The sequence below is a fragment of the Flavobacterium piscisymbiosum genome (assembly GCF_020905295.1).
In the GTDB taxonomy this organism is placed as follows: domain Bacteria; phylum Bacteroidota; class Bacteroidia; order Flavobacteriales; family Flavobacteriaceae; genus Flavobacterium; species Flavobacterium piscisymbiosum.
In genome coordinates this window covers 4,036,397-4,497,769 of sequence record NZ_JAJJMM010000001.1, presented here as the reverse complement: position 1 = coordinate 4,497,769, position 461,373 = coordinate 4,036,397, and the positions used below count along the sequence as shown (strand labels likewise).

Here is a 461,373-nt window from a genome sequence, read left to right as displayed (position 1 = left end):
CTGCGGAAAAGGATTATCAGACATGGTATAAATCATCGAATTATAATCTTCGGAGATTTCACTAAAACCATAATTCCCTATAACACTTCCGTAAATTAAAACCACTAAGTAAACCGCGATACATAAAAGTATTATCGTTCGCAGGTACATTAACAGAAAGAAAATAGCAGCAAAAACAAATATAAAAATAAAGATACGGTCTAAATTAAAAGCCCATTCTAAATCGATCAGGTTTTGATGCAGTATGATAAAAATCGGAATCGTTATCAAAAGACTCAACAGCATAATAATAATCCTGTCCCAGGGAGATTTCACCTGTAGTTTGGATTTTAATTGCGGAAAGTCAATTTTAGGGAATTTTATCATAAGAATTCAAAAGCAAGTATTTAAAGCGCTTTTACCGTTTCAACAAAAGTACTTTTTTTATCAATAATTCCCAGATCAAATAACTGATTTTGAATTTTAATGAATGCTTTTTCACTTAAATTCTTCTGAGACCATTGTGTCAGTTTCAGCCATTCCTGAATATCTTCAATTTTTTGATTGAAAAGCTCTGATAATGTTTTGTCTATATTTGGAATTTCAGTAAAATCGTGCGTTGTTTTGTTTATAATTTCTAATATTTTTTCGACAATTTTTGGGTTCTTTTTCAGGAATTCGTCACGAACCGTAATTACAAATGAAGGCCATGGAGTAGGGCAGTCGCCAACTCTCCTGAAAATTCCCTGATCTACAAGTGGTTTGGTCATAAAACGTTCCCACATAAAGTAATCTGCAGTTCCTTTTGTCAAAGCCTCTACAGCTCCGTCGATGGTGTTAATGATTTCAAATTGCAGATTATCAGTTTCCCAGCCATTTTCATGTGCATTTACATAAGCCATCAATTGCGATCCTGAACCTATTCTGGAAATAGCTACTTTTTTATCTTTAAGATCTTTTACTGCATGAAAATCTGATTTTGCAGCAACGTGAATTCCCCAAATTAAAGGCGATTGCACGTAAATCTGAACAATTTTACTTGGATTTCCCGCAACAATATCTTTTACAATTCCTTCGGTTAAAATTACAGCAATATCAGCTTCACCATCACGAAGCATCTGACACATTTTTCCGGTTCCTTCAGGAATATTTTTCCATTGTAAATCAATGTTTTCTGCTTCAAATTCCCCATTTTCGATGCATAAATGCCATGGCAAATTGAAGTGTTCGGGAACACCTACAATTTTTACAGTTTTCATTTTAGTTAAGTTTAAGTTTGGTAAGCGTATTTTAAGTTTAGTTTCTTTTAATTATCTTATTATCGAATTGACATATTAGCTAATTTTTCAATAAATCGGTTCTGTGTTTTTCAGAAAGACAAGGTTCTGCAAATTCTATTATTGCCTGTGATTCATATTCGTTTAAAACACTTTTTACTAATGAATAATCTGTGTTTCTCACAATTTCAACAGCAAAAAAAGTGTCATTCAAAACTTCAGTTATGCAATTCAGAGCTTTTAGCTTTTCTCTGATAACTGCCGCATCAAACTCTTTTTCCAATACTAAAACCTGAACAATAGAATTTCCTGAACTTTCTATTGTTTCCTTGTGCATGAACGTTTTCTCATTTTCATCATATTCAGCACGAAAAATATCGTCTGTTGCAATCAAAGGTCCAAAAAACGGAATATTATCTAATTTAAAATATCCTTTTTCAGCATCAATAATTTCTGCCCACATGGTCTCTGAAACAATTTCTTCCAGATAGGTACTATAATATTTAAACAATATCTTTTTATGCGCTTCTGCCATTATCTAATTTGGTTTATGTGGTGTTCTAAATGGGTTACGTAATCAGTCATCAGAAATTTCAAATCAATAATTGATCCATCACTCAAAACAATTTTATATTCTAAAGCCTCATTATCAACAGATTTCATAATTCTGATAATCTGTTTGTTGACCACGAACCACAATTGTGTCAATTCATCAATATCCATTGTTTGATACTGATTTAAATTTACTAAATCTATTTGGTTATATGGCCTGTGCTGATAAGGTTTTTCTACATAATTTATTTCTGTAAAACGCACCAGATTATGAATAGCTGAATCTGTCAAATGGCCTAAAATTTCTTTTTTAGACCATTTTCCAGGTATTTTAGCTTCTAAAATTTCATTGCTTATCGTTGGAAAATAATTGACATTCTCATTCAATAATTTCTCAAATTTAAGAATAGCGTCTTCCATAAATTATCTCATTTTCTAATGGACTGATTTCCTAATTATTGCTGAGCCAGTTTATTCAACGTATACGTAATCAATTCATCAACTGCTTTGTATGGGTCCTCACTAAAAGTTCCGGTTGCACGATTGGCAATAATAGCATTCAATGACAATGCATTATGTCCTAAAAGCGCCGATAATCCATAAATAGCAGCGGTTTCCATCTCTAAGTTAGTAATTCTTTCGTCATTAAAACTAAAATTATCCATTTTACTGTTTAATTCTTCGTCCTGTATATTCAAACGCAATACACGTCCTTGTGGTCCGTAAAAACCTCCGGCAGTTGCTGTAATTCCTTTGAATATTTTATCCGATTCGATTATTTTTTCTAATGCTTCAGAACAAGCAATCGCATAAGGTCTTCCTTTTTTAATATCCCAATTAGTATGATGAATAAAAGCATCTTCGATCGCTGCATTCGAAACTTCATCAATCAAATAGGAGCGAAGCATATTATCTAATCCTAAACCGAATTTAGACATTACAAAACTATCCACAGGAATATCAGCCTGCAAAGAACCTGAAGTTCCAATTCTGATAATATTCAAAGAAGTCAGTTCTTCTTTTGGCTGACGTGTTTTTAAATCGATGTTTACCAAGGCATCTAATTCATTCACCACAATATCAATATTGTCAGGACCAATTCCGGTTGACATTACAGATATTCTTTTGCCTTTATAAATTCCGGTTTGGGTTTTAAATTCTCTTTTTTGCGTAGAATATTCAATCGAATCAAAAAACTGAGTGATCTTTTCAACTCTGTTTTGGTCTCCAACAAAAATTATATCGTTTGCTATATGTTCAGGAAGAAGGTTTAAGTGGTAAACGCTTCCGTCTGGATTAAGTATTAATTCTGAATTTTGTATCATATTTTTTTAAGGTTCTAAGTTACTGAGTGACTAAGGTTCTGAGGTTTTCTTTAGGGCGTAAACTTTTTTTGCCCACGGATTCGACGGATTTTTTTTCTGAAATTCCAAATTTTTAAATTCCAAATTCCAATTGATATTGTTTGAAGATAAAGCTTTGCGAACTTTTACAAAGCTTAGAAATATATTCTTAGCGCTCTTTTGCGGTTAAATTATCCACAATACATTAATCTACAATCTAAAATCATAAATCTACAATTATCACCCTCCAACACGTTTCGTTTTAAATCCTTTTTCTTTTAAAATCGCCATTATTTTATCACGATAATCGCCCTGAATAATAATCGAAGCATCTTTAAAAGTTCCGCCAACACTCAATTTTGTTTTAATTTCTTTGGCCAGAATTTTAAAATCTTCATCAGATCCTTCGTAGCCTTCGATTATGGTTGTCGCTTTTCCTTTTCGTTTTTCGAATTTACAAATCATAGGCTCTTTTTGAATGTAAAGCACATGATCCTGCTCCTGAACTTCTTCAGGTTCATTAGATTCTACGTGATCCGGGAATAAGTTTTTTAATTGATCTTGTAAGTCCATAAATTTTTTATGCTAAAAAATAAATTCCAATAGTTATAGTTTGTAAAAATCAAATTCCAAATCCCAATCATAATGTTGGAATTTGGAATTTTAATATTGGAATTTATTTAAGTTTATTTTTTAATCAATCCCAAATCTACTAAACGTTCGTACAAATAGTCTCCCGCAGTAATATCTTCGAATTTTTTAGGATTCTCGGCATCAATACAGTTTTCTAAACAATCTAGACGCATATCGCTTACAGGATGCATAAAAAACGGAATAGAATAACGTGAAGTTCCCCATAATTCTCTTGGTGGATTTACCACTTGGTGAATCGTTGATTTCAACTTGTTGTTGGTATGTCTTGACAACATATCTCCCACATTAATAACCAATTGATCATCTTCAGCGATAGCATCAATCCATTCGCCATCGTGATTCTGAACCTGTAATCCTTTACCCTGAGCACCCATTAATAGGGTAATCAAATTAATATCTCCGTGAGCAGCGGCGCGAATGGCGTTTTCCGGCTCAGAAGTAATTGGTGGGTAATGAATTGGTCTTAAAATAGAGTTTCCTTCTTTTGCATATTGGTCAAAATAAAACTCATCTAAACCCAAATGCAAAGCCAAAGCTCTTAACACATAAACACCTGTTTTTTCAAGCATTTGATACGCTTCTTTACCTACAACATTAAAACGAGGTAATTCTTTTACTTCTACATTTTCAGGATACTCAGATGCATACTTAGAAGATGCATCAACATACTGACCAAAATGCCAGAATTCTTTCAAATCCCCCTCTTTACGTCCTTTAGCATGTTCTTTTCCAAAAGAAACATAACCTCTTTGCCCGCCAATTCCGGGAATCTCATAATTATGCTTAGTTTCTACTGGCAAAGCGAAAAATTTTCTAATTTCGCCATAAAGCTCGTCTACTAACTGATCATCTAAAAAGTGACCTTTTAGGGCTACGAAGCCAATGTTTTCAAATGCACTGCCGATTTCATTTACAAATTTTTGTTTACGTTTCGGGTCGTCCGAAAGGAAATCACGTAAGTCTACACTAGGAATGTTTTGCATACTTTACATTTTTATTTATAGGATAAAAGGTGTCATAAACCTTCTAATAACAAAGGTAGAGAATATTTTAGATTTGAATTTTAAAAGTTATAATAAAATTAAAAATTTGTAACAAAAATTAATAAAATTGTTATATTTTTCTATATTTGAAACACTAAAACCAAGAACCAAATGATCTTTTACAGACAAAACCTTACTGATGCTCAATTATTAGATTTATATAAAAAAATTCTTAAACCTCGTTTGATCGAAGAAAAGATGCTGATCCTGATTCGACAAGGAAAAGTATCAAAATGGTTCTCCGGAATAGGGCAGGAAGCAATTGCAGTAGGGGTTACCGCTGTTTTAGATGACTCTGAATATGTATTGCCAATGCACAGAAATTTAGGCGTTTTTACCACAAGAAACATTCCGTTGCACCGCTTATTCTCGCAATGGCAAGGAAAAGCAAATGGTTTTACAAAAGGGCGGGATCGTAGCTTTCACTTTGGCACTCAGGAATATAAAATTATCGGGATGATTTCGCATCTTGGCCCGCAATTAGGGATCGCAGACGGAATCGCATTAGCTGATAAACTTCAGAACAATAAAAAAGTCACCGCTGTTTTTACAGGAGAAGGTGCTACAAGCGAGGGAGATTTTCATGAAGCACTAAATATTGCTGCTGTCTGGAAATTGCCGGTAATGTTTATCATCGAAAATAATGGTTACGGACTTTCGACGCCTACAAACGAACAGTATTTGTGCGAAAACCTTGCTGATAAAGGAATTGGTTACGGCATTGAAAGTTATATTATTGACGGAAATAATATTGTTGAAGTTTTCAATAAACTGTCTCAGTTAAAAGAAGACATGCAAAAAGATCCGCATCCGGTTTTATTAGAATTTAAAACCTTTAGAATGCGCGGTCATGAAGAGGCGAGTGGTACAAAATACGTTCCGCAGGAATTGATGGACGAATGGGCCGCCAAAGATCCGGTAAGTAATTACAGAAATTACTTAACTGAAATTGGGGTTCTTACAGCCGAATTCGACGAGCAGTTACACGCTGAAATCAAACAGGAAATCGACGAAAATTTGGCCATTGCCAACGCCGAACCTGAAATTATACCAACTTACAGCGGAGAATTAGATGATGTTTATAAACGTTATGAACATGAAGAAGTTAATCCGTCAGAAGAAGTTAAAAATATACGTTTTATAGATGCTATCAGATATAGTTTAGAGCAATCTATGAAACGCTATGGAAAACTGATCATAATGGGGCAGGATATTGCAGAATATGGCGGCGCTTTTAAAATCACAGATGGTTTTGTAGACTTATTTGGAAAAGATCGCGTACGAAATACACCAATTTGCGAGAGCGCCGTTGTTTCGACCGCAATGGGCTTATCTATAAATGGTTATAAAGCCATTGTCGAAATGCAATTTGCCGATTTTGTTTCTACAGGATTCAACCCAATTGTCAATTTATTAGCAAAATCTCATTATCGCTGGGGCGAAAATGCCGATGTTGTCGTTCGAATGCCTTGTGGCGGAGGAACTCAGGCCGGGCCATTTCACTCACAAACCAACGAAGCCTGGTTTACCAAAACTCCGGGTTTAAAAGTCGTTTATCCCGCTTTTCCGTATGATGCAAAAGGGTTATTGAATAGTTCTATAAATGACCCTAATCCGGTTTTATTTTTCGAACATAAACAATTGTATCGCAGCGTTTATCAGGATGTTCCGGTTGATTATTATACGATTCCGTTAGGAAAAGCAGCTTTATTAAAAGAAGGAAACCAGGTTACTATTATTGCTTTTGGCGCTCCGGTGCATTGGGCTTTAGAAACTTTGGCTAATAATCCTGAAATTTCAGCTGATTTAATCGACTTAAGAACTTTACAGCCTTTGGATACCGAAACTATTTTTGCTTCTGTAAAAAAGACAGGAAAAGTAATTATTTATCAGGAAGATACTTTGTTTGGAGGAATGGCAAGCGATATTTCGGCCTTAATTATGGAAGAATGCTTTGAATATCTGGATGCTCCGGTTAAAAGAGTAGCAAGTTTAGATTCGCCAATTCCGTTTACAAAAGCACTAGAAGATCAGTTTTTACCTAAAAATCGTTTCGAGGAAGTTTTATCAGATTTATTGAAATATTAATTACAAATAGCAAATAGTTTTGCAGAAAGAACATTTTTTTTATCTTTAAACCATTAAAAAATTAACTTATGAAAAAACTATTTGTTTCAATTTTTGCAATTTCGCTCCTTTTTTCCTGTAATAAAAGTGGTAAGTCTAACGAAGATAAAGCTTTAGACGGAAAATTTGACAAGTATAAAGATGGTTTTGTAACTTCTTTATGGAAAATTAATCCGGGTTGGGCTTCTGGTGTTGGGTATCATAAATACGATAGTATTTTGTCTATTCCGGATGCTAACGAAGAAAAAATACAACTTGATTTTGTCAACGCACAATTAGATTCTTTAAAACAATACAACGTTGAAAATTTGTCTGATAACAACAAGACTGATTTTCAAATGATTAAAAACCAGCTTGAAGCTACTATTTTTAGTATAAAAGAATTAAAATCGTCTGAATGGAATCCTTCTGAATACAATGTATGCGGATCATTTGCTGAGATTTTAAACGGAAAATACGATTCTTTAGAAGTTCGTTTGCGTGCTTTTAATGCTAAAATGAACAATGTTCCGGCTTATTATGAAGCTGCCAAAAAGAATATCAAAAATCCAACTGTTGAGCATACTGAACTTGCAATTGCGCAAAATTTAGGCGGTTCATCTGTTTTTGATACAGATTTAGCTGCAGCTTTAAAACAAAGTAAATTAAGCGAAGCTGAGAAAAAAGAAATGCTTGACAAAGCAAAAACAGCTAAAAAAGCAATTACAGATTACGCTGATTGGTTGAAAAACTTACCAAACAAAACGCCACGTTCTTTTAGATTAGGATCTGCATTATATGCTAAAAAGTTCAATTTTGATATCCAGTCAAGCTATACTGCTGACGAGATTTTTAAAGTGGCAAACGATCACAAAAAAGACTTACACGATAAAATGTTTGTTTTGGCAGATAAACTTTGGACTAAATACAAAGGAACTGAAGCAAAACCAACAAACAAACTGGAGTTAATCAAACAAGTTATTGATAAAATTTCTTTACAACACACCACTCCGGAAAAATTTCAATCTGAAATTGAGAAACAAATTCCGGAATTAACGGCGTATGTAAAAGCTAAAGATTTATTGTACATCGATCCGTCAAAACCACTTGTAGTACGTAAAGAACCAGCTTATATGGCAGGTGTTGCAGGAGCATCCATTTCTGCACCTGGTCCTTATGATAAAAATGCCAACACTTACTATAACGTGGGAAGCATGACAGGATGGACTGCTGAAAATGCAGAAAGTTATTTAAGAGAATATAACGATTATATTCTTCAGATCTTAAATATTCACGAAGCAGTTCCCGGACATTACACTCAATTGGTTTACAGCAATCAATCTCCAAGTATCATTAAGTCAATCTTAGGAAATGGCGCTATGGTTGAAGGATGGGCAGTTTACGCTGAGAAAATGATGTTAGAAAGTGGTTATAAAAATTCTGATGAAATGTGGTTGATGTACTATAAATGGAATTTAAGAGCTACTTGCAACACAATTCTTGACATTAGTGTTCACACTAAAAACATGTCCAAAGAAGCTGCAATCGATCTATTGACCAAAGAAGCTTTTCAGCAACAAGCAGAAGCTGACGGAAAATGGAGACGTGTAACTTTATCTCAAGTACAATTATGTTCTTATTTTACAGGATATACTGAAATTTATAACCTAAGAGAAGAACTTAAAAAGAAAGAAGGAGATAAATTCAACCTGAAAAAATTCCACGAAAAATTCTTAAGCTTTGGAAGTGCTCCGGTAAAATACATCAAAGAATTGATGTTGTCTAAAGAGTAATTTTTACAGCGATTTTAATAGAAAAGGTTTGATGAGAGTAATTCTTATCAAACCTTTTTTCTTTTATATGAATTTTAAAAATAAAATCACAAATAGAGATTTATCGCTACAACTATAATTTTTATCCCGTAGGGATTTCATATTGGTAGCATCAAATTAACGCGAAACATATTTGTCCCGTTAAGGACAATACGAGCCGAAAAAAGATATGTAGTCCCTTACGGGACACAGAAAACGTTGTCTACCATTTTCTACCAATATGAAATCCCTATGGGATAAATAATTTTGATGATAATAAAAACAACTAAAAAAATCCGTTTTTATCCGCGTTTTGCTTTAGCAATCCGTTTCATCTGCGTTCAATTCAATTGCATTTTTAAATGATCACAACTAACCGTTTACCATCCGGAACTTCAATATTCCAGGCTTTTTCAATATCAACCAAAGAAACAGTTTCAATATTTACTTTTAATTGATTTTGCGCAGCCAAAAGAAACATTTCAGGTAATATCTCCGAGAACAATAATTTTACTTCCTCTTTTGTCCAGCTTCCTAAACCGGAACCTGATAATTGAAGATCGACGCTTCTTAAGATTCCTGATGATAATTGAATAGTATCACCGGCCATTCCTCCAATTGTTACATATCTTACTTTGGTTGTAAACGAGCCATTTCCTTTTAAAGCCGTAAGAATTAATTCAGCGGGATGTCCCCATAAATAATCTAAAACAATATCTATAGGAGTATTTAAGTGAATCGCTTTAAGTTGTTTAATAATCGTTTCATCATCTTGTTTTAAAGAAATAATTTCGTCAGCACCTAAGGCTAAAAGATTTTGAAGTGTTTTTTCGTTTCTTCCGGTTACAATTATCTTTTTCGCACCATAATGTTTCGCAATCTGAATTGCCATTTGACCAGTAAATCCAGTAGCTCCGTTGATCAAAACTGTTTCTCCGGCTTGTATTTGTGCTCTAAATCTCAACGCCATTGCGGAACCTGCCACTGCATTTGGCATTGCTGCCGCTGTAGCATCGCTTATTCCGTCAGGCAATTTTACCATTCTGGTTTTTTCGACAAGGGCTTTTTCGGCAATGGTGCCGGAGATTCCGCGGGCATAAACTCTGGTTCCATCTTCTAAAATACCAACGGCGTCGCTGCCAATTACAGTTCCGTTTTGATTTTCATTTTCTGATGAATAATGATGTCCGTTTACGATTCCTTTATCGAGATTGGTAATCGCAACGGCTTTAACCGAAATTAAAACTTCATTTTCGTTTTGTACAATTGGCTCTGCAAATTCTGCATATTTTGGCAATTCGCCTTTTTTATAAATAACTGCTGCTTTCATAATTATTAAATTTTATAAAGCAAAATTAGGCAGTCATTTATGGGGAGGCGATAACATTTGTTATCAAATATTTTTTTTTAAACCATATAAGCTATATAAGTTAATTTAAGTTTAGCTTATAAATTTCTTATATAACTTATATGGTGAAGATATTATGGTGAATTTTAATTATTTCTTATGAACCAGTTTACTTTTGATTCGGCTTAAATGAACTGTAGTTACGCCAAGATAAGAAGCAATATAATGCTGAGGAACGCGCTGAATGATTTGAGGTCTTTCTTCAATTAAATTAAGATAACGCTGAGTAGGAGAGTCCTTTATAAAAGACACAAAATACTTCATATAATCGAATGTGCGTTGAAAAAGCATAGTGATTAAACGATCTCTTAATTCCGGAATTTCTTTGATTTCTTCCAGAATTTTATCCAGATCACTTTTAGAAATCCACCACAAAACTGAAGATTCAATGGCTTCAACAGCTGCCTGACTTGGAAATTTCTTCATGAAACTTTCGATCGAAGCCACACTCTGATTTTCGAAAAAAAACTGAGTCGTGAGATCTTTTCCGTTATTATTGAACCAAACTCTGATGCAGCCTTTTTCGATGATAAAAAGCTTTTTCGAGATTTCACCTTCTTCTAAAAGAATTGTTTTTGAAGCAACTTCAATGCGATTGAAATAACTGGTGTATTTCAGCCATTTTTCATCAGTTAAAGGGAATTTTTTTCGGAATTGGTTAAACATTGGTTGTTTCTCTTTAGTAGAATATTATTTCGATATATTATTCAAAATATCGCTTAAGAACATCTCTATCTGAATAAGCTTCTTTCCAAATTTCTATTTTATAATAATCTTTTCGTTCTTCGGAGTAGGCAGATTCTAAATTACTTGAATAAACACGGGCTCTATAATTTGCGTTTTCAATCTTTGTTTCAAGTATAATTTCAGAAAAAGGACAATCAATAACCTGTAAAATACCAGATTTGATTTCGATACTTGCTTCTACAACATGATCAAATTTACTAAAATCAGAAATTTGGCTTTTAGAATCTAATATTTCTAACTCACAATTTACTATTCCTTGATCATTTGCAATCGAAATTCCTAAGATTTCCTTTTCGATAGCCAATTTATCTGCAAAAGCTTGGTTTGACCAAAAATTATCAGAACTAGTATCTCCGGTAGCATTTATATCATTAATGTAAAACTGACCATAATCAGTTATAAAATTCAAATCAAATTTCATTCTTTTCTTTTTTTATCACTTAATAGCTTTGCAATTCGAAAACTGTTTGTCATTAATAAATAACCAATTATAGCTTTACAAAAATAAAAGATAAGCCAACCAGATTTCGGATAGTCTTTGAAAAGAATTTTCTGTTGGAAAAAGATAAAAAATTCCTTGAACAAAATCGGAACATTTGTAATAAGCATTAATGCTCCAATAACAATTACAGCTATTGAAATTATTTTACTTTGACTCCAATTTAATTCTATGGTATTACTTTCAAAACCTGTGTCAAGTTTTAATTTGTCAATGATCCAATTCGCTTTAAAAAGAAATAATCGACAAACTAAATAAAATATAAAAAGAACAAGTAAAATACTAAAAATGAGAATAATCAAATTTTTAGCGTCTCCATTTTCATATAAAAAATAAATGGATGAAATCCACTCAGGAATTATTGATACAGCTTGAAAAATTAAAAACAACCCTAAAATTTTAATTAACATGTTCCAAAAGGTTCTAATCGACATTATTATATTTAATTATTTAGTTTCCAATTCAAACAACTGCACCTGACTTTTCAAGCGATCAACCAATAAATTCATCATTCGTTTGTTTAAACTGGAAGAGTTCTGAATATAAATATCATATTCTTCAATAGTAAAAAGCGCCATGACAATTCCCTTAAGAGAATTTCTAAACTTAATATCTTTTTGTATTGAATTTTCGATTGTTTGAAGCTTCTTTTCAACCGTATAAGAATAAAAATCGGCTTTGTTTTTATTGACGTAATTGATAAAAACCGCAATAAACAAATCATTTTGAAGTTTTAAAATAGGCCTAATCGTCTGATTTTGAAACAGCTCATCGGCTGAAGATTGAGCACTTACTGTTCCTAAAGTCTCTCCTCTGAATTCTCTTAAAAAAGCGTCTCTATCTTCCATGTTTTTTCTTTAAATTTAGAAAAAAATCTAATGCGAAATTAATTTTACCTTGTAACTTATATATTAAATTTCACCATATAAGTTATATAAGATATTATAAGGTTATCTGAAATGAGTTTACAAAGCAACTTAAATAATCCAGAAAAAATAACCCAATAGCTTTAAATGAACTTACATAACTTATATGGTGAAAAAAGAAAAAATCCTTCAATCTATGAATATAAAATATTTACTGTTTTTAATTGTAATCACAATTGTGTCCTGCAATTCTAAAGATAAAAAAAGCGAGTACAAGCATATGGTATATCACGCTGTACACGATAAAGACACGGCAGTTTTAACCTTAAATATTAATGATAAACGATTTTTCGGTCATTACGAAAGATCTTATTACCAACAAGGTAAAGACTCCGGAGATGTAAGGGGAGATATTAAAGGCGATACTTTAAGAGGCGATTTTCATTTTATATCCAACGGAGGAAGCTGGAAAAGGATTCCGCTGGCTTTGCTCAAAAAAGAAAACAAATTATATTTAGGAAGCGGCATCATAACCACATATTTCAATCTTCCGTGTTTCATGCCCGGAACTCCAATAGAATATGATAATTCGAAGTTTGTTTTTGAAGAGGCCAAAAAATAGTTTTAAGTCTCAGTGGCAGTTTTCAGTTTCAATTTTTTTTAACCGCAAGGAACGCTAAGTTTTTTTTTACTGGGCTAAAATAATCTCGCAAAGGCGCAAAGACGCTAAGTTTATAGTATTTATAGAATTTGCCATCTCAAATTAATCCCAAAATAAGCACATAAAGCTTAAAAAACTTTGCGACTCCGCGCCTTTGCGAGATTTAAAAAAATAAAAAGACACAAAGCTTTGCGAACTTTACTTTTTCTAAAACATAAAATAGATTAAAATCTTAGCGTTCTTTGCGGTAAAAATTACACTCAAAGCAAAGCAACCTGAAACTAATTAAGTGGTCCAATTTTAGAAGGCAATTCAAATATTTCAAGATCAAAATAAATAACCGAAGCCATAACATGATCAAAATAATCTCGCACAGGGCGCAAAGACGCTAAGTTTATAGTATTTATAGAATTTGCCATCTCAAATTAATCCCAAAATAAGCACATAAAGCTTAAAAAACTTTGCGACTCCGCGCCTTTGCGAGATTAAAAAAATAAAAAGACACAAAGCTTTGCGAACTTTACTTTTTCTAAAACATAAAACAGATTAAAATATTAGCGTTCTTTGCGGTAAAAATTATCCTCAAAGAAAGCAACCGAAAAACTAACTTAAAGGCCCAATTGTCGAAGGCAATTCAAAAATTTCAAGATCAAAATAAATAACCGAAGCCATAACATGATCAAAAATATCCGCCATGATATATTCGTAGTTTGCCCAGCGTTTATCGCTCGAAAAAGCATAAATCTCTAACGGAACGCCATGCGCAGTCGATTGTAGCTGACGACACATGATATGCATATCTTTATTCAGTCCCGGATGTGTTATCAAATATTGCATGATATATTTACGAAACAAACCTAAGTTCGTCATATTGCGGCCATTTAGCGAAAGCGATTTATCAATACCACGCAAATCATTGTATTTTTCGATTTCGGCTTGTCTGGTTTCGATATAAGAACTTATAAGCTGCACGCGTTTCATATGATTCAAATCATCATTATTAAGGAAACGAATACTGCTGCTTTTGATGAGAATATGTCTTTTGATACGTCTTCCGTCAGATTTTTGCATTCCACGCCAGTTCTGGAAAGAGTCTGAACTCAAAGCATAAGTCGGAATCGTGGTAATTGTATTGTCAAAATTTCGAACCTTTACCGTAGTCAGGTTTATTTCGATAACATCACCATCGGCACCAAATTTATCCATTGTAATCCAGTCACCAATGCGCACCATATCGTTTATGGCCACCTGAACACTCGATACAAATCCTAAAATAGTATCCCTGAAAATCAAGATAATAATAGCCGAAAGTGTTCCCAGAATCGTTAAAAGTTCCCCTTTTTTGATCCCGAAAAGCGTCGAAATAATCATTGCTACACCAAAAATCCAAAGGACGATCATAATAACCTGAACAAAGCTGTCAATAGGTTTGTCGCTGTATTCAGGTTTTTGTTTTAGATAATCGCGTAAAGCATTAAAAATGGTTCTGATGATCCATAAACTAATCAAAACAATATAAATACCCACTATTTTTCCAAACAGCGATTCCCAATATTCGTATTTATCGAGAATAATAGGAACAGCTTTGTAGACAAAGAAAAACGGAATTAAATATGCTGTGTATTTCGTTGTTTTGTTATGAATAAGATAATCATCAAATTTTGTTTTGGTTTTCTGGGCAAAAACTGCCGTTAAGGTTACCAAAACAAATTTTGCTGCATAATAAATGGCAAATGCCAAAGCTACCATGATAGCAATATTTAGGAAAAGGCTAATATACGACGCAAAATTGCGGCTCATTCCCCAGTCCCGAAAAAGCGGATATAAAAAGTTAAATATTTTATCCAAAAGTTTATGCATTATTTTCTAAGTATTTCTTCTCGATATAAAAAGTTCCAAACGGAATAAGAGAAGCAATAAGTATGATTCCAAAAGTTTTGAGATCCCAATTCTGAGATTTTCTAAGTAACATAGCCAATATAATGTATCCTATAAATAATACTCCGTGAGTCATTCCTAACGGACGTAAAAAAGTATGATATAATTCCGGATTACTGTTTTTAATAACAAGCATATTAGCAAATAATACTAAATAAGAAATCCCTTCTAAAATTGCGGTAATTTTGAAAATCTTGAGCATCTATATGATATTTTAAATTTGTTTGCGCAAAATTAAGTATTATCGTTGGTTTTTGCGGTATGAATCAGGAAAGTAATTTATTTTTGTAATCTTAAACTTTGATAATGAGTAAGCGCGATTTAAAAAAATATTTGGCCGAATTAAACAAGGAACAACTCGAAGAACAAATTATCGAGTTGTACGAAAAATTTGCCCCCGTAAAAGTGTACTATGATTTTGTTTTTAATCCAAAGGAGGATAAACTTTTGCAGGAATCTAAAGTCAAAATTTCGCACGAATATTTTCCTATAAAGAAACCCAACGCAAAATGGCGTCCAAAAGCCAAAATGCGTCGTTCTGTTGCTCAAAAAATCATTAAACATTTTATAATGATAGGAGTTGATCCTTTTGTCATTGCCGATATTATGCTCTATAACATCGAAATAGCGCAAACCTATTCGTCAAATAATTTCATTAAGCAGGAATTATTTTACAAAAGCATTTTAAATTCTTTCGAGCAGGCAGTAAATTTTGTCATTTCTAACGGAATTTTACATGATTTTAAAGATCGAATTCTGGCAATCAAACAAGAAACTATTCAACAAAAATGGAAAAACAAGTATGATTTTGAGGCAATTTTAGAAAAAATTGACTTTTAAAGGCTTTTCTCATAAAAAATCTTATTTAAAAAAATCATTTATTTTACGTTAAAATAAGATGAATAACTGTTTTTTCGGTGTATTTTTGCAAAAATCCAAAAATAAACAATGTCTCAAAACACTTTAGAAATAGAAAGAGAAGAGAAAAAAGAACTTTATGCATACCAAAAAGGCGATATCGATGCCATTTTTGAACGTTTAGACAATGCTCCTTCGAAACATCATTTATTATATCAATTGCCTACTGGTGGTGGAAAAACAGTGATTTTTTCCGAAATCGTACGTCGTTATTTAGCTAATAATGATAAAAAAGTGGTGGTTTTAACGCATCGTATCGAACTTTGTAAACAAACCTCAAAAATGCTTAAAGGGTTTGGCGTTTCTAACAAAATCATTAACAGCAAAGTAAAAGAATTACCTGACCAGAACGATTTTTCTTGTTTTGTGGCCATGGTCGAGACTTTAAAAAACCGTATCAATGATGAAAAATTACACCTTGATAACATTGGTTTGGTTATTATCGATGAGGCACACTACAATTCATTCAGAAAATTATTAAACTCATTCAAAAACGCTTTTATCCTTGGGGTAACAGCAACACCGTTGAGTTCGAATATAAAATTACCAATGCACCAGAGTTACGACGAACTTATTGTGGGAGACACCATTAGTTCATTGATCGACAAAGGTTTCCTTGCCCGCGCAACCACCTATAGTTATGATGTGGGATTAACATCGCTAAAAGTAGGTATCAACGGAGATTACACCGTAAAATCATCAGATGATCTATATACGAATACCATCATGCAGGAAAAACTTTTGCATGCGTATACAGAACGTTCTCTTGGCAAAAAAACCCTGATTTTCAACAACGGTATTCATACCTCATTATATGTATATGAAACCTTTAGAGAAGCCGGTTACGACATTAGACACCTTGATAATACAAGTAGTTCAGAAGAACGTAAAGATATCCTGGCATGGTTCAAAAAGACTCCTGATGCGATTTTAACCTCTGTAGGAATCTTAACAACAGGTTTTGATGAGCCAACAGTAGAAACTATTATCCTGAACAGAGCAACAAAATCGCTAACATTATACTACCAAATGATCGGCCGTGGATCTCGTAAATTACCTGGTAAAGACGAGTTTACAGTTATTGATTTAGGTAATAATGCAGCACGTTTTGGTTTATGGAGCGAGCCTGTAAACTGGCAGCACATCTTTAAATCACCAGAATTCTATTTAGAAAATCTACGTGATGATACCGAGATCGAATTGTATTTCAAATACAGCATGCCACCGGAATTACGTGCGAAATTCGCTAAAACTGCCGACGTTACTTTTGATGTTGATGAAGAACATAAATTGATCATCAAACAAAATTTACGTTCAAAAGTAGTTTTAGATAAGTCATTAGAACAACACGCAGCAATGTGTGTAGACAATACAGAAACGCTGCAAGAAGCAAAATCATTAGGAAGAGAACTAGACGACGATATCGACTGTCGTATCAAACGCTATTCTAAATGTTTAAGTCAATGTAGTAAAAATTACCGCGAATGGTTAGTTGACGATTACAAGCTAAAACTAGTCCTATTAATAGGTAAAAAGTATCGTGAGAAAATCATGAACGAACCGGACGAAGATTAAAAAATGTTTCAAGTTTTTTTTAGTTTCATATTGTCACGCTGAGCGATCCCGATAGAAATCGGGAGAAGCGCGTTCAACATTGGAATTTGGTCCCAATGCTTCGGGATAAAGAATTTGGAATTTTAATAATTAGGAGCTATTTCCTGCTGTCCGCTATATCTTTTGCGCCGAACACCGGCACAAAAGGATGCCGCTCCCATCAGGGCTAGGGCTTTAGGATTCATAAGAAGTAATAGTAACATTTATACACAATATATTTCATCCCGAGGAACGAGGGATGACATAATTGAGAGAAAAAACAGAACCAAAGGTTCTAAAAAAATCATTTAAATCTGAGTAATCTGTGGCAGAATCTAAAATCTAAAATCAGAACTCTACAATAATAAAAACAATGTCTAAACAATTCTCATCATTAGGAATTTCAGCACCAATTTTAAAAGCTTTAAGCGAATTGAACATTGTTGAACCAACAGAAATTCAACAAAAAACAATTCCGTTATTGCTTTCTGAAAACCACGATGTTGTAGGTTTAGCCAAAACCGGAACGGGTAAAACAGCCGCTTTCGGATTACCTTTATTACAATTAATCGATACTGAATCTTCAATTGTACAAGCTATAATTTTGGTACCAACCAGAGAACTTGGACAACAAATTTTTAGAAATTTAGAAGATTTCGGAAAACATATTCCACATATTTCAATCGCTTCAACTTGTGGCGGAATCCCAATCAAACCTCAAATTGAGCGTTTATCACAACCCACACATATTGTTGTAGCAACACCGGGACGTTTAATCGATTTGATTCAACGTAAAGCAATTGACTTAAAACAAGCACAATATTTAGTTTTAGATGAAGCCGATGAAATGGTTTCGATACTAAAAGAAAGTTTGGACGAAATCGTAGCCGAACTTCCTAAAAAACACAGAACTTTATTATTCTCGGCCACTTTACCGGGAACAATCAAACAACTGATCCAGAATTACTTAAACAAAAATGTAGTTCAGGTAAGTGCTGATATGGAAACTGTTGGTAACCAAGGGATTGACCACGAATATATTGTTGTTGATCCAATCGAAAAATTGGATGTTTTAATGCATTTCCTAAATTCAAAAGACGGAGAACGCGGAATCATCTTTTGTAAAACCAAAGCTGCAGTAAACAAATTAGCGAAAAACTTAGCAATTAATCGTTTTTCGTCAGGAGCATTACACGGAAGTTTATCTCAAGGAATTCGTGACAGAATCATGGAGCAATTTCGTGAAGGACATATCAATATTCTGGTTGCAACCGATTTAGCAGCAAGAGGAATCGACGTAAAAGAAATCTCTTATGTCGTAAATTATCATTTGCCTGATACGTACGAAAATTACGTTCACCGTAGTGGTAGAACCGCAAGGGCAGGAGCAAAGGGACTTTCTCTGACCGTTTTACAAGAAGAAGAAACAGCTGAAATCCCGGAATTCGAAAAAGAATTAGGTATTAAATTTACCCAATTTCAGAAACCTTCTGTAGTAAGTTTAGAAGAAAACAACACGCTTTTATGGGCGAAACAAATCTTCAAAACAAAACCCAATCACGATATTTCAGTCGATTTAAAAACAAAAGTAAAAACCGTTTTTCATCATCTGACTAAAGATGAATTAATCGAAAAATTGTTAGCCAATTACGTTTTGCAAAACAAAGTTGAAGTAACAGAAAAACCTGTTAAAAAATTCAAAAAGTAGCCCGTTGATCCACAGATTTTGCGAATTTATGTTGTATTTTTATAAGGTAATATTATCTTAAAAATACAACGTAAGCATGGCTAATATCCAAATAAAAGAAATTTCAATAAACGACATCGACCAATTGCAAAAAATTGGAAGACAGACTTTTCAGGAGACATTTTCAGAATCAAATTCTGAAGAAAACATGAAAAATTATCTTGAAGAAGGTTTTTCTAATGAAAAGCTAACACAAGAACTTACCAATAAAGATTCCCAGTTTTATTTTGCCACATTAGAAAATGAAGTAATTGGTTACTTAAAAGTGAATTTTGGAGAATCTCAAACTGAATTAAAAGACAGTAAATCACTTGAAATCGAACGAATCTACGTTTCAAAAGAATTTCACGGAAAAAAAGTCGGACAATTACTGTATGAGAAAGCAATCCAGATAGCAAAAGACAAAAATATTGACTATGTATGGTTAGGAGTCTGGGAAGAAAATCTAAGAGCCATCAGTTTCTATACAAAAAATGGTTTTGTCGAATTTGACAAACACATTTTTAAACTTGGAAATGAGGAACAAACAGATATTATGATGAAGCTTAAATTGGCAAATTAATTCCATAAGAATATAAAAGAAAACTCGAATGAGGTTTTATATATGAAATTATAATGTTAAATTTATAGAACTGCTCAGGCAGAAAAGTTTTTACTCATGAATCCTACTTAAAAAGACAATACACATGAAAATAGTCATTATAGGAGGTGGTTTTGCAGGTCTAAATCTAGCAAAAGAGCTTGTAAACCATCCTCAAATACAAGTAACCCTTGTAGACAAAAACAATTATAATTTCTTTCCGCCACTAATATATCAGGTTGCTACCGCTTTTTTAGAGCCATCAAGTATCAGTTATCCTTTTAGAAAATTCTTTGCAGGTAAAAAAAACCTTCAATTTCGTTTAGGCGAATTGCTTTCTGTAGTTCCTGCCGAAAATAAAATAATCCTTAATAATGGTGAACTAACTTACGATCATCTAGTTTTTGCGACAGGCGCCGAAACCAGCTATTTTGGCATGGAAAACGTAATGAAAAACGCCATTCCGATGAAAACCTTAAATGATGCCATCGAAATGCGTAATACATTACTTAAAAACCTGGAAAAGGCCGCTATTACCAAAGATATTCGTAAACGCCGTAAATTATTAACGATTGTGGTTGCCGGAGGAGGACCAACAGGAGTAGAGGTTTCAGGAATGTTTGCCGAAATGCGTAAAAATATACTTCTTAAGGAATATCCGGAATTAGAAACATCTGCCAGTAATGTGTATTTGGTCGATGGGGGAGACGCTTTATTGGCACCAATGAGCAAAGCTTCGCAAGAAGACACATTAGACGCGCTTACCAAATTAGGAGTTGTAGTCAAGCTGCATACCCGCGTAGTCGATTATATTGATGATACGGTACATTTTGAAAACGGAGAAACGATCAAAACCAAAAACTTAATTTGGGCTGCCGGAGTTTCTGCAAAACTTTTTGACGGAATTCCGAAAGAAAGTTATGGCCGCGGAAGACGTATGGCAACAGATCAATATAATAAAGTAAATGGCTTGATTAATATCTATGCCATTGGTGACACAGCTATTTCAGCCGGAGATAAAAATTTCCCTGACGGACATCCGCAAGTGGCTCAGGTCGCTATTCAGCAAGGATTAAATTTAGCTAAAAACTTTAAAGCATTGGTACAAAACAAACCTTTAAAACCTTTTGCTTATAATGACAAAGGTTCTATGGCGATCATTGGTAAAAACAAAGCTGTGGTTGATTTACCAAGTCCAAAATGGCATTTTAAAGGATTTTTTGCCTGGATTATCTGGCTGTTTATCCACTTGATATCCCTAATTACTTATAGAAACAGATTAAATACATTCTGGAACTGGATGGTCGCGTATTTTGCCAGAGATCAATCATTGAGAATGATTATCAGACCGGATAAAAGACAACAAAGCGAATAGATAAATTGGATAATAAATTCCAATTTTTTTAAATTCCAAATTCCAATATCAATAAATGCAAAAAGCCAGAATTATTAAATTCTGGCTTTTTCATTTCATTTAGAATATATCTTAAATCCTTCAGTTTAGATCTAGTTTGTCATTTCGAAGAATGAGAAATCACACTAGAAATTTGACATAGCCTATCGCCAATCTTTGTCGATCAACGAATGTGATTTCTCACTCTAAATCGAAATGACAAACCACACGAAAATATTGTTATGAAAATGATTGTCCTAGCCCCGATAGAAGTGGAAATCCTTTTGTGTCCGCCACCGCGGACACAAAAGATTGGAACGTATAGCGGGATTAGCTCCTAAAAAAAATGTTTTTATAATAGAAATCGAAATGACAATATGTGTAAAAAACGCTTGTTTAATTGGAATTTGGTCCAGATGCTTCGGGATAAAAAATTTGGAATTTTTAATTTAATGTCCCACCAAAACATCATCATCTTTAGAAACTTCAACTTTTTCTTTAATAAAACGTTTACCGATATTTAAAACTATAAAGGCGATAATCGTTGTCGATGTCATAATAAGAACCATTGGCGCTACAGAATCTTTTACAAAAACACCAACAGCAAATGATGCTAAAGCCCCTAATCCTAACTGAATAGCTCCCATTAAAGCGGAAGCACTTCCGGCGTTTTTAGCAAAAGGCGCCATTGTAAGTCCGGCTGTATTTGGGTTTGAAATTCCTAAACATCCCAAAAACAAGAAAAGCATGGCGATTGTTTCGTATAATCCTAATAAATTATTGACAGCCAGCACCAGAAAAACGATGGCAATTACAGATTGTGTAATTAATGCGCCAAAAATCATTTGCTCACTTGAAAATTTCTTCAATAAAACGGAATTCAATTGACTTGAACCAATAAAACTTACCGACATAAAAGCAAAAATCCATCCGTAGGTTTTAGCATCTACATGATAGATATCCATAAAAATTATAGGGGAGGCCGCTACGTAAGTAAATAAGCCTGAAAAAGAAATAGATCCTGTAAAGGCATAAGTAAAAAACTGAGGTTCTTTTAATACTTTTAAAAAGTTCGAAATGATTGGTTTTGGTTTTAATGAGATCGAAGTATCAGGTTTATAGCTGTTTGGCAAACCGACCTGGGCAGCAATTAAAATAGCGATTCCCATACACATTAGGATAAAAAATACGGTATGCCATCCATAATCTTCTGTAACATAACCACCAATTGTTGGTGCCAACATCGGCGAAAGCCCCAAAACCAGCATTAATAAAGAGAAAACTTTTGGAATATCTTTTACCGGAAACAAATCTCTCACCATGGCTACAGAAGCTACTGTTGCTGCACAACTACCAATTGCCTGAACAAATCGTAAAAGGATAAAAGAATCAATATCTGCTACATAAACACAACCTAATGAAGCTATTATGTAAACTAAAAGACCAATAAACAACGGTTTTTTGCGTCCAAAACGGTCCAATAAAGGCCCGTAAAGCAATTGTCCGGCTGAAATTCCGATAAAATAACTCGATAAACTCATCGAAACTTTTGCAACAGTGGTATTTAGATCTTTAGCAATGCCAGAGAAGCCCGGCAAATACATGTCGATCGAAAAAGGACCAAGTGCTGTTAAAGAACCTAAAATCAGAATGAGTTTAATATATTTTTTTGTTGTCATTTCCTTAAATAATTGCTTTTAATTTTCTGCAAAGGTAAATATTTAGTACCTTGTTATATAATCTTATGCATTTTTATATAAAAAGTGTATTGATTTTAAATCTAAATTGAACTTCAATAATTGATTTTCAAACTAATCCTAAAAATTAAAATTTATGAAAAATTTCTCTTTACTATTCGCTCTTATTTTTACAACAGTTTCATTTGCTCAGACAATTACATCTAAAAAAGAAGACGCAAACGTTGAGCAATACGCGCTTCTTCAAAAAGTAAATCAGTATTATCCTGATATAACTTTAAACAAGTCTGTTACTAATTTTTATGCAGACGGAAAAATTATTGACACTCAGCAAGAATTTAATCTGGACACTTCGAAATTTTCAAGTTATAAAATTGGAATTGAGCCAGATAACAAAAAATTATTATTTGAATACGTTTCTGATGAAACAGGAAAGGTTTACGGTGATGTTACCATTTTTAAAGGAAATGCACTTAGAACAACTTTTTCAGAAAAAAACAATGAAATTAACGTAGCATTAAACGGAAAATCTGTTTATTTGAAAAAAATAAAATAATTTAATTTTATATTCAAAATAAAAGCATTCGCCACGGTGAATGCTTTTTTTTGGTTTATATTTGAAACAAAATTTACAAACAAGACAATCCCAATGAAAAAAATCATTCTTTTGTTGCTATTAATTTCTTTTTCAGCACATTCACAAACAAATCGATTTACAGGCACATGGAGCACTGAGAATTGCAAGGATTGTAGTAAAGAATATGTTTTAACTTTAAACATAGCACAATCTAACAGTAAGATATTTGGAACCGGAGAAATCACGAGCACAAATGAAAAATTCGTTACCGGTGTTATGGAAATTACCGGATACGTGTACGTGCTTGGTGAAAAAGCTCAAATTAATATGAAATCTAAAAATGGTTCTGTAAGCGCAGTACTTTATGCAAATGAAGGAGTTTTACAGTTCACCAAAAGAGGTGGTTCTGATTTAGTTCCCAAAGAAACCATTTTAACGAAACTATACGATTAATACTGAATTTATTGAGGATTGGACTGTTTATAACATAATATAATTTGAACTATAATTTATATTATGTAAAATAGAATATTTTAGAAACCTTCTCCAATAAACATTTTCCTTCATCTAAAAATGATTAAATAATCTGCGAATTAGTTATTCTAAAATCACTACTACTTTCGTTTTTGCAAAAGCAAATAAATTCGTTTAGCAATAATGATTCTAAAACCTTAAAAAAGCATTTTTAAAATATATAAATCATCAATTTTTAACATTTACTTAAAATAATTACATTCTCGTCAAGATGCTTTCATTGTAAGAGTTTATTTTATTATTTTTACATTCGATACTTTAAAAAAATTATCAAACATATGAATACAATTGCTGAGCATATTGCAGATTTTTTAAAAGAATACCCGCCATTTGATAATTTAACTTTTCAGGAATTATCTGATATTGCTACCAATATTCGTGTTCTCAATTTAGAAAAACACGCTGTACTTTTTCAAATAAATGATTTGCTGCATGATAGCTTTTATGTAGTGGCTTCTGGTGTTATAAATTTAACAACAATTGCTGATGCTGAAGAAACTATTATAAACAAATGCCATGAAGGCGATATTTTTGGTTTACGTCCGTTTTTTGCCAAAAACAACTATATGATGACAGCCAAAGCACGTGAAGAAAGTATTGTTTATGCTATCCCGATTGCTGTTTTCAGACCTTTTGTAGCAAATAATTCAGACGTTTTAAACTTTTTACTAGAGAATTTCGCTATCAATTCAAGACATGCGAAAGACAATGTAAATTCTAACGGAAAACTGATTTCTGATACTGCTTTTTACGTAGATCAGCAATCAGAAATGCAATATATTCAGTCACTTGCGTATAATAATTCGCCATTAACCACTGAATCTAATCGTATCATCAAAGATGTTGCGATATTGATGACAGAATCAATGGTAGATAACATTGTGATTTGCGAAAAAAATAACCCGATTGGTATTGTAACAAATGCCGATTTATCTTCTAAAATTGCGACAGGCCGCTATCCTATTACCGAAACAATTGATAAGATCATGTCTTCGCCCGTTGTTACTGTGATCGAAAATGTTTCTCTGGCAGAAGCGCAATTGCTTATGCTTAAAAATAATGTCACGCATTTATGTGTTACCAAAGACGGTACAAGTAAATCTGCTGTAAAAGGAATTATTTCTGAGCACGATTTAATTGTGGCTCAAGCTAGTAACCCTGGTGTTTTAATTAAAGAAATTAAACGTTCTCAGCTTCCAAAAGACTTAAAACAAATACGCGATCGTTTGTCTGATTTGATTCAGAACTCGATTCAGAAGAATATTCCGATTTCACATATTAGCAATATTGCGAGCGAAATTAATCTGGCGATCATAAAACGCGCTGTTGAGCTTTCTATTTTAGATTTAGGCTCACCTCCTGCTCGTTTTGCATGGTTAAGCATTGGTAGTCAAGGCCGTAAAGAACAATTGTTACTGACAGACCAGGATAGTATTCTTATTTTTGAAGATGTTGCTCCTGAAAAATACAGAGAAGTAAAAGATTACTTTTTAAGGCTGGCCAAAAGAACGACTTCTATCTTAGAAAAAGTAGGTTACGAATATTGCCCAAATGGACATATGGGAAGTAATATGTTATGGTGTAAATCATTGACAGACTGGACAAAACAGTACAATAGCTGGATGAATACTCCAGGTGAAAACAGCAATGATTTAAGTAGCATTTTCTTTGATTATGAAATTGTTTTTGGAGAACCAAAAATCGAAGAAGTAATAGAAAATGTCATTTTCAAGAATGCTGTAAATAACACCTTATTCTTCGACTTTTTAGGTAACGATGCTTTAAAAAGAAATTCTCCTTTGAGTTTCTTCAAAAAATTTATTGTAGAGGAAGAAGGCCCGCATAAAACAAAATTTGATATTAAAACCCGTGCATTAATGCCATTAATTGATGCTGCACGTTTGTTAATTTTGAATGCTAATATCAAAGGAATCAAAAATACTTATTTAAGATTCAAACAATTAGCTATAACTGATTCTAAAAATGCCGAAATTTATCTGAGCTGCGCCGAAGCTTTTTTAACATTATCAAAATTTAGAACTGTTGAAGGATTAAAGAATGATGACTCAGGACAATATATCAATTTGCGAGAAATGTCTAAAACAGACAAAGAAAAGTTAAAAAATGCCTTAACCCCAATGAAAGACCTTGAGGAACTGATTAAGAGTAAATTTCAACTTACACAATTCTCATAAATATGCTAGACTGGATTAAAAATATCAATAAAGAATATCCGGATTTCTGGAAAGAATACCTGACTAAATTCGAAACAAAACCAAATCGATTTGTAGTTTTATCTACTGAAACTTCTGGGTTAAACCCCAATAAAGATGTTATTTTATCTTTGGGTGCTTTTTCAGTAATCGATGATGGAATTGTGATCAAAGATAATTTCGAAGCTGTTTTACTGCAATACAAATTTTTGCAGGACAATGGTCTTTCGAATGAGTTTATCATTGAAAGCAAAATGCTCAAAATGCCTGAACCAGATGCTATTGAGGCATTTGTGAATTTTATAGGTAATTCTATTTTAGTTGGTCATCACATTAATTTTGATATCGAAATGCTAAATGCTGCATTAGAACGCCTGGATTGTGGACGACTTAAAAATGAAGCATTGGATATTGATATGATGTACAGAAAATTAATGGATATTAATGACAAACAATTTTCTCTGGATGATTTAAGCGAAATTTATAAAATTCCTAAAAGCGATAGAAACTCATCATCTGAAGATGCATACAAAATTGCACTTTTGTTTTTGAAATTAAAGTCAAGATTGGGAATTAAATAATTTTTGAAATTTATAAAATAAAGAAATCCGCATTACAATCTGTAATGCGGATTTCTTTATTTTATTCTTCTTTTAATTCATTCAACATCCAGATCGTACAGGAAAAATGTCCGGTATTACCCAATGGTTTATTCATTGATTTGAAACCTAATTTTTCATAAGCAGAAACCGCAGCGTATAATTCCGGCATGGTTTCTAAGTAGATATTTTTGAAATTACTACTTTTAGCAAATTCAATACACTTCAGCATCAACATTTTACCAATCCCCTTACCTCTACTCGATGCCGACATATACATTTTGACCAATTCTACAGTGTCTTCAGGCAATCCTTCTGTTGGATAAATTCCTGCGCCTCCTAAAATTTCACCATTTTCTTCAGCAACAAAATAGGCAGAGTTTTTCAATTGAAAAGATTCAAATAATCTATCTGTGCTTTCGTCGAAATAAGCTGTTCCCGGAATGTTTAACCCAAACTCTTCTAAACTTTTTCGCAATATACCTGCCATCACAAGATTGTCAGCAGGAGAAATTAACCTTATATTCATGAATATTAATTGAATTTTATTTTAAATTGTCTTTTTAACGAACTAAGACAATTTGTATAATTTACGCTTATAAAGAATTTATGTTATCCAGAAGATTTTGTTTTTAGTTTTTGATTACATAAAATAAAAATGCCTCTTAAAAATTAAGAGGCATTTTTATTTTTACTTAATGCTCTAAATTAAGCAATTCTATCTTTCTGAATTTCTTCTACAATTTCCGGATTCAATAAAGTTGAAGTATCTCCAAAATTAGAAAAATCTCCTTCAGCTATTTTACGTAAAATTCTACGCATGATTTTTCCTGAACGCGTTTTTGGCAAACCAGAAACGAACTGAATTTTGTCCAGTTTTGCAATTGGCCCAATGTGATCAGAAATATATTGATTGATCTCTTTACTTAAGTTTGATCTGTCTCTAACTTCTCCAGTTTCTTTTAGAATTACAAAACCATATAAAGCATTTCCTTTAATATCGTGTGGGAATCCAACAATCGCAGATTCTGCAACTGCAGGATGCTCATTAATAGCATCTTCGATAGGAGCTGTTCCTAAATTATGACCTGAAACAATCACAACATCATCAACCCTACCGGTGATTCTGTAATATCCAACTTCGTCTCTTAATGCACCATCTCCTGTGAAATATTTTCCAGGGAAAGCAGAGAAATAAGTGTCTTTGTAACGTTGATGATCGCCCCAAATAGTTCTGGCGATTCCTGGCCACGGAAATTTAATACATAAACTTCCTACTACTTGGTTTCCTTCAATTTCATTGCGTTTTTCATCCATTAAAACAGGCTGAATTCCCGGTAATGGCAAAGTAGCATAAGTTGGTTTTGTTGGCGTTACAAAAGCAATTGGAGAAATCATGATTCCACCGGTTTCTGTTTGCCACCAAGTATCAACCACAGGACATCTTTTGTCACCAACGTGGTCATTAAACCAGTGCCAGGCTTCCTCGTTGATTGGTTCTCCAACAGATCCGATAACTTTAAGCGATTTTAGAGGATATTTCTGGATATAGTCTAAACTTTCTTTAGCTAACGAACGAATTGCTGTTGGCGCTGTGTAGAATTGTGTGATTTTATGTTTTTCGATAATATCCCAAAAACGGCTAAAATCAGGATAAGAAGGAACTCCTTCAAAAATTACAGTTGTTCCACCGTTCAATAATGGTCCGTATAATATATAAGAGTGACCTGTAATCCAACCAATATCTGCCGTACACCAGAAAATATCATTTTCTTCGTGACTAAAAACATTTTTAAACGTATAAGCCGTATAAACCATGTATCCCGCTGTGGTATGCACCATTCCTTTAGGCTTTCCTGTTGACCCTGAAGTATATAAAATAAACAACGGATCTTCAGCGTCCATAATTTCAGCAACACTGTTATCTAAAGCTTCATCTAATAAAGGTTGTAACCACTGGTCACGACCGTCTTTCATTTTTATTGTGGTATAAGTTCTTTTTACAACCAAAACCTTAGAAACTGAAGAACAAGTATCTAATGCCTCGTCTACAATTCCCTTTAAATCAATTGTTTTATTTCCTCTGTAACCTCCATCAGCAGTAATTACCATTTTACATTCGCAATCATTGATTCTGGCAGAAACCGCCGAAGCAGAAAATCCTGCAAAAATAACAGAGTGAATAGCTCCAATTCTGGCACATGCCAATACAGAAACAGCCAATTCCGGAATCATTGGTAAATAGATACAAACTCTATCACCTTTACGAACACCTTGCTCACGCAAAACATTCGCCATTTTCGAAACTCTTTCGTATAATTCGTTATACGTTATATGTAAAGCATCTTCAGAAGGATCGTTCGGTTCAAAAATAATAGCCGTTTTTTCTCCTCTTTTACTTAAATGTCTATCAATGCAGTTTTTTGTAATGTTAACTTTTGCCTCTGTAAACCATTTTACTTCAGCATCGGCCATATTAAAATCAACTACTTTTTCCCATTGTTGGTACCAGGTAAAATTTTCTTCAGCAATCTTCCCCCAAAACTTCCTTGGCTCCCTTATTGACTTATTGTAATGTTTAAAATATTGTTCTAAATTTTCAATTTTATAATAACTCATATGTTTTTGGAATTTTTTTATAAATGTATTAAATATCAGCGTATTCTTAAAATTATTTAGTTCATAAATTTTGTCTAAAAAAAACACATATTAAAAAAAATATTGCTTTTTTCTGCATTTACCACAAAATTTTACTTTTTTTAACAAAAAAGCGTATCGCAAAAAAGGCACAGTAAATGAATACTATGCCTTTTTATTTTAACAATTTCAATAACAATTAATTTTGTAATTCTGCATTACAATGCTTTAGTCTATTTTGAAAATAGTAGCAGCTATATTAATTATAATGAAACTTCAACAAGTACATCTATTTTACTAAATATACCCCTTTTAGGGATTAGCTTCACTTAACTTACTCACTACTAGAAGTTAAGTGAATGCAATATGCATCTATATCCATTTTTCTTAATAAGTGCTTACTAATTCAAAATATTACATAAAACAGAGATACAGTGCAAATTCCACAATCGAATATGTGGTAATTCCCAATTTATTATCCAATTTTTTTCATTGCAGTCATTGATTCTCTCAACCATGTTCCTACTTCTTCGATAGGATGTTGACGAATTTCTTTGTTTACTGCAATTAAAATAGCATTATCTACTCCGTTAGAAGTCGAGAATGGTTTTCCTATGATATTAGTTTCAACAGTTTTCATGTACTCAGTCAATAACGGCTTACAGGCATGATCGAATAAATAACAACCATATTCTGCTGTATCCGAAATAACACGGTTCATTTCAAACAATTTTTTTCTTGCGATTGTATTTGCAATTAAAGGTAATTCGTGTAATGACTCATAATAAGCTGACTCTTCGATGATTCCAGCTTCTGTCATTGTTTCGAAAGCCAATTCTACACCAGCTTTTACCATTGCAATCATTAAAACTCCATTATCAAAATATTCTTGTTCAGAAATTGGAGCATCTTGTGGAGCTGTTTTTTCGAAGTTAGTTTCTCCTGTTGCAGCTCTCCAGGTCAATAAATTTTTATCGTCGTTAGCCCAGTCAATCATCATCGTTCTAGAGAATTCTCCTGAAATAATATCATCCTGGTGTTTTTGGAATAAAGGACGCATGATGTCTTTTAATTCTTCAGCAATTTCATAAGCTTCAATTTTTGCAGGGTTAGAAAGACGATCCATCATGTTTGTAATACCTCCATGTTTCAAAGCTTCAGTGATGGTTTCCCATCCGTACTGAATTAATTTTGAAGCATACGCAGGATCGATTCCTTTTTCTACCATTTTATCAAAACATAAAATAGATCCGGTTTGCAATAATCCACAAAGAATAGTTTGCTCACCCATTAAATCTGATTTTACTTCAGCAACGAAAGATGATTTTAAAACCCCTGCTTTGTGTCCTCCGGTTGCAACTGCATAAGCTTTTGCCTGATCTAAACCAAAACCGTTTGGATCATTCTCTGGGTGAACAGCAATTAAAGTTGGTACACCAAATCCTCTTTTGTATTCTTCACGAACCTCAGAACCAGGACATTTAGGAGCACACATAATTACTGTAATATCTTTACGAATCTGCATTCCTTCTTCAACAATATTAAAACCATGAGAGTAAGATAAAGTCGAACCGTTTTTCATTAATGGCATAATGGCGGTAACTACAGCAGTATGTTGTTTGTCTGGTGTTAAGTTACAAACTAAGTCAGCAGTTGGAATTAATTCTTCATAAGTACCTACTTTGAAACCGTTTTCAGTAGCATTTTTATAAGAAGCTCTTTTTTCAGCGATTGCGTCTGCACGTAATGCATATGAAATGTCTAAACCAGAATCTCTCATGTTTAAACCTTGATTCAAACCTTGTGCACCACAGCCTACAATGACAACCTTTTTTCCTGCTAATGCCGAAATTCCGTCTGCAAATTCTGATTGCTCCATAAATTCGCAAACTCCTAATTGTTCTAATTGTAATCTAAGTGGTAATGTATTGAAATAATTTGCCATTTTGTTTTTAATATTTAATGAATGTTGTAATTTAATAATTGATTAATATGTAACTAAGATGATACTATTTGAATGTTTCTAATAATGTTGAAATTTCCATTTTTTGTTTAGAAACTGATATTCTTCCCGAACGTACAAATTGCATAATGCCGTACGGTTTAAATTTTGCATATAATTCTTCTATTTCTGAACGTCGTCCTGATTTTGAAATCACAAAGAAATCACGAGAAACTGTAACTATAGTAGCCTGACTTTCTTTGATGATATTTTGAATTTGCTTTTCATCAAACAACAAGCTTGATGCAATTTTAAACAAAGCATTTTCAAGATAAATAGTCTCTTCATCTGTGTGATAAAAAGCTTTTATGACTTCGATTTGTTTTTCGATTTGACCAACAATATTCTTAACCCATTTTTCTGTTGTATCTACTACAATAATAAATCTTGAAACATTTTCTATTTCTGATTCTGAAACGTTTAGACTTAATATATTAATGTGTCGCTTTAAGAATATTCCTGATATTCTATTTAGCAATCCCACGTTATTCTCTGAATATACCGATATGGTAAATGTTTTATCTTCCATGTTGTTTTGTTTAAAGTTTTTCTTGTTTCAAGTTTCATGTTTCACGTTGCTGAGAACTTGAAACTTGAAATCTGAAACCTGAAACTTTTTTCTTTTTAGCTTAATCTAATTTCAGAAACACAAGCTCCTGTTGGAATCATTGGGAAAACATTGTTTTCTTTTTCAACCATAACTTCTAAGAAATAAGAATCTTTTGAAGCCATCATTTCTGCGACAGCTGCATCAAGATCTTCTCTTTGTGTTACTTTTTTAGATTTAATATAATATCCTTCAGCAATAGCAACAAAATTTGGATTGATCATATTTGTTGAAGCATATCTGTTATCAAAAAACAATTCCTGCCATTGGCGAACCATTCCTAAGAATTCATTGTTTAGGATGACAATTTTTACCGGCACTTTTGTCTGGAAAATAGTTCCTAATTCCTGAATTGTCATCTGAAAACCACCATCTCCAATAATAGCAACCACTTCACGATCCGGTCTTCCCATTTTAGCTCCAATTGCAGCTGGCAAGGCGAATCCCATAGTTCCTAAACCTCCTGAAGTAATATTACTTTTGGTCGAATTAAACTTAGCATAACGACAAGCAAACATTTGGTGTTGTCCAACATCTGAAACAATAATAGCATCACCTTTTGAGTGTTTATTGATCATTTCCATGGTTTCACCCATCGAAATACCTTTACCATTTGTTGGATTCAACTCTTCGTTTATAACAGTCTCTACTTCGATTTTATGCAATTCCTTAAATTCATTGTGCCATGATTCATGAGAATTCTTTTCGATTAGAGGTAATAAAGCATTCAACGCTTCTTTTACATCTCCTAAAACTGCTACTTCTGTTTTTACGTTTTTATCAACTTCTGCAGGATCAATTTCAAAGTGAATTACTTTTGCTTGTTTTGCATACGTTTTTAAACTTCCGGTTACACGGTCATCAAAACGCATTCCCAATGCAATTAGAACATCACATTGATTAGTCAGCATGTTTGGTCCATAATTTCCATGCATCCCCAACATTCCTACGTTTAAAGGATGATCTGTTGGTAAAGCCGAAAGTCCTAAAATTGTCCATCCTGCAGGAATTCCTGACTTTTCGATAAGCGCTTTTAACTGCTCTTCGGCCTGACCAAGAATAATTCCCTGACCAAAAACGATAAATGGTTTTTTAGCGCTATTGATTAAAGCAGCAGCTTCGGCTACTTTATCTACGTTTAATTTAGGGACTGGAGTATAACTTCTGATTCCTGTACATTTTTCATAACTAAATTCGAACTCATCAAACTGAGCGTTTTTAGTAATATCAATCAATACAGGCCCCGGACGACCGGAACGTGCAATATAAAATGCTTTTGCAATGATTTCAGGAATTTCTGAAGCCTCAGTAACCTGATAATTCCATTTAGTCACCGGAGTCGAAATTCCGATAATATCAGTTTCCTGAAAAGCATCAGAACCCAGTAAGTGTTTCCCTACCTGGCCTGTAATACAAACCATTGGCGTTGAATCAATCTGAGCATCTGCAATTCCTGTAACTAAATTAGTTGCTCCAGGTCCGGAAGTAGCAATTGCGACACCTACTTTTCCTGTAGCTCTTGCATATCCCTGAGCTGCATGTGTTGCACCTTGTTCGTGACGTACTAAAACATGGTGTAATTGATCCTGAAATTTATATAATTCGTCGTAAACAGGCATTATGGCTCCTCCGGGATATCCGTAAACCAAATCTACTCCTTCTGCTAATAAACATCTTATAACGGCTTCTGCCCCTGATATTTTCATAGTATATCTTTTATTCAATGTCAAAAATCAATTTCAATATCAAAATTCAATAGCAATGGCAGAAATCAATTTTAATGACAAATTCTAAATTGATCTTTTTATATTTTATTGCTATCTGATTTTTGATATTGTTATTGTAATTGACTTTGTTATTTGTTATTGTAAAATTATTTATCGGTAACGCAACCTGTAGAAGCGCTTGAAACCGATCTTGCGTATTTAAGCAAAACTCCTTTTGTAACTTTTAACGGTGGTTGAACCCAAGCCGCTTTTCTAGCTGCAAATTCTTCGTCGGAAATTTTCAGGTCGATTGTATTTTTTACTGCATCGATCGCGATCAAATCACCATCTTTTACTAAAGCAATACCGCCACCATCATAAGCCTCTGGTGTAATGTGTCCTACGACAAAGCCATGTGAACCTCCAGAGAACCTTCCGTCTGTAATAAGAGCACAGCTGCTTCCTAATCCGGCTCCAATAATAGCCGATGTTGGTTTTAGCATTTCAGGCATCCCCGGACCACCTTTTGGTCCACAATACCTGATGACGACTACATTACCCGGTTTTATTTTTCCGGCCTCAAGACCTGGAATTACTTCAAATTCACCTTCAAAAACTACAGCTGGTCCTTCAAAATATTCTCCTTCTTTTCCGCTGATTTTTGCAACAGCACCTTCAGAAGCAAGATTTCCGTATAAAACCTGAATATTTCCTGTTGGTTTCAAGGCTTTTTGAATTTCGTGGATTACTTGTTGTCCATCTTGTAAATCCGGAGTAGACGCTAAATTCTCCGCTACTGTTTTTCCTGTTACGGTTAAACAATCTCCGTGAATCAATCCTACTTTCAATAAATATTTCATTACTGAAGGAATTCCTCCAGCTTCATGAATATCTTCCATCATATATTTACCACTTGGCTTCATGTCAGCCAATACTGGTGTTCTGTCATTAATTGCCTGAAAATCATCTAAAGTAATTTCGATATCAACAGCATGAGCCATTGCAATTAAGTGCATAACCGCATTTGTAGAACCTCCTAAAACTGCTACAATTGTAATAGCGTTTTCGAAAGCTTTACGAGTCATGATATCTCTTGGCTTAATATCTTTTTCTAATAATATCTTAATCGCTTCTCCCGCAGCAAGACATTCGTCTCTTTTTTCCTGACTTAAAGCAGGATTAGAAGAGCTGTAAGGCAAACTCATTCCTAATGCTTCAATTGCAGAAGACATAGTATTTGCAGTATACATACCTCCACAAGCACCCGCTCCCGGACATGCATTTTGAATAACTCCTTTAAAATCTTCCGGAGTAATTTCGTTTTTTACTTTTTTTCCTAAAGCTTCAAAAGCAGAAACAATGTTTAAAGATTCACCTTTCCATTTTCCGGAGTGAATTGAACCTCCATAAACCATCATCGCCGGGCGGTTTAAGCGTCCCATTGCGATCAGTGCTCCCGGCATATTTTTATCACAACCAGGAATTGCAATTACACCATCGTACCACTGCGCTCCTACAACTGTTTCTATAGAATCTGCTATTACATCGCGGGAAACCAAAGAAAAACGCATTCCTTCAGTACCGTTTGAAATTCCGTCACTAACACCAATGGTATTAAAAATAAGTCCGACCAGATTTGCATCCCAAACACCTTTCTTTACATCTTTTGCTAAATCATTCAAGTGCATGTTGCAAGTATTACCATCGTAACCCATGCTCACAATACCAACTTGTGCTTTTTTCAAATCTTCTTCAGTTAAACCAATTCCGTACAACATGGCTTGTGCCGCAGGTTGTGTTTGATCTTGGGTGATGGTTTTGCTGTACTTATTTAATTCCATTATTGTATTATTTTATTTTAATTTTTATTCAAAAAAAAACCTTCCAGTATTTGGAAGGTTTCTAATATATTTTTTCAATTATATCTATACCATTCCCGATGCATATGTGTGAATCACATTGACAACAACGACAGAAGTAATAATAATTGAGATTTGCATCATTTATTTTTTAGTGTCACAAAAGTATGAAAACTTAAAGGACTAAAAAAATAAAATCTCAACATTTCACATACTTCTTGTTATTTATTACATTATTTTAATAAAAAAACTAAACAATCGTCGACTGTCCTATATGAACGTTGTCATTTCTAAAATATAACAGATCATCCTTGCTGAAAATAAAATTTGAAACAAACTCCCCTACTTCATTTGTACCGAATTTTGAATCTGGTTTTAAATCAATTGTAACAACTTTATATTCGATTGCTTTTTCAACCGCCTGATAAATTATATTTGCTTCTTTGAATAAACCAAAATGCTCTAACAACATTGCAGCAGATAAAATCGAAGCAATTGGGTTGGCAATATTTTTTCCTTTTGCCTGAGGATATGAACCGTGAATTGGCTCAAACAAAGCATTTTTTTCTCCTAAAGATGCTGAAGCTAATAATCCGATAGAACCCGTAATAACACTTGCTTCATCTGATAAAATATCTCCAAATAAATTTTCTGTCAAAATCACATCAAATTGTTTTGGATTCAAAATCAATTGCATTGCTGCATTATCCACAAATAAAAAATCTAAAGCTACATCAGGATAATTAGCACTCACTTTCTGAACTACTTTTCTCCATAATCTTGAGGTTTCCAAAACATTTGCTTTGTCTACCATTGTCAGCTTTTTGCGTCGGTTTTGTGCTGATTTAAAAGCTAAATGTGCAATTCTGGTAATTTCTTCTTCTGAATATTCACATAAATCCGAAGCGTGTGTACCTTCTTCATTTAATGTTTTAGCTCCAAAATAAGCACCACCTGTTAATTCTCTGAAAATAGTAAAATCAGCTCCATCGATAATTTCTCTTTTTAAAGGAGAAGCATCAATTAATGCTTTATAAGGTTTTATAGGACGAATATTAGCAAACAATCCTAATTCTTTACGTAGTTTTAATAATCCCTGCTCCGGACGAACTTTTGCATTTGGATTATTGTCATATTTAGGATCTCCAATGGCGCCAAATAAAACTGCATCTGTATTTAAACACAAATTCAGTGTTTGCTCCGGCAATGGATTTCCCGTTTTGTCAATAGCAATCGCTCCCATGAGAGCCTCTTCAAAAACAAATTCATGATTGTACACTTCTCCAATTGCATACAAAGCCTTTTTGGCTTGTGCAATTACTTCCGGCCCAATTCCGTCTCCTGGTAAAACTGCTATTTTCAAATTCATAACGTCTCGTTCTTTATGTATTTAAATCCTTATTTTTTTGTCTTTGTTCTTTCGTCTTTATTCTATTCTCTTTGCTCTATTTTCTTTGCTCTATTTTCTTTTTTCAACTAGCTTCTTACTAATTCGTCCTGAATTTTAGCAGCTTCAATAATTTGATGAATATCTGCATCTATCACTTCTTTTTTGATATCTGCAAATTTCAAAAACTCGATGTATACAATGTCTAATTGTACTTTTGTAAGCTCGTAACCTACTTTTTTAGCACGGTAAGCTAAAGCAGCTCTTCCGCTTCTTGCTGTAAGTATAATCGAAGATTCATTGACACCCACATCAAGCGGATCCATGATTTCGTACGTTGCTCTGTTTTTGATTACACCATCCTGGTGAATTCCGGAACTGTGTGCAAAAGCATTTGCTCCAACAATAGCTTTATTAGGTTGCACGATCATTCCCATACTTTCAGAAACCAATCGGCTCATTTCATTCAATTCTCTAGTATTAATGTTGGTATCAAGATTTAAGTAAGGATGTTGTTTAAAAATCATTACTACTTCTTCAAGAGCAGTGTTTCCAGCTCTTTCTCCAATACCATTAATAGTACATTCTATTTGTCTTGCTCCATTTATAGCACCCGCAATAGAGTTTGCAGTTGCCATTCCTAAATCATTATGACAGTGACATGAAAGGATCACATTTTCGATTCCTTTTACGTTTTCTTTTAGATATTTTATTTTTGCACCATATTCTTCCGGTAAACAATATCCTGTTGTATCTGGGATATTCAATACGGTAGCTCCGGATTTAATCACTTCTTCACAAACCTTAGCCAAAAAAGCGTTATCAGTTCGTCCGGCATCTTCTGCATAAAACTCAACATCTTCTACATAAGATTTTGCGTGTGATACAGCATATTTTGCTCTGGCGATAATATCTTCTCTTGTGGTATTTAATTTATGAAGTATGTGAGATTCAGATGTTCCGATTCCTGTGTGGATTCTAGGTCTTTTAGCATGCTTTAAAGCAGCTGCAGCAACATCAATGTCGTTCTTTACGGCTCTTGTTAGTCCGCAGACGGTTGCGTTTTCTACAATTTTACAAATCTCAGAGACCGATAAAAAATCGCCCGGACTTGACACAGGAAAACCTGCTTCGATAACGTCAACTCCCATTTTATCAAGTCTTTCTGCGATAACTAATTTTTGTTTAGTATCTAACTTACATCCTGGAACTTGTTCGCCGTCGCGCAAAGTGGTGTCAAAAATTTGAACTTTCTCTCTATTCATATTCATTTATTTAATGTAATTTCACATCTTGATAACAAATATATATTGTACTTCTTCAGTATGAAATTCATTTTAATGAAATTATACTGTTCATAAAGCAATTTATAACGTATTAAATAACTAAAAACCAATAAGTTACACTATTATATTTTACAATGGCTAACCATCAAAAAGATTTCTTATTTGTATTAATAAAATCACTTTCTAAATCCGAAAAAAGACAGTTTAAGATTTTTGCAAGCCGGTTGGAGACTAGTTCAAATACTAAATTCATCGAATTATTTAATATTTTAGACAAGTCGGAAAACTACGATGAAAAGCTTATTCTGAAAAGCGGAATCATTAAAAAAGTACAGCTATCTAATTTAAAATCATACTTATACAAGCAAATTCTGGTAAGTATTCGATTGAATATTCCGAGTCAGAACATTCGTTATCAATTGCGCGAACAAATAGATTTTGCTGTTATACTATATAATAAAGGACTATATAAACAGAGTTTGAAAATTCTGGACAAGACAAAAATCATTGCGCTGGAAAATGATGAAAAATATATGGCATATGAAATTGTTGAGTTCGAAAAACTAATCGAATCTCAATATATTACCCGTAGTATTCAAGGTCGCGCCGATGAATTGGTTATTCAGGCCAAAGAATTGAATTACAGAAATACGATTTCAAGCAAATTATCGAATTTATCGCTCCAGTTATACGGAATCATGCTAAAAACCGGTTACGTAAAAAGTGATGAAGAATACAAATATATAGACGATTATTTCAATAAACATATTGCGAAACTTGACGAAAGTAAATTTGGTTTCCGTGAGAAATACTGGTTTTACAATGCTAATTTATGGAGAAGTTTCCTTGTTCAGGATTTCCTCGCAAGCTATAAATACGCTTATAAGTGGGTAAGATTATTTTATGATAATCCCAATATGATTATTCAGAATCCTGTTTTCTTTTTAAAAGGAAATCATTATTTTCTGGAGTCTTTATATATGTTGAAATACAAATCGAATTTCAAGAAATATCTAACACTTTTAGAAGAAACGATTGAGGATCCAAAATTTCCTGTAAATGACAATATTGCATCGCTGTCATTTTTATACGTTTATAATAACAAACTAAATCTGCACATTCTGGAAGGTACTTTTGCTGAAAGCGAATATTTGATTCCTGAAATTCTGGAAAAAATTAAAATTCACAGCGAACATCTTGATGAACACCACGAAATGTTGTTTTTCTATAAAATTGCTTCGATCTATTTTGGAAGTGAAAAGTACACAGAATGTATTTTTTATTTAGATAAAATAATCAACAATAAGAACTTATCGATGCGAGAGGATTTAATGTGTTTTGCGAGACTATTGTCTTTAATTGCGCATTATGAGCTTGGAAAAGATTATTATCTTGAAAATCACCTTAAAAACACGTATAAGTTTCTAATAAAAATGAATGATCTTCATGAAGTTCAAAAAGAAATTATCAAGTTTTTAAGGAACCTAAACAACTTATATCCTGCAGATATCAAAAAAGAATTCATCAAAATGCGTTTGCGTTTTATTGAATTAGAAAAGAATACTTATGAGAAAAGAGCTTTTCTTTATTTAGATATTATTTCGTGGCTTGAAAGTAAAATCGAGAATAGAAAAATTGCTGATATTATTAAGGAAAAAGCAAAATTGAATAGTCGATAGAAATTAAATTTCAAATTTGATCTCGAAACATCGGGGACAAATTCCAATAAAAAAGCCTGAAAAGATCTTAATCTTTTCAGGCTTTTGTCATTTCGACGCAGGAGAGATCCTCGTGAGAAGCTCGACAAAGATTGAGTTTTCGTTGCGGAGTTACTTGCGAGGATTTCTCCTCTGTCGAAATGACAAACTGCACGGAAATAGTGTTGTGAAAATGATTGCCCTAGCCCCGATAGAAGTGGAAATCCTTTTGTGTCCGCCGCCGCGGATACAAAAGATTGGAACGTATAGCGGGATTAGCTCCTAAAAAAGAATAGTTTTATCACAGAAATTGAAATGACAAGATTGTCTATAAACAACAAACCCGACAAGTTTTAAAAACCTGTCGGGTTTACTATTCGCATACAATTCAAATCCAATAAAAAGATCCCAAATCCTAAATGGTTTGCGTCCCAACCTTTGTCAAAGTTTTAAACTTTGACAAAGGTCTTTGCGTAAAGTTATCGAATAAAAAAAATCCCAAACTCCAGTTAAGAATTGGAATTTGGGATTTTAAAAATTTGTAATTTTAAAATTTTACTCTACAATATTAGAAGTCGTAACATAGAAATCCTTATCAACTATAACTTTTCTATCTTCATTATTTGTCTTTTCTGATTTCCATTCTGTTGTTGGTTTTAACCAAGTATCTTGACCATTCAAATTCACTTTTACAGGCATATCAAACTTAGCTACACAATTTGTCCAATGGTACCCAAAAGATCCGTCTTTGAACATGTATTCAAAAACAGGAATTTGAGTTGTAGTCAAATATTGTGCATAAACCCTGTTGAAGTTAATTCCCGATTGTGTATTGATGTAATCCTGGATTTGTTTTCCGGTAACGGTTTGATGATAAAAAGTACTGTTTAAACCTCTTAAAATAGATTTCCATTTTACATCATCATTGATAATCTGGCGCATCATGTGCAGCATACTTGCTCCTTTTGGATACATATCGCCCGATCCTTCATTATTTACATCATAATTACCTATAATTGGCTTATCGTTTTTGATACCTTTTCTGCAGCCAATAATATATTCTGCAGCAGCGTCTTTTCCGTAATAATATTCAAGGAAAAGACTTTCAGAATAGTTGGTAAAACTTTCGTGTACCCACATATCAGCGATATCTTTGTATGTAATATTATTAGCAAACCATTCGTGTCCTGATTCGTGAATAATGATAAAATCAAATTTTAATCCCCAGCCCGTTCCGCTTAAGTCACGGCCTAAATAACCATTTTTATAACCATTTCCGTAAGTTACGCTACTTTGATGTTCCATTCCTAAATAAGGAGCTTCAACCAATTTATAGCTGTCTTCGTAAAAAGGATACGGTCCAAACCAGTTTTCAAATGCCTTAAGCATTTTCGGGGCATCCTTGAATTGCTCTTTGGCTACAGCCAAATTATAACTCAAAACATAATAATTACAATCTAAATCTCCTTTTTCTCCTTTAAATTTTTCTGAGAAATTTACATAATCGCCAACATTAATGTTTACACCATAATTATTAATTGGGTTAGAAACATACCAATTAAAGGTTTTGGTTCCGTCTTTTTCCTTTTTAACACTCTGTAATCTTCCGTTTGAAACATCCGTTAAATGTCCGGGAACATTCACGCTGATCAGCATATTTTCGACTTCATCATACATATGGTCTTTGTTTGGCCACCAAACGCTGGCGCCAAGACCCTGACAGGATGAAGCAATAAAATCTTTTCCGTTTTTGTCTTTTTTCCAGGTAATTCCGCCATCCCACGGTGGATTTACGGCTTCTTTTGGTTTTCCTCCAAATGAAATTACGATTTCTTTAGTCTCGCCTACTTTTTGGGCTGCGGTTAACTGAATAATAAAGGCATTTCCGTCTCTTTCAAATTTCAGTTCTTTGCCATCCTGAGTCACTTTATAAATTTGCATAGGTTCCTGCAAATCAATCTGCATTTTATTATACGCTGTCAAAACAGTATAACGAACAGTATTTGAACCCTTAATCGTTTTTTCTTTTGGATCTACTTTTACATCTAAATGATAAGATTTTAAATCCCACCAGGCGCGCTCTTTTGTAATGCTTCCGCGTAAAGTATCCTGATGTGTAAAAACCGTTTCAGACTTATTCAAAAGTCCTTGTGCATTGGCATTAAAACCAATTAAAAAGGCGATAAAAACGCCACCAAAGTATTTTTTCATACAAAATAAATATTTGCTTTTAATCGAAATAAAAAAGGCTTTTCAACCTCTTTAAGCTTCAACAAATGTAAACATTCGAATCAAGTATTAAATGATTTTATATTCCCGATTCGGAAAATTTAATGTTAAAATTCATTTATTCTTCTTTATTTTAGCCAATCAAATTCATTTATGTTAGTTATGAAAATCAGTCCAATCGTCGTGTTTTTAAGTTTTATGTGTTCGATAACAAATTATTCGCAAAATATTGCCATTCACAAAACTAATGACGAGATAAAAATTGATGGAGATTTAACGGATTGGAAAACTCCATTTTTAGGCCCGTTTGTTATTCATAATTCGGGAGAAAACGCTACTCAGAGTACTTTTGTTTCACTTGTGTGGAATGATGAAAACTTATACGTCGCCTATCGTTCTGCAGATTCTAAGATAATTGGAAAACCTCAAAAAAAAGATGCACCAATTTTTAATACCGATGATTTGGTAGAGTTTTTTATTGATCCTGATGGCGATAGTCAAAACTATATCGAAATTGGAGTGAATGCTTTTTCGTCTAATTATGATTTGTTGCTAAAATGTATTTCACCAAATTGTGGCGGTTGGAATACCGCTATGAGTTTTGATATTGCAGGATTAGAAAGCGTAAGCAAAATAACTCCTGAAGGTTATAATACCGAAATTAAAATTCCTTTTTCGAGTTTAAAAAACATTAAAAACGGTAATTTTACCCAACCAAAAAGCGGAACAAAATGGAGAGGAAATGCTTTTAGAATTGATTACGGTGATGCAACAGAATATCTTGCATTACAATATTATAAGAGTTTAAAATATGGATTTCATCAACCGGAAGAATTTGCGGTTTTTGAGTTTGTGGAATAGCGTTAAGATCGCACGCGGATGACGCGGATTCGCTTACGGGAAAACACGGATTTTTTATTCTTTTTTATTAATTTCAATTTTTGTCAGACTGAGCGAAGTCGAAGTCCCGCAAAGTGATTCAATAAACGGGACTTCGACTTCGCTCAGCCTGACAAGATTGTATAAAAAATATCTTAAACTACTTCTGACGTTTCTTCAAAACATCTACCACATCATTCAACTGAAAGCCTTTTGCTTGCAGTAAAATCAAATAATGAAACAATAAATCAGCGCTTTCGCTAAGGAATAAATCGTCATTATCATCTTTTGCTTCAATAACCACTTCTACAGCTTCTTCACCTACTTTTTGAGCAATTTTATTGATTCCTTTTTCGAATAATGAAGCCACATAACTTTTCTCTGAATCAGCATTTTCTCTTCGGGTTTTGATGGTATTTTCTAATTGAGAAATAAAACCATAGTTTTCCTTATTTTCTTCCTGCCAACAAGTATCAGCACCAGTATGGCAAGTTGGTCCAACCGGTTTTGCCTGAATTAAAAGTGTATCGCCATCGCAATCATTTTTGATATCTACAAGATTCAAAAAGTTACCGCTCTCCTCGCCTTTTGTCCAAAGTCTTTGTTTGGATCGGCTGAAAAAAGTTACTTTTTGAGTTTCTATTGTTTTCTGAAGCGACTCTTCGTTCATATATCCCAACATCAAAACATTCTTTGTTTCAGAATCCTGAATAATTGCCGGAATCAATCCGTGTGCGCTTTTTATATCTACGTTCATGTTATTTTAGATTTTAGTCCCGATAGCTATCGGGAAGATTTTAGATTTTTCTGCACTCTATGGTTATTTTATTTTAGATTTTAGAGTTCAGATTTTAGATTCTTAACATCTTTTCTAACTCTATTCTCTTTATTCTTTACTCTATTTTCTAAAGTCTAACCTCAATATCATTGCTTCTCAATTCTTCTTTTAAAGCCTTAATCTCAATTTCCTTAAAGTGAAAAACACTCGCAGCCAAAGCCGCATCAGCTTTTCCTACTTTGAAAGAATCTACAAAATGCTGAATGTTTCCGGCACCTCCCGAAGCAATAATTGGAATATTGATTAACGTTGATAATTTAGCCAAAGCTTCGTTTGCAAAGCCATTTTTGGTTCCATCATTGTCCATTGAGGTGAATAGAATTTCTCCTGCTCCTCGTTCTGCGACTTCAACAGCCCAATCGAACAGATTTAGCTCTGTTGGAACTTTTCCTCCAACCAAATGCACAATCCATTGTCCGTTTATTTGTTTGGCGTCAATCGCGACAACAACGCACTGACTTCCGAATTTCTGTGCCAAATCATTAATCAATTGCGGATTTTTTACCGCCGATGAATTAATCGAAACTTTATCAGCACCATTATTCAAAAGGATCTCAACATCTTCTACAGATGAGATTCCGCCGCCAACCGTAAACGGAATATTAATTTTCTCCGCCACACTTCGTACCATATTTACCAACGTTTTACGACGTTCTTCAGTAGCCGAAATATCCAGAAAAACCAATTCATCTGCACCTTCAGCCGAATAAATTTCGGCCAATTCAACAGGATCGCCGGCATCGCGTAAATCTACAAAATTAACGCCTTTTACGGTTCTTCCGTTTTTTATATCCAAACAAGGAATGATTCTTTTTGCTAACATTTTTTTAGTTGTTTCACTGAGATTCACGAAGATTTCACAAAGATTCGCAAAGATTTTTTTGTGAATCTTTGTGTTTTACTTTATGCAGCTTTGCGGAAGACTCTAATTTTATTTATTCAAATAAAGGACTTAAAAAAGTTCTTTCGTAACTTATAATACATCTTGTGTCTTCTGCAAGTTTAAAAGCTTCTACACACTCTTGATCGTCTTTTGAAAACATTTGTTTTCGGTAATTTTCATAATCTGTTAAACTTGGGAAAGAAAACAAAGCATAAGCAATATTATTTGCCCCTTCCGAAGGCATAAAATAACCGTGATGCTGACCTCCCAAACGGTTTACGATTTTAATCCATCTTTTACCGTAATCTTCAAAAACAGCTAATTGATAAGGATCTATAACGTATTTTAAGTGACATGTTATCATAATCTGTTGTTTAATGTGATATTCTTTTAATGTGCCAATTAGAAAATTTGATAATTAGATAATTTAAAACGCGATGCAGAGAATTATCTAATGACTAATTATCTCATTTTCTAATTATATAATCCTCCAGTTGTTTCAAAGTTATTCTTCCTTCATAAATTGCTTTTCCAATGATTGTTCCTTCGCAGCCTAATTCAGCTAATTTAGGCAATTCATCAAAAGTTGAAATTCCTCCGGATGCAATTAGTTTTACTCCAATAGCTTCTTTTAATATTTTTTCATACAAATCAAAACTCGGGCCTTCCAACATTCCGTCTTTTGCAATATCAGTGCAGATAACATATTGAATTCCTTTAATTTGATAATCCTGAATGAACGGAATCAAATCTTCATCTGAATCTTCTAACCATCCTGAAACCGCTATTTTTTCGTCTTTGGCGTCAGCCCCAAGAATAATTTTATCAGAACCATATTCTGAAATCCATTTTTCGAAAATAGCTCTGTTTTTTACAGCGATACTTCCTCCAGTAATTTGGTTTGCACCACTTTCGAAAGCAATTTTCAAGTCTTCATCGGATTTTAAACCACCACCAAAATCAATTTTTAAAGTGGTTTGCGTAGCAATTTGTTCCAGAATTTTATAATTCACAATTTTACTTGATTTTGCACCATCAAGATCTACTAAATGCAAATATTCTATTCCGTGCGCTTCAAATGATTTCGCTACTTCAAGTGGATTTTCGTTGTAAATTATCTTAGTATCATAATCGCCTTTTGACAAACGAACGCATTTTCCGTCTATGATATCTATGGCTGGTATTATTCTCATTTTTTGATATTTTAGATTTTAGAGTTCAGATTTTAGATTATTGAAAAACGATTACTCTAAATTGTTTTTTAAATTGAAATTGATTTTTGATATTGTTATTGCAATTGAAATTTTAAAATTTTACATTTTTAAGAAATTTTCTAAAATCTTTTCCCCAACCGCCCCGCTTTTCTCCGGATGGAATTGAGTTCCGTAAAAATTATCCTTTTGTAAAGCCGAAACATATTCCAATTCATAATTCGTTGTAGCAATGGCTTCAGTACAATTTGGAGCGTAAAAACTATGCACCAGATACATGAATTCATTCTCAGCAATTCCTTTAAACAAATCCGATTTTAAATCATAAATCTGATTCCATCCCATTTGTGGCACTTTTACTTTCGATGTAAATTTAATTACATCAACATCAAAAATCCCCAAACCTTTCGTATTTCCTTCTTCAGATGAATTGCACATCAATTGCATACCAAGACAAATTCCCAAAACTGGCTGTTTCAAAGTCGGAATCAAACTATCCAAACCGCTTTCACGAAGTTTAGCCATAGCCGAACTCGCCTCGCCAACGCCTGGAAAAATCACTTTATCAGCCGCTAGAATTTCTTCCGGATTATTACTCAAAACAGCTTTAAAACCCAGTCTTTCAATAGCAAACATAATGCTCTGAATATTTCCTGCTCCGTAATTTATAATTACTATTTTCATTCTAAGTTTTTATTAAAATCTTTTTATTGCCTATTTTATTAAAGAGATTTTCTGATTTTTTTTCAAGGATGATATACTCTTCTAGTTCTTTTCGTCCAAGCAAAACTTCCAAATAGGAGTACGTAAATTCATTACAAATATATTCCCGTATTAATTCTTTAGCTTTTTTATAATCGTTACGTATTTCAAAATCATAATTTTCATTATTTAAAATAAACTCTTTAAAAACAGTTCGCCGAAAACTATGATTATGTGTATTAAGGAGATCTTTAACTCTGTGTTGTATTGTTCTTGTTTCACCAACATAAACAATTCTATCTAATTGATCTCTTAAAATATAAACTCCAGCACAACTTTCTTTCCCGCGAAATCTCTCTTTCCAAAAATTAGGATCGCTTTTTAATTCAATTCTAGCACCATTAAACAATTCATCAGCTAATCTTTGTAATTCTTTAATATTCTCCATTTTTCTTATAATAAAAATCTTATATGCATATTTACTACAACATTCCCTTTGTACTTGGCAAAATCATTTTTTCTGTATCTCTTTTCACCGCTACTTTTATGGCTTTCGCGAAAGCTTTAAAAATAGCCTCAATTTTGTGGTGTTCGTTTGTTCCTTCAGCTTTGATGTTGATATTGGCTTTGGCACCGTCAGAGAATGATTTAAAGAAATGATAAAACATTTCTGTTGGCATTTTACCCACCATTTCGCGTTTGAAATCGGTTTCCCAAACCAGCCAGTTTCTACCGCCAAAATCAATTGCCACTTGAGATAAACAATCGTCCATTGGTAAACAGAATCCGTAACGTTCGATTCCTAATTTATTTCCTAACGCTTTTGCAAAGACTTCGCCCAAAGCAATTGCCGTATCTTCAATCGTGTGGTGTTCATCGACTTCAAGATCACCTTTTACAAGGATTTCTAAATCCATCTGACCGTGACGCGCAATTTGATCTAACATATGATCAAAAAAAGCAATTCCGGTTTCGATTTTACTTTTTCCCGTTCCGTCAAGATTCAAATCGATAAAAATATCCGTTTCATTGGTTTTACGCGTAATTGATGCCGAACGTGCTTCCAGTTTTAAAAACTCATAAATACGTTTCCAATCTGTCGTTTGCAAGATAATTGTGTCGTTTAATTCCTCACGTTTCGACGAAATTTCATTACTTCCAATTCCGTCTGTCATATTCATGAAAATCGCTTTTGCTCCCAGGTTTTTAGCCAGTTCAACATCTGTCAAACGATCACCTAAAACAAAAGAATTCTCTAAATCATATTCAGGATTATTCAAATATTTATTCAACATTCCCGTTCTAGGCTTGCGTGTTGGCGCATTATCTTCAGGAAAAGATCGGTCTACAAAAATCTCATCGAATAAAACGCCTTCATTTTCAAAGGCTTTTAAGATAAAATTCTGCGTTGGCCAAAACGTATCTTCCGGAAAACTATCCGTACCCAACCCGTCCTGATTGGTTACCATCGCTAATTCGTAATCTAATTCATTAGCAATTTTAGCCAAATATTGAAACGCTTTTGGATAAAATTCAATTTTTTCTAAAGCGTCCAATTGTAAATTTTCAGGTTCTAAAACAATCGTTCCGTCACGATCGATAAAAAGTACTTTTTTCATATATTATATTTTGAGAATAAAGAATATAGAGTAAAGAGAATAGACTTTTCATTCTATATCTAAAGTTGTTACATTTTTTTTATTCGTTCTTTTCTCTATATTCTTTATTCTATTTTCCTATTTCAATAACTTCAATTCTCTAATCAAAACTGCATTTTCTTCCGGAATTCCAATCGTAAAACGCAGGCAATTTTCGCATAAAGGCTGAGTTGTTCTGTTACGAATCACAATCCCTTTTGCAATTAATTGATCGTATCTTTTATTAGCGTCATCTACTTTTACCAAAACAAAATTAGCTTCTGTTGGATAAATTTTCTCTACAAAAATTACTTCCAGTAAAACTTTAAGCAACTCTTCTCTTTGCTCAATAATAGAAGCTATTTCCTGTTTTATTTTATCCGAATCTTTCAAGCGAACTATAGCTCTTTGTTGTGTTAATTCGTTTACATTATACGGAGGTTTTATTTTGTTTAAAACCGAAATCACAGCTTCAGAACCATAACAAATTCCCAAACGAATTCCTGCCAAACCATAGGCTTTTGAAAGCGTTTGTGTGATGACCAAATTTGGATATTCATCGATTTCTGTTAACCAGCTTTCTTTGTCCGAAAAGTCGATATACGCTTCGTCGATTACAATTAAACCTTTAAAATTTTGAAGTAATTTCACCACGCTTTCATCAGAGAAAGAATTTCCTGTTGGGTTATTTGGCGAGCATAAAAAGATGATTTTTGTATTCTCGTCAACAGCATCTAAAATCTTATCAACCTGTGGCTGAAAATCGGTTGAAAGCAACACTTCTCTATTTTCTACCGCATTGATATTCGCCAGAACGCTATACATTCCGTAAGTTGGCGGCAAGGAAATAATATTGTCTGTTTTTGGTTCGCAGAAAGCTCTAAAAAGCAAATCTAAAACTTCATCGCTTCCGTTTCCTAATAAAATCTGACTTGACTTAACATTGTTATTCTTCGCCAAAATCGCTTTAACCGAACTCTGTTGAGGATCCGGATAACGATTCACGCCATTTTGAAACGGATTTTCATTGGCATCCAAAAAAATCATTTCGGCAGTATCAAAATCTTCAAACTCATCTCTGGCAGATGAATAAGGTTTTAATCTTTTTACATTTTCTCTTGTTATTGTATCTATATTAAAGTCCATTCTTTATATATTTCTCGCAAAGACGCAAAGGCGCAAAGCTTAGATTTAAATTAATTCGTGCTAATTCGTGACATTCATGGCAAAAAATTAAGCCTTTAAAGAATCTAATCTCAAAGTAACAGCATTTTTATGCGCTTGCAAACCTTCGGCTTCAGCCATAACTTCAATTGCTTTTCCTATGTTTTGAATTCCTTTTTCTGAGATTTTTTGGAATGTCATTGATTTCATAAAACTATCCAGATTTACTCCGCTGTAATTCTTTGCATATCCGTTTGTTGGCAATGTATGATTCGTTCCCGAAGCATAATCTCCGGCACTTTCAGGAGTGTAATTTCCAATAAAAACAGAACCCGCATTTACGATTCCGTTACAATAGAAATCATCAAATTCTGAACATATAATAAAGTGTTCCGGTCCGTATTCGTTGATTAAATCCAAAGCAATCTGATCATTTTTTACATAAATCAGTTTTGAATTTTCAATGGCTTTTTTAGCAATTTCTTTTCTCGGAAGCGCTTCAACCTGAATTTGAACTTCTTTTTCTACAGCATCAATTAGTTTTTTTGAAGTCGAAACTAAAATCACCTGACTGTCTGTTCCATGTTCTGCCTGAGACAATAAATCAGAAGCTACAAAAGCCGGAACCGCTGTATCATCAGCCACAACCAACAATTCTGAAGGACCCGCCGGCATATCAATTGCTACTCCAAATTGTGTTGCCAATTGTTTTGCCACCGTTACAAACTGATTTCCAGGTCCGAAAATCTTGTATACTTTTGGGATTGATTTTGTACCAAATGTCATTCCCGCAATCGCCTGGATTCCTCCTACTTTTAATATTTTGGTTACACCACACAAATTAGCAGCATATAAAATGGCAAGATTTATTTTTCCGGTTTTATCCGGTGGTGAACATAAAACAATTTCCTTACAACCCGCAATTTCAGCAGGAACTGCCAACATTAAAACCGTTGAGAACAAAGGTGCGGTTCCGCCCGGAATGTATAAACCAATTTTTTGAATCGGTCTTTTCTCTTGCCAGCAATTTACGCCTTCAGTAGTTTCTATTGAAATTCTATCTGTTTTTTGAGCAGTATGAAATTTATAAATATTTGCTTTTGCTAATTGAATTGCCTCTTTTAATTCAGTAGAAATTGAATTAACGGCTTCCTGAATTTCTTCTGAGGAAACTTCGTAGTTTTCTAAAGCTATTCCGTCAAAGATCGAAGTGTATTTTGCAACGGCTTCATCTCCTTTTTTCTGTACTTCTTTGAATATTTCTTTCACCGTAACTTCGATATCATCGATGGTTTTGGTTGGTCTTTTTAATATTTCTGACCAGGTATCTGGTTTTGGATTGTCTATCTTATTCATGCTGTATAATTTTACCGCAAAGGCGCAAGGTTTTTTTACTATTCTTTGTCTTTAAAAACGCTAAGTTCGCAAAGCTGTTGTTGAAGTTTGGAATTTGGATTTTTTACATTGAAATTTTGACTCTTTTGGAATTTGGAATTTTTATATTGGAATTTCTTTTAAAGTACCATTTTCTCAATTGGGCAAACTAAAATTCCTTCGGCTCCGGCTTCTTTTAGTTTATCGATTACGTCCCAGAAAGTGTCTTTGTCTATTACCGAGTGAACGCTGCTCCACCCTTCCTGTGCCAATGGCAAAACGGTTAAACTTCTTAAAACAGGTAAGATTTTTCCAATTTCGTCGATTTTATCGTTTGGCACATTCATTAAAATGTATTTTGAATTTCTGGCTCTTAGAACAGATTGTATTCTGAATTTTAGAGTATCGATGTGTTTCTGAATTTCAGGAGAAACTTTTGGAGAAACGGCTAAAACAGCTTCGCTTTTCAGGATTACTTCTACTTCTCTTAAATTGTTTTTGAATAAAGTGCTGCCGCTGGAAACGATATCTACAATAGCATCAGCAAGGCCAATATTTGGGGCGATTTCTACAGAACCTGAAATTTGGTGAATATCGACAGATAGCCCGAAAGAGCTAAAATATTCATTTACTGTATTTGGGTAAGAAGTCGCAATACGCAAACCTGCTAAATCCTGAATCGAATTGTATTCGAAGGTTTTAGGAACGGCTACAGAAACCTTGCATTTTGAAAATCCAAGCTTTTGAATCACTTCTATATGCTTTCCTTTTTCTACCAAAAGATTATCACCAACGATCGCAAGATCTACCACTCCATCAATTAAATATTGAGGAATATCTGAATTTCTCAGATACAAAACTTCTAGAGGAAAATTTGAAGCTTCAGCTTTTAACTGATCGTTTCCGTTGTTAATCGAAATACCGCAATCTTTTAAGATTTGAATGCTGTCTTCGTTTAAACGACCTGATTTTTGAATTGCAATTTTTAACGTACTCATTTTTTTAGTTTTTGTTGGATTAATAGTTTGAGTACAAAGAATTGGTATAAAAAAACCCGTTTGATGTACTCAAACGGGTTTTAAAATATGATGATTTACATGCATACCATTAACACATCGCCTGAGAGCAATAATGAAAATGATGATGATGTAATTGAATTGAAATCATGATTTGTGTTGTGTTTTATTCTTTGATTCGGTTGCAAATATACTAGTTAATTTCATAAAAAAGCAATTTTTAATTTAACTTAACGATAGTTTATTGTTAAAAAAAAGTCCGAGACCTTGTTTTATTAGATTTTTTAAATTTACGATAACGATTTCATATTCTCATTAAAACTCAACGTCACAGTCGTTCCTACTTCTATTTCGCTTTCAATTTTAAATTTAATATGAAGCAATTCTGTAATTCTTTTTACAATCGACAATCCTAAACCAGTTCCTTTAATTTCAGGATGATCTGTTGAATTGGATCTAAAGAAAGGATTAAAAATAGCCTCTAAATCTTCTTTAGCAATCCCAATTCCAGTATCTGAAATTTTACATATTATTTTATCATTTTGTTTAGAAAGCAAAATCATCACCTCGCCATTTTCATTAGTGTATTTAATAGCATTCGAAATAATATTTCTTAGAATTGTAATTACCAAAAAGTTATCTGACTCGATATAATAATCTTCCTGAGCATTCAATTTGACATTAATATTCCGACTGTTTATCTTCTCTGAATTTAGTGTTAAAACATCCAGAATCAAGGCATTCAAATAAACAGATTCCGTATTTATATTCTTCTTTTGATTCTCAAATCTAGCCATTAATAAAAGCTGATCGACTAACATATTGAGATGATCCACCTCTTTAATACAATAATTTATTTTTTCTTCATATTCCTTATTATCACGAGGTTTACGAATTAAAACTTCCAGAGTTCCTTTAATAACTGTTAAAGGCGTTCTTAATTCGTGTGAAGCGTCAGATGTGAATTGTTTTTCACGTTCGATTGCATCTTCAATACGGTTTAATAAATTATTTATGGTTTTAGAAAGCGTATATAATTCGTCACGGGTTTTGGGCAATGTAATACGGGTTTTCAGATTGTCTTTGGTAATAATTTTCGAAGTATTAATTATGGCATTTATTGGTTTTATACTTCGTCCGGCAAAAAAACGGGCAATGAAAAATAACAATACCAAAATCCCTAAAAAGGACAAGCACATGATATCGAATAAATTATTTAATACCAATTTAGAATCAGCAAGTGACATGGCCACGATCACATATCCTATTTTTTTATCTCTAATATGAAGCGGAACCTGAATTTGCCTGATAGCATGATCGCCCATTTTAGCATCAAACAATTCAAAATCCTGTACTGAATCATTAAATTCAAGTATTTGTGTTTTAAGATTTGGCGCTTTATCCGTGATTTTTTTATTTACATCTAAAAACTCCACAAAAACAGGATTTACATCTACCGTATTATGTTCGCGTTCTTTCCATTCCTCTTCATCTATAAGGATCACTTTCCCGTTTACTTCTTTGATTTCATCGAGATGATTCTGAATTTCAACCTTAATTTTCTCATCAATATGACTGTAAACTGTGTGTTTTACTATCGAATAAATAACCGAAAAAACAGCAACAATAAGTAAACCGGTTGTGATAATGTAGTTTAATGCAATTCTATTTTTAAAAGAAAGTTGTATCATTTATAGATCGTTAGCGATATAACCAATGCCGCGAATTGTTTTTATATAATCTTCTTCAATTTTTAAGTTGAGTTTTTTGCGAATGGCATTCATAAAAACATCAATTACGCCGGTATCGTATTCAAAATTAATCTCCCAAACATCTTTTAAAATCTGATTTCGGGTACAAACTTTTCCTTTATTTTGTATTAAATAAGTCAGCAATTCAAATTCGCGTTGTGTAAGAGACACTTCTTCATCGTTCTTTAATACAATATGTTTCGATAAATCGACTTTTATGGTTCCTAAAGTCAGAATTTCTGAGCGTTTTTGATTTCTAAAATGAATCTTTATTCTCTCTACTAATTCTTCAAAACTAAAAGGCTTTTTGATATAATCATTTGCTCCAGCCTTTAGACCTTCTATTGTTTCCTGAACTGTATCTTTTGCCGTTAAAAAAATAATTGGAGTCGTTTGATCTTTAACTCTAATGGCTTTACATAAGTCTAATCCGTTGATCTTGGGCAGCATCCAATCGAGTAAAATTAAATCGAATTTCTGATTCTGAATCAACTCAAAACCTTTTGAACCATCATTTGCGGTGGTAACCTGATATCCTTCTTCCTGCAAACCTTGTTGCAAAAACTGAACAATACCTAACTCATCTTCAACTATTAGAATATGCATGGATTTTTTATCTTTTTTATTTAAGATTTCTTTTTTGAATTAGTCAAAGATAAATATTTTAAAATTCTGAAAATGCTTAAAATCATGAGAATACCTAAAAAACATCATCTTAAGAAAACATTAAGTTAACACTAAGCAAGGTTAAAGCATAACTTCATCTGGAACTAATGAATGAGAATTAATTTTGTAAAAAAATTATCACATGACTTTTTATAAGAAGCTTTCTCCTTTTTACAATCTAGCGTTATTTTATTGTATCATCAGTTTTATATTAAGAATCATCTTATTATTTCATCCAATAACACAAAGTTCTTTTACGATTCTTGAGAGCCTGAAAATCTTTTGTTTAGGATTTATTTCAGATATATTCACTTTTATAGTGGCAAGTGTTTTTTTATGGCTGTATTTGATTTTTATTTCTAATGCTAAATACAACAAACCATCAGGCTATATTATTCTGGGTATTTTTGTTGCGCTGTTTCTTTATGTCGCATCAGGAAAAAGTATTTTTGATGAATACGGAGGTGCTTTGCCAAGAATTATTTTAATTTTTATCGGAATTAAAACGGGGCTTTTTGCTTTGCTGCTTTTTCTTCCAGAACTAAGGGACAAAATCAGGTATTGGTTATTTGCTTTTGTCATTTTCCTATATGTTTTACTAATCCTGCAAAACGGAATAAGCGAATACTTCTTCTGGAATGAGTTTGGGGTAAAATACAATTTCATTGCTGTTAATTATCTGATTTACACCAATGAAGTTATCGGTAATATTATGCAATCTTATCCTGTGATTCCTATATTTTCTGTTTTGTTTCTGGTAACGGCGATTATTACTTATTTTATTTTAAAAAGATCCAGAAATTATATTGATGCTATTCCTTCTTTAGTTGAGAAATTGAAAATTTCCGTGCTTTATATTGGTCTATTTTTAATCTCACTAATTGCTATTCCGTCCTTAGCAAAAACAGAAAATTCCAGAAATGTTTTTGTTAATGAATTACAAGCTAACGGATTGTATAAATTTTATTTGGCTTTTGAAAATAACAAATTAGATTACTTCAAATTTTATAAAACGCTATCAAATAAAGAAGCTTATACTTTACTAAAACAACAATATCCGGCTATCTCAGGCGAAAACACCACTCGTTCTATAACAAGCGATTCTATTGAAAATCATAAAAATGTGGTATTGATTACAATAGAAAGTTTAAGTGCTGAATACATGAAAGCTTATGGGAATCAACAAAATATAACACCTTTTCTGGATAGTTTGGCTCAAAAAAGTTTGCAATTTACCAATCTTTATGCTGCCGGAAACAGAACCGTTCGCGGGCTTGAAGCAGTTACACTTTGTTTGCCTCCAACTGCCGGCGAAAGTGTTTTGAAAAGAGAAGACAATAAAAACAAATTTTCGACTGGAGCTATTTTCAAAAAACGCAATTACAATGTAAAATTCATGTATGGCGGAGATGCTTTTTTTGATAACATGCAGGATTTCTATTCCGGAAATGGTTATGAGATTGTAGACAAATCTAGTTTTTCTCCTGAAGAAGTTACTTTCGAGAATGTTTGGGGAGTTTGTGATGAGGACATGTACAACAAAGCAATTAAGGTAATGAATGCCGAAGCGAAGGAAAACAAACCTTTCTTTAATCATATTATGACAGTGAGCAATCACAGGCCTTTTACCTACCCAAATAATAAAATTGATATTCCGGGAGATATAAAATCACGTGATGGCGGTGTAAAATATACTGATTATTCGCTAAAAAAATTCTTTGCAATGGCGAGCAAACAACCTTGGTTTAAGAATACTGTTTTTGTTATTGTTGCAGATCATTGCGCGTCGAGCGCAGGTAAAACACAACTTCCGTTAGACAAGTACAGAATTCCGGCTTTTATTTATGACCCAACAGCTCAACCTGAAAAATGTAATAAGCTGATGTCGCAAATTGATCTTATGCCAACGCTTTTTGGTTTATTGCATTTTAGTTATGAAAGTAAGTTTTTTGGTCAGGACGTTTTGAAACCGGATTACAAACCACGCGCTTTTATTGCGACTTATCAGGATCTGGGATTGATAAAAGATAATGTTCTAACGATTTTATCGCCTAAACAGCAAGTGAAACAATTTGATTTGCAAGTGAACTCAAAACCAGGAATCGCACCTGAATATCAAATTGAGTATAGTGAAAAATGCATGAAAAAGGAAAGAACTGATTTGGTAAATGAAACGATTTCTTTTTACCAGACAGCTTCGGATATGTTGAAAAGTAAGAAATATCAAAAGTAAATTGAACTTAAAAAATTCCAAAATTTAAATTCTAAAAGCCTCGAGTAAATTCCAAAATTGGTGATGGCACGCGGATGATACGGATTTAACTGATTTACGCTGGTTTTATTTTTTTATAATGCCTGTTTTTATCTCTTGGTTTAAAATTAAATATCTTATGAAAACGAGTGCCATAGCCCTGATAGAAGCGGTATCCTTTTATTTTTTTTCTTTAGAAAAAAATAAAAGATACAAGCGTATAGCAGGAAATAGCTCCTAAAACTTCAACTTTGCTTATATAAAACATTAAAAAAGCCTCAAATTCAAATGAATCTGAGGCTTTTGATCTGAAAACTGAGACTGAAAACTGTCTTAGTCGTTTTGATTTTTCATTCCGAATAAGTTTCCTTGTTGGAATAACTTTAAATCGTCTCTTAAAAATTGGTAGTTTCTTTGTGTAACCGATGGCGCATCTAAATCACTTAAATCAGGTTTTCCGGCATTTACCCATGCAGTATACCAAAAACTTGCTGTAGCAGTAATGGCTTTTCTCATTTGGCTTTCTACCATTCCGTTTAATTGTTCGTGTAATTTTTTAGCATATTCATCAGAGAAAACAGCTGTGTTATATTTGCTTTTTAGCACTTTTCCTTCAGCGTCCATTTTAAAAACCTGACCTTCCGGAGTACCTGTTCTTAGTTTTTTGTCGATGTCTAATAACGGTTGAGCTAAACTATGTGTATCATTGATCATGTCCCAGGTTGCCTTATGAACATCCTGATAATATTGAGCCTGAGGAACGTTTAATTTGTAATTTTTAGCAAACAATTCAGGTAATCTACTTTCCCAAAGTGAATGAATTCCTTTTTGATCACTTAATTGACCGTCATGATTGGCAGAAGTATGCAATGGCATGTGCGCATCGCCTATATAATGTCCTAAGTCTGCAGCAAGAAACAAGATTTCTGCTCTGTTTTTATCTTTGAAAGCTTTGGTTAATTTTACCATCATATCTTCGATATACCAAGGTAAAATACCATTATCATTCAGGAATTTAGCATCGTATTTTTTCTTTGCAGCTTCTAAAGTCTGCGGAATACTGTCTACGGCTCCAAAATTTTCCATGTCGAAATAATGCCTTGGATTCTCATCTTTATAGTTTAAAGCATATTTTCGAATATCCGGCACAGAAGCTTCCTGGGTAATAAAATCGATATGATTGTAAAAAAATACCTGTAGCGACTGTGGCAAGGCCATTACTGCAGCTTTATTAATACGCTCATGGCCAACGATTCCCCATGATAATGTCAAAAAACCAATTGCTGATGCAAATATTGCGATTAACAACGGTTTCATTTTAAAGTTTTTCATTTGTTTTTATTTGAGGATGCAAATTTATCTCATTTAAAGATAATTTAAAACAATAGTGCTAATTATTGTGATAATTTAATTTCTTTTAATTTTTAAACCATTCTACTGACATAAGTTTATATTAAAAGTTTCTTTGTAAATTCGTTTTGTTTTTTATTCTAAATTTTAATCTTAAACTATGCGCCTGATTCGTTTTAGCATTCTTTTTTTGTTATTTACTACTATTTGTACCGCTCAGGATCAAGACATTGTGCAACTTAAAAATATTAATGATACAATCTTAAATACTAAAAGAACGTTGCAGTTCGCGGATCCTTTTGATGGATTAAAAGCTTTGCAAAAGCTTTTTCCCGGCAAACTTTATAACCTTTCTGACAACAATACTTTTTTAAGCTGGAAGTGCAAAAACTGCAAACCTGTTGCTTATACTGATGTTAATGGCGTTGAAGGCGACCAAATGTTCCCTTATGAAAGAGGTGTTGCGACGAGAATCCTTGACAATATCGCTTATAAAGACTCTAAGGGAAATGAATTCAGGTTGTTGTTTTTTAACCATTCCTATTATGATGAGGACGGACTGCAAACAGGAAGATTTTCCGGTGGTCTTGTAGGTGTTGCTAAATTTGCAAAAAAAGATAATGTTTGGCAAATGAGATCTTTTCAGCCCGGAGTTGCTGCTTTCGGTGCTTTTGCTCAGGCTCCAAAACCTAAGCTTGTAGAAATTGGCGAAGACCAATATGCTTTTACCTTATTGCATGTAAATGGCGGCGGCGGCGGACCTTTTGAAGGAACTCTTTATCTTATTGCCGGACTTGACGGTAAATATCAGCCTATTATGGAGGTTAACAACTATCAACTTACCAATGTGGCAAGTTTAAAATGGTCGAGCTCGTATAAAGTTGTAAATGATAACGGTAAGAAACATTTTAGAGATATTATTATAAAAACAAATGGCACGTTTAGCAAGGCAGCGAAAGCGAATGACGAATTTGAGGCAGATCCGCCCGAAGAAATAGCTGCAATGGCGAAATCAAAAAAACAATTTAATTTTGAGATTGAAAAACGCTTTTCATTTAAAGGTAAATTTTACAAAATGATCGACAAGCCAATTGTGAAGTTTACCAATGTAAAATAAATTTTATTATTTAGTTCAGATATAAAATCGATGCCAAACCTAAACCTGCAATAAATATCCAAAGGAAAACTCCCTGAAGTAAAGGCTTTACTCCTACTGCTTTTAAGGTATTTATATTTAAAGTTGCTCCTATTAAAAACAAAGTGATTGTTAAACCAATTTTGGCGATATTAACAATATATGGCGCAATAACAGCAGTTTGCGGTACATAAGAATTAAAAAGCATGGCTAAAATAAACAGACCAATAAAATACGGAATCTTAATTTTTTGAGATTTATTTTTAAAAATAAAAGCTGTTAAAAGCGAAATTGGAATGATCCATAATGCTCTTGCCAGTTTTACGGTTGTGGCAATTTGCAAGGCTTCGGCTCCATATTTATTGGCCGCGCCTACAACTGAACTCGTGTCGTGAATGGCAATGGCACACCATAAACCAAATTCTTTTTGAGACAAATCGAGCTGATGCCCAATAAACGGGAAAACAAATAATGCGATTGAATTGAGAATAAAAATAACTCCCAAAGCTATTGAGGTCTGATTTTCGTTTGATTTGATTACGGGAGAAATCGCTGCAATAGCACTTCCGCCACAAATGGCTGTTCCGCACGAGATTAAATGCGATGTTTTTTTATCGGTTTTAAGCCATTTTCCTAAAAATGTTCCTATTATCAATGTACTGAAAATTGAGAATATTGTAAGCAAAAAACCTTCTTTTCCGGCTGAAATTGCTGCTGTGGCGTTCATTCCGAAGCCTAAACCAATTACTGAGAATTGTAATAAATATGTAATCGCAATGTGGTTGAATGCTACAAATGGATTCCCGAAAACATTTACCATAACAACACCTAACAATAAGGCGATTGGCGGAGAAATAATCGAAAATAAACACAATACAATTATTAAGGCAAAAATCGCTTGTTGCAGATAAAGATTAATTTCGAATAAATGTGATGCGGTATGTTGTTTCGTTTTCAAAATAAGGAATTTGATATTTCCTTACAAAGGTCTGCCCTTTATACGGTAATCACCAATCGTAAATTGCAATCGTCTATAACCCTAAGTTATAATAAGTGGCAATATTTTGAATGAACAGCTCTGATAAAGAATCAGGCTTACCTAATAAAGTGATGATATAAAAATACCTTTCTATTGATAAGTTCTCTACATCTAAAACAATCAACTCATTATTTTTAAGCTCTTTATCTACCGCGTGTATTGACATAAAGGCAAAACAATCTGAGTTTAGCAAATACGATTTTATGCTTTCTGTAGATCCTAATCGCATTTCGATTTGCAAATCGGTAATTTTCACATCAACTTGTTTTAAAGCAAATTCAATAACTTCAAGTGTTCCTGAACCACGTTCTCGTGTTATGAATTTCATTGCTTTTAAATCTTCAAGGGAGATTTCGTTTTGTTTTACCAAAGGATTTTCGGTATTGCAAACTAAAACCAATTCGTCTTTTAAAAACGGAATATATTTTATGGATTGATTTTTTGATTGTCCTTCGACAATTCCTATTTCGATTTCTTTATTGATTAATGCATTTTCGATTTGTTCTGTATTTCCGTTCAACAAATTGACTTTGATTTCTTGCTGTTTTTGATGAAAACGTGCTAAAACTGGAGAAATAATATATTGCGAAATTGTTGTACTTGCTCCTAACCTTAATAATCCCTGACGTTCGTTGATAAATGAACTCATATCAAAGTCGATTTCGCGATAGATTTCGAAGATGTTTTTGGTATGTTTTAGCAGAATTTCTCCGGCTGGAGTTAAGGCGATTTTAGAGCCATTGCGTTCGAAAAGTTTGGTTTTATAGGTTTCTTCAAGTTCCTGAATGTGTTTAGAAACCGCTGGCTGCGAAATATATAGTTCCGTAGCCGCTTTAGTAAAGCTCAGCCTATTTGCAACAGCAGAAAATACTTTTAGCCTAAAATCCATAATCATAAATTTTTAATTCGTAATCCACTTTCCTGCACAATATTTCTTGGAATAAAATAATTTATAAAAAAAGTTCAGGTCGATACTCAAAATGCATTGTGTCATAATGTTTCCAATTTCCTCCCCAAATAAAGCCGTATTTTTCAAAAATTGAAACTAGCTTCAGGGGAATTTGATTTCTATATGAAAGATTAGATTCTTCATTTTTACATTTACAATCCCATTGCCAATAATTGGAATTTTTGACATTAATATCTATAGTCATTCCATAACTATGCATACTCAATCGGTTTGTTCCTGAAATTTTTCTCCAACTAAATGTACCTCCAATATCATTAATATATTTTTTAAATTCTGGATTATTATCTAATTCTGCCGAGAGTTTTTTTACAATTTTATCAATTCCATTTACGGTTGTTACTTTTATTTTTTGATTGACTAATTTTGGGCACCAAATAATTTCAGTCATTTTTGATTCAACTTCTGATTTTGAATTTCCGTAAATTTTCTTAAAAAAAGCTTCATTTCGAATTCTTCCTGCATCATCCTTTGGAATTAAATTCTTATTTGCTTTGTTATAAACAAACCTAAATTGATCCTCAATATCTGGATTTTCTAACAATTCTTGATTCGTTTTATTTTTAAAATCATCATAAATCAAATTTGATTTATCACTAAAAATAATTTTATTATCCTTAAAACCAACAACTTGATCCGGGTATGCTTTCATTAATTTTTGAATATTCAATGGAATTTCTTGAGAAAAAACATTTTGAAATATAAGGAATAAAAAAAGGAATCGTTTCATTTAAAAACGTTTTAATTGTGAAGAACTAAAAGTCCATTCGGGTGTTTTGAGAGAGGTTCCGAAATCGACAGCGTACCAAGGACTCAACGAACTATTATTTGGATTTTTCAATATTTGAATTTCCTGTGCTGGCATATAGCTTTGTGCTAAAAGCATAATTTTTTGGTTGTTTTTTGGATTCACAGCTACATCAACAACAATAACAGCGTGACCTGGAAAGCCTCCTTTTATAAAAACATCTCCAATTTTTATGTCTAAAGCATTAATTGATTTCAGTTCTTTTTCTAAAGAAGCAGTTCCTGCGTACATAAAAACCGTCTCTAAATATTTCCAATAGGTTTGATAACTGTCAGATGGTTTTGAAGTTTTAACCCAACTGGTTTTGTTGCCTTTAATTGCAATTCTGTAACCTTCGACCCATTTGCTAAAATCAACACGAAAACCATTTGTGAAATTAAAATGTATTTTATCGTACTGTTTTTGGCTATAAAAATAATCCGCTCGCAAACGCATCACGGCATCAGCACATTGATGCAAATCCTGTTTCCCAATGGGTAAATCCACAACTGCTTCATAAACGTTTCGATTTGATTTTATAGTTCCATCAAAATACAAAACATCTGAACCTAAAGGTTTTAATGGAATATTTCGCAAAAAAAATGCAAACGAACCTTTAGATTCCTCTTCTCTCACATATCCCTGAGGTAGTTGGAAACGTTGCTGAATCGTGTTTCCCCAAAGATTGCTTTTGTTAGTATTATTTGTCTTTGAAAATGAAAAAAAACAAAAAAACACTATCGAAATTGCTACAATAAACAAGAATTTAACTTTCATAATTTGGACTTTTAATTCATAACCACAAGATTACAAAAGGCTAGAAGGAATTAGATTATATTTCGATTACAACAATCCATTGTATTTTCTAATAAACCATTCTGTAGTTAATACAATAGCAATCAAAATCAGCAACCAAACCCAATCAATTAAAGGTGTTTTGGTGGAGACATTTTTCTCTATTGATTTGTAATCTTTGTTTTCTAAAAGTTGTTCAATCAAATCATCGGCCTGATCTTCGAAGAAAGCTTTTCCGTTGGTTTGCAGGGCTAATTGCTTTAGTTTCACAACATCTGGATTTACAAATTGCTTTTCGATATCAAAATCCAAAATTTCAAAATGACCTGAATAAGACGTATTTGTATTTAATTCTTTTACTGTAAAATTATATTTTCCTGTCGCTAATCCGTCTAAGTTTACTGAGAATGAATTATTTCCTTTTAATAGATCGTAGTTTTTAGCCTGCTTCGTTTCGGTATTTGTAACTGTAATGGTAAGATTGGCTTTTTCGTCGAACTCGTAATTTTTATTGAAGTATTGTGCATTAATTACAATTGCTTCTCCTGAATTATAAAAGCTTTCGTGCGTTACTACTAGTGATTTTCTTGAGGTTGTCGAAGCAAGATACTGAATGATTTTGTCTATAAAAACATCATATTTCTCAAACGACTGATTGTCGATATGACTTTGCAAACGCCATTTCCAGCTATTTTCTCCTAAAAGAAAAGCAGTTCTCTTGCCTTGGTTTTCGGCGAAAGCCAATAAAGGCGCATTTGTAGCAACGTTTCTTATTTTGGATGAAAGTAAAACAGATACATTTCCGTTTGTTGTAATAGTTCCGAATAAATTTTGCAGCGGAGGAAAATTTTCAAAACCAATATTTTCTATTGCAAAAAGATTAAACTGCGATTGAAACTCTGATAAATAATCTTCTCTTTGTCCGCTCATTTTAAACACCAGACTATTTTGTTGTTGGTTTAGAAAATTAAAATCGGTGTTGTTTCCGGTAATGATAAAGGTATTTGTTCCAGCTAATTTGTTATTATCAAAAATAGCTTTAAAAGCCGATGTTGGCTGATATAAAACTAAAACCGAAACTTCTTGTAACTGATTAATATCATTTGGTTTAACCAATATTACTTTACGTTGTGCATTAACTTCTATCGATCGTTTCAATGCCGCAATATCGGGATGATTTATAGCCGAAACGATTGCAATAGTTGACTTTTGATCGATAACTTCAACGGCAAAATTCTTGGTATTATTGTAACTGTTTTTTTCTTTTGAACCTGATGAAATACTTGCTTTAAAAATTTGCAATCCTACTTTGTCGGCAGGCAAAAGCAAGTTTAAAGTGGCTGTTTTTTTTGATGCCGAAAAAGAAACTTTCTCTTTGGCTACAACAGTATTTCCCTGCGAAATTGTAAAATCGGCATTTGCATTTTTATCTCCTGAATATTGCAGAAAAACTTCTACAGGAAATTTATTTTTATGAAAAGCGTATTTGTTTACGTTAAGCTGATTGATTTTAAGATCAAGAAACGTAGTTGTATCTCCCACAACCAAAGGATAAACTTTATTAACAGGATCAAAACGATATACATAATCGTTTCCTGTAGTTTGATTTCCGTCGGTAATAATAACCGTTGGGAAGATCAGATTTTTATTAATGCTTTTAAGATTCTTCGCGACTTCGTCAAGATTGGTTTGTTTTCCTTTAAAATCAAATTTGTCCGAAGGCTTGAAATCAGCATCAAACTGATAGGACTGAATTTCGAACTTTTCTTTAAGAGCTGGATTCGAAATTATTTTTTGATAAAGTTCTTCAGCTTTTTTATCAGATTTTAAAACGGAAATCGAGCTCGAATTATCGACTGCAATCGCTAAAGGGGTTTTGGTTATTTGAAGCGAATTTTTAGTTACTATTGGGTTTATTAGCAAAATCAATAACCCAAAAATGGCTAAAAAACGTAAAAAAGCCAAAAACAAAACCACACTGGATTTGTTTTTGGCTTTAAAAAAATATTGAAAATACGATAACCCACCCGCTATTACTAAAGAAAGTAATAATAATAGAATCGTGTTTGTAGTCATATTTTATAGTTTTCAGTGACAGTTTTCAGTAATCAGTGCTACTGAAAACTTAAACTGGGATTTATTCTTAGGTTAACATTCCTCCGCAAACATTAAGTACTTGCCCGGTAACGTAAGCACTCATATCAGAAGCAAGGAAAAGACAAGCATTTGCAACGTCCTCAGCAGTTCCGCCACGTTTTAACGGAATTCCTTCTCTCCATCCTTTTACTACATCTTCGCTTAATTTTGCTGTCATTTCGGTTTCAATAAATCCCGGAGCAATTGCATTGCAACGAATATTACGAGACCCTAACTCTAATGCAACAGATTTTGTAAAACCAATTGCACCTGCTTTAGAAGCTGCGTAATTTGTTTGTCCTGCATTTCCTGAAACTCCTACTACAGAACTAATATTGATTATAGAACCAGCACGTTGTTTTAGAAAAGTTTTCTGAATTGCTTTTGTCATATTAAATACTGACTTCAGGTTTACATCTATAACCTGATCAAAATCAGCTTCAGACATACGCATCAACAAATTATCTTTTGTAATTCCGGCGTTGTTTATTAAGATATCTACTGTTCCAAAATCAGCTAAAACAGCATCAACAAAAGTTTGCGCTTCATTAAAATCGGCTGCATTCGATTGGTATCCTTTTGCTTTAATTCCTAAACCATTTAACTCAGCCTCTAAAGCCTGTGCAGACTCTACAGACGAGCTGTATGTAAATGCAACATTTGCACCATGTTTAGCGAAAACTTCGGCAATTCCTCTTCCAATTCCACGGCTAGCACCTGTAATAATGGCAACTTTTCCTTCTAGTAATTTCATATTCAAAATTAATTTTAATATTTATTTGTAGCTAATCCTGCTATCCATTTCAATCTTTTGTTTTTTAAAGAAAAAAACAAAAGGATTTCCATTTCTATCAGGGCTATGAATGACTTGTCAAATATATGATAATTCTTTTTTTAAAAAAATTACATTTGCAATTCATTTAAATTTCAAATTTAAGAGATAACGACCAATTATCGATAATTCTAATAAAAACAAAAAAACCAGTAGTGATTTTCTACTGGTAATTCTATTATGCTTTTTATTTTATTTTTTATCCTACAATTTGAATAGGCCCTACAAATGGGTCTGTATCCGGAAAAGGAATAGTTTCGCAACCATCTATAAAACATGGATTATTTGGAGAAATAATCATTGCACAAGGTGTTGTGCAGATATGCTGATCTGGCCCGCGATAACTACCACCAATTAAACTCTTTTGTTCTTCTCTGCTTAGAACTTCAACTCCTTCAAAATTTAAAATTGTTTTTAACATAATAATTAGGTTGTTTAATGTTTATATGTATTCAATTATTTTTTTATTTTTTAATCTTTGTTTTAACCGCAAATTACAGTGCCGTCAATTGTAATCCTGCAATCTGGCTGCGGATCAGCACATGGATAATGTGGGTAATCAACAGGATTTGAGCCTGGTGGTGCATAACGATCACATCTGGGAACTTGATAAGAATCTCCTTTTCCTAGGATGTTTATTTGTTCCTCTTTACTTAACATTTTAACTCCGGAAAAATTTAAAATTGTTTTTAACATAGTGTTTAAATTGTTTGATGTTTTTGTATCTCAATCCTTTTTTATCTGTTGAGTTTCAGACAGAAAATCAAATATAACCACCTGATCTTCAGAATAAAAATACGAAAAAACTTCTATTAAAAAAAATTTTTATAAGATTTTATCTCAATTAAGTAAAACAAAAAAAGCAACTCGAAAAATGAGTTGCTTTTGTATTCAAAATAAATGCTAATAGTTATATAGTAAAAAAGCAGTCCAAAACGGACTGCTTTCTTATTTTTTTAAATGTTATTGAAATGAGTATAAAACCAATCTAAAAGGGGTTGTTGTACTTGTTAATGTATAACCTGTATAACCCGAAACTTGCGTTCTGGCAAAATAAAGCCCACTAGGATTCATAAATTGATCGTCTAACGCCTTCATAAATGCAGGTGCAGCGATTGCTGGAGAAGCTGCAGTCGCAGTTGATTTCCAAACACCGGGTTGTAAAGTAACTGTTTTAGCTGTAGCATCTGTCTTTATAGTAAAATAATGATAAACTCTAGCTGCTACAACAGTTGGATTTGCTACAGTAGAGAATCTATACTCTATATAACTTGTTCCGTCAGCATTATTAAACCATGGTTGTATTCTATTAATAAATAAACCTGTACCAGCAGCAGCTTCAGTACTCGCTAGTAAAGATAGAAATAGAGCCGAATTTGCAGATTCAGCTTTTGTTATACTATAGATGTAAGCATATACATTATTACCGCTTTGTGGCATTAATAATTTGTAGTCTTCAGTTAGTCTAGTTGGTTCATTCCTGAACTTAATCGTTGCGCTAACCCCATTTGTTCCTGTGGCAACAAAATTGGCAGTAGTACTATCATATAAAAAATTTGTTAATTTTTGCCCTTTAACCACTACAGGAAGCTTTGAGACAACACCAGTCGGAGTAAATGCAAATGCAACATCATAAGCCTCTTGACTACCCAAATCTAAAGATGTTGCCGTACCAAAACGCGCATTCGGATTATAATCAAAATCAAACTGATGTGTTGCAACTCCGTCATTAGTTTCCATTATTCTAAACAACGGACTTGCTGCATTACCTCTTAAACCATCAATGACTGGAGTGTTTTTGGGTAAATCTGTCCAGTCTTGCGCTGTTGCTTTTACAAAACGAAGAAAATGCCCATTTCTATTGGTTCTAAATATAATATCCCCATTTTTTTGTCCATAATAAAAAAACTGAAAATCTCCCAAATACCCTTTTGCTTTAAGAGCCGACGTTGGATAGTTATTAGCGTCAGACAAAAGATGAATTCTATTTCCTGTTGTAAAAACTAAACTTGCGGTACTTCCTGCTTGAATCTCATATTGACTTCTGTAGGTTTTGGTATCTGTATCTGTACCTAAAGTAAAATCAGAGGCCATATCTACTTTTCCTTCTGGAAGAAATTTAAATAAATGTGTCCAGCCTCCTAATTGCGTACTATCTGTGTAATAGACTGCTTTCCATCCTTCAGCAGACGAAAGTAAAACGTCGTTTAATTCTTTTTGACGAGCACTTAATCTTTCTGTAGCATTTTGATCAAATTTAGCATCTACTTCTGTACTTGTACAAGACACCAGAAGTAAGGCTATAAAAGAAATCATTAAATACTTATATATATATATTGCTTTCATAATATTTATTTTTATAAATTTTATTATCCTTAGTTATTTACTACGGCATCAGTGTTTTTTTGAGCTTGATCTCTTAATGCATAGAAATCTATATTAAAGGCATCTTTATAATATTTTACGACCAATGCCTCTTTTGCTTTAATATTTGCTTTAGCTGTAGCATCTGTAACACTCGCCAGGATTGCATCATATTCAGCTTTTGAGCTCGTTAATATTGCAGCAGCAGTTTCAGCAAAATCTTCATAAATGTTTAATCTTGCATAACTTGTTACAAAACCTAAATTTCTCGAAGTCGCAATTGGTTCTGTGTACCATGTTGAAGTATAACCCACAGGAGTTAATTTAGACCAGGCCTGCTCATCAAATGGTTTAGTCTGATTTAAGATATGAACGTATTCATGCTGAATAGTATGAATAAATTGTGTAACATTTGCTCTACTCTTTTTATTTAGATTGTCTACTTGAAAAAGAGTAATTCTTTGGCCACCTTCTGCCAATCCTAAAGTTAATGTTCCGTTTGTATTTAAGTTAACACCTCCAACAAGAACAAACTCTCTGGGAGCTATCTTTTTTACAAAATTTACTCCACCAATAGTTGTATAACTATCAATCCAAATTTTCTTTACGACCTCCATTGCTGGCTGCACTTTTTCGACTTTTGGCGGGAATAAATATCTGGTATTATCGACTGTGTTTTGATCCCATTCATAATATACATTTATGTTATAAAGATCCAGAAAATTCGTACTAATCCATTTATCTAAATCAGTTTTTGTTGGTACCGAAAAATCTAACCTGCTTTCTGTTGGCTGGTCTTCATGAGCACAAGAAGCAAGTAACAAAACTCCTGCTATTAAAGCTGCCTTATATGTTTTTACTATTTTCATACTATATTATAATTAAAAATTATCTAGGATTTTTTTCAATACCATTATCTGAAGCTCTAAGCGGGATCTGCAATGCTCTTCGTTTATCGTCTTTTTCTAAAACGTTATTACGAATTATTTTACCAAACTCCAGAGTATTGTGTGTTACAACAAGATTAAATCGTTTAATATCAAACCATCTAAGCCCTTCACGTATAAAATCTTTTCTTTTTGCTTCAGCTATAGCTTTTATATAAGAAGCCTGAAGAGGAGTTAAGGCATAGAATGGGGTAAACTCGTTTGCAATTACTGGATATTTGGCTTGTACAACTGTTTCATTCATTAAATCTGTTGCAGCATTATATCCTGATGTTCTGGTCCCTAAAAAGAATCCTAACTCTGTATTAGCTTCTGCTATCCTATTTTTCATTACTAAAGCTTCAATTCTATTCAGATACAATTCATCATTACTGAATAATACGGTAGCGGTAAAAGCTTCTCCAATACCTGCTGTAATATTAGTAACTTTAAAATATTCATAAAGTTTTGGAACAACAACCATCACGCCCCCATAATACTGCCCCTGAGCTCTTATTAAATTAGGTTTGTTCCACATATTTGTCTGATTTCCTAATATCTCATCTGATCTATTTCCTGCAAGAGCAAATCTGTAAGAACCTGCTCTATTTGCAATAGAATTAGGGTAATCGATCAATAAATTCGTTTCTTGCTCTGCTTTAGAGTATTCCAAAGACATTAGAGCAAAAGGAACTGCATTAAAAGCAGTCCAGTTTCTAATTCTTGTAGGTTTAGAGCCGATCCCTTCAGAATATTCCAGTACTTTATCCCAATCACCTTTTATTAAATAAAAACGACATGCAAAAGCTTTAGCCGCTTCAACATTGAAATGAAACTTAGGTTCTTTATAATTATTGGTTACATATTTCAGACCTTCTGTAATGTCCTGCTCTATAAGATCGAAAACTTCCTTAACAGTATTTCGTTTATATTGAGCCAATAATGAAGTTTCTGGTTTAGTAATGTAAGGAACACCTAAATCCGTTGCTGCTGTAGCAGGATTGTAACGATTTGACCAAAAAGAAACCAGCATAAAGTGATTGTAAGCTCTAGCAATTAATGCTTCCCCTTTTTGAGGATTCAAACTCGCAGGGTTTCCTAGCTTTTCAATAGAAACCAAAGCTTGATTTGCTGCCGCTATTGATGCATACGATTCCGTCCAAAATCCATTTTGAGTTTCGTATCCAATCTGAGTGTGCATTTCCCAGTTAAAACTCTGATCGTTATTTAGATTCGAAGCCTGTTTTAATTCTGTGTCGAAAACATTATCTGACATCACTTCTCCAATTGCAAAATAAGAGTTGTTAGGATAAGCCGAAACCAACAATTCAGATATTTTTTCAGGTGTATCTATCATGGTTCGGTTGTCTGGTACTTCTGAAAGAAATTCGTCACAACTGCTAACACCAAGAAGTATTAATAATGACAGTGTTATTTTTATATTTTTCATAATTAATTTTATTGTTAAAATGAAAGGTTAATTGCAAAAGTGTATTGTGATGTAATAGGAAAAGCTACCCCTCCTGTATTACGAAACTCAGGATCCTGACCGTGTAAGTTTTTATCTGAATAAATTAACCATGGGTTAACAGCTGATGCTTTCAAATTAAAAGTGCTTACTCCTAGTTTTTTCTTAAAATCACTTGGGAATTCCCAGCCAAGAGAAATATTCTTTAATCTCACAAAATCACCGCTTGCTATTCTTACATCAGAAAAATTATAAGTATTATACGCGATTTGTAAGTCTCTTTCTCCGTAATTTCTATTCACCAACTGATCTGCAATGACTGGAACATTTGTAGTGTTTTCATCACCTGGATTGATCCATCTGTTAGCAAATTCTTTTGTAAAAACAGTCTGATCAGTGTATTTGTTGCTGTAAACAGGGTTTAATCTTATTTTATTTCCTCCAGATCCAACTACGAAAACATATAGTGACCAACTTTTATAAGTAAAGGTATTAGCAAAACCAATAGATTTATTAGGTTCAACCGATCCTTCATATTTCAAATACTTCATAACATCATTTGTATCCTGAAAATCAGCTTCTGTTATATTATTGGCAGCACCATCTTGCAATTTGAAAGTTGGTAATCCTTCATTGTTTAATCCAGTAAATTGATAAGAATACAAGGAATTTCTAGGATGCCCAACAGTATTTCCTCCATTTGCAGCGATTAAATCAAATACAGCTGGTTTATTGGCTAATTTTGTAATTTTCTGATCGTAAATAGAAAAATTCAATGTGGTAGACCATTTAAAATCTTTTGAAACAATATTTTGAGTAGTAAAACCAAGTTCAATACCTTTAGTTTCCATGTCGGCATTATTTCCCTGTTTAACACTTTGCCCACCAACTCCAGATGTAATTACATAATCAATAAGATCAAATGCTTTACGTCTGTAAACATCTGTAGTTAACTGAACTCTGTTTCTGAACATTCCAAGATCTAAACCAATATTAGTTTCATATTGTTTTTCCCATGTCAAATCTCCATTTTGCAAATCTTCAATTCTGATCGCATTTTCTCTGTCACTAGTATTAAAACGGTTTGTAATAAAACTTTTATAAATAGCTAATGAATTTGTTGCAGGGCCTGCTGTTGCTGTTAAACCGTATGAAGCCCTAAGTGCTAAGGTATTAACAGATTCAACATTTTTCATGAAGTTTTCTTCCTTTACATTCCATTTTCCACTTACTGTATAGGTAGGCAACCATCTTGAAGAACCAGTATCACCTTGTCTGTTTGATCCGTCATAACGACCTGTAATAGATGCTGTATAACGACGATCGTAAGTGTATCCTACTTTTCCAAAGAAACCAACTGTACGCTCTCTCTCTGCTCCAAAATCATAATAAGAATTACCTTCATTTATCAATTTCTCGATTAATCTAGGATCAACAAAAGCAGTAAGCCCTTTTTCGTATTGAATTCCTGCAGCCGTAAAGTTGTCATTGTTTCTGTCTACTGATCTAAACTCTGTACCAAAGAAGCCTTCAAGTTCATGTTTAACGTTAAATGTATTTCTGTACGTAACACTATTTCTAACATTGTATGAAGTCATGTCATTAGTATATTTTCTCAAGAATCCTCCGTTTTCCAACACTGAAACTTTTGGTGCCGTTAAATCATTTGGATTTTGATATAAGAATACATTGTCTTTTTGAATTTGAGTATTCAAAGTGGCTCCAACTCCTGCATTGTATGCCCCTACTACATTTGAGCCTTCGTAAATTTTGTGCTCTCTTGATGTATTCGCATAACGGGCAGAACCTGTAAAGTTGTACGTTAAATGTTTGTTAATTTTATAATCTATGTCTGCTTGAAAACGAATATCGTTCACTTTTATCCCCATAGTATTATTTTTCAATTCTTTTAAGATATTCATGGGAGCCCAATTGTTTTGGTAGTACTCATAATTACCATTTTCGTCATAAGGTCTCAATGTTCTGCTGGTACTTAACACATAGTTAAACGGGTTAATATCGAAATCTCTAGTAACTTTACCGAATACAACGTCATTTTTACTTTCATAAGTACCCGGAGCTTCCTGATCACGAACAGAAGCCAGTGTTGACAAAGTGATATTTAATCTGTCGTTGATATAAAATGTACCTTTTAAGTTTGATGACAATTGTTTTACATTATCCGCCAAAGTCCATCCCGGATCTGTGTAATATCCTAAAGAGCCATAAAAGGAGTTGTTTTTTCCTCCACCTGAAAAGCTTAACGAGTGATTTTGTGTAATAGAGGGTCTAAATAAAACTTTGAACCAGTCTGTATTAGCTAATTCGTATTTTTTCAAAAATTCATTGATATTCGGTTGCTCATTTCTAACACCAAATTGGCCATTTGATTCGTTATAACGATTAATTTCTTTAGCCAAAATACCGTATACACCACTAAATCTAGCTGTCAATGATGAACTTTGGGTAAGGTACCCCTTGGCTCTCATTTCTTGAAAAACACTCATGGATTCCTGAGAATCTAAAATATCGTATTGTGTGTAACTTGGGACAGTTCTCACTGTATTTTCTACAGAATAACTTACTTTTAGAGGAGAATCCCTACGACCTTGTTTTGTTGTAACAACAACAACTCCGTTTAATGATCTTGAACCATAGATTGAAGTAGCTGATGCATCTTTAAGAATTTCAATACTTTGAATGTCATTAGCATTTAATCCTGCTACAGCAGAACTTAATAATGTTGCTGAATTACCCGAAGCCAAATCAGCAAAAGAAACATTAATAATATCTTCCTGAACCACTCCGTCAATAACCCATAAAGGTTTTGTGTCTCCAAAAATTGAAGAAGATCCACGTACGGTAATTTTAGGCGTTGAACCAAAAGATCCGGTAACATTTTGTACCGTAACCCCGGCGGCTTTACCCTCGATCATTCTACTTACATCTACAACACCGTCAACTTTTAATTCAGCACCTGAAATTTTACTGATCGCACCTGTAAAGGTTCTTTTAGATGTTTTTTCGTAACCTGTTGTAACTACCACTTCTTTTAAGTTTTGCCCTTCTTCACTTAAAACAATTGTTGGATTAGTGTTTCCTACTCCAATTTCTTTAGATTCCATTCCAACATAAGAAATTACAAGTCTGTCGCTGTTGCTAGGTACTTCAATAGTAAATCTTCCGTCAAAATCGGTAAGAACTGCGTTTTTTGTTCCTTTTACCATTACAGTAGCTCCAGGTAACGGGCTACCAGTACCGTCAGTAACAATACCCTTAATGATTGGTCCCGCAGTTAATATTTCAAATAAAGAATTACTTGCATCTAATCCTGCAAAAGAATCTGATGCTGCATTTTTTTGCAAAACAATCTGGTTGCTTACTTCAGTATAAGTAATATTAAAAGGTATTAAGATTCTGTTTAGAATACTTGATAGTACTTCCTCATTTGCGTCTATAGTTACTTTTTGAGTAAGCTGAGGCAATCTTGAGTTGTACGAAAATTTTACATGAGCAGACTTTTCCAACTTGGATAATGCATTGTCTAAAGTTAAATTAGCAACATTTATAGTGACTTTGGTATCTAGTTTTTTTTGTCCACTTACATCATTTGCCATTGCAACACTTGAAAACACAAGCGCCAAGACAAACTGAAATAGTGTTATTTTCATGATTCGATGGAGTAATCGTTGTTTAACAACTGGTTTTTTCATAATTTTGGATTGTTTTGATTAATACTGATTCGAGTGTATTTTAAGAAACGTAATGAATTGCTCTTTACAGAGAGAAATTCAACTAATTTAAAGTGTCGAAAATGTTACAGCATTTCGGCACTTTTTTTCTGCATTTTATCTTTTACATAGGCATTTATTATTGGTTTTAGTTTAGTTTTTGATTGGTTTTTTTATAGATTTATATTAAAATCAGCTATGTAATTACAGTTACAAAAAGATTTTAATTACATCCATCTGATGTTATAATGATTTGATTTCCATTCATTTCAAAACTGGTATTATTGCCTATGCTATTACAGACAATTTTAAGTTTCTCCGTTAAAGGCTGATCACTGAGTGAAGTCGTCAGGTGACAATCATTTAGTTTATTTTTAGGATAATCAATATCAACCAAATACGCTTGTTCTATTGTTCTAAAAATCTGTGATACAGGAATATCAGTAAATTCAAAGCTTAACTGCTCTATATTACCAACACTTCGGGTTAAGGTTTCGTCCTGAGTAATGTTTGTAATTTTATTAAAACTCAAATCTCTTCGTAAAAAACGTAAAGCTTGATTTGGAAGCAAAACCACTTCTTCCTGATTTGATTTAGAAACTAAATCATTAGATTTTACCCTAACTTTACCGGTACGCACAAGAACTTCCACATCAGGCTGATCAGAATAAGCTTTTACTCTAAAACTGGTTCCAACTACCTTTGTAACAATTTCGTTTGCATAAACAAAAAAAGGCTTTTTAGGATTTTTACTAATTTCAAAGAAACCTTCGCCGGATAAATACACCTTTCTTTCGTTGCCGGTAAAGATTTTAGGATAACTTAATTTACTATTGGGTTGTAATAAAACCGAACTACCATCAGATAATGTGATGATTTGCGGTTTGTTTGAATTATTGGTTTGTTCTACCAATCCTTCATTATTTTCATCGATAAGTTCTTTGTAGGTTACAACTTTACTTTCTGGACTAATCTGATTTTGATAAAACCAAATTGATAAAAAGGAAATGACTACTGCAGCCGCAACTGATCTAAGAATTCTTTTGCTAAGAAATCTTATTTTAGAGTCTTGATTAAGATTGGTTTGATTTTCTTTCTCCTCAATTTTAATCCATGTAGTTTGTAAAGCATTATGAACATCTGAAGCTGATAGATTAGAATCCTCCACTTTCATGGCCAATAGTAGTAATCTTGCATTCTCTACTAACTTGGCACGTTGACGGCTTTCTAACGTCCACTCTTCCCAACCGTCTTCATCAACTTTTGATAAAATCCAGGCTTGGAATGATTCATCAGATAAAAAATCTTCAATTTCGGTATATTTATTACGTTTTTGCATTTAAAAATAAGGTTACAAAAACATAGAGGACAACTCTTTTATTATATACTCACCAAATTGTGATTTTTTTTACATTTTTTTAAAATAAATTTAACAAGCTATTGAAGATAGTACAACGATTAATGAAATACTACCCTTCCATTCTTTACGAAGTGTAAGTAAACCGCGATGTAACAAGTTACTTGCCGATTGATAATTAACATCAAGCATGTCTGCAATTTGGTCTACTGTCAAACCTTGATGATAGCGTAAATACAAAGCTTCTTTTTGGCGGGCAGGTAAATCGTTTAATAATTTATTTAAATGAATAACTTTTTCTTTTGTTGCATAATCATCATCGATTAGATCATGTTCAACAGAAAATTCTAAAAGAAATGCTATAGAATCTGTACTCGTTGCTTTACGAAAAATATGATCACGCTCATGCAAACGGGCAATTCGTTTACGTACGCTTGATAACAAATAAGCTTTTACAACTACTGAACTTTGCAGCCCGTTGCGATATACCCAAATATCCGTAAAAACATCCTGAACACAATCTTGTACTTTCTCAGCATAAGGAGAAAGCGAATTTCCGTAGCTTACTAAATCACCATAATATTTCTCAAATAATATTGAGAATGATTTTTCATCTCCATCTTTCAAGTTATTCCAAAGCGTAATATCGTCAAATGTTTTGAATTGTAAAGTTTTGGTCTTCATATTAAATTGGAATAGAATTCTTGAAAATAATCACTTAGTTTTAACATAAAGAATACGGTTTTTTAACATTATCCTCTAGTTCTGTGCGATAAATATATAAAGGCAAAACTTAAAAACCAATTATTTTACACAAAAGAGACTGTTTTATAATATTGAAAATCCTCTCTTTTATTGATCTACCAAGGATTAGCATTATTTATAAAAAATAAAAACTTTCAAAATTTTTTAAATTTGTCAGATTTTACCGCGATACTGTTTTATGTTTTTTTTAACAAATTAAACAAAAGATCTTGTTAAAGAATTTATACCTGGATTTTTTTGCTGTTTATTAAAAACAAATTTACTCTTCTACTTTCTCTGGGTATGATTATAAAAAGTTTTATGCAAAAAAAAGCCCTACTAAATAATAGCAAGGCTTTTGGTTTTTCTATCTAATGTTTTTCTAGAAAGCTACATTCCATCTAGGTAATCTCGCATTCGCATCTAAGAAACTTTGTAAAACTTGTCCTTCAACCGCAGTTGGAATCGCTTTTACATCTGCATTAAAAGTTTCGTACCAAACCACTTCAAGAGCAGAGATATTTTCTAATTTCATTTGTGCTGGCCAGGAATATTTTCTTCCTGTTTTAGCGAATTGATGTCCGTTTACGATTTTATCGTATAAACCACCGTTTTTGCTTTTTAAAGTTCCGTCGTTCTGAACAGTTCCGGTAGATCCTACCATAATCAATTCTTTTGCATCACCTTCAACAGCATAAACAACAAAAACTCCTGCACCTTCAGATGCATTACAGGCTTGTTCTAAACTATCTTCAATAGTAAAAGTAAAACTATTGCTTACTTTAAATTTTTCTAATTCTTTGTACATATTTCTTTTTTTAAGCCGCTAAGAAACTAAGGTTCTAAGTTGCTAAGATTTTAAATTTGTTCCGTACATTTTGAAAATGTAAAAAAGTCTCAACAAAATATTGAGACTTTTTTTTGGAATTTTTTATTTTGAATATTAGAGATTATCCTAATATTTCTTTTACTTTTTTACCAATTTCAGCAGGTGAATCAACAACATGAATTCCGTTGTCTCTCATAATTTGCTTTTTAGCAGCAGCTGTATCATCAGAACCACCAACGATAGCACCTGCGTGACCCATTGTTCTACCAGCAGGAGCAGTTTCTCCAGCGATAAAACCAACAACTGGTTTACGGTTACCATCAGCTTTAACCCATTTAGCAGCATCAGCTTCTAATTGACCTCCAATTTCACCAATCATGATGATAATTTCAGTTTCAGGATCGTTCATTAATAATTCAACAGCTTCTTTAGTTGTAGTTCCAATAATTGGATCTCCACCAATACCAATAGCCGTAGTAATTCCTAAACCTTGTTTTACAACCTGGTCAGCAGCTTCGTAAGTTAAAGTTCCTGATTTAGAAACGATACCAACTGTTCCTTTTTTGAAAACGAAACCTGGCATAATACCAACTTTAGCTTCACCCGGAGTAATTACTCCCGGACAGTTTGGCCCGATTAATCTAGAATTTCTTTCTTTAACATAATTATTTGCTTTAATCATATCTGCTACAGGAATTCCTTCTGTAATAGCAATAATTACTTTAATTCCAGCATCAGCAGCTTCCATAATTGCATCAGCAGCAAAAGCTGGTGGTACAAAAATAATAGATGTATCAGCTCCAGCTTGATCTACAGCATCTTTTACTGTATTAAAAACCGGACGATCTAAATGGCTAGTTCCTCCTTTACCCGGAGTAACACCACCAACAACATTAGTACCGTACTCAATCATTTGAGAAGCGTGGAAAGTTCCTTCACTTCCTGTAAATCCTTGAACAATTATTTTGGAATCTTTATTAACTAAAACACTCATGATATATATTTTATGTAGTTTTTAAAATTGTGATGCAAAAGTAAGGTTTTGTAACGTATTTTAACCTTTTTGTCTTCAAAAAAATTAAGAAAATTGACTCATTTGATAACCGCGATACAATTTATCATCTTTTATTTGCCAAATTGTAGAAAAATGGGCCAATAACATCTCTTCTCTTGGGTTCTCAATCGTTTTCACAAAATGAGAATATCGTATTGAAACCAAATCATCTTCGGCTAAAATGTGGCTTATTCTTACTTTTGACCGAACGTATGCGCGACTAAGTTCGTTGGCCATATCCAACATCGAATTATAATCCATTTCGATTAATCCTTTGGTACTATGCCAGTCTAATTTTACCTCGGGATGCAAATAAGTTTTCATTATTTCGCTATCAATTAAGGCGTCTGACTTATAAAATTTTTGAACAAATTCTTTAATAGACATATTACTTCAATTTATTTAAAATTTCAGGAATCTTTTTGATATTGGCTAATTGTTTTAACTTTTCTCTTGATTCTTCGATTGGAGTACCAAAATAAGATTTTCCTCCTTCAACCGATTTGGTAACGCCTGTTTGTCCCATAATAACAGCCTTCGCTCCTATCGTGATACCGCTTGTAGTACCAACTTGTCCCCAAATAGTAACTTCATCCTCGATAATAACACAACCGGCAATACCAGTTTGCGAAGCAATCAAACACTTTTTACCAATTACCGTATCGTGTCCAACATGCACCTGATTATCCAGCTTTGTACCTTCTCCAATAGTTGTATCTCCTGTAACACCTTTGTCGATTGTGCAAAGAGCGCCAATACCTACATTATCTTCGATAACAACTCTTCCGCCAGAAATTAACTGATCGAAACCATCAGGACGTTTTTTATAATAGAATGCATCGGCCCCTAAAATTGTTCCCGCATGAATCATTACATTATCACCAATTACTGTATGATCGTAAATTGTAACATTAGGATGTATCAAACAGTTTTTACCAATGGTAACATTATTGCCAATAAAGCAATTGGGCTGAATCACAGTTCCTTCTCCAATAGTTGCAGAAAGAGCAATAGATACGCTTGTTGCCTGAAAAGGTCTAAAATGTTTGGTCAGGGTATTAAAATCTCTAAAAGGATCATCAGAAATCAAAAGAGCTTTACCTTCCGGACAATCTACTTTTTTATTAATTAAAACAATAGTAGCGGCCGATTGTAAAGCTTTGTCATAATATTTTGGATGGTCAACAAAAACTATATCTCCCGGCTCAACAACATGTATTTCGTTCATGCCTGAAACCGGAAAGTTTGGGTCACCTATAAATTCGCATTGAAGCAAATTTGCAATTTCTTGTAAAGAATGAATCTTTGGAAATTTCATATATATTAGTTTTTAGTCTCAGTTTTCAGTCTCAGTTTTCAATCTATATCAAAAACTGATAACTGCGACTGAAAACTGAAAACTTATAAAAACTACTCTTTTACACGCTCCATGTAATTACCAGAAGCGGTATCAATTTTAATTTTATCACCTTCGTTGATGAACAACGGAACGTTTACAGAAGCTCCAGTTTCTACCGTAGCAGATTTTGTAGCATTTGTAGCTGTGTTTCCTTTTACACCCGGCTCAGCATAAGTAACTTCAAGAATTACAGAAGATGGCATATCTACAGATAAAGGCAAATCAGTTTCAGTATTTACCTGAACCATTACACTTGTACCTTCTTTCAATAATCCCGGAGCATCTAAGATGTTTTTGTTCAAAGAAATTTGCTCAAAAGACTCTGTATTCATAAAATGAAACTCATCTCCTTCAGCATATAAAAACTGGTAATTATGCGTTTCAACACGCACATCATCAATTTTATGTCCTGCAGAGAATGTATTATCTAATACTCTTCCTGTAGTTAAACTTCTTAATTTTGTTCTTACGAAAGCAGGTCCTTTTCCAGGTTTTACGTGAAGAAATTCAACGATTTTATAAATATCGTGATTGAATTTAATACACAATCCGTTTCTAATATCTGATGTAGATGCCATTTGTTTTATTTTAGATTTTAGATTTCTGATTTTAGATTAAAACAGAAGTCTACATTAATTGTTTAATATTTTTATATTATTAATCGTAATCATTATATTTCAGTTTAGAAATCCAAAATCAGAAATCTATCCCGATAGTTATCGGGACTAAAATTAATAATTTCCTGAATAACCTTTCATAATTCCTCGTGATGAATTTCTGATAAAATCCAGAATTTCATCTCTCTCAGGAGTAGCTTCCATTTCAGCTTCAATAATACTTAAAGCTTGTGTTGTATTGTAATTCTTTTGGTATAAAATTCTGTAAATTTCCTGAATTTCTCTAATTTTTTCAGTACTAAATCCTCTTCTTCTCAAACCTACAGAATTGATTCCTACGTACGACAAAGGTTCTTTTGCTGCTTTTGTGTATGGCGGAACATCTTTTCTAACCAATGATCCACCAGAAATCATAGCATGATCTCCAATATGAATAAACTGATGAATAGCTGCTAAACCACCAATAACGGCGTGATTACCCACTACAACGTGACCTGCCAAAGCAACGCCATTTACGATAATAGCATTATTGCCAATTTCGCAATCGTGTGCAATGTGAGCATAAGCCATAACTAAACAGTTATTACCTAAAATTGTTTGTCCTGAAGCAACTGTACCTCTATTGATAGTTACACATTCTCTAATAGTACAATTATCACCTATAATAGCTAAAGAATCTTCTCCTCCAAATTTTAAATCTTGTGGCACTGCAGAAATTACTGCTCCTGGAAAAATATTACAATTTTTTCCAATTCGCGCACCTTCCATGATGGTTACATTTGAACCAATCCACGTACCATCACCAATAATAACATTATTGTGAATTGTTGTAAAAGGCTCAATTACAACGTTTTTAGCGATTTTCGCGCCGGGATGAACATATGCTAATGGTTGATTCATCTGTGAGTTTTATATTTTATATTAAAATAGTCTAATTTGGGCAACAAACGTAAACAATAAATTTGATTAAATTATTATTGTTTTCTTGCAATTTGAGCCATTAATTCTGCCTCTGTTACCAACTTTCCGTTTGCGTACGCATTTGCCTGCATATGACAGATTCCTCTTCTGATAGGAGAAATCAATTCGCATTTGAAAATTAAGGTATCACCCGGCAATACTTTATGCTTGAATTTAACATTATCAATTTTCATGAAATATGTCAAATAATTTTCAGGATCCGGAACAGTGCTTAGTACTAAAATCCCTCCTGTTTGCGCCATTGCTTCAACAATTAATACACCTGGCATAACCGGAGCTTCAGGAAAATGACCTACGAAGAAGTTTTCATTCATCGTTACATTCTTCATTCCCACAACATGACTATCAGACATTTCTATAATTCTGTCAATTAACAAAAATGGAGGTCTATGTGGTAAAACTGCCATAATTTTATGAATATCCATCAATGGTTCCAGATTTAAATCATAAACCGGAACATGATTTCTTTGTTCAATTTTAATAATTTTTGCTAATTTTTTGGCAAACTGCGTATTTACATAGTGCCCTGGTTTATTAGCAATAATTTTTCCCTGAATTCTAACACCAATCAAAGATAAATCCCCTACAACATCAAGCAATTTGTGTCTTGCTGCTTCGTTTGGATAATGTAAAGTAAGATTGTCTAAAACACCATTTGGTTTAACTGAAATCTTGTCTTTACCAAAAGCTTTCTTTAAATTTTCCATTGTACCTTCAGATATTTCTTTATCTACGTATACAATAGCATTATTTAAATCTCCACCTTTAATTAATCCGTTTTCTAAAAGAGACTCTAATTCATGTAAAAAACTAAAAGTTCTTGAATTAGCAATTTCATCTTTAAAATCGGCTATGCTTTTCATAGTTGCATTTTGAGTACCTAAAACTTTAGTACCAAAATCAACCATTGCAGTTACCTGATAATCATCGCTTGGCATTACCAAAATCTCGCTTCCTGTAGTTTCGTCAGTAAACGAAATAACTTCTTTTACTACATAAACATTACGTTTAGCATCTTGTTCTTCAACACCGGCATTTTCAATTGCTTCAACAAAATATTTTGATGAACCATCCATGATAGGAAGTTCAGAAGCATTTAATTCAATAATAACGTTATCCAAATCGCAACCAACCAATGCAGCTAAAACGTGTTCCGGAGTTTGAATTTTTACACCTAATTTTTCTAAGTTAGTTCCTCTTTGAGTATTAACAACATAATTAGCATCAGCCTCAATGACTGGTTGACCTTGCAAATCAACTCTTACAAAAGTGAAACCATTATTAATTGGAGCTGGTTTAAAAGTCATTGTAACTTCTTTTCCAGTGTGTAATCCAACGCCTGTTAGTGAAATTTCATTTTTGATGGTCTTCTGTTTAACCATTATTTCCATTTTTTGGGTTTATTATTTGTTTTTTTAATTCATCAATTTCGGCTACAATTTTAGGCAGATTTCTAAAATGCACATACGATTTATTAAAATCTGTATAGGCAAGAGATGGCGTCCCTTGCAATATTTCATCATCCTTAATGTTTCTTGCAACTCCTGACTGGGCCTGCAATCTTACATTGTTACCTATAATTAAGTGGCCTGCGATACCTACTTGCCCGCCAATCATACAGTTTTCTCCTATTTTTGTAGAACCGGCAACACCTGATTGAGCTGCAATTACAGTATTTTTACCAATTTCTACATTATGGGCAATCTGAATTTGATTGTCTAATTTAACTCCTTGTCTAATTATTGTAGAACCCAGAGTTGCTCTGTCTATCGTGGTATTTGCTCCTATATCTACATTATCTTCAATAACAACATTCCCTATTTGAGGAACCTTGCTATAGACGCCTTCTTCATTTGGCACAAAACCAAAACCATCAGCACCAATAATGGTTCCTGAATGAATGGTACAATTATTACCAATTATAGTTTCAGAATAAATTTTGGCGCCTGCAAAAATATACACATTATCGCCAATAACAACATTATCGCCAATAAAACTGTTTGGATAAATTTTTACATTGTCGCCTAAGACCACATTTTGCCCTATATAACTAAAGCTTCCCAGATATAAATTCTCTCCGTATTTAGTACCTTCAGTTATAAAAGATTGCGCTTCTATTCCGTTTTTATTCAATTTTACCTGATTATAAAATTGTAAAAGCTTAGAAAAAGAGGCATAAGCATCTTCTACTTTTATTAAAGTGGTCGTGATTTCCTGTTCAGGTATAAAACTGTCATTAACTATAGTAACTGACGCTTTTGTAGTATATATGTAGTTGATATATTTGGGATTAGCCAAAAAAGTAAGCGATCCTTCCTCACCTTCTTCTATTTTAGACAGCCGAGAAACTTCTGCATTGGGATTCCCAACAACTTCTCCTTCTAAAATTCCCGCTATTTGTTCTGCTGTAAATTTCATTGCGACAAAAATATAAAAAATAGATTTTAAATGTTAATTTTAGATAAGTTGTTTTGGGAAACAGATGTAATATTTTGTTACCAATTTAGATAACGATTTCAAATTCAGCTGATCAGAAGCTTCAACAACATCCTCAATTGTTTTATCTTTTTTCAAAATTCGTATTGGTTCAGCTTCTTTACTGTAGGCCTGATTTTTTATTTTTCCTCTAAAAATAAAATATCCGGCTTCTAATTGCGTAATATGATGCGTGTTAGCAAATTGTTCTTTTAAAGATTGAGATTCTTCTGGCGAAATTTTCTCAGCACTTAATTTAATTTTCAGTAAATCTCTGTTTATTAGCATCTTACTCAAAGTCGAAAGTACAAAATCATCTTGCTTTTGCCATGCTTTTAAAGCGCTAATAATATCAAAATCATCTAGTTGAGAAAATAAATCCAATTTTTCAGCATCAAAATCTTCCAAAGTCACTCTATTTTGCATAAAATATAAAAGAGGCTCACTGCAAGGCAAATTAATTCCTTTTAATGTTAATTCTTTGGCTCTTTTTAGAACATTCATCAAAATTAGCTCTGCAACTAAACTTGTTTTATGCAAATAAGCCTGCCAGTACATTAATCTTCTTGAAAGTAAAAATTTCTCTACCGAATAAATTCCTTTTTCCTCAATTACCAAAACACCATCAACAACATTCATCATCTGAATTAAACGTTCAGAATTGACATTTCCTTCAGCAACTCCGGTGTAAAAACTATCGCGTTTAAGATAGTCCATTCGATCCATATCCAACTGACTTGAAATCAATTGCAACATAAATTTTCTGTGATATTCTCCTTTAAAAACCTGAATTGCAAGACTCAATTTCCCTTCAAATTCATCATTGAGCTGGTTCATGAATAATAATGAAATAGCTTCGTGGTTGACATCTTCGACAATACTTTTTTCCATTGCATGTGAAAACGGCCCATGACCAATATCGTGAAGTAAAATAGCTATTAACAAGGCACATTCTTCATCGCTTGAAATAGCAACTCCTTTAAAACGAAGCGTTTCAACTGCTTTTTGCATTAAATGCATGCAACCCAAAGCATGATGAAAACGAGTATGATTGGCTCCGGGATAAACCAAATACGACATTCCCATTTGCGAAATACGGCGTAAACGCTGAAAATACGGATGCTGAATTAAGTCGTAAATAAGTTCGTTCGGGATAGAAATAAACCCGTAAATGGGATCATTGAATATTTTTAACTTATTGATCTGAGTCACTATTTGGTTCTTTTTAGGTCAACAAATATAAGTAAATAACTATAAAGAGCTTTGCGTTTTTCATTTAAAAATTGACATTAAATTGTCGTGATTTTCAATGTAATACTAAAGTGAGCCAAAAAAAATATACAAAAATCGACTTTTCTTATTCTGAAATTTATACTATTTTTAATACTTTTTAAGTTCTATACCTCTAAATTGCATTAAAATTAAATACGTTTATGGATAAGATAAAAATACTTTGGGTCGATGATGAAATCGATCTTTTGAAACCACATATATTATTTCTGGAGAAAAAAAACTACGCTGTAACTACTTGTAATAACGGTTTAGATGCTATTGCTTTATTCGAAGAAGACAATTTTGATATTGTTTTTTTGGATGAAAATATGCCCGGAATGAGCGGCCTGGAAACACTTTCTGAAATGAAAGAAAAAAAATCAGCCATTCCGATGATTATGATTACCAAAAGCGAAGAAGAATATATAATGGAAGAAGCCATTGGTTCTAAAATCGCTGATTATTTGATAAAACCGGTAAATCCGAATCAGATTTTACTTAGCTTAAAGAAAAACCTCGATCATTCAAGATTGATTTCTGAAAAAACAACGCTGGATTATCAAAAGGAATTTAGAAAAATCGCTATGGAAATGGCAATGGTTAATTCCTATGAAGATTGGGTAGAATTGTATAAAAAACTAATTTTCTGGGAACTTGAACTAGAAAACATCAATGATCAGGGAATGATTGAAATCCTTGAATCTCAAAAAGTTGAAGCCAATTCCCAATTCGGAAAATACATCGAAAGAAATTATGAAGACTGGTTTGCTCCAAAAGCAGATAAACCCATTCAGTCCCACAATTTATTTAAGGAATTAGTTGTTGCTGAAATCAAAAAGAAAGACAAACCAATTTTGTTCGTTGTAATTGATAATTTACGTTACGACCAATGGAAATCCTTCGAAACCGTCGTGGCAAATTATTATAAATTAGAAAAAGAAGTTCCTTATTTCTCTATACTTCCAACAGCAACACAATATGCCAGAAATGCTATTTTCTCTGGTTTATTACCTACAGAAATGGAAAAGCAATTTCCGCAGTACTGGAAAAATGACGTTGAAGACGGCGGAAAAAACCTTTACGAAGCCGAATTTCTTTCAGCTCAATTAAAACGTTTGGGTTTAAATATTAAAGAAGATTACTTTAAAATCACCAATTACGCGGGCGGAAAAAAACTAGCCGAAAACTTCAAAGCTCTAAAAGGTAATGATTTAGTTACCGTAGTATACAATTTTGTTGATATGCTGTCTCACGCAAAAACCGAAATGGATGTTGTAAAAGAACTAGCTTCTGATGATAAAGCGTATCGCTCACTAACATTAAGCTGGTTTAAAAATTCTCCGCTTTTAGAAATTATTCAACAAGCACAACTTTTAGGTTTCAAATTGATCCTGACTACAGATCACGGAACAATTAATGTAAAAAACCCGTCAAAAGTGGTTGGAGATAAAAATACAAGTTTAAATTTGCGCTATAAAACAGGTCGTAGTTTAACATACGAACAAAAAGATGTTTACGTCGTAAAAGAACCAAAAGATATTGGTTTACCAGCAATAAACATGAGTAGTTCGTTTATTTTTGCTAAAAATGATTTCTTTTTAGCCTACGTAAACAACTACAATCATTATGTGAGTTATTACAGAAATACGTACCAACATGGCGGAATTTCATTAGAAGAAATGATTATCCCTTTTTTAGTATTTAACCCTAAGTAAGACAGTTTTCAAAATTGAGACTATAATTAATAAGCAATAAAAATGAATATCGTTTTTTCATTAGATCAAATCAAAGAAGTAGCAGAGAAAATTTTAGCTCAAAACCCCAACAAAATCATTCTTTTTAATGGAGAAATGGGAGTTGGAAAAACTACTTTAATCAAACAACTTTGTAAAAGTCTTGGAGTTGAAGATGCTACAAGCAGCCCAACTTTTTCTTTAGTTAATGAATACTATACTTCTAGCAATCAGATCGTTTATCATTTTGATTTTTACAGATTGAATAAAGAAACTGAAGCTCTTGATATGGGCGTGGATGATTATTTGTATTCAGGAAATTGGTGTTTTATTGAATGGTCTGAAAAAATTGCTAGTTTAATTCCAGAAGAACATTCGCTCGTTACTATTGAGTTATTAGCAGATGGAAAAAGAGAATTGAAATTAGAATAAATATTCCGCAAAGATTCACCAAGATTTAGCAAAGGTTAGCAAAAGGTTCGCAAAGCTTTTATAATAATTCTTTATGTGATTTTTCAAAATCTTCATGAATCTCTGTGAAACAATATACATATATAAATGAATACCGTAGAAATCATTCCCTTTTCAGAAGAATTAAAAGAACCCATCAAGACTTTAAACAAAGAATGGCTTCAAAAATATTTTAAAGTTGAGGAAAAAGATGAAATAGTACTTTCGAATCCGCAGGAAGAAATCATTGATAAAGGCGGATTGATTTTCTATGCTAAATATAAAAGCGAAATTATTGGAACAGTTTCTCTAATGAAAATTGATCATAATACATTTGAATTGAGTAAAATGGCAGTTTCAGATAAAGCACAAGGTCTCGGAATTGGGAACAAATTACTCATTCATTGTTTGGCTGTAGCCGAAGAAAATAATATCAAAACGCTTATCTTATATTCGAACCGAAAATTACTTCCCGCAATTCATCTATACGAGAAATTCGGTTTTATCGAAGTTCCTTTAGGAAATGTAAGTTATGAAAGAGCCGACATTAAAATGGAAAAAATTATACCTTAATTTCATGACATAGTATTAGCAGAATTTTTACACTGATTTTAAAACTTTTTACGTAATTTGTACTCTTAATTTTTCGCACAACCCATGTCAATCACCTTAACTCCATTTACGAAACAACAATTGTTGCCACAAGAAGAAAAACTTGAAGTTGGCCGATTCAAAAGAGAACTTTTTATAGGAATTCCTAAAGAAACAAGTTATCAGGAACGTCGTATTTGCTTAACTCCAGACGCCGTCAACTCTTTGACTTATGAAGGTCATCGCGTTATGATTGAATCCGGAGCCGGAGAAAGTTCCAGTTATTCTGACAAAGAATATTCTGATGCGGGCGCGGAAGTAACAAAAGATACCAAGAAAGTTTTTGGATGTCCGATGTTGCTAAAAGTAGAACCGCCTACTATAGCAGAAATTAAAATGATCAATCCTGAAACGATTATTATTTCGGCTATTCAGTTAAAAACCAAAAAGAAAGAATATTTCGAAGCTTTGGCGCAGAAAAAAATTACTGCACTTGCTTTTGAATATATCAAAGATGAAGACGGATCTTATCCTGCTGTAAAATCACTAAGCGAAATTGCAGGAACAGCTTCTGTACTTATTGCAGCAGAATTAATGATTACAAACGAATTCGGAAAAGGACTTTTATTCGGAAACATTACCGGCGTCCCTCCTACCGAAGTTGTAATTTTAGGTGCCGGAACAGTTGGTGAATTTGCTGCTAAAACCGCTATTGGTTTGGGAGCAAATGTAAAGGTTTTCGATAATTCGATTACAAAATTACGTCGTTTACAAAACAACTTAAATCAAAGAATTTTCACTTCTACAGTACAACAAAAAGCATTATTAAAGGCATTAAGACGTTGTGATGTCGCTATTGGAGCTATGCGTGGCAAAGAACGCTGTCCTATTATAGTGACAGAAACAATGGTAGAGCACATGAAAAAAGGTGCCGTAATTGTTGATGTTAGTATCGATACCGGAGGATGTTTTGAAACATCGGAAGTTACCACTCACGAAAAACCAACTTTTATCAAGAGTAATGTTTTACATTACTGTGTACCAAATATTCCGTCAAGATACTCCAAAACAGCCTCATTATCAATAAGCAACATTTTAACTCCTTACTTACTGCAAATAGCTGAAGATGGTGGTCTTGAAAGCGCCATAAGATGCAATAAAGGTTTAAAAAACGGAATTTACCTCTATCACGGAATTTTAACCAACAAAGCAATTGGCGAATGGTTTGATTTACCGGATAACGACATCAATTTACTTGTATTTTAAGGGAACTTTAGCGTACCTTTGCAAAAATTTTATTTCATGAAGTTCGTACATCGTTTTGCTTATTATCTGATTGGTTTAGTTATGGGATGCTTTTTTGTAGCCCTTGTTTTTAGTGGAAAAGATACCCGTTGCAACTATTTTCCTAATGCCAGAGTTTTAAATAGTTTACGCACAAAACCTTTTCAGTATTCTGAAAAAGCAGTTCAGACTCTAAACGAAAAATGGATCGATACGGCTGATATTAAAAACACATTGAAATTTGGAGATGTTGATTTTGATCAAAGTAATGTTCCGTTCAAAAAAGGAAAACTTTATATTATCGAAGGAAAAACAGTTAAAAACCAAGAGATTATCCTTAAAGTAATTAACTACGAAAACAAAGCAGTTTTAGACGAGATTATAAAGAAACCTCTGGAAAAGTAATTTTTTTGTCAGGAGCTAATCCCGCTATCGTTCCAATCTTTTTTATTTTTAAAGAAAAAAATAAAAAAGGATTTCCACTTCTATCGGGGCTAGCGCAATCATTTTCATAAGAATATATTCGTCTGATTTGTCATTTCGACGCAGGAGAAATCTTCGCGAGAAGCTCGACAAAGACTTGATTATAGTTACGGAGTTACTTGCGAAGATTTCTACTGAGTCGAAATGAAAAGATTGTAAAAATCAAAATTGAAAATTGTTAAAATTAATATTTACCACTCAATCTCTTTCAAACCTTTTGATTTTAAAAATTCATTCGTCTTGCTAAAATGTTTATTTCCGAACCATTTTCCCTGATTAGCACTCATTGGCGAAGGATGCCCGGATTCTAAAACATGATGTTTCGAGCGATCAATTTTTTGTCCTTTTTTCTGAGCAAAACTTCCCCATAATAAAAACACAACATTTTCTTTTTTATCAGAAATAGCCTGAATAACCGCATCAGTAAATAAATTCCATTTTAGATGTTTATGACTATTCGGACTATCTTTTCGAACTGTTAACGAAGCATTTAAAAGCAACACACCCTGATTTGCCCATTTCTCAAGATTACCAGAAGTTGGCATAAAAACCGAATCAAGATCTGTATTTATTTCCTTAAAAATATTACGCAACGAAGGCGGAATTTTTACATTGTCATTAACAGAAAAGCTTAGCCCATTTGCTTCTCCTTCTCCATGATAAGGATCCTGACCAATAACAACAACTTTTACATCATTGAAAGAACAATGATTGAACGCCGAAAAAATCAAATCTAAAGGCGGATAACAAATATGATTATTACATTCGTCTTCCAGCGACAAAAGCAAATCTTTAAAATAAGGTTTTTCTAACTCATCCGATAAAACGGCTTGCCATTCAGGAGAAAGATTAATTTTCATTTAATAAATTTTATTACAAATTACGCAAAGTTTTTTTCAAAGTACTAATTAATAGTACTATTTCGTTGTAAAACTTTGTAACTTTGAACCTTTACAACTTACGATATAAATGATATCAATTACCGAAAAAACATTACAAGATTTACAATTTCCAACAGTGCTCGAAACTATTTCGGCTGGCTGTAATACAGATATAGGAAAAGAAAAAGCTTTACAAATAACTCCGTTTAGAGATAAAGAAACTCTGATGCGGGCTTTGATGCAAACATCAGAATATGTTTCGTCTTTTGAAAATAACAACGCCATTCCCAATCATGGGTTTGATGCCATAACGCACGAAATTAAATTTCTGGCCATTGAAGATAGTTTCCTGGAAGTAGGAAGTTTTAGAAAAATTGCAACACTTTCATCAACAGCAAATTTCTTGTTGAATTTCCTTAAAAAGTTTGATGACTATTATCCAAACTTAAACGCAAGAGCTTCAAGAGTTGAATATACTAAAGATATTGTAACTCTCATAGATGCTATTGTAGACAAATACGGAGAAATCAAAGACAATGCTTCACCAGCTTTATTGAGCATTCGCCAAAATATGAATATTGTTCGCGGTAAAGTAAACCAAAGTTTTGGAGTGGCACTTTCTCATAATAATAGTCTTGGTTATTTAGATGACATCAAAGAAAGTTTTGTCCAAAATCGTAGAGTGCTTGCCGTTTTAGCAATGTATCGTCGTAAGGTAAAAGGTTCGATTTTAGGAAGTTCCAAAACCGGAAGTATCGCTTATATCGAACCTGAAGCTACTTTACAATATTCCAGAGAATTAGCAAATCTTGAATACGAGGAAAAAGAAGAAATTACCAGAATTCTAAAACAATTATCAAATCAAATTCGACCATATTTACCTTTATTAGTTGAATATCAGGAATTTTTGAGTGATATTGATGTTGTTGCCGGAAAAGCAAAATATGCCAACAGAATCAACGGAATCCTGCCAACAATTACCGAAGAAAGAAGATTGTTTTTTAGAGAAGCGTATCATCCCATTTTGTATTTGAATAACAAACAAAAAAACGAAATCACGCATCCGCAAACTATTGAATTAAAACAAGATAACCGAATCATTGTAATTTCCGGACCAAACGCGGGAGGAAAAACAATTTCGCTTAAAACGGTTGGTTTATTACAATTGATGTTGCAATCAGGGATGTTGATTCCGGTTCACGAACGAAGTGAAACTTTTTTGTTTGATAGAATTATAACAGATATAGGTGACAATCAATCTATTGAAAATCATTTGAGTACTTATAGTTACCGATTAAAAAACATGAATTATTTCTTAAAGAAATGCAACAAGAAAACCATGTTTTTAATTGACGAATTCGGTACCGGTTCTGATCCTGAATTAGGTGGCGCTTTGGCTGAAATTTTCTTAGAAGAATTTTATCATCGTGAAGCTTTCGGAATTATTACAACGCATTATTCGAATTTAAAAATTCTCGCAAACGAATTGCCGTATGCAACAAATGCGAACATGATGTTTGATGAAAAATCATTGGAACCGATGTATAAACTGGCTTTAGGTCAGGCCGGAAGTTCGTTTACTTTTGAAGTAGCTCTGAAAAACGGAATTCCGTTTGGATTAATCAATCGTGCCAAAAAGAAAATCGAAGTTGGTAAAGTTCGTTTTGATAAAACTATTGCAACACTTCAGAAAGAAAGATCGAAGCTTGAAAAAACTTCTATCAATTTGAAAGAAGAAGAAACGCGAGCCCGTGAAGAAAGCAAAAAGATGGAAAACATCAATGTAAAAATCAAACAAAAATTAGAAAGCTATCAGGAATTATATGATAGTAATCAAAAGACAATTTACATTGGCCAGAAAATTGAAGATATATCTGAGAAATATTTCAACAATAAAAACAAAAAAGAACTTATTGGAGAATTTTTGAAAATCATAGAAATCGAAAATTCGAAACGTAAAAAAGCGACTCCAAAAGAAGCCAAAGCAATAATCGAAAAGAAAAAAGAAGTTATCGCAGAAGTATCGGTTCAGGTTGAAGAAATTCGAAAAGAGAAAAAAGAGAAGAAACTCAAGCCTGTTATTGAAAAACCAAAACCAATTTTAAAAGTTGGTGACAGAGTAAGAATGCTCGACGGAAGATCTGTTGGAAGTATCGATTCAATCGAAAAAAATAAAGCAACAGTAAATTACGGAATATTTACTTCGAAAGTAAGTTTGGATGAATTAGAGTTTGTTGAAGCTGGGAAAAAATAAGTTTTTAGTCTAAGTGACAGTTTTCAGTTGTAAAAAGACTAAAATTATAGCAAAAATTAAAATAAAGCGATTTTAAGCATGGATTTTAAAAAAGACGATTAAGGAGATAGATATTTTATAAACATCGCTTAAAATTTATTTATGGAAGTGATTTTTGATTCATAAAATCTATTGTTTTTCCATTATAGATAGCAAAAAATTATACCTGTTATTGTTACTATTTTCAATTCTAAGAACAAGAAATAACAAACCAACATCAGCTTCGTCAAAGTTTTAAACTTTGACAAAGCTTAAAACTTGAAACCTTAAACTTGAAACTTTTCCAAATGCAAGACCTTCCAGAAAACAAAAAAATAATTCTTTTCGATGGCGTTTGCAATTTATGCAATGACGCAGTTCAGCTTATTATTAAACATGACAAAAAAGATATTTTTAGATTTGTGGCTTTGCAATCAGATTTGGGAAAAGAAATTTGTAAATATATAGGTGTTGATCAAACTAAAATTGATAGTATCATTTTATACAATCCTCGCGTAGCCTATTATTATAAATCTTCGGCAGCTATTGAAATTGCAGAAGAACTTGGAGGAATTTATAGTTTGATTTCTGTTTTAAAAATATTCCCGGAAAAACTTCGAAATTTTGTTTACGATTATATTGCTAAAAACCGTTACAAATGGTACGGCAAAAAAGAAAGCTGCATGATTCCAACTCCAGAGTTGAAGGCAAAGTTTTTATAAAAATCGGCCCACGGATTTTTACGGATAAAGGCGATTTACACAGATTTTATTTATTTTTTATTCTCATTTTATGTCATCCCGAGGAACGAGGGATCTCCGTAAGTAGCTCTACAATATCAATACATACTTTACATTATTTCTTTGCGGGACTTCGACTAAGCTCAGTCTGACATAGAACACGATTGATAGAAAAAATTCTTATGAAACCTAGTGCCCTAGCCCTGATAGAAACGGTATCCTTTTATTTTTTTTCTTTAGAAAAAATAAAAAATACGAGCGGATAGCAGGAAATAGCTCCTTAGTCTTAGACTTCGCTCAGAGTGTCATTTGGGTAAAATTTTCCAATAAAAAATCCCAAACTCCAGTTTTAAATTGGAATTTGGGATTTTTAATTTAAAAATTCATCAGAAACTATCTAATCAATTTTCTGTATTTCAAACGTTTTGGAGTTAAATCACCACCTAAACGTTTCTTTTTGTTTTCTTCGTATTCAGAGAAACCACCTTCAAAATAGTATACTTCAGAATCTCCTTCGAAAGCCAGAATGTGCGTACAGATTCTGTCTAAGAACCATCTGTCGTGCGAAATAATAACGGCACAACCTGCAAAATTCTCCAAACCTTCTTCAAGTGCACGAAGTGTATTTACATCTAAATCATTCGTAGGTTCATCCAGTAAAAGTACGTTTCCTTCTTCTTTCAATGTCATTGCAAGGTGCAAACGGTTACGCTCACCACCTGAAAGCATTGAAACTTTCTTGTTTTGTTCTCCACCGCCAAAGTTGAAACGTGATAAATAAGCTCTTGAGTTCACTTGCTTTCCGCCCATCATAATCAATTCCTGACCATCGGCAAAGTTTTCCCAGATAGATTTATTTGGGTCAATGTTAGAGTGAGATTGATCTACGTAAGCGATTTTTACAGTTTCACCAACTGAGAATTCCCCACTATCCGTAGCCTGTTCACCCATAATCATTTTGAAAATGGTAGATTTACCAGCACCGTTTGGCCCAATAATCCCAACAATTCCTGCTTGTGGCAAAGTGAAATTTAAATTATCGTACAATAATTTATCTCCAAAAGCTTTGGCAACATTCTTCGCTTCAATAACATTGGTTCCTAAACGTGGACCGTTCGGGATATAAATTTCCAGATTTTCATCCAGTTGTTTTTGATCTTCGTTTAATAATTTGTCGTAATTCTGTAAACGTGCTTTTTGCTTTGTCTGACGACCTTTTGCTCCTTGACGAACCCAGTCAAGCTCACGCTCTAAAGTTTTTCTACGTTTTGAAGCAACTTTTTCTTCTTGTGCCATACGGCTTGATTTTTGGTCTAACCAAGAAGAATAGTTTCCTTTCCAAGGAATTCCTTCTCCTCTATCCAACTCAAGAATCCAACCTGCAACATTATCCAAGAAGTATCTATCGTGCGTTACCGCAATTACTGTTCCTGCATATTGAGCTAAATGCTGCTCTAACCAAAGTACAGATTCAGCATCTAAGTGGTTGGTAGGCTCATCAAGTAGCAATACATCAGGCTGTTGCAATAACAAACGACATAAAGCCACACGACGACGCTCACCTCCTGAAAGGTTTTTGATTGGCGTGTCTCCTTCCGGAGTACGCAAAGCATCCATTGCAATTTCTAGTTTTGTGTCGATTTCCCAGGCACCAAGCGCATCAATTTTGTCTTGTAAAGCTGCCTGACGATCCATCAACTTGTCCATTTTATCAGGATCAGAATAGTTTTCTTCAAGACCGAATAAATCATTGATCTGATTGTATTCTTCTAAAACTGCCATAGTTTCTGCAGCTCCTTCACGAACAATTTCAATAACTGTTTTAGAATCATCAAGAATAGGCTCTTGCTCTAAGTAACCTACAGTATACCCCGGTTGAAAAACAACATCTCCCTGATAATTTTTATCTACACCTGCAATAATCTTTAAAAGAGAAGATTTTCCAGAACCATTAAGTCCAAGAATACCAATTTTAGCTCCGTAAAAAAAGCTCAAATAAATGTTTTTAAGCACCGGTTTGTCTGCTCCCTGATAGGTTTTGCTCAATTTTTGCATTGAGAAAATTACTTTCTTATCGTCTGACATTCTATTTATTTTTAATTTTAATTAATTATTTTTCTATTAATTTTTTCTTGCAATTCAAATTTTATATTGCAATTGATTTTGATCTTGTAATTGATTTTGATATTGCAATTGAATTTTGATATTGTAATTGAATTTTGTTAAACTCTACCTTTCAACGCATTAAAAACCCAGGCATTAGCAAAAAATCCAACACCTACTGCGACAAATCCCCAGCCAGAAACATCTCTGTATCTAAAAGCGCCAAGACCTATAAGTAACAATCCCATAAGTACCATTATAAAAGTAGCCCATCCTAAAACGGTATTTTTATTCATTCCCATAATTGTGCAATTATTATTTTTAAAGTAGTAATTTTTTTAGAGACGCAAATATCGTGAATTTTCACGGCTTAATTAAATATTTTGTACAGCATTTCTTTTAATAAATCAGCCTGAGGTAAAGCATTCGCTCCTACACCTTTACTTTTGATATCTACATCACGCAATGCGCCTACGATTTGACTTACTTTTCGCATTGGATAATTTTTTATAGCTAAGTCGTATTCTTTTAAGAAATAAGGATTGACGCCAATTGCAGCTGCTACATTTTTAGGATTTTTATCCTTAAGTCCGTGATATTTTAAGAGCTGAATAAAAAATCCAAAAACCAATCCTGTTGTCATTACCAACGGATATTCTTTGGGGTTATGGGCAAAATTCTCGGCTATTTTATATGCTTTCAATTGATTGCGTTCTCCTATTGCTTTTCGAAGTTCGAAAACATTATAATCTTTACTAAAACCTATATTTTCCTCAATATGTTGCGGTGTAATGACAGTTCCCTGGGGTAAAATAATCTGTAATTTTTCTAATTCATTGTTGATTTTACTCAGATCGGTACCCAAAAACTCTACTAACATAGCATTTGCTTTGGGATCGATCGTGTATTTTTTTCCCGCCAAAACACGTTTGATCCAGTCGCCTACCTGGTTTTCATATAGCTTTTTACTCTCGTAAACGATTCCGTTTTGTGCTAATAATTTTGTTACCTTTTTACGTTTATCAAGCGTTTTGTATTTGTAACAAAAAACCAAAACGGTAGTTGTCATAGGATTATGTACGTACGACTCTATTTTATCAATTGTTCTTGATAAATCCTGAGCCTCTTTTACAATAACAACCTGACGATCAGACATCATAGGATAGCGCTTGGCTGTTGAAACAATATCTTCTACAGTAACATCCCGACCATATAAAACCGTTTGATTGAATCCTTTTTCTTCTTCCGAAAGTACATTCTGCTCAATATATTCTGATAATTTATCGATATAATAAGGCTCCTCACCCATTAAAAAATAAATTGGTTTGATATTTCCGGCTTTGATATCATTAACAATTTTTACAACTTCGTCCATTTATTTTGATTGAAGATTTTAGATTTCAGATTTCAGATTGAAAACCTTAATCTTTAAACTTATTTTATATTTTTGCGCTATGCAGCAATTAAATTTTCCTTCTTATACTTTCCGATTCAAAAATAGCGAAAATAAAGTGTCTATTTTTGATGAAATCAGGAAAAAATTTATCATTCTTACTCCAGAGGAATGGGTACGCCAGCATGTTGTTCATTATTTAATGGATGAAAAAAAATACCCTAAATCATTAATCAACGTAGAGAAGGTTTTAACAGTCAACGGGTTAAGAAAAAGATACGATGTTGTTGTCTTTAATCCGGATGGTTCTATACATATATTAGTAGAATGTAAAGCGCCAAGTGTAAAAATTTCTCAGGCAACTTTTGATCAGATTGCCCGTTATAATATGACAATGAAGGCACGGTTTTTGAATGTCACAAATGGTCTAAATCATTTTTATTGTCAAATGGATTTTGAAAATGAAAAATATGAGTTTCTAAGAAACTTGCCGGACTACAAGGAATAAATAGTATTAAAAACAAATAAAAAGTTACTTTTGGATAAAATTGCTGTTGTCATTTTAAATTGGAATGGAGTAAAATTGCTGGAACAATTTTTACCTTCTGTTGTAAGATTTTCTGAAGGAGCACACATATACGTGGCTGATAATGCTTCAACAGACGATTCTGTAAATTTTATCAAACAAAATTTTCCCACTATTACAATTGTAGAAAATAACGGTAATCATGGCTTTGCAAAAGGCTATAATGATGCCTTGCAACATATTAATGCTGAAATTTATGCTTTAGTAAATTCAGACATTGAGGTAACTGAAAATTGGCTGAAACCGATTATTGAAACTTTCGATAAACAAAAACAAACTGCTATAATTCAGCCTAAGATACTTGATTTTAAAAATAAAGAATACTTTGAATATGCTGGTGGCGCCGGTGGATTTATTGACAAGTACGGTTTCCCTTTTTGTCGTGGACGTATTTTTGATACTATCGAAAAAGACAATGGCCAATACGATGATAATTGTGAATTATTCTGGGCTTCAGGAGCTTGTTTTTTTATAAGAAGTGAAGTGTATCATGAATTAGGAGGTTTTGATGAAAGCTTTTTTGCACATCAGGAAGAAATTGATTTATGCTGGCGTGCTGCAAACGAAGGGCATATTATTAAATACAATTCGGGATCAACGGTTTATCATGTTGGGGGAGCAACTTTGCAACAAGGAAATCCTAAAAAAACATTTTTAAATTTTAGAAATTCATTATTAATGCTTGTTAAAAACTTGCCTAAAAAAGGTTTGTTTTTTGTGATTTTCTTTAGAATGTTTTTAGACGGTATCGCCGGTATCCGTTTTCTTACGCAGGGAAAATTTGCCCATACTTTTGCAATTTTGAAAGCGCATTTTTCATTTTATTGCATATCTTTAAAATATCTGCGTGAGCGAAAAGATTTTCAGATACAGCAATACTATACTGTAAAAAGTATCGTTTTCCTGTATTACATAAAGAAACTAACCGTATTTAAAGAAATCTTTAACAGTAATCAAAATATTAAAAACTAAATTTGTAATCAACGTTTAATTAAATATAATACCTATGAGAAAAATAGTAATTGCACTATCAGTATTAATGGCCTTAACTTCGTGTGTATCGAAAAAGCAGTACGCAGCATTAGAAGCTAAGAACAAAGAGACACAAGATTTATTAAACTCTTGCACAGTAAAACTAAATGCTTGTTTAGAGGAAAAAGCAGGATTAGCAGCTACAGCTGAAAGTTATAAAGCACACAATCAAGACTTAATAAGCACTTCTAAAGATTTAACTGTATTAACAACTAAAGGAGCTGAAAATCTTGAAAAATCATTAGAAAGTTTAAAAGAAAAAGATTTAAAAATATCTAGACTTCAGGATGCATTAACTAAAAAAGACAGTGTAACTTTAGCTTTAGTTACAAGCTTAAAAGGTGCTGTTGGAATTAATGATCCGGATATCGAAATCAATGTAGAAAAAGGAGTTGTATTTATTTCTATTGCAGACAAATTATTATTTAAAAGCGGTAGCTATGACGTAACTGACAAAGCTAAAGGTGTTTTGGCTAAAGTTGCAAAAGTAGTAAACGACAAACCAGATTTCGAATGTATGGTTGAAGGTCACACAGATAACGTTCCTTACAAAAGCAACGGAATTTTGTTAGACAACTGGGATTTAAGTGTTAAACGTTCTACATCTATTGTACGTGTGTTAACAAATGATCTTGGTGTAAACCCTGCAAAATTAATCGCAGCTGGTAGAAGTTCTTATGTACCATTAGTTGCTAATGATACTGCAGAAGATAAAGCTCGCAACAGAAGAACTCGTATCGTTGTTATGCCAAAAATCGATCAATTCTATGATATGATTGAAAAAGAAATGAAAAAACAACAAAAATAATTTTAAGTTTTTCACATACTTTATTAAACAGAAAAAGCAGGTCAATTGACCTGCTTTTATGTATCCCTAACTTTTTTAATAACCAATTAAATATAAATTAAGAATAGCATTATCTTTAAACTAACTAAATTTTAACTAATCTAAAGTTAGTTATTTATTTTTAACTTTTATATGATTTAAGTATTTTTTTACAAATACACTATATATAGACCTATTTAAATGCACTTAAGATAATGAAAAAATAATTTCATTACATGCCATAATTAAGAGGTAATAAATCGCCCACTTTCTTTTCTGCAATTCCGCCTAAAAATAGTATATTGTTAATGTTTGAATTATTACCATACTTGTAGACATAAAAACTATCTGTCAGGAAAACTATTTTGGATGCTTCTTTATTTTTGAACATAACATTGTAAGACGCTACTATATCTTTTATATTCTCTTCATTTTTCATTTCTCCTTTTCGTTGTGGAAGAATTTTTACTTTGACAAGATCATCTTCCTTAATAATTCCGAAACGTACATCTGGATCAATACTATCAGATTCATTAAATAATAAAAATTTATCTGATCCCCAATCCTTATTTGCCAAATTTCTAAAAAATTGAACTTGCGAACCTTCAAAAGCTTTTTCTCGGCGTTCTAAATTTTCTGCAGAATTATTAACTTCCTCGAAACGACTTACTCCCTGATAAAAATTATTTATTACATCTTTAGAATTCATACTGATTTTATCAAATACAATTTCAAATCCTACTAATTCATAATTAATTTTATATCCCAAAGAGCTATTAACTATAACCAAAGGTTTATTGGATGAAGCAGTCAGAATTAATTTTTTCTTATCGTACTTAAACTGAATGTCATCTTCATTATTTATTACAGAGGATTTTGCATTATTTGTTTTTCCTAAAAAGTATTCTCTAAATATTTTTAATTTCTGAGCTCTGGTAAACAATTCTTTTTGGCTAACGACGACTTCTTTAAGTTGATTTTTAGAAAGTGTCATTTTAATATTTAATGGCTTAGAAACGTCTAAACTAGTAAGATATTCTCTTTCATATCCCATGAAGCTTATTACTAAAACACTATTACTATTGGCTTCATAAGCTATAGAATAATTTCCTTTTGCATCTGAAATGGTTGCAAATGTAGTACCGTCAAAATAAATATTAACTCCTTCTAAAGGGATATTATCTTTACCTAAAATTTTACCTTTAAGAATGCTTTGAGAAAATATAGTAATAGAGGACATCAAAAATATAAAAAGATAGAGTTTTTTCATAAAAAACAAAAGGTTTGATTAATTTTTAGCTAATTAACCAAACCTTTTTATATTATCCTAGATGTTTTATAAATTATTCTTACAAAATATCAATATCTCCTTTTCCTTCTCTTATTATAACGGGTTCATGTTCTGACAAATCTATAATAGTCGAACCTACATTGTCTCCGTAACCTCCATCGATAACAAGATCTACAAGATTTTGCCATTTTTCAAAAATCAATTCCGGATCAGTAGTATATTCTATTACATCATCTTCATCACGAATAGAAGTCGAAACAATGGGGTTTCCTAATTGCCGAACAATCTCTAATGCAATATTATTATCAGGAACACGAATACCTACTGTTGTTTTCTTTTTAAACTCTTTTGGCAAATTATTGTTTCCAGGTAAAATAAAAGTATATGGCCCAGGCAATGCTCTTTTCAGGATCTTAAAAGTAGAGGTATCGATCTGGCGAACATAATCTGAAAGATTGCTCAAATCATGACAAATGAATGAGAAATTAGCTTTCTCTAATTTTACTCCTTTTATTTTTGCAATTTTCTCTAATGCGCGCGAATTGGTAATATCACAACCCAAACCATAAACGGTATCTGTTGGATAAATGACTAAACCTCCGCTCTGAAGCACTTTTACTACTTTCGCAATAGCAGCTTCACTTGGTTTGTCCGGATATATTTTTATGAACTCAGCCATTTTTCTTTTTAGAATAAAGATGTTAGATTATAGAATAAAGATTATTCTTTATCCATTTTAAAACTTTCAGTGTAAACAGTACTATATTATTATACCAAATAAATACAATTAAAAAAACTGATAAATTTTAATAAAATTAAGTTTCTCAAATCTTTTTTCTTGCATCTATTTTCTTTTTTCTCTTTTACCCAATAACGTCTAATTTCGCAAATCGAAGCAATAGCTTTTTAATTCCTCCGACTTCAAATTTTATTTCGGCTTTTTTATCAGCGCCAACACCTTCTAAATTAACTACTTCACCTTTTCCAAAACGTTCGTGCATTACAACATTTCCAATCGTTAATGAATTATCGAATAAGTTCGGCGCAGCACTATTAGGATTATTACCGGCAACAGGTTTCAATTTACGAATGTTCAAATCAGGTTTTGGCTGATTATCCGTAACGTGTTTCGGCGGCGTTGATCCAATAGGTTTTGCTAAACGTAATTTCGATTTATCTACATCTCCAAAAATATCCCCATCAATAGGTGATTTGTATCGGTAATTTGTTTCAGCAGGAGTTAAATATTCCAGATATTGTCCGTCGATTTCTTCAATAAAACGCGATGGTTCACTATCTGTCAGTTTCCCCCAACGGTAACGGGATTGCGCATAAGTTAAATAAGCCTGATGTTCTGCACGAGTTAAAGCTACGTAAAATAATCGACGTTCTTCTTCTAATTCACTTCTGGTACTCATACTCATTGCACTCGGAAACAAATCTTCCTCCATACCCACTACAAAAACATGAGGAAATTCAAGTCCTTTTGCTAAGTGAATCGTCATCAATGCCACACGATCTTCATCAGATGTGTCTTTATCTAAATCAGTTGCAAGCGCTACATCTTCCATAAATTCAGACAAAGCCCCTCTTGCACCATCAATTTCTTTTTGTCCTTCAGTAAAATCTTTTAAACCGTTTAAAAGTTCTTCGATATTCTGAATTTTTGCCATTCCTTCCGGAGTAGCATCTTTCTTTAATTCCTGAACCAATCCGGTTTTTTTAGCCACATAATCTGTGATATAAAAAGCATCCTGATTTTGATCAATCACCTGAAAACTCTGAATCATCGTCACAAAATCATTGATTTTATTCTTTGTTCCAGTGTTTAGTTTTAAGTCGATTTTATCAATATTAACCATTACTTCCCAAATCGAACGTTTGTAGTGGTTGGCAGCAATTGTTAGTTTTTCAACTGTCGTATCACCAATTCCACGCGCAGGATAATTGATCACACGAACAAGGGCTTCTTCATCTTTTGGATTAATTACCAAACGCAAATAACACAAAACATCTTTGATTTCCTTACGCTGATAAAATGATAATCCACCATAAATACGATACGGAAGATCACGTTTTCTCAAGGCATCCTCCATGGCACGTGATTGTGCATTGGTACGATATAAAATTGCAAAAGAACCATTGTGCAACTGGTTCATCATTTTTTGTTCAAAAATCGTACTGGCTACAAAACGACCTTCTTCGGCATCAGTCAAACTGCGATGCACTTTTATCTTTTGCCCAAAATCATTTGCTGTCCAGACTACTTTGTCCAGTTTTGTTTTATTATGCTCCATTACCGTATTAGCCGCTTCAACAATGTTTCTTGTCGAACGGTAATTTTGCTCTAAACGAAACATGATCACACCTTCATAATCTTTCTGGAAATTCAAAATATTATTAATATTCGCCCCACGGAAAGCATAAATACTCTGCGCATCATCACCAACCACACAAATATTCTGAAATTTATCAGACAAAGCCCTTACAATCAAATATTGAGAGTGATTTGTATCCTGGTACTCATCAACCATAATGTATCTAAAACGGTTTTGATACTTCGCTAAAATCTCAGGAAAACGAGTCAGTAATTCGTTGGTTTTCAACAACAAATCATCAAAATCCATCGCACCCGCTTTAAAACAGCGCTCTACATATTGCTGATAAATTTCTCCCAACCTTGGTCTTTTCGCCATGGCATCGGCTTCTACCAATTCCGGATCATTAAAATAGGCTTTTACCGTAATCAAACTATTTTTATAATTAGATATACGTCCTAAAATCTGTTTTGGTTTATAAACATCGCGATCCAGCTGCATTTCTTTGATAATAGACGAAATCAGTCTCGCTGAATCCTGAGAATCATAAATCGTAAAATTAGAAGGGTATCCCAAATGATCCGATTCTGCACGAAGAATACGCGCAAAAATCGAGTGAAAAGTTCCCATCCAAAGATTTTTTGCTTCGGGTCCACCCACAATATCCGAAATCCTGTGCTTCATTTCACGAGCAGCTTTGTTCGTAAAAGTAAGCGACAAAATGTTGAAAGCGTCAACACCCTGCGCCATCAAATAAGCAATTCTAATCGTTAAAACACGGGTTTTTCCTGAACCTGCACCAGCAATAATAATCATTGGCCCGTCTTTCTTCAAAACAGGCTGTCTCTGTGCTTCATTGAGCTGGTCAATGTATTTTTGCATGAAATTTTTCTCCATAATTGATGCAAAAATAAGAATTTAAAAAGAAAGTTCCTAAGGTACTAAGGTACTGAGTTGCTAAGTTTTTTTTGAAGCAAAACAATAGGCTTTTCATGAAACATTGTTCCCGCTTTCGGCTATATCTCTCCGTTCCACTGCGAGGATAACGCCTCTATCGGGGCTAGATTAGAAACAATTGGCATTTTTGAGAAAGATGCTAAGTTGCAAAGATTCTAAGATGCTAAGTTTTTTTTTTAGGAATTTAATTGATAAGACAAATAATTCATAAAGTCTTCATCGTAACTATTAGTAAAAACCTGAGAACCCAATGTCATTAAGTTAAGGAAAAATCTATAAAATCATTTAAGCATTTAATTAGAAAAATCCGTTTTATCAGCGTTTTCGCTTTAGGGAATCAGTAAAATCAGCGTCTAATTTTGACGCGGATAAGACAGATTTACTTCGTAAAAACGCGGATAAGAACAGATTTGATTTGCAATAATTTTATTTTCTAAAAGCTTAACTTAATGACATTGCCTGAGAACCTTAGAACCTAAGAATCTTATTGTCTTAGCACCTTCATTTATAAAATACATCATAAGCGAATCGTATCAAAGTCCCCACAACCACAATCAAAAAGAAAATCCTAATAAAACCATTTCCTTTATTAATGGCGAGTTTTGCACCAAGCCATCCGCCAAGTCCGTTGCTAATTGCCATAGGAATTGCGATCGACCAAATAATTTTTCCTTTGATCATAAACAAACAAATCGAACCAAAATTCGTTGCCAGATTTACCATTTTAGCATTTGCCGAAGCGTGCAAAAAATCAAAGCCTAAGAGAGCAATAAAAGCAACCACAAAAAAACTTCCTGTTCCCGGACCAATAAATCCGTCGTAAAAACCAACAATAACACTTATAACAACGGCATAAATAATTTGTGTTGTAGCTGAATGATCTTTGGCTACATGTTGACCAAAATTTTTCTTTGCGTATGTGTAAACAAATAATAATGATAAAACGACCAATAAAAGCGGTTTCATAAAATCATTGCTCACCAATGTTAATATAGTAGAACCTAAAAATGCCGAAGGAACTGCCAGACACATCATTATCAAAAGCAACTTCCTTTGAATTACTACTTTTTTCATGTATTGAAAAGCCGCAAAAGCTGTTCCGCTAAAGGCAGGAATTTTCAAAGTTCCTATAACTGTCGAAACAGGCAAATTGGGCAATAAAATCAATCCCATTGGTGTCTGAATCAATCCTCCTCCGCCAACAATTGCATCAATAAATCCGGCTGCAAATGCAGCTAAACAAAGAAAAAATATGATGTATGAATCCATTATTATTGTGTTTCAGGCGGTTTTAGAAAATCTCTACAAAAGTAAACTTCCATTTTTATTTATTACAAAAAAAATTAAAGTGGATTTCTCCTCAAAAAGTATATTTTTGTTGAAAATTTGAACCAAATGGATTTTAATAGAATTATAGAATTAGCCAGTTATACTTTACCAGCCATTGTTACCGGATTTGTGGCTTATCGTTTTTTTGAATTGCATATTAAAAACAATGATAAAAAACGTGCTTTTTTATTAAACAGAGAATATCAAAAGCAATCTTTGCCTATACGTTTACAGGCATACGAGCGCATGACTTTATATTTGGAACGCATCAATCTTACTAAATTATTGATTAGAGTTGCGCCAATATCAAACGAAAAACACGATTACGAAAACTTTCTAATCGACCAGATCGAGCAGGAATTCGAACATAATCTAACACAACAAATTTACATGTCTGATGAATGTTGGACAATTATTACAACTGCCAAAAACTCAACCATTCAAATCATCCGAAAAGCTGCCATGAGTGATCGTGTTGACAGCGGAGATAAATTGCGCGAAGTAATTTTGAATGATTTGTTAGAGAAACAATCACCAAGTAATGCTGCTTTAGCCTACATTAAAAATGAGGTTGCAGATCTTTGGTAGGATTTTAATTTTAGAATTCAGATTTTAGATTTTAGATTATGCTTTGGCGATCTAAAATCTAAAATCTGAACTCTGCAATCGTTTTTATTTCCACCAGTTTTGTTTTGGCTTAACTTCCCATCCATTTTTTATGTATTTTTGAGAGATACTGAGTTCTCCTGCTCCAATATCGAAATCGCAATTTACGTTGGGAACTCTATAATCTCCCCAATTGCAAATTTTATCTTTTCCGGAATTATTAGATTTCCATATACCAACAAATGCATTATTAAAATAGTTATCTCTGTAACTTTCAATAGCATTGTATTTGGCTAAATTATGTTTATCAATATAAAATATGGTTTGTAGTTTTCCCTGAAATTCTCCCGTATTTTTTTGACTTTTATTTTCAACAAATTTATAATTAGCCGCCAGTAATCCCTGGCTTTTTATCCCTGCATTTTTATATTCATCATCAACTCCAAATTTTAGCTTTTTAAGTTCTTGTATTTTCACGATGGTTATTGTACCCGTAAAATCACAAATATTCGATTTAACACTCGATTTACCATGAACTATATATTCTGTTTTATTTTTTTCATTTCTTTTAATTGATGTCAACTTTATCAATATTCTTTGGTAATTATCGCCTATAACGCCAACAACGGCGTTATTTTCAGTTGTATTCCATAAACCTGAAAAATCATAATTGTCATATTTATCGATTTCATTTTTCTGAAATAATTCTGAATTATCCCAAATAGAACTTCTGCATATATTACTCTGACTAAAGGCATTTATATTAAAGAAGAAGAGAAATACAATTATATTTTTCATATTTTTAGAATTTTATCTCTATGCTATTTGTGTTTTTAAATTTATTTCTTTCAAAATTATCTGAGTCCAATTATCATCTGTTTCAGAAATAATAATAGTTTTAAATCCATATTTTTCGCCTTCTCTTTCAACACCAACTGAATCATCTACATGAATATCAATATTAAATATTGGCGGAAATTTCGAGCAATAAACATTTGTTTTACGAAGTTTTTTTTGATGCTTTTGCTGATTTATTATAAAATCAACAGATATTCCGTAAGAATAAAACATCCATTTTATTCTGGATTCACTTCTGTACGAAGTCGTGTAAATATAAATTTTATGATTTTGTTTTTTTAATTCTTTAAACAAATTTATTGTTCCTTTCCGCAAACTTTCGACACTCAAAAACTGATGAAACAAATTCGATTTTTCTGCTTCAAACTTATTTGAGATTAAAGTATCATCAAGGTCAAAAGATATTATCATAATTCAATATCATTTAAATCTATTTTTCTTTAAATTCAATATTTTTCTTCAATGCATTTAGCAACTTGCTCTCAAAATCAGAAATAATATTTTTAGACCAAAATTCTCCATAAAGCGGAACATTTGTTCTGATTTTATAATCACAAACAAGAGTTAGTTTCGTTTTAGAAGCATTTATTTTTTCTAATTTATAGGTTATCGAGCTAAAAACTAAGTTTTTATTTTTAAGAACATGTTTAAACGTTTGGCTGCAATCCAATTTTGATTTTTCTACATTAATGGCAAAAGACATTTTTTTGAACTTGTCCAATTCAATAATCTTTTCATTTAATACAACTCCGTTATCAAAATAACCTAATCTTGTATTTGTTTTCGCATTATACTCTGATCTTACAGGATTGGGAAAACCTAAATAACTATACACAGAATTGTCAATATAGTTTGTAAGTTCCGGAACAGAAGATAAATTATTCCATACAACCTCGCTCGGAACGTTAATATTTACTGTTTGTAAAACTTGAAAAGCAGACTCCTTTTTTTCTACATACTTCTCGATATTCCCTATAATAATTGGAATGATAATTATAAATAAACTGTTTTTAGTAACCTTATTATAATCGCTTTCCATTTTAAGTCTAATAAAATATCTAAAGGCTAAACTTATCAAAATAGAAACCAATAAATATGGCGGAAGCAAAATAATTAAGCAGCCCAAATCTTCAAGCCTTGCTTTAAAAGCAAGATATAGAAATAAAAAAGAGCTTATTAAAGGAAATAATACCGCTTTTAAACAACTATTTGCAAAAACCCGCGGATCTAGCAGAAATGGTAAATACCCCATTATAACCGGAACAGCAATAAGATAACCTATTGAATTAAATTCAAGAATACCAAATTCGACTAAAATTCTAAAAGACATTGCGTAAATAACCGCAAATAAAATCCCGTAATATTGTTTCATTTTTAATTTACTCAGTTTAGGCTAAACTCTATTATCACTCATAACCTCAGACTTATTCTGAGCATATTCATACCCTTGCTCCCACCATTCTTTCATCACTTCTTTATTAAAAATTAGTGCATTATCTGTTAGTTTTGTGGGCGTGTAATATAAGTTAAGCTTTACATTCTTGTTGTTTGCCATAAGTTTTCCTATAGCAATATCGTGTTTTTCAACCTGATCAAGAGCAATCCTAAACAAATCTATCATAAGCGAAAACGGGTTTTTACCAATAACCGTTTTATTCATATTGACTTCGGTTTCAAGAATAATTACGTCAATTTCGGTAGCACCACGGTTAATCGCTTCACGAATTGGCACCAGGCTTGAAAATCCTCCGTCGCCATATTCGTAATTATCTTTTTCTACTAAACTCATAAACGGAACATAATTACTTGAAATCCAAGACCAATCGCAAAACTCTTCGTAAGTGCAATCTTTTATCGATTTATATTCTGATTCGTTTTTAGTAAAGTTGGTGACTGTAATAACAACATCGTTTTTCTGTTTCTTTAGCATATTAAAATCTGATAAAGAAAAGTTGTTCCTGATATATTTCTTAAGTCCTTTACTTTCTCCAAAGGTTCTTTTTCCTTTAAAAAACTGACGTAAAACATTGAAGTGATTTATAGTAACAATATCTACTCCTTCTTTGGTTTTAATCACAAAGGGACAAATATTGAAAATATTCGCCATAGTAACATTTGTATAAATAGAGTGAATTTGTTTAATATGCCCCAGGGCCAAATGCGGAATTAGTAAACTTCCTGTAGAAGTTCCCAGAAACAAATCGTATTCATGATTTTTTTCTTCTATTAAATATTGCGCTACACCACCGGCAAACGCGCCTTTACTCCCTCCACCAGAAATAACCAATGCTCTCATAAAATATAGTAGGTTTTGTTTTTGGATTTTTTTGAGAAAATAGAGTAAAGAATATAGAAAAAAGACTAAGAGATACGCGCGAAAAATCTATTTTCTTTGCTCTTTACTCTATTCTCTTTCTTCTATAATCTATATATTCTACTCTTTCAACAAACGATTCAATTGAAATTGTTCTTCGGGGTTCAAATTAGGCAAAATTCTTTCAAACGAAGCACGCATCTCAGAATTTTTTAATAAAACCCGAATTGTATCTCTTCCGTATTTTGAAAATTGCCACATATGATGCGTTGTTGCGCTAACTAAATTACTCAAAACCTGATCGTTAATTATTTTAAACGCAATAAGTTTTTCAAGTGCATTTTGTCGCGTTGTAGCTTCGTATTTTACAGATGAAAATGAAATTAACTCATTGGCCTGAACATCTGGATTATCGCTATAATCCGGAGTCGACAATGCTAATGAAAGCCATAATGTTCGAAGATTAAAATCGTTGAAACCAATCCAGTTTTTAGATTTGTTTAAATATTCTGTTCGATGATCCGGGAAGTTTTTCCATAAATAAAACAATGCAATTTCCTGTGTCTGATAGGATGTATCGTCTAGTAAGGTTTCATAATGTGTTCTAAAATCTTCCGGAATTTTCGACAATGATCCTGCAACAGCTTGTCGGACTTGCACATTGTTAGATTGCAAAGCGATTAGCAAAAGTTCTTTTTTTGCTTCGTACTTTTCAGGTTCTATTTGGTTTACAATTGCCTCTTTAACAGTTTCATGAACATTAGATTCTAACGTTTTTCTTAGAAACTCTATTTTCTCCGGCAATGGCGTTTTCTTTAGCTTGTCAACTTCTAAACGAACTTGAATTGCTTTGTTTTTACTCAATAAAGCATTCGCTGTTGGTGTATCAAAAGCAGTCGATTCTAACCATGTTTTTTGAAATTTATCCAAATCAAAATCAGATACTTTTTTTATTTCATCAAAGAAGTTTTGCGTGTTTACCGTTTGATAAGCGTATTTTTTCAAATAACTTTTTATTGCTTTTTTGAAGGCTTTATCACCAATAGATTCATGCAAAACAAACAAAGCCCAAGCACCTTTTTCGTAAAAAGTCAATGAACTCGCTTTGGCATTCAAAACCGGAACAGAATCGGTTCTTGAAGCAAATTTTATCTGTTGTGCCGTTTCATATAATTTCGAATATAAAAAATCATCTCCGTAAATTTCCCTTTCGGCCAATGCTGCATAATAAGTTGCAAAACCTTCCTGAAGCCAGTGATGTGTACTGCTTTCGGCTGTAATTAAATCGCCAAACCAATGATGCGCCAATTCGTGAGCATCAACATTTGTATAATTACGATCTGCAAAACCTATAGAATCAACAACATAACGCGTTGCAAAAAGTGTAGTGGTTGTATTTTCCATACCGGCATACAAGAAATCACGAACGGGAATTTCTCTGTAAATTTCCCAAGGATACTTCACTCCTATTTCTTTCTCTAAAAAATCAAAAATACGTTTTGAGTATCTGTAAGTAGGCTCAAAGCGGCTGGCATCTTTATTCTCAAAATAATATTCTAACGGAATTTTAGATTTTGCTTTAAACTCTTTTTTATCATACTTTCCAATAGCAAGCATTAATAAATAAGAACTCATTGGTTTTTCCATTTGATATTGCCAATTAATGGAATTTTCTTCGGGTTTCTTTTCTTTTAGAACTCCGTTTGAAACAACCTGATACTCTTTCTCGTATGTAATTCCTAAACTAAAAATGACTTTTTCGTTTACGTCATCAAAACTTGGGAACCAATTACTGGTATATCTTCCTTGCCCTTGCGTCCAGATTTGAGTTTCTGTATTATCAATATTTATAAAGTATAAAGCTTGTTTTGGTTTAACCGAATATTCGAAAGTCAATTGGTTTTCTCCTTTCTGAAAATGATTCACAATCTGTAATTCCTTGCCGGTATTAATATAAATAACGTCTTTACTATCAAGCTGAACTCGAGAAAATTCCATGTTTTTGGCATCGATTTTAATCGTATCAATAGGTTTTAAAACCTCGAATCGATAATCGACAATTCCGTAAACCGATTTATCTGTGGCATTTAATTTCAATTGCCCGTTAACCGATTTAAAATCGACAAATTGGGTTTGTTGTGCAAAAACGAAACTGGTAATAAATAGGAAGATGTATTTCATTGAAATAAATTTGAAGGCGAAATCCCAAAGTTACAAAGGTTTCACCAACAAATCGAATGAAATTTGTATGTTTACCTTAGAAAATTACAACAACGTGTCAATACCAAAAAAAGCCTTATTTAACTGGAGCAGCGGAAAAGATTCTGCTCTGGCATTATATAAAACATTACACAATCCTGATTTTAAAATCGAATATTTACTTACGAGTGTAAACCAGCAATTTCAGCGAATTTCTATGCACGGCGTTCGTGTCGAATTATTAGAAACGCAGGCTAAAAGCATTGGTTTACCTCTTAAAATCATGCAAATTCCTGAAATGCCAACAATGGAAGTGTATGAAAATGTAATGATTGAAACTTTAACAACATTAAAAAATGAAGGAATTACACATTCTGTTTTTGGTGACATTTTCCTCGAAGATTTACGCAAATACCGAGAAGATCAATTGGCAAAAATGGGTTTTGAAGGTGTTTTTCCGCTTTGGAAAATTCCAACACAAGATTTAATTCAGGAATTTATTTCGTTAGGGTTTAAAACAATGGTGGTTTGTGTAAACGAACGTTATCTCGATAAAAGTTTTGTTGGCCGAATTATCGATCAGGAATTCATAAACGATTTGCCGGATAATGTAGACGTCTGCGGTGAAAATGGCGAATTTCATACTTTTACTTTTGATGGTCCGATTTTTTCAGAACCTGTACAATTTGAAACTGGCGAAATTGTTTATCGAAAATACGAAAAGCCTAAAACCGAAGATTCCTCAAATACTGCTTGTGATACAAATGCCAGCGATGCTTTTGATTTTGGATTTTGGTATTGTGATCTAATTTAATAAAGATGAAAATATTCTATTTTAAAAAACTTTGCAAACTTATGCTATTGATAACTATTGCATTGATATGCCAGAGTTGTTTGGTAAGTCGATGCAAGAGACCACAAATTACGGGTTATATTTATGATTCTATCACTAGAAAACCAATTGAAAACTGCAAAGTTGGAGAAAATCTAACAGACACAAAAGGCTATTTTCAATTAAAAGAATTACGTTATTCTGAATTTACTTTTATAGGTTATGAAGCGCCGCCATTAATGGTCAATGAAGCAATTATTAAAGAGGGTTACGAAAACAAATCCATACAGCTATTTAATCCTTTTGGAGGCGGAATCAGAAAAGGAGCTGTTCATAATTGCGATACCATCTTCTTAAAAAAAGTTCCCATAATAGCTGTCGAAAAATAATTTACTTTTATTATTTATAGATTACCCTTCGACTTTGTATTTCATCCTAATCGCTATAATGGTGCTTCGGATTGGTTTATTTTGAATTTTAGTAATGAAAATTATATAGGATTGCCTTTTTTAGAATGGATTGAACTTACCTTAATCAAAGATCGTGCACTTAAAAAAGGTAAAAAAGCTTTTCCTGTAATGCAAAAATGACTAAGAGATTAATGAATCTTTGTTTAGTACGAACTGGGAAAAAGATGAATTCCCGGCAATTAAATTTTGTTTTTTTTAAATTTATCTTTTTAACGAAAAGTGGCCTTTAAAAGTTTTACTTTGATTGTCTAAATTTACAGTAAACCAATAATCATCAGAAGGTAAGTTTTCCTGGTTATATTTTCCATTCCATCCAATGTCTTTAGGACTCAATTGTTTCAATAGTTTTCCGTACCTATCGTATATTAAAATATTAGCGTTTGGATATTTATCAATTCCGTTAATTTGCCAAAAATCATTATAACCATCATTATTTGGAGTTATAAATTTAGGATAATCCAATAAAGTAACATTCTGAATATCTTCTCCACAACCATTTATATCCCTTATATGCACTGTATAATTTCCGCCGGCAATATTATCAAAAATATTACTTTGCTGATAGGTATTTCCATCAATTGAATATTCAAACAATCCGTCTCCGGAAGCTACAACTTCAATTCTACTGCTGTCAAACTCATCGTAAATTAGTTTCTCTATTTTAGGAAGCTTTGATCTTGTTAAACTGAAAGAAAAAATATTTTCGCATACTACTCCATTTTCCTTTTTTTCAATCTTCAGGAAATAATTGCCGCTATCACTGATTTTAGCTTCATTAGTATTGGAGATTATTGTTCCGTTTTGAAATTTCCATTCATAAGATTCAAAACCCGAGTCAACTGAAAGAGATAAATAAGGTTCTAAATCACATAAAGAATATTTTTCCAGCAAATCAACAGTTGGTAATTTATTCACTATTAAATGAAAGCTTGTTTCTGAAAAACATAATGCGTTTAAACTATTTTGAACTCTTACATAAATAGTCTGAATACTTGCAATTGTGTTTTTAATATTTTCCGGTAAAGGACTTGGAAGGATATTTCCTCTATCGTCTTTATATTCGATAGTTAAACCTGATTGATTGCCTATCAATTGAGATTCTATATTACTAGTGTTAAAAGTTGCGAATCCTTTTCCTTCATCACAAGCATACAAATTGTCCGGCGTATTTATTATTGGTTTTGATGAAGTTTTAAGTTCTAAATTGGTTTCGGTCCAACAACTTGTACTTTTATTTGTAACACGTACTGTAATATTTTGATTATAAGGAATTGTATTCGTAAACGGATTTGGTAAAGGACTTGATAATTGAATTCCCAGATTATCATAATAGGTAACTTCCATTCCTGTTTGTCCATTCAGCACATTTTTTTCGATTGCCGAAGTGTCAAAATACTCTGATATTCCATCATTATTATCATCACAACCAATTAATAAACTTAAAGTATTTGCAATTGGCAAAGGGCTCGCTATTAAATTTATTTTGGTTTCGATAAAGCAGTCATTGCCAAGATTAGAAATTTTTGCTGTAATAAAATCATTTCCTGATGTAATATTTCTGTAATTAGAAGGTAACGAACCGCCAATAATATTATTTCTGCTATCGTAATAAGTAATTTTTACATTCGTTTGACTGGTTAAAAGAATATTCTCGACATTGCTTAAATCAAATAAAGAAAATCCGTCATTATCAGTATCACAAACGCTAATATCATTCACTACATTTTCAACTGGAGACGGTTTGACCTTTATTGAAAAATCTTTTATGACATAACAAATCGATTTTTCTTTGCTTTGAATCCTTACATAAATATTCTGTTCAATATTAGTAATTGCAAATAAGTCTGGTAATTTATTGATATTTTTCTGAGCATCTGTTTGCGATAAATAATAATTTATTTCATAATCAGATGATGGTAATCCGTTTAATATTTCGGCATCTTTGGCTGTATGTAAATTAAACTGGGCATTTTTATCACAAGTAGAAATATCAGCCGGTTTTGTAACAACCGGTGGGCCAATTATCGTAATTGTTTTATGTAGTGTTTCACTAATTAAACCTTTAGTATAAGTTGCAGAAACATTATAAACTCCTTTTTTAGAAAAAGTGTGTGTAGGTCTTGGTGATGTTGATGTATTGAATGCTCCCGTAGCAGGATCATCAAAATTCCATGTAACATTATCTACTGAATTGTTGAGCGAAAATGAAGCATCAAAATTACAGTCACATGAATTACCCGTCATAATTTTATCAGGGTAAATTTTTTCTATGGTCGAATTCTCATAAACATACGTAATTTCATCATCTCTTGGGTTTTCTGTTCTTCCAAAATAAAGAATATCTAAGTCACCGTCCTGATCATAATCTCCAAAGTCAATTCCTCCACTATAGCAAATAGGTAAAGAGTGACTCATTTCATTGAAGTTCCCATTTCTGTCATTTTTATACACTTTCAAAATCCTAAAAGATGCTCCGGAACCATAATTGATAAAATCTAAATAACCATCATTATCTAAATCTTTAAGATGAAGCTCGGCCAGAAGAACACCCGGATTATCCAGTGTTACGGTTCTTTCAAAGTTCATATTGCCTTTATTGATATAAAAGTAAGCCTTAGCAGAATTATCACTGCTTTGCAAATAAAGGCTCGTACTGCCTGTAAAGACAAAATCGGGTTTGCCGTCATTGTTAATATCGCCAACATCAAGTTTTACATAACTCAACTGCGGCAATTGAAAACTTATGGCCTGAAATTTAAAATTTCCTAAATTTTTAAAAATTTCAAACTTTCTCTCAGTTCCTGTTGATGAACCTACTATAACATCTTTTAAACCATCTCCATCAAAATCAATCCATTCAGAACTATTAGTTGTAAAATTACCTCGAACACCATTAATCGCATGAAAACCCGGATTTTCAATCTTAGTAAAAGTATCGTTTCCAGTATTTCTATAGATTCCAATGGCAAATGCATTCTCTGAAGTCAGACCATGGTAATAAATATCTAGTAAACCATCATTATCAACATCAACCCATTTAATAGTACAATTACCTAATTTTGGAAGTGAATTTGGAATTTCTACAAACTCACAACCATTATTCACATTCTTATAGATTTTTGTAATATAATCTTCTGTATATCCACTTGTTGTACCACTATAAAGTAAATCTTGAGTACCATTATTATCATAGTCGCCCCAGGAATATCCACCGTAAATAGTTCTGGGAATATTTGAGATAGGACTTTCTGTAAAAGTTTTATCTCCGTTGTTTTTATAAAACATGGCATGCCTAAAATCACCACCCGGACCAAAATCTACTCCGGTAACAAAAATATCTAATAAACCATCACCATTATAGTCTACAAATGATGAAAATCCGTTATAACCTCCCTTTAAATCGTCAGTATTAATTTTGGTAAAATTCTGAGCATTCGAGTAAAAAAAAGAAAAAAGAAATAAAAATGAAAGTAGTTTTTTTATCATATTTAGTTATAATAGTATTACTATTCCGAATACATATTCAGCAAATTCGTAACAGTATTCCAATTTCGCATTGTTACAATAACATTCAATTTTTTCTCGATATATTTACCTTCAAGTCTTGTTTTTCCGGCGCCAACAGCATATTTAATAAAAATTCGGTTTCCATCAATACTGGCTTCATCCGGTTTAAACTGACTGATTTTTAAATCGTTTATATTTTCCTTTTTTAATTCAACTGAAGTAAAAGCAACATATAGTTTTTTGGTATCTACATCTTTTTCTTTTAAGAAAGGACTGTTTTTCAAGCACAATTCCAAGTCTTCTTTTTTAATGACAATGGTATAAACTTCATGACCAAAAACTTTAAAAATTTCCTGTTTGATTATAAAACCAACTTTAGAAGCACTTTCTTCCTCTGTATCAACAAAAACATTTCCGGATTGCAAATAAGTGCGCACATTTGTAAAGCCAATATTTTCGAGCATGGTTTTCAAAGCTTCCATTTTTATCATATTGTGACCAGAAACGTTGATGGCGCGTAAAAGTGCTAAATGTGTTGTCATTTTTTGTAGAAATTATTTTTTCAAAGGTATTATTTTCTAAGCTTTAAATACAATTTTAAAATTAAATAAGACAACCCCAAAAAGCAATTTACTTAGACAAAACATGTTCTTTTGCGTATTTTTTCTTTTCAGATCTTGAAAATTCTTTCGTTATAACAGATTCATTAGACAATACTGTATATTCTTTTTTTGCTTCTATCTGAACATCACCTTCCTGTGTTACAAAAACGGGCGTGATAAACTTAAAATTACTTTTCTGATTTTTTATAGATACTTTTTCAGTTTTAAAAATATTACCGGACAAATAATAAACGTTAAAATCCAATCGGTAACCTTCATTATCATACAATTCTACAATACCTAAATTCGTTTGAGGATCTACATTTTGTCCTAATTTCACAAATATTCCGTTCTTTTTAAAGCCTTTATAAGTAGCATACGTTCCATCAGCATGTTCTACAGTAATCATATTTCGCATACTGGTATAATGAACTTTCAAATTGGGATTATTATCGTATTCATTTTTCACCAAAACGACGATTCCTTTTCTCATACTACAAATCGTATCCGCTTTTTCCGGATGAACAACATACGATTTCCAATTTGAAACTTTTTCTTGTCCTAAAAATTTTTCGCCAATATTTCCTGCTTCATAAACCTTTATCTTTTTTCCGTTCTTGAATGGAAATGTATAATGAAACAAACTATCAACTTTAGGGTTAATTTCTCCCATAATCGTAGAATAACGAATTGCATAGCCAATTCCTCTAGATTTATCAGTTGGTCGCAGTCTTGTAACGGTCCCGGAATATCCCGTTACAATTCCTTCGTAACTTGTAACATCACAATTACTTACATTCGAAAGTTCAATATTTACAGTGTAAGTTCCGGGAACTTTTTTCTCATAATTCAAATCGACACTTTTGTCATCATTTACTTTTGATGTAATCGTGATAACTTGATTTTGAGCGGATAATTTAAAACTGATTAAGAATACAAAAAGAAATTGAAATGCAAAAAACACATTATTTTTCATGTTGGTTTAGGTTTATTTGGTAGTTAGTTTTGATGAAACAATAATACTCATTTTTTTAAACTTATAGCTTTTTTCTGATTTAAATCACAGAAAATAATCTATTTTTAATTTTCCCAACAAAAAACTATCTTCGCTTTTCTGAAAGAAAGAGAAAAGAATATAGACAAAAGTCTTTACTCTATTTTCTTTATTCTATATTCTAAAATCTAAAGATCTAAAATCTAAGCAGTCTAAAAAATGTCTAATAATCTCCTTGAAACCCCAATTGAATACTTAAAATGTGTTGGCCCAAGTCGTGGCCAATTGCTTCGTAAGGAATTGGGTATTCATAAATACAGGGATTTAGTCAATTTTTTTCCCAACAGATATATTGACAGAACACGTTATTATAAGATTAACGAACTACAGAATACAGGTGCCGAAGTTCAGATTATTGGTAAAATCATCAATATAAAAACAGTTGAATTTGCCAAAAACAAAAAACGTTTGGTTGCCACTTTCGTGGATGATACAGGGCAAATTGACCTGAATTGGTTTCAAGGACACAAATGGATTCGTGAGAGTTTAAAACTGAATGAAGTTTGTGTGATTTTTGGTAAATGTTCGCTTTACGGAAGTCAGTTTAGTATGGCGCATCCGGAAATTGAATTGTTGAGCGAACACGAAAAAAGCCTTCGCTCTGCCATGCAGGCTGTTTATCCTTCGACTGAAACACTTACGAACAGAGGGATTTCAAATAGAACGATCAATAAAATGATGGAGCAATTGTTTCTTGAAACTCAGGCTTTGTTTACAGAAACTTTCCCTCCTTATCTAATCGAAGAATTAAAACTAATTTCGAAAAGAGCGGCTTTATTCAACATACATTTTCCTAAAAGCACTGACGCTTTGGCGAAAGCCCAATTTAGATTGAAATTTGAAGAACTATTCTTTATTCAATTGCAATTGATCACCAAAAACCTGATTAGGAAACACAAAATAAAAGGACATCCGTTTACAAAAGTGGGAGAGCTTTTTAATGAATTTTACCAAAATCATTTACCGTTTCAGCTTACCAATGCCCAAAAAAGAGTAGTAAAAGAAATTCGTTCAGACATGGGAAGTAATGCCCAAATGAACCGATTACTGCAAGGCGATGTAGGTTCAGGAAAAACCATTGTTGCTTTTTTGAGCATGCTTTTGGCTATCGACAACGGTTTTCAGGCTTGTTTGATGGCGCCAACAGAAATTCTTGCCAATCAGCATTTTATTGGATTGTCTGAATTGGCTCAAACCTTAAATCTTAATATCAAAATACTAACAGGTTCTACTAAAATAGCCGCACGAAGAGTTATTCATGAAGAACTGGAAAACGGAAGTTTACATATTATAATTGGTACGCATGCTTTGCTTGAAGATAAAGTAAAATTCCAAAATTTAGGTTTGGCCGTTATTGATGAGCAGCATCGTTTTGGCGTGGAACAGAGATCAAAATTGTGGAAGAAAAACGATATTCCGCCACATGTTTTGGTGATGACCGCTACTCCTATTCCGAGAACTTTGGCGATGAGTTTATACGGAGATCTTGATATTTCGGTCATTGATGAATTGCCTCCCGGCAGAAAACCAATTCAAACTGTACATCGTTTTGATAGTAACCGACTGAAAGTATGGAAATTCCTAAGAGATGAAATCGCGTTGGGAAGACAAATTTATATTGTTTACCCGCTAATTCAGGAATCCGAAAAAATGGATTACAAGGATTTAATGGATGGTTACGAAAGTATATCACGTGATTTCCCATTGCCGCAATTTTCGATTTCTATCTTACACGGAAAAATGAAACCGGCTGATAAAGATGCCGAAATGAAACGTTTCTCTGAAGGCAAAACCAATATTATGGTCGCAACAACCGTAATTGAAGTTGGTGTAAATGTACCTAACGCGAGTGTGATGATTATCGAAAGTGCCGAACGTTTTGGATTGTCGCAATTGCACCAATTACGTGGCCGCGTAGGTCGTGGTGCCGAACAAAGTTATTGTATCCTGATGACAAGCCATAAGTTAAGTGACGATAGTAAAACCCGAATGCAAACCATGGTACAAACCAATGATGGTTTCGAAATTGCTGAAGTAGATCTTAAACTACGCGGCCCGGGAGATTTAATGGGAACGCAGCAAAGCGGTGTTTTAAACCTTCAAATTGCTGATATTGTGCGTGACAGAGATATTTTAGGCTTAGCCAGAAACTACGCCATGAAAATCCTAAAAGAAGACGGTCCTTTACAAAAACCGGAACATGCCGTTTTGAAAGCCGTTTTTATAGAGCTGACTAAAAAGAAGAATATTTGGAATTATATTAGTTAGGAAAGGGACTGAGATTCTGGTGCTAAGGTTCTGAGTTTTTTTTTTAAAGGTTCAAAGTGGCAGAGGGACAAAGGAATAAAAGGACTAAGGTACTAAGGTACTTAGTTAAAAAAAAGCAAACGTCTGGAATTTGCTTCCAAGGCTTCGGGATAAAAAATTGGAGTTTCTTAAATATCTTAGCACCTTAGTAACTTAGAATCTTAGAACCTTAAAAAAACACTTCACTGCATTACATCTAAAAATTTAATAACTTTTTCCAGGTGATTTAGATTTGTTGGGGGACAAATTTTAAGATTAAAATTTAGTTCACACAATGAAGCATATCTTTTTTACATTCTCTACTTTTTAGGAGGCGTTTTCTTCTCGAATAAACCGCTAAAGAGTCCTTTGCTTATTTTATTTTTATCATCTTTTCCGGTAGCAATAAGATGGTCAACATATTCCATATAAGTCTTTTTTCGTTCTTCCAGAAAGCCAATTAAATAATCTTCTGATGCGCCAAGACCGCTTACTTCTTCGATATGAAGGAGTTTTTTATATAAAGGTTCTATAAATTTAACGATGACGTTATCGGGGACAGATTTTCTGGTTCCAAAAAAACCTGCAATTTCTCCATCGCCATCTGCGATAATTTTAAAATCGGTAACAACCCAATAATACCTTCCGGTTTTAGACATGTTTTTTATAATAACATGAATGTTTTCGCTGGATTTGATGCTGTCCCATAAAAATTTGAAAATTACTTTTGGCATATCAGGATGACGTACCACATTATGAGGCTGACCAATTAGCTCGTGTTCGTCATATCCTGATACATCAATAAAATTTTCATTAGCATATAAAATAGTTCCTTTTGTGTCTGTTTTACTTAATAATACTTTAGTTTTATTCCAGTCAACTTCTCTGTCTGATGGAGTCGGGCGATTAAATCTGGTATCCATAATTTTTGTATTTTAAATTAATATACAATTGCATTTTGCGTATAAATTGAGGCCTGTAAAGTATTTGCTACAATTAAGTTTTTATTGAAAAAATTAACTCTGGCCTCTGCTATTGGTCGATTTAACATGGATGTCATTCACCAAATCATCAATTTTTTTAGCACTTTCTCTCATCATCTCCAGATAACTCAAAAGTTTATCATTATCAGTATGACCTTTAGAAACATCTATAAGTTTTAAAACCGAATTTACTGGCAACTTTAGATCAAGAGTAGTTCTGTGAATAAAATCATTATAATCTTTAGTGGCACTCATCGAACTGTATTTCGCCGATGCTAATTTGATATTCTCCAATTCATATTCATCAGAAATTTTCGAAATATGATTTTGACTGTGTTCTTTAAAATAATACGCCCAATACCCGTTCATGAAAAATACAACTGCGGCTAAAACGACATGAATAATAAAGGTTTCCAGATCAAAATTTACCTGCGAGAAATACAACTGTAATCCTTTTGGATCTGTATAAATATAGTTTTGCATGTATGCCAAAGCGCCATGATGCAAGACTACTAAAAGCGTAAGCGGAATCTGCAATTTCCAGTTTTGATAAATAATTAAAATTGTACTGGCGATAAAAACCGTAAAATGCATCTCGAACAATCCGTGCATCTGGTAAATGTATTGTGCCATAAATATGGCCAAAACAATTGATAAAACGTACTGATAAAAATTAGAATTTTTGATTAAAAATTTGGCCGAATAATACAATAAGAGATTCAGAGTACCAACTCCCACTCCTATTTCGAATGTGTCATACTTAAAGGCTAAAGCTATCCCTAAAAGGAAATAAACGGCAAGAACATAATTGATAATCGTATCTGATTTTTGTGTCATTGTCGACATAAAATTGTGCAGATAATCTCGTTCATTCAAACTGGCTTTTGTTTTCATAAATTAAAGAAATTAGGTTAAGAAATAGATTTATTTAGTGCATTTTGGTAGCGAACATCCATAGGCTCTTAGAGCCAAAGCATCAAACGAAGGGGTCTTGGTTTGTTTTAATAAAGAATCAATTGCCATTTGCGCATAATTACTATCTGCATTGGTACAATATCTTGTTTTGTTGTAGTTTCCGCGGTAATATAAATTTCTGGAACCATCCAAAAGTACGGCCTGAGGTGTTGAGAAAACGCCGCAGCTTTTTGCAATACCTTCATCAAAATAAACCGGAATCTTGGCATCAAATTTTTTCTGAATTTCTTCTATCGTAAAGTCCTTTTGTTTATTAAGCACTACAATTTTAAAATTGATCCGGTCTCCGTATTGTTTAATAAGTCCGCTTACGTGAGGAATATTAAAGCGTGAACAAGGACAATCCGGATTAAAAAAGTGAATAAAGATAGGTCTGCTGTCGGTAATACAGCATTTTAAATCAATTTTACTTCCCATGGCTATCTCATGGTAGTTTTTAGGAACTGGTGTAGGCAAACTGTATTTGAATTCGTTTTGCCAGAATAAAACAGAAATAGCAGCACATAATAATAACATCCATAAACCAACAAGTAATTTTTTTAGCATAAAAAGTTTTTTTTTTGGTTACAAGAAGAAAATGTTTAAACGATTGTTAAATATTTTATTTTAATATGAAATAATTTTAACTTAAAAACAAATAAAAAACCTACACAATCTCACGCTTAACCACCAAAAACATTACTATTCTCACAAAAAAATTATCATTTTGTTTAAGCATATCAATGTTACGAATAAAATCGATAAACTGCAAAAAAAATCAGACAAAATACTAATAAATGTTAAAACACCTGATTTTACTCACTTTAAACAAAAGTTTTAAGAAGAAAAACTTAAGTTGAATAGCACAAAAAGCATCTTTTACTGTCTAAGAAGGAACTATTGATTTGAAAAAACTGTCTCTAATTAAAAAATAAAATCAAATGTGATTAAACCTTTTAGTACAGAATCTATCTAATTACAAAAAAGCCACAAAAAAAGCTGTTAAAAAACGCATAAAATTAATATTAACCAAGTGTTAAATAAAACCTAACATCTTTCGTTTTCGTTTCAAAAAGTTAATTTTGTAGGCTTACTAAAAACACATACCCAAAAAACATTTACCTCAATTTTATGAAAGTAAAAAACCTTATTTACGCCTTACTGATTATATGCATCGGCGGCTTTATAACCTATAGAATAGTTTCTAATAAAAAGAAGAACGACGAATCTAAAAGTTTTGGAGACAAAGACAAACCAACTTCAGTAACCGGGATAGTAGTTCAAACTGCAACATTCGATAATAATTTATCACTTTCAGGATCTATTGAGGCAAATGAACAAATAGAACTTCATAGTGAAGTTTCAGGAATTGTTGAAGGAATTTACTTTGATGAAGGTAGTTACGTAAATAAAGGTCAGGTTCTTTTTAAGGTAAATGATATCGAACTTAAAGCTCAGTTAAGACAAGCTCAAACTAAAGAAAGTCTGGCTGCCGAAAATCAAAGAAGAGCAAAATTACTACTTCAAAAAGAGGCAATTAGTCAGGAAGAATTTGACATTGCAAATGCCGACTATGCTTCTACACAAGCTCAAAGTCAGTTGATTAAAGCGCAAATTGCCAAAACCGCTGTAAAAGCTCCCTTTTCAGGGAAAATTGGTTTACGTTCTATTTCTCCGGGAACTTATATTACACCAACTATTCTGGTGGCCAAATTAGTAAATACAGGAAAATTAAAAATTACATTTTCTGTTCCTGAAAAATATGCTTCGCAAATAAAGTCGGGTTCAACAATCGATTTCTCGGTTTCAGGATCTGAAAAAGTTTATAATGCAAAGATTTATGCGATTGAACCGGAAGTTGAAGTAGCAACACGTACCTTAAAAATTCGCGCTATTGCAGATAATATCGACGGAAAACTTTTTCCTGGAACTTTTGCAGATGTAAAACTACCTTTAAACATTATTAAAGATGCGATAGTGGTGCCTTCAGAAGCGATTGTACCTGTTCAGAGTGGTAAAAAAGTGTATGTAGCCAATATGGGGAAAGCCAAAGAAGTGATGGTTGACGCTACTACAAGAACCGATTCTTCGATTTTGATTTTATCAGGATTAAAAGCCGGAGATACCTTGATTACCAGTGGCGTAATGTCATTAAAAAATGAGGCTCCTATAAAAGTTAAAGTAAAAAAATAATTTTAAGTTAAGAGTTATGGGTTATGAGTTAGATCTGAGTTATAGTTTTTAAGCTTCAAGTCTTATTTCTATTTTCTTTATTCTATTTTCTAAAATCTAAAATCTGAACTCTAAAATCCAAAATCTCACATGAGTTTATCTACTACTAGTATAAAAAGACCTGTTTTAACCATTGTACTGAATCTTTTGATTATTTTATTCGGTTTCATTGGTTATACGTTTTTAGGTGTTCGAGAATTTCCTTCGATCGACCCTGCACAGGTTTCCATTAGAACCAATTATACAGGAGCCAATTCTGATATTATAGAATCACAAATTACAGAACCTCTCGAAAAAGCAGTAAATGCAATCGACGGGATTCGAAACATAACATCATCCAGTAATCAGGGAAGCAGTAATATTACTATCGAATTTAATCTGGATAAAAATCTTGAAGAAGCCGCAAATGATGTTCGTGACAAGGTTTCGCAAGCTGTTCGAAGTTTACCCCAGGATATTGATGCTCCTCCGGTAGTATCTAAAGCCGATGCCGATAGTGAATCTATTATTTCGATGACTGTACAAAGTGACAGCAGAAGTTCTTTGGAATTAAGTGATTATGCAGAAAATGTTATTTCGCAACGCTTAGAAACGATTCCCGGAGTAAGTGGTGTTCAAATTTGGGGACAAAAACGTTACGCCATGCGTTTGTGGATTGATCCGATAAAATTAAATGCTTATAACTGTACGGTTTCTGATGTTCGAAATGCCTTAAACGCACAAAACGTCGAATTGCCTTCGGGAAAATTAACCGGAAACAATACAGAATTAACCGTAAAGACCATTGGAAATCTTTCGAAACCGGAAGAATTTAATAATATTATCATTCGAACAGACGGAGATAAAATTGTTCGTTTGAGCGATGTTGGCGGTGCTGAACTAGGACCTGAAAATATCGAAACATCTTTAACATCCTCAGGACTTCCTATGATTGGTATGGCCATTGTACCAATGCCGGGAGCCAATTACCTGGATATTTCGAAAGAATTTTACAAAAAATATGATGCTTTAAAAAAGGATCTTCCAAAGGATATTAAACTAAATATCGCGCTTGACAATACCCTTTTCGTAAAAAAGTCGGTACATGAAGTAGCCGAAACTTTAGGAATCTCGATTATTCTGGTAATTATCATTATCTATTTGTTTTTTAGGGATTGGGCGATTGCATTCAGACCTTTAATTGATATTCCGGTATCTTTAATTGCTACGTTTTTTATTATGTGGCTTTTTGGATTCTCAATCAACGTATTAACTTTATTGGCCATTGTATTGGCAACCGGTCTGGTGGTGGATGACGGAATTGTAGTAACCGAAAATATCTTCAAAAAAGTCGAAGAAGGAATGTCGCCAATCGAAGCGGCCATCAAAGGTTCTAATGAAATTTTCTATGCCGTAATCTCGATTTCAGTAACACTTGCTGCGGTATTTTTACCTGTAATTTTCTTAGAAGGTTTCGTAGGCCGACTCTTTCGGGAATTTGGGGTCGTGATTGGAGCCGCGGTTTTAATTTCAGCATTTGTATCATTGACTTTAACGCCAATGTTGAATGCTTATTTAATGAAAGGCGGAGAACAGAAAAAATCGAAATTCTACATAAAAACCGAACCATTTTTCGAAAAATTAAATAGTGGATATGCAGCTTCATTAGGCAGATTCATGGAAAAAAAATGGATCTCTTTCCCTATTCTTATTGCCTGTTTTGGATTGATTTATTTATTTTTCACCATACTTCCAAAAGAAACTGCACCTTATGATGACCGTAGTTCTGTAACGATGCGTATGACAACTCCGGAAGGTTCGTCTTATGATTATACCAACCGTTTCATGCAGGAAATGTCAAGATTGGTTGATGATTCTATCCCGGAGAAAAAAGTAAGTTTAGTTATTACCGCTGGAGGTTCAGGAGGTTCTGCAACAAATTCAGGTTTTATCAGACTTTCACTAAAAGAACCAAACGAAAGAACCAAATCTCAAAAAGAAATTGCGGATCAGTTAACTAAATGGACTAAAAAATATCCGGATGCTAAAACATCTGTAATTCAGCAGCCTACCATTGCCGTAAACCGACGTGGTGGACTTCCGATTCAGTACATTATTCAGGCTCCAAATTTTGAAAAACTAAGAGAAAAAATTCCCGTTTTCATGAGTGAAGTGGGTAAAAGTGATGTTTTCTCAACCTCAGATGTCAATTTAAAATTTAATAAACCTGAAATCAACGTAAGTATCGATCGCGAAAAAGCCGAGAGTTTAGGAATATCAATTATGGATATCGCTCAGACTTTACAGCTTTCTTTAAGCGGGCAGCGTTTTGGATATTTCATTAAAAACGGAAAACAATATCAGGTAATTGGTCAGTTTGATCAAAAAGACCGTTCGAAACCTTTGGATTTAACTTCGATGTTTGTGAGAAACAAATCCGGTCAGTTGATTCAGATGGATAATGTTGTAAAAGTCGAAGAGCAAAGTAACCCGCCGCAATTGTATCATAATAACAGATACATGTCGGCAACGGTTTCTGCAGGTTTGGCGCCGGGCAAAAGTATCAGCGATGGTATCGAAGAAATGGATCGAATTAAAGCTAAAGTTTTAGATCAGAGTTTTACCACCGATTTAAGTGGAGAATCGCGAGATTTTGTAGAAAGTAGTTCGAATACTTCTTTTGCCTTTGGATTGGCATTGTTATTAATCTTTTTGATTCTTGCCGCACAATTCGAGAGTTTTATCGATCCGTTGATTATTATTCTGACCGTGCCAATGGCCGTTGCAGGAGCCTTATTCTCCTTATGGCTATTCAATCAAACCTGGAATATTTTCAGTCAGATTGGTACTGTAATGCTTATTGGTCTGGTAACTAAAAATGGTATTTTGATTGTAGAGTTTGCCAATCAGCTGCGAGAACAGGGAAAACCAAAAATGGAAGCCATTCTTGAAGCATCAGAAGCACGTTTACGCCCAATTTTAATGACGAGTTTGGCTATTGCCTTAGGAGCATTACCAATTGCAATGTCACTTGGAGCGGCGTCTACGAGTAGAATCGGGATGGGAGTTGTAATTGTTGGAGGAACTATTTTCTCATTAGCATTGACACTTTTTGTAATTCCTGCTATTTATTTGATGTGGTCTAAAGCCAGAAAACATTATCCGGAATTTGATCATATCGAAGAATACGAAAGAGAGAGCCATAAATAGATATTAAAATTTGAAATAATATAGAAGCTGTGAATTTCGTTTTTAAAGTGTCATTCGCAGCTAACCATTCATCATATGAAAACTAAAATAACATTAATAAGTCTCGTTTTATTTTTGTTTTGTGTAGCAAAAAGCAGCGCACAGGAAATCCTGACTATCGAAGACGCTATGAAAATAGCTTTAGAAAATAACTTCGAAATTAAGATTGCCAAAAATAATTCAACAATAAGCGAAACAAACGTTACCGTTGGAAATGTTGGTTTTCTGCCAACTGCAACAGCTAATATTGTAGACAATAACAACGTTACAAACTCAACACAGGTACGTCAGGACGGAACATCAACTACATTAAATAATGCCAAAAACAACAGTTTAACTTATGGAGTTAGTTTAGGCTGGACTGTTTTTGACGGAATGAGAATGTTTGCGAGATACGATCAGTTAAAAGAGCTCCAAAAATTAGGCGATGCCGAACTAAAAAGAACGGTTTTAATGAAAATTGGTCAGGTAAATTCGGCTTATTATGATTTGGTACAGCAACAACATCAGTTATCAGCTTTAGATACTACAATTGTAATTTCTAAACAAAGAGTTCAATTGGCACAAAACCGTTTCACCATTGGTAAAGCTTCAAAATTAGAAGTTTTAAACGCTCAGGTTGATTTAAACACAGATCAGGTTGCTTTATTAAGACAAAAAGAATCGTATAAAAATGCCAAGATTTTACTGAATCAGTATTTGGCACGTGATCCACAAATCGATTTTGCAGTAACTGATTTGGTTACTGTAGATAACAAACTGGTTTTGATAGACTTAATGGATCTGGCAAAAAAACAAAATCCGGCTTTAGAATCGCAGATTATCAATAAACGTATTGCAGAATTACAACTCAAACAAGTAAAAGCAAGCCGATATCCGACCATAAATTTAACTTCTGGTTATAATTTTTCTGAAAGCCAGTCAAGTCTTGGATTTACAAGCGAAAACTCTTCAAAAGGTTTTAATTATGGTTTTAATGCTTCGCTAAATCTTTTTGATGGATTGAATCAGCATAGAAATGAAAAAGTAGCAAAATTGCAGATCGAAAACTCTCAAATTGCTATTGAGCAACAAAGCATGATTTTGAATACGCAATTGAGCACGGCTTTCCAAACGTATTTAACCAACTTAGAATTAATTGATCTTGAAGAAGATAATCAAGCCATTGCCAAACAAAATTTAGACATTACGCTTGACAAATTTAGAATTGGAACGATAACAACTCTTGATTTCAGAACAGCCCAACTGAATTATGTAAATGCAAAAGTACGCTACAGCAACGCACAATATGAGGCTAAATTATCTGAAATTGCCCTGAAAGAATTAGCAGGAAATATTAATTTTTAGATTAAATTTGTTTCAAAACAAATTTAAATGATCTCATATAATACCAAGGACTGGTTTACTTTTATTTTCCACGTTCATAAATCAGATACAGTAAGAAAACTGTTTCCGATAATGATTGCTATCGGAATTTACTCTTCTATAATTGGATATCTTGAAATCGCCTATTTTAAAGTAGGCAAAAACGATTACATCCATAACATTCCAATTATGCACGGAATGTTAGGTTTTGTAATTTCGTTATTACTTGTTTTTAGAACCAATACTGCCTATGATCGTTGGTGGGAAGGACGAAAACTATGGGGAGGTCTCGTAAACAATAGCCGTAATCTGGCTATTAAGCTTTCGGCAATGCTGAAGGATGAAAATGATCGAAAATTCTTCAGAAAATTCATTCCCACTTATGCTTCAATTTTACATAAACATCTTCATGATACTGAAACCAGTAAGCAGCTTTTTGATGATGTAGATTTAGAAATTGATCACCATAAACATAAACCGAATCAGGTAAAAAGAATGATGTTTCATAAAATCAATGATTTATATGATTCGAAAAAAATTACCGGAGATCAGCTTATTATTTTAAACGAAGAATTGCAATCCTTTACAGATATTTGTGGAGCTTGTGAAAGAATTAAAAACACGCCTATTCCTTACTCCTACAGCGCTTTTATAAAAAAATTCATTTTCTTTTATACTATGACACTGCCTTTTGGTTACTCTATTAGTCTGGGTTATTTTGTTGCTCCGGTCGTTGTTTTCATATTTTATGTACTGGCGAGTTTAGAGCTTATTGCCGAAGAAATTGAAGATCCTTTTGGTGATGACGAAAATGATTTACCAACAAAAAAAATCGCGGAAAACATTAAAAAACATGTTGAAGAACTGATTTAATTAAACGTTAAATCTAATGTTTATTAACTTATTTTGATTAAATTTAAAGTCGCCACAAAAATTAATCATAATGAACAATCAACGTGCTTTCATCAACCCTCCTCATTTATCGAACGAAAAATCATTAAAAACACTTGTTGAAAACAGGACCGTTTACACATTAAATCATTGTGAATTAAATATTTTTGAAACTTACGAATCTTCTAAGTTAGTGCCATTAAAATTTAACGATTTTGTGGTCACCAGTATGTTAAGAGGAAAAAAGATAATGCATCTTTTTGATGAACCCGGATTTGATTATCTGCCAGGAGAAACGGTAGTAATTCCGTCGAATGTTGAAATGAAAATTGATTTTCCTGAAGCTTCAAAAGAAAACCCAACACAATGTTTGGCATTGGCAATCGACCAATCTAAGATAAACGATACCTTAAATTTTCTAAACCAACATTATCCCAGAGAAGGCAGCGATTGTTATTGGCAATTAAATCATCAAAACTATTTTTTTTATAATAACATAGATCTTGCCCTTACAATCAATAAATTGATTAAAGAATGCATGGGTACTTCTATGACAAAAGATGCTTTGGCCGATTTGACTTTGCAGGAATTGATAATTAGAATTATACAAACACAAACAGCAAAATCAATTGATCAGGGAGTTTCTGTTTCTTCAAACAATCCCATTTTTGAAGTTACGGAATTCATAAGGCTTAATTTAAAAGAAAATATAAACCTGAAAAGCCTAAGTGAAAAAGCCTGCATGAGTACAGCTTCTTTTTATCGCTTTTTCAAAAGGGAATTAGGCATGAGTCCGATTGAGTATGTTTTGAATGAAAAGATAAAACATGCCAAGAAACTATTAAAAAATCCAGGCATTCAGATTAATGAGGTTTGTTATTTATCCGGTTTTGAAGATGCCAATTATTTTACAAGACTTTTTAAAAAGCATGAAGGAATTACACCTAAACAATATCAGTTGTTGTATGTTAATTAAGGTTCTGAGTTGCTGAGATTCTAAGGTTCTGAGTTTTTTTTTAAAAGTTGCAAAGGTTAGAGGAACAAGGGGACAAAGTTTTTTTAGAATGTTTATTCTGTAATATTTATCTCTCAACCTTTATACATCAACGTTTATAAACACAACATTCATTGTAGCGATGCACAGCAGTGCGCCTACGCTTCTATTCCCATACCAATTTTCCTTTTCAATTTTTCCTGCTGATTTTTCCAATTTTACATACTAGGTGTTAGACACACTGCTGTGCGTCTCTCCGGTCAATCTTTGTGCATCAAAACCTTTGTTTTTTTGTTCTTTTATTTCTTTGTCTCTTTATTTCTTTGTCTTTTTGTTCCTTTGAACCTTTGTTCCTTTGCTCCTTTGTCACTCTGAAAACTTAGAACCTTAGAATCTCAGCAACTTAGAACCTATTCAACAAAACGTACCGGTTCCAAATTTTTCTCCTCTTCTTCGGTAAAAATTCTATATTCGATTTGGAATGTTTTCTTTAAAGGAGTCTCTAGCGAAAAACCGCCAACTCCAAAAGCGTCGATTACTTTTAGCGTAAAATGCGCATGTTTCCAATATTCGAATAAATCCTTATCGACCCAAAATTCTGTATCTTCAATAGTTCCTATACAAACATCTCCCATTCGTTGATAATATCCACCCTTTTCAAAACATTGGGGCTGGGTTCCTTCACAACAACCTCCGGCTTGGTAAAACATCAAATCACCGTGTTTTTCTTTTAGAATGTTTATCAATTCAATAGCTTTATCTGTAGCATCGATTCTTTTTATCATGGCTTTTTATATTAAAAAAAAGCAACAAACGTATTGTGTTTGTTGCTTTCATGATTAATTTAAGGTTTTGCAATCTCAAGAACTACCCTTCCTTCTATCTGACCTTTTTTCATTTTATCAAAAACGTCATTTACATCTTCTAATTTTGCAGGAGTAATTGTTGCTTTTACTTTTCCTTCTGTGGCAAATTCTATTGCCTCTTTCATATCCTTACGTGTACCTACAATCGAACCGCGAATTGTTATTCTGTTTAAAACAGTATCAAAAATTGATAAATCAAAATTTCCCGGAGGAAGTCCGTTGAGTGCCATTGTACCTTTTCGTCTTAATGTTTCAAGTCCTTGCTTGAAAGCTATAGGCGAAACGGCTGTTATCAATGCCCCGTGCATTCCGCCAACTTCTTTCTTTAAGAATTCTCCAGGATTTTGATTTTTTGCGTTTACTACTAAGTCTGCTCCAAGTTTTTTGGCCAAATCAAGTTTGTCATCTGCAACGTCAATTGCGGCAACATGCATGCCCATAGCTTTAGCATATTGTACTGCAACGTGCCCCAATCCTCCAATTCCTGAAATCGCTACCCATTCTCCAGGTTTTACTTCAGTTTCTTTAAGGCCTTTGTAAACGGTTACACCAGCACAAAGTATGGGCGCCATTTCCATAAAATTTACATTCGATGGTAAAAGCCCAACATATCTTGCATCGGCAATTACATATTCTGCAAACCCACCGTCTACACTGTAACCTCCATTTTGCTGGCTGTCGCACAAAGTTTCCCAACCTGTAATGCACTGGTCACATCCTCCGCAGGCACTGTAAAGCCATGGCACACCAACGGCATCACCTTCTTTTACATTTTTTACATCCTGACCAACGGCTACAACATAACCAACGGCTTCGTGCCCCGGAATTAACGGCATTTTTGGCTTTACGGGCCAGTCTCCTTCTACTGCGTGTAAATCAGTATGACAAACTCCACTCGCAATTACCTTTACAAGAATTTCGTTTTTACCCGGGCGTTTTACTTCAACTTCTTCAATTTTCAAAAGAGAACCAAATTCTCTTACAACTGCAGCTTTCATTGTTTTTGGCAACATAGTTTATTGATTTGCAAGAGCAGTAAGTGATTTGCTTACTGCCCTTTGGTTTATACAATTTAAAAGAAACCTAATTTCTTTTTATCATAAGAAATCAGCATGTTTTTAGTCTGACGATATTGTCCCAACATCATTTTATGGTTTTCGCGACCAATTCCGGATTGTTTATAACCTCCAAAAGGCGCTCCGGCCGGATAAGAATGGTATTGATTGATCCAGACACGACCTGACTGAATTGCTCTTGGCACCTGATAAATTTCGTGCGCATCACGCGTCCAGACTCCGGCACCTAAACCATACATCGTGTCATTCGCGATTTCTATAGCTTCTTCGGTAGTTTTAAAAGTGGTAACGGCAAGAACAGGTCCAAAAATTTCTTCCTGAAAAATTCTCATTTTGTTATGTCCTTTAAACAAAGTTGGCTTGATATAATAACCGCCTTCAAGATCTCCTCCTAAGTGGTTTTCATCTCCTCCTGTCAAAAGCTCCGCTCCTTCTTCTTTACCTAATTTTATATAAGACATGATTTTTTCTTTCTGAACCAATGAGGTCTGAGCACCAATCATAGTCGACTTATCGAGCGGATTTCCGGCAATAATAGCCTCAGTTCTTTCGATTACTCTGGCGATAAACTTGTCATAAATATCTTCATGAATCAGTAATCTTGACGGACAAGTACAAATCTCGCCTTGGTTTAAAGCGAATAATACAGCACCTTCGATCGCTTTATCGAAGAAATCATCATCGTGATCTGCTACGGATGGAAAGAAGATATTGGGAGATTTTCCTCCAAGCTCTAATGTTACCGGAATAATATTTTCTGTAGCATATTGCATCACTAAACGTCCTGTAGTGGTTGATCCCGTAAATGCTGCTTTAGCTACTTTTTTATTGGTAACCAATGGGCGTCCAAGTTCTGCACCAAAACCGTTTACAATATTTAAAACTCCCGGAGGCAAAATATCGCCTATTAATTCCATCAAAACTAAAATAGAAATCGGCGTACTTTCTGCTGGTTTCAAAACAATTGTGTTTCCTGCAGCTAATGCCGGAGCGATTTTCCATACTGCCATTAGAATTGGAAAATTCCACGGAATAATCTGTGCAACAACCCCTAATGGTTCGCTTAAAGCAATCGAAACTGTTTGTGAATCCAATTCTGCAATCGAGCTTTCTTCGGCACGAATTACGCCTGCAAAATATCTAAAATGGTCAATTGCCAACGGAATATCTGCTGCAAGTGTTTCACGAATTGGTTTTCCGTTATCGATGGTTTCAACTGTTGCGATATATTCCAGATTGTCTTCTATCTTTTGCGCAATTTTATTAAGTAGAATACTTCTTTCCGTAACAGAGGTTTTTCCCCATGTTTTAAACGCTTCAGAAGCTGCATCAACTGCTAGCTCTAAATCTTCTTTTCCTGAATGTGCTGCTTTTGTAAATACTTTTCCATCAATTGGAGAAAGAACGTCAAAATATTCTCCTTTTACCGGAGCTGTAAATTTTCCGTTGATATAATTATCATATTTTACCTTAAATTCAGGTTTTTGTGTGGCTGTGTTCATAATTTGTTTTTTTTGATTCATTCCAAATTTACTTTCATAAAATGAAAGAGAATAGCACTTTTCATTCATCTAATAGCACAAAAATTACACATTCGTTTTTATAACTATCTTTTAGTAATTAATTAATAAAATATTGGCTTTAAAATTATAAACTACTCAATAACAATGGGTTTTACATAAAATAAAAACAGCTCGAAAAAACCAAATAAATTGTTTCTTACTACCACACGCAATCCTTATATTTGTAACCTTATACAAGAATAAAAAAGTTAACATGAAAATATCTTACAACTGGTTAAAACAATTTATTAAAACAGACTGGACATCAGAACAAACTTCAGAATTACTTACAGATTTAGGTCTTGAAGTAGAAGTTGTCGAAAAATACCAATCAGTTAAAGGCGGTTTAGAAGGAGTAGTTGTAGGACACGTACTTACTTGCGAAAAGCATCCGGATGCCGATAGATTAAATATTACAACTGTAAATATTGGTTTAGAAGCTCCTATACAAATTGTTTGTGGTGCAGCGAATGTTGCAGCAGGACAAAAAGTTCCTGTAGCAACTATAGGTACAGTTTTATATGATAAAGACGGTGCTGAATTCACTATCAAAAAAGGAAAAATTCGCGGACAGGAAAGTCACGGAATGATTTGTGCCGAAGATGAATTAGGTTTAGGTACAAGCCACGACGGAATCATGGTTCTGGATGAAAAATTAGTTCCGGGAAGACCGGCTGCAGACGTTTTTCAGGTTGTAAATGACGAAGTATTCGAAATTGGCTTAACTCCAAATCGTGCTGACGCCATGAGCCATCTGGGAACTGCACGTGATTTAAGAGCAGGAATGCTCCAACGTGGTGTAAACGTAGAATTGATCACGCCATCTGTGAGTAATTTTAGAGTAGACATGCGTACTTTAAAAATTGATGTGAACGTAGAAGAACCTCTTTTGGCTCCAAGATATTGCGGTGTCACTATTTCAGGAATTTCTGTTCAGGAATCTCCAGCATGGTTACAAGATCGTTTGAAAGCTATTGGATTAACTCCAAAAAACAATATTGTAGATGTTACCAATTATGTTTTACATGAATTAGGACAACCTTTACATGCTTTTGATGCTGCTAAAATCAATGGAAAGATCATTGTTAAAACTCTTCCTGAAGGAACCAAATTTGTGACTTTAGACGATGTTGAAAGAACATTACACAAAGAAGATTTAATGATTTGCGACGAAAAAGGTCCGCTTTGTATTGCGGGAGTTTTTGGAGGAAAAAAATCAGGAGTATCTGATGGTACAACAACTATATTCTTAGAAAGTGCTTATTTTGATGCTGTAAGTGTTCGTAAAACGGCAAAAAGACATCAATTGAATACGGATGCTTCTTTTAGATTTGAAAGAGGAATTGACCCAACGATTACAGAATATGCATTGAAACGTGCAGCGCTTTTAATCCTGGAAGTTGCAGGCGGAAAAATAACATCTGATGTTGTAGAGGTTTATCCTAAAAAAATAGAAGATTTCTCTGTTTTACTGAACTTTAGTCATGTTTCTAAAATTATCGGACAAGAAATTCCAAAAGATACCATCAAAAAAATCCTGGTTTCTTTAGACATAAAAGTAAATAGCGTTTCTGATTCTGGTTTAGGGCTGACAATTCCTGCATATCGCGTAGACGTGCAACGTGAAATAGATGTAATCGAAGAGATTTTGAGAGTTTACGGATATAACAATATCAATTTCTCGAAAAAATTCAATGCAACGGTATCTAATTCGCCAAGAACAGAAGATTACAAAGTGCAAAATGTAATAGCATCGCAATTGAATTCTCAGGGATTTCATGAAATGATGGCCAACTCTTTGACAACAGCTGCTTATGCTAAATTATCAACTGCTTTAAAAGAAGAACATAACGTTACAATGCTGAATCCGTTAAGTAGTGATTTGTCTACTATGCGTCAATCTTTATTGTTCTCTGGTTTAGAAGCGATTTCGTATAACATTAACAGAAAAAATGCTGATTTAAAATTATTTGAATTCGGAAAATCATATCATAAATACCTTAACGGATACGAAGAGCACAAACATTTGACTTTACTGATCTCAGGAAACAGAAACAAAGAAAGCTGGACTAATCCGCAAAAAACTACTGATTTCTTTTTATTAAAAGGATACGTAAAAGGAATTTTGGCTCGTTTAGGAATTGATAAAATTTCTAACGCTCCGGTACAATCTGATATTTTCTCTGAAGGAACTGCTATTTGCTATAACAATGACACATTGGTAGAAATGGGAGTGGTTAAAAAATCTATTTTAAAGCATTTCGGAATCAAACAAGATGTTTATTTTGCTGATTTTAACTGGGATTTGGTACTTAAAATCATCACTGGAAAAATCAAGTATTCTGAAATTCCTAAATATCCTGAAGTTCGTAGAGATTTAGCTTTATTGATTGATAAGAGCACCACTTACGAAAGCATTTTCAACCTTGCTAAGCAAACAGAAAAGTCACTTTTGAAAGATGTTAACTTATTTGATGTTTACGAAGGAAGTAAGCTTCCTGAAGGCAAAAAATCGTATGCTTTGAGTTTCACCATTCAGGATAATACAAAAACGCTTACAGACGCTCAAATTGATAAAATTATGTCGAAATTACAACATACTTTTGAAACGGAGCTTGGAGCTAGTTTAAGATAAAATACTTCGAGTAAAATATAAAATCCCAATTCTAAAAAATTTTAGAATTGGGATTTTTTTTATTGTTGGATTTATCCTTAATACGTAATTGCAGCAAAAATAGGATGGTCTTTAATTTTTTCTCTTCCGTTTAAAAAAGTTAACTCCATAAGGAAATTACATTGTACAATTTCCCCTCCTAACTTCTCGACCAACTCACAAACTGCTTTTGCGGTCCCTCCTGTCGCTAAAACATCATCATGTATCAAAACCTTGTCTCCCTTTTTTATTGCATCTGTATGCATCTCTAAGCTATCGGTACCATATTCCAGTTCATAAGTTGCCGAAATGGTTTCATACGGTAACTTTTTAGGCTTTCTAACGGGAACAAAACCTGCATTTAGTTCCTGCGCCAATAATATTCCAAAGAAAAAACCTCTACTCTCTGCTCCTACTACTTTATCTATTTTTTGTCCGTTTAAAGATTCTATTAAAACATTAAGGCATTCTTTTGTCGCAATTGGATCATTTAATAGTGGAGTGATATCTTTAAACAAAATTCCTTCTTTTGGAAATCCCTGAATATCACGTACATAATTTTCAATCTTCATTTTTTTTAATTTTTATGTTATTTTATGCTTGCATATCTCGCATTTATGTCTATCTTTGCACCCGCAATAAGCAATCAACAAAGCTACGAAAAATTAGCTAATTGATAACAAAAAAAGGCCTCGTGGCGCAACTGAATAGCGCACTTGATTACGGCTCAAGAGGTTACTGGTTTGAATCCAGTCGAGGTCACTACTCGGGACAAAAGAAAAATATCATCTTTTGTCCCGTTTTTTTTTGCCCGTAACCTATTGTTTACCAGATAAATACAGTTGATGATTTCGTTCACTCGGGCGGTGCGGATTTTGTTTTCTGAAAATGTAAAATTTTCAGGGAAAATTAAACCAATTATCTCCCTGGAATCAGCTAAAGTCCCGCCATCAAAGGCCTCGCCTAGCTTTAAAAGGTTTTCCAGTCCCGTGCTTGTTAGATACTCTATATTCTCTCTATCGTCATCTACATTTCCAAGCTCTTTCTCTAACTTGCTAATAACAGCATTGTATTCATTTTTCATAAGATGATAGTCTTCAGCGTCGATTTTCTCGGTGACTAATAAATTTCTGGCAACGGTCAGTTTCTTTTCATAAACTGCAATTTGTTCAAGAGATTTCTTTTTTTCATTAATGATTAATCCAGTATGCTCCCTGTAGCCTTCAAGCAGAACTGCTGAATATAGTTTCTTCACTTCGGGTAAAGGTTTAAATTTATTTAAATGCACTTTAAATGTTTTATTTGCTATCTCAGAGTTTATTCTCCATTTACAAACTTTATCACAATGGTAATAGTAGTAATACTTATTTCTTCCTTTGCATTTGCTTCCTGTTAACTTCTGTCCGCATTTAGGACACATAAAAAAACCTCTAAGGGGAAAATTTTCTATTGTTTTAATTTTCGGTCGATATGTCCGTGATTTACTATCAAGGATATCCTGTACTTGGTAAAACAATCCTTCGCTAATAATTGCATCATGCTGGCCATTGACTAATCTCGCCTCTTCATCTCTGTACTGAGGTACAACGATCTTTCCGCAATAAAGAGGGTTTCTTATAATAAGCCACAAGTTGTTCTTAGAGATCCCAAAGCCTTTCTCTTTGGCCATTTGGTAAATAGATTCAGTACTAAAAATATTTTTCGCAATCTGTTCAAACACCCATATAACTTTTATGGCTTTCTCAGGCACAATGGCAATATATTTTTTTCCATCTTCTGTAACTTTATTAGCATAACCATAAGGGGCCATACCCATATGCCTTCCCTCCTTCTTTCCCCTTCTAAGCCCCTGAAAAGTATTCAATGCCCTTCGGTCGTTTTCAACCTCGGGTGCGGCCAGGTAAAATGCTAGCATCATTTTGTTTTCCGGAACACTCAGATCAAGTGGCTGTTCTATCGCCTGCGGCTCTATACCCAATTTTCTTAAAACATTTATCATTTGGTAAGCATCACCCGCATTACGGCTGAACCTGTCCCACTTCATAAAAAGAACCAAATTAATTTTGTTTTTATTTTTTTTTACATCATCAAGAAATTTTTTCCATTGAGGCCTGTTAAAAGTTTTTGCTGAATGATCTTCATAAACTACATTACGTATCTGTATTTGGTTTATACTGCAATATTTTCTTAGCATTTCCTCCTGATTCCGTTGGGAGAAGCCTTTTTCTGCCTGCTCGTCGGTACTCACTCTAATATATAAGTCTGCTATCTTACTCATTTTCTTTTGCTTAAATGTTTTAACACAGCGATATTAGCAATTATTCTCAAGAAATACAAGATTTCCTCTGCCTGTTCAATTGTGACATCTAGCCCCTCAGATCGAAGCATTTGCAAAGCTTTTTCTGGGGTCAACTTTGAGTTACTGTAATCAATATCCTTCTCCATAATTACACTTTTAAAATTCATAAAAATGTAATTTAATTGTAGAAATGATTAGAACTTATTTATCAGCATTACTTGTCCTTCCAAGGAAGTCTTTTACCGGCTTGGATATTTTGCACGGTTATATTATTAGAGAATATATAGACAGCAGGTAAGGTTGGAAATTGTAGGTAGATGAGATTCTGCAAAAATCATATTAATTAAAGTGTTTACTAAATAAAAAATATTAATTTAGTTCTATAATAAAAGAGCTATGAGCAGACATACTATTAAAAATTGTGTTGTAACAGATTTAGATGATACAATTTGGGATTGGCTCAGTATGTGGCATAGTTCTTTCGGTCCTTATTTAAATGAAATTGCAGATTTTTCTGGAATTGATGAAACCAGGTTGAAACTGGATTTTAAAAAATTACACCAAAAATATAATACTACAGAAGTCTCTTTTGCTTTTGGTGAACTTGAAATGTTGAGTGCCGAACAAAAAGAGAAAATCACTAAGAAACCTTTAGTTGGAAAAAGTATACTTCACAAATATAACAGCAACAAAAAGTCAAATTTAAAAATGTATGATGGTGTTTTAAAAACACTATTACAGTTGAAATCTCAGGGAGTCCTTATCATAGGATTCACAGAATCAAATGCTTTTTTTACAAAATATAGGCTCAAACACTTAGAGCTTGACGGTATTTTTGACTGTATATACACACCATTAGATACTGGCGTGCCACAAAGTGTTGAAAAGATCTACAATGATGAACATTGGGAGCCCGTAAAGACGGAAATCAGATATTTGTCAAAGACAATTAAAAAACCAGACAGTGAAATTCTTGGTATTATATTGCGAGATTTTCAAGTTTCAAAAGAGAATGCTATCTACATTGGCGATAAAATAGACCGCGATATTAGAATGGCAAACGATGCTAAAATCACAAGCGTCTACGCAAAATACGGCAGTAAAATAAGTAACGATAAATATCAGCTTCTAAAAGAAGTTACCCATTGGTCGCAAGAAGATGTTATCAGGGAAGCTGAATTCCAGCAAAGACATGCTAATGACGAAATTAAAGCTGATGTTATTTTGGAAAATTCTTTTAGTGAACTGTTGAATCATTTTTCGTTTACATCATTTTACAAAAAAACGGATAGAGATTTAATTCCAAATGTTATTTCTATTTGGAGTGATATTGTAAAAGTGCAACAGCACTTCAATGATATTGGACTGAGAATAAGAAATCTTTCCCTGACCGCATTTACTTTTATTATTGCAACATTGGGGCAAACAATCGGCTTTCAAAATCAAGGCTGTTCTCTGTCAGTTCCCTTCCGTCAAAGCATTTTATAATGGTCGGTTCGTCCATTGCCCCGTACTCGTTAAATTCATTGTTGATACCTTCTTCAATGCTTTCATACAGCCATCCTTTGGTATCGGAAATAAAGGAAATGTACTTTTCCATTCCGATGCTCTCACTTTCCGTTTCTTCGTCTTCCTCCCTGTCATTCATGGGAGCATTTCGAAAAATACCCTCGTTGGGATAATCGGTGTATATGGCAAAAGCTTTTTTGCCTATATCCAAACACTGCTTATCAAAGGCATCATGGCTTTTAAAACTGTTAAGCCGTTTTTCAAAAAAGTTCAGGTTCATGGGGCTGAAAATTTTCTTTCCCATATAGTCCCCGATAAATTCCGCCTTGTCAAACTCCCGAATATACCTCTCGTTTTCTTCCCTGTCCTGCTCCTCTTCTGTCCATTCCCTGTGCATCTCATAAAGCCAGTAGAGATAACTGCCCTGCTGTCTGAAATACGGTACATCGGCACTATGATACAGATACGAGCAGACCGATAAAAGCAGGTGAGCATTCTTTTTGTGCTTCGGTTCTCTGAGCATTTGATAAATCGGTTCTATGGGGATATAATACAACGTTGTGCCTGTATTGAATTTTTCCTCGCTTAGCAGATACGTTATGTGGCTATCCTGCAATAACCGCAGTTCGGAAAAGTTCCCCACACTTTTTTTCAGTTTCTCATCCAAATCCCATACAGCCAATGCCATATTATAGGGATATTCAAAATGACAGGTCGCCATCGGCACAATATGGTAATACTCAGCTAGACTGTCAAGAGAGCTATAAAAATCATTTTCCATTTTGGAAACATCCTGACAAGCCTGTACCGTTTTATTCTTCTGTAATATGGGCAGAAATGAAACCTTTAGAAAACCATCGGTAGCATCCCCGCAGGAACTGACCTTGGTTTGTCTTTCTGCACCTCGCCTGCGTCTTTGGGTCTCTGCATCCAACCCATAAACCCTGCGAGCTGTACGTGAAGCTGTTTTTGTCTTTTTCGCTCGGGCAGTCTCGCTGTTCCCGATATGATTGTCTGTTGCATAATTCATGGCTTTAAATTTTGGTTAGCCTTTTGTTCCCATTACCGTTTCAAATCGGTACTCCACCGCATCGTCCCTAATGGCAGGGGCTGATATTTTGGCGGTGGTCAGTATCGGATAGGTCGGGGCATAAAAATTCAGTACCGCTTCGGTGCTCCATCTTGGCTCGGGGTCGGAAAGCCTTATTTCCTGTCCCTTGTCTTTGAGTATAAAAACCCGCTGTAATTGTGTAGCTAATAACATGACTTTTTTATTTTAAATTAATATCCTTGCTCTTCGTTCTCGTCTTCCAAGTTTTCCATGTCCTCTGCCTCTGTTTCTTCCTCGTCCGTTTCGGACTCTTGCACATTGCCATTGCTATAGTCAGGAAAGAGTGCCTCTCGAGGCGGTTTGGTCTTTACGGTTTCTGTTGTACTGCCGAACAGATCGGGCGCAAACTTTGCCGACAGCTCGGATTTACGTCTGCGTATTTCCTCCGCCTTTAGTGGAAATTCATGTATTTCGGGCACTTTTATCCATGCCTCACGAAATTTCCCTTCTTTTTCCAGTTCATGGGCTTTCGCCATAGCTTCGCTGAACTTTTTGTCTTTGGCTTCCTGTTCTTTTTTCTTGGTATCGGCTTTCTCTTTTTCCATAGCCGACTGCTTTTTGGTATCTTCAAGCTGTTTCATATAGCCTTCCATGTCCACCATTAGACCCGAAGCGCACTGCATGGGCGTTGTGATATTCTCAAAAAAACCGTTGTCGAGTTCTTCGGCTGTTCCCCCCTTTTAAGATAAGCAGATGGGTGTTCCATTCCCCTACTGCCTCCCTGATGATGGCTGTAAGCTTTTGGGCGTACTTTTTTTCGGCTTTCTGGCTTTTTTTTGAAAGCCCCACTTCTATATACTTGTCCAAAATATGCCAATACATACGGGCTTCCTTACCTATACTGCGGTGTTTGCTGACAAATTCATTGTAGAGATACAGGATAAACTCAAAATTGTTGCTGTCCTTCCTTGCCATAATCCCTGCGTTTTTATGTTATTCAATTGTGCAGATGTCCAACCCTGCTATCGCATCACTAGCTCCTGATTGTAAAGGCTGTCACGGTTTGCAACAGCCTTTGGTTATCTGCCTGCCTAATTCAGGTTTAGGATTTGCTCGCCATCCGCCTGAAAAGCCGTGCACAGTTCAAACGCCTTTTGGGCTTTTCCCTGGGCTGTGCCTCCCATGACAATGGACTGCAGTTTGGCTTCGCTGTCTTTGTATTTTCGCACATTCTGATAGTAGCCCGTCACGCCATTATAAGCCCCGAAAAGCGTGCCTTTAGTGGTCTCCATCTGCTGAGATTCGCTTGCCATGGCGTACGCAAAAGCGTCCTCAACGGTATTTTTAAACACGGTAGACACTTCATCTTCAGCCCCTTTTCTAATTAAAGCGAGTGTTTCGGTATTTGGACATAATGCCAATTGAATCAATTTCTTAACCTGCGTATCTGTTACCTTCACTTTAGCCCATTCATTGAAAATACCTTCTAACTGACTGCTCAGCCTGTCCGCCAGTCCCATTACTTTATGGGCATCATCAAGGCGCTGTTTTGCCCCTGATGTATGGCGGATGCGCACCACGTTGCTCATCGAGCGGAGTGAAGCGTTAAGGGTATTTTGGCATACGATGCGAATGGGCGTAAAAGCCGCCGTGATGCTTCCGCTTCCGTCGTGGGAGGTGGTCAGGAAAATGTACTTTTCAGTCACATCATCCCCATTTCCGACCCTGATATAATCAGGGAGTTTGGCGGTAATAAAGATGCGTTCGCCTTGCCCGAGTGCCCCTGCCGTTTCGTACAGTATACCGTCACCGCCCCCGACAATCGCATCAAAAAAGCTGAACGCCTCACGGTTCTGCACGATTTGGTAGTCTTTCCCAACAACGCCCAAAACCGCATTACTGTCGGTGCGGATGGTGGCAAAGCAGTCAGGTACTGCCAATTCAGTACTGCCCATTTCAATACCGCCCGCAGTTTGGATAATGCCCGATGCTTTTGTGTATAAAGGGCTTTTAGCCACCTCGTAATCAAGCCCTGCATGTCTGATGGCTTCTGAGCTTGTCGGGTACTGCTCCACAATCTGCCCGAGCCCGTGCCATGCTTTTTCCTTTACGCTGAAAAAAGAATACTTTCCTGTCTCGCTGTTGTAATTGATATTATGTGCCATGATATTTGATTTTAAAAGTTTGAAATAAAATTGTTTAAAACGCTTTAATGCCTGCCGTTAAAACGGGATGTCGTCCTCAGGCTCTTTTACGGTGACCTTTTTGCTTTCGCCCTGCACCGCATTCTGTCCACTTTGAACCGCCTGCACATTTTGAACCGCCTGCGCACCTTCGGACTTCTTCCCGCCCCCGTGCAGTTTGATATTCGAGGTATTGAAGTTCAGCCCCGCGCGAGGCTCCCCGTCATTGCCTGTCCACGCCCTTGCGCTTACCATGCCAGTGAGCTCCACCACCGTGCCTTTGGTCAGCCACTCGGCAACCCTTGGGCTTATCCAGTAGGCGCAATCAAAAAATGTGGTCTGCTCCACCTTGTCCCCTTTTCTGTTTTTGTAGCTCTCGTTTATGGCTACCGAAAAATTTACTACCTGTCTGCTGTCTGACAATGTGCTTACTTTCGCATCTTTTGTCAATCTTCCTGTAATGTTCATGATTTCTAGTTTTTAAATTATTACTTTCTTTTTCCCGCCCCCGCTTTTTTACTTTTGACTTTTTTTTCTTTTCTTTTTTTTTGAAATTTATTCGGCAATGAGAGCAGGCGCTGTTTTGTTTCATCATTGCTTTTTTCAATATTTCAATTCTCATTTCTGACATTTTTTTTTATTCGTCTAAAGAGCCGCAGTATGCTATGTTTTGTTTCATGAGCATAAAAAGGTGAGTGTCCGGCAAAAGCAAGGCTCTGGCAAAAAAAACAACCCGGATGGGTGGAGATTTTTTGACAAGACCTGAAAGGCCCCGGCCTTGCTTTTGCTCAAGGACACGGACTACCTTTGCTCCTGAAATAAAACAAAAGCATACAGGGTCTCGGGTAAAAAGAAAAAGGGAAGCAATGGGGATACTATGGATAAAGAGCAACAAGAAAAGTAGTCAGCTTGGGGTGAATTGAAAAAGATGTTCCCGTGGCCTCAAGACCGCTGGCGTCTTAGTTCGGCAAAAAAAAACAGGCAGCTGATTTTTAACTAAATTAAAAACAGCCCCAGAACAAGTAAAATAAGTGATTTACAGCTATTACTGCACATCTCAAAGATTTAGTATATTATTCTTATATTCGCTAAAAAATCATACTAATTGAACAAAGCCCGCTAAAAAAGTTGTATTGGCGCCATTTTACCGTTAATATAAATTAGTCAGTGGCAACAAAACCCAAACTTCATGAAATTAGACATTGGTGTAGAAAATAGACAAGAAATTCTTCAATACTCACTTTTGATAGAAAATTTCACCTCAATATTTCTTTCTAAACTTTTAGGTATAGAGAACTATGAAGAAACTAAGTCATTTGGAAATCAAAGTGGAAATCTATCATTTAATCAAAAAATAGATCTATTAATTGACATCGGTGCTTTAGACAAAAATGAAAAGAAGAAATTCCAGACATTCATGGAAATTCGTAATCAATTTATGCATAATTACAATGCAAAAAATTATGAATCCTGTTTTAATTATTTAGAAGGAAAAGCAACTTTTATTCTGAAAATCTTTCCTCAAAATGCTGAATTACCAACAGAAGAGAAATTGCATAAAGCTACCATAGAACTCGCAGGAGACGTATTGAAAACCACCGTAAATCTCATTGAAAAAATAAAAGAAAAGATATCCAAAGATGTAGAAGGTGAAATGCTTAAAAAATTTAAAACCGATACATTGGAAATTATAAAGCAAATTGAAGATGGATTCAACGAACTTTACACAGCTCAAAAGGAAAAGGGTGCAAAAACTATAAATATTGAGGAATTAAAAGGCTTAGGAACTTTGATTAGAAGATCATACTATAGTTTATTAACGAAGAAAATAACCGAAAAAAATAAGCTGCACTAACAGATACACCGCTGCAGAAGACTTATAACAGTGTAAAACTGCTTTATCAAAAAATACTGCTGATATAATCTCAACTAAAAAATTGAAAAAATGAGTAAATTAACATTAACTATTTTAGGCCTCTGCCTGACACTTTTTACTTTTGGCCAGGGGAAGAACCAGAAAAAATGGGACAGGGTTGTTTCGGAAATGACCAAAGCAAACCAGGGCGATACTATATCTGCAAGGTCAAAAGCTATTTTGGAATGGTCTGATTTTAAAATGCCACCTGAATCAAGCAAAGATCTGCATGTCCATCCGGAATTGACATTTGGTGTTTTTACCAAAAAAGTAAATGTCTGGACAGGAACTATCACTGTTGAATCCTATGGAGGAATCAGAAGGGATTTATCGTGGGTTAAACCCGAATATAAATCCCAGCAATTACTGGATTACCTACAGCTGAAATATAACATTTCACATTACTTTGCCAAAAAATCAGAAAAAGAGATTAACAGCGGAAAAATAAATGCGGGAAATGTCAATAAAGTTAACGGAATTATAGAGAAACATTTAGATGCCAGGGACAAAGCTCTAAATGAATTTGATACAGAGTCTAATTTTGGAAGCAATGCTGAAGCTCTAAATAAGTGGAAAGAGAAACTACGCAGTAACGAAATATAAAATGCTGCCTGCAGCAACAGCTACAACGGATTTGATCAACTGGGATAAATCATAGTGTAAAGAAGCAGAGTAATCGCAAGATCCTGTAAAAAAAACCGTTAATAATAACGGTTTTTTTATTGGCATCAAATCTGGATACATTAAAATTTTCGCTGGGAAGGTTTAATATTGCCGGGCGCACCACCGTCTGTTTCATCTCGGGCGCGTTCATCTTCTCGAAGCTCCTCATTGCCCAGTGCCCCTATTTCGAATTCCTTATGAACGGGATTATCCTGGTCTGGTTCAATGGTTTTAAAGGGCTCACCTTCAGCCTCATTGCTCTGAGGAGCATCAATTTCAGTTTCAAAACCTTCAGAGGGATCATTATTTATAAGATCCTCTTCAATGTCCTGTTCGGTTATATCTTTCGATTCACTGTCCGATTCATTGTCAAGATTCTCTGAATCATAAGGATTACCGTTTGGATCACTGTTTTGCTCGTCTGAATTTGGAATCTTGCTATCCTGCTTATCATGGTGACCGGATTCCCTGCTGATCTCTTCGGTACTCAGGTCATTTCCATAATCGGGCTGGGCATTTTCTGTAAAGGTATGACCTGTGGAGGTAGTTTTTTGTTGTCCCTGTTTACCTGTGTCTGCGTTTTAAAAATTCTTGTCATCCTGACCGTAATTTTCCGGTTTGTCTGAATTCATCATTTTATTTTTTTTAATTAAATTTTTACTATCGTTTTTTTAAAGAAGTGTGTCTTCGCAGGTCTGCTGGCATTGCCGCGCTTGTTAGCATTTCCCTTGTGTATCCTTTGTTGATTGTCCTTTATCAAATGTAAAGAGGATAGTAATATTTTTTTTTACAGAATAATGATTTGCATTTATAAAATAGCTATCAGACAATCAAGGAGCTAGGCACCAATATAGTAGAAAAAAATAATTTTGTAGCTTATTAATTAGTATTGAAAAACTAAAACCAAAACATAAAAATGGATTCAATCCTTAGCCCCGATAGCAGTGAAAATCCTTTTGTGCCGGTGTTCGGCACAAAAGATTGCAACGAATAGCGGGAATAGCTCCTAAAAAACAATCTGATATCTCATAACCAACTGAAAATAATATAATTAAACAAAGCCAGGCTGTAATTTAATCCATCCTCTAATTTTTAATTTTACCCTACCTTCTTCCACTAAGCCGCAATAAGTCCGAAACAGGAAGAAGAGCTTTAAAGAAATTACAAACTATTTAAATTATAACATTATGATACCACAAGAAAACTACGATACGTATTCTCAGCAAGACAGCATGTATCACATGGGGGAAGAATCCATCCATTCAGAAACCATGGAGCACACCGATCCGGGAGTGAACCAGCACTATGATGATGAAAGATCTGCCGACCACCAGCCCACCGAACTGGACCATGACGATGCAGACAGAAGGACTCTTGATGAGTCCCAGGCCGATGAGGATGATGAGGAATAAAGATATACCTCTTACCGCCTATTACAAAATTGAAAAGCCTTCTAAATGACTGCATTTAGGAGGCTTTTTTTGGATTAATTTTTATTGTTTTTAAGGCGTAGCTTCTCGGGCAGTCCCCACTACCAGCCGATTCAATTTCTGGTACGGCCGCTAACTTAACATCAAAGCGCCCTGCAATAAAAATAAAACCGCTAATTTTGCCTTTTGACAGTAGATTTAAAGCTGTCATAGCAGCTTTGAACGGGAATGAGATATGAAAAAGTTTGAAATAAAAAAAATAGCCCCCGACAGCTGGATGGTTTCCCACAATGAACTGCCAAAATTTACGTGCCGCTTTGAGCAGGGGAAATTCAATTACAGCCGCACTATCAAAGGACTTTCAGATCCCACGGGCGACCCGAAGGAAATCCAGCTGCTTGAGAAAATGGAAAAATGGCTTGCCCAGTACCATAAGGACAAAATAAACGGCTGATTTGATGAAATTGAAAGGAAGGTTTACAACAGCTAAATTAACCGAAATTTTCCACTGTCCTTATTGCAGCAGCGCCAGTCCATTTGTAGGACCTCAGCCAGGAATGCTTTCAGGGTATCAAACCCGCTGGGCTTCACTGCATAAAAACTGGCCCCAAGCTCGAGTGCCCTGTCAATGTCCAGGGGATCACTGCTGGTGGAAAACATAATAACCTTTACCTCTCTTATGGCCCCTTTTAATTTTCTTATTTCTTCCAGGCAGTCAAAGCCGTTTTTTTTGGGCATGTTCAAATCCAGAAAAATAACATCGGGAAGCGGATCGGACAGCGTATGGAGGATCTCCATGAGTTCCGCCCCATACTGTGCTTCTTTTAAAACAACCTCAGGATTAACTTCCAGCATGGCCTCGGTAAAGAAGATTCTGTCATCCTGGTCATCATCTGCTATATAAATATGTCTCTGGAAATTTTGTTGGGACAAGGCCATAGTAGTGTATTTTTAAGTAAAGATAAAAATTTAAAAATATGCAAATGCTAATATAAATAAATTAGCTTTTTCAAGTTGATAAACCATCGAAGCATATCCGTGCAAGGGTTAACGATTACGTAAAGTTAAAAAAATAGTTTAAGAAAAAACATATGAATTTTAGTTTACGACCGATTGGAAAACATCAAGGAGCTGGTCAGCGCTATGGTGAAGCTTGAAAAAGAAAACAAAGAACCTGTCAAATGTCGAGGAATACCTGCAGGAAATTGCGCTTCGGCACAAAAGATTGCTTCGCCAGTTCGCTAACGCTGGGGTGAAACATATAGCGGGAAAAGCTCCTAAAAACTAATTAAACCTAAAAAATAATACTACATATAATTGACCAGATGATCAATTCTAATCAGATTCCCCGGCAATTCCTGATACTGGATCAATCCAGCCTCAAACTAGATCAGCTGTTTCCAGCTATAGTAACAGCAGCCAAGGCAATTAAAATAGCTCCTTGGTACCTATTGGTGCGCAGCTAAGAAATTTAGTTTATTATTATTATATTCGCTAAAAAAAAAGCAATTACTAATTGCACAAAGCCAGCTAAAAAAAACTAGTATTTGTGCCGTTTTATGGCTGGTATAAATGAGTTAGCCTTCATTTCAACAAACAGAAAAAATGATAGAGAATTTACCTGCATACATATCACTGGCTTTTGTGCTTACATCAGTTGGGACTTTGCTACTTTTCATTTGGGCTATTAGAAGCTCGAATTCTGAATTGACCCGAAAAAAAGCAGCACCAATTTCTATCGGTCTTACAATTTGGCTGATTATTCAAGCTGTTTTGACTTTAGAAAGTTTTTATAACACTGACACAAACTCCTTGCCGCCAAAAATAATGCTGATAGGGATCTTACCAACTATTTTGACAATCATTCTATTGGTTGCAACTTTAAAAGGAAGACAATTTATTGACAGTTTGCCTCTCAAAAACTTGACCTATTTAAACATTGTTAGGGTACCGGTTGAAATAGTTTTGTTTTGGCTTTTTATCAACAAAGCAATTCCGCAGCTTATGACTTTTGAAGGCCGGAACTTTGACATTATAGCAGGAATAACAGCTCCGGTCATTGCTTACTTTGGTTTGACTAAAATGAAAATTAACCCAAATGCAATACTGACCTGGAACTTTATTTGTCTTGGACTTTTAATAAATATTGTTGTGAATGCTTTATTTTCAGCACCATCACCAATACAAAAATTTGCTTTTGAACAACCCAACATAGCGATTTTGAATTTTCCATTTAGTTGGTTGCCAACTTTTATAGTTCCAATTGTATTGTTTGGACATTTAACGTCAATTAGACAATTATTAAAACAAAAAAGCGAAAGAAAATAAGACAACCATCAGCCAAAGCGCGCTACCATCAAGCCGCGACTTCGGCTTAATTTAAAAATGGTCTTGTGTTTGAAAAATTAGTTAGTCAGGAGCAGAAATAACAGCCTCTTTAATGTTTTTACACAATAGGTATTCCGATCCAATAAAAAATAAACATTAGTGCCATAGTTATTCCAATACTGCACAAAGTAAGTAAACGCCAATAAACAGACCTTCCATTGCCATAGCGCCAAATCCTCTCACCGGTTTGTTCCCTATTTGATTTTAAAGTTACTTTAGCCAGTATATAGGTTGAGAGAATAAAGATCGAAATTGTAATTAACCAAAATTTAATCATCGTTCCTGTTTTTAAAATATTGTTAAATTTACTGTTTTTTTTTATAAAATCACCGTGATTACTTACCTATTCATTGCGTAATGTCATAAATAAAAATTGAATATACCGGAAATTTAATAAAACAAATTTGTGTGGATATGCAATTCTCCAAGACAAAGACAGTGATCCCGGCAGCGCTAGCCCCGATTGCTTCGCCCGTTCGCTAACGCTGAGGTGAGACATATAGGGGGAAAAGCTCCTAAAAAACAATAACTGTCTTAAAAAATTATCTGCCAAGAACTGCAGCCCGAAAAACTAAATACCATTTCATACCTCCCCTGCTTTAGAAACTGCAAAGCCATCAGTACGCCTGATCGTATTTATAACAGCAATACGTGAAGCACTTATATTAAACCTTTTACTTTAAAGCCTATCTAATCCTATAGCAAAAGATTTAAACTGCAGCTGCCCTTATTGAAAATTGGAAATTTAATTTCAAAACAAAAACTATAAAAAATGAAAATCAAAAACATACTGCCGATACTTCTATTTTTGACCAGTTTCCCGTTTTATGCGCAAAATGAAAAAACAAACCAAAAACTCGAAAAAATTAAAGCCTATAAAATTTCTTTTTTAAATGAAGAGCTTGAACTTGCTTCGGCAGAGGCTGAGAAATTCTGGCCTCTTTACCATGCATATGAAGAGAAAAAGTATAAGCTGCGGCATGAAAAAATGGAAACCTATCTGCAAAAACTCAGCGATGATACTATCAATTCTACTTCAGAGAAACAGGCCCGAGCACTTTTATCACAAATGGAAAACACCAACAGGGCACTCTATCTGTTGAGAAAAAATTATCTCAGCAGCCTTCGCCAGGTACTCCCAGCGAAAAAAATAGTAAGGCTCATAAAATCTGAAAAGGATTTTAACCGAAAATTGTTAAAACAATATCGTGATAAAGCCGGTAAAAAGTAAACAAAAAAAAGTAAACAATAGCGATAGAAGCCCTTTAAGCAGTTTGTTTACTTGTTTGGGCTTCTGGTTCTCTTAGCCGCATCGGGCGTTACACCCTGTGTGCTCGATAGTATGGCTGAGATAAGCAGTATGAATTTTCAGGGGCGCCATAATACTAAAACAATTTACCTTTTTTTTGTCCTGGTGAGCTCCAGATCAAATACCGAAGTACAGTTTTCCTCTGTGGTAATGGTCTGGGTGCCTTTAATAACATTATCCGTTATATCATCCAGAACAACTTTGATTTTCAGGCGACTCTCCGAGAGGCTGTCAGGACTGGATTCCAGGATGATTTTATCCCCATTGTGTATTGCCCTGAATACATTGAGCAGCTTTTTGCTGTTCAGGCCATTGGCATACACCCTGACGGAGTCCTTTACAAACTCCCAGAGCTCATTTCTCCGATCCCCGATTACATACAGCCCGCAGTTGGCTTTGCGGCAGAGCATTTCGCTGTCCCAAAGCCCCTGTACCGATAATTCCCACTCCCTGATGGACTGGGCATTGCTGAATACCGAATCTTTTAATACTACAGCATTTTTGCTATTCTCAAGTCCTGACTCTTTTTTTCTTTGACATGAAATACACATCCATACAAGAAGTATTATTACTGGCAATTTTTTCATAGCTCTTTTTTTTGGACCTGTAATATACTCAAAATTAGGCGCGATACCAAAAAAGGTTATAACACAAAACGTATAATATGCCGGAAAATTGCCAATATGCACCAATGAAGTTCGCTAAAATGGCACGTACTTACCAAATAATAGTTTGATTTTAAGTAAAGAAAACTATATTTGAAAAACTTTAAATATTTCAAAATGAAAAACATCACACTTTTTTTTCTAATATTAGTAAGTACAGCGGCTTATTGCCAAAAGGGGCCTAAAATTGAGTTTTCAGCTCCCGATAATACGATAGATTACGGCCAGATTTCAAAAGCAGATATCACAGAAGGGACTTTTGAATTTAAAAATACAGGAGACGCGCCCTTACTAATTACAGGGGCGGCATCCACAGCAGGCTACATCATGGTCACCAAACCTGTCATGGCCATTATGCCGGGCAAAAAAGGCAAGATCAGCATTAAGTATAAAAATATGCCCACCGGCCCGATACGCAAGACCATTATCGTTGAAAGCAATGCCGTAAATGAGCCCGGTGGAAGGGTTGGCCTGAAAATCAAGGGAGAGGTCCTGTAAACTTCCTGCCTGTGTTATGATAGTATAAAGGCGTTTATGTTTTGCCTGCCGAAAAAACAGGCTCACTTTTGCCGAAGCCCTGGTCCAAGCAATAAAAAAACCCGGAACTAAGAGCCCGGGTTTTACTATTCTTTAATCTAATAATTACCTTTAAATGCTACATCCCTTCTTTATTCGATCCTTCATGCGCCTTAAGGCTAAAGGGAAAATATGCCAGAATGCTTCATTCCCTGCAAAGATATAATTTTTAAATTAAATCCCTGCCGTGAAGTCCGCAACGCCGTTAACTTTCCCAATTTATCCCAGTTTTCCCAATGTTAACGCCCTTTTTTATGAAACTATCAAATGAAACAAATGATTAAACCGTTTTCATCAATAAAAACATCACCATCACCAATTTCCCGGCTGCTAAAACCTGAACCTGAATACATATATTACTTAATTACTTTATAATGTTTTAATCCTTCCAATATACCTGCGGAAGCCGGGCTTTTTGCTACAAAAATACTTTTGGTGGTCTGGTAGTGATTCAGTTCAATGCTTCGGTTGCCCACTATAATTCCTTTTACGGCTCCCCTGAACATATCAATATCGTTGCCTGAATCGCCCGCTGCAATTACCCTGGATAAGGGAATTGCCCATTTGCGGCATAAAAATTTAATGGCATTTCCCTTCGAGGCCCTCTTGGGAATAAAATCCAGAAACTGTCCGTGACTGGGAATAATGTTGATTTTATACCATCCTTTACCCAAAGCAGCCACCAGCTGGTCATAATCGTATTTTTCCTTGTCATAATAATAAGAGATTTTAAAGGGGTTCTGCGCTTCCTCTTCCTGAAGTTTTATCCATGATATGGCCTTCAGGCGGTTTTCTACCTCTTCCCGCTTCCATCTCCCGGACAAAAATGTGGCCCATCCCTTGTCTAAAATATAATCTTTTCCGTTGGTATAATAGATTTCGGTTCCCACAGAACAGATAATAAAATCAGGCGCAGGAAACTTCTCTTCTTCAATTACCTTCTTTACCAGCCTTAAGTTTCTTCCTGTTGCCAGGGCAAAAGCCATTTTCTCTGTTCGATTGATCAAATGAGCTTTCAATTCTTTGAATCCCGGATTGTTTAACTTAGGCTCTATCAGGGTTCCGTCAATATCGGAAACCAGTAAGTTCTCTACCTTTCTTTTTAATCGTGAAATATTAATGTTGGGATAATGCTGTTTTTTGATACCCGCGCCGGAGGAAAGTGACAGATTCTCATCAATAAGGGCTACATACTGGTTGACATGGCTCAGCCAGCTGTAGTGTTTCTGGATATTGATCGCCCCGTTATTGGAATAATATTTCCACTGGTTCTCATCGGTTAATATGGTCCGGAGCGCTTTTTTGATCTGCCCCACATCAAGGGGATCCACCAAGATACCGTTCTGGCAGGTCGGGATAATTTCCGAGGGGCCGCCGTTTTTGGTCACCACAACCGGCAGACCCGAACTGGCCGATTCAATGACGGTCAGCCCAAAATTTTCATGCAGGGTCAAATTCGCAAATACCCCTCTTTTCTCGGCCGCATAACGATAAATGATCGAAACTTCGTTCTCCACATCGTGCTTTTTGGGAATGGCCATTTTTCCATACAAATCGTACTTGTCCATCGCTAAAAGCAGATCAGTCAGTACGTCTTTTTCAGATTCGGGCATCCTTGCAATATCTTTTCGGATTCCGGCAAATATGACCAGATTGGCCATACTCTGCAGTTCCTTGTCTTTTCCGTAAACTTCAATCAAAGTATGAAGGTTTTTATGACGGTCAGGTCTTGAAAGGGCCAGTATAAAAGGCTTATGGGGGTTAATTAAAAACTTGGAAATGCTTTCAGCCACCCAGTATTTCCTTTGCTCTTCCTCCATGTGTTTTACCGAATCCTGTTCCTTATGGTAGTAAGGAACAAATTTGCGCGTGTCGATTCCCGGGGAGATGGCATGGTATTTGGCCAGTCCAAAATTTTTATAAGGCTTATAGGTTTCAATTTCCTGCTCGGTGGAGGTAATTATAAATTCTGATAATTCGAGTGTTTTTTCCTCAGCGGCAATCCGGGCTTCAAACTTAAATTTCTTTTCCATCTCCTGCTGGGAAATGCCGTTTTCAAAGAGTTTTTTTCTTTTATAAAAACCCAGGGAATGTCCGGTATGGGCAAATGGAATGTTTAAAATGGTCGATAATTCACTGGCCGCATATCCGGCATCACCGTAATGCGAGTGAATCCAATTGGGGAAAATATCATGAAATTTAATATGGTGCACCACTCCGGTCACAAAAGTGTCCAGGCCTTCCCATAACTGTTCTTTGGGTTTGTATTTTTTTCCTAAAAAAGGAATTCTTCTTATATCTAATTTTTCATTTACAGCTTCAACCCCTACTGCATATTCAGAGGAAAGAGCCGGATCATCAATGAGCCTTGTAAATAAATCAACGTGTTCTACACCGGGATGCCGGGATAAGAATTCAGCAAACTCGTATACATATTTTGTCTGTCCTCCATTATCGGCATCTCTACCAATCTCCAGACCTGAACCTTTTAAGAGGCCATGAATGTTGATTATTGAAATTCGTAATTTTGTCATCATTTATTTTATTGATTAGATTTTTAATATACAAAAAAATAAAGCAATTCGGCTCAAAAACCAAAAAAACAGCAATAAAGGGCTTCAAATACTGCAGTGGCAGGCCATTTTAACACTAAAGGAGAAAAAAAATTAATTGTTCCGCAAAACCTAAAACTTTATTGAAATCCACCCATAGTATTAAAATAAATTTTATCTTTAATAAAGACAGGCCCTTGGTAATATTAATACGTTAATTAAAAAAAACATGAAAAACATTAAAGATATTCTAAATCTTAAAGAAGGAGAAGACGACAGGGAAAAGACACTGGAAACCGTAAAGAAAAACATATCTTTCAAAGGTGCCAATCTTTGGATACTGGCCTGCGCCATTATTGTGGCTTCTGTAGGGCTTAATGTAAACTCGACGGCTGTCATTATTGGCGCGATGCTCATATCGCCCCTTATGGGGCCTATTGTAGGGGCTGGTTTTGCCCTTGGAATTTATGATTTTTCACTGCTTAAAAAATCGCTTCGCAACCTGCTCAATGCCACTGTGGTGAGTCTGGTGGTCTCCACCCTGTATTTTTACCTGAGCCCTTTCAAGGATGTACAGTCTGAACTGCTGGCCAGAACCGCGCCCAATATTTATGATATCCTTATTGCATTTTTCGGAGGTGTTGTAGGGGTAATCGCCGTTACCCGCTCAGAAAAAGGCAACCCTATTCCCGGTGTGGCTATCGCAACGGCCTTAATGCCGCCCTTATGTACGGCCGGGTATGGAATTGCCACTGCGCAATGGGCCTTTTTCCTTGGGGCCTTTTACCTGTACTGCATCAACTGTGTTTTTATCGGAATTGCCACTTTTTTAATCATCAAGTACCTGAATTACCCTGCTGTTAAACAGGTGGATGAAAAGCACCAGAAACGGGTAAAATATACTATTGCTTTTTTAATCACTGCCATGCTGGCCCCCAGCAGCTACCTCGCCTATTCCCTATACAGGGAACAGCAGTTTAAAAAGAACGTGAATCTTTTTATTGATGATCAGTTCAGCACTAAAGGATATACCGTTGTGTACAAAAAAACCGATTTTAACGCTCAGAATAAAAAACTCGAGCTTGCTTTTTTGTCCAAGCGTTTTTCCCCTGAAGAAATAAAAGACCTTAAAAACAAGCTCAACGGCAATAAATACCTAATGGGCACCAAGCTTCATATCAGGCAGGACAGCACTGATCGTTTTAACGACATAAAAGGCGATATCCTCAATCAGATCAAGAGCAGCGAGAATGAGATGAACGTGAAAGACGTGAAAATCGTGCAGCTGGAGAAAGAGCTGGCAAAAAACAAATTTGACAGCAGGCAGATTTTAAAAGAAATAAGGACTTTATTTCCCAATGTCCGTTCGCTTTCCATTGCAAAGAGCACTCTTATAAATTATAAAGACAGCACCGCAACAATCACCGCTGTTATCTACGACGCCCCAAAGAGCCTCACCTCAGAGGAGAACGAAAAGCTCAGAAAATGGCTCAATGAGCGCCTTCTGGTAAAAGATGCGGCGCTTTTCAAGAGACAGTAAAAACAATATAAAATTATTTCTTGCGCTGTTTTTTATTATAAAGGCTCAAAAGCAGAAAGCCCGATACACCGGCAAGTATCGAAGCAACTAAGATGGCAAATTTGGCCTCATTCTGATAGGCCTGATCCGAAAAAGACAATAAAGCTATAAATATAGACATCGTAAAGCCGATTCCTCCCAGAAGCCCCAGGCCAAGCACATGAGTCCATGTGGTTTCAGCGGGCAGGTCTGCAGCCCTGATCTTTACCGAGAACCACGACATTAAAAAAATACCTATCGGTTTTCCAAGGAAAAGACCCAGAATTATCCCCAAGGCGAGATTTCCCGAAAGCCCATTAAGCATTTCGGATTCAAAGGCAATATTGGTATTGGCCAGGGCAAAAATAGGCATAATGATAAAATTTACCGGCCTTGTAAGGGCATGCTCGAGTTTTTCCAGGGGTGAATCAGCATCCTCTTCATTGGTTGGCAGGGTCATTGCCACCAGCACTCCGGCTATGGTGGCGTGGATTCCTGAATGATGGATAAAATACCACATAACGGCGCCCGGCAGCAGATAAAACAGTAAATTCTTAACCCCCATGCGGTTAAAGACCATAAGCAAAACAAATATCGCTCCGGCATAACCCAGATAGAGAAAATGAAGTTCGGAAGAATAAAATATCGCAATAACCAGAATGGCTATCAGATCATCGACAATAGCCAGTGCGGCAAGAAATATTTTAAGGCCCGACGGGACTTTACTGCCTAACAGCGAGAGAATCCCAAGTGCAAAGGCAATATCGGTAGCCATAGGAATACCCCAGCCTTTTGCCGTTTCAGGGCTATGTCCGTTAAAAAGAAAGTAAATCACTGCCGGGACAGCAACTCCTCCTAGGGCTGCCAGTACAGGCAGGGCTGCCTGACGAATAGACGAGAGTTCGCCCTCTATGACTTCCCTTTTTATTTCCAGGCCCACCAGCAGAAAGAAAACAGCCATCAGCCCGTCATTGATCCACAACAATATGGGATATTTAAGATGCACAGCAGGTGTTTCATATCCCAGCGGATAGGCAAGAAAATCATTAAAAGATGTCCCCAGGGATGTATTGGCTATTAAAAGCGATACAAAGACACATATTAAAAGTAATATGCCTCCAGATGAGGAGGATTGAAAAAAATGCGCGAAAATTTTAAGATTGATCAGTTTTGCCATTTCACAAAAATAGGCATTACAGCCTAAAAAGCCAAGAAGATCAGCAGAAATAACTCAAAGAACTGTACGCTGTGGGCAGTTAGATTTAATTCTCAAATCCAGTAAAAGCCGTCTTGATTACCGGCAGTGACATCATTCTTAATCAGAACCGCTGCGGCTTATTGTTTTTTATCTGCCTTAAATTTAATACGTTCCACAGTTCGCCAGACTATTGAGAAGGGAAAATAATCAAAATATTTTAGTAATAAACATCAAGGATAATTTTAGTCTTAGAGCTTTCGATAATTTTTTCCAGTCTTTTAAAAAAGGCTTCATTGACCATCGGGCATCCATGACTATTTGAAATATAGTAATCCTGCTCCTCATAAGGTACGGCTGAATAATGGTGAAGGACAATTGCTCTTTTAAAAGCATTGCTGTTGGTCTGGTCCAGTCCGACAAGCTTGTACGCTTTGCCGAATATTCCTCTATAGGCTTTCTCTACAGCATACCTGCCAAGGGAAGTACAGTTGGAATTGGGTTCATTGCTGAATTTGAGGTCTCCGCGTACTGCTGTTTCCGAACCGCTGCCATGGGCTACCAGCCCCTGATCCAGAATCGTATTATTTTGCAGATCATAAACAAAAAAACGGTTTTTTCCCGATTTTATTTTCATATCAACCAAAAATGCAATTTTGGTATTGTATTTAGGATCAAGACCGGTTATTGACCGTACATCATTTACATGGGTGCTTATTCTTTCGAGTTCAAAATCAGAAAGGGACAACTTTTTAGAATAATTTATTGTTGTGAAAGATCCAAAGCTGAATAACAATGCTAAGTAAAATGCTCTCATTCCTAGCTATAATTAATTGTTAAAAAATCTTAAAAATTTATTAATTACTGTATTTCAAAATTATTATTTTTTTTATATAATTCACATGTGCGATGTGTTAAAATTATAAAAATAGCCTATATGTTAAAAAAAAGGGCATGTCAATTGTTAAAAAATGGGATATATGGCAGCGGGTAAATCTTGCTTTAAAATAAAAATTACAATTTCGCTGGCACTTTATTCTCTGAGAAGGCTTCTTTAGAACTACCTTTGTATTTCTACCCTTATAATAAAAAAATGTTCAAATTATATCTCTTATACGCTAAACAATTTTTAGTAAGAGGACAGGAAAAGCTGTCCAGAAAACAATTTATCTTTCTTTCCAGTGTACTGATCGGCATTGTTTCAGCTTTTGCCGTAATTTTTTTAAAGGCTTTTGCGCATTGGGTATACTCCTTTGCAACCTTCATTAATGCTACATTAAAATTGAGTTTTATTAACAGCATCCTCCCTGTGATTGGTATTTTACTGACTGTCTTGGTAGTCAAAAGGGTACTGGGCGGCACACTGGAAAAAGGAACTTCTCAAATATTATTTATTGTTGCCAGAAAAGCAAGCATCATCCCTAAAAAACAAATGTATGCACAGATCATTACAAGCTCCCTTACAGTGGGGCTTGGAGGATCGGCCGGACTGGAAAGTCCTATTGTGATTACCGGCGCCGCCTTTGGCTCCAATTTTGCCCAGCAGTTTAAACTGACTTACCAGGAGCGCACCTTACTTATAGGCTGCGGAGTTGCGGCCGGTATTGCAGCTGCTTTTAATGCCCCTATAGCCGGTGTTCTTTTTGCCATTGAAGTACTGCTGGTGGATGTGACAATCTCAGCCTTTACCCCTATTATGATTGCGGCCGCTACAGGGGCACTGGTATCTACTGTGGTTTTAAATGAAAATATACTATTGATATTCAGAGGCAAGCAGACCTTTGATTACCACAATATCCCTTTTTACGTTTTAATGGGGATTTTTACAGGTTTCATAGCGGTTTTTTATGCCAGAAAGTTTTTAAAAACAGAACACTTTTTTGCCCATTTAAAAGTTGGAGCCTACAGAAAAGCTTTAATTGGAGCCTCAATCCTGGGCCTTATGATCTTTATTTTCCCTACGCTTTTTGGCGAAGGATATGAAAGTATCAAAACACTTGCCGACAAGGATCCGGGAAAACTTTTGGAAAATACACTCTTTGCCGCCTACAGCAATAACAGCTGGATCTTATTGGCATTCGTGGGTTTTTCTATGTTTCTTAAAGCTTTTGCCTCGGGAATTACTTTGGGCAGCGGCGGGAATGGCGGCAACTTTGCCCCTTCGCTTTTTCTTGGCTCTTATGCGGGCTATTTCTTTTCAAAATTTTTAAACCTTACCGGATTTACGGATCTGCCTGTGAGCAACTTTACCCTTGTGGGCATGGCCGGAATCCTCAGCGGCCTGTTTCATGCGCCCCTTACCGCTATTTTCCTTATTGCTGAAATTACAGGGGGCTATGACCTTATGATACCCCTTATGATAGTAGCCTCTGTGAGTTTTGCCATTTCAAAACGTTTTGAAAAACATTCTCTGGATGTGAAGAACCTGGCCAGAAAAGGGAATGTATTTACCAGCAACAAGGATACCAATATTTTATGCACCCTGAATATTGAAGATCTTGTAAAAACAGATTATCTCACAGTGGATACTGATCAGGACCTGGAAAAGGTTTCGGATCTTCTGGCCCATTCCGATCAGGTCATTTTCGGGGTGGTAAGTGAAGATAACGAGCTTCAAGGCATAGTGTACTTTAATGAGATCAGGGAAATAATTTTTGACAGCGCCAAAATCAAAAATACACAGGTAAAAGACATAATGGTACAGCCCGTGCAGACTGTTCACTTATTTGACAGTATGGAAACTGTGATGAATAAATTTGAAAAAAGCAACAAGGTATTCCTGCCGGTACTGAAAAATGGAAAGTATTATGGTTTTATTACCAAATCTGATGTTTTGGAATCTTATCGTAACAGACTAAAATCTATGATATTTGAATAATTAAGAGCAATTTAATCTAATTTTCCAAAGCGCTTGCTTGACATTTTTAATATACAGTCAGATACCTCTTATTAAAAAATTAACTTAAAATAAATTCTCTGACGGTACTAAAAAATTGGCTTTCATAACATAAGCCTTGTTATTTGACGCTCTATTTGCTATATTTGATCCACTGCCCAGCACCAGCCTTGCAAACCGGTATTAGAAAGAATACATTATATAAGCAGATGAAACACTTTAAGATCTTACTTGGTACTTTATTGGTTCTTTTTTCTCTCACTTCCAATGCAGGAACTTATAAATATTCAGCTGCACAAGCAGTTGATAAAATGGTGCAGAGTATTCCTTATTGTGCATCCAAAAATGCACAGGCCGTTTTCTATGATGCATATCTCTGGAAAAAGCGGGATATTCATTATAAAATAAAAAATAAGGTAAGGGCCCGCGCTACTGCCGCTGAAAGCAGCATCTTTATAACCCCTTACTATTTAAATCTTCTGCGTTTTATAATTTATGAAAGCAGTCTGCTTTACGGCATAACTACAATTTATCAGATCAAACGCTGTACTTACCTTCACCTATACCAGCTTTTCTAGCTCTTTGATTTCTCTGCCGTTTTTCTTTAAATGAGAACCATGCACTGAAACGGATATCGGCAGTTCATAAAACATGGCAGTGCCCTGCAAGATTTTTAATTACCGGGCCGCCTTCAGCAGGTTATAAAACCATGCAGAATTATTTCTGGTCCCTGAAGATTAAAATATTTTTTTAACAAACCGCAAACCTGAACCAAGGCCCAAAATCACATTTATATCCCGGCTCTGCGGATGGAATTTAAATTGCTTATGAGCCAAATAATATCCGGCAAAAATATGCCGGGATTTATTATGCAGATGATCGGCAGCTCAGAGAGCCTTATTGCTGATAATCCCACACTAAGTATTTTCATTTCTAAGCATGCAGACTCGAAACCATAAATTTTGAAAGATATAGTATTTTTTCAATCCACTATTTTTTGTTTAACTTTTTAAAGAAAACCATAAACAAATAAAGTAATTTTATGTAATTTAGTGCTGAACCGTCATCTTAATATGCACATTTGCAAGCGCTCTGCAGGCATTCCAATTATGAAACCCTTTAGCAAATTAGTATAAATACACCCCCTTAAAAACCAATAGCTTAGCAACACAACTAAATCCAATCACTATGTACCGTAATATGAAGCTTTTAAATGATATAGTGGAAAGTGCCCCCCTTCCCATTGCAGTGTACTTAGGAGATCAGCTTAAAATTGAACTAGCCAATACCGCGATGATTAAAACATGGGGCAAAGGCGATCAGGTAATCGGGAAAAATTATCTCGATGTACTTCCTGAGGTGAAAAAATATGAATTTTTCCAGCAGGCCAAAAATGTTCTTCAAACTGGAATTCCCTTTCATGCACTCAATAAAGAAGTGGACCTGGTTATAGAGGGAGTAACAAAAACCCATTACTTTAATTATAGTTTTATACCTCTGATGGATCCGGACGGGACTATTTACGCAGTTATGAACACCGGTACAGACATAACCGATTTACATCTGGCCCAACAGCAGATACAAAATTCGGACGAAAGACTGCGCATGGCAATTGAAGCTTCAGATATGGGCACTTATGAAATCGACCTTGCCTCAAGGGAAATCAAGACCTGCGGAAAATTTAATTCAATTTGGTCCATTGATAAGGATATATCGGATGAGGAACTGATTGCCAGACTGCATCCTGAGGATTTAGCAGTTCGGGAAAAAGCGCTGCAGGAAGCGGAAATTACAGAAAAAATATCGTATGAAACCAGGATCATAAACCTTGACCAATCTGTTAAATGGGCTAAAATTACCGGCAAGATTATCAAGGACAAAAACAAAAAGCCAATTACCATCATTGGCATCATTCAGGACATTAACGAACAGCGGGAATTTGAGGATGAACTGAAAAGGCAGGTTGCCTCCAGTACCGAGGAACTAAAACGCTCCAATGATGATCTGCTTCATTTTGCCAATGTCGTAAGCCATGACCTGAGGGAGCCGGTACGAAAAATTAAAATTTTCAATACCCTTTTAAAAAATGAAAAAGACAGCGTTTTTAATGAGAACTGCAAAAAATACATCAGCAAAATAGACCAGTCTGCCGTTAGAATGAATAATATCATAGAGGGCATCCTTGCCTATTCCACCATCAACAAAACCAAACAGCCAATTGAAAAAATTGACCTTAATGAGGTTATTGAACACATCCGGACAGACCTAGAATTGATCATAAAAGAAAAAGGGGCCATATTCAATGCATGTGATCTCCCTGAAATAGAAGGAGCTCCAATTCTGATCACCCAGCTATTTTATAACCTGCTGCAAAATGCACTGAAATTCTCCAAGGCAGATCAGCCTCCAAGGGTTGTCATCACCTGCACTTTGGTCGCTATTGATGGACAGCAGGCTGTTGAGGTCAAAATCAAAGATAATGGAATCGGGCTTGATCCTGTTTTCGCCGAGAGGATATTTGGCGCCTTTGAAAGATTGAATTCCAAAGACCAGTATGAAGGAAACGGGCTTGGCCTTGCACTGTGCAGAAAAATAGCAGAAAGGCACCATGGCATTATAACTGCGGGGGGAGAAAAAGATAATGGGGCAGAATTTACAGTAACACTACCTTTAAAGCAATCCAATATCGTATGAAGTATTCATATATAATCATACATTGCAGCTGTATACCATAGATAAACAATATCTTCTTAATAACCTCTATAACGCTAGTTCGATCATGATGCTCCCTATAAGAAAGGCTGCCATAAGGCAGCCTTTTCCTACTACTAATAATAAAAAGAAAAACAATTAATTCCATCCGCCACCCAATGCCCTGTAAATATTGACAAAAGCATTCATCTGCTGTTTTTTGGTCTCGATAAGTTCGAATTTAGATTCCAATGCATCTTTTTGCGTAAGAAGCACTTCGATATAATCCGCCCTTGCAGAACTAAATAAATCACTGGAAATCTTTATGGATTCATTGAGTGCCTGCACCTGTTTGGATTTCAGATCATAGCTCTGTGCCGTGTTTTTAATTTTAGAGAGCTGGTTGGCCACCTCGATATATGCATTTACCAAAGTACGCTCGTAATTATAAACAGCCTGAATCTGCTTGGCATTGGCAGTCATATAACTGGCCTTGATCGCATTCCTGTTTATTAAGGGAGCTAGCAGATCTCCAGCCAAAGAATACATTAAAGACTCCGGAGAGGTTAATAAATATTTTGTATTGAAAGCCTCGTACCCAATACCTGCGGAAATTCCCAAAGAAGGGTAAAACTTTGCTTTGGCTGCTTTTATGTCTAGTCTGGCAGCTATCAGATCCATCTCGGCCTTTTTAATGTCAGGACGGTTTTCCAGTAATTGGGCGGGAACGCCGGCTTGAACAGCAGGGGGAATCATGGTATTAAAACTATTATCGTCCCTGGCTATTGTCTGGGGGAAACGCCCTAAAAGGAAATTGATTTTATTTTCCGTTTCATATATGTCCTGCTGTATCTCAAACTGCAGGCTCTGCGTATTGAAGACCTGCGCCTCAAAACGGCGCACAGCAAGCTCATTGACCCTGGCGGCTTCTTTTTGTATTTTTACAATTTTTAAGGCGTTGGACTGGATATCAATATTTTGATTCACTATTTTCAATTGATTGTCCAGGGCCAACAGTTCATAGTAAGAGTTTGCAATTTCAGCTATCAGGTTAGTAACCACAAAGTTTTTCCCTTCTACCGACGCCAGGTAACGGTTCAAAGCTGCTTTTTTGGCATTATGAAGTTTGTTCCAGATATCAATTTCCCAGGATGCCGAGAGTCCAAATCCGTAATTAGGCAGAGGATCAGGCGTTTCTTTACCAGGCCTGATTTCAGTAGTTGCCTCACCGGAACCCGTACTGGTATAGCGGCCTGATTTATCAAGGCTGGCTCCTGCATTAAATCCCAGAAAAGGCAGATATTCCCCTTTTCTTGCCCTGACTTCACTTCGGGCAACCTGTATTTCCTGCAAAGTAATGTTCAGCTCCTGATTGTTCTGTAATGCAATCTCTATAAGATTTTTTAAATTCTCATCTTTAAAATAACTTCTCCATTGTACTTTTCCTGTATTGGCGGTATCTGCAGAAGCATTTGCATAAACCGCAGGAACGGTCTTATTTTCGTCTTTTTGTACAACAGAAGGAGTTTTACATCCAACTACGCACATCAATACGCAGGATAAACCTGCGTATTTTATTTTTTTATTATTCTTCATTTTCAAGCGTTTGATCGTTTGCTGAAAAATCATGTACGTGATGCATAAAATCATCTGACAATGAACTTTCTTCTTCTCCTTTAATTAATTTTCTTCCCTGGGCCAATGAACCAAAAATATAGTACAGTCCCGGAACTATGATTACCCCGAAAATGGTTCCAAAAAGCATTCCTCCAAGAGCAGATCCCCCAATGGTACGGTTACCGATAGCACCTGCCCCCGAAGCAAAAATCAAAGGGATCAGTCCGGCAATAAAAGCAAAGGAAGTCATTAAAATAGGCCTGAAACGCACCCTGGCCCCTTCAATAGCCGCTTCTAAAATTGTAGCGCCCTGCTGATGTTTGAGCACCGCAAATTCAACGATAAGCACTGCATTTTTCCCCAGTAATCCCACCAGCATAATAAGTCCGATCTGGGCGTAAATATCATTCTGCAAGCCCATCATCTGCAGTATTACAAAAGAGCCCAAAAGCCCGATCGGTATGGACAAAATCACAGATAAGGGAATAATAAAGCTCTCGTATTGCGCCGCCAGCACAAAATAAACAAAAGCCAGCACTACCAGAAAGATATACAGTGATTCATTTCCCCTTGCGGCCTCGTCATACGAGAGCCCTTCCCAGGCAATGTCATATCCTTTTGGAAGCGTTTTGGCCGATACTTCCCGGACGGCCTTGATCGCATCAGCGGTCGTATATCCCCTGGCCGGCTGTCCCTGGATTGCCGCAGAATTATACATATTATAGCGGGTAACTTCATTGGGACCCTGCGTTTTTTTAAGTTTCATAAAGGCAGAGTACGGAACCATTTCTCCGTGGTCGTTCTTTACGAAAAGATTTAAAACATCCGAGGGAAGCCTTCTGAACTTTGGATCCGACTGCACATATACCTTGAAAAAACGTCCAAACTTTATGAATCCCTGCTCATAAGTACTGCCTATCATAATGTTTAGGTTCTCCATTGCTTTTCCGATGGAAACGCCTTTCTGCATGGCCAGGTCATTATTAAATTCGAGTTCGTATTGCGGATAATTGGCGGCAAAAAACGTAAATAATCCAGAGAGTTCTTTACGTTTTCCAAGCTCTGCCATAAAATTTTTATTGATTTTGTCAAACTCCTGATAATTGGTGCCTGTTGTTTTATCGAGCAGACGCATGGAGAAACCTCCCGAAGAACCAAAACCCGGAATCGCCGGCGGTTCAAAAAATTCAACCACTGCCCCAAGGCCCCTGGATTTTTCCTCCAATTCCTGCATAATTTCCTTTACGGTATGCTTTCTGTCTGACCATGATTTCAAATTAATCAGGCAGGTTCCGGCATTGGATCCCCTTCCTTCGGTCATAATTTCATAGCCTGCCAAAGACGAAACTGACTCCACTCCTTCTACATCTTCACAGATTTTCTGAAGCCTGTGCGCCACTTCATTGGTGGTTTCCAGAGTTGATCCCGGTGGTGTCTGAATAATTCCATAAATAGTTCCCTGATCTTCACTTGGAATAAATCCTGAAGGCAGCACCTGGTTCTCAACAAATATAGCTCCACAGAATCCAATTAGAATGAAAAAAGTCAGCCATCTCCTGCTTACAATAGATTTTAAAACCGCTACATATCGGCCAGTCAGACGGTCAAACCATCTGTTAAAACCATCCAAGGCTTTGGTCAATACATTTCCTTTCTTTGGTTTCCCGTGATTGTTTTTCAATAAAATAGCACATAAAACCGGCGTAAGTGTAAGTGCTACTAGAGCCGAAATAATAATAGAACTTGACATAGTTACCGAAAACTGTCTGTAGAAAGTACCTACCGGTCCGGTCATAAAGGCAATAGGAATAAACACCGCTACCATAACGGCAGTAATGGCTATAACAGCACCACCAATTTCTCCAAGCACCAATTTTACCGCATGATAAGGGGTAATATGAGGAAATTCCTCAAACTTGGCGTGGACGGCCTCTACAACCACAATAGCGTTATCGACCACAATACCAATAGCTAATACCAATGAGAATAAGGTAACCAGGTTTATCGACATTCCAAAGAGCTGAATAACAAAAAAGGCACCCACCAGAGAAACCGGCACAGCAATAATAGGAATCAGAGTGGAACGCCAGTCTCCTAAAAAGACAAATACGACCAAAGCAACCAAAATAAATGCATCCCGAAGTGTATGCATTACCTGATCGATCGAAGCATCAAGGAAGCTTGATACATCATAGCTGATTTTATAATCCATCCCCGGGGGAAAACTAGCTTTCATTTCCTCCAATTTTGCTTTTACATCATTGATTACATCACTTGCATTACTGCCGTAGTTTTGTTTCAGTACAATTGCCGCAGAAGGGTGCCCGTCTAAATTGGAATATATATCAAAAAATTCACTGCCAAGCTCCACTTTTGCTATATCCTTTAAATGAATACTCTGTCCCTCTGCATTGGCACGTATAACAATATTTTCATACTGTTTAGGTTCATTATATCTCCCTTTATAGGTTAAAACATACTCTAAAGACTGTGCTGAAATACCCGAACTTTGCCCTAATCGTCCCGGACGTCCAATAATACTCTGCTCCTGGAGAGCCTCCATGACTTCTTCTACAGAGATTTTATAAGCCCTCATCCTGTCGGGATTCAGCCAGACACGCATGGCATATTTACGGCTACCTAAAATTTGTGATCTTGCGACCCCTTTTACCCTTGAGATCTCTGGTATCATTTTTACGTCAGCATAATTATAGAGGAATTTTTCATCCATACTTTTGCTTTTCGAATACAAATTGACATACATCAGCATGCTGGGCTGAATAGGCGTAATCACAACACCTTCACGCTGGACCAATTCAGGCAGCAGCGGCATTACCTGGTCTACCCTGGTTTTGACCCTTATAACAGCCTGATTGGGATCTGTTCCCGGCTCGAATATGATCCTGAGCGTTGCTTCCCCGGCGCTTGTCGCATCAGTGGCCATATAGCGAACCCCCTGTACCCCATTAAGGGAATTCTCCAGGGTAATCAATGTTGATTTTACCAGTACATCTGCACTGGCTCCCGGATAGGCTATAAAAATGTTTACTGTTGTTGGCGCAATCTGGGGAAACTGTGATATAGGAAGCTGTTTGATGGCCAGCGAACCTATAAAGACAATTACAATGGAAATTATAATTGCAAAAACGGGCCTGTGTATAAATTTATTAAACATGTTTTTTTATTTTTAAAGATTCAATTACTCCGCATACAGCTCTAAATGAGACAATACGGATTCTGGCTGTACTAATTTGTAGTCTATTTTGTCGTTCTCTTTTACAAGACGCAGACCTTCCAGGAGAATCTTATCATCCAGGGACAAACCTTCTTTTATGACAAATAAGTGAGGCATCTCGGCCATGACAACAACTTCTCTTGATTTTACAGCGTTATCTTTATCAATTACATAAACATATTTTTTATCCAGTACCTCAAATGTAGCCTTCTGTGGAATAAGCATTGCGTTTTTTAATGCTATCGGCATCTCAATGCTTCCGGTTTCTCCATGTCTGAGTAATCTTTTTGGATTAGGGAAAGTAGCCCTGAATGGAATATTACCAGTCTCATTGTCAAAATCCGCTTCAATGGTTTCCACTTTTCCAGGGTAGGGAAATCTCTGGTTATTGGCCATTAAAAGGTTTACCTGCATTGGACTTCCTTTATCTGCCTGGGTCTGATAATCCAGATATTCGGACTCCGGAACATTGTAATACACCCACATGGAGCTGTTGTCAGCCAGTTCTGTTAGAAGCTCCCCTTCATCAACCAGACTTCCCGGGCGGACATGAAACTTATCGATGATACCATCAAATGGTGCCCTGATTTCAGTAAACTGTAAATGGACCTGGCTCAGGGACATTTCGGCATTGGCTTTCTCCAATTTTGCTTTTGCCATAGCCAGCTCGCCCGGGGCAACCACATTTGCATCGGCTAATCTTTTGGTATTTTTATATTCTATCTCCGCAAAACTCGCTTCTGCTTTCGATTTCTTTAATTCTGCCTCGTAAAGGGTCGGCATAATTTTAAAAAGCAGCTGTCCTTTCTTGACCGCCTGTCCTTCATCAACATAGATCTTCTGCAAATATCCGCGTTCCTGGGCCCTTAGTTCAATATGCTGGATGGAATGAATCTGAGAGACATATTCTTTGGTAATGGTCGTATCTCTTTCTATTGGATTGGTAACCAAAAATTTGGTTTTTTCTTCTTTTGTTTCTTCTTTTTTAGAGTTGCAGGCAGTATTCAATAGTATAGCCGCCACGCTTAGAAGCATGAGGATTCTGTTCATAATAATTTTAAGGTTTAAACCGAAATGATTTTTTTTGTTTTAAAAAAGTCTTCAGGGAAGACCAAGGAAATCCTTACCCGTTTATTACAGCAGTAAACACTGCGCAACAAAGGATAAAAAACAATATATTATAAGTAATTGGGAATACTTACAGATTAAAAATCAAATTCTGAAAACCTGAAAAAGGACATATACCTTATTGGAAAATAAATTGAAAATTTTGCGGTAATTTACCTTTTTAGTAAAGGCAACCGTATACTCGGTTAATTTATTACTGCCTAAAAAATTTAAAAAATAAGTGCTTTTTACAAGCTGTTTTTGGATGCCTGCGAAATTTTCTTCTGTTTCTTCATTGTCAAGAAGACAGGCTTTTCTTTTAAATGTTTCAAAAAAACGCCCCCTGTCCAAACAGTGCCCGGGAACTGAATTTATGACAGGGATTATCAAATTTAGCTGATGATGAGAAAGCTGGCTGCTCTGCGCGTTGACATTACCTTGTCCGCCGAGCAGAATGATAAATAAAAGCAAAAATTTTGTAAACCATTTTTTCATACCGTGACAAATTTAGTAAACAGTATGATAAAAGCAATCATTAAAATTCAAAAATTCCAAGAAATGCTATTTTGCATTTCCTTAGTGCCATAATTTTAAAATATCGTTATTTTTGATTCTTAAAATAAAAATTTGATAAAAACGTTCTCAGTATCTTTGCAATCGGACTTGAAAGTTGTAAATAAAATGGAGAAAAGATGTTGAGCCTGCTTTAATTAGTATGTCATTTTTTTGTTTATTTAAGTGAATTGCCAGTGCTCAAAAAATATTGAAACAGCTATTTTTTATAAGCCTATTTATTTTTTGCCATTTTTTTTTTAATTTTAGAATAATAAATTTTTCAAAATAACTATCTTTGTAAAACAGCATATAGCCTCAATTCAAAATATTTTTTTTGCCTATAATCCCCAATGAAACAATTTAAGTTCATAAGTGTTATCTTTCTACTAATGCTTTCCCTTGTAAGCAGAGCAGAATGCAGCAAACACAACGGTGCGCTTGAAAATTTCAAATCTCTCAATACCTTTATAACTTCTGGAATTCAGATTAATTCAGCATCCGCTTTGGCGCATACTAAAGACCTGGATATTCATTTTATAATAAAAAAGAAAATAAAAAATCGTGCTACGTCTTCAGAGAGCATCACTTTTAAAACGCCGTACCTGATCAAATTAGTTGATTTTAAGATCTTCAAAAATCGGCTGATATATGGCATTGCATCGGTTTATCAAATTCAGCGCTATACTTATCTGCATCTCTACCAGCTTTTCTAACATCTGGTATTTCCTATTTTTAAAATTCAGTTTTTTTAACGTTATCTTCTTTGATGATTTTGACAAGGCAAATAACCTTATAAAATCATTTTAGAGAACTGCACCAAATTGCCCCGCCTGTTATTAATAATAATGCCAAATATCTTTTTACAAAGACTTGCAGCATAACTTTTAATAATTTCAAAAACTGAATATCCAAATTTGTAATTTTTACAATACGCAAGATAAATCCAAAGCATTAAAACAAATAAAACAAGCCTTATCATGAAAAAAATTACTCAAATCATCTGTGTTCTTTTGACAGTTACAAGTATGAGTGCACAACAGGAGAAAGGAATCATTGGCTACTCGAACTGGCTTTCCAACTGGTCGGAATTTAAGCCTCATAAAGCAGACTACGGAGAGGCCAACCAAATTTTGGCAGGAAACATTTCTGTCAATACCAAACTGCTCAAAAGGAATGTTTATGTGCTACAGGGAAACGTGTATGTCACTAATAATGCGGTGCTAACAATCGAACCCGGGACTTTAATTATCGGTGATTTCCAGACAAAAGGAACCCTGGTTGTTACAAAAGGCGCGCAGCTTGTTGCAGACGGTCTGGAAACCGACCCTATTGTGTTTACTTCCAACCGCAGCATGAAAAAAGCAGGAGACTGGGGAGGGATTGTACTTCTTGGAGATGCCCCTATCAATAAATTTGGAAATATTGGTTCGTATAACTTAGATCTTGATCCCGCACTAACAACATATGGGGGGGATAATACTTTATCGAATTCCGGAATTTTAAGATATGTGAGAATCGAATTTGCCGGCAAAAATATTAAGGGTGCCGATACATTCAACGGTTTGACAATCGCAGGTGTCGGGAGCCAGACCATTCTGGAGAATATAATGGTCAGTTATTGCGGCGGTAACTCATTTGCCTTCTATGGCGGTGACGTAAATGCTACTAAATTTGTATCCTATAAGTCAATTAACGACGACTATAAATTCACTCAGGGTGTCCAATGCCGATTGTATAATTCGCTGGCTGTAAGATCTTCTTATCTGTCAAGCAACAGGGACGGCTCACGCTGTCTGGAGGTAAAATCATACGAAAATAAAAATGAAACGGATTTTACCAAAAAACAGACTTTTGTTTCGGCAGCCAATATAACAATGCTCAATGACAGTGAAAATATCAATGCCGATATTCAGTCAGGTCTTGTCAAAGAAGCCCTGTATGTTGCTGAGAATGCAACTCTTGAAATGAAGCGCAGTGTAATTTCCGGATTTAATCCCGCTGTTTTACTGGACAGTAAAACAGACATTAATGCCGATAATCTCAAAAGGATTAAATTGGAGGAAATGTTTTTTAATCTCTGTACGGCAAATATCCTCACAGAGGGCAACAGGAACAAGGAAGAATTAGAACACTGGTATGGCAACAGTTTGTTTTTTAATGTTTATTCCAAAACGGACAATAAAGAAACATTTGTTGACATATTTGACCCAAAAAGACCGGATTTCAGATTGCAATTAGGAAAAATTACCGCCTCAAGCGGCAATAGATAATTTCAATTGCCATATCTAATCCACATGCCGCATATTGACAACAATATTGGAGTTTAAACTAGAGGTATTTTAATAAAAATATCTTTAAGTTAATCCGGTTATGCGGTATGGCAATAAAATGATACAGGAGGTTTTAGCCTGTAGGATATAAAATAAAACATTTATATTCTATAGGCTAAAATTAATTCAAATCTTGTTGTGTTGTTTTTTTATCTGCCACTCGATTATTCTGCTTATCAGCAACATTTTTTTGGCATTGATCCACTTCGACAGCATGCAGGTGCCAAGTTATGTGTACTGCTGCAGGGAATATGCGTGCTGTTTTCCCAAATGACACTGCCAAAACTTATTAAGTACCTACATTAACCTTACCATAACTGTTCACCTTGAGAAAATTATTATTTCCAATTATAATTATAACATCTGCCTCTATCTTAATTATAAGAATATTTTATTTACAAATTTTGAATCATTCCTATAAATTAAAGGCTGAAAACAATTCCATAAAAATTCAATATGTAATACCCGAAAGAGGCAATATATTCGACAGATATGGCAAAATATTAGTAACAAACCAGCTTTCATATGATATTATGGTCATCCCTGGGGAAATCAAAAACATCGATACTTTAGAGCTTTGTAAATTGCTAAAAATTAATAAAGGGGAATTCTCAAAACAAATAGCCAAAGCAAGGTCATACAGCACCCGGCTGCCTTCTTTATTTCTAGCCCAATTGGATCGCAGTAAATTTTCAGCATTTCAGGAAAAAATAAGAAATTTTCCCGGATTTTATTTTCAAAAAAGAATGCTCAGGAAGTACACAGTAAATTATGGGGCAAATATATTTGGCTATACCACGCAGGTAAACCAAGAATTGCTAAAAGAAAATTCATATTATAAAAGTGGTGACTTAATCGGGAAACAAGGCGTTGAAGAAAGTTATGAGGATCTTCTCCGGGGTATAAAAGGAATAAAATATTTTCAAAAAGACAAATTCAACAGGAAGATTGGATCTTATCAAAATGGCAATTATGATACGCTGGCCGTTAAGGGTACTGATATGAACCTGTCAATTGACGCGGAACTGCAATCCTACGGAGAGCAGCTCATGGTACATAAAAGAGGCGCAATTGTAGCTATTGAACCACAGACCGGCGAGATACTGGCTTTAATAACTGCTCCCTCGTACGATCCGGGTTTATTAACAGGGAGCTCGCGGTCAAAAAACTACACGAAATTGTACTATGATTCGATCTCAAAACCACTGTATAACCGGGCGCTCCTGGCAGAGTACCCGCCCGGCTCGCCCTTTAAGATACTAACGGGTTTAATTGGCCTGCAGGAAGGTGTTATAAATGAAAACACATCTTTTATATGCCGTCATGGATTTAGTTATGGCCGCGGTAGTTTTATGAAATGCCACGGGGAGGGACCCCATCAATTACGTAATGGGATTTACAATTCCTGCAATACCTACTTTGGAAATACTTATATGCTGAGTATCAACAGATATTCAACGCCGTCTAAGGGTGTTGACTCCTGGGCTAATTACCTGAAAAGTTTTGGTCTGGGCAACTATATGGGCTATGACCTGCCAACAGGAAGAAAAGGCAAAATTCCAACATCACAGACTTATAACAAAATTTATCCAAACAGGAAATGGAAGAGCACCACTATCATTTCCAATTCTATTGGACAGGGAGAGGTTTTAATGACTCCTATCCAGCTCACAAGCATGATGGCGGCAGTAGCGAACCGTGGCTATTATTATACACCTCATATCGTAAGGAAAATTGCCGGACAAAAGATTCCTTCAAGGTTTACCACAAAGCATATAACGGCTATAGAGAAAAAGTATTTCAATGCAGTTATTGATGGATTATCTGATGTATACAATTTTGGGACAGCACGCGGTTTGAATGTTCCGGGAATAGAGATTTGCGGAAAAACAGGCACGGCAGAAAATTTTGCCAGAGTAAATGGAAAACGGGTTCAATTGACCGACCATTCCATATTTGCTGCATTTGCCCCAAAGAATAATCCCAAAATTGCCATTGCAGTATTAATTGAAAACGGCGGTGCCGGCAGAACCATTGCAGGTCCGATAGCCAGCCTTATGATCGAAAAATATCTTAAAAGAAAAATAAGCCTTACTGATTTGGAGATTAAAGTTCTCAATACCAGCTTAGAGAGTCAATACAATCCTTCACTGGAGTTAAAAAATAAAATTCACCCAAAAAATAAAGTATCCTTATAATCATACTGTATAATATAATAGTATTACATAATCAGCCTAACCCCTCCCAATTCAGAAACACGATACGAAAATTTATCTCCCGGCGAGGCAATGAACATGAAATTTTTGGGAATCTTCCACTGCTCTGATAATTCATCTATAAGATCAGGCCCGAATACGCCATCAATCTCTACAAACTCAATATGGATTTCAGGGTAAGCCCTGTCAAGCACTTCAAGATCTTTCTTGAGGGCATTGTTGCATTCCCCCAATAGCCTGACATTGACAATTTTCAGCTTTCTGGTGGTCTCGTTGTTCTGTACATACTGCATTACTTTGTTAAGTATCGCCACATCGTCACTTTTTGTAAAAAAGACAAACTCCTGGGAATGAATTTTATTCTGTACTTTTCTCAAATAGCGATTGCTTATAATGGCAAATTTGCGGACAGGCTTATAGAAATATTCCAGAATATCCACCATAGTCTGTATCAAAAGCGATCTGTTGAGCATAATGAGTACAAACAAAACCGCGGGTATAAGATAATTTATAAAGGTTTGAAAAGCCTCCTTATTTAGAATAATATTACCTGCAAATCCAATTAGTATAAATGCTATTGCCACCACTACTGCTATTCCCCTTGCCTTTTCAGGTCTGGGAAGTTTTCTGCGTTTTATTTTCAGCAGCAGATTTCCAATACCAAAAAGCGCCATAACGGCCAGAAAAGAAAAAGTATAAACACCGGCTAATGCTTCCAGTCTTCCTTTTGTAACGAGCATAACCGATACGCATAGTATCAGAAAGGTAACAATGATCCTGTAATTGGAGCCTCTTTTGTTTTCTTTAAGAAAATAATTGGGCAGTATCCTGTCCAGGGTCATTCTTTTGAGAAGTCCTGAGACACCGACAAAAGAAGTAAGCACTGCACCGCACAAAACAAGAACGGCATCTATGGAGATCATCCATGCCAGCCAGTCCCCTCCAGTGGTATGCCCCAGATAAGATAAAAGCGATTCTTTGTGCTCTCCAAGCTGGGCAATGGGTATTATGGCAATTAACAGCAGGGCGATTACTGGATTAAAAAAGCTTACAATAGCCCACATATTGCGAAGGGTCTTTGGAAAAACCCCTGCCTTTTGTTCTTCTACAAAGTTAGCAGAACTTTCAAAGCCGGAAATACCCAGCATTGCTGCAGAGAAACCCAGAAACAGCGTATATATTATCCCATTGGAATTCATAGGCAGTTCCCAGTTAAGGTGAAAGGTTTCCAATCCATTTGAAAATATAAAAAAACCTGAAAATACTACCAGAAGCACCAGGGTAACCAGATGAATTATAAAGATACAGACAGCGACAATGGCCGACTCCCCTATTCCAATAATTGCCAGTAAGGTAAATAAAACCAAAACTACTGCCGCTGCCATAAGGATATTGATTCCCTCAAATATAGTATGCAGATAATGCATAGCCTCAGTGGCTGATATTACTGCCGTGGTCATATAGGACAGTACGGTAAGAATCGCTGCAAATGAAGCTATCCTTTTTGTTGATGTATTGAGCAGCACATTATATGCTCCTCCATTAAGAGGCAGCGCCCCGACAACTTCACCATAAATTTTGCGAAAAAGCAGCAGCACAAATGCCACTATCAAAAGTGAGATCCAGGCATACTGCCCGGCATATCCAATGGTAAGAGCAGAAACATAAAGGCAGGAAGAAGTAATATCGTTACCGCAGATAGCAGTTGCCTGAAGTTCATTTAGTTTGTGCGTAATGTTCTTTTTCATAGAAATAATGGTAATTATAAAGAGGAAATAACCCGAGGTTTTTTTATAAAGCGTATTCCCCTATAAACAAAGTTAAGTCTAAATTAATACTTTACCCAACAAAAGTGCTAAAAGTCCAACAGGGCAATTATCCAGATAGTCTGTCATCTTATAAAAAAGAAAAAATAGAACTATTGGTTATTTTTCTTGGAATCGGTTTTTTATATGGTTAACTTTGAAAATACTAATTATCAGTACACCTATTGTAAAATTATAGCTGTGTAAATAATTCGTTACTGCTTGTGTCAATTAACTGTTGATCTACTATTTTGATAGTATTCTTTAGCTTTCACTGTCTTTAGACAGCACTCCCCGGGCTTTTTTCAACTAAAAACTTTGATAAGCAAAATTTGCGTCTATTTTATGCTTTTGTAATCTGCAGGTGTTCCGTTAGTTCAATACTTTTGAATCGAAACATTAAAACTTATCTATGGATATCTTAAACACAACCTTTTTAGGCAACACTTTTTTAACATGGCTTATCGCAGCGTCAATAATAATAGCATCTGTAATTATTGTAAAGGCAGTCAAAGTTGTGGTTATCAGAAGACTCAAAAACTGGGCCTCAAATACAAAGACTACCTGGGATAATTTTATCATCGAGGTAGTGGATAAATCCGTACTTCCTATACTATATATCAGTGCTTTTTATTTTGCATTGCAGACTCTTAAACTCCCTGAAAATATTGACAAAATCATACAGGTAGCCTACATGTTCGCCTTTACCTATTTTATCCTGAAAATCATCAGCGCAGCCTTTAAAAAATTTATCTATTCCTTTATCCAAAGATCCGAAGAAAGCGAAAGCAAGCAAAAACAGGCAGGAGGCCTTATTGCTATTGTAAATATTATTATATGGATTTGCGGCATCATATTTCTAATCGATAATATGGGATACAACGTCACTACTCTGATTGCCGGATTAGGTGTCGGGGGTATTGCCATAGCCCTTGCCGCACAGGCAGTTCTGGGGGACCTTTTCAGTTATTTTGTCATCTTTTTTGATCGTCCCTTTGAAATTGGTGATTTCGTGCAATTAGGACCTGACAATGGGGTTATTGAATATATCGGAATTAAAACCACCCGTATTAGGACCCTTAGCGGAGAACAGCTGATCTGCTCCAATACAGACCTTACCAATTCCAGACTCAGAAACTATAAAAGAATGGAAAAAAGGCGTGTTGTTTTTTCTTTGGGAGTTACCTACCAGACCACTCATTCACAGTTATCGGAAATACCAAAAATTGTAAAAGCAGTTATATCCTCAAAGCCTCAGCTCCAATTTGACAGGGGGCATTTCTCGGGATATGGTGATTTCAGCCTGAATTTTGAATTTGTATATTATGTACTGGATGCTGATTATAATCTTTACATGGATAATCAACAGGAAGTCTATCTTGAAATATTTTCTGCTTTTGAGAAAAAGGAAATTGATTTTGCTTATCCTACCCAAACCATAGTTATGGACAAAGAAATCAAATTGAACTAACAGCATGCTGTCGCTATTCTGATTACAAATTCAATACACTTTATCAAAATTGGCAAACACTGCTTAAATTATAGTCAAAAATTATATTCCTTAACTCAGATTTCTTTAGTTAAATTATAAAGTTATGACCGGCTGGCCTTTAATCAATCTGCAATAAACATTTTTAGCATGGAAAAAAATAAAAAAAGCACCACTTTTGACAAAGGTGTGACAATTCCCGGGTTACTATTTATTTTCGGCATCTGCGCATTTACGGTACTATTTCCTAAACCAACGGAAATACTGCTCGAAAATATTAAAAATTTCATATTTGTAAACCTGAATTGGGTTTATGTCTGGTCAGTTACCCTATTTGTGATATTTCTGGTATATCTTATGTTCAGCAAATATGGCAATATAAAATTAGGAAATAACGACAGTGAGCCTGAACATTCTTTCTTTTCCTGGATATCCATGCTTTTCGCGGCGGGAATGGGAATCGGACTGATGTATTTTGCAGTCGCAGAACCGATGTCTCACTACGCTGATGAGGCTTTTTCCACAGATCATTATATCAATCAGGCGAAAAATGCACAATTATACACTTTTTTTCACTGGGGCATACACGCCTGGGCTGTTTATGGTTTGGTAGGGCTCTCACTTGCTTATTTCTCTTACAGATACCGTTTGCCTCTTTCTCTTCGAAGCTGTCTTTATCCGCTCTTAAAGGAAAAAATCAATAGTGGATGGGGAAATGCTATCGATGTTTTTGCGCTGTGCAGTACTTTTTTTGGAATAACGACAACCTTAGGCTTTGGAGTCGTGCAGATTAACTCAGGACTCAAGGCATTAGGTATACTATCCGACACTAATTTCTCCTCTCAGGTGCTTATTGTGGTGGTGCTGGTCTCGCTGGCTATTTTCTCGGCCATTTCAGGAGTTAGCAAAGGCATTAAAATGCTAAGCAATATCAATATATCCGCTGCCATAATATTGATGGTTTTTGTCCTTATTGCAGGTCCAACCGTGTATATAATTGGAAGTTTTACAGACGGCCTTGGAAATTATATCAGCAGCTTTTTTACCATATCTTTCAATACACATGTTTATGATGAAAAGTCCCTGCCCTGGTTTTACAACTGGACCATATTATATTGGGCCTGGTGGATTTCATGGGCACCATTTGTAGGATTGTTTATAGCCCGTATATCAAAGGGACGTACTATAAAATCATTTATAGCGGCAGTACTTCTTTTGCCAACGCTCTTTAATTTGATTTGGATGTCAGTTTTTGGCAGCAGCGCAATCTGGACAGACTTTCATATTGCAGGAGGAGAACTGAGCAGCCTTGTAAATAATTCTGAAGCCTTAATGTTCAGCTTTTTGGAATACCTGCCTTTTCCCCTTATTTCAAAATCACTTGTTATCCTGATTGTAATCATATTTTTTATGACCTCCGCTGATTCAGGAATTTTGGTCATGGACAGTATTGCCACGAAAAATTCCCAGGTCTCGCCTACATGGCAGAAAGTTTTTTGGGGTATAATGCTTGCAGCTCTTGCGCTTTTGCTTTTAGAGGCAGGAGGATTAAAAGCACTTCAGACCATGACACTCATAACGGCCCTGCCTTTCTCGGTAATCATGCTTTTTATGGCAGCCGCCCTCATGAAAGGCCTCATTATAGATTATAAATACTACCAGCGCAGTTTTTCTGTGTCCACTGTACCCTGGTCGGGAAAATTATGGAAAGAGCGCTTAAAACAGATCGTTACTTTCAAAGACAGGCGCTCTGTGGAGGAATTTATAATCATCAAAGTAGAACAGGCCTTTACCGAATTGCAGGATGAATTTGCTTTGAGGGGAATTCACGCAACAATCCACTCGGTATCAGATCCCTTTAGTGTGGAACTCGAAATTTTGCATGATGTAGTGCATAATTTCATATATGGAGTTAAGATCGAGGCAAAAATAGTTTCAGATTATCTGGTCGAAGAACAGAACCTGCCTGAATTCCAAAACAGCAGGACCTACTATCCTAAAACTTATTTTGGCGATACCAGAGCAGGATATGATGTTCAGTATTTTACTAAAAACGAACTCATCAGCGATGTGCTGAAGCACTATGAAAGATTTATTGAAATTACCGCTGAACAAGCAAACGAAATGTTTACAAGCAGATAATTAAATAGTTATTGCTTTTGAGAATTTTAATACATTTTCCATCAATCCCCAACGGGACATCCAAACCAAAATACAAAAGCCACCTAAAGACAGCCTCTACCTCCAGTAAGCCAATCTCTTCAAATCCTCCATAAAATTTATAGAAATTTGTCCCGTCGAGGTCACAAAGCCAAATGGCGCCAATTGAAGACAATTGGTGCCATTTTTTTATAACCTTACTTATTTTTATTAGTCAAAAGAGCCGGGCTCCTCAGCAGCCCTAGCCCCGATAGCAGTGAAATCCTTTTGTGCCGGGGTTCGGCACAAAAGATTGGAACGAATAGCGGGAAGAGCTGCTAAAAATAGCTTCAATGAAAGGTATAAACTTATAAACCCAACGCTGAATCGTGGCATGATCCACAATGGCTCCTCCAATTTTCATTAGTTCCTCAACATCCCGGTAACTAAGTGTAAATCTTAGCTTGAAATATACTGCCTGAAGAATGATGTATTTTGGATAACAATGACCTTTAGTATTCATCTTTTGATCGGTTTAAAATTCTAAAGATAAAAGTTATTCCCAGATGCGACAGAACCATAATTCCGCTTTAATCAAAAATTATGGTTGAATCTCCTTTTCCCATGATAACTTTACTTGTCAGACCGATAAATATTCCATGTCCAACAATTCCATTAATATCATTTAACTTTTTAGATAAAGAAGTAGGATCAGAAATGATGCCAAAATCAGCATCTATAATATTGTTTGCCTGATCTGTTTTAAATGGTCTATCTCCTTCCATCCTAATTTTTCCAATACCATTTAATATTTTAATTTGACTTAAAATATAATTTGAAGCAAATGGAATTACTTCAATTGGGACTTTGAATTTTCCTATTTGTTTTACTTCTTTTGATGAATCCGCTATTATAATTTCTTGTTTTGTTAATGAGGCTACAATTTTTTCTCTAAGCAATGCACCCCCACCGCCTTTGATTAAAATTAAGTCAGAGGTAAATTTATCTGCTCCATCAATTGTAATATCTATTGAATTTATCAAATTAATATCAATCAAAGGAATATTTAAAGCCTCAGCAAGTTCTTTAGTTTTATTAGAAGTTGGTACCGCTTTTATTTTTAGGCCATTGCTGACAAGTTTTGCAATTTCTCTTATTGCATAAACAGAGCTTGAACCTGTACCTAATCCCACAATCATATTATCAGTTAGTAATTTAACTGCTTCTTTTGCCGCAAACTCTTTTTCTTGTTCTAAATTCATGGTTTATAAAATTTGTGAATCTTCAATTAAAAGTAGTAGTAAATTCTATTACAAATTTATTTTTTTAATAAATTCTGTTCTTATCCAATACACTAATATTAATTTATGTTTCCAATTTGTCATTAAAAAATACTGGAGTTTTTTAACCTAAAAACTACTTAAAAGGACACCTTCTTCATTTCAACGATTGATTTTGCCTATTTACCTAAAATCATACCTTTCAAGGAAGTTTTCTAAAGACCTTTACATAATAAAACAAAGCATTACTGCTTATAACTTAAAAACTTGAAATTATGAAAGCAACCATTGGCCTTACAGAAAAAAACACAAACGCTGTTTCTAATGAATTAGCAAAACTGTTAGCAGATGAATTTGTACTTTACACCAAAACCAGAAATGCACACTGGAATGTTACAGGCGATAATTTTCATGCGAATCACATCTTCTTTGAAAATCAGTACAAACAACTAGATGAAATCATTGACAGCGTTGCTGAACGTATGCGCAAAATTGGCCACTACGATCCGAAACAGTAATTCATAGAGCCAAATAAAGACAATTCTACCTTAAATTAAAACGTTTTTTTCAAATCCTCCATAATATTTGTAGAATTGTATAATAGTTTACTGCCATAAACCAATTTACTTTTTATAATTTTTGCATCAATCCCCAACAGGACATCTAAACCAAATTTATAAAGCCACTGGAAGACAGATAACTACATATAATAAGCCAATTTCTTTAAATCATCCACAAAATGGTTCTAAAATTGTTCCTTTACGGCTACTAAATAGCACTTTTATTTAGGTGTAAAACTTTAAATTAAGTTTTGTGGCAGAATCGTGGCACATGGTATTTTTGAAAAATCGAAATTCAGTAAAATAAAGCGTTAACGAGTTTAGGTTCGAAACTTTTAGATTACGTTGTTTTTTAGTTTTTTTATCAGGAGGGTTCGAGTCCCGTTCCCGATATTAATAAAAATTAGAAACCTGTGTTTTCAAGGGAATATGGTCCTAGTCCCATTAAGGTGATCATCTCAAACTTAGAGGTCACTACAGCAAATGGCGCCAATTTAAGACAATTGGCACCTTTTTTTACATTCTTATAATGAATGAGCTAACTTGTTTTTGTTTTCGTTTATATTTTTCATAGCTAAAGCGAATCAGGTGATATCATGAAATATTTACGAATTACAACTCCAAAAATTAGTTTTTGAAGTACTAAGCGATACAAAATATTATGAGGTGCAATTAAGATACAAATTGAAAGTTACATTATATATAATTGAACTAATATCCTTTCAAATTCTTCGATTGACTCATAGCGTAAAAATGAATACCTTCTTTTATTATATCATTTGTTTATCTAAAACAAAGTTATAGTCAAAAAAATAAAAATTAATACAACCAAAAGGTGGTTAAAATCTATTGATGTAACACAGTTGGTTCTAACATGAATTATGGATTTGATGCCGTTATGCGGTGCGCTGGAGCGTCCTTTAAACCCTAGAACTATACCCAAACAACTCTTACATTAACCTTCTAATATATACTATAAAAAAAAGAATAAACCACGACTTTTTAGAAGCGTAGTTTATTCTTTTATTAAATTCTTAAGAGCAAATCCAGCCAGCCTTGGCTGTGATTCCTACTTAAACACACATGGGTGTACTAACTCTTGGGTAAAAATATTTTAGCGATATCATATGTCAAAATTAAAAACCCTAAAAATACAAGCCAGTTTGTAAAAATATGTTCTAAAAAGTTCTTTCTTGTCAACACTACATATCTAATCTCCAAAATTATAAATAATAAAATCGCAAATAAATGCAGGTATAAGAACAACAGCACAAGAATGAAATGCTGGTATATATTTCCAAAAAATATTAGTAAAGCATACATAATTACATTGAGGATTCTTATATTTTTTATAAATCTAAGCCACCTAAAGTTATTTATTTCTTCCATTTATATTTATAATGTTAAAGCTTGGTACCCACTAGCAATCAAAACAGTATTGATATGATTTAGTAATACACTATCAAAAGAATTTCACTTCCAAAAAATTAATTCCGCAGTATTAAATAATCTAAAATGAATCTGAGGTACAAATTAGATACAATTAATAAATAATTTAAACCCTAAAGGCCTCAGTGCAGTCCCGACACCTTGTGTAATAGCAGAACCTTCTCCAAGTGAGACAATATCTAAAGCGAGTAAACCAGCTCCCAAAGCTATATAACATTTATCTCCATTTTGCACACCTTGATGAATTTTCCGCAAAGACTTATTATACCAAAGCCACTGGATATAATGTAATCATTAGTGGTATTACAAAAACAACAAACTGCAACTTTTCTTAGAGTTGCAGTTTGTTTAGTAAAAAAGATCAAATTTATAGGTACTTTACCCCCCGAACATAATGAATAGACTTCAAACAGGACACCTGCATTTTAGACAACACTTCAGGCTGCTAGGTTAAATCTTGTTCAACCATGCTAAATCCTAGAGTAACCATAAGTATTTATTTTTTTTTATACTTTTCAAGATTGTAATCAGTTTTTACAATATTTTCGACTATTTGTTCTCTAAAATAAGCCTCATTTTTAGGATTCCACTCGCCACGTTTTCCCATTTCTCCGTTTAATTTTTTAAGATCTTCCGCTTTTAAAGGGGGATTCCATCGTACAACAAGATTAACAGGGATTTCCCCTCTAGTCAATTTATTTTTTATTTCAAAGCCATCATAAATTAAAAAAATAGTACTACTTACAGATGCAATATTATTATCATCCTCAGAAAACAGAAAATTATTTATAGGTATATTAAGGTCGTTAAGCAAAACCTCAAATTTTTTCCCAATATAATATTCTTTGTTGTCTAGAATTTTGGTTTGCACGTATGCCAAAGTATCCCCTTTAAAATCATTTAAAGTAAGTTTTGTTGGGTTTTTATAATACTTTTTTTCTTCTTTTGCAGTAGCTTCTTTTTTACATGCACAAGCACCTAAGATTATTATGCAGAAAATTATTGTTACTTTTTTCATCTTTTTTTTAATTAATTTTATAGACAATCTACGCTTTCATAAATAGTAAAACCCATTGCATCTTTTTTCTCAGTGCCGTCCGGATTTTTGGATGGTTTTACATCAATTTTTTTAAATTCATTCGATCCTGATGCGGCTTTTAATAAATCAATTCCGTCATCCTTTACTACATATGCATATGCTCTTTCACGAGCTTCTTCAATACTCATATGATTGTTTGTAGTGAATGGATTAATCATCTGGTTATAGTCAATACTTAAAGGAGTTCCATCTTTAAAACCTTTAGTAGCGGGGTCATAAAAATCTCCATTAAGTTCCTTGAAATTTTCTAATTTACTCACATCAGAAATATGCAGATCATATTTTGTTCCATCTGCTGCAATAACATATGAATCCGAAAAATTCGGTGAAAAACTTTTCGAATCGGCTAAAGACCAAAGATCTTCAGCACTAGGTCTGGGAATTCCACCAGCCGGATGGGTATGTACATCAGAAATGGTATGATTTGAAATTTTTATAAAACCTCCATTTGTACCAGCAGTTTGAATTCCTCCGGAAGTAAAGCCCCATTGGTATCAAATATCCCTGAACTAATTACTCCATTAACCTCAATAATTACAAAGCCTTCTTCATTTTGTCCACTAGTAGTTGAAAAAGGGGAAAAATTATTTGATAGTTGTAAAGCATGATTCGCAAAAAATGTCGTTGCTCCAATTGCTGCCTGAAGTGTAGAGAATGTACAAGGGTCGTCATCATTATTTGGCGGATCTGAATTCCAATAGTTGCAGCTCATATGATCATAAGCGTAGCTGTATGGGTCACAAGGATCTCCTGTGTCACCTCCACATTGATAGGGATTATACGCACTGCTTAATGGATCGCAAGAATCTCCTGTGTCAGAACCATCAGAACCTGTTAGCCATTTTGTACAAAACAAAACTACAACTTTTTTAGGGTTGTAGCTTGTTTCTGTTTTTTAGTACAATCTTAATTAATAATCATGTTAATCTAATACCTATTGAATATTATTTTTTTCAATTATTTTTATTCTAACTACAATAAGATTCCCATATTTTTTGGCATCTTCTTTTGTCCAGACGCTTTCAATTCCTTTAGGTCTTTTTTCCCATTGCCAGTCAATACGTTCCTTTACATACACATATAAAGATACTCTATCATCTAAACTTCCTTGATTTAGTTTTTGTTGTTCTAAAGTGGTAAATCTAAAACTAAAAAAGAATTGATCCTCATTTTGTCCTATACCAGTTTTTATTTGAGGACCTATTTCTTTAAGTAAATATTTAAGTGGTTTATTTACAAATTTTGATTCATTAACTTTTAGTTCTTTCATCTCTCTTGTCGTTTGTACCATTGGCACTCCCTTACAACTATATAGAACTGTTGCTATTAAAAATAGTATTAAAAATCTAATTATTTTTTTCATTTTTAATTATTTATTAGTCATGGACAATTAATTAGTTGATAATTTGTAATGCCATTTATTGTGGTTTGCTTAATTGCTATTTTTACATATGAACCATCAACTGAGTCTTTTTTTAAGATAGATATTCCCGATTTATACTTGTCTAAAGTTGCAACAATCGCATTTATTTTTCCTTCTGTACTTGACCCCATTATAGGTACAAGATCCTGCAAGTGGTCAAAGATTACTATGGGAAATTCCGGAGGATTGTTATCTGTTTGGTCTTTAGGATATTTTGTAACAAACTCTTTAGCTAATTCAGGGTTTGTCACAACCATAGCATATGAATCTCCATTTGGCAAATTAATATATGATGTGACAAAGTTAGGGTTATTTGAAACCAATGTCACAGCAGTATAAACATCCCCTGCAGATGGCGGATAATCAACCACATGATTATGTACAGCCGCAAAAGCTCCTGGCCAATTTTGTGTAACAGGCACATTGTAAACACCTCCATCTCTAATAGGAGCTTGAGTTATTTGACCATTTGCATCTTTACCAAAAGTAATTCCATGTTCAAAACCATCTATAGCTGATGCCGCATCAAGAGCATCTGCTGTGGAAGATTGTATGTTATTTGGAATTGAATTACTTTTATTTTCTGCTTCCAATTTGCCATCACAGGGTTCAGGATCAATTTGTATAGGCGGATCTGGATTAGTTGTTTCTCCATAACAAACGGTATAATCATAAGCATAGCTGTATGGGTCACAAGGATCTCCTGTGTCACCTCCACATTGATTAGGATTATACGCACTGCTCAATGGATCGCAAGGATCTCCTGTGTCATTATTGTTCCCGCCATGGCATGTGTTGTAATCATAAGATGAACTCCAAATATCGCAAGGATCTCCTGAGTCAGGACTACCACCGTCATCATCACAACCTGCTCCTACACATATCTCTGGAAGATCAATATCCCAACCATAATCCCCACCAGAGGTTTGTGCATAACTACTTTGCCCTACAAGCATACATAAGAACGCAAGAACTAATATATAATATTTCTTTTTCATAATTCTTATTTTTTAATTAAAATAGCAGTTTTTACTTCTTGTCCGTAATTCAGGCGGAGCACATAGTAACCAGAGGGGGCGTTAAGGCTTATGGTTTTGCTTAGTGTGCCCTGGCTCAGACTGTCCCATTGGGTAGTATAGAGCAATTGTCCCGATAAGGAGTGTACACTTGCAGTTACGTTGGTAGTTTCGGTTAAATCAAAACTCAATTGAAAACTACTTTCAAAAGGGTTGGGATAAACGACAATTTTGGATAGTATTTCACTGGCCGTGGTAACAGGTCTCGATTGTTTTTTCTCTAAAATGATGTACATGGGCTTTTCGTTCTCCCGTTCCTCGATGTTATAGAGCTGGAGGTTGCCTATGATAAACAGTGATTCGTCCGTCTGCAGCAATTGAAGTTGCGCTTCCTTAAATTCATATGTATTGGATCGCCCCTTGTAAAAGTGTTCCGTACGGTCTATTTTGGAGTCTTTAAATACGATCGCATTTTCCTGTATTCGGGCTGCAAAAACTACTGCGTCTCCCCCTGTTTCTTTCCACTCTCCGGCTAATTGTTTTTCTTCCTGATGTAAGTCTATTTCCAGTGGTGTACTGCTAATAATGTTTTGCCCGCTAAAGTCATAACGTAATAAACTACCAGTATAATTACCCGAAATATCCCCTGTTATAGGATGTTTTTGGTGAATTTTCCATTGCACAATATCACTTGAAAACCATCGTTGAGCAAAACAGCATATAATGCTTGCCAATAAGTGCCTGTACTTTCCATTGCTATGGTTAGGATGCCATTTTCTTTAAGCCAATTTGATATTGCTTTGAGGTCTTCATTATAAACACCAAACTCTCTTATGTGTTCTTCCTTTTGACCAATAGCTACAAAATGACCCCTGCTTCCGATGTCTATTCCTGCAGCTTTAGGATTGACAATCTCCATCGAAATTTGATTTTTTTCTTTCATTTTAAAAATTTTTAGAGTTAAATAAAATACTCAAAGAGGAAGTTCTTTCGGATAAAAAAATATTCTAATCGGGGTTACAAAAAATTGTACCATCATTTACTACAATCAAACTTTTTGAAGAAAATTACGATTTTGATCAATGTCAATGTCTATAAAATCAATTTAGCATAATTTTGACGCAATGAAAAAGTAATTAAAAAATGAAAAAGGTACTTGCGCAGCTTATAAAGGACGAAACAACTATAAATGAAGAACAGCTAGATAATGTTCTTTCTTTTTTTAAGCCCTATAATGCATCAAAAAATCAGTTACTGCTTCGGGAAAATCAAACTGCTGATCAAATTTTCTTTATAAATAAAGGATGCCTGCGATTGTATTACAGTAACAATGATCATAGTATATCTACGAGATTCATGGCGTTTGAAAATACTTTTTTAACATCCATTGTAAGCTTCATTTCAAGAGAATCTTCTTTAGAATACATTGAGGCAGTTGAAAATTCAGAACTATTAGTTATTTCCCATCATGATTTTTTCCGTTTAAGAGAAACAATCCCGCAATGGGATAAAATGTACATCTATATTCTTGAATATGGATTAACTGTAATCACATCTAAACTAAATAGCTTACTTACCCAAAATGCATCGGAACGTTATAGAGGTCTTCTTAAAAATAATCCTGAACTGGTTCAGAGATTATCGAATGCAAATCTTGCGGCCTACCTTAATATTTCGCCTGAAACACTCAGTAGAATTAAATCTCAAATATAATATCCTTAAGCAAAAATTAGTATCTGCAGAATACAATTAAAAAAAAACATATGAGAAGCGATGAAGTAAAAAAAGGGGTTCAAAGAACACCTCATAGAGCATTATTAAGAGCAACCGGACTAAAAAATGAGGATTTTGGGAAACCTTTTATTGGTGTAGCCAATTCTTTTATTGAGATTATTCCAGGACATTTTTTTCTAAATAAAGTAGCCGAAATTATCAAAGAAGAAATTAGGGCCAACGGCTGCGTGCCCTTCGAATTTAATACTATTGGAATAGATGATGGAATTGCAATGGGACATGATGGAATGTTATATTCTCTTCCAAGCCGCGAAATTATAGCAAACTCAATTGAAAGTGTGATGAATGCTCATAAACTCGATGCTATGATTGCCATTCCAAACTGCGATAAAATCGTCCCCGGAATGATTATGGGGGCATTGCGGGTTGATGTTCCTACTATTTTTGTTAGTGGTGGACCGATGTCAAAAGGATATACAAAAAATGGCGCGCCAATCGATCTTGCTACCGCATTTGAAGCGGTTGGAAAGCACGAAGCTGGTAAAATTACAGAAGAAGAGTTGTATGATATAGAATGCAATGCATGCCCCAGCGGTGGAAGCTGTTCTGGAATGTTTACAGCCAATTCTATGAACACATTAATGGAAGCTATGGGCATTGCTTTACCCGGCAACGGAACAATACTGGCTCAGACTCCGGAACGTGAAGAATTGTATCGCCAGGCTGCCCGAAGAATCTGTACTATCGCGAAAGATCAAAATGAGATAGAAAAGTTTAAACTAAGGAATATTTTAAACGAAAATGCGGTTAGAAATGCTTTTGCAGTCGACATGGCGATGGGTGGAAGCAGTAATACGGTATTACATATGCTTGCTATTGCAAATGAAGCTGATGTTGATTTCCAATTAAAAGATATTAATACCATTTCGGGAAATGTTTCTCATATTGCTAAAATATCGCCAAGTCTAAGTACGGTTCATATGGAAGATATAAACAGAGCGGGCGGTGTAAATGCGGTTATGAAAGAAATGAACAAAAGAGGCTCAGGAGTTCTGATTGATAATTTGACGATCAGCGGTGAAACTTTATTGGAAAAAATAGCAAATGCTGAAATCAAAGACACTAACATTATTCATACAATAGACAATCCGTATAGCAAAGTTGGCGGACTTGCTATTTTGTATGGCAATCTTGCCGAGCAAGGTGCTGTAATTAAAACTGCCGGCCTTACTGGTACAAGGGTCTTTACAGGAAAAGCAGTTTGTTTTGATGGTCAGACCGAAGCGATTGCGGGAATAATGATGGGAAAAGTAAAAGCTGGAAATGTCGTGGTTATTAGATATGAGGGTCCAAAAGGCGGGCCCGGAATGCAGGAAATGTTGTCTCCAACTAGTTTAATTATGGGGATGGGATTGGGAAGTTCTGTAGCTTTAATAACTGACGGAAGGTTCAGCGGTGCCACCAGAGGCGCTTCAATTGGTCATGTTTCTCCCGAAGCGGCAGAAGGCGGTATGATTGGTCTTCTAAAAGACGGAGATGAAATACATATTGATGTAGATGGATATACCTTATCTGTGAACTTAAGCCATGACGAAATAAATGCCAGAAAAGCAGTATTCCAACCCACTAAAAAAATGTTAACTTCAAAATGGCTTGGACAATATAGAGCATTGGTAACGAATGCAAGTAATGGTGCAGTATTAAAAACTGATTTACTAGGATAAGAATGCATTGTTTTTAAATTTAAAACTTTTTTTGAGTTCAATTATTAGTGAAGTTGCTTAACAGTGAAAAAGAAAGGGTCTGTCGCATCTGTCAGAATCAAATATAAGAATTTAAGTAATTTAAAAGTTAAACGGATAATTTACAGAATGATTTAAACATAGTTCTCCCTGGTCTAAACATCTCAGGCATATGTACAACTTCAATACCGCTCAATGTTCGTCTGGCCGATTTAAAACTTTTATTAGAATGGAATGGATACCTGTTTTGCCACAAAAAGTTAAGGCGTTTTTTAAAAATATTTCACCCGTCTAAGTTTTGTGGCACAATCGTGGCACATGATGATTGGAGTGGATACCTTTTCTGCCACAAAAAGTTAAGGCGTTTTTTAAAAATATTTCACCCGTCATAGTTTTGTGGCGCAATCGTGGCACATGATGTTTTTAAAAATTATAAATTGAACAAAATCAACATGTAAATAACATTCATTAAACTCAACGTTCATCTGCTCGATTCAAAACTTTTAAAGACTTAGCATTTTTATATACATCACTTGATAAGCGATGATCAGTCTTTTGGGTAGTAATATTTCTGCAAGGCTTATTAGAAAATTTAAAATAACTCTTCAGTATGTTGAACATCTTCTAATTCATATACTAACAAAAAAGAGTTGTTACAAATAGTGACAAGCACTACCTACAAACAGCTGAAGATAATCTTTTACAACATTCGCTTTCAACGATTTAACATTTAAATCAGGGCTTGTTTGGAAGTCCAGCAATTGCTATGAATTATCTTCAGCAAAAAGACACTTTACTACAGAATTTAGTAATTAAATTTATCAGCCTCGGACTTGTTGCAGCAAATCATGAGGATAACCTAAAGATACCATACTAAGCTGATCTAAAATCGAAATATGATCTGCAGTAAGCGGAACGGATACTGCCTTTAAAGCATCATTTAAATGAGAGACAGCACGTGCTCCAACTATTGGAAAAGCATCTTTAGACAAAGTCCATGCAAAAGCTACCTGACCCGGTGTAATACCCAGTTCCTCAGAAATGGTGATAAGCGCATCTATAATTTTTTTTGTAACATCGTTTTCGTTGTATTCTGAATTTGAACCGGAGTTTATACGTCCGGATTCTCCCTGACGGTATTTTCCTGTCAACAAACCACCGGCCAATGGTGAATACATCATTATTCCTAAACCAAATTCTGAAGCCATCGGTATAAATTCCCTGTCAGCAGTGCGTTGTATTAAGTTATATTCAATTTGAATGGCACTTAGATTTGCGCTTTTTGCAATTGCAGCGGCCTTCCAAGCAGGAAAATTTGTTAAGCCTGTATAAAGCACTTTTCCAGCATTTACTAAATCTTCCAAACCTCGTACAATCTCATCCATAGGAGTAACACCGTCATCAAAATGTGGCATGTACACATCAATATAATCTGTTTTTAATCGTTTCAGACTTGATTCTACAGCCTGTCTCATTGCTTTGCGATGATTTCCGTAGTTGCTTATTGCTGGATTGCTTTCATTACTTTGTGTGTATTTAGTACAGATTATAAAATTACTTCGCTGATGCTCCATAAACTTACCAACAATTTCCTCGGATTCACCAAGCTGGTAACGGTCAGAAATGTCTATAAAATTTCCTCCGGCATCTGCGTAAGCTGTTAGAATATGTTTCGCTTCTTCGGCCGTAGAGCCATATCCTTTTCGGTTTCCTAACATAGCAGCTCCTAAAACTAACTCACTGGCATATAAACCTGTTTTCTTTCCAAATAACTTATTTTTCATAACTTTTATTTTATGAAGCAAAATTAAGCAGAAAGGTCAAAACATACAATTACGGCTAAATTCACCTATATCAGGTTTTTATTTTTCACTATTTTTACTGTAGAAAATTACCTTATGACTTACAAAAAAAAATTACCTGTTTCCCTTGATTGTGGATTAAATTTATTTCTCGAAGTGATGAATGGAAAATGGAAACTTGCTTTGATCTGGAGTATTTATTCTGGAATTAAAAGACCTGGAGAATTACAAAGGAAAATCCCTAAAGCAAGCCGCAGGGTTTTAGATACACAGCTGAAACAACTCATTGATCATGGAATTCTTTCTAAAGTTGATTTTAACGAAATGCCTTTAAAGGTAGAATATGAATTGACACCTTTAGGACAAACACTTATACCAGTTATTGCTCGTACTGCAAAATGGGGCGAAACGCATCGTGAAACATTAGAAAATTTAATACTCGCACAAAATTAACTTTGGTTTACACTTTGGAGTTGATACCTTTTTTACTACTGTAGAATAATGCTGCAATCTCTTAAACCTAAATATTCGATATTTTTGATATATTTGTAATACAAAAAAAAGAATAATACTACTGTCTGTTAATTAGTTAGTATCTTAATTTTTGTGAATGATTTAATATTGAATAGTAAAATTGAATTTGGGTGCAGAATCGGTGCACAGAGGTTCAAGACATAAATAAAAGTGGCATATACAGCGGTTCCCAGCTTATGGTTCGAATCCTGCTCTCTCCAAAGACAAATTGGATCTGTTACAGATCCTAGCCCCGATAGCAGTGAAAATCCTTTTGTGCCGGTGTTCGGCACAAAAGATTGCAACGAATAGCGGGAAAAAGCTCCAAAAAAATAACATCAAACCGAAAAAGATACAACAAAAAATTACCACAAAAACCACTGTAATTCCCAAAACCCGATCAAAGACCCAAAAACCGCAGCCAAAAAGACCCGACCCCTATAACCCGCAGCACCCTTAAAAGGAACCCCAAAGCGGCCCCAAAGACATAAGGGGGAGGGACATAGAAAACGACCTTATAGAGAATGACCCATGGGAGGGGTCTCAAACTGATATTGATTCTCAAAAGAGCAATGAGACTGAAAATGATTTCTTTGAGACCACAGCGCCCGAAAAGGATAATCGGGTAAGGAAGGAATTCGAAATTAGGGAACTGGGAAATGACGAGCTTAAAGAAGATGAACTCGCAAGGTACGCATCGCTTGATGGCGCAACCCGAAATAATAAACTTTCTGAGCGCAAGTTTTTAGGTACCCAGATTTGATGCCTGTAAAAAACCATTAATAATAACCGTTTTTTGCAGAGGTGTATTCCCACAGACAGCAAAAATGGCTGAAAACTTTCAGCCTGCAATGAACAAAACAAATAAGCCAGGGCTTGCGGGCCCCGGCTGAAAATTTGTATGAGCTCTGCCGGGCAATAAGCAGCCCAATCAATTCCAAAGCTGACCGCTTTGAAGTGCAGTTGCTCAAAAATTAAGCCCTAATAATATGACCGGTTCCCTTGCCAAATACGCTTTTACGAAACATAAATTCCAACTGTCTCATGGTGGTTGGCATCTCTCCGGGGAAGTATGGGAAATACTGCGGGGAATCTTCGATGACTGTGGGGCTTACTGCATTGATACGAATCCCGTTATCCAGCTCAATGGCCGCTGCACGGACAAATCCTTCCACAGCACCGTTAACAGCTGATGCATTGGCAAAGTTTACCTGAGGCTCATGGGTCAAGGCTCCGGTAATTAGGGTAAAGGAACCTTTCGGGTTGATATAATGCTGACCTATCAGCACCAGGTTGATCTGCCCCATCATTTTTCCTTCCACTCCCTTTCTGAATGCTGCATCATTTAATTTGCCCCATGGACCTACAAATGTCGGGCCTGCCGTTGAAATCAAGGCATCAAATGAGCCGGCCTTCCTAAATAGGTTTTCAATGGATTCCGGTGATGTAATATCAGCATCGATGTCACATCCTTTGGATGCCACTGTGATAACTTCATGCTCCTTTTCCAGTGCTTTGACTAAATGTTTTCCCATAGTGCCGCTTGCACCTACTATAATAATTTTCATAATTGTGAATTTTAATTTTTTTTGGTTTATTTTCTTTGAAAGATATCTCAGGTGTTTTCAATTTGTTAGGACCGAAATGAAGCTGGACAGGACAGAACTCAGATAATGCCTCCTTGTGAGCCCTTATGGGCATCAACATCAAAATTGTTCCAGTATCAGCTTTTTACTGGCTGCCATACCCGCTGCCGTTCCCATTGCAACTGCATTGGCAAGAGTCCTGGCCCGAGAGGCATTGTCCCCCGAAGCATAAATGCCTTCAATGGAGGTCTGCTGAAAAGGATCGGTCTTAATATAGCCGTCCTGGGTCATTAGACATCCCAGAGATTCAGGTATTGTGCAGTGCTGTATAAAAGGCCTGGGGGCATACAGAGTACTCAGTGAAGATCTTGTGCCGTCTGTAAACACAATATGCCGGATATGCCCCCAAGATGTTCCAGCTTACTGATCTGCTTTTCAACAACACTAATATTACGGCGTTTCAGACTGGCATTCTGCCCGGCGTTTATCGCATATACCCCATTGGTATAGAGGGTCAGATCCGGGGTCCAGTTTGAAATCATCTTAGCCAGTTCAAATGCAGGATCACCATTGCCCAGAATCCCTGTCCGGCTACCTCGAACTTCATAGCCATGACAATACGGGCAATGTATGGCTGAAATCCCCCAGCACTCTGAAAACCCCTCAATGGGCGGCATTATATCTTTTATGCCCGTAGCAAAAATTAATTTTAAGGCCTGGAAAGTTTCACCGGTTTCCATCATTATTTCAAAACCTTTGTCCGTTTTCTTTCCACTGGAAGCAAAGCCATTAAGGAATTTTACAGTTTGATACTTTTCTACCTGCTGTTTTCCCACTACGGCGATTCCTGCAGGTGTGCTGCCGTCCCGGGTGAGGAAATTATGGGAATATGGCGTTTGTGCATTGCAGGGCTCACCGCTATTGATAATCAAAACTTGTTTTAATGCCCTTCCCAGTGCCATTGCTGCGGCCAGGCCGGAGTAGCTTCCCCCGATAATAATGACATCAAATTTTTTACTAACTGTACTCATATAAAATGCTCTAAGTGGAAATGGAAAAGTTAAAGCTGCTATTGCCAATCCGGTTTGTTTAATGAACTTACACCTTGGTCCTGTTAAATCTGTACCGGCAGTGGCGCCGGAACTGAGAGATTCCGTTGTTGTTGGACGATCCATTTTTTACTTTTATTTTTTGGGTTTATAGGTAAACTGTCGCTGGATAAAATCTAAAAACGGAATCCCGGCAAATACGATCCAGGGAACCAGCGCTATGGTGAGTATAAAAGTCCGCTGGTATAAAGGCAATACGGACAATGCATTGCCAAAGAGGAATAAAAAAAGTGTAATGGAGGGATAAATGGCCAGCCATATCTTTAAGGATGCCATCAGTTTCATTTTTGTTTTCATACTGATCTGGGTTTGAATTAATTTTATTGGACAAAATTACTTCAGTGGAAACCTGTATGATAGGACAGAAATGAAGATCCTTAGGACTTATTTAGAGTTTTGCCTAAAGGACTCGGGAGAGAGACCGGTATGCCTTTTAAAAAACCGGGTAAAATAAGAAGGGTCATTATATCCTAAGTCGCAGGCAATCTGGCCCACTTGCTTTGAGGTCGCCAAAAGCTGGCGTTTGGCTTCCAGGATAATATGCTGGTTTATAATCTCAGAAGGGGTTTTAGCAAGTAAAGTTTTTGTAATAGAACTTAGCTGGTAAGACGATAAATTTAATAAACCGGTATATTGTGAAACCTGTTTGTGGGTACTACTGTTTTTTTCCACAAGTTCCAGAAATTGCTCCAATTTTTCCTGTCCATAGGTGTTATCCCCCATAGCCGCAATAGCGTTATCGGTCCGCTGGCGAAGCAGTTCAATAAGAAAAATGCTCAGGCTTGCTTTCAAAACTTCGTGATAGCCTTTGAGTTTGTTTGAATATTCTTTTAATGCCTCTGATACGACAGCCTCGATTCTGCAAAATCCTTCCTGCTCGAGGTTGTAAGCACTGTATTGAATTAGCCTGGTCAGATGCTTTTGGGAGGCACTGTTATGAGAATAAAGAAAATCTGTTTTAAATTGTATTAAATAGCCCGTGCAGCCTGCTTTTAGAAAAAGGTTATGCACCTGGCCGGGACGCATCATAAAAACAGTATGATCTTTTATTTCATAGCCTGTAAAGTCAATATCGTGAAGGCCTTCTCCATTCTTAACAATTAAAATATAATAGAAATCATGCCTGTGCAGCTCCTGAACCATATCCCTGCCGGACAATAAGGATGTTATTTCCCGTATAGTAAAACTCCCTGTCAATTCAGGTTCACTTTGCTGGCTAATATGGCGGATTGGAATGTTTTCCACAATTTCAATATTCTTTAATGGCTAAATTTTAATCAAAGATAGTAAGTTTATGAAAATTATAATTTACTTCATCCTCTGTGAACAGAATTGTGGCGTATGGTGTTTAAAATAATAATTGAGAATTAAATAGAGATACCACAATTGGGTTTCAATGTGGAGCTTGACAAACCAATATCCCCGCGGCCCTAGCCCCGATTGCTTCGCCAGTTCGCTTCGCTCGTGTGCAGTGGAAATCCTTTTGTGCCGGGGTTCGGCACAAAAGATTGCAACGAATAGCGGCAAAAAGCTCCCAAAAAACATTAAACCTAAAAACTCAGTGAGCAGAATGTCTATTGTATCCAATATCGCACCTACCCGCCTGTTTACCTGATCGCTATTTTATAAATTCAAAGCGTTATTTGTTAATGAATTCAGTAAATAAGATACAGAGGACTGATAAAACCTTCCAATAGGCAATTGCTTATTTTGAATATTGATATGGTTTGTATTATAACTTGTTATTTTTTTTATGGCAACAAGAAATGAGCGATGAATTCTGAAAAACAGGCCCTCAGGTAATTTTTCTTCCATTTCTGTAATCGACTGATACGTTTTATAACATTCTGTTGCTGTATAAATCAGTAAATAGTTTCCTTGAGATTCAAAATAGTCAATTTCGTCTAAAAAAAGTTTGACCATTTTTCTTTCGCATTTCACAAAAATAAACGCGCGATCAGTTTCCTGAATTTTAGAATGCAAAACGATTTGATTTGATTCCCTAATTTTTGTGTATTTGCTTATCGCTTTTGTAAAACGTCCAAAGGCAATTGGTTTTAAAATATAATCGATGGCTTCAATTTCAAATCCTTCGACCGCATATTCTGTGTAAGCAGTTGTAAAAATTACTGCGGTTTCTGAAGATAAACTTCTCGCAAATTCGATTCCGGATTTTCCCGGTAAATTGATATCTAGAAAAATAAGGTCAATTTTATGCGATTTCAAAATGTTCTGTGCATTTGCAACGCTGGTAAATCTGCCTTTTAAATCTAAAAAATCAAACCGGGCAATATGAAGTTCCAGCAAAATAGAGGCTGGTAATTCATCTTCAATTATGATACAGTTAATTACAGCCATCTTCTATTTTTATTTTTAAGGAAACGAAAAAACTCGTAATTTCATTTTTCACAGTCAAAATATGCTTTTCTGGATAAAGTAGTTCTAATCTTCTTTTAACATTTGCAATTCCAATTCCACTATTCAAATTTTCTGTTGTCTTGCTAATTTTTTTAGGAAGACTATTTTCAATTTTAACAGAAAGCCATCCATTAGTCACCGCAATAGAAATGGTAATCCAAGCCGGACCTACTTCATCTAAACTATATTTGAAGCTGTTTTCTATAAACGGAAGTATCAAAAAAGGCTCAATAGAATGATTTTCGATAGTACCGTGAACACTAAAACTCAATTGAAGCTGATTCTCAAAACGCAGTTGCTGCAACGAAATATAATTTTTAAGATAATCTACTTCATTTTGCAAGGAGATATTTCTATTATTTACATCATAGATAGAAAACCGAAGCAAATCGGATATTCTCAGCACAATTTCAGCAGAATCATCTGATTTGGTTAAAATTTTAGAGTACAAGCTATTGAGGACATTGAACAAAAAATGTGGATGAAATTGATTTCGAAGAGAAGATAATTCAGCCTGTAATTTTTGGGATGATATGATTTGAACTTTATTTTTTTCTTCTGCTAAATAATAAAACAGCTTAAAAGCCAGCGGAATAGTTACCACAAATTGGAGTTTACTAATATTATATAAAAAAACCGGAGCCGATAAAATTGGTTCAATTTTCCAGAAAGTCAGATAATAACGAATTATAATGTAATTGTCGATCAAGCGCTGCAAAAAAGCAAAAACTAAAATTAGAAGAATATATACAGTGATAAAAGCAATTGTTTTTTTCCTGAACAAAAAGCGAGGCATTAAAAATTCGACAACGATGGTCACAAAAAGAATTTTAGGCAAAATGCTATACCATTCATTATAAAATGCGGTTAAAAAATCTCCGGCCGGTAAACCTTGAATCAAACTAAAAAGCAAAATATATCCCAGCCAGTATAAAGTATACAATTTAATTTTCATAAATCTATTTTCAGGATCGTATGTAAGTGCCTTCATTTGGATTGTCATTTTCTTATAAATGTAAAAATAATGCTTTTCTATCAAATCAAAATTGCTGTTTGCAATGCAAATAATGCTGTTTAAATAAACTGCTTTTTTAGAATACGAAAGAAAAATATCTTTCGCTGGTAATATTAATCTAAAAATAGTTAGAGATGAAAAAAAGAATCTTTTTTTACTTGGTTTTAATGTGCTGCACATTCATTGTTAATGCCAAAAATATTGACATATATCCAACCAATTGGTGGGTCGGGATGAAAACAAATTCTATTCAATTGCTTATTCGAAGTACAGGTGAAGCTTTTTCTTCAGCTGATGTTCTCATAAATTATTCTGGTATAAAGGTTTTGAAAACACACCAATTTTCGAATAAAAGATATCTTGCTGTAGATATTTTAATTTCACCAGACGCGCTACCGGGAAATGTTTCCATTGAAGTAATTCAGAAAGGAAAAAAGCAAAAAATTAATTGGTCGCTTAATTCCAGAAGACCTGGCAATGGAACATTGTATGGGCAAGGAGTAAATTCGGCTGATTTTATCGACTTGATTATGGTGGATCGTTTTAGCAATGGAGATCCTACAAATGATCGTGTTAAAGGAATGAGAGATCAATCGCTGGACAGAAATCAAATGTATGATCGCCATGGTGGTGATTTGCAGGGCGTGATTAATAATTTAGATTATCTGCAGGGATTAGGAATTACCACTTTATGGTTTACTCCGGTAATGGAAAATGATATGATGAACCGAACCGAACATGGTTATGCCATTACAGATCATTATAAAATTGATGCGCGTTACGGTGGAGACACAAAGTATAAGGAACTAAGCAATCAATTGCATCAGCGCGGTATGAAACTCATCTTTGATGCTGTTTACAATCATTTTGGATTGTATCATTTTCTAGAACAAGACCAGCCAGAAAATGACTGGGTGCATCGTTGGCCAGAATATACCCAAACCAATTATAGAGAACAGTCATTATTTGATCCGTACGGCACAAAATCTGATCAGAAGAAAATGAGCGATGGCTGGTTTGATAAAATCATGCCCGATATCAATCAGGATAATCCCTACATGGCCAACTTTTTAATTCAGAATTGTATTTGGCACATTGAAACTTTTGGCATAGATGGAGTTCGTTTAGATACATATACTTACAATGATTTAAACTTTGCAAATCGCTGCAATCAGGCAATTTTAAATGAATTTCCTAAAATGACCATTTTTGGAGAGATTATGGTTCACGGAGTAGCCAACCAAGCCTATTTTGAACAAAATAATATGGATACTCCTTTTAAAAGCAATTTACCATCAGTTGTTGATTTTCAAAGTTTATACTACGGAATCATTCCGGCTCTCACTCAACCCTTCGGCTGGACAGAAGGTGTAAATAAACTTTATTATACACTAAGCAGTGATTTTTTAAGTAAAAATCCGATGCAAAAAGTGCTGCTTTTAGACAATCATGACGAACCGCGTTTTTTCTCTGTTGTGGGAGAAAATGCAGAGAAACAAAAAATAGGTTTTCAATGGCTGCTTACTTGTCGCGGGATCCCGCAATTATATTATGGTTCTGAAGTATTGGCTAAAGGATTCAAAGCTCCTGATGGTTTGGTTCGTGCTGATTTTCCAGGTGGATGGGCTACAGATTCCAAAAATGCCTTTACAGGAAAAGGATTAACCGATGATGAAAAATCAACTCAGGATTTAGTTCGAAAATTAGCCAATTTCAGAAAAACGTCTTCGGCTTTAACCACCGGAAAAATGATGCATTATATTCCGGTAGATGGCTTGTATGTTTATTTTAGATATGATGCAACGCAAACAATCATGTGTATTATGAATACCAGCAATGCCCAAAAAGAAATTGATTTTCAGAAATACGACGAAAGATCAGCTGGCTTTTCTTCGGGGAAGAATGTAATTACAGATGAAAACTTTTCATTATCGAAAAAAACTTCAATTCCGGCTATGAAAATGTGGATATTGGAACTAAACAAATAATCAGGGTTCTTAGAGATGAAATTCGATTTAATAAAAATCAAGCATATGATTTGTTATAAAAAGACTTTGTTTGTATTGTTATTTTTTTTTCAGTTTAGCTTTGGGCAGTCAGTACCTAAAACAGCTAAAAAAGTTTACACCACAAAAGCTTTAGGTGCTTTGGCTGCACCCGTAATCGATGGATTTCTAACCGATGAAAGTTGGGATATTGTGGACTGGACCGGAGATTATATAGAAAATCTGCCGGATGAAAATACTGAGCCTTCTGAACAGACAAAATTCAAGATTATATATGATAAAGATTTTATTTATTTTGGTTTTAGGTGTTATGACAAAGATCCAAAAGGAATTGTAGAAAGATTATCGAGACGTGATGGTTTTGAAGGTGATTGGATCGAAATAAATATCAGCAGTCATAACGATCAGCTTACCAGTTTTTCATTTGCAGCTTCTGTTGCCGGTGTAAAAAGCGATGGATTTATTTCGGATAATGGAAAAACATGGGATGGAAATTGGAATCCAATCTGGTATTTAAAAACGAATATTGATCAGGAAGGCTGGACTGCCGAAATCAAAATTCCGTTAAGTCAGTTAAAATTTAGTGATCTTCCTGAACAAGTTTGGGCATTGCAGTCTACCAGAAGATATTTCAGAACCGAAGAACGATCTGTCTGGCAGCGAATTCCACTCGATGCGCCAGGCTGGGTCAGTGAATTTGGAGAGTTACGAGGTTTAATTGGTTTATCTCCTAAAAGGCAGATCGAAATTCAGCCCTTTGTACTTTCTAAGTTGGAAACTTATCCAGCGCAAGAAGGAAATCCGTTTAAAACCGGTAATGATTTTAAATTGAACGGAGGTTTAGATGCCAAAATTGGTGTCACTAATGATTTAACATTAAACTTAACTATTAATCCCGATTTTGGACAAGTAGAAGCTGATCCATCTACTATTGTACTAGATGGTTTTCAAGTTTTTTATGATGAACGGCGTCCTTTTTTTGTAGAAAATAAAAACATTTTCAACTATTCTTTTGCTGATGATCAGGATAATTTGTTTTATTCCCGCAGAATTGGACGAAATCCTAACGGACAGCCCAATGTTCCATCTGGTGCTTTTATGTCAATTCCTAATAATACCGCCATTTTGGGAGCAGCAAAATTTAGCGGAAAAACTAAAAATGGCTGGTCAATTGGAATGCTAGAAAGTGTGACAAATAAAGAATATGCCAAAATTCAGGAAAATAGCCGAATTGAAAAGGTATTGGTAGAACCATTAACCAATTATTTTATTGGCAGAGTTCAAAAAGACTTTAATAATCGCAACAGTTATTTTGGTGCTGTTTTTACTGCCGTAAATCGAAATTTAGAAACTAATTTTCTAAACTTTATGCATCAATCTGCTTATACAGCCGGAGTGGATTTTATGCATAATTGGAAAAATAGAAAGTATTATTTTAAAGGCAATTTTGTTGCCAGCAAAGTCGAAGGCAGCGAAGAAGCTATAACAGCTACACAGCGAAATATGACGCATTTATTCCAGAGAACAGATGCCGGACATCTTTCTGTTGATCCTTTAAAAAGATCACTCACAGGAACAGGTGGAAAATTTGAAATAGGAAAAGCTAGTGTTGGAAACTGGCGTTACAAAGGATCTATAATATGGAGATCTCCAGAATTGGAACTAAATGATATTGGTTTTTTAAGGCAGGCAGACGAAATCAAACAATATGCATTAGTGTCTTATGAAACTTTAAAACCTTTCAGTCAGTTTAGAAAAATCACAACCCACCTGGAACAGCTTTCAAATTTTGATTTTGAAGGAAATTACAATAAAATGCAATATTCTTTTAATTCAGATTTTGTATTAAAAAACAATTGGAATTTTACTGCTTTAGCGATTTATAAACCTATAAATTATTCAAACTCTATTTTGCAGGGAGGCCCACGTTTTCGTTATTCTGAAGAGTTTTTTAAATCGGTCAGTATTACTTCAGACAATAGAAAAAAGTTTAAATACAACTTTGCCCTTTATGATACAAAGGGCAAAAACAATTCATTTTCATATACTGAGTTTGCTGCTGGCATTATATATCAGCCCATTAACGCCTTTACTTTTTCTTTAAGCGCTAGTTTTTCTTCAAAGCAAAATAAGCTGCAATATATTACTCAAACCAGTTTTAATACTGATCCCCGATATCTTACGGCAAATCTGAGTCAAAATACTTTAAGTACCTCTATACGATTAGATTATAATATTAATCCAAATTTTACCATTCAATATTATGGCCAGCCTTTTATTTCCAGAGGAAGATACAATGCTTTTAATAAAGTAATAAATCCTGCCGCATTTTTTTATGGAGATCGAGTAAGTTTGTTTGATTCAAATCAGATTTATTTTAATGAATTAGAAAATAATTACCAGATTGATGAAGACAAAAATGGGATTACAGATTACAAAATTCAAAATCCGGATTTTGCTTTTGTGCAATTTCGATCCAATTTAGTTGCAAGATGGGAATATATTCCTGGTTCGGAATTATTTTTGGTTTGGTCGCAGGGAATAACATCCGACGGAAATGCGGATGAAAACTTGTTTTCAGAACTGAATTCTCAGATTTTAGAAAGAAAACCAACTAATACTTTTTTGATAAAAATTACATATCGATTTATGCTTTAGTGTATATTAGTTTTTTTGTTTAGATACCTGTGTTGGTTTTGTAGCATCTGTCACAACCTAGCCCCGATTGCTTCGCCAGTTCGCTTCGCTCGTGTGCAGTGGAAATCCTTTTGTGCCGGGGTTCGGCACAAAAGATTGCAACGAATAGCGGGAAAAGCTCCTAAAAAATAATATTAAACCTAAAAATAATATCTTGCATCGGTCAAGACTAAATATTAAGAATGCGAATTGTGTAATAACATACCCACAGGCTGTAACCACAACCGGTCGGGAAAGCACACCTTTGACTTTGCAGCGATGCCCATCCTTTAAGTTTTGAAGTTTAAAGACTTTAAAACAACCCAAAAAGAGCCTTGCAGCCCTTTAGATAACTTAAGTAAACATAAAATGGAAGATTATGTTTATGGACACCCCGCCTGATGCATTTTCTGTATTGGGCGGGTTTTCCATTTTATCATATGAAATAAATATTGACAATTAACTAGGGCTGCAGCAGCAGACACATAACATTGTAATTTCTTTTTGTTCAATATTGAGCAATAGACGATTTCACGACCACAAACTGTAATTAAATTTAAGATTGCAGCGCTAGGGCTCATATAACCCAATCAAATTTCATTATGCCAAATTTAAGATCATAATAAAGTTACTTTATCCTTTGACCATAAAAGTGTATAACAAAAAAAGCATCTGCTTTACAGATGCTTTTTTGTTTGTTTTTTTTTAAGAATATTAGACCACAACCACATTTACTGCGTTGGGGCCTTTTTTACCCTGTTCTACCTCGTAACGCACCTCGTCGTTCTCACGGATGCTTTCCGACAGACCTGTGGCATGAACAAAGATTTCACTGCCGCCATCCTTTGGTGTTATAAATCCAAAACCTTTCTCTTCATTATAAATTTTACTTTACCTTCCTGCATCTTGCTTAAATTATTGATTGGATATAAATATAAGAAATCTAGTATAATTTAACTGAAAAAGAACAATTATATTTAAAACTGTTTAATCTTTCGCAAACCGGATAATTAAATGGGTAACCTCGTGCGCCGATCGGGCCGGTTTGTTCTCATCGGGGACAACCAAACGAAATGGCCCTATCCCATCTGCTAAGGGTTTTCCGTCATTTGAGTCTGCTAAAATAATAACCCGGTTTGTAAAACTCGGATCCAGTTCTGCCAAAGAGAAAACCACCTCATAGCCATCGCTGCATCTGACCAGCAGGTACTTGGCAAGGTTTTCCCCTTTGAGCTCTTTTCCAACAGTGACCCCGGCCAACTGCAGTATTTCAAACACGGGTACCCCTGAATACTGCTGCAACTTCCCATCGCGGTCTTTCATGGTGGCTTCCACGCGTTTCATCTTTGCCAGATCCAACATGCCCAGCGACATGGGCTTTAAAACTTCTCCCTCCACTTTTACTACTGCTTGCTTCACAACACTTTGCGCGGAAATATTCTGCAAAAAGATTACTAAAAATAAGAAGATTAAAATAATACGGGATAAAGGATATTTTTTCATTTTTGTTATTTGAATAGTTAAGCTGTAAGCGCTATAAAATCAAGACATTTACTTTTGAATTAGATGTGGGTCGGAAAACTTTGGATTGTTTGTAAAGGTGGAATCCGTGAGCATATTGAGAAAACTGATGATATCTGATTTTTCACCTGCCGTGAGCCCAAGGCTTTTGCCTCCCACATCGTTAGGCCGGTTTACCAAAGACAGGCTTAAAGTCCGGCTTGGCTGGATATGCTCATTGTAATGATCCAGCACCTGCTGAAGGTTTTTAAACCTTCCGTCGTGCATGTATGGGGCGGTGAGGGCAATGTTTCGAAGCGTTACCACCCGAAAGCGTCCCCTGTCATTGGGCATTCCTGTCAGCTCTTCCCGCCCCAGGTCTTTTGGAACACTGTCAAGGCCGTTGTTATGGAATAATTCCATATACATTTTAGGGGTGCCATGGCACTGCGCGCAGCTGGCGCCCCTGATGTTTTTGCCTGCATCAGCGGAATTCATAAACAGTTCCATTCCACTGAGCTCGTGATCTGTTGGCTTGTACTGGCCCCGCAGGTATTTATCATAATTAGAGTTCGCTGAAATCAATGTGCGCTCAAACTGGGCGATTGCCATTGCAATGCGGTCCGCTGTGACTACCGGCGTTCCGAAAGCCTCCCTGAATAGCCCGGGATATAGCTTTGTTTTCTGAAGCTCCTTAACGGCCCTATCCAGATAATTTCCCATTTCATGCGGATCGCCAAGCGGGACCTTTGCCTGGGCTTCCAATCCTTTTGCCCTGCCGTCCCAAAAAAAGTTTCGCACCCAGAGAAGGTTTTTCAGGGACATGGCATTGCGCCTGGTGGGCCTGTCTATTCCCGCACTAAAAGCTTTCCCGTCGGTGAATGCCAGTTTCTGCTGATGGCAGCTCGCGCAGGAAATTGTTTTGCTCGATGAAAGCCTGGTTTCATAAAACAGCATCCTTCCCAGATAAACGCCCTGTCTGGTAGTGGGATTGCTCGCCGGGATACTGATCCGGTTGCCAAAATAATCCGGATATTCCAGTTTATACGGATCTGTACATACAGGCACTGCAGAAGTGGCCGCAATGAATATAGCGGCGGTCACCAGCACTAGTAACAGGGTGAGTTTTTTATAATGGGATTGTATAGGCATTAATGATCCTTTTAGCATCAAAAATTAATTAAAAAAACGAAGCGTTACAAAGAAATTTCGCCCTTCTTCGGGAAACCCTTCCACAAGGCTGTAATTTCTGTCCAATATATTATTTAATCCGGCATCAAGGCTGAAGTTTTTTAGTATCCTGCCCGAAGCATAGAAATTTAAAAGGGTGTAGTCCGCAACCGCAGTTCCGTAACTGGTGCTATATCTGGAAGAATTAAACTCGGCATTGGCAATTAACCTTAGAACTTTCAAAGGCTGGTACTCCAGTGTCCCCATTACCTTTGTACCCGGCACATCAGTGAAATGAACCTCCGGGCTTGTCATATTCTTTCTTTCAATATAGGTGTAATTTACATTCAGGGACAGGTTTTCCAAAATGGAATAATCCGCCTGTAGCTCAATACCGCTGTACTGGGCCTTGCCAAAATTCTGCATCTGCGCTTTTCCTGGCTGCACATTACTTACACTTAAAATCGCATCAGTAATGGTACTGTAAAACAAAGCCGTCTGGAAAGTGAGTCTTTCAAAAAACTTTGCCGTATAATTTACCTCATAGTTTATGGCTGTCTCGGGTTTTAAATCAGGATTGGGAATGGCAGTTCCCATTCTGTACGAATAACGGTCTTTGATTGTAGCAAATCTGGTTTTCTGCGAAACGGTTGCCCCTGCCTTTTGATCCTGGTTTAACTCGTAAAATACCCCAACTTGTGCATTATAAGCATCACTTGCATCAGCAGAGGGATAATTAGAAATTATTTTGGTAGCGCTGGTATAATCCTGGGCCTGAATATTTTTTCTTATGTTATAGCTCACTCCCGGAATTACTGTAAATTTATTAGTGACTTTATAAACATCTTCAATTCCTACCAATATTGTATTGTCTATAAAATGACGCACTGGTTCACCCAGATTGTTTTCGCGGTGCACATCTTCTTTAAAATGCACGGCAATTTTGAAATCATTTTTGGGAATAATCTGCGTGTTATATTCTACATTTCCTCCATAGGTATAATCATCGTAAAGACTCTGAAAAGCATATCCCTTTGTCTGGGTGGAATAGGTTTTATCATCATAACTATTGAGTGTGTTTTTAAATTTGTCGTAATATATTCTTGTTTTCAAACTGTTTTTGGCATCCAGATTTGAATTTGAAATGAAGTAATAACTTTCTTTATTCCAAACCGGCCACTGCCAGAAATAACTAAGCTTTCGTCTTGCCCGGAGGGCACGAGATGAAAGCCCGTTGAACGGAACCGCAGGAAGCTTAATACGTATTATGGAGTTTTCGAAGTGTAGCTTTAAGATATACGAGCAGTAATTTTACGATTACTGCTTTTTTTATGGTTGAACTTGTGCTGTCTTATTGTTATTTTTCGATTTACCGACGCAATTAAATACAAGTTCCCTTACCCGTAAAAACTAATTCACATAGGCAAGTGTATTCTCGATAAGATATGCTTTTGGCGGACCTCGTTGCCCAAAGACATGTAACGTAACCAGATTTCCAACTTTACAACAATAACATTTTTTAAGTTGCGTTTTGGTTTCGATTTCAGGTCGAATGATATTTAAATCTTGTTGTAATTGTTGCAGTTTGCCACGTTTCCAACTGCTACTTAAAATACCGTAATGCCTGATTCTTACAAAACGTTTGGGTAAAATATGAAGACTAAAACGCCTTGTAAACTCTTCGTTTTTTAAGGTGAGTTGCTTAGTTTTACTTGCGTCTTTATAATCTTTATAAGCAATGGTAACTTCTTGATTTGTTACATTTTTAATCCGATGATTGCTGATGGCAACTTTATGGGTGTATCTTCCTAAATATTCGATTACTTGTTTGGGACCTCCAAATGGGCGTTTGGCATAAACCACCCAATTTTTATCAAATAAACTTTGCAAAACATGAGCATCGGCAAGCTTTTCTTTACGTAACAAGGCAACAAATTTTGCTCGAAAAACCTTGCTTAACGCTTTTACTGCAAATAAGTATTTATCGGTTTTTATCTTGCGTTTCCATTTACCGTTGGCATCAATTCCACCACCAGGAATAATGCAGTGTAAATGTGGATGTAAACTTAAATTTTGTCCCCAGGTATGTAAAATCGCAATCATTCCTAGTTGCAAACCTTCCGTTTTTCCGAATTGATTTAATGTCGACCAAACAGAATCAAACAAGATTTTATAAACGATTTTTGGATGTGCAATCGCTAATCCATTAAGCGAATCTGGAAGGGTAAAAACCAAATGATAGTACGAACAAGGCAACAAATCCTGCTCACGTGCCTGAATCCATTCTTCACGTTTATGACCTTGACATTTCGGGCAATGCCTATTGCGACAACTGTTGTAACTAATACTAATGTTGCCACAAGCATCACAAGCATCTACATGTCCGCCCAAAGCAGCAGTTCGGCACAAAGTCAATGCTCTTAACGTTTTTTCTTGATGAACGGTAAAGTTTTGGTTGGACAAATCGACTTTTCTCAGCACATCGGCTACTTCCCACTGCGGCTGCATAAAGCAAAAACGGTATCAATTGGACTGTGTACTTTTTGGTTTTCGAGCTGGCAAACATGCAAATATTCCATCGTCGTCTCCACGCGTTCATGACCCAGCAGTTTCTGAACTTGAAGAATATTTACACCATCTTCGAGCAAATGCGTAGCATAGCTGTGGCGCAATGTATGCGTATGCACATCTTTTAAAATGCCTGCTTTTTTACAAACCGATTGAATCGCCCATTGTACGCCACGCTGACTGTAACGAGAATCAAAACCTTTGGCGTCTTTGGTGTTGCCTGTAAATAAAAATGTGGTAGGATGTTCGGCTGAAATATACCTTTTTACACCCCGAATGATATGATCTGATAAGGGAACATAACGATCTTTTTTGCATTTACTTTGAACAATATGAAGTAGTTTTCTATCAAAATCCAGATGCTTTAATTCAATATTTCGAACTTCCATACAACGTAGTCCGCAACTATAAATCAATCCAATTAAAATGCGATGTTTGAGCAAATCGGCATGTTGAAGCATCTTCCATATCTCTTCCCTACTCAGAATTACAGGAAGTTTCTTTTCTTTAGGAATCGATGGTAAATGAAGATAATCGTAAGGTAAATTCTCTGTTTTTAAAAGAAATCGAAGTCCGTAAACAGTGTGTTTAAAATACGATTGCGAAGGTGAATTGGAACGTTGTTGCAGTTCAAAGAGATAATCTTTAACTTGTTCGGGATGTAATTCGGTTGGTAAAGCACCAAAATGAAGTACCATTGCGGCCACATGGCGCGAATAATTTTCAAAAGTGCGTTTGCTTCGTCCTAAAATAGAAATATTTCGCTCAAAACGATGCAGAAGTTCAGAAAAACCTGTAATTTCATTACAAGCACGATTCAAATATTTGTTCGTTCTTAATTCCTCCGGAGATTTTTTTTAGTTACCATATTATCAATTATTTAAACGTTAATAAATACTAAGGTACTAAATCATCGCAGCGAAAGCTACCGGAGGTTTAGTTCAACAGGCGTTTGGCAAGATTGCGAATTTTGTAGTAAATTCACGTTTACATTTCGCAAGAAATTTTATCTTTAATAGAAAATAATTAGTTCCGAAGTTCGCAACCTCGCCAAGCGCCGGAACGTTGTGTGCAAGGGTAAACGACCTATTCATCCAAACTTGAGCAAACAATTATTGAAATAGAATTTTAATATATTTACAATGCCAAAATGTTTTTTAAAACAACACTATCATGGACATTACAAATTTGCCAGAAGATTTATTTGAAAATAACTACACGGACACTTCAGACCTGCAAATTGCTAACTACGAGGCGTATAAACTTGTTTCCAAAAATAAGATTAACCTAAACAAAAATGTATTCAGTTTTTTGTTGGACGGACAAAAGGACATTCACTTTTCTAATGACATCGTTTCGATCGATGATACACAATCCTTGCTTCTTGCATCGGGGAATTTTTTAACAACAGAAATTGTAGGGGCAAATAGTTATAGTTGCCTACTCTTTTTCTTTTCTCAAAAAAACATTAATGATTTTTTATTGAAATATGGGCATTTATTTAACCCAAATGACTTAAATAAATCAGCGGCCAGTAGTCCCTATTTCCTTATGGAAAAAGACAATTTTATTATCCATTTTATTAATTCTATTCAACAAATTTATGGTTTGAATCAAACAATCTCTCAAAAGATTCTGGAATTGAAATTTGAAGAAATTATGCTGTATCTGGCTGATAAGTATGGGCAAAGTTTTTTTGTTTATCTACATTCATTATTAATCAATGAAAGAGAATTATCTTTTAAAATGGTCATTGAAAAAAATCTGTACACGAGTTTGAATATTGACGAGGTCGCTTTTCTATGTAATATGAGTCTGTCTACTTTTAAGCGGAAATTTTTACAATTATATCAAGAGTCTCCAGGAAAATGGTTTCAACTAAAACGACTCAACAAAGCCAAAAAATTATTGCTTAATAATGAAGCAACCCCATCAGAAATCTATATGGACTTTGGTTATGACAGCTTATCAAATTTTAGCACAGCCTTTAAAAACGAATTTGGTTACAGTCCAAAAAACATGATGAAAACTTGACCTTTTTTCATAAGTTTTTGAACTAAATAAAAAAGCACCACAAGTTTAAAGGTGCTACATTTGTTAAAACAAAATTGGTTTAATTTAAAAATAAAAAGACATGAAAAAATTAGGATTATTAGTTCGACTAGAAGCTAAAGCAGGAAAAGAAAAAGATGTTGAAGCCTTTATCACAAGTGCATTGCCACTCGCTAATGAAGAAGCAGGTACTGTTACGTGGTATGCGTTCCGTATTGACGCTTCTACATTTGGCATTTTTGACACTTTTTCAGATGAAGAAGGCAGAGAAGCACATCTTGGTGGTAAGATTGCAAAGGCGTTAATGGAAAATGCATCTGAATTGTTGGCTACTGCACCATCTATTGAGAAATTGGACGTTTTAGCGGTTAAATAAACATACCACAATTATTATAAAATGGCAGCCTGTCAAAGTTCTGTAAATGAATTTGGACAGGTTGCCTTTGTTTACAAAACAGCTTCATAATAAATTAAGCTTAGACTGACGAAGAAACCCAGCCCACAATAACTAAGCTTTCGTCTTGCCCGGAGGGCACGAGATGAAAGCCCGTTGAACGGAACCGCAGGAAGCTTAATACGTATTATGGAGTTTTCGAAGTGTAGCTTTAAGATATACGAGCAGTAATTTTACGATTACTGCTTTTTTTATGGTTGAACTTGTGCTGTCTTATTGTTATTTTTCGATTTACCGACGCAATTAAATACAAGTTCCCTTACCCGTAAAAACTAATTCACATAGGCAAGTGTATTCTCGATAAGATATGCTTTTGGCGGACCTCGTTGCCCAAAGACATGTAACGTAACCAGATTTCCAACTTTACAACAATAACATTTTTTAAGTTGCGTTTTGGTTTCGATTTCAGGTCGAATGATATATTTAAATCTTGTTGTAATTGTTGCAGTTTGCCACGTTTCCAACTGCTACTTAAAATACCGTAATGCCTGATTCTTACAAAACGTTTGGGTAAAATATGAAGACTAAAACGCCTTGTAAACTCTTCGTTTTTTAAGGTGAGTTGCTTAGTTTTACTTGCGTCTTTATAATCTTTATAAGCAATGGTAACTTCTTGATTTGTTACATTTTTAATCCGATGATTGCTGATGGCAACTTTATGGGTGTATCTTCCTAAATATTCGATTACTTGTTTGGGACCTCCAAATGGGCGTTTGGCATAAACCACCCAATTTTTATCAAATAAACTTTGCAAAACATGAGCATCGGCAAGCTTTTCTTTACGTAACAAGGCAACAAATTTTGCTCGAAAAACCTTGCTTAACGCTTTTACTGCAAATAAGTATTTATCGGTTTTTATCTTGCGTTTCCATTTACCGTTGGCATCAATTCCACCACCAGGAATAATGCAGTGTAAATGTGGATGTAAACTTAAATTTTGTCCCCAGGTATGTAAAATCGCAATCATTCCTAGTTGCAAACCTTCCGTTTTTCCGAATTGATTTAATGTCGACCAAACAGAATCAAACAAGATTTTATAAACGATTTTTGGATGTGCAATCGCTAATCCATTAAGCGAATCTGGAAGGGTAAAAACCAAATGATAGTACGAACAAGGCAACAAATCCTGCTCACGTGCCTGAATCCATTCTTCACGTTTATGACCTTGACATTTCGGGCAATGCCTATTGCGACAACTGTTGTAACTAATACTAATGTTGCCACAAGCATCACAAGCATCTACATGTCCGCCCAAAGCAGCAGTTCGGCACAAAGTCAATGCTCTTAACGTTTTTTCTTGATGAACGGTAAAGTTTTGGTTGGACAAATCGACTTTTCTCAGCACATCGGCTACTTCCCACTGCGGCTGCATAAAGCAAAAACGGTATCAATTGGACTGTGTACTTTTTGGTTTTCGAGCTGGCAAACATGCAAATATTCCATCGTCGTCTCCACGCGTTCATGACCCAGCAGTTTCTGAACTTGAAGAATATTTACACCATCTTCGAGCAAATGCGTAGCATAGCTGTGGCGCAATGTATGCGTATGCACATCTTTTAAAATGCCTGCTTTTTTACAAACCGATTGAATCGCCCATTGTACGCCACGCTGACTGTAACGAGAATCAAAACCTTTGGCGTCTTTGGTGTTGCCTGTAAATAAAAATGTGGTAGGATGTTCGGCTGAAATATACCTTTTTACACCCCGAATGATATGATCTGATAAGGGAACATAACGATCTTTTTTGCATTTACTTTGAACAATATGAAGTAGTTTTCTATCAAAATCCAGATGCTTTAATTCAATATTTCGAACTTCCATACAACGTAGTCCGCAACTATAAATCAATCCAATTAAAATGCGATGTTTGAGCAAATCGGCATGTTGAAGCATCTTCCATATCTCTTCCCTACTCAGAATTACAGGAAGTTTCTTTTCTTTAGGAATCGATGGTAAATGAAGATAATCGTAAGGTAAATTCTCTGTTTTTAAAAGAAATCGAAGTCCGTAAACAGTGTGTTTAAAATACGATTGCGAAGGTGAATTGGAACGTTGTTGCAGTTCAAAGAGATAATCTTTAACTTGTTCGGGATGTAATTCGGTTGGTAAAGCACCAAAATGAAGTACCATTGCGGCCACATGGCGCGAATAATTTTCAAAAGTGCGTTTGCTTCGTCCTAAAATAGAAATATTTCGCTCAAAACGATGCAGAAGTTCAGAAAAACCTGTAATTTCATTACAAGCACGATTCAAATATTTGTTCGTTCTTAATTCCTCCGGAGATTTTTTTTAGTTACCATATTATCAATTATTTAAACGTTAATAAATACTAAGGTACTAAATCATCGCAGCGAAAGCTACCGGAGGTTTAGTTCAACGCGGGTTTGCCAAAAGAGAGTTTTTAGTATCGCTGCCCGCATAAACAGGGTTTCCTTTTTCTCCCTGCTGGTTGATATAGCCAAGTGCATACTCGCTTTTTTTATTTGGGGTCCACCCTATTTTGAAACTTATTTTCTGATCGGTGCGGTAAGAATTGTCCCTCTCTTCCCCATCCTCATTTTTCATCGCAGCAAAACCCGATGGCATCCGGGTTGAATTTCTCTCTAAATAAGAAAATCCTCCCTGAAGGTAAAATTTTCCCAGATTTGAGCCCACATTGATGTTTGCCCTATAGCCATTGCTGTTTATCATTCCGAGCGAGCCGTCATATTCCAGTTTCTTTGATGGCTTTCTGGAGACTAGGTTAATGGCCCCGCCCAGTGAATTGGGACCGTACAGCACAGATGAAAACCCTTTTGAAACATCAATGGCCGCCAGATCATAAGTGGTAAAACGGGCCAGGTCAACATAGCCGTCATAGGGAACATACACCGGAATCCCGTCCATATAGACCGGCACCTGCCTTAAATCAAATCCCCTGATAGAAACCATGGATTCGTTTCTTGGACCTGATGCGGTTAGCGTAACACCCGGAAGCATATTGAGGGCCCTGGAAACATCCATTTTATGCTGCGATTGCATTGCTTTTGCACTTACCCTGTTTAAGGTATCCTTATTCTGGTGACCGGTAATGATCACTTCCCCGAGCATAAAAACATTGGATGCTTTTATGGAGTCTGCCGGTATTGTATTGTTCTGCTGTGAGAATCCAATCAGGGGCAAAATCATAAAAGGTATGAATTTTAGTTTCATAAAATCATGATGTTTTCAGTATGTTTTATAAAGAATACTGATGGTTAAAAAAAAAATGGTTTGGTTAAAAATACGTAGTTCTTCTTTTACAATAATACGTATTAATACTTAATAAGTAAAATAGTTTAGCGATAACTTTATTGATTGATACTATTACTTTACGTTTTATGGCAAAAGGTGGTATATTTTAAAGAACCTATAAGTTTTATACTCTGGATTACAACAAAACAACAGTGATGACCCTACTATAGCCCCGAGAAGCGGAAAATCCTCTTGTACCAAGGCTGGGCACAAGAGATTGCTTCGCCAGCTCGCTGGCGCTCGGGTGCAACGTATAACGGGAAGAGCACCTGACGGGTAACATAAACGCCCGAAATAGAAATAAACCCTTAACTTTGCCGTTTATCCTAGGGGGTTTGAAAATTACCACCGCAGATTCTAAGGGAGCATGAGATATGAAGAAATTTGAGATTAAAGGCACCGATGATGGCAAATGGCTGGTATCGCACAACGAGCCTCCAAAATTCACCTGTCTTTTTGAAAATAAGGGGTTCAGTTACCAGAGGACCATCACCGGGCTCACCGATCCTACAGGCGATCCCAAAGAGGTACAGCTACTCCAGAAAATGGAACAGTGGCTCAAGGGATATCATAAAGACAAAATAGACTAAAAGTTACGGCATACTAAAAATGTGCCTCTGACCGCCACTTGGGGCAGTAAGCAAACAGTAGTATAAATAATCCTTTTGGGTTAAATAAAGAATGTATTCATGTCAAAAAAAACACAAACCATCCCCGATAGATGGAGTATTTTCAAACCACTTTTTACTCCAATAGAGGTTCCTGCCAGGACAATCCTGCTGGAAGAAGGCAGCACTTCCAAAACCATGTTTTTCATTGAAAAAGGGTGTTTGAGAACCTGGATAAACAATAACGGGAAAGACATCACAACACAGTTTTTTTTTGAGGGCGGCGGCGTGTCATCCATTGAAAGCTTTATGACAGGCAAACCCAGTCTGTACACAATTGAAAGCATTGAGCCCTGTGTTATCCAAACCATCACGCAGAAAGACTTTCAGGATACGCTGCTGAATTCACCAGAACTAAAAGATAATATAATCGAGCACTTATACTCAAGGCTTCTAAAAAACCAGCAGGTTTTCTTTTCTTATCTAAAAAATACCCCTCAACAACGTTATGAGCAGCTGCTGGCAGAGCATCCCGAAATCATACAACGCATCCCACAGCATTACATAGCTTCCTATTTGGGCATCACTTCTGTCTCCCTTAGCAGGATCCGCAACAGGCGATAAAAAGATCTTTCTTAACAATTGTTATCGATAGTCTGCCGAGTGTTTTGCCAATTTTGTGGTTTAATCACCATACAGGGAAATTGCAAGGCTATGATACACGTATTTAAAACATCAGTCAAAAATAAGGCACAAATCAAAAAATTAAAAGCTGTTCTTGATTCAGACTTCCAGGACATAAAGTGGAATTTTGACCTTGAAGATTGTGATAAAATTCTGCGTATTGAAAGTAAAAAAAACATTTGCAAAAAAGTAGTCAATCTTCTCAGATCCTATCATTTTGATTGTATTGAACTGGAGTAATCCAGCTTTAATTCATTCTAACAAGATTTTACCTTGTCTGTATTTCTTAACAATTGTTATCGTCCCAATACCTCTTACTCAAGCATCTTTGCATTGTAAATCGTAAACAATTCAAAAAAAATGAGAGTAGTTATTGTGTTCAATCACCCCTATGAAAAAAGTTACTGTAACGCCATTTTAGGAGCAGTTACCACTGGACTTCAAAAAGGGAAGCATCATGTAGACCTTATCCATCTGGATAATGATAATTTCAATCCGGTAATGTCTAAAGAAGACCTGAAAGCCTTTGTGGACCATACTCCAATTGATCCTCATGTTATAGATTACAGCAATCGTTTAAAAAACGCAGATCAGTTGATTTTCATTTTTCCGATTTGGTGGGATCTGATGCCTGCCATGACCAAAGGATTTATCGACAGGGTTCTCTCCCCCGGTATCGTTTATGACCATCATCCCAGAGGTTTTGGGCTTATACCACTGTTGAAAAATTTAAAAGGTGTAACTATTATCACCACAATGAACAAACCCAGGATCATGTACTCCCTGCTAATCGGAAATTTAATTAAAAAAGCAATGCTTAGAAGTGTTTTTAAAACAATGGGATATAAAAATTTAAACTGGATCAGCCATAACATGGTAAAATCAGTTACTCAAAAAAAGAGAGTAAAATGGTTATATGATTTAGAAAAAAGATTTACTGATTTTAGATAGAAGTTAATAGCAATAAAAATAAACTTTAAAAAACCGATAAGCGCTATGCTTTGGATTATAGCAAAACAAGAGTATACTCCGAAGCAGCCCTAGCCCCGATAGAAGAGGAAATCCTTTTGTGCCGGTGTTCGGCACAAAAGATTGTAACGGATAGCGGGATTAGCTCCTAAAAAACATTATTAAATACAATTGACGATGCTCATCATCCCAATTAGATTTTTGCCCATTTGTACATCAAAAAGAGAAAAAAGCTTTATTTCGAAACAGTAAAGAAAGATACGTAAATGATCAAAAACAGCTATTGGGTGAAATTCGATCTTCAGAAACATTATCCTGCCCGCAACCCGCTAATTAAATCGCGTTTTCGATAGCAGCAAGTTTATTAAGGTCACTTATGACTAAACTAAAAAAAAAGAAACTAAACCAAAAGAAACTTTTTATTTCCTTCACCCGCCCCAACAAGATCCATCGACAGCACCTCTTCAAGCAAAGATTTAAGCCTCTCAAAACAGCTGGGCTTTACCGCATAAAAAGTAGCACCGAGTTCTGATGCCCTGCGGATATTTTCCGGATCACTGCTTGTGGAAAGCATCACAATATTTACTTCTTTCAGACCTCCGGAAAGATTTCTAATCTCCTGAAGACATTCCAGTCCTGTTTTTCCCGGCATATTGATATCAAGGAAAATAAAATCGGGAAGCTCTGATTCGGAAAGCGTAAGCAGGCTCTCCATTAGATGCATGCCGTCGGGGGCCTGTTTTAGGATAACATCACGCTCAATTTCGCTCAGCGCATCAGCAAAGAACTCCCTGTCATCGCTGTCGTCATCGGCCAGGTAAATAAACCTTTGGGAATTGTAATTTTCAAATGCCATTTTTCTACAATTTACATTAAACAATAAATAGGAAGCTGCTTTGGATAAACAATATTCCAAAGTAAAGGCACGCGTCATTTTAAAACTGCAAAATGATATCCTGAATTTGATAAGGGGATTGTAAAGATAAGGCATAATTCAGAAAAAACACATTAAAAAAATATCTTTTTACCATTTCTTAATCTTGCTGTTTTTTAAAGTTTCCAATATTTACACGCTACCCCACTATCAGAAAAAACTGATTGCATAAATTTGTTCCAAATTAGAACATATTAATTTTAAATATTGTTATTATCTGTACTAATTTTGATTGGTATAAAAATGAGAAAAGAAGATGGAAAGGTCAATTGTACATATCGATATGAATACGTTTTTCGTGTCCTGCGAAAGACTTACTAATTCTGCACTTAATGGAATACCGCTGATTATCGGGGGCGGTGAAAGGGGTGTTGTAGCTTCCTGCTCTTATGAAGCCCGAAGATTCGGGGTGCGATCTGCCATGCCCATCCACATGGCCATGAAGCTCTGCCCGCAGGCCAAAATCATGAAAGGTGACATGGAATTATATTCAAGACTCTCCCATGACATTACCGAGATCATTCAGGAAAAAGCGCCCGTGGTGGAAAAAGCCAGCATAGATGAGTTCTATCTGGATATCACCGGCATGGATAAGTTCCATGGCAGCTACAAATGGACAAATGAATTGGCCCAGACCGTCACAAAAGAAACCGGCCTTCCCCTCACCTTTGCCCTATCCATCAACAAAACAGTTTCCAAGATTGGAACCGGCGAAGGCAAGCAAAAGCAGAACCTGCAGATCCCTGAGCATTTGGTCCAGTCCTTTTTGAATCCCTTGTCCATTCAGAAAATACCCATGGTAGGTGAAAAAACCTTTCAGCTGCTCTCAAGGATCGGGATCAGAAAAATAGAAACGCTTTCCCAAATGCCCCCGGAAGCCCTGCAGAAAATGATTGGCAAAAACGGTTTGGAGCTCTGGAAAAAAGCCAACGGCATTGACAACAATCCCGTGGAGCCTCACAGAGATAGAAAATCAATTTCAACCCAGGAGACTTTTCCCCAGGATACCATCGATATTGGGATGATGAAAAGAATACTGCTGGGCATGGTCGAGAAACTCGCCTACCAGCTGCGCTCTGAAGGGTGGCTTGCCTCTACGGTAAGCGTTAAAATCCGGTATGCCAACTTTGATACAGAACCCAAACAGTGCAAGGTACAGTATACATCGGCCGATCACATACTCACCGAAACTGCCATTGCTTTGTTTGAGAAACTTTACCAGCGACGCATGCGAATCCGTCTTATTGGTGTAACATTCAGCGGGCTTGTCCGAGGTACCTACCAGATTGATATTTTTCAGGACACAGAGGAAATGCTCGCGCTTTACCAGGCCATGGACCGGATGAAGACAAGGTATGGCTTTGACGCTGTGATGCGCTGCGCCGGTGCCTCAATTAAACCCAACAACAAAAATAAAATTTTAAAACGCAAGTCCGATAAATAAACCCGAGCCCATGTACCTTAATTGCCATTCTTTCCATTCCCTGCGTTACGGCACGATTCCACTGATGGAATTGATCAGCCGTGGTTCCGCCTGTGGTGTAAAGGCCATGGCGCTTACCGACATTAATACGGTGACCGGGATCTATGATTTCATAAAGGGATGTCAGGACGTGGGGATCAAGCCTATTGTGGGAATGGAATTTCGCTCCGAAAATGAGCTTCGTTATATTGGGCTTGCTAAAAATGCTACAGGGCTCGCGGAAATGAACCGTTTTCTGACCCGCCATAACTTTGAAAGCGCCTCCCTGCCCCTTGATGCTCCTGATTTTAAGGATGTCTTTGTCATTTACCCCTTGGAGAATGTCCCGGATCTGCTAAAGGAAAATGAATACATCGGCATTCGTCCCGAAGAGCTGCCAAAACTGATCCTGTCTGACTGGAAAAACAGGCAGGACAAAATGGTCGTACTCCAGCCGGTAACCTTTCGCACCACAAAGGAATATGAGCTGCACAAGGTACTTCGGGCCATTGACCTGAATGTTATCTTATCCAAACTCATCCCTTCAGATTACTGCCGCAGTTCAGAAGTGATGGTGGATGTTCAAAGAATTTTGTCCTGCTACTCGAATTATCCGGGGATTATAGTCAACACGGAAAAAATCATCAGCCAGTGCAATTTTGAATTTGATTTTAAAACGCCCAAAAACAAGAAATTTTATACCAATAGCCGCAAGGATGATATCAACCTTCTCACGACACTGGCTAAAAAAGGACTGGAGTGGCGTTATGGCAAAAATAACGCCCAGGCCAAATCCCGCATGTACAAGGAGCTTAAAGTAATTGACCAATTGGAATTCAGCGGTTACTTTCTCATTACATGAGATATCATCCGGTTCAGCAACTCACAGGGTTTCCTGCATATTGGCCGGGGAAGCGGGGCTAACAGCATCATCGCCTACTGTCTGGGCATTACCGATATCTGTCCGCTGGAGCTTGATCTTTATTTTGAAAGGTTTTTAAACCTAAACCGCAAAAGCCCGCCCGATTTTGATATTGACTGGTCCTGGAAGGAGCGCGACACGATCCTGGAATACATTTTCTCGCGTTATGGCTATGAGCATGTGGCGTTCTGCGGCACCAATGTAGAATTCAAATACAAATCCATATTTCGTGAAGTGGGCAAAGTCTTCGGGCTTCCCAAGGAAGAGCTCGATCTCCTGACCAAAAGCCCCATGGAGCTGCACCCAACAAACAAAGTGGTGCGCGAGGTACAGCAGTATGGTAAGCTGCTGGAGAAATATCCCAACCAGCGAAGCATGCATTCCTGCGGGATCCTGATCTCCGAGGAGCCCATCACCAATTACACGCCACTGGAAATGCCCCCAAAGGGTTTTCCCATTGCGCTTTTTGACATGCATATAGCGGAAGACATAGGCCTTGAAAAATTCGATATCCTGAGCCAGCGCGGCATTGGACATATTGATGACAGCGTGAAGCTCATTGAGAAAAACCGCGGGATCCGCCTGAATATCCGTGATACCTCGATTTCAAAAAACGAGGCCAGCTGCAATGAATTTTTGGGTATTGGCCGCACTATCGGCTGCTTTTACATTGAGAGCCCGGCGATGAGGGGATTATTACGCCGCCTGAAGTGCAACAATTATAAAACCCTGGTAGCAGCCTCCTCCATAATACGTCCCGGTGTGGCGCAGTCAGGCATGATGAAAGAGTATATATTTCGCCACAACCATCCCGATAAGTTCGAGTACTTCCATCCAGTGTTTGAGCAGCAGCTTGGCGAGACTTACGGGATTATGGTCTATCAGGAGGATGTGATCAAAATCGCGCTGCATTACGGGGGACTGCCCGCAGCAGATGGGGATATCCTGCGCCGTGCCATGTCAGGCAAAGGACGCTCGAAGGAAGCGCTCCAGAAGGTGAAGGATAATTTCTTTGCGTCGTGTAAAGCGCAGGGACATCCTGAGAAACTCAGCGAGGAAATATACCGCCAGATCGAATCCTTTGCCGGATACTCGTTCTGCAAGGCTCACTCGGCATCGTACGCCGTAGAGAGCTATCAAAGCCTTTATCTTAAAGTGCACTATCCCATCGAATTTATGGTAGCGGTCATCAACAACCAGGGCGGCTTTTACCGTACCGAGGTCTATGTGCATGAGGCAAGGATGTCAGGGGCCGCGATTCACAATCCATGTGTAAATAAAAGCGAGCTGGAAACCACGCTTTACGGCTCCGATGTCTATCTTGGGTTTATGCACCTGAAAAGCCTTAATGAAGAGAGCGCCCGGCTGATCCAGTTCGAGAGAGAAAAAAACGGGTCGTATCTCTCACTCGAAGATTTTATCAACCGTATCCCTATCGGCATTGAGACCCTGCAGATCCTGATTTTCATAGGCGCTTTCCGGTTCACTGGAAAAACAAAAAACCAGCTGCTGGTCATCGCCCGGCTGATCCTTGTCAATTTCAAGCCCGAGAACCGCGGCCTTTTGCTCATTCAGGAGCCTGTAAAGGAGTTTGTACTTCCCGAGCTGGCGCGCTCTGCCTTTGAGGATGCCTTTGATGAGATCGAGCTTTTGAGCTTTCCGGTTTCCTGCTCCCCTTTTGATCTTTTGAAAACCAAGTTCCGCGGCGATGTGATGGCCAAAGACCTTTTAAAACATCATAAAAAGTCAGTGCGCATGCTGGCCTACCTGATCTCCAGAAAGCATGTGCCCACCAAGATGGGCGCCATGTTTTTCGGCACCTGGATTGACGCCGAAGGCGAGCTGTTTGATACGGCTCATTTTACGGGAAGCCTGAAAGAATATCCCTTTCAGGGCGGGGGCTGTTACCTGCTGCGGGGGAATGTGGAGGTGGATTACCACTTCCCTACCATTACGGTAACCCAAATGTCCAAGATGCCTTTTATTGCCGATCCGAGGTATTCGAACTCTGATGAGCGGCAGTTTACAGCGCACCAGCAGCTGCGCGAGGATATCTCAATGACCGACCGCCAGCCTTATCCGCAGGAACATGAAATTAACCTGCCAAGGCTCAAAATGAGCACTGAAGGCATGCCATTCATAGACCCGAAGGACCATATAATGAGTATAAATTAAAATCCAGAGAAGATGATGCTATTTGATGATACCGAAATTTTTTCATCAGGCAAAGGCGGCCAAAGAACCTTTGACGTCCCTGATGCGGATCTGATGCTGATTGATAATTTTTTCAGTAAGGAAGAATCCGATTATTACTATAACTTTTTATACCATACCACCCAGTGGAGGGAATATGAAATGCCGATGTACGACAAGGTCGTTACGGCGCCCAGAATGATTTCCTGGTATGGCGAGACAAGAAGGCCCGAGCGCAAGTCGAATCCCGACTGGCCCGCATCACTGCTCCAAATAAGGGAACGCGTGGAGCAGCATACCGGTATTGAATTCAATGCCGTGCTGCTTAATCTCTACAGGGACGGCACTGACGGTGTGGGCTGGCACAGCGATAAAACCACCAGCATCAACAAGGAAATGAACATCGCTTCGGTAACTTTTGGCGAAACACGGCTTTTCCGGCTGCGCCATAAAACCCTAAAGCATAATCCCCAGATTGAAATTCCCCTGCATCACGGCACTTTTCTGCTTATGGTCCGACATACCAATACTTATTGGGAGCATCAGGTACCCAAAACAGCCCGTGAAGTGCTCCCGAGGATCAATCTTACCTTTCGTCAGATCATATAATGATTATATTAGCTCTATTTTCTATTACCCACCTAATTAAATGTTATTGATAATTATAAATAATGAGCTAAAAAACACTGTGCTAATAATAGTATTAAAAACAGTCTTATGGCTCATTTGTGCCAAAATTGAAGTATTTGCAAAGATATTTGCAAAGACAATAATGGTCAACTGTACCATCTGTCACAGTGAAGTTCCATTAGAAAGTACACACATAGCAGCAACTGATCCAAGGCAGCTTTGTCCAATTACTGCCATAGTAGCACAACCAATATAATTATTACTAAAATTTTCAAATGTTTCGTTATAAATTTTCATGATATATATTTTTATTGGCAAATTTAGCCCACATATGTATCATGAAAATATGACCTAAATCATAATATTGTTTCACAATTTGTATGAAAACTAAAAACAACTACGATCATACTTCTTGCTATTTTGTTGCATACCAGCCGAATGTTTAATCATTCGAGTCATTTTATACTGTTTGATTGCTTCATAGCTTGAGTTCATCTAAGTTTGTTAAAATCATCAATTTTGATTTTAATTCTTTTACTCAAAAGGCTTCAAGTACATAAAAAACTAAACATAAATTTAAAGTTTGGTTATTTACCAAGCATGTTTAAAACAAAAAGCTGTATTGTTTATTTAAAGATTCAAATAATTCAATATATATTTATTTTTTAATGCCTTGAGAAAGCCCATTACATGATTAACTATCAGATATTTAACTATAATCTCCACATGATAAAAGAAGATATATTGCTTAAGTTTGGCGCTTGCAAGATGACATATAAAAAAGGTGATTTTCTCTTTAATGAAGGTGATTTTCCAAAATTTTTCTATCAAATCCTATCTGGCAGCGTTAAGATGAATAATTTTAATGATGAGGGCAAGGAATTTATACAAGGAATATTTTCTACAGGCCAAACTTTTGGAGAACCTCCATTGTTTATTAATAAACCTTATCCATCAAATGCTATGGCTATCTCTCATACAACAGTATATACCATCCACAAAGAAGCTTTTTTTAGATTGCTTTTGACAAATCCTGAGGTAAATCTTGCTGTTAGTGAAGTCCTTTCCCAGAGATTATATTATAAGTCGATTATGGCATCGGAACTATCTTCTCAAGATGCTGAACATCGAATCATAAAGCTGATTGATTATTTCAAGGAAGAAATTGGCGTACCATCTGATGTAAAATATAAAGTGCCGTTAACACGCCAACAAATTGCAGATCTTACTGGATTAAGGGTTGAAACAGTAATTAGAGCTATAAAAACACTTGAGCAAAAGGGTGGGCTCAAAATTAAGGATCGAAAAATTTTCCTATAATTTACTTTTATGATCTAGATCATAAAATTGCTATCTAACCATAACCTAATTTTGTAGAAGTAGTTAAAGATAAAATGTAAAGAGTACCCCATTCATTCTAGATAAATTAGGGTACATCATGAAAGATTTTAATTCAATGATTCAACAATAAAGAATTTGCGTGGATTTGATGCAATAGAAAGTATTAGAGCTAACGCAATGCTTCTTATTTTACAAATAAATTTTAAATAGATCAAAATGGATTTTAAACAAAAAGAGTTAATAAAAGCGACCGTTCCAATATTACAATCAGCAGGAGCAATCCTTACAGAACATTTTTATAAAAGAATGCTGGGACAACATCCTGAATTAAAAGAAGTTTTTAATATGGGAAACCAAGCTAATGGAAGACAAAAAGAAGCATTGGCAGGCGCTGTTTTAGCTTATGCCGCAAATATAGATAATCCTTCAGTGCTGCTTAATGTTTTAAAAGGGATTGGTAACAAACATGTTAGTTTGAGCATAAAACCGGAACAGTATTCAATTGTGGGAGAACATTTAATAGCTTCAATTAAGGAGGTATTGGGTGATGCAGCTAATGATGAGCTACTTGAAGCGTGGACAATAGCTTATAATCAATTAGCTGATATTATGATAAATATTGAAAAAGAGATGTATTTAGCTAATCTGGAAAAAGAGGGAGGTTGGAATGGCTGGAGAAACTTTACTATTGGGAAGATTTCCGAGGAATCTAAAGAAATAAAGTCATTCTTTCTTTATCCAACAGATGGCAAAAAAATTGCTGATTATAAAGCAGGACAATATGTGAGCGTCCAGGTTTATGTTAAGGAAATTGAATTACTGCAACCAAGGCAATATAGCTTATCTACTGTACCAAATTCTGAATTCTATAGGATATCTGTAAAAAAAGAAACTGCTATTTTAAATAATCCTGCAGGAATGGTTTCTAATACTTTACATGGAATGCAAGTTGGAGATACTATAAATCTATCCAATCCAGCGGGTATTTTTTCTTTAAGACCTGCCGGAACTCCAATTGTCTTAATAAGTGGCGGCGTTGGAGTGACTCCTATGCTGAGTATGCTTGAAACAAACAGAGATACCCTTAAGAATAAGACGATATGGGTACACGGTTGTAGAAATGCCTCTGTTCATGCATTTAAAGAAGATGTTAACTTAATTCAAGAAGAAGCTGACTGGCTTGACACTTATTTATTCAATGAGGATGTTGATGATCAAAGTGATAGTGCTATTATCGAAGGGAGGGTAGATTTAAATAAATGTAAGGAGGCTATTTTATTAGAAGATGCACACTACTACATCTGCGGCCCGGAAATGTTTATTAAAACACATTATAATTCGTTAATCAATTTTAATGTCAGCAAATCAAATATTTTTTATGAGGAATTTGGACCTGGGTCTATTAATTTGAATTAATTTTAAACCCTGCAAATGCAGGGTTTATTTTTTAGTATCTTTCCATCTATAAAAGTAAAACTATGCGTAATTTACTTTGAGGTTATTAGTGAAAATAATTAAAAAGAATTTTTGAATCCAAATTAATCACTGAAATTTGCTCTTATATTTAAATTAAAAGGGTTATTTGTTTGACATTTTAATTAATGTTAATTATCAATTTTTTACAACTACTGATTTTTTTTAGGGCTAAATTTCAAGAACTTCTATTTCTGATTCCTCTAAATCAGTTGTGATAAATAGTTGGCATGAGAGCCGAATGTCCGCATCGGTATACCCCATTTTGGATAACGTGGAAGGTTCATTTCTTTCTTTTATCATTGAATTTCCTTTTATAGCTTTTGCTTGTACGATGCAGGTTGCACATCTTCCAACTCCCTGACATTCTCCAAAACCATCTAAATAGAGCCTGTCCCGCAACAAAAACATTAAACTTGGATATTCACCCACATAGGTTTCAATATGATGTTTTTGATTATTTTCAACAACAGTAAATCGTATTATTTTTCTATTTAGGCTCAAAATAGGTTGTGTTTCAAGGTTAGTTCTATGCTTTATTTTCAATAATATCTTTTAGATGATATCCTTTTCTACTTCGATAAATAATCCTTTAAAATTATTGCATGATATTGGGGATGCCTTGCTCCATATAATAAAGTTACATCATGAGTTCCAGCAATAATTTTCAATCTGTTTAATTCATCGGTTTTTGCCATTAATTCGTGGATATAAAGTTTAGAAAATTCTTCAAAGCGCTCTTTTTGGTGAGTAAACCATTTTCTTAATGCAAGAGAGGGCGCAATTTCCTTGTTCCATTCGTCAATCTGCAAATCTATTTTTCTTATTCCGCGTGGCCACAATCTATCGACCAAAACCCGATAAGACCCATCAGCTGTTTTGCTGTTATAAACTTTTTTTATAATGATCGTTTGCATCTTAAAAATTCTTTTTAAAATCGGATGGCCTAAAATTGGTTAACTGATAAAAGGTATTGCTAAAAGCAGGCAGACTGCCATAGCCTACAGAATATCCAATTTCACTCATTGATAAGTCCGTTTGAAGCATTAATTCAATGGCTTTGACCATTCGGAGTAATTTCAGGTATTGCAAAAAAGAAGTATTTAAAGTAGACTGAAACAAACGTGATAAAGTCCTTTCACTCAGTCCGAACTGACTTCCTAAGCTACGCAGAGTATGAGTAGCCGATATATTATTTTGAATCCATTCTAATATGGGCTGCATACGCTCGTTTTCGGTAAAAGGCAATGCGATTGGTAGTCTTTTAGCACTTATTTCAGGGAGAATATTCTTAATAACCGATAAAAAAAGGTAACGACTCTCTCCAGGGAGTATATGTCCATCCCAGGTTTCTGAATATTTGATCATTTCCATGAGAAGTTCATTAATAGGATAAATCCCTACCTCTGAATAAAAAGGATGTTTGTCATCATCATGGGTATAAAAAAACAAAGAACGCAAAACCGTTCCTGAATGTCCAATTTTTAAGATATGTGTTAAGCCTTGTGGTACCCAGAAATAATGACGTGCAGGAATTACATAGTGACGGTCATTTATCTGCAGATACGCTAGCCCCCCTTCGACATATGATAATTGTCCTTTAGTATGACTATGGTGCGGAATGAATTTCTCAAATCGCTCATGCATCACAAAAACAGAAGATGATAAGTTGTCAATCTCAGGTAAGGCAGCAATTAAGCTCATATTTTTATTGTTTATACGGATTAATCAAAGATACGAAACGCAATTTGTAAGTGGGGTAATTTTGGAAATCATTAATTTCTCTGAACAAAAATAAAAGAAGTTTACTGTCATATTTAAGTTAAAATTAACATTGACCGGAATGATTAAATAATCGTCTATTTTACATAAATAGGAAGGGCCAATTGGATTATATCTTTGTGGTCTAAAAATATAATTAAAATGTTTATCGATAAATCAAAGAAACTAATTTACCTCCTTTTAACCCTGCAAACCTCTTTCCTCTTCGCGCAAAACAAATTGATTCCAAACGCCGAATCAAAGCCCTTATCAATAGATCAAATGTGGGCAAACGTTATTGATAACAGTAGAAAAATTCATTTGAATACTTTGGAGTCAACCATCGCTGAAGAAGAAATTTCAGAAATCAAAATTGAACGGCTTCCTGAAATTACTTTAAAAGGTAATTATGAATATGCCACAAATATTCCTGTGTATGAAAACGGCCTTTTCAGTAAACCGACCCAGCATGAGGTGATCCATTGGCTATATAAGGTCAGTACAGATATGTACCTGAATATTTACAATGGAAATAAATTAAACTTAAAAATAGATAAGAAAAAAACGCTATCTGATATTGCCAAAGTGCAAAAGGATATGACGGTTTCTGAAATTAAATTGCAAGGAGCTATTTATTATTTGAGTTTACAACGATGCCATATTTTTAAAGAACTCATGATCAAAGATATCGCCAATCAGGAAAAACAACTGTTGGAAATTAAGGCTCTTTATAAAAATGGTGTGATATTAAAGAGCGACGTACTGCGAGTAGAACTCAAATTATCTAATCAAAAAATGATGCTTGTTAAAATCGAAAATGATATTGCTATTGCAAATCAAAAACTCAACATTTTAATTGGGCTACCTGATTTGGAACTGGTGAATCCTTACCAGGAATTAGATCCTGCATTATTTGAATTGCAATCATATGAAAGCTATTTGGAAGTAGCTCAGAAAAAATCATATGATTATCATATTTCAGAAAAGACAGTAGATTTAAGGAAAATAGAACTCAAAAGTACTAAAGCCAATGTAAAACCAAAAATTGGAATGTATGGTGAATTTTATCTTGCCAATCCCCAAATTTTCCTTTATCCATATTCTCCTAGTAACTACACCCTCGGAATTTTTGGCGTTAGGGCTTCAATACCAATATCAGAGCTTTATATCAACAGGCCAAAAGTAAAAGTAGCCCAATTAAATTTAGAGAAAGAAGAAGTGGAACACCACCATATCGATGATAAAATTCGACAACAAGTTTATGAAAACTATCTGCGTTTTAAAGAATCTCTCATTAAAATTGATGTAGCAAGGAATGATGTGGCGCAATCAACCGAGAATGCAAGAATTGTAAAGCAAAACTACTTTAATCAAGCGGCACTTATTACCGATCTTTTAGATGCAGATATTCAATTATTGCAAAGCAGATTTGATTTCGCTTCAACAAAAATAGCAGCACAAATTCAATACTATCAACTTCAAAATGTTTTAGGAACACTATAAAAATGAAAAACAGAAACACGTATACCGTTACAGACAAATTAATAACCAAAATAACAGGTTGGATTGCAATAGTGATAACCTTTATTTTAAGTATTTGGGGCATTGTATCTTTATGGGACATTTACCAAAATGAAAAAACAAATGATGCTCAGGTTCAGGAATATATAAATCCGGTAATTTCCAGAGCTGGAGGTTTTATTACAGAAATTAAATTTGAAGAAAACCAGCCTGTAAAAAAAGGTGATACCATTTTGATTATCGACAGCAGGGAATATAATATTCAGCAACAGCAAACAGAAGCTGCACTTTTAAACGCAAAAGCCCAGCTTGAAGTTTGGCAAAGCAAGGTGGCAACTCTTAATAAAATAGCAAAAGTAAATTTGTCAAAAATCAATGTGGCAAAAGCCGAATTAAGGAAAGAAGATTTAGACTATATCCGATATAAAAAATTAGTGCAGGCAGAATCAGCCACAGCTCAAAAATTAGAAACTATTGAAGCGGCCTACAATATAGCTTTAGCCGAATCGCAGGCCACTACTGATAAATATCAGGCATCCTTATCTGAAATAAATGACGCAAAATCGCAAGAAGCAGTTGTAATGGCTGAAATTGCGCGACTTGAGGCATTGCTGGATCGTCATAAACTGGATGTTACTTATACTGCCGTTACTGCATCATATGATGGTTTTATGGGAAGAAGAACTGTTGAAAAAGGTCAGATGATTGATGCAGGACAGGTATTGGCTTATATCGTCAATGCAGAAACAGATAAATGGGTGGTTGCGAATTATAAGGAGACACAAATAGGATGTATGAAATTAGGGGACACTGCTTGTTTCATAGCTGATGCGTATCCGGATAAAAAGTTTAAAGGAGTAATTATATCTTTTTCGCCAGCTACAGGTTCTAGTTTTTCGCTGTTGCCTCCCGATAATTCAACAGGCAATTATGTGAAAATTGTGCAGCGTGTTCCTGTTAGAATCCGCGTTACAAATCCCAAAAACGAAGCTGATTTACTGAAAGCAGGAATGAATGTAAATGTTTCAATTGCTAAAAAACAAAACTAAAATGCTTCCAAAAGGTTTTTTATTTAAAAAGTGGGTTCCGGAGTGGTTGATTAAAATAACGCTCTTTATTGTATTGCTCCCTAGTTTGGTTTTGTTTTTTTTGCCCATGGCAAATATCAATGCCGCAGCAGGGAACACAGGAAGTGAAACCTATGATGTCTATTTTTCAGTCTCTTTATTTTATGCTGGTTATGTTAGTTTTTTTTCTCTGGAAAGGCGATTTTTTAAATTTCTGGCAGCAAAAGAATACTTTATCGTAATAACAATTATTCAGATAATAAGCTCCTATATCTGCTATAGTACAAAAGAGATAACTGTTTTATTTATTTTCCGATTTATTCAGGGAATGGCCTTTACAATGACTGTGAATTTATCATTAGCACTTATTTATGCGCGTTTAAGAACAGAACGGGCACGTGTTATAGGGTACTCTATATTTTTTGGAATGCTGGTTTGCATGATTCCATTTAATAATTTTATAACTGCTGAAATCATTGATTCATTTGATTTTAATATAGTATATAAATGTGCAATGTTTTCGTATTTGCCCAGTCTTATAGCACTGCTCTTATTTATGAACAATGTCAGGCTGGACGTTAAATTTCCTTTATATCAATTGGATTGGGCTAGTTTTACATTTTATGCCATTTCAATTTGCCTTATAGGTTATATAATGGTTTATGGTCAAGAATATTATTGGCTGGAGGATCAGCGTATTTTTTGGAGTGTAATATCGATCTTCATTTTTGGTGGACTTTTCATTCTTAGACAATCCAGGTTAAAACGCCCTTATTTCGATTTAGAGGTTTTTAAATATAGGAATTTTAAAATTGGAGCGTTGATAATTGTCATTTTTTATGTCTGTCGTTTTGCTTTTTCAATAACCACAACCTACTTTTTGACTGTTTTAAAGTTAGATCCGATTCATGTTGGTCAGATCACGTTAATTAATGTTTTTGGAATCATAATTGGTGTAATTATTTCAGGTGTTTTTGTTCTGCAGCATCGTCCGATACGTTTGTTATGGATCTATGGTTTCTCTTTATTGTTATTGTATCATGCGTGGATGATCTTTCTTTTTACCACGCAAGCCAATGAGAATAACTTTTATATACCACTTTTGATTCAGGGATTAGGTGTTGGGACCTTAATGACACCTTCTATAATTTTTATGGTCTCCTCGGTGCCCGAAAGGTTAAGTGTAACATCAGCAGGAATGTGTTTGTTTATGAGATGCTTAGGTTTTTATGTTAGTATCGGTTTAATGAATTACTTTGACTTATATGCTAAAAGCAAACACTTTAATACTTTTCAGGATAAAATTTCCAATCTTAACCCTGTCGCCCTGCAATCTGTAAGTAATATTAAAAACATATTGATCCAGGACGGAGCAACATCCGCTTATGCTGCAAAAGCAACTAATAAGGTATTAATTAATACAATTAGTGCCCAAAATCATATCAGATACGCTGTTGATTATTATGAGATGATTTGTGCAGTTATTATTATATCCCTTATTGTCATTGCTTTATTTCCCTATATAAACCGTACCGTGTTAACGCTGTCTAAAAATCAGCCTTCACCATTTTAAAATTAATTGACCTCAAATTATAATCTTAAATTTATTATCATGTGGACTATCTACAGTATTGGCTTTTTAACTATACTTTCTTGCATCATTTATAATACCGTTAGAAAAAAAAAGTCACAAGTAACCTCAAAGTTTTCTATACTAATCCACTTATTGCTAAAGTTAGATAAAAAACTAGTCGTCGAAAATGGCAGTAATGATGAAATAACGTTATTCTCTTCGAATATTAGAGGTTCTATTGCCATTTTTCTTGCCCAATACTCCGGTATAATTTCCGTCATTATAGAATCTAGCACTATCGAAAACACAAGTCAAAAAAAAGAATGGATTTTTTTAGATAACATAAATCAACACCTCATTTTTAATCATATACTAAATGATCTTAAAAATTTAAATAATAGTGGTTTTGATCATCAAATATTAAAAAGATTAGTTGATAAAAGTAACCATTCCATACAGAGAATTATTTTGTCAAATGGTTATTCTCCTTACAATGTCGCGCAATCTTTATTTGTTATTGCTTTTTCCGAGGTAGAAAAAATAAATGATTTTCAAAAAATCAGCCAGAAAGGGTCTTTTGAAGTGCTCTTTTTTAATTGTGTAGTGGCGCTCCAGAAAAGTGACAGCAAGCAACAGAATGAATTATGGGATCAATTGTTTGCCTTATTGATTTTTTATCTTGAGAATCATAATTTAATGAATCAAATTAAAGATCTGGAAAAACTTTTAGCAGACAGATTAGCTTTATATGGTGAACAAATACAACAAATAAAATTGGACCCTGATTATAATTATAATTTGCTTTATGACTATTTCTTTTTAAGACCCTTAAGCCTGCATTCTAAAATTAAATCAAAAGTAATACAAACTTCAAGTTTGTCTAGAACGATGCAAAGTGCTGGATTTTCAAAAATAGTTCTGGTTATGATCGCAGATCTAGAAGAAAAGCTGCCAATCCTACAGAGTTTAATTTTTTAACTGATAAATTTTTACTCTTTAATCTATCGGGTCAAATGTTTGCTTACACTAGCCACTTTGTAATATCGCTAAAAACCAATACAGCTTAAATGATTATCTTTAGGATACATTCAAATAAACTTTACATATAATATTAAAGACATGAAAATCTGATAAAAAATGAACCCATATACAAATTTGACAGAAGCTTTAGAAGGTCTAATATGTCAAGGATATAATATAAGCTTTATAGCTAAAAAAAATTTTATAAATGCCAGAAATCATAATTGCAAAATTAATTACAATGAGATTGTGGTTAATTATGCTTACCATTTTTGGGATCCCGACCCTAAATTAGACGCTATCCTTTATGGCTTTTACTCGAAAAAACATTGTATCAAAGGATTGATTATAATAAGTTGCTCAATGTTATTAGAAATTGATTCGCAGGAAATAGAAAAACAAGAACGATAGTAGCTTTAGGGATTTATAAATTCCATAGAATTTATTATCTGTCACTCTTTACTTTAAATAATAATGAATTTAGAAAAAAAACTAATAAAGGAAGAAAATCTAAAAAACTTAGAAACATTACTTAGTTCGTTACATAGAGATAATCAGCTGTCATTAGAGTTATGCCGAGCAATTCGTGAAGGAATTAGACAGAAAATTGTTCCTGAAAGGATTAAAAATTATGCAGATTGGTATTATAGCAATGAATTAGCATTGCATTTCGAAATAGAAAAAGAATATATTTTTCCACTATTAGGACTGGAAAATCAATTAGTAAAAAAAAGCTTAACGCTACATCGACGATTAAAAAAACATTTTACAAAAAATATTGAAATCGAAAAGTCATTAAGCCGAATTGAAGAAGATCTGGAGATATTAATACGCTTGGAAGAGAAAAATATTTTTACTTCAATCAGAAATATTGTACCATCAAATCAAATTATATTGAACTTAAAAGATTTTTCCCGTGAATTAAATAACGAGGAATGGAATGATTTTTTTTGGCGATAAAAATATTTGGTTATTTTTCATTTTTTTGTAACCTTTTGGAATGTCATTTCCTCTACTTCTAAATAAACAATTAAATTTAAAAGAAAATGGAAACAAACAATTTACGATTGAGGCTTGCGCCAACTTTCAATTTATTAAAGATAACATTTGGTATCGTGCCAATTGTTGCAGGTCTGGATAAATTCGTTAATTTATTGACAACATGGGAAAACTATCTTAATCCGGGAGTTGCAGCTATTATTCCTTTTTCTCCACACACTTTTATGATTCTTGTTGGAATAATTGAGATTGTTGCAGGAATAATAGTTTTGACTAAACCAGCAATTGGAGGTTACATTGTGGCTGCTTGGCTAACACTCATTGGATTGACCTTACTGTTTAGTGGTACATATCTCGATGTGGCTGTAAGGGATTTCGTAATGGCTATAGGTGCATTTTCACTGGCTAAAATCGCACGAATAGTTTCTTAAATTAAATACTATATTGAGTTTACAACTTTACTTCTTTTTGTAAACTCAATATTTTTTAAATTATATCTCAGTATTTACTGTACCCGGACATGAAAATAAAAGAACAATATTCTGACGCTGATATTATAACCAAGATCATTAATGGGGAATTTGGATTATTTGAAATATTGATTAGAAGATACAATCCTTATCTCTATAAAATAGGCAGGTCATACAACTATAATCATGAAGACACTCAGGATTTAATGCAAGAGACCTTTATTGCTGTTTATTTTAATTTACAAAAATTTGAAAATCGAGCCCTTTTCAAAACATGGATAATCAAAATAATGCTAAACAGTTGTTATAAAAAGAAACAGAAGTTCAGTTTCAAAAATGAGGTTTCAAAAGATATAAATAATAATGACGTGCCAATGTTTTCAGATCACCAACATACTGATACAAATAAGATTGTAATGAATAGGGAACTAGGAAACATTATTGAATCATCATTGAATCAAATTCCAATAGAGTATCGAATGGTTTTTTCTTTAAGGGAAATTAATGGACTAAATGTTTCAGAAACGGCTGATGCTTTAAATATTAGTGAATCTAATGTTAAAGTAAGGTTGAATAGAGCTAAAACGATGTTGCGAAAAGAGATTGAAAAATCATATTCACCAAATGATATTTTTGAATTTAACTTAATATATTGCGACGCAATAGTAAACAGGGTAATGAATAATATTAAGCTTGGAAGTAATGGGAATTAAAGCAGGTTGCGATATGAAATTAATGACCTGAAAATATTTACTTGAACAGCTGTTTCAGAAGCTTTTGTTGAAATAAATCTAGTTTTTTTATTAATTACTTGGTAAAAAAGGTTGAAAAGATTTGTCTGCAAAAGGCAAGTCATTGCAAATACTTTCAAATTAAACGATCCTGAACTTGATACCGTAAGAATTGAAGATATAGAATTAAACAATTATGTCCAAAACCGTTGCTGATAAAATCATTGATTTCAATACTAATTTACAATATTCAGGTCCGCTGCCTGAATATTTTAAAGTACTAAACCCTTATGTAGACAATCCTGAAACTATCTTGGTAATGCAGCAGTTTTATAATAAATATTACAACGATTTACAATCAAGAAAATTCATTATCGGAATTAACCCGAGTCGCCATGGCGCTGGAGTAACCGGTATTCCATTTACAGATACCAAAAGGTTGGAAAATGTTTGTGGCATTAAAATGCAATCAGCAAAAACACACGAAATATCATCTGTTTTTATGTATGAAATGATTGCTGAATATGGCGAGGTCAAAGATTTCTATCAAGATTTTTATATCAATTCGCCATTTCCTTTAGCTATTATTCGTAAAACCAAAGAAGGCAAATGGCTAAATGCCAATTACTACGATGACCTAAGGCTCTTTGAAATGGTCAAGGGTTTTATGATTCTTTCCTTAAAAAATCACATAAGTTTAGGGCTGGATACTTCTGAGGTTTTCGTGCTTGGAAAGAAAAATGCCAATTTTATCCAAAAGATCAACAAAGAGGAAAATTTATTTGATAGGATAACAGTCCTTGAGCACCCGCGCTATATTCAGCAATACAAATCCAAAGAAAAGCAATTGTATATAGACAAATATATTCTAACATTAAATAAATAGATTGAAACAATTAGCTAAACATACACTTTACACTATAGGACATTCAACTCATAGTTTAACAGAGTTTTTGGAAATATTGCATTCGTTCAATATTAAAATTCTTGCTGATATCAGAAGTATACCAGGTTCTCGTAAATTTCCTCAATTCAATCAGGATAATTTAAAAATAGCCGCGGAAAAGGCCGGAATATACTATATTCATTTGCCCAGTTTGGGCGGTAGACGAAAAGCTGAAAAAAACACAAAAAATACCCGTTGGGAAAATCCTTCTTTCAGGGGCTATGCTGATTACATGGAATCTGATGAATTTAAAAATGGCATTGAAGATCTAAAACACATTGCCATAGAAAACAATACTGTTATTATGTGTTCTGAAGCACTTTGGTGGCGATGTCACCGTTCCATGATATCTGATTATCTAAAAGCGAAACATTGGGCAGTATTACATATTATGGAGATAGGAAAAACTCAGGAACATAGGTATACCTCCCCTGCAAGAATTGTTCACGATTGTGTATTCTATTCTGATGAAAATTAACTCGTACTAAAAATCTATTATTTAAAAGCTAAATCTTTTTAGTTGTCGACAAAGTGATTTGCTATAGTAAACTTTAAAGCAATTCATGAGTATTTTATTTAAAAATAAAAAAACAAAAAATTACAACTTACCCTTTTAATCATTTAATTTTGTTATTCTATGAACACACTATCAATCTACTAAAATGGAAAGACAAAAGATAATTAATCGAAACTATTTTAAACTTATATTGATCTCTTTTATTGTTGGACTATGCGGGGCATTGCTAGCATTTTCACTAAAGAAATTAACTGAATTTTTTGAAAAGTATCTATTTAATGCTGTTAGTAATTATTCTATAGCGATCATATTATTTCCTACAATTGGAATTACAGCTATTTACTTTTTGAGAAAATATGTATTTAAAAATAGAAAAAACAAAGGAATAACTGAAATCTATAAAACACTAGACCAGCGCAAAGATCACTTACCTTTATTCAAAATACCTTCTCATTACATTAATGGTTTTCTAACCGTAATATTTGGAGGTTCAACCGGTGTGGAAGTATCGACGGTCGTGGCTACGGCAACTATTGGAAACCTTGCTTACAAAAAGAATTTAATAGCAAAAATATACAAAAGGGAATTAATTTGCGCTGGGGTAACTGCAGGAGTTGCCATTTTATTTTGCAGTCCTTTGGCTGGTTGGTTATTTGCTATGGAAGTTATTGCAAGAAAAATAAGCAAAACACTTGTTATTGCTTGTACTTCTTCAGCATTAGTAAGCTACTTGTTTATTTATTTTTTTGACAACAGACCTTTGCTTTTATATACCGTTGTAGATTGGAATTGGAATGCCATTCCTTTTTTTATTGTCTTAAGTCTTTTGGCAGCCATACTAGCGGTCTATTTCACACTTTTAGTTACTCGGATAAAAGGTCTTTTTGCAACTATCACAAACAATTTTATACGTGTGAATTTAGGGGCTTTGATTGTCGGATTATTAATTTACTTTTTTCCAAGCCTATATGGCGACAGTTACGATGCACTTCGTGAGATACTACACGAATCAATAACGACACCAAACATTTCAATTCTCTTCTTATTAATTATTGCAATTTTAAAGCCTTTAGCCGCATCTCTAACACTTGGTGCGGGCGGCGATGGAGGTGTATTTGCGCCAAGTATCGTTTCTGGAGCATTTCTAGGACTCTTTATTGCTTTTATTGGCAATAATTATTTTGGAGCTAATTTAATTCCATTAAACTTTGCGTTAGTGGGGGCAGCTGCTACATTATCTGCTTCACTTTTTGCCCCCCTCACTTCTTTAGTCCTTATATGTAATTTACTGCCAAACGGATATTTATTGTTTGTTCCTATTTTATTGGGAAGCATAATTTCATATTTGTTTTCAAAAAAACTTTTACCATATAATGTTTATTCATATGATTTTTATTTGACAACGAAATAACAGTCACTAAGTAATAAGTTAAGATATACAATGAAGTTTCTTTACTTGATGATCAACGTTATAGAGGACAGACAACGCTTCTAACTCTTCTTTTGGAATATATCCTAAAACTTCTTCTAGTTTCATAAGCCCTTTTAGAACTCAAATATAATAATTTAGAGGTTTCGAACACTTATACCGCCAGGGACAGGCTATCATCGAACACACTATTCTAAGTGTCCGATACTTGCTGGATATCATAACCAAAGAAGAATACGATCTGGAAATGGAAAAAAATAAACACTCTTGAGGATATGGGATCCTTTTTTCAAATCGAAAAAGCTTTTGAAGAACTTTCATCAAACGGGGTCAAGCCTTCTGTTTCCATAGTACAGTTTTACGATTCAATGACCAAAATTATTGAAAATAAAAAAAGCGGGATTGTACGCATTGTAGCCTATAATAAAATTATGGATGCTGAGTCTGTAATCCTGCATCATGATCTGGTGATGAATTTCGCCTATTTTATCGGTCGTGCAGGAGCACCCCTTTCAAAGCAGGGCATATCTGGAATCTGGAACTTGAAAAAAAGTTCCTGTAACGCCTTAATGATATTGCTGGCTATGCCGATAAATGCGGCTATCATATAGGGGTAGGAAACCTGACATTAACATCCGTAAAATGGAATTATGAAAAAAGCATTCCATACTCATTACCTCTCCTGCTGGACTAGAAGAAATTTTGATTTGCTGGAGCCAGTTAATAAAAAGATGGTAGAAATGCTGGCCAAACTATGCAGCTCACTTGACCAGCTGGCCCAAGTATACGGAGCAAATGAATACATCGAAAATATGATTTCCTGCATGGTATTAAAATTTCAGATCCAGCATTTTTCAAGACATTTTGAAGTTGCCAGTCAAACGAAAGAAAAAATATTAGAGGTCATAAATTCATACGGATTTCAGGGATTGAAAAAGGAATATCATCCCATCTTTAATAATGGCACCGCACATGAGAAGTTTATTGAAAAATATACCCTTCATATTAATAGGATTCAAGATTTTGCAACAGCAAATGGAATTGACTGTTACCAAATGCTTACTGAGGAGCAGGTTAATTCTAAAATTGAATGGTCAATAAAAGTTCTTAAACTTGACTTCTCCATACTTCCTGACATAGATATCCAAGAGAACAATAGTAAAAATTGATATAACCAAAAAAGTATCTAATCGCGGGAGACCTCAAAAAAACTTCTTTTAAGATACTCAAATAGATCACCGCTACAGCCCTAGCCCCGATTGCTTCGCCAGTTCGCTTCGCTCGTGTGCAGTGGAAATCCTTTTGTGCCGTTGTTCGGCACAAAAGATTGGAACGTATAGCGGGAAAAAGCTCCAAAAAAATAATAATATAAACCCTAAAAATAATTTTACATACAAGCCTGACAACAAAGCACAACCCGGACAAGCAAGGCAATACCGCCCAACCTGCCCCCGCCACCCCTTTAAAAAAAACAACAGCAATAATCTAATTCAAAAAATAAAACAAAAAATCCCCATACAACCAAAAATTACCACAAGGCCCACCGTAATTCCCAAAATCCGATCAAAGACCCCAAAACCGCAGCCAAAAACACCCAGCCCCTATCACCCGCAGAACCCTTATAAGAAACCCCAAAGCGACCCCAAAGACATAACCGGGAAGTACATAGAAAAGGACCTTATAGAGAATGACCTTTCGGAGGGGTCTGAAACCGATATGGATACCCAAAAGAGCGATGAGGCTCAAAATGATCCCTTTGAAACCATTGAACCCGAAAAGGATAATCCGGTAAAGAAGGAATTCGAAATTGGGCAGCTTGGCAATGAGAGCTTCAGGAAGATGAAAGCACACGGGATGAAACGGATGGGGCACCGGGCTATGCCAAACCTTCCCAGCAAAAATTTTAATGCATTGATCGTGAAGAAAAATAAAAAAGGTACTGCCCTATTGCTGGCAGTACCTTTGATTCATAAACAATCCAGCGTATGGATTCCAGTATTATTTGTTGTCGATGCGCGCTTTTGCATCAGGATCGTTCTGAAAATCCTTTTGCAATTCTGCCCAGCTCTTATCACTCGGATCCATTGCCGAGCGGATGTATGCCAGAATAGATTCACAGAGAAAGGCGACAAGCTGCGGGCTTTCATCTGTGGTTTCCGCCACATCCCATCCCGAAATGCCCCCGTAGATATGTTCGGCGCCAAATACGGTAAGCAGGCTTGACTGTACCGGACTTTGATAGTAGGGATCGGCGCGCCAGTTCTCAACGTTTGAAAAATTCAGGTTAATGTCCCTGTCGCCATTGATTACAAGTGTGGGCAGCGACATAGATGTGTAGTTGATCCCTTTTAAGACCGGATAATGGGTTAGGGCAAAATCACCATTAAGGCCTTCTGGTCCTCCGGGTGCCCCTATCATTACAAGGGCTTTGAGCCTTGTTTCGGACAAACTTATTGTTTCACCCAGAGTATCGGTAACTTCCGCGCCTGCAAGCATTCCCACAGTAAGCGCGCCAAGGGAATGGCCAATAGCCGATACCTGCGATTTGTCGGCGCGGTGCTCCAGGCCCGGAACTCTGGCCAGGATATGGTCCAGGTTGTCCAGGATAAAATGGATGTCTTTGGCCCTTGATTTCAAAAACAAACCTCCTTCAGGGCCTGTAGTGTCAAGACCTAAGAGCTTGGCATCAGGGTGGGTTGGCTGAATTACAATGAAGCCTTTGGAAGAGAAGAACTCGGTCAGGGGTGCTAGTCCCCTTAATGAGGAAAGATAAGTCGAGGCGCCATGCCCATGTGACAGGATTACGATAGGAAGATTGTTCCCGCTGACAGGTGCCGATACTTTTAGGTGCATATCTGCCGGCCTGCCAGAAACAGGCATTACAATTGGGCTGTACGTGATAACGGGATTGGAGCTGAGTCCGATAACTGAAATTTGATCTTGATTTTTCATCGTGTAAATGTTTTAGTTTAACAATACACAAAGGTTGATAGATAACCGCTGCCGCACGTAGCCAAATTGAGGACTTGCGTAGTCAAAACGAGAATGGATATTTAGACAATTCAAGCTGAATTCAAATTGCTATAAAAGCAAAAGAGAAACTAAATTCCAACTTGGAATTTAGTTTCTCTTTTATAACGCTGGCAGTGCCAACTACTGTCTTGCCACTAATTGAATGAATGCCTGAAATCGACAGGCGACAGTTTGGTCTTGGTCTTAAAGAGTTTGCTAAAAGATTGCGGATGCTCAAAACCCAGCTGATAGGCAATTTCTGAAATCGTTAGATCTGTCCCAGACAATAACTCCTTGGCCTTTTGAATCATTTTAGTATGTATGTGCTGCTGGGCATTCTGGCCTGTTAGCAAGCGCAGCATATCGCTGAGATAGCTCGGTGACAAGTGTAAAAGCCCTGCAATATAATGAACTGTCGGGATACCCTCAGTAGCTGTCCTTTGATTGTTAAAGTAATCCTCCAGTATGGCTTCGAGTTTTTCGAGCAAACTATTGTTTACAGCTTTTCTTGTAATGAACTGGCGTTTGTAGAAACGGTTACAGTAATTGAGCAATAATTCGAGCTGTGAAATAATTACATCCTGGCTGAAATCGTCAATACGGCTTTCCAGTTCCTCGAGAATAATGCCGAAAATAGAAAGGATGGTAGTTTTTTCCCTGTCCGATAAATGTAATGCCTCATTGGCCGAATAGGAAAAATAGCCATAGTCCTTTATCTTTTTTGCCAAAGGGTAGGTTAATAAAAAATCAGGATGGACCAGCAGCACATATCCGGATTTTTTAGTTTCATCCGGACTTTCAAACAACTGGTTTGGGGCCGTAAAAATCAAGCCGCCCTCACTGAAGTCATAATGATTCTGACCATACCGAACCTGGGATGCGATATTGGTTTTGTAGGCAATTTTATAGTAATTGAGCACCATCATTTCAGGCAGCGCGTCCGGCAATACATTTACATCATCAAGATTGATCATGCTTATCATCGGGTGTAATGGCCTTGGAAGCCCAAGAGCCCTGTGGAAGTCATGGAGGGAGTCAATTTTGCGGTGGGTAGTTTCTTGCTTTTTCATCGCTTAAATTTAAATAAAAATAATTAATAACAGGTACAGTGAATCTATTGTTTCTCCAGCCATTTTTTAAATAAACCGGTATAAATTGGCATTATAACATAGGTCATCAGGGGAACCAGGATTGCTGAGAGTATTAGTGTACGGAAGAGTAATGGGACCTGCATCAATACATCATCAAAAAATAAGACACGATGTTCATTACCGGATAAATAGCCAGCCAGGATAAAAATGCTGTTTTGTATGTTAACGTATTTTTCATTTCTTAAAATTTTATACTGCAAATGTCATTAACTGAGATTTGCAGCATGAAGTGTAAATGAGGAATTTGTTAGCCAAAATGATGATAATGCAGGGAAGCTGGTTTTGTATGTGGAATGATTTTGGGCAATTCCGAAAACAGAGCTTCATGTAGTCCCAAACCAGCTGTAATACCGGAACATTTTGCGATACTTCCCGATAGCAGTGGAAATCCTTTTGTGCCGGGTTTCGGCACAAAAGATTGAAACGAATAGCGGGAAAAGCTCCTAAAAAATAATATTTAATAGTCCTCAATGCTTTTTTAATAGCACAAACAAAATCAAAAAGTGCCCTTATCATTTAAAAGGACACTTTTTTATACTTTTTTTAAAGGTCCCTAAAAATTAAAGCAGACAATAATTAACTAAAAATAGATATGCTGTCCTCAAGCTGTTCCCTTGCAATAAATGCTGTAATAAATTCACGTACTTCACTGTCAGTCCCACTCTCAATATCAAAAGAATTGATATGAAACTCCTCATCCTGATCCAAAATGTGTATGATCTCGGTGTAGCCCTTTGAGATCAGGCTTCCTTTTAATTTGATAATGTTCGACTGCTGCCTGCCGTCCAGCTCTTTTCGAACCTTCAGTTTCATCCCCTTTTCCATTGCAATTATTTTAAATAATACTTGTGCTGTTCGGCATCAAAAATAAAATTATTTACTGAATTCTAATTCGGTATTCTATAAAATAAATCGATACTGTCATTCATTAGTTTTCAGGATTCTCCATCCTGCCGATGATTTTATTCACTTCCTCTTCTGTGTTTTTAAGCTTGGCCTGGCAGAACTCAATAAGCTCCGAGGCCCTTTTGACTTTTGCAGCCAACACGTCAACTGATATTTCTTCGCTTTCTATTTCTTTTGAAATGGCTGTCAGCTCGGACTTTGCCGCCTCATAGGTGAGTTTCTCTTCCATCATATTGTATTTTTTCTTTAACAATGCTTTTTAGTTTTGCGTCTTTCAGTATTACTTCTATCTCGTGGCCTGCCTCTATATTATCGGCGCTGCTGATAATTTTTCCACCCGACTTCACAATCGCATAGCCTTTTCGAAGGATGTTTTGCGGGGACATCAGCTGGATGCTTTTCTGGTGGTATTCCAAAGTGAGCTTCTCATGGCGAAGATAGTCAACTGCTGCATTCTGTATACTGTTTTTTATATTCCCCAACTCATTTTTTTTCTGCTGAAACAGCATGCTCGTCCCCTGTGTGAGCTGATGAACAGTTAACATAAGTTTCTTTTGATGCCCGTAGAGAACCCTCCTGGAACTGCTTGTAATTCGATCGTTGGTTCGCGTCAGCTCTTCCCCGTGCAGCTGTACCAGTTCCCTTGCGCTGCGGGAAATGGCGTTTTTGAGCTCGCTTAATTCTTTGTAATGGACATGAAAAAGCTGCTGTGATTTGATTACGATATTTTGCTGAAGCGCGAGTATCCGAAGTTCAAAACTTCGGTTATGGGCAATGATAAACTCAGCGGCCTTGGTGGGTGTCTTGGTATGGGTATGGGCCATCAGGTCTGCTATACTGACATTTTTCTGGTGTCCGATCCCGGTTATCACCGGAATGGGAAACTTAGCCACTGCCCTTCCGATATTGTAGTTGTCAAAGATCAAAAAATCAGACTGGGACCCGCCGCCCCTGTTAATCACAACGGCATCATATGGAATTCCGGTATTATAAATCTCGATGAGTTTATTCAAGAACAGTTTGGCATTGTTATCTCCCTGCACAACGGTATAATAATCATCAATCTGGAAAACGTAACCGAAATCATTATGCAGCATGGTGTGGCGGAAATCCTCATTCCCTGCCGAGCTGCTCGACGAGATTACAGCCACTCTCTGAATTACTGCCGGAAGTTTAAGCCGGTTGTTAAACGTCAAATAACCATCCCCCACTTTCTGGATATAATCATTTTCTTTCACCAGACGCTCCAGGGTGGCATTTCGCTGCTGCTCGAGTATGCCCAGCATAAAATTGCTGTCAATATCCAAAACGCTCACAGACAATCCGTACAGAGGATGATAATCCACGCTTACCTGCACCAGGACGTGAAGGTTATTGGTAAAGGCCTGTCCCGTATTTTTTTCAAACTCCTCAATACGAACGGCTCCCCCGCCCCACGACTTGCCAAGCATTTTTGCTGTTATGGCATTGCCGTTTTGGGCTTTTTCCACCAGCTCAAAATAATGGATCTTTTTATCGGCTTTATAGGAATGATTGGTGATATCGGCCAGTACCCAAAAACGCTGCCCTTCAAAACGCGCACTAATCGTGTCATGAATCATGTCATTAAGCACTGAGAGTCTGATATACTGCCGGGGTTCCATTGATCGGGATTTCATGTGTATGGCTAAACCACTATAGTTATTTTACGTAATTTGGTGAAACGCAACTTTGCCAATATTCTACAATATTTTTGATCATTACCACCATTTGATTGAAATCAAACGGTTTTATAAAAAATCCCCGAACCGATTTTGAGTACGCTTCCACTACATGCTGCTGTTCTGCAGCTGTCGAAAAAAACAGAAATGGAATAGATTTCATCCTTAGGTCTTCATTTTCATGAACTTTAGACCGCAGTTCGATTCCATTTAATTTTGGCATATTTATATCAGAGAAAATTATAAAGGGCTCAATGCTTGTTTCTGTAAGATATTGGAGGGCCTGTTCGCCATCTGCGAAAAAAATTATTTCATTTGGATATTGAAGTTTATCAAATGCCTGACCTAAAAATTCCTGGTCATCGATGTCGTCTTCTATAATTACTATAGGCCCTCTCTTGTTCATATTCTTTATTATTAATCTTTGAATGCAAGATAATAAAAAAATTAATTGTTAGTGGATTCATAAAATGTATCGAAAACTAATATTTCAACTCCTTGGTGACAGCAGCGCTTTCTGGCAATTATCCCGGTAAACCCTACTATTATACCAAATTAAGGAAACTCTTTGGAAAGCGTAATGGCTTGGACCTTGCCGCACCTGGCAATAAGGTCAGACGCCCCTTTATATATGCAGAGAAATAACATTTTTTAAATTCCTGATAATTGATTAACTTGGTGTAATGGGACATAAATAAATTATCTCATTGAATATAAAAGAACTTTCAAATCTTCTACGCCTTATTATATGAATATCGACAACCAACAGGAACTCTATTTACTAGTCATGAATGCGCCGGTGGGCATCTGTGTTTTGGATGCCCACACCCTTAAAGCGGAAATTGTAAATGACAGTTTCATAGCCGTGGCCGGAAAACCCCGCGAAGCGATCCTTGGAAATTTTTACTGGGATGCTTTCCCTGAAGCACGCCCACATTATGAAAGCGCACTCGCCGGTGTTATTTTAAAAGGAAGCCCTTACTCTAATAGCGAAGCCGAGCGTAAGGTGATCAGGGGTGGTAAGCAAGAAACGGTTTATATGGCTTTAGTGTATGCCCCGCTAAAAGATACTGCAGGAGAGGTGAAAAAAGTGGCCGTCTGGGTTACGGACAATACCCTGCAGGTGCTCCAAAGGCAAAAAGTGGAAGAGAGCGAAAAATTTGCGCGTACCGTTTTTTATAATTCTCCCGTAGCGAAATTGGTATACACCGGGCCTGATATGGTTCTGCACCAGGCCAATGAAAAGATGCTTGAAATATTCGGCAAGGGCGATTCCATTATCGGAAAACCCATCATGGAAGCAGTACCCGAGATGAAAGAGACGCATTTGTTCGGGGCCTACCAGCACGTTTTGAAGACTGGTGAAATTCATACCCAAACGGCATCCCGCATTATGTTTATTAAGAATGGTTCGCCATATTATGGCTACTATGACTACACTTACAAACCCTTATACGATGCGAAAGGCAATATCTATGGTGTCATCTGTACGGCTATTGACGTAACAGAAGAGGTAGTGGCGCGCAACAAACTGCAAGAGGCCGAACAAAACATGAGAGGCGCCGTTGAACTCGCCCAGCTTGGTACCTGGAGCATTGATGTGGCATCAAACGGACTGACCTACTCGGACCGCCTGATCGAATGGTTTGGGTATGACCCTGCCGCCCAGGATTATAATGAAGTTATACCGATCCTTTTGGAAGAAGACCAGCAAAGGGTCGCCAATGCCGTGGCATGGGGACTGAATCCTGAATCGGGAGGTTTGTATGATGAGACCTATACCATAATCCATCCCACTACAGAGAAAAAAAGAATATTGCATGCCCAGGGTAAAACTGTTTTTGATCCCGAGGGGAACCCGGTACGTATGAACGGCACCGCCCAGGATATTACCATCCAGATGGAACTGCAGGTGGAACTGGAAAACCAATTGCAGGAGCGCACCGAAGAGATCGCCGCTGTTATAGAGGAATTAAGGGCTACCAATGAAGAATTGGAACAGACCAACGTGCAGCTCATACATTCCAACGGGGAACTCGAGCAGTTTGCCTACATAGCCTCACATGACCTGCAGGAACCGCTTCGCAAGATCAGCACTTTTGTGCAGCTGCTCGAGGGTAAAATCACCGATCATCTTGACGAAAAATCACAGGGATACATCAATAAAATAAAAGACGCCACCAGCCGTATGGGCAAACTGATCCGCGATGTGCTCGCCTACTCGGCCCTGCCGAAAGAGGATGCCACTTTCGTTGAAGTCAATCTTGAGGACACGGCCCGTAATGCGCTGGAAGATTATGATGTGGTGATGGAGCGTACGGGAGCCCAAGTGACATGGAACGAGCTGCCGGTCATCAAAGGCATTCCCCTGCAGATGTCCCAGCTGTTTTTCAATCTGATAGGCAACGCTTTAAAATTTATACGCCCTGATGTGCAGCCCAAAATTGATATTCATTGCAGTATTGCCACCGCCGAAGAGATCCGCTCGGTACATCTAAAGGAAGGGATGTCGTATTATAAAATTCAATTTACTGATAATGGCATTGGCATGAAGCCCGAAGATACCCAGAAAATTTTCAATATATTTCAAAAACTGCACCGCAAAAGTGAATTTGCGGGCACGGGAATCGGGCTGGCCATGTGCAAAAAAATCGTCCAGAACCATAATGGGGAAATCGATGCCAGTCAAAGCAACGAAAATGGAGCTGTATTTAACGTTTACCTGCCCCAGAATATTAATTAATAGTAATTACAATGTGGCCTTGCCGGCGTTTTGCAGCCCGACAGTAAAATCCTTCTGCGGAGGTCTTCGGCGCAAAAGATTGGAATCTCCAGCGGAGGCAGCCTGCCAAAAAATTATAAGTTTAAAAATTACAGAGTATTTATTTCCAGAGTGGCTGTGATAACTGGTCGTCTAAGTTCACTATAACGCTTATCTTTGTCTTCTAATGATACACAATAACCGTTTTCCACTTCCACCAATACAATTGGATTAAAATTTACATTCCTGCAGAGGCAAAAATTGGGCCGCTGCCCATAGCCCCGATAGCAGTGGAAATCCTTTTGTGCCGGTGTTCGGCGCAAAAGATTGCAACGTATAGCGGGAAAAGCTCCTAAAAAATAGCATCATCACCCCTCTAATCTAATCGCGTTTTGGATAACGAGAAGTTAAAGCTAGATTTATATTTCATTTTAATGCTGATTTTAAGTACATAAAACAATCCAAATTAATCGTTTTTTCGTAAATTTAGGTAAAGCTATATTTATGGAAACATTACCACTATTTCATATACAAGTTTTGCAGCTGCTTGCCGTGAAATACAGCTCAGGCTGTAGTTTGGAAGAAATGACCAGTTTTCTTGCTCCGCTCATTAGTGCTCAAAAATTCTTTAACGGCACTAATTATTCTGGCAGGGAATTCGAGGCAACAGTGCTCGAAGCCTTAATTGTTTTAAATGACAAGGGCCACATCTTTTTAAATTCAGGAACCGATAAAAGCTTCATCACCATTAAGGGCATGATGGCAATAAACAGTAAGGTCTTGTGCAATTAATAGCTTGGTAAATCCTCAATGCAAAATTCAACGTTTTTACTTATTTTGGAATATACTTGCCCTTTAAAGCAAGTTTAACGGATCCAATTGTTACAATTACAATTAAAATATTAGTAATACAAAAGATAATTAATGCCAGCCCAGTAACAACTGAATCATTTGCTTTTAAAGCAAATAGGGATAACCCCTGAGATAAAGTGGTGATTCCAAAAGTATACGCCCAATAACCCGGAGCAAATGACTGTTCTTTAAGCCATTTTAAGGCAAAAGTTATCGAAACAAAAATAAATAAAGCATATCCCATAAGCGCATAAGTAAAAGGCATGCTTGCCGTTGCATCTGCATTGATTACATCAAAAATTTCTACAACCAATGCAGAAGACATTCTGCTCTTGGAAATTTAACAATAGAAGAATTTTAAAAGAAACATCTTATTTCTTGAAAGAAAACTACATCTCTTACTGATTTTTTTTGCTAATTACCACTTCCAGAAATTATCTGTTTAGCGTAGATCAAAATACAATCTATTCAGAATATAAGAAAGATACAAATTTAAGAACTGCATTTGGCATTATAAAATCCAACCATTTTCTGAGTACACTTCTAGGTGACAATTTAAATGAAGTTTGGTAGCACAAAGATCACAGAATAATTGAGTCTGGGGAATGGCTATTTTTCGCTTTATGATGGACGATTTTCCCTTAGCATTTTAAACTGCCTCTTGTAAATCTCTTTTATGCTGCTGTAATTCATTAAATATCGGCATATAATTAGTGCCCCATTTTTCCATGTTCGAAATTAATGGTAATAAAGTTTTACCCAGATCAGTCAGGAAATATTCAACTTTAGGAGGCAGCACCGGGTATATTGTTTTTCGTACCACACCGTGATCTTCTAATTCTTTTAGCTGAAGATTCAAAACACGTTTGGTAGCATCAGGATGGCATCTGTGTATTTCACTCGGTCTTCTTACACCTTTAGATATAGAATCGATAAGACAGGGTTTCCACTTCCCTCCTATTATTTCAAGTGTTATACTCATTCCGCAGTCAAAATCTTTTGGAATCTTTTTTTCGTACATAACAGCTATATTTTTTATAGGTACAAAAATAAGCATATAATCAATACGGGCTCTATAACCTTATATGGATAATATTATCCCCATACGAACCTTTTATCCATTATTGCATCACTACAACGGTCAAGATAACTTTGCCGAATAATTTTTAACAATATAAAAAATGGAACTTTCAAACAGAGAAAAAGCTGCTGCAATTCAAAACAGTATCGAAACCGAAACTTTAGGACAAATAGGCTTAATTAATCCTAAATCATACAAACAGCACAATATTAATGTAGCCGACGGTTTTGATGCAATTATGGCACTGCACGATTTAATGCCGATGGAAAAAGTATACACCAATGTGGTAAGGGCTTTTCAGGATGGCGATATCGGATTTGTGCATGTCGATTATTATTTATTTGAACCAACGGTCGCTTTTGATATTCACCGATTCGAAAATGGTGTGAGTGTAGAGCATTGGGATAATTTACAGACGAATCCTAAAAAAGTAAACAAGAGCGGAAGAACAATGACAGATGGTAAAACAAAAGCTATTGATCATCATTTAACAGATGCTAACAAAGAACTAGCTTCATCTTTTGTTTCAGAAGTTTTGGTAGGGAAAAAATTTAATGAAGCTTCAAAATATTTTGACGGCGACATCCTTATTCAGCATAATCCTGATATGGGAGACGGTGTATCGGAGTTTTTTAGTGTTTTGAAACAATGGGAAAATAATGGCAAAGCACAAGTTTACACTGCTGTACATAAAGTTTTGGGAGAAGGAAACTTTGTTTTGGTTTTAAGTGAAGGTTACGTTGGAAAAACACATTCGGCTTTTTATGATTTGTACCGAATTGAAAATAATAAAATCATAGAGCATTGGGATGTTATTGAAGAAATTCCATCTTTAGAGAATCAGAAAAACACAAATGGAAAATTCTAACCGATTGCTTTTAAAAGTCATGAAGCTTGTTGCTAAATATGTCAATACCCTTTTTGTGGTTACACCAATGACACTGATAATGGCAGTTTGCGTACTCATTTTAAATAATGGTTATGAAAAAGAAGCATGGATTTTTACATTTTTTAAATCCTGGCTCATTATGCTGCCCATTGCTTATGTTAGTGCCCTGATCATTATCCCTTTGGCTAATAAACTGACGCTTTATATTTTTAGAGCGTAATTGGGAATTTATTTTCATTTTAAGATGCTGTCCGAAAAGTAATTTCGGGCAGTTTTTTTGTTTTACAGATTGATTTTTGTTATACTTAAATACTAAAATCAATGATTATGCAGCCAGTTTTTTGCTTTTAGTAAAAATTATATGATGATGAAACAATCGTTTAGAACCAAGTTGTTTTGTTCACTATATTTGAATGTTCATTTAAAATGAACGAGATATAATAATGAACAAATAAATATAACTTTAATTTTTTTATATAATTTGTAGATGCCAATCAAAAAATAGCATTAAATAATCTTGGTATTCAGGCTGTCTATTTTCATTCTAATTCAGACACAGAGAAATTCAACTAGAAAATTTCAGGATAATTTTGCTCGTTTCGAATTACCAAACGGGCAGAAGGGCTGGATTGATTTAACGGGGGAGAGAATATTTGGACAATTAAAATTATTACAGATGAAAACAAACCTTTTTATTGTACTCCTTTTCTTGTAATTATTTAGCTTCTTAAATTTTTCAATTGTTTTTATAATCCAAAGCCTAATGTCTTGTTTTTTTATTGTACCAAATTTCTCTAGAATAATTTACTGCCTTAAACCAATTCAGTTTTTAAAAGTTCTCATCAATCACCAACAGGATATCCAAACCAAATTACTAAAGCCACTGGAAGACAGATAACTACATATAATCAGCCAAAAGGCGCCAATTGAAGACAATTGGCGCCTTTCTTCAATTACGCTATCAGGCAAGGTAACTTTGGATTTTTTACATTTATTTTCTCTCTGTAAAAAGAGACTTCAAAAACTTAAATAAAACGATTAATTAAACTTAGCTCTAAACTTTAAGGGTGTTTCGTTTGTTTTGTTTTTGAACAATTTACTAAAGCTCTGAAGGTGTTCGAATCCCAGCTCATACGCAATTTCACTAATTGACAAACTAGTAGTAGAAAGTTTTTCTTTCGCTTTTTCTATGAGTTTATTGTGAATATGCTGCTGCGTATTCTGACCAGTATGAAGCTTCAGTAAATTGCTTAAATAATCTGAAGAAACATTCATATTATCAGCAACAGTCTGGACAGAAAGAAGATTTCTTTCGTCACGGTTTTTATCATCAAAATAATTATTCAAAAACTCTTCAACTTTTGATAGTATTTGATGACTGCTGATTTTTCTTGTAAGAAATTGGCGATTGTAATATCTGTCGCAATATTTGAGCAGCAATTCTATCTGCGCAATTATTAAATCCTGGGTAAATCTATCAATGTTGATGTGGTATTCTTCTCTTATATTTTCAAAAATATTTACAATGATATTTTCCTCTTTTTCAGAAAGAAATAGTGCTTCATTAATTGAATAATCAAAAAACGTGTAGCTTTTTATGTTTTTCGCTAATGCTGAATTCCATAAAAAGTCTGGGTGAATTTGCAATAAATACCCTGCGCCTTTATGTAATGAATCAGGATCCTGCTGCAGCCGCAAAACCTGCCCCGGTGCTATAAATGACATTATACCTTCGTCAAAATCGTAAACCTGCTGGCCATAATAAAGCTTGGCTCCAATATCCCTTTTTAAAGCAATAGAATAAAAATCCATCACAATGTTTGTCGTTTTTTCATCATCAGGGAATTTTACCTGTGAATAATCGACCAGGCTTATTAAAGGATGTTTCGGCTTCGGAAGCCCTCTAAAACGATGATAATCTGTGATGTTTTTTATTCTAATTACTTCCATAGTTACAAAATTACATTTTTTTGACACTAGAAATTCAGATAAATTCTTTTAAAAGTATATTCAAAAATTATTATACGAATATGCTATTTGATTTTTTATTCCTCTTTGCCTTGCATCAAAAGACCAAACCAGTCTTCTAAATGCCAGGTATGGGTAAGTTTGCCATTTTTCAAATAATGAAATTCATGCAGTGCTATTGTTACTTTCTTATTCGTTGGAGGGATTCCCATAATTTCCTTTACATGCGTAAATTGCATTGAGGCTCTTACAGCTGCACGCTCGTGGCTGCCAAATATCTCATGAATTACGATTTCTATATCAGGACATAATTCGAACAAAAATTTCATAATTGCCTGCAGTCCTTTTGGGTTATCTTCTTGATGTGGTGCGAGTGGAATATCTTTCCAGTCGGGCATGCAAATTTCGTCTAATACTTCTGGCTTTTTAAGTTCCCATGCTGCATAAAACCTTTCAATGGTGTCTATTTCCTGTTTCGAAAGAGCTTTGACTACTCCTTTATCTTCTTTTTCCATTTTATATTCTTTTAATTGTATGTAACATTCAGCTTATCAACTATGATCAACTATTTTTAAGTCTAATTATAGATTTGAACCTCCTGAAATTTCTATTCGCTGAGCATTAATCCACCCGCCGGCATCACTGCATAAAAAGGCTACCACTCCCCCAATGTCCTCGGGTAGTCCAACTCTTCCAAGAGCAGTTTGCGAAGCCAGGTATTGGTTCATTTCTACATTGTCACGTACCGCACCGCCCATAATATCTGTTTCGATAGCACCCGGAGCAATAACATTTACTCTTATGTTTCTTGCACCAAGTTCTTTTGCCTGATATTTTGTCAATGTCTCCATTGCTCCTTTTAGTGCTGCATAAGCTGCAAATCCCGGCGTGGCAAAACGGGTTAGTCCTGAAGAAACATTTACAATTCCTCCGTAAGCTCTTAGTAATGGCAATAATTTTTGTGTAAGGAAAAATGGACCTCTAAGATGTACATTTTCCATTTCTGTAAATTGAGCTTCATTGATAGCATCAAAATTTGCATAGTGAATAAACCCTGCATTATTGATCAAAAAATCAATTCCATCTGAGTGGAAGTAACTGGTTATTTGGTCTCCAAGATTTTTTGTAAACATATCAAAACTGGAACAATCTGAGACGTCTAGTTTTATAGCAACCGCCTTTTGTCCGATATCATGAATTTGTTTTACGACATTTTCTGCTATTTCTTTTTGAGTGTTATAGGTTAAAACTATATCCAATCCGTTTTTGGCAAGATTGATCGCCATATCTTTTCCAAGACCGCGACTCCCTCCTGTTACTACTGCAATTTTACTTTGCGATGACATAATGATTATTTTAGTATTATTATGTTGCAAATTTGCTCAGATACAGGAAAGAAAATTTAGCCAAAACCATAATTTAAGTAGCCAAAACTGGTAAAATGGAATAGCCGACAACTTTAGTGGCAAGAACGACATTCAAATAATGATGGTGAGCTTATTCCTTGAAGCATTCCCAACAACCCAGATAAATGACAAAATTCAGTTTTTAAAAAATCTCGTCAATCCCCAACAGGACATCCAAACCAAATTCATAAAGCCAATGAAAGACAGCCTCTACTTCAGTAAGCCCATCTCTTCAAATCCTCCATAAAATTTCTAGAAATTTGTCCAGTCCGGGTCACAACAAGCCAAATGGCGTCAATTGAAGACAATTGACGCCAATTTTTTTTATAATCTCACTTTATTTTTATTAGTTTAAAGATCCGGGCTACTCAGCAGCCAATTGATATTTGTTTAATTGAAGATTATTATTCTCCATTTTTTACTTTTTTAGAAAGTTATTTATAAATACAAATTTCGGTATGATGCCCCATGTATTGTTTTATTTATTGATTTGTGAGATTTACTGTTTTACTTTTTCCATTTTAAACGCAAGCTGTTACTTACCACACTTATACTGCTGAATGCCATTGCAGCGCCTGCAATCATAGGGTTAAGCAAAAAGCCGTTTATCGGATAGAGAATGCCCGCTGCAATGGGAATACCAATCAGATTATAGACAAATGCCCAAAACAGATTTTGTTTTATGGTAGCTACTGTCTGTTTGGATAATCTTATTGCCTGTGGAATTTTGGTAAGATCCGATGATATAATGGTCATCTTGGCTACATCCATTGCAATATCACTTCCTTTACCCATTGCTATACTAACATCGGCAGTTGCAAGGGCGGTACTGTCATTGATTCCATCGCCCACCATTGCAACGATTTTTCCTTGTTGCTGGAGTTCTTTTATAAAAGCGGCTTTATGCTGGGGCAGCACCTCTGCCTTATAATGTCTGATACCTGTTTGCTCAGCAATGGCTTTCGCAGTGGCTTCATTATCTCCGGTAAGCATATAAAGGTCAATGCCCATAGCCTGCATTTCCTGGATAGCCTGTGCTGATTTTTCTTTTATATTGTCAGATATTGCAATTACAGCAAGAGCTTGTCTGCTGTTTAAAAACCAAATAACAGTTTTGGACTGGCTGCCCCATTGTTCGGCCTGGATTTGTAATTGGTCATCAATAATGATATTGTTTTCTGCCAATAACTTTTTATTGCCCACATAATAGGTGTCATTGTCATGGCCGGCTTTTGCACCTTTACCGGTTATACTTTCAAAACCGGACAATGCGGGTGTCGGTATGCCGTCAAAATGTTTCACTACGGCTTCTGCCAATGGGTGCTCCGATTGTTTTTCAATGCTCAATAAAACATTGCTGGCTGCATCATCATTGTTCAGCCATTTGAAACCCGTAACCTCTGGCCGCCCCTCAGTAATGGTTCCGGTTTTGTCTAAAACAATAGCGTCAACTTTCTTTGCCAGTTCAAGGCTTTCAGCATCTTTAATCAGGATGCCATTCTCAGCACCTTTACCAACACCTACCATAATAGCGGTTGGTGTTGCTAAACCCAAGGCACAGGGACAGGCGATAACCAATACCGTAACGGCTGCGAGCAATCCATGTACCACTCCGTTATCGCCATCCAAAACAAACCACAACATAAATGTCAGGATGGCAATTCCTATCACAACAGGAACAAATATACCGGCAATCTTATCTACCAATTTCTGTACAGGTGCTTTGCTTCCCTGCGCATCCTGTACGGTTTTGATAATTTGGGCAAGCATCGTTTCTTTTCCTACTTTAACGGCCTTAAATTGAAAGCTCCCTTTTTGGTTAATCGTTCCTGCAAATACTTTTTCACTTCCTTTTTTTAGTACTGGTATCGGCTCGCCGCTAAGCATACTCTCATCAACATAGGAACTCCCTGAGGTTACTATACCATCCACTGCAATTTTTTCGCCCGGCTTTACAAGAATAACGTCACCTGTAGCTACCTCTTCAATAGCAGTCTGTTTTTGGGTTCCGTCCGGTAGTATCACGATGACGGTTTTGGACTGTAGGCCCATCAGCTTTTTAATTGCTGAAGAGGTATTCCCTTTGGCTTTTTCTTCCAGTAATTTTCCCAGCAGAATGAATGCAATAATAACAGACGCCGCTTCAAAATAAACATGGGCGTGTAATCCGCGCCTGTGCCAAAATTCAGGCAGCAACATATTGAATACACTGAACAGATATGCAATGCCTGTACTGAGTGCCACCAGTGTATCCATATTGGCTGAACGGTGTATAGCTTGTTTCCATGCATTGATGAAAAAATCTTTGCCTAACCATAAGACAACAGGTGTAGAAAACAGCCACATTATAGGGTCTGCGTAGGGCATATTCATAAAGAACATCCCAATAACAACCACAGGAAAAGACAAGATAATTGCCCAAATGGTTTTGATTTTTAGATTCTGGAATTTTTGAGCATGGATTACTTCTAAAGTTTCCTGTTGTTTGGTTTCATCCTCAATCAATAAATCGTAACCGATAGATTGTACCGCTTTTTGCAGTTTGGCCGCATCGGTCATATTGGGCAGGTATTCAACGGTAAGATTACCCGTTGCAAAATTTACAGCAGCGCTTACCACTCCTGGCTCGTATGTAACAATGCTCTCAGCACTGCCCGCGCAAGAGGCGCACGTCATGCCCAATACTGGAAACGTGTTTTTTACGGTCGAAACGCCATACCCCAAGTCCTTGATTGCTTTGATCGCTTCCGCTACCGCTTGTGTGTTGTCAACCGTGATAACAGCCCTGCGGTTGTTCAGCTCTACCTGGTGTGTTTCTATGCTTTTCAATCTTGCCAGTCCCTTTTCAACGATGAGTGCACAATGTTCGCTTTCTACATCTTCCAAGGGAAGATAAATGACTTGCTTATTTTTATCTGTTGCCATTTTTTTTTGCTTTAATTAACAATACAAAATTGGGATAATATGGGTGGGAAGCGTTGTGGAATTATGAAATGGATTTGTAAGATTTACTTAGACCTTATCCGATGGTTTTCTTTTATCCTCCCGTCTTTGCTTGAAATAGCTCGGAGTAAGCCCGGTTACCTTTTTGAACTGGTTGCTTAGATAAGCAACACTGGAGTAATTAAGGTGAAATGCAATTTCACTGAGGGACAATTCGTCATAAACCAATAGTTCTTTTATCTTTTCTATTTTTTGGGCGATGAAGTACTTTTCAATGGTGGTGTCTTGCGCTTCGGAAAACAGGTTGGACAAATAATTGTAATCATGTTGAAGTTTGTCGCTTAATACATCGGAAAGATTGGTTTTTACACCATTTTTTTGATGATGTACTAAATCAATAATTATATTTTTATTCTTTCTACAGTTCTGTTTCTCTTATCGTCAATGATTTCAAATCCTAATGTAAGCAGCGTTTTTTCCAATTTAAATAATTCTTGAGTCGTAGGTTCGCTGCTAAGTGTAATCTCCCCCAGCTTTATGCTCTTTAGGTTTAAGCCTAACTTTCCCAATTCATTCTGCACCACCATAATACAGCGGTCACAAACCATATTTTTTATAATAAGCAACATCACTTTGCTTCACATCTAAAGAAAATATTAATTTGAAACTCTAAAATAAATTTATAACCGTTTATTCTTCAAATTTCCAATTGGTAAGTAATAAAGCAAACCGATTCCTATCAGAAATAATATCAATGAAGCTATAAATGCAGGAATAAGGATTTCTTTATTATTATCCAAAGCATTGTTCAAGGCGGCATATAATAACCAAATTTGAATAGTCACATTTAGTATTAATATAAAAATAATAGTAGAAAGTATCGCGTTTAATTTATTTGGATTGGCTTGATTCTGACTAGTTCTAAAAGTACTCATGGTTTTTTATTTTAGGGATTTATCCTGGTTTCTCTTCCAGATTCTCTGATGCTCTTACATAAATGGCATTCTCTTTAAAAAGCACTTCCAATTTAGGCAAAGCTCTGGGCGGGGGGCCAGCGATAACATCTCCGGTTTGAGCGTCAAAAGAACCTTCGTGACAAGGACAATGAATAACTCCCGTGCCAGGCTTATAAAAAACAGAGCAGGAAAGATGGGTGCATTTTTGTTCATACGCTTTGAATTCTCCCGTCTCCAGATGAATCAATATATAAGGGATTGTACTTCCTTCGATAACAAAAGCACGTGTACCCCCTACAGGCACCTCTTCTTTTTTACATACAAAGTGCTCTCCATCCAGCTCATCTTTTGGAAATAGGTGCGCTTTGGCTGCCACCAGACCACTCCCAACCATTAACCCGCCTGATACTAGTGTAAGGAATTTAGCAAAATCGCGACGGCTCACATTGGTTGCCTGTTGTTTTTCGATTGGAAAATCTTTTTTCCAGTTTTTATTTAAATTATCTTCTTTAGACATGAATTCTAATAAATTATTAATTGATTACTGCCTTTTGGCATCATAATATTAACTTTTGTATTCACTACCTCTTCTCCAAAAAGGAAAGTATTTACTGGCGAACTATTTGGACGCATTTCCTGTATTTCCTCTCTGGTGCCGTAAAACAAAGCCCCACTTGGACAAACCGTAGCACACATAGGTTTTTTGCCCACGCTTGTTCTGTCGTAGCACATCGTACATTTCATCATCAAATCGTAGGACTCTTCTTTTTTAGGCACGCCAAATGGACAGGCCATCACACAATTCGAACAACCAATACATCTTTCCGTATTGGCAGTATGAACAATTCCGAATTCGTCTTTTGAAATAGCATCAGCAGGACATACATTTGCACAAACAGGATCGTCACAATGCATACACACCTGTACAGTAGTTTGCACAGTTGATGCCCTATCGACATAATTTACGTGAATTAAAGATTCCTGACCATTGGTTTCGCATTCAGCACAAGCCATTTCGCAGGCTTTACAGCCAATGCAACGTTGCATATCTACAAAAAACTCTTCATTTTTATTAAAATTGGTATAATTCATTTTTTGTTTTTTAGTTGTTAAACACTAGCGTAAGCCATAGATTCGCTCGAAGGTGGTGCTATTTCACGCAAAGGTTCCAGATGACAGGCACAAACTTTGAATTCCGGAATTTTAGAAATAGGATCTAATGTTCCGGGAGTTAATTGGTTTGCTGATTTTTTTCCAGACCAGTGGTACGGTATAAAAACCGTGTCTTCGCGAATCGTTTCTACAATGTTTGCAGGAAAAATGCCTTCACCACGCCGGGTAGTAACTTTTATTAATTCCCTTTGTTTGATGCCGTATTGTTGGGCTAAATTTGGATGAATTTCCAATAAAGGCTCCGGATACTGATCAACCAATTTTCCAATTCTTCGTGTTTGTGTACCACTCAAATATTGAGAAACCACACGTCCTGTCGTCAAAATTATTGGATAATCGGCATCTGGCACCTCACCTGGAACTTTGTACGGTGCCGGATTAAAATGAGCCCTTTCATCTGAGGTTTTAAATTTTTTATCTTCCCATAAACGCGGTGTTCCCGGATGTCCTATTTCAGGACAAGGCCAAAAAACACCCATTTCGTCTTCAATTCTTTGGTAGGTAATTCCATAATAATCAGCAGTTCCTCCTTTTGAGGCTACCCGCAATTCGTTAAAAACGGCTTCGCTGCTATCATACGTAAATTTATCCTCCACCCCTAAGCGTTTGGCTAATTCCAAAATAATCGAAGTATCGGTTCTGGCATCTCCCGGAGGAGTAACTGCCTGACGGATTCGGATAACACGCCCTTCGGCTGAAGTGGTTGTACCTTCTTCTTCCTCCTGTAATGATCCTGCCAAAACAATATCGGCATGACGGGCCGTTTCGTTTAAGAAAAAGTCAATACAAACATAAAATTCTAACTTTTCTAAAGCCTCCCGAACATAATTGCTGTTAGGCAGGGAAACTAGCGGATTAAAACAAATCGATAATAGCCCTTTAATCTCCCCACGATGAATGGCTTCGATTATTTCATAAGCCGACAACCCTTTTCCGGGCATATCTTTCTCATTAATACCCCAAACTTCTGAAATATATTTACGATGTTCCGGATTTTCAATATCCCTATTTCCTGGCAGCTGATCGCATTTATGACCGTGCTCTCTACCGCCTTGCCCATTTCCCTGTCCGGTAATAGTGGCATAACCGCAATATGGCTTACCAATTCTTCCTGTTGCGAGTACCAAATTAATGCATCCCAACACATTATCTACGCCTTTAGAATGATGCTCAATACCACGGGCATGAAGTAAAAAGCTTGTTTTGGCTCTGCCCCATAATTCGGCTGCCTGTTGAATTTTTTCTTTTTTAATCCCTGTAACTTGCTCTGCCCATTCCAGGGTATAATCTTTTACGGAATCTATAGTCTGCTGAAAACCTGAGGTATGGTTGGCAATAAAATCGTGATCCAGCATGTCATGATCCACCAAATATTTCAGCATTGCACCATACAAAGCCGAATCTGTTCCCGGGCGGACATCCAAATGAAGATCGGCTGTTCTGGCTAATGGAATCATTCTTGGGTCAATAACTATCAATTTTGCACCACGGTCTCTGGCTTTCCAAATCCAGTGGGTTAATGTTGGGAAAGTTTCACTAACATTGGCACCAGCCACAATAATTACTTCCGCATATTCCAGATCCGAATAGTTATTAGAGCCCCGGTCCAGACCAAATGCTTTTTTATTTCCTGCTCCTGCACTTACCATACACAAGCGTCCATTATAATCTAAATTTTTTGTTTTTAGAGCGACACGGGCGAACTTACCCATCAAATAACTTTTTTCATTGGTTAGCGAAACACCCGAAAGGACTGAGAAGGCATCGTTTCCATATTGCGCCTGAATCCTTTTAATTTCAGAAACTGTTTTACCCATCGCATCATCCCAGGACGTTGGTACAAATCCTTGCCCTTCTACTCTTTTTAGCGGGGACAAGAGACGGTCCGGATGATTGTTCTGTAAATAGCGCTGGACCCCTTTAGGGCACAATCGCCCTTCGTTGAACGGAAATTCCATCCAGGGTTCAAAACCTACTACTTTGTTGTCTTTAACCGACAATTGAATACCACACTGCATTCCACAAAAACAACAATGTGTTTTTACCAATTCATCTGGCTCATCCCTGCCCTCATAACCATCTTTCGGTGTGTAGTTTTTATGAGGTCCAAATTGCGTGATAATGTTTTGTTCCGAAACAGGTAATTTTGCCATGTTTTATATTTTTTAACCGATGCGATAAAAAAATCACCAGTGTTGTTTTTAATTTTCAATTCAACTAAAAAAAATTAGCCAAATAAATTTCCGCCTTCCAGTCGTGCTTTTAAGTGGGCTTGTGCCAAACGGGATCTTTTACCTTCAGGGCTTAAATCTAAATGCGATGTTCCATCCGGTCTGTCAAAATTGAAACCTAATTCCTTAGTTACTGTTTTAAGATCTTTTATATGCAAATTGGTAGCGAATTCCTCTCCGGTGTGCTCACAAACTGCCATTCCCATTTTCATCCCCTGCTTTTTATATATATGTGCCCCAATTTGTGCCGGACGCTGAATGATATGAAAAAACTTTCCAAACGGAATCCAGATTAAAAACATAATTACCGTTACTGCATGCAGAACAGCTAGGAAATCAAATGCAAAACCTTTCATAAACTGATAGGAATAGGTTAGCCCCAATCCTGTAGCGGAAATAGCAATTAATAAAATTAGGGGTAATAAATCGCCTTCAAAAGTTTGAGTAGCAATTAAACCAGGATTGGTCAAACGTCTTCTTAAGTAGTATAACGAACCGAAAATAACCAAGTAAGAAGACCAGTTCAGGGCATGAAAGGTTAGGAAGGCCATAATGGAACCCAATTTAAATTCCATGACCTTGAAACCGAAAAAATGTGCTTCGTAAACCGATATTGAATCGGGGGCCATAGTAAAATGAATCCATCCAAAAGTCAATGGAATCGTAATTAAAAAAGCGGAAGTACAGCCTATGGCAATCATAAAATGCGCCATCCACCGATATTTGCCCCGGGGATAAATAAATTTCTGAAAAGCAATATTTTCAATTGTTTCTTTTGAAGCAAACCAAAAGTGAGAAAACACTTTTCCCGTAAACAAGTAACTTACTCCTCTTTTGAAATAAATCCACGTTGGCGGCCTTTGCAGCCAAACAGAATAACGGTATACAATACCAAAAAAAGCAAATACTGTCCCAAATAAATACGTAATTAATGCCGCATCAAAATTTTGCAGTTTTCTGGATCCATAAAATACTAATATGATCATTAGCACGGACATGGAAGCGGCAATTAGTAAAGCCTTTATATTGTAGTTTCTATTTTTCATTTTAAATTATCATTACTTCAAGTCACTTTTAAACACTAATTATTAAAGAATAACTGTTAATTTACAAATTACAATCCGAACCAAATACATGAAATAGGTTTCATTTTCTGACTATTTATAAAAACAGCTTTTAAAAATGTTGTACTACTAAAGAGGTTAATTTACAAAAAAAAAGCAAGAGGCTAATCGATTGCAAGATCAATTGATTAATTTCGTTCTAATTTATAATAAAAATTAATAATATTTTATATTCATTGGCTATTCTGAAACATCTTTTCTATCCATATCCTGATCAAATTCAGGTAGTTTTTCTTTAGTCACTTTTACAATTACACGGTGCATCCAAATCAAACAAATAATAGATAAGACAAAGATAAAGAGCCATGAACTGGTCCAAAAACCAGTAAAAGCAAGCAGGTATCCAAAAACTATTGGACCAATAAATCCTCCCAAACCACCAATCATTCCAACCATTCCTCCTATAACCCCTACCTGATTTGGAAAATATTCAGGAATGTGTTTGTAAACTGCTGCCGAACCAATTCCCCAACAAGTCCCAATTAAAATAACCAAGACAAGATAAACCCACATATTCGCTTCAAAATGAATCTGCGTGATTCCGTCTGCAATTAATTCTTTTTTCTGAACTTTTTGATTTTCTGCTACAACAACTTCCTGCCATGTTTTTTTAGATGGAAAAAACGGATTGTGCTCTGCATTAACATCTTTTGAAGTAACTAAATATTCTTTTTCTCCAATAACTATTTTAGATGGTGAAACTTGTGTAACCGTTCCTGCTTTTGCTGCCATCAAGCCGCTACCGGAAGTAGTAATATTCATTTTTGGAAACAAAAGTAAAAAACTCAACACTACCGAAGTACTCAATACCCAATACATCACTTTTCTTGCTCCAAATTTATCGGATAAAAATCCTCCAAAAGCACGAATAATACCAGCTGGTAAACTAAAACAAGTAGTAAACAGCCCTCCTAAAATTAAAGTTGTATGATAAACATTCATAAAATTAGGCAACAACCATTGGGAAAATGACACAAACGAACCAAACAGCAAAAAGTAATAGGTTCCAAAGCGCCAAACACGCACCTCTTTAAGCGGTTGTAAAAGTTCTTTAACTGTTTTTGCTTTTGCTTCTATTTTTTTAGTTTTCGAAAAAAGAATAAAAACAATACCCATCGTCAACAATACTACACCGTAAATAACAGGCAAATATTTCCACCCATTTACTGGATCTGACTCTGAAAAGTATTTTAGCATACTGGGTGCTATAAAGGGAGTAATAGAAGCTCCTGCAGTACCCATTCCGAAAATTCCTAAGGCACGTCCTTGCCATTCTTTAGGATACCATAGTGAAGTATAGGCCACACCAACAGCAAAACTTGTTCCTACCATTCCGAACATAAAACTCAATAGTGCGAACATCCAAAAATTGGCAGCAAAAGGAAGCAAAAACAATGGAATAGATACCAAAATCAGCAAAGCAGAATACACCACTCAACCTCCATATTTATCTGTTAAAATACCCATTGGTAACCGCATGAGCGAGCCTGTAAGTATTGGAATTCCCAATAACCATCCGATTTGAACTACATTCCAATCAAATATTTCCTGGTCAACTAAAAAAGTGACTAAAACACCATTTAAAGTCCAACAAGCAAAACAGACTGCAAAAGCAAGTGTGTTTAAAAATAATATTCTGTGTGATTGTGATAAATTGCTCATACTTACTTTAATTAATTCTTAAACAAAGATAAAATAGTCCGTAATCCTAAAACATGATATAAATCATTTATTGTTTTCAAGTCAAAATAACCAGAAAATAAAGATGAAATTAATAAAAATAAGCTATAAAACCCAGTATTTCACAAAATGAAAAAAAACAAATACTAATCCAATCAGCCCATTGGGGTTATGCAAAACTTTCTAGAATATAGCATTTTAGACAGCTTTCAAGTGAATTAAAAATTATTTTTTATGCGAAAAAATCTGAGGATTTACATTAATCATTACCCACGCCCAATTGTTAACGTGATCAACGTGGCCATCTTTCAATCTTTGCATGGTATCGGTAGCAAACATTTGGGAATAACCTCCCGTTACATTCACAAATTTATGCGCTGAATAGCCAAATGTAAAATCGATTTCCGTACCAAGATAGTTCTTCATTTCATTTCCATTAGCATCCAAAACGGTATTCGCAGTATTAAAAGCATGGGGAAATAACGCAAATTGCCATTTGTTGACATTGTATGCAAATTTCAAAAAAGCATCCTTTAAACCAACCGAATTTTTATGATTTCCCACATAGAAATAATCCATATATCCATTAAAGGCATGATTGGTTCCAAAAACAGGATGAAAGGATTTTATTGCTGAACTAGTATTTTCCTGGCTCTTTCCGGAAAGATATTCGTATCCAAAACCAGCTTTAAACTTATCGGTCAGGTCATAATTAAAATTAAGAGCTACGTCAAAAGCATTTACTGTATTAGTTGCATTTTTTCCTGTTTGCCCATAAAACCATAAGTCTACATCCCAGGATTTCCCTTTGGTTTTCCAATACGTTCCAAAAGTCTGCATGTAATCTACTTTCAATTCGGGTGTTGGTGTTGGAACTGGATCTGTTAATTTATTTTCATAACCTGTATTTAAAAACAAGAAACTCATATTTATTTTCAATAACTCAGTATGGTACCAAGCATATTGCATCGATTTGTAATTTAGCACGGTATAAGGTGTTGTAAGTTCGGTTTCAGCATTTGCATTATATGCAATCGCTACATCCAGATGATTTTTGTTACTTTTAAAAGTTGCTATCGCAGCATCGTGACTTTGCGCTTGTTGTGCCCAATCGACTTCACCAAAAATGCGTTGATTGTCATACGAAATCACCTGACGGCCTAAACGCGCACTCCATTTTTCACTAAAGTTATATTGCACCCAGGCTTCATATAACTGAATCCCGTTTACATCTGATTTGGTATTTGTGGGCACATCTCCCCAAACACGAACATTTTGCATAGTAAGTCTGGTAATAAATTGATCTTGCCTGAAGTTCAGATTCAAACGAGTTCTGGATGAAACAAATTGAGCTGCCGTTTCTCCATAAGGAATTGGGGCTTTATAGCCATTTCTAAACTCATAACGAGGTCTGATCTGTAAATTTGCATCCAGTTCCTGAGCAAAAGCAATACAGCTGAACACTGGTAAAAGTGTTATAACAATAATTTTCAAGATTTTCATTTTGTAAGTTTTAAGAAAGAAGTTTACTCTATCTTTTCAGCTTCTTCAGTAATTTTTTTAATCGTTGCTTCAGAATTTACACCCAAACCTTCTTGCTGAAATGTTAATTCCCCTTCGGCATTAAAAACACTTATTATGTTAGAATGCGAAAAATCTAAAGGAGCAATTTTCTTGTAGTTGACTGCCAAAACCGCTGCAAACTCTCGGGTATTTTCTTCTGTGGATCTCAAAAATTCCCATTGTTCCCCATCCATTTTATTAGCAATAGCAAATTCTTTTAATCGTGCCGGAGTATCAACTTCCGGATCTATGCTTACCAATAGGAACTTTACATCGGGTTTGATGTTCTCAGACAAACGAGATTCTATATTTCGCATATCGGCCACTAGTCTGGGACAAGCTGCCTTGCAGGAAGTATAAATCATTACCATAACGAGCACTTTGCCTTTTAAATCCTTCATTTCAAGATTTTGCCCATTTTGATTGGTCCATTTTGAAGGCAGATTGTATATGGATAAATCTGAAATCGGTTTATCTTCGGATTTTTTATTAGTATTACATCCCTGTAAAACTAAAAGGACTAATGTTAATCCCAGGAACAGTTTTTTCATTTTTTTATATAAATAGTTTAGAACCTATTTTAAATCTTTGGCACAGCGAAAACCTAAGTTTTTGGTGGTATAATTTGCTTTCAGGCTGCTTCTGAAAGCATAGCGCATAAAAGCCGCATAATCCATTAAATCGCTGGCATTTACGGATCCGCTGCCGCAAAAAAGATTTTTATCTGTAGCTTTATCTTTTCTGGACTCGCCAGAAAGAAAGATACTATTGAAATCGCCTGTCCATTCCCACACCAAACCGTGCATGTCATAAACGCCCCAGTAATTCCTGAAGGTTTGACCTACAGGGTTTAAATAGGTTTTTGGCTTCTCATACCACGACAAAATGTATTTATTGAATTCTTTTTTAGAACGTGCATCAATACGTTTTTCATCGGCCATGGCTACATATTCCCATTCGTCCATTGTTGGCAGTCTTTTGCCTTGACATTCGCAATATTTTTTGGCAGCAAACCAGGAAACATTGGTAACCGGGGCATTGTTTAAATTCTTTAAACCATAATCGAAATCACTTGTCCATTGTGCCAGATAACTTTTATCTGCAAAAATACCTTTGATTTTAGAACGACTATACTCTGGGTATTTTTTGATAAAAGCAAGAAATTGTATATTGGTAACTGGATACACATCAATAGTAAAAGAAGGTATGTTGACCGGTTTTTCAGAAGTAGCACCATAAAGGGGCACAAAACTACCGCCCTTTATGGATGCCATTTTTTCTTGTTGAGCAAAAAGAGAACTTACACAGAATATAAATAGGATTGATATTGTTTTAAATACTGCCATCTGTTACTTTTTTTGATTTATTCTAATGTTCCTGGGCTACTTTTGGAGCAGGTTTGGCTCTAACAGCTTTTACTTTTGCCGGAGTTATTACTGTTTTATTATTGCCCCAACTGTTGTATATGTATGTCAGAACATCAGCAGCTTGCTCGTCAGTTAGGTTCTGACTGGTCATCACGTTATTGAATTTCTTGCCATTAACGGTGATCTCTCCACTTAATCCGTGCAATACCGCGCCAATAGCTCTATCTGGATTCGCATTCAGGTAATCTGATTTTGCCAATGGAGGAAAAGCATTCGGAATACCTTGTCCTTCAGATTGGTGACAGGCATAACAGGTACGGTCAAATAAATCTTTACCGGCTTTAATTTGTTCAGGAACAGTTTTTGCAACAGTAGTTTTAGGAACTGCTTTGCCTTTTGGCATACCTTGAATTGTCCCACCTTCTGGTAAATAAATTCCATCTTGTATGGTTCCAGAATACAATTTTTTATTTTCCTCGCCTTCAACTTTCAGCATTCCAAGTGCTCCTTTATTAAAGGCCCTAAAAATCGAGTGGTCTACCAGTATAAAAGTTCCCGGAACATCTACTTTAAACTCCACAATGGCCGAACCACCTGCAGGTATTAAGGTAGTTTGTACGTTTTCGTTGATCATATCCCCTCCTTCAATATGCACTTTGTCGAAAATTTCTCCAATAACATGGAAAGATGAGACCAAATTAGGACCTCCATTTCCCATATAAATACGGACAGTTTCACCAACTTTGGCCGTTAAAGACTTATCTCCGGCGAGAGCTCCAACTTTCCCATTGAAGACCACATAATCAGCTTGTTCCTTAATGGCTTTATCCATATCAAAAGGTTGAGAACCTTGTTCCCCATAACTGCCCTTGGTGTAAAAATCGCCTTGCATGATGTAATATTCTTTATCAACTGGTGGCAAGCCTCCTTCTGGTTCAACCAAAATCAACCCATACATTCCGTTAGCAATATGCATTCCAACTGGTGCTGTAGCACAATGATACACGTATAAACCGGGATTTAAGGTTTTGAAACTAAACACTTTTTCGTGACCTGGGGCAACCAACGATGAGGTTGCTCCTCCTCCTGGCCCGGTTACCGCGTGTAAATCAATATTGTGAGGCATTTTGTTATCCGGATGGTTTTTTAGGTGAAATTCTACTTCATCACCCACTCTGGTTCTGATAAAACTTCCGGGAACAGAACCCCCAAAAGTCCAATAGATATATTTTACACCATCTACCATTTCTCCTTCAATTTCCTTAATTTCCATATTGACCACTAATTTTGTAGCTTCACGGTCTCCTACTGCTTTCGGAACAAACGGAGGCGCCGTGAGTTCGGCAGTTTGCTGCCCTTTGGCCTCAATATTTTGATAATTTTTTGCTTCATCGCTTCCTCTTTTGCAAGAAAAAAATCCGACTAAAACAAGCAACATTATAAAAAACCCCCTTATTTGTCTGTTTAATTTAACACTGGTTTTCATATTATTTTGGTTTGAAATTTATAGTGTAAAAATAAAGGATAAAAATATCCTTTATTATGATATTTGTCATATTCACTATTTTTAAAAAACTCCAAAAGAAAAGATATTTACAGCTGACTATTTTCCTTTAAAAATAAAAATGGTTAAGGTCACTTTAAAAAAATATTTAAAAAAATGCAGTCTTATGATTTAAATCATATTCTGCATTTTATAATTATACGAATTTTACAATATCAAATAATACATTAAATAATAATAAGACAACTGGATAACAAAATAAATGATGAAGTGTGTTTAATTAAAAGACAAAATACTCTTTTATTAAGATCATCATCGTTTAATCATTTACAAATTATAATCTAAATAAAAATTATGGAAACTTTAGAACAAATTACAATCGGAGAATACGTGGCAAAAGATTTTAGAACAGCAGCCTTGTTCTCAAAATACGGAATAGATTTTTGCTGTAACGGAAACAGAAGCATTGAAGAAGCCTGCCAGAAAAAAGCAGTGACTGCAGATGTTTTATTACAGGAAATTGAAACAGTTCTATCATCAAAAAGCGATTCAGGAATTGATTACAATGCCTGGCCGATTGATTTATTGGCTGATTATATTGAAAAAAAGCATCACAGATATGTATCAGAAAAAACACCAATACTGCTGCAGTTTTTAGATAAGCTCAGCAGAGTGCATGGCGCAAAACATCCTGAACTATTATTAATAAATGAGCTTTTTAAAGGCTGCGCAGGAGAATTGGCACAACATATGAAAAAAGAAGAGCTGATTTTGTTCCCATTTATAAAAAAAATGATTCATGCTACTCTATCTGATGAATTAATTGAGCTGCCTCATTTTGAAACAATTCAAAATCCAATTGCTATGATGATGCACGAGCACGACGCCGAAGGTGTCCGTTTTAGAAAAATAGCAGAATTAACTAACAATTATACACCGCCAGCCGATGGCTGTAATACTTATAAAGTTACGTTTGCAATGCTAGAAGAATTTGAGCAGGATTTGCATAAACACATTCATTTGGAGAATAATATTTTATTTCCAAAAGCTGCCAAACTTGAAAAAGACTTTACAGCTCAATAATAAGTAGCTTTCAATCACTAAGAACCAACAACTATGGAAAATTATGTCATCAAAAGAAATGGAAAGTATCAGCCATTTGAAAGTTATAAGATCAAAGATGCAATTGAAAAAAATTTTCAGAGTGTCTCTATAGCTGTTGATGAAAGTGTTTTTGAAAGTGTGGCTATACAACTCGAAAACAAAGAAGTATGGTCTGTTGAAGAAATTCAGGATGTAATCGAAAAAAAATTATTCGATAAAAACCATTTTGATGCCATGCGCTCCTTTATGCTATACCGACACACCAGAAAGCTGCAACGCGAACATCTTGAAGGATTGAATGATGACACAACTTATGTCGACAGCACCCAAACGATTGAAGAATACATACAACAAACAGATTGGCGGATCAACGCCAACGCCAACACCTCTTATTCGAACGCAGGATTGGTTAGCAATGTAGCAGGAAAAGTTATCGCAAATTATTGGCTGGATAAAGTGTATTCTAAAGAAGAAGGCTATGCACACCGCAATGGTGATATTCACATTCACGATTTGGATTGCCTCACGGGCTATTGTGCGGGTTGGAGTTTGCGTGTATTGTTAAATGAAGGTTTCAATGGAGTCAGAGGCCGGGTGGAAAGCAAACCGCCATCTCATTTTAGGGAAGCTTTAGGACAGATGGCAAATTTTCTGGGGATTTTGCAAAGCGAATGGGCAGGTGCACAAGCCTTTAGTTCTTTTGACACCTATTTGGCTCCTTATGTATTCAAAGACGATCTCCTTTATGATGACGTTTTAAAAGCGGTACGAAGTTTTGTGTACAACCTGAATGTTCCCGCACGCTGGGGACAATCTCCCTTTACTAATATCACTTTAGACTGGGTTGTTCCTGAGGATTTAAAAGCACAAATTCCGACTAAAAATGATTGTCATATTTTTGAAAAGAACAATAGTACAGACCTATTGGCAAGGGCTAAAAGCAGAGGAGTTTCTGAAGTTACTAATTTACGATACGAGCATTTTCAAAAAGAAATGAATCTAATCAATAAAGCGTATTATACCGTAATGACAGAAGGTGATGCCAATGGGCAGCCCTTTACCTTCCCTATTCCAACGGTTAATATTACCGAAGAATTTGACTGGGATGGAGAGAACACAAACCTGCTTTTTGAAAACACAGCGAAAATTGGTTCTTCTTATTTTCAAAATTTCATTGGAAGCCAATATGTTTTGGACGAAAATGGCAATCAAATAGAAAATGAAAATGCCTACAAGCCCAATGCTGTTCGCAGTATGTGCTGCCGTTTGCAACTCGATTTGCGCGAACTACTAAAACGTGGAAACGGACTTTTTGGAAGCGCTGAAATGACAGGAAGTATTGGCGTGGTAACTATTAATATGGCTCGTTTAGGTTATTTATTCAAAGGAAACAAAGCAGCTTTATTTCAACAATTGGACAAGCTTTTATTGATTTCCAAATCAACTTTAGAGAAAAAAAGAACTTTTATTCAGGGAATGTACGATCGTGGATTGTATCCCTACACCAAACGGTATTTACAACATTTCAGAAATCACTTTTCAACTATTGGTGTAAACGGAATGAACGAAATGATACAGAATTTTACCCATAATGAAGACGACATAACTTCTGAAACTGGTATTGAACTTGCTTCTGAAATTCTGGAACACATCCGGGACAGAATGAAGCAGTATCAGGAAGAAACTGGAAATCTTTATAATTTAGAAGCCACTCCGGCAGAAGGAACCACATACCGATTTGCCAAAGAGGATAAAAAACGTTTTGACGATATTATTCAGGCGGGAGCAGAAAAAAATATTTACTACACAAATAGTTCCCAAATCCCTGTAGATTTTACCCAGGATCCATTTGAAGCTTTGATGCTTCAGGACCAATTGCAATGCAAATACACAGGAGGAACCGTTTTGCATTTGTATATGAGCGAAAGAATAAGCTCACCTGAAGCTTGCAAAAATTTTGTAAAAAAAGTGATTACTAATTTTAAATTGCCTTACATCACAGTAACACCTGTATTTAGTGTTTGCCCTGTTCATGGTTATCTAAACGGAGAGCATGAATATTGCCCAAAATGCGATGAAATTATCATTGAAGAAAAAACAAAGCTTATAGATATTTGAAAAAACCACATCGCAAATTTTACACAATTCATAACTAAAAAAACAGCAAATATGAAACTAACAACCAACGCGATTTTAGAACAAAATCAAGAAGTTCGCACCAAATGCCTGGTGTACACAAGAGTAATGGGCTACCACAGACCCGTAGAAAGTTTTAATATCGGAAAAAAAGGTGAACACAAACAGCGAACCCATTTCAATGAAGCAAAATGTTAGTGCCCCTATTTACAGTATTACACCGTTTACTTTATTAGATTATCCGCACCAATCAGCTTGCATTTTTTGGTTTGCAGGCTGTAATATGCGGTGTTTGTATTGCTATAATCCAGAAATTGTATACGGAAAAGGACGTATTACTTTTGATAAAGCACTTCAATTCCTCAAAAGCAGGGTTAATCTATTGGACGCCGTAGTTTTTAGCGGAGGTGAATGTCTGTTACATAAAAAGGCTGTTTCGTTTATTAAAGAAGTCAAAAAAATGGGTTTTTTGATCAAAATTGACACCAATGGATCACGGCCGGACATATTGGAAGAACTGATTCAAAAAGAACTCATTAATTATGTAGCACTTGATTTTAAAGCAATGCCTGCGAAATTTGCAAAGATAACCCAATCAAAACTTTTCATTCCCTTTGCAAAATCATTACTTTTATTGCTTCATCATACAGTACCTTTTGAAGTTCGTACAACAGTGCACTCTGATTTATTAAACAAAAGAGATATTCAGGAAATGGTGTTTTTTCTGGAAAATTTGGGATATTCAGGAAATTATTACATTCAGCATTTTATTAATGGATCCTCGACAATAGAAAAACTTGGGCATTCTTTTAAAGAATTGGAAAACCAAAATATTGGTACAGAGAAAATTAAAATTCATTTTAGAGGATAGTAATTTATTTTTTTAAATCAATCAATTTTAAGCAAATGAAATCAACTACTCCCATCAAAAGAGCTCCGGAATTAAGGCCTTTAAGCCACGACCACCATCATGGTCTGCTGCTTTGCTGGAAAATTAAAACTGGAATGGCGAAAAATATTGACCTGCAGCGCATCAAAAAATACGTCGATTGGTTTTATGAAATTTATTTAAAGACGCATTTTGAGCTGGAGGAAAAATACGTTTTCACGATCTTAGAAGCAGATAACGCGCTCATTGAGCAGGCTTTGAAAGAACACAGAACGTTAAACGAATTATTTGAAAGTACTTCAGATCTGGAAATAAATTTAAAAAGAATCGAAAAAGAGTTAGACTCTCATATCCGCTTTGAAGAGCGTGTTTTATTTGCTGAAATTCAAAAAGCAGCCACAAAGGAACAATTAAAAAAAATAGAAGAAATACATTCAAAGGAAGCTTTTATAGAAAATGAAGATGCTGATTTTTGGAGCTAAAATTTAACAAAATGACAAAAATAAAACTAGTATTATTTTTATTGGCCATTGTATCTATCGGATCATGCCAAAAAAACAAAGAAGATCAAACATCTAAAGAAGCAAATGAAATAAATTCAGTTTCGGAAAAAAATACCGAAACAGCCGCGGAAGTGAGCCTGAACAAAGGACAATTATGGGAAGCCAACCCAGAAACTACTGAAGGGATTACTACTTTACAAAAAATAATTCTGGAATCAGGCGAAGAAGAAAGCGCATTGATTTTGAAAGAGAAACTGAAATCTGAGTTTGCCATGATTTTTAAAAAATGTACAATGAAAGGTGAAGCTCACAATCAGTTACACAACTATTTGATTCCGTTAAAATTAAAAATTGATAATCTTGAGGATTCCAATAAAGCTGAAATTAAAAAAGAGATCCAGGCTCATTTAGAGCAATATAAGCTTTTTTTCATTTAAAGCATGAACACACTTTTAAGCATCAAGAATTAAATCCTTTATAAAATCATGAAGAAGAGTTGGTTACTCTGTACTTTTTCTAATTTTTTCATCGCTTCACTGATGGGACTGTTGCTGCGATGGATGTATGTTGCACCAATCCCCGGAGTCAATTTTCAGTTTTTAATGCACGGCCATTCACACGTGGCGATGTTAGGCTGGGTCTATATGATGTTGTACTGTTTGATTTTTCATTTTTTTGTTCCAAAAGAAAAACATCAAAAACCCATCTACAACCAATTATTCTGGATAACAGAACTGGCCGTAGTCGGAATGATGATTGATTTTCCTGCTCAAGGATATGCTTTTGTTTCTATTCTTTTTTCGACTTTGCATATTTTTTTCAGCTACTATTTTTGTTATTTAATTATAAAGGATGCCAATCCAACAACTCTGGCTGAAAAAAAGCTGCTTCGTGCGGCTTTGTTTTTCATGATTTTTTCTACTTTGGGTGTCTGGTGCCTGGGTCCTGCAGTTTCATTGTTAGGTAAAGCAAGCGCTTTTTATCAAATTGCGATTCAGTTTTTTCTTCATTTTCAATTTAATGGCTGGTTCTTGTTTGCCATTTTGGCTTTGTTTTTCAAACAGGCAAAACTTATTATTGAAGCTAAAAAATTCAGGATATTTTATAATTTATTTGTTGCTTCTACTTTTTTAACATTGGCTTTGCCGGTAAGCTGGTATTTGCCTAACCCGGTTTTTTATTGGTTAAATGCTCTTGGAGTAATGCTTCAGCTATATGCTGCGGTACTTTTTATACAATTTATCCGCCCGCAGTTTCAGTCCTTTTTTGCTATTTTACCAACGATCATAAAAATAGTTTATGGTTTTGCTTTGTTTTCATTGGCTTTAAAAGTCGTTATTCAACTGGTGGTTTTGTTTCCGGAATTGGCACAGGTATCCCATCAGATTCGTAATTTTGTCATTGGATACATTCACTTGACTATGTTGGGAATTATTACAGGTTTCCTGTTTGGATTTGCATTACAAAATGATTTTTTAAATTCGAGAAACCGTATTCAAACATGGGGAATCGCAATTTTTTTATTCGGATTTTTTACAACTGAAATTCTTTTGTTTCTTCAGGGCATTTGGTTTTTCTTGGGTGAAGGTAGTTTACCGAATTATTATCAAAATCTATTCTTATCCAGTATTTTTATGCCAGCAGGCCTTATAATGCTATCTGTTAAAATTGTGAAACTAAAACCTAAAACTATATGAGCCACCATTTATTGTTAATCATCCATCTTTTGAGTGCCGCCATTTGGGTTGGTGGTCATTTGTTGCTTGTCTTTGGTTTTTTGCCACAAGCATTAAAAGAAAAAAATCAGAATATAATTCTCGATTATGAAAGAAAGTATGAACCTGTTGGCATGACTGCTCTGGTTTTGCTGGTCATTACCGGAATTTTAATGGCCTATAAATATGGTGTTAGCATCGAATATTGGTTTCAGTTCGAGACACCTATAGAAAAAGTTGTTTCAACAAAATTAGCTCTTTTATTATTGACGGTTCTTTTTGCTTTGAGTGCTCAATTTAGAGTGCTGCCAAAACTTGAAAAAAATGCTGAGAAGTTACCTGAAATGACCTTTCATATTCTATTGGTTACCATAATTGGGGTTTTGATGGTTGTTTTTGGATCTTTTGTGCGTTATGGCGGGCTTTGATTTATATGATTTATACATTACAAAAAAAAGATTATGTTCTCTAAAACATGTGAATATGGCATTCGTGCAGCTATTTTTATTGCTTTTCAATCCTATCAGGACAATCGCATCGGCTTGAAAGAAATTGCCAAAAAAATCGATTCTCCGGAGGCTTTTACAGCCAAAATTCTTCAAATCCTATCGCGAGACAATATTATTAAATCTATAAAAGGAGTGGGCGGAGGTTTTGAAATTTCCAAAGAGAATATGAAAGAAATAACATTAGCGCAAATAGTTAATTCTTTGGATGGCGATCGCATTTTGACCGGTTGTGCATTAGGATTAAGTAATTGTTCTGAAGACCATCCTTGTCCGATGCACGATAAATTTATATCTATTCGCAATGATTTGGTTTTCACGCTTGAAAATACAAATCTGGAAGAATTGGCTTTGGGTATTAAATCGGGAGACACCTTCCTTAGGTATTAATTTTAGTGTCATAATGAAAGCTTTGTTTGATTGAATTTCCGAAAAACGAGCAAAACTTAATTTTCAAAAAACTTACCGATTTTAAAAACCCAACATATGTATCAGCATCAACTCTTTTGTTTTAAAATAAAAGAGAATAATTAAAAATAATTTAATAATGAAAAACCTTAAAGAGCGAATACTGAAATTAAAAAAAGAGAAGAATGCAGTTATTCTGGCACATTACTATCAGGAATCCGATATTCAGGATGTTTCAGATTATGTGGGTGACAGCCTGGGATTGTCACAAGAAGCAATGCAGGTGCATGCTGATATAATTGTTTTTGCAGGAGTACATTTTATGGCTGAGACTGCAAAAATTTTAAATCCAGGTAAAAAAGTTATTCTTCCCGATTTGAATGCTGGCTGCTCGTTGGCTGACTCTTGTCCCGCTAATTTATTTCAACAATTTACCCAAGCCCATCCAGACCACATTGTTATTACATATGTGAATTGTTCTGCAGAGGTTAAAGCTTTAACTGACATTGTGGTAACTTCTTCTAATGCCGTTAAAATCGTCAATTCTATACCAAAAGACAAACCCATTATTTTTGCTCCCGATAAAAATTTGGGAAAATATGTAATGGAACAAACAGGCAGGGAAATGTTGCTTTGGGACGGTGCATGTGTGGTTCATGAAGCATTTTCATTTGATAAATTAATTGAATTGTACAAACAAAATCCAGATGCGCAAATTATTGCCCATCCTGAATCTGAAACACATATTTTAAAAACAGCCAGCTATATTGGTTCGACTGCAGGAATGATTGAATATGTTAAAACCAATCCGGGTACCAAATTTATTGTGGCTACAGAAGTGGGAATCCTTCATAAGATGAAACTGGAAGTTCCTTATAAAATATTGATACCGGCACCTTCAAACGAAGACAACACTTGTGCCTGCAGCCAATGTGGCTACATGAAAGTAAATACGTTACAAAAATTATACGACTGCTTGCTTAATGAAACGCCTGAAATTAAAGTTCCTGCTGATATAATGAAAAAAGCGTTTGTTCCTATTGAAAGAATGCTGGAATTATCCAAATGATGTTATGTTAGCTGGCTTCTTTTTTTAATCCCTTAATATCCTTTAAAAAAATCAGCTTTCCTTTTAATTCGATCAGCCCTGATTTTTTAAACTCAGAAAGCATTCGGATGCAACTCTCGGTGGCTGTACCGATCATTCCGGCCAATTCCTCTCTTGATAATTGCACTTTTAAGGATTGATCAGCATTTACACCAAAAGTGTCACTAAGATATAATAACTTTTCAGCCAATCTTTCCTTAACAGTTTTCTGTACCATATCCACAGTATGCTCATCCGCATGTTTCAAATCATCACAAACAGACTGCATTAAGTTCATTGAAAACTGATTGTTATTATTAAAAAATTGAATGATTTCAGATTTTGGAATAAAACAGACTTCCATATCAGCAATTGCTGTAGCCGACAAGTTTGCAGGTTCATTGCTGATCATTGAACGTTGCCCTAAAAGTTCACCCGCCTTAACAAGTTTAACAACCTGGTCCCTGCCATTGGCACTTAATTTAGAAAGTTTTCCAATACCATCTTTGATACAGAAAACCCCATTAATTACTTCTCCTTCCTCTATTATAGCCTCCCCTTTTTTAATTACCTGAGTGCTTTTACTATTTGCCAATTGTATGATTTGCTCTTTGTTTAGTGCTTTCAATGCACTAAGCTGTCTTACAATACATTGATCGCATTTATTCATAGTAATTTTTTGCTGCAAAAGTAGAATAATTAGAGTTACTACACTACATTACTTGAAAAATTTGAATAATTTTCTTTTCCAGCGAAATTATTATTTAAGATTGATACAGTGGCTACTGGCATATCGATGTGATCTTAAATCCAGAAAGTAGTTAAACGAATCGACCCTGCCAGGATATCATGTTTGATAATTAGCGTAACTAGAAAATTTCAGAATATGAGTCAATTTGTGCAAGGAATTCCATTAATAGTTTAGACTGTCATTGAAAAAAGATTAGTTTCGGGAGATTTTCTTTTCAAATGCAAATCGAAAGCCATACAAATATTACGGACGAAAGGTCTGCCTGCATCTGTGATCTTGATTCTATTTTCTTCGATAATTACCAGATTATCATTTTCCAATTCCTTTAAATCGGATAAAACACTTTGTAATTCGTCAAAATAAAAAGCCTTATCATTCCACGAAGTTTCAAATTGACAAGTTAAATTGAGAATATGTTTGCGAATAATTAAATCCTCCTTGTCAAGTATATGCCCTTTGACAACAGGAAGTTGGTCGGATTCCAATAGTTGATAATATTCTTCCAATCTCTTTGTATTTTGAGCAAAACTGTACCAACTATCACTGATAGCTGAAACTCCCAATCCAATCATTAACTGGGTTTTTGACGAGCTATATCCCATAAAATTGCGATGCAATTCCCCAGTATGACCAGCCTTATATAAACTATCCGAAGCTAAAGCAAAGTGATCCATCCCAATTTCGTGATATCCGTTTTGAGAAAGCAGGTTTTTTCCTGTCTCATATAATTTTCTTTTTTCTACATCTTTTGGAAGATCTGCCTCATTGAATCCACGTTGTCCATTTCCTTTGATCCAGGGCGTATGCGCATAGCTGTAAAAAGCCAATCGATCTGGTTTTAAAGAATTTGTTTTTTCGATGGTGTCCACAATGTTTTCAATTGTTTGAAAAGGCAATCCAAAAATAATATCGTGTCCTATTGAGGTATAACCAATTTCTTTTGCCCAAAAGGTGACTTTTGCCACATTGTGAAATGGCTGAATTCTGTGAATGGCTTTCTGGACTTTTGCCGCGTAGTCCTGAACGCCAAAACTTACTCTGCGAAACCCTAGATTATATAATTTTTTAAGCTGCTCATAAGTCGTATTGTTGGGATGGCCTTCAAAACTGAACTCATGACTTTCAGCTTTATCGGCTAGACTAAAAATACCGTTTATAAGTTTTTCTAAATTATCTGATGAGAAAAAAGTAGGAGTTCCGCCTCCCAGATGAATTTCTTTTATGATTGGTCTTTCAGAAGCCAGTCCACAGTAAATACTCCATTCTTTTAAAACAGCGATGATGTATTTTTCTTCTACTGAATGATTTTTAGTAATTCGTTTGTTGCACCCGCAAAAAGTGCACAAACTTTCACAAAAAGGCAAATGAATATATAGGCTGATCCCATTTTGTGAATTGCTCTCCAAAAATGATTTTTGAAAAGAAATCTTCCATTCCTCTATTGAAAAAAGTATTTCATTCCAGTACGGAACAGTTGGATAACTGGTATATCTGGGACCTGGAACATTATATTTTTGAATTAAAGACTTTGACATAATTTTAATTTTAGAAATTAGGAAGAAAATGAAATAGAACTTTTTTTAATTGAAATGAATCTTTTTAGCTATTACCATTCTAATGCATTACAAATATCCGAAGTATACTGCTTTTGTAATATGATAAATATCATAACACTGCAGATTACACAATGACTTCCAAAAGATTAGCTACCAGTTTAAATTAAAAATATCTTTTTATAAATCTTTAATTTAACACCTATTCTAGCTACAACAAAACTTTCAAAACCTAATATTTATCATGTTTTTTTTATACCTGATTTCTTTTCTTTGCTTAAAACAAATAACACCGCATTTATGAAAATCAATAATAACCGCAGGCGCTGTCTTCAAGCGATGAAATATTTAGCATCATTTATAAATGCATATAACTTTAGAAAAAATGCATATTGATACAGATTTGCTATTCACTTGGGGGGCTGTTGCAAAAAAAACACCCAAAAACTGTATCATATTTTATGAAAACGATCCTCCCCTATACTTCTATCAGATTCTTGAGGGGACTGTAAAAATGACCTATACCAATGAAGACGGAAAAGACCTGACAGTAGGAATTTTTGAAAATGGAAGCAGTTTTGGCGAACCGCCCCTCTTTATTGATCAGCCTTATCCAGCCTCAGCAGTAGCACAGACCGATTGTGTGCTCTTAAAACTTTCAAAAGCCAACTTCTTTTTGCTTCTTGAAGAAAATCCAAAAATCCAATCGAAAATATTAAAAGTCTTTGCCTGGAGAATTTACAATAAAATAGTATTTTCAAAAAATATAATTAATCATAAACCTGAGTATCGGGTACAGTATTTTCTCGATAATTTAAAAAAACAGCAGAATATTCCCCCAAATCAAAGACTGAAAATTCAGTATACCCGTCAGGAAATTGCAGATTTTACTGGTTTGCGCGTTGAGACGGTCATTCGGACAATTTCTATTATGAACAAGAAAAAAAAAATAGAAATTATAGATCATAAAATATTTTATTGAAATTTCTTAAATACTTTAATATATGATTCAGATCATATATCTTTTTTAAATATTTTTCTTTCTTTGTGGAGGTTAAATGAAAATTATTAATTCAGCTCTAATAGCATTTAATTTAAAAACGGCCGCTCTTCGAGCGCCCGTTTTTTACTTTATCACTTTATTTTACTACTTTATTCATCATCATTTTCGAAATACTCTGAGCCCTAATCTTTACTTCTGATGCTTTTGGTCCTTCAAATAAATCATCAACAGTTTTTTTCCACAACTTATTCCAATGTTTAAAATGAGTTTCAGTTAAGGGGCTTTTCTGATTTAAAATCCAATGCTTCATCATCGGGTTTCCTTCAAAATTTCCGGAATGAAAAAGGATATTATCCCAAAAATCATACATAATTGGAAGATGTTTTTCCCAATTAACATTCGCCACTTTGGTAAATAAATATCCGATAGTAGCATCTGTCTGAACCTTACCATAAAAAGCATCAACCAATATTTTGATATCCTGTCTGTTTTTAATATCTGTTTTTATCTTCTCCTTCATAATTGAGTATTAAATATTAATTGTTAAAGATCTTTTTTATTAAATTTTCTGACTGAAATAAAAAAAGGTATCGCAATCCATAAAATCAATAGAAAAAAAGAGATAATCAATCCAATAGTTGTCCCAAAAAAATCTTTAAAAATTGCGCCTGTGTAACCCATCATAGCTGACTGATCAAGATGTAAGAGAATCTGAATACGTGCAAGATCTATTGGGCTCAGGGCCGTTACCCCCACCATTGCCTCTTCAATAGGATACTCGGCAAACTGAAACAACAGAAATAAAACCAAAGCGTCAAATAGTATTGCAAAATACATCCAAAACATAATCGCTACACCAATTCCTTTTGCTTTATCACGAGTCAAAATACAGCTCAAAAAAGCTAAAGACACAAAAACAGCCGAGATTAAACATCCTGACAAAAGCATCATAACACCTGAAGCATCAGGCGCATTAATTACAAGGGGGATTCCCGCACCCAGCAAAAAAGCCAAAATCATTGCAATGGAAAGCCCGGCAAATAAACTGATCCATATTTTTTTTCGCCTTAATGGCTGGCTGAGTAACAGTTCAATAAATTCAGAACTGTTATAAATATATATCGTCGAAAAAAGTATCGAAACTAATGGAACTGTAAATAAAATTACATTCAAAATTGTCAACAGCCCTTTAGCAGAATTGTCTTCAAGGCCAAAAGATCCCCAGGAGAGCAAGGCCAAAACAAAAGTGTAACTCAGAACGATTTTATTTTTAAGAATATCCAACAATACAATTTTAATGATCCTGTTCATGACTCTTTTGCTTTAAAATTTTAGATATGGCTTTTGAAATTTTGATTTCACCCGTTGATTCAAGCAGTTCGTTTATATTTCTATGAAAATGCACTTTACCATCCTGCATAAAAATAATCTGGGTAATCATATCGTCAAGTTCGCTTAACAAATGAGAGGTAATCAAAATTAATTTTCCTTTTTCCTTTTCTTTAATAATTTTCTCCTTCAGGATTTCTGATGCCAGGGGATCCAATCCTGCAGTTGGCTCATCAAGTATAAGGACGTCAGGGTTAAAAAGAAAGGCTAATGTTGCACTTACTTTTTGGGTTGTTCCGCCGGAAAGCGTGCGCATTTGTTTATCATCCATCTTATCAAGTTTAAAAGCTTTAACTAAATCTTCATCCAGAATGTCTTTCGAATTCCTGATTTGCTTGATCATGGCAATAATTTGTCCAATAGTCATATGATCTGGATAGCGGCCTATCTGAGGCATATAGCCAATATTATTTCTATATTCAAACTTTCTAAGAATAGATTCTTTATTGAATAAAATATCACCGCTGTCCGGTAAAACCATTCCCAGGATGGATTTTATCAAGGTCGTTTTTCCGCAACCATTTGGACCAATAAGTGCAATGCACTCACCTGCGTTAAATTTCAGGTTTACATTTTGCAATACCTGAAGCTTGCCAAATTTTTTGTTTATATTTTGTAAAGTAATCATAACACAAGAGATTTCATTTCGGGGGTTTGGTCAACAAAATTATCCGGGGTAATACTTGGCAGAATCTTTTCTGACTTATCAAGAAGCGTAATCATAAAGCTCCTGAATAATAACATTGCAGAGGGATTGTTTTCTGTAAGCACTGCAAAAAGGCTCAAAGGGTGAAAAGGTACATCTCCAATTCCGTCCTTATTAAGGTCATAACCTTCATATTTATCCCAATAATTATTATTGAAATGGTTAAGAACTAAACTGCCATTGGTGCTTATATCAAATGTATTGGCGATAAAATTATTAAAGGAAATTTCGTTTTCCATACAGCTTGCCTGAATTTTCATACCCCACCCGTTATCTCTAAAAATATTTTTTGAGAGGGCTACCCGGCTGGTTCCTTCCATATAAATTCCCGAAGTATTTCTGATGAATTTGTTTCCTATGATGTAACTATCAGAAATTTCTTTTAGCAATAAACCATACGCGGCATCTCCCCAGTTTTCTGCAAAATAATTATGGAACATTTTTACATTTTTGGTAAACATGACTGCCACTCCTGCCCCATTATTTTTAAACACATTGGAGATGTACGAATCATCATTAGAAAACATAAAATGAAGTCCGTATCGAATATTACTCTTTGAGATGTTCCTCCAAATAATAGAATTAGACACAAATTCAAAGTAAATCCCGTCCCGATGTCCTGAGACTTGGTTTCCGACAATTTGCAGGTTTTCACTTTTCCAGCAATGAATGCCATTCCCAATACGCTGCTCTTGTTTTTGATGGGCTTTTATTGTGTTATTTTTTATAATACAGCCAATTCCTTTTTGAACATAAATACCAAAAAAATTATTCTCCAGAATATTTTCTTTTATGGTAACCCCTGTTTTGTTATATATTTTAATACCGCAGGGATCATTCAGGGAGGCATACCCTGAATTTATGACTTTAAAACCTGCAATGGTTACACTATCAGCTTTGATAGAAACCACTTCATATTTTTTTTGGCCATCGAGGATAGGAAAGCCAATTCCCTGCAATATTATTTTTTTATCTATCACTATGTTTCCTTCTCTATAAACACCTTTGTAAACCAACACCGTATCGCCGGGATTGGCCAGTTGTATAGCTTTTTTTATGGTTTTTATGGCTCTATTTTTTCCTACTTCAATCTTTTGAGAATGAAGACAGGTAAAAAAAAATGAGAAGCAAAGACAGAGAAGTATTTTCATGTTTAATTGATTGTAATTAGCATTTTCGTCCCAAAATTATTTTTCTAAAATTGACGCCCATTGTATCTCTGTTCCCTGTGATTCTGCTCCAAATGCTTGTGATTGGCTTTCAGTGGAGAACGCCGCAATGTTACCATGCATCGGACTTTTTATTGTGCCGCCTGAAATAAAAAAAGCTTTTTCTGCCTGAATTAGTTCATTTTCCTTTGTATAATCATGTACATAATAACTCTTAACCTTCATATCTGAATGTTCTTTACAATAGTTGACCATACAGGCAATATCATCAAACTTATATGCCCGTCCTTTTTGGGTAATAATTTCTGAGCCATATTTACCGTCACTTATTCCCATTTTACAATAATCACAATTGTCTGTATTTATTTTGATGGAAATTGGTCTATCTCCTGAACATGAAAAAAGAAAAGAAGCAATAATTAAAACGCTAAAAAATTTATTAAATCCTAAAGCTGATTTCCTCTCTTTAATTATAGCCAGAAAAAGCAAGACACCAACTGTAATGAGCATCCATCCACCTATATCAGGTATAGAATAAGCGCCAAAATTCAGCAACTGTTTATAGCCCAGTAATGGAGGCTGGTATGCCATACCTGGAACCCGTATGGCAGCATTCGGGTCTAAATTATGGCCATAGTCGTAATTCCACCGGTAAAAATCAATAGCAGCTAAAACTCCGAAAAGCACAAAAGAACAAAACAATATATACAAGGAATTTCGCTTAGCATAAAAAGAGCAGCTTAAAGCAATGATGCCAAACAATCCTAAAATGTAAGGCAGGATTTTAAACTCGATAAAATCTTCGGTATGAAGTGTTTTCATACCTATATAATGATTCAATCCGTTGATAATATCTACATCTCCTGCAATTTTTGTGGCATGAAGTTTTAAAACCAAACCTTCAGGATATTGTGGAGCTGTCAGTTCAATTTTCCACATGGGAACAAAAATGGACCCTATTAACAGAAAGCCACACACAAAAAGTACTGCTCTTGAAAAAATTGAAAGTATTTTATTTTTCATGATGATTCAAATAAAAAGGGAACAAAGAAAACTTTGTCCCCTTCACTGGTTATTAGTTATTCCTTTGGTAAATTCGTACCCAAACTATACGTAATTGGCACATTACTTCCTGCAGGTGAAACTCTAACATAACCCTGCATTTCCTGATGAAGTGCACTGCAGAAATCCGTGCAATAAAATGGAAAAATTCCTTTTTTCTGAGGAACCCATTTTAGTGTAATCGTTTCTCCGGGCATGATCAGCAACTCAGCAGTATTTGCCCCTTTAATAGCAAATCCGTGAGGAACGTCCCAATCCTGTTCCAAATTGGTAACGTGGAAATAAACTTCATCCCCTACTCGTATACCTTCAATATTATCGGGAGCAAAATGCGAACGTATACAAGTCATATAAACATGTACTTTTTTTCCCTCTCGGACCACTTTGGTTTCTTTTTCACCTCTGGCAACGTAAGGATGCAGATTATCTGCCATTTTGTAATATTTCAATTGACCGTTATTGCGTATTTTATCAGCTGGAATACCTTGCGCATAATGAGGTTCTCCAATGGTTGGATAATCCAATAAAAGCTTCATTTTATCCCCGCTAATGTCAAATAATTGTGCACTTTGCGCTAATTCCGGGCCAGTTGGTAAAAAGCGGTCTTTAGTGATTTTATTATAAACCACCATATATTTTCCAAATGGTTTCTCTGTATTGCCTCCCGGAATCATTAAATGCCCTGGAGAATAATAGGTGGCTTTTCTATCTAAAACTTTTAAATCTTTTATGCTCCATTTTACTACTTCAGAAGAAACAAACATTGTAGTATAGGCATTCCCTTTTCCGTCAAATTCGGTATGTAGCGGTCCTAAACCCGGTTTTTGAACTTCGCCATGAAGAGCGGCCTCATACTTAATCACAGGAATTCCTGCATAACTACCATCAAATTGTTTTTTGGCAATAGCATTTTTCAGTTTCGTAAAACTAAATACAGGAATAAGGGCTGCTAGTTTTCCACTTCCAACAATATATTCACCAGTTGGATCAATATCACACCCGTGTGGAGATTTAGGACAGGGAATCATATAACAGATATCTTTCAGTTCAGCAGCATCCAGAATCAATACTTCTTTCTTGATTTCAGATTTAGCCGTTTGGGTTTTCTCATCCCAGGTATTATGAACATAATTTGCCGGTACACGTTTTCCTTTTCCAGCTTTAATATACTCTTCAGCTTTTTTCCAATTGACGGCCATGATAAAATCCTTATCATTTTTAGAAGCGTTTACCTCAAGCAGGGTATTGGCCTGCTCAGTGTTGTAACAGGAGAAAAAGAACCAACCGTGAGATTCTTTTTTCCCCGGATGACTAAGATCAAAATTAACACCCGGAGTTACGATCTGAAAAGCAAGATCCAACTCTCCTTCTTTACCCACTTTTACAAAACTAAGGTGTCCTTTAAAGTTTTTCTTATATGTATTAATGGGTACATCTCCATCGTCATTATCTGCGGGAACGCTAAAACGGCTTGCCCCCACAATATACTCTGTGTTTTGCGTGATAAAAGGAGAAGAATGGTTTCCTCCACAATTTGGAAGCTCGATTATCTCAGCTGTTTTAAAAGTTTTCAGGTCAATACGTGCAATCCTTGGCGTATTATTGGCATTGGCAAAAAGCCAGCGCCCGTCAACTTCTCCATTGGTTTGAGATAAATCTAAATGATGCTGATCATCCCACGGGACATAACCATGCGAAGTATTCAACATGGCTTTTGTTTCTTCACTGTAACCATAGCCACTTTGTGGATCTTCTGAGAACACCGGCATAACCCTTAACAATCTACCGCTAGGAAGTCCATAAACACTTACCTGACCGCTGAAACCACCAGATACAAAATTGTAGAACTCATCATACTTACCTGGAGCAACGTAAACTTTTTGCGCAGCATCTCCATCGACAGTATCGCTGGAATCCTTGGGCTTGCAGGAAACAAAGAAGGCACAGCCTAACGCAACGGCAAAAACTGATTTTAATAATTTATTTTTCATAACATTCTCATTTGAATTTGAATTTTTTATTCTGGTTATTTCACACCGTCGTTCTGGCGCATGTATTCGAGTACACTTCTGGCCTCATCATCGGTCAGACCTTGATTAGGCATACGAATCATACAGAGTTCTAATTGAGCCTGCAATTCAGGATCTTTATCAATCATAGGATCAGGATTGGTAATAAAATTCATAATCCATTGAGGAGTTCTGCGTCCTGTAACGCCTTTCCATCCAGGCCCTACCAATTTTTCATCTGTAGTTTTGTGACAGGATGTACATTTTACTTCGGCTACTTTTAATCCTTTTTCAGCCAGTGGCTTATCCAAGGAAGCGCCTAATTCAACTGTAGAAAATTTTCCAAGGCCTCTTTTAGGATCGTATGATTCGGCTTCGGCTGTATTTTCTGTAGCTGTAGGAGTTGAAAAATCCTGATCAGTATTCGATTTTTCTTTCCCACACGATACGAGCAAGAAAGAACCAAACATCGCTAATAAAAATAATCTGTTCATTACTAAGGTTTTTAATTTGTTAAACTTTGGATCAAAATTCCAAAACTTGTATTACATAAAGTATGACCATAATCATAACATGAAAAAAAAGATCATGATACCTTCGTACTTTCAAAATACAGGTAATGAAATTTTGTATTTACATATTCCTTTTTGCAGTATTGTTCAGACCGGTATTTCCAATCTTGGATTACGCACTGAATTACAATTATATTTCTGCAGAATTATGCGAAAACAGGAACACTCCAAAATTAGAGTGTAATGGCAAATGCCATTTGAAGAAAGAGTTGGCAAAAGCCTTAAAAAATGAAACACCTTCCTCGAGTGAGAAAAAAGGTGAAATCACGGAAACTATTTTGCTATACTTTGAAAACATTCCCGTTTTTAATTTTCAAAATAACCAAAAAGTCATCTTAGAAATAAACTCAGGATATAAAAATCTTTACGTTTATCTGAACACTTATTTTGTATTCCATCCCCCCATTTTCAAGTATTAATTTTTCGATTATCTAATTACTTCTCCTTCGAATTTACATTCGACAGAAGCCTTATATTCATAATTTAAATTAAAATTCAAATGAAAATTTTAAAACACATAGCCATTTTAGTTCTGTCCATTTCTCTGTTCTCATGCTCCTCAGATGATAATTCCTCCACTCAGATTCCAATTGATGAAACCGCTGGCCTTCAAAAAATTCAGGAAATATCAAATGAAACTCATACTTTCGAACTCTATTCCCAAAGCGGCTCTTTAATTCAGGGTTACAATCATATTACACTTAGCATTAAAGACAAAAAAACGAATGCCTATATTAAAGATGCCAAAATAAGCTGGTTGCCAATTATGCATATGGCTATGATGGAGCATTCATGTCCAAAATCTGCTGTGACCAAAACCTCAGACAAACAAACTCTGTACGAAGGCGATATCATCTTTCAAATGGCTGAAAATGATACTGAATATTGGGATCTGACTCTTACTTATACTGTTAATACTATTTCGTATACTGTTACTGATATTATCAAAGTTCAGGCTTCGGCAAAACGAACTGTTAGCTCCTTTAAAGGATCTGATGGCGTTCGTTACCTCATTGCCTCCATCGCACCTCAAAACCCAAAAGTAGCCACGAACGATATTAGCGTTGGGGTTTATAAAATGCAGGATATGATGACGTTTCCTGTCGTGAATAATCTCAAAATAAAAATGGATCCAAGAATGCCCAGCATGGGTAATCACGGTTCGCCTAATAATACCGATTTAACACAATCTACAACCGATGGCTTTTACAACGGAAAACTTTCTTTGACTATGACTGGCTATTGGAAAATTAATCTTCAACTTTTAAATGCTTCGAATGATGTACTTAAAGGAGAGCCTGTAACGACAGAAAATCCTGCAAGCAGTCTTTTCTTAGAAATCGAATTCTAAATATTGAATACTAACAAGAAAGAGATAGTGAGCATTTATCTCTTTCTTATAATTACTTTATAATGAAAAATATAACAGCGATCCTTTTAGTTATCTTTTCGACAGTGTGCTGGGCACAAGAAAAAAAGAATGATACTCTTGCAGCTGTAAATCTCAATGAAATTATAGTTATAGGAAAAAAAACACCTTTGAATCTTAAACAGCCCAAATCGTTAACCTCTGTAGAAGATTATCTAATGGGTTCTTCAAAAATGAATATGATTAAAAGAGGTGCATATGCATGGGAACCTACCATTAACAATATGTCGACCGAGCGTACTGTAATTACAATTGATGGTATGCGGATTTTTGGTGCCTGTACCGATAAAATGGATCCTGTGACTTCTTATGTCGAGATTTCAAATTTATCTGAGGCAACAGTTGCCTCAGGTCAGCAGGCCAGCTGTCATGGCGCTACGATTGGAGGTTCGATAGATCTAAAACGAAATCAATATAAACACAGAAAAAACGGCTGGAATGGCAGTTTATCTTCTGGTTATGAAAGCAATAACCAGCAAAAGATTATTGGTGCCGCTTTAGGTTATACTGACAGTACCTTTTTTGCGCATGTTGATTTTATGCATCGTGATGCCGAAAACTACAAAGCGGGAAACGAAAAAGAAATTAATTTTTCTCAATTTACCAAGTACAATATTTCGGCAAATGCTGGCTATTTTATCGATAAGAAGAATGTACTGGAAACTTCGATTATTTATGATAAAGCTGTGAATGTTGGCTATCCGGCGCTTCCAATGGATGTTTTATTGGCAGAAGCTAAAATCATTTCATTGAGTTACAAGTACATTCCAGATTCTGGTGTTATTTCTGATTGGGAAACAAAAGGATATTTTAATACCATTACCCATAAAATGGATGATACTAAAAGACCAGCAGTTCCTATTCATATGGATATGCCGGGCTGGTCTGACACCTATGGTTTTTATTCTAAAATAAAAGGAAAACACGAAAATCATGAATTTCTAGCCGATTTGAATTCTTTTTATAATAAGGCGGTAGCCGAGATGACAATGTATCCTGCTGATCTAACTGAAAATCTGATGTTTATGTACACCTGGCCTGATGTTCGAACGCTATATAACGGATTATCATTAGAAGATAATATTACAATCTCTCCCGAAACCATTCTTAGAATCAGCACTAATCTAGGTTTTCATTCTAATACAGTAGCCAATGATTTTGGACTACAAAGCCTTCGTATTTTTTATCCTGAAATGAATGCCACACAAAACCGATTCTTAAAAAGTCTCTCTGGAAATTATACCAAAAATGCTGGTAAACTTGAACTCGGATTTGGTTTGGCTTACGCCGAAAGAGCACCTTCTGTTTCTGAGGGCTATGGCTTTTATCTGTATAACAGTAATGATTTTTATGATTATATAGGAAATCCAAATTTGAAAAATGAAAAGGCTGTTGAAGGAAACTTGTCTTTTGGATTTAAAAACAGCCGACTAACTTCGAAAGTTACGGCTTCATATTTCCATATCTCAAATTATATCATCGGAAAAATTGATCCAAAAATACTGCCCATGACTATTGGAGCATCGGGTGTAAAAATCTACGACGCTATTAATTATGCTTCGATTTTTAATACTGATTTTAATCTGGAATACTTCTTTTTGCAAAACTGGAATATAAAAACACAGATCGCCTACAGTCTGGGTAAAGATGATCAGGAAAACGACCTTCCTTTTATAAGTCCGCTCCGATATTATGCCGGAATAGAGTTTAAAAAAGAAAAAATCAATGCGGGAATATTTGCCTCTGGAAATCTTGCACAAAATAACTTCGCAAAAGTATACGGACAAATTAAAGCACCCGATTACCTGATATTTAATATCAATGCAGGTTATAGCTTTAATTGGAATCAAAACAAAATAAAAGCGCAAACAGGTATTGAAAATATTTTTGATAAATATTACGCTACTTTTTCAGACTGGAACAAAATACCACGAATGGGACGCAATGCCTTTATAAATCTTACTTATAGTTTTCACTAAGATTGGAAGCAAAAATTAATCCGCCTTTATGATTAGAATCATAAACCAAAAAAAACGATAGCCATACTTTTACAGTAATAAAATTTAATAACATTTAAATACCAAAAACAATGAAAAAGTCTTTCAAGATTACCCTCGTAGCAGCCTTTGCAATTTTCAGTTTATTCTCATGCGGAAAAAAAGATTCAAAAGACATAGAACCAGTTGCAACACCCACAACTGAGGAACCTTACGAAGAAAGTCCGATCGAAACCCCAGTCGCTACAAATGATCTTCAGATTGAGAGCAATGATCAAATGCAATATTCTGTAACTGAATTAAGAGCTCCCGCAGGAAAAATTACCCTTACACTAAAACATGTCGGCAAGATGGAAAAAATCGCAATGGGACATAATTTAGTAATTCTAAAACCTGGAACTGATATTTCTGATTTTACACTTAAAGCTGTAGATGCAAAAGATACAGATTACATACCTGCATCTGAAAAAGCAAAAGTAATTGCCCATACAAAAATAATTGGCGGCGGCGAAAGCGATGTTATTGAGTTTACAATAGACGAACCAGGAACTTACGATTTTATCTGCTCATTCCCTGGACATGTATCGATGATGAAAGGAAAATTAATTGTAGAATAAAGCAATTTTTTTAATATAAAAAGCTAAAATCATTATAATGAACAAGGAAAAAAAACTGTGGATAGGTTTTGCACTTGTGATGAGTATCTCTTTTTCTGCCTTAGGATATTACGGATATGAGATCTATCAGGAAGCACCTCCTATTCCAACCGAAATAGTTGGGCCAAACAACACCGTAATCTTTACCGCTGAGGAAATTAAGGATGGGCAGAATGTATGGCAAAGTATGGGTGGACAGGAAGTTGGTACTATTTGGGGACATGGTGCCTATGTAGCCCCAGACTGGACTGCAGACTGGCTGCATAGAGAAGCCGTGTTTATTTTGGATAAATTGTCCGAAAAGGAATATTCAAAAACTTTTGCAGAACTGACAAAAGAGCAACAGGCCACAATGAAAATCAGGCTTCAAAATGATGTTCGTAGAAATACCTACGACAGTAGTACTGGCATCATAACCATTTCTCAAAACAGGATTGAAGCCATAGCCTATTTGAGTAAGTATTATGAAGGATTGTTTATGGATGATCCCAAATTTGAGACATTACGCCATAATTATGCAATTCCCAAAATGTCTATAAAAGATCCGGAAAGAATGCATAAAATGAACGCTTTTTTCTTTTGGGCAACCTGGGCAACTGTAACAGAAAGGCCAAATCAGAAAATTTCATACACACACAACTGGCCATCTGATGAATTAGTTGGAAATGTGGCTACCAAAGATCTTCTGGTATGGTCAGGAGTTAGTATCATACTGCTGCTATTTTGCATCGGTGTTCTAATTTTTTATCATGTGCGATCAGGTGAAGATGAGCATTTCGAAATACCAGTTCAGGATCCACTATTAAAACAAGGAATGACACCTTCGATGTTTCGCATAAAAAAATATCTTTGGGTCGTAAGTCTATTAATTGTATTGCAAGTTGTAATGGGGGTCATTACCGCACATTACGGTGTAGAAGGAAACGGATTCTTTGGTATTCCTCTGGATCAGATTCTGCCTTACGCAGTAACAAGAACCTGGCATACTCAACTGGCTATATTCTGGATAGCAACCGCTTGGCTTGCAACTGGATTATACATTGCACCGGCTGTTGCAGGGAAAGACCCAAAATTTCAAACATTTGGTGTTGATTTTTTATTCTATGCTTTAATTCTAATTGTATTAGGCTCAATGGCCGGACAATGGTTTGGGGTAATGCAGAAACTTAATTTGGTAGAAAACTTCTGGTTTGGTCATCAAGGTTACGAATATGTAGATTTAGGTCGATTCTGGCAAATATTCCTTCTTGTAGGATTGTTTCTTTGGCTGGCATTAATGGTTCGTCCTTTACTTCCGGTACTGAAGAAAAAAACAGGCGAAAGAAATCTTATCATAATGTTCCTAATCTCATGTACCGCTATTGCTACTTTCTATGCAGCTGGCCTAATGTGGGGAAGACAGACCAATCTGGCAATTGCTGAATATTGGAGATGGTGGGTTGTGCATCTATGGGTAGAAGGCTTTTTTGAAGTGTTTGCTACTGTAGTAATTGCTTTCTTATTTGTTCGTTTAGGTCTGTTAAAAACAAAAACAGCAACGCTGAATGTTATTTTCTCTACTATTATTTTTATGTCTGGAGGAATTTTAGGAACATTTCATCATCTTTATTTCTCAGGAACGCCAACTGCTGTGATGGCTCTTGGGGCAACCTTTAGCGCTTTGGAGATTGTGCCTCTGGTTTTAATTGGGTATGAAGCCTACCATAACTACAAACTTTCAAAATCAACACAATGGATCAAGGATTATAAATGGCCTATCTATTTTATGATTGCTGTTGCTTTCTGGAATTTCTTAGGAGCCGGAGTATTTGGTTTTATCATTAATCCGCCTATTGCTTTATATTACGTTCAGGGCTTAAACACAACGCCTTTGCATGGACATACTGCCTTATTTGGAGTCTATGGAATGCTCGGAATTGGTTTGATGCTATTTGTGCTCCGCAGTTTGTACAGACATGAGATATGGAATGAAAAAGCAATGAAATTCATATTCTGGTCTACCAATATTGGATTGCTGGCTATGGCTTTATTGAGTCTTCTTCCTGTTGGAATTTGGCAAGCTATAGAAAGTATCGAGCACGGAATGTGGTATGCACGTTCGGCCGAACTAATGCAGCAGCCAGCGATGGTAACCTTGAAATGGCTTAGGGCTATCGGCGATACTATTTTCGGATTTGGAGTATTGGCATTGTGCTGGTTTGTCTTTGACCTTACCCTTAGAAAAAAAAGTTAGTAAACTAAAATAGAAACATCTGGGAGAATATACTCCCAGATGTTCTTTCAATCAAAGCCTTGAGCAACTTGTTTTGTACTTAAAATAAAAAATGATCTTTGGCGAACATTTAAGGAGTGATGTTCAAAAAAAACTCGGTATTATTAGTGCTTTAGATGTTTGAAAATTCAAAAAATACCGAACCTCTAAAAATGTTGCACATCAAGAATATGAATTCATATTTTAAAGGTAGCTTGATATTGGTTGACATAAGTCATTATTTAATTTATTAAAACGGGCCCCTACTACCGTTTTCATTGTGGCTACAGAAGTCGGAATCGTGTGCGAGTCTTTAAAAGCAGTATTTTATAAAAAGCTGATTCCGACTCCTTCCACACAAGACTAATTGGTAAACAAATCTTTATTAAGATAAATACACCTAAAACAGCTTATCTACATCACAAAACAAATGTTGCGGATTAAAATAAATGTAATAAGAGAAGCGTGAAACGCACAAACCCATAAAAATCTTAAACTTTCTTAAACCTAAAAATATGCCTAAGACTGACATTCTAATAGTAGGTTCTGGTATTTCAGGACTATTTTTTGCCATTAAAACGGCAAGAAAACGCCCCGATTTATCTATTTGTATCATGACAAAAGAAAAGGCTAACAACACCAATACGCAACTTGCGCAAGGAGGAATAGCTGTAGTCACCAATCAATTGAAAGATAGTTTTGAACAGCATATAAAAGATACGCTGAAATCTGGCGCTGGACTTTGTGATGAAGAAATTGTTAAAATGGTTATTCAACAAGCTCCCGAAAGATTAGAAGAACTAATAGAACTTGGTGCCATATTTGATAAAAATAAGGAAGGCCAATGGGATTTAGGACTAGAAGGTGGCCATTCACAACATCGAATTCTACATCATAAAGACAGTTCAGGATTAGAAATTGAAAAAAAGCTCCTTTCAATTATCACTCAAACAGCAAATATTGAACTTTTAGAAAATCATCAGGTCATAGAATTAAATACTGAAACAAAGCGCAATGAAGTGAATTGCACCGGTGCTTTTTTTTATGATAAGAACAATAACGCAATAAAATATATACGTACCAGAGCTATTGTGCTTAGCACAGGTGGCTGCGGACAACTCTTTGAAAACACAACCAATCCTGCAATTGCTACTGGTGACGGAATTGCAATGGCGGCTCGTGCAGGAGTCGAAATCAAAGATATGCAATACATGCAATTTCACCCTACAGCATTAGCTTCCGGGAATAAAAATCCGCTATTCTTAATTTCAGAAGCTGTAAGAGGTTTTGGAGCCTATATTATAAACGACGAACACAAAAGATTTCTTTTTAAATACGATTTAAGAGGTGAACTAGCTACCCGAGATATTGTTTCCCGTGCTATTAGTATCGAAATGCTCGAAACTCAAAAAAAACATGTATATCTGGATTGTAGACATTTAGATCAAGATGATTTTTTTAAACATTTTCCTTCTATTTCCGCCCATTGCAATGCAATAGGTTTATATCCGGAAAAAGATCTGGTTCCAATTGTTCCTGCGGCTCATTACCAATGTGGTGGTATTAAAGTAGACCGCAACGGTGTTACGACAATCAAAAATTTATATGCCATTGGTGAATGTGCCCGGACAGGATTACATGGGAAAAATAGATTGGCATCTAATTCACTTCTTGAAGCTTTGGTTTTTGCTCATCAGGCATCCAACAACATTGATAAAACTATTGCCGCATTTATTTTTTCTTCCAAAATCCTTCTTCCCAAATTTTCAACCGTAAATATTAAAAATAACTACGAACCGTACCAAATTTTAAAAAAAGAACTACAGAAACTTATAACTTCATTTTATGCCAGCGATGAACACGACACGCATTTAGCAATGCTAAAAATAAAAATGCTAAAAAATGAAGCAGAAAATCTTATAGATAAAAATGAAATTACAATTCCATTTATTGATTTCTCAAATATGCTAACGACGGCCTTAATTATTATTAAACAATGCCAACCTGAAAAAGAACATTCATACTAATTAATAACCTTAAGTCTTTATAACTTCCTATGAAAACAACAAACAAAACCACAATTGGCGAAATCGCAGCTGATGATTTTAGGACGGCAGCAATTTTTTCAAAATATAGCATTGATTTTTGTTATAAAGGTCATCGTACCTTAAAAGAAGCCTGCAAAAAACGAGGCATTGAGGAGTCTCTTTTAATTGAGGAGCTTGATCGTGCAACAAATAATTCGGCCAACCAATCTTTTAATTATAAATCATGGTCATCGGATCTGTTGGCAGACTATATAGAAAAAACACATCATCGATATGTGGCTGAAAAAACACCCGTGTTGCTTAAATTATTAAATGAATTATGTACTCTTCATGGTGAAACATATCCTGACCTCTTTGAAATTAATACTTTATTTACTGAATCTGCCTTAGATCTCTCTGCTAATATGAGAAAAAAAGAACAGATCCTTTTTCCTTTTATAAAAAAAATAAATGAGGCGCATGCGAAAGGATTATTTTTAGAGATAGCACACTTTGGAACTCTTGAAAATCAAATGCTTTTAATTAAAGAAGAACATGATACAGTAGGACAACGCTTTAAAAAAATTGCTGCATTAACCAAAAATTATACCGCTCCAGCAGATACCTGCAATACTTATAAAGTAACTTTTGCAATGCTTAAAGAATTTGAACGTGACCTGCACAAGCATATTCATCTTGAGAATAATATTTTATTTCCAAAATCCGTAGCACTTGAAAAAGCTTAGATAAAGTTCTTTAAATTATTAGTTTTATCACACAATCGTTGCACATACTATTCTGAAAAATAATATTCCTTCTAAATCAATTACTAAATCTTAAGGTTAGAATTCGCAGCTCTCCTATTAAAGATTAGATACGAATTCCATCAATCCCCAACGGGACATCCAAACCAAATTCATAAAGCCAATGAAAGACAGCCTCTACTTCCAGTAAGCCAATCTCTTCAAATCCTCCATAAAATGGTGCGTGATTTGTCCTTTTGGGGTCACTCTTAAAAAAACGTTAAAACATCAGTTTTAGCGTTTTTTTTATGCCTTTTTCACATAATTTAACCCACTTTAACTTATAGACATAAGCGGTTTGTAAATTCAGCAAGGTCAACCTGACTGGATTCAAACCAAGCATAATTAACTACAAACCAACTTTCTATTAAAATTATTATCTTTATCTTAATAAAATTTTAGCTAATGGAATGTGAAGAAAAATATAAAGGCAAAATAACACCTCAAGCAGCACAAAAAATGCTTAAAGATGAAGGAATGAATGTTAGTGTTGATGAGGCAGGTGAAATCTTAAAATTTCTAACCGATATGGCTACTGTAGTTGTGCGAAATTTTTAAGTAAAGAAAAAGAGAGCCAATCAAATAAATATTAATAAACACTATAAATACCTTTAATTTTTTTATTTACTATACTCGGTGTCACTCACTTTTTCCAGCCAAATTGTTTCCCCTTTTTCTCTTCCTGTTATTGCAACCTGAACAAATTTGGTGTCTTTACTTGCTCCGTGCCAATGCTGAATATCAGCGGGACATTTAATAACGTCTCCTTTGTTAACAATAATTTTTGGACTTCCTTTTTCCTGATAATACCCAACTCCTTCAAGAGCCAATATAATCTGTCCGGCAGGATGACTGTGCCATTTAGTTCTTGCACCTGGTTCAAATGTTACACTGCCTACGGCGTTCTGATTAATACTATCAGCTTGAGCCAGATTATTCAGCCAGACGTTTCCTGTAAAATTAGTATTAGTAACTTTTTCTCCCTTTGAAAAAATTTCATTTGGAGTTGGAGTATTATTATCTAGTTGATCTTTCTTATTATTACAAGATATAGCACCCACTGTAATGCAGAATATAATAAGTATTTTTAGACTCTTCTTAAAATTCATTTTCTTCATTAATTTCTGTTTTTTTGATTTCTAATGCTTGATAGTAGTCAACAACAATCCAATTCTTGATCTTAAAGATTACTTTGGTAAAATTCCTTTAATTTGGTTACAATCTGTGATACATATTCTGGTTTCCAATACGTTTGAATATGAGTTGCTCCCTCAATTACAAATAGCTCTTTACTCTTTGCATTTACTGCTTTAGGAAATGCTTCATCGGTCAAATATTTTGTATCAGCCTTACCACCTGCTATCATTAAAAGAGGCTGATTAATCAAATCCATATTGGTGGCAGCATCCCATGTCATTAAATCCAGTAAACTACTCATTGTGTATAGAAAAGTTGAATTTGGATGCGCATAGGTTCTGTAATAATACTCATATCCTTCACGGTATAAATCGGTTGTAGTTTTAGCAATTTCTTCATCTGTAATACTTGCTACACCTGCATAAATCATTTTCCCTCCTGCAGCTTCCTGTGCGCGGGCTTCTGATGCTTTTTTGAGGCGCTCCTGAATAGTTGCCAATTGAGAATTCTGAAAACCATTGCGTCTTACTTCTCCTGAATTAAACATACTCAAAGTTGCAACTGCTTTAAAGCGTTTGTCTGATTGTACTGCTTTCAAAGTATATCCGCCGCCACCGCAAATACCTAAAACACCCAAACGATTTGCATCAACTCCCGCGTATTGTGTAATAAAATCGGCCATTCCATGAATATCTTCTATACGGCTGGCAGGTTTATCCGTATGACGAGGCTCTCCTCCGCTTGCTCCCTGATAGGCTGCATCGGCAGTAATGGTTATGTAACCTGATTCTGCTAAACGCTGCGCATAAAGCCCGGCTGTTTGTTCCTTTATACCACCGTTAGGATGAGCGACAACAACTACTGGATATTTTTTTGAAGCATCGTAATTTGCCGGTGTATATACATTAGCTGCAATATCAATCCCATCTACTTTGTAAGAAACCGGATGAATGTTTACTTTTCCTTTTTCGTTCTTGGTTATTGCGCCGTCGTATACCAGTGTAAAAGCATTTTGCTCATACTTTTTTTGAATAGATTGTGCATTTGTCATGTTTATTGTTATTAATGCAATTATCAATATTATTTTTTTCATCTTTATTTTTTAAATCTTGTTTTTAGCACTTCTTCTAGTACTTTTTGCGCAGCCTTTGCTTCTTTATTACCAGTTGCTGCTTTAATTTCGCCCACAAAATCTTTTAACTGACTTGGGGTAAGGCCAACATTGAGGCAAATATTTAAATGTGACTGCAACATAGGTTCTGCGTCGCCAATACTAGCTATTACAGAAATGGTTACTAATTCTCTTTCAGCATAAGTTAAAACATCTCTTTCAAAAATATCTGCAAAGAGATGTTCTTTAAGAAACGTATCTATTTCAGGTGCAAATGCTGAATAACCTGTTTTTGGACCGTCTTGCTTTGCTCTGGTTAGCTTTTCCAAGATTGCTTTGCCTCTTTCATATTTACTGCTTTCTTCTTTTATTGGGGATGCTTCAACACCAACAACATCAGTAAGACCTTTGGCTTTTCGCTCGTCCAGCGCATTCATAAAGGTCTGTAATCCACGAATACTGCGCGGAAATCCGCAATAAGCATAAAGATGAACAATACTTTCTTTGATTTGATTGATTGTTAAACCAGTATCTAATCCTGTATTTAGTTCTTCTTTAAGTTTTATTAAATCGCCTTTTGCAGTCACAGCAGCAATTCTAACAATCGCTTTTTGTTTATTATCTAAACTTTTAATTGTATCCGTTTGAGCTTCCATTGTTGTTAAAGTAAATATTGCGATTGTAAATAATATTGATTTTAAAAGTGCTTTCATTTTCATTGAATAATTAATTAACCATTTTTATTTTCTTCAGCCAATTTTGGATTTCAACCTGAACTTGTTTTTCTTTTTCGCCTTCCATTACAAATAAAATTCCATCTCTTTCAATGCCTCCTTTGACTGAGAAACCTTCTAAAACAATGCTTTTTGGACATAACTCTTTGACAGTTTGAAAACTGCTTCCAATTCCATAACCAGCATTGGTATTGAAGGGAATAACCATTTTTCCTTCCAAATTATATTCTTTTAAAAAACTTTTCATTGGAGGGGGCAGCTGCATTCCCCAAGTTGGAAAACCTACAAATACAATGTCAAATTTTTCAATATTTGTTATTTTTGTTTTTAGCGGAGGCAGAAAACCTGTTTCATTTTCATTTGCTACCTGACTGACTATTGCTTTATAATCTTCAGGATACGGTTTTTGCAATTCAAGTTCTAGTAATGCACCGCCGACATTTTTATGAATGATTTCAGCAACAGCCTTGGTGTTTTTAGTGCGCGAAAAATACACAATAAATATATTTTTATCTTTAGACAATTCTGCTTTATTTTGAGCTGATTCCTGTGCTTTACTACAACTTGAAAATAAGCAGATGACTGCAGTTATTACAAACAAGAATGTTGATGATTTCTTCATTGAATTAAGTTTAGCAAAATTATTTTTCTAATCCTTTTTCTTTCAGCCATTGAGCCATCAGATCAGCAACCTGAATATTATTCAAATCAGAAAATGGAAAATGTGTATTGCCTTTAATTCCGATTTCAGGAAGATGAACTACAGTAACATCTCCACCTTTTTTGTTTACAGCATCACGCCATAATCTTGCCATTTCCAAGCGTGCTCTCCATCCGTCAGCACCTGAATTTTTTGATGGTTTGTCTGGAATGTTATCTCCATAATAAATTACTATCGGAATTTTCGTCAGTTTCATAAAGTCTTCTAGTGGAACAGCTGTTGCTTCCAGAGCACCTGCTGAACTGGCAATTGGAGACGGAACTTCACCATCAGGGAATAAGAATCCGCTTCCCGGCTCATAAGATACAATGGCTTTTACATTTTCATTTTTAATAGCCGTAATCCAGCCCATTCCGCCAGAGTGTGAATGCGTAACCAGAATGGCAGGGCCAATTTTTGTAAAAAGTGCAGAAGCTGCATCTGTAGTAACCTTTATATCAATTGTTCCCAGATTCGGTGTCATGGAGCGGAAGTATTGATTAAGTGTTTCCTGATCACTGGAAAATTGAACACCATCAAAATAATTGGGCCAAATACCTACACGGAAAACACCAAACCATTGTTGTTCATCAGGAACAGGTTTTATCAAAGCTTCTGAAGTACTTCGTCCTGCATTTCCTCTTCTGGGCTGATCTATCAAATAAACAGGAAATTTTCTGCGAAGAAAAATATTCTGAAATCCCTCACGTCCGTCTGGTGTAGTTTCCCATGTTTTAGAGAACTGACCTATACCGTGCCACATTACCAAAGGATATTTGCGCGCTTGGACAGGTATTTGATAAAAAACATAAGCGTGATCACCTCTAAAAGTCTGTCCTTCTGGAGTAATATTATAGGGATCAAATGTACCGGGATTCTCAATCATGGTTCCTCCTACTGCAAAACTTCCCTGCTCTTCAATAACTATTGGCTTTTGTTTGGCTTTCTTCTGCGCTGTTAGCGAGGAACTGCTTACTACAAGTAACAAACAGAAAATGCTCCATCTTGCACTGATTATGTTTTTCATAATATTTTCTTTTCTCAATTTCTAAAATTTATTGTCCAGGAGTCATTAGCTTTGTAAAAGACAATGATCCTAATTTCCAACCATTACTGTTTTTTATATACACTTCTGTCACAATAAATGGATTAGTAACTTCATTTCCTCCTACTACTGCTAATAATGTAATTTTACTCAAAAGTATTGCCGTATCACCTATAATATTTACTGAAACCTCGTGAACGTCTGCTTTCTTGTAATGAATTCCTCCACTTTTAATCACATTGATTTCCTGAGTTTTACCCCAACTTCCTCCCATATGAACGAAAACAGATTTATCATCAAACAATGGTGTAAGTTTATCGACGTTTTTATCGGACATCCACTGCCATTTTTGATGTGAAAGTTGAATTACTTCCTTTTCAGCAGTAGTATTTTGTGCGAAAGACTTGTTTGCAATTAGAATAAGTACAAGCAATCCAAAAAGTGATTTTTTCATAATGATGTAAATTTTTAATTCGTATTTTTTTCTATTTATAAATTTGACACACCTTTAAAAGGTACCGGTAAGAATTTAGTTATAATAAATTAAAATTAATTCTTTTTCTGCGGGGCTTCAACATCAGAAAAAGCTAAAACTCCCGCTGGCAATCTTTCTCCCAAAATCTTAATTGCATTTAATGCTGTATTAAATTCCTGTAATTCATTTACAGAAAATTTTATTTGAGAAGCTCCCGTATTCTCTAACATATGAGCCATCTGCGTAGTTCCTGGAATTGGCACAATCCATGGTTTTTGAGCTAGCAGCCATGCAAGGGAAATTTGTGCAGGTGCAGCTTGCTTTTCTTTACTCCATTTCTGTATTAATTCAACCAAAGCCATATTTGCTGGCAGGTTTTCAGGTGCGAATCTTGATTCAATACCGCGAATATCTCCTTGCGCAAACCTTGTTCCTTCGTCAATTGCTCCGGTCAGAAAACCAACACCAAGTGGGCTCCATGGAACAAAACCAATTCCGAGTTCTTCGCAAAGGGGAATAATTGTTTTTTCAGGACCTCTCCATAAAAGAGAATATTCGTTTTGGATGGCGGTAATCGGATGAATAGCATGTGCTCGTCTAACAGTTTGATGACCTGGCTCACTAAGACCGTAATGAAGCAGTTTGCCTTCTTTAATCAGGCTTTGTATAGCACCAACCACATCTTCTATTGGAACCTGCGGATCAACACGATGTTGGTACAACAAATCAATTCTATCAGTTTTAAGACGCTTCAACATCCCTTCCACTACAATTTTAATATGTTCGGGACGGCTGTTTAAGCCCGGTAAACGTTTTCCGGTTTCCTGGTCTATATTCCATCCAAACTTTGTAGAAATCACAATTTTATCACGAAAAGATGCAACTCCCTCGCCGAGTATTTTTTCTACCTCAAAAGGACCGTAAGCTTCGGCAGCATCAAATAAAGTAACTCCATTGTCATACGCCGATTGAATAATTCGATGCATTTCCGGTCTCGAAGGAATTGTAGTTTGGTAGTTACGGCTCATATTTTGAACGCCAATACCAATGGTGGAAACTTCCAGTTTCCCCAATTTTCTTTTTCCGGGAGCAAGTGATTTATTATTTACTTCTAAATTTAGCTCATCATTGTGTGAATTTGCGAGAGAGCGAAACGGAAGCAAAGCGCTTCCTGCCAATGCTAAACCTGCTGTTTTTAATATTGATCTTCTATCCATTTAAATATTATTTCGTATTTGTTATCTGCTTAATTTTCTTTCACTTAACCACTTCACCATAGTAGGATCTCTGTGATCAAAAAACAGACTTGCATTAGTGTCTAAAGTCTGGATAGCTGTCAAATCTTCGTTTGATAATTCGAAATCAAAAATGTTGATGTTTTCTGCCATTCTTTCTTTACGAACAGATTTCGGAATTGCTACAACGCCTCTTTGAGTTAGCCATCTCAAAATAACCTGCGCAGTAGATTTATTATATTTTTGAGCAATTGCTGTTAGAATTTCATTTTGGAAAATATCATTTTTTCCTTCCGCAAAAGGCCCCCATGATTCGATTTGAATATTATTTTCCTGAAGGAATTTTTGGGTTTCATTTTGCTGATGAAAAGGATGTGTTTCTATCTGATTAACTGCTGGAACAAACCCTGTATTGGTAATTAAATCCATAACTCTGTCAGGATGAAAATTAGAAACGCCAATTGCTTTTACTTTCCCTTCTTCATAAAATTCCTGCATAGCGCGCCAAGAGCCGTAGATATCACCATACGGCTGATGGATCAGATACAAATCCAGATAATCCAATTGTAGAAGCTCTAATGATTTCTGAAAAGCTATTTTAGTATTTTCATAACCTGCATCACTTACCCAAAGTTTTGTAGTTACAAAAAGTTCTTCTCTTGCAATCCCGCTTCTTTTAATACCTTTTCCAACAGCTTCTTCATTCATGTAAGAAGCTGCTGTATCAATTAATCTGTAACCAGTTTCAATTGCATCTACTACTGCCTGTTCGCACTCTGCCATGTCCTGCATTTGAAAAACACCAAACCCTAAGATGGGCATTTCAACACCATTATTTAATTTTATATTGTACATTGTAATATGATTTATAATTTTATTATTACAAATTTCCGAACTTAAACCGACGGCACTGGTATACGGATTACGGAATCTCCTACCAAGATTACTGATTGAAAGCTAACTGCTGTTTAAGCTATACTTAAATAGCTAAATTTGTGTAATAAATAACGAAAGACATGGGACAAGTATTTAACTTCGAGACAATTAGTGAATACAATGATTTTAATAATCATGAAACATTACATCCTTTAGTTAGTATAATTGATTTTAATAAAGCAGAACCAAGAACCGGTTCTAAAATGAACTTTGAATTATATTGTATATTCTTAAAACAGGTAAAGTGCGGAGACTTAAAATACGGTCGTAATTATTACGATTATCAGGAAGGAACTTTAGTTTTTATAAAGCCCGGACAAACTATAGATGTAGAAAATAAAGTAGATATTTACCAGCCCGCTGGACACGGATTGGTTTTTCATCCTGATTTAATCCGCGGTACATCACTTGCTAAAAGTATTACTGAATATAGTTTTTTCGGTTATGATACCCGTGAAGCGCTTCATTTATCAGAAAAAGAAAAACAGCTTGTTTTTGACTGCTTTGCTAAAATTGAAGTAGAATTAAAACAGTCTATTGACAAACACAGCAAGAAACTGATTGCATCAAATATTGAATTGTTTTTAAATTATTGCGAAAGATTTTACGACAGACAATTTATTACCAGAGATACTACCAATAAAGGGATCGTTGAAAAGTTTGAAGAACTTTTAAACAGTTATTTTTCTTCCGACAAACCGAATATTATAGGATTGCCTTCTGTTGCCTATTATGCCAGTGAACTTAACTTATCTGCGAATTATTTTGGTGATCTTATTAAAAAAGAAACAGGAAAATCAGCTCAGGAATACATTCAGAATAAAATTATTGAAACTGCAAAAGACAAAATATTCGATTCTACAAAGACAATCAATGAGGTGGCATATGAATTAGGTTTTAAATACCCACAGCATTTTACTCGTTTTTTTAAACAGCATGTTGGAAGTACTCCTAATGAGTATAGAACTGTGAATTGAGAAAATAAATCAAATAATCTTATGGATTTCAATCTGAATATATATTTTCAATAATTCAATTACATTTAAAAGTAGCCTTTTTAACATTTAACCATTACGATACATACAAACCGCCCCTAAATAAAAATACAAAATAATTATCTTACAAATTCACTTGAAAGTAAGCCAATTTCTTTAAATCATTTATAAAATGGTTTGTAAATTGTTCAGTAACGGTCACTTAAAGAGACAACTAGTAAATAGTTGTCTCTTTTTTTATACACAAATATGTAGATTTTTCACATCTTTATTAGTTAGCATAAAATGGATCAACACGAAAACCTGTGGATATAGAAAAAATTACCACGGAGAACGCAAAGTTTTTTAAATATACTAGGTTTAGAAAAAACACATCCCGAAGCCTCGGGACACAAAGCTTTGTGGACTTTGATTGTGTAAACACTACTTAAATCTTAGTGAACTTTGCGAATCCCGATAGCTATCGGGATTGCGTTCTCTGCATTAAAAAATAATTAGGGAATATAAAATTTTTAATGTTTCTCCACAACATTTAGTGTTGATACCATAAAATCGTAAAATTTGGCTTCAAACTAATCCTTTTTTTTAGTTATTTTATTTATTAGAGAAATCCTATTATCACTTTAGTTGAATGAAAGCGACAAAAGCAAAAGAGCCCACACTACTTAAGGTGTGAGCTCAATTCTATAAAATATCTCTTTGATTTTATTGTTTTTAAATTATCTCATGGGAGCCATATAATGGATAGCTTAAGGTTCAATCTTTCAGTAACGGATAATCTGTATATCCGTGCTCACCTCCACCGTACATTGTCGCGTGATCAAGCTGATTGAACTCTGCATTCAATTCGAATCTTCTTGGCAGATCAGGATTGGCAAGAAATAGTGAACCATAGGCAATTATTTTTGCAATCCCTTTTTCAAGTTCTGCCTCCCCGGTTTCCTTATTGAACCCTGCATTTGCAATTACCAGATGTTTGCTTATACTTCCAAAAGTTTCCACTGCGTTTTTAGGATAGTTTGGATGATTATCCAGGGGCAACATCCCATTCATAAGATGAATATATGACAACGGTAATTCATTCAAAGCCTGTATTAATGGCTTGAATTGTGCCTCAGGATCGCTATTCTCAATATTATTGTAATAGACAGTTGGCGATAGCTTTATACCAACTTTATCGCTTCCGATAGCAGTAACTAATTCATGCATTACTTCCAGCACAAAACGGTTCCTGTTCTCTACGCTCCCGCCATATTCATCAGTTCTAAGGTTTGCACTTTCAGATAAAAATTGATTAGGCAGATATCCAAATGCGGCATGCAGTTCAACACCATCAAAACCGGCTTCAATTGCATTTTTGGCAGCCTGACCATAATCCTTAACAATCTCTTTGATCTGTAATACTGTTAGCTCTTGAGGAGTTTCATAATCTTTCATTCCCTGAGAGGTGAAATGCTGCTGTCCTTTTATTCCAATCGCCGATGGTGCTACAGGAAGTTTTCCGTCTCTATCCACTGAATGTCCGACACGACCAGTATGCCAAAGCTGCGCATAGATTACTCCTCCGTTATCATGAACTGACTTGTTTACTTTCTTCCATGCATCGATTTGCTCCTGATTATAGAGGCTTGGTGTCAGTGGACTGCCCAAAGCCTGCTCTGAAATATTTATAGCCTCGGTCAGCAACAGTCCGGCGCTCGCACGCTGTGTGTAATACAATACAGTCAGATCTGATACTACACCTGCGCTGTTAGCTCTGCTGCGAGTCATAGGCGCCATCGCCATTGCATTTTTTAATGTTTGTTTTCCTAATGTTACCTTTTCTAGTAATTTCATAGTGTATTATTTTTTAATATTAGATGTACAGTGTACTTTATCATGTTGAAAATATCTTTCTTTAGATTAATCCTTTGTCACGACAATATTCTCTTACGCTTTGTTCAGGAGTTGGCAGCTCGCCGAAAAGTTCTTTTTGCTTTTGCGGATTTGTGCTTATGTAAATACCTTTATCGATCCACTTTATCATTTCAACCATATCTTTAATGTTGTCATTAAAACGTGCGACTAACGGAAGAACAAATTTCAGTACGAATGCAGGGATAACCGGCTCAGTTTTAATTTCTTTTTTAAGAACACTTGAAAATGCTGCTGCCAGTATCTGCTCGTTTACTGGTCTGTCCCAGCCAACATCTATGGAAGTGTTCAATTCTGAATTGGATAAAACAACTGCAGCCAAAGCTGTATATCTGGCCAATTGTGGTGTGTAAATAATTCCATAGCTTCCGCTTAGGAAAGTTGGGAGTATTCCTTTTTTGATTTTATTGATTATAAAATCAGGCGTTTGATCAAGGAATGCACCTGGCCTGAGCGCTATAAAAGGCTGATTTTTCTTTTTAAGATATTGCTCGATCAGGTATTTATTGTGAAAGTGAGGTACCGATCTCGCCTTATCAGATTCAAGAATAGAGATTAGCACAAAACGGGGAATGCCAGCTTCCTTGGTCGCATCAACCAGATTTTGATAACCGATTGTATCTGTTGCTGCACTGTCACTTTTTTTACGACGTGTATAACCTGCTGCGCTGGCAACTATTATATCAAAACCATGCTTAGGCAAAAGAGCCTGCCTTAAAGAGGCCGCATCCATCATATCTCCCACTACAAAATTTTTAACTCCTATTTGGGTAAGTTCACTTCTATTGCTGCTGGCTCTAACCATAGCAGTAACTTCTGCTCCCTGCTGCAGTAGCTCTTTCACAATCTGACTGCCCAAAAATCCTGTTGCACCGGCAACGATAACTTTTTTTGTATTCATTCTTATCTCTTTAAATTATTATTTTACTATTTATTCAACTAAAAGAACAACCTTACCATTCACCCCTCCGGCTGCTAAAAAATCCTGTGCTATTGCTGCGTACTCGAGTTTAAATGTTTTGGAAACTATCGGTAAAAATTTACCTGCCTCTATAAGGTCAATCCCCTGCTTTAAATTTTCCGGTGATATATCCGAAGCTACAAAATAGGCCATCACATTATACTGTCCCGCCAGATCCTGTGATGGCTGTATGGCGATGCTAAGTAGCTTGCCTCCTGGCTTTAAAACCTGAAAAAGCTTTGCCTGAGCATCACCTCCGGCTGTATCTGCTACCAGATCAATATCTTTAGCTACAGTAGCTATATCATTTAATTTATAATCGATCACTTCGTCGGCACCTAATTTTTTTGCCAAAGCCACACCTTCACCTGACGCTGTAGCAATAACATACGCACCGGCAGCTTTTGCCATCTGAACCATGGCGCCGCCAACAGCGCCGCCACCGCCCTGGATTAAAACTTTTTGACCTTTTTCTAATTTACCTTCTAAAAATAGAACAGATTGTGCTGTGCCTATGCTGACACCTATTGAAGCTGCTTCTTCAAAAGACAAATCCTTAGGTTTAAGCAAAACGAAATTCTCGTTCGCAGTCACATATTGCGCATATGAATTTTTCTTTGTAAGGGCGATAACCTCGTCACCTAACTTAAATTTTGTAACGCCCGCGCCAACTGCAGCAATTATTCCTGATGCTTCGCCGCCAGGTACAAAGGGCATTTCAACGGGACGGATCTGCTTCATAAATCCCATGCGTATTTTCATATCTATTGGATTTATACCTACTGCCTTAACCTTGATTAAAACGTCATTTTCACTTTGCATCGAAGGAATTGGAACTTCAACTTGTTCGATCACATCTGAACTTCCATAAGTTCTGTATTGGATTGCTTTCATTATTTTAATTATAAATTGAATAAATAGTGTAGTATTCTTTTTTTTAAAGAATACAATGTGCTGTAGTCAAGATGATTGAGGAAAATATTTTTTCGAAATGGTCAACAAGGCCGCTTTCTGGTTATGAGTGCTATCACCAGAAACTTTATTAATTTTCAGAAGCCTTAAGTAATGTGGATAAATATCTTTCTCATTTTGTCATGCTTAATTACATGGACAAATTTAAAAGCTATTAAATAGGTAAAATAACCGGAAAAGACACAAAAATAGTCCTATCCGACAGTTATAAACTTATAAAAAAGAATTTTTATGAAGTGTATGAAAATTTTTTGGGTGTGATACCATACTGCTTCTCGAACAGTCTGCTGAAGTGGCTAAGATTAGAAAATCCTAGTTCGTAACCAACCTCCGAAACGGAATGTTTTGCCTGTTTTAGCAAAAAAGCAGCTTCTTCCATTCTTGCCTTTTGGTAATAATTATAGATTGTATCTCCAAAGGTCTGCTTAAAGAGTTGTTTAAGTTTAGTTTCGCTCATTGAAGCAATAATAGCTAATTGATTCAAAACAGGCGGTGTGCTGAGGTCTTTCAATATTTCATTGCGAACATTCAGTAGCTTCTCTGCATCATTACTATTTATACTTTTAAAAGTTGTATTCTCCCTAAGTGACAGCTTACTGAAAAGCAGGTACATTAATTCCTGAACCTTAATTTGGACATAGAAATTATTCATAGAGTTATTCATATCAACAGATACAATATTTTTCAAAAGCAATTGCATTTCAGTATCCAGGCTTTCGAAAAAAAGAAATGAAGCATTTTCCGCTGTGATAGTTTTTATTGTGCTATTAGGGTTTTCAATAGATAGAATGGCACGCAGTCTATCAGCAGCAATCGCGACTACGACATATTGAATACTAATGTTGGCTGGAAAATGTATTTTTGTCCTCAGGTCATTTGTAGATAACAGTATAGAAGCATCATTTTTTTGTGAAAATGGTATATTTTCCTCATTCTCATATTTTACTTCAAGATCCTGTTTGGTATTATAAAAGAAAAAAGTGCGCACACTGCTGGTCTCCGGGGAAGGATTTCGCTTGATAATTAAATCTTCCTTCAATGTATAGCGATGTATCGTTAATTTAAAATCGCTTCCAAATTCAATTTTACGCACATAGCCTTCTCCCAATGAATTTGGGATTTCCATGAAATTATCTCTTACAGTACCATTAATATGTTTTGCAAAAAATGTAATAAAATCAAAACCGAAAGCTGTTGTAAATTCGAAGATCATTTCAGTAAAATATATTTAATTACTAAATTACTGCAAAACTGCAATAAAAAGATTTCATAAATCTGTTTTTGTACAATAACTTAAAAAACACCTATACCAATAAGACTAATACAATGCGAAAAGAATGCCATTGTCAATCTATGAAAAATACTGCTGAATAGGACTCTCATTAAACAGATAGTACTTTGAATTGACCAGCTGATTAAGCTTTATGTCACAACTGCCGCTGAGGTGATGAAAATGTTACCGATCTTTCTTATCTAATTGATTTTGCAACCAAATGATAAGAATTTTCAACCATTAACTTTATTTCATCATCTGACATATCCTCATGAAACTTAATACTGATCCAATGCTTATGGCTGAGATTGAATGGCTTGCTAATGGCACTGTAGTTTTCCTTTAATTCTTCAATTTTCGAACTATCACATTTGATCGTGATACTATCAAATGAATCAATATCTAAAAGACAGAAAATTTTGTTTTTTACATAGAATACAAGAATGGATTTTGAATTCCTAAAAAATCCTGCAAAGGGCATTTTTTCTGATGTCTGTTCAAACGATAGACAATAGTCACGAAATTGTTCAATATTCATTTTTAAACATTTTGAATTACCTCCTGATGTGGAATCGTTCAAATCTTGCCTTTCCTTTATTGTAAGCGTAGCCACTACTAGGTCATAAGATTTTCTAACCAGATCTTTAATAAGCGTATCAGGAATTTTACCATTAAACCCCACACTTATCCAATGCTTTTTATTCATATGGTACCCAGGAGTAATCTCCTCATATTTTGCCTGTAGTTCCTGAGATTCCTCAGGGTTACACTTTAAATTGCAAAAGTCAAAAACTTCTATGTTAGCAAACGCAAACCATTTTTCAGCTACAAAGAAGACAAGTATATCCTTGTCGTATTCTGAATTTGAGTTTTTAAAAATAAGTTTGTCATGGGCGCCTTTCAGAGATAGGCAGTATTCTCTAAAATCTTCAACATTCATATTAATTTACTATTTTAATTACAACAGATTACTTGTGTTCATTAACATAACTCCTAAACCATTTTCTAGAAAGGTACAGATTTCATTTCAGAAACCAATCTGAAATGAAATCTATGCTATGATCACGATACAATTTCTTTCTCAGGATCAAATACAATATCCATCGAACGCATAAACGCCAGTGAGAGTGTATTGTTTTCAAATTATTCTCTGAAGTTGGTTAAAAAAACCTCAGTCGAATTCCATTTGTTTATATCGTATTATAATCTGAAAGACATTGTATGACAATCTCCTCAAATCGTCCATAAATCTTATAGAAATTTGTCCTGTTCCTGTCATTTAAGGAGACAACTATTATATAGTTGTGTCTTTTTTTATACACAACTTTCTAGATTTCTCAAGCCTTTACGGCCTAAAATTTTATGGTTCGAAGTCCTGTTAAGGATATAATGTTTTTTTTCTCTTGGTTTGTCGTGATTTTTTGATACTAAATATAGTTAATTCCTAAATAACTTTAGCCTCTTTCTTATCTACCTGAATGTCGTTCTTGGTTTATAAAACTCTTAAACTAGTTTAAGGTTTTTTATTAAAGTATGTTATTGCTCGTATAGTATTTTGAGTGCGAAATTTGCACGATATATATTAAATCAATTTTATGAAAAATTTATTTCTATCGGCAATTATAATTTTCACTGCATCGTTATACGCACAGCAGGCAAAAACGATGCGTTATGCGCTTCAGTCAATTGCCGCACCTCTAAACACCACTCCGTACGGCAACAATGCAACAGCAGGCCATTACATAACATCTGACGATGCAAAGATCTATTATGAAATTTATGGCAACGGAACACCCGTTGTAGTCCTGCATGGAGGAATATTCGGCTCTACCTTTGAAATGTACCATTTCATTGACAGTCTAAGGGTTAATCATCAGGTAATAGCCATTTCTACAAGAGGACATGGAAAATCAGAACTGGGAAACCAGCCTCATACCTATCAGCTAAAAGCAAACGATGCGGCAAATGTATTAAATGCCGTAACAAAAGATAGCGCAACAGTGATAGGTTTTAGCGACGGTGGTTATACAGGTTACATGCTTGCGAGTCTTTATCCTTCAAAAGTCAAAAAATTAGTGGTAATAGGTGCCGGAGAAAGACATCCCGGAGACCAGCCAAATGCTATTACCGTAAAACAGGCTTTAGAACTGGACAAGCCATTTTGGGATCAGCAGCTCGCTCTAATGCCAGATCCTAAAAGACTCCAGGAACTCTTTACTCGCGTTCAGGAAGAATTTAATACCAAACTTGTCGCCGATGAAAAGCTATTCAGCACCATTAAATGTCCCGTATTGGTAATGGTCGGTGATCATGACAATTTTATTACTGTTGAACATGCCGAATATGCTTCTAAATTTATTCCAAAAGGACAGCTGAGTGTCATTCCTGGTGCCGGTCATGCTGCTTTTTTGGAAAAATGGGCCGTAGCATGGCCAACGGTCAACTATTTTTTAAAACATTAATACAGAGTACTAATAAAGATGACAAGTATTTCAAAATATGCTATTGTACTGCTGTTATTTAGCCCATTTATTTTTTTTGGCCAAAAAATCAAGCTTGACCAAAACAATATCAGCGCGGTAGGCAGCTACATTTCCGAAAATAAAATACTGGGCAGTAAAGCCTTAAGGGTAGTTAAAGATTCCACTATAGTTTTAGATGATGAACCTACTTATGCCAGAATCAGGGATCTTGAATTTACTCAGGGAATTATCGAAGTTAAAGTATTAAGCAAAATTTTAAAAAATGCTCCTTCCCACGCACGCGGATTCATTGGCGTAGCTTTTCACATTAATGAGGATGATTCTAAATTTGAAGCTATATATATCAGGCCGGCAAATGCTATGGCAGAGGATCAGCTGCGCAGAAATCGCTCGACACAATACTTTGCTTATCCTGATTTTAAATTTACTGACAGCAGAAAAACTGCTCCAGGAGTTTATGAATCATACCAGGAAATGGAACTTGACAAATGGATATCTATTAAAATCGTAGTGAGGCAGCAACAGGCAAAACTATATTTGGACGGGCGCAAAGAACCTTCTTTGATTGTAAATGATCTTAAATTAGGGAAAGATGCCATAGGTGCCATCGGCCTTTTTGTAGACATAGGAACAGAAGGTTTCTTTAAAGATCTTGTTATAGATAAACAACAATAAGAGATGTCAATAATAAAAAAGTAAGACTAGGTAACAATCTTCTTTCTGATCTTGCTCAGGAACTCAGGAGTAATACCCAGATACGAAGCGATTTGTGTATTGGGAATTCTATTAATCATTGCCGGATATTGCTTTGTGAAACTAACATAGCGCTCCTCTGCCGTAGAACTAATATTCTGCAATATTCGGTTTTGAAAATTGATGTATTTTCGCTCTGTTATAATCCTGAAATTACGATCGAATTTGTGGTAATTGATAAATAAGTACAATAAGTCGTCATGTTCGATTTGAAGTACAATCGAAGGCTCTATTGCCTCTATATACATTCGGCTTGGTTCTTGGGAATAAAAACTGTGCAGATCACTTATCCAATCGTTTTCCGCTGCAAATTGAAGATTATGCTCTTTACCGGCCGGATCTACTGCAAACATTTTAAAACAGCCCGAAATAATAAAAAAGTAATGTCGGCAAACATCACCTTCCTGCAGGATATATCCTTTTCGTCTGATATTTCTTTGCGAAAAAAGCCGAATGACCTCTTCACATTCTTTTTCATTAAGAGCAAAATATCCGTTGAAAAAACGAATTAACTGCTCAATCGGAGATCCTTTATCTGCTAATCCTATATCTGTATTCATTGTATTCTTTAAGTAGTAAATATAAGAAATGTCACTCGTATTTTACAGAATCCAACTAAAAATCATTTACTACTTATTAATAAGAATACTAAAAAAACAAGAGCTTATTTGTTTTTATTTTGGTTAAACCAAACTATAAAGGCGTCAACAGCTTTTTTAATAAACTCTTTGGTTGCGCCTTCTTTAATACTACCGTTTTCTTCAAACGCATCATTAATTTTGGCAAGATAAACTTCTGGCTGCTGCATAACGGGAATGTTCAAAAACACAAGACTTTGTCTTAAATGATGGTTTGCACCAAACCCACCAACAGCTCCCGGAGAATTACTAAAAATCGCCCCCGGCTTCCCGTCCCACACACTTTTACCATACGGGCGTGAGCCTATGTCTAGCGCATTTTTAAGTACAGCCGGCACAGATCTGTTGTACTCTGGTGTAATAAAAATAAATCCGTCAAGCTGCTTTACTTCATTCCTAAATGTTACATAAGCAGGCGGAACTTCATTATTATCATCAAAATCCTGATTATAAACAAGCAATTCATCGAGTCTGATTATCTTGAAATCAAATCCCTCGGGTGCCATATCTTGTACTGCTTTTGCTAATTTTTTTGAAAACGATTCTTTACGCAAACTTCCTGCGATTATACCAATTACTTTGCTCATGATTTCGTGTTTTATATTAATTTTTCGGTCAGTCTGATTTTCAACAGCCTGATTTACTATGTAATTTACAAAAAAATGCCGGTCTCCCGGCAATTTTTCAATTATTATTGCTGCTGTAATTTCCATAAATTTAAATGTTTAATGTTCATAAATCTGGTATACCCTTAAACTATATTAAGAAATACGCTTAACCTCATAAAACGGTTTAAAAAAAAATTGATATGGTATACTGTAGATTTTTTCCTTAAATTGTAACTAAATTTCCGATTAGTATAACCCTTTCTTTTTTTAATCAATGAACTTTGAATTAAAATAAGATTTAGTCATTAACGAATCTTTTAAAACGTAAACAATGAAAAAATTTAGTGTATTAACATTAGTAGCTGTTACTTTATTTATAACGGCATGTAAAAAAAACTCCAATGAGACAACAACGGGCGAAGAGCAACAGGTTGCCGAAAAAAAGGGAGAAGTATTAGCAGTAAATCTTCAAACCTCTAAAGTGGACTGGAAAGCATTTCATAAAGGAGGTTTTGCACCTCGTTGGGGAACACTTGCTATTAAATCAGGTGAAGTTTCGATTGAAGCTAATGAATTAACTGCGGGTGATTTTGTAATTGACATGCAGTCTATTAAAGTAGATCCAGCATCTGTAACTGAAAAAGACAAAAAATATTCAGAATTAGAAGCTCACTTAAAAAGTGCTGACTTTTTTGATGTTGAAAAAAATCCAACTGCTGACTTTAAAATTACTAGTGTGACAGCCCTAGGTGCTCCGGCAAAAGATGCTGTGGAAGGTGCTAATAAAACAGTAAGCGGTAACCTGACTCTTAAAGGCAAAGCGGTGAATGTTACTTTTCCGGCAAAAGTTACCGTAGCGAACGGAACTGCAACTTTACAAGCTAAATTTACTGTAAATCGCACAGACTGGGATATAAAATTTGGAGCTTCTGAAGCGGATCCTGCAGAATGGATGATCAGTAAAGATATCGAGATTGGTATCAATGTAACGGCAGAAAAAAAATAAAAAACAGTTAATTATTATTTTTTAAAAAGGCAACCTAATATTTTAGGTTGCCTTTTTTTATCAACCATTTTTTAATGCTTTACATTACTTCCAGTTCTCTTACATTGTTGAATATGTAGCGATAAATTTTCCAATTTTCATTTTCCTTTTTTAGAACAAAAAAATCGATACTTCTTTTTGGTACAGGCTTTAAATCCGAAATTCGATTTTCTGTGGTAGCAGCAAAAGCTTCTATAAAGGCAAATTGATTCTCTATTGTAATGCTTTCTATTGCGTAGCCAATTTTAAAATCAGTGCGTTTAAGATAGCCATTGCCGGTTTTCCCTAATTGATTAGCACCAATAATCTTCTTCATCCCATCTGGAATAAAAATAGCCTCACGATCAAAAAAATCAGCAATAGCGTTTGTTTCTCCATTATTTAGTACCTGAGTAAAATTGCCCAGAAATGTACTAATTGCTTCTTTTTCTTTTGTGTAATTCATAGCTGCATTTTTCATTACTTCAGCATTTGATCTGAATATTAATATCCCGGTTTTTTATAAAGCTTTTCCATATTTGGCTTTATTTCTTTATCATATACTTGTTGCATCCAAACATCTTCAGCAACTTCACTTATGGCGATAGAAACGGCTGCTTCAGGTTTGCCTGTGTGCTTCATAATTACAGCAGTAATTTCCTGTGCAATTTTTTCTTTTTGTTCCTCAGAAGTTCCTAGGTACATTTTTACATTTACGTGTGGCATGTTATTTTTTATTTAAGGTTTATTATTTTTTTATGCTGATTTTCAAGCAGTAAATTTGTTATACAAAATTGCAACATATCTGCCGTTGCTGCTTATAAACATGTTTAAGAAATATACTTAATTTAGTTTAACAGTAATTCTTAAACTAGTTTAAGATTATCATAGGTGACAATATCTAAATTTATAAAATATTTGCCCGGGTCATCATAGGCGAAGAAGGTCAGTTGGAACATTTTATTGATTTTAAATCCAAGTTAATTGATGCTCCTTTTATTAGTTTTGTATCAAGGGTAAAAATCCACCGCCTGCAACCGCTCCTTAAATAAGGACAAAAGGATATGTGGGTATTAAGGTTTAAAAGTGAATTATTGCAGATTTAACCGAAACTGAACGATAGTTCGAAATCTCATTAGGGATAAAGGATTTTTTCTCTTTCGGTTTATCTTAATTTTTTTAAAATAAGTATCGTAATAATAATGAATAACAAGAATTCATTCTCTAAATTTACAATTACATAATCCAACTCCCTGCAACATGAACAAAGTAATTTCAGAAAATGGTACCTTACTCTTAGGAATAGAAAAATCTGAAATTAATGTATTCAATACCCCTTTACAATTTGGAGAATATACTATCTTATTGATAAGTAAAGGAGAAGGAATTTATCATGTCGATTTTGCATCGTTTGCATTTAAAGCTCCGGCAATATTATTTTCGACACCACAGCAATCAATTTCCATTAGCGAAATCAAACCGGTAAACTACACGACATTACAATTTCACGGTGATTTTTACTGCATTGAATACCATAGAAATGAAGTTGCCTGCAATGGCTTACTATTTAATAATATTTATGCTGAACCCTCCATAAAATTAAGTACCGAACAACATCAATTATATTGTGTGTTAGTTGATCATATTATTGATGAGATTAAACAGCCAACTCCTTCAGAAATTGTATTAAGATCTTATCTTCAATTGATACTGGCCAAATCGAGCAGTCTGAAAATAAATAGTGATAAACAAAATTTTAAAAAAGATGAAAAGATGGACCAGTTTAAAATATTGCTGGAAGAAAATTTCTTAACCCTTCATAAAGCGAGTGATTATGCTACATTACTTTCAATGACTGCAAATAACTTCACGAAACAATGCAATAAACGTTTTAATAAAACGCCCACTCAAATGATTCAGGAAAGATTAATTTTGGAAGCAAAGAAACAACTTCACCTTACCCGATTAAGTATTAAGGAAATTGCTTATGTCCTAAAATTTCAGGATGAATATTATTTCAGTCGGGTATTTAAAAAAAACACAAAAGTTTCTCCTCAAACCTTCAGGAAAACAACTGGTATCTCTATTGTGGCAGATTTGTCTAAGTAATAGCATTTTTTATCCATTTCTTAATTCTTATTTCAGCTCTAAATTTGCCTTGTTAATTATTACTAATATTTAAAAACAAAGCAATGAAAAATTCTCTTTTAAACACAATAGCAAATCTTGATAATCTGGGAAAAAATGCCATACGTGCCAGTATCGTAATCGTTTTTTTATGGATTGGCGGACTTAAATTTTTCACCTATGAAGCTGATGGAATAGTGCCTTTTGTGGCAAACAGTCCTTTTATGTCTTTTTTCTATAACAATCCATCTGATTATAAACAATACAGCAATAAAGAAGGTGAACTGATTACCGAAAATCATCAATGGAACATTCAAAACAATACCTATGTTTTTGCAAATGGCTTAGGAATTTTATTAATTGGTATCGCTTTTCTGGTTGCCATTCATAACTGGGCTCCTCTGGCAAGTATGTTTGGTAGTATACTGGTATTTATTCTTACTCTTGGTACACTTTCATTTTTAGTGACAACCCCTGAAAGCTGGGTACCGCATTTGACAGATCAACAATATGGATTTCCTTATTTATCAGGGCGCGGACGATTAGTGCTTAAAGATATTGTTATACTTGGAGCCTCATTAATTACAATGAGCCAGTCAGCATCACTTTATCTCAAAAGAAAAAATATATAAATTTAAGATTCAAAAAAAACCTTAAAATTATCAATTCAAAAAAGCTATCAATCATTTATAATATAATGACTGGTAGCTTTTTTGATAAACTTATTATATGATTTAAAATTGTTCTTGTCCAGAAAATATAAAATCTTTGTGGCTCATCTTTAGAAAATTTACAACGGAGATAATTTTATTTTTTGAACTTATAAAATTAAGTTTTGATAACTGCCGGCGGACTCCATTCATCTTTTAAAGTTTTTTCTTCAGGCCAATAACACCTTACATATAAAGAAAAAGTGCCTTTTGGAGCAGGAAGCCAATTGTCGATTTTATCACTATCTGGTTTGGAATTTTGCACATACAGCGTTAGTGAGCCATCGGCATTATATTTTAAATTCTTGTTTTTTGTTCCTAAAGAGTAACGTTTGAGCTCATTTGATGCAAAAAAGTGGTGTTCGTCATAAAGGGTAAGTGACCAAAATCCTTTTACAGGTGGGGTTTGTCCTTTTGCAAAAGTAATGGTGTATTTATTAGCACCTGATAATTTAGTTCTTGTGGAATCAAAATCCTGATAAAAATATTTAGATTCAATTGATCTGTTTACAAATATGTTTGATTTGGCACACGCAGTTCTAGTTAAATAATCGGTTCCAAACTGCGCTCCATTTTTTTGTGTGGTCCAATTAAATTTCACCGGATATCCTACATTTTCAAATTGAAACAAAGGTTTTATGAGATTTTTTTCAGAATCTATTGCTGATTGTCTTGCAATTGCCTTTAGCTTAGGATCTTTGTTAATGGCATCCAAAAATGATTGTACTTGAGCGTACCAAACTTCTTCGCCTTTAAGCGGAGGAACTTCTTTTAAAACAGTTGAAAGCTGGTCAAAAAATAGTTCTGGTTTTACCCATTGTGTTTCTTGTTTTGCTACTACTTTATCAGCTGGAGTTTTAGGCAATTTTGAGTAATCTACTTTTTTCATTTTTCCATCGAAATCTGCTAATGGATAAACATTTATCTGACTAATCAAAGGCTGAATAGCTTTTTTATCGCTTGGATCATCAGATTGGAAAGCACGCGGAATCACTACATTAAATGTAGTTGTTGATTTAAATACAGCGTTGATTCCATCAGGAACCTTACCTTTCCAGTCGCTGCTCGTTAACAGATAAAATCCCGGCTTACTACCGTACATTTTTCCAAGTTTAGCAAAACCTTCTGTGCGCTGATCACAAACCTGATAAACCCAAAAACGATCTCCAAAATCAGGCACCTGCACAATAACAGCGTCTTTAGTTAAATCTAATGGTGCCAGTCCGTAAACAACATCCTGATTAGGACATGCAACCTCTCTTTCTTCGGCATCAACGTAATCGGTAAGCATTGCAATATGGTTAATTGAAGAAAGAGGAAGTATTCCCTTACCTAGCACCGGATAGGGTACTTTTTCAAACATCAATTTACGATTATGCATATTAACCATTGGCCATGCCCATAAATAAATATTAGCTGATAATGTTTTAATATATTCTGGCGTCATATTGGTATTGGGTATCGGCCCTGAAATAATTTCCGTTTTAACAGAATCACTTTCTTTTACAACAGCTGTGTCGTTCTCTTTGACCTCTTTTTTACAGGAGGAAATCAGGCTAATCACTATAAATGTCAATGTGCTAAATGTAAATATTTTCTTTTTCATCTTTTTTGATTTTTTATTTTATGATAAACTTATAAAGGGCTTGTTATTCAAGGTTTACAGGAGTTTCTGTCTTTTTTATTTTATGAAAATTGTTTCTTAAATAAATTTACCCAATTGATTGACAAGGATAGATTTATAGCTTAACAAATACGTTTCATTTTATAAAATGAAACCAAACAGAGGACAAAAAGAAATTTCATTTTAACTTAATTGATGTTTTTAATAATACTCTAGTATTAATAATTGGAAACGACAAGCTATCCAAACCAAATTTATAAAGTCAATGAAAGACAGATACTAAATGTGTGAGTTTGACTCGTTTTGCTTTTATTTTCTTTTTTAGAATCAAACAACAAGATGCAAATACTTTTTTTACACCAAAAATATATCTTCAAAATTGACCTTTTTTCTGTTGTTTTAAATAAGCTAATACCCTGATTAATATCTCACTAAAAATCAATAAAATAATATAACATTTACTATATTAGTACTATAACTTCAAAACACCCCTCTAGATATGTATCCTATAAAACGAAAATTATTGGTCATGGCAATTTTACTGAGTTCATTTTATGGAATGACTCAAAAAACAATTCTCATCAACGATGTTGAAATTTTTAATGGTAAGGATGAAAAAACAACTAAGGGAAATATTTTGATTGTTAATAATCTGATTAGTAAAATTTCTACATCACCAATACCAACTGATAAAAGCACAAATACTACTATTATTGATGGCAAAGGAAAATTCTTAATGCCAGGCCTTATTGATGCCCATACGCATATCATGATGGAATCGATGGGTGTTATGGAATTGATGAATAGTGATATAGAATACATTACTGCAAATGCTATTAAATCTGCAGAAAAAGACCTAATGCAGGGCTTTACAACTTTCAGAGATCTTGCCGGTCCTGCCGGAGGATTACAAAAGGCTATTGACAGAGGCTTAATAATTGGTCCACGTATTTATCCTTCAGGCGCTATGATTTCCCAAACCGGAGGTCATGGAGACTTTCTAACTCCTAATGCTGTTCCAAGAGATTTGGCGGCAAGCCTTGATTTTACAGAACGTAATAATTTCGGTGTTATAGCAGACGGTGCAGACCAAGTCCTGAAACGTGTGCGGGAACAACTTCGCCTTGGTGCCACACAAATAAAATTAGCGGCTGGTGGTGGCGTTTCTTCAACTTATGATCCTTTAGATGTATCTCAATTTACAGAAGCAGAAATGAAAGCTGCAGTTGACGCAGCAGAAAACTGGGGTACGTATGTCACCGTTCACGCCTATACACCAAGAGCCATACAAACTGCTTTACGTGCAGGAGTGCGTTGTATAGATCATGCTCAACTTATTGATGATACAACAGCAAAAATGTTAGCAGATAAAAAGGCATGGTTAAGTCTGCAACCTTTTATAGATGACGGCAAAAGCCTTTATGCTGATGGTTCACCAAACCGTATAAAACAACAAACTATGATGAGCGGTACTGATAAAGCCTACAATTTTGCAAAAAAATATAATATTAAAACTGCCTTTGGAACGGATTGTCTTTTTGAGCCTGAGCATTCGGCAAAAAGAGCAGGAGATCTTGTAAAGTTGTTACGCTGGTACAAGCCTTATGAAATATTAAAAATGGCTACATCTACAAATGCAGAATTACTTGCCATGAGCGGACCACGCAATCCCTATCCTAACAAATTGGGTGTTATAGAAGAAGGTGCTTATGCCGACCTTTTATTAGTAGATGGAAATCCTATGCTAAATTTAAGTATAATGGAAGATTATGACAAAATATTATTGTTGATTATAAAAGATGGAATCACTTATAAAAATATACTTGACAAATAATATCCAGGATCATAAGGTTTACGAAAAAAAACATTCTTTAATTATTATTGAATAAACTTAACATGACCTTTATGGAACTGCCTTAAAATTTGCCACAAAAAGTTAAGATGGTTTCTTTTAATTCAAATAGATTGTTTAATAACTTTTTCTTGTAATCAATAACTTTATGAACTTCGTAACATGATCAACAAAACATTAGACTATTACTAACAATACTTTAGAGTAGAATTAATTACAAATTATAATGATCAACTTAAGTTTAATAATATTAATCGTATTTTCGCTTGGTAGAAAATACTTCGTTATTAAATATGCAACCCTCCCAATAGCAGGAACGTTAGCGCCAATCAATCAAATAGACTAAAAAGTAACAGATATTCTAATATTAGTAAATGCACGACCAATTATTGAACCTGATAAGTACTAAAATTGTACTTACTGACCCGGACAAAGAACTATGTAAAAAGTATTTTGAACCAGTATTATTTCCTAAAAATCGGATTATTGAAGAAGAGGGTAAAGTCCCTAAATATCTTTACTTTGTCCTGTCGGGTTTTATGAGACTGTTTTATTACAATAATTTAGGAGATGAAGTTACCACCCATATCAACTGTCCGCCAGGTTTTTTTACTTCTTATACCAATTTTATCAACCAGACAAAATCTAATGAAAATGTAGAATGTATTACTGAATGTGAACTTTTGAGAATTGCAAAAACTGACTTGGATTTTCTTCTTCAAAGTAGTGCGTCATTTAAAGATTTTAGTATGTGGGTGTTTGAGCAATCCCTTACATACAACGAAAACCGCTCAAAAGATTTAGCAACCTTAACGGCAGAAGAGCGTTATAAAAAGTTGGTTGAGAATTATCCTGAAATTATACACAATGTTCCTCTTCAATACATTGCTTCGTTTTTAGGAATGAACCCAAAAAGTTTGAGCAGAATCAGGAAGCAAATGATTAGGTAACATTTGCGAAGCATTTTAAAAAAATCATATCCCAATTTTGTGCCATAATAAAAACAAATAAAATGGCACAGAAAAATTTAGCATTGGTTACAGGAGCAAATGGGCATCTTGGCAACAACTTGGTAAGATTGCTTATCAGCAAAGGTATTCCGGTAAGAGCTTCGGTTCGCAACATCAAAAATAAAGAACCTTTTACGGGCTTAAATTGTGAAGTCGTACAATCTGATATTTCCGATAAACAGTCCTTAGTAAACGCTTTACAAGGTGTAGAAACATTTTACGCAGTTGGAGCAGTCTTTAAACTTTGGGCCAAAGACCCCAAAAAAGAAATTTATGATGTCAATATTCAAGGTACCAAAAATATTGTTGAAGCCGCAGCAGAAGCAGGTGTAAAACGAATTGTGTACGTAAGTTCTATTGCAGCTTTAAACTATTCCAAGCTTCCTACTAAAGAGAGTTACGGACAAAATCCTGACCGTAGGGATATGTACTACAATTCAAAAAATGATGGCGAAAAACTAGCTTTTGAATTGTCCCGAAAGCACAATATAGAATTGGTTGCCGTTTTACCATCTGCAATGATTGGCAGCACCGCTTTCAAACCTTTAAGTGTTTCTTATAATATTATTTCTTTGATTCTCGAAAAGCAAATACCCGTTGAAACAAACATCACTTTAGATTGGATTGATGTAAAAGATGTTGCTCAAGGTTGTTATTTAGCAGCAACAAAAGGAAAAAACGGCGAACGTTATATCCTGGCAAATGAAAAATGCACTTCTATAAAAGAGACAACACAAATTGCACAGGAGTTATTTCCAGACTTGAAAATAAAACTTCCTATGGCAGTTCCAAAACCAATATTATTTACCATTGCCTGGTTTATGGAAATTGGCAGTAAGATAAATGGAAAAGCTCCCTTATTGAGCATCAAAGATATCGCCATGTTTTCAGGACTTCAACAAAACTTCGACATCACAAAAGCGAGAACTGAATTGGGTTTTCATCCCAAAAACACAATACAAGCAGTCAAAGAAGCAATGTTGTACTTACAAGAAAACCAACAGCATTCAAACCTATAAGAACACTATGTAATTAGCATCGGTTTTGTGCAAGTTGAGCCTAGATAATAAATTAAACTTTCGTAGTTTTATACCGTTTTTGCACTAAAATTTATAAGGCAATTCTAATTCCTTAACTGGATAAAGTCAAAAAATGTTAGTATATAACCTGATAAAATCAAAATCTTAGTAAGTAATCTTCTGGTTAAGAATCTATATTTTTAACCAGAAGTACTTAAAAAAGTATTTCAAATTTAATTTATAAACGATAAAACATGATACCTTTTAATGAAATTTTACTTTTCTCACTAGCCGCATTTGTACTGGTCATTAGCCCAGGTCCAAATATGCTTTATTTGATTTCACGTTCCATTACACAGGGAAAAAAAGCAGGTATAATATCGCTTGCCGGAGTAATTTGTGGTTTTTTATTTCACATTACTATGGTTTCTTTTGGTCTGACAGCTATTCTTTTTGCCGTACCAATAGCTTATACCATTCTAAAAACAATTGGAGTTGTTTATCTTTTGTATTTAGCGTTTCAAGCCATAAAACCAAATAGTAAGGGAATTTTTGAAACCCCGAATAATTTATCACCAGATAAACCAGGCAAATTATTCAGAATCGGTTTTCTAACCAATGTTTTGAATCCAAAAGTTGCCGTTTTTTATTTATCCTTTTTTCCGCAATTCATAAAACCTGAATATGGTTCTATTTTTACTCAAAGTATTCAATTAGGTATTACTCAAATCATAGTGAGTTTTAGTGTTAATTTTATAATCGTTTTAACGGCATCAAAAGTTTCCGTTTTCTTTTCAAATAATCCGGTTTGGGTAAAAATACAAAAATGGTTTATGGCTGGAGTTTTGACCGCTTTGGCAATTAAAATGTCGCTTACAAAAGCCCAATAAATAAGTTGAAACAATTTATATCTTTTTTACTAAAGGTCTCTGTCTGCATAATTTTCTTAACCCATATCAGTCAAATTTTATATAATTAAACTATTGAGTTAAAATACTAAATGATAGTAGGATAATATAAACTGATTTGTTTTAAGAAGTCTTCTATAAGGTATTGAAATGTATTATCCTTTGTCAAAATCAATAGCTTAATTACATATTTATGTACCTTAGCTCAGGCAAAGAAATATTTTAGCAACACTTTTACATACTGTTATATGAAAGCGCTTTTAAAACAAAATATCGCTAAACATATTTCTCTTTCAGAAAATGAAATAGAAAATTTTTGCAATTTATTTGAGCAAAAGTTAATCCCTAAAAAAAACTTTTTACTCAGAGAAGGTGAGATTTGTAAATTTGAAGGTTTTGTTACCAAAGGGCTTTTTCGGGTTTATCATATTGATAAAAATGGTTTTGAGCAAATACTCTATTTTGCTATTGAAAATTGGTGGATTACTGATATTGACAGTTTTACTAATGAAGTGCCATCACAACTTTTTATAGAAGCTCTCGAAGACAGCGAAGTACTTGTAATTTCTAAAAAAGATAAGGAGTTTGCTTATGCCAACTTACCTGAAATCGAAAAGCTATTTCGGGTAATGACACAAAAAACGCACGTTGCACTTCAACGAAGAATGATAGATAACCTTAGTAAAACAGCAGAATCCCGTTATATCGAATTTATAGAAAAATACCCACACCTTATTCAACGACTTTCTAACATACAAATAGCTGCTTATTTGGGCATTACCAATGTTTTCCTGAGTAATATTCGAAAGAAAATTGCTGTTAAAAAATAAGATTTCCCTTTATTTATTAAACTAGTTTAATGTTTTAAGATCTCATTTCGTTTCATCTTTGCAGTGTTAATTTAAACCAACACAAGAAATGAAACACACTATCTCAAGAGTATTTATAACAATTTTAATTTTATTGAATATGGAATCACAAGCACAAAGTTTCAAAACAATTGAAACTAAAGATTTAAAACTTCAGGTTTACAACGCATCAGAAAATAGCTTTGGTGTAGCATCGGTAATTGTATCGGGAAAAACAGATGCGATTTTAATTGACGCGCAATTTACTTTGGCGGATGCCGAAAAAGTAGCGCAGGAGATTAAAGCAAGCGGTAAAAAATTAACTACCATTTTTGTTTCTCACGCAGATCCTGATTACTATTTTGGATTGGAGATATTTAAAAAATATTTCCCGGATGTAGTTGCTTATGCATCACCTGCTTCTGTAGAAGCAATTAAGGCTACAGCGCAAAAAAAATTAGACGTTTGGGGCGAACGATTAGGTAAAGCAATTACGTCAAATGTTGTTTTGCCGCAGGTTTTAAAGGGAAACAGCATTGAATTGGAAGGTCAGAAATTAGAAATCATTGGTTTGGAAGATTTTCCAAATAAAACTTTTGTATGGATTCCTTCTATCAAAACAGTTGTAGGCGGAATTAATATTTTTGGAACTAGTTTCCATCTTTGGATGGCTGATGCTCAAACTACAGAAGCCCGTAAAAACTGGATTGCCGTTTTAGATAAAATCTCGGCTTTGAAACCTGAAATTGTAATTCCGGCTCATGCTAATTCTAATTCTCCATTTGATATCGCTGCTGTAAATCACACGAAAAGTTATATTCAATTCTACGAAGAAGCTTTGAAAACCAACAAAACATCAGAAGCTTTGATTACGGCTTTGAAAACAAAATATCCAACACTTACTTTTGAAACTGCCCTAATGATTGGTGCAAAAGTGAATACTGGAGAAATGAAATGGTAAAATCAATCATTTACAGCCTGACGATACTCTTTGTATTGTCAGGCTGTTCTTTAAATAAAAAGACAATGACAAATCTTGAAATAGTTAAAAGCACTTACGAAGGAAAAACTTCGGAAGAGAATGGTCAAAATTTGGCTAAATATGTTGCCAAAGATATTTCGTGGACAGAAGCTAAAGGTTTTCCCTATGCAGGAACTTATATTGGTTTAGAAAATATAAAGAAAAATGTCTTTAACCGATTAGGAAGCGAATGGATTGATTACAAATTTACTCCCGAAGATTATGTTGCCAGCGATGATAAAGTAGTTGCTTACGGAACTTACACAGGCACTTATAAAATCACAGGCAAATCAATCAATGCCAGAGTGGCTCACCTTTGGAAATTGAAAGACCGAAAAATTATCAGTTTCGAACAGTTTGTAGATAGCCAAACTGTAAATGATGCTGTGAAATAAAGCCCTATTTTTAGCTTTAAATATAGAAACCGTTGATGAATGTCAACGGTTTTTTTATCTGGCTTTTACTTCAAATATTTTTTAAAAAAATCATCTAATTTATTAAACGGAATTACCTCTACTTTGTCATACAAATCGACATGAACTGCATTTGGGATAATTATTAACTCTTTTGGTTCATTTGCCTCTTTAAAAATATCTTCACTAAAATATCTTGAGTGCGCATTTTCTCCTGCAATTAAAAGCATTGGTCTTGGCGAAATTTCTTTTACATAAGTAAGTATTGGCATATTCATAAAAGATATCGGATTTGTTACCAGCCAGGCTCCATTTGAATTCACAGAATTAACTTGAAAACCACGCGACGTTCTGTAATAATCAAAATATTCTTTTACAAATTGCGGTTCATCGCCTTTCAATTTTTCCGGTAAATTTCTTGGTCCATCTGCCGGTTTTCCGCTTTCGGCATCTTTCCAACGCTGCTCACCTAAAGCTTCCAATGTTTTGGTTCTTTGTTCTAATGTTACAGAATCATTGTATCCTTTTGATATTACTCTGGTCATATCATACAAACTTGTCGTCGCAACGGCTTTTACACGTTTATCAATAGCAGTCGCATTTAATGCAAAACCGCCAAAACCACAAATCCCAATGATGCCAATTTTATTTCTGTCAACGTTCTTTTGTAATCCTAAAAAATCAACCGCAGCGCTAAAATCTTCTGTATTGATTTCCGGAGAAGCCATGTTTCTTGGTTCACCCCCACTTTCACCTGTATAAGATGGATCAAAAGCCAAAGCTATAAAACCACGTTCTGCCATTTGATTGGCATATAATCCGGATGATTGTTGTTTCACCGCTCCAAAAGGTCCGCTAATGGCTAATGCAGACAATTTTTCGTTTCCTGCGTTTTTCGGCAAGTATAAATCTCCGCTTAATGTAATGCCGTAACGGTTTTTGAAGCTCACTTTTTGACGTATTACTTTGTCACTAAGCTGAAATGTATAATGTTCTTTTGATGTGTTCATTTTTTCTAAATTTGATTGTACTTTTTGTGCAGATACTTGTCCTGTTATCAATAATAATATTGCGATTGCGAATGTTTTTTTCATTTTCTTTTAATTGCTTTCAATTTTATATTTTTCATTTGAGTTTAATTGTTTTCAAATTTCACCACTACAGTTCAGCTTCATAATTATCTCTTTTAAGGTTGAACATTTTTAATGAATTTTGCAGGAATTCCACCAACGATGGTATTATCGGGAACATCTTTAGAGACTACTGCTCCTGCTGCGACAACTGCATTTTTTCCAATTGTTACGCCGGACAAAATCGTAGCATTGGCACCAATCCATGCATTTTTTTTGATGAGAATTGATTTAGCTGTTAGTCCTTTTCTTTCCTCAGGATTTAGCGGATGATTTTCGGTAATGAGACTGACTTTCGGGCCAATTAAAACATCGTCTTCAATGGTAATTCCGCCCAATGCCAAAAAAGTGCAGTCAAAATTGATAAATACGTTTTTACCAATTGTAATATGTTTTCCGCAATTGATATAAAGAGGTGTAAATACGGCAACATCCTGAAGTTCTTTAGCTAAAATCCTGCTTAGTATCTGTGTGATTTCTTCAGGATTTACAGCATTATTCATCTGATTAAGTAATGCTTTCACGGCAAAGGCCTCTTCTCTCAATCTGCCAATTTGCGAATCGTTAGGAAGTATCGTTTCACCTGCTAAAAGTCTCTCAAAAATATCTTTTTGAAATGGTGCGGCATCGGAAATAAGGTTTGAATCTGACATAATATTTGAATTAAATAACCAGATACAAAGATAAGACTGCCTTTAAGCAAGGCAGTAACGATTATCAAACCAAAGATTAAGAAATTCAAACTTCCGATTGACGAAATGCAGAAGGATTGGTGCCGGTATTCTTTTTGAAGAAATTATTAAAGTAAGTTGGATATTCAAACCCAAGCGCATAACCAATTTCAGAAACACTCCAATCAGTATGGAGCAATAGCGCTTTGGCTTCTGTTATAATCCGCTCGGTAATATGAGTTGTTGTCGATTTTCCTGTAACTTCTTTTACGGCTCGATTCAGATAATTGACATGCACATTCAGATGTTGTGCATAATGTTGTGCCGTTCTTAATTGAAGTGGATTGGAAGTTGTTTCAATTGGAAATTGTCTTTCGAGTAATTCCAAAAATACAGATGACAATCTGGAAGATGCATTCTTATTATGTTCGAAATTTTTAGAAGGTTCCATCTTTAAAGATTCGTGTATAATGAGACTGATGTAATTGCGAATGAGTTCATCTTTAAAAACATAATCACTTTTTTGTTCCGAAATCATTTTATGAAAAATAGTATTAAGAAAACCTCTTTGCTCTTCTGTTATTTTCAAAACCGGTGTTCCTCCAATTTTAAAAAAAGAAGATTGCTGCAGACTTTCAGAACGCTCGGAGTTTTTAAAAAACTCTTCCGAAAATAAGATCGTATAACCAACATAAGTCGTAGAAATGGTTTCCCATGAATATGGAATATGAGGATTTCCAAAAAAGAGAATCGTACCCTCCTGCTCATAGGTTTTATCAGAATAATGAATCTTGCTTTTACCAGTTGTCAGGCAGATTTTATAAAACTCCTTTCTACTGTAAGATCTGGTTTCTGCACCATCATCTTCTATCTGAAATGCTTTAAAGCCTTGCAGTTTCAGTTCGTTATTAAACTTGGAAACTTCTCTTATTACCTTGTCTTTCATTATGCAAAGTTAAGAAATTCAAACTTGTTAAAAACCTTAAAATCTCAATTCTTACTCATTTTAAAAGCAAATAATTAAATTATTTAGAAGAAAACGTGAAGCAAAAATGATCAAAAAATAAGCTAATTTAAAATTATTATTAAAAAAATGAACACTGTTCAAAAAATATACATACCTTTGCCGCATGAGTACAGCAGAAAGAAAAGCACGTGAAAAAGAAGCCTTAAAAATGCTGATCCTAAAAGGAGCTAAAAAACTCTTTTTGGAGAGAGGCATTGAACAGACTACGATTCGAAACATCGCTGATGAAATTGACTACAGCGTTGGAACTGTGTATGTTTATTTCAAAGATAAAAATGCTATTCTTCACGACCTACACTCTATTGGTTTTCAGGAACTAGGCGGGTATTTTACCGAATTGTTCGCTATAAAAGATCCAATGGAACGTCTTCGAAAAATGGGATTTACCTATTTGAAATTTGCCATGGAAAATTCTGAAATGTATGATTTAATGTTCATCGTAAAAGCGCCGATGGAATTTATTGAAAGTACTGAGAAAGAAGCATGGAATGAAGGAGCTGACACTTTTGGTGCTTTAAAGAAAACCGTGGAAGAATGTATGAACGAAGGGCATTTTGAAGGACATTCATTAGAAGCATTATCTTTTATGATTTGGAGTTTAGTACACGGAATGTGCTGTCTGGAAATACGCCAAAGAACAAAAGGCGTAAAATTTTCTAACCCGGATACCATCCTTTCTGAGGGATACAATGAATATTTAAAAATAATAAAGAAACTTTAAACTTTTTTTTGATCAAAAAAATGAACAATGTTCAATTTAAAAACAATGTACAATAAAATGAAAAAAGCAATTACATTAACCATTCTTTGTTTTGGATTTATAGGATATTCCCAAAGCAAACTCGATAATTATATCCAGATTGGATTAAAAAGCAATGAGGTAATCAAACAGCACAACTTCGATATCAATAAAAGTATGTATGCCTTGCAGGAAGCCCGTTCCCTGTTCTACCCTACTGTTTCCCTGAATGCCAATTATACTAAGGCCGATGGCGGAAGAACCATTGATATTCCGATTGGGGATATGCTGAACCCTGTATACAGCACGCTCAATCAAATAACCAATTCGAATGCTTTTCCTTCTCTGCAGAACCAGTCGGTTTTGATTAATCCCGATAATTTTTATGATGCTAAAATTCATACGACAATGCCGTTGCTGAACTATGAAATTATCTATAACAAGAGAATCAAAAGCCAACAAACTTCTTTACAAAAAATAGAACTTGAAATCTATCAAAGGGAACTGGTTAAAGAAATAAAAACCGCATACTATAAATACCTGCAGTCAATTGAAGGAATTAATATTTATGAGGATGCTTTAGCATTGGTAAAAGAAAATCAAAGGGTTAATCAGTCTTTATTTAAAAATGACAAGATAAACCGTACGGCAGTTCTTAGAAGTGATAATGAAGTAATTCGTATCGAGGCTAATCTGGAAACAGCAAAACAAGTCAGCAATAATGCGAAAACATATTTTAATTTTCTAATTAATCAAAAGCTTGACAGCGAAATTGAAGTTGATTCTGATAAAGAAAGCCTGCCGAGTGCATTGGTACAGGAAAACACCTCAGGCAGAGAAGAACTTTCAAAGCTTACTATGGCCAAAGATATAAATGAAAATGTAAGTAAGCTCACCCAATCGTATTGGTATCCAAAATTGAGTGGTTTTGCTGATTTCGGATTTCAGGACTTTGATTTCGAAGTAGATAAACAATCCCGATACTATTTTGCCGGTGCCGCTTTAGAATGGACTATTTTCTCAGGCAATAAAAACAAATACAGACTTAAACAGGTTCAGGAAGAAAGCAATAAAATAAACTCACAGACTGATAATGTAAAACAGCAGCTGCTGCTTCAATTTCAGGTTAACCGAAATAATTTAATAGCTGCTTTGGAACAATTCAATGCCGATAAAAATCAAAAAGCAGCGGCCAAAAAATATAATGAGGACATAACCAAATTATATAAAGAAGGACAAGCCATCTACATTGAACTTCTGGATGCACAGAATCAATGGGTAAATGCACAGCTTAATACGAATATATCTCTTTATAATTCCTGGATTGCCTATGCAGAATTAGAAAGAGCCAATGCCACTTTTACTTTAAAATAATCCAAAAACAATACTTATGAAATCGAAGATTAATTCATCCGTTCGCCTATCAGACGAGGGGCACGAACACAAAAAAAAATATTTTACGCTTGTGAGTAAAAAATCAATAGTAATATGTCTTTTTGCCTTTCCTGTTTTTTATGCTTGTAAAGAAGAAAAAAAAGAGCATAACCAATTTGAAACTGCAGATATTGTATCCATTAAAACAGCACCAGCAGTATCTTTAGCGCTTACGAGTAACATCAATGCTTCCGGTTTAGTCACAACAGAAAACACTGCCAATTACAGCTTTAAAATTGGTGGTATCGTAAGGCACATTTATGTCGAAGAAGGGCATTTCTTTAAAAAAGGACAGCTTTTAGCCGCATTGGATGAAACCGAAATCAGTGCGGGTTTGAACCAGACTGATTTAAATGTAAAAAAATACGAGAGGGATTATACCCGAGCCAAAAATCTCTATCAGGACAGCGTATATACTTTAGAACAGCTTCAAAACACAAAGACAGGTCTCGACATTGCTCGAAAACAAAAAGATGCGGTTGCTTTTAATGCCCGTTATGCCAAAATATATGCGGCAACAGATGGTTTTGTATCTCAAAAAATAGCAAGCGAGGGCGAAGTTACAGGTCCCGGCTCTCCTGTTTTAGCCATAAATGAAACATCCCACAACAATAATTACCTGTTAAAAATTGGACTTACAGATAAGGAATGGGCATCGGTTAAAATTGGCCAAAAAGCATCTGTTACATTGGATGGTTATCCTGACAAAAACTTTGATGCCGTGGTTTTTAGAAAATCTCAATCTGCAGATGCAGCCTTGGGATCTTTTCAGGTAGAATTAAAACTGGACATGAAAAACAGTAAACCTGCCGTGGGTATGTTTGGCAAAGCCGAAATACGTGCCGATACTGCTCAGGATTTAATCACGATCCCTTACGATGCACTTATTGAAGCAGACGGTAATAAGGCTTTTGTTTTTTTAGTTGAAAATAATAAAGTAAGAAGACAGCCTGTGACCATTTACAAATTTGAAAACAAAATCGTGTACATCAAAGACGGCCTTGAGAAAACAGACCAGATAGTGATCTCGAACAGCGCCTATCTTAACGAAGAATCAAAGATTAAGATCATTAAATAATAAGCACCATGAAGATTACAAACTTTGCCGTTAAAAACTATCAGTTCACACTGATTATATTTCTTCTCGTGTCTGTTGTAGGGTATCTGACCCTGTTTTCAATGCCGCGATCAGAAGATCCTTCTACTCATCCTCCGCAATATCTAATTACGGTTATTTATCCCGGAACTAGTCCAAAGGATATGGAAGAACAAGTAGTAAAACCTATTGAAAATAAAATTTACGGACTTGAGAATATTGATAAAATCCTTACTACTGTTGAAGACGGAGTAGCTGCTTTTCAGGTAAAATTTAAATATGGAGTTGATGTAGATAATAAGTATCAGGAAATTTCTACGGAAATGAAAGCGCTTCAAAACAGCGAACTTCCTAAGGATATTTACCTCATCAAAACAGAGAAAATTGCTTCTTCAGATGTAAAAATTCTTCAGGTGGCCTTAATTTCAGAAAATGCATCAGATAAAAAACTACGTGATGCTGCAGACGAATTGAAGACAAGACTTGAAAAAATCACCAATCTTAAAGACGTAAAATATGCCGGAATACCCGAACAGGAAATAAGAATTGATCTGCAGCTGGATAAACTCGCGCAGTTAAAAATCCCCTTGAATGTCGTTATGGGAAGTCTTCAGAGTGAAGCTGCCGATATTCCCGGAGGAAGCATCAATCTTGACAGTAAGGTATTTAATGTAAAGACAAGCGGTAAATTTAAAAATGCCGATGATGTTGCTAATACGGTTATATACAACGCAAATGGTAAAATAATCTATATGAAGGATGTTGCCGAAGTAGGTTACAAATCTGAAACAGTAGATCATATTACCCGTATAAATGGTCATCGTTGTGTTCTGGTTACCGTAGGTATGAAAGACAACGTAAATATAACTGACGTTCAAAAACAATTTTTACCAATCGTAGAAGATTTCTCTAAAGACCTGCCTCAAAATATAAAGCTGGTTAAAAACTTTGATCAGGCCAATATGGTATCGCAGCGTTTGGGGCATTTAGGCTTTGATTTTACCCTTGCGATTGTTCTGGTGATCATTACGCTTTTACCATTAGGATCAAGAGCTTCCTTAATTGTAATGATATCCATACCGCTCTCACTGGCTTTGGGACTTATTGTCATGAATGCATTCGGCTATTCCTTAAATCAGTTGAGCATTGTAGGTTTGGTGGTCGCTTTAGGACTTCTGGTGGATGATAGTATTGTGGTCGTCGAAAACATCGAGCGCTGGCTTCGTGAAGGTCATTCTAAAATGGATGCTGTTCTAAAGGGCACGAAACAAATTGGTCTTGCAGTTGTTGGTTGTACCGCTACTCTTGTTATTGCTTTTTTACCGCTGGCTTTTCTTCCTGATGTTTCAGGTGAGTTTATAAGAAGTCTTCCTATGGCAATTATTACGAGTGTTCTGGCGTCAATGATTGTGGCCATGACATTGGTTCCGTTTCTGGGAAGCCGATTTTTAAAAACACACGAACATGGCGAGGGAAATGTTTTTCTTCAATACCTGCAAAAGTTCCTGACACGTTCTTACAGCAGGGTTATGCCTAAAGCATTGCAGTTTCCAAAAACAACAATTGCTATTTCGATAGCATTGAGCATAACTGCCTTTGGACTTTTTAAGGCTACCGGATTTAAGTTATTCCCAACTTCAGAGAAACCAATGTTTCTTATTAATATAAAAATGCCGCTTCAAGCCAATTTGACCGAAAGCGACAGGGTAACAAAACTGGTCGAAGCCGAACTGAAAAACCATAAAGAAATTGTCTTTTATACGGCGAATGTCGGCAAGGGAAACCCACAGATTTATTACAATGTGCACCCGCAGGACAGAAAACCTGATTTTGCACAGATTTTTGTGCAGTTGGAAGATGAGGCAAAACCTACCGAAAAAACAGCTTTGATTAAAAGGCTACGAGAGAAATTCAAAACAATGCCTTACGCTAAAATAGAAGTTAAAGATTTTGAGCAGGGAACTCCCCTCGAGGCCAACATTGTAGTGAGGCTCTTTGGAGAAGATCCGGCCGTTTTGCGTAAGCTTTCTTCTCAAGTTGAAACTATTTTACGAAATCAGAAAGGAACAGTTTATATCAACAATGAACTCAACACGTACAAAACAGATGTCAAAGTAAAAATTAATAAAGAAAAGGCAAGAACATTAGGTGTAATGACAAGTGAGGCAGATAAAGTTGTACGTCTTGCTGTAGCCGGATTAACGGTTGGCGATTACATCGATGACAGAGGTGATGCCAGAAATGTTACCCTTACGCTGCCAAGAGATAAATTTTCTAATCTGGACGCTTTAAAAAATCTTTATGTAAATAATATTCAGGGAACGCCAATTGCATTGAACCAAATTGCAGAAATCTCTTTTGAAACTTCGCCAACAACGATTAATCATTTCAATAAATCCCGTTTTGCAAAGGTTACAGCATTATCAGACAAAGGTTATTATGCTAATGATTTATTAACAGAGATCATCCCCAAACTCAATAAACTTAAAATGCCAAAAGGTTATTACTATAAATTATCAGGCGAAAAAGAGTCTGAAGGAGATGCTCTGGGAGGGAATTTCCTTTCGGTAATTATTTTAAGCACATTCCTTTTCATTGGTGTACTGCTATTGCAGTTCAAAACATTCAAAGGAATCATCATTGTACTTTCCATTATTCCGTTGGGAATTTTAGGAGGGGTTGTATTATTACTTATTAACGGAAGTCCTATGTCGTTAGTGGCTATTATTGGTTTTATCGGTCTGTCGGGTATTCAGGTTAAAAATTCACTCTTACTGGTAGATTTTACCAATCAGCTCCGACAAGAAGGACACTCCATAGATGAGGCAATTGCAATTGCCGGAGAAACACGCTTTCTACCGGTAGTTCTGACTTCGATAACGGCAATCTGCGGTCTTATTCCTCTAGCTTTGAATTCGAATCCTTTAATTGCACCGCTAGCCATTGTTCTTATCGGCGGACTGATAAGTTCGACCATTCTATCGAGAATTGTAACTCCTGTAATGTACAAGCTTATGCCACCAAGTATCGAAATTGATACTAAAGAACCGCTTAATTAAATTCAGGAAATTTGTCCTGTTCCTGTCACAAGCTCAAAAGCCCATTTCAAACGAAATGGGCTTTGTTTTTTTAGTACCTCAAAACAAGCTGGTTTGCAAAAAACAGGTAAATATACGTACTCTCAAAATATTTATTCACAGTACTTTAGTATTACAATAAAAAGATATTAAAGCAAAAATGGTCGCAGTCGAATCTTAGAATTCACATTGTATTTTAAAAACCGCCTTTTATCTGTAATAATTACTTCCGTGAATTAATAAAGGGAAAAGTTTCACGAAAAATGCAGTGAACTCGAGGGCTTTTTAATCTATCTATACCACCTATGAAACATGATTATTAAAAAATAAATAAATTCAGTGCCATTATTCCCCAACCAAGAAGACTTGTTTTTTAATCTAAAAAATACGTTCTATCTTAAAAATAAACGCTAAAAACTAAAATCAATGAATTTATCTACCATTCAGACTCCTGGTGTTTACATTCAGGAATTAAATGCTTTTCCTAATTCTGTTGTTGCAGTTCCTACAGCAGTACCAGCATTTATAGGATACACACCACAGGCTGCTTACGAAGGGAAATCGTATACGAATGTGCCAGTAAAAATCACATCATTTGCTGATTTTCAGGCTTTTTTCTGTTTGCCAGATCCACCTGCACTTGTAAATCCTTCTAAACAGTACAATCCTCAATATTATTTAGTGGCAGAAAAAAGCCAGCCATTAAAGGGAGACTACATCATCATTGCAGGAACCTATTATTCAATAGTTCAAGATCCTAACACGGTTTACTATTTATATAACAGCGTAAAGTTTTTTTATGAAAATGGCGGTGGAGATGCTTATATAGTTTCTGTAGGCAGTTATGGACCTCCGTTAAAAAAACCAGCGGCTCTTGGAGTTCCAGTTGTAAACCTAAATGTGCAGCTGGATGATTTAATCAAAGGTCTTTCTTTATTTACAAATGAACAAGAACCAACAATGTACATTTGTCCCGAAGCCACTTTATTAAATATAGAAGACAATGGAACATTAATGCAGTCAATGCTTCTTCAGGCTGCAAAAATGCAAACAGCAATGTGCCTGTTTGACATTATTGGCGGTAATGCCCCAGATCCTGTTTTGTATACTCAAGACATTACAAATTTCAGAATGAACACAGGTTCTGTTGGGTTAAGCTACGGAATGGCATATTATCCTTTTATAGGAACAACAATAATGCAAGATTCTGATTTTGATTACACCAATTTATTTGGCGGAGATTTAAAACAGTTAGAAGCCATTCTTAATCCTCCAAGCGCTCCTAATTCTGCAGTTGCCGCAATTATTGCCAATATTCAAAATCCTGCAAGCACTTTGACTGTCGCCCAAAATCACAATGCGCTCCTTATTGCAAGCCAGACTTATTCCTTGATAATTAAACACATCATCGCTGATGCCAATATTCTTCCTCCAAGTGGAGGTATTGCAGGAGTGATTACTACAGTAGATAATGCCGCTGGTCCGTGGCAAGCACCTGCAAATACTTCTATTGTTGGTGCAGCATCGTTACCTATTTCTCTTTCGGACAGCCACCAAGCCAATTTAAACCTCGATCCCGTGTCTGGTAAATCGATTAATGCTATTAGAACATTTAACGGTCTGGGTATTCTAATCTGGGGAGCAAGAACACTAGACGGAAACAGCCCGGACTGGCGGTATATTCCCGTGAGAAGAACAATGATATTCTTAGAACAATCTTGTAAACTCGCTGCTCAGGCATACGCATTTCAGCCTAATGATAAAAACACCTGGGAAGCTGTAATTTCTATGATCAGCAATTTTCTTACTTCAATCTGGAAACAAGGAGGTTTGCAGGGAGCCAGTTCTTCTGACGCTTTTTCTGTAGCGTGCGGATTGGGCTCGACAATGACTGCAGATGATCTTTTAAATGGTTATATGAATGTAACAATAAAAATTGCTGTTGTTCATCCTGCTGAATTTATCGTTCTGACATTTCAACAGCAAATGGCAACTTCTAGTTAATTAAATAATTACTCAAATAAGCGAATTTTAATTTAAAATAATACCATAGCAGATAATGGAAGCGAACACGATCATGCAGATTTGTAATCCGTGCCCGAAAAGTATATACTAATATATTAAAAATCAATTTTTTATTAATATTAAGGATGAGCACGGAAAGAATTTCCGCGTTATCGTTGCATATATCCTAGCGATCAGATTGCATATCTCGCATTTATGTCTATCTTTGCACCCGCAATAAGCAATCAACAAAGCGACAAAAAATTAGCTAATTGATAGCGAAATGGCCTCGTGGCGCAACTGAATAGCGCACTTGATTACGGCTCAAGAGGTTACTGGTTTGAATCCAGTCGAGGTCACAAAAAGAGACATCTATATAATAGTTGTCTCTTTTTTTATGCACTAATATGTAAATTTTTCAAGCCTTTACAACCTAACATTTCATGTTTCGAGTTTTTCATAAGAAATCCTTATACTGTCTGAAATAAACAATCAAAAAGTGGCTTCATTAAAGATTTAATCGAAGCTGAACGATGGTTCGAAATCCCGTTTAGGATATAGATTTTTTTCTCTTTTGGTTTATCGCAGTTGTTTGATGTTAAATATAAAATAACTCCAAAATGGACTTAATACATTTTCTGTCACAAAAGCTAAGGCGAATTTCAAATAAATAAACCATCGCGGAACTATCCGTAGAGATTTTTTATCTCCGACATAACAAAGGTACTTTGAGTACTCCCTATACTTTCAACTGATCCCAATTTATTAAACACAAAATCCTGATAATGCTTCATGTCTTTGGCAGAAACTTTCATTAAAAAATCGTAATCACCGGAGATATTATAACATTCTACAACTTCTTCTATTTTCATAATATCACTAACAAATTGATTCCCGATATTACGATCGTGCTGTTTAAGTTTGATATTACAAAAAACAATAAACCCTCTGTTTAATTTTTCTGCATCAAGGAGGGCAATATATTTTTTAATATAACCATTGTTTTCCAATCTTTTAATTCGTTCAAAAACAGGCGATGCCGAAAGATTTACCATTTTAGCAAGCTCTTTTACAGTATATTTAGAATTATCGTGTAGTATATTTAATAACTGAAGATCAATATCGTCTATCTGCTCCATAAAATTTTTATTTTGAATTTTGATTTAATTTATTTCTAAATTAGAATAAAATTCTTTAAATACAATTAAAAACAACACAAAAACCTTATTTTAAACAAATTAAAAACACAAAAACCTTCAAAACGTATATTTACAGTATAAAAATCTTAATGGTAATATTTTATAGCAGGGAGCGCTCTCCTTGGTTCCTTTATCAAAAAAAAGATAAAGGGCCACGCTATAAATAAAAATTATAATTCTTTTCGTCGAGCCATACCCTGAGCAATGATGCTGGCGGCAATCAATTGCAAGGCATGGTAAAGCATGAGCGGCAGCAATACGATGCCGGTGATAGTACTGTGCTGAAACAGTACTTTTGACATAACGGTGCCGTGTACCAATGACTTTTTAGACCCGCAGAATAAGACAGTAATACGGTCTTCATCTGAAAAACCAAGCAGGCGGCTCAGTACTCCGACACAAAAGAATACGGCAAAAAACAACGCCATCATCCCTGCAGCGAGTCCGGCAAGTTCAAGGGCGGTGAAGCCTTCAAAAAGATGTTCGGAAAATGACTTGCAAAACGACGTGTAGATAATCGTTAGAATAACTGCCTGATCAAAATATTTGAGCTGTTTCTTGTATTTTTCGGCAATGGCGCCTAAACGCGAATTGAGGCTTATGCCAATGATGACAGGCAGCAAGACTTGCAGAATCAACTTTATAACGATTTGACTGACATCAAAATCGCCTGTCGCAGAAGCAATAAACAGTCCAACCCAGAGAGGCGTAACGACTACTCCGATCAAACTGGAAATGCTGGCATTGAAAATGGCTGCAGGAATGTTTCCCTTAGCAATGGAAACCATGACCACCGAAGATGAAACTGTGGACGGTAATGCTGCCAGAAAAAATACGCCCAGCCAAAGCAACTCGAAGCCGTTATTAACAAACAAAGGGCGAAATGCCAAAACAATGAGCGGGAAAAATAAAAAGGTTGTCAACTGGACGACAATGTGCATTTTCCAATTAGAAAGTCCGGCTTTTAGTTTCTCAACACTTAGCCGTAAGCCATAAAACAAGAAAATCAACGAAACGCCTGCATTGGCAATCTCCTCCAGCGAAAAAGGTTCTTTGACCATACCTGGCTTTGGCAAAAAATAAGCCATCAGAATCATGGTGGCTATCATTAACAGGAAACCGTCGAAACCTGCTTTTTTTAATACTTCTAATAATTTCTTCAATGTGTTTAAATATTATTCCTCCGTGGAGGCACGGAATTCATTATTAATATATTGAGACTAAATCCCAAGTTCTTTACGTATAATTTCTGCTCCTGCGCTTAAAGCACTTAACTTGCCTCTGGCTACATCTCTAGATAACGGTGCCATACCGCAATTTGTAGAAGGGTAAAGATTTTCGGCATCTACAAACTCAAGAGCTTTACGCAGGGTAGCAGCTACTTCTTCTGGTGTTTCGATAGTGTTGGTTGCCACATCAATGGCACCGACCATTACTTTTTTACCGCGAACAAGTTCCATTAAATTTAAAGGCACATTAGAGTTGTGACATTCTAAAGACACCACATCAATTTTAGATTTTTGAATTTTCGGAAAAATTTCTTCATATTGTCGCCACTCTGAACCTAATGTCTTTTTCCAATCAGTATTTGCCTGTATTCCATAACCATAGCAAATATGAACCGCAGTTTGACAGTGTAAACCTTCAATGGCTCTTTCTAATGCTGCCATTCCCCAATCGTTTACTTCATCAAAGAACACATTAAATGCAGGTTCATCAAACTGGATAATATCTACCCCTGCGTCTTGAAGTTCTCTTGCTTCTTCATTGAGTGCTTTCGCAAATTCCCACGCCAATTTTTCCCGGCTTTTATAATGGTCGTCGTACAAGGTATCTACCATTGTCAACGGGCCTGGCAAGGCCCATTTTATAGGCTTGTTAGTCTGTTTACGCAAAAATTTAGCATCTTCAACAAAAACTGCTTTTTGACGTGCAACCTCACCTACAACCACTGGAACGCTCGCATCATAACGGTTACGGATTTTTACTGTTTTACGATTTTCAAAATCTACACCGCTTAAATGCTCGATAAAAGTCGTTACAAAATGCTGACGTGTCTGCTCGCCGTCACAAATAATATCTAGATCTGCCAATTGCTGTTCCTGCAAAGAAATACGTAAAGCGTCTTGTTTCCCTTCAAGCAGCTGATCGCCTTCTAATTTCCATGGTGACCAAAGTTTTTCGGGTGGTGCAAGCCAGGCAGGTTTGGGTAAACTTCCAACAATAGAGGTGGGTAATAATAATTTCTTCATAATAGTATAATTTTAATGCGTTGTAATCAATTAAAAGGTAAAATTAGCAGACCATTGTTCCAGGAGACTTTTGTAAGGCTTAATGAAATGCTCTTCTGCATATTTACCCTGTTCAACAGCCAGTCGGCTGCGCTCTTCGCGGTCATAATCCACAAGAGTCAGTGAATAATCTTCGTGTTTAAGATTAGGTTGATAGATTTTCCCAGCCACTGAATTTGCATTGTAAATTTCAGGGCGATAAATCTTCTGGAAAGTCTCCATTGTGCTGATTGAGCTGATTAGTCCAAGATCAGTATAATCAGCAAGCAGATCTCCGGAATGATAAAAAGCCATCGGTGCCACACTATTCGCAGGCATGAAAAAACGAACTTTTAAGCCCATTTTAGAGAAATATTCATCAGTGATAGAATACTGATCCTGCAGATACTCAAAACCCAGAACCGGATGCTGATACTCAGTGCGGGTATAAGTTTTGTTGCTCGATACACTTAGACAAATGATCGGTGACATTTTAAAGTGCTCTTTATAAGTGGCTGAATTGACAAAACACTTATAAAGTTTTCCGTGCAAATCACCAAAATTTTCAGGAATACAAAAATTAGCTTTATTTTTATTATGCTCGATCAATAAAATACTGAAATCATAATCACGAACATAAGACGAAAAATTATTTCCGGCAATACCTTCGATACGCTGGCTAGTCTTGTGGTCAAAAATATTCGTTTTTAAAACTTCAATCAACGGCAGATTGTTAATACCATTCTTATCATCAATACTCATCGTTACTGTGATGATTTCAAGTCCTACAAGGTAACGATCAGCTTTTGGATTATCAAAATGAGCCAATGCATTGAATCGATTGTTAATCATATTTAATGCATTACGTAAGTTTTGTTGGCGATTACCTCCTCTGGCCAGATTTGCAAAATTGGTTGTCAAACGCGTTTCACTTGAGGGGTGATAGTTTTCATCTAAACAAGTGCTCTTTAGTGTGAATGCAAAATCATTTTGGATTGTATCCTGGGTGTTTTCATTATTTTGCTTTTCGTTTATTCCCCTATCTTCTTGTATGTTCGCTTTCATATGATGACAATGTTTAGTTTTTTTACCCTGCAAATTTGAATATAAAAGATTAAATATTTTTATTTATACTTAAAATCAGTTAATTATTCTTTTTATATTAAATTTTAAAGATTATTAACCTTTAAACAAATGTAATAATGAAGTAAAACAGATAAATATTCTTTAGTGGCCTAAGATGATTGATTTGGAGTTTCCCAGAGCACTTTAAAAACTCGAAAAAAGAAAACAATATCATTTATATTTGTCAAAATTTAAGATAGAAATAGTAATGAATTTGATAGAAAATTTAAAATGGCGCTACGCCACAAAAGCTTACAATAACATCAAAGTAACAGAAGAGAAGATCGATCAGATCTTAGAGGCTATAAATCTTTCAGCATCTTCTTGTGGTCTGCAATCTTACCGTGTTTTTGTTGTAAGCAACCCGGAAATTCAAAAAAAATTAGGTGCTGATTCGTATAATGGACAGATTAGCTCTTGCTCTCATTTATTGGTTTTTGCTGCATTCACTGACATGTCTTCAACTTACATTGACGATTATATGGCAATGACAGAAAAGCAAAGAGGTCTTGATACTGGTGCCTTATCAGGATTTAGAAATGGATTGCATTCCTATTTCAGCACTATTAACGCAGAGCAAAAAGCACTTTGGGCGGCCAAACAGGCTTATATTGCACTAGGAACAGCACTTATTGCTGCAGCAGAATTGAAAGTGGATGCCACTCCTATTGAAGGATTTAATGCCGCCACTATTGATGAGGTTTTGGGATTGAAAGAAAAAGAGTTGCATTCTACAGTTATCCTCGCTTTAGGATATCGGGATTCCGAAAAAGACTATATGGCAGCTACGAAAAAAGTTCGTTTACCTATAGATGAAATGATAACGAAAGTTTATTAATGTTATAAGAATACATATGTTTTAACGTTTAACCCTTACAATGGATCAATCCTAAAATCTGTGGATATAGAAAAAATTACCACGGAGAACGCAAAGTTTTTTAAATATACCAAGTTTAGAAAAAAACACAAAGTTCACAAAGCTTTGTGGACTTTGATTGTGTAAACACTACTTAAATCTTAGTGAACTTTGCGAATCCCGATAGCTATCGGGATTGAGTTCTCTGCGTTAAAAATAATTAGGGAATATAAAATTTTCAATGTTTATCCACAACATTCATTGTTGATACCTTGGATTTTTATAAATTCTTAAAAGATCCCGGAAACTTCCCAATAAATTTTATTGGGAAGTAAAGTTTTAATTGAAAAAATTACTTCTTTTAAATTATCTGTAATTTCAATTTTTAAAAAGTACCTTACTATACCCTTTCAATTTTACAAATAAAACAACAGGCTTCTGAATTTCTTGCGTGAAGATATTCAACATCGCTTTTTGTTTCAAAGATCTCAGCAATTAGTAAATCGATATCATTATCTCCAACTAATTTAGTAAAAATCATTTTTTGTTCTTTGGTATAGCCGATTAGAGATAAAGGGAAATTTTCTTTATCTGCTTTTAATTCTGTGGGAAAATTATAAATATCTAAATATTGCTCCACTTCATTTTTGTGAATAAATATAGGCCCGGATTGATTAAAAGCATTGTTTTCTGAAAACGGACTATAAGCAAAAACCAAACGAATATCCTGACCAACATTAAATGGTTTCAACGAAATTCGGCATGGTCCTTTTCCCGTTGCCAATTGCTCGTAAACAGCATTACCAAAATTATCAATATTTGTTTTCCGAATTTGGCTTACAAAATCTTTAGACAACGGGACAATTTTAAATTTTTTCATATTTTCTATATTTTAAATCAAAACAAATTTATATCCTGTTCCTTTTATTAAAAATCCATTTCTTGCTCAATTTTCCACCAATCCCCAACAGGACATCTAAACCAAAATGTTGATACCAATCAAAGACAGCTCATACATATAGGAAGCCAATCTCTTCAAATCTTCCATAAAATTTACCGTAATTTGTCCAGTAGAGGTCATAAAAAATCCCATTTCTAATGAAATGGGATTTTTTTTTGAGTCTCTCTTTGCGTTTAGTCCTTATATATCCAAAAAAAAATCAGAACTTCACACAAACTTCACACTGAATTTTAGTGGGATGTTAATAGCAAAAAATTTAACAGGGAAAATTAATTCCTGGTAATTGTAGGCATAGTAAACATACTAGAAGTCATTAGTTTAGTGTTTTTTTTTATCTATTTTGATGTCTGCTGATTAACTAATTTTAATTACAATTTTTCCAAATGCTCCTTTTGCCAAGTGCTGATACGCTTCAATAGCCTCTTCGAATCGGTATACTTTATCGATAACAGGCTTAATATTATACTGGTCAAAAGCTTTATTCATTTCCTCGAATGCAGATCGGTTTCCAACTGCAATACCCTGAATTTTGGTTTGTCTGAAAATCACCTGCATTAAGTTAAGATCGGTGGTCTGCCCCGCTAAGAATCCTATAACTGAAATTTGCCCGGTAACCTTTGTCGCTTTAACAGAATCATTTAATCCATCTCCTCCAACTACTTCCAATAGCTGATCAACACCTTTTCCATCTGTTAATCTAACTACTTCAGAAGCCCAGTCTGGAGTTTGGACATAATTAATTACTTCATGAGCACCGAGTTTGCGGGCCCATTCGCCTTTTTCATTACTGCTTGTTGTAACAATAACCCTTGCCCCCAAAGCAGTTGCAAGCTGAATACCGAATATTGAAACGCCTCCGGTACCTTGTATCAAAACCGAATCTCCTTTTTGCAAGTTACCATAGGTAACCAGAGAGTACCAGGCTGTAAGTGCTGCGATTGGCAAAGTAGATGCTTCTTCATCAGTCAAAGTAGATGGTGCCAAGACTGCGGATTCTTCGTGAATAATCATATATTCTGCCAAACCTCCAGGCAGAGGAGAACCAAAACAGAAATCTGGCTCATTAGGAGCGGGCGCCCCTTCGATCCACTTTGAATATAAATGAGAAGTTACCCTATCGCCTACTTTAAATCGTGTTACATCGGCCCCAATCTCTACAATTGTTCCGGCAGCATCAGATACCGGTGTTAAAGGATTGGGTACCATATCCGGTTCATAAATTCCATCAACAATCGCTTTGTCTCTAAAATTTAGCGAAACTGCTCCGACTTTTATTAAAACTTCATTTGCCCCCGGAGTTGGTACTGCAATATCTTCTAATTTCAAATTATCTAAACCAAACCCTTTTAATTGCCAGGCTTTCATTGTGTTTTTTTCTGGTGTCATATCTTAAATATTTTATGATGCAAATATCCAACTATTATGAACACAAGAACAGAATCAGATTTTATAAAAAAAACGAGATCAGATTTTATATCTTTGCCTCATCAATTTTTAAAACGAGAGAAATTATGTCAGTTAAAAGCTTTCGATATGAACAGGTTGCCCAAAAAATAGAAGAGAATATAAATATTCTGCAGCTAAGACCCGGAGATAAAGCTCCGTCTGTACGTCAGGTTAGAAGAGATTTGAATGTAAGTTTGAATACAGTATTTCAGGCGTACTCCTTACTGGAAGCAAAAGGCTTAATCATTTCCCGTCCCCGGTCGGGATATATAATAAATTCACTGGGTTCTTCTTTAAAAATACCTGAAACAAAATCACGACCGATGCTGCCGGCAAATGTTGAGATTACGGCGATGGCGGTTGCCATGATGAAAAATGCCAAAGAAAATGGTATAGTAAATTTCTCGATCCTTGCACCAGTAAATGAATTTATTCCCATAACAAGTCTTAACAAAGCAGTAAAGGCATCCCTTAGCGAGGCAGGTAATGACAACTTTCAGTATCCTCTTGTAGATGGCCACCCTAACCTTCTCAAGCAAATATCAGTTCTTTCCCTTGAATGGGAAAAACCGCTATCGCCCGATACAATATTAGTTACAAATGGCGGTATGGAAGCTATCAATCTTTGCCTTGATTCCATTACGAGTAAGGGAGATATTATAGCAGTTGAATCGCCTACGTATCACGGAATTCTTCAAAGTTTGGAACGTCGTGGATTAAAAGCGCTTGAAATCAAAGTAGATCCACAAAACGGTTTATGTATTGATGATCTGGAATTGGCTTTAGCCAATAATAAGGTAGCGGCATGTATTTTTATGCCTCGCTGCAATAATCCTACCGGAAGTGGTATGTCTGAAGAAAATAAGATTCGACTTGTTGAATTATTAGGCAGGCAAAATATTCCGATGATAGAAGATGACTGCCTTGGAGAATTGTCCTTTGGAATTACCAAGAGCTATCCTGCAAAAGCATATGATAATTATGATAATGTTTTGTATTGTAACTCTTTCTCAAAAACACTGGCACCAGGCTTCCGGATAGGCTGGGTATCAGCGGGAAAACATCATCTAAATATTGAAAAATTAAAATTTGGTTCTAATATATCGACCAACGGAATTTTGCAGGATGCTATCGCTAAATATTTAGAAAGTGGTTTTTATAATAAGCATATCAGAAAAATGCGTAATGATCTGCAGGGACAAATGATAAAATATATTGGGACGATTAATCAATATTTCCCGCATGGAACAAAGCTTGCTGTCCCCAAAGGAGGATTAAGTATATGGATTGAACTCCCGGCCGGTCTTAATGCATTCGAATTTCAGAAGAAGGCACTGAGTCAAGGAATAGGCATTTGTCCTGGTCATATCTTTTCTTCATTGGAATATTATGAAAACTTTATTAGATTAAATTATTGCCCTCTATGGAACAATAAAATTGAAATTGCCATTAAAAACCTTGGAGATATTGCTGCATCAAATCTTTAGAATTGATATCTTTTCTACCACAAGAATTTAAGGTTGGCTTTTTTTCTTTTAATAAATTATACCATAATGCTTTCTCGAAAATCATTTGAGAAAGCAATAGATTTTCCACCAATCCCCAACACATCTAAACCAAATTGCTGAAGCCAATCAAAGACATGCTCTACCATTAATAAGCAATCTCTTTAAATCTTTCATAAAATTTATAGAAATTTGTCCTGTCGAGATCACCACACTTCCAAAAGTAATTCCCATAACTTAGCAAGGCTATTCTATCTAGAAATCAATGCGATACTGGTTTTAGCATACTGATTAATTGCAATTTTCACCTCATCAAAATTAGGTGCTGAGAGTTTTGGTTTATAATTTTTAGAAAATCCAAATCCTTCTGTCGGATAACCAATCATATTTCTATCACATTTTCCGTTATTATTCAAGTCTTGATAAACAGCAATAGCATAATCGCCATCCGGTAGGTTTTTGAACGTGTAGACCACTTTATTTTCTGAAGCTTTTACTTTTCCGGTGGCAATCTGTGACGCATTATCAAGAAAGCCTTTCTCTTTATCATACAATCCAAAAAAAACAGATCCTTTGCCGGGTTCTACGCCCGATACTTCAACGCTGAAATTATGTTGTGCAAACAATGCTGAATTAACTGTTACAAGTACTATCAAGCTTATCATTTTAATTTTCATAATTAATATTTTTTAGGATTTATAATAGAACCTTTTCTAGCTTCTCTTTCTCTAATGGGTTAAAAAAGTGATTCATTTTTTTTACATTCCCTTTTTTAAACGCCTGGTAGGGTTCTGATTGTGAGAGCAGCCATTTTTTTATAATACTTTTAAAAATGAAGGTGATCTTTTTTTGGAGAGGATGAATTTTCTGGCGGACCATCTCGAAATAATCGTTCAAGTTTTGCTGTCTAAAACCTAAAATATTATCTAAGTCTTCACCATCTTTTAAAATCCCGCAGTGAAAATTTTTCTCTGCAAACGCCTTTTGTGGAAAATCTGCTTTGCCTAAGCCAAATTCAGCAAACATTTTGTCTAGAAAAGATCCATAAGTAATAACACAATCCTCTCCCCCTCCTAAGTTGAATATTTGCTTCTCTAGTTTTTTTTGGTTTTCAATTGCTTTAGCAAAAGCTCTACCCGTATCTTTTGGAGTGCAGATTTCCATTGGTGTATCCAGCGGCATATGAAACATCAATTTGGATATCTTATGGTTACCCATAATTGCAGCCAGACGAAAAATACTCCATGATAATTTGGATTTCCCTATCAACGACTCACACAACACCTTTGTTTCTCCATACTGATCTCCCGGACTGGGCTGCAAAATATCAGTGACACTTATCTGCGGATTCTTCATCCGATCGCCATAAACTGAAATACTGGAACTAAAAATCAAATAACAATCCGGTGAATTCTTCTCTAAAGCGTAAACAAGATTTTCGGTCCCTTTCACATTGACACTGTAAGCCATATCCGGATCTATATCTGCAAGAGGTGGAATAACCGCTGCCAAATGGATAGCTACATCCTTATTTTGGGCAACTTTTAGCACTTCTTCTCTATTGCTGATGTCGCCATATATAATCTCTACACGAGATCGAAAGGGAGCTAGTTTTTTTACCGAATTTTGAGTTTTTAAATCAAAAACCGTTATTTCATAATCCGTATGCTGAACCAGATGCTGTAAAGTTTCAAGACCTACAGTTCCAGATGCACCGGTCAGAAGTATTTTTTTTCGTGATATCTTATTTTCCATCTTTTTTTAATTTAACATTTGTCCTTTTCAATCCGCTTAAATTTTGATCAAAAAGCTATATTTGTTATACAATATGTTCAATATGTAACTTTGTGTTCTTTTTGATTACTACGTAAAACTATTACAGAAGAATTTATTTGCTGTTTCAAAAAAGGATGCTACTGTTCATTAGCGAACAAAGACTAATGCTTTTGTAGCGTATATAAAATAATTTGTGATGGATTTAAGAAAAGACAGAAGGGTTCAGTATACTAAAAAAATATTGCGTGAGGCATTATTTATTTTGCTGCACGAGAAGGAATTAAGCGAAATCACCATAACCGAACTGTGTAAAACAGCCGATGTCAACCGCAATACATTTTATCGGCATTATAATATTCCGCTGGATATACTGCTTGAAATAGAAGATGATGTTTTTGAAAAACTCTCAGCGGTTTTGCGTAAAAGCACCAATATGGATGATGTGATACTGCTCAGCTGCCAGTTACTGGAAAGCGATAAACAGATGAGTAAAATTGTGTTTACCAAAGCGGATGGAAGCGGAATTCTCTCGCGAATACTAAGAAGTGTTCGGACTAATTTTCCAGTTGAAAATCAAATAGAACTTACTGCCGAAGTAAAGCCTTTTGTTGAAATGGCATACCAATTTGGCGAAAAAGGAAGTATTGCTGTCATCAAAAATTGGATCGAAAATGATTTCTCTATTCCTGCTGAAAGTATTGCACAAATGATAAGTTATCTGGTAAATAAACTCAATAAATTATAGCAATTTTTATAAGCCACCAATTCTTAATCGAATCTTTCAAAGCAAAATAAACAAGTACATGGATTTTAAAAAGAATTGGTTGATCTTCCTTTAACGAATAACCTGAAATTACTGTTTTACTCTGGAATGGAAACCTTTTTTGCCACAAAAGTTAAGGCGGTATCTTTTACAATTAATTAAATAAAGTAAAAAATATCAGATTATATTTTGTGGTAAAATCAAAAAATAAAACGATATCAATTTTCTCTCAATCCCCAACAGGACATCTAAACCAAATTTACAAAGCCAATGGAAGACAGGCACTAAATATAATACGTCAATCTCTTCAAATCCTCTATAAAATTTATGGTTCGAATTTTTCATGAGGAGTCCTTAATCTGTTTTAAATATATACTCATAATCAAAACTGTCGCTTCTACTCACAAACACGGTATTACTACAGTTGATTTCCGCTAAATTGAAATCCATTCTTTATGCATTTACCATTAACAAAATTACAGTTAATTTTCACGAACTAATTTGATAAACTAAGATACTACAAAAGCAATACCCCTATCCCTACTACGAGGGATTAGCTGATATATTCGTAAGTAAGGAAATGCGATGCGATGGTTTAAATTAGTTTTTACTCAAATAATACACCTATAATTTGCTCCCACAATGCCAGGAACTGTTCCTCTTTTATAGTATCAGTAAGCGTTCCCGTGTTTGTACACAGGACGACGCTGGTATTTTTAGAAGGAAAATAAAAAGCATAGGCTCCGGCTCCGGCTCCACTACCCTCGTGGCCGATTGCCTGCAGGCGACCATTGGATTTATAAAAATGCAGTCCTAAGCCATATATGGGCGTACCCTGATAATTAACAGCACTCTTCATTTCTTCCAGCGATATTGGTGACAGTATGGTTTTGTCATGGAGCAGCTTGTAGTAAAACCCAGCTATATCCTGAACAGAAGCAACAATGCCGTCATCACCAATGAAGGTAAGTACTGTACCCAACTGCAATTCGCTCACATCGGTAAAAGTGCCGTCTATTTCCAGATAGCTAGCCGTTGTGCCTTGTGGAGCAGTAGTGCCTGCCAAGCCCGCTATATAATAGGTATTGGAAAGTCCAATCTCGTTAATTATTTTGTCGGTAATATAGCTTCGATGCCCGTTTGGAGTGACACTATCAATAATTATTGCCAGCAAATGATAATTTATATTGCAATAACCAAATGACACGCCGGGTGCGAATTTTGCGGGTTGATCATATACATAGCTCAATACCTGTTCGCTCGTCATAGGCAGTGGCCCTGCAACAAGATCATTTAAAAACTCTTCGCTATCTAAATAATCAGGAAGCCCTGATGTCATATTAAGCAGTTGCCTTACCGTAATGATATTTCCGTTTGGCAGCTTATTACAAATATCAGGAAGATAGGTATTTACTTTGGCATCGAGATTGATTTTGCCCTCCTCTTTCAGTTTGAGTACAGCAACTGCAGTAAAGGTTTTTGAAATACTCTGCATATAGTGAAGAGCAGAAATAGCCATCGGCTTTTCATTAATTACAGCGTTTCCTGCAACTAAGGTATAATTCTCGGAAATTGTTTTTACACTAAGGCTTAGGCCAGGGAAGTTGGACAAAGCTGCTTCAAGTTTTTGCTGTGCCAGCGCTTTTTTATCAGGTGAGGGTTTAGAATCGTCATTGCTACATGAGGTGATAAAAGTAACAACAGCTAGTAATAAAAACTTTTTCATAAAATGTGATCTTAATTATTTGAATGCAAACTTCAGATAAGAAAAACTAGAAAAGGTTTCAAAAGCTTAAAACTTTATAAATTGGTACTTATTTGCTAGCGTTCTTATATTCATTTGGTGTCTGATCACTAACTTTTTTGACATATAAATTACTGATTTACAATTATTAAAAGATATTTTATTAGCTACTGCTATCTCGGCTATACTGATCTAAAAATACATTTAAAGCCTTTGAAGGTGCTTCATCATTTCTATAAATTAACACTGTAGTCATCGTGGCAAGTTCTTTCGTTAAAGGAAATGTTTTTATATTTCTGTTGCTGTAATACTGATTTAACACTTCTGCAGGAAGTATACTGATACCAAGACCTGCCTCCACAAAATTAATAATGCCTTCTATAGAATTGATTACGGTGCTTTTATAACGGAGGATTCCTTTTGAACCGAGCCAGGTTTCAAGTCGTGCCCTGAAAAAACAACCTTGCTCAAAAACTACTATTTTTAAAGGTTCTTGTTTCAATACTACCGAAAGTTTATCCACATCACCACCTGCAATTATTACAAGTTGTTCATCACGAACAGTAAGCTGCTGTAAACCCGGAATATTTATGGGTGCTGCAACAAAAGCAGCATCAAGTTTATAACTGATTACATCGTTTATCAATGCTGATAACATGGAAGAATAAAATTCAAGCTCTACATTGGGATAAAGTTCTGCAAAACCTTTGATGATTTCGGGCACTTTAAGAGCCATAGTGGTCTCAATACACCCTATGCGTATTGTCCCTCCTATTTTGTCTGCACTCTGTATATCACTTTTTGCGTCATCCAATAATCGCCCTATTTTTTTAGCATATTGCAAAAGTGTTTCTCCTGCTTCAGTTAAAACCACTTTTCTGGATACTCTTCTAAACAGTTCAGCTCCAAATTCATCTTCGAGATTTTTTATGCGAGCCGTTACGTTTGATTGTACCGTAAAGGTTGCTTCTGCAGCTTTTGTAAAACTTCCGAGTGTTGCTGCAGCTTCAAATATTTTCAGGTCATTACTATTCATAGTATCACTTTTAGTGATTGATTAGATCATTATAAATCGTTTTCAGGTATCAAATATAGGATGTATTTTTGTCTTAAACAATTGAAAATATGAAAAATACAATTAAATCCTTAACTCTAATTCTAGCTATAATTATGCTACAACAAACAGCTGTAAATGCACAAGTTAAAAACTCTTTAACTACAAAAGAGAACACTGAAAATCAGACCACTCATTACAATAACACGGAAGTAAACGGACTAAAGATATTCTATCGTGAAGCAGGCTCTAAAGATGCTCCCACTATATTATTACTGCATGGTTACCCTACATCATCTCACATGTTTAGAAATCTTATTCCTATTTTAAGCAAAAAATATCATGTAATAGCTCCGGACCTTCCTGGTTTTGGCTATTCAGATGCACCGGACCATCTTAGTTTTCAATACACCTTTGATAATCTTGCCAAAACTATGCAGGGATTTATCGATAAGCTTGGTTTAAAACGTTTTGCCATTTATGTATTCGATTATGGCGCGCCAACCGGATACAGGCTTGCTCTTGCTAATCCTGAAAAAATAACCGGCATTATATCACAAAATGGCAATGCTTATGAAGAAGGTTTAAGTACAGGGTGGAATCCTATCCAGAAATACTGGAAAGATCCTTCGCAGGCTAACAGATACGCTCTTAAGGATCTTGTTTCAAAAGAATCAACGTGGTTTCAGTATCACGAAGGTGCTTCGGATGTTTCTCTTATCGCACCTGAAACATACACATTAGACCAGCATTTTCTGGATCGCCCGGGAAATATCGAGATACAGCTTGACCTGCTAAAAGATTACAGAACCAATGTTGCTTTATATCCTAAATTTCAAGCTTATTTTAGAGATAAAAAGCCTATGATGTTAGCTGTTTGGGGCAGTCAGGATCCTTATTTTCTTCCCGCAGGAGCAGAAGCGTACAAACATGACAATCCAAATGTTACTGTAAAGTTTTATAAAACGGGGCATTTTGCCCTTGAAACTCATTATAAAGAAATCGGTACTGATATATTGTTATTTCTTGCCAAACTTCCTAAATAAAATCAAATAAATTTTTATGTCAATCCCCAACGGGACATCCAAACCAAATTCATAAAGCCAATGAAAGAAAGGCAGTACATGTAATATGACAATCTCTTCAAATCGTTCATAAATTTTATAGAGATTTGTCCTGTTCCTGTCAATATTCGGGACAAAAGAAAAATATCATCTTTTGTCCTGTTTTTTTGTCCTTAATCTATTACCTTAAATTGCAGAGTTTTAAACCCGAGTCTTAGACCAATAAATTAAATTCTGCCTACGGTTGAAATCTATCAGAATTAAAATTTATGTTTGACTTATTACTTAAAATATATCACATGAAAACGGACATGTTATTTCTTCTTTATAAATTTTTCCGTAAATAGCTTTTTATCGGTTTTCAATTTTAATATATAAGTCCCTTCTTCCAGATGGGAAACATCTATTGAACTTACATTTATATCTTTTCTTTCGTAAACTTTTTTACCTTGAAAATCCACAATTATTATATATTCGAATTGTCTTTGCTGGTTAAAATTCAATGTGTTATCTACCGGATTTGGAAATACAAAAGATGGTTCTTTCTCTATATTTAAAGTGGAAAGTGATGTAGTTCCAATTTCTTGTATAGAGAAATCTGCAAACAAAAGTTCTTCATCGCGCAATTGCTCCTGACTTAAAAGGCTCCTGTAAATTCCCCATTTTGGACGAATTCCGTCTGCATTGTCGCGCCACGTTCTGATATTATTATTGGAGTAATTTATTAATGTAGAATTGTCGCTGATTTTCTTAATTAAAACAGCATACTTTCCATTCTCTCCATAGGTAATTGTTTCGGTAACTTCTACCCAATTTCCTTTAAAAGAAGACAAACTTGCACTCGCTACTTCATTTGCTACCAAACTATCAGAATACATTACCTGCAGCTTTTGGTTACTTCCTCCTCTTGTAATCAAGGAAACTACAGGAATACTTTCGTGCGGACCTCCATAGGCTTTTATCTGGTGAATGTGCGTGAATTTATTCGATGGCTGAAAACCTGCATCCAGCTTAAATTTCCATTTGTAAATTACTGTTTCTCCATACGTTCCAATCAAATTATCTGGTGATTGATTGTAGGTCTTGATTTCGTTACGCTGTCTGTCAAACTTGATGCATCGGTCGTCATCCGGTGTAACGTGAATATGAAATTTGAAAACATACTTGTTCAGTTGTGTGTCCCAAACTTCTTCTATGTGGCGGCCAAACTTAGTATGCACACAATCCGGGGTTTCGGTAACGTCATAACCCGGAGCAAAAACGCTGTTAATTAATTCATAGGTATTTCCTGGACCATCTGCAGATAACGTGACTTGAGCCAAAGAAATCTGGGTTAGTAAGAGGATTGAAAGATGTAGTGTTTTCATGTTTCCGGATTAATTATTTTTTCTTTGCGAAACCTTATTTTATTTTGCATTTAAGCTTTTTTGTAAAGTTTAGCAAAGCTAAATGTTTGACTTAAGCTTACTTTTTATACTTCTTAAACGCTTCAACAGATAATTTTGCTGCCCTCTTAATTTCTTCAAAATCAAAATGACCTTCTTTATTTTTTACAAAAAGCTGAGAACCTAAGCCAACGCAATGTGCGCCTGCAGAAAACCACTCTTTTAGATTTTCGTCTTCAGGTTGTACACCGCCTGTTGGCATAATGTTTGACCACGGACACGGACCTTTTACTGCTTTTATAAATTCTGGGCCACCAACCTGCTGTGCCGGAAAAATCTTTACGATATCAGCACCAAGACTTTCAGCATAATTAATTTCGGTCAAAGAACCACAACCCGGCATCCAGGGGATTTTTCTTCTATTGCAAGTTGAAGCAACTTCATGGTTAACAATTGGCGCAACTATAAAATTGGCACCACTCTGAATATATAATGAAGCAGTTCCCGCATCAATTACCGAACCGATTCCCAAGATTAAATTCGGAAGTTTTTCCTGGGCGAAAGTCACCAATTCTTCAAAAACCTTGTGGGCGTTGTCTCCCCTATTTGTAAATTCAAAAATCCGAATACCTCCATCATAGACCGCTTTCAGAATTTCTTTGCAGACATTCGCTTCCTGGTGGTAAAAAACGGGAACTATTCCGTTTTCATTTATCGCATTTAAAACCTGTAATTTTGAAAATCCTGCCATTGTTTATCGTATTAATCTACCGGAAGTATTTCCTTCCGCAATTTGGTTTATTTCGTTAAAGTCGGCCAAATTGGCGTCACCTTCGATCGTATGTTTTATGGCACAAGCTGCATTGGCAAAAGCCACCGAATCTTCTTCAGAAAAATTATGGAGTTCTCCAAAAATCGCTCCGGCTGCAAACGCATCTCCTGTCCCTATTCGGTCTACGATGTGGGTTATTTCAATCGGTTCGCAGGAAAACATATCTTTACCATTCCACATTCGGGCTTCGATTTTGTGCCACGACGCATTCTTTCCGGTTCTTGTCTTGTCATAAACCTTTTTCAGCCTGGGAAATTGTGCCATCAATGCCTTGCTTCCGTCTTTAAAATCTTCATCAGAAAACGAAAAATCAGTGCCTAAAAGTTCATTGAATTCTTCAGATCCTCCGATAAAAACATCTGAAAGAGCTACTAATTCTTTTAAGGCTTCACCAGCTTTTCTTCCATATTTCCAAAGTCCGGCCCGGTATGCAGGATCACAAGAAACGGTTACTCCCATTTCTTTGGCAACCATCAAACCTTCTTTTAAAGCCAGAAAATTATTTTCAGAATGAGCAGGTGTAATTCCTGTCCAGTGAAACCAGTCGGCATCTTTTAAGATTGAAACCCACGGAATTGAATTTGGTTTTAATGCTCTGAAAGCCGAATGATTTCGGTTGTAAGCAATGACACCCGAACGAACAACAGCTCCAGGTTCTGCAAAATATAAGCCCAAAGGTTCTTCCCCTTTTTGTACAAAAGAAGTATCGACTCCATTACTTTTTAGATTGCAAATAGCAGCTTTGCCTAAGAAATCATCTGAAACCCGGCTAACGTGAACAGCTTTGCAACCTAAAATGGAAAGGGAAACCGAAACATTTGTCTCGGTCCCTCCATAATAAATTTCAAGCTGATTGGTCTGGGATATTTTTTTAAATCCCGGAGGTGTCAACCTGGCTAGTATTTCACCAAAAGTGACTACTTTCTTCATTTATTTTTATTCTAAATTATTAACTAAATGCCAAACCACCGTTGATATCAATGTTGTTCCCTGTCAGGAAAGAAGATTCGTCAGAAGCCAGGTAAGCTACTAAATCAGCTACTTCAGATGCTTTTCCTTCTCTTCTCAAAGGTGTTCCGTTTGCCACGTTTGTACGAACTTCCGGTTTTGTAAAAGTATCATGGAAAGCTGTTGCAATCATCCCTGGGCAAAGCGCATTTACACGGATCCCCTGAGGACCAAATTCTTTTGCCAAGCCTCTTGTATAAGTCATCACAGCACCTTTTGCAGAAGCATAAAGTGCAGCACCCGGACCACCACCGTCACGACCCGCCTGAGAAGCGAAGTTGATGATTGAAGCACCTGATTTCATCAATGGCTTGAATGCTTTTGTTACCAGGAAAACAGATTTAAAATTCACATTAATCATCACATCAAAGAAATCTACGTCCATTTCTTCAATTGTTTTACGAGCGATCAGGCCTCCGGCAACGTTTACTAAAACGTGTACCTCTTCACCAAAAGCTTTTTTAGATTCGCTTACCAGGGTATCGATATCTTCCTGTTTTGTCATATCACCTTGCACGATAATGGCTTTTCCGCCGGCTTCCTCTATTAATTTCAAAGTCGTGTCCCCATCTTCTTGGTTTAAATAATAATTTACGACAACATTGGCACCTTCTTTAGCTAATTTGATAGCGACTTCTCTTCCAATATCTCTTGCTCCGCCTGTTACTACGGCTGTTTTTCCTTTTAATTTCATTTTGATTCTATTTATAATGTTTATTTAAATTCTAACTATTTTACTGGCTGTATTTTCCTGATTAATGCGAAGACTGAAACGACTCCCAGCGGCACAAAGGCGGCAATGATAATAAATGCCGGAGTATAGGATGTCTGGGTGATTACGGGGATCATAAAATTCATTAAAATAACAGAAACAACTCCTATTGAACCTCCTAAACCGGCCAATGTTCCCACTGATTTTTTATCCATCAAGTCGCTGGGTAATGTTTGAATATTTCCAATCGCAAACTGAAATCCAAACAATACGAAAGAAACGATTACCACGAATTTCAGTGGTGTGTCTCCGTAAAATATGGTGGCCAATAATCCTAAAAACATAATGACTCCGCCAATGATAATGGCAATTTTTCGTCCTTTGTCAACCGATTGTGTTTTGGCTATAATCATTCCGGAACACCATCCGCCTGCTAAACTTCCTATTGCTGCTCCAACATAAGGAACCCAGGCAAAAAGACCTATTTGCTTTACATCAAAACCATACGTTTTTTGAAGATATAAAGGCATCCAACCCACAAAAAGCCACCATATTGGTTCCATAAAAAAGCGACAGGCAATGACGCCCCAACTTTCTTTAAAAGAGAGTATTTCTGATATTGATTTACCTTTTACTTGATCTTCTTCTACTGTTGATGTTGCTGCTTTTCCGTCTAAGATTAATCTTCTCTCCTCTTCAGTAATCCAGGGATGGTCTTTTGGAAGTTTTTTATAAACAATTAACCACGGAATAATCCAGATTAATCCCATAGCACCAATAACGACAAAGGTTGTTTTCCATCCATAACCTGCAAACATGTAAGCGATAAAAAGTGGTGCAATTACATTTCCAATAGAAGCTCCTGCATTAAAAATTCCTTGTGCAATTGCCCTTTCTTTTAAAGGAAACCATTCAGAGTTACTTTTTACGGCGCCTGGCCAGTTGCCGGCTTCAGAAATTCCGAGTGTCACCCTTACTAATGTTAATGACATTACACCTTTTGCAGCAAAATGAAGTAACGAAGAAAGCGACCAGACTCCGATGGCAATTACAAACCCAAGACGCGTACCAATTTTGTCAAAAAGCTTGCCCGATAAAGATTGTCCCACGGCATAAGCGATCATGAAGCAATTGAGTACAAAAGCATAATCTTTTTCATCCATTTGCAAATCCTTGCTTATAGCCGGCCACATAATCGATAATGCAGAACGGTCGATGTAATTGATGATTGTTGCAATACCAATCAAGGTAATGATCCACCATCTTAATCCTTTTACTTTCATAATTTACTTTAAAAGGCTTTTTCAAGCCAGATTACTATTTAACTACTTAATAGGTCTTTACGTTTTTTTCGCACTGCACGTTTACAGATGCAAAACCTCACATATCCACAATTCCTTCTTTATTTATACTTTTATCAACGGCTCTAAAACCTTATTGATTAAATATTGGTTTATTAGCTACTTCAACGTCTTGCAGCAGGCAGGGATTACGGTAAAAAATCTTCTCTGATGGGGCTGAAAACATCTATTAACATTCCGGCTTCGAGACAAATTGCTCCGTGAAGAATATTGGGCTCAATGTAAAAAGCGTCTCCTGTTTGAAGAATTTTCTTTTCGTTATTAATTGTCACTTCAAATTTTCCTGAAACTACATAAGAAGTCTGCGAATGATAATGCTGGTGAATGGGACCGATTCCTCCTGTTTCAAAGGATACTTTTACCATCATAATACTGACATCATAACCTGTAATTTGTCTTTTTACACCTTGAGAAACTGTTTCCCAGGGATTTTCGTTTTCTACATAAAATGCTTCTGTTTTAATATTCATTTTGTCCTAATTTGTAATTAATATGTAATTTCCTTTCCACTCCATATTTTTTCCGTTAATGGAAACCTTATGTTTTGAATCGGGTTTTGCTTCTTTATTTGAAAATGCCAACGTGTATGATTTCTTATTTTTGAAAGTCACCAAAACTGCTGTATAATTATCATCTTGTTTCAAAATTTGAATACTTTCTACTTTTGAATGCGGGTCCTGAACCGACTCTAGTTTTGGGTCAAAGCTTCCGTGAGGCTCAATAATACTGACAAATGTGTAATTTTTCTTGTCTTTCGTTCTTACCATATAACCCGATTCATTTCTCAAGTTGAAATTTGGATCATTTGCTCCAAGTCTTGTTAAAACCAGACTATTTGTATCATCTGTCAAAGTTGAAATCGTGTAAAAACGGCTGTCATTTAACCAGGTAAATTTTGAAATCCCTTGATTTCCCTTGGCTTCTGCCAACTTCCATAAATGCTGGTAACCGTTATTTTTTCCTAATGGAGAAAGCGTTGTCAAGGCTGGTTCGTATTTAAAATCGGTTTCCATAATGTGACCGCTGAACATAAAGTTCAAGTCGTATTGATGGTTTTCTTTTGATTTTAAAGAAAAGATATCGACTATAAAAGGCGTATCAGCTCCAATCAAAGCAACTGTTCTTTGCATTTCAACGCCAGGATATGCATTTACTTCCAAAGCACTTGCAATCTGTATTTTTTCCGGAGACGAAATATCAGAGAAAATTGTTTTTGGTACTTGTTTTTCAGCTTCTTTCCAATCTCCATCGAAATGTGATTTTTCATCAATAATTACCGTATTATGTGCAACTGAAGTTTGTGCCCAGGTCTTATTTTCATCCAAATATCTTCCACCGCTTTTTGATTCTACATTTAAGAAACGAGCCGCGCCGTAATCTTGCAAAATCTCTTTGTCATTATTGAAAAGCAGTATTCCCAAACGATCAAAATGCCCATGTCCCATACCTTGCGAAGCAAATTTGAAAACTGCTGTCAACTGTTCGTCTTTTTTCTTCGTATGCATTCTGAAAAGCGCCAAACCACCTGATGTTCCTTCTGGCCCGTCTGTAATAATCAACGGTTTTTTTACGAATTCCTGCTTCTTCATTCCATTTACAGCTTCTGCAGATTTTAAACCCGGTCCTGTAATTGAAACTTCATTTTGCTGTTGAATAACCGGCAAAACCGAAGCATCGTTATAATTTTCAAAGACAATATTTGTGGCAAAAACCAATTCTTCTGTCATATAATTTTTCTCCTTCAAAGCATCATTTATCGGGAAGAAATAACCCTTGGCATCCGTCAATTGCAAAACCGTGTTTAATGCTTTTTTAAGCAATTGCTTTCTATATTCAAAAATCTTTAGCTCCGGCTGATTTCTATTGATGGCTTCTGCAAAAACCATAAACGGCTGCAATGCATATCGTTGATAATATGGTCCTTCAGAATAATATCCGTCAGGCGAAAAAAGCATATCAATTTGTTTCAGAAATCCTGTTTTTTTGTCTTTTGCCGAACCGGTCAATGCACGTTCCACCATATCTTTATCACCTAATACATAACCTGTCATTCCCACTCCGGCTACAGACCAGGTTCCATGATTGTGGATTTTATTGAAGGTATCCTTACCGCCTTCGCTTTCGCTTAAAAAGGCAACCATACTTCTAAAAACATCTCTTTCTATAATTTCACGATTTTTTGCATCGATGCTTTCTTTAACCAAATCATACGCCTGGATTCCATGTACCAGCCAAACGCAATCGTTCAGCCCCTGCCAGAATAATTTTCCGGAATTCTGCTCTGCTTTTCTCTTTGGATGCAGGGGCAGACCTGGATAAATCCTGGCATATTCCAAAAGCAATTCTTCAACGAATTTGGCATATTTTTTTTCGCCGGTAACTTGAAAAGCCAATCCTGCATAATACAATTCTCTGTAATTTTTTTTGTGTTTTTCGTGCGTGTAACCACCACCATTATCTACAGGAATTGGTACTTCAATTTTATTTTCCAATGCTTTATCAGCATCCTTTTTTACTTTTGAAAAAGATTTTTCTAAAATTTTATAGTCACCTAAATGCTGACTGATATTCTTTGCTTCAGATTTTGACAAAAGTAACAGAGGCTCATATTGTTGGGCAAAAGCAGTATCTGAAAGCACTAAAAAAAGTACTGTAAGCCCTATTGCTTTTATGGTTTTAATTTTCATCCTTGTATTTTTTAATTAAAAGAGCTTGTCAAATCGACTGCTCCAACTCCTGTCAAAACTTCATCAGTGATGATGTACCAATCTGTGTTCACTTCTAAAGGAATATTGGCTTGATTATCTGTCAGGTAATTCATTCTCATGTAGTTTCCGCCTGCGAAATCAGAAGCTGTAACCGTTGGAAACATATCTCTTAAACGAACAGCTACTAAAACCCATTTTCCATTTGTATTATAATGAACCAGTTTTTTGCTTGCTGCAGCAGTTGCGTACAAGCGTAATGTTGGCGTAGTATTGTTTGTATTCAACCAAAAATGCAATACCGGATTGTTATTAAAAGCACCGTTGTCAAATGCTGTTTTCCAAGTGGTGTTTGTGGCAAGAGAGAATCTCATGTATGCGATACTGCTTCCATTATCTGTTGGAGACTTCATTTTTAAGTGATGGTAACTTGTACTGCTTGGAAACGGAGGCTGCTCTACTGTTCCGTTAAGTTGGTTAGCCGTAATTTGTGCAGCCTGACCCGCAGTAATTACCTCTATTCCTTGTGTTTCAAAGTTAAAATACGTCTGAACATCACGATTGATGTATGCCACTTGCGGACTTGAAACTACTAGTCCGCCCCCATAAATCAAATTGATTACATAAAACCCGGTTGGCAAATTTACCGGCGGTGCGAATGAAACGCTGGTTGGGGTTACGTCAAAAGTTGCAATTGCAGTTCCGCCAAAACTAATTGCCGTAACTAAATTCATATCTGTTCCTCCAATAACCACTTGCGTGTTTTTTAAGACTGCTTTTGGGAAACCGGAAACTTCCGGAGTTGGAATATCGATGGTATAATTGTCGTTTAAAGGAACCGAAACTTCGCCCGAAACTGTGTTGTAGCTGTACTTTAAAGTCAATGGGCTTGGTCCTGTGTTTGGCGTTTTCACAATTAGAGTTCGGTCATCCTGGTGTTCGATAATTCCGTCAACGGTTCCAAAAGTTACTCTTGTTACCACTTGAAGATTTTTTCCCGTAATCGTAATAACTTCATTTACCGCCGACATTACCGGAATATCAGATTTAATTTCCGGAACCGGGTAAATGATTGTCAAACTCTCTGCTGATGAAGCTTCCTTATTAGAATCTGTTGTCAATCTGATAGTACCACCTGTTGCACTGGCTGGTACTTTTATGATTAAAGTATGCTGGTTTTCACGAGAATAAATTTCAGCTGCGACGTCACCAATGTAAGCGTGAGTTACGAAATTTAAGTTTGTTCCAGTAATGGTTACCAGGCTTTGGATGGGTGCAGACGCTGGGGCAAATGATGCCACTGTTGGTTGTGCTGCCAATATTTCTTCAAAAGTCTGATCTACTTCTACATTAGCATCGCAGGCAAAAACTGCAGCTACAAGAACAAAACAGATTGATTTGTAAATATTTTTAAGTATTGTACTTCTCATATATTTTTTTTAAAATTATTTAACAACTAAAATTCCAATGTCTTTTTTATCTGTACCCGCTGCTTTTAGAGGTGATTTATCTTTTAGTATAAAATTCTTAACCTCTTGATACGAAGGATTTTTATCAATTATATTTTCTGAAACGGCTTTTCCTGATAATTTCATTTCTCCTGAATTGTAGATTACCGAATTTTTAATGGAGTTATTTTTTCCGTTCAGGCGAATTGGGTTCGTTACTTTTGGATTGTCAAAGAAAACGCTGTTGGTAATTTTTACGTTCACAATTCCTTTGTTTTGAAAAACCATATCTTTTTCTGTAGCTCCGGTTTTGGTAAAAATGCAATGATCTACAACTAAATTTCCGCCCACAGTCGATTCGTCATTTCCACCCCTGTAATAATTCAAAACCCATTGGCTGAAATCGATAAAAACTGTATTTTCCAGGATTACATTCTCTGAATTGTATTTTCCGGTGTCGTCTTTTTCAGAAGAAAGGTTGATGCCGCGGAAATTATTTCTCAAAATCGAATTGCTTATTTTGATAGTATCTGCAAAGGTTCCTTTTGAAGCTTTAATTACAGAACCGCCTTCTGCATTTGTGAAATCCGAGATAATTGATTTGTTTACAAAAATGCTGTAAGAACCCGGAGTATCTTCCTTTGGAGAAACAATTGCATATTTTATAGCTGCCGTATTTTTTGCCGTAAGGTTTACATTTTCAAAAGATAATCTTGCGCCGGATTCCACTCTGAACAAATAATTTGAGGCTTTTTCAGCAGCTGGATTGAAGCTGATAATTGTTTTTTCGGCACTTTCACCTATGATAGAAATGTCATCAGAAATTACAATAGAACGATCCAAAAGATAATTCCCGGGTGTCAAAACCAATTTTGTTTTTCCTTTTGCTTTTTTTACTGCTTTTTCCAGAGTTCCAATTCCTGGTTCTACAGTAATAGTTTGCTCTTGAATAGCAACTTTTGATGTCTTTGGATTCCAAGAAGTTCCCGTTTTATTTGCCATTACCTTGGAGAAAACAGAAAAATCAATGCCGCTTTTTTCATTTGGTATAAAAATTTCGCCTTCTTTTTTCCACGATAATTTCTTTGCCGTGAAGCCTTCTATTTTCTTTGAACTTTTACTGTCAATTATATTGTCTTTGAATATAATTCCTTTCATATCATCAAAAAAAACTATCGCATCTGTATCGCTTTCATTGTAAATAATATTATTATAAATCGTAGAGTTAATAGGCGCCAAAGAGCGTTCTTCATCTTTTCCGGCGCCTAATTGAAACGAGCTGGAATTGTAAAACACATTATCTATTACCTTCGCATTTTTTACTTGATTGTAACGATTTAGCGGACTGTTTGGAACGCCGTTCATCATGACCAGCGAACCTCTAAAATCTTCTCCGGTCAAGCCATAGAAGTAATTGTTTTTTACCGTGTGACCTTCATTTATAATTCGAACTCCACCAGTGTAAGGCTGCTTGTTTCCAAGGAAAACATTATTTTCAACAAGGCAATTATTTCCATGACGAAAAACCATAGAACCTTGAGATTCTAAGAATAAATTGTTTCTAAAAATGTTATTGCACGATTTGTTCGAAATGATTTCTACTTCGCCATTGCATTTTTCAAACTTGTTCCATTCCACGATTGTATTGGATTGAAACATTGAATTATGGCTTGTTCCAATTCGGATGGTTTCTCCACCATTTGAACCTAAAGGAGAACGTTCTCCAAAATAATTATGGTCAATTCTGTGGTTATTCTGATGGTTTTCTTCGCCTTTTAACCAAACGACCAAAGTGCATCCCTCGTTTGTTTTTCCAGCGATATAATTGTTATCAAAACGATTGTTTTTTCCCCATAATTCTACCCAATGGTTTGATTCTGTCTTTGTTTCCGGATTAAAATTTGTGATCGCGCAATTGGTTACTCTTGAATTATTGGCTACTTTGCTTTTGTTCATAAAAGAGATTACAAATTTGCTGTAACCATCTTTGAACCAAAGCCCTTTTGCAACCAAATATTCGCCTGATAATTTCAAGGAAGAATTGCCGGAAAGAATTACTTTTCCTGCTGTTTCCGCTTCCAGAAAAATGGAATCTTTTGAAATTCCTTTTGCATTAAAATCAATTGCCGTGTCTTTCCATATTCCATTTGACATTACGATTCTGTCTCCTGGTTTTACTTTTGAAATAGCTGCTGTCAATTCCTCCATGTTTGAAACTTTTATTTCTGAGGCATTGGCATTGGCTAAAAAAAGCAAACATAAATAAGCTGTTAGTGAATATTTTAAACTTTTCATATACTTAAAATTAATATCCTGTGTTTTGTGCGATCTTCGGGTTCAGGTCGATTTCATATTGCGGAATCGGCAATAAAATTTGGTAATGTTGTAACGGACCTGTGTTTAAAGAAGGATGCGCCGGATCATTATATTGAAATTCAGTAGCAAAATGCTGTGTCATAACCACTTCTGCTCTGCCGGTTCTGACCAAATCAAACCAACGGTGATTTTCAAAAGCAAACTCTACTCTTCTTTCATTTTCCAAAGCAATTTTGAAATTGAAATAAGTCGAAACATCTGCCAATTTTAAAGCAGCACTCGCTCCAAGTGAACGCGTTCTAACCTTATTAAGGTAACTCAAAGCTTCTGAATTTGGCCCACTTTGTTCATTAATTGCTTCTGACAACAAAAGCAAAGCATCAGCGTAACGAAGGATAATCCAGTCGTTTCCACCATCATCAACTGCGTTAAATGTCGAATTGTATTTTGTAACATGTTTATCTGCCTTAACTCCTCCGTTGAAACCTAGCCAGGTGTCAGCCATTGAAGCCGCTTTTCGTGGATCGCCAGCCGTGTAAGCCTGCGACATATTATCTGTTGGCACATTCAAACCATCGCCATTTCCAAAAACTACATAATTATCGCTTTGCAAAGGCGCGAAAAAGTTGGGATGCGGAGAACCTAAACCTACGCTTCCTGATTGGTAACGAACTGCAAACATGATTTCGTTATTGTATTCATTTCCAATATTGAAAACTGCTCCGTATGTGGGCTGCAAACTAAAATTACCACTAACAACTTCTGTCAGAACAGTTACAGCTTCACTTAAATTTGCGTTACCACCTGAAGTAAGCAATACTTTTCCAAGTAATGTTTTCGCCGCATCAGAAGCCACTCTTCCAAGGTTGGCGCCACTTTGCGTTGGAGGCAACATTTCTGATGCTAAGTGCAGATCATTTGCAATAAATTCATATACTTCGCTTTGCGGACTTCTATCCATTGTTTTCGCTTCCTTTCCTGAAACAGGAGTTTCAATTATGAAAACCCCACCCCAAAGACGCACCAAATTAAAGTAAGCGTGCGCTCTTAAAAAACGTGCTTCTCCTTCATATTGATTTCTTTGTGCCTGGTCAGTAACTACATTTAAATTCTGCAAAACAACATTTGAAAGATTGATCGTTTTGTAACACGCTTTCCAATATTCCTGCAGATAAACATTTTGTGAACTTTGCACAAAACGATCTACTTCTCTCACAGCCAAATCTTTAGTTTCAGTAGAATTTGGATTCATATAGGTATTATCAGAACGGATTTCTGTCAGCAGCCATTCTCTATTCTGCATTCCGTAAAGGCTGTTGTAAATAGAGATTACTGCCAGGTTTACTTCTGCGGGAGTAGTATAAAATTCGCCTACACTAATTTCTGAAATGGGTTGCAAATCAAGTGTCTCATCACAACTTGCAAAAAGAAATGCCGTACTTAATATTAAAACTTTTAAGCTTTTGACAGACCAATTATATTTTTTCATAACCTTTATATTTTTTTTAGAAATTAATGTCAATTCCGAAAGAAATTGTTCTTTGAACAGGGAAAGCACCTCTTTGATAACCTGAAATCAATGGCGAGCTGTAAACTCCTGAATTTGTAATTCCTTCTGGATTTAATCCGAAGAATCCTGATGATTTTACAAAAAGCAGATTTTCTCCTGACAAATAAAATCTTGCTTTTGTAATTCCTAATTTACTTGTAAAAACTTCTGGAGCAGAGAAACCTAAAGTCACATTTCTTAATGACATATAAGTTGCATCCTGAACTAAATAAGAAGTATTTTGCCATGCTCTACCATTATTTTCACGAGGTTTTGAAGCCGGAACACCTTCGCTGAACCATCTGTCCTGGGCAAAATCTTTGTATAAATAACGCATCTCATTATAGTAACCGTCCCCAAAGAAAACTTCGCCGCCAACAGAACCCTGAATTAGAAAATTCATATCAAAACGATTGAAAGTGATAGCATTATAGAACCCCCAGGTAAAGTCCGGGAATGGGCTGCCTAAAGTGGTTCTGTCTGAAGCATTGATAACTCCGTCACCGTTGATATCAGCCACTCTAATACCTCCAACAGCATCATCAGCAGAGTGTGGATTATTTGCCAATTCATCAGCAGTCTGCCAGACTCCAATCATTTTATAACCATAAAATTGAACTGCTTCCTCGCCAACTTTGGCAATATATTCTTCGTTTCTTTCACCCTGACTAATGAATTGTGCTTCACCACCAAGAGAAATTAACTTATTTTGATTAAAAGAAATATTAAATGCTGGCTTCCATGTGAAGTTTTTGGCACGAACATTTCCTGAAATTTCTACCTCAAAACCTTTATTTTGGATTTTTCCGATGTTGTTGAAAAATTGATTGTGACCTGTGATGTAAGAGACGTTTTGCTGCAGTAACAATTTATCTGTAATCGAATAATAATAGTCAAAAGTCGCGTTTAATTTATTTCCGAAGAAACTCAAGTCAGCACCTGAATCATACTCTAAAGTCTGCTCCCAACCGATTTCCGGATTTCCAAGAACATCCCCCGTTTCACCAAGTCCTGAAGTCACGCTTCCAGCACCCTGACCTAACGAATAATTTGAAGAATATAATAAATTGGTAAAAGAATAATTGGTAATATCATTGTTTCCGGTAATCCCAAAGCTGGTTCTCAATTTAAACCTATTTACCCATTGGATGTTTTGTTTCCAGAAATTTTCTTCGCTCACATTCCATCCCACAGAAGCAGAAGGGAAAATTCCGTATTTATTATCTGGTCCAAACAAAGATGAACCGTCAGCACGTGCTGCAATCGAAAGCAAATATTTATCTTTATAAGCATAATTTACTCTTGCCAGAAAAGAAAGCAAACCAATTTGTTCTTTTCTTGTGAATGTTTCGTTGGCGTCAATTACGTTGGCTCCGTTTAAAGTCCCAATATAATCTGAAGGAAACTGCGTTCCATAAATTCCGGTTCCTTTAATATTTGTTTTTTGGTATGTGATTCCTCCCAAGGCATCAATGCTGTGTTTTTTATTTTTCCATTTATAATTTAAAGTGTTTTCTGTAAGAAGATCTGCTTTTAAATTGCTGTCATCTTCCCCGATCGCTTGCCCGGTTTGATCTGCTTGTGAATTTCTAAAACGCTCATAATTTGAATAATCCAGATTTACACCACCAGAAGTCTTAAAAGTAAGACGTTTATTGATTTTATATTCTAATACAAAATTGGTGAGCATTCTATAATCGTGAATGTATCTTTCTTCGTTTTCCATTCTTGAAATCGGGCTATTGTTGTTCGTTCCCCAAAGCGAAGTCGTGAAGTTTTGCTGTACACCATTTTCATCTGTATAATTAAAATTTACATTATTAAAATGTCTTCCGTGCGCGTACTCACCAACAGGATAACCTGTCAATGCAGAAGTATATTCGTTGTGTTTTGAAGGCATAAAACTTAAAGAACGAGTCAAATCTGAATAAGAAATTGTAGATCTTCTTTTAAAACTATAAGAGGGTCTTAAATTCACGTCAAGCGTAAGTTTATCACTTAATTTTGCTTTTACGCGGGTTTGAAAATTAACACGATTCAGGAAATTGTCTTTCATTAAACCTTCATCTTCAATATATTGACCTGAAATATAATATGTTGCATTTTTTCCACCACCAGAAACATTCAGTTCATAATTTTTTATGGTTGCAAAATTTCTAATGCCTTCATCTTGCCAATCAGTACCACCACCAGAATGATTTGCTACCTCACGCATCCCTTTTTCACGAGAAGTATAACCTATTGTAGCCGGAACAGCTCCACTTAAACCAGCGGTGTAATTTTCTTGCAGTTGACGCTCTCTTCGCAACATATCCGTATACTCATAAGTATCATACATATCGATTTTTTCATAAACCGATTTTACCCCAAAGAATGATTTGAATTGATATAAAGTTTTTGTTTCAGAACCCGATTTAGTAGTCACTAAAATAACACCATTTGCTCCGCGAGAACCATAAATTGCCGTTGAACTTGCATCTTTTAAAACCTCGATAGATTCGATTGTGCTTGGATTTATAAACTCCAAACCATTTGAAATCGGGAAACCATCAACAACAACCAATGGATCACTACTTGCAGAAATAGAGCCCATTCCCCGGATCCTGATTTGTGGCGCTTCACCAACTTCCGAAGTTGTATTCTGGATTTGTAAACCGGCTATTCTTCCTTGCAAAGCTTTGTCTACACGAGAAACCGGAATTTCGTCAAGATTTGTATTTTCTAATTTGGAAACAGATCCTGTAATTGAAGATTTTTTCTGAGTTCCGTATCCAACAACCACAACTTCGTCAAGATTTTTGCTGTCTTCTACAAGAGAAATTGTGATATTTCGTTGGCCGTTAACTAATACAACTCTGGTTTTCATTCCCACAAAAGAAACTTGAATTGAGCTGTTTTCATTTACAGGAATAGAAAATTTACCTTCGGCATCTGTGATTATTGTAGTTTTTGAACCCAGAACAGTGACATTTGCGCCAGGCAATGATAATTTATCAAAATCTGCAATGACTGTTCCTGTTAAAGTATATTTCTCTTGCGCAAAAACAAAAGAGGTCAGCATCAAAGCCGAGAGTAAAATAAAGTTTTTTAATTTCATAAAGATATAAGCTTACAATCAGTAACATTAAGATATAGAGCATCCTGACCGGCTTATGGCCGATAATGCTTTTTTCATAAATAAGATCTGAAAATCAGATGTTTAATCTTGACTTAAATGCGTAGTAAAATCCACTTCCCCAAGCGATGCAACTTCACACAATGGTCATAACCGTCTATTATTTTCGAAGAAACTTTTAAAAAATACTTTCGTTGATATTCATTAAAGTTTCTGTTTTATTGCAATACTCATATAACGTCTTAAAATGAAATTGCAATTCACGTTTGGCTTTCTCAGGATTTTTTTCTCTTATAGCTTCATAAATTTGTTGGTGTTCTATAATATTTTCTCCATTCATCGAATTTTTACAAACATGGTATTTTTCAAAATTTGTAATAATTTCCGGAGTGATGATTAACATCAAGGTATTCAGCACAGGATTTCCACTGGCTTCAGAAATTTTCAAGTGAAACATTAAATCTTCTTCAACGGCACTTTCATTTTGTTCCACTTTATTTTTATAAGCGATTAATGCTTCTTCAATATTTTTTAGTTGTGCTTCAGTTCTTCTCTCAGAAGCTAAAGCCACAACTTGCATTTCCAACATAATCCTGCTTTCAACTAATGACTTAAAATCAGGTTTTTTTAATTGCAAAATATCTGTAATCATTCCGCTTAATGCTGGAACTCCAAGATTTGCAACAAAAGTTCCGCTTTGTGGCAATGTTTTCAGCAATCCGTAAAATTCCAATTTCTGAATCACTTCTCTTACGTTGCCTCTGCTCACACCAAATTCTTCAGATAATTTTCGTTCTGAAGGCAATCGGTCACCAGGTTTCAGTTTTTGTGAAGTAATTAATTCCTTCAACTTTTGAATGATTTGCTCTTCTTCCGGAGATTTAAAACTATTTAAACTAAATTCTTGCATTTGTAATTATAAATTGGTTGACCAAATATACGCATTTTTTTATATTAGCAAATATTAACTCATTTTTTATAGATAATAAAATCTAATGACAATTATATTAATTATAATTTAACAAAAAGGTTAAATACAAACCTTATAATTTGAAATATGTTAGCTTTTAACATTAAAACTAAAACGTTTTCGCAAATAATAAATAGAAAATTATTCAAACTATATCGTTTTTTCAATAATTATTAACAGACTTTTCATACTAAAACTAATATTTATATGTATTTTTGTTTTATAAAGGTACAATTATACTGCATTCAGACGGTAAAACCATTTTCCACTTCCCAAAAGCGATGCAACTTTGCACAATGGATGTGTAACGTACCAATAAACAGGAGTCTATCAGCAGATAAGACTCCTGTTTTGTTTTCTACAAGTCAGACCCAAAATTCAACCTTTTACCACCTCTAAATATTCATCAACGTTTTAGCTCTATAATTGCGGACAAAGCAATTATTATTAATTAAAATTACAAAAATCGCAATTTATTTTTTGGTTAACCAATTTTAATTATATACATTTACCGCACTTATTTATTCCTAATTATTATGAAACGTATATTTTCCCTACTCTTTTTAGCGATTTTTACAGGAGCTTTTGCAAAAGTTTCACTACCAAAGTTTTTCTCAGACCACATGGTCCTGCAACGCGAAGCTACAATCACAGTTTATGGTTGGGCTGGCAGCGGAAAAACAGTCAAAGTGAGTTTTAATAATAAAAATCTGGAGACAAAAGCCAATCAAAAAGGTGAATGGTCTATTGATTTCCCGGCAGAAAAAGCTGGCGGCCCTTTTGAAATGAAAATTTCAGAAGAAAACACAATTACTTTTAAAGACATATATATAGGAGATGTTTGGTTTTGTTCTGGACAATCTAATATGGGCTGGAAACTGGAAGACGCTTTAAACGGAAAAGAAGAATTATCAAAAGCGAATTACGAAAAAATAAAACTGCTTCAGGTTTCAAGAACAATGGCCGGAACGCCACAAAAAGACATTGAAAAAGGCCAATGGGAAACGTGTTCGCCAAAAAGCGGTGAAGGTTTTTCGGCAGTGGCTTATTTCTTTGGAAGAGAATTATTCCAAAAATATAATGTAGCAATAGGTTTGATAAATTCATCTTGGGGAGGTACCAACATTGAAGCCTGGATGAGCGAAGATTTGATGGGAAAACATGCTTCAGCAAGGAAAGTCATTGACAAAATGAAAACAATGAATTTTTCTGATACAGTAGAAACGTACAAAAAGGAATTTAAAGCCTGGGAAGAAAAAGCGGATCGGCTTGATGTTGGAACACAAGAAAAATGGCACGAAAAAACATATAACACTTCCTCCTGGAAACCTATTAATCTTCCTGTTTATTGGAGCAAAGCTAAAATAACGCCTAATGATGGTGTGATTTGGGTAACCAGAAGTTTTGATCTAACGGCAAAAGATCTAGCTTCAGACGATATTATCTTAAGCATCGGACGTGTTGATAATGAAGACATTACTTACATCAATGGAATTAAAGTTGGTGAAAGCACTCAAAAAGACTTAGACCGCTTTTACAAGGTTCCAAAAACTGTTTTGGTGGCTGGAAAAAATATTATCACAATTCGTGTAAAAAATACAGGAGACATTGGAGGTTTTCGTGGAGATGCTTCTTCTTTAAATTTAAAAACAGCTTCGCAAAAACTTTCCCTGGCGGGAGAATGGCGTTATGAAGTGGGAACAAAAGACATCGAGGAAGTTCCTGAGAGACAGCATCCAACGAAATATGCTACGTCGCTTTACAACGGAATGGTCGCACCTTTCTTCGGAATAAAAATTAAAGGAATTATTTGGTACCAAGCCGAAGCAAATTCTAAAAACGCAAAAGAATACGCAACAATGTTTCAGGAAATGATTACTGATTGGAGAAAAAATTGGAAATCGGACGTTCCGTTTATTTTTGCACAATTACCAAATTATGATAATCAAAATAACCGCTGGATTACGCTTCGTGAGTCACAAGCAAAAGCATTGAATTTGAAAAATACAGGAATGGCTGTCCTAATTGATGTTGGTGAGAATGACAATATACATCCCATTCACAAACAAGTTGTTGGAAAAAGAATGGCTTTAATTGCCCAAAATATTGCTTATGGAGAAAAAGAAGTTCCAGCCTCAGCACCTGTTTTTGACAGTTACAAAGCTGACAAAAATTCTATTACGGTAACTTTTAAAGAAGGAACTTTCGCTACCGAATCTGTAAAATCAAACATAAACGGTTTTATGATTGCCGGAAGCGATAAAAAATTCTATCCGGCAAATGCTTTTTTGCAAGCCGATTTAAAAACGATAAAATTGACAAGTTCTGAAGTTTCACATCCTGTAGAAGTCCGTTATTTGTGGGCTGATGCACCAGGAGAAATCATGCTTTATAACACAAGTGGTTTACCTACACCCCCATTTAGAACAGATAATTGGCAATAATAACAGGTTCTCGCTGCTTTGGAGTACGCCAATCTCTTCAAATCTTCCATAAATTTTATAGAAATTTTACAAAAATTTGTCCTATTCCTGTCACAAAAAAAATCCTATTTCTTACGAAATGGGATTTTTTTTTGATGATATTGAAATAATTATTAAACCCAATTCTACAGTAAAAAATCAGCATGTCTGTTAACCGTCAATAATGACTTTTCGGTGTTTTATTCCCCATTCTGCAAGATCATTTATGATCGTTTTTAACGTCAATCCATACTCCGTCAGCTGATAATGAATTGTAACAGGCTGCGTGTCGAGAACTGTGCGTTTAATCAATTTATTTATTTCCAAATCCCTCAATTCCTTGCTTAACATTTTATTAGAAATCCCGTTTACATCATTCAAAATATCTGTAAATCTTCTCTTATTATGATAACAGATCGATGAAATTATAGAAATTTTCCATTTTCCATTCAATATATCCATCGTATCATGGACAGCCATTATCTCTTTTCTGTGTTCAACCTGACATTCGTTACTCATAAGTTACTTTGTTACTCAAACGTTACTGTTACTTTTAGTTACAAAGTAACAAAAATAAACTTAACTGAATTAACTTTGCTCGTATAAATTTAAAATATAGAAAAAATGAATTTCACAAATAAAAATGTTCTTATAACAGGAGGAACTACAGGAATTGGATTAGCAACAGCAAAAGAATTCATAAAATCAGGCGCTAACGTTTGGATCACCGGAAGAAACAGCGAAAATCTTAAAAATGCAGCTGACGAAATTAACAATCCCAATTTGAAAACCATCGTGGCTGATACAGCAAACTTATCTGATCTTTCACTATTAGAAAAAGCTTTTGCAGAAAGTGGGAATAAATTGGATACGCTTTTTTTAAATGCAGGAATAGCAACATTTAGTTCAATAGAAGAAGTAACGGAGGCTGATTTTGATGCGCAGTTTAATACCAATGTAAAAGGTCATTTCTTTACACTTCAGAAATTGCTTCCTCATCTGGCAGAAGGTTCATCGGTAATTTTTACTTCGTCAACCGTTGCAACGGCCGCAAATTTAGGAAGCAGTATTTATTCGGCTACAAAAGGAGCATTAAATAAAATTGCTCAAATCGCTGCAAACGAATTAGCAGGAAGAAAAATTCGTGTCAATATTGTGAGCCCTGGTCCGGTTTCTACACCGGGACTTCATAAAGCTGTACCAGAAGACGCAAAAGAATTCCTAGCCAATGCTACTGCAATGCAGAGATTAGGAGACCCGGCAGAAATCGCAAAAACAGTATTATTTCTTGCTTCAGATGATGCAAGTTTTATTACCGGAACAGAGCTGTTAGCAGATGGAGGTTATATAAATTATGCTCTAAAATAAATTCATTGCCAGCTGCTAAATGACCCGATCTCAGACTCTGCATAAAATACGCCAATCTCTTCAAATCTTCCATTAAATTTATAGAAATTTGTTCCGTCGTGGTCACCACAGCCAAATGGCGCCAATTGAAGACAATTGGCGCCATTTTTTATATCATAAAAATAACTCAAACATTAAAAAGTAATTCCAAAACTATTTACTGACTGATTTTCATTTTATAAATCTTTATTTTCGCTATTGATTACATTAATCTTCTACTTGTACCCAGATCGCGCAGATTTATCTCAGCAACGATAGCGCGGATTTGCAATCCGTGCACGTAAAGATTGGTTTGGTTAGTTCTCTTTGTAAAAAAAACGTTAGCGCAAATTTATTTCCGCAACGATATCGCAGATTTGCAATCTGTGACCGCAAAATAATTGCTTCAAAAACCTATAAATAAAAAGTAAAACTTTTCATTATACTTTTTATTTTTGTAGGAAAAAAGAACGTGTCGACAAAATACAAAGCAACAACAACTGAGGAAGCATATTTCATAACTATAACTGCTGTAGGATGGATAGATATATTTACCAGACTAAATCAAAAAAATATTTTAATAAATGCTTTAAAATATTGTCAGGAAAATAAAGGTTTAGAAATTTATGCCTATTGCATTATGAGCAGCCATATTCATTTACTCTGCAAAGGGACGAATGGTTTTATATTATCTGATATTATTAGAGATTTTAAAAAATTTACATCAAAAAAAATGATACAGACTATAATAAATGAACCTGAAAGCAGAAGAGAATGGATGCTGGAATATTTTCAAAAGTCATGTGAGCATTTAAAAAAGGATCAGAATTATAAAGTTTGGCAAAATGGTTATCATGCGGAACATATTTACAGCAATAAATTTATTAAACAAAAAATAGATTACATCCATAATAATCCCGTAAAAGATAAAACTGTTAGTTCGGCTGAAGATTATTATTTTAGTTCAGCAAGGAATTATTCAGGATTAGAAAATGATTTAGATGTTGTTTTGTTGTACTTATTTTAAATGCTTGACTTTTGTATTTGCTCTTCTACTCTTCTATGCGGGCACAGATTGCAAATCTGCGCTAACGGGTAACGAATTTATAATTTTTAAGAAACAAAAAAATTGCGCGAAGTCTAGAGACATTTGCGGAGCTTTTCTTAGCAAAGGCTTTGGAGAGCGGGTTTTAAATCAAGAAACTTTATTAGACATCTATAATCTTATTACCCCCACAAACTTCATAATATTTTTAATATGGGAAGTTTATAAAAAAATTGCAAACATAGAAAGCTCTTTGAAAAAAATGTCCAACTCATAGAATACGGAAAATTATTTTATAGAAAATGTGATTCTCAATTTTCCAAAATCTTCCCAAATAATAAATTCGGGAATCATTAAATAAAAGGATTACTTTTAATTTTATTAAAGTGAAAATCAATTAGGAAATTTGATAACAAATTAATTCAACAACTAAAAAGAAATTAGTATCTTCTTATAACCATATTTTTAGACTATGTTAGAAAAACTACCTATTATTGAAAATTATTACTATGTTGCTATAATTGCGTTTTTTACATTTGTTTTAACAATGATAACGGCAAAGGGAAGTTTAACAGATCATAGATATAAATGGTACAAGTGGAAAAGGTACACCCCTAGAGGTAAACAAGCAATTGGTTTTGGTCTTCTTGTTGCTTTGACACTTTTTTTGCAAGATATAAACAATAGAAACGTTTCAAAGGATAATGATAAAAAGTTAAGTGATAAAGAAACATTAAGAGCAAAAGAAATTAAAGCAGGTGTTAAAAATGCTACAGACCAGCTTTTTGATGGTCTTTCATTAGCATTTAAAAAACAAGGCTTACAGTACGACACTATTAAGAATCAAGTCATCAAATTAAAAGATTCCGTAAAAACTACAATAATTAATGGAGAACCTCCCATACTTAGCTTCTCAAATTTGCAAATAGTAGATAGTTCATACTTTAAAAAAACTTACTCCGTTAAATTTACTTTAATATGTAAAAAAGCTGATAGTTATAATACAAACATTACTGTAGATATCTTTGCTGTTAGTCCAAATTCCAATATTTATACAATAAAACGTAATATAAATATTTTGTATAGAGGACAAATAATACAAACAAATGAAGAACTATCTAACACTATTACTATTCCAAAAGATACTTCATTTTATTCATTTTATGCATTTAGATTAAAAGGCTATTATTTTAAACATGACAAAACAAAAATTGATATTGATAACTTTTATCTTCTACGCCCAAGGCAAAAGTTAAACTATTTTCAGTTTCCTTTACAGATTCATGAAGATATTTTTAGATCATATTTATATAAAAACAATTTTTATTAATATTTAACTTCCCATAAACTTTCCAATAGATTAATACCAAAATTGATTTACAACACATTACACATAAGATTTGTTTCCATTCGAGGTTACAAAATTAAAATGCTATTTCTTACAAAATGTTTTTTTTTGTACTCCGATCGCGCAGATTTATCTCAGCAACGATAGTCTAGTTCTAAATATTCTTTCCACGACAATATAATTTCTTTTAAGTCATTTGTAGGCAAAGAAAAAAGAACATTATTATTTTTAATGAATTCGGGATGATCATAAAATTTGGTAATTTCTTTTTCCACATCCAACGTGACAAAAGAATCTGTTGAAAAAGATAAATTTAAAACGTCTCTTTTTAAAACTGAATTTAATCCTTCAATTGTGTCAATTATATCATACTGAGTAATTGTGTCGACAGCAAATTGGTTTAGAATTAAAATAGGAGAAAACATCAATTTTCCAAATTCGGATGAATTCTCGAATTTAATATTATACTTTTTTAAAATTTCTAAATCCATTTCAATTTTTATTTAATCAAATTTTAAAGCTTTCATTTGAGGCTATGCCATATAACGTTCTGGCGCTAGAGCGGGTTTGAGACTAAATTAAGCCCATTCTTCGGGTTTGCCAAATCACTCCAAATACAAAATCAACTTCAAGCCAATTGCCCAAATACGTTGTAGTAACTGTTAGCTATTGTTTATGATGTCGGATATTGCATAAAATAATTGTTATTTCCGTTCGTTACAATTGTTTTTAGTTCACTATTAATCCAAATGATATTATCAAATTCAATTGAAATTGGTTGACCTTCTTGGCCATTGGAATTATAGATATTTGTTCCGAATGAATAGTCCAAAAGATTTGTTGCTGAATAATTTCCATTATAGTGAACTATTGAGTTTCTTAAGCGTCTCAATTGCACTAAAAAATTTAATTCATCCATTGAGAAAATATTTGGTAATTGTTCAAAAAGGTGAGCCCCAAGAGTTCTGTTGTTAAGTGTGGCAGGTTCTGTTATTGTCTGTCCATTTTGGTGTGATGCAATCATTGACATAGCATACCTTTCATATGCAATTACTAAATCATTTAAATAGTGCCTTCTTATTGAATTTCCATATTCATTTACCCCGTCTAAATCAAAGTTATTAATTGAAGCAGCACTCATAATATTATTAGTCAAGCCTGAAGCTAAAACAATATCATTATGAAATGGTCTTTGATTAATAAAGTTCAATGATAAAAAACTAAAGTAAAAATTATTTTTAATTCGCTCAATTGAGCCATTAAATTCATCGATAAATTTATTCATAATTTCAGTTTTAAATAACAGCTAACTTATTATATGCCTAACGATATCCGACTTATATACTCTAAATTTGGTCGATATGCATGATAAATACTAGTATTCATTATCTTTCAAAAATAGGATTTTTATTTCATAAATTATCAAACGGGCTTTTCATTTATTGAATACTTTTCGTACTAACATGGTGCAAATATCGTTGGTCTTGATGCTTTGATGACCTGATAACCCGATCGCACTGATTTATCTCGGCAACGATAGCGCGGATTTGCAATCCGTGCACGCAAAGATTGGTTTGGTTAGTTCTCTTTGTAAAAAAAACGTTATTGCAGATATATTTCCGCAACAATATCGCAGATTTGCAATTTGTGCCCGCAAATTAATTCCTTTAAAAACCCATAAATAAAAAGTAAAATTTTCCAGTATACTTTTTATTTTTGTAGGAAAAAAGAAGGTGTCGACAAAATACAAAGCAACAACCACTGAGGAAGCATATTTCATAACTATAACTGCTGTAGGATGGATAGATATATTCACCAGACTAAATCAAAAAAATATTTTAATAAATGCTTTAAAATATTGTCAGGAAAATAAAGGTTTAGAAATTTATGCCTATTGCATTATGAGCAGCCATATTCATTTACTCTGCAAAGGGACGAATGGTTTTATATTATCTGATATTATTAGAGATTTTAAAAAATTTACATCAAAAAAAATGATACAGACTATAATAAATGAACCTGAAAAAAGCAGAAGAGAATGGATGCTGGAATATTTTCAAAAGTCATGTGAGCATTTAAAAAAGGATCAGAATTATAAAGTTTGGCAAAATGGTTATCATGCGGAACATATTTACAGCAATAAATTTATTAAACAAAAAATAGATTACATCCATAATAATCCCGTAAAAGATAAAACTGTTAGTTCGGCTGAAGATTATTATTTTAGTTCAGCAAGGAATTATTCAGGATTAGAAAATGATTTAGATGTTGTTTTGTTGTACTTATTTTAAATGCTTAACCTTTGTATTTACTCTTCTATGCGAGCACAGATTGCAAATCTGCGCTAACGGTAACATTGGAGATTCAGACGCTTTATTAGTCAAAAAATATTGCGGAGCCAAACCGTTTGACATGCGAAGTCAGTGGAAACAAAACTTCAATTTAACCTTTCAATTTAATTCTTCAGGAGATTTAAAACTAAAATTAAAATAGAATTATGAAAAAAAAGATATACATAACCTTAGCGACTCTAATTCTTTTGCTTTCGGCTTACTTTTATTGGGAAAATAGATACGTCGAACTTAAGCCTGTAATTTCAGCTGAAGAAAAATATACCCGTCAAATAATATTTTTTGACAATGATCTTTACAAATTTGCCAAGCCAAATGAGATTTCTCCAAGCTACTACAAGAATATAAAATGGGTTTTGGATGATTCTAGAGTGGATTATATTGAAGAAAATGGAGTTATTTATGTTCGAAATAAATTTCTAAACGACATGAATATGGTTTGGAATTACACCACTAGAGCTACCTCTACGAAATATTTTAAACTAGAAAGAGAGAAGGATAGTATTTATCTTATTTATAAAAAGGAATATGTAGAGTCACGGAGAAAAAAAATAGAATCTATTTTAAAAACTATAAAGACAGACTCTATTAAATTTGATGAAGATCACGAAAATAAAGAGAATTAAATACTATTCTCATTTCAACAACATCCTCTCAGTAATCATTTTATTCGAATAAACATCAATTCCGGTAACTTCGGCATATTTTACATTGGGTAACCAAAAAGAACCTCCTTCAATGCGCACAAATATTTTTTCTACCTGGATTTTTTTCTGATTTACACTAACAAAAACGTGATATTTTTGATCTGAATCTATCTTTTTCAAGGTTAAGGGTAACTTTTTATAGGATACAAACTGAAGCTCAAACTCCTCATTATTCAAGGATTTACTTTCTATTCCGTATGCAAATTTGCGTTGTATATAACTAAAATCTTTTTTTTCTCCTTTTTCAGCATATCTAATCCAATAGGCTTTTATAGGATTGGTTTTGTCTATTTTTCCATTCTCCTGATAGTTTATGGCATAAATAGCAGTGTTTGTATTGGGGTCGCGCTGAATGTAAAATAGCATATTATCTATGTTTTTAGGCGTTGGAAAAGTCAATGGCGACGGATTTTTAGATTGTGCCAATAGATTTCCGGAAATTATATTTACTAAGATCGTTATAACGATTAGTGTTTTTGTAAAATATTTAAATGGTAATTTATTCATAAAGAAATTTTTATATAACATTGGGTGTAATTATTTAAACACACTTCGACTCCGCTCAGTGCAGGCTCGAAAAATAGATTTGGCGCGCTTGAAAAAGGCGTTTCACTTGTTTACAAAAAACATAGTCGGTTATGTGTCCGAAACTGAGTTTCTTTTTGTTTTATTTTTTTATATATAAAATCTATCCCGTACCAAAGTTTTGGGATCGGGCAATGTCATTAAGTCAAGCTTTTAGAAAATAAAATTATTGCAAATCAAATCCGTTTTTATCCGCGTTTTTACGAAGTAAATCTGTTTTATCCGCGTCACAATTAGACACTGATTTTACTGATTCGCTAAAGCGAAAACGCTGATAAATATTGATTTTCTAATTTGATTCAATTACATTCTGCTTTTCTTTTGCCCTAAAAACCCAATTTTTAATCAGTGGATAATTAAAACCATAAGAAACAAAACTATCGGTGATTAGTCTTCCGATTCTGTAATCGATTTGAAATGATTTTTGCAAAATAAGTGTACCAAATGATTTCAAGGAAATACTTCCCAAAACCACCAATGCAAATTTAAAAAGCTGACTATTGATACGGCTGCTATAACCGGATTGATTCTTAAAAACCCAAAATCTATTGATACTGAAATTGACAATTGCGCCAATGGTTCCGGAGATTAGAATAGAAAAGGTAAAATGCAATTTGAATACTTCTGTCAATAAAATCATTAAACCATAATCGGTAATGCCGCCTAAAAATGCCGCAACTTGTGCTTGCAGAAAAGTGGAAATGGATTTTTTGCTGAACATATCAGTCTTGGTTTTTATCTCTTAAATCGCCCAGCTTTAAAAGTTTTAAGCTATCAATAACATTGATTATAAATAAGAGAATAGTGATGAAACCAGCCAAATAGGTTATTGATCCCTGAAATAAAACTTCCAGAATTAAAATTAAAGCAATAATAAACCTTAGTTCTGTTGGACCAACAAATCCGGAATCTATACTGTATTCATTGGTTATTTTGTAGCGCAACTGGCTGATGATGATCGACCAGCCATACAATGCGACAAAAGCAAAGGCTATTATTTGTGTGCCATTTTCAGCATAAATGTAGTAGCCAAAGCCAATAAGTACAATACCAATCCAATCGGCAATAATATCGAGTGCAAAACCATACCAACGGCGTGGAATATTTCTGAAATAAGCCAATCTTCCGTCTAATGAATCTCCTAACCAATTTATAACCAAACCAATAATACCCAAAAGTAAATACCAATTGGCGAAATAAGTACCTAAAACAAAAGCCAGGAAAACCAATCCAGAACCAAGCGTACCAATTAGGGTGAGTACGTTTGGTGAAATTAATTTAGGCACTTTTGGAAGCAAAAATACAATCGTTGACTGTTCTGCCCTTTTTAAAATATTAGTTCTCTTACGGTCTGAAAATGTTCGTTGTACAATTACATTATGATTTTCAACCTGTGTTTCGTTCTCCATTAATAGCGCAATATTTGTAAGCCTGACACTATAGCCAGTTCTACTTTTATAATTTTAAATTTTATTTTTCTTTGCGTATTTTTAAAAAAATCAGTGGTTCTTTTTAGCTTACCTGATCTAACCAGATAACTAAATGCGATAATAATCAGCATATTACTTAACAATACCCGCAAAACGTTGATAGAAAACCGTTGGACTGTTCTCATTTTTAGGAGCATATTTTCCTGCAATAATCGGAATATAAATAACCCTCCTTCTACTCTCTTCGCCACGGATAGTTGATTCTGCCACTCTGTGCCACAAACGGCCATCGTGAATGGTTAAATCTCCAGCTTCCGGAGTGATAGAAACTTCCTGTGGATCAGGTTTATTATCTAAAAAGTATTTTTTACGAAAAAGCATTTGATAAACACTTTGCTTGTGAGTACCCGGAATGATTTTAAGGCCTCCGTTTTCAGGTTTTAAAGTGCTTAAATGAATCCCCACATTGAGCATCGGGTTTAATTTTGCACCATAAAAAATATCTCTCAAACCATCTGTATGCCAGCCCATTTTAGTAAACTTACTTTCAGGTCCGTTGATATAATGATTAAAAACCATTCCGTCTTTTTCTTCAGTACCTAATCTCGAACCCTCGCCTGCCAATGGTAATAAACTATTGAATCTTGGATCAAGTAAAAGACCGCTTAATGTTTGATGATGTTGATTGATAAAAGCAAAACGTTGTACAATTGGAGAGCCGTCTAAATCTTTTCCGTATTTAATTGGAACGCCGTTTACTTTTTGAAGATCGTTGTCAATCCATTTTTGCTCCACTTGTTTGGAAGCATCAATGATGGATGAAACCGTTTCCGGATTTATAAATTTTTTGAAATGGATGAATCCATGTTCGTTAAAAAACGCAATTTGCTCATTAGTTAATTGGTCAGTAAGGGTAAAGGTTTTATAAGAAGATACCATGATAATATAGATTAAATAAATGAAATAATATAGTTTGTAATTTTATCTAAAACAGAATAACAACAACAGCAACAACAAAACATTAGCATGTTGGCGTGCATTCGGTTTTCAGATAAATTGAACATATTTTTTCTATTATTTGACATACTCTATAGAATTAGTAGAATTTAATACAAACTTAATATAATTTTTTATTTTATAAAGAATATTTTTTTATTTTTTTGAAAAAATTAAATTTTATAAATTCCGGCTGCGGTTTTTTCGATAAATGCCTTTGGTAGTATACGGTTGGCATAAACCGAAATAATATTGGTAAAACCCGGAATAACCTCTGATTTTTTGCTGAACATGGCTTTTACAGCCATTTTTGCAACTTCATCAGGCTGCATATTAAACTTTTCGGCCATTTTGCTAAAAGCGCTTAAACCAGCTCTTTCGGCAAAACCAGTATCTACAGGACCCGGACTAAAACAAGTTACTGAAATTGAAGTTTGGGCAAGTTCGAAACGCAAGGCACGTGTAAACGATAAAACAAAAGCCTTTGTAGCCGAATAAACAGCCAGCGTAGGTACAGCCTGGTAGGCAGCAGTACTGGATATATTTAGAATATAGGATTGCTTTTCTTGTAAAAGTATGGGTATTAATAAATGTGAAAATTCTACAACTACATTCATATTTAGCTGCATCATGCCAAGCTGATCGGTTAGAGAAGACTGACTAAAATCGCCCCACACACCATAACCTGCATTGTTGACTAAAATGCCAACCGGATAGTGATTCGTTTTTATCCAATCGGTTACTTTTAGTGATGCACCATTTATCAAAAGATCAATTGGCAAAATAAAAGCATTTATACCGAATTTAAGTTGAAGATCGTCAGATAGTGCTTTTAATTCCTTCTCACTTCTTGCAACAAGCAATAGTGCATAACCCTGTTTAGCCAATTCATAAGCAATTGATTTTCCAATGCCTTTGCTGGCTCCAGTTATTAAGGCATACGGTTTAATTTTTTCGCTCATTTTTATTAATTTAATAATCCAAATATAAAGATTAATTCTATATTTGATTTGCACATTCAATTTCAAATAGACTATAAAAAAAAGAAAACCCAATACGATGAAAAAAGGATACTTGCTCTCACTATTTTTACTCATCTTAACCTCTTGCTCAAACAGTAGTGAAATTATCCCAGATGACACATCAGGAGATATTCAAGGTGTCTGGCAGCTAAAGGCATTGTATGTTTCCGGTATGAGACAGCCTTTAAGTGAATGCCGTCTGAACGAAAGCTTGGCTTTTGAGCAAAACTCTATTATTGTGGTACAGACTGACGAAACCAGCAACACATCCTGTGACATAAGTACCGTAGAAGGTACTTTTTCAAGAAGCGACAATACGTTATCGATAACATTTCCTAAGGAGAACAGAAAAGTAAAAATCAAGGAGCTTACTAAAGCCAAATTGGTTATCATCTCTGAAAATAATGCAGAAATGATGCAATATGAAAAAGCGAATTAAGCTATCCTTATCTCCATTAAAAAAGGCATTCAATAATCTAATCAATTCCATATAAAAAGTATAACCGCTTAAAACTATGAAAAATAGATTCCTTTTAATTCTTTTGCTATCCTCTATCTTTTGTCTGGCTCAGAGTTCACAAACAGAAAACATTAAAATTATAATCGATAGTGCGGCAAATAGAATGATTAAAAAACCTTTAATTCATTCTGCTTCGATAGCAATAGTTTATCAGGGAAAAGAATTCATTGGTCATTACGGAGAATTAGAGCAAGGAAAAAATAATTGCCCTGATAATGAAACAATTTATGAAATAGGTTCTTTAAGCAAAACATTTGCAGGAACACTTGCCGCAAAAGCAGTCAGCGAAAAGAAATTGAATATCGAAGATGAAGTTCAGAAGTATTTACCAGAAAATTATCCAAATCTAAAGTACGGGAATCAGCCTATTCTTGTAAAACATTTGCTTTCTCATACAAGCGGATTACCAAATATGCTGCCACTTGAAGCAAATACAATTCTGCAGAACTTCACAAGCCACGATACTCCTGCAAAAATCAATGCACTTTATAAAAATTACGGACAAAAAGATTTTTTAAGAGATCTTCATAAAGTCAAAATTGATACTGTTCCGGGATATAAATATTCTTATTCAAGTGCAGGCAGCCAACTTATAGCTTTTATTTTAGAAAAAGTTTATAAAACAAAGTATGAAAAACTACTAACAGATTACCTGGGTGAAAACATTGCAATGCAGAACACTAAAATCAACCTTTCTAATCAGGAAGCCAAAAAGCTTGCGGTGGGTTATCACAGCGATAATAGTGTAATCACGTCGCCAATGCCGCAATTACCATGGGGAGCATCAGGTAATATGAAATCGACGATACCTGATATGGTTAAATATATTAAGTTTCAGTTGAAAAATAATAAAATCGTTGCTGAATCACATAAAACAATTGCAAAATTTGATGATACGTTTAGTATTGGTTATTTCTGGAATATCGCAACCGATGATAAAAAACTGGGAACCTTTTATCTTCACCACGGTGGAGTGCCACGTTCTCAATGCTATATCTATGTAGTTCCAAAATACGATCTGGGTGCATTTATTATTACTAATCAAAGTGGTACGGATACAGCCAGAATTATGGAAGATGCATTAAATGAAATATTCGAAAAAATGGCATTAATTGAAAAAAAATGACTAAAATACTGCCTTAATCCATAATCTTTTATTGTTTTTTGTTTCAACGGATTGTACTCCAATTCAAACATTTGTATAAGAGCCTTAACCGCATTTTAAGAGTTTAGAATGATATATATTATATTAATCATAATAGATTCTCTTGTTCGAAAACAATAAACACAAACGAATTTAAGTGGGAAAAATATCTCTGACAAAAATTCCTTTTTAATCTTTTTAAAGTTAAAAGCAATATATTTGACTCAAACGAATTGCAAAAATGGGACTAGATTACGATTACAGAATATACATTAAAAAAGAAAACCTTAAGAGGGCTCTAAAACTCATTTATGAGCGTTCAGATAAAAAAAGAGTCTCATTTGAAATCATTAATGAAGAACTATACAGAATTCATAATTATGCCAATGGACAAACATCCAAAACCTTACTTGAAAATTTTGGAATAAATCAAAAAATAGATACATGTATTTTAGTTGATGAAGACAATAAAATAATTGAGTATCATTTATATGATCTAACTCAATCTTATCAGCCAAATTCTGTTGATGAATCTGACTTTATCGATTATTATAAGACTACTGATAACAAATGGTGGATAGGCAATGTTGAAATTTACATTAATGACTATTCTTCAAAAATGGAGAATTGCATAGAGCTTCAATTCTGGGCAGTTACTAGTAGTATGAGTCGTCTTTTTGCTAATTCAACATCAATTGACAAATATTTTAAAGAGTTATGTAGTGCTACAGAAGCAGATTATGGTTGTATTTACATGGAAGATAGCGGATACAAACTTATATGGGCAAAAGGAAAAGAATACAATTTGACAGTACCTATCCTTTGGAGTCATTTTGAAGAATATGGTTTTATTAAGGTAATTAGTGATATTTTAAAAATATAAAGTGTGTATAAAATATTTTAGTCAATATCTCTAATAAATAGTTGTAATTAAGCACATTAACAAACGAAAATAAAATCCCATTTCAATAGAAATGGGATTTCTTTTGTGTCTTAATTTTGATATTAAAAACGAAAACATAGCATTAAAAAAGGCATTGAAAGTCAACGATATATTAACTTTCAATGCCTTGTAATGAATCATATAATAAGCCCTACTCCTTTTTTGTTTTTAAAACTTTATAACACGCAAAAAGAATACCCAGCCAAATAGGAATTAATTCTACGGATAACTTCATATTAGTGATCCACATTACGGATAAAATACCCAATAAAAATACAAAACAGATATAATTACTTACGGGATAAAATAATGAAGCAAACTTCGTTTTTATGTTTTCCCTGTCTTTCGAACGTCTAAATTGCAGATGCGTATACGAAATCATAACCCAGTTAATCACCAAACAAGAAACCACTAAAGACATTAAAATACTAAAAGCCTCTTTTGGCATTATTTTATTTATTAAAATACAAATAGCGGCAAAACATGAAGAAATTAAAATGGCATTAATAGGTACCGATTGTTTGTTCAGCTTCATTAAAAATTTAGGCGCATTGCCCTGATCTGCTAAACCATATAACATACGTGAATTACTATAAACACTACTATTATATACGGATAAAGCTGCGGTTAATACAATTAAATTAAGCACATTGGCAATAAGGCTTGTAAAAAATATTTTGCGGCCAAACAACTCAAATTCCATTCCGTTTAAATTTTGAAAAACCATTACAAACGGACTACTATCTGTCGTAATTTGTCTCCATGGTGATAAAGCAAATAAAATGACCAATGCACCAACATAAAAAATAAGGATTCTGTAAATAACCTGATTGGTTGCTTTTGGAATGTTTTTCTCCGGGTTTTCTGCCTCAGCAGCGGTAATTCCAATGAGTTCTAAACCGCCAAAGGAAAACATAATTAGCGCCATTGCTGATAGTAAACCCTGAAAATCACCGGTTGCAGTTTTTTCAAAGAACCCTTTTGGAAAGAAACCTCCATCATTGTATAAATTATGAATTGTAGCGTGTTCTCCTCCTGTTCCACTTATTAGCAAGTAAGTACCAAAGAGAATCATGGCAATAATTGCGACAACTTTTATGATTGAAAACCAAAATTCTGTTTCTCCGTAAACTTTTACAGAGGCAAAATTCAAAGCATTAATAACCAGAAAGAAAAATAAACTGGATGCCCACAGCGGAACTTCAGGCCACCAAAACTGCACATAAACACCAATAGCTGTAAGTTCAGCCATACTGACTAAAATATATAAAATCCAATAATTCCAACCTGATGCAAAACCGGCAAAAGAACCGCAATATTTATAAGCAAAATGACTAAAGCTTCCTGATACAGGTTCTTCGACAACCATTTCGCCAAGTTGTCTCATGATAAAAAAAGCGATAATTCCGGCAATAGCATATCCTAAAATAACAGATGGCCCTGCTAATACAGCCGCTGGACCAATGCCAAGGAAAAGACCTGTTCCTATTGATCCGCCTAAAGCAATTAACTGAATGTGGCGGTTAGTCAGCCCACGTTTAAGCTGATTATCTTGTACGTCTTCCTGTTTTATTTTCACAAATTAGATTTTTAAAGGAGTTAAATGCACTCACAAGTGTATAAAGAGCGAAGATAAGTTAAAAAAGGAATCGCACAAAGCATGCGTTATACTATAAGGGATATTCATTAATGATTTTTAATATACAAACTTATTTACATCTTGTATAAAATGATCTAAAAAAACAAGCTATATCCTTTTAAAAAACTATAAATCAATAGTTTAAAACTTAAAAGTTCGTATTGACCTGAAACAAAAAGAGACATCAAAAACACTTTGACATCTCTCCTTTAATTCAGTCTTACTACTTAATCCTGATCAAAAACTTTCCCTAAATGTTCTTCCATAACAAAATACGGATCATTTGTGTGCGTCATCGACCTTATATGAATTAGACTGGTTTTACTCATCATTCTTAGCATCTGTCGTCTCTCGCACTTTACAATCTTACCATTCTCTTCCCTCTGCCCTGCCGTAAAAGCACTTCTTCCATGGGCACATAAATGATTGTTAACAAATATAACGTCTCCGGAATCTGGTGTATAATCACTATTAATTAACTCTTTAGCCTCGTTCCAGAATTCAGTTAAATTGTACAGCGCTTCAGGCGTTTGTCCTGCTTTTTCATTAAATATCTGTTCTGCCGCATCAAATCTAATAAAAGGCAGTTCTTTATTTCCATATAAAACAGAAGCCAGCGGGCCGTTACTTGTTTCTTCATCATAATTGGCATCTTTAGGACATTGATAAATAGGATCAAAAAGTTTTTCCATTACCGTATTAACCCCGCCATGTGATCGCACCGAGTAAAGTGTTGAAGGAACTCTCTCTTCATTTCGCAAATAAAGAAAGCTTAAAAAATCTGCCTGATGCAGCAAAAACGCATCTTCAGTATGAACATACAGATTTGTTTTTGACCCTGACCCTGTTTGCGTAGCAACCATATTTTCATCAGGAATAACGGCATGCAGAATTCCTCCGCCTTTTCGCTGCGCATAATACTGGACAGGTTTCGAAGGAACTGCTCCATGCAGCAGCGAACAAATAAAGCCGTATTTATTGAGTTTTGAATAATCGGCACTCTGCCAGTTAGCGGGCGTCGGTCCCAGATGATCCTGATCTACTTCAAGAAGTCCTCTAAAAATGATGGCTCCGTACTGGTCAGCAGAGAAATCTGTTCCAAAACGGCTTAAGATTCTGGCTATTCGTTCCGGAAGAAGCTGAAAAGAATAAAAATGAAGCGCCTCTATATAATCTGGATTTTCATAGCTCTGAAATGCTTTCTCTAAAAGTGAGCCCACATTAGATAAAATATTTCTTTCCTGAGGCGTAATCTCTACTATCAGCGGGCTTGTAGGAATCTGATAAGCATAATTTTCTTTTACTGGTATTTCATCTTCAATTAATGATTGTGATTTCATTTATTAGTTTATTTAATAGTTAATAAAAATTGGGGACAAATAAAAAACACAAACTACTACAACTAAACCATATACAAATAAAACATTGTTCTGATACATTTTTGAAATGTAGAGAATTTCGTATAATATTTTTTCTGTTTTATTTTTTTTATAAAGATTAATTTCTACATTTGCTTGCACTGTTTTTATTTATTCTAAATAAAATCTACTTACAAATATATTTGTTTTATCATTTAAAAAAAGAATTTTCTTAAATAATTTTTTAAAAAAATATGAATATTAGCACTAAACCCAGTAAAATCAAGACATCAGATTTTACGTATAGAGAAAATAAAATTTCAAAAATCATCCGGACCAGACGAAGTGTTTATGCTGATGAATTTTTTAAGCAAAACATACCGGATGAATTATTAAATGAAATTTTAACAAACGCAACTTATGCACCTACGCATAAAATGACCGAACCATGGAGGTTTATTATTTTACAGGATAATTATTTAGATCAACTAGGATCCTTTCTGGCAGACTATTACAAAGACTTCTATTCTCAAAAATTTTCTGCTGAAGAAGCTATCGAAAAGTACAATCTACTTAAAGAATATCCTCTTAATTCGGCCTGTATTATTGGAGTCGTAATGGTTCGAAATCTCAAAATAAACCTTCCGGAATGGGAAGAAGTTGCCGCCGTTTCATCTGCCGTTCAAAACATCGCACTCACCTGCACTGCCCACAATATTGGGAGCTACTGGAGTACATCTGCCGGTGCAATTGATTATTTAAAGCAATTTGACCTGGCCGAAAATGAACAATCTCTCGGTTTAATTTATGTTGGATATTATCCTGAGGATCTTGAACCCTCGAAAAAAAAGAGAACCCCTGTTTCTAACAAAGTAACTTATTTTAAATAACCCAAATTTTAAAAACTAATCATTATGCAAAACCTATTAGACAACGATCAGGATGTCTTAGTTAAAAGTTCTACTGACGATTTTTATCAGGATATTTTTCATGAAAATTCTGGCGCAGAATACAACAATGCAATAGCATTAGTGCAAAAACGCGTAAATGGTTTTCTTGAAAATACTAAAATTCCGTTCAGTGGTATTAAACCTGAGGAAATAAGAAATAAAGTAGAAGCTGTAAACTTAGATGTGCCGCTTCAGGATTATGAAAGTCTTTGGAATGAGATTGATGAAATTTATGTCAATCATGCAACTGCCTATCATTTACCAGAATATATAGCTCATTTAAACTGCCCTGTCGTGATTCCTGCTTTGGCCGCAGATGTACTGATAAGTGCAATTAATTCGTCGCAGGATACGTATGATCAAAGTGCCGGAGGAACATTTATAGAAAGAAAATTGATTGCCTGGACGGGTGAACAAATTGGATATAATGCCGATTGCGATGGTATTTTTACAGGCGGCGGCTCGCAGAGTAACCTTATGGGACTGCTTTTGGCAAGAGATTATTTTGCTTTGAAATTCCTGAATTGGAATATCAAATTAAATGGATGCCCTCCGGAAGCCAGTAAGTTCAGAATTTTTGTTTCTGAGAAATCTCATTTCAGTAATCAAAAAAATGCTTCTATTTTAGGACTTGGCGAGCAGTCTATCGTTCAGGTTGTTACAGATAACCGATATAGAATGGATGCTGAAAAATTACAGCAAGCCATTACTGAAGAGCTGGAAAAAGGCAACATTCCTATTGCTATTGTGGCTACAGCCGGTACAACCGATTTCGGAAATATTGATCCATTATCTGAAATTGCAATTCTGGCAAAAAAATATGAATTATGGATGCATGTTGACGCTGCTTATGGATGCGGATTACTGCTGACAGATAAATACAAACATCTTCTAAACGGTATCGAACAAGCTGATTCTGTTACGATTGATTACCATAAATCTTTCTTTCAGCCTATCTGCAGCAGTGCTTTTATGGTGAGAAACAAACAGCATCTTCATATTATAAAACACCACGCCGATTATCTAAATCCTAAGGAGCAGGATTATGATGAACTTCCGGCTCAAATTAACAAGTCTCTGGTACAAAGTACACGCCGTTTTGATGCTTTAAAGTTATGGTGTACACTGCGCCACATGGGAAGAACCAAACTGGGACAGTATACGGAAACCATTATCGAAACTACGCAGCAAACTGCTGAAATTATAGACAACGACAAAGATTTTGAACTTTTAACAGATTCTGATTTAAGCGTTTTGGTTTTTAGATATAAACTAGACGGCTGGCCGGGAGACACTTGTAAAATGAATTTACATATCAAAAAGAAAATGTTTTTTAATGGCGAAGTTTTAGTGGCAAGCACAAAAGTAAATGGCATTTTTTACCTAAAGTTCACCATTTTGAACCCATTAACGACTATTGCACACATTAATAATATCCTTTCAATCATAAAAAAACACGGAAATGACTACATCTTCTCCTAAAGAGATTGCTCAGGAAGCAGTCCATATTACATTTAGTATTTTACTTAACTGCTGCGTGCGCGAATTAGGTAACAGCAGTTTTTATGAAGGGGTTCCTAAATACGATCCTGTGCTGAAATCTTATATGTCAAAGTATGATCATAAGCTTCATCTAAAATTAGATTTTCCTGTTGATAACGTTGAAGTCTATGCACCTGTACGCTACAGATCTGAAACTTTCAGACATTTATATGATTTTCCGGTAATGGAACGTGACCTTAGTACTGAAACCATAAAAGAAATAGATGCAGATCGTCTTCTGGAACTAATTACAACCCATATAAGACAGCAGTATCCCTTGGCTGATTCTAAAAATGTAAAAAAAAGAATGCAGCTGAGCACCGAAAAAATAGCGCAGTTTTTAGAACATTTTAAAACTTCCGGGCAGGATTTTAATAAAGCTGAAATGACTTTTATTGAAGCAGAACAATTATTTCCGGCTGGGCATTTACTGCACCCTCTTACCAAAGGACGTGAAGGATTTACGGAAGCTGAAGTTTTAAAATATGCTCCCGAAACCGGCGGATATTTTAAGCTGCATTATTTTTTAGTGCATCCTGATTTGGTTACCGAAAAATCGGTAGACGACGTTTTGCCTTCTGATTTTGCAAAAGCAACAGTATTAGAAGCAGGTAAAGAAGATAAAAATCTGCACGATTTACTGGAAAAATATCCGCAGTGGAAAATACTTCCGGTTCATCCGTGGGAAGCTTCACATTTTAAAAACCAAGTCGTATTTGATACACTGGTAAAAGAAAATCTGCTTATCGATTTAGGTGTATTCGGTAAAGAATTTACAGCAACTTCTTCGGTAAGAACCGTATACAATAACGAAAGTGATTATATGTATAAATTTTCGCTTCATGTTAAAATTACAGGGGCAGAACGTATTAATCATTACCATGAACTTTACAGAGGTTATGATGTATCACGATTAATGCAGACTGCCTGGGGAGACAATGTAAGAAAAACATATCCTGATATTGAATTGATTTGTGATCCGGGTTTCATATCAGTATCTTATAACGGAAATGTACTGGATAGTTTTTCTACCAGTGTACGATACAATCCGTTTAAAAGTACTGGAACCGAAAAAGAAAATAATGTTAGTCTATTAGCTTCTTTATGTCAGGACAGCATATTGGGAGATCCTTCCAGAATGAAGAACATCATTCAAAAAGCTTCTGAACAAACGGGATTATCTATAGAAAAAACCAGTGAGCTTTGGTTCAAAAAATACATTGAGATTATACTTAACAGCGTAGTAAAAATGTTTAATGAACAGGGAATGGTTTGCGAGTGGCATCAGCAAAATACACTTGTACAATTGAATGGAGCGTTCATGCCTGAAAAATTATTTTTCCGTGATAATCAAAGTTTTTTATTCCGAAAATCTTTTGAAGAGCAATTAAATGCTATCGTACCCGGTTTCTCTGAAAACGGAAAAATGTTTATACCAGACGATCGTTTATTCAATTTACTGCTTCATTATTTCTGGGTAGGAAATATATTAGCCGTTGTAAATACTTTTGGCGCCAACGGACTTGCAGATGAAAAAAATCTCTTAAACATTCTTTATGATGCCTTAGAAGTTTTACAAAAAGAAGACGAAAGCGGTCTGGTAACGTTTATTCTCGAAAGCAGATATTGGAAAGTAAAAGGCAATTTACTTACGGCACTCAATGATATTGACTGCGGTGGTAATCCTGCTGGCGTTACCCGCATTAATTTTCCAAATGTTTTACACAAACGCTTTTTTTCAGAGCAATTGATAAATCCAAAAGGAAAAGAATTAGTCTACAATCGTTATTTCCCTAAAGAAGATGTTACTATAAGTTTACGCCCTCTTGATATAGATAATGACCTGGAAATGCTGCACGAATGGTTTCATCGTGACCACGCAAAAGCAGCTTGGAAAATGGACTGGCCTCTGCGCGAACTTGAAACCTATTACAGAATCCTGCTTCCAGGAGATGGTTTGTACAGTTATATAGGAATGGCTAACGGGGAACCTACTTTTAATATTGAAGTTTATTGGCCTACCCGCGATGTATTGGGAGATTATTATGATGTGCTGCCTACTGATTACGGAACACATCAATTTATTGCGCCAACAGATCCTAAACTGAAATTTGTTTCACCTGCTACACAATGCATGATCGATTATGTATTTGCTCAACCCGAAGTGGGTAAAATGGTTGGTGAAGGCGCTGTCGATTCCAGAGCTTCGATGATGAACAAAGCATTTCATGGCTTTAAAATCGAAAAAGTTATTGAAATGCCGCACAAAACCTCCAATCTTAATTTTTGCTATCGCGAATGGTACTGGGCTAAATTTCCTCAAAACCAAGACATTGTAATAAATGCTGAAGCAGAACCTAATCTTATAAACCAATAATATGGAAGATCGTAAAATATATTCACTAATAGGAATCGGAATTGGACCTTTCAATTTAGGCTTAGCTGCTTTGTTAGAATCAGTTGATGACGTTTCATCACTTTTTTTTGATCAAAAAGAGCAATTCAACTGGCATCCCGGGTTGCTTATTGACCATGTTACATTGCAGACTCCATTTTTATGCGACTGTGTTTCAATGGCAGATCCTAAAAGTCAGTTTAGTTTTTTAAATTTTCTTAAAAAGACCGATCGATTGTATAAATTTTTTATCCGCGAAAATTTCTTTGTACTGCGTAAAGAGTATAATCTATACTGTCAATGGGTAATCAAACAGCTCAAAAACTGCCGCTTCTCCTCTAGTGTAAAGGAAATTTATTATAAAGACGGTCTTTATGAATTGCACGTATTTCACAAAGATCAAGATCAAACTAAAATTTACTATTGCGAAAAATTAGTATTAGGAACGGGTACAGTACCTGTACTTCCTGAGTTTGTCGATCTTAAAGAAATGAAAAAGGTTTGCCATACCTCGAGTTATTTATTCAGAAAAGAGGAAATATTAGAACAGGATACGGTTACTGTAATTGGTTCTGGGCAAAGTGCGGCCGAAGTATTCTTTGATCTGCTTCAAAACAGACCTAAAAACTTAAAACTGAATTGGTATTCCCGTCCGGATCGTTTTTTTGCAATGGAATATTCCAAGCTTGTTCTGGAGCATACATCTCCGGATTACATCGATTATTTTCATCAAATGCCTTCTTCGACTCGAAGTGTCATGCTGGATCGCCAGAAATCACAATTTAAAGGAGTAAACTTTGATTTACTCAATCAGATTTATGATCATCTGTATACCCTTAGTGTAGATAATGAAGATATTGGTGTAAAAATCAGACCCAACATACAATTGGATGATATAACGGCGGGAATTCACCATAATTACGAATTGCATCTGGAGCAGATCGAACAGCAGAAAAAGTTTACAGAGCATGCCGACTATGTAATTTTAGGCACCGGATATCATTATCAGGAACCTCAATTTCTTAAAGACATACAGCATCGCATCAGCAGAACTTCAACTGGCAGTTATGATGTAAAAAGAAACTACAGTATAGATCATAACGGCAGCGAAATTTTTGTGCAGAATGCAGAAATTCATACACATAGCTACATTTCATCTGATTTGGGCATGGGTGCATATCGAAATTCCTATATCATTAATGAAGTCGCGAAACGTGAAGTCTATAAGTTAGAAAAAAGAATTGCTTTTCAGGATTTTGATCTCTCGGGTATTGTCGCAGAAAAAGCGGAGGAAATTAGTATTTAATACCAAACTTAAAATGAATATAGAAACAATACCACACATAGAAGTTTTTACCGCTGCAGTTTGGGAAAAAGTAAATATCAATTTGTTAGCCAAGAGTTTAGCCGAATTAATGCACGAAGATGTTGCTAAACCAGAAATTACAGGAAGTGAAAAAGAGGGTATTACCCATTTTAAACTAACAACTGATCTTCCGGAGGTTCACTATACTTTTTCGGCTTATCCAAGACTTTTAGAATATTGGCATATTGAAAAAGAAAGCATCCAAAGATGGGAAAACGGCACAGCCTCACCTGCCAAAGATGTTCTTTGTTTTTTTATGGAATTACAAAAAATCTTTGGAATAGATTCTTTTACACTGGCAAAATATACCGAAGAACTTCTCAACACCTTATATGCAGATGCTCATTTGTATACCAGGGAAAAGCTGAGCGCCTCTGAACTTACACAAGCCGATTATCAGACTATTGAGCACCAAATGGAAGGTCATCCGTGGGTAATTGCGAATAAAGGACGCGTTGGTTTCAACAATAGTGATTATCACAAATATGCTCCCGAAGCCAATAAAAATACGGATTTATACTGGCTGGCAGCCCATAAAAAAAGAGCTGCATTTAATGCCTTGGAAACGATCAACTTTAATGATTTTTACACCGATGAATTAGGCGCTGAACTTTATAAAAAATTTCAGGAAAAACTTCGCGATATGAAACTTATCGTTGAAGATTATGTTTTTATACCCGTACATCCCTGGCAATTGAACAATAAAATTTTGCTGCAATTTCATCAGGATCTTGCTAATCAATATTTAGTTATTCTGGGCAAAAGTGACGATGTATATTCGCCTCAGCAAAGTATTCGAACTTTCTTTAATTTAAGTTATCCTTCCAAACATTATGTAAAAACGGCAATATCTATTTTGAGCACAGGAAACATCCGCGGCTTATCTCCAAAACAAATGGATATTGCGCCAAGGGTAACAAAATGGGTTAAAGAAATGCTCGATAAAGATCCTTATTTTGAGGAGAAAGAAGTCGTGTTATTAGGCGAAGTGGCTACGGTTTCTTATCGTCACCCGCAGTACAATTCCATAACCGACAGTCCATATCATTATCGTGAAATGTTAGGCGCATTATGGAGGGAAAGTGCCGAGAAATATCGCAAACCTAACGAAAACCTAATGACGATGGCGTCTTTATTATACATCGATGATAACGACCGTCCTTTTCTGCAGGAACTGATAAACGTTTCAGGGCTGAGTACGCAACGCTGGCTGGAACAATATCTGGAAGTTTACCTAAAGCCTTTGCTGCATATTTACTATCAGCATTCTTTATGTGTAACACCTCATGGCGAGAATATTATTTTAGTCATGAAAAACGGAATACCACAGCGTATTATTATTAAAGATTTTGTTGATGATATAGTCTTGACAGAAGAAGCCAAAGCAAAATTACCGGCTGAACTTAAAGACGGTCTTATCCAATCCTCTAATAAAGAAAATACACCTTTGTTTATTTTGATAGGCGTTTTTGATGCATTTTTCAGATATCTGTCTGATATTTTACATACTCATATGGATTATGATGAACATCTTTTTTGGAAAACCGTAATAGGTTCAATTGAGGAATACCAACGGGATAATCCGCATTTAACAGACCGCTTTGAAAAATACAATCTTTTTGAGCCGGAGTTTAAACGTTTTTATATCAACAGTTTAAAACTGCTTAATAACGGATATGCAGAACAGACCGGTTTTGCCGTACCCAAAAAAGGAAGCAAACTTCCTAATCCACTCTATGTCATTAAGCAATATGAAATGAGCGAGTTTATAGACATTAGTAATGAAACAATACAACACCAATCATGAAAGTAGTTGTATTGAGGCTTCAATCTTATAGTGATTTGTTTCTTACTGCGGTATTAGGCCGCGAAAAAAAGTTTACTTCAGGCAGTATCAATCGGGCCATCGTATTGCTTGCCGTTCCTATGGTTTTAGAACTTGTAATGGAATCTGTTTTTGTTTGTGCCAGTTTGTTTTTTGTGAGTAAACTTGGTGCAGCGGCAGTTTCTATTGTGGGTTCTACAGAGTCTGTTATCAGTTTTTGTTATTCGGTTTCTATAGGTTTAAGCATTGCCGCTTCGACTTTAATTGCGCGTCGCGTTGGCGAGCAGAATTTTAAAGAAGCAAGCGTTACAGCAGGACAAGTAGTAAATATAAGCGTTATTTGCGGTATTGTAATAAGCTTAATCTGTTTTATATGGAGTAATGAAATATTGAGTCTCGTAGGACTTTCTCCAGAAATGATAAAACAAGGCAGTTTGTATGCAAAAGTAATGTTTGCCAGCTGCGGTTTTATTATTATCCGTATTGCGCTAAATGGTATTTTTCGAGGTGCCGGTTATGCTTCTATGGCAATGCGCACACTTTGGCTGTCTAATATATTAAACATACTTCTGTGTCCGCTGCTTATTTTTGGGTGGGGTCCTGTTCCTGCCTACGGACTTTTAGGAGTTGGTATCGCTACCGCTCTAGCCCGTTTTATAGGACTCAGTTATCAGGCATTCCATTTAATTAAAGGAACAACCATTATTCAAATTGGTAAACAACAGCTGGCACTTCACCGCGAAACTTTTAATAAAGTATTGAGACTTGCTTTTGGAGGCATGCTGCAGTATTTAATTCCTGCATCGAGCTGGCTGTTTATGATCAAAATTGTTTCTCATTTTGGAGGCAATGCACTCGCAGGATATATAATAGCGCAACGAGTTGCTTCTATCGCCACTACTCCGGCTTGGGGTATTGGCAATGCTGCAGGAATTTTAACCGGACAAAATTTGGGCGCTCAACAGCCCGATAGAGCCGAAAAATCAGTTTGGCGGGCAGGCATGATCAATATGTGCTTTTTGATTTCGGTGGCAATAGGATGGATTTTTATAGCAGATCCCGTTGTCAGAATCTTTTCTGATGTGCCCGAAGTTGTCGATAATAGTACAACTTACATTCACATTATTTCTATTGCCTATGTATTATTAGGTTACACAATGGTTATTTCCAGAGCACTTAATGCTGCCGGAAAAGTAATGATTGTAACCCTGCTCTACATCCTTATGTTTTATGTGATACAAATACCACTTTCCTATGTCTTTGGAGTAGCATTGGGTTTTGGTCCAAAAGGCATTTTTGCAGCCATATTAATTTCAGAACTGGTACTGGCTTTTGGCTGTATTACCATATTTAGAACAGGAAAATGGAAATTAACTAAAGTTTAAAATTAAATAGTATAAATTTTTAACACATAGAAACATAGTTTTTTTTGACTTGAGAAAAGGCGTTTCACTTTTACTTAATTCATATAGCTATGTGTGAGAAACTGGTTTCTTTCAATTATCTTTTTTATAAAACAAAAATCTATGTTTCTATGTGTTTAAAATAATTAAACCCAACACATTAAAAACAAATTAACATAAACAAATTAAAACAAGATTATTATGAGCACAACACAAGAATTACATCAGGTATTTGCGACTGCGTTTGAAATACCAGTAGAATCTATTACAGCAGATTTAGAATATCAGGGTATTGTAGAATGGGATTCTATGAGTCATTTACTTTTGGTTGATGAGCTGGAGAAATTTTATAATGTTTCAATTTCTATGGAAGATATTCTGGAAATGGGAAACATCGATAAAATAAAAGCAATATTGAAAAAAAACGGTGTTGAAATCCAATAATTCAAAAGAAGAAACTATGGGACTTTATGATTTAATTAAAAAAAATAAAAAATTAAATTTTATAGATGCAAAAACCAAAGTTGTTAAAACGTTTACCGATTTACATGAATCTTTAGATATTGAAGATTTGCGTGCCGTTGTTTTTATTTATAATGACAATCAGCTGCCGGCAATTGAAACGTTTTTGAATTTTTATCAAAAAAAGTACACAGTAGCATTGCTGAATACAGATTTACATGAAAAGTTTAAACAAAACCTGGAAAATGAATACATGCCTGCTTATATCTACGATCCCGCAAGGATTGAAGTTGAAGGTTATGATGTAAAGCAGGCGTCTAAAAGCATTTCGGTTTTTAAAAGAAAAGAAATTCGCCACTACCCCATTCATGGTGATATTAAACTTTTAATGAGTACATCAGGAACTACTGGGTCACCTAAATTTGTTAAGATTTCAGATCACAATCTGGTTCAAAACGCTTTATCTATCATGGAGTACATGCCAATAACGGAACACGATGTTGTTCCGTTAAATGTACCTATCAATTTTGTGTATGGTTTTTCGATTTTTACAACCAATTGCATCAAAGCAAATACAATTGTATGTACTGACAAAGATGTACTTCAAAAAGAATTTTGGTCAGATCTTGCTCATTATGGCTACTCTACACTGAGCGGAGTTCCTTATTTTTATGAATTACTGCATCGTTTTGGTTTCTTTAAAAAAGACACTCCTACTTTACGTTATTTGACCCACACGGGAGGAATGCTGAATAAAGAGCTGGCAAACGTTATTTCAAATTACACCTATATGTATGATAAACAGTTTTTTGCGCAATACGGACAAACCGAAGCCAGCGGCAGAATGGCTTTTTTACCACCAAAAGATTTCCAAACTAAAGGAACATCTATAGGTTTTCCTGTAAAAAACGGAAGGTTTGAAATTGATGAAAACACAAGAGAGCTTATTTATTACGGGCCAAATGTTTCAGGAGGTTATGCAAACAATATTTTTGATTTGCAGCATTACAACCATACCGATAAACTTTATACAGGTGATCTTGCAGAAAAAGATGAATTGGGTTATTATCATATTAAGGGACGCATTAAACGTATTATAAAACTATTCGGAGTTCGTTTAAACCTAGATGAAGTCGAAGTTTTTCTAAAAAATGAATTAGGAGGACAAACCTTTATCTGTATAAGTGTTCAGGATAAATATCTGGGAGTTATACATCAGGATGCCGCTTTGCTGCGTGAAACCATAACACAGGTAATAAAGGAAAAACTAGGATTGCATGCCAGTTCAGTAAAAAACTATTATTTCGATCAAGTACCGCTGACTGTTAACGGTAAAGTAGATTATCCTGCTATAAACAAGCATATCAACGAAAACGAAAATTCATTTACAGCCGCAAAAACAGTTGCAGGGTAATACAATTAGATTTAAAATGTGTAAAAATTAAACGCGGATAAAACAGATTTGCTTTCACAAAAACGCGGATAAAAACGGATTTTCTGTATTGAATTAAAAAAATCCGTAAAAATCTGCGTCAACTTGATAACGAATCTGTCTAATTCGTGTCAAAATATATAATTTTTGAATTACACTCAACAAGTAATTATTTAATAAAAAATTTAGGTCTTGAAAGCCTAAGATAAAAAAAAATAAAACTATGGAACAGCAAAGTAAAAGAATTGCAGCACTCGATTTGATAAAAGGAATGAGTGTTATAGGAATGATAATCATACATACACTGCTGACATTTGCAGATGTTAAATCTCAGTCAGAAACCTTTATTGGTGCTTTTATTCTTTTTTTAGGCAGAGGAACTTCCATCTTTCTAATCTGCATGGGAATAACATTTATGACCTCTCGTCATCAAAGCCTTAAAAGTTCTCTAACGCGCGGCGTGTTGCTTCTGGCTGCAGCACTTTTAATGAATTTTTTAAAGTTCGTTTTTCCTGTAATATTTGGCTTTGCACCACATAATTTTATACAAAGATATGGATGGCACGGGCCAATAGAACAACAATATTTGTATTTGATGTTATTGGGTGATATTCTTCAATTAGCAGGAATGTCTTTGCTGTTCATTGGTTTTATTCGAAAATATGTCACGAATAAATATGGAATTTTAGCCATAGGAATACTAATAGCATTAGTTTCCAGAGAAGTCAGCGGAATCAATATTGATTTTCCTGTAGTTAATTATGTGTTGGATCTTATTTTCAATAATGATTTTCCGGCATACGTTTATTTTCCTGTTTTTCCGTGGATGTCCTTTATTATCATCGGAATGTTTTTTGGCAAATGGTATCAGGAACTTGATTACGATAGACCTCAATTGTTTAAAAACATGGTGTTTACCGGATTTTTGTTCGTTGCTCTGGGCGCTCCTTTGGTTTTTATTTACGGAGCTTATAACTATAATGGTTTTTACCACATGGGCCCTGGCGGTGTTATTTACTTTGCAGGCTGGACATTGATTTTTCTTTGGGTTATTTTTAAAATATCCATCAATATCAAAGAAAATAAATTTGTAAAACTTTTAAAATACTGCAGTAAAAACCTGACGACAATGTATATGACACAATGGATCCTGATTTCCTGGGGTAAAGGTATTTTCGGTTTTAGAGAAAATGGAATAACCACTGTATTAGCCCTTATTGTACTTTATATTATATTGACCTTTTCGGTTCAGATTCTTATAGATTTCTTAAGAAAAAAGAGCCAAAGACCAAAAGTTATAGAAGTTCTAAATTAAAATTTTAATATTTTATTTGCAATTTATGGATACTATTAATAGATAATTTCATACTTTTGAACGCTTATTTATTCTAAATAAGAATAGTGTATAATTCTAAGTATATTTCATGAAGCTTAAAATAGTATTGCTCTTTATATTCTCGTCGACATTTTTAATGGCACAAAACGCAATTTCCGGTAAAATCAATGATGAATACGGAAACCCCTTAGCAGGAGTTAACATTCAGCTTTTAGGTACCCAAATAAATGCAAAAACAAATACTGCCGGATTTTATCAGATAGAAAATCTGGTAAATGGCAGGTATACAATCGAAGTGAGTTCAGATGGGTATATTTCGAAAAAGCATACTATTGTTTTAGAAAATTCTCTAAATACTTCGGTTACTATAGCCTTGGAAAAAGTTGATAAAACATCAAGAGATGCAGAAAAATTAAATGATGTAGTTGTAAAAGGTATATCCGAAAAACAAAAAAAAGAGCAAACAGCACAAGCAGTTTCAGTAATAGAAATGCGCGAAGCGAAGTTTAAAACTGCCGATTTGGGCGAGGTTCTTGCCCAGACGCAAGGCATAAGTGTAAGACGAAGTGGTGGTTTGGGTTCAAGGACCAATTTTTCGATGAATGGACTGACAGGAAATCAAATTCGGTTTTTCTTAGATGGGATTCCCTTAGAATATCACGGTTATACATTCGGAATCACAACGGTTCCGGTCAATTTAATTGATCGTGCCGAAGTTTATAAAGGAGTAGTGCCTATTGAATTTGGAGCAGATGCTCTTGGTGGCGCCATAAATTTAATCACTCCCAAAATAAAATCAGGTTTTAGTGGATCTTTTTCAGGTCAGGCAGGATCTTTTGGGACATACAGAACATCGCTTGTACTTAATAATTACAATGAGAAGACTGGTTTTTTTGTAAAAGGAAGCGGATTTTATGATTCCTCACAAAACAATTATAAGGTAGATGTTGATGTTCCAGACGATATTGGTAAAATTAAAAAAGTAACAGTACCTCGATTTCATGATGCCTACAAAGGTTACGGGATCCAGCTAACTACAGGTGTTAAAGACAGAAGCTGGGCAAAAGAATTGAGTCTAGAAGGATTTTATACAGATTATACGAAAGAAATTCAGCATAATCAGTTGATGGTTGGAATTCCTTATGGCGAGGTCATGACCTATCGAAAATCGGCTGGTGCTGTACTTACCTATCGTAATGATTTTGGAGAAAATTTTTTACTGGATGTTATTTCAGGCTACAATTACAGGGAACGCCAATTTATAGATATATCTGATTTTGTCTACAATTGGTACGGAGAACGTATTCCGGGTTCTGAAGGGAATGTTAAAGGTGAAATTTCAGAATCTAATGGGCCAAGTGAGACTTATACATGGAATAACGATGTTTTTTCACGTTTGAAAGCTTCATGGAAAATCAATAATCAATATGCATTGAGTTTTGTTTCGGCACCTACTTACTCAAAACAAAGCGGAGACGACAGACTTATTAATGGTTATGATCCGGCCAGCGCCATAAGAGATTTGTTTACATGGGTAAATGGTGTAGATTTTAAAATAAATGCGTTTAATGAGCGATTAGAGGATGTTCTTTTTGTTAAAAATTATTGGCAAAAAGTCAATTCAGAAGAAAAAATAACGTCTAATAACACAGTCGCAATAGAAGAAACAAACAAAAACTATTTTGGTTTTGGAAATGGATTTCGTTTTAAATTTAACGAACAATTTTCTACCAGATTAACCTACGAATATGCGACCCGCCTGCCTCAGACAGACGAGTTATTTGGAGACGGCCAATTTATACAGGGTAATCTCAATTTAAAACCCGAACGCAGTCATAACTTTAATTTCGAACTTTTTTTAAAGTCAAAAGCAAATTACCAGAGTAGTAGCTGGCAGCTTCAAAGCAATGTTTTTTTAAGAAAGATAAAAGATCAAATCTTATTTGTACCAAGTGTCGATCGCAACAATATTTATCAGAATGTATTTGCAGCCACCTCTAAAGGACTTGAAGTTTCAGGAAGCTGGACTTCTAAAAATGAAAGGCTTTCATTTAACGCAAACAGCACTTATCAGCACTTTTATAATGACTCAGACGAAGGAATATTTGCAGCTTATAAAGGGGACAGAATACCCAATCAACCCTATTTTTTTGCTAATGGTGCAGTCAATTATTCTTTCCGAAATATAATAGGCAAGGAAGATAAATTATCTCTTTTTCTTGATACAAGATACGTTTATGAATTTTACCGAAGCTGGGAAAGCGCTTCTGTAAATGCATTTGTTATTCCAAGTCAGCAAATTTTTGATTTTGGAACTACGTATCATAATAATTTAAAGGGAATGAAATATGCCATAACAGCAGAAATACAAAATTTTAGCAATGAAAAAAACTATGATTTTTTTGGTGTGCAAAAACCGGGAAGATCATTTAATATCAAATTAGTAACACAATTTTAACTATAATTATATAACAAACCAATTATGAAAACAAATCGATTTTTTATGAAATATACTGTATTAGCATTAATATGTTCAGTATTCTTATTAACTTCATGTAGTTCTGATGATTCTAAAACAGGTGGAGAACAAGGTGATAATCCTGCAGTTATAGCAGCAGTTCGTGTCCAAATTCCAGGAGGTGACAGGATTTTTTACTTGGGCGCATACGATAAATTCCCTTCAACCCTTGATTACAAAACGATGACCGAAATAGGTCCCGGTGCAACAATATATTCTTATGGTGAACATCCTTATGTGTGGAGTGGTTCCGCTTCAACCTTAACCAAATATAATGTAAGCAATGATATGAAAATTTCGAGTGCAGATGCTTTAAGCCTTGCCGGTACTGGAGTTAGCGGTACTTTTGGTCCTCCTGCTTTTGTATCTGAAACCGAAGCCTATTTTTTCGCCTTAAATGATGGAAAAATTATTAAGTTCAATCCCACTACTATGAGTATAACAGAAACTATAGCTGTAACACCATTGCCATTTAGTAATGATGCAGCGATTAAAACATCTACCTATAGTAGTTATGTTACTTCTGCAGGAAAAATTATTTTACCGGTAGCAGCAAATCCAACAGATTATAACAAATTCCTGCAATATGCGCAAATCGCTGTTTTTGACAGAGCATCAAAAACAGTTAATTATGTTAATGATTCCCGTATGTCAATGGGATATTTTACGTTTGCAAAAGGAAATGATGGTTCGCTATACTACAGACCATCCCGTGAGACTGCCATATCGTTAGATTATAGTACTGTGAAAGGTAATCCAACCACAAGCGGATTATTAAAGGTAAATCCTAATGGGACATTTGATACAAACTTTTTTGTAGATTTAAAAACTGCTTTAAATGCACATTCGGTAAATGTAGTGGCTTATGTTCACGGAGACAAAGCACTTGCCCAGTATCACGATAATACATTTACTCCCCCTGCAAAACCTGCTGACTGGCTAAATGTGAAAACAAAATTTGCACTTGTAGATTTAAAAACGTTAAAGACTGAACCTTTTACTTCTTTCGAACAATACGGAACAGTATTTTCAGCAGGAACAATTGATGGTGTAGAGTATTATGGTAATTTTACTCCTCCTGCAGGTGGTAAATTTTATTTATTAAAACAAAAAGGAGCTACTGATTTTGAGGTAGTTTCTGAAACTGTTGGAAGTAGTTTAATATTTGCTGGAAGATTAAGATAGTAAATGCATCTATTTTTTTATACGATGATTTTCAAGTATATCATCGGAATTTAAATTATTATAATTTAAAAAAGAGACTTTCGAGTCTCTTTTTTAAATTATAATAATTTGTTTAGCAGATTTTATTCGGACATTAATTTGTCTAAATACTCATCCTTTTTATTTTCCCATTCTGTATCTTGATTATTTTCTGGAATTTCAAACATTTTTAGAATTGTGTCAATTTCATTTTTTTTCCTTTTGAAATATTTAGTAGCAATTTCTATTTCACTAAAAAATTCTGTGTGAACCATTAGTCCATAAATTCCAAGTGTTATAGCAAAAGGAATATTTCCAGCATTGGCTTCAAACGTTATTCTCGCACCATTTATATTCTCTTGATCGTTGAGTATCTTACCGCCCTCAGAACCTTTCTTTCCAATTGATTTTCCATTATTGTATTTAGTCCAATTTTCGGTTAATTCAATTTCGACATTCACAAATTCTCCTAATGTTAATTTTCTGAATATTCGTTTGATAAATTCTTTCACTTGCATTTTTAAAATTTGCTGATAACATACTTTTTCTACAAGCCAATTGTTCAGATCCGTTGTAGAAACTGTTAGCAGATGGTTTTATATCGTATTGTTTTCATCTTTCTTTACTGCTAATTCTTTTTGCTCCTTAGCAACTTCTTCGACCCAATCTTGTTTATTTGAATCGTTAATTGCTAAATCATAACGTTTTATTGCTTCATCAAAGCTTCCGGTTCTTCTTTCCATTTCAGCAATTAAATAATTAATGTTTGCAATTGCCGATTTGTCTTCATATTCATTTTTATCTAAAGCAGAAATCAAATTATCTTTAGCTTTTGATTGGAGTTCTTTTCTAAATTCAACTTGTTTATCATTGCTACGTAATAAGTACGAACCTGTAACATAGCAAAAGGCAATTTCTCTATTTGGTTTCTTTTGCAATTCTTTAATTTCGCCTGCAATCAAACATTGTTTTGCGTCATCAATTTTCGTGTTATCAAATTTTGTTAGATATTCTTTAATCTTGATTTTTTCTTCTTCGCTTATTTTTTCTTTGAAATCATCAATATAACCCGAAAAATGACATTTCGGACAAGTATTTATTAGTTCTTCGTAATGATCTCCAATTGCACCTTGCTTTTGAAAATCTTTAAAAGAACCAAAAGTTGTCATACTCATTGTTACACAAAATGTTACGTTTTTTCCATCAATTGGACATTTTACAGTTTCATTTTGACAAGTATGCGCATTTGCAAAATTTTGTCCCATTAAAATGATTGCGACTATTAAAATTAAATTTTTCATATTATTTGATATTATTGATGGTTTCTATTTTTTTTAAACTGTCTGCCAACATTCTGTGACTACAGCAGGTATGGGACTAAATTAAATACATTCTTCGGATTTGCCAAATCATTTAAAATACAAAATCATTTCCGAATTAAGCTAATTGCCCAATTTTCTTCATCGTAAGTTCTCGAAAACAAACTTACTTATTAGACAATTTCGAAACTAGTCTTAAATTAATTTGTTTAGTATTTATGATTTAAATTTAATTAACGATAGTTTTTTATTTTTTGGACGTTTTTTTGAATGTCCTGTAAATGCATTACATTTTTACTTTTACTACTCCAGTCGTTCTTGATCGAATCCCACTCCCTATTTGAAATTTCTTGAATTAAGGGCGTAATTTGATAATACTTTGTCTCTTTTTTTGTCAATACATTTATATATGATATTTCGATATAACTTTTTATTTGAGTAAAGCCATAATCCCAGATTCCTTGTCTTGTAAGTAACTCATTTTTAATACAATTCTTATTATCAAACTCATATATTGAACCTTCATTTTGTCCAGTTGATTTTCCTTCAATATTTATGTATTCCATTAGCGGAATATTTATCTCAGTACTGTTTTCTCTTTTAACAATATTTAAATATGCATATTCTTTCTCAATTTCAAAATTTGATATGATACTATTATTATTTAATACAGTCCACTTACTAACATTATCTAATCCTGAAGAATCAATAACTGTTTGTGTTTTCCTAATCTCTAAACTTGGCGTATTTTCCATTTTCATAATACCCGTTTGAGTATTAGATATAATATTAGCTTGGGTAGCAATATTGTTTGCTTGGAAAGAAACAAAAATACTTGTACTAGTTAGTACAATAGCGGTTAAAACTTCTAAAAATATTTTGTTTCGTTCTAATAAGTTTCTAAAGCGAATAATTTTATTCTTCATTGTATGATTAAATTTAAAATCGCTAAAGTAGTAAACAATAAAAAATATCAATACAGTAGAAATACTTGATTATTGAACAATCATACTCAAATAGTAAATTACGATCTTTCTTATGAAAAAACTTTTATCTTTAACATAAAGAAATCATATCAATAGCCTTTTGTTAAAGTTTTGAGTATGATAATCAAGATAAAAAATTCTCTTGAACTAAATTTCAACTGTTTATAAGAAGAATATAAATGACTCCGCAAAAAAAACAAATTCCAAAAAATCACCACTTTGTACCACAGTTTTTCCAGCGTTTCTTCTCTAACGAAAACAATGGAAAAACCATTGGCATGTTCAATACTCAACTGAATCTTTTCAAAAGTAATGTACCAATCTCTTCACAGCTAAGTAGTGATTATTTTTATGGCAAGGATGGAAATTTAGAAAACTGGCTTTCAAAGCTCGAAACAGATTCCTCTCCAATCTTTAGGGAAATGTGGAAAAAAGAAAAACTACCGATTGTCCAAAGTCCGGGTCATTCTAAAATGTTACATTTCATGGTTGCTTTAGACCTTCGAAATCCTATTCATTTCAAAATTTTAAATAATCTTGAGCAAAAACTTCCCACTACTAAGTCTAAAATAAGTGAAGGCAATGTCCCCACAGATATGGTTTCTGGATTAAAGGAATATCAGACTTATCAGGGAAAACTTAACTCTCTTAAATCTTCTGAAATATTGGCTTCTGATCTTTTAGATCTGAAATACAAACTCATTAGGAATACAACTTCAAATCCTTTTATTATTTCAGATAATCCGCTAATACTCTATAATCAGTTTTTAGAAAAAAGAAACTGGAAATTCGGCAGCCAAAGAGATTTTGGTTTAAAAGGATTGCAGCTATTCCTACCACTTAACGATTCATATATGCTAGCTGTATATGATCCTAATATCTATAAACTGGGAACTAAAAAAGAGCAGGTAGTAATAATAAATGATAAAAATAGTGTTGACCAGCTTAATGTACTGCAGTTTTTGAATTCTGAAACTACGGTTAATTTCAATCATAAGGCTTCTGAGCATTATATAAACACACTTTATGAAAGATCTAAAAAATATAAAAAAGCAAATGATGCCTTTATTAATGTGCACAAAATGAATGTTCCAAAAGAGCGTGATAACCTTATCGCGCAAATGATCGAAATGGGGGTTTCTGACCTAAACATCAAGCTAACGCTTCAAAAATTAAACTTTATATCTAAATCATCGACTATCAAACTAAAGTCACTTGAAGATCAGTACAGAAAAAATGTCAAATTCAAAGCTTACACTAAAATAGTATATACAATTACACCAATTATTAAAAAACTATAATAACCAAAATAGACATAAAAAAAGTCCCATTTAAAAATGGGACTTTTTTTATGTCATTTTACAAAATTTATATATCAAAATACAATTTGCAACTACAACAACACTAGTAGTTATCAAATTCCCTGTGGTTGTAAAAAGCATCATCATTACTATCATAGTTAGGATCATTTTCAGGGTAATAAGACTTCATTACTCTTCTTTCATAATCTCTGTCAAAATTTTGCTGTGTGTTGTACCTGCTTGTATTTCTAAAGGTATCATATCCAATACTGTTGGCCATAACAATTTTGGTATCTTTATTTATGTTTACAGAGCCAATTGGTATGATAATATGGCTGTCACCTTCTTTATAGATAAACTCTTTTCCGTTGTCGTTTGCTATAACATCACGCACTTCATTACGGTGGTCGTCTAATAATCCTTTATCTAGTTTTACATCCAGATAAACCACGCGCTTCATATCTTTATTGACCCATAGATTATCAATTTTGCCTATTGTGTGGTTTTCAGCGTCTACGATCTTCCATCCTCTTACATCAGAGTAATCTGAAGCAACTTTATAATCAGATAGTTCGTCGAGTCTGTATAAGTTTTTGTCTTTATTTTCCATATTTTTTATATAAAAATTATATTGTTTTTTATGCAGGAACTAAAGTTGTTATTAGTCTGCTGTATCCGGTTATAGTTTCTTATTGTGCACTTGTGTTTTCGATTTGTGTGCTGCCTTCCGTGTGAGTTTCATGATCTTGTACAAAGATGTAGTATATAAGTGCGCCGATAATCAGCAATAAAGCAATCCATGGCCATATCGGTTTCTTTTTCTCAATTTTAATTTCTGCCATAACTTATTTTTTTTGATTAAATAATAGTTTAAAATACTAATTAAAGATACAAACGAGAATATGTTCTAAAGTATTTAATTTCAGCAGGATATTACACAATTCCCATTAAATTGATTTAGAGAATCATTAGTTTTTTGAATAAGAGAACAGTATTTTTTTAACATAGTTTGCACTAATTATATACATAAACTGTATTTTTTGTGCGTAAAAATGTACTTTAGCACTCTTTATTCTAATTGTAATAAATCAACTTTACAACTTCAATTACCAATTGAGTAATGAATGTAGATTTGATTAAAAAGTAAAAAATATTCATGAACAGAAAAAATATTTTCACAATTACGCTTTGCTTTTGTTTTATTATGCAAATGTTTTCTCAGGAAAAACAAGTAATTAATACTACTGAAAAGTACAAGCAATTTGGTTTAGTATGGGGACTTCTTAAGTATCATCATTCGGAAGTTAGTAAAGGAATTTACAATTGGGACGAAATTTTTGTTGAAAATATTGATAAGCTGGAAAGCATACAAACACAAACAAATCTTGATACTTTTTTATTGAATTTTGTTTTATCAGTTAAAGAAAGTAAAATAAAAACGGATACTACTACAGATAACGAATTCACAAAAAATGTTGATTATAATTGGATAGAACAGTATTCAGTCAACAAAGAACTTTATACCAGGTTAAAAAAATTAGAAAACAATACCAGTATTGGTAATTACTATACTTCAAAAAGTGGAATCCCTACTTTCGAAAATGAGAAAGGATTTAAAGCATTTGATTATAAAATAAAAAGCCATAGACTATTAGAACTATTTAGTTTTTGGAATGTTATTCAATATCATTATGTTAATAAATATTTGATGGATAAAAACTGGTTTAGTGAGTTAGAAAATTTTATTGATGATTTCGCAAACGGTAATTCTCAATTAAAATATGAGCTGGCTAAGACCAATTTAATTGTATCTCTTAATGATTCTCATTCGTATTTTTTTTCAAAAACAGTATTGGATTCTCTATTTACATTTAAGCCGCCAATGACAATAGTGGATGTTAATGATACTTTAGTAGTTACAAGAATTTTCAATAAATTAGTAGAAAAAGATGATTTGAAATTAGGAGATCTGATTTTTGAAATTAATGATATGGACATTAAATCATTTCTAAAGCAAAAGATAGGAACGAAAATTTCTTCTTCAAATGAAGCTCATTTAAAATATTGGACGAGGTTTTTAATGTGGAATAAAGAAGATAGTATTAAAGTCAAAATAAAAAGAAAAGATCTCGTTACTACAAAATATATTCATCTCTATAAAACTTTGTCTAAAGATGAAGATTATTCTTCTTTGCCGTTTTTTTCCTATAAAAAAGAATGGCAGATCATTGATGATAATATTGGGTATATAAATCTAAAAACAATTTCTAAAGACGATCTCAAAAAAGCATTCGAAGAATTTTCGAATACAAATGGGATTATAATAGATTTAAGAAATTATCCAAAAAGTATTTCAGGCTCTGATATTGCAAATTATACCTATCCGGAAAGGAAAGAATTTATTAAAGTTCTTTTTTCATCGCGAAACAGACCTTCATTGGCAAAATTTGATAAGCCTGCTATTAGTGCTATAGTAGATCCTTTTAAAGCTGGCGGTAAAAACTCAAAATATTATAGTAAAAAAATTATTCTATTAGTAAATAATACCACTCAAAGTAAGGCTGAGTACATAGGGATGGCTATTCAGGCCTCTCCTACTTGTATAACTGTAGGTGAAACGACATCAGGTGCTCCAATGAATGTTACCCTTTTTAAACTGCCTGATGCCACAGAAATTCAATTCACTGCTATGGGAGGATTTTATCCTGATGGCACAGGAGTGCAAAGAAAAGGCTTAAAAATAGATCACTTTGTTAAGGAGACCACATCAAACTTTACTGAAGATCAATATATTATAAAAGGAATTGAATTAATAAAATCTACTACAAACAAAGAAAATTAGTTTACTAAACTATCTTCCTGCCTGAATGCAAAATATAATTACAGACTAAAAACGAGTGCTTTTTATTGAACGTCAGTTATAAAAAACAGGTAACAAAAGATGGTGATAAAAGCATTTGTTTTTTGAGATTTTACTCATCTTATATTGTTATTAAAACCCTGTAAGGTTTGTGTTTAATGGCATATTGAAATGCTTTTTCTGTTTCTTGTAATGGAAATTCCTTCTCTATGAAAGTACCAAATGGATAATCAGTAAAATGATCTTCAAAGAAGTTTACTGCGTTGATAAAATCTTCATAATTATAATTGTGCATTCCTTTAATACTTAACAATTTCCGAATCATTACTTCCGGATTTATTTCGATATTTTCAGTTGGCGTTACGGCACCTATCCAGATATGCTGTGCTCCTGTTGCACTAAACTTTAGACCAGTTTTTATGGCTTCAACAGAACCACTCATGTCTATGACAATATCGAATCCTTTTTTATAAAATTTAGAAGTTATTGCAGTAAGCTCTTCAATCGGATTTAAACTATTATAAACATTATCAGCGCCAAAAGATTTACTGTTTTCCAGTCGGGTATCATCAATATCGAGTATTGTAACAGTTGCCGCTTTTTTCTGTTTTGCAATCGCAGAAGCAATCAAGCCCAAAACTCCGGCACCCAGAATCAGCACATTTTTATTTTCAATCTCGTCAATTAAACGATGAGCCGCCATTGCTGTAGCTCCTGCGCAATTGATTATGGGAGCAAATTTCTCATCGACTGATAATGGGACTTTTAGAATTCCCGTTCCTCTTTTTAAAACACAATGCGTACCTAAGCCGCCGTTGAATTTTTCTTTTTCGGTAAACTGAACATGACCGTATTTAAATAAACTTGCCGACTTTTGAGGCATTTTATCTTTTACGAATTCATCACTTTCTGTTGCTGCAAATATGGTCCAGGTAATCAGATCGCCCGCTTTTAAGATATTTCCGTTTAAATCGTAAAAAGGTTCGTTTTGTGCCAATTCCAGAATTTCTCCCACAATTTCATGTCCCAAAACAATTGGCGAAGGTTCTTTTCGTCTTCCGGTAAAGGTGTGCAGATCGCTGCCGCACAAAGTCGTATATTTATTTTTTACTAAAATTTCGCCTTTTTGTAAGGTTGGCAAATCCGTATATTCGGGAAGAATGCTGCCGTTTTTTTCATTAAACAGCATAACGCATGAACTACACATTTTTCTTTAATTTATTTGAGTTATCGATGATAAAATCGGGTCCTTGTCTTTCTTTACTGTCTCTCAACAATATATTTTCATTAAACTTGTAACTAATGCTGATTTGTTTTTTAGTTACATTTAAAATAAAATATCCGTGAGCAGCAATGTCATTGTATAACATGTGCGGATTAAGCTTGTACAACAATTTGCTCTTTTTTGCGATTTGCTCGCTGGTGAGACGATCATCATTTTTTGATGTTATAGATGGAGTCAAAAATTCCCAGGCAACAAGCTTATTCTTAGTTGACGCATCTGGTGAATTCAATTCTAAAACATGACTTTGATGATGATCTCCGGTTAAAATAATAGGTGGATTTTTCAAACCTTCAAAAACTTCAATCAATTGATCTCTCTGATACGGATATCCTGTCCACCAGTCTTCTTCTTTTATACTTTCTTCTTTTTTGCTTCTATATCCTGTAAACATAACCTGATTGACAAGAAAATTCCATCTGGCATCACTGCCTTTCAATTCCTCTGATAAATGATCAAACTGCTTTTTTGAAATCATTTTTCTTTGCGTACTCAACTTCTCCGGATCATTACTCAAAAGTTGTTTGTCTCTTCCGTCCAGTCTTTCTTCGAGGAAAAAGAAATTTGCATCTTTTCCTATTTTTATCGAACGGATCATTTCGCCTGTCGATTTCGCTCTTACCGGCATCCATTCAAAATAAGCCTGTACTGCTGCGGCACTTCTGTCACTCCAGCTTCCTTCGTTACTCTGATGATTTTTAGCTCCGCCGAAATAAGCATTATTAGCCAGTTCGTGATCGTCCCAAATACAAATAAAAGATTTGGTTCTGTGCGCTTTCTGAAGCTCTTTGTCTTTACGATAAAGCGCATATCTCTTTCTATAATCGGCTAGGGAAATAAGTTCATGAAGCGGATCGTTCAGTCGGTTGCTTTCTTCGAGAAATTCTTTATTGCAATATTGTCCTGTACCGTATTCATAGATATAATCGCCTAAATGAAATACATAATCAATATGAGGATTGTCAGCAATATGGCGGAACGATGTAAAATAACCGTCTTCATAATTGTTACAGCTGATCACCGCAATCTGGAGCGCATTTAAAAGCGAAACAGGTAAGGTCTTGCAAATTCCAATATCAGAAATTGTTTCATTATATATAAACCTGTAAAAGTAAACCGCATTACTTTCAAGTCCTGCTACATCTACTTTTATGGTATAATCTCTTTCCTGAGATGTTGCAACGAAACCTTTCTTAATTATATTTTTAAAAGCTTGATCATTGGCAACCTGCCATTCGACATTGCATTCTCCCGAGTTTACCGCATTAATGTGAGTCCATATAATTACAGCGTCAATTGTTGGATCTCCGGACGCCACACCATGAATAAAATATTTGTTTTCATGATGTGCAAATATTGAAAATACTCTTACGGGAAATAGCAACGGAATCATCCCGAGCATGGATCGTTTTACAAAGTTTCTTCTGTTCATCTTATTTTATATAAAGCACAATAGTACTACTTGAATGTTACCTGTATGTTTACTAATTATTAAAAACAACCCGTTAGGCAATGTCATTAAGTTAAGCTTTGAAAAAAAATAATCTCGCAAAGGCGCTAAGACGCAAAGTTTAAACACAATATTGTCATTTCGATCCCAAAGCTTCGGGAGAGAAATCCTCACGAGAAGCTCAACATAAATTGGATTTACAAAGCGGAGTTACTTATGGAGATTTATTAGGCATACTATTATTGATTTTTCCTTACTTTAATGACATTGCTCATTGGATGATTATTGATCTCAAAAGGCGTTACACTTGCGTTAAAACATATAGATAGCTATCGGGACTATGTGAAAAGAAACAAGTTTCTTTTTGGTTTACCTTTTACTAAATCCAAAAAGCTATGTTTCTATGTGTTTAATTAAATTTTTATGGGTTATAATAAACAATTTAAAATCTATAACTCGCTCCTACTTTACCACGAATTCCATAATACTCAACCTGTTCCGGTCTTGAAGATACACCGTGATAATAGCGCAATTCCTGATTGTTAAGGTTATTAAGGTCTATGAAAAAAGTAATATTCTTAGATGTTGTATAAGATAAATTCATATCCAGATGAAAATCCTTATCCTGATACCTGTCAGCACCTTTATTATCGCGCACTTCTACTAAAAACGCTTCACGGTAATTAGCGGCTAATCTCGCTGCAAAACCTTTGTACTCATAAATAAGTGACGCATTAAAAATATTGGGCGACTGATTCATTAATCCAATTTTTTCATCTCCTCTGTCAGATAAAGTAGTCTCCGATTTTGTAAAAGTATAATTAGCTTTCAGGCTAAAATCACTCAAGAAACCAGGCAGTTCAGTAAATTTCTTATTGAAACCAATTTCAATTCCGTATAAAAATGCATTATCAGAATTTAAAGGTCTAGACACTTTATACAAATCTGTTGCTCCGCCTACGGTTCTCATTTCGTCATTTGTCGATGTATAAATTAAATCTTTCAGGTCTTTATAAAAAACACTTCCGGTTACATAATCATTTTTGTTCAGATAATAGGAACCCACCAAATCATAGTTCCATGAAAATGTTGGTTTCAAATCAATATTTCCTTCTACAACCGTAAGATTATCAGGATTTACCCTTGTACTCGGACTCAGTTCATTAAAAGCCGGACGGGCAAAAGTTCTGGTAATTGCTGCTCTTAAATCCAACTTTTTTGATGGTTTGTAAATAAGATGCGCCATAGGCAAAAATGCACCGTAGTTCTTGTTGCCGTAAACTGCTGTAACAACTTTTGTAATATCATTAAACTCGTAACTTTTTGCATTTACAACTGTGTTCTCGTAACGAATTCCCCCCACAAAACGCAAATCGTCGCTAATATCCCATTCTGCTGATCCGTAACCAGCCCAGACTTTTTCTGTAGCATCATAATTACCGGTTGCATAACTCGAATTCGTCGCATCCTGATAATTGTATTTAAGATATTGTGCGATTTTTGGATTTCCCATCGGATCGATAAAAGAACGTTCTGTTGGATAATTGAACTTTAAATTGTCATAAGTATTGTTCAATTCCGGAAACCAATTGTTCGTAGGAAAAGCTTCGCGTTCCCAATTGTTTAAATACGCTTTTGGAGCTTTTGTATCGTAAATCCAAGTAATATAACGGTAATCGTAGGTACTGGTTTTATTTCTAAATTTCCCTCCAAACTTAATTTTCAGGTTTTCTGTAGTCTCATAATTAAAGTCTACGGCTGCGACCTGATCTTTTTCTTCGACATTACGGATCGAGGTTACATATCGGTCTAAATAATATTTTTCAGGATCATAAGGTGTCGAAAAATGCGGCTGAATATTGTTGGATGGATCACCAACATACCCAGCTGGTCCGTCGCCTTGTAAAAATTTGTAATTTGTTCCGTCTACTTTTACCAGATTATCATATTTTACAGTTTGTATCCAGTTGCCGTAATAATAACCTCTGTCGTTTTTCGTTGCAGATGACGGACCATTGTATCCTGCCCATGAAGTATAAGCCGCAACCTTGGCATTCATCTTCAGTTTATCGGTTATCTTGCTTTCATAACCAAATTCCCCTCCGTAGTTTTTAAACAAATAATCTACTGTGCTCCAACGCAATACTGCATTACTTGTCGTTTTATTAAAGTAGTGCATAGTCTTACGATTTTGTTCTTCATCTAAAAACTGACTGTAATATCCGCGTGCATAAATTTTGTTTCTGTCATTAAAACGAAAATCTGTTGCGGCATTCACTCCAGTATTGGTTCTTACTCCCTGATAATTTCGGACATCAAGTGTATTTACATTGTGCAGTGCATTTCCGTAAACTACTTCATAATCATCTGTTGAATAACTGCGTGAATTATAATTGCTCATCACTAAAAAGCCGAATTTTTTATTAAAAAATCGATTCCCGTATAAAACTGTACTATTGTACTTGAATTTATCTTCGGCACGAAGATTAAACGGAATTGCCATAGTTACTCTAAGAGTTTCCTTTTTAGGCGAAAATTTCGGAATATAATTAATTGTTCCTCCAATTGCATCTCCTTCATATTCAGGAGTAATCGCTTTAATTACCTGTATATATTCTAAAAATTCCGTTGGTAATAAATCCATCGGTACAGTACGATTACCCAACAAATCACCGGAGGTTTTTGCAGATGGCATTCGGTCTCCGTTTATAGTCGCTGAACTCCATTGCGAAGGCGTTCCTCTTACTGTTACATATCTTCCTTCACCCTGATCCCTGTCGATACTCACTCCCGGGATTCTCTGCACCGCTTCGGCAGCACTGATATCCGGCATTTTTCCCATTGCATCTGCACTTACAACATCCATAATTGCGTTAGCTTTTTGGCGCATGTCCATTGCTTTTCTTTCACCGCTTGAGTAATATTCTAAAACTACTTCGTCCAGTTTCTCTTCCTGACCTGACAGAATAATAGTTCCTAAATCAATATCCTTGTTCGAAACAGTAACTATAATAGTATTTGAAGTATAATTATGACTTGAAATTTCTAAATGATATTGTCCCGCTTTTAGTCTAAAAGAGAAATTACCATTTTTATCCGTATTAATTGTTTTAGATTGTTCTATAACTAAAATAGAAGCCGGATGTAAAGGCCCGGATTCACTTGTAATTTTACCTTTTACCTCTTGGGCGTAAGATGCAGTAAAAAATAATGCTGCGACGATGTAGAGTAATGATTTCATCAATTTGTTATTATAATTTATTTTTTGTTTCAGAAAATTTGTGACTATTTAATTTTGGTTACCGTTTTTAGTTTCGCCTTATGTTAAGCCAACATTATTTTTAGTGTTGTCTTGCACGCCAGGTCTGCCAAATAGAAGTAATTCCATTTTTTTATCTATTTTTACAGCGCAATATTACTACACAATTGTTTACTATATGTAAACATAATGTGAAGTAATGTTTATTATTAAACTTTGTATACAAATACTAAACATGGAAGGAGCTATTTTACTCGAAATCAGTAAAAGAATAAAACAATACCGTCTGGAAAAGAGCTTTACTATTCAGGAACTTGCTGATTTAAGTGATGTGAGCAAAGGGATGATTTCTCAAATTGAAAACGGACGAAGTATTCCTTCCTTAAGTGTATTATTGGGAATCGTCTCGGCATTGCAGGTGAATTTAAGTGACTTTTTTAAGGATATCAGCCCTGACGAAGAGATGATTTTGATAAAAAGAAAAGGTGATTACGAGTACTTCCAGAAAGAAGGATCAAATGGTTTTTCGTATGAACGGTTTTTAACCCGAAGCATCAAGAATTCAACCGTTGATATCGTTTTTTTAACGCTGGACCCCAACAGTTTCAGAGAACAGGTAAGCACTGATGCCTTTGAGTATAAATATATCCTCTCTGGAGAAGTCGATTATATAATAGGAAACGAAACGTATACACTAAAAGAAGGTGACTCTCTTTTTTTTGACGGAAGAATAATGCATGTTCCCATCAATAAAGGTAAAAAACCAGCCAGAATGCTGATTATTTATTTCTTTGACAATTAGCATTGTACATTTTGGCTGGCGCATTTTACTGCAAAAATGATTATTTTGAATTGTAAAGTAATTTTAGGACTTTTACAATTGTTTTACTTATAGTAAATTTTATGGAAGATTATCTTATTGGTTTAGGAAAAAGAATTAAAGAGATTCGTAAAAAAAACAACCTCACTATAAACACGGTTGCTACAGATGCCGATGTGAGTAATGGCCTTATTTCGCGAATCGAAAACGGACGAACGATACCTTCGCTTCCTGTTCTTTTACACATTATACAAGCACTTGGAATTGAAGTTTCTGATTTTTTTAACGGCTTGCCTAAATCCGATAAAAGCAATTTTATAATTTCCAGAAAAGAAGACAATGCAGTAATTGAAAAAGAAGATGAAGCAAAGGGGTTTGCTTATCAGTCTATTTTTGGCAAACAATTATCGTCTGTTGCTTTTGAAGCTGTTTTATTGGAAGTACAGCCAGGTTCTGAGCGAGGAAAAGTAGAAACGGATGCTTATGAATTTAAATATATTTTAAGCGGCGAATGCTGGTACATTATCGGGCAGGAAGAAGTTTTACTAAAAGAAGGAGATTCTATATTTTTTGACGGAAGGATTCCGCACGTTCCGGTAAATAAAGGAAATGTACCATCAAAAATGCTGGTTCTTTATTTCTTTCTGGCTAAAAATGAATAAACCCGCCCTTTTTTCAGACGGGTTTTACAACTACTAATTTTTATTGAAATAAAATACTTTCAATCTCCATTACATTATTCAAAATATAGTCCGGATTGGCAACCTGAAGCTGCTCTCTGTTTTGGGCTCCGCTAAGAACTCCGACAGTTATGGCACATCCTGAATTTTTACCTTCCATAATATCAATTTCAGAATCACCGGCTTTCAAAACCTGAGCAGGATCTGTAATGCCAAAGCTTGCCATTGCCATCTGAATCATATCAGGATTAGGTCTTCCGTTTATAACATCATCAGAGGTAATCAAAGCATCAATCTGGTTACCCACTTTCCAGTTTAATTTTTCAAGTAATTTATTGGCGGTTTTAGAATCGTAACCTGTATTGAGTACGATTTTAATATCATGCTTTCTTAACGTATCAAAAAAATCCTGCATTCCGTCAAACGTCGATATTTGAGCTTCGTCATAGGCGGTTTCTAAAGTAGTTTTAAAATTACCAAAGGCTTTGTCTGCAATCGCTGCAATATCAATATTATCTGTACAGGCTGTCAAAACATCTGTTATGGCTTTATGCTTTTCCTTACCAGCACCATGTTGTAATACTTCATCAAGGGAAATCGAAAATCCTTCCTGATTAATCACCTTCTGAACGGTTTTATATACAAGATTGTTCTCATTTACGGTAGTTCCCGCCATATCAAAAACTACTAGTTTAATATCTGTCATCTATTTTAAATTAAATATATTTTTAATGTTTTCTTTTGAAAATCCCGCACTTCCTGTCATTCCTTTTCCTCCTATTCCTGTTATGATGTGAATGTTTTCATCAACAGTATGCTGAAAAATATCATTTTCTTTGCATTGCGAATACATGCCGTACCAACGATTTTGAATTTCGAAAGTTGGGAGGTTAAATATCTTTTTAGCTTCGGCAATCATAAAATCATCTACTTCCATTTTTAGATCAAATCCCAGATCATCTATATTCGCTGCATCTGCATATTCGTGCGAATCACCTATAATAACCGAACCGTCTGTCGCCTGCTTGAATAAAATATGAACGCCCCATTTTTTTTCGAAACTATTTGGGTCTTCCTTTGCTTTAATTGCTGTAAAAGACGGACATTCATAAAAAGCCTCATAACGTCTTATCGATAATCCCGTCAATATAGAACCTTTGAGTTCGTAACCTGGTTGTGGTTTGGTTTGAAGCATTTGCAGTTTTGTAACTTCAAGATCACTTTTTGCAAAGATATCGGGATACAATGTTTTAAATTCTGAACCACAGCATAAGATCACTTTTGAAGCTTTATAAATCTCTCCGCTCGCTGTTATCACTGTGGTTTCTTCTGAAGATGCATCACAATTAAGCACTTTTGTATTACCAAAATAATCCAAACCTTTCTCCTTTATCAAAAAATCTAATAAGCGGTTGATCATTATTCTTGGCTCCACTGTTACTTCATCAGGAAAAAACAGTCCGGCTTTGACATAATCATTTCTAAGTCCGGGATATTTTTCGAGACATTGCTCTTTTGTAAGCAAATAAGATTCGTAACTATTGTGTTTATTTATAATACTAAGCTCTTCTATAAGCTGTATTTCTTCATCATTAGAAGCAAAATAAACAGAACCATTTTTTCGCACAGAAATATCAAAACGACTCTGGATATCATCATAAATTCTAAGGCTCTCGCGACCGTAATTTTGCCATTTGGTATCCATTCCGGAGGGAACTACCTGACCAAAATTACGCACCGTTGCACTTATGGGCTGTTTGTCTTTTTCTATTACAGCTACCTTCAATCCTGCTTCAAGTGCATGATAAGCATGGAAAGCACCCAATGCGCCTCCACCAATAACAATTAAATCGTATTTAATATTCATTATTATTTTAATATAAGATTATGAACAAAGTATCACTTCTGCTTTAAGTTTTTTTTGAGAAAAACGTCGGTTAAAATACCACATAGAAAAAAGTGCCAGCATGCCTATTATAATAGCAGACGTTATGTTTAAGGATATAAAAAAGTCACTCCAACTCTGGTTAAAACCTGTAATTTCTTTAAGCACCAGAACCACAACACTACCTAAATAGCCAAACGCATCTGCAATGTAAAATAAGAAACCAACATTGCCCTTAAAACTCAACAGCGCCACCAAACGCTCAAAAATCAGGCAGTGAAATAAAATATAAGGCAGATAAACGCCAATACCACTGGCAATCATCCAGTACACCGGAGACATTAAATGATTTTTGAACATAACCGTCGAAATCAAAACCATAACAGATCCTAAAACCGTTAGTCCCATGCCAATATTATAAGCTTTTTTGTTTTTACGTATTAAAGTACCTGCTGCGGCTATCAGCAAAACCGATATTGCAACGGGAATTTCTGTTAAGGTGATAATTTTTGGAGTTCCTGAATATCCCTGGTCCGCCCAAAATTCAACAATAAAATTATCCCTAAAATCACGCACAATCGTTAATACTACATAAACAGCTACCAATCCGAAATAACCCACCCAATTTGCTTTTATAAAATCTTTTCGCTCATTTTTATACATGGGCTGTCTTTCAGAACGTTCTGTAATATCACTTTCGCTTGGACCTTTAGAATAATTGAGCACCACTACAGAAAGTAAAAAAAGAGGAAAGAAAATCAGACCGGTAAAAAACGGCATATTATATTCGCTCACATTAAAATCACGCATTAACAAAAGGCCCACTGTTTTTACCAATCCTGTAGAGAATATAAAAGTGGCACTAAGGGCGGCAGCGAGAAGTTCTGTGTTTTTTCTTCCTTCGATATAAGAGAAAACAATTCCGAAAACCATTCCAAGCGGCAATCCATTAAAGAAAAGCGCAACAACTTTCAATTTTGGCGGTACAATTGCAAACAATCCCAACATGACCAAACTAAAAGTAATAAAACATACGAGCCACAAAGCTCGTTTTTCTTTTTTCATTTCAGAAATCACTTTGATCCCCACAAATTTCGAAACCATATATCCCAATACCTGACTTATAACCAAAATGATTTTTGCATTCAGTCCAAAACCTAAAGAAAGATTATTGTACTGCCCCGCCAAAAATGACTTTCGAATGGCATACATTCCTGTATAACATAAAAAGACAGCTGCAATAATTAAGGCGGTTGACATTTTTTTACTATTTGTAAATTTATTTACTTTTTCTCGCATGATTAATCCGTTTTTACAAGTACAAAAGTAGCATTCAAAACAGTGATTAATATTAAGCAAAAGTAAACTAATTATTAAATTATTTACAAATAGTAAACATTTTATTTTCTCCAAAACACTGACTTTATGAATTATAACAGTCTTTAAATCCTTTTAATCGCCGTAATACAAGAACTTAAGCGTTCAGATTACAAGTGACAAATAATTTGAAGAAAGCAAAATAAAAGATCTTTCATCAAAACAAATAAAAGTTACAAATAGTAAAATTTTAACATAGTAAAAACAAATTAACCCTTAATAAAGGAAGCCGGCATAAAGCCGGCTCCCAATAAAAAAACAATAAACACAATTCTATAAGCTCCATTTGATTCCCATTTGGCCTCTTATTCCATAAAACTCAACTTGTTTTGGTCGGCTGTCATCACCATAATAATATTCCAGTTTGTCATTAAGAAGATTATTAGCTTCAGCAAAAATGGTAAAGTGATCCGATATTTTAAAGGTAAGGTTGGCATCCAGCGCAGAGTAGGCACCATAATATACGTCATCTCTCTTTAACCCGCTTGTACCATGCTCTGTAATATATTTTGATTTAAAGTTGTAAGCAGCTCTCACATTTACTCTTCCTTTTTCATAATACAACTGAAGATTCGCCAAATGATCACCTTGTCTGGGAAGACTGGTAGTTCCTGCTCTTCCCGGAATAGTCATTTTAGATTTTGTAAAAGTATAGTTGGCCTGAACTCCAAAGCCATTAAGAAACCCCGGAAGGAAATCAAATTTTTTGTTTCCGCTTACTTCCGCTCCAAAAAGCCATGCATTATCACCATTCATAGGTTGTGAAATCTCTACTCCGGTATGTCCGTTGATATCACCTTGTTTGGTGTCCATAAAAATTGGATCGGTAATCACTTTATAAAATAATCCTGCAGATACTACATCAAGTCTTCCAAAATAATGTTCTCCCATTACATCGAAATTATAAGAATAGGTAGGATTTACGTTTGGATTTCCTCCATCATACTCATTATCTGCCGCCAAATATGTTCCTCCTGGTGCCAAATATCCAAAATCAGGTCTTGTAAAAGTTCTTGTAGCTGCCAGTCGAAGATTTGTATTTTCTTCCGGAGTATATTTTAAATGCAGCATTGGCAAAAGAGAAAGATAACTTTTTGTCTTTGTAACTTTCGAAAGTACTCCATCAGGATTTTCAGGTGTTACATCAAATTGATAACCGCTAACTTTTGTATTTGTGTTCGTTGCTCTCATACCACCAAGAAAAGTTAGTTTATCACTAATTTTATAAGTTGCCATTCCGTAAGCAGAGGCATGAGTTTCATCTACATTAAAATTACGTCCCAATCCTCCTCCGTTTTCAAGTATTTCAGAATCAGATTCAGAAAGTGTCAGATTACCATTAAAGAAATTATCCTTATAAAACTGATTCATTCCTGTTGGCGAAAGTACCGCTCCAAAACTATTTCCAATATTGGTGTTCAGTTCTTTTAAGTAATCAGTGCGTCCCGGCTGCAATATATTGTATTGACCATAATCTGATAATTTTGGCACTGCTGCAGCTCCTGTCCAATTGTAAAACTCATCAGAAAAAGTAGCGATTCTGTCTTTGTCTAAAAATTTACCACCTACTTTTAATTTCAGACTTTCATTTACATCAAATTCATAATTTACTGCGGCCACAATATTATCTCTCTCCTTTACGCCTACTTTATAAAGTTCCAGCGTCGTAAAGTTCATCAAATTAGCACTGTCCTGGAAATTAGAATTAGACAAATAACCAAACATATTATCCGGATTCATATATCCTCCGTCAGAATCCCAATACGCTCTTGGCCCATTTCCTTTATTCTGAATATACGCCGGATCGAATCCAACACCATCTTGTTTAAAAAATACTGAATAATAACTGTTATTTTGTTTATCAGGAACATTGCCATAATAAAACTGAGTACTGTAAGTGGCCAGGCTCCAGGTAAAAACACCTTTGTTCCCAATGTGTTTTCCTCCTACTTCTCCTCCGTAAAAATCAAAATTCAATTCATTGTAAATATTCTGAAGTTCAATTCTTCCTGTATTTGTTGCAGTATTAAATTTATCAAAACGTATACGATGTTTAAAATGAGTTTCCTCATCAAGAAGTTTTCCGTAGTTTAATTTTACATAAAACTTATTTCTTTCATTTGGATTAAATTCGAATCCACCATTAAAACCCGTTGTTTTTCTTACTCCTGTATAATCTCTTAATTCTAAACGATACACACCTTCGTCTCCAGATCTTCTTGCTTCAAAATTGTCCGAAGCCCAGTTTCTATTCCATTGAGAGAAATTCACGATATAACCAAATTTTCCGTTTTTCGATTTATCACCCACTAAAACCGATCCGCTGTAAACACCTTTGTCAGATTTTGCATTGTATCCCAATCCAAGAGACGCATCTACAGTAAATTTAGACGGAGCAGTTTTGGTTACAAAGTTCACACTTCCGCCCAAAGCATCACCGTCAATATCTGGTGTAAGCGCTTTTGAAACCTCGACATAACCAATCATTTCAGTAGGGAAAAAATCAAAAGCCGTAGCTCTGCTCGCTCCTTCATCAGCCGCAGTTGGAATCCTATTTCCATTCATAGTGGTAGAACTCCATTCAGCAGGCAATCCTCTTACCGCTACATAACGTCCTTCGCCCTGATCTCTTTCGATAGAAACACCCGGAACACGCTGTACTGCCTCTGCAGCATTTCTGTCCGGAAGTTTTCCAATACCATCCGCCGCAATAACATTCACTAAATTAATTGCATTTTTCTGAATATTTAATGCTTTTGCTTCACTCAGTCTTCTTGAATGTTCTTTTACCACTACTTCATCCAGGTCATTTGATGAAGCTGATAATAATATACCCGGAATGACCGTAACCTTTCCCGGCTCGATTGTAATGGTCTGTGTGTATTTTTGATACCCCACATAAGTAACACTTATTTCATAAGTACCACTGTCGACTCCGGTAAAATTATAACTTCCTTCAAAATCTGTTGATGCACTTTTTTGAGTCCCATTCAACTGTACAATCGCTCCCGGAAGCGGAAATGCACCATCAAAAACCTTACCTTTAATAGCGCCTTTTTGTCCTGCTGCTGTCAGCGAAACAAATAAGAAAACCACATAAATCAAAAACCTATTTTTTTCCATTTCAGTTAAATTATTAATATTAGTAAATATTTCACTGCAAAAGTGGATATAAATTGACATATAGTAAACTTTTGGATTTTAAGAAATTCTTAACAGACGATTATTGTTACGTAAGTTTAATGTTAACAACCCACGGAATCACCAGCAAAAACTGGTAATTTTAGAATTTGGCAAAAAATGGTAATATTTACAAATAGTAATAATATCTGCTTAAATCAAAATCCTTTTCTAATTCTAAAAGAAATTTTCACAATGCAGAAAGCAGATATTCTGTTGTTTCAAATTCAACAATTGAAAATCTTTCAAATCACAATTCCATATCTGCATCAAAATTGATTTACGGCCAGTTTAAGCCTTAAAAAAATGACTTTACACAAATTCAAAACATTTATGATAGAATTTGAAAGACCGTTTTATACCTCCAGTCTAACTTCGCTTTATAAATATTCGAAAAACAAAAAGAATACAGATATAAACGAATTAACTATGAAAAAAACCTTCAATCTATTTCTAGTCCTCTCCACTATTACTTTGAGCACCTTTGCAAAGCCTATTCAAAATGATGATCCTTCTTTACTTTGGTTTAAAAAAACAACCGAAGTCATTCAATTTCAATTAAGCAAAGCGGCACAAACATACAAACCCGGGAAAAATCCGCGTTCAGTAAATCCTAATGGAACAGTACGCTTAGCCGGTTTAACCGATTGGACAACGGGTTTCTTTCCCGGAAGTCTTTGGTATGGTTATGAACTTACAGGAGATAAAACCTTAGCGGATGAAGCCAAAAAGTTTACGCTTGCACTGGATTCTATTCGAAATATAAAAAACACACACGATGTAGGTTTTATGCTTTATTGCTCTTACGGAAACGCTTACAGAATTACAAAGGAAGAAATCTATCTGCCTGCTTTGAGCGATGGAGCAGCCAATCTTTACGCCCGATTTAATCCTAAAATTGGAGTAATTCGTTCCTGGGATTTTCCTTGGTGGCATTATCCTGTAATTATTGATAATATGATGAATTTGGAGTATTTATACTGGGGAGCGAAGCAATTTAATAAACCCGAATATAAAAATGCTGCAGATACTCACGCGTTAACAACCATGAAAAATCATTTCAGAAAAGACTTTAGTTCTTACCATGTGGTGGATTATGATCCTGCAACCGGAAAAGTTTTACGCAAAGCTACTCATCAGGGATTAACAGATGAATCAGCTTGGGCACGTGGTCAGGCTTGGGGTTTATATGGTTATACGGTATGTTATGAAAACAGCAAAAATCCAAAGTTTTTACAACAAGCCGAAAATATTGCTAAATTTATCATGAACCATCCCAGAACTCCCAAAGATAAAATACCGGTATGGGATTATGATGTACACAATGCCTTAGAAACGGATGAGCTGGCGCCAAGAGATGCTTCGGCTGCGGCAGTTATTGCTTCTGCTTTATTAGATTTGAGTACACAGGTAAAAGACGGTCAAAAATATGCTGATTATGCCGAAATACTATTGAAATCGTTATCATCAGATGCTTATTTGGCTAAACCGGGAGAGAATCATTATTTTCTGCTAAAACACAGCGTTGGTGCTTTTTTATACAATTCAGAAATCGACACACCACTTGATTATGCTGATTATTATTATCTGGAGGCTTTAAAAAGATACGCTGAAATCAAAAAAATTGATCTTTTTACAAAATCATAATTAAACAAATTTAAAAAAATGAAAAAAGCACCTGCATTTATTTTTTTTCTATTAATAGCCTGTTTCACTAACGCGCAGGAAAAATCAATAACCAAAGAAAGTTTCGACAATATTAATCTTAATTATCCGGGACTCGAAAATGTAAACAAGAATGTAACTGCCGGAAAATACGATGCAGCAGCTCAGGATTTGCTACTCTATTTCCGTAATCGCAAAAACATTAAACATCCTGATTTTAACGTGGGTGACGAAGCCCGCTTTAGAGGCAAAGATATTGGCAAAGCCAATCAGGAAAAGGCCGATAACGCTTTAGTACACAAATTTCAACCTCAAAAAGGATATGGCTTTTTTGATTATGGAACCGATATCAATTGGGATCTCTGGCCTGTAAAAGATAATGAAGTACGCTGGCAATTGCACCGTGTAACATGGTGGATGCCGCTTGCAATGGCGTATCGCAGCAGCGGTGATGAAAAATATGCAAAAGAATGGATTTTTGAATTTAATGATTGGGCGGTCAAAAATCCGTTGGGTAAATCGCAAGACAATGACCGCTATGCCTGGCGTCCGTTAGAAGTTTCTGACCGCATCCAGAGTTTACCCGGTACATTTAATTTATTTGTGATTTCACCTAATTTTACACCATCGTTTTTACTTAATTTTTTAAACCTGTACAATAAACAGGTAGCCTATATTACACAAAATTATACTAAAGATGGTAACCATTTACTGTTCGAAGCACAACGTGTATTGGGTGCGGGAGCTATTTTTCCTGAATTTAAACAGGCAGAAAGCTGGCGCAAAAGTGGTATCGAAATACTTAATAGAGAAATAAAAAAACAAGTTTATCCGGATGGTACGCAATTTGAACTTTCACCAGTTTACCACGTAGCCAGTATTGATATTTTTCTAAAAGCCTATAACTCGGCAAAACTGGCCGGAGTTGAAAAAGAATTCCCTGACAGCTACATTAAAACTATCGAAAATATGATGATGGTAACAGCAAAAATATCATTTCCTGATTACAACAACCCTATGTTTGGTGATTCCTGGATACAGGAAAAATCCTCGAGATTAAAACAATTTCAGAGCTGGTCGAAAGTATTTCCAAATAATCAGGTAATAAAATATTTTGCTACAGATGGCAAAGAAGGCGCAATTGATTTTTTATCAACAGAATTGCCTGACGCAGGATTTTACACTTTTCGAAACGGATGGAAGGACAAATCGACTGTATTGATTTTAAAAGCCAGTCCTCCTGGTGAATTTCATGCACAGCCTGATAACGGTACTTTTGAGCTGTTTGTGAACGGACGCAATTTTATGCCGGACGCAGGTGTGTTTGTATACAGTGGTGATGCCGAGATCATGAAACAAAGAGATTGGTACCGCCAAACCCGTATTCACAATACGCTGACACTTGATAATAAAAACATGCTGATTACCAATGCGCATAAAGATAAATGGGCTACCGGCAAAAAACTGGATGTATTAACTTATACCAACCCAAGTTATACTGATCTAAAACATCAGCGCAGTGTTCTTTTTATCGACCAAAAATATTTTCTAATTATTGATAATGCTATTGGTACTGCAACCGGAAATCTTGGAGTTCATTTTGTACTTAAAGAAGATAGTAAACCTGTTTTTGATCAAGCCAATAAAGTGTATACTACTTATGCAGACAGCAATAACCTGTTAATACAAAATTTAAATACTGATAAAGTACTATTAAAAGAAGAACAAGGAAAAGTATCTTATGCTTATCAGAAAGAAATAGAAAGACCTTTGTTTGTGTTCGAAAAACCAAAAAACGATACAGCATCACAGCAATTTATCAGTATTGTTTATCCGTATGATGGAAATAAGGTTCCGCAAATTACCATCAAACCAAACGCGGGTAATGATTTTGAGAAAGGAAACATCAATTTAAGTATCACTATCGATGGTAAAACCAGTGCTATTAAAACAACACTAGAACAATAAAAATCAAAATATTAGCTGCGTTTTCTTTTCTTAATGAATATTTTAAGAGAAGAAAACGCAGTCATTAAGAAACCATCCGTTATTTATTTTTTAATGCAAAGTATTATGAAAAAAAACATCATCCTTAAATTGGCTGCACTCAGTTTGACTCTAACAGCAGGGATAGCGTGCAGTAAGGAATACAACGAGTTGGACCCTGTTATAAAACCAGCTATAAACGATACCATTCTCAACATAAATTACGAATCCGGCGAAGTTACCTCAGGAATTACAGGTATAACCGGCACTCATGCCACAGCAGCTGATGCCGTTTATATGACTTCACCCGGCAACACGGGCAAATACGCTATTGCACACAAAGTTACCCTTGGCGACAGCGGTTATTTTTCAAACGATGCTTACCGCAGTGAATCTGATGCCGTTTCTTTAGCAAAATATCGTTATAATCCTGGAGACGAACATCGATATGAAGTCAGCATATTATTGAAAGACTGGCAGTCATGGAATAGTGCTAACCCTGCTTATGGCGATAATGTTTTTCAGTTAAAAATGTCAGACAATCAGTTGCTGCCTTTAAGAATTCTTACCAAGCGCAATGCAATCGTTGCCAGAAACTATCAGTATCAGGATAATCTGGTTACTGATTTTCGCCCTTACATTAATCAATGGATTAAATTTCGTGTTGAAGTAAAATGGATGACAGATACTACGGGATATATGAAGATATATGTTAAACTTCCTGATCAGTCAGACTATAAGCTGGTATTGGAACGCAGTAATTTTGTTACGTTTACGGGTAATCCCGCTAACGGAAATGTGGGTTATCTAAAATGGGGAGTATATCGCGAAGCCGGAAAAGATGCCAACGGCAATGTAATTACCAGCGATAATGTACTAACCCGTATTGCTTATCATGATGATATTCGCATCATCAGACTTCCATTAAAATAACTGTAAATACGTTTTTATAAAACTATCAAGGCTTTATCCTGAAAACTTTGTTTTGGGATAAAGCTTTCTGCATTCTTGTCGTCTTTGCTTTCATTCAGGATGAAATACTTTGCGTATAAAAACTTTGTCAAAGTTTAAAACCAAGAGTGTAAGGAACTTTAAAACTTTATTTTTTTTTGCACACTTTTTATCTGCAAACACATTAATAAACAATTGTTTATGATTTCGTTCTATTTGTAATTGAATAGCCTCCAGCTTTAGCTGGAGGCTATTCAATTCGAAAATCTCGTTGTAATGTGCGCGTTCCAGTGCATTTAATGAAAGTATTTAATGCCAAAAATTTACCTTACAAATCTAAGAAAAACACTCTTTCTATCAATGAATTTTGTAAATTAAGACAATTTAATTCGGTGCAAATTAATCGAGTAAGTTCTTCTAAAAAACAATAAAAGTTCCTTACAGCCTTGGTTTTAAACTTTGACAAAGTCCTACCAACATAAAAAGCCGCTTAAATCAGCATTCTCTGTGAGTGATTATATGCAGCGATTACGCTTAAAAATTTTGCATCTTGATGTTTTAGTAGCAAAAACATACTTCGTTTTCTTTATCAATTCCGAAGCAATTTTTGAAAATAAAAACCAATTTCAAAATTTAATTCTCATTACTCCAAGAATAAATCATCAGCTGAATTTTAAATTCATAAGTTTTATCTGAATTAAAAAACAAACCATTAAACCAGTTACTAAAAATCACTAAAAAAAGCACTTATTTCGCTTAACATTTTCCTTATTTTTACTTAACTATTATCCAATACCCTACATTTCAAAATTGATCAGTAATAGCGGTGGTTTATTATAAAATCATTTCATAAAAAAACAACATAAAACTCTTATTTTTCCTTTGTTTACAGGGAACGAAAACGTTATATTAATCAAAATCAATAGCATTTTGGACGTATTCAAAACTGTCGTGTATACCCGATTTCTATATTTGTTTTAATTAAAAACCAAGAAAACATGACTAATCCAAAACAAACAAACCGACTTAAAGAAAATCGATTATTATTTACCAGACGCAAAATTCCCCAGCCCTCTTTTTCAAGTTAATTAATTGTTATAATTTTCTCCACCAACAATAAAATACTGGATGATCGATATAACAAAAACCAAACTCAACTTAAATAACATCAATAGGAATTAAGTTTACAACTTGTTCCGGTTTAAAAAAAAATTATGAAAAGGACTCTATTTTTATTTTTGTTGCTTACTACTTGCGGAGTTATGTATGGGCAGGATATTATTACCGTAAAAGGTGTAGTGACCGATGCGCAAAATATGCCAATGCCCGGAGCAACCGTCTCTGAAAAAGGAACTAAAAACAGCACCGTAACTTCTATAGATGGTGATTATCAAATTAAGGTAAAATCGAATGCTACTTTGGTTTTCTCTTTTATGGGAACAAAATCAAGTGAAGAAAAGGTCAATAACAAAACCCTTATCAATACAAAATTGCTTGATGACACCAATAATCTTAATGAGGTAGTTGTAGTAGGTTACGGTACCAAAACCAGAAAAGATCTTACCGGTGCAATATCTTCAGTAAAAGGTCAGGAATTATCGAAAATTCCGGTGCAAAACGTTGCTCAGGCTTTGCAAGGACGTATTGCAGGTATGCAGGTAACAATGTCTGACGGAACACCGGGAGCCCAGCCTTCACTTAGAATTCGAGGCGGAACTTCAATCACTCAAAGCAACGAACCTTTGTATGTTGTTGATGGTGTGGCGCAAACAGGCGGACTGGCTTTCCTGGATCCTATGGATATTGAATCTATAGATGTTCTAAAAGATGCAGCATCGACTTCTATTTATGGTGCACAAGGCGCAAACGGAGTGGTTTTGGTAACTACCAAGCAAGCCAAAGGCGGGAAATTAACCATTAGCTATGATGCTTATGGCGGAATTAAAACACTGGCCAAAAAACTTCCGGTTTTGAATCCTTACCAATACACCCAATTATTATATGAATCGGCAACTGATGCTGCAAGACTGCAAAAATTCACCAATGTTTTTGGCGAGTACAGCGAACTTGAAGGGCTTTATAAAGACAGAAAAGGTATCGACTGGCAAGAGGAAGTTTTTGGAGATGCAGTAGAAAGTCAATATCATAAAATTAGTATTAGCGGAGGCGAAAATGACACTAAGTACAATGCTTTTTATTCGGTCAATAATGATCAGGGAATTATGTTAGGAAGTGCTTCTGTAAAGAATATTGCAAAACTAAATGTCACTAATACAATCAGTAAAAAGTTTTCGGTTAATGCTATTGTCAATTACTCCAATCAAAAAGTAACAGGTTTGTCTACAGGTGATGGTGGAAATGCAAGATTAAGCATGTTGCAAAATGTTTTACAATACCGACCAACGATTGGAAAATTTGGGTCTGATGAAGATCTTAAAACCTTATTTTTAGACCCATTAGACAATCTGGATTCACCAACATTACAAAGTCCGCTGGTTACAATCGACAGTCAAAAAAGAGAAGCTGTTACCAGAGCTATCAATCTGAGCTTACAGTTACAATACAATATTACTCCTAATTTAGTCTATCGAGGTTTAATCAGTTACAACGACAATAGTGTAAAAAGCAAATTTTTTAACGACTTTAGAGGTATTCAGGCCATCAGAAACGGCGGGCCAAATGCCGGAGTTACACATAATCTTTCTACTCGTTTAAACTACAATAACGTTTTAACGTATACGAAAACGTTCAAAAAAAATCACAAATTCGATGCAACTGTAGGACAGGAATACATTTATAATTATGCCGAAGGACTTACAGCAACTGCAACTGCTTTTCCGGATGTAAATTTAGGCTGGGACAAATTACAATTAGGAACCATTGCGGGAATGCCTACTACTTTTGCAGAAGATGATAAATTGCTTTCTTTCTTTGGAAAAACAAATTACTCCTACAAAAACAGGTATTTATTTGCAGCCAGTTTAAGAGCAGACGGTTCCTCTAAATTTGGAACCGAAAATCAATGGGGCTATTTTCCATCAGTATCTGTAGCCTGGAGAGTGATCGAAGAAAATTTCATGAAAAAACTTCCTGTTTTTTCTGATATGAAGTTGCGTTTAAGTTATGGTGAAGCCGGAAATAACAGGATTGCTAATTATGCCGCTTTAGGTATTTTTGATTCAGGATCTTATCCCTTAAACAATCAAACCAATATCACGGCATTTCAAAGTAATTTGCCAAATCCTTACCTGAAATGGGAAGCTACAAAATCGACCAACATTGGTTTTGATTTAGGTTTCTTTAATCAAAGAATCTCACTTACAACAGAGATGTATGACAATCGTTCTAAAGATTTATTATACAATACACGTGTTCCTGCAAGTTCAGGATTTAAAAAACAGTTTCAGAACATAGGGGCAACTTCAAACAAAGGAATCGAGTTTACATTGAATACAATAAATGTTAGAAATGATAATTTTAACTGGAGTACCACTTTTAATATCGCTTTTAATAAAACAAAAGTACTGGCTTTAAGCGAAGGCGAAAATTATTTGATTACCAATAGTTATACAGATAAAAACGATTATATCTTACAGGTAGGAAAATCAGTTGGTACCATGTACGGCTACGTTAGAGATGGTTTATATCAGGTAAATGATTTTGATTATAATCCTGCAACAAGTGCCTATACTTTAAAAACTGGCGTGGTGAGCGATAATATTGTTGTACAGCCGGGATTCATTAAATTTAAAGACATTAGCGGCCCAAACGGAACTCCTGACGGTGTAATCAATGATTTGGACAGAACTGCTATTGGCGATGCAAATCCTAAATATACAGGAGGTCTTAATAATACTTTTAGTTATAAAGGAATTGACCTAAGTATATTTCTTGATTTTACGGTTGGAAATGATATTTACAACGCCAACGTATTAAACAATTCAAGATTAAATTTGGACAATCTAAACACCTTTGCTATTTATGCTGACAGATGGACTACTATTAATGCAGCAGGACAACGCGTGACAGATCCTACAGAGTTGGCAGCGCTGAATGTAGGCAAAACCAATCCGGCCTTTAACGGTAACACCACCGGGCGTTTGTACAGCGATATCATAGAAGACGGTTCGTTTTTAAGAATCAACAACATAAGCCTTGGTTATACTTTACCAAAAGAATGGTTGAAAAAATCGAAAATTTCTAATTTAAGAATCTATTTTACCGCCTATAACCTATATGTGTTTACCAAATATTCAGGATATGATCCCGAAGTAAGTGTGATTAATAATGCCATAACAAGAGGAGTCGATTTTAGCGCTTATCCGCGAAGCAAATCCTTTATTACAGGTCTAAATATTTCACTATAATTTAAAGTTTAAAAAAGATGAAAAACAATATATTTTCCCGTAGTGCAATCCTGGCAGCGAGTATTACCTGCCTTCTGCTTCCTCTTGCTTCCTGCGATAAAGATCTGGATGTTACACCTTACTCCTACTTTACAACGGCTAACTTTTTCTCTGATGTTAATGAAGCCAATATGGCGACTTTAGGAGTTTACGAATCGATGTCGTCCCTGGATAGTTATGGATGGAATATTTCGCTAATTTTTGATGCCGATACAGATGTAATGCAAATGACAGGAATTGGTGCAGATGACTGGCGTACCATAGCCCATTATCAGGGAATTTCGCAAACTACCACTTTCTATACCGCATGGAGTAAATTGTATGAAGGTATAGACAGAGCAAATGTAGTTATCGAAAGAATCCCACAAATGGATTTATTTACTAACGGAACTAATATAGAAAAAGCGCAACTGTACATCATGCTTGGTGAAGCTAAATTCCTGCGTGGTTTTTATTACTCTGAGCTGGTTCGTTTATGGGGCGATGTTCCTTTTAAAACAAAAAGCTCACAATCAGGAGATAACCTAAAAGTGGGTTTGGTTGATCGTTATGAGATTTATACGCAAATTATAAAAGACATGACAGAAGCTTCGTTATTATTACCGGAACAAAATCCAACAACTGAGCGTATTAATAAATGGGCTGCAAAAGCAATGTTGGCAAGAGTAGCTTTGTTTGCCGGCGGATATTCTTTAGCAGCAGACGGAACTTCAAAACGCCCTTCTAATTATAAAGAATATTACCAATTGGCGCAAAAACACATTAATGATGTAATGGCTCAAAATCCCTACAAATTAAATCCGTCTTATTCTAAAGTTTTCAAAAACCAGTGTCAGCATGTTTTAGAACCTACAGAAAATATTTTTCAGGTTGCTTTTTACAATCCTTCCGGAAATTTAGGAAATGCATCGTGGGTAGGAAATTTTAATGGCCCGGCAACTGCAAACGGACTTTATCCGTCGAATATATCAAGATGTCTGGTTCCAAAACCATTTTACAATAGCTTTAATGCAGCTGATCAGCGCAGGGATTTTTCGATTGCTACCTATTCTATAAATGCTTTAGGAAATAAATTACCGCTTTTAACCACCAATCAGGACGAAAGATGGACTGTAGGAAAATGGAGCAGAGAATATCAAACCAATGCAACTGCCGAAAGAGTTTACACGCACATCAATTGGGTAATCATGCGATATTCTGATTTACTTTTAATGCGTGCCGAGGTAGAAAATGAACTAAACGAAGGTCCAAATGCAATTGCTTACGATGCCGTAAATCAGGTACGAAAAAGAGCTTTTGGAGCCGATATTCAGGGAAGCGGAATTGCTGTTGATATTAAAACCAAAGGAACAGGATACACAAATGCAGCCAATGTTGTCATTCAGATCACAGGCGGTGGCGGTTCTGATGCTTCGGCAGCTGTGGTTACACTTGCCAGTGGAGGTATAAATACAATTGGTATGTTACGCTCGGGAGATGGTTATACTTCTGTGCCAACTGTAACAATTACAAGTACAGACGGAAAAGGAACCGGAGCAACAGCAACAGCAAGACTTTTAACAAAACCAACCGTTTCACAAATAAATCTGCCGGCAGGTTTAAGCAAAGCAGATTTTCTTAAAGCCCTGCAGCAAGAAAGAGCCTGGGAACTTTCCGGCGAAGGAATGCGAAGAGCTGATTTAATCAGATGGGGAATTTTGGGCGATAAACTAGCTGAAACAAGTGCCGCAGTAAAAGCAATCCGTGCTACTTACTTCTTTCCTTCGATTACTAATTTTGTGGCAGGAAAGCATGAATTGTATCCGTTTCCGCAAAATGAAACCGATGTGAATAAGAATATTACACGTCAAAATCCAAAGTATTAAAAAACTTTATTTAGACACATAGAAACATAGCTTTTGTAACTCAAAATAGGTGTTTCACTTGTTTAAAATACGCATAGATTACGCTAATGCGAAAGAAATGTGTTTCTATTTAATACTCTGTTTTAGAACTAGAATCTATGTTTCTATGTGTTTAATCAAAATACATTTTTATAAATTTAAACTAAAATTATGAAGAAGATAATAGTCCTATGCGCAATACTACTAATGACTACGGTTACGTTTGCGCAAGACAAACCAAAAGACATGAAAGTATTAAGAGATTCAATCTTTACGGTCATGAAACTAAGCAATGTAAACAGGCAAAAAATGCACGATTTAATTGCCGAAAACGGTAAAGGTCAAAAAACAATTAAAGATGATCCGGCACTTTTTTACGATCAGAGACAAGAGAAGCTCGAAGCCTGGAAAAAAGATATAACCACTAAAGAAAAAGCAATTCTTACTCCGGAACAATTTCAGATATGGAGGGATTTTGGCAAATCTTTAAATAAACCTAAGCCATAATACGGATTAGGTTAAAATAAGCCATTATTTTTTTTAGAAAATTACTTGGTTTTTGGACATTAATGCAGAACTTGCCGTTCTGCATTAATTGTTTCTGGGAGAAGATAAAACAATAATAAAATGAGTATTATGAATACCTTAAACGACACACAACTACAATCATACGCAATAGGAATAGATATTGGCGGCACATCACTAAAATGTGGCGTTGTTAACGAACTGGGAGAAATCCAGTTTTCATTTATAGTTTCCCTTAAAGGAGCAAAAACCGAAGAAGAGATCATAAATTTAATAGTTAAAACTATTACACAATGCACAGACCAATTAAACGAACCTATTGTAGGTATTGGAATTGGTTTTCCGGGGCTGATAGAAAATGATGTGATTGTGGGCGGCGGCGTTAATCTTCCCGGATTTGAGCAATTGCCATTAGGAAAAATTCTAAATGATCGAACAGGACATAATATCGTAATTGATAACGATGCCAACTTAATGGGTTTAGCCGAAGTAATTTACGGTGCTGCGAAAGACAGTCAGGACGCTATTTTTCTAACTATTGGCACAGGAATCGGCGGTGCTATAATGATTAATAAAAAACTTTTTGGCGGTTACAAAAATCGTGGCGCCGAATTAGGTCATACTGTGATTCAGCAAAACGGAATCCAATGCGCTTGTGGCGGCCGTGGTTGCTTAGAAAGTTACGCCTCGGTTACTGCCTTAATCGAATACTATAAATCCCAAAATAAAACTGCCGACGAACATATAGATGGCAAAACCATTATCGACAAATATCTTGCTGGTGAAGATCACGCCGTAAACGCAATGCTGCATCACTTTGATTATTTAGCTGCCGGAATCGTTAATTGTGTCAACATCTTTAGTCCGCAGAAAGTCATAATTGGCGGTGGCATCAGCGAAGCCGGCCAGTTTTATATTGATGAATTAACGAAAAGAGTAAAAAAGACCGCAATTCCGGTTTCTTTCTCCAATACAAAAATTGTAGCCGCAAGTTTAGGAAACAAAGCAGGTTTATTGGGCGCTTGCGCGAATGCTTTCCAGAAATTTAAAAAAACGGAATATGTAAAAAATTAATCTCGCAAAGGCGCAGAGCCGCAAAGTTTTTATATTCTACTTTTTTTTTTAAGTTTTCATACTTCGCGTAATTAACTCTTACAATCAAAAAATCCTAGCAAACTTTGCGATTAAGTTCATCACGAATTCTACGAAATAAAAAACTTTGCACCTCTGCGCCTTTGCGAGATTAAAAAAAAACTTTGCGGGCTTTGCGGTTAAGTTCGCCACTAATTCCACGAATGTGCACGAATTAAATTTCACAGATAAAAAAAATCTGCTATCTACTTGAAACAAAAAACTTTGCGCCTCTGCACCTTTGCGAGATTAAAAAAAACTTTGCGGGCTTTGCGGTTAAGCTCGCTACGAATTCCACGAATCTGCACGAATCAAATTTTACAAATAAAAAAAATCTGCAAAATCTGCAAAATCTGCTTGAAACAAAAATCTTTGCGCTCTTTGCGCAAAACCGTCGCGAACTTTGCGGTCAAGCCCGCCATGAATTCCAGGAATCCCTTATTTTTAAAGCTTTTAACTAAAATTAATATCATTTTGCACAAATTCAAAACCTTCCTAGAGTATTGATTATTAAATTCGCTTTGTATTTCAGAATTTACAAATCAAAAATAATCTATTAAAACAGGTCGATATGATGTTTCAAAAAAACATATTTTTTATATGGCTTTTCGTGGTATTGCACATTCCTTTTTTAGGGAATGCCCAAACTGCCGACCGACCTAATATTCTAATCATCATGACCGATCAGCAGACCGCTGATGCGATGAGTATTGCAGGCAATAAAAATCTGCATACTCCGGCAATGGATAAATTAGCCGAAAACGGAGTTAGGTTTACCAAAGCCTATTGTGCTCAGCCTTTGTGCACGCCGTCACGTACTTCTATAATGAGCGGAAAAATGCCTTATGAAATAGGTTTTACAGGCAATGCACCAGAAAAAGACGGTCAATGGCCGGATGATCTTTTAATGATGGGGAAAATTTTCCAGAACGGAGGATATAAAACCGGATATGTAGGCAAATGGCATTTACCTGTTCCCGCTGCAAAGAAAAGCCAGCACGGTTTTGAATACATCGAAAACACTAATTTTCAGGATTATAATGATGCAGCAACACCTTCATTTTGTGCACGCTTTATCAAAGAAAATAAAAATACCCCATTTTTGCTTGTTGCCTCTTTTTTAAATCCGCATGACATTTGCGAATGGGCGCGCGGAGAAGATTTAAAAATGGATATTCTAGATCATGCACCACCTGCAGATCAATGTCCGCCTCTTCCTGATAACTGGAAAATTCCGGAACATGAACCCAAAATTGTCCGCGAACAGCAAAAAGTAAGTTTTAGAACCTATCCCACTGTTAACTGGACACCAGATCAATGGCGTCAATACCGCTGGGCTTACAATCGTTTAGTAGAAAAAGTAGACAGTTATATTGAAATGGTTTTGGCATCATTAAAAAAATATAATATCGAGAAAAACACAATTATCGTTTTTACAGCAGATCACGGTGATGGATATGCAGGTCACAGCTGGAATCAGAAACAAATATTATACGAAGAGTCAGCTAAGATTCCGTTTATCATTTCGAAAATAGGCGAATGGAAACCTCGCACAGACGATATGTTAGTTTGCAACGGAACAGACATTATCCCAACAATCTGCGGTTTTACAGGAATTACAAAACCAGCTTACTTAAAAGGAATTGACATTAGTAAAAAAATAGAAAATCCAGCCTTAAAACTTCGTGACACTTTAGTTATCGAAACCGATTTTGCCGACAACGAAGAACTTTTAAACATTAGCGGACGCGCCGTAATCAGCAAAGATTTTAAATATATTGTTTACAACAAAGGCGATTTAAAAGAACAGCTTTTTAATTTGACAAAAGATCCCGGAGAAATTACGAATCTGGCAGTAGATAAGACCTATAAAAAAGAATTAACTGCCATGCGCCGTTATTTAAAAGAATGGTGTAAAAAGAACGGAGATTCATTCGTATCAGGAATATAATTGGGTTAAAAGAAAAATTTATGAAAAATATAATTGCATTAATACTATTCTTTACAACGGTTACTGTTTTCAGCCAGCAGTCTGCAACGCTAAAACTAACGGCAGAAAAACTCCATTCCAGAGTTCGCGAATGGCCTTATCCTGTAAACGGAATTACGGTTCCTACCAATGCTCCTGCTCTGCTTTGGCCTGCAACCAACGGCAAAGAAATGGTTAAACCAATGGAAAGCGGCAGTGACATTCCCGAAGATCCAAATATTGGAAACGTCCGTTATAAAATAATGCTGGCAAGCGATCAAAATTTCATCAAAGATTTAATTGCAAGTGCAGAACAGCGCTGGGCGGTTTATCCGCTTCATCAGGCTCTGAAACCCGGAAAATGGTACTGGAAATATGCTTATGCCTTAAAAGGAAGCAATCAATGGACATGGTCGCCTGTTTACAACTTTGCAGTTGATGCAAAATATGCAAATGAAAAAGTTTCTCCGCCAATAAGCGAAGTTTTAAAACGCAATGAAGGATCGCATCCGCTTTTATGGGATATGAACCGTATTGGCGACGATTTTTACAAAAACAATCTAGATAATCCTGAAGCTAAAAAGTTTATCGCTTTCGCGGAAAAACTAATGCTGGCACCGCTTCCTACCGAAAAACCGCAAAGAGTAATTGATACCACAGGTAAAAACAAACTAGAGAAAAAGATCATTGTAGAAAGAATGTATCATGGTTTTGGTGATGCTGTCGGGAATCCGGTTCGTAATTTATGCATCGCTTATCAATTGACTAAAGACGAACGTTTTATTCAGGATGCGAAACGCAGAGCCCTGAACATTGCCAACATGAACCCTGACGGACTGGCAACTGGCGATGATTTTACAAGCGGTGCCGTACTCGAAGCATTAGGCTGGTTTTATGATGCCGGATATCAATTTTTGACACCGCAGGAAAAAGAAACATTCAAAAATATCATTACCATCAGGGCGAAACGTGTTTATAGTCATTTACCAAATCGTTTTGAACTGCATGTAAGCGATAATCATGTTTGGCAGATTACCTTACGCAACTTAGCAATAGCTACAGTTGCCGTAATTAATGATGTTCCGGAGGCCAAAGAATGGCTTACTTATATGTACGAAGTCTGGTCGGCACGTTTTCCGGTTTTAGGTACTACAGATGGCGGCTGGCATGAAGGAAACGGCTATTTTAGAGTCAACTTTAAATCGATAATTTACTTGTCGCAAATGTTTGGCGATTTTAGCGGAGTCGATTATTTTAAATTACCATGGATGCAAAATCTTCCGTATTATATGATGTACACGCATCCAAACAACGCTGCAAGTACAGCAATTGGCGATATGTGGGAAAATATTCCATACATCGTAAAAGGCGAAGCCTGGTTTGCCGATGCCCTGACTTATAAAATGAATAATCCGTACTTAAACTGGTATGTAAGCGAAATAAAAAGAGACTATCCAAGCTATTATCACGGTACAGATGATTTCTTATTCTTTAGATTATTGAATTACAAACCAAACAAAAATTTACCTGCAACTTCGCCTTCAGATTTACCAAAAACACGCAAATTTGGCGATGTTGGTGTCGTCGCCATGCACGAAAATTTGGCTAAAGCCGATAAAACCTTAAGCAGCTATTTATTCAGCAGTCCGTTTGGATCTTCAGGACATGGACATGCCTCGCAAAATGCTTTTACAATCAATTACAAAGGAAAAGTACTCTTTGGCGGAACAGGTTATTACAGCAACTTTAGCGACAAGCACAATCTTTTGTATTACAGAACATCAAAAGCTTACAATACGATTTTGGCTGATAGTTTGAATCAGAAACTTGGTGAAGAAGGTTACGGATGGATTCCGAGAGCTATTTCCGGAAAACAAATTCAATATGCCTTGGGAGATGCCAGTAATGCATACGGAGAAATCAAAAGTGATTTCTGGCTAGGCAGATTCAAACAAATTAATGTTGTACCAAGCAAAGAAAACGGTTATGGAGAATCTGGCGTAACTTTGTATCGCAGACACATGCTGCAATTAGAAGGCGGTTATATTGTATTATACGATGAACTGGAAGCTAAAAATCCGGTAAAATGGACAACTCAGTTTCATTGTCCGTATTACGAGATTCAGGGAGAAAATTCGGCGAAAGCCAAACAGCAAAACTTCATTGTAAAAACAGATTTAGGAAATGTAAATGCAAGCGTTTTTGCCAATAGTCCGCTAAAAATGGCAGTTCATAATCAGTTTTTCGAACCTGCCGTAAACTGGAATAAAGTAACCAATGACGAAGGTCAGATTAAAGATTTTAAAGATCAATGGCATGCCGGAATCACATCTGAAGCAAAACAAAAATTTAGATTTTTAACGATTATACAAGTTAAAGACGGCAAAACAGAAGTGATTAAAACCATCTCAAACAACAGCGGTTTATCAAATTTACAAGTTGGAGACTGGAATATTCAGGTGCAATTAGACGGAGAAAAACCTGCTGCTTTACAAGTTTCGGGCAAAACGGCAAAATCACTCTTTAGCTACGGAAATCTGCCTATTAAATTTGAAGGAAAAGCATATACTCCTAAAGTTACAGGAAGTTCTGTTTTGTTACAAATTGATGATAATAAAGTTAATAAACAAGAAGCCATAGACGAATTGCCGGATGTTGCCAAATACGATAAAAATTAAAAAGAATAAGATGTTTAGTTTTTCTATAAATTAGAGGTGAATTTCTATTATTTCAAAAATAAGAGTGAATATAATTCGTAGTAAAAAATTAAACACATAGAAACATAGATTATTATATACTATAAAAAAGGATATTTAAAAGAAATACATTTCCTTCACATAGTTACTTGTGTGGGTTTAAAATAAGGGAAGGTCTTTTTTTAGTGACTAAAAAGCTATATTCCTATGTGTTTTAAAAAAAAAGTAAAGCATACAAAAAATAATTATAATACTAATTTCATGAAAAAAAAGATTGCTGTCGTTGCCCTTTTGTGCATTCTTCTTTTCGCAGCCAAAAGCTACGCACAAGTTCAGGATCGATATTTTAGAAATATATCGGTTGACAAAGGCTTGTCGCAGAGTTCTGTTTTTGCTATTCAGCAGGATACTTTGGGCTTTATCTGGATAGGAACCCAGGACGGACTAAATCGTTATGACAGCAAGGGTTTTAAAGTATACCGACCAATAAACAACGTAAAGAATAGCTTGCAATCGTATTATATACGCAGCTTATTTACAGATCATAAAGGGCAATTATGGGTTGGCGGAAATCAGGGTATTAGCGTTTATAATTATAACACAGACAGTTTTACAAATTATCAGTTGCCAAGAAATATTGGCGAATGGTACATCTCGTCTATAACCGAAGACAAAGAGCACAGAATATGGGCCGCTTCTATCGCCGGAGATGTTTTTGTGCTAAATCCCAAAGCTGAAAATTTTACGGCTGTAAAGTTCAATGCATCTTCGCATGAAATCAAGAAAATTGCATACATCGGACTTTGGCAGCAGCAAATTATTTTAGGAACCGATGTTGGTCTTTTTAAACTGAAACACAATACACATCAATTAACTAAAATTGATTTGGGAGCTAAAAAACCTTATATCAACGACGTTTATATTGATGGAAAAAAACTATGGGCTGCTACCGAAGGCGAAGGCGTGATTCAGTATAATGCTGAGAACGGACAGACTTCTGCCCTGCTGCACACTACTGGAACCAATAGTATTGCCGATAATAATATTAGATGCATTGGTAAAGATACCGAAGGAAATATCTGGATGGGAACCTTTAAAGGATTGACTATTTTCAATCCGAAGAACAATTCTTTTACTAATTATTACCATCAAATTTCACAGCCATATACGATTAGTCAAAACTCGGTTCGCTGTTTTTTTAAAGACAAACAAAACGGAATTTGGTTAGGAACTTATTACGGCGGTTTGAACTATTATCATAAAAACGATATCAAGTTTAATTTGTTGAGTCAAAACTCCGGAAAACCTTCTTTAAACGATGAAGTAATTGGGGTGATCAAACAAGATACAAAAGGTAATTTCTGGATTGGAAGCAATGATAAAGGGCTTAATTACTGGAACAAAAATGCCAATACGATTACCTATTATTCAAACAGCGAAAACAATCCAAACAGTTTAAGTTCGAATAATATTAAAGCTATTGAATTTGATGACAACGGCAATGTATTGATAGGAACTCATAACGGCGGATTGAATCTGCTTAATCCAAATAGTGGTTCTGTCCAGCGTTTTCGTCATGACAACAATAATCCCAATACAATTGCCGGAGATTTAGTTTACAGTTTATTAAAAGATTCCAAAGGCCGCATTTGGGTAGGAACCAGATCAGGATTAGATCAGTTTCATCCCGAAACCAAAACTTTTACGCACATTCACTTAGATAAAGCCGGAAAACGCCTTACCTCTGATGATATAACGTTTTTGTTTGAAGACAGCAGACATAGAATCTGGATTGGAACTACAAACGGCGTAACGCTGTTTTATCCGGATGTTCTTTTATTTGGAAACATCGGACACGGAAAATTAAGTGATGATATTATAAACTGCATTACAGAAGATCAAAAGCACAGAATCTGGCTTGGCACCAGAGAAGGTTTGCGTTTGTATGACGAAACTCAGGAATCATTCGTTAGTTTTAAAGCCGGGAATGATTTTGTTAAAGAAACGATTTACGGAATAATTCCGGATGATGGAAATCTGTGGGTTTCTACCAACAGCGGACTAATTAAGTTTAATCCTGACAAAGGTTCTGTTCAGACTTTTGATGAAAGCGACGGTTTACAAAACAAACAATTTAACGATTATTCTTTTTATAAAGCCAAAGACGGCATGCTTCTTTTTGGCGGTATTAAAGGAATCTCGTACTTCTACCCGTCAATGATCAAACAACAGCCACTGCCTTTAAAACTCAATTTTACAGCTTTAGAAGTTTTAAATAAAACGGTAGCAGTTGGAGATGAAACCGATATTCTGGAGGAACATATCGATCAGGTAAACGAACTTGAAATTGGTCCGGAATACAAACAATTCAGTATATTTTTTAATACGTTTAATTACATTTCATCCAACCGAACCTACTATTATTATAAACTGGAAGGCCTTGATAAAGACTGGCAACGAACTGATGAATTGAAGGTGAGCTACAGCAATCTGCCTGACGGAAAATACAATTTTCAAATCAAGGCAATTGGTCCAAATGGTGAAATGAGTGCTGTTAGAAGTTTAAAAATCATCATATTGCCGCCATGGTACAAAACTATCTGGTTTTCTTTACTGCTTTTAACGATTATTGGAACGGCGGGATACATTGGTTTTAAAATCATAAAAGAAAGAATAAAGGCCGTTCAGCAGTTAAAACTCGAACGTATTGATAAAGAAAGAGTAAGCTATATTAACCAGGTAAAAATGGATTTCTTTACTAATGTATCACATGAATTAAGAACGCCTTTAACCTTGATTTTAGCCCCATTAGAAGAATTATTAAAAATTCCATTTGCAGATAAAATCTCCAAAAAGAAACATGAATTAATGTTCATTAACGCTAAAAGACTTTATAACTTGGTTGACCAGTTATTTGAGTTTAGAAAAACCGAAATGGGAACACGTCAGCTTAAAGTAGGCAAAGGCGATGTGGTAGGTTTTACAAAAGAAATTTTCGAATCGTTTAAACCGCTTTCAGAGAAAAACGGCATTCATTATACGTATCATTCTGAAGAACCAGAACTTGCATTCTATTTTGACAAAGACGCAATGGAAAAAATCTTATTTAATTTGTTGTCTAATGCTTTTAAATACACCAAAACAGGCCAAAGCATTAACGTTGAATTAATTAAGAAAAATGATTCTGTACAAATAAAGGTCGCTGACACGGGGGTCGGAATTAGCGAAGAGGATCTGTCCAAAGTTTTTGATCGTTTTTATCAGGTAAACAATCGCGAGATGAATTTGGGTTCCGGTGTTGGTTTGGCTTTTACAAAGCGCTTGGTAGAACTGCATCATGGCGAAATTACAGCCGAAAGTGCGCCCGAAAAAGGAAGCACATTTACCGTAACCATTCCAATCTCAGATCAGGTTTATAAAAACGATCAGCAAGTAGAAAGTTCGTTATATGAACTTTCTATTATATCTGATAATGAATTGGATGAAGATGCTTTATTAGAAGAAGAAAATGAAATAACCGACAGCAATCAGCCTATAAAACTGCTTATTGTAGACGATAATAAGGAGATTTTAGATTATCTGCAGGACTATTTTAGTAAAATATACAATGTTACAACGGCTTATAACGGGCAAATGGCATTAGATCTTTTAGAAATACAGCCATTTGATTTAATCATCAGCGATGTTATGATGCCGGAACTCGATGGTTTACACTTTTGTAAAAAAGTAAAACAAAACATCAATACATCACATATTCCGTTAATGCTTTTAACAGCCAGAAATGAAACCAGCCAACAGATAAAAGGCTTAGAAATGGGTGCCGATGATTATATTACAAAACCATTTTCGACTCCGTTACTGGCTGCGAAAATTACAAATCTGCTCCGTTCCCGTAAACGATTAAAAGAATATTATTCTGTTGGAAAAGAAATGGTTCCTGAGAATATTGCTTTTAATACACTCGATGAAGAATTCCTGAAACAAGCCATTCAAATTGTCGAAGATCACCTGGCCGATTCTGAGTTTTCGGTAGATCAATTCAGCAAGGAAATCGGAATGAGCAGATCAAACCTTTACTTGAAGTTAAAGGCTATAACAGGCGAATCTGCAATGGATTTTATAAAAAGAATCCGATTTAAAAAAGCGGTAGAATTGATGCAGAGTAAACGCTACACCATTGCACAGATTACGTATATGTGCGGTTTTAATTCGCCGTCGTATTTTTCGACAGCATTCAAACAACATTACGGTTGTATGCCAAGCGAGTATTTAGCCAAAATAGAAGATCCAAAAGAATAACTAAATTTTAAACAACACAACAGCTGCTAATACAATGAAAAATCAACTTCATCCTTTCCCTTAAAACCATTTAAAACCATTTAAAACCAAGTCTTAAAAGGCTAAAATTATTTGAATTTTCAAATTCTGAAAAATCTCACCTCATACAAATAGTAAACACATTTGGAATTGGGGAAGCTCAAACTATGTCTTTTTTCAGCAGGCTTTAGGAAAAATTATATTTAAAAATTACAATTATTGCAACCTATGAAATTAATTAAACTCCACTTTTTACTGGCTTTTGTTTTGCCTTTAATGGCTATGGCTCAGGTAAAAAAATCAATCAGCATTCATAATAATTCGGCTTTAGACCGAAAAGAATCGGTAACAGCCATAAAATGGGCAGCAGTGCTTTCCTCCTTTCCGCAAATTGACACAGCAAATTTTGTGGTAATTAACGCCAATACAAAAAAACAAGTTCCGTATCAATTAGAACATCATGGAAATCGTTCCATACAAAATCTATTAGTGCAAATTGATATTAAGGCAAAATCATCGCTGAGACTTCTAATTCAAAAAGGTAAACCTGAAGCCTTTGCTTCTAAAACTTATGCGCGTTATGTACCGGAACGTTTGGACGATTTTGCATGGGAAAATGATAAAATTGCTTTTCGTGCTTACGGAAAAGCCTTAGAAAAAACCGAAGGTGACGCTTATGGCTATGATGTCTGGGTAAAACGCACCAATAAATTAGTCCTGAACGATCGTTATAAACGCAATGAATATCATATCGATCATGGCGATGGTTTAGATTATTATCATGTAGGTTATACCTTAGGCGCCGGAAATATGGCTCCGTACATAAAAGATACTATACGCTATTCTGCCAATTACCATCAATGGAAAATCTTGGACAATGGTCCTTTGCGCTCTACTTTTCAATTAGTTTATGATACCTGGAATGCAGGAGGAATAAAGGTTAAGGCTGTAAAAACCATTTCACTGGATGCCGGTTCACAACTTAATAAAATTGAAAACAGCTATACTTTCGACCAAAACGAACCTATGCCTGTTGTAGTTGGAATAATAAGACGCGAAAAGCAGGGCATTATTTCCTTAAACGAACAACAAGGAATTATGGGCTATTGGGAACCTGCTTTTGATAAAGAAGGAACTACTGGTCTGGGTACGATTTTAACCACTCCGGCAAAAACAATGTGGGTGAGTAAAGAACAGCTTTTGGCTAAAACTACAGTCACAAACAAGGAGCCAATCATTTACTATTCTGGCGCATGCTGGGATAAGGCCGGAAAAATCACTACAGCAAAACAATGGATGGATTACCTGAATCATTTTAATGAGGAACTCAAAAATCCTTTGATTATAAGTGTTAAATAAAAAACCACAACCATAGAAATAAAAACATACCTGACAGGTTTTAAAAACCTGTCAGGATAAAAATTACTAATAACCAAAAACTTAAAAAAAATGTCAATTAACTTATTTGATTTAACGGGAAAAACAGCGCTTATTACAGGAGGAGTCCATGGTCTGGGAATGGCAATGGCCAAAGGACTTGGAAATGCAGGTGCAAAAATTGTAGTAAACGATCACTCATCGCAGGAAGCAGTAGATAAAGCCATTGCAGAATATAAATCTGAAGGAATCGAAGCCTATGGCTATTTATTTGATGTAACCGATGAAACTGCTGTAATTGCCGCAATCAACAAGATTGAAGCCGAAGTTGGTCCCATCGATATTTTAATCAATAATGCCGGAATCATCAAAAGAACACCGATTATAGAAATGGAAGTTGCCGATTTTGAAGCTGTTATAAAAGTAGACTTAACAGGCCCTTTTATTGTTTCTAAAACTATTGCCAAAGGAATGATTGAACGCGGAGGCGGAAAAATCATAAACATGTGCTCCATGATGAGCGAATTGGGAAGAGATTCTGTAAGCGCTTATGCTGCAGCAAAAGGCGGACTAAAAATGCTGACTAAAAACATGGCTACAGAATGGGCTAAATTTAATATTCAGACTAACGGAATCGGCCCTGGATATTTTGCTACAAGCCAGACTGCTCCTATTCGTGTAAACGGACATCCATTTAATGAATTTATTATGGGTAGAACCCCTGCAGGACGCTGGGGAGATCCGGATGATTTACAAGGTGCTGCCATATTTTTGAGTTCAAAAGCAAGTGATTTTGTAAACGGACATATTGTGTATGTTGACGGCGGTATTTTGGCTACCATAGGAAAACCATCTAACGAGTCCTAATATTTAAACACGTAGAAACATAGACGCAATATCATCGCTCTGGAAAAAGAATAGATTTATATTGATTTCCAAATCCTAAATTTATTTTTCTCGCAGATTTGGCAGATTTTTTAAGAAGCGTAGTAAATACATCTGCCTGAATTTAAATTATTAAAATTAAAAAAAGAAAAATCTACTAAATCTGCCAAATCTGCGAGAGAAATTTAAACACATAGAAACATAGATCTCTATATGTTAAAATAAACAAATTCAAAATACATTAAAATGATAAAAAGTATCATAGATAAAGCAACAGGATTCGAAAAACGATTCGAAAACATCAATACGGTTGTTTTTGAAAATTCTTCTGAAGCCTCAAAAGCCGTTGCAAAAGAAATTGCATCACTGATCCAATCCAAACAAAAAGAAAACAAACCTTGTATTTTAGGTTTGGCAACAGGTTCTTCTCCAAAAGGATTGTATGCAGAACTGGTTCGTCTGCATAAAGAAGAAGGCTTGAGTTTTAAAAACGTAATCACTTTCAACCTAGACGAATATTACCCGATGGAACCGGATTCTATCAACAGTTATGTTCGATTTATGAAGGAATTATTGTTAGATCAGGTTGATATTTTACCTGAAAACTATCATATTCCCGACGGAACTTTATCGAAAGAAGAAATCGCCGATTATTGCCATAATTATGAAGCAAAAATCGAAGCTCTTGGAGGTATCGATTTACAGATTTTGGGAATTGGAGGAAACGGACATATCGGATTTAATGAATCAGGTTCGCTTCAAAACTCTAAAACAAGATTAGTGGCGCTGGATCACATTACGAGAGTAGCAGCAAGTGGCGATTTTTCGGGATTGAGCAACACGCCAAGAACAGCAATTACACTTGGAGTTAAAAAGATTATGGAAGCCAAACAGGTTATTTTAATGGCTTGGGGAGAAGGAAAATCAAATATCATTAAAAAATCGGTTGAAGGAGAAGTTACCAATCAGATTCCTGCTTCATTTTTACAAGAGCACAATAATGCTGTTTTTGTTCTGGATAAAGAAGCTTCGTCTAAACTAACCCGAATCAACAGACCTTGGCTAGTAGAAAAAATTGTCTGGACAGATAAATTAATCCGTAAAGCGGTTTTAGGGCTGGCATTAGATTTAAAAAAGCCAATTTTAATGCTTACTGATGCTGATTATATCGAAAACGGAATGAGCGATTTATTGGCAGATTCTGGTCCGGCGTACGACATCAACATTAAAATATTCAATAAACTGCAAAACACAATTACAGGCTGGCCGGGCGGAAAACCAAATGCCGACGATACCAACCGACCTGAAAGAGCAGAACCGGCTAAAAAACGTGTTTTAATTTTTAGTCCGCATCCAGATGATGATATTATTAGTATGGGAGGAACTTTTATGCGCTTGCAGGAACAAGGACACGAAGTGCATGTAGCGTACCAAACTTCTGGAAATATCGCTGTAGCGGATGATGAAGCGCTTCGTTTTGCCAGTTTTGTGATTGATTACAACGAAAAATTCGGAATAAAAAGCGAAGAAGCTGATAGCATTTACAAAAAGGCTCAAACGTTTCTAAAAAACAAAAAAGCCAGTGAAATTGATATTCCGGAAGTGCGATACTTAAAAGGATTGATTAGAAAGGGAGAAGCTCGCTCTACAAGTCATTTTGTAGGTTTGCCAGATGAGCAGATTCATTTTATGGAACTCCCTTTTTATGAAACCGGAACTATAAAGAAAAAACCGCTGGGTAAAGATGATATTCAGCTTACGATGGATTTGATCGAAAAAATAAAACCCCATCAAATTTATGCAGCCGGAGATTTAGCAGATCCGCATGGAACGCACAAAGTATGTCTGGATGCCATTTTTGAGGCTGTAAAAGCTTTAAAACCAAAACTATTTATGAACGACTGCTGGGTCTGGCTGTATCGTGGTGCGTGGCAGGAATGGGGAATTGACGAAGTGGAAATGGCTGTGCCAATGAGTCCGGATCAGGTTTTGGCAAAACGCCACGGAATCTTTAAACATCAATCTCAAAAAGACGGTGTTGTTTTTCAGGGAACTGATGCAAGAGAATTTTGGCAGAGAGCCGAAGACCGAAACAGCGAAACCGCTCAATTGTACAACCAGCTTGGTCTGGCACATTATGCTGCTATGGAAGCTTTTGTGAGATGGGAGTTTTAATGACTTAAAAAAAGGCAACTTTTTTGAATGGTATACAAAATGTTGGCCTTACGGGACAAAGGGATAAACTCTCTTTGTCCCGTTTTTTTGTTTTGGTGCAAATGTTCTTAAATTAAATTATTTGAGGTTAATTTTCAATAATTAAGTCTTCGATCTATCACAAATGTTTAAAGTTCCTTTCATAATCAATTGATTCGTTAAAAAATAAACACTAAAGAAACGATTTTCGAATATTATTGGCAAAAATAGTGGTAATACGTATTTTTAGTTTTAAATACTAAAACGTTTTAGTAGATTTGCTAAATCAGTTTTAAATATCAGAAGAAACTATATTCAGCTCAAATAATAAAACTTCAAATAAATAACCACAAATAGTTACAGATTATGAATAATCAAAAAAAGGGTTTATTACTTATTGCGGTACTTGTACTGTTTTCAAGTTTTTCAGTAATAAAATGGAATACGAATTCGAAAAGCAATTTTTACAAAGATGAGATGGAAAACCTCCACTCTGCGATTGAAAAAAACTTTCACGATAGCGTTTCCGGATATTACTTTGTTGATTTAGATCCTGCAAAAAGAGAAACAAAATTTGGGCATAAAAGAGAATATAGCTGGTTATGGGCGCTTTGTGCCATGTTTGAAGCTACAAATGAAATTGAAAAAGTAGATAAAAAAGCGCAATTAGTTGATAACATTGTACAAAGTATGCAGCCTTACTACGATCCTGCACCTCCAAAACCGGGATATGGCGAATATATTGTGAAGTTGAGTAAAGGACAAAGATATTACGATGACAATCAATGGATTGGAATAACTGCTCTGGATATTTATGAAAGAACCGGAAAGAAAAGTTATTTCGATTTAGGAAAATCGATGTATGATTTTATGATGACAGCAGCTGACTCAAAATTAGGCGGCGGATTGTACTGGCGTGAAAATGATTTCGAAACGAAAAACACCTGTTCGAACGGACCAGGAATTATTGTTGCGCTTAAAATGTACAAAGCAACAAAGGAAAAAGTATACCTTGATAATGCATTGAAAATATACAACTGGACAAATGAAAAACTACAGACTCCTACAGGTTTATTTTATGATAATATTAAAGTAAACGACGGAAGTATCGGGAAAACTATCTATTCCTATAATACAGGAACAATGCTGCAGTCTAATGTGTATTTATATGAACTAACAGGTGACAAAAAGTATCTTAAAAAAGCGATAGAAATAGCAGACAGTTCGTTGCTTTATTTTTACGGAGGAGACAAATTTAGAGATGGATATTGGTTTAATGCTGTTTTATTGCGCGGATATCAGCATCTTTTAAAATACAATAAAGATTTAAAATACATTTCAGGATTTAAAAAGTGTCTGGATAATACTTTGAAAGAAAACAAAAACGAAAAAGGATTGTTTGCCACAAATGAAGGTGTATATAATTTAGTAGAACATGGCGGAATGCTTGAGATATTGGCTCGATTCGCTTATCTTGAAGATCATTATAATTTGTCGAATAAAAAATAATTTACGTAGATCTAAGCCTTTAGTGATACAATAACAAAATACCACAAAACATCATGAACAAATTAAAGTTAGCTGCTTGCTTCTCCTTTTTATCCCTGGCATTGTTGGCAACTGAAAATGTATTTTCTCAAAACGCTGCTTTAGCTAAGAAATCTGTTATTAGTAAAAAGAAAGCTGGACAGGTTCAGGGACAGGATGTTTTCGAGTATACTTTGCAAAATAAAACAGGAATGCAGGTTCAGTTGCTTACTTATGGTGCAGCAATTACAAATATCGTAACACCGGATAAGTATGGTGAAATGAGCAGTGTGGTACTGGGTCTTGATTCACTTTCTCATTATGCGGGTAAAGAAAACTCATTGATGGGTTCTACGGTTGGTCGTGTTGCGAATCGAATTGCAAACAAGAAATTCTCACTTGACGGACATGAATATACGCTGTCTTCTGATATTCACGGAGGTGTAAATGGTTTTGATAAACGCATTTGGAAAGCTAAAGAAGTAACAAAAAAGAATGAACTTGCTGTTGAAATGTCTTATTTAAGTAAAGATGACGAAGAAGGTTTTCCCGGGAATTTATTGGTTACGGTAACTTTTACATTAAAGAATAATAATGATTTAGTTATTGATTATAAAGCAACTACAGACAAAGCAACTCCGCTTGTACTGACCAACCACACTTATTTTAATCTTTCGGGCGGAAGAGATAGTAAAGCATTAAATACAGAGTTAACTGTTCTTGCTGATCAATTTTTAGAATATGGAGATGGCAGCATGCCAACCGGCAAGATTCTGAATGTAAAAGAAACTCCGTTTGATTTTACTTCACCTAAAACTATTGCCAAAGACATAGAAAAAGTACAGCAATATACGAACGGTTACGATGTGACTTTTGCTTTGCGAAATCAAACGGGCAAACTGGCTTTGGCTGCAAAAGTTTTCGAACCAATAAGCGGCAGGGAATTAGAAGTTTATACAACTGAACCGGGAGTTGTATTTTATTCAGGAAACTGGTTAAGCGAAAAAGTAAAAGGACGCAACGGAGTTCCTTATACCAAAAATGGCGCATTTTGTCTTGAAACACAACATTACCCAAATTCCATCAATACGCCCGCTTTTCCTAATACTGTTTTGCGACCTCAGGAAACCTTTACATCTCAAACTATTTACAGATTTCTTGTTCGTAAGTAATAAAATCAGATCCAAAAAATAACGTAAAGGAGCTTTTATAAACCTTTTAGACGGAAAGTGTAATTGTAAATGTCGTTCCTTTTCCCACAGTCGAAGTAACATTAATGGTGGCATTGTGTAAACTTACGATCTGTTTTACGACTGATAATCCAACACCATACCCTATTTCGTAGTTTTTATTTTTTCCGCGGTAGAATAAGTTATAAATTTGTTCTAAATCTCCTTCGGGAATACCAATTCCGTTGTCAGAAAAAGTAAGGATAATTCGATCTGAAGAGGCATTTATATCTACATGACAGGCATGATCTGGTGAATATTTACAGGCATTTTCCATAATATTAGAAAAAGCAATTTGCAGTAAATACGGATTCCCAAAATAATTATAGAAATTCGCATCATTATCATCCAGGTTCGTATAACTGATACCTATTCTGTATTTTACCTCTTTTTTATTTAATAAATTCAATTTGGCGTCGACCAAAACCTCATCTATTCGAATATCTGACATCTTTATTTGTGATCGGTCATAATTTGCACGGGCAAAATCAAGAAGCGCTGTAGAAAGCTGAGAAACATGATTTGCTTCTTTTAAAGCATTGTCTAATGATACTTTATAATCATCAATAGTGCGGTTGAGTTCTTTTCCGAGTTCAATTTCTGCAATTAAAATAGAAAGTGGCGTGCGGAATTCATGCGATATGGTCGTCACGAAATTTCGATGGTTATTAAAAGATTTTTCTAACCTATTAAAAGTAGCATTAAAGGTTTGGGTGAGTTCATAAAGTTCATCTTTAGCTTTTGGTACTATAATTCGTTTGTTAAGATTATGCTCTGTTATATCTCTAATTTGAAAAATAATATCTTTTAATGGTTTTAATGTGTAGTAAGAAAATCCAAAACCAATTATAAAAATCAAAACGATAGAAGTAAAATAAACGTAAAGTAAATTTTCCTTAAAAGCATTAAGATGATTGAGACCGGTTACATCTTTTGCTCTTCCAACGATGTAAAACTCCTTGTTATTATCTGTGTATAAAATACCACGGTATTGGTAGTGATCATCAGACCAGTTCAGGTATCGGTTCTTTTTTATAGACTGCAATATTTTTTTACTGCCCAGCGGCGGCATATTATCAGAAAAATAAAGATTAAAATTACTGTCGTAAACACTTATATCTGCCTCGTTAAGTACTTTCTTGTTTTTTGTATGCAGAAATTTTATCAGTTCTTTATTGATTTGAGCATCAAATATAAACTCGGCACGCCAGGTTATTTTATAATCAAGACGGTCAAAAAATTCATCTTTTCTGTTTTTTTCCGATACAAAATAAACGCTGTACGCAAAAACAAAAAGAATAAAAGCAGTTAAAATAGCATACGCCAGAGCGGTACGGGTTACTAATTTCATATTTTATTACTTAAAATAAATCCCATACCTACTTTAGTATGAATTAGTTTTTGCTCAAAACCTTTGTCGATTTTTTTCCTTAGATAGGCAATATATACGTCGATATAATTGGTTCCGGTATCAAAATTATTGCCCCAGACATTATCGGCTATTTCATCCCGTGTAAGAAGTCTTTCGGGATTTTGCATCATAAAGTGCAGCAAATTAAACTCCTTTGGAGTAAGGTTTATCGTTACTCCTTCCCTGTAAATGACTTTGGTGCGTTTGTCCATTACAAGACTATTGTAGATAATTTGAGCGCTTTCTTCTACATTACTTACCGTATCTTTTTTACGCTGAAGCAAAGCTTTTACCCTTGCATACAACTCCCGTATTTCAAATGGTTTAACCAAATAATCATCGGCTCCGGCATCAAAACCTTCAATTTTTTCGTCGATAGTTCCTAATGCGGTCAGCATAATGATGGGGATTTTTTTTCCTGAATGCCGAATCTTTTTACAAAAAGCAATACCATCCATTCCGGCCAGCATAATATCTGTGATAATCAGTTCAAAATCAATTTTTTCTAAAAGTATAAGTCCTTCTTCTGCTTCTTCTGCAATATATACCTGATACCCCTGACTTTCAAGCCCTCGTTTTAGCAATGCTGAAACCCGACTGTTGTCCTCCACTATTAAGATCTTCATTTGTATCTGTTTCATTTTAAATCCGAATCAAATTTACGACAATATTTTCTTTTTCTAAAAGGCTGGTATTTGCACTTTGTTTACACAAACCCTAAACAAGCACTGAATATCAATCATTTAAAACCAAAACAATAGGTTTTCTAATAACATTCTAAAGCCTTTCTAATACTTTTCTAATAACCCAAAGGCTACGCTGAATCTACCTTTGTCATGTCAAAAACAAGTAGTGATCACTGCTAAACAAAATGTAAATTTTAACTAAACATGAAAACAGGTTATTTAAAAATTGGGATATGTTTTTCTCTGCTAACAGGGTTAATCAACACGGTAAGTGCCCAAAAAAAGAACGATTTTGGAAACCCTACACTTACACATTATTTAAACGACGAAAAAACACGCTCGATATCTTTTAGCGGTTATGCTGAATTATGGGCACGTTATGCAGAGCTTAACCCCGGAAGTCTTGTAAACGGCGAACAAGTAAATAGTATTTCGGACTTATCATTGCGAAGAGTAAGGGTAAAAATGGCCTATCAGCCTACAGAGAAATTCACTTTTATTTTGCAGGGAGGTTTAACAAATGTAAATGTAGCTTCTAAAACAACACCGGGTTTTGAGCTTTTAGACGCTTATGCTGAATATAAATTCAATGACATAATAGCTGCCGGTGCCGGACGATCTACCTGGAGAGGATTATCGAGATTTACAACCGGACCTTTAAATACTTTATTATACGACTTACCTTCTTATGCCACCGGAAATGCAGGTATATCTGATGAAACCGTAAGAGAGTTAAGTGTTTATGCAAAAGGACAAATAGGAAAACTGGATTACCGCCTGGTTATTGCAGATCCTTATACCAATGTAAGCGCGGATCCGCAGTATAATGTAGCTACTTTTAGTAAAACGCATCCTAATAAAGATTACTCCGGTTATTTTAAATATGAGTTTTTTGAAACAGAAAATAACTCCTCACCTTTCCATTCCGGAACCTATAGCGGTAAAAAGAAAGTACTTGCCCTGGGCGCAGGGTTTGAATACATGCACAATGCATTATGGCATTTAGACGAAACAAAAACTACCATTAATGATGATGAAAAAAGTTTTGCCGTTGACCTTTTCTACGATACGCCAATTAACAAAGAACGCGGAACCTCTTTTAGTGCTTATGCCATGGCGATGAACAACAATTATGGTCCTAACTATGTACGTTATTCTGGTGTGAGTAATCCTGCAAGCGGCGTAAATACAACACAGAGCAGCCTTAACGGAGCTGGTAATAACTCGCCGGTAATAGGAACCGGTAATACCTATTATCTTCAAATTGGTGGCACACTACCCTACTTTAACAAAGACAAAAATAATCTGCAGTTGCAGCCCGCCGCAAGTGTAATGCTTTCTGACCTTGATGGTCTCCACGATAAGGCTCTGACTTATGACGCTGGCGTATCGTTATTGATGAATGGTATGTCGTCAAGACTGACTGTTGATGCTCAAAATCGTCCGATTTACGCTTTAAATAATGGTCAGGCCGACGTATCAGACCGAAAATGGCAGTTTGTTTTAAAATACAGAATCGACTTTAATTAAAAATCTAATATTATGAAACGAAGAAATTTTATTATCACATCAGCCAGTGTGGGAGCACTTGCCCTTGCCGGAGAAAATGTATTGGCAAATCCTCTCAATACAGTAGCATCTAAAACTAAAACCGTTTATTTTCATTACTTGCTTTTCTGGCTTAAGCCAGAACTTACAGCGGCTCAGGTAAAAGATTTTGAAAACTTTTTTGAAGGGCTTAAAAAACTCCCTTACGTCAAAAATGTGCGATATGGCGGACCGGCAAACTCTTCTCCAAGACCGGTTATGGACAATTCTTTTACTTACAATGCGTCTATGGAATTTGATTCTCTCGAAGATTTAGAAACTTACGGAAAACTGGACGGACATCTTGCTTTGGTCGCAAAATACAAACCATTTTTTAATAAAATGATGGTTCACGATTCAGTTTACAATCAATAAAAAAATAATTATTATCTTTAAAATTACTATTAAAATGAAAAATCTATTAAAAGGATTTATCCTAATTGCCGCTTTTATGTCAGCAACTAATAATTACGCACAAGATCACAAAAAGGTTTCTGTAAAAGCTCTTGAAGAAGCTGCAGATATTCCTGCATATCGCCTTATCAATAAAGCTGATGGAAGTTCTTCTTTCGAAAAAGGTTCGATACCTTCATTAAAACATATGAATACCGCTTCGTTCTGGTACAGCAATAAAACAGAAGAATGGGAAAAAAATGCGCACACAGCTCCAAGAAAACAATATGTAATAACGGTAAAAGGTAAAATAAAATTTAAGGTATCTGATGGAAGTACTTTTATAATTGAACCCGGTGTTGTATTGTTGGCCGAAGATCTTAAAGGAAAAGGCCACAGCTGGGATATGGTCGATAGCGATGTTTGGGAACGCTTGTATATTCCGATTACTGAAAACTCTGATGACCTTTTTAAACCTGATTCTAAATAGATTGATAATGATTTTGATGATTGGGATTTCTTTTTAAAGGTACTTAAGGAAGTTTTCAATACATTTTAAATCACTTTTTGGGATATTAATATTCCTGATAATTAATGAGATTCCACGATTTAGATTACGATCTAAATCGTGGAATCTTTTATTTTTTAAACAAATTCAGCTATTAAAATAAAGTGAACTTAACTAGCTGATTCCAATTTCCTGTATGCTATGTAAAATACGCAATGAGGCTGCTTCGCAAAAATCTAATCCGGAATAATCAGGATTATAACCGCCAATGTAAGGAACAGCCATAATGTATAGGTTTTCGTTATATGCCCCGTACTGATCAATAATTTGAAAATTATCATTAATGGCAATTCCGGAAACGCTTAAAAAGTAGCTTCCGGTACTGTCTTTTTCTATGGAATTATTGCCTTCTGAAAAAGCCAGATGTCCTATTTCTTTTGACTTGAATTTTATTTTGGCAGGTGTAATTGCTTTTTGCGAAAGTAAACTTTTAAAAGGAAAATCAGCATAAGATAAATGTGGCTGGCCCACACAATCAATAAACGTTTCATAATAAACCGACTTAGGATTATTATCCTGATCAGAAAAATGATATAAAATCCCTCCATCGTTTTGAGGTTCTACGGTACTTTCTGCGCCAACAGGAATAATATCCAAAACGCCTGCCTGATGAAGAGCCAGTAATTCTGTACAGGATCTTTGAGGAACAAATGCTATTACAATCGAAATTAAAGGCATAAGTACTTTTTGAAGGCGCTGCATATCTTCTGCCGAAAGGTATTTTGCCGGATGATTCATAGCAAAACTCAATACTGCCAGCATTTCTTTCCAATATACTGATTCTTGTCTTTTTATGGATTTTTCTGCCTGAATATATTCTGCTTTTAAAAGCTGAAATGGTTCCAGACGTTCGCGAAGTTCCATCATTTCCACCACAAAATCTTCAATACTAAGATCTTTAATTCTATTATAAAAATCAGGATCCTTTTCCCTGAAAATCTCTTTAAAATCTTTTTGAAAAACAAAATCCAAAGACAGAAAACCGTCATTGCTTTTTCTGTGAAGTTCAATTTCATCTTCCGTAAGAAGCGAGTCATTATTAAGATGCGAATCTTCAAGATGAAACCGAACCGCGGGAAGCATTCCGCTTCTGGAATGCATAATCATTTTAAAATCCGGGCTTTCGGCATGACTTTGAAAACTTACATTTCCGTCTTCATCTTTGTTAAATGAACCATTTTCTCTTGCAAGTGTTCGTATGGCATCAATGGCAGTTAATGAAGATCCTTTTATCGCTACGGCATGATTGAGTTTAAGTAAAAGTTTTGATGGCGGATATGGAGCATCATAATATCCTTTAACTTTTCCTTCGTGTCGCACTGGCCAGTTATGCCCGGTACAAATTACGACATAATCAAATTTATCTTTACCAGTAGTGGTTTCTACCCATACTTCTTTCCCCTGTTCATTGTAACAAATATCCATAACATTGGTTTGATAATGCACTCTGGTTGTAATCCCGACTTCATCCCCTTTTTGCTGCAATAGCTTAAACTGGTCGGCAAGATAATATCCAAAAAGTAATCTGGGCAATACTTTATATTCATTAAATTTATCCAGATCAACATTAAACCTTGCCAGTAAATCTTGAGGAACGGTTAAAATCCATTCTGAAATTGAGGTAACTATTCCGGGCGTTTCGTTATCGGATACATTGGTTACATGCTCATCATTTGCTCCTTCATGACTATAAGGCATTCCTGCGCCAAGAGTACTT

General features: G+C 35.1%; 395 protein-coding genes, 2 tRNA genes and 6 pseudogenes (2 of these 403 only partly in view). 170 read left to right on the top strand and 233 right to left on the bottom strand.

Annotation, left to right across the window (positions count from 1 at the left end; genetic code table 11):
- The 7 genes from LNP81_RS19365 to LNP81_RS19335 all read right to left on the bottom strand — a co-directional run.
- On the bottom strand, positions 1-366 hold the 5' end (the start) of the coding sequence (locus tag LNP81_RS19365; RefSeq protein ID WP_230038688.1) for a transglutaminase-like domain-containing protein. The gene continues 567 nt to the left of window position 1, outside the view; only the first 366 of its 933 coding nucleotides appear in the window; its start codon is at positions 364-366; its stop codon lies beyond the left edge, outside the window.
- 20 nt (positions 367-386) lie between these two features.
- On the bottom strand, positions 387-1,238 hold the full coding sequence (locus LNP81_RS19360) for a substrate-binding domain-containing protein (protein ID WP_230038686.1): 852 nt from the start codon (positions 1,236-1,238) through the stop codon (positions 387-389).
- A gap of 79 nt (positions 1,239-1,317) precedes the next feature.
- Positions 1,318-1,791, bottom strand: a complete 474-nt coding sequence (locus tag LNP81_RS19355; protein ID WP_230038684.1) for a DUF4265 domain-containing protein — start codon at positions 1,789-1,791, stop codon at positions 1,318-1,320.
- On the bottom strand, positions 1,791-2,228 hold the full coding sequence (locus tag LNP81_RS19350; protein WP_230038682.1) for a DinB family protein: 438 nt from the start codon (positions 2,226-2,228) through the stop codon (positions 1,791-1,793). The genes LNP81_RS19355 and LNP81_RS19350 overlap by 1 nt, the downstream gene beginning before the upstream one ends.
- 35 nt (positions 2,229-2,263) lie before the next feature.
- Positions 2,264-3,133, bottom strand: coding sequence for a nucleoside phosphorylase (locus LNP81_RS19345; RefSeq protein ID WP_230038680.1), 870 nt, complete (start codon positions 3,131-3,133; stop codon positions 2,264-2,266).
- 258 nt (positions 3,134-3,391) lie between these two features.
- Positions 3,392-3,724 (bottom strand): translation initiation factor, encoded by a 333-nt coding sequence (locus tag LNP81_RS19340; protein ID WP_230038678.1) that lies wholly within the window; start codon positions 3,722-3,724, stop codon positions 3,392-3,394.
- Between the two features lie 113 nt (positions 3,725-3,837).
- Positions 3,838-4,788 (bottom strand): isopenicillin N synthase family dioxygenase, encoded by a 951-nt coding sequence (locus tag LNP81_RS19335; RefSeq protein WP_230038676.1) that lies wholly within the window; start codon positions 4,786-4,788, stop codon positions 3,838-3,840.
- Between the two features lie 171 nt (positions 4,789-4,959).
- On the opposite strand from LNP81_RS19335, the gene LNP81_RS19330 reads away from it, so the two are divergent.
- Both LNP81_RS19330 and LNP81_RS19325 read left to right on the top strand, forming a co-directional pair.
- Entirely contained in the window at positions 4,960-6,936 is a 1,977-nt protein-coding gene (locus tag LNP81_RS19330; RefSeq protein WP_230038674.1) for an alpha-ketoacid dehydrogenase subunit alpha/beta, read from the top strand.
- A gap of 68 nt (positions 6,937-7,004) precedes the next feature.
- Positions 7,005-8,747: a DUF885 domain-containing protein gene (locus LNP81_RS19325; protein WP_230038672.1), complete on the top strand. Its 1,743-nt coding sequence runs from the start codon at positions 7,005-7,007 to the stop codon at positions 8,745-8,747.
- 376 nt (positions 8,748-9,123) lie between these two features.
- Here the strand turns inward: LNP81_RS19325 and LNP81_RS19320 are convergent, their stop codons facing one another.
- The 5 genes from LNP81_RS19320 to LNP81_RS19300 all read right to left on the bottom strand — a co-directional run bounded on the left by LNP81_RS19320 (position 9,124) and on the right by LNP81_RS19300 (position 12,267).
- Positions 9,124-10,095 (bottom strand): quinone oxidoreductase family protein, encoded by a 972-nt coding sequence (locus tag LNP81_RS19320; protein ID WP_230038670.1) that lies wholly within the window; start codon positions 10,093-10,095, stop codon positions 9,124-9,126.
- 168 nt (positions 10,096-10,263) lie between these two features.
- Positions 10,264-10,839: a Crp/Fnr family transcriptional regulator gene (locus LNP81_RS19315; protein WP_230038668.1), complete on the bottom strand. Its 576-nt coding sequence runs from the start codon at positions 10,837-10,839 to the stop codon at positions 10,264-10,266.
- 37 nt (positions 10,840-10,876) lie between these two features.
- Positions 10,877-11,341, bottom strand: coding sequence for a hypothetical protein (locus tag LNP81_RS19310; protein WP_230038666.1), 465 nt, complete (start codon positions 11,339-11,341; stop codon positions 10,877-10,879).
- Positions 11,338-11,829, bottom strand: a complete 492-nt coding sequence (locus tag LNP81_RS19305; RefSeq protein ID WP_230038664.1) for a hypothetical protein — start codon at positions 11,827-11,829, stop codon at positions 11,338-11,340. Before LNP81_RS19305 ends, LNP81_RS19310 begins: the two co-directional genes overlap by 4 nt.
- Positions 11,830-11,865: 36 nt before the next feature.
- Positions 11,866-12,267: a glyoxalase gene (locus LNP81_RS19300; RefSeq protein ID WP_230038662.1), complete on the bottom strand. Its 402-nt coding sequence runs from the start codon at positions 12,265-12,267 to the stop codon at positions 11,866-11,868.
- A 214-nt stretch (positions 12,268-12,481) separates the two neighbouring features.
- Here LNP81_RS19300 and LNP81_RS19295 point away from each other — a divergent pair, with 214 nt between their 5' ends.
- Positions 12,482-12,907 carry a hypothetical protein gene (locus tag LNP81_RS19295; protein WP_230038660.1) on the top strand — a complete coding sequence of 142 codons (426 nt, stop codon included), beginning with the start codon at positions 12,482-12,484 and terminating at the stop codon, positions 12,905-12,907.
- A gap of 642 nt (positions 12,908-13,549) precedes the next feature.
- On the opposite strand, the gene LNP81_RS19290 is transcribed toward LNP81_RS19295, so the two are convergent.
- Positions 13,550-14,806, bottom strand: coding sequence for a mechanosensitive ion channel family protein (locus LNP81_RS19290; protein WP_230038658.1), 1,257 nt, complete (start codon positions 14,804-14,806; stop codon positions 13,550-13,552).
- A complete protein-coding gene (locus LNP81_RS19285; RefSeq protein ID WP_230038656.1) occupies positions 14,799-15,086 on the bottom strand; it encodes a DUF3817 domain-containing protein in 288 nt (95 codons plus the stop codon). The genes LNP81_RS19290 and LNP81_RS19285 overlap by 8 nt, the downstream gene beginning before the upstream one ends.
- A 104-nt stretch (positions 15,087-15,190) precedes the next feature.
- Here LNP81_RS19285 and LNP81_RS19280 point away from each other — a divergent pair, with 104 nt between their 5' ends.
- The 5 genes from LNP81_RS19280 (at position 15,191) to LNP81_RS19260 (ending at position 21,097) form a co-directional block, all read left to right on the top strand.
- Positions 15,191-15,724 (top strand): DUF6155 family protein, encoded by a 534-nt coding sequence (locus LNP81_RS19280; RefSeq protein WP_230038654.1) that lies wholly within the window; start codon positions 15,191-15,193, stop codon positions 15,722-15,724.
- Between the two features lie 108 nt (positions 15,725-15,832).
- On the top strand, positions 15,833-17,377 hold the full coding sequence (locus tag LNP81_RS19275) for a DEAD/DEAH box helicase (protein WP_230038652.1): 1,545 nt from the start codon (positions 15,833-15,835) through the stop codon (positions 17,375-17,377).
- Between the two features lie 391 nt (positions 17,378-17,768).
- Positions 17,769-19,103: a DEAD/DEAH box helicase gene (locus LNP81_RS19270; protein WP_230038650.1), complete on the top strand. Its 1,335-nt coding sequence runs from the start codon at positions 17,769-17,771 to the stop codon at positions 19,101-19,103.
- Between the two features lie 76 nt (positions 19,104-19,179).
- A complete protein-coding gene (locus LNP81_RS19265) occupies positions 19,180-19,704 on the top strand; it encodes a GNAT family N-acetyltransferase (RefSeq protein ID WP_230038648.1) in 525 nt (174 codons plus the stop codon).
- 124 nt (positions 19,705-19,828) lie between these two features.
- Positions 19,829-21,097, top strand: a complete 1,269-nt coding sequence (locus tag LNP81_RS19260) for an NAD(P)/FAD-dependent oxidoreductase (RefSeq protein WP_230038646.1) — start codon at positions 19,829-19,831, stop codon at positions 21,095-21,097.
- A gap of 467 nt (positions 21,098-21,564) precedes the next feature.
- On the opposite strand, the gene LNP81_RS19255 is transcribed toward LNP81_RS19260, so the two are convergent.
- Positions 21,565-22,794 (bottom strand): multidrug effflux MFS transporter, encoded by a 1,230-nt coding sequence (locus LNP81_RS19255; protein ID WP_230038644.1) that lies wholly within the window; start codon positions 22,792-22,794, stop codon positions 21,565-21,567.
- Positions 22,795-22,948: 154 nt separating this feature from the next.
- Between LNP81_RS19255 and LNP81_RS19250 the strand changes: the two genes are divergently transcribed.
- The 4 genes from LNP81_RS19250 (at position 22,949) to LNP81_RS19235 (ending at position 26,717) form a co-directional block, all read left to right on the top strand.
- Positions 22,949-23,368 (top strand): hypothetical protein, encoded by a 420-nt coding sequence (locus LNP81_RS19250; RefSeq protein WP_230038641.1) that lies wholly within the window; start codon positions 22,949-22,951, stop codon positions 23,366-23,368.
- 93 nt (positions 23,369-23,461) lie between these two features.
- Positions 23,462-23,842 (top strand): hypothetical protein, encoded by a 381-nt coding sequence (locus LNP81_RS19245; protein WP_230038639.1) that lies wholly within the window; start codon positions 23,462-23,464, stop codon positions 23,840-23,842.
- A 359-nt stretch (positions 23,843-24,201) separates the two neighbouring features.
- Positions 24,202-26,118 (top strand): DUF294 nucleotidyltransferase-like domain-containing protein, encoded by a 1,917-nt coding sequence (locus LNP81_RS19240; protein ID WP_230038637.1) that lies wholly within the window; start codon positions 24,202-24,204, stop codon positions 26,116-26,118.
- Between the two features lie 2 nt (positions 26,119-26,120).
- A complete protein-coding gene (locus tag LNP81_RS19235) occupies positions 26,121-26,717 on the top strand; it encodes a 3'-5' exonuclease (protein ID WP_173972864.1) in 597 nt (198 codons plus the stop codon).
- 61 nt (positions 26,718-26,778) lie between these two features.
- Here LNP81_RS19235 and LNP81_RS19230 read toward each other — a convergent pair whose 3' ends face one another.
- The 8 genes from LNP81_RS19230 to LNP81_RS19195 all read right to left on the bottom strand — a co-directional run bounded on the left by LNP81_RS19230 (position 26,779) and on the right by LNP81_RS19195 (position 38,198).
- On the bottom strand, positions 26,779-27,264 hold the full coding sequence (locus LNP81_RS19230; protein WP_230038635.1) for a GNAT family N-acetyltransferase: 486 nt from the start codon (positions 27,262-27,264) through the stop codon (positions 26,779-26,781).
- Between the two features lie 179 nt (positions 27,265-27,443).
- Positions 27,444-29,354, bottom strand: coding sequence for an acetate--CoA ligase (gene acs / locus LNP81_RS19225; protein ID WP_230038633.1), 1,911 nt, complete (start codon positions 29,352-29,354; stop codon positions 27,444-27,446).
- Between the two features lie 493 nt (positions 29,355-29,847).
- Entirely contained in the window at positions 29,848-31,317 is a 1,470-nt protein-coding gene (gene ilvC, locus LNP81_RS19220) for a ketol-acid reductoisomerase (protein ID WP_230038631.1), read from the bottom strand.
- Between the two features lie 64 nt (positions 31,318-31,381).
- On the bottom strand, positions 31,382-31,903 hold the full coding sequence (gene ilvN, locus LNP81_RS19215) for an acetolactate synthase small subunit (protein ID WP_230038629.1): 522 nt from the start codon (positions 31,901-31,903) through the stop codon (positions 31,382-31,384).
- Positions 31,904-31,998: 95 nt separating this feature from the next.
- Positions 31,999-33,687, bottom strand: a complete 1,689-nt coding sequence (ilvB, locus tag LNP81_RS19210) for a biosynthetic-type acetolactate synthase large subunit (protein WP_230038627.1) — start codon at positions 33,685-33,687, stop codon at positions 31,999-32,001.
- A 167-nt stretch (positions 33,688-33,854) separates the two neighbouring features.
- On the bottom strand, positions 33,855-35,528 hold the full coding sequence (ilvD, locus tag LNP81_RS19205) for a dihydroxy-acid dehydratase (RefSeq protein WP_230038625.1): 1,674 nt from the start codon (positions 35,526-35,528) through the stop codon (positions 33,855-33,857).
- Between the two features lie 268 nt (positions 35,529-35,796).
- Positions 35,797-36,915, bottom strand: a complete 1,119-nt coding sequence (gene leuB / locus LNP81_RS19200; protein ID WP_230038623.1) for a 3-isopropylmalate dehydrogenase — start codon at positions 36,913-36,915, stop codon at positions 35,797-35,799.
- Between the two features lie 107 nt (positions 36,916-37,022).
- The gene (locus tag LNP81_RS19195; protein WP_230038621.1) at positions 37,023-38,198 is read right to left on the bottom strand and encodes a 2-isopropylmalate synthase; all 1,176 of its coding nucleotides are present in this window, start codon (positions 38,196-38,198) and stop codon (positions 37,023-37,025) included.
- Between the two features lie 155 nt (positions 38,199-38,353).
- Here LNP81_RS19195 and LNP81_RS19190 point away from each other — a divergent pair, with 155 nt between their 5' ends.
- Entirely contained in the window at positions 38,354-39,898 is a 1,545-nt protein-coding gene (locus LNP81_RS19190) for a hypothetical protein (protein ID WP_230038619.1), read from the top strand.
- A gap of 573 nt (positions 39,899-40,471) precedes the next feature.
- Here the strand turns inward: LNP81_RS19190 and LNP81_RS19185 are convergent.
- A complete protein-coding gene (locus tag LNP81_RS19185; RefSeq protein WP_230038617.1) occupies positions 40,472-42,127 on the bottom strand; it encodes a M1 family metallopeptidase in 1,656 nt (551 codons plus the stop codon).
- Positions 42,128-42,307: 180 nt separating this feature from the next.
- Between LNP81_RS19185 and LNP81_RS19180 the strand changes: the two genes are divergently transcribed.
- Complete coding sequence (locus tag LNP81_RS19180) at positions 42,308-43,006, top strand: carbohydrate-binding family 9-like protein (RefSeq protein WP_230038615.1); 699 nt, start codon at positions 42,308-42,310, stop codon at positions 43,004-43,006.
- Between the two features lie 178 nt (positions 43,007-43,184).
- On the opposite strand, the gene hisIE is transcribed toward LNP81_RS19180, so the two are convergent.
- The 12 genes from hisIE to LNP81_RS19120 all read right to left on the bottom strand — a co-directional run bounded on the left by hisIE (position 43,185) and on the right by LNP81_RS19120 (position 54,206).
- Positions 43,185-43,781, bottom strand: a complete 597-nt coding sequence (gene hisIE / locus LNP81_RS19175) for a bifunctional phosphoribosyl-AMP cyclohydrolase/phosphoribosyl-ATP diphosphatase HisIE (RefSeq protein ID WP_230038613.1) — start codon at positions 43,779-43,781, stop codon at positions 43,185-43,187.
- Positions 43,782-43,929: 148 nt separating this feature from the next.
- The gene (gene hisF / locus LNP81_RS19170; protein ID WP_230038611.1) at positions 43,930-44,685 is read right to left on the bottom strand and encodes an imidazole glycerol phosphate synthase subunit HisF; all 756 of its coding nucleotides are present in this window, start codon (positions 44,683-44,685) and stop codon (positions 43,930-43,932) included.
- A 112-nt stretch (positions 44,686-44,797) separates the two neighbouring features.
- A complete protein-coding gene (locus tag LNP81_RS19165; RefSeq protein WP_230038609.1) occupies positions 44,798-45,109 on the bottom strand; it encodes an NIPSNAP family protein in 312 nt (103 codons plus the stop codon).
- 103 nt (positions 45,110-45,212) lie between these two features.
- On the bottom strand, positions 45,213-45,938 hold the full coding sequence (gene hisA / locus LNP81_RS19160; RefSeq protein ID WP_230038607.1) for a 1-(5-phosphoribosyl)-5-[(5-phosphoribosylamino)methylideneamino]imidazole-4-carboxamide isomerase: 726 nt from the start codon (positions 45,936-45,938) through the stop codon (positions 45,213-45,215).
- 120 nt (positions 45,939-46,058) lie between these two features.
- Positions 46,059-46,640 (bottom strand): imidazole glycerol phosphate synthase subunit HisH, encoded by a 582-nt coding sequence (gene hisH / locus LNP81_RS19155; protein WP_230038604.1) that lies wholly within the window; start codon positions 46,638-46,640, stop codon positions 46,059-46,061.
- Between the two features lies 1 nt (position 46,641).
- Positions 46,642-47,106, bottom strand: a complete 465-nt coding sequence (locus tag LNP81_RS19150) for a GIY-YIG nuclease family protein (protein WP_230038602.1) — start codon at positions 47,104-47,106, stop codon at positions 46,642-46,644.
- 34 nt (positions 47,107-47,140) lie between these two features.
- A complete protein-coding gene (gene hisB, locus LNP81_RS19145; protein ID WP_230038600.1) occupies positions 47,141-48,277 on the bottom strand; it encodes a bifunctional histidinol-phosphatase/imidazoleglycerol-phosphate dehydratase HisB in 1,137 nt (378 codons plus the stop codon).
- Between the two features lie 117 nt (positions 48,278-48,394).
- Positions 48,395-49,441: a histidinol-phosphate transaminase gene (gene hisC / locus LNP81_RS19140; protein ID WP_230038598.1), complete on the bottom strand. Its 1,047-nt coding sequence runs from the start codon at positions 49,439-49,441 to the stop codon at positions 48,395-48,397.
- 87 nt (positions 49,442-49,528) lie between these two features.
- Positions 49,529-50,815 (bottom strand): histidinol dehydrogenase, encoded by a 1,287-nt coding sequence (gene hisD, locus LNP81_RS19135; protein ID WP_230038596.1) that lies wholly within the window; start codon positions 50,813-50,815, stop codon positions 49,529-49,531.
- A 158-nt stretch (positions 50,816-50,973) separates the two neighbouring features.
- Positions 50,974-51,831: an ATP phosphoribosyltransferase gene (hisG, locus tag LNP81_RS19130; RefSeq protein ID WP_115845717.1), complete on the bottom strand. Its 858-nt coding sequence runs from the start codon at positions 51,829-51,831 to the stop codon at positions 50,974-50,976.
- 308 nt (positions 51,832-52,139) lie between these two features.
- Positions 52,140-53,540, bottom strand: coding sequence for a sensor histidine kinase (locus tag LNP81_RS19125; RefSeq protein ID WP_230038594.1), 1,401 nt, complete (start codon positions 53,538-53,540; stop codon positions 52,140-52,142).
- On the bottom strand, positions 53,541-54,206 hold the full coding sequence (locus LNP81_RS19120; RefSeq protein WP_230038591.1) for a response regulator transcription factor: 666 nt from the start codon (positions 54,204-54,206) through the stop codon (positions 53,541-53,543).
- A 202-nt stretch (positions 54,207-54,408) separates the two neighbouring features.
- Here LNP81_RS19120 and LNP81_RS19115 point away from each other — a divergent pair, with 202 nt between their 5' ends.
- Positions 54,409-56,499, top strand: a complete 2,091-nt coding sequence (locus LNP81_RS19115) for an LTA synthase family protein (RefSeq protein ID WP_230038590.1) — start codon at positions 54,409-54,411, stop codon at positions 56,497-56,499.
- A 351-nt stretch (positions 56,500-56,850) separates the two neighbouring features.
- On the opposite strand, the gene LNP81_RS19110 is transcribed toward LNP81_RS19115, so the two are convergent.
- On the bottom strand, positions 56,851-57,849 hold the full coding sequence (locus tag LNP81_RS19110) for a zinc dependent phospholipase C family protein (RefSeq protein ID WP_230038588.1): 999 nt from the start codon (positions 57,847-57,849) through the stop codon (positions 56,851-56,853).
- Positions 57,850-58,057: 208 nt separating this feature from the next.
- Between LNP81_RS19110 and LNP81_RS19105 the strand changes: the two genes are divergently transcribed.
- Positions 58,058-58,984 (top strand): hypothetical protein, encoded by a 927-nt coding sequence (locus tag LNP81_RS19105; RefSeq protein ID WP_230038586.1) that lies wholly within the window; start codon positions 58,058-58,060, stop codon positions 58,982-58,984.
- 10 nt (positions 58,985-58,994) lie between these two features.
- Here LNP81_RS19105 and LNP81_RS19100 read toward each other — a convergent pair whose 3' ends face one another.
- The 23 genes from LNP81_RS19100 to LNP81_RS18990 form a co-directional block, all read right to left on the bottom strand.
- Positions 58,995-59,960, bottom strand: a complete 966-nt coding sequence (locus LNP81_RS19100) for a YeiH family protein (RefSeq protein ID WP_230038584.1) — start codon at positions 59,958-59,960, stop codon at positions 58,995-58,997.
- Positions 59,961-60,033: 73 nt separating this feature from the next.
- The gene (locus tag LNP81_RS19095; protein WP_230038582.1) at positions 60,034-60,930 is read right to left on the bottom strand and encodes a LysR family transcriptional regulator; all 897 of its coding nucleotides are present in this window, start codon (positions 60,928-60,930) and stop codon (positions 60,034-60,036) included.
- 61 nt (positions 60,931-60,991) lie between these two features.
- Positions 60,992-61,738: a M15 family metallopeptidase gene (locus LNP81_RS19090; RefSeq protein WP_230038581.1), complete on the bottom strand. Its 747-nt coding sequence runs from the start codon at positions 61,736-61,738 to the stop codon at positions 60,992-60,994.
- On the bottom strand, positions 61,739-62,572 hold the full coding sequence (locus LNP81_RS19085; protein ID WP_230038579.1) for a DUF4846 domain-containing protein: 834 nt from the start codon (positions 62,570-62,572) through the stop codon (positions 61,739-61,741).
- A gap of 66 nt (positions 62,573-62,638) precedes the next feature.
- Positions 62,639-64,666 (bottom strand): hypothetical protein, encoded by a 2,028-nt coding sequence (locus LNP81_RS19080; RefSeq protein ID WP_230038577.1) that lies wholly within the window; start codon positions 64,664-64,666, stop codon positions 62,639-62,641.
- A 67-nt stretch (positions 64,667-64,733) separates the two neighbouring features.
- The gene (gene fabG / locus LNP81_RS19075) at positions 64,734-65,480 is read right to left on the bottom strand and encodes a 3-oxoacyl-[acyl-carrier-protein] reductase (protein ID WP_230038576.1); all 747 of its coding nucleotides are present in this window, start codon (positions 65,478-65,480) and stop codon (positions 64,734-64,736) included.
- A 277-nt stretch (positions 65,481-65,757) separates the two neighbouring features.
- Entirely contained in the window at positions 65,758-65,979 is a 222-nt protein-coding gene (locus LNP81_RS19070) for a hypothetical protein (protein WP_230038574.1), read from the bottom strand.
- A gap of 62 nt (positions 65,980-66,041) precedes the next feature.
- Complete coding sequence (locus LNP81_RS19065) at positions 66,042-66,254, bottom strand: hypothetical protein (RefSeq protein ID WP_230038571.1); 213 nt, start codon at positions 66,252-66,254, stop codon at positions 66,042-66,044.
- Between the two features lie 267 nt (positions 66,255-66,521).
- Entirely contained in the window at positions 66,522-67,904 is a 1,383-nt protein-coding gene (locus tag LNP81_RS19060; protein WP_230038569.1) for a DUF4302 domain-containing protein, read from the bottom strand.
- A 29-nt stretch (positions 67,905-67,933) separates the two neighbouring features.
- The gene (locus LNP81_RS19055; RefSeq protein WP_230038567.1) at positions 67,934-68,791 is read right to left on the bottom strand and encodes a zinc-binding metallopeptidase; all 858 of its coding nucleotides are present in this window, start codon (positions 68,789-68,791) and stop codon (positions 67,934-67,936) included.
- A gap of 19 nt (positions 68,792-68,810) precedes the next feature.
- On the bottom strand, positions 68,811-70,298 hold the full coding sequence (locus tag LNP81_RS19050; RefSeq protein ID WP_230038565.1) for a RagB/SusD family nutrient uptake outer membrane protein: 1,488 nt from the start codon (positions 70,296-70,298) through the stop codon (positions 68,811-68,813).
- A gap of 14 nt (positions 70,299-70,312) precedes the next feature.
- Positions 70,313-74,029, bottom strand: a complete 3,717-nt coding sequence (locus tag LNP81_RS19045) for a SusC/RagA family TonB-linked outer membrane protein (protein WP_230038563.1) — start codon at positions 74,027-74,029, stop codon at positions 70,313-70,315.
- 241 nt (positions 74,030-74,270) lie between these two features.
- Positions 74,271-75,386 (bottom strand): FecR family protein, encoded by a 1,116-nt coding sequence (locus tag LNP81_RS19040; protein WP_230038561.1) that lies wholly within the window; start codon positions 75,384-75,386, stop codon positions 74,271-74,273.
- Positions 75,387-75,476: 90 nt separating this feature from the next.
- Positions 75,477-76,088 carry an RNA polymerase sigma factor gene (locus LNP81_RS19035; RefSeq protein ID WP_230038559.1) on the bottom strand — a complete coding sequence of 204 codons (612 nt, stop codon included), beginning with the start codon at positions 76,086-76,088 and terminating at the stop codon, positions 75,477-75,479.
- A 442-nt stretch (positions 76,089-76,530) separates the two neighbouring features.
- Positions 76,531-76,956 carry a hypothetical protein gene (locus LNP81_RS19030; protein ID WP_230038557.1) on the bottom strand — a complete coding sequence of 142 codons (426 nt, stop codon included), beginning with the start codon at positions 76,954-76,956 and terminating at the stop codon, positions 76,531-76,533.
- 142 nt (positions 76,957-77,098) lie between these two features.
- Positions 77,099-77,971 carry a succinate--CoA ligase subunit alpha gene (sucD, locus tag LNP81_RS19025; protein WP_065450100.1) on the bottom strand — a complete coding sequence of 291 codons (873 nt, stop codon included), beginning with the start codon at positions 77,969-77,971 and terminating at the stop codon, positions 77,099-77,101.
- 84 nt (positions 77,972-78,055) lie between these two features.
- A complete protein-coding gene (locus LNP81_RS19020) occupies positions 78,056-78,418 on the bottom strand; it encodes a nuclear transport factor 2 family protein (protein ID WP_230038555.1) in 363 nt (120 codons plus the stop codon).
- A 1-nt stretch (position 78,419) separates the two neighbouring features.
- Entirely contained in the window at positions 78,420-79,349 is a 930-nt protein-coding gene (locus LNP81_RS19015; RefSeq protein ID WP_230038553.1) for a UDP-3-O-(3-hydroxymyristoyl)glucosamine N-acyltransferase, read from the bottom strand.
- A 92-nt stretch (positions 79,350-79,441) separates the two neighbouring features.
- A complete protein-coding gene (gene efp / locus LNP81_RS19010; protein ID WP_029270178.1) occupies positions 79,442-80,008 on the bottom strand; it encodes an elongation factor P in 567 nt (188 codons plus the stop codon).
- A gap of 153 nt (positions 80,009-80,161) precedes the next feature.
- On the bottom strand, positions 80,162-80,947 hold the full coding sequence (gene lpxA / locus LNP81_RS19005; RefSeq protein WP_017497513.1) for an acyl-ACP--UDP-N-acetylglucosamine O-acyltransferase: 786 nt from the start codon (positions 80,945-80,947) through the stop codon (positions 80,162-80,164).
- Between the two features lie 74 nt (positions 80,948-81,021).
- Complete coding sequence (locus LNP81_RS19000; RefSeq protein WP_230038551.1) at positions 81,022-82,410, bottom strand: bifunctional UDP-3-O-[3-hydroxymyristoyl] N-acetylglucosamine deacetylase/3-hydroxyacyl-ACP dehydratase; 1,389 nt, start codon at positions 82,408-82,410, stop codon at positions 81,022-81,024.
- The gene (gene lpxD, locus LNP81_RS18995; protein ID WP_230038549.1) at positions 82,403-83,446 is read right to left on the bottom strand and encodes a UDP-3-O-(3-hydroxymyristoyl)glucosamine N-acyltransferase; all 1,044 of its coding nucleotides are present in this window, start codon (positions 83,444-83,446) and stop codon (positions 82,403-82,405) included. Before lpxD ends, LNP81_RS19000 begins: the two co-directional genes overlap by 8 nt.
- Positions 83,447-83,485: 39 nt before the next feature.
- The gene (locus LNP81_RS18990; protein WP_230038547.1) at positions 83,486-84,715 is read right to left on the bottom strand and encodes an HD domain-containing protein; all 1,230 of its coding nucleotides are present in this window, start codon (positions 84,713-84,715) and stop codon (positions 83,486-83,488) included.
- Positions 84,716-84,936: 221 nt separating this feature from the next.
- On the opposite strand from LNP81_RS18990, the gene porX reads away from it, so the two are divergent.
- The 5 genes from porX (at position 84,937) to LNP81_RS18965 (ending at position 89,238) form a co-directional block, all read left to right on the top strand.
- The gene (gene porX, locus LNP81_RS18985; RefSeq protein ID WP_230038544.1) at positions 84,937-86,490 is read left to right on the top strand and encodes a T9SS response regulator signal transducer PorX; all 1,554 of its coding nucleotides are present in this window, start codon (positions 84,937-84,939) and stop codon (positions 86,488-86,490) included.
- Positions 86,491-86,532: 42 nt separating this feature from the next.
- Positions 86,533-86,940 carry a tRNA (adenosine(37)-N6)-threonylcarbamoyltransferase complex ATPase subunit type 1 TsaE gene (gene tsaE, locus LNP81_RS18980; RefSeq protein WP_230038542.1) on the top strand — a complete coding sequence of 136 codons (408 nt, stop codon included), beginning with the start codon at positions 86,533-86,535 and terminating at the stop codon, positions 86,938-86,940.
- 126 nt (positions 86,941-87,066) lie between these two features.
- Positions 87,067-87,531, top strand: a complete 465-nt coding sequence (locus tag LNP81_RS18975; RefSeq protein WP_230038540.1) for a GNAT family N-acetyltransferase — start codon at positions 87,067-87,069, stop codon at positions 87,529-87,531.
- A gap of 84 nt (positions 87,532-87,615) precedes the next feature.
- Positions 87,616-88,815 carry an alanine dehydrogenase gene (locus tag LNP81_RS18970; protein ID WP_194614668.1) on the top strand — a complete coding sequence of 400 codons (1,200 nt, stop codon included), beginning with the start codon at positions 87,616-87,618 and terminating at the stop codon, positions 88,813-88,815.
- A gap of 36 nt (positions 88,816-88,851) precedes the next feature.
- Positions 88,852-89,238, top strand: coding sequence for a DUF4258 domain-containing protein (locus LNP81_RS18965; protein ID WP_230038539.1), 387 nt, complete (start codon positions 88,852-88,854; stop codon positions 89,236-89,238).
- Positions 89,239-89,507: 269 nt separating this feature from the next.
- On the opposite strand, the gene ung is transcribed toward LNP81_RS18965, so the two are convergent.
- Positions 89,508-90,176, bottom strand: a complete 669-nt coding sequence (gene ung, locus LNP81_RS18960) for a uracil-DNA glycosylase (RefSeq protein ID WP_230038537.1) — start codon at positions 90,174-90,176, stop codon at positions 89,508-89,510.
- A gap of 109 nt (positions 90,177-90,285) precedes the next feature.
- On the opposite strand from ung, the gene LNP81_RS18955 reads away from it, so the two are divergent.
- A complete protein-coding gene (locus tag LNP81_RS18955) occupies positions 90,286-92,451 on the top strand; it encodes an endonuclease MutS2 (protein WP_230038535.1) in 2,166 nt (721 codons plus the stop codon).
- A 326-nt stretch (positions 92,452-92,777) separates the two neighbouring features.
- Positions 92,778-93,191, top strand: coding sequence for a thiol-disulfide oxidoreductase DCC family protein (locus tag LNP81_RS18950; protein ID WP_230038533.1), 414 nt, complete (start codon positions 92,778-92,780; stop codon positions 93,189-93,191).
- Between the two features lie 411 nt (positions 93,192-93,602).
- Here LNP81_RS18950 and ettA read toward each other — a convergent pair whose 3' ends face one another.
- From ettA to holA, 3 genes are all read right to left on the bottom strand, one after another.
- On the bottom strand, positions 93,603-95,294 hold the full coding sequence (gene ettA / locus LNP81_RS18945; protein WP_026985169.1) for an energy-dependent translational throttle protein EttA: 1,692 nt from the start codon (positions 95,292-95,294) through the stop codon (positions 93,603-93,605).
- 137 nt (positions 95,295-95,431) lie between these two features.
- Positions 95,432-95,614 carry a CAL67264 family membrane protein gene (locus LNP81_RS18940; protein WP_035680915.1) on the bottom strand — a complete coding sequence of 61 codons (183 nt, stop codon included), beginning with the start codon at positions 95,612-95,614 and terminating at the stop codon, positions 95,432-95,434.
- Between the two features lie 68 nt (positions 95,615-95,682).
- Positions 95,683-96,687 carry a DNA polymerase III subunit delta gene (gene holA / locus LNP81_RS18935; RefSeq protein ID WP_230038531.1) on the bottom strand — a complete coding sequence of 335 codons (1,005 nt, stop codon included), beginning with the start codon at positions 96,685-96,687 and terminating at the stop codon, positions 95,683-95,685.
- A 79-nt stretch (positions 96,688-96,766) separates the two neighbouring features.
- Between holA and LNP81_RS18930 the strand changes: the two genes are divergently transcribed.
- The 3 genes from LNP81_RS18930 to LNP81_RS18920 are packed head-to-tail and all read left to right on the top strand — an operon-like array spanning position 96,767 to position 99,131.
- Positions 96,767-97,213, top strand: coding sequence for a type I restriction enzyme HsdR N-terminal domain-containing protein (locus LNP81_RS18930; RefSeq protein ID WP_230038529.1), 447 nt, complete (start codon positions 96,767-96,769; stop codon positions 97,211-97,213).
- 30 nt (positions 97,214-97,243) lie between these two features.
- A complete protein-coding gene (locus LNP81_RS18925; protein WP_230038527.1) occupies positions 97,244-98,263 on the top strand; it encodes a glycosyltransferase family 2 protein in 1,020 nt (339 codons plus the stop codon).
- 34 nt (positions 98,264-98,297) lie between these two features.
- Positions 98,298-99,131, top strand: coding sequence for an OmpA/MotB family protein (locus tag LNP81_RS18920; RefSeq protein WP_230038525.1), 834 nt, complete (start codon positions 98,298-98,300; stop codon positions 99,129-99,131).
- Between the two features lie 250 nt (positions 99,132-99,381).
- Here the strand turns inward: LNP81_RS18920 and LNP81_RS18915 are convergent, their stop codons facing one another.
- The 4 genes from LNP81_RS18915 to LNP81_RS18900 all read right to left on the bottom strand — a co-directional run bounded on the left by LNP81_RS18915 (position 99,382) and on the right by LNP81_RS18900 (position 104,984).
- On the bottom strand, positions 99,382-100,419 hold the full coding sequence (locus tag LNP81_RS18915; RefSeq protein ID WP_230038523.1) for a carboxypeptidase-like regulatory domain-containing protein: 1,038 nt from the start codon (positions 100,417-100,419) through the stop codon (positions 99,382-99,384).
- A gap of 79 nt (positions 100,420-100,498) precedes the next feature.
- Complete coding sequence (locus LNP81_RS18910; RefSeq protein WP_230038521.1) at positions 100,499-101,119, bottom strand: L-threonylcarbamoyladenylate synthase; 621 nt, start codon at positions 101,117-101,119, stop codon at positions 100,499-100,501.
- A 184-nt stretch (positions 101,120-101,303) separates the two neighbouring features.
- The gene (locus tag LNP81_RS18905) at positions 101,304-103,640 is read right to left on the bottom strand and encodes an ATP-dependent helicase (RefSeq protein ID WP_230038518.1); all 2,337 of its coding nucleotides are present in this window, start codon (positions 103,638-103,640) and stop codon (positions 101,304-101,306) included.
- Between the two features lie 576 nt (positions 103,641-104,216).
- On the bottom strand, positions 104,217-104,984 hold the full coding sequence (locus LNP81_RS18900; RefSeq protein WP_230038516.1) for a sulfite exporter TauE/SafE family protein: 768 nt from the start codon (positions 104,982-104,984) through the stop codon (positions 104,217-104,219).
- Between the two features lie 126 nt (positions 104,985-105,110).
- On the opposite strand from LNP81_RS18900, the gene LNP81_RS18895 reads away from it, so the two are divergent.
- Positions 105,111-105,632 carry a DUF7935 family protein gene (locus tag LNP81_RS18895; protein ID WP_230038514.1) on the top strand — a complete coding sequence of 174 codons (522 nt, stop codon included), beginning with the start codon at positions 105,111-105,113 and terminating at the stop codon, positions 105,630-105,632.
- 84 nt (positions 105,633-105,716) lie between these two features.
- Here the strand turns inward: LNP81_RS18895 and LNP81_RS18890 are convergent, their stop codons facing one another.
- From LNP81_RS18890 to LNP81_RS18870, 5 genes are all read right to left on the bottom strand, one after another.
- Positions 105,717-106,448, bottom strand: a complete 732-nt coding sequence (locus LNP81_RS18890; protein ID WP_230038512.1) for a hypothetical protein — start codon at positions 106,446-106,448, stop codon at positions 105,717-105,719.
- Positions 106,449-106,466: 18 nt separating this feature from the next.
- Positions 106,467-106,919 carry an HAD family hydrolase gene (locus LNP81_RS18885; RefSeq protein WP_230038510.1) on the bottom strand — a complete coding sequence of 151 codons (453 nt, stop codon included), beginning with the start codon at positions 106,917-106,919 and terminating at the stop codon, positions 106,467-106,469.
- Positions 106,920-106,938: 19 nt separating this feature from the next.
- The gene (locus tag LNP81_RS18880; RefSeq protein WP_230038508.1) at positions 106,939-107,880 is read right to left on the bottom strand and encodes an SRPBCC family protein; all 942 of its coding nucleotides are present in this window, start codon (positions 107,878-107,880) and stop codon (positions 106,939-106,941) included.
- 21 nt (positions 107,881-107,901) lie between these two features.
- Complete coding sequence (locus LNP81_RS18875) at positions 107,902-108,804, bottom strand: patatin-like phospholipase family protein (RefSeq protein ID WP_230038506.1); 903 nt, start codon at positions 108,802-108,804, stop codon at positions 107,902-107,904.
- Positions 108,805-108,942: 138 nt separating this feature from the next.
- Entirely contained in the window at positions 108,943-111,003 is a 2,061-nt protein-coding gene (locus tag LNP81_RS18870; protein ID WP_230038504.1) for a M1 family metallopeptidase, read from the bottom strand.
- Positions 111,004-111,070: 67 nt separating this feature from the next.
- On the opposite strand from LNP81_RS18870, the gene LNP81_RS18865 reads away from it, so the two are divergent.
- Both LNP81_RS18865 and LNP81_RS18860 read left to right on the top strand, forming a co-directional pair.
- Positions 111,071-111,835 (top strand): Dph6-related ATP pyrophosphatase, encoded by a 765-nt coding sequence (locus LNP81_RS18865; RefSeq protein ID WP_230038502.1) that lies wholly within the window; start codon positions 111,071-111,073, stop codon positions 111,833-111,835.
- A gap of 41 nt (positions 111,836-111,876) precedes the next feature.
- Positions 111,877-112,242: a carboxypeptidase-like regulatory domain-containing protein gene (locus LNP81_RS18860; RefSeq protein WP_230038500.1), complete on the top strand. Its 366-nt coding sequence runs from the start codon at positions 111,877-111,879 to the stop codon at positions 112,240-112,242.
- 282 nt (positions 112,243-112,524) lie between these two features.
- On the opposite strand, the gene LNP81_RS18855 is transcribed toward LNP81_RS18860, so the two are convergent.
- The 3 genes from LNP81_RS18855 to LNP81_RS18845 form a co-directional block, all read right to left on the bottom strand.
- Positions 112,525-115,809, bottom strand: coding sequence for an FG-GAP-like repeat-containing protein (locus LNP81_RS18855; RefSeq protein WP_230038498.1), 3,285 nt, complete (start codon positions 115,807-115,809; stop codon positions 112,525-112,527).
- A 20-nt stretch (positions 115,810-115,829) separates the two neighbouring features.
- Complete coding sequence (locus tag LNP81_RS18850) at positions 115,830-116,372, bottom strand: DUF1697 domain-containing protein (RefSeq protein ID WP_230038496.1); 543 nt, start codon at positions 116,370-116,372, stop codon at positions 115,830-115,832.
- 88 nt (positions 116,373-116,460) lie between these two features.
- A complete protein-coding gene (locus LNP81_RS18845) occupies positions 116,461-117,408 on the bottom strand; it encodes a hypothetical protein (protein ID WP_230038494.1) in 948 nt (315 codons plus the stop codon).
- Between the two features lie 237 nt (positions 117,409-117,645).
- Here LNP81_RS18845 and recG point away from each other — a divergent pair, with 237 nt between their 5' ends.
- Positions 117,646-119,754, top strand: a complete 2,109-nt coding sequence (gene recG / locus LNP81_RS18840; protein ID WP_230038492.1) for an ATP-dependent DNA helicase RecG — start codon at positions 117,646-117,648, stop codon at positions 119,752-119,754.
- Between the two features lie 338 nt (positions 119,755-120,092).
- Here the strand turns inward: recG and LNP81_RS18835 are convergent, their stop codons facing one another.
- The 3 genes from LNP81_RS18835 to LNP81_RS18825 form a co-directional block, all read right to left on the bottom strand.
- Complete coding sequence (locus LNP81_RS18835) at positions 120,093-120,695, bottom strand: PAS domain-containing protein (protein WP_230038490.1); 603 nt, start codon at positions 120,693-120,695, stop codon at positions 120,093-120,095.
- A gap of 93 nt (positions 120,696-120,788) precedes the next feature.
- The gene (locus LNP81_RS18830; protein WP_230038487.1) at positions 120,789-121,649 is read right to left on the bottom strand and encodes a histidine kinase; all 861 of its coding nucleotides are present in this window, start codon (positions 121,647-121,649) and stop codon (positions 120,789-120,791) included.
- Between the two features lie 30 nt (positions 121,650-121,679).
- Complete coding sequence (locus LNP81_RS18825; protein ID WP_230038485.1) at positions 121,680-122,276, bottom strand: DUF6436 domain-containing protein; 597 nt, start codon at positions 122,274-122,276, stop codon at positions 121,680-121,682.
- 564 nt (positions 122,277-122,840) lie between these two features.
- Between LNP81_RS18825 and LNP81_RS18820 the strand changes: the two genes are divergently transcribed.
- From LNP81_RS18820 to LNP81_RS18800, 5 genes are all read left to right on the top strand, one after another.
- The gene (locus LNP81_RS18820) at positions 122,841-123,902 is read left to right on the top strand and encodes an efflux RND transporter periplasmic adaptor subunit (protein ID WP_230038483.1); all 1,062 of its coding nucleotides are present in this window, start codon (positions 122,841-122,843) and stop codon (positions 123,900-123,902) included.
- A 129-nt stretch (positions 123,903-124,031) separates the two neighbouring features.
- On the top strand, positions 124,032-127,130 hold the full coding sequence (locus tag LNP81_RS18815) for an efflux RND transporter permease subunit (protein ID WP_230038481.1): 3,099 nt from the start codon (positions 124,032-124,034) through the stop codon (positions 127,128-127,130).
- A gap of 75 nt (positions 127,131-127,205) precedes the next feature.
- Complete coding sequence (locus tag LNP81_RS18810) at positions 127,206-128,516, top strand: TolC family protein (RefSeq protein WP_230038479.1); 1,311 nt, start codon at positions 127,206-127,208, stop codon at positions 128,514-128,516.
- A 27-nt stretch (positions 128,517-128,543) separates the two neighbouring features.
- On the top strand, positions 128,544-129,407 hold the full coding sequence (locus tag LNP81_RS18805) for a bestrophin family protein (RefSeq protein ID WP_230038477.1): 864 nt from the start codon (positions 128,544-128,546) through the stop codon (positions 129,405-129,407).
- Between the two features lie 70 nt (positions 129,408-129,477).
- Positions 129,478-130,401 (top strand): AraC family transcriptional regulator, encoded by a 924-nt coding sequence (locus LNP81_RS18800; RefSeq protein WP_230038475.1) that lies wholly within the window; start codon positions 129,478-129,480, stop codon positions 130,399-130,401.
- Between the two features lie 428 nt (positions 130,402-130,829).
- On the opposite strand, the gene LNP81_RS18795 is transcribed toward LNP81_RS18800, so the two are convergent.
- From LNP81_RS18795 to LNP81_RS18785, 3 genes are all read right to left on the bottom strand, one after another.
- On the bottom strand, positions 130,830-131,204 hold the full coding sequence (locus tag LNP81_RS18795; RefSeq protein WP_230038473.1) for a DUF779 domain-containing protein: 375 nt from the start codon (positions 131,202-131,204) through the stop codon (positions 130,830-130,832).
- Positions 131,205-131,263: 59 nt separating this feature from the next.
- The gene (gene adhP, locus LNP81_RS18790; protein WP_230038471.1) at positions 131,264-132,283 is read right to left on the bottom strand and encodes an alcohol dehydrogenase AdhP; all 1,020 of its coding nucleotides are present in this window, start codon (positions 132,281-132,283) and stop codon (positions 131,264-131,266) included.
- A 74-nt stretch (positions 132,284-132,357) separates the two neighbouring features.
- Positions 132,358-133,863: an aldehyde dehydrogenase family protein gene (locus LNP81_RS18785; protein WP_428979526.1), complete on the bottom strand. Its 1,506-nt coding sequence runs from the start codon at positions 133,861-133,863 to the stop codon at positions 132,358-132,360.
- 274 nt (positions 133,864-134,137) lie between these two features.
- Between LNP81_RS18785 and pheT the strand changes: the two genes are divergently transcribed.
- A complete protein-coding gene (gene pheT, locus LNP81_RS18780) occupies positions 134,138-136,558 on the top strand; it encodes a phenylalanine--tRNA ligase subunit beta (RefSeq protein WP_230038466.1) in 2,421 nt (806 codons plus the stop codon).
- Positions 136,559-136,635: 77 nt separating this feature from the next.
- Here the strand turns inward: pheT and LNP81_RS18775 are convergent, their stop codons facing one another.
- The gene (locus LNP81_RS18775; RefSeq protein ID WP_230038464.1) at positions 136,636-137,148 is read right to left on the bottom strand and encodes an adenine phosphoribosyltransferase; all 513 of its coding nucleotides are present in this window, start codon (positions 137,146-137,148) and stop codon (positions 136,636-136,638) included.
- Positions 137,149-137,264: 116 nt separating this feature from the next.
- Here LNP81_RS18775 and LNP81_RS18770 point away from each other — a divergent pair.
- A tRNA-Arg gene (locus LNP81_RS18770) sits at positions 137,265-137,338 on the top strand.
- Here LNP81_RS18770 and LNP81_RS18765 read toward each other — a convergent pair.
- Positions 137,304-138,854, bottom strand: a complete 1,551-nt coding sequence (locus tag LNP81_RS18765; RefSeq protein ID WP_230038462.1) for a recombinase family protein — start codon at positions 138,852-138,854, stop codon at positions 137,304-137,306. The two genes, LNP81_RS18770 and LNP81_RS18765, sit on opposite strands and share 35 nt — an antisense overlap.
- Complete coding sequence (locus tag LNP81_RS18760; protein ID WP_230038460.1) at positions 138,851-139,021, bottom strand: hypothetical protein; 171 nt, start codon at positions 139,019-139,021, stop codon at positions 138,851-138,853. The genes LNP81_RS18765 and LNP81_RS18760 overlap by 4 nt, the downstream gene beginning before the upstream one ends.
- A 250-nt stretch (positions 139,022-139,271) precedes the next feature.
- On the opposite strand from LNP81_RS18760, the gene LNP81_RS18755 reads away from it, so the two are divergent.
- Complete coding sequence (locus LNP81_RS18755; RefSeq protein WP_230038458.1) at positions 139,272-140,363, top strand: HAD family hydrolase; 1,092 nt, start codon at positions 139,272-139,274, stop codon at positions 140,361-140,363.
- On the opposite strand, the gene LNP81_RS18750 is transcribed toward LNP81_RS18755, so the two are convergent.
- From LNP81_RS18750 to LNP81_RS18725, 6 genes are all read right to left on the bottom strand, one after another.
- Positions 140,281-141,414 (bottom strand): hypothetical protein, encoded by a 1,134-nt coding sequence (locus LNP81_RS18750; protein ID WP_230038456.1) that lies wholly within the window; start codon positions 141,412-141,414, stop codon positions 140,281-140,283. The two genes, LNP81_RS18755 and LNP81_RS18750, sit on opposite strands and share 83 nt — an antisense overlap.
- 15 nt (positions 141,415-141,429) lie before the next feature.
- The gene (locus LNP81_RS18745) at positions 141,430-141,648 is read right to left on the bottom strand and encodes a PRTRC system protein C (RefSeq protein WP_035680809.1); all 219 of its coding nucleotides are present in this window, start codon (positions 141,646-141,648) and stop codon (positions 141,430-141,432) included.
- Positions 141,649-141,665: 17 nt separating this feature from the next.
- Positions 141,666-142,118: a hypothetical protein gene (locus LNP81_RS18740; RefSeq protein ID WP_428979525.1), complete on the bottom strand. Its 453-nt coding sequence runs from the start codon at positions 142,116-142,118 to the stop codon at positions 141,666-141,668.
- 16 nt (positions 142,119-142,134) lie between these two features.
- Positions 142,135-142,410: a hypothetical protein gene (locus LNP81_RS18735; protein ID WP_230038454.1), complete on the bottom strand. Its 276-nt coding sequence runs from the start codon at positions 142,408-142,410 to the stop codon at positions 142,135-142,137.
- Positions 142,411-142,526: 116 nt separating this feature from the next.
- Entirely contained in the window at positions 142,527-143,600 is a 1,074-nt protein-coding gene (locus tag LNP81_RS18730; protein ID WP_230038452.1) for a DUF932 domain-containing protein, read from the bottom strand.
- A 57-nt stretch (positions 143,601-143,657) separates the two neighbouring features.
- Positions 143,658-144,086, bottom strand: coding sequence for a single-stranded DNA-binding protein (locus LNP81_RS18725; protein WP_230038450.1), 429 nt, complete (start codon positions 144,084-144,086; stop codon positions 143,658-143,660).
- A gap of 721 nt (positions 144,087-144,807) precedes the next feature.
- Between LNP81_RS18725 and LNP81_RS18720 the strand changes: the two genes are divergently transcribed.
- From LNP81_RS18720 to LNP81_RS18710, 3 genes are all read left to right on the top strand, one after another.
- Positions 144,808-145,473, top strand: coding sequence for a hypothetical protein (locus tag LNP81_RS18720; protein ID WP_230038448.1), 666 nt, complete (start codon positions 144,808-144,810; stop codon positions 145,471-145,473).
- A 90-nt stretch (positions 145,474-145,563) separates the two neighbouring features.
- Entirely contained in the window at positions 145,564-146,136 is a 573-nt protein-coding gene (locus LNP81_RS18715) for a hypothetical protein (RefSeq protein ID WP_230038446.1), read from the top strand.
- A gap of 1,247 nt (positions 146,137-147,383) precedes the next feature.
- Entirely contained in the window at positions 147,384-147,608 is a 225-nt protein-coding gene (locus LNP81_RS18710) for a hypothetical protein (protein WP_230038444.1), read from the top strand.
- Positions 147,609-147,663: 55 nt separating this feature from the next.
- On the opposite strand, the gene LNP81_RS18705 is transcribed toward LNP81_RS18710, so the two are convergent.
- Positions 147,664-147,837, bottom strand: a complete 174-nt coding sequence (locus LNP81_RS18705; RefSeq protein ID WP_230038442.1) for a hypothetical protein — start codon at positions 147,835-147,837, stop codon at positions 147,664-147,666.
- A 24-nt stretch (positions 147,838-147,861) separates the two neighbouring features.
- Here LNP81_RS18705 and LNP81_RS18700 point away from each other — a divergent pair, with 24 nt between their 5' ends.
- Entirely contained in the window at positions 147,862-148,080 is a 219-nt protein-coding gene (locus tag LNP81_RS18700) for a hypothetical protein (protein WP_230038440.1), read from the top strand.
- Positions 148,081-148,112: 32 nt separating this feature from the next.
- On the opposite strand, the gene LNP81_RS18695 is transcribed toward LNP81_RS18700, so the two are convergent.
- Positions 148,113-148,565 carry a response regulator gene (locus tag LNP81_RS18695; protein ID WP_230038438.1) on the bottom strand — a complete coding sequence of 151 codons (453 nt, stop codon included), beginning with the start codon at positions 148,563-148,565 and terminating at the stop codon, positions 148,113-148,115.
- A 666-nt stretch (positions 148,566-149,231) separates the two neighbouring features.
- On the opposite strand from LNP81_RS18695, the gene LNP81_RS18690 reads away from it, so the two are divergent.
- Both LNP81_RS18690 and LNP81_RS18685 read left to right on the top strand, forming a co-directional pair.
- Entirely contained in the window at positions 149,232-149,954 is a 723-nt protein-coding gene (locus tag LNP81_RS18690) for a 3'-5' exonuclease (RefSeq protein WP_230038436.1), read from the top strand.
- Between the two features lie 832 nt (positions 149,955-150,786).
- Complete coding sequence (locus LNP81_RS18685; RefSeq protein ID WP_230038434.1) at positions 150,787-151,245, top strand: sensor of ECF-type sigma factor; 459 nt, start codon at positions 150,787-150,789, stop codon at positions 151,243-151,245.
- 164 nt (positions 151,246-151,409) lie between these two features.
- Here LNP81_RS18685 and LNP81_RS18680 read toward each other — a convergent pair whose 3' ends face one another.
- Positions 151,410-151,910 carry a hypothetical protein gene (locus LNP81_RS18680; protein WP_230038431.1) on the bottom strand — a complete coding sequence of 167 codons (501 nt, stop codon included), beginning with the start codon at positions 151,908-151,910 and terminating at the stop codon, positions 151,410-151,412.
- A 195-nt stretch (positions 151,911-152,105) separates the two neighbouring features.
- Between LNP81_RS18680 and LNP81_RS18675 the strand changes: the two genes are divergently transcribed.
- The gene (locus tag LNP81_RS18675; protein WP_230038429.1) at positions 152,106-152,486 is read left to right on the top strand and encodes a DUF1573 domain-containing protein; all 381 of its coding nucleotides are present in this window, start codon (positions 152,106-152,108) and stop codon (positions 152,484-152,486) included.
- A gap of 434 nt (positions 152,487-152,920) precedes the next feature.
- On the opposite strand, the gene LNP81_RS18670 is transcribed toward LNP81_RS18675, so the two are convergent.
- A complete protein-coding gene (locus tag LNP81_RS18670) occupies positions 152,921-155,101 on the bottom strand; it encodes an HAD-IIB family hydrolase (RefSeq protein WP_230038427.1) in 2,181 nt (726 codons plus the stop codon).
- Positions 155,102-155,345: 244 nt separating this feature from the next.
- Here LNP81_RS18670 and LNP81_RS18665 point away from each other — a divergent pair, with 244 nt between their 5' ends.
- Positions 155,346-156,656, top strand: a complete 1,311-nt coding sequence (locus LNP81_RS18665) for a DUF389 domain-containing protein (protein ID WP_230038425.1) — start codon at positions 155,346-155,348, stop codon at positions 156,654-156,656.
- A gap of 13 nt (positions 156,657-156,669) precedes the next feature.
- Here LNP81_RS18665 and nhaA read toward each other — a convergent pair whose 3' ends face one another.
- Both nhaA and LNP81_RS18655 read right to left on the bottom strand, forming a co-directional pair.
- Positions 156,670-157,851 (bottom strand): Na+/H+ antiporter NhaA, encoded by a 1,182-nt coding sequence (gene nhaA / locus LNP81_RS18660; RefSeq protein ID WP_230038423.1) that lies wholly within the window; start codon positions 157,849-157,851, stop codon positions 156,670-156,672.
- Between the two features lie 238 nt (positions 157,852-158,089).
- Complete coding sequence (locus LNP81_RS18655; RefSeq protein ID WP_230038421.1) at positions 158,090-158,686, bottom strand: murein L,D-transpeptidase catalytic domain-containing protein; 597 nt, start codon at positions 158,684-158,686, stop codon at positions 158,090-158,092.
- Between the two features lie 276 nt (positions 158,687-158,962).
- On the opposite strand from LNP81_RS18655, the gene LNP81_RS18650 reads away from it, so the two are divergent.
- The 3 genes from LNP81_RS18650 to LNP81_RS18640 all read left to right on the top strand — a co-directional run bounded on the left by LNP81_RS18650 (position 158,963) and on the right by LNP81_RS18640 (position 163,459).
- Positions 158,963-160,747 carry a chloride channel protein gene (locus LNP81_RS18650; protein WP_230038419.1) on the top strand — a complete coding sequence of 595 codons (1,785 nt, stop codon included), beginning with the start codon at positions 158,963-158,965 and terminating at the stop codon, positions 160,745-160,747.
- 227 nt (positions 160,748-160,974) lie between these two features.
- Positions 160,975-161,343: a hypothetical protein gene (locus tag LNP81_RS18645; RefSeq protein ID WP_230038417.1), complete on the top strand. Its 369-nt coding sequence runs from the start codon at positions 160,975-160,977 to the stop codon at positions 161,341-161,343.
- 610 nt (positions 161,344-161,953) lie between these two features.
- On the top strand, positions 161,954-163,459 hold the full coding sequence (locus tag LNP81_RS18640) for a PAS domain-containing sensor histidine kinase (protein WP_230038415.1): 1,506 nt from the start codon (positions 161,954-161,956) through the stop codon (positions 163,457-163,459).
- 156 nt (positions 163,460-163,615) lie between these two features.
- On the opposite strand, the gene LNP81_RS18635 is transcribed toward LNP81_RS18640, so the two are convergent.
- The 4 genes from LNP81_RS18635 to LNP81_RS18620 form a co-directional block, all read right to left on the bottom strand.
- Entirely contained in the window at positions 163,616-165,052 is a 1,437-nt protein-coding gene (locus tag LNP81_RS18635; protein WP_230038413.1) for a TolC family protein, read from the bottom strand.
- Complete coding sequence (locus LNP81_RS18630) at positions 165,042-168,248, bottom strand: efflux RND transporter permease subunit (protein WP_230038410.1); 3,207 nt, start codon at positions 168,246-168,248, stop codon at positions 165,042-165,044. Before LNP81_RS18630 ends, LNP81_RS18635 begins: the two co-directional genes overlap by 11 nt.
- Positions 168,249-168,272: 24 nt before the next feature.
- Entirely contained in the window at positions 168,273-169,358 is a 1,086-nt protein-coding gene (locus LNP81_RS18625) for an efflux RND transporter periplasmic adaptor subunit (RefSeq protein ID WP_230038409.1), read from the bottom strand.
- A gap of 162 nt (positions 169,359-169,520) precedes the next feature.
- The gene (locus tag LNP81_RS18620) at positions 169,521-169,910 is read right to left on the bottom strand and encodes a hypothetical protein (protein WP_230038407.1); all 390 of its coding nucleotides are present in this window, start codon (positions 169,908-169,910) and stop codon (positions 169,521-169,523) included.
- Between the two features lie 410 nt (positions 169,911-170,320).
- Between LNP81_RS18620 and LNP81_RS18615 the strand changes: the two genes are divergently transcribed.
- From LNP81_RS18615 to mrdA, 3 genes are all read left to right on the top strand, one after another.
- On the top strand, positions 170,321-170,683 hold the full coding sequence (locus LNP81_RS18615) for a hypothetical protein (protein ID WP_230038405.1): 363 nt from the start codon (positions 170,321-170,323) through the stop codon (positions 170,681-170,683).
- A gap of 264 nt (positions 170,684-170,947) precedes the next feature.
- Positions 170,948-172,240 (top strand): hypothetical protein, encoded by a 1,293-nt coding sequence (locus tag LNP81_RS18610; protein WP_230038403.1) that lies wholly within the window; start codon positions 170,948-170,950, stop codon positions 172,238-172,240.
- Between the two features lie 386 nt (positions 172,241-172,626).
- Positions 172,627-174,498 carry a penicillin-binding protein 2 gene (mrdA, locus tag LNP81_RS18605; protein WP_230038400.1) on the top strand — a complete coding sequence of 624 codons (1,872 nt, stop codon included), beginning with the start codon at positions 172,627-172,629 and terminating at the stop codon, positions 174,496-174,498.
- 23 nt (positions 174,499-174,521) lie between these two features.
- Here the strand turns inward: mrdA and LNP81_RS18600 are convergent, their stop codons facing one another.
- Positions 174,522-176,264, bottom strand: a complete 1,743-nt coding sequence (locus tag LNP81_RS18600; protein ID WP_230038398.1) for an APC family permease — start codon at positions 176,262-176,264, stop codon at positions 174,522-174,524.
- 469 nt (positions 176,265-176,733) lie between these two features.
- Between LNP81_RS18600 and LNP81_RS18595 the strand changes: the two genes are divergently transcribed.
- Both LNP81_RS18595 and LNP81_RS18590 read left to right on the top strand, forming a co-directional pair.
- Entirely contained in the window at positions 176,734-177,792 is a 1,059-nt protein-coding gene (locus tag LNP81_RS18595; protein WP_230038396.1) for a mechanosensitive ion channel family protein, read from the top strand.
- 168 nt (positions 177,793-177,960) lie between these two features.
- Complete coding sequence (locus tag LNP81_RS18590) at positions 177,961-179,952, top strand: BCCT family transporter (protein WP_230038393.1); 1,992 nt, start codon at positions 177,961-177,963, stop codon at positions 179,950-179,952.
- A 259-nt stretch (positions 179,953-180,211) separates the two neighbouring features.
- Here LNP81_RS18590 and LNP81_RS18585 read toward each other — a convergent pair whose 3' ends face one another.
- Both LNP81_RS18585 and rpiA read right to left on the bottom strand, forming a co-directional pair.
- Positions 180,212-180,472, bottom strand: a complete 261-nt coding sequence (locus LNP81_RS18585) for a hypothetical protein (protein WP_395433135.1) — start codon at positions 180,470-180,472, stop codon at positions 180,212-180,214.
- 67 nt (positions 180,473-180,539) lie between these two features.
- Positions 180,540-181,211 (bottom strand): ribose-5-phosphate isomerase RpiA, encoded by a 672-nt coding sequence (gene rpiA / locus LNP81_RS18580; protein WP_230038391.1) that lies wholly within the window; start codon positions 181,209-181,211, stop codon positions 180,540-180,542.
- Between the two features lie 293 nt (positions 181,212-181,504).
- Between rpiA and LNP81_RS18575 the strand changes: the two genes are divergently transcribed.
- Complete coding sequence (locus LNP81_RS18575; RefSeq protein ID WP_230038389.1) at positions 181,505-181,747, top strand: Dps family protein; 243 nt, start codon at positions 181,505-181,507, stop codon at positions 181,745-181,747.
- 1,987 nt (positions 181,748-183,734) lie between these two features.
- On the opposite strand, the gene LNP81_RS18570 is transcribed toward LNP81_RS18575, so the two are convergent.
- The 7 genes from LNP81_RS18570 to LNP81_RS18540 all read right to left on the bottom strand — a co-directional run bounded on the left by LNP81_RS18570 (position 183,735) and on the right by LNP81_RS18540 (position 187,719).
- Positions 183,735-184,256 carry a hypothetical protein gene (locus tag LNP81_RS18570; protein WP_147424204.1) on the bottom strand — a complete coding sequence of 174 codons (522 nt, stop codon included), beginning with the start codon at positions 184,254-184,256 and terminating at the stop codon, positions 183,735-183,737.
- Positions 184,257-184,273: 17 nt separating this feature from the next.
- Entirely contained in the window at positions 184,274-184,597 is a 324-nt protein-coding gene (locus LNP81_RS18565) for a hypothetical protein (protein WP_230038387.1), read from the bottom strand.
- Between the two features lie 173 nt (positions 184,598-184,770).
- Positions 184,771-185,193: a hypothetical protein gene (locus LNP81_RS18560; protein WP_121321563.1), complete on the bottom strand. Its 423-nt coding sequence runs from the start codon at positions 185,191-185,193 to the stop codon at positions 184,771-184,773.
- A gap of 78 nt (positions 185,194-185,271) precedes the next feature.
- Positions 185,272-185,700 carry a hypothetical protein gene (locus LNP81_RS18555; protein WP_121321565.1) on the bottom strand — a complete coding sequence of 143 codons (429 nt, stop codon included), beginning with the start codon at positions 185,698-185,700 and terminating at the stop codon, positions 185,272-185,274.
- A gap of 17 nt (positions 185,701-185,717) precedes the next feature.
- Positions 185,718-186,758 (bottom strand): hypothetical protein, encoded by a 1,041-nt coding sequence (locus tag LNP81_RS18550; protein WP_147424205.1) that lies wholly within the window; start codon positions 186,756-186,758, stop codon positions 185,718-185,720.
- A gap of 5 nt (positions 186,759-186,763) precedes the next feature.
- Positions 186,764-187,459 carry a T9SS type A sorting domain-containing protein gene (locus LNP81_RS27480; RefSeq protein ID WP_121321569.1) on the bottom strand — a complete coding sequence of 232 codons (696 nt, stop codon included), beginning with the start codon at positions 187,457-187,459 and terminating at the stop codon, positions 186,764-186,766.
- The gene (locus LNP81_RS18540; protein WP_121321571.1) at positions 187,426-187,719 is read right to left on the bottom strand and encodes an IS110 family transposase; all 294 of its coding nucleotides are present in this window, start codon (positions 187,717-187,719) and stop codon (positions 187,426-187,428) included. Before LNP81_RS18540 ends, LNP81_RS27480 begins: the two co-directional genes overlap by 34 nt.
- A 200-nt stretch (positions 187,720-187,919) precedes the next feature.
- Here LNP81_RS18540 and LNP81_RS18535 point away from each other — a divergent pair, with 200 nt between their 5' ends.
- The gene (locus tag LNP81_RS18535; RefSeq protein WP_121321573.1) at positions 187,920-188,489 is read left to right on the top strand and encodes a Crp/Fnr family transcriptional regulator; all 570 of its coding nucleotides are present in this window, start codon (positions 187,920-187,922) and stop codon (positions 188,487-188,489) included.
- A gap of 50 nt (positions 188,490-188,539) precedes the next feature.
- Positions 188,540-190,234, top strand: a complete 1,695-nt coding sequence (ilvD, locus tag LNP81_RS18530) for a dihydroxy-acid dehydratase (RefSeq protein ID WP_121321575.1) — start codon at positions 188,540-188,542, stop codon at positions 190,232-190,234.
- An 839-nt stretch (positions 190,235-191,073) separates the two neighbouring features.
- Here the strand turns inward: ilvD (LNP81_RS18530) and LNP81_RS18525 are convergent.
- Positions 191,074-192,036, bottom strand: coding sequence for an aldo/keto reductase (locus LNP81_RS18525; protein WP_121321577.1), 963 nt, complete (start codon positions 192,034-192,036; stop codon positions 191,074-191,076).
- Between the two features lie 114 nt (positions 192,037-192,150).
- On the opposite strand from LNP81_RS18525, the gene LNP81_RS18520 reads away from it, so the two are divergent.
- A complete protein-coding gene (locus tag LNP81_RS18520) occupies positions 192,151-192,507 on the top strand; it encodes a winged helix-turn-helix transcriptional regulator (protein ID WP_121321579.1) in 357 nt (118 codons plus the stop codon).
- A 1,034-nt stretch (positions 192,508-193,541) separates the two neighbouring features.
- Here LNP81_RS18520 and LNP81_RS18515 read toward each other — a convergent pair.
- The 7 genes from LNP81_RS18515 to LNP81_RS18490 form a co-directional block, all read right to left on the bottom strand.
- Positions 193,542-194,135 carry a short chain dehydrogenase gene (locus tag LNP81_RS18515; RefSeq protein ID WP_230038385.1) on the bottom strand — a complete coding sequence of 198 codons (594 nt, stop codon included), beginning with the start codon at positions 194,133-194,135 and terminating at the stop codon, positions 193,542-193,544.
- 138 nt (positions 194,136-194,273) lie between these two features.
- Positions 194,274-194,444, bottom strand: a complete 171-nt coding sequence (locus tag LNP81_RS27475) for an FAD-dependent oxidoreductase (protein WP_346432743.1) — start codon at positions 194,442-194,444, stop codon at positions 194,274-194,276.
- A gap of 65 nt (positions 194,445-194,509) precedes the next feature.
- Positions 194,510-195,328 carry an NAD(P)/FAD-dependent oxidoreductase gene (locus LNP81_RS18510; protein WP_346432742.1) on the bottom strand — a complete coding sequence of 273 codons (819 nt, stop codon included), beginning with the start codon at positions 195,326-195,328 and terminating at the stop codon, positions 194,510-194,512.
- 9 nt (positions 195,329-195,337) lie between these two features.
- Positions 195,338-195,559 carry a putative antibiotic biosynthesis monooxygenase gene (locus tag LNP81_RS18505; protein WP_230038382.1) on the bottom strand — a complete coding sequence of 74 codons (222 nt, stop codon included), beginning with the start codon at positions 195,557-195,559 and terminating at the stop codon, positions 195,338-195,340.
- An 87-nt stretch (positions 195,560-195,646) separates the two neighbouring features.
- The gene (locus LNP81_RS18500) at positions 195,647-196,507 is read right to left on the bottom strand and encodes an AraC family transcriptional regulator (protein ID WP_230038380.1); all 861 of its coding nucleotides are present in this window, start codon (positions 196,505-196,507) and stop codon (positions 195,647-195,649) included.
- 378 nt (positions 196,508-196,885) lie between these two features.
- On the bottom strand, positions 196,886-197,620 hold the full coding sequence (locus tag LNP81_RS18495) for a LytR/AlgR family response regulator transcription factor (protein WP_230038379.1): 735 nt from the start codon (positions 197,618-197,620) through the stop codon (positions 196,886-196,888).
- Positions 197,607-198,671, bottom strand: coding sequence for a sensor histidine kinase (locus LNP81_RS18490; RefSeq protein ID WP_158596312.1), 1,065 nt, complete (start codon positions 198,669-198,671; stop codon positions 197,607-197,609). The genes LNP81_RS18495 and LNP81_RS18490 overlap by 14 nt, the downstream gene beginning before the upstream one ends.
- A gap of 158 nt (positions 198,672-198,829) precedes the next feature.
- Between LNP81_RS18490 and LNP81_RS18485 the strand changes: the two genes are divergently transcribed.
- Both LNP81_RS18485 and LNP81_RS18480 read left to right on the top strand, forming a co-directional pair.
- Positions 198,830-200,683 (top strand): alpha-amylase family glycosyl hydrolase, encoded by a 1,854-nt coding sequence (locus LNP81_RS18485; RefSeq protein WP_121321645.1) that lies wholly within the window; start codon positions 198,830-198,832, stop codon positions 200,681-200,683.
- Between the two features lie 45 nt (positions 200,684-200,728).
- Positions 200,729-203,359, top strand: a complete 2,631-nt coding sequence (locus LNP81_RS18480; RefSeq protein ID WP_230038377.1) for a DUF5916 domain-containing protein — start codon at positions 200,729-200,731, stop codon at positions 203,357-203,359.
- Positions 203,360-204,091: 732 nt separating this feature from the next.
- Here the strand turns inward: LNP81_RS18480 and LNP81_RS27370 are convergent.
- The 6 genes and pseudogenes from LNP81_RS27370 to LNP81_RS18450 form a co-directional block, all read right to left on the bottom strand.
- Positions 204,092-204,282 (bottom strand): annotated as a pseudogene (locus LNP81_RS27370) (cold-shock protein).
- Positions 204,283-204,364: 82 nt separating this feature from the next.
- A complete protein-coding gene (locus LNP81_RS18470) occupies positions 204,365-204,880 on the bottom strand; it encodes a molybdopterin-binding protein (protein WP_131423805.1) in 516 nt (171 codons plus the stop codon).
- A gap of 48 nt (positions 204,881-204,928) precedes the next feature.
- A complete protein-coding gene (locus tag LNP81_RS18465; RefSeq protein ID WP_230038375.1) occupies positions 204,929-206,029 on the bottom strand; it encodes a cytochrome-c peroxidase in 1,101 nt (366 codons plus the stop codon).
- A 24-nt stretch (positions 206,030-206,053) separates the two neighbouring features.
- Positions 206,054-207,307: a TonB-dependent receptor plug domain-containing protein gene (locus LNP81_RS18460; protein ID WP_346432758.1), complete on the bottom strand. Its 1,254-nt coding sequence runs from the start codon at positions 207,305-207,307 to the stop codon at positions 206,054-206,056.
- 150 nt (positions 207,308-207,457) lie between these two features.
- Entirely contained in the window at positions 207,458-208,555 is a 1,098-nt protein-coding gene (locus LNP81_RS18455; protein WP_131423819.1) for an IS91 family transposase, read from the bottom strand.
- The gene (locus LNP81_RS18450) at positions 208,534-209,436 is read right to left on the bottom strand and encodes a tyrosine-type recombinase/integrase (protein ID WP_071637773.1); all 903 of its coding nucleotides are present in this window, start codon (positions 209,434-209,436) and stop codon (positions 208,534-208,536) included. Before LNP81_RS18450 ends, LNP81_RS18455 begins: the two co-directional genes overlap by 22 nt.
- A gap of 352 nt (positions 209,437-209,788) precedes the next feature.
- Between LNP81_RS18450 and LNP81_RS18445 the strand changes: the two genes are divergently transcribed.
- Both LNP81_RS18445 and LNP81_RS18440 read left to right on the top strand, forming a co-directional pair.
- Complete coding sequence (locus LNP81_RS18445; RefSeq protein WP_021190095.1) at positions 209,789-210,649, top strand: helix-turn-helix domain-containing protein; 861 nt, start codon at positions 209,789-209,791, stop codon at positions 210,647-210,649.
- Between the two features lie 100 nt (positions 210,650-210,749).
- The gene (locus tag LNP81_RS18440) at positions 210,750-211,043 is read left to right on the top strand and encodes a putative quinol monooxygenase (protein WP_230038370.1); all 294 of its coding nucleotides are present in this window, start codon (positions 210,750-210,752) and stop codon (positions 211,041-211,043) included.
- Positions 211,044-211,393: 350 nt separating this feature from the next.
- On the opposite strand, the pseudogene LNP81_RS18435 reads toward LNP81_RS18440, so the two are convergent.
- The 3 genes and pseudogenes from LNP81_RS18435 to LNP81_RS18425 form a co-directional block, all read right to left on the bottom strand.
- A pseudogene (locus LNP81_RS18435) lies at positions 211,394-212,493 on the bottom strand (IS91 family transposase).
- Entirely contained in the window at positions 212,472-213,374 is a 903-nt protein-coding gene (locus LNP81_RS18430; RefSeq protein WP_071637773.1) for a tyrosine-type recombinase/integrase, read from the bottom strand. The pseudogene LNP81_RS18435 and the gene LNP81_RS18430 overlap by 22 nt, the downstream one beginning before the upstream one ends.
- 120 nt (positions 213,375-213,494) lie before the next feature.
- The gene (locus LNP81_RS18425; RefSeq protein WP_083572269.1) at positions 213,495-214,313 is read right to left on the bottom strand and encodes a TonB-dependent receptor plug domain-containing protein; all 819 of its coding nucleotides are present in this window, start codon (positions 214,311-214,313) and stop codon (positions 213,495-213,497) included.
- A gap of 455 nt (positions 214,314-214,768) precedes the next feature.
- Between LNP81_RS18425 and LNP81_RS18420 the strand changes: the two genes are divergently transcribed.
- The 3 genes from LNP81_RS18420 to LNP81_RS18410 all read left to right on the top strand — a co-directional run bounded on the left by LNP81_RS18420 (position 214,769) and on the right by LNP81_RS18410 (position 216,637).
- Positions 214,769-214,984: a hypothetical protein gene (locus tag LNP81_RS18420; RefSeq protein ID WP_071637772.1), complete on the top strand. Its 216-nt coding sequence runs from the start codon at positions 214,769-214,771 to the stop codon at positions 214,982-214,984.
- 99 nt (positions 214,985-215,083) lie between these two features.
- Positions 215,084-215,626, top strand: coding sequence for a Crp/Fnr family transcriptional regulator (locus tag LNP81_RS18415; RefSeq protein WP_071637771.1), 543 nt, complete (start codon positions 215,084-215,086; stop codon positions 215,624-215,626).
- Positions 215,627-216,046: 420 nt separating this feature from the next.
- Complete coding sequence (locus tag LNP81_RS18410; RefSeq protein ID WP_230038367.1) at positions 216,047-216,637, top strand: NAD(P)H-dependent oxidoreductase; 591 nt, start codon at positions 216,047-216,049, stop codon at positions 216,635-216,637.
- Between the two features lie 418 nt (positions 216,638-217,055).
- Here LNP81_RS18410 and LNP81_RS18405 read toward each other — a convergent pair whose 3' ends face one another.
- On the bottom strand, positions 217,056-217,511 hold the full coding sequence (locus LNP81_RS18405; protein WP_071638152.1) for a response regulator: 456 nt from the start codon (positions 217,509-217,511) through the stop codon (positions 217,056-217,058).
- A 334-nt stretch (positions 217,512-217,845) separates the two neighbouring features.
- Here LNP81_RS18405 and dinB point away from each other — a divergent pair, with 334 nt between their 5' ends.
- The 5 genes and pseudogenes from dinB (at position 217,846) to hmpA (ending at position 225,553) form a co-directional block, all read left to right on the top strand.
- Complete coding sequence (dinB, locus tag LNP81_RS18400) at positions 217,846-219,033, top strand: DNA polymerase IV (RefSeq protein ID WP_230038365.1); 1,188 nt, start codon at positions 217,846-217,848, stop codon at positions 219,031-219,033.
- A gap of 10 nt (positions 219,034-219,043) precedes the next feature.
- A pseudogene (locus tag LNP81_RS18395) lies at positions 219,044-222,148 on the top strand (DNA polymerase III subunit alpha).
- A 12-nt stretch (positions 222,149-222,160) separates the two neighbouring features.
- Positions 222,161-222,775 (top strand): alpha-ketoglutarate-dependent dioxygenase AlkB family protein, encoded by a 615-nt coding sequence (locus LNP81_RS18390; protein ID WP_230038363.1) that lies wholly within the window; start codon positions 222,161-222,163, stop codon positions 222,773-222,775.
- Between the two features lie 747 nt (positions 222,776-223,522).
- Positions 223,523-224,116: a Crp/Fnr family transcriptional regulator gene (locus LNP81_RS18385; protein WP_230038361.1), complete on the top strand. Its 594-nt coding sequence runs from the start codon at positions 223,523-223,525 to the stop codon at positions 224,114-224,116.
- A 237-nt stretch (positions 224,117-224,353) separates the two neighbouring features.
- On the top strand, positions 224,354-225,553 hold the full coding sequence (gene hmpA, locus LNP81_RS18380; protein ID WP_230038359.1) for an NO-inducible flavohemoprotein: 1,200 nt from the start codon (positions 224,354-224,356) through the stop codon (positions 225,551-225,553).
- 228 nt (positions 225,554-225,781) lie between these two features.
- On the opposite strand, the gene LNP81_RS18375 is transcribed toward hmpA, so the two are convergent.
- From LNP81_RS18375 to LNP81_RS18365, 3 genes are read right to left on the bottom strand one after another with little or no spacing between them, the layout of a single operon-like run.
- Entirely contained in the window at positions 225,782-226,156 is a 375-nt protein-coding gene (locus LNP81_RS18375; protein ID WP_230038357.1) for a 2Fe-2S iron-sulfur cluster-binding family protein, read from the bottom strand.
- A gap of 26 nt (positions 226,157-226,182) precedes the next feature.
- Positions 226,183-226,527, bottom strand: coding sequence for a DUF488 domain-containing protein (locus LNP81_RS18370; RefSeq protein ID WP_056205467.1), 345 nt, complete (start codon positions 226,525-226,527; stop codon positions 226,183-226,185).
- Between the two features lies 1 nt (position 226,528).
- Positions 226,529-227,257 (bottom strand): AraC family transcriptional regulator, encoded by a 729-nt coding sequence (locus LNP81_RS18365; RefSeq protein ID WP_230038355.1) that lies wholly within the window; start codon positions 227,255-227,257, stop codon positions 226,529-226,531.
- A gap of 276 nt (positions 227,258-227,533) precedes the next feature.
- Between LNP81_RS18365 and LNP81_RS18360 the strand changes: the two genes are divergently transcribed.
- From LNP81_RS18360 to LNP81_RS18300, 13 genes are all read left to right on the top strand, one after another.
- Positions 227,534-228,874, top strand: a complete 1,341-nt coding sequence (locus LNP81_RS18360; protein WP_230038353.1) for a TolC family protein — start codon at positions 227,534-227,536, stop codon at positions 228,872-228,874.
- A gap of 2 nt (positions 228,875-228,876) precedes the next feature.
- Complete coding sequence (locus LNP81_RS18355) at positions 228,877-229,941, top strand: HlyD family secretion protein (RefSeq protein WP_056205474.1); 1,065 nt, start codon at positions 228,877-228,879, stop codon at positions 229,939-229,941.
- 1 nt (position 229,942) lies between these two features.
- The gene (locus tag LNP81_RS18350) at positions 229,943-231,532 is read left to right on the top strand and encodes an MFS transporter (RefSeq protein ID WP_230038350.1); all 1,590 of its coding nucleotides are present in this window, start codon (positions 229,943-229,945) and stop codon (positions 231,530-231,532) included.
- A 39-nt stretch (positions 231,533-231,571) separates the two neighbouring features.
- On the top strand, positions 231,572-232,510 hold the full coding sequence (locus tag LNP81_RS18345) for a hypothetical protein (RefSeq protein ID WP_230038348.1): 939 nt from the start codon (positions 231,572-231,574) through the stop codon (positions 232,508-232,510).
- Positions 232,511-232,669: 159 nt separating this feature from the next.
- The gene (locus LNP81_RS18340) at positions 232,670-232,963 is read left to right on the top strand and encodes a hypothetical protein (protein ID WP_056205478.1); all 294 of its coding nucleotides are present in this window, start codon (positions 232,670-232,672) and stop codon (positions 232,961-232,963) included.
- Positions 232,964-233,026: 63 nt separating this feature from the next.
- A complete protein-coding gene (locus LNP81_RS18335) occupies positions 233,027-233,512 on the top strand; it encodes a hypothetical protein (RefSeq protein ID WP_056205480.1) in 486 nt (161 codons plus the stop codon).
- An 86-nt stretch (positions 233,513-233,598) separates the two neighbouring features.
- On the top strand, positions 233,599-233,982 hold the full coding sequence (locus tag LNP81_RS18330; RefSeq protein WP_056205483.1) for a hypothetical protein: 384 nt from the start codon (positions 233,599-233,601) through the stop codon (positions 233,980-233,982).
- An 89-nt stretch (positions 233,983-234,071) separates the two neighbouring features.
- On the top strand, positions 234,072-234,734 hold the full coding sequence (locus LNP81_RS18325) for a sigma-70 family RNA polymerase sigma factor (protein ID WP_056205486.1): 663 nt from the start codon (positions 234,072-234,074) through the stop codon (positions 234,732-234,734).
- Between the two features lie 214 nt (positions 234,735-234,948).
- The gene (locus LNP81_RS18320) at positions 234,949-235,638 is read left to right on the top strand and encodes an SMUG2 DNA glycosylase family protein (RefSeq protein ID WP_230038346.1); all 690 of its coding nucleotides are present in this window, start codon (positions 234,949-234,951) and stop codon (positions 235,636-235,638) included.
- 1 nt (position 235,639) lies between these two features.
- The gene (locus LNP81_RS18315) at positions 235,640-236,176 is read left to right on the top strand and encodes a DUF488 domain-containing protein (RefSeq protein WP_230038344.1); all 537 of its coding nucleotides are present in this window, start codon (positions 235,640-235,642) and stop codon (positions 236,174-236,176) included.
- A gap of 184 nt (positions 236,177-236,360) precedes the next feature.
- On the top strand, positions 236,361-237,626 hold the full coding sequence (locus LNP81_RS18310) for a chloride channel protein (RefSeq protein ID WP_056205492.1): 1,266 nt from the start codon (positions 236,361-236,363) through the stop codon (positions 237,624-237,626).
- A gap of 293 nt (positions 237,627-237,919) precedes the next feature.
- Positions 237,920-238,255: a hypothetical protein gene (locus LNP81_RS18305; RefSeq protein ID WP_056205494.1), complete on the top strand. Its 336-nt coding sequence runs from the start codon at positions 237,920-237,922 to the stop codon at positions 238,253-238,255.
- A gap of 39 nt (positions 238,256-238,294) precedes the next feature.
- Positions 238,295-238,813, top strand: coding sequence for a hypothetical protein (locus LNP81_RS18300; RefSeq protein ID WP_128414839.1), 519 nt, complete (start codon positions 238,295-238,297; stop codon positions 238,811-238,813).
- Positions 238,814-239,642: 829 nt separating this feature from the next.
- On the opposite strand, the gene LNP81_RS18295 is transcribed toward LNP81_RS18300, so the two are convergent.
- The 7 genes from LNP81_RS18295 to LNP81_RS18270 form a co-directional block, all read right to left on the bottom strand.
- Positions 239,643-240,596: an alpha/beta hydrolase family protein gene (locus tag LNP81_RS18295; RefSeq protein ID WP_230038342.1), complete on the bottom strand. Its 954-nt coding sequence runs from the start codon at positions 240,594-240,596 to the stop codon at positions 239,643-239,645.
- 215 nt (positions 240,597-240,811) lie between these two features.
- Entirely contained in the window at positions 240,812-241,726 is a 915-nt protein-coding gene (locus LNP81_RS18290; RefSeq protein WP_230038340.1) for a helix-turn-helix domain-containing protein, read from the bottom strand.
- A gap of 44 nt (positions 241,727-241,770) precedes the next feature.
- Positions 241,771-241,890, bottom strand: a complete 120-nt coding sequence (locus LNP81_RS27565) for a hypothetical protein (RefSeq protein WP_487318661.1) — start codon at positions 241,888-241,890, stop codon at positions 241,771-241,773.
- A 493-nt stretch (positions 241,891-242,383) separates the two neighbouring features.
- Positions 242,384-242,632 carry a hypothetical protein gene (locus LNP81_RS18285; protein WP_230038338.1) on the bottom strand — a complete coding sequence of 83 codons (249 nt, stop codon included), beginning with the start codon at positions 242,630-242,632 and terminating at the stop codon, positions 242,384-242,386.
- Between the two features lie 103 nt (positions 242,633-242,735).
- A complete protein-coding gene (gene xseB, locus LNP81_RS18280) occupies positions 242,736-242,942 on the bottom strand; it encodes an exodeoxyribonuclease VII small subunit (RefSeq protein WP_230038336.1) in 207 nt (68 codons plus the stop codon).
- Positions 242,920-244,314 carry an exodeoxyribonuclease VII large subunit gene (xseA, locus tag LNP81_RS18275; RefSeq protein WP_230038334.1) on the bottom strand — a complete coding sequence of 465 codons (1,395 nt, stop codon included), beginning with the start codon at positions 244,312-244,314 and terminating at the stop codon, positions 242,920-242,922. The genes xseB and xseA overlap by 23 nt, the downstream gene beginning before the upstream one ends.
- Before the next feature lie 79 nt (positions 244,315-244,393).
- Positions 244,394-244,819: a response regulator gene (locus LNP81_RS18270; RefSeq protein WP_230038332.1), complete on the bottom strand. Its 426-nt coding sequence runs from the start codon at positions 244,817-244,819 to the stop codon at positions 244,394-244,396.
- A 342-nt stretch (positions 244,820-245,161) separates the two neighbouring features.
- On the opposite strand from LNP81_RS18270, the gene LNP81_RS18265 reads away from it, so the two are divergent.
- Entirely contained in the window at positions 245,162-247,156 is a 1,995-nt protein-coding gene (locus tag LNP81_RS18265) for a PAS domain-containing sensor histidine kinase (protein WP_230038329.1), read from the top strand.
- A gap of 522 nt (positions 247,157-247,678) precedes the next feature.
- Positions 247,679-247,966 (top strand): hypothetical protein, encoded by a 288-nt coding sequence (locus LNP81_RS18260; RefSeq protein ID WP_230038327.1) that lies wholly within the window; start codon positions 247,679-247,681, stop codon positions 247,964-247,966.
- A gap of 40 nt (positions 247,967-248,006) precedes the next feature.
- On the opposite strand, the gene LNP81_RS18255 is transcribed toward LNP81_RS18260, so the two are convergent.
- Together LNP81_RS18255 and LNP81_RS18250 are read right to left on the bottom strand one after the other, a co-directional pair.
- Entirely contained in the window at positions 248,007-248,351 is a 345-nt protein-coding gene (locus LNP81_RS18255) for a TDT family transporter (RefSeq protein ID WP_230038325.1), read from the bottom strand.
- Between the two features lie 324 nt (positions 248,352-248,675).
- Positions 248,676-249,047, bottom strand: coding sequence for a winged helix-turn-helix transcriptional regulator (locus LNP81_RS18250; RefSeq protein WP_071637756.1), 372 nt, complete (start codon positions 249,045-249,047; stop codon positions 248,676-248,678).
- 160 nt (positions 249,048-249,207) lie between these two features.
- Here LNP81_RS18250 and LNP81_RS18245 point away from each other — a divergent pair, with 160 nt between their 5' ends.
- Together LNP81_RS18245 and LNP81_RS18240 are read left to right on the top strand one after the other, a co-directional pair.
- Positions 249,208-249,975, top strand: a complete 768-nt coding sequence (locus LNP81_RS18245) for a nuclear transport factor 2 family protein (protein WP_230038323.1) — start codon at positions 249,208-249,210, stop codon at positions 249,973-249,975.
- Complete coding sequence (locus LNP81_RS18240; protein WP_230038321.1) at positions 249,962-250,216, top strand: DUF2798 domain-containing protein; 255 nt, start codon at positions 249,962-249,964, stop codon at positions 250,214-250,216. The genes LNP81_RS18245 and LNP81_RS18240 overlap by 14 nt, the downstream gene beginning before the upstream one ends.
- Positions 250,217-251,034: 818 nt before the next feature.
- Here LNP81_RS18240 and LNP81_RS18235 read toward each other — a convergent pair.
- The 15 genes and pseudogenes from LNP81_RS18235 to nirK all read right to left on the bottom strand — a co-directional run bounded on the left by LNP81_RS18235 (position 251,035) and on the right by nirK (position 267,893).
- Entirely contained in the window at positions 251,035-251,946 is a 912-nt protein-coding gene (locus LNP81_RS18235; protein WP_230038319.1) for a helix-turn-helix domain-containing protein, read from the bottom strand.
- A 95-nt stretch (positions 251,947-252,041) separates the two neighbouring features.
- On the bottom strand, positions 252,042-252,479 hold the full coding sequence (locus LNP81_RS18230; protein WP_230038317.1) for an ester cyclase: 438 nt from the start codon (positions 252,477-252,479) through the stop codon (positions 252,042-252,044).
- Between the two features lie 66 nt (positions 252,480-252,545).
- On the bottom strand, positions 252,546-253,310 hold the full coding sequence (locus tag LNP81_RS18225; protein ID WP_230038315.1) for an SDR family NAD(P)-dependent oxidoreductase: 765 nt from the start codon (positions 253,308-253,310) through the stop codon (positions 252,546-252,548).
- Between the two features lie 567 nt (positions 253,311-253,877).
- The gene (locus LNP81_RS18220) at positions 253,878-256,295 is read right to left on the bottom strand and encodes a heavy metal translocating P-type ATPase (RefSeq protein WP_230038313.1); all 2,418 of its coding nucleotides are present in this window, start codon (positions 256,293-256,295) and stop codon (positions 253,878-253,880) included.
- Between the two features lie 87 nt (positions 256,296-256,382).
- A pseudogene (locus LNP81_RS18215) lies at positions 256,383-256,942 on the bottom strand (helix-turn-helix domain-containing protein).
- A 51-nt stretch (positions 256,943-256,993) separates the two neighbouring features.
- A complete protein-coding gene (locus LNP81_RS18210; protein ID WP_082577852.1) occupies positions 256,994-257,248 on the bottom strand; it encodes a DUF6755 family protein in 255 nt (84 codons plus the stop codon).
- Between the two features lie 19 nt (positions 257,249-257,267).
- On the bottom strand, positions 257,268-257,786 hold the full coding sequence (locus tag LNP81_RS18205; RefSeq protein WP_160372953.1) for a Rieske (2Fe-2S) protein: 519 nt from the start codon (positions 257,784-257,786) through the stop codon (positions 257,268-257,270).
- A gap of 5 nt (positions 257,787-257,791) precedes the next feature.
- Positions 257,792-258,361 carry a 4Fe-4S dicluster domain-containing protein gene (locus tag LNP81_RS18200; protein WP_056205550.1) on the bottom strand — a complete coding sequence of 190 codons (570 nt, stop codon included), beginning with the start codon at positions 258,359-258,361 and terminating at the stop codon, positions 257,792-257,794.
- A gap of 17 nt (positions 258,362-258,378) precedes the next feature.
- The gene (locus LNP81_RS18195) at positions 258,379-260,595 is read right to left on the bottom strand and encodes a molybdopterin oxidoreductase family protein (protein WP_160372954.1); all 2,217 of its coding nucleotides are present in this window, start codon (positions 260,593-260,595) and stop codon (positions 258,379-258,381) included.
- Positions 260,596-260,669: 74 nt separating this feature from the next.
- On the bottom strand, positions 260,670-261,719 hold the full coding sequence (locus LNP81_RS18190) for a hypothetical protein (RefSeq protein ID WP_056205554.1): 1,050 nt from the start codon (positions 261,717-261,719) through the stop codon (positions 260,670-260,672).
- A 258-nt stretch (positions 261,720-261,977) separates the two neighbouring features.
- Positions 261,978-263,459 (bottom strand): annotated as a pseudogene (locus LNP81_RS18185) (MFS transporter).
- Between the two features lie 243 nt (positions 263,460-263,702).
- The gene (locus LNP81_RS18180) at positions 263,703-264,980 is read right to left on the bottom strand and encodes an alginate export family protein (RefSeq protein ID WP_160372956.1); all 1,278 of its coding nucleotides are present in this window, start codon (positions 264,978-264,980) and stop codon (positions 263,703-263,705) included.
- 23 nt (positions 264,981-265,003) lie between these two features.
- Entirely contained in the window at positions 265,004-265,591 is a 588-nt protein-coding gene (locus LNP81_RS18175) for an SCO family protein (protein WP_160372957.1), read from the bottom strand.
- Positions 265,592-265,615: 24 nt separating this feature from the next.
- Positions 265,616-266,314, bottom strand: a complete 699-nt coding sequence (locus tag LNP81_RS18170; RefSeq protein WP_230038311.1) for a formylglycine-generating enzyme family protein — start codon at positions 266,312-266,314, stop codon at positions 265,616-265,618.
- A gap of 94 nt (positions 266,315-266,408) precedes the next feature.
- A complete protein-coding gene (nirK, locus tag LNP81_RS18165) occupies positions 266,409-267,893 on the bottom strand; it encodes a copper-containing nitrite reductase (protein WP_160372959.1) in 1,485 nt (494 codons plus the stop codon).
- 372 nt (positions 267,894-268,265) lie between these two features.
- Here nirK and ric (LNP81_RS18160) point away from each other — a divergent pair, with 372 nt between their 5' ends.
- From ric (LNP81_RS18160) to nadA, 9 genes and pseudogenes are all read left to right on the top strand, one after another.
- Complete coding sequence (gene ric, locus LNP81_RS18160) at positions 268,266-268,994, top strand: iron-sulfur cluster repair di-iron protein (RefSeq protein WP_230038310.1); 729 nt, start codon at positions 268,266-268,268, stop codon at positions 268,992-268,994.
- 33 nt (positions 268,995-269,027) lie between these two features.
- Positions 269,028-271,349 (top strand): annotated as a pseudogene (locus tag LNP81_RS18155) (ribonucleoside triphosphate reductase).
- Positions 271,333-272,022: an anaerobic ribonucleoside-triphosphate reductase activating protein gene (locus tag LNP81_RS18150; RefSeq protein ID WP_131423922.1), complete on the top strand. Its 690-nt coding sequence runs from the start codon at positions 271,333-271,335 to the stop codon at positions 272,020-272,022. The pseudogene LNP81_RS18155 and the gene LNP81_RS18150 overlap by 17 nt, the downstream one beginning before the upstream one ends.
- Positions 272,023-272,057: 35 nt before the next feature.
- Positions 272,058-272,522: a hemerythrin domain-containing protein gene (locus tag LNP81_RS18145; protein WP_230038309.1), complete on the top strand. Its 465-nt coding sequence runs from the start codon at positions 272,058-272,060 to the stop codon at positions 272,520-272,522.
- Positions 272,523-272,533: 11 nt separating this feature from the next.
- Entirely contained in the window at positions 272,534-272,980 is a 447-nt protein-coding gene (locus LNP81_RS18140; protein WP_230038308.1) for a hypothetical protein, read from the top strand.
- Positions 272,981-273,028: 48 nt separating this feature from the next.
- The gene (locus tag LNP81_RS18135) at positions 273,029-274,240 is read left to right on the top strand and encodes a hypothetical protein (RefSeq protein WP_230038307.1); all 1,212 of its coding nucleotides are present in this window, start codon (positions 273,029-273,031) and stop codon (positions 274,238-274,240) included.
- Positions 274,237-274,686 carry a CopD family protein gene (locus LNP81_RS18130; RefSeq protein WP_230038305.1) on the top strand — a complete coding sequence of 150 codons (450 nt, stop codon included), beginning with the start codon at positions 274,237-274,239 and terminating at the stop codon, positions 274,684-274,686. The genes LNP81_RS18135 and LNP81_RS18130 overlap by 4 nt, the downstream gene beginning before the upstream one ends.
- A gap of 33 nt (positions 274,687-274,719) precedes the next feature.
- Positions 274,720-275,154, top strand: a complete 435-nt coding sequence (locus LNP81_RS18125) for an RrF2 family transcriptional regulator (RefSeq protein WP_230038303.1) — start codon at positions 274,720-274,722, stop codon at positions 275,152-275,154.
- 157 nt (positions 275,155-275,311) lie between these two features.
- On the top strand, positions 275,312-276,241 hold the full coding sequence (gene nadA / locus LNP81_RS18120; protein WP_230038301.1) for a quinolinate synthase NadA: 930 nt from the start codon (positions 275,312-275,314) through the stop codon (positions 276,239-276,241).
- A 7-nt stretch (positions 276,242-276,248) separates the two neighbouring features.
- Here the strand turns inward: nadA and LNP81_RS18115 are convergent, their stop codons facing one another.
- Complete coding sequence (locus LNP81_RS18115) at positions 276,249-276,929, bottom strand: Crp/Fnr family transcriptional regulator (protein WP_230040924.1); 681 nt, start codon at positions 276,927-276,929, stop codon at positions 276,249-276,251.
- 251 nt (positions 276,930-277,180) lie between these two features.
- Complete coding sequence (gene hemN / locus LNP81_RS18110) at positions 277,181-278,545, bottom strand: oxygen-independent coproporphyrinogen III oxidase (protein WP_230038298.1); 1,365 nt, start codon at positions 278,543-278,545, stop codon at positions 277,181-277,183.
- Positions 278,546-278,948: 403 nt separating this feature from the next.
- Between hemN and LNP81_RS18105 the strand changes: the two genes are divergently transcribed.
- On the top strand, positions 278,949-279,545 hold the full coding sequence (locus LNP81_RS18105; RefSeq protein WP_160372970.1) for a Crp/Fnr family transcriptional regulator: 597 nt from the start codon (positions 278,949-278,951) through the stop codon (positions 279,543-279,545).
- 157 nt (positions 279,546-279,702) lie between these two features.
- Here LNP81_RS18105 and LNP81_RS18100 read toward each other — a convergent pair whose 3' ends face one another.
- Genes LNP81_RS18100 through LNP81_RS18070 form a run of 7 tightly spaced genes read right to left on the bottom strand, consistent with a single transcriptional unit; the run spans position 279,703 to position 286,395 of the window.
- Entirely contained in the window at positions 279,703-280,086 is a 384-nt protein-coding gene (locus tag LNP81_RS18100; protein WP_230038296.1) for a group III truncated hemoglobin, read from the bottom strand.
- A 23-nt stretch (positions 280,087-280,109) separates the two neighbouring features.
- Positions 280,110-280,877, bottom strand: coding sequence for an ABC transporter permease subunit (locus LNP81_RS18095; RefSeq protein WP_056205588.1), 768 nt, complete (start codon positions 280,875-280,877; stop codon positions 280,110-280,112).
- Positions 280,861-281,583 (bottom strand): ABC transporter ATP-binding protein, encoded by a 723-nt coding sequence (locus LNP81_RS18090; protein WP_056205589.1) that lies wholly within the window; start codon positions 281,581-281,583, stop codon positions 280,861-280,863. Before LNP81_RS18090 ends, LNP81_RS18095 begins: the two co-directional genes overlap by 17 nt.
- The gene (locus tag LNP81_RS18085) at positions 281,580-282,812 is read right to left on the bottom strand and encodes a nitrous oxide reductase family maturation protein NosD (RefSeq protein WP_056205590.1); all 1,233 of its coding nucleotides are present in this window, start codon (positions 282,810-282,812) and stop codon (positions 281,580-281,582) included. Before LNP81_RS18085 ends, LNP81_RS18090 begins: the two co-directional genes overlap by 4 nt.
- 36 nt (positions 282,813-282,848) lie before the next feature.
- On the bottom strand, positions 282,849-283,853 hold the full coding sequence (locus tag LNP81_RS18080) for a nitrous oxide reductase accessory protein NosL (RefSeq protein ID WP_230038294.1): 1,005 nt from the start codon (positions 283,851-283,853) through the stop codon (positions 282,849-282,851).
- A 56-nt stretch (positions 283,854-283,909) separates the two neighbouring features.
- Positions 283,910-285,883 carry a Sec-dependent nitrous-oxide reductase gene (nosZ, locus tag LNP81_RS18075; RefSeq protein ID WP_131423942.1) on the bottom strand — a complete coding sequence of 658 codons (1,974 nt, stop codon included), beginning with the start codon at positions 285,881-285,883 and terminating at the stop codon, positions 283,910-283,912.
- Between the two features lie 35 nt (positions 285,884-285,918).
- Entirely contained in the window at positions 285,919-286,395 is a 477-nt protein-coding gene (locus tag LNP81_RS18070; RefSeq protein WP_230038292.1) for a c-type cytochrome, read from the bottom strand.
- Between the two features lie 125 nt (positions 286,396-286,520).
- Here LNP81_RS18070 and LNP81_RS18065 point away from each other — a divergent pair, with 125 nt between their 5' ends.
- The 8 genes from LNP81_RS18065 (at position 286,521) to LNP81_RS18030 (ending at position 296,194) form a co-directional block, all read left to right on the top strand.
- Complete coding sequence (locus LNP81_RS18065) at positions 286,521-286,892, top strand: hypothetical protein (protein WP_230038290.1); 372 nt, start codon at positions 286,521-286,523, stop codon at positions 286,890-286,892.
- An 80-nt stretch (positions 286,893-286,972) separates the two neighbouring features.
- Positions 286,973-287,824 carry a hypothetical protein gene (locus tag LNP81_RS18060; protein WP_230038288.1) on the top strand — a complete coding sequence of 284 codons (852 nt, stop codon included), beginning with the start codon at positions 286,973-286,975 and terminating at the stop codon, positions 287,822-287,824.
- 62 nt (positions 287,825-287,886) lie between these two features.
- On the top strand, positions 287,887-289,881 hold the full coding sequence (locus LNP81_RS18055) for a TonB-dependent receptor domain-containing protein (protein ID WP_230038286.1): 1,995 nt from the start codon (positions 287,887-287,889) through the stop codon (positions 289,879-289,881).
- Positions 289,882-289,991: 110 nt separating this feature from the next.
- Positions 289,992-290,516, top strand: a complete 525-nt coding sequence (azu, locus tag LNP81_RS18050; RefSeq protein WP_056205600.1) for an azurin — start codon at positions 289,992-289,994, stop codon at positions 290,514-290,516.
- A gap of 37 nt (positions 290,517-290,553) precedes the next feature.
- The gene (locus LNP81_RS18045; RefSeq protein WP_230038284.1) at positions 290,554-292,788 is read left to right on the top strand and encodes a nitric-oxide reductase large subunit; all 2,235 of its coding nucleotides are present in this window, start codon (positions 290,554-290,556) and stop codon (positions 292,786-292,788) included.
- 533 nt (positions 292,789-293,321) lie between these two features.
- Complete coding sequence (nadB, locus tag LNP81_RS18040; RefSeq protein WP_160372976.1) at positions 293,322-294,833, top strand: L-aspartate oxidase; 1,512 nt, start codon at positions 293,322-293,324, stop codon at positions 294,831-294,833.
- 29 nt (positions 294,834-294,862) lie between these two features.
- On the top strand, positions 294,863-295,579 hold the full coding sequence (gene ric / locus LNP81_RS18035; RefSeq protein WP_230038282.1) for an iron-sulfur cluster repair di-iron protein: 717 nt from the start codon (positions 294,863-294,865) through the stop codon (positions 295,577-295,579).
- Positions 295,580-296,041: 462 nt separating this feature from the next.
- Positions 296,042-296,194: a hypothetical protein gene (locus LNP81_RS18030; RefSeq protein WP_230038280.1), complete on the top strand. Its 153-nt coding sequence runs from the start codon at positions 296,042-296,044 to the stop codon at positions 296,192-296,194.
- A 62-nt stretch (positions 296,195-296,256) separates the two neighbouring features.
- Here LNP81_RS18030 and LNP81_RS18025 read toward each other — a convergent pair whose 3' ends face one another.
- The 8 genes from LNP81_RS18025 to LNP81_RS17990 all read right to left on the bottom strand — a co-directional run bounded on the left by LNP81_RS18025 (position 296,257) and on the right by LNP81_RS17990 (position 302,928).
- On the bottom strand, positions 296,257-296,754 hold the full coding sequence (locus LNP81_RS18025) for a cupin domain-containing protein (RefSeq protein ID WP_230038278.1): 498 nt from the start codon (positions 296,752-296,754) through the stop codon (positions 296,257-296,259).
- Between the two features lie 62 nt (positions 296,755-296,816).
- Positions 296,817-297,866, bottom strand: coding sequence for an alpha/beta hydrolase (locus LNP81_RS18020; protein WP_230038276.1), 1,050 nt, complete (start codon positions 297,864-297,866; stop codon positions 296,817-296,819).
- A gap of 2 nt (positions 297,867-297,868) precedes the next feature.
- Positions 297,869-298,603, bottom strand: coding sequence for a carboxymuconolactone decarboxylase family protein (locus LNP81_RS18015; protein ID WP_230038274.1), 735 nt, complete (start codon positions 298,601-298,603; stop codon positions 297,869-297,871).
- A gap of 7 nt (positions 298,604-298,610) precedes the next feature.
- Positions 298,611-299,240: a flavodoxin gene (locus LNP81_RS18010; protein WP_230038272.1), complete on the bottom strand. Its 630-nt coding sequence runs from the start codon at positions 299,238-299,240 to the stop codon at positions 298,611-298,613.
- Between the two features lie 19 nt (positions 299,241-299,259).
- Positions 299,260-300,345 carry an alpha/beta hydrolase gene (locus LNP81_RS18005; RefSeq protein ID WP_230038270.1) on the bottom strand — a complete coding sequence of 362 codons (1,086 nt, stop codon included), beginning with the start codon at positions 300,343-300,345 and terminating at the stop codon, positions 299,260-299,262.
- A gap of 28 nt (positions 300,346-300,373) precedes the next feature.
- Positions 300,374-300,817 (bottom strand): nuclear transport factor 2 family protein, encoded by a 444-nt coding sequence (locus tag LNP81_RS18000; protein ID WP_056253078.1) that lies wholly within the window; start codon positions 300,815-300,817, stop codon positions 300,374-300,376.
- Between the two features lie 95 nt (positions 300,818-300,912).
- On the bottom strand, positions 300,913-302,055 hold the full coding sequence (locus LNP81_RS17995; protein ID WP_230038269.1) for an aldo/keto reductase: 1,143 nt from the start codon (positions 302,053-302,055) through the stop codon (positions 300,913-300,915).
- Between the two features lie 21 nt (positions 302,056-302,076).
- Entirely contained in the window at positions 302,077-302,928 is an 852-nt protein-coding gene (locus LNP81_RS17990) for an aldo/keto reductase (protein ID WP_230038267.1), read from the bottom strand.
- Between the two features lie 161 nt (positions 302,929-303,089).
- On the opposite strand from LNP81_RS17990, the gene LNP81_RS17985 reads away from it, so the two are divergent.
- Positions 303,090-303,986 carry a helix-turn-helix domain-containing protein gene (locus LNP81_RS17985; RefSeq protein WP_230038264.1) on the top strand — a complete coding sequence of 299 codons (897 nt, stop codon included), beginning with the start codon at positions 303,090-303,092 and terminating at the stop codon, positions 303,984-303,986.
- Between the two features lie 774 nt (positions 303,987-304,760).
- Here the strand turns inward: LNP81_RS17985 and LNP81_RS17980 are convergent.
- The 5 genes from LNP81_RS17980 to LNP81_RS17960 form a co-directional block, all read right to left on the bottom strand.
- Positions 304,761-305,840, bottom strand: a complete 1,080-nt coding sequence (locus LNP81_RS17980) for an alkene reductase (RefSeq protein WP_255700754.1) — start codon at positions 305,838-305,840, stop codon at positions 304,761-304,763.
- Between the two features lie 61 nt (positions 305,841-305,901).
- The gene (locus tag LNP81_RS17975) at positions 305,902-306,819 is read right to left on the bottom strand and encodes an NAD(P)H-binding protein (RefSeq protein ID WP_230038260.1); all 918 of its coding nucleotides are present in this window, start codon (positions 306,817-306,819) and stop codon (positions 305,902-305,904) included.
- A gap of 30 nt (positions 306,820-306,849) precedes the next feature.
- Positions 306,850-307,773, bottom strand: a complete 924-nt coding sequence (locus LNP81_RS17970; protein ID WP_230038258.1) for an NADP-dependent oxidoreductase — start codon at positions 307,771-307,773, stop codon at positions 306,850-306,852.
- 307 nt (positions 307,774-308,080) lie between these two features.
- Entirely contained in the window at positions 308,081-308,977 is an 897-nt protein-coding gene (locus tag LNP81_RS17965; RefSeq protein ID WP_230038256.1) for a helix-turn-helix domain-containing protein, read from the bottom strand.
- A 343-nt stretch (positions 308,978-309,320) separates the two neighbouring features.
- Positions 309,321-310,064, bottom strand: coding sequence for an MmcQ/YjbR family DNA-binding protein (locus LNP81_RS17960; protein ID WP_230038255.1), 744 nt, complete (start codon positions 310,062-310,064; stop codon positions 309,321-309,323).
- Positions 310,065-310,719: 655 nt separating this feature from the next.
- Here LNP81_RS17960 and LNP81_RS17955 point away from each other — a divergent pair.
- Entirely contained in the window at positions 310,720-311,586 is an 867-nt protein-coding gene (locus LNP81_RS17955) for an alpha/beta fold hydrolase (RefSeq protein ID WP_346432740.1), read from the top strand.
- An 18-nt stretch (positions 311,587-311,604) separates the two neighbouring features.
- The gene (locus LNP81_RS17950; RefSeq protein WP_230038251.1) at positions 311,605-312,282 is read left to right on the top strand and encodes a hypothetical protein; all 678 of its coding nucleotides are present in this window, start codon (positions 311,605-311,607) and stop codon (positions 312,280-312,282) included.
- A 26-nt stretch (positions 312,283-312,308) separates the two neighbouring features.
- Here the strand turns inward: LNP81_RS17950 and LNP81_RS17945 are convergent, their stop codons facing one another.
- Positions 312,309-312,920: a Crp/Fnr family transcriptional regulator gene (locus tag LNP81_RS17945; protein WP_230038249.1), complete on the bottom strand. Its 612-nt coding sequence runs from the start codon at positions 312,918-312,920 to the stop codon at positions 312,309-312,311.
- 104 nt (positions 312,921-313,024) lie between these two features.
- Positions 313,025-313,711, bottom strand: a complete 687-nt coding sequence (locus LNP81_RS17940) for an NADPH-dependent FMN reductase (RefSeq protein ID WP_230038247.1) — start codon at positions 313,709-313,711, stop codon at positions 313,025-313,027.
- 226 nt (positions 313,712-313,937) lie between these two features.
- Between LNP81_RS17940 and LNP81_RS17935 the strand changes: the two genes are divergently transcribed.
- Positions 313,938-314,612, top strand: coding sequence for a YceI family protein (locus LNP81_RS17935; protein ID WP_230038245.1), 675 nt, complete (start codon positions 313,938-313,940; stop codon positions 314,610-314,612).
- 79 nt (positions 314,613-314,691) lie between these two features.
- Here the strand turns inward: LNP81_RS17935 and LNP81_RS17930 are convergent, their stop codons facing one another.
- Both LNP81_RS17930 and LNP81_RS17925 read right to left on the bottom strand, forming a co-directional pair.
- Positions 314,692-315,111, bottom strand: coding sequence for a nuclear transport factor 2 family protein (locus tag LNP81_RS17930; protein WP_230038244.1), 420 nt, complete (start codon positions 315,109-315,111; stop codon positions 314,692-314,694).
- A gap of 23 nt (positions 315,112-315,134) precedes the next feature.
- Positions 315,135-315,356, bottom strand: a complete 222-nt coding sequence (locus tag LNP81_RS17925) for a tautomerase family protein (protein WP_230038242.1) — start codon at positions 315,354-315,356, stop codon at positions 315,135-315,137.
- A 534-nt stretch (positions 315,357-315,890) separates the two neighbouring features.
- On the opposite strand from LNP81_RS17925, the gene LNP81_RS17920 reads away from it, so the two are divergent.
- Together LNP81_RS17920 and LNP81_RS17915 are read left to right on the top strand one after the other, a co-directional pair.
- Positions 315,891-316,739 carry a helix-turn-helix domain-containing protein gene (locus LNP81_RS17920; RefSeq protein WP_230038240.1) on the top strand — a complete coding sequence of 283 codons (849 nt, stop codon included), beginning with the start codon at positions 315,891-315,893 and terminating at the stop codon, positions 316,737-316,739.
- An 83-nt stretch (positions 316,740-316,822) separates the two neighbouring features.
- Complete coding sequence (locus LNP81_RS17915; protein WP_230038239.1) at positions 316,823-317,389, top strand: DUF417 family protein; 567 nt, start codon at positions 316,823-316,825, stop codon at positions 317,387-317,389.
- A 196-nt stretch (positions 317,390-317,585) separates the two neighbouring features.
- On the opposite strand, the gene LNP81_RS17910 is transcribed toward LNP81_RS17915, so the two are convergent.
- Entirely contained in the window at positions 317,586-319,073 is a 1,488-nt protein-coding gene (locus LNP81_RS17910) for a DUF1254 domain-containing protein (RefSeq protein WP_230038237.1), read from the bottom strand.
- A 547-nt stretch (positions 319,074-319,620) separates the two neighbouring features.
- Here LNP81_RS17910 and LNP81_RS17905 point away from each other — a divergent pair.
- The 7 genes from LNP81_RS17905 to LNP81_RS17875 all read left to right on the top strand — a co-directional run bounded on the left by LNP81_RS17905 (position 319,621) and on the right by LNP81_RS17875 (position 326,144).
- Positions 319,621-320,925, top strand: a complete 1,305-nt coding sequence (locus tag LNP81_RS17905) for a metal-dependent hydrolase family protein (RefSeq protein ID WP_230038235.1) — start codon at positions 319,621-319,623, stop codon at positions 320,923-320,925.
- 392 nt (positions 320,926-321,317) lie between these two features.
- On the top strand, positions 321,318-321,893 hold the full coding sequence (locus tag LNP81_RS17900; protein ID WP_230038233.1) for a Crp/Fnr family transcriptional regulator: 576 nt from the start codon (positions 321,318-321,320) through the stop codon (positions 321,891-321,893).
- 62 nt (positions 321,894-321,955) lie between these two features.
- On the top strand, positions 321,956-322,972 hold the full coding sequence (locus LNP81_RS17895) for an NAD-dependent epimerase/dehydratase family protein (RefSeq protein ID WP_230038231.1): 1,017 nt from the start codon (positions 321,956-321,958) through the stop codon (positions 322,970-322,972).
- A gap of 254 nt (positions 322,973-323,226) precedes the next feature.
- Entirely contained in the window at positions 323,227-323,862 is a 636-nt protein-coding gene (locus LNP81_RS17890) for a LysE family translocator (RefSeq protein WP_230038229.1), read from the top strand.
- Positions 323,863-324,128: 266 nt separating this feature from the next.
- Positions 324,129-324,710 carry a Crp/Fnr family transcriptional regulator gene (locus LNP81_RS17885; RefSeq protein ID WP_230038227.1) on the top strand — a complete coding sequence of 194 codons (582 nt, stop codon included), beginning with the start codon at positions 324,129-324,131 and terminating at the stop codon, positions 324,708-324,710.
- 88 nt (positions 324,711-324,798) lie between these two features.
- Entirely contained in the window at positions 324,799-325,689 is an 891-nt protein-coding gene (locus LNP81_RS17880; RefSeq protein WP_230038225.1) for an MBL fold metallo-hydrolase, read from the top strand.
- Positions 325,690-325,754: 65 nt separating this feature from the next.
- The gene (locus LNP81_RS17875) at positions 325,755-326,144 is read left to right on the top strand and encodes a nuclear transport factor 2 family protein (RefSeq protein ID WP_230038223.1); all 390 of its coding nucleotides are present in this window, start codon (positions 325,755-325,757) and stop codon (positions 326,142-326,144) included.
- A 65-nt stretch (positions 326,145-326,209) separates the two neighbouring features.
- Here LNP81_RS17875 and LNP81_RS17870 read toward each other — a convergent pair whose 3' ends face one another.
- The 3 genes from LNP81_RS17870 to LNP81_RS17860 all read right to left on the bottom strand — a co-directional run bounded on the left by LNP81_RS17870 (position 326,210) and on the right by LNP81_RS17860 (position 328,909).
- Positions 326,210-327,256, bottom strand: a complete 1,047-nt coding sequence (locus tag LNP81_RS17870) for an alpha/beta hydrolase (RefSeq protein ID WP_230038221.1) — start codon at positions 327,254-327,256, stop codon at positions 326,210-326,212.
- A gap of 92 nt (positions 327,257-327,348) precedes the next feature.
- Positions 327,349-327,945 (bottom strand): DapH/DapD/GlmU-related protein, encoded by a 597-nt coding sequence (locus LNP81_RS17865; protein WP_230038219.1) that lies wholly within the window; start codon positions 327,943-327,945, stop codon positions 327,349-327,351.
- 85 nt (positions 327,946-328,030) lie between these two features.
- Positions 328,031-328,909: a helix-turn-helix domain-containing protein gene (locus tag LNP81_RS17860; protein ID WP_230038217.1), complete on the bottom strand. Its 879-nt coding sequence runs from the start codon at positions 328,907-328,909 to the stop codon at positions 328,031-328,033.
- 184 nt (positions 328,910-329,093) lie between these two features.
- Here LNP81_RS17860 and LNP81_RS17855 point away from each other — a divergent pair, with 184 nt between their 5' ends.
- The 6 genes from LNP81_RS17855 to LNP81_RS17830 all read left to right on the top strand — a co-directional run bounded on the left by LNP81_RS17855 (position 329,094) and on the right by LNP81_RS17830 (position 337,699).
- On the top strand, positions 329,094-329,711 hold the full coding sequence (locus LNP81_RS17855; protein ID WP_230038216.1) for a TetR/AcrR family transcriptional regulator: 618 nt from the start codon (positions 329,094-329,096) through the stop codon (positions 329,709-329,711).
- Between the two features lie 27 nt (positions 329,712-329,738).
- The gene (locus LNP81_RS17850) at positions 329,739-331,103 is read left to right on the top strand and encodes a TolC family protein (protein WP_230038213.1); all 1,365 of its coding nucleotides are present in this window, start codon (positions 329,739-329,741) and stop codon (positions 331,101-331,103) included.
- 16 nt (positions 331,104-331,119) lie between these two features.
- A complete protein-coding gene (locus LNP81_RS17845) occupies positions 331,120-332,241 on the top strand; it encodes an efflux RND transporter periplasmic adaptor subunit (protein WP_230038211.1) in 1,122 nt (373 codons plus the stop codon).
- A gap of 8 nt (positions 332,242-332,249) precedes the next feature.
- Positions 332,250-335,318, top strand: coding sequence for an efflux RND transporter permease subunit (locus LNP81_RS17840; RefSeq protein WP_230038208.1), 3,069 nt, complete (start codon positions 332,250-332,252; stop codon positions 335,316-335,318).
- 444 nt (positions 335,319-335,762) lie between these two features.
- Positions 335,763-337,340 (top strand): phage tail sheath family protein, encoded by a 1,578-nt coding sequence (locus LNP81_RS17835; RefSeq protein ID WP_230038206.1) that lies wholly within the window; start codon positions 335,763-335,765, stop codon positions 337,338-337,340.
- A gap of 285 nt (positions 337,341-337,625) precedes the next feature.
- Positions 337,626-337,699 (top strand) — tRNA-Arg (locus tag LNP81_RS17830).
- A 327-nt stretch (positions 337,700-338,026) separates the two neighbouring features.
- Here the strand turns inward: LNP81_RS17830 and LNP81_RS17825 are convergent.
- The 4 genes from LNP81_RS17825 to LNP81_RS17810 all read right to left on the bottom strand — a co-directional run bounded on the left by LNP81_RS17825 (position 338,027) and on the right by LNP81_RS17810 (position 341,874).
- Entirely contained in the window at positions 338,027-338,479 is a 453-nt protein-coding gene (locus LNP81_RS17825) for an Lrp/AsnC family transcriptional regulator (RefSeq protein ID WP_035644147.1), read from the bottom strand.
- 230 nt (positions 338,480-338,709) lie between these two features.
- Positions 338,710-339,702 (bottom strand): bile acid:sodium symporter family protein, encoded by a 993-nt coding sequence (locus LNP81_RS17820; RefSeq protein WP_230038204.1) that lies wholly within the window; start codon positions 339,700-339,702, stop codon positions 338,710-338,712.
- Positions 339,703-339,759: 57 nt separating this feature from the next.
- Positions 339,760-340,791 (bottom strand): methionine synthase, encoded by a 1,032-nt coding sequence (locus tag LNP81_RS17815; protein ID WP_230038202.1) that lies wholly within the window; start codon positions 340,789-340,791, stop codon positions 339,760-339,762.
- 30 nt (positions 340,792-340,821) lie between these two features.
- Positions 340,822-341,874, bottom strand: coding sequence for a DUF1852 domain-containing protein (locus tag LNP81_RS17810; RefSeq protein WP_230038200.1), 1,053 nt, complete (start codon positions 341,872-341,874; stop codon positions 340,822-340,824).
- A 268-nt stretch (positions 341,875-342,142) separates the two neighbouring features.
- Between LNP81_RS17810 and LNP81_RS17805 the strand changes: the two genes are divergently transcribed.
- Positions 342,143-342,772 (top strand): nitroreductase family protein, encoded by a 630-nt coding sequence (locus LNP81_RS17805; protein WP_230038198.1) that lies wholly within the window; start codon positions 342,143-342,145, stop codon positions 342,770-342,772.
- Positions 342,773-343,190: 418 nt separating this feature from the next.
- On the opposite strand, the gene LNP81_RS17800 is transcribed toward LNP81_RS17805, so the two are convergent.
- Both LNP81_RS17800 and LNP81_RS17795 read right to left on the bottom strand, forming a co-directional pair.
- Positions 343,191-343,670, bottom strand: coding sequence for a DUF1203 domain-containing protein (locus LNP81_RS17800; RefSeq protein WP_230038196.1), 480 nt, complete (start codon positions 343,668-343,670; stop codon positions 343,191-343,193).
- 435 nt (positions 343,671-344,105) lie between these two features.
- Positions 344,106-345,137, bottom strand: a complete 1,032-nt coding sequence (locus tag LNP81_RS17795; RefSeq protein WP_230038194.1) for a zinc-dependent alcohol dehydrogenase family protein — start codon at positions 345,135-345,137, stop codon at positions 344,106-344,108.
- A 125-nt stretch (positions 345,138-345,262) separates the two neighbouring features.
- Here LNP81_RS17795 and LNP81_RS17790 point away from each other — a divergent pair, with 125 nt between their 5' ends.
- Complete coding sequence (locus tag LNP81_RS17790; protein ID WP_230038192.1) at positions 345,263-346,684, top strand: aminotransferase-like domain-containing protein; 1,422 nt, start codon at positions 345,263-345,265, stop codon at positions 346,682-346,684.
- Positions 346,685-346,953: 269 nt separating this feature from the next.
- On the opposite strand, the gene LNP81_RS17785 is transcribed toward LNP81_RS17790, so the two are convergent.
- Positions 346,954-347,379: a DUF2141 domain-containing protein gene (locus LNP81_RS17785; RefSeq protein WP_230038190.1), complete on the bottom strand. Its 426-nt coding sequence runs from the start codon at positions 347,377-347,379 to the stop codon at positions 346,954-346,956.
- A gap of 19 nt (positions 347,380-347,398) precedes the next feature.
- Positions 347,399-348,457, bottom strand: a complete 1,059-nt coding sequence (locus LNP81_RS17780) for an NAD-dependent epimerase/dehydratase family protein (protein WP_230038188.1) — start codon at positions 348,455-348,457, stop codon at positions 347,399-347,401.
- A gap of 217 nt (positions 348,458-348,674) precedes the next feature.
- Between LNP81_RS17780 and LNP81_RS17775 the strand changes: the two genes are divergently transcribed.
- Complete coding sequence (locus LNP81_RS17775; RefSeq protein WP_230038186.1) at positions 348,675-349,223, top strand: TetR/AcrR family transcriptional regulator; 549 nt, start codon at positions 348,675-348,677, stop codon at positions 349,221-349,223.
- A 625-nt stretch (positions 349,224-349,848) separates the two neighbouring features.
- On the opposite strand, the gene LNP81_RS17770 is transcribed toward LNP81_RS17775, so the two are convergent.
- Both LNP81_RS17770 and LNP81_RS17765 read right to left on the bottom strand, forming a co-directional pair.
- A complete protein-coding gene (locus tag LNP81_RS17770) occupies positions 349,849-350,967 on the bottom strand; it encodes a serine hydrolase domain-containing protein (RefSeq protein WP_230038184.1) in 1,119 nt (372 codons plus the stop codon).
- A 181-nt stretch (positions 350,968-351,148) separates the two neighbouring features.
- On the bottom strand, positions 351,149-352,021 hold the full coding sequence (locus LNP81_RS17765; RefSeq protein ID WP_230038182.1) for a LysR family transcriptional regulator: 873 nt from the start codon (positions 352,019-352,021) through the stop codon (positions 351,149-351,151).
- A gap of 89 nt (positions 352,022-352,110) precedes the next feature.
- Between LNP81_RS17765 and LNP81_RS17760 the strand changes: the two genes are divergently transcribed.
- Complete coding sequence (locus LNP81_RS17760) at positions 352,111-353,085, top strand: alpha/beta fold hydrolase (protein ID WP_230038180.1); 975 nt, start codon at positions 352,111-352,113, stop codon at positions 353,083-353,085.
- Positions 353,086-353,417: 332 nt separating this feature from the next.
- Here the strand turns inward: LNP81_RS17760 and LNP81_RS17755 are convergent, their stop codons facing one another.
- From LNP81_RS17755 to LNP81_RS17700, 12 genes are all read right to left on the bottom strand, one after another.
- Positions 353,418-354,470, bottom strand: coding sequence for a T9SS type A sorting domain-containing protein (locus LNP81_RS17755; protein WP_230038178.1), 1,053 nt, complete (start codon positions 354,468-354,470; stop codon positions 353,418-353,420).
- Between the two features lie 97 nt (positions 354,471-354,567).
- Entirely contained in the window at positions 354,568-355,239 is a 672-nt protein-coding gene (locus LNP81_RS17750; RefSeq protein WP_230038176.1) for a bifunctional 4-hydroxy-2-oxoglutarate aldolase/2-dehydro-3-deoxy-phosphogluconate aldolase, read from the bottom strand.
- Positions 355,240-355,242: 3 nt separating this feature from the next.
- On the bottom strand, positions 355,243-356,250 hold the full coding sequence (locus LNP81_RS17745; protein ID WP_230038174.1) for a sugar kinase: 1,008 nt from the start codon (positions 356,248-356,250) through the stop codon (positions 355,243-355,245).
- A 19-nt stretch (positions 356,251-356,269) separates the two neighbouring features.
- Positions 356,270-357,022, bottom strand: a complete 753-nt coding sequence (locus LNP81_RS17740) for an SDR family NAD(P)-dependent oxidoreductase (protein ID WP_230038172.1) — start codon at positions 357,020-357,022, stop codon at positions 356,270-356,272.
- A gap of 35 nt (positions 357,023-357,057) precedes the next feature.
- Positions 357,058-358,323 (bottom strand): MFS transporter, encoded by a 1,266-nt coding sequence (locus LNP81_RS17735; RefSeq protein WP_230038168.1) that lies wholly within the window; start codon positions 358,321-358,323, stop codon positions 357,058-357,060.
- Between the two features lie 206 nt (positions 358,324-358,529).
- On the bottom strand, positions 358,530-358,871 hold the full coding sequence (locus LNP81_RS17730; RefSeq protein ID WP_230038166.1) for a cupin domain-containing protein: 342 nt from the start codon (positions 358,869-358,871) through the stop codon (positions 358,530-358,532).
- A gap of 6 nt (positions 358,872-358,877) precedes the next feature.
- On the bottom strand, positions 358,878-361,088 hold the full coding sequence (locus LNP81_RS17725; protein WP_230038164.1) for an alginate lyase family protein: 2,211 nt from the start codon (positions 361,086-361,088) through the stop codon (positions 358,878-358,880).
- 11 nt (positions 361,089-361,099) lie between these two features.
- Positions 361,100-362,536: an IPT/TIG domain-containing protein gene (locus LNP81_RS17720; RefSeq protein WP_230038162.1), complete on the bottom strand. Its 1,437-nt coding sequence runs from the start codon at positions 362,534-362,536 to the stop codon at positions 361,100-361,102.
- A gap of 15 nt (positions 362,537-362,551) precedes the next feature.
- A complete protein-coding gene (locus LNP81_RS17715; protein WP_230038160.1) occupies positions 362,552-364,849 on the bottom strand; it encodes a polysaccharide lyase 6 family protein in 2,298 nt (765 codons plus the stop codon).
- Between the two features lie 10 nt (positions 364,850-364,859).
- Positions 364,860-366,359, bottom strand: coding sequence for a RagB/SusD family nutrient uptake outer membrane protein (locus LNP81_RS17710; protein WP_230038158.1), 1,500 nt, complete (start codon positions 366,357-366,359; stop codon positions 364,860-364,862).
- 16 nt (positions 366,360-366,375) lie between these two features.
- Positions 366,376-369,516: a SusC/RagA family TonB-linked outer membrane protein gene (locus LNP81_RS17705; RefSeq protein WP_230038156.1), complete on the bottom strand. Its 3,141-nt coding sequence runs from the start codon at positions 369,514-369,516 to the stop codon at positions 366,376-366,378.
- 196 nt (positions 369,517-369,712) lie between these two features.
- The gene (locus tag LNP81_RS17700) at positions 369,713-370,444 is read right to left on the bottom strand and encodes a FadR/GntR family transcriptional regulator (protein ID WP_230038154.1); all 732 of its coding nucleotides are present in this window, start codon (positions 370,442-370,444) and stop codon (positions 369,713-369,715) included.
- Between the two features lie 596 nt (positions 370,445-371,040).
- On the opposite strand from LNP81_RS17700, the gene LNP81_RS17695 reads away from it, so the two are divergent.
- Positions 371,041-372,948, top strand: a complete 1,908-nt coding sequence (locus LNP81_RS17695) for a sialate O-acetylesterase (RefSeq protein WP_230038152.1) — start codon at positions 371,041-371,043, stop codon at positions 372,946-372,948.
- Between the two features lie 189 nt (positions 372,949-373,137).
- On the opposite strand, the gene LNP81_RS17690 is transcribed toward LNP81_RS17695, so the two are convergent.
- Complete coding sequence (locus LNP81_RS17690) at positions 373,138-373,485, bottom strand: winged helix-turn-helix transcriptional regulator (protein ID WP_091131982.1); 348 nt, start codon at positions 373,483-373,485, stop codon at positions 373,138-373,140.
- A 105-nt stretch (positions 373,486-373,590) separates the two neighbouring features.
- On the opposite strand from LNP81_RS17690, the gene LNP81_RS17685 reads away from it, so the two are divergent.
- From LNP81_RS17685 to LNP81_RS17675, 3 genes are all read left to right on the top strand, one after another.
- Positions 373,591-374,334 carry an SDR family oxidoreductase gene (locus LNP81_RS17685; protein ID WP_230038150.1) on the top strand — a complete coding sequence of 248 codons (744 nt, stop codon included), beginning with the start codon at positions 373,591-373,593 and terminating at the stop codon, positions 374,332-374,334.
- Positions 374,335-374,824: 490 nt separating this feature from the next.
- Entirely contained in the window at positions 374,825-375,379 is a 555-nt protein-coding gene (locus LNP81_RS17680; protein ID WP_230038148.1) for an REP-associated tyrosine transposase, read from the top strand.
- Between the two features lie 490 nt (positions 375,380-375,869).
- Complete coding sequence (locus LNP81_RS17675) at positions 375,870-376,727, top strand: hypothetical protein (protein WP_230038146.1); 858 nt, start codon at positions 375,870-375,872, stop codon at positions 376,725-376,727.
- A 152-nt stretch (positions 376,728-376,879) separates the two neighbouring features.
- On the opposite strand, the gene LNP81_RS17670 is transcribed toward LNP81_RS17675, so the two are convergent.
- Positions 376,880-377,236: a hypothetical protein gene (locus LNP81_RS17670; protein ID WP_230038144.1), complete on the bottom strand. Its 357-nt coding sequence runs from the start codon at positions 377,234-377,236 to the stop codon at positions 376,880-376,882.
- A 182-nt stretch (positions 377,237-377,418) separates the two neighbouring features.
- Positions 377,419-378,030: a hypothetical protein gene (locus LNP81_RS17665; protein ID WP_230038142.1), complete on the bottom strand. Its 612-nt coding sequence runs from the start codon at positions 378,028-378,030 to the stop codon at positions 377,419-377,421.
- Positions 378,031-378,478: 448 nt separating this feature from the next.
- Here LNP81_RS17665 and LNP81_RS17660 point away from each other — a divergent pair, with 448 nt between their 5' ends.
- Both LNP81_RS17660 and LNP81_RS17655 read left to right on the top strand, forming a co-directional pair.
- Positions 378,479-379,036 (top strand): REP-associated tyrosine transposase, encoded by a 558-nt coding sequence (locus tag LNP81_RS17660; RefSeq protein ID WP_230038140.1) that lies wholly within the window; start codon positions 378,479-378,481, stop codon positions 379,034-379,036.
- Between the two features lie 206 nt (positions 379,037-379,242).
- A complete protein-coding gene (locus LNP81_RS17655; RefSeq protein WP_230038138.1) occupies positions 379,243-379,722 on the top strand; it encodes a hypothetical protein in 480 nt (159 codons plus the stop codon).
- A gap of 9 nt (positions 379,723-379,731) precedes the next feature.
- Here LNP81_RS17655 and LNP81_RS17650 read toward each other — a convergent pair whose 3' ends face one another.
- From LNP81_RS17650 to LNP81_RS17630, 5 genes are all read right to left on the bottom strand, one after another.
- Complete coding sequence (locus tag LNP81_RS17650) at positions 379,732-380,310, bottom strand: DUF4833 domain-containing protein (protein WP_230038136.1); 579 nt, start codon at positions 380,308-380,310, stop codon at positions 379,732-379,734.
- Positions 380,311-380,677: 367 nt separating this feature from the next.
- Positions 380,678-381,109 (bottom strand): GtrA family protein, encoded by a 432-nt coding sequence (locus LNP81_RS17645; RefSeq protein ID WP_230038134.1) that lies wholly within the window; start codon positions 381,107-381,109, stop codon positions 380,678-380,680.
- A gap of 1 nt (position 381,110) precedes the next feature.
- Positions 381,111-381,797 carry a CDP-alcohol phosphatidyltransferase family protein gene (locus LNP81_RS17640; protein WP_230038132.1) on the bottom strand — a complete coding sequence of 229 codons (687 nt, stop codon included), beginning with the start codon at positions 381,795-381,797 and terminating at the stop codon, positions 381,111-381,113.
- Positions 381,798-381,950: 153 nt separating this feature from the next.
- Positions 381,951-382,757 carry a phytanoyl-CoA dioxygenase family protein gene (locus LNP81_RS17635; protein ID WP_230038130.1) on the bottom strand — a complete coding sequence of 269 codons (807 nt, stop codon included), beginning with the start codon at positions 382,755-382,757 and terminating at the stop codon, positions 381,951-381,953.
- A 230-nt stretch (positions 382,758-382,987) separates the two neighbouring features.
- Positions 382,988-383,776: an SDR family NAD(P)-dependent oxidoreductase gene (locus tag LNP81_RS17630; RefSeq protein WP_230038128.1), complete on the bottom strand. Its 789-nt coding sequence runs from the start codon at positions 383,774-383,776 to the stop codon at positions 382,988-382,990.
- Positions 383,777-383,888: 112 nt separating this feature from the next.
- Here LNP81_RS17630 and LNP81_RS17625 point away from each other — a divergent pair, with 112 nt between their 5' ends.
- From LNP81_RS17625 to LNP81_RS17615, 3 genes are all read left to right on the top strand, one after another.
- The gene (locus LNP81_RS17625) at positions 383,889-384,275 is read left to right on the top strand and encodes a lipocalin-like domain-containing protein (RefSeq protein WP_230038126.1); all 387 of its coding nucleotides are present in this window, start codon (positions 383,889-383,891) and stop codon (positions 384,273-384,275) included.
- Positions 384,276-384,351: 76 nt separating this feature from the next.
- Positions 384,352-385,482 carry a serine hydrolase domain-containing protein gene (locus LNP81_RS17620; RefSeq protein ID WP_230038124.1) on the top strand — a complete coding sequence of 377 codons (1,131 nt, stop codon included), beginning with the start codon at positions 384,352-384,354 and terminating at the stop codon, positions 385,480-385,482.
- Positions 385,483-385,741: 259 nt separating this feature from the next.
- On the top strand, positions 385,742-386,383 hold the full coding sequence (locus LNP81_RS17615) for a hypothetical protein (RefSeq protein WP_230038122.1): 642 nt from the start codon (positions 385,742-385,744) through the stop codon (positions 386,381-386,383).
- A gap of 211 nt (positions 386,384-386,594) precedes the next feature.
- Here the strand turns inward: LNP81_RS17615 and LNP81_RS17610 are convergent, their stop codons facing one another.
- Both LNP81_RS17610 and LNP81_RS17605 read right to left on the bottom strand, forming a co-directional pair.
- Positions 386,595-388,022, bottom strand: a complete 1,428-nt coding sequence (locus tag LNP81_RS17610; protein WP_230038120.1) for an amino acid permease — start codon at positions 388,020-388,022, stop codon at positions 386,595-386,597.
- Positions 388,023-388,309: 287 nt separating this feature from the next.
- Positions 388,310-389,422 carry a Fe(II)-2OG oxygenase family protein gene (locus tag LNP81_RS17605; protein ID WP_230038118.1) on the bottom strand — a complete coding sequence of 371 codons (1,113 nt, stop codon included), beginning with the start codon at positions 389,420-389,422 and terminating at the stop codon, positions 388,310-388,312.
- Positions 389,423-389,694: 272 nt separating this feature from the next.
- Here LNP81_RS17605 and LNP81_RS17600 point away from each other — a divergent pair, with 272 nt between their 5' ends.
- The 11 genes from LNP81_RS17600 to LNP81_RS17550 all read left to right on the top strand — a co-directional run bounded on the left by LNP81_RS17600 (position 389,695) and on the right by LNP81_RS17550 (position 405,854).
- Complete coding sequence (locus tag LNP81_RS17600) at positions 389,695-390,330, top strand: nitroreductase family protein (protein WP_230038116.1); 636 nt, start codon at positions 389,695-389,697, stop codon at positions 390,328-390,330.
- A gap of 24 nt (positions 390,331-390,354) precedes the next feature.
- On the top strand, positions 390,355-391,872 hold the full coding sequence (locus tag LNP81_RS17595) for a pyridoxal phosphate-dependent decarboxylase family protein (protein ID WP_230038114.1): 1,518 nt from the start codon (positions 390,355-390,357) through the stop codon (positions 391,870-391,872).
- Positions 391,853-394,309, top strand: coding sequence for a GNAT family N-acetyltransferase (locus LNP81_RS17590; protein WP_230038112.1), 2,457 nt, complete (start codon positions 391,853-391,855; stop codon positions 394,307-394,309). The genes LNP81_RS17595 and LNP81_RS17590 overlap by 20 nt, the downstream gene beginning before the upstream one ends.
- A gap of 1 nt (position 394,310) precedes the next feature.
- Complete coding sequence (locus tag LNP81_RS17585) at positions 394,311-395,633, top strand: lysine N(6)-hydroxylase/L-ornithine N(5)-oxygenase family protein (RefSeq protein ID WP_230038110.1); 1,323 nt, start codon at positions 394,311-394,313, stop codon at positions 395,631-395,633.
- A 13-nt stretch (positions 395,634-395,646) separates the two neighbouring features.
- Positions 395,647-397,500, top strand: coding sequence for an IucA/IucC family protein (locus tag LNP81_RS17580; protein ID WP_230038108.1), 1,854 nt, complete (start codon positions 395,647-395,649; stop codon positions 397,498-397,500).
- Entirely contained in the window at positions 397,497-398,903 is a 1,407-nt protein-coding gene (locus LNP81_RS17575) for an MATE family efflux transporter (protein ID WP_230038106.1), read from the top strand. Before LNP81_RS17580 ends, LNP81_RS17575 begins: the two co-directional genes overlap by 4 nt.
- Before the next feature lie 219 nt (positions 398,904-399,122).
- Positions 399,123-399,365 (top strand): acyl carrier protein, encoded by a 243-nt coding sequence (locus tag LNP81_RS17570; RefSeq protein ID WP_230038104.1) that lies wholly within the window; start codon positions 399,123-399,125, stop codon positions 399,363-399,365.
- Positions 399,352-400,797, top strand: coding sequence for an AMP-binding protein (locus LNP81_RS17565; protein WP_230038102.1), 1,446 nt, complete (start codon positions 399,352-399,354; stop codon positions 400,795-400,797). Before LNP81_RS17570 ends, LNP81_RS17565 begins: the two co-directional genes overlap by 14 nt.
- Before the next feature lie 241 nt (positions 400,798-401,038).
- Positions 401,039-402,130 (top strand): heparan-alpha-glucosaminide N-acetyltransferase domain-containing protein, encoded by a 1,092-nt coding sequence (locus LNP81_RS17560; RefSeq protein ID WP_230038100.1) that lies wholly within the window; start codon positions 401,039-401,041, stop codon positions 402,128-402,130.
- A gap of 109 nt (positions 402,131-402,239) precedes the next feature.
- A complete protein-coding gene (locus LNP81_RS17555; RefSeq protein WP_230038098.1) occupies positions 402,240-404,609 on the top strand; it encodes a TonB-dependent receptor in 2,370 nt (789 codons plus the stop codon).
- 45 nt (positions 404,610-404,654) lie between these two features.
- A complete protein-coding gene (locus tag LNP81_RS17550; RefSeq protein WP_230038096.1) occupies positions 404,655-405,854 on the top strand; it encodes a DUF4374 domain-containing protein in 1,200 nt (399 codons plus the stop codon).
- Between the two features lie 122 nt (positions 405,855-405,976).
- On the opposite strand, the gene LNP81_RS17545 is transcribed toward LNP81_RS17550, so the two are convergent.
- The 3 genes from LNP81_RS17545 to LNP81_RS17535 form a co-directional block, all read right to left on the bottom strand.
- Positions 405,977-406,390 (bottom strand): hypothetical protein, encoded by a 414-nt coding sequence (locus LNP81_RS17545; RefSeq protein ID WP_230038094.1) that lies wholly within the window; start codon positions 406,388-406,390, stop codon positions 405,977-405,979.
- 78 nt (positions 406,391-406,468) lie between these two features.
- The gene (locus LNP81_RS17540) at positions 406,469-407,173 is read right to left on the bottom strand and encodes a DUF2225 domain-containing protein (RefSeq protein ID WP_230038091.1); all 705 of its coding nucleotides are present in this window, start codon (positions 407,171-407,173) and stop codon (positions 406,469-406,471) included.
- 251 nt (positions 407,174-407,424) lie between these two features.
- Positions 407,425-408,117: a hypothetical protein gene (locus LNP81_RS17535; protein WP_230038089.1), complete on the bottom strand. Its 693-nt coding sequence runs from the start codon at positions 408,115-408,117 to the stop codon at positions 407,425-407,427.
- Between the two features lie 239 nt (positions 408,118-408,356).
- On the opposite strand from LNP81_RS17535, the gene LNP81_RS17530 reads away from it, so the two are divergent.
- Complete coding sequence (locus tag LNP81_RS17530) at positions 408,357-409,478, top strand: DUF4238 domain-containing protein (RefSeq protein WP_230038087.1); 1,122 nt, start codon at positions 408,357-408,359, stop codon at positions 409,476-409,478.
- 103 nt (positions 409,479-409,581) lie between these two features.
- On the opposite strand, the gene LNP81_RS17525 is transcribed toward LNP81_RS17530, so the two are convergent.
- Positions 409,582-410,088: a PRC-barrel domain-containing protein gene (locus LNP81_RS17525; protein ID WP_230038085.1), complete on the bottom strand. Its 507-nt coding sequence runs from the start codon at positions 410,086-410,088 to the stop codon at positions 409,582-409,584.
- Between the two features lie 79 nt (positions 410,089-410,167).
- The gene (locus LNP81_RS17520; RefSeq protein WP_230038083.1) at positions 410,168-410,320 is read right to left on the bottom strand and encodes a hypothetical protein; all 153 of its coding nucleotides are present in this window, start codon (positions 410,318-410,320) and stop codon (positions 410,168-410,170) included.
- 314 nt (positions 410,321-410,634) lie between these two features.
- On the opposite strand from LNP81_RS17520, the gene LNP81_RS17515 reads away from it, so the two are divergent.
- The gene (locus LNP81_RS17515; RefSeq protein ID WP_230038081.1) at positions 410,635-412,320 is read left to right on the top strand and encodes a S41 family peptidase; all 1,686 of its coding nucleotides are present in this window, start codon (positions 410,635-410,637) and stop codon (positions 412,318-412,320) included.
- 139 nt (positions 412,321-412,459) lie between these two features.
- Here the strand turns inward: LNP81_RS17515 and LNP81_RS17510 are convergent, their stop codons facing one another.
- The 3 genes from LNP81_RS17510 to LNP81_RS17500 form a co-directional block, all read right to left on the bottom strand.
- Entirely contained in the window at positions 412,460-413,545 is a 1,086-nt protein-coding gene (locus tag LNP81_RS17510) for a zinc-binding dehydrogenase (RefSeq protein WP_230038079.1), read from the bottom strand.
- Positions 413,538-415,052 carry an alkaline phosphatase D family protein gene (locus tag LNP81_RS17505; protein ID WP_230038077.1) on the bottom strand — a complete coding sequence of 505 codons (1,515 nt, stop codon included), beginning with the start codon at positions 415,050-415,052 and terminating at the stop codon, positions 413,538-413,540. The genes LNP81_RS17510 and LNP81_RS17505 overlap by 8 nt, the downstream gene beginning before the upstream one ends.
- A gap of 460 nt (positions 415,053-415,512) precedes the next feature.
- Positions 415,513-418,311 (bottom strand): TonB-dependent receptor, encoded by a 2,799-nt coding sequence (locus tag LNP81_RS17500; protein WP_230038075.1) that lies wholly within the window; start codon positions 418,309-418,311, stop codon positions 415,513-415,515.
- Between the two features lie 253 nt (positions 418,312-418,564).
- Here LNP81_RS17500 and LNP81_RS17495 point away from each other — a divergent pair, with 253 nt between their 5' ends.
- Complete coding sequence (locus LNP81_RS17495; RefSeq protein WP_230038073.1) at positions 418,565-419,131, top strand: helix-turn-helix domain-containing protein; 567 nt, start codon at positions 418,565-418,567, stop codon at positions 419,129-419,131.
- A 101-nt stretch (positions 419,132-419,232) separates the two neighbouring features.
- Positions 419,233-419,811: a helix-turn-helix domain-containing protein gene (locus LNP81_RS17490; RefSeq protein ID WP_084074400.1), complete on the top strand. Its 579-nt coding sequence runs from the start codon at positions 419,233-419,235 to the stop codon at positions 419,809-419,811.
- A gap of 40 nt (positions 419,812-419,851) precedes the next feature.
- On the opposite strand, the gene LNP81_RS17485 is transcribed toward LNP81_RS17490, so the two are convergent.
- The 4 genes from LNP81_RS17485 to LNP81_RS17470 all read right to left on the bottom strand — a co-directional run bounded on the left by LNP81_RS17485 (position 419,852) and on the right by LNP81_RS17470 (position 426,274).
- Complete coding sequence (locus LNP81_RS17485) at positions 419,852-420,535, bottom strand: phosphonatase-like hydrolase (RefSeq protein WP_230038071.1); 684 nt, start codon at positions 420,533-420,535, stop codon at positions 419,852-419,854.
- Complete coding sequence (locus tag LNP81_RS17480; protein ID WP_230038069.1) at positions 420,536-421,696, bottom strand: TIGR03364 family FAD-dependent oxidoreductase; 1,161 nt, start codon at positions 421,694-421,696, stop codon at positions 420,536-420,538.
- Positions 421,697-421,714: 18 nt separating this feature from the next.
- Positions 421,715-423,013, bottom strand: a complete 1,299-nt coding sequence (locus tag LNP81_RS17475) for a DUF5690 family protein (RefSeq protein WP_230038067.1) — start codon at positions 423,011-423,013, stop codon at positions 421,715-421,717.
- 351 nt (positions 423,014-423,364) lie between these two features.
- Complete coding sequence (locus LNP81_RS17470) at positions 423,365-426,274, bottom strand: TonB-dependent receptor (RefSeq protein WP_230038065.1); 2,910 nt, start codon at positions 426,272-426,274, stop codon at positions 423,365-423,367.
- A gap of 426 nt (positions 426,275-426,700) precedes the next feature.
- Here LNP81_RS17470 and LNP81_RS17465 point away from each other — a divergent pair, with 426 nt between their 5' ends.
- The 15 genes from LNP81_RS17465 to LNP81_RS17395 all read left to right on the top strand — a co-directional run bounded on the left by LNP81_RS17465 (position 426,701) and on the right by LNP81_RS17395 (position 454,954).
- Positions 426,701-427,918, top strand: a complete 1,218-nt coding sequence (locus tag LNP81_RS17465; protein WP_230038063.1) for a glycoside hydrolase family 88 protein — start codon at positions 426,701-426,703, stop codon at positions 427,916-427,918.
- Positions 427,919-427,936: 18 nt separating this feature from the next.
- On the top strand, positions 427,937-429,904 hold the full coding sequence (hepC, locus tag LNP81_RS17460) for a heparin-sulfate lyase HepC (RefSeq protein WP_230038060.1): 1,968 nt from the start codon (positions 427,937-427,939) through the stop codon (positions 429,902-429,904).
- A gap of 105 nt (positions 429,905-430,009) precedes the next feature.
- The gene (locus LNP81_RS17455; protein WP_230038058.1) at positions 430,010-430,855 is read left to right on the top strand and encodes a heparin lyase I family protein; all 846 of its coding nucleotides are present in this window, start codon (positions 430,010-430,012) and stop codon (positions 430,853-430,855) included.
- A gap of 1,232 nt (positions 430,856-432,087) precedes the next feature.
- Positions 432,088-435,240 carry a SusC/RagA family TonB-linked outer membrane protein gene (locus LNP81_RS17450; protein WP_230038055.1) on the top strand — a complete coding sequence of 1,051 codons (3,153 nt, stop codon included), beginning with the start codon at positions 432,088-432,090 and terminating at the stop codon, positions 435,238-435,240.
- Between the two features lie 17 nt (positions 435,241-435,257).
- Complete coding sequence (locus LNP81_RS17445) at positions 435,258-437,144, top strand: RagB/SusD family nutrient uptake outer membrane protein (RefSeq protein WP_230038053.1); 1,887 nt, start codon at positions 435,258-435,260, stop codon at positions 437,142-437,144.
- A gap of 189 nt (positions 437,145-437,333) precedes the next feature.
- Positions 437,334-437,669 (top strand): hypothetical protein, encoded by a 336-nt coding sequence (locus LNP81_RS17440; RefSeq protein WP_230038051.1) that lies wholly within the window; start codon positions 437,334-437,336, stop codon positions 437,667-437,669.
- A gap of 120 nt (positions 437,670-437,789) precedes the next feature.
- Positions 437,790-438,761 carry an ROK family protein gene (locus LNP81_RS17435; protein WP_230038048.1) on the top strand — a complete coding sequence of 324 codons (972 nt, stop codon included), beginning with the start codon at positions 437,790-437,792 and terminating at the stop codon, positions 438,759-438,761.
- Positions 438,762-439,389: 628 nt separating this feature from the next.
- Positions 439,390-440,769, top strand: coding sequence for a sulfatase family protein (locus LNP81_RS17430; RefSeq protein ID WP_230038046.1), 1,380 nt, complete (start codon positions 439,390-439,392; stop codon positions 440,767-440,769).
- Positions 440,770-440,789: 20 nt separating this feature from the next.
- Complete coding sequence (locus LNP81_RS17425; protein WP_230038044.1) at positions 440,790-443,465, top strand: DUF4962 domain-containing protein; 2,676 nt, start codon at positions 440,790-440,792, stop codon at positions 443,463-443,465.
- 279 nt (positions 443,466-443,744) lie between these two features.
- Positions 443,745-447,782, top strand: a complete 4,038-nt coding sequence (locus LNP81_RS17420) for a hybrid sensor histidine kinase/response regulator transcription factor (protein WP_230038042.1) — start codon at positions 443,745-443,747, stop codon at positions 447,780-447,782.
- 246 nt (positions 447,783-448,028) lie between these two features.
- Entirely contained in the window at positions 448,029-449,159 is a 1,131-nt protein-coding gene (locus tag LNP81_RS17415; RefSeq protein ID WP_230038040.1) for a BT3233 family polysaccharide utilization protein, read from the top strand.
- A gap of 90 nt (positions 449,160-449,249) precedes the next feature.
- A complete protein-coding gene (locus LNP81_RS17410; protein WP_230038038.1) occupies positions 449,250-450,044 on the top strand; it encodes a gluconate 5-dehydrogenase in 795 nt (264 codons plus the stop codon).
- A 264-nt stretch (positions 450,045-450,308) separates the two neighbouring features.
- Positions 450,309-452,237: a glucosamine-6-phosphate deaminase gene (nagB, locus tag LNP81_RS17405; RefSeq protein WP_230038036.1), complete on the top strand. Its 1,929-nt coding sequence runs from the start codon at positions 450,309-450,311 to the stop codon at positions 452,235-452,237.
- A gap of 384 nt (positions 452,238-452,621) precedes the next feature.
- The gene (locus LNP81_RS17400; protein WP_230038034.1) at positions 452,622-453,764 is read left to right on the top strand and encodes a glycoside hydrolase family 76 protein; all 1,143 of its coding nucleotides are present in this window, start codon (positions 452,622-452,624) and stop codon (positions 453,762-453,764) included.
- Positions 453,765-453,817: 53 nt separating this feature from the next.
- A complete protein-coding gene (locus LNP81_RS17395) occupies positions 453,818-454,954 on the top strand; it encodes an aldose epimerase family protein (RefSeq protein WP_230038032.1) in 1,137 nt (378 codons plus the stop codon).
- 46 nt (positions 454,955-455,000) lie between these two features.
- Here LNP81_RS17395 and LNP81_RS17390 read toward each other — a convergent pair whose 3' ends face one another.
- Together LNP81_RS17390 and LNP81_RS17385 are read right to left on the bottom strand one after the other, a co-directional pair.
- Complete coding sequence (locus LNP81_RS17390) at positions 455,001-456,362, bottom strand: HAMP domain-containing sensor histidine kinase (protein WP_230038030.1); 1,362 nt, start codon at positions 456,360-456,362, stop codon at positions 455,001-455,003.
- Positions 456,359-457,063, bottom strand: a complete 705-nt coding sequence (locus LNP81_RS17385) for a response regulator transcription factor (RefSeq protein WP_230038028.1) — start codon at positions 457,061-457,063, stop codon at positions 456,359-456,361. The genes LNP81_RS17390 and LNP81_RS17385 overlap by 4 nt, the downstream gene beginning before the upstream one ends.
- Before the next feature lie 249 nt (positions 457,064-457,312).
- Between LNP81_RS17385 and LNP81_RS17380 the strand changes: the two genes are divergently transcribed.
- From LNP81_RS17380 to LNP81_RS17370, 3 genes are read left to right on the top strand one after another with little or no spacing between them, the layout of a single operon-like run.
- The gene (locus LNP81_RS17380; protein WP_230038026.1) at positions 457,313-458,638 is read left to right on the top strand and encodes a hypothetical protein; all 1,326 of its coding nucleotides are present in this window, start codon (positions 457,313-457,315) and stop codon (positions 458,636-458,638) included.
- 12 nt (positions 458,639-458,650) lie between these two features.
- Positions 458,651-459,070 carry a Dabb family protein gene (locus LNP81_RS17375; RefSeq protein ID WP_230038024.1) on the top strand — a complete coding sequence of 140 codons (420 nt, stop codon included), beginning with the start codon at positions 458,651-458,653 and terminating at the stop codon, positions 459,068-459,070.
- 34 nt (positions 459,071-459,104) lie between these two features.
- A complete protein-coding gene (locus tag LNP81_RS17370) occupies positions 459,105-459,578 on the top strand; it encodes a cupin domain-containing protein (RefSeq protein WP_230038022.1) in 474 nt (157 codons plus the stop codon).
- 192 nt (positions 459,579-459,770) lie between these two features.
- Here the strand turns inward: LNP81_RS17370 and LNP81_RS17365 are convergent, their stop codons facing one another.
- Positions 459,771-461,373: the 3' portion of an FAD/NAD(P)-binding protein gene (locus LNP81_RS17365; protein WP_230038020.1), read on the bottom strand. It continues 110 nt past the right edge of the window; 1,603 of the gene's 1,713 nt are visible here — the last part of the coding sequence; its start codon lies beyond the right edge, outside the window — the gene reads right to left on this strand; it ends in the stop codon at positions 459,771-459,773.

Coding starts and splice junctions, on each gene's coding strand:
- LNP81_RS19110 (WP_230038588.1), bottom strand. CDS start 57,849: ATGAAAAACTTTAAAATGAAACCGTTGTTAATCGCAATATTTGCATCA.
- LNP81_RS18870 (WP_230038504.1), bottom strand. CDS start 111,003: ATGAAATACATCTTCCTATTTATTACCAGTTTCGTTTTTGCACAACAA.
- adhP (WP_230038471.1), bottom strand. CDS start 132,283: ATGAAAGCTGCAGTTGTAAGAGAATTTGGTTCTCTTTTGAAAATTGAA.
- LNP81_RS19275 (WP_230038652.1), top strand. CDS start 15,833: ATGTCTCAAAACACTTTAGAAATAGAAAGAGAAGAGAAAAAAGAACTT.
- LNP81_RS18615 (WP_230038405.1), top strand. CDS start 170,321: ATGAAACAATTTAAGTTCATAAGTGTTATCTTTCTACTAATGCTTTCC.
- LNP81_RS18490 (WP_158596312.1), bottom strand. CDS start 198,671: ATGAAGGCACTTACATACGATCCTGAAAATAGATTTATGAAAATTAAA.
- ung (WP_230038537.1), bottom strand. CDS start 90,176: ATGAAAATTAATCTTTCTCCTGAATGGCAAGCCGTTTTATCGGATGAG.
- LNP81_RS18190 (WP_056205554.1), bottom strand. CDS start 261,719: ATGAAAAATAGAAACTACAATATAAAGGCTTTACTAATTGCCGCTTCC.
- LNP81_RS18025 (WP_230038278.1), bottom strand. CDS start 296,754: ATGAAGAAAATGAATTTTAAGAAGAGTCTAAAAATACTTATTATATTC.
- LNP81_RS18410 (WP_230038367.1), top strand. CDS start 216,047: ATGAGAGTAGTTATTGTGTTCAATCACCCCTATGAAAAAAGTTACTGT.
- LNP81_RS18340 (WP_056205478.1), top strand. CDS start 232,670: ATGAACCCATATACAAATTTGACAGAAGCTTTAGAAGGTCTAATATGT.
- nadB (WP_160372976.1), top strand. CDS start 293,322: ATGCCTAAGACTGACATTCTAATAGTAGGTTCTGGTATTTCAGGACTA.
- LNP81_RS18700 (WP_230038440.1), top strand. CDS start 147,862: ATGAAAAAGTTTGAAATAAAAAAAATAGCCCCCGACAGCTGGATGGTT.
- LNP81_RS17415 (WP_230038040.1), top strand. CDS start 448,029: ATGAAATTAATTAAACTCCACTTTTTACTGGCTTTTGTTTTGCCTTTA.
- LNP81_RS18905 (WP_230038518.1), bottom strand. CDS start 103,640: ATGCAAAAATACATTGACCAGCTCAATGAAGCACAGAGACAGCCTGTT.
- tsaE (WP_230038542.1), top strand. CDS start 86,533: ATGAATATCGTTTTTTCATTAGATCAAATCAAAGAAGTAGCAGAGAAA.
- LNP81_RS18800 (WP_230038475.1), top strand. CDS start 129,478: ATGAACAATCAACGTGCTTTCATCAACCCTCCTCATTTATCGAACGAA.
- ilvD (WP_121321575.1), top strand. CDS start 188,540: ATGAGAAGCGATGAAGTAAAAAAAGGGGTTCAAAGAACACCTCATAGA.
- LNP81_RS18030 (WP_230038280.1), top strand. CDS start 296,042: ATGGAATGTGAAGAAAAATATAAAGGCAAAATAACACCTCAAGCAGCA.
- ric (WP_230038282.1), top strand. CDS start 294,863: ATGAAAACAACAAACAAAACCACAATTGGCGAAATCGCAGCTGATGAT.
- nosZ (WP_131423942.1), bottom strand. CDS start 285,883: ATGAAAAATAAATTATTAAAATCAGTTTTTGCCGTTGCGTTAGGCTGT.
- LNP81_RS19285 (WP_230038656.1), bottom strand. CDS start 15,086: ATGCTCAAGATTTTCAAAATTACCGCAATTTTAGAAGGGATTTCTTAT.
- LNP81_RS17380 (WP_230038026.1), top strand. CDS start 457,313: ATGAAAACAGGTTATTTAAAAATTGGGATATGTTTTTCTCTGCTAACA.
- LNP81_RS18085 (WP_056205590.1), bottom strand. CDS start 282,812: ATGAAAATACTTCTCTGTCTTTGCTTCTCATTTTTTTTTACCTGTCTT.
- LNP81_RS18195 (WP_160372954.1), bottom strand. CDS start 260,595: ATGGCAAAATTACCTGTTTCGGAACAAAACATTATCACGCAATTTGGA.
- LNP81_RS19345 (WP_230038680.1), bottom strand. CDS start 3,133: ATGATACAAAATTCAGAATTAATACTTAATCCAGACGGAAGCGTTTAC.
- LNP81_RS18255 (WP_230038325.1), bottom strand. CDS start 248,351: ATGTCTTCTGCATTGGTTGTAGAAATTTTTGATGTAATCAATGCAGAT.
- LNP81_RS17635 (WP_230038130.1), bottom strand. CDS start 382,757: ATGGTATCTTCTTATAAAACCTTTACCCTTACTGACCAATTAACTAAT.
- LNP81_RS17825 (WP_035644147.1), bottom strand. CDS start 338,479: ATGGAGCAGATAGACGATATTGATCTTCAGTTATTAAATATACTACAC.
- LNP81_RS17810 (WP_230038200.1), bottom strand. CDS start 341,874: ATGAAAGCGAACATACAAGAAGATAGGGGAATAAACGAAAAGCAAAAT.
- LNP81_RS18730 (WP_230038452.1), bottom strand. CDS start 143,600: ATGGCACATAATATCAATTACAACAGCGAGACAGGAAAGTATTCTTTT.
- LNP81_RS18965 (WP_230038539.1), top strand. CDS start 88,852: ATGAAGTTCGTACATCGTTTTGCTTATTATCTGATTGGTTTAGTTATG.
- LNP81_RS19270 (WP_230038650.1), top strand. CDS start 17,769: ATGTCTAAACAATTCTCATCATTAGGAATTTCAGCACCAATTTTAAAA.
- LNP81_RS17395 (WP_230038032.1), top strand. CDS start 453,818: ATGAACAAATTAAAGTTAGCTGCTTGCTTCTCCTTTTTATCCCTGGCA.
- LNP81_RS17925 (WP_230038242.1), bottom strand. CDS start 315,356: ATGCCACACGTAAATGTAAAAATGTACCTAGGAACTTCTGAGGAACAA.
- recG (WP_230038492.1), top strand. CDS start 117,646: ATGTCTAATAATCTCCTTGAAACCCCAATTGAATACTTAAAATGTGTT.
- LNP81_RS18715 (WP_230038446.1), top strand. CDS start 145,564: ATGAGTAAATTAACATTAACTATTTTAGGCCTCTGCCTGACACTTTTT.
- LNP81_RS18955 (WP_230038535.1), top strand. CDS start 90,286: ATGATATCAATTACCGAAAAAACATTACAAGATTTACAATTTCCAACA.
- LNP81_RS18690 (WP_230038436.1), top strand. CDS start 149,232: ATGATAGAGAATTTACCTGCATACATATCACTGGCTTTTGTGCTTACA.
- LNP81_RS19150 (WP_230038602.1), bottom strand. CDS start 47,106: ATGGAGAATATTAAAGAATTACAAAGATTAGCTGATGAATTGTTTAAT.
- LNP81_RS18335 (WP_056205480.1), top strand. CDS start 233,027: ATGAATTTAGAAAAAAAACTAATAAAGGAAGAAAATCTAAAAAACTTA.
- LNP81_RS18785 (WP_428979526.1), bottom strand. CDS start 133,863: ATGAACACAGCCACACAAAAACCTGAATTTAAGGTAAAATATGATAAT.
- LNP81_RS18940 (WP_035680915.1), bottom strand. CDS start 95,614: ATGGGAATGAATAAAAATACCGTTTTAGGATGGGCTACTTTTATAATG.
- LNP81_RS18285 (WP_230038338.1), bottom strand. CDS start 242,632: ATGGAAAAGGGGATGAAACTGAAGGTTCGAAAAGAGCTGGACGGCAGG.
- LNP81_RS17850 (WP_230038213.1), top strand. CDS start 329,739: ATGTTCAATTTAAAAACAATGTACAATAAAATGAAAAAAGCAATTACA.
- LNP81_RS18405 (WP_071638152.1), bottom strand. CDS start 217,511: ATGGCATTTGAAAATTACAATTCCCAAAGGTTTATTTACCTGGCCGAT.
- LNP81_RS18860 (WP_230038500.1), top strand. CDS start 111,877: ATGCTATTGATAACTATTGCATTGATATGCCAGAGTTGTTTGGTAAGT.
- LNP81_RS18630 (WP_230038410.1), bottom strand. CDS start 168,248: ATGTTTAATAAATTTATACACAGGCCCGTTTTTGCAATTATAATTTCC.
- efp (WP_029270178.1), bottom strand. CDS start 80,008: ATGGCATCTACATCAGATATTAGAAACGGATTGTGTATTAAATTCAAT.
- hisB (WP_230038600.1), bottom strand. CDS start 48,277: ATGAAAAAAGTACTTTTTATCGATCGTGACGGAACGATTGTTTTAGAA.
- LNP81_RS19305 (WP_230038664.1), bottom strand. CDS start 11,829: ATGTTAATTAAAATTTTAGGGTTGTTTTTAATTTTTCAAGCTGTATCA.
- hisA (WP_230038607.1), bottom strand. CDS start 45,938: ATGAGAATAATACCAGCCATAGATATCATAGACGGAAAATGCGTTCGT.
- LNP81_RS18755 (WP_230038458.1), top strand. CDS start 139,272: ATGAGCAGACATACTATTAAAAATTGTGTTGTAACAGATTTAGATGAT.
- LNP81_RS17535 (WP_230038089.1), bottom strand. CDS start 408,117: ATGAAGAATAAAATTATTCGCTTTAGAAACTTATTAGAACGAAACAAA.
- LNP81_RS18760 (WP_230038460.1), bottom strand. CDS start 139,021: ATGGAGAAGGATATTGATTACAGTAACTCAAAGTTGACCCCAGAAAAA.
- LNP81_RS17500 (WP_230038075.1), bottom strand. CDS start 418,311: ATGAAATCATTACTCTACATCGTCGCAGCATTATTTTTTACTGCATCT.
- LNP81_RS18505 (WP_230038382.1), bottom strand. CDS start 195,559: ATGAAAACAAAAATGAAACTGATGGCATCCTTAAAGATATGGCTGGCC.
- LNP81_RS18250 (WP_071637756.1), bottom strand. CDS start 249,047: ATGTACGAAAAAAAGATTCCAAAAGATTTTGACTGCGGAATGAGTATA.
- LNP81_RS18890 (WP_230038512.1), bottom strand. CDS start 106,448: ATGAAAAATATAATTGTATTTCTCTTCTTCTTTAATATAAATGCCTTT.
- LNP81_RS19195 (WP_230038621.1), bottom strand. CDS start 38,198: ATGAATAGAGAGAAAGTTCAAATTTTTGACACCACTTTGCGCGACGGC.
- LNP81_RS18515 (WP_230038385.1), bottom strand. CDS start 194,135: ATGAAAATTATTATAGTAGGTGCAAGCGGCACTATGGGAAAACATTTA.
- LNP81_RS18810 (WP_230038479.1), top strand. CDS start 127,206: ATGAAAACTAAAATAACATTAATAAGTCTCGTTTTATTTTTGTTTTGT.
- LNP81_RS18175 (WP_160372957.1), bottom strand. CDS start 265,591: ATGAAAAAACTGTTCCTGGGATTAACATTAGTCCTTTTAGTTTTACAG.
- LNP81_RS17430 (WP_230038046.1), top strand. CDS start 439,390: ATGATGTTTCAAAAAAACATATTTTTTATATGGCTTTTCGTGGTATTG.
- LNP81_RS18295 (WP_230038342.1), bottom strand. CDS start 240,596: ATGAAAAATCAAGATCAAATTTCAGTTATCGGACTCAGCTCCAATCCC.
- LNP81_RS18135 (WP_230038307.1), top strand. CDS start 273,029: ATGAAGAAGAGTTGGTTACTCTGTACTTTTTCTAATTTTTTCATCGCT.
- LNP81_RS19310 (WP_230038666.1), bottom strand. CDS start 11,341: ATGAAATTTGATTTGAATTTTATAACTGATTATGGTCAGTTTTACATT.
- LNP81_RS18695 (WP_230038438.1), bottom strand. CDS start 148,565: ATGGCCTTGTCCCAACAAAATTTCCAGAGACATATTTATATAGCAGAT.
- LNP81_RS17595 (WP_230038114.1), top strand. CDS start 390,355: ATGCAAAACCTATTAGACAACGATCAGGATGTCTTAGTTAAAAGTTCT.
- LNP81_RS17895 (WP_230038231.1), top strand. CDS start 321,956: ATGGCACAGAAAAATTTAGCATTGGTTACAGGAGCAAATGGGCATCTT.
- LNP81_RS19115 (WP_230038590.1), top strand. CDS start 54,409: ATGACTTTTTATAAGAAGCTTTCTCCTTTTTACAATCTAGCGTTATTT.
- LNP81_RS18445 (WP_021190095.1), top strand. CDS start 209,789: ATGGACATTACAAATTTGCCAGAAGATTTATTTGAAAATAACTACACG.
- LNP81_RS18370 (WP_056205467.1), bottom strand. CDS start 226,527: ATGCAAACGATCATTATAAAAAAAGTTTATAACAGCAAAACAGCTGAT.
- porX (WP_230038544.1), top strand. CDS start 84,937: ATGGATAAGATAAAAATACTTTGGGTCGATGATGAAATCGATCTTTTG.
- hisIE (WP_230038613.1), bottom strand. CDS start 43,781: ATGAACGTAGATATAAAAAGCGCACACGGATTGATTCCGGCAATTATT.
- LNP81_RS17630 (WP_230038128.1), bottom strand. CDS start 383,776: ATGAGCGAAAAAATTAAACCGTATGCCTTAATAACTGGAGCCAGCAAA.
- LNP81_RS19180 (WP_230038615.1), top strand. CDS start 42,308: ATGAAAATCAGTCCAATCGTCGTGTTTTTAAGTTTTATGTGTTCGATA.
- ettA (WP_026985169.1), bottom strand. CDS start 95,294: ATGTCAGACGATAAGAAAGTAATTTTCTCAATGCAAAAATTGAGCAAA.
- LNP81_RS19035 (WP_230038559.1), bottom strand. CDS start 76,088: ATGAAGACCAAAACTTTACAATTCAAAACATTTGACGATATTACGCTT.
- LNP81_RS19120 (WP_230038591.1), bottom strand. CDS start 54,206: ATGCATATTCTAATAGTTGAAGATGAGTTAGGTATTGTTCAGTTTTTG.
- LNP81_RS17675 (WP_230038146.1), top strand. CDS start 375,870: ATGTTAGAAAAACTACCTATTATTGAAAATTATTACTATGTTGCTATA.
- LNP81_RS17670 (WP_230038144.1), bottom strand. CDS start 377,236: ATGGATTTAGAAATTTTAAAAAAGTATAATATTAAATTCGAGAATTCA.
- LNP81_RS19290 (WP_230038658.1), bottom strand. CDS start 14,806: ATGCATAAACTTTTGGATAAAATATTTAACTTTTTATATCCGCTTTTT.
- LNP81_RS18385 (WP_230038361.1), top strand. CDS start 223,523: ATGATAAAAGAAGATATATTGCTTAAGTTTGGCGCTTGCAAGATGACA.
- LNP81_RS19040 (WP_230038561.1), bottom strand. CDS start 75,386: ATGCAAAAACGTAATAAATATACCGAAATTGAAGATTTTTTATCTGAT.
- LNP81_RS18975 (WP_230038540.1), top strand. CDS start 87,067: ATGAATACCGTAGAAATCATTCCCTTTTCAGAAGAATTAAAAGAACCC.
- LNP81_RS19190 (WP_230038619.1), top strand. CDS start 38,354: ATGGCTAACCATCAAAAAGATTTCTTATTTGTATTAATAAAATCACTT.
- LNP81_RS17520 (WP_230038083.1), bottom strand. CDS start 410,320: ATGGCAGAAATTAAAATTGAGAAAAAGAAACCGATATGGCCATGGATT.
- LNP81_RS18305 (WP_056205494.1), top strand. CDS start 237,920: ATGGGATCCTTTTTTCAAATCGAAAAAGCTTTTGAAGAACTTTCATCA.
- LNP81_RS18180 (WP_160372956.1), bottom strand. CDS start 264,980: ATGAAAATCTTGAAAATTATTGTTATAACACTTTTACCAGTGTTCAGC.
- LNP81_RS18720 (WP_230038448.1), top strand. CDS start 144,808: ATGAAATTAGACATTGGTGTAGAAAATAGACAAGAAATTCTTCAATAC.
- LNP81_RS19250 (WP_230038641.1), top strand. CDS start 22,949: ATGAAAAATTTCTCTTTACTATTCGCTCTTATTTTTACAACAGTTTCA.
- LNP81_RS17425 (WP_230038044.1), top strand. CDS start 440,790: ATGAAAAATATAATTGCATTAATACTATTCTTTACAACGGTTACTGTT.
- hisF (WP_230038611.1), bottom strand. CDS start 44,685: ATGTTAGCAAAAAGAATCATTCCTTGTTTGGATATAAAAAACGGAAGA.
- LNP81_RS17490 (WP_084074400.1), top strand. CDS start 419,233: ATGGAAGATTATCTTATTGGTTTAGGAAAAAGAATTAAAGAGATTCGT.
- LNP81_RS18310 (WP_056205492.1), top strand. CDS start 236,361: ATGGAAAGACAAAAGATAATTAATCGAAACTATTTTAAACTTATATTG.
- LNP81_RS18170 (WP_230038311.1), bottom strand. CDS start 266,314: ATGGCATCCATAAAGGGCGGTAGTTTTGTGCCCCTTTATGGTGCTACT.
- LNP81_RS18260 (WP_230038327.1), top strand. CDS start 247,679: ATGGAAACATTACCACTATTTCATATACAAGTTTTGCAGCTGCTTGCC.
- ilvD (WP_230038625.1), bottom strand. CDS start 35,528: ATGGAATTAAATAAGTACAGCAAAACCATCACCCAAGATCAAACACAA.
- LNP81_RS17615 (WP_230038122.1), top strand. CDS start 385,742: ATGGGACTAGATTACGATTACAGAATATACATTAAAAAAGAAAACCTT.
- LNP81_RS19065 (WP_230038571.1), bottom strand. CDS start 66,254: ATGTTAAAAACAATTTTAAATTTTTCCGGAGTTAAAATGTTAAGTAAA.
- LNP81_RS18590 (WP_230038393.1), top strand. CDS start 177,961: ATGGAAAAAAATAAAAAAAGCACCACTTTTGACAAAGGTGTGACAATT.
- LNP81_RS18245 (WP_230038323.1), top strand. CDS start 249,208: ATGGAACTTTCAAACAGAGAAAAAGCTGCTGCAATTCAAAACAGTATC.
- LNP81_RS17955 (WP_346432740.1), top strand. CDS start 310,720: ATGAAAAATTTATTTCTATCGGCAATTATAATTTTCACTGCATCGTTA.
- LNP81_RS18265 (WP_230038329.1), top strand. CDS start 245,162: ATGAATATCGACAACCAACAGGAACTCTATTTACTAGTCATGAATGCG.
- LNP81_RS19015 (WP_230038553.1), bottom strand. CDS start 79,349: ATGAAATTTCCAAAGATTCATTCTTTACAAGAAATTGCAAATTTGCTT.
- LNP81_RS17720 (WP_230038162.1), bottom strand. CDS start 362,536: ATGAGAAGTACAATACTTAAAAATATTTACAAATCAATCTGTTTTGTT.
- LNP81_RS19360 (WP_230038686.1), bottom strand. CDS start 1,238: ATGAAAACTGTAAAAATTGTAGGTGTTCCCGAACACTTCAATTTGCCA.
- LNP81_RS17785 (WP_230038190.1), bottom strand. CDS start 347,379: ATGAAAATTAAAATGATAAGCTTGATAGTACTTGTAACAGTTAATTCA.
- LNP81_RS17790 (WP_230038192.1), top strand. CDS start 345,263: ATGTCAGTTAAAAGCTTTCGATATGAACAGGTTGCCCAAAAAATAGAA.
- LNP81_RS19240 (WP_230038637.1), top strand. CDS start 24,202: ATGAATACAATTGCTGAGCATATTGCAGATTTTTTAAAAGAATACCCG.
- LNP81_RS17465 (WP_230038063.1), top strand. CDS start 426,701: ATGAAAAAAACCTTCAATCTATTTCTAGTCCTCTCCACTATTACTTTG.
- LNP81_RS18600 (WP_230038398.1), bottom strand. CDS start 176,264: ATGAAAAAGAACATTACGCACAAACTAAATGAACTTCAGGCAACTGCT.
- LNP81_RS17450 (WP_230038055.1), top strand. CDS start 432,088: ATGAAAAGGACTCTATTTTTATTTTTGTTGCTTACTACTTGCGGAGTT.
- LNP81_RS18070 (WP_230038292.1), bottom strand. CDS start 286,395: ATGAACAGATTATTTTTATTAGCGATGTTTGGTTCTTTCTTGCTCGTA.
- LNP81_RS18350 (WP_230038350.1), top strand. CDS start 229,943: ATGCTTCCAAAAGGTTTTTTATTTAAAAAGTGGGTTCCGGAGTGGTTG.
- LNP81_RS17725 (WP_230038164.1), bottom strand. CDS start 361,088: ATGAAAATTAAAACCATAAAAGCAATAGGGCTTACAGTACTTTTTTTA.
- LNP81_RS18675 (WP_230038429.1), top strand. CDS start 152,106: ATGAAAAACATCACACTTTTTTTTCTAATATTAGTAAGTACAGCGGCT.
- LNP81_RS18750 (WP_230038456.1), bottom strand. CDS start 141,414: ATGAATTATGCAACAGACAATCATATCGGGAACAGCGAGACTGCCCGA.
- azu (WP_056205600.1), top strand. CDS start 289,992: ATGAAAAAGTCTTTCAAGATTACCCTCGTAGCAGCCTTTGCAATTTTC.
- hisC (WP_230038598.1), bottom strand. CDS start 49,441: ATGGACTTTAATATAGATACAATAACAAGAGAAAATGTAAAAAGATTA.
- LNP81_RS18535 (WP_121321573.1), top strand. CDS start 187,920: ATGAAAAAGGTACTTGCGCAGCTTATAAAGGACGAAACAACTATAAAT.
- fabG (WP_230038576.1), bottom strand. CDS start 65,480: ATGAAATTACTAGAAGGAAAAGTTGCCATTATTACAGGTGCTAGCCGT.
- LNP81_RS18915 (WP_230038523.1), bottom strand. CDS start 100,419: ATGAAAAAACTCTATCTTTTTATATTTTTGATGTCCTCTATTACTATA.
- LNP81_RS17440 (WP_230038051.1), top strand. CDS start 437,334: ATGAAGAAGATAATAGTCCTATGCGCAATACTACTAATGACTACGGTT.
- LNP81_RS17880 (WP_230038225.1), top strand. CDS start 324,799: ATGAAACACACTATCTCAAGAGTATTTATAACAATTTTAATTTTATTG.
- LNP81_RS18655 (WP_230038421.1), bottom strand. CDS start 158,686: ATGAGAGCATTTTACTTAGCATTGTTATTCAGCTTTGGATCTTTCACA.
- LNP81_RS18950 (WP_230038533.1), top strand. CDS start 92,778: ATGCAAGACCTTCCAGAAAACAAAAAAATAATTCTTTTCGATGGCGTT.
- LNP81_RS27475 (WP_346432743.1), bottom strand. CDS start 194,444: ATGACCCAGGACGGCTATATTAAGACCGATCCTTTTCAGCAGACCTCC.
- LNP81_RS19165 (WP_230038609.1), bottom strand. CDS start 45,109: ATGATAACATGTCACTTAAAATACGTTATAGATCCTTATCAATTAGCT.
- LNP81_RS17875 (WP_230038223.1), top strand. CDS start 325,755: ATGACAAATCTTGAAATAGTTAAAAGCACTTACGAAGGAAAAACTTCG.
- LNP81_RS18885 (WP_230038510.1), bottom strand. CDS start 106,919: ATGATAATATCTTTTGACCTTGATGATACTTTAATCTCAAATAAGTTT.
- LNP81_RS18735 (WP_230038454.1), bottom strand. CDS start 142,410: ATGGCAAGGAAGGACAGCAACAATTTTGAGTTTATCCTGTATCTCTAC.
- hepC (WP_230038060.1), top strand. CDS start 427,937: ATGAAAAAAGCACCTGCATTTATTTTTTTTCTATTAATAGCCTGTTTC.
- LNP81_RS17530 (WP_230038087.1), top strand. CDS start 408,357: ATGACTCCGCAAAAAAAACAAATTCCAAAAAATCACCACTTTGTACCA.
- LNP81_RS17735 (WP_230038168.1), bottom strand. CDS start 358,323: ATGAAAGTAAAAGGATTAAGATGGTGGATCATTACCTTGATTGGTATT.
- LNP81_RS18705 (WP_230038442.1), bottom strand. CDS start 147,837: ATGACAGCTTTAAATCTACTGTCAAAAGGCAAAATTAGCGGTTTTATT.
- LNP81_RS17390 (WP_230038030.1), bottom strand. CDS start 456,362: ATGAAATTAGTAACCCGTACCGCTCTGGCGTATGCTATTTTAACTGCT.
- LNP81_RS18525 (WP_121321577.1), bottom strand. CDS start 192,036: ATGAAAAATAAGTTATTTGGAAAGAAAACAGGTTTATATGCCAGTGAG.
- LNP81_RS17860 (WP_230038217.1), bottom strand. CDS start 328,909: ATGAAAGACAAGGTAATAAGAGAAGTTTCCAAGTTTAATAACGAACTG.
- LNP81_RS18495 (WP_230038379.1), bottom strand. CDS start 197,620: ATGGCTGTAATTAACTGTATCATAATTGAAGATGAATTACCAGCCTCT.
- LNP81_RS18105 (WP_160372970.1), top strand. CDS start 278,949: ATGCATATTGATACAGATTTGCTATTCACTTGGGGGGCTGTTGCAAAA.
- LNP81_RS17755 (WP_230038178.1), bottom strand. CDS start 354,470: ATGAAAACACTACATCTTTCAATCCTCTTACTAACCCAGATTTCTTTG.
- LNP81_RS18640 (WP_230038415.1), top strand. CDS start 161,954: ATGTACCGTAATATGAAGCTTTTAAATGATATAGTGGAAAGTGCCCCC.
- LNP81_RS17540 (WP_230038091.1), bottom strand. CDS start 407,173: ATGAAAAATTTAATTTTAATAGTCGCAATCATTTTAATGGGACAAAAT.
- LNP81_RS19255 (WP_230038644.1), bottom strand. CDS start 22,794: ATGACAACAAAAAAATATATTAAACTCATTCTGATTTTAGGTTCTTTA.
- pheT (WP_230038466.1), top strand. CDS start 134,138: ATGAAAATATCTTACAACTGGTTAAAACAATTTATTAAAACAGACTGG.
- LNP81_RS18570 (WP_147424204.1), bottom strand. CDS start 184,256: ATGAAAAAAGTAACAATAATTTTCTGCATAATAATCTTAGGTGCTTGT.
- LNP81_RS17470 (WP_230038065.1), bottom strand. CDS start 426,274: ATGTCAATTTATATCCACTTTTGCAGTGAAATATTTACTAATATTAAT.
- LNP81_RS17705 (WP_230038156.1), bottom strand. CDS start 369,516: ATGAAATTAAAAAACTTTATTTTACTCTCGGCTTTGATGCTGACCTCT.
- LNP81_RS19050 (WP_230038565.1), bottom strand. CDS start 70,298: ATGAAAAATATAAAAATAACACTGTCATTATTAATACTTCTTGGTGTT.
- LNP81_RS17370 (WP_230038022.1), top strand. CDS start 459,105: ATGAAAAATCTATTAAAAGGATTTATCCTAATTGCCGCTTTTATGTCA.
- LNP81_RS17495 (WP_230038073.1), top strand. CDS start 418,565: ATGGAAGGAGCTATTTTACTCGAAATCAGTAAAAGAATAAAACAATAC.
- ric (WP_230038310.1), top strand. CDS start 268,266: ATGGAAACTTTAGAACAAATTACAATCGGAGAATACGTGGCAAAAGAT.
- LNP81_RS17400 (WP_230038034.1), top strand. CDS start 452,622: ATGAATAATCAAAAAAAGGGTTTATTACTTATTGCGGTACTTGTACTG.
- LNP81_RS18020 (WP_230038276.1), bottom strand. CDS start 297,866: ATGAAAAAAATAATATTGATAATTGCATTAATAACAATAAACATGACA.
- LNP81_RS18820 (WP_230038483.1), top strand. CDS start 122,841: ATGAAAGTAAAAAACCTTATTTACGCCTTACTGATTATATGCATCGGC.
- LNP81_RS18425 (WP_083572269.1), bottom strand. CDS start 214,313: ATGAAACTAAAATTCATACCTTTTATGATTTTGCCCCTGATTGGATTC.
- LNP81_RS17605 (WP_230038118.1), bottom strand. CDS start 389,422: ATGAAATCACAATCATTAATTGAAGATGAAATACCAGTAAAAGAAAAT.
- hemN (WP_230038298.1), bottom strand. CDS start 278,545: ATGTCAAAGTCTTTAATTCAAAAATATAATGTTCCAGGTCCCAGATAT.
- LNP81_RS19355 (WP_230038684.1), bottom strand. CDS start 1,791: ATGGCAGAAGCGCATAAAAAGATATTGTTTAAATATTATAGTACCTAT.
- LNP81_RS17815 (WP_230038202.1), bottom strand. CDS start 340,791: ATGAAGAAATTATTATTACCCACCTCTATTGTTGGAAGTTTACCCAAA.
- LNP81_RS18680 (WP_230038431.1), bottom strand. CDS start 151,910: ATGAAAAAATTGCCAGTAATAATACTTCTTGTATGGATGTGTATTTCA.
- LNP81_RS18865 (WP_230038502.1), top strand. CDS start 111,071: ATGTTTACCTTAGAAAATTACAACAACGTGTCAATACCAAAAAAAGCC.
- LNP81_RS18345 (WP_230038348.1), top strand. CDS start 231,572: ATGTGGACTATCTACAGTATTGGCTTTTTAACTATACTTTCTTGCATC.
- LNP81_RS17480 (WP_230038069.1), bottom strand. CDS start 421,696: ATGAATATTAAATACGATTTAATTGTTATTGGTGGAGGCGCATTGGGT.
- LNP81_RS19340 (WP_230038678.1), bottom strand. CDS start 3,724: ATGGACTTACAAGATCAATTAAAAAACTTATTCCCGGATCACGTAGAA.
- LNP81_RS18895 (WP_230038514.1), top strand. CDS start 105,111: ATGGATTTTAATAGAATTATAGAATTAGCCAGTTATACTTTACCAGCC.
- hmpA (WP_230038359.1), top strand. CDS start 224,354: ATGGATTTTAAACAAAAAGAGTTAATAAAAGCGACCGTTCCAATATTA.
- LNP81_RS19235 (WP_173972864.1), top strand. CDS start 26,121: ATGCTAGACTGGATTAAAAATATCAATAAAGAATATCCGGATTTCTGG.
- LNP81_RS19000 (WP_230038551.1), bottom strand. CDS start 82,410: ATGGTTAAACAGAAGACCATCAAAAATGAAATTTCACTAACAGGCGTT.
- LNP81_RS18740 (WP_428979525.1), bottom strand. CDS start 142,118: ATGCAGTGCGCTTCGGGTCTAATGGTGGACATGGAAGGCTATATGAAA.
- LNP81_RS17600 (WP_230038116.1), top strand. CDS start 389,695: ATGAATATTAGCACTAAACCCAGTAAAATCAAGACATCAGATTTTACG.
- LNP81_RS18320 (WP_230038346.1), top strand. CDS start 234,949: ATGTCCAAAACCGTTGCTGATAAAATCATTGATTTCAATACTAATTTA.
- LNP81_RS18060 (WP_230038288.1), top strand. CDS start 286,973: ATGAAAATTTTAAAACACATAGCCATTTTAGTTCTGTCCATTTCTCTG.
- LNP81_RS18355 (WP_056205474.1), top strand. CDS start 228,877: ATGAAAAACAGAAACACGTATACCGTTACAGACAAATTAATAACCAAA.
- LNP81_RS17550 (WP_230038096.1), top strand. CDS start 404,655: ATGAAATATACTGTATTAGCATTAATATGTTCAGTATTCTTATTAACT.
- LNP81_RS17385 (WP_230038028.1), bottom strand. CDS start 457,063: ATGAAACAGATACAAATGAAGATCTTAATAGTGGAGGACAACAGTCGG.
- LNP81_RS18645 (WP_230038417.1), top strand. CDS start 160,975: ATGAAACACTTTAAGATCTTACTTGGTACTTTATTGGTTCTTTTTTCT.
- LNP81_RS18330 (WP_056205483.1), top strand. CDS start 233,599: ATGGAAACAAACAATTTACGATTGAGGCTTGCGCCAACTTTCAATTTA.
- LNP81_RS18830 (WP_230038487.1), bottom strand. CDS start 121,649: ATGAAAACAAAAGCCAGTTTGAATGAACGAGATTATCTGCACAATTTT.
- LNP81_RS17545 (WP_230038094.1), bottom strand. CDS start 406,390: ATGCAAGTGAAAGAATTTATCAAACGAATATTCAGAAAATTAACATTA.
- nhaA (WP_230038423.1), bottom strand. CDS start 157,851: ATGGCAAAACTGATCAATCTTAAAATTTTCGCGCATTTTTTTCAATCC.
- LNP81_RS19080 (WP_230038577.1), bottom strand. CDS start 64,666: ATGACTACAAACACGATTCTATTATTATTACTTTCTTTAGTAATAGCG.
- LNP81_RS18150 (WP_131423922.1), top strand. CDS start 271,333: ATGAAGCAAAATGTTAGTGCCCCTATTTACAGTATTACACCGTTTACT.
- LNP81_RS17590 (WP_230038112.1), top strand. CDS start 391,853: ATGACTACATCTTCTCCTAAAGAGATTGCTCAGGAAGCAGTCCATATT.
- hisG (WP_115845717.1), bottom strand. CDS start 51,831: ATGAGTACGTTAAAAATTGCAATTCAAAAATCAGGTCGTTTAAACGAA.
- LNP81_RS17710 (WP_230038158.1), bottom strand. CDS start 366,359: ATGAAAAAATATAATTGGTCTGTCAAAAGCTTAAAAGTTTTAATATTA.
- LNP81_RS17805 (WP_230038198.1), top strand. CDS start 342,143: ATGAATTTGATAGAAAATTTAAAATGGCGCTACGCCACAAAAGCTTAC.
- LNP81_RS18485 (WP_121321645.1), top strand. CDS start 198,830: ATGAAAAAAAGAATCTTTTTTTACTTGGTTTTAATGTGCTGCACATTC.
- LNP81_RS17930 (WP_230038244.1), bottom strand. CDS start 315,111: ATGAAAAATGCAGCTATGAATTACACAAAAGAAAAAGAAGCAATTAGT.
- LNP81_RS17585 (WP_230038110.1), top strand. CDS start 394,311: ATGGAAGATCGTAAAATATATTCACTAATAGGAATCGGAATTGGACCT.
- LNP81_RS17555 (WP_230038098.1), top strand. CDS start 402,240: ATGAAGCTTAAAATAGTATTGCTCTTTATATTCTCGTCGACATTTTTA.
- LNP81_RS18805 (WP_230038477.1), top strand. CDS start 128,544: ATGATCTCATATAATACCAAGGACTGGTTTACTTTTATTTTCCACGTT.
- LNP81_RS18670 (WP_230038427.1), bottom strand. CDS start 155,101: ATGATGACAAAATTACGAATTTCAATAATCAACATTCATGGCCTCTTA.
- LNP81_RS17700 (WP_230038154.1), bottom strand. CDS start 370,444: ATGCAAGAATTTAGTTTAAATAGTTTTAAATCTCCGGAAGAAGAGCAA.
- LNP81_RS18055 (WP_230038286.1), top strand. CDS start 287,887: ATGAAAAATATAACAGCGATCCTTTTAGTTATCTTTTCGACAGTGTGC.
- LNP81_RS19045 (WP_230038563.1), bottom strand. CDS start 74,029: ATGAAAAAACCAGTTGTTAAACAACGATTACTCCATCGAATCATGAAA.
- sucD (WP_065450100.1), bottom strand. CDS start 77,971: ATGAGTGTTTTAGTTAATAAAGATTCCAAAATAATTGTTCAAGGATTT.
- acs (WP_230038633.1), bottom strand. CDS start 29,354: ATGAGTTATTATAAAATTGAAAATTTAGAACAATATTTTAAACATTAC.
- LNP81_RS17915 (WP_230038239.1), top strand. CDS start 316,823: ATGAAAAATTCTCTTTTAAACACAATAGCAAATCTTGATAATCTGGGA.
- LNP81_RS18080 (WP_230038294.1), bottom strand. CDS start 283,853: ATGAAAAATAAAATACTTTCAATTTTTTCAAGAGCAGTACTTTTTGTG.
- LNP81_RS18115 (WP_230040924.1), bottom strand. CDS start 276,929: ATGAATAAATGCGATCAATGTATTGTAAGACAGCTTAGTGCATTGAAA.
- LNP81_RS17730 (WP_230038166.1), bottom strand. CDS start 358,871: ATGAATATTAAAACAGAAGCATTTTATGTAGAAAACGAAAATCCCTGG.
- LNP81_RS18000 (WP_056253078.1), bottom strand. CDS start 300,817: ATGAAAAAATCACTTTTTGGATTGCTTGTACTTATTCTAATTGCAAAC.
- LNP81_RS17740 (WP_230038172.1), bottom strand. CDS start 357,022: ATGAAATTAAAAGGAAAAACAGCCGTAGTAACAGGCGGAGCAAGAGAT.
- LNP81_RS18125 (WP_230038303.1), top strand. CDS start 274,720: ATGTTCTCTAAAACATGTGAATATGGCATTCGTGCAGCTATTTTTATT.
- LNP81_RS18145 (WP_230038309.1), top strand. CDS start 272,058: ATGAAATCAACTACTCCCATCAAAAGAGCTCCGGAATTAAGGCCTTTA.
- LNP81_RS18140 (WP_230038308.1), top strand. CDS start 272,534: ATGACAAAAATAAAACTAGTATTATTTTTATTGGCCATTGTATCTATC.
- LNP81_RS19090 (WP_230038581.1), bottom strand. CDS start 61,738: ATGAAACGATTCCTTTTTTTATTCCTTATATTTCAAAATGTTTTTTCT.
- hisD (WP_230038596.1), bottom strand. CDS start 50,815: ATGAATAAGATAGACAATCCAAAACCAGATACCTGGTCAGAAATATTA.
- LNP81_RS17570 (WP_230038104.1), top strand. CDS start 399,123: ATGAGCACAACACAAGAATTACATCAGGTATTTGCGACTGCGTTTGAA.
- LNP81_RS17890 (WP_230038229.1), top strand. CDS start 323,227: ATGATACCTTTTAATGAAATTTTACTTTTCTCACTAGCCGCATTTGTA.
- LNP81_RS17515 (WP_230038081.1), top strand. CDS start 410,635: ATGAACAGAAAAAATATTTTCACAATTACGCTTTGCTTTTGTTTTATT.
- LNP81_RS18200 (WP_056205550.1), bottom strand. CDS start 258,361: ATGAATTATACCAATTTTAATAAAAATGAAGAGTTTTTTGTAGATATG.
- LNP81_RS17560 (WP_230038100.1), top strand. CDS start 401,039: ATGGAACAGCAAAGTAAAAGAATTGCAGCACTCGATTTGATAAAAGGA.
- LNP81_RS18205 (WP_160372953.1), bottom strand. CDS start 257,786: ATGTCTAAAGAAGATAATTTAAATAAAAACTGGAAAAAAGATTTTCCA.
- LNP81_RS18420 (WP_071637772.1), top strand. CDS start 214,769: ATGAAGAAATTTGAGATTAAAGGCACCGATGATGGCAAATGGCTGGTA.
- LNP81_RS18795 (WP_230038473.1), bottom strand. CDS start 131,204: ATGATAAAAAGAATCGATGCTACAGATAAAGCTATTGAATTGATAAAC.
- LNP81_RS18235 (WP_230038319.1), bottom strand. CDS start 251,946: ATGGAAGTAATTAGAATAAAAAACATCACAGATTATCATCGTTTTAGA.
- LNP81_RS17640 (WP_230038132.1), bottom strand. CDS start 381,797: ATGGAGAACGAAACACAGGTTGAAAATCATAATGTAATTGTACAACGA.
- LNP81_RS18685 (WP_230038434.1), top strand. CDS start 150,787: ATGAAAATCAAAAACATACTGCCGATACTTCTATTTTTGACCAGTTTC.
- LNP81_RS19055 (WP_230038567.1), bottom strand. CDS start 68,791: ATGAAAATAGTAAAAACATATAAGGCAGCTTTAATAGCAGGAGTTTTG.
- LNP81_RS18130 (WP_230038305.1), top strand. CDS start 274,237: ATGAGCCACCATTTATTGTTAATCATCCATCTTTTGAGTGCCGCCATT.
- LNP81_RS17435 (WP_230038048.1), top strand. CDS start 437,790: ATGAGTATTATGAATACCTTAAACGACACACAACTACAATCATACGCA.
- LNP81_RS19325 (WP_230038672.1), top strand. CDS start 7,005: ATGAAAAAACTATTTGTTTCAATTTTTGCAATTTCGCTCCTTTTTTCC.
- LNP81_RS17410 (WP_230038038.1), top strand. CDS start 449,250: ATGTCAATTAACTTATTTGATTTAACGGGAAAAACAGCGCTTATTACA.
- LNP81_RS18610 (WP_230038403.1), top strand. CDS start 170,948: ATGAAAAAAATTACTCAAATCATCTGTGTTCTTTTGACAGTTACAAGT.
- LNP81_RS18100 (WP_230038296.1), bottom strand. CDS start 280,086: ATGAAGGAGAAGATAAAAACAGATATTAAAAACAGACAGGATATCAAA.
- LNP81_RS18575 (WP_230038389.1), top strand. CDS start 181,505: ATGAAAGCAACCATTGGCCTTACAGAAAAAAACACAAACGCTGTTTCT.
- LNP81_RS18775 (WP_230038464.1), bottom strand. CDS start 137,148: ATGAAGATTGAAAATTATGTACGTGATATTCAGGGATTTCCAAAAGAA.
- LNP81_RS17950 (WP_230038251.1), top strand. CDS start 311,605: ATGACAAGTATTTCAAAATATGCTATTGTACTGCTGTTATTTAGCCCA.
- LNP81_RS19085 (WP_230038579.1), bottom strand. CDS start 62,572: ATGAAAGTTAAATTCTTGTTTATTGTAGCAATTTCGATAGTGTTTTTT.
- ilvC (WP_230038631.1), bottom strand. CDS start 31,317: ATGGCAAATTATTTCAATACATTACCACTTAGATTACAATTAGAACAA.
- LNP81_RS17505 (WP_230038077.1), bottom strand. CDS start 415,052: ATGAACAGAAGAAACTTTGTAAAACGATCCATGCTCGGGATGATTCCG.
- LNP81_RS18510 (WP_346432742.1), bottom strand. CDS start 195,328: ATGGATCGTCCAACAACAACGGAATCTCTCAGTTCCGGCGCCACTGCC.
- ilvN (WP_230038629.1), bottom strand. CDS start 31,903: ATGGAAGATAAAACATTTACCATATCGGTATATTCAGAGAATAACGTG.
- dinB (WP_230038365.1), top strand. CDS start 217,846: ATGGAAAGGTCAATTGTACATATCGATATGAATACGTTTTTCGTGTCC.
- LNP81_RS18900 (WP_230038516.1), bottom strand. CDS start 104,984: ATGGATTCATACATCATATTTTTTCTTTGTTTAGCTGCATTTGCAGCC.
- nadA (WP_230038301.1), top strand. CDS start 275,312: ATGAAAAACCTTAAAGAGCGAATACTGAAATTAAAAAAAGAGAAGAAT.
- LNP81_RS17510 (WP_230038079.1), bottom strand. CDS start 413,545: ATGTGTAGTTCATGCGTTATGCTGTTTAATGAAAAAAACGGCAGCATT.
- LNP81_RS18455 (WP_131423819.1), bottom strand. CDS start 208,555: ATGCAGCCGCAGTGGGAAGTAGCCGATGTGCTGAGAAAAGTCGATTTG.
- LNP81_RS18225 (WP_230038315.1), bottom strand. CDS start 253,310: ATGTCATCGCAAAGTAAAATTGCAGTAGTAACAGGAGGGAGTCGCGGT.
- LNP81_RS17975 (WP_230038260.1), bottom strand. CDS start 306,819: ATGAATACAAAAAAAGTTATCGTTGCCGGTGCAACAGGATTTTTGGGC.
- LNP81_RS17935 (WP_230038245.1), top strand. CDS start 313,938: ATGAAAAAATTTAGTGTATTAACATTAGTAGCTGTTACTTTATTTATA.
- LNP81_RS17650 (WP_230038136.1), bottom strand. CDS start 380,310: ATGAATAAATTACCATTTAAATATTTTACAAAAACACTAATCGTTATA.
- LNP81_RS17745 (WP_230038174.1), bottom strand. CDS start 356,250: ATGAAGAAAGTAGTCACTTTTGGTGAAATACTAGCCAGGTTGACACCT.
- lpxA (WP_017497513.1), bottom strand. CDS start 80,947: ATGAATCAACCATTAGCATATGTTCATCCCGGCGCGAAAATCGCTAAA.
- hisH (WP_230038604.1), bottom strand. CDS start 46,640: ATGAAAATAGTAATTATAAATTACGGAGCAGGAAATATTCAGAGCATT.
- LNP81_RS18880 (WP_230038508.1), bottom strand. CDS start 107,880: ATGAAACAATATTACGGGATTTTATTTGCGGTTATTTACGCAATGTCT.
- LNP81_RS18910 (WP_230038521.1), bottom strand. CDS start 101,119: ATGGCTGAGTTCATAAAAATATATCCGGACAAACCAAGTGAAGCTGCT.
- LNP81_RS19320 (WP_230038670.1), bottom strand. CDS start 10,095: ATGAAAGCAGCAGTTATTTATAAAAAAGGCGAATTGCCAAAATATGCA.
- LNP81_RS19030 (WP_230038557.1), bottom strand. CDS start 76,956: ATGTACAAAGAATTAGAAAAATTTAAAGTAAGCAATAGTTTTACTTTT.
- LNP81_RS18620 (WP_230038407.1), bottom strand. CDS start 169,910: ATGAAAAAATGGTTTACAAAATTTTTGCTTTTATTTATCATTCTGCTC.
- LNP81_RS17760 (WP_230038180.1), top strand. CDS start 352,111: ATGAAAAATACAATTAAATCCTTAACTCTAATTCTAGCTATAATTATG.
- LNP81_RS19335 (WP_230038676.1), bottom strand. CDS start 4,788: ATGCAAAACATTCCTAGTGTAGACTTACGTGATTTCCTTTCGGACGAC.
- LNP81_RS17905 (WP_230038235.1), top strand. CDS start 319,621: ATGGCAATTTTACTGAGTTCATTTTATGGAATGACTCAAAAAACAATT.
- LNP81_RS19260 (WP_230038646.1), top strand. CDS start 19,829: ATGAAAATAGTCATTATAGGAGGTGGTTTTGCAGGTCTAAATCTAGCA.
- LNP81_RS17750 (WP_230038176.1), bottom strand. CDS start 355,239: ATGGCAGGATTTTCAAAATTACAGGTTTTAAATGCGATAAATGAAAAC.
- LNP81_RS17865 (WP_230038219.1), bottom strand. CDS start 327,945: ATGTCAGATTCAAACCTTATTTCCGATGCCGCACCATTTCAAAAAGAT.
- LNP81_RS18875 (WP_230038506.1), bottom strand. CDS start 108,804: ATGAGAGCATTGGTTATTTCTGGTGGAGGGAGTAAAGGCGCGTTTGCC.
- LNP81_RS17910 (WP_230038237.1), bottom strand. CDS start 319,073: ATGAAAAAGAAAATATTTACATTTAGCACATTGACATTTATAGTGATT.
- LNP81_RS19095 (WP_230038582.1), bottom strand. CDS start 60,930: ATGGATTTTAGGCTAAAAGTATTTTCTGCTGTTGCAAATAGGCTGAGC.
- LNP81_RS17795 (WP_230038194.1), bottom strand. CDS start 345,137: ATGACACCAGAAAAAAACACAATGAAAGCCTGGCAATTAAAAGGGTTT.
- LNP81_RS19245 (WP_230038639.1), top strand. CDS start 23,462: ATGAAAAAAATCATTCTTTTGTTGCTATTAATTTCTTTTTCAGCACAT.
- nirK (WP_160372959.1), bottom strand. CDS start 267,893: ATGAAAACCAGTGTTAAATTAAACAGACAAATAAGGGGGTTTTTTATA.
- LNP81_RS19060 (WP_230038569.1), bottom strand. CDS start 67,904: ATGAAAGCAATATATATATATAAGTATTTAATGATTTCTTTTATAGCC.
- LNP81_RS18595 (WP_230038396.1), top strand. CDS start 176,734: ATGGATATCTTAAACACAACCTTTTTAGGCAACACTTTTTTAACATGG.
- LNP81_RS19265 (WP_230038648.1), top strand. CDS start 19,180: ATGGCTAATATCCAAATAAAAGAAATTTCAATAAACGACATCGACCAA.
- LNP81_RS17685 (WP_230038150.1), top strand. CDS start 373,591: ATGAATTTCACAAATAAAAATGTTCTTATAACAGGAGGAACTACAGGA.
- LNP81_RS17765 (WP_230038182.1), bottom strand. CDS start 352,021: ATGAATAGTAATGACCTGAAAATATTTGAAGCTGCAGCAACACTCGGA.
- LNP81_RS17780 (WP_230038188.1), bottom strand. CDS start 348,457: ATGGAAAATAAGATATCACGAAAAAAAATACTTCTGACCGGTGCATCT.
- LNP81_RS18745 (WP_035680809.1), bottom strand. CDS start 141,648: ATGTTATTAGCTACACAATTACAGCGGGTTTTTATACTCAAAGACAAG.
- LNP81_RS18825 (WP_230038485.1), bottom strand. CDS start 122,276: ATGCTAAAAAAATTACTTGTTGGTTTATGGATGTTATTATTATGTGCT.
- LNP81_RS18555 (WP_121321565.1), bottom strand. CDS start 185,700: ATGAAAAAAATAATTAGATTTTTAATACTATTTTTAATAGCAACAGTT.
- holA (WP_230038531.1), bottom strand. CDS start 96,687: ATGGACGAAGTTGTAAAAATTGTTAATGATATCAAAGCCGGAAATATC.
- LNP81_RS18415 (WP_071637771.1), top strand. CDS start 215,084: ATGTCAAAAAAAACACAAACCATCCCCGATAGATGGAGTATTTTCAAA.
- LNP81_RS18815 (WP_230038481.1), top strand. CDS start 124,032: ATGAGTTTATCTACTACTAGTATAAAAAGACCTGTTTTAACCATTGTA.
- LNP81_RS18005 (WP_230038270.1), bottom strand. CDS start 300,345: ATGAAAAACATAATCAGTGCAAGATGGAGCATTTTCTGTTTGTTACTT.
- LNP81_RS27565 (WP_487318661.1), bottom strand. CDS start 241,890: ATGCAGGTCCCATTACTCTTCCGTACACTAATACTCTCAGCAATCCTG.
- LNP81_RS18765 (WP_230038462.1), bottom strand. CDS start 138,854: ATGAGTAAGATAGCAGACTTATATATTAGAGTGAGTACCGACGAGCAG.
- LNP81_RS18855 (WP_230038498.1), bottom strand. CDS start 115,809: ATGATAAAAAAACTACTTTCATTTTTATTTCTTTTTTCTTTTTTTTAC.
- LNP81_RS18665 (WP_230038425.1), top strand. CDS start 155,346: ATGAAAAACATTAAAGATATTCTAAATCTTAAAGAAGGAGAAGACGAC.
- LNP81_RS17800 (WP_230038196.1), bottom strand. CDS start 343,670: ATGAAAAAATTTAAAATTGTCCCGTTGTCTAAAGATTTTGTAAGCCAA.
- LNP81_RS17990 (WP_230038267.1), bottom strand. CDS start 302,928: ATGTACAATATAAAATTAAATAATGGTGTTGAAATGCCCATCTTAGGG.
- LNP81_RS19295 (WP_230038660.1), top strand. CDS start 12,482: ATGAATATAAAATATTTACTGTTTTTAATTGTAATCACAATTGTGTCC.
- LNP81_RS17940 (WP_230038247.1), bottom strand. CDS start 313,711: ATGGAAATTACAGCAGCAATAATAATTGAAAAATTGCCGGGAGACCGG.
- LNP81_RS18015 (WP_230038274.1), bottom strand. CDS start 298,603: ATGAAAATGAAAGCACTTTTAAAATCAATATTATTTACAATCGCAATA.
- LNP81_RS17485 (WP_230038071.1), bottom strand. CDS start 420,535: ATGACAGATATTAAACTAGTAGTTTTTGATATGGCGGGAACTACCGTA.
- LNP81_RS18210 (WP_082577852.1), bottom strand. CDS start 257,248: ATGAGTACTTTTAGAACTAGTCAGAATCAAGCCAATCCAAATAAATTA.
- LNP81_RS18520 (WP_121321579.1), top strand. CDS start 192,151: ATGACTTACAAAAAAAAATTACCTGTTTCCCTTGATTGTGGATTAAAT.
- xseA (WP_230038334.1), bottom strand. CDS start 244,314: ATGATTCATGACACGATTAGTGCGCGTTTTGAAGGGCAGCGTTTTTGG.
- LNP81_RS17525 (WP_230038085.1), bottom strand. CDS start 410,088: ATGGAAAATAAAGACAAAAACTTATACAGACTCGACGAACTATCTGAT.
- LNP81_RS17835 (WP_230038206.1), top strand. CDS start 335,763: ATGAATTTATCTACCATTCAGACTCCTGGTGTTTACATTCAGGAATTA.
- LNP81_RS17690 (WP_091131982.1), bottom strand. CDS start 373,485: ATGAGTAACGAATGTCAGGTTGAACACAGAAAAGAGATAATGGCTGTC.
- LNP81_RS18625 (WP_230038409.1), bottom strand. CDS start 169,358: ATGAACAGAATCCTCATGCTTCTAAGCGTGGCGGCTATACTATTGAAT.
- LNP81_RS17840 (WP_230038208.1), top strand. CDS start 332,250: ATGAAGATTACAAACTTTGCCGTTAAAAACTATCAGTTCACACTGATT.
- LNP81_RS19070 (WP_230038574.1), bottom strand. CDS start 65,979: ATGTTAAAAACAATTTTAAATTTTGAAGGAGTTGAAGTTCTAAGCAGA.
- LNP81_RS17620 (WP_230038124.1), top strand. CDS start 384,352: ATGAAAAATAGATTCCTTTTAATTCTTTTGCTATCCTCTATCTTTTGT.
- nagB (WP_230038036.1), top strand. CDS start 450,309: ATGATAAAAAGTATCATAGATAAAGCAACAGGATTCGAAAAACGATTC.
- LNP81_RS18470 (WP_131423805.1), bottom strand. CDS start 204,880: ATGAAAAAATATCCTTTATCCCGTATTATTTTAATCTTCTTATTTTTA.
- LNP81_RS18480 (WP_230038377.1), top strand. CDS start 200,729: ATGATTTGTTATAAAAAGACTTTGTTTGTATTGTTATTTTTTTTTCAG.
- LNP81_RS17900 (WP_230038233.1), top strand. CDS start 321,318: ATGCACGACCAATTATTGAACCTGATAAGTACTAAAATTGTACTTACT.
- LNP81_RS19185 (WP_230038617.1), bottom strand. CDS start 42,127: ATGAAAAAATACTTTGGTGGCGTTTTTATCGCCTTTTTAATTGGTTTT.
- LNP81_RS17655 (WP_230038138.1), top strand. CDS start 379,243: ATGAAAAAAAAGATATACATAACCTTAGCGACTCTAATTCTTTTGCTT.
- LNP81_RS17985 (WP_230038264.1), top strand. CDS start 303,090: ATGGGACAAGTATTTAACTTCGAGACAATTAGTGAATACAATGATTTT.
- LNP81_RS17645 (WP_230038134.1), bottom strand. CDS start 381,109: ATGTTCAGCAAAAAATCCATTTCCACTTTTCTGCAAGCACAAGTTGCG.
- LNP81_RS17770 (WP_230038184.1), bottom strand. CDS start 350,967: ATGAAAAAGTTTTTATTACTAGCTGTTGTTACTTTTATCACCTCATGT.
- LNP81_RS17665 (WP_230038142.1), bottom strand. CDS start 378,030: ATGAATAAATTTATCGATGAATTTAATGGCTCAATTGAGCGAATTAAA.
- LNP81_RS17945 (WP_230038249.1), bottom strand. CDS start 312,920: ATGAATACAGATATAGGATTAGCAGATAAAGGATCTCCGATTGAGCAG.
- LNP81_RS17855 (WP_230038216.1), top strand. CDS start 329,094: ATGAGTACAGCAGAAAGAAAAGCACGTGAAAAAGAAGCCTTAAAAATG.
- LNP81_RS19300 (WP_230038662.1), bottom strand. CDS start 12,267: ATGGAAGATAGAGACGCTTTTTTAAGAGAATTCAGAGGAGAGACTTTA.
- LNP81_RS18240 (WP_230038321.1), top strand. CDS start 249,962: ATGGAAAATTCTAACCGATTGCTTTTAAAAGTCATGAAGCTTGTTGCT.
- LNP81_RS18220 (WP_230038313.1), bottom strand. CDS start 256,295: ATGGCAACAGATAAAAATAAGCAAGTCATTTATCTTCCCTTGGAAGAT.
- LNP81_RS18090 (WP_056205589.1), bottom strand. CDS start 281,583: ATGATTACTTTACAAAATATAAACAAAAAATTTGGCAAGCTTCAGGTA.
- LNP81_RS18930 (WP_230038529.1), top strand. CDS start 96,767: ATGCAGCAATTAAATTTTCCTTCTTATACTTTCCGATTCAAAAATAGC.
- LNP81_RS18290 (WP_230038340.1), bottom strand. CDS start 241,726: ATGAAAAAGCAAGAAACTACCCACCGCAAAATTGACTCCCTCCATGAC.
- LNP81_RS18920 (WP_230038525.1), top strand. CDS start 98,298: ATGAGAAAAATAGTAATTGCACTATCAGTATTAATGGCCTTAACTTCG.
- LNP81_RS17960 (WP_230038255.1), bottom strand. CDS start 310,064: ATGAATGTTGAAGATTTTAGAGAATACTGCCTATCTCTGAAAGGCGCC.
- LNP81_RS18710 (WP_230038444.1), top strand. CDS start 147,384: ATGATACCACAAGAAAACTACGATACGTATTCTCAGCAAGACAGCATG.
- LNP81_RS18390 (WP_230038363.1), top strand. CDS start 222,161: ATGATGCTATTTGATGATACCGAAATTTTTTCATCAGGCAAAGGCGGC.
- LNP81_RS17995 (WP_230038269.1), bottom strand. CDS start 302,055: ATGGATAGAAGATCAATATTAAAAACAGCAGGTTTAGCATTGGCAGGA.
- LNP81_RS17965 (WP_230038256.1), bottom strand. CDS start 308,977: ATGGAAATCCCAAATTCATTGGGAGAAGGCTATGTGCGTAAAATTGAA.
- LNP81_RS17575 (WP_230038106.1), top strand. CDS start 397,497: ATGAAAGTAGTTGTATTGAGGCTTCAATCTTATAGTGATTTGTTTCTT.
- LNP81_RS18360 (WP_230038353.1), top strand. CDS start 227,534: ATGTTTATCGATAAATCAAAGAAACTAATTTACCTCCTTTTAACCCTG.
- rpiA (WP_230038391.1), bottom strand. CDS start 181,211: ATGAATTTAGAACAAGAAAAAGAGTTTGCGGCAAAAGAAGCAGTTAAA.
- LNP81_RS19230 (WP_230038635.1), bottom strand. CDS start 27,264: ATGAATATAAGGTTAATTTCTCCTGCTGACAATCTTGTGATGGCAGGT.
- LNP81_RS18635 (WP_230038413.1), bottom strand. CDS start 165,052: ATGAAGAATAATAAAAAAATAAAATACGCAGGTTTATCCTGCGTATTG.
- LNP81_RS18230 (WP_230038317.1), bottom strand. CDS start 252,479: ATGGAAAAAGAAGATAAAGGAGTAGTCAAAGCTCTTTCGAAACAGGAA.
- LNP81_RS19350 (WP_230038682.1), bottom strand. CDS start 2,228: ATGGAAGACGCTATTCTTAAATTTGAGAAATTATTGAATGAGAATGTC.
- ilvB (WP_230038627.1), bottom strand. CDS start 33,687: ATGAAAATATCAGGGGCAGAAGCCGTTATAAGATGTTTATTAGCAGAA.
- LNP81_RS17475 (WP_230038067.1), bottom strand. CDS start 423,013: ATGCGAGAAAAAGTAAATAAATTTACAAATAGTAAAAAAATGTCAACC.
- LNP81_RS17445 (WP_230038053.1), top strand. CDS start 435,258: ATGAAAAACAATATATTTTCCCGTAGTGCAATCCTGGCAGCGAGTATT.
- LNP81_RS19280 (WP_230038654.1), top strand. CDS start 15,191: ATGAGTAAGCGCGATTTAAAAAAATATTTGGCCGAATTAAACAAGGAA.
- LNP81_RS18550 (WP_147424205.1), bottom strand. CDS start 186,758: ATGAAAAAGAAATATTATATATTAGTTCTTGCGTTCTTATGTATGCTT.
- LNP81_RS18850 (WP_230038496.1), bottom strand. CDS start 116,372: ATGACAACACATTTAGCACTTTTACGCGCCATCAACGTTTCTGGTCAC.
- LNP81_RS17420 (WP_230038042.1), top strand. CDS start 443,745: ATGAAAAAAAAGATTGCTGTCGTTGCCCTTTTGTGCATTCTTCTTTTC.
- LNP81_RS17980 (WP_255700754.1), bottom strand. CDS start 305,840: ATGAAATTACTAGAAAAGGTAACATTAGGAAAACAAACATTAAAAAAT.
- LNP81_RS18650 (WP_230038419.1), top strand. CDS start 158,963: ATGTTCAAATTATATCTCTTATACGCTAAACAATTTTTAGTAAGAGGA.
- LNP81_RS18585 (WP_395433135.1), bottom strand. CDS start 180,472: ATGAATACTAAAGGTCATTGTTATCCAAAATACATCATTCTTCAGGCA.
- LNP81_RS18440 (WP_230038370.1), top strand. CDS start 210,750: ATGAAAAAATTAGGATTATTAGTTCGACTAGAAGCTAAAGCAGGAAAA.
- LNP81_RS17455 (WP_230038058.1), top strand. CDS start 430,010: ATGAAAAAAAACATCATCCTTAAATTGGCTGCACTCAGTTTGACTCTA.
- LNP81_RS17695 (WP_230038152.1), top strand. CDS start 371,041: ATGAAACGTATATTTTCCCTACTCTTTTTAGCGATTTTTACAGGAGCT.
- lpxD (WP_230038549.1), bottom strand. CDS start 83,446: ATGAAATTTACAGCAGAACAAATAGCGGGAATTTTAGAAGGAGAAGTT.
- LNP81_RS18725 (WP_230038450.1), bottom strand. CDS start 144,086: ATGAACATTACAGGAAGATTGACAAAAGATGCGAAAGTAAGCACATTG.
- LNP81_RS17580 (WP_230038108.1), top strand. CDS start 395,647: ATGAATATAGAAACAATACCACACATAGAAGTTTTTACCGCTGCAGTT.
- LNP81_RS19330 (WP_230038674.1), top strand. CDS start 4,960: ATGATCTTTTACAGACAAAACCTTACTGATGCTCAATTATTAGATTTA.
- LNP81_RS18300 (WP_128414839.1), top strand. CDS start 238,295: ATGAAAAAAGCATTCCATACTCATTACCTCTCCTGCTGGACTAGAAGA.
- LNP81_RS17870 (WP_230038221.1), bottom strand. CDS start 327,256: ATGAAAAAAACATTCGCAATCGCAATATTATTATTGATAACAGGACAA.
- LNP81_RS17375 (WP_230038024.1), top strand. CDS start 458,651: ATGAAACGAAGAAATTTTATTATCACATCAGCCAGTGTGGGAGCACTT.
- LNP81_RS17715 (WP_230038160.1), bottom strand. CDS start 364,849: ATGAAAAGTTTAAAATATTCACTAACAGCTTATTTATGTTTGCTTTTT.
- LNP81_RS17885 (WP_230038227.1), top strand. CDS start 324,129: ATGAAAGCGCTTTTAAAACAAAATATCGCTAAACATATTTCTCTTTCA.
- LNP81_RS18045 (WP_230038284.1), top strand. CDS start 290,554: ATGAACAAGGAAAAAAAACTGTGGATAGGTTTTGCACTTGTGATGAGT.
- LNP81_RS18365 (WP_230038355.1), bottom strand. CDS start 227,257: ATGCATGAGCGATTTGAGAAATTCATTCCGCACCATAGTCATACTAAA.
- LNP81_RS17920 (WP_230038240.1), top strand. CDS start 315,891: ATGAACAAAGTAATTTCAGAAAATGGTACCTTACTCTTAGGAATAGAA.
- LNP81_RS18065 (WP_230038290.1), top strand. CDS start 286,521: ATGAAATTTTGTATTTACATATTCCTTTTTGCAGTATTGTTCAGACCG.
- LNP81_RS19125 (WP_230038594.1), bottom strand. CDS start 53,540: ATGATACAACTTTCTTTTAAAAATAGAATTGCATTAAACTACATTATC.
- LNP81_RS18010 (WP_230038272.1), bottom strand. CDS start 299,240: ATGAAGAAATCATCAACATTCTTGTTTGTAATAACTGCAGTCATCTGC.
- LNP81_RS17970 (WP_230038258.1), bottom strand. CDS start 307,773: ATGAAAGCAATCCAATACAGAACTTATGGAAGTTCAGATGTGATCGAA.
- LNP81_RS17845 (WP_230038211.1), top strand. CDS start 331,120: ATGAAATCGAAGATTAATTCATCCGTTCGCCTATCAGACGAGGGGCAC.
- LNP81_RS18465 (WP_230038375.1), bottom strand. CDS start 206,029: ATGCCTATACAATCCCATTATAAAAAACTCACCCTGTTACTAGTGCTG.
- LNP81_RS19315 (WP_230038668.1), bottom strand. CDS start 10,839: ATGTTTAACCAATTCCGAAAAAAATTCCCTTTAACTGATGAAAAATGG.
- LNP81_RS18095 (WP_056205588.1), bottom strand. CDS start 280,877: ATGAACAGGATCATTAAAATTGTATTGTTGGATATTCTTAAAAATAAA.
- xseB (WP_230038336.1), bottom strand. CDS start 242,942: ATGGAAGAGAAACTCACCTATGAGGCGGCAAAGTCCGAGCTGACAGCC.
- LNP81_RS18325 (WP_056205486.1), top strand. CDS start 234,072: ATGAAAATAAAAGAACAATATTCTGACGCTGATATTATAACCAAGATC.
- LNP81_RS18540 (WP_121321571.1), bottom strand. CDS start 187,719: ATGAAAGAAAAAAATCAAATTTCGATGGAGATTGTCAATCCTAAAGCT.
- LNP81_RS18270 (WP_230038332.1), bottom strand. CDS start 244,819: ATGAACAAGAGAGGGCCTATAGTAATTATAGAAGACGACATCGATGAC.
- LNP81_RS17775 (WP_230038186.1), top strand. CDS start 348,675: ATGGATTTAAGAAAAGACAGAAGGGTTCAGTATACTAAAAAAATATTG.
- leuB (WP_230038623.1), bottom strand. CDS start 36,915: ATGAATTTGAAAATAGCAGTTTTACCAGGAGACGGAATTGGGCCGGAA.
- LNP81_RS18970 (WP_194614668.1), top strand. CDS start 87,616: ATGTCAATCACCTTAACTCCATTTACGAAACAACAATTGTTGCCACAA.
- LNP81_RS18835 (WP_230038490.1), bottom strand. CDS start 120,695: ATGGATACCAGATTTAATCGCCCGACTCCATCAGACAGAGAAGTTGAC.
- LNP81_RS18845 (WP_230038494.1), bottom strand. CDS start 117,408: ATGAAAAATAATGTGTTTTTTGCATTTCAATTTCTTTTTGTATTCTTA.
- LNP81_RS19020 (WP_230038555.1), bottom strand. CDS start 78,418: ATGTCTATTAAAGAATTTGTTCAAAAATTTTATAAGTCAGACGCCTTA.